413 protein-coding genes, 3 tRNA genes, 2 pseudogenes and 1 riboswitch (2 of these 419 running past the window's edge) are annotated in these 451,608 nt (G+C 72.0%); of the genes and pseudogenes, 241 read left to right on the forward strand and 177 right to left on the reverse strand.

The window, feature by feature from the left end; all coding sequences use genetic code 11:
- From AB0G59_RS00265 to AB0G59_RS00275, 3 genes are all read right to left on the reverse strand, one after another.
- Positions 1-917 carry the 5' portion of a pyridoxal phosphate-dependent aminotransferase gene (locus AB0G59_RS00265; protein ID WP_360906433.1) on the reverse strand. Its footprint begins 292 nt before the window's first position, so the window shows 917 of its 1,209 coding nt (coding positions 1-917); the start codon lies at positions 915-917; its stop codon lies beyond the left edge, outside the window.
- 76 nt (positions 918-993) lie between these two features.
- On the reverse strand, positions 994-2,598 hold the full coding sequence (locus AB0G59_RS00270; protein WP_360906435.1) for a D-aminoacylase: 1,605 nt from the start codon (positions 2,596-2,598) through the stop codon (positions 994-996).
- A gap of 102 nt (positions 2,599-2,700) precedes the next feature.
- Entirely contained in the window at positions 2,701-3,984 is a 1,284-nt protein-coding gene (locus AB0G59_RS00275; RefSeq protein WP_360906437.1) for an alanine racemase, read from the reverse strand.
- Positions 3,985-4,140: 156 nt separating this feature from the next.
- Here AB0G59_RS00275 and AB0G59_RS00280 point away from each other — a divergent pair, with 156 nt between their 5' ends.
- Genes AB0G59_RS00280 through AB0G59_RS00290 form a run of 3 tightly spaced genes read left to right on the forward strand, consistent with a single transcriptional unit; the run spans position 4,141 to position 6,349 of the window.
- Complete coding sequence (locus tag AB0G59_RS00280) at positions 4,141-5,181, forward strand: sugar kinase (protein ID WP_360906439.1); 1,041 nt, start codon at positions 4,141-4,143, stop codon at positions 5,179-5,181.
- On the forward strand, positions 5,178-5,942 hold the full coding sequence (locus AB0G59_RS00285; RefSeq protein WP_360906441.1) for an IclR family transcriptional regulator: 765 nt from the start codon (positions 5,178-5,180) through the stop codon (positions 5,940-5,942). The genes AB0G59_RS00280 and AB0G59_RS00285 overlap by 4 nt, the downstream gene beginning before the upstream one ends.
- Positions 5,939-6,349: a RidA family protein gene (locus AB0G59_RS00290; protein ID WP_360906443.1), complete on the forward strand. Its 411-nt coding sequence runs from the start codon at positions 5,939-5,941 to the stop codon at positions 6,347-6,349. The genes AB0G59_RS00285 and AB0G59_RS00290 overlap by 4 nt, the downstream gene beginning before the upstream one ends.
- A gap of 24 nt (positions 6,350-6,373) precedes the next feature.
- Here the strand turns inward: AB0G59_RS00290 and AB0G59_RS00295 are convergent, their stop codons facing one another.
- Together AB0G59_RS00295 and AB0G59_RS00300 are read right to left on the reverse strand one after the other, a co-directional pair.
- Positions 6,374-6,949: a hypothetical protein gene (locus AB0G59_RS00295; RefSeq protein WP_360906444.1), complete on the reverse strand. Its 576-nt coding sequence runs from the start codon at positions 6,947-6,949 to the stop codon at positions 6,374-6,376.
- A gap of 120 nt (positions 6,950-7,069) precedes the next feature.
- Complete coding sequence (locus AB0G59_RS00300) at positions 7,070-8,407, reverse strand: M14 family metallopeptidase (RefSeq protein ID WP_360906446.1); 1,338 nt, start codon at positions 8,405-8,407, stop codon at positions 7,070-7,072.
- Positions 8,408-8,623: 216 nt separating this feature from the next.
- Between AB0G59_RS00300 and AB0G59_RS00305 the strand changes: the two genes are divergently transcribed.
- The 12 genes from AB0G59_RS00305 to AB0G59_RS00360 all read left to right on the forward strand — a co-directional run bounded on the left by AB0G59_RS00305 (position 8,624) and on the right by AB0G59_RS00360 (position 19,493).
- Positions 8,624-9,511 (forward strand): serine protease, encoded by an 888-nt coding sequence (locus AB0G59_RS00305; protein WP_360906448.1) that lies wholly within the window; start codon positions 8,624-8,626, stop codon positions 9,509-9,511.
- A 205-nt stretch (positions 9,512-9,716) separates the two neighbouring features.
- Positions 9,717-10,616: a hypothetical protein gene (locus tag AB0G59_RS00310; protein WP_360906450.1), complete on the forward strand. Its 900-nt coding sequence runs from the start codon at positions 9,717-9,719 to the stop codon at positions 10,614-10,616.
- A gap of 78 nt (positions 10,617-10,694) precedes the next feature.
- Positions 10,695-11,423 carry a Flp pilus assembly protein CpaB gene (gene cpaB, locus AB0G59_RS00315; protein WP_360906452.1) on the forward strand — a complete coding sequence of 243 codons (729 nt, stop codon included), beginning with the start codon at positions 10,695-10,697 and terminating at the stop codon, positions 11,421-11,423.
- 56 nt (positions 11,424-11,479) lie between these two features.
- Positions 11,480-13,210 (forward strand): P-loop NTPase, encoded by a 1,731-nt coding sequence (locus AB0G59_RS00320; RefSeq protein WP_360906454.1) that lies wholly within the window; start codon positions 11,480-11,482, stop codon positions 13,208-13,210.
- Between the two features lie 4 nt (positions 13,211-13,214).
- Positions 13,215-13,790 (forward strand): TadE/TadG family type IV pilus assembly protein, encoded by a 576-nt coding sequence (locus tag AB0G59_RS00325; protein ID WP_360906455.1) that lies wholly within the window; start codon positions 13,215-13,217, stop codon positions 13,788-13,790.
- Positions 13,787-15,157, forward strand: a complete 1,371-nt coding sequence (locus AB0G59_RS00330; RefSeq protein WP_360906457.1) for a CpaF family protein — start codon at positions 13,787-13,789, stop codon at positions 15,155-15,157. Before AB0G59_RS00325 ends, AB0G59_RS00330 begins: the two co-directional genes overlap by 4 nt.
- Position 15,158: 1 nt before the next feature.
- On the forward strand, positions 15,159-16,097 hold the full coding sequence (locus AB0G59_RS00335) for a type II secretion system F family protein (protein ID WP_360907517.1): 939 nt from the start codon (positions 15,159-15,161) through the stop codon (positions 16,095-16,097).
- A 22-nt stretch (positions 16,098-16,119) separates the two neighbouring features.
- Positions 16,120-17,007 (forward strand): DUF5936 domain-containing protein, encoded by an 888-nt coding sequence (locus AB0G59_RS00340; RefSeq protein ID WP_360907519.1) that lies wholly within the window; start codon positions 16,120-16,122, stop codon positions 17,005-17,007.
- 397 nt (positions 17,008-17,404) lie between these two features.
- Positions 17,405-17,584: a hypothetical protein gene (locus AB0G59_RS00345; RefSeq protein WP_360907521.1), complete on the forward strand. Its 180-nt coding sequence runs from the start codon at positions 17,405-17,407 to the stop codon at positions 17,582-17,584.
- A complete protein-coding gene (locus tag AB0G59_RS00350) occupies positions 17,581-18,267 on the forward strand; it encodes a pilus assembly protein TadG-related protein (protein WP_360907523.1) in 687 nt (228 codons plus the stop codon). The genes AB0G59_RS00345 and AB0G59_RS00350 overlap by 4 nt, the downstream gene beginning before the upstream one ends.
- Positions 18,268-18,320: 53 nt before the next feature.
- Positions 18,321-18,890, forward strand: coding sequence for a hypothetical protein (locus tag AB0G59_RS00355; protein ID WP_071965763.1), 570 nt, complete (start codon positions 18,321-18,323; stop codon positions 18,888-18,890).
- Positions 18,891-18,896: 6 nt separating this feature from the next.
- On the forward strand, positions 18,897-19,493 hold the full coding sequence (locus tag AB0G59_RS00360) for an OmpA family protein (RefSeq protein ID WP_360906460.1): 597 nt from the start codon (positions 18,897-18,899) through the stop codon (positions 19,491-19,493).
- 28 nt (positions 19,494-19,521) lie between these two features.
- Here the strand turns inward: AB0G59_RS00360 and AB0G59_RS00365 are convergent, their stop codons facing one another.
- On the reverse strand, positions 19,522-21,372 hold the full coding sequence (locus AB0G59_RS00365) for an alpha/beta fold hydrolase (RefSeq protein ID WP_360906462.1): 1,851 nt from the start codon (positions 21,370-21,372) through the stop codon (positions 19,522-19,524).
- 104 nt (positions 21,373-21,476) lie between these two features.
- A complete protein-coding gene (locus tag AB0G59_RS00370) occupies positions 21,477-21,848 on the reverse strand; it encodes a hypothetical protein (protein ID WP_360906464.1) in 372 nt (123 codons plus the stop codon).
- A gap of 187 nt (positions 21,849-22,035) precedes the next feature.
- On the opposite strand from AB0G59_RS00370, the gene AB0G59_RS00375 reads away from it, so the two are divergent.
- The gene (locus AB0G59_RS00375) at positions 22,036-22,335 is read left to right on the forward strand and encodes a hypothetical protein (RefSeq protein ID WP_360906466.1); all 300 of its coding nucleotides are present in this window, start codon (positions 22,036-22,038) and stop codon (positions 22,333-22,335) included.
- Positions 22,336-22,353: 18 nt separating this feature from the next.
- Here the strand turns inward: AB0G59_RS00375 and AB0G59_RS00380 are convergent, their stop codons facing one another.
- The 5 genes from AB0G59_RS00380 to AB0G59_RS00400 form a co-directional block, all read right to left on the reverse strand.
- A complete protein-coding gene (locus AB0G59_RS00380) occupies positions 22,354-23,376 on the reverse strand; it encodes a DUF1768 domain-containing protein (protein WP_360906467.1) in 1,023 nt (340 codons plus the stop codon).
- A 95-nt stretch (positions 23,377-23,471) separates the two neighbouring features.
- On the reverse strand, positions 23,472-24,524 hold the full coding sequence (locus tag AB0G59_RS00385; protein WP_360906469.1) for a glycosyltransferase family 4 protein: 1,053 nt from the start codon (positions 24,522-24,524) through the stop codon (positions 23,472-23,474).
- A gap of 149 nt (positions 24,525-24,673) precedes the next feature.
- Positions 24,674-26,602, reverse strand: a complete 1,929-nt coding sequence (locus AB0G59_RS00390; protein WP_360906471.1) for an NHL repeat-containing protein — start codon at positions 26,600-26,602, stop codon at positions 24,674-24,676.
- 421 nt (positions 26,603-27,023) lie between these two features.
- Entirely contained in the window at positions 27,024-27,215 is a 192-nt protein-coding gene (locus tag AB0G59_RS00395) for a hypothetical protein (RefSeq protein ID WP_360906473.1), read from the reverse strand.
- A 9-nt stretch (positions 27,216-27,224) separates the two neighbouring features.
- On the reverse strand, positions 27,225-28,076 hold the full coding sequence (locus AB0G59_RS00400) for a helix-turn-helix transcriptional regulator (RefSeq protein WP_360906475.1): 852 nt from the start codon (positions 28,074-28,076) through the stop codon (positions 27,225-27,227).
- A gap of 294 nt (positions 28,077-28,370) precedes the next feature.
- On the opposite strand from AB0G59_RS00400, the gene AB0G59_RS00405 reads away from it, so the two are divergent.
- The 4 genes from AB0G59_RS00405 (at position 28,371) to AB0G59_RS00420 (ending at position 31,691) form a co-directional block, all read left to right on the forward strand.
- The gene (locus AB0G59_RS00405) at positions 28,371-28,922 is read left to right on the forward strand and encodes an ATP-binding protein (RefSeq protein WP_360906477.1); all 552 of its coding nucleotides are present in this window, start codon (positions 28,371-28,373) and stop codon (positions 28,920-28,922) included.
- Between the two features lie 314 nt (positions 28,923-29,236).
- Positions 29,237-29,773 carry a MauE/DoxX family redox-associated membrane protein gene (locus tag AB0G59_RS00410; protein WP_360906479.1) on the forward strand — a complete coding sequence of 179 codons (537 nt, stop codon included), beginning with the start codon at positions 29,237-29,239 and terminating at the stop codon, positions 29,771-29,773.
- Between the two features lie 13 nt (positions 29,774-29,786).
- Positions 29,787-30,350 (forward strand): hypothetical protein, encoded by a 564-nt coding sequence (locus AB0G59_RS00415; protein WP_360906481.1) that lies wholly within the window; start codon positions 29,787-29,789, stop codon positions 30,348-30,350.
- Positions 30,351-30,446: 96 nt separating this feature from the next.
- A complete protein-coding gene (locus AB0G59_RS00420; protein ID WP_360906483.1) occupies positions 30,447-31,691 on the forward strand; it encodes a hypothetical protein in 1,245 nt (414 codons plus the stop codon).
- 18 nt (positions 31,692-31,709) lie between these two features.
- On the opposite strand, the gene AB0G59_RS00425 is transcribed toward AB0G59_RS00420, so the two are convergent.
- The gene (locus tag AB0G59_RS00425; protein ID WP_360906485.1) at positions 31,710-32,066 is read right to left on the reverse strand and encodes a DUF192 domain-containing protein; all 357 of its coding nucleotides are present in this window, start codon (positions 32,064-32,066) and stop codon (positions 31,710-31,712) included.
- 58 nt (positions 32,067-32,124) lie between these two features.
- On the opposite strand from AB0G59_RS00425, the gene AB0G59_RS00430 reads away from it, so the two are divergent.
- From AB0G59_RS00430 to AB0G59_RS00440, 3 genes are all read left to right on the forward strand, one after another.
- Complete coding sequence (locus tag AB0G59_RS00430) at positions 32,125-32,841, forward strand: A24 family peptidase (protein WP_360906487.1); 717 nt, start codon at positions 32,125-32,127, stop codon at positions 32,839-32,841.
- A 24-nt stretch (positions 32,842-32,865) separates the two neighbouring features.
- Positions 32,866-33,438 carry a TetR/AcrR family transcriptional regulator gene (locus AB0G59_RS00435; RefSeq protein ID WP_360906489.1) on the forward strand — a complete coding sequence of 191 codons (573 nt, stop codon included), beginning with the start codon at positions 32,866-32,868 and terminating at the stop codon, positions 33,436-33,438.
- 108 nt (positions 33,439-33,546) lie between these two features.
- On the forward strand, positions 33,547-34,734 hold the full coding sequence (locus AB0G59_RS00440) for an MFS transporter (protein WP_360906491.1): 1,188 nt from the start codon (positions 33,547-33,549) through the stop codon (positions 34,732-34,734).
- Between the two features lie 450 nt (positions 34,735-35,184).
- Here AB0G59_RS00440 and mgrA read toward each other — a convergent pair whose 3' ends face one another.
- A complete protein-coding gene (gene mgrA / locus AB0G59_RS00445) occupies positions 35,185-36,228 on the reverse strand; it encodes an L-glyceraldehyde 3-phosphate reductase (protein ID WP_360906493.1) in 1,044 nt (347 codons plus the stop codon).
- 110 nt (positions 36,229-36,338) lie between these two features.
- On the opposite strand from mgrA, the gene AB0G59_RS00450 reads away from it, so the two are divergent.
- The 4 genes from AB0G59_RS00450 (at position 36,339) to AB0G59_RS00465 (ending at position 41,424) form a co-directional block, all read left to right on the forward strand.
- The gene (locus tag AB0G59_RS00450) at positions 36,339-37,100 is read left to right on the forward strand and encodes an isoprenyl transferase (RefSeq protein WP_360906495.1); all 762 of its coding nucleotides are present in this window, start codon (positions 36,339-36,341) and stop codon (positions 37,098-37,100) included.
- A gap of 363 nt (positions 37,101-37,463) precedes the next feature.
- Positions 37,464-38,786 carry a PhoH family protein gene (locus AB0G59_RS00455; RefSeq protein ID WP_360906497.1) on the forward strand — a complete coding sequence of 441 codons (1,323 nt, stop codon included), beginning with the start codon at positions 37,464-37,466 and terminating at the stop codon, positions 38,784-38,786.
- A gap of 406 nt (positions 38,787-39,192) precedes the next feature.
- The gene (locus AB0G59_RS00460; RefSeq protein WP_360906499.1) at positions 39,193-39,924 is read left to right on the forward strand and encodes a transglycosylase SLT domain-containing protein; all 732 of its coding nucleotides are present in this window, start codon (positions 39,193-39,195) and stop codon (positions 39,922-39,924) included.
- Between the two features lie 126 nt (positions 39,925-40,050).
- Positions 40,051-41,424: an AI-2E family transporter gene (locus tag AB0G59_RS00465; RefSeq protein ID WP_360906501.1), complete on the forward strand. Its 1,374-nt coding sequence runs from the start codon at positions 40,051-40,053 to the stop codon at positions 41,422-41,424.
- Between the two features lie 67 nt (positions 41,425-41,491).
- On the opposite strand, the gene AB0G59_RS00470 is transcribed toward AB0G59_RS00465, so the two are convergent.
- Positions 41,492-42,025: an alkyl hydroperoxide reductase gene (locus AB0G59_RS00470; RefSeq protein WP_071965633.1), complete on the reverse strand. Its 534-nt coding sequence runs from the start codon at positions 42,023-42,025 to the stop codon at positions 41,492-41,494.
- An 11-nt stretch (positions 42,026-42,036) separates the two neighbouring features.
- Complete coding sequence (locus AB0G59_RS00475) at positions 42,037-42,591, reverse strand: peroxiredoxin (protein ID WP_071965632.1); 555 nt, start codon at positions 42,589-42,591, stop codon at positions 42,037-42,039.
- Between the two features lie 132 nt (positions 42,592-42,723).
- On the opposite strand from AB0G59_RS00475, the gene AB0G59_RS00480 reads away from it, so the two are divergent.
- Complete coding sequence (locus AB0G59_RS00480; protein ID WP_360906503.1) at positions 42,724-43,689, forward strand: LysR substrate-binding domain-containing protein; 966 nt, start codon at positions 42,724-42,726, stop codon at positions 43,687-43,689.
- A 65-nt stretch (positions 43,690-43,754) separates the two neighbouring features.
- On the opposite strand, the gene AB0G59_RS00485 is transcribed toward AB0G59_RS00480, so the two are convergent.
- From AB0G59_RS00485 to AB0G59_RS00505, 5 genes are all read right to left on the reverse strand, one after another.
- Positions 43,755-46,073 (reverse strand): ABC transporter permease, encoded by a 2,319-nt coding sequence (locus AB0G59_RS00485; RefSeq protein ID WP_360906505.1) that lies wholly within the window; start codon positions 46,071-46,073, stop codon positions 43,755-43,757.
- Positions 46,070-46,756: an ABC transporter ATP-binding protein gene (locus AB0G59_RS00490; RefSeq protein WP_360906507.1), complete on the reverse strand. Its 687-nt coding sequence runs from the start codon at positions 46,754-46,756 to the stop codon at positions 46,070-46,072. The genes AB0G59_RS00485 and AB0G59_RS00490 overlap by 4 nt, the downstream gene beginning before the upstream one ends.
- Positions 46,753-47,277, reverse strand: coding sequence for a PadR family transcriptional regulator (locus tag AB0G59_RS00495; RefSeq protein ID WP_360906509.1), 525 nt, complete (start codon positions 47,275-47,277; stop codon positions 46,753-46,755). The genes AB0G59_RS00490 and AB0G59_RS00495 overlap by 4 nt, the downstream gene beginning before the upstream one ends.
- Positions 47,278-47,375: 98 nt before the next feature.
- Entirely contained in the window at positions 47,376-47,597 is a 222-nt protein-coding gene (locus AB0G59_RS00500; RefSeq protein ID WP_360906511.1) for a hypothetical protein, read from the reverse strand.
- Positions 47,594-48,520, reverse strand: a complete 927-nt coding sequence (locus AB0G59_RS00505) for an SPFH domain-containing protein (protein WP_360906513.1) — start codon at positions 48,518-48,520, stop codon at positions 47,594-47,596. Before AB0G59_RS00505 ends, AB0G59_RS00500 begins: the two co-directional genes overlap by 4 nt.
- A gap of 241 nt (positions 48,521-48,761) precedes the next feature.
- Here AB0G59_RS00505 and AB0G59_RS00510 point away from each other — a divergent pair, with 241 nt between their 5' ends.
- Positions 48,762-51,035, forward strand: a complete 2,274-nt coding sequence (locus AB0G59_RS00510; RefSeq protein WP_360906514.1) for a transglycosylase domain-containing protein — start codon at positions 48,762-48,764, stop codon at positions 51,033-51,035.
- Positions 51,036-51,108: 73 nt separating this feature from the next.
- Here the strand turns inward: AB0G59_RS00510 and AB0G59_RS00515 are convergent, their stop codons facing one another.
- The 5 genes from AB0G59_RS00515 to AB0G59_RS00535 form a co-directional block, all read right to left on the reverse strand.
- Positions 51,109-52,572, reverse strand: a complete 1,464-nt coding sequence (locus AB0G59_RS00515) for a catalase (RefSeq protein WP_360906515.1) — start codon at positions 52,570-52,572, stop codon at positions 51,109-51,111.
- A 146-nt stretch (positions 52,573-52,718) separates the two neighbouring features.
- Positions 52,719-55,421: a SpoIIE family protein phosphatase gene (locus tag AB0G59_RS00520; RefSeq protein ID WP_360906517.1), complete on the reverse strand. Its 2,703-nt coding sequence runs from the start codon at positions 55,419-55,421 to the stop codon at positions 52,719-52,721.
- 41 nt (positions 55,422-55,462) lie between these two features.
- Positions 55,463-56,137 (reverse strand): class I SAM-dependent methyltransferase, encoded by a 675-nt coding sequence (locus AB0G59_RS00525; RefSeq protein WP_360906519.1) that lies wholly within the window; start codon positions 56,135-56,137, stop codon positions 55,463-55,465.
- 115 nt (positions 56,138-56,252) lie between these two features.
- Positions 56,253-56,942 carry a DUF402 domain-containing protein gene (locus tag AB0G59_RS00530; RefSeq protein ID WP_360906521.1) on the reverse strand — a complete coding sequence of 230 codons (690 nt, stop codon included), beginning with the start codon at positions 56,940-56,942 and terminating at the stop codon, positions 56,253-56,255.
- A gap of 103 nt (positions 56,943-57,045) precedes the next feature.
- Positions 57,046-58,440 (reverse strand): class II fumarate hydratase, encoded by a 1,395-nt coding sequence (locus AB0G59_RS00535; RefSeq protein WP_360906523.1) that lies wholly within the window; start codon positions 58,438-58,440, stop codon positions 57,046-57,048.
- Positions 58,441-58,548: 108 nt separating this feature from the next.
- Between AB0G59_RS00535 and AB0G59_RS00540 the strand changes: the two genes are divergently transcribed.
- Complete coding sequence (locus tag AB0G59_RS00540) at positions 58,549-60,075, forward strand: ricin-type beta-trefoil lectin domain protein (protein WP_360906525.1); 1,527 nt, start codon at positions 58,549-58,551, stop codon at positions 60,073-60,075.
- 104 nt (positions 60,076-60,179) lie between these two features.
- Here the strand turns inward: AB0G59_RS00540 and AB0G59_RS00545 are convergent, their stop codons facing one another.
- From AB0G59_RS00545 to AB0G59_RS00570, 6 genes are all read right to left on the reverse strand, one after another.
- On the reverse strand, positions 60,180-61,415 hold the full coding sequence (locus AB0G59_RS00545) for an ABC transporter permease (protein WP_360907525.1): 1,236 nt from the start codon (positions 61,413-61,415) through the stop codon (positions 60,180-60,182).
- A 26-nt stretch (positions 61,416-61,441) separates the two neighbouring features.
- Positions 61,442-62,296: an ATP-binding cassette domain-containing protein gene (locus AB0G59_RS00550; protein ID WP_360906526.1), complete on the reverse strand. Its 855-nt coding sequence runs from the start codon at positions 62,294-62,296 to the stop codon at positions 61,442-61,444.
- The gene (locus AB0G59_RS00555; protein ID WP_360906528.1) at positions 62,293-63,624 is read right to left on the reverse strand and encodes a peptidoglycan-binding protein; all 1,332 of its coding nucleotides are present in this window, start codon (positions 63,622-63,624) and stop codon (positions 62,293-62,295) included. The genes AB0G59_RS00550 and AB0G59_RS00555 overlap by 4 nt, the downstream gene beginning before the upstream one ends.
- A gap of 14 nt (positions 63,625-63,638) precedes the next feature.
- Positions 63,639-64,517, reverse strand: a complete 879-nt coding sequence (locus tag AB0G59_RS00560; protein ID WP_360906530.1) for a hypothetical protein — start codon at positions 64,515-64,517, stop codon at positions 63,639-63,641.
- 87 nt (positions 64,518-64,604) lie between these two features.
- A complete protein-coding gene (locus tag AB0G59_RS00565; RefSeq protein ID WP_360906532.1) occupies positions 64,605-65,090 on the reverse strand; it encodes a hypothetical protein in 486 nt (161 codons plus the stop codon).
- 318 nt (positions 65,091-65,408) lie between these two features.
- Positions 65,409-67,082, reverse strand: a complete 1,674-nt coding sequence (locus AB0G59_RS00570; protein WP_071965613.1) for a fumarate hydratase — start codon at positions 67,080-67,082, stop codon at positions 65,409-65,411.
- A gap of 171 nt (positions 67,083-67,253) precedes the next feature.
- Here AB0G59_RS00570 and AB0G59_RS00575 point away from each other — a divergent pair, with 171 nt between their 5' ends.
- The gene (locus AB0G59_RS00575) at positions 67,254-67,922 is read left to right on the forward strand and encodes a DUF1707 domain-containing protein (protein ID WP_360907527.1); all 669 of its coding nucleotides are present in this window, start codon (positions 67,254-67,256) and stop codon (positions 67,920-67,922) included.
- A gap of 180 nt (positions 67,923-68,102) precedes the next feature.
- A complete protein-coding gene (locus AB0G59_RS00580; RefSeq protein ID WP_045932326.1) occupies positions 68,103-68,459 on the forward strand; it encodes a WhiB family transcriptional regulator in 357 nt (118 codons plus the stop codon).
- Between the two features lie 117 nt (positions 68,460-68,576).
- On the opposite strand, the gene glpX is transcribed toward AB0G59_RS00580, so the two are convergent.
- The gene (glpX, locus tag AB0G59_RS00585; RefSeq protein ID WP_071965612.1) at positions 68,577-69,608 is read right to left on the reverse strand and encodes a class II fructose-bisphosphatase; all 1,032 of its coding nucleotides are present in this window, start codon (positions 69,606-69,608) and stop codon (positions 68,577-68,579) included.
- A 205-nt stretch (positions 69,609-69,813) separates the two neighbouring features.
- Here glpX and AB0G59_RS00590 point away from each other — a divergent pair, with 205 nt between their 5' ends.
- Entirely contained in the window at positions 69,814-70,374 is a 561-nt protein-coding gene (locus AB0G59_RS00590) for a DUF4245 domain-containing protein (protein WP_360906535.1), read from the forward strand.
- Between the two features lie 106 nt (positions 70,375-70,480).
- On the opposite strand, the gene AB0G59_RS00595 is transcribed toward AB0G59_RS00590, so the two are convergent.
- The 4 genes from AB0G59_RS00595 to AB0G59_RS00610 all read right to left on the reverse strand — a co-directional run bounded on the left by AB0G59_RS00595 (position 70,481) and on the right by AB0G59_RS00610 (position 74,106).
- Positions 70,481-71,071, reverse strand: a complete 591-nt coding sequence (locus AB0G59_RS00595) for a malonic semialdehyde reductase (protein WP_071965611.1) — start codon at positions 71,069-71,071, stop codon at positions 70,481-70,483.
- 80 nt (positions 71,072-71,151) lie between these two features.
- On the reverse strand, positions 71,152-71,415 hold the full coding sequence (locus AB0G59_RS00600) for an exodeoxyribonuclease VII small subunit (RefSeq protein WP_360906537.1): 264 nt from the start codon (positions 71,413-71,415) through the stop codon (positions 71,152-71,154).
- Between the two features lie 10 nt (positions 71,416-71,425).
- On the reverse strand, positions 71,426-72,646 hold the full coding sequence (gene xseA, locus AB0G59_RS00605; RefSeq protein WP_360906539.1) for an exodeoxyribonuclease VII large subunit: 1,221 nt from the start codon (positions 72,644-72,646) through the stop codon (positions 71,426-71,428).
- A gap of 101 nt (positions 72,647-72,747) precedes the next feature.
- Positions 72,748-74,106, reverse strand: a complete 1,359-nt coding sequence (locus AB0G59_RS00610; protein WP_360906541.1) for an APC family permease — start codon at positions 74,104-74,106, stop codon at positions 72,748-72,750.
- A gap of 66 nt (positions 74,107-74,172) precedes the next feature.
- Here AB0G59_RS00610 and AB0G59_RS00615 point away from each other — a divergent pair, with 66 nt between their 5' ends.
- Together AB0G59_RS00615 and ppgK are read left to right on the forward strand one after the other, a co-directional pair.
- Positions 74,173-75,174 (forward strand): 4-hydroxy-3-methylbut-2-enyl diphosphate reductase, encoded by a 1,002-nt coding sequence (locus tag AB0G59_RS00615; RefSeq protein WP_360906543.1) that lies wholly within the window; start codon positions 74,173-74,175, stop codon positions 75,172-75,174.
- Between the two features lie 46 nt (positions 75,175-75,220).
- On the forward strand, positions 75,221-75,985 hold the full coding sequence (gene ppgK, locus AB0G59_RS00620) for a polyphosphate--glucose phosphotransferase (protein ID WP_360906545.1): 765 nt from the start codon (positions 75,221-75,223) through the stop codon (positions 75,983-75,985).
- On the opposite strand, the gene AB0G59_RS00625 is transcribed toward ppgK, so the two are convergent.
- Entirely contained in the window at positions 75,882-76,484 is a 603-nt protein-coding gene (locus AB0G59_RS00625; protein ID WP_360906547.1) for a DUF6542 domain-containing protein, read from the reverse strand. The two genes, ppgK and AB0G59_RS00625, sit on opposite strands and share 104 nt — an antisense overlap.
- 187 nt (positions 76,485-76,671) lie before the next feature.
- On the opposite strand from AB0G59_RS00625, the gene ychF reads away from it, so the two are divergent.
- On the forward strand, positions 76,672-77,760 hold the full coding sequence (ychF, locus tag AB0G59_RS00630) for a redox-regulated ATPase YchF (RefSeq protein ID WP_360906549.1): 1,089 nt from the start codon (positions 76,672-76,674) through the stop codon (positions 77,758-77,760).
- 73 nt (positions 77,761-77,833) lie between these two features.
- Here ychF and AB0G59_RS00635 read toward each other — a convergent pair whose 3' ends face one another.
- Entirely contained in the window at positions 77,834-78,409 is a 576-nt protein-coding gene (locus AB0G59_RS00635) for a Uma2 family endonuclease (RefSeq protein ID WP_360906551.1), read from the reverse strand.
- Positions 78,410-78,673: 264 nt separating this feature from the next.
- Between AB0G59_RS00635 and AB0G59_RS00640 the strand changes: the two genes are divergently transcribed.
- The 6 genes from AB0G59_RS00640 to AB0G59_RS00665 all read left to right on the forward strand — a co-directional run bounded on the left by AB0G59_RS00640 (position 78,674) and on the right by AB0G59_RS00665 (position 85,511).
- Positions 78,674-79,426 (forward strand): GntR family transcriptional regulator, encoded by a 753-nt coding sequence (locus tag AB0G59_RS00640; protein WP_071965240.1) that lies wholly within the window; start codon positions 78,674-78,676, stop codon positions 79,424-79,426.
- A gap of 260 nt (positions 79,427-79,686) precedes the next feature.
- A complete protein-coding gene (locus AB0G59_RS00645; protein WP_360906553.1) occupies positions 79,687-81,330 on the forward strand; it encodes an APC family permease in 1,644 nt (547 codons plus the stop codon).
- A 156-nt stretch (positions 81,331-81,486) separates the two neighbouring features.
- Positions 81,487-81,666 (forward strand): SPOR domain-containing protein, encoded by a 180-nt coding sequence (locus AB0G59_RS00650; RefSeq protein ID WP_360906555.1) that lies wholly within the window; start codon positions 81,487-81,489, stop codon positions 81,664-81,666.
- A 148-nt stretch (positions 81,667-81,814) separates the two neighbouring features.
- Positions 81,815-82,222, forward strand: a complete 408-nt coding sequence (locus AB0G59_RS00655) for a (deoxy)nucleoside triphosphate pyrophosphohydrolase (RefSeq protein WP_360907530.1) — start codon at positions 81,815-81,817, stop codon at positions 82,220-82,222.
- Between the two features lie 164 nt (positions 82,223-82,386).
- On the forward strand, positions 82,387-82,806 hold the full coding sequence (locus AB0G59_RS00660; RefSeq protein ID WP_360906557.1) for an ATP-binding protein: 420 nt from the start codon (positions 82,387-82,389) through the stop codon (positions 82,804-82,806).
- 131 nt (positions 82,807-82,937) lie between these two features.
- A complete protein-coding gene (locus tag AB0G59_RS00665) occupies positions 82,938-85,511 on the forward strand; it encodes a SpoIIE family protein phosphatase (RefSeq protein ID WP_360906559.1) in 2,574 nt (857 codons plus the stop codon).
- Positions 85,512-85,540: 29 nt separating this feature from the next.
- On the opposite strand, the gene AB0G59_RS00670 is transcribed toward AB0G59_RS00665, so the two are convergent.
- The 5 genes from AB0G59_RS00670 to AB0G59_RS00690 all read right to left on the reverse strand — a co-directional run bounded on the left by AB0G59_RS00670 (position 85,541) and on the right by AB0G59_RS00690 (position 91,406).
- Positions 85,541-87,310: a TPM domain-containing protein gene (locus tag AB0G59_RS00670; RefSeq protein ID WP_360906561.1), complete on the reverse strand. Its 1,770-nt coding sequence runs from the start codon at positions 87,308-87,310 to the stop codon at positions 85,541-85,543.
- 166 nt (positions 87,311-87,476) lie between these two features.
- A complete protein-coding gene (locus AB0G59_RS00675; protein ID WP_071965239.1) occupies positions 87,477-88,244 on the reverse strand; it encodes a succinate dehydrogenase/fumarate reductase iron-sulfur subunit in 768 nt (255 codons plus the stop codon).
- Positions 88,241-90,184, reverse strand: coding sequence for a fumarate reductase/succinate dehydrogenase flavoprotein subunit (locus tag AB0G59_RS00680; RefSeq protein ID WP_360906563.1), 1,944 nt, complete (start codon positions 90,182-90,184; stop codon positions 88,241-88,243). Before AB0G59_RS00680 ends, AB0G59_RS00675 begins: the two co-directional genes overlap by 4 nt.
- Positions 90,185-90,201: 17 nt before the next feature.
- Positions 90,202-91,047, reverse strand: coding sequence for a hypothetical protein (locus tag AB0G59_RS00685; RefSeq protein WP_360906565.1), 846 nt, complete (start codon positions 91,045-91,047; stop codon positions 90,202-90,204).
- Positions 91,048-91,100: 53 nt separating this feature from the next.
- Positions 91,101-91,406, reverse strand: coding sequence for a hypothetical protein (locus AB0G59_RS00690; protein ID WP_360906567.1), 306 nt, complete (start codon positions 91,404-91,406; stop codon positions 91,101-91,103).
- A 271-nt stretch (positions 91,407-91,677) separates the two neighbouring features.
- Here AB0G59_RS00690 and AB0G59_RS00695 point away from each other — a divergent pair, with 271 nt between their 5' ends.
- Both AB0G59_RS00695 and typA read left to right on the forward strand, forming a co-directional pair.
- The gene (locus AB0G59_RS00695; protein WP_360906569.1) at positions 91,678-93,717 is read left to right on the forward strand and encodes an ABC transporter family substrate-binding protein; all 2,040 of its coding nucleotides are present in this window, start codon (positions 91,678-91,680) and stop codon (positions 93,715-93,717) included.
- Positions 93,718-93,942: 225 nt separating this feature from the next.
- Positions 93,943-95,847 carry a translational GTPase TypA gene (typA, locus tag AB0G59_RS00700; RefSeq protein WP_360906571.1) on the forward strand — a complete coding sequence of 635 codons (1,905 nt, stop codon included), beginning with the start codon at positions 93,943-93,945 and terminating at the stop codon, positions 95,845-95,847.
- A gap of 89 nt (positions 95,848-95,936) precedes the next feature.
- Here typA and AB0G59_RS00705 read toward each other — a convergent pair whose 3' ends face one another.
- Entirely contained in the window at positions 95,937-96,941 is a 1,005-nt protein-coding gene (locus tag AB0G59_RS00705) for a LuxR C-terminal-related transcriptional regulator (protein ID WP_360906573.1), read from the reverse strand.
- A 339-nt stretch (positions 96,942-97,280) separates the two neighbouring features.
- Between AB0G59_RS00705 and hemA the strand changes: the two genes are divergently transcribed.
- From hemA to AB0G59_RS00780, 15 genes are all read left to right on the forward strand, one after another.
- Positions 97,281-98,486 (forward strand): 5-aminolevulinate synthase, encoded by a 1,206-nt coding sequence (hemA, locus tag AB0G59_RS00710; RefSeq protein ID WP_360906575.1) that lies wholly within the window; start codon positions 97,281-97,283, stop codon positions 98,484-98,486.
- 13 nt (positions 98,487-98,499) lie between these two features.
- Complete coding sequence (locus tag AB0G59_RS00715) at positions 98,500-99,342, forward strand: TauD/TfdA family dioxygenase (RefSeq protein WP_360906577.1); 843 nt, start codon at positions 98,500-98,502, stop codon at positions 99,340-99,342.
- A 63-nt stretch (positions 99,343-99,405) separates the two neighbouring features.
- Positions 99,406-100,305 carry a 3-oxoacyl-[acyl-carrier-protein] synthase III C-terminal domain-containing protein gene (locus tag AB0G59_RS00720; RefSeq protein ID WP_360906579.1) on the forward strand — a complete coding sequence of 300 codons (900 nt, stop codon included), beginning with the start codon at positions 99,406-99,408 and terminating at the stop codon, positions 100,303-100,305.
- Positions 100,302-101,492, forward strand: a complete 1,191-nt coding sequence (locus AB0G59_RS00725; protein WP_360906581.1) for an ATP-grasp domain-containing protein — start codon at positions 100,302-100,304, stop codon at positions 101,490-101,492. The genes AB0G59_RS00720 and AB0G59_RS00725 overlap by 4 nt, the downstream gene beginning before the upstream one ends.
- 1 nt (position 101,493) lies before the next feature.
- Positions 101,494-102,717: an MFS transporter gene (locus AB0G59_RS00730; protein WP_360906583.1), complete on the forward strand. Its 1,224-nt coding sequence runs from the start codon at positions 101,494-101,496 to the stop codon at positions 102,715-102,717.
- Between the two features lie 46 nt (positions 102,718-102,763).
- The gene (locus tag AB0G59_RS00735) at positions 102,764-104,395 is read left to right on the forward strand and encodes an ABC transporter substrate-binding protein (protein ID WP_360906585.1); all 1,632 of its coding nucleotides are present in this window, start codon (positions 102,764-102,766) and stop codon (positions 104,393-104,395) included.
- Positions 104,396-104,405: 10 nt separating this feature from the next.
- On the forward strand, positions 104,406-105,407 hold the full coding sequence (locus AB0G59_RS00740) for an NADP-dependent oxidoreductase (RefSeq protein WP_360906587.1): 1,002 nt from the start codon (positions 104,406-104,408) through the stop codon (positions 105,405-105,407).
- Between the two features lie 90 nt (positions 105,408-105,497).
- A complete protein-coding gene (locus tag AB0G59_RS00745) occupies positions 105,498-106,319 on the forward strand; it encodes a hypothetical protein (protein WP_360906589.1) in 822 nt (273 codons plus the stop codon).
- 385 nt (positions 106,320-106,704) lie between these two features.
- Positions 106,705-108,321 carry an ABC transporter substrate-binding protein gene (locus tag AB0G59_RS00750; RefSeq protein WP_360906591.1) on the forward strand — a complete coding sequence of 539 codons (1,617 nt, stop codon included), beginning with the start codon at positions 106,705-106,707 and terminating at the stop codon, positions 108,319-108,321.
- 142 nt (positions 108,322-108,463) lie between these two features.
- A complete protein-coding gene (locus AB0G59_RS00755) occupies positions 108,464-109,393 on the forward strand; it encodes an ABC transporter permease (protein ID WP_360906593.1) in 930 nt (309 codons plus the stop codon).
- Positions 109,386-110,375, forward strand: coding sequence for an ABC transporter permease (locus AB0G59_RS00760; protein WP_360906595.1), 990 nt, complete (start codon positions 109,386-109,388; stop codon positions 110,373-110,375). Before AB0G59_RS00755 ends, AB0G59_RS00760 begins: the two co-directional genes overlap by 8 nt.
- An 11-nt stretch (positions 110,376-110,386) precedes the next feature.
- Positions 110,387-111,445 (forward strand): ABC transporter ATP-binding protein, encoded by a 1,059-nt coding sequence (locus AB0G59_RS00765; protein ID WP_360906597.1) that lies wholly within the window; start codon positions 110,387-110,389, stop codon positions 111,443-111,445.
- Entirely contained in the window at positions 111,438-112,580 is a 1,143-nt protein-coding gene (locus tag AB0G59_RS00770) for a dipeptide ABC transporter ATP-binding protein (protein WP_360906599.1), read from the forward strand. Before AB0G59_RS00765 ends, AB0G59_RS00770 begins: the two co-directional genes overlap by 8 nt.
- Before the next feature lie 47 nt (positions 112,581-112,627).
- The gene (locus AB0G59_RS00775) at positions 112,628-113,521 is read left to right on the forward strand and encodes a hypothetical protein (protein WP_360906601.1); all 894 of its coding nucleotides are present in this window, start codon (positions 112,628-112,630) and stop codon (positions 113,519-113,521) included.
- Between the two features lie 96 nt (positions 113,522-113,617).
- Positions 113,618-114,025, forward strand: a complete 408-nt coding sequence (locus AB0G59_RS00780) for a hypothetical protein (RefSeq protein WP_360906604.1) — start codon at positions 113,618-113,620, stop codon at positions 114,023-114,025.
- A gap of 63 nt (positions 114,026-114,088) precedes the next feature.
- Here AB0G59_RS00780 and AB0G59_RS00785 read toward each other — a convergent pair whose 3' ends face one another.
- The gene (locus AB0G59_RS00785) at positions 114,089-114,499 is read right to left on the reverse strand and encodes a hypothetical protein (RefSeq protein ID WP_360906606.1); all 411 of its coding nucleotides are present in this window, start codon (positions 114,497-114,499) and stop codon (positions 114,089-114,091) included.
- Between the two features lie 192 nt (positions 114,500-114,691).
- Between AB0G59_RS00785 and AB0G59_RS00790 the strand changes: the two genes are divergently transcribed.
- Positions 114,692-114,970 (forward strand): hypothetical protein, encoded by a 279-nt coding sequence (locus tag AB0G59_RS00790; RefSeq protein ID WP_360906608.1) that lies wholly within the window; start codon positions 114,692-114,694, stop codon positions 114,968-114,970.
- A gap of 146 nt (positions 114,971-115,116) precedes the next feature.
- Here AB0G59_RS00790 and AB0G59_RS00795 read toward each other — a convergent pair whose 3' ends face one another.
- Positions 115,117-115,674 (reverse strand): hypothetical protein, encoded by a 558-nt coding sequence (locus AB0G59_RS00795; protein ID WP_360906610.1) that lies wholly within the window; start codon positions 115,672-115,674, stop codon positions 115,117-115,119.
- Positions 115,675-115,808: 134 nt separating this feature from the next.
- On the opposite strand from AB0G59_RS00795, the gene AB0G59_RS00800 reads away from it, so the two are divergent.
- Positions 115,809-116,336, forward strand: coding sequence for a PadR family transcriptional regulator (locus tag AB0G59_RS00800; RefSeq protein WP_360906612.1), 528 nt, complete (start codon positions 115,809-115,811; stop codon positions 116,334-116,336).
- 13 nt (positions 116,337-116,349) lie between these two features.
- On the opposite strand, the gene AB0G59_RS00805 is transcribed toward AB0G59_RS00800, so the two are convergent.
- From AB0G59_RS00805 to AB0G59_RS00815, 3 genes are all read right to left on the reverse strand, one after another.
- Positions 116,350-117,723 carry a DUF6177 family protein gene (locus AB0G59_RS00805; RefSeq protein ID WP_360907532.1) on the reverse strand — a complete coding sequence of 458 codons (1,374 nt, stop codon included), beginning with the start codon at positions 117,721-117,723 and terminating at the stop codon, positions 116,350-116,352.
- An 848-nt stretch (positions 117,724-118,571) separates the two neighbouring features.
- Positions 118,572-119,318 (reverse strand): XRE family transcriptional regulator, encoded by a 747-nt coding sequence (locus AB0G59_RS00810; RefSeq protein ID WP_360906614.1) that lies wholly within the window; start codon positions 119,316-119,318, stop codon positions 118,572-118,574.
- Positions 119,319-120,133: 815 nt separating this feature from the next.
- The gene (locus AB0G59_RS00815; RefSeq protein ID WP_360906616.1) at positions 120,134-120,604 is read right to left on the reverse strand and encodes a hypothetical protein; all 471 of its coding nucleotides are present in this window, start codon (positions 120,602-120,604) and stop codon (positions 120,134-120,136) included.
- Positions 120,605-121,016: 412 nt separating this feature from the next.
- Between AB0G59_RS00815 and AB0G59_RS00820 the strand changes: the two genes are divergently transcribed.
- Complete coding sequence (locus AB0G59_RS00820; protein ID WP_190025239.1) at positions 121,017-121,346, forward strand: DUF6191 domain-containing protein; 330 nt, start codon at positions 121,017-121,019, stop codon at positions 121,344-121,346.
- On the opposite strand, the gene AB0G59_RS00825 is transcribed toward AB0G59_RS00820, so the two are convergent.
- From AB0G59_RS00825 to AB0G59_RS00855, 7 genes are all read right to left on the reverse strand, one after another.
- On the reverse strand, positions 121,338-122,822 hold the full coding sequence (locus AB0G59_RS00825; protein WP_360906618.1) for an NF041680 family putative transposase: 1,485 nt from the start codon (positions 122,820-122,822) through the stop codon (positions 121,338-121,340). The two genes, AB0G59_RS00820 and AB0G59_RS00825, sit on opposite strands and share 9 nt — an antisense overlap.
- Entirely contained in the window at positions 122,823-123,200 is a 378-nt protein-coding gene (locus tag AB0G59_RS00830) for a hypothetical protein (RefSeq protein ID WP_360906620.1), read from the reverse strand.
- Between the two features lie 251 nt (positions 123,201-123,451).
- A complete protein-coding gene (locus AB0G59_RS00835; RefSeq protein WP_360906622.1) occupies positions 123,452-124,330 on the reverse strand; it encodes an immunity 49 family protein in 879 nt (292 codons plus the stop codon).
- The gene (locus AB0G59_RS00840; protein ID WP_360906624.1) at positions 124,327-124,971 is read right to left on the reverse strand and encodes a hypothetical protein; all 645 of its coding nucleotides are present in this window, start codon (positions 124,969-124,971) and stop codon (positions 124,327-124,329) included. The genes AB0G59_RS00835 and AB0G59_RS00840 overlap by 4 nt, the downstream gene beginning before the upstream one ends.
- Before the next feature lie 13 nt (positions 124,972-124,984).
- Positions 124,985-125,551 carry a hypothetical protein gene (locus AB0G59_RS00845; RefSeq protein ID WP_360906626.1) on the reverse strand — a complete coding sequence of 189 codons (567 nt, stop codon included), beginning with the start codon at positions 125,549-125,551 and terminating at the stop codon, positions 124,985-124,987.
- Positions 125,552-126,439: 888 nt separating this feature from the next.
- Positions 126,440-127,411, reverse strand: coding sequence for a hypothetical protein (locus tag AB0G59_RS00850; RefSeq protein WP_360906628.1), 972 nt, complete (start codon positions 127,409-127,411; stop codon positions 126,440-126,442).
- 124 nt (positions 127,412-127,535) lie between these two features.
- Positions 127,536-127,910 (reverse strand): DUF6507 family protein, encoded by a 375-nt coding sequence (locus AB0G59_RS00855; protein WP_360906630.1) that lies wholly within the window; start codon positions 127,908-127,910, stop codon positions 127,536-127,538.
- 301 nt (positions 127,911-128,211) lie between these two features.
- Between AB0G59_RS00855 and AB0G59_RS00860 the strand changes: the two genes are divergently transcribed.
- From AB0G59_RS00860 to AB0G59_RS00880, 5 genes are read left to right on the forward strand one after another with little or no spacing between them, the layout of a single operon-like run.
- Positions 128,212-129,837, forward strand: a complete 1,626-nt coding sequence (locus AB0G59_RS00860) for an ABC transporter substrate-binding protein (protein ID WP_360906632.1) — start codon at positions 128,212-128,214, stop codon at positions 129,835-129,837.
- Between the two features lie 27 nt (positions 129,838-129,864).
- Positions 129,865-130,788, forward strand: coding sequence for an ABC transporter permease (locus AB0G59_RS00865; RefSeq protein WP_360906634.1), 924 nt, complete (start codon positions 129,865-129,867; stop codon positions 130,786-130,788).
- Positions 130,781-131,755 (forward strand): ABC transporter permease, encoded by a 975-nt coding sequence (locus tag AB0G59_RS00870; protein WP_071964359.1) that lies wholly within the window; start codon positions 130,781-130,783, stop codon positions 131,753-131,755. Before AB0G59_RS00865 ends, AB0G59_RS00870 begins: the two co-directional genes overlap by 8 nt.
- Before the next feature lie 11 nt (positions 131,756-131,766).
- Positions 131,767-132,762, forward strand: coding sequence for an ABC transporter ATP-binding protein (locus tag AB0G59_RS00875; protein WP_360906637.1), 996 nt, complete (start codon positions 131,767-131,769; stop codon positions 132,760-132,762).
- Complete coding sequence (locus tag AB0G59_RS00880) at positions 132,752-133,798, forward strand: dipeptide ABC transporter ATP-binding protein (protein ID WP_360906639.1); 1,047 nt, start codon at positions 132,752-132,754, stop codon at positions 133,796-133,798. Before AB0G59_RS00875 ends, AB0G59_RS00880 begins: the two co-directional genes overlap by 11 nt.
- On the opposite strand, the gene AB0G59_RS00885 is transcribed toward AB0G59_RS00880, so the two are convergent.
- The 6 genes from AB0G59_RS00885 to AB0G59_RS00910 all read right to left on the reverse strand — a co-directional run bounded on the left by AB0G59_RS00885 (position 133,795) and on the right by AB0G59_RS00910 (position 142,237).
- Positions 133,795-134,853: a dipeptide ABC transporter ATP-binding protein gene (locus AB0G59_RS00885; RefSeq protein ID WP_360906641.1), complete on the reverse strand. Its 1,059-nt coding sequence runs from the start codon at positions 134,851-134,853 to the stop codon at positions 133,795-133,797. The two genes, AB0G59_RS00880 and AB0G59_RS00885, sit on opposite strands and share 4 nt — an antisense overlap.
- A gap of 17 nt (positions 134,854-134,870) precedes the next feature.
- A complete protein-coding gene (locus AB0G59_RS00890) occupies positions 134,871-135,896 on the reverse strand; it encodes an ABC transporter ATP-binding protein (protein WP_360906643.1) in 1,026 nt (341 codons plus the stop codon).
- Between the two features lie 26 nt (positions 135,897-135,922).
- The gene (locus tag AB0G59_RS00895) at positions 135,923-136,900 is read right to left on the reverse strand and encodes an ABC transporter permease (protein ID WP_360906645.1); all 978 of its coding nucleotides are present in this window, start codon (positions 136,898-136,900) and stop codon (positions 135,923-135,925) included.
- A 93-nt stretch (positions 136,901-136,993) separates the two neighbouring features.
- Positions 136,994-138,802, reverse strand: a complete 1,809-nt coding sequence (locus AB0G59_RS00900) for an ABC transporter substrate-binding protein (RefSeq protein ID WP_360906647.1) — start codon at positions 138,800-138,802, stop codon at positions 136,994-136,996.
- Between the two features lie 62 nt (positions 138,803-138,864).
- Positions 138,865-139,854: an ABC transporter permease gene (locus AB0G59_RS00905; protein ID WP_360906649.1), complete on the reverse strand. Its 990-nt coding sequence runs from the start codon at positions 139,852-139,854 to the stop codon at positions 138,865-138,867.
- Between the two features lie 262 nt (positions 139,855-140,116).
- A complete protein-coding gene (locus AB0G59_RS00910) occupies positions 140,117-142,237 on the reverse strand; it encodes a prolyl oligopeptidase family serine peptidase (protein ID WP_360906651.1) in 2,121 nt (706 codons plus the stop codon).
- A 210-nt stretch (positions 142,238-142,447) separates the two neighbouring features.
- On the opposite strand from AB0G59_RS00910, the gene AB0G59_RS00915 reads away from it, so the two are divergent.
- The 8 genes from AB0G59_RS00915 to AB0G59_RS00950 all read left to right on the forward strand — a co-directional run bounded on the left by AB0G59_RS00915 (position 142,448) and on the right by AB0G59_RS00950 (position 150,520).
- Positions 142,448-142,642, forward strand: coding sequence for a hypothetical protein (locus AB0G59_RS00915; RefSeq protein WP_071964353.1), 195 nt, complete (start codon positions 142,448-142,450; stop codon positions 142,640-142,642).
- Between the two features lie 79 nt (positions 142,643-142,721).
- Positions 142,722-143,627, forward strand: coding sequence for an N-acetyl-1-D-myo-inositol-2-amino-2-deoxy-alpha-D-glucopyranoside deacetylase (mshB, locus tag AB0G59_RS00920; RefSeq protein ID WP_360906654.1), 906 nt, complete (start codon positions 142,722-142,724; stop codon positions 143,625-143,627).
- On the forward strand, positions 143,624-144,037 hold the full coding sequence (locus AB0G59_RS00925) for a DUF6113 family protein (protein ID WP_360906655.1): 414 nt from the start codon (positions 143,624-143,626) through the stop codon (positions 144,035-144,037). Before mshB ends, AB0G59_RS00925 begins: the two co-directional genes overlap by 4 nt.
- 346 nt (positions 144,038-144,383) lie before the next feature.
- Positions 144,384-146,723, forward strand: coding sequence for a hypothetical protein (locus AB0G59_RS00930; protein WP_360906657.1), 2,340 nt, complete (start codon positions 144,384-144,386; stop codon positions 146,721-146,723).
- A gap of 151 nt (positions 146,724-146,874) precedes the next feature.
- Positions 146,875-147,828, forward strand: coding sequence for an ABC transporter ATP-binding protein (locus AB0G59_RS00935; RefSeq protein WP_360906659.1), 954 nt, complete (start codon positions 146,875-146,877; stop codon positions 147,826-147,828).
- Positions 147,825-148,565 carry an ABC transporter permease gene (locus AB0G59_RS00940; protein ID WP_360906661.1) on the forward strand — a complete coding sequence of 247 codons (741 nt, stop codon included), beginning with the start codon at positions 147,825-147,827 and terminating at the stop codon, positions 148,563-148,565. Before AB0G59_RS00935 ends, AB0G59_RS00940 begins: the two co-directional genes overlap by 4 nt.
- A gap of 66 nt (positions 148,566-148,631) precedes the next feature.
- On the forward strand, positions 148,632-149,834 hold the full coding sequence (locus AB0G59_RS00945) for a histidine kinase (RefSeq protein ID WP_360907534.1): 1,203 nt from the start codon (positions 148,632-148,634) through the stop codon (positions 149,832-149,834).
- Positions 149,835-149,866: 32 nt separating this feature from the next.
- Complete coding sequence (locus AB0G59_RS00950) at positions 149,867-150,520, forward strand: response regulator transcription factor (RefSeq protein ID WP_360906663.1); 654 nt, start codon at positions 149,867-149,869, stop codon at positions 150,518-150,520.
- Between the two features lie 15 nt (positions 150,521-150,535).
- On the opposite strand, the gene AB0G59_RS00955 is transcribed toward AB0G59_RS00950, so the two are convergent.
- Positions 150,536-151,375 carry a transglutaminase-like domain-containing protein gene (locus AB0G59_RS00955; RefSeq protein ID WP_360906665.1) on the reverse strand — a complete coding sequence of 280 codons (840 nt, stop codon included), beginning with the start codon at positions 151,373-151,375 and terminating at the stop codon, positions 150,536-150,538.
- A 69-nt stretch (positions 151,376-151,444) separates the two neighbouring features.
- Positions 151,445-152,485, reverse strand: a complete 1,041-nt coding sequence (locus AB0G59_RS00960) for a GNAT family N-acetyltransferase (protein WP_360906667.1) — start codon at positions 152,483-152,485, stop codon at positions 151,445-151,447.
- 114 nt (positions 152,486-152,599) lie between these two features.
- On the opposite strand from AB0G59_RS00960, the gene fdxA reads away from it, so the two are divergent.
- Positions 152,600-152,929 (forward strand): ferredoxin, encoded by a 330-nt coding sequence (gene fdxA, locus AB0G59_RS00965; protein WP_071964347.1) that lies wholly within the window; start codon positions 152,600-152,602, stop codon positions 152,927-152,929.
- A gap of 96 nt (positions 152,930-153,025) precedes the next feature.
- Positions 153,026-154,123, forward strand: coding sequence for a succinyldiaminopimelate transaminase (gene dapC, locus AB0G59_RS00970; RefSeq protein ID WP_360906669.1), 1,098 nt, complete (start codon positions 153,026-153,028; stop codon positions 154,121-154,123).
- 79 nt (positions 154,124-154,202) lie between these two features.
- Here the strand turns inward: dapC and AB0G59_RS00975 are convergent, their stop codons facing one another.
- The gene (locus tag AB0G59_RS00975; RefSeq protein WP_360906671.1) at positions 154,203-154,604 is read right to left on the reverse strand and encodes an ATP-binding protein; all 402 of its coding nucleotides are present in this window, start codon (positions 154,602-154,604) and stop codon (positions 154,203-154,205) included.
- 289 nt (positions 154,605-154,893) lie between these two features.
- On the reverse strand, positions 154,894-155,817 hold the full coding sequence (locus AB0G59_RS00980) for a hypothetical protein (protein ID WP_360906673.1): 924 nt from the start codon (positions 155,815-155,817) through the stop codon (positions 154,894-154,896).
- A gap of 73 nt (positions 155,818-155,890) precedes the next feature.
- Here AB0G59_RS00980 and dapE point away from each other — a divergent pair, with 73 nt between their 5' ends.
- Together dapE and AB0G59_RS00990 are read left to right on the forward strand one after the other, a co-directional pair.
- Entirely contained in the window at positions 155,891-156,970 is a 1,080-nt protein-coding gene (gene dapE / locus AB0G59_RS00985; RefSeq protein ID WP_360906675.1) for a succinyl-diaminopimelate desuccinylase, read from the forward strand.
- A 93-nt stretch (positions 156,971-157,063) separates the two neighbouring features.
- Complete coding sequence (locus tag AB0G59_RS00990; RefSeq protein WP_071964342.1) at positions 157,064-157,813, forward strand: TIGR00730 family Rossman fold protein; 750 nt, start codon at positions 157,064-157,066, stop codon at positions 157,811-157,813.
- Between the two features lie 61 nt (positions 157,814-157,874).
- Here AB0G59_RS00990 and folP read toward each other — a convergent pair whose 3' ends face one another.
- The gene (folP, locus tag AB0G59_RS00995) at positions 157,875-158,735 is read right to left on the reverse strand and encodes a dihydropteroate synthase (RefSeq protein WP_071964341.1); all 861 of its coding nucleotides are present in this window, start codon (positions 158,733-158,735) and stop codon (positions 157,875-157,877) included.
- Between the two features lie 106 nt (positions 158,736-158,841).
- Between folP and AB0G59_RS01000 the strand changes: the two genes are divergently transcribed.
- Entirely contained in the window at positions 158,842-159,291 is a 450-nt protein-coding gene (locus AB0G59_RS01000) for a cell division protein DivIVA (RefSeq protein WP_360906677.1), read from the forward strand.
- Entirely contained in the window at positions 159,288-159,884 is a 597-nt protein-coding gene (locus AB0G59_RS01005) for a DNA-3-methyladenine glycosylase I (protein ID WP_360906679.1), read from the forward strand. The genes AB0G59_RS01000 and AB0G59_RS01005 overlap by 4 nt, the downstream gene beginning before the upstream one ends.
- A gap of 53 nt (positions 159,885-159,937) precedes the next feature.
- On the opposite strand, the gene AB0G59_RS01010 is transcribed toward AB0G59_RS01005, so the two are convergent.
- The gene (locus AB0G59_RS01010; protein ID WP_071964384.1) at positions 159,938-160,738 is read right to left on the reverse strand and encodes an enoyl-CoA hydratase-related protein; all 801 of its coding nucleotides are present in this window, start codon (positions 160,736-160,738) and stop codon (positions 159,938-159,940) included.
- A 309-nt stretch (positions 160,739-161,047) separates the two neighbouring features.
- Here AB0G59_RS01010 and AB0G59_RS01015 point away from each other — a divergent pair, with 309 nt between their 5' ends.
- Positions 161,048-161,215, forward strand: coding sequence for a DUF3117 domain-containing protein (locus tag AB0G59_RS01015; protein ID WP_003985072.1), 168 nt, complete (start codon positions 161,048-161,050; stop codon positions 161,213-161,215).
- A gap of 101 nt (positions 161,216-161,316) precedes the next feature.
- Here AB0G59_RS01015 and AB0G59_RS01020 read toward each other — a convergent pair whose 3' ends face one another.
- Positions 161,317-161,985 carry a class I SAM-dependent methyltransferase gene (locus tag AB0G59_RS01020; protein ID WP_071964338.1) on the reverse strand — a complete coding sequence of 223 codons (669 nt, stop codon included), beginning with the start codon at positions 161,983-161,985 and terminating at the stop codon, positions 161,317-161,319.
- Positions 161,986-162,161: 176 nt separating this feature from the next.
- On the opposite strand from AB0G59_RS01020, the gene sigE reads away from it, so the two are divergent.
- The 5 genes from sigE (at position 162,162) to AB0G59_RS01045 (ending at position 167,039) form a co-directional block, all read left to right on the forward strand.
- Positions 162,162-162,938 (forward strand): RNA polymerase sigma factor SigE, encoded by a 777-nt coding sequence (gene sigE, locus AB0G59_RS01025; RefSeq protein WP_079274063.1) that lies wholly within the window; start codon positions 162,162-162,164, stop codon positions 162,936-162,938.
- Positions 162,935-163,705 (forward strand): zf-HC2 domain-containing protein, encoded by a 771-nt coding sequence (locus tag AB0G59_RS01030; protein ID WP_360906682.1) that lies wholly within the window; start codon positions 162,935-162,937, stop codon positions 163,703-163,705. The genes sigE and AB0G59_RS01030 overlap by 4 nt, the downstream gene beginning before the upstream one ends.
- Positions 163,706-163,809: 104 nt before the next feature.
- On the forward strand, positions 163,810-165,678 hold the full coding sequence (locus AB0G59_RS01035; protein ID WP_360906684.1) for a trypsin-like peptidase domain-containing protein: 1,869 nt from the start codon (positions 163,810-163,812) through the stop codon (positions 165,676-165,678).
- A gap of 106 nt (positions 165,679-165,784) precedes the next feature.
- Positions 165,785-166,228 (forward strand): sec-independent translocase, encoded by a 444-nt coding sequence (locus AB0G59_RS01040; protein ID WP_360906686.1) that lies wholly within the window; start codon positions 165,785-165,787, stop codon positions 166,226-166,228.
- Between the two features lie 115 nt (positions 166,229-166,343).
- On the forward strand, positions 166,344-167,039 hold the full coding sequence (locus AB0G59_RS01045; RefSeq protein WP_071964333.1) for a hypothetical protein: 696 nt from the start codon (positions 166,344-166,346) through the stop codon (positions 167,037-167,039).
- A gap of 92 nt (positions 167,040-167,131) precedes the next feature.
- Here AB0G59_RS01045 and AB0G59_RS01050 read toward each other — a convergent pair whose 3' ends face one another.
- The 3 genes from AB0G59_RS01050 to AB0G59_RS01060 are packed head-to-tail and all read right to left on the reverse strand — an operon-like array spanning position 167,132 to position 170,191.
- Entirely contained in the window at positions 167,132-168,289 is a 1,158-nt protein-coding gene (locus AB0G59_RS01050; RefSeq protein WP_360906688.1) for an Mrp/NBP35 family ATP-binding protein, read from the reverse strand.
- 44 nt (positions 168,290-168,333) lie between these two features.
- Positions 168,334-168,906, reverse strand: coding sequence for a DUF1003 domain-containing protein (locus tag AB0G59_RS01055; RefSeq protein ID WP_360906690.1), 573 nt, complete (start codon positions 168,904-168,906; stop codon positions 168,334-168,336).
- Positions 168,896-170,191: a CBS domain-containing protein gene (locus AB0G59_RS01060; RefSeq protein ID WP_071964329.1), complete on the reverse strand. Its 1,296-nt coding sequence runs from the start codon at positions 170,189-170,191 to the stop codon at positions 168,896-168,898. Before AB0G59_RS01060 ends, AB0G59_RS01055 begins: the two co-directional genes overlap by 11 nt.
- 181 nt (positions 170,192-170,372) lie before the next feature.
- Here AB0G59_RS01060 and AB0G59_RS01065 point away from each other — a divergent pair, with 181 nt between their 5' ends.
- Complete coding sequence (locus tag AB0G59_RS01065; RefSeq protein WP_071964328.1) at positions 170,373-171,143, forward strand: hypothetical protein; 771 nt, start codon at positions 170,373-170,375, stop codon at positions 171,141-171,143.
- 19 nt (positions 171,144-171,162) lie between these two features.
- Here AB0G59_RS01065 and AB0G59_RS01070 read toward each other — a convergent pair whose 3' ends face one another.
- Entirely contained in the window at positions 171,163-171,669 is a 507-nt protein-coding gene (locus tag AB0G59_RS01070; protein WP_360906692.1) for a hypothetical protein, read from the reverse strand.
- A gap of 110 nt (positions 171,670-171,779) precedes the next feature.
- Between AB0G59_RS01070 and AB0G59_RS01075 the strand changes: the two genes are divergently transcribed.
- Positions 171,780-172,703, forward strand: coding sequence for a DMT family transporter (locus AB0G59_RS01075; protein WP_360907536.1), 924 nt, complete (start codon positions 171,780-171,782; stop codon positions 172,701-172,703).
- Positions 172,704-172,714: 11 nt separating this feature from the next.
- Here the strand turns inward: AB0G59_RS01075 and corA are convergent, their stop codons facing one another.
- Positions 172,715-173,824: a magnesium/cobalt transporter CorA gene (corA, locus tag AB0G59_RS01080; protein ID WP_071964325.1), complete on the reverse strand. Its 1,110-nt coding sequence runs from the start codon at positions 173,822-173,824 to the stop codon at positions 172,715-172,717.
- A 488-nt stretch (positions 173,825-174,312) separates the two neighbouring features.
- Between corA and AB0G59_RS01085 the strand changes: the two genes are divergently transcribed.
- The 4 genes from AB0G59_RS01085 (at position 174,313) to AB0G59_RS01100 (ending at position 177,463) form a co-directional block, all read left to right on the forward strand.
- Positions 174,313-174,909, forward strand: coding sequence for a suppressor of fused domain protein (locus AB0G59_RS01085; RefSeq protein ID WP_360906694.1), 597 nt, complete (start codon positions 174,313-174,315; stop codon positions 174,907-174,909).
- Positions 174,910-175,019: 110 nt separating this feature from the next.
- Positions 175,020-175,661 carry a DUF6758 family protein gene (locus tag AB0G59_RS01090; protein ID WP_071964323.1) on the forward strand — a complete coding sequence of 214 codons (642 nt, stop codon included), beginning with the start codon at positions 175,020-175,022 and terminating at the stop codon, positions 175,659-175,661.
- 168 nt (positions 175,662-175,829) lie between these two features.
- Positions 175,830-176,693, forward strand: a complete 864-nt coding sequence (locus AB0G59_RS01095; RefSeq protein ID WP_360906696.1) for a PHP domain-containing protein — start codon at positions 175,830-175,832, stop codon at positions 176,691-176,693.
- A gap of 164 nt (positions 176,694-176,857) precedes the next feature.
- Positions 176,858-177,463 (forward strand): MarC family protein, encoded by a 606-nt coding sequence (locus AB0G59_RS01100; protein WP_071964321.1) that lies wholly within the window; start codon positions 176,858-176,860, stop codon positions 177,461-177,463.
- Between the two features lie 74 nt (positions 177,464-177,537).
- Here the strand turns inward: AB0G59_RS01100 and AB0G59_RS01105 are convergent, their stop codons facing one another.
- On the reverse strand, positions 177,538-177,690 hold the full coding sequence (locus AB0G59_RS01105) for a hypothetical protein (RefSeq protein ID WP_177338129.1): 153 nt from the start codon (positions 177,688-177,690) through the stop codon (positions 177,538-177,540).
- Positions 177,691-177,857: 167 nt separating this feature from the next.
- On the opposite strand from AB0G59_RS01105, the gene AB0G59_RS01110 reads away from it, so the two are divergent.
- Together AB0G59_RS01110 and AB0G59_RS01115 are read left to right on the forward strand one after the other, a co-directional pair.
- Complete coding sequence (locus AB0G59_RS01110) at positions 177,858-178,799, forward strand: NYN domain-containing protein (RefSeq protein ID WP_360906699.1); 942 nt, start codon at positions 177,858-177,860, stop codon at positions 178,797-178,799.
- A gap of 196 nt (positions 178,800-178,995) precedes the next feature.
- Complete coding sequence (locus AB0G59_RS01115; protein ID WP_360906701.1) at positions 178,996-179,778, forward strand: VOC family protein; 783 nt, start codon at positions 178,996-178,998, stop codon at positions 179,776-179,778.
- Between the two features lie 6 nt (positions 179,779-179,784).
- Here the strand turns inward: AB0G59_RS01115 and AB0G59_RS01120 are convergent, their stop codons facing one another.
- Together AB0G59_RS01120 and AB0G59_RS01125 are read right to left on the reverse strand one after the other, a co-directional pair.
- Positions 179,785-180,645 (reverse strand): alpha/beta fold hydrolase, encoded by an 861-nt coding sequence (locus tag AB0G59_RS01120; RefSeq protein ID WP_360906703.1) that lies wholly within the window; start codon positions 180,643-180,645, stop codon positions 179,785-179,787.
- 111 nt (positions 180,646-180,756) lie between these two features.
- Positions 180,757-183,255 carry a DEAD/DEAH box helicase gene (locus AB0G59_RS01125; protein WP_360906705.1) on the reverse strand — a complete coding sequence of 833 codons (2,499 nt, stop codon included), beginning with the start codon at positions 183,253-183,255 and terminating at the stop codon, positions 180,757-180,759.
- A gap of 514 nt (positions 183,256-183,769) precedes the next feature.
- Between AB0G59_RS01125 and AB0G59_RS01130 the strand changes: the two genes are divergently transcribed.
- Complete coding sequence (locus AB0G59_RS01130; RefSeq protein ID WP_071963264.1) at positions 183,770-184,516, forward strand: ferritin-like fold-containing protein; 747 nt, start codon at positions 183,770-183,772, stop codon at positions 184,514-184,516.
- 65 nt (positions 184,517-184,581) lie between these two features.
- Here AB0G59_RS01130 and AB0G59_RS01135 read toward each other — a convergent pair whose 3' ends face one another.
- From AB0G59_RS01135 to AB0G59_RS01150, 4 genes are all read right to left on the reverse strand, one after another.
- Complete coding sequence (locus AB0G59_RS01135) at positions 184,582-184,860, reverse strand: hypothetical protein (RefSeq protein WP_177337866.1); 279 nt, start codon at positions 184,858-184,860, stop codon at positions 184,582-184,584.
- Positions 184,861-185,083: 223 nt separating this feature from the next.
- Entirely contained in the window at positions 185,084-185,311 is a 228-nt protein-coding gene (locus AB0G59_RS01140; protein WP_071963265.1) for a DUF3107 domain-containing protein, read from the reverse strand.
- A gap of 165 nt (positions 185,312-185,476) precedes the next feature.
- On the reverse strand, positions 185,477-186,115 hold the full coding sequence (locus AB0G59_RS01145) for a TetR/AcrR family transcriptional regulator (protein WP_071963301.1): 639 nt from the start codon (positions 186,113-186,115) through the stop codon (positions 185,477-185,479).
- Between the two features lie 199 nt (positions 186,116-186,314).
- A complete protein-coding gene (locus AB0G59_RS01150; protein ID WP_360906708.1) occupies positions 186,315-186,533 on the reverse strand; it encodes a hypothetical protein in 219 nt (72 codons plus the stop codon).
- A gap of 161 nt (positions 186,534-186,694) precedes the next feature.
- Here AB0G59_RS01150 and AB0G59_RS01155 point away from each other — a divergent pair, with 161 nt between their 5' ends.
- The 12 genes from AB0G59_RS01155 (at position 186,695) to moeZ (ending at position 200,641) form a co-directional block, all read left to right on the forward strand.
- The gene (locus AB0G59_RS01155; RefSeq protein WP_360906710.1) at positions 186,695-187,690 is read left to right on the forward strand and encodes an alpha/beta hydrolase; all 996 of its coding nucleotides are present in this window, start codon (positions 186,695-186,697) and stop codon (positions 187,688-187,690) included.
- On the forward strand, positions 187,683-189,071 hold the full coding sequence (locus tag AB0G59_RS01160; protein WP_360906712.1) for a DUF3152 domain-containing protein: 1,389 nt from the start codon (positions 187,683-187,685) through the stop codon (positions 189,069-189,071). The genes AB0G59_RS01155 and AB0G59_RS01160 overlap by 8 nt, the downstream gene beginning before the upstream one ends.
- 65 nt (positions 189,072-189,136) lie before the next feature.
- Positions 189,137-189,229, forward strand: coding sequence for an Ms4533A family Cys-rich leader peptide (locus AB0G59_RS01165; protein WP_360906714.1), 93 nt, complete (start codon positions 189,137-189,139; stop codon positions 189,227-189,229).
- Between the two features lie 159 nt (positions 189,230-189,388).
- Positions 189,389-191,110: an ABC transporter substrate-binding protein gene (locus AB0G59_RS01170; RefSeq protein ID WP_360906716.1), complete on the forward strand. Its 1,722-nt coding sequence runs from the start codon at positions 189,389-189,391 to the stop codon at positions 191,108-191,110.
- On the forward strand, positions 191,107-192,111 hold the full coding sequence (locus tag AB0G59_RS01175) for an ABC transporter permease (protein ID WP_360906717.1): 1,005 nt from the start codon (positions 191,107-191,109) through the stop codon (positions 192,109-192,111). The genes AB0G59_RS01170 and AB0G59_RS01175 overlap by 4 nt, the downstream gene beginning before the upstream one ends.
- The gene (locus tag AB0G59_RS01180) at positions 192,108-193,097 is read left to right on the forward strand and encodes an ABC transporter permease (protein WP_360906719.1); all 990 of its coding nucleotides are present in this window, start codon (positions 192,108-192,110) and stop codon (positions 193,095-193,097) included. The genes AB0G59_RS01175 and AB0G59_RS01180 overlap by 4 nt, the downstream gene beginning before the upstream one ends.
- Positions 193,094-194,752: an ABC transporter ATP-binding protein gene (locus tag AB0G59_RS01185; RefSeq protein ID WP_360906721.1), complete on the forward strand. Its 1,659-nt coding sequence runs from the start codon at positions 193,094-193,096 to the stop codon at positions 194,750-194,752. Before AB0G59_RS01180 ends, AB0G59_RS01185 begins: the two co-directional genes overlap by 4 nt.
- Before the next feature lie 155 nt (positions 194,753-194,907).
- Positions 194,908-196,449: a DUF3492 domain-containing protein gene (locus AB0G59_RS01190; RefSeq protein WP_360906723.1), complete on the forward strand. Its 1,542-nt coding sequence runs from the start codon at positions 194,908-194,910 to the stop codon at positions 196,447-196,449.
- The gene (locus AB0G59_RS01195; protein ID WP_360906725.1) at positions 196,446-197,615 is read left to right on the forward strand and encodes a hypothetical protein; all 1,170 of its coding nucleotides are present in this window, start codon (positions 196,446-196,448) and stop codon (positions 197,613-197,615) included. Before AB0G59_RS01190 ends, AB0G59_RS01195 begins: the two co-directional genes overlap by 4 nt.
- Before the next feature lie 81 nt (positions 197,616-197,696).
- Positions 197,697-198,611, forward strand: coding sequence for an NAD-dependent epimerase/dehydratase family protein (locus AB0G59_RS01200; protein ID WP_071963275.1), 915 nt, complete (start codon positions 197,697-197,699; stop codon positions 198,609-198,611).
- Positions 198,608-199,378 carry a spherulation-specific family 4 protein gene (locus AB0G59_RS01205; RefSeq protein ID WP_360907538.1) on the forward strand — a complete coding sequence of 257 codons (771 nt, stop codon included), beginning with the start codon at positions 198,608-198,610 and terminating at the stop codon, positions 199,376-199,378. The genes AB0G59_RS01200 and AB0G59_RS01205 overlap by 4 nt, the downstream gene beginning before the upstream one ends.
- Before the next feature lie 84 nt (positions 199,379-199,462).
- Positions 199,463-200,641 (forward strand): adenylyltransferase/sulfurtransferase MoeZ, encoded by a 1,179-nt coding sequence (moeZ, locus tag AB0G59_RS01210; protein WP_071963277.1) that lies wholly within the window; start codon positions 199,463-199,465, stop codon positions 200,639-200,641.
- A 111-nt stretch (positions 200,642-200,752) separates the two neighbouring features.
- Here the strand turns inward: moeZ and AB0G59_RS01215 are convergent, their stop codons facing one another.
- From AB0G59_RS01215 to AB0G59_RS01245, 7 genes are all read right to left on the reverse strand, one after another.
- Positions 200,753-202,303, reverse strand: a complete 1,551-nt coding sequence (locus AB0G59_RS01215; RefSeq protein WP_360906727.1) for an alpha/beta hydrolase — start codon at positions 202,301-202,303, stop codon at positions 200,753-200,755.
- 63 nt (positions 202,304-202,366) lie between these two features.
- Complete coding sequence (locus tag AB0G59_RS01220; protein WP_360906729.1) at positions 202,367-203,428, reverse strand: hypothetical protein; 1,062 nt, start codon at positions 203,426-203,428, stop codon at positions 202,367-202,369.
- A gap of 152 nt (positions 203,429-203,580) precedes the next feature.
- Positions 203,581-205,140 (reverse strand): alpha/beta hydrolase, encoded by a 1,560-nt coding sequence (locus AB0G59_RS01225; protein WP_360906731.1) that lies wholly within the window; start codon positions 205,138-205,140, stop codon positions 203,581-203,583.
- A gap of 95 nt (positions 205,141-205,235) precedes the next feature.
- A complete protein-coding gene (locus tag AB0G59_RS01230; protein WP_360906733.1) occupies positions 205,236-207,239 on the reverse strand; it encodes an ABC transporter permease in 2,004 nt (667 codons plus the stop codon).
- Positions 207,236-208,006, reverse strand: coding sequence for a molybdate ABC transporter substrate-binding protein (gene modA / locus AB0G59_RS01235; RefSeq protein WP_360906735.1), 771 nt, complete (start codon positions 208,004-208,006; stop codon positions 207,236-207,238). The genes AB0G59_RS01230 and modA overlap by 4 nt, the downstream gene beginning before the upstream one ends.
- Positions 208,007-208,020: 14 nt before the next feature.
- Positions 208,021-208,422, reverse strand: coding sequence for a helix-turn-helix transcriptional regulator (locus AB0G59_RS01240; protein WP_360906738.1), 402 nt, complete (start codon positions 208,420-208,422; stop codon positions 208,021-208,023).
- A 283-nt stretch (positions 208,423-208,705) separates the two neighbouring features.
- On the reverse strand, positions 208,706-211,462 hold the full coding sequence (locus AB0G59_RS01245) for a flippase-like domain-containing protein (protein ID WP_360906740.1): 2,757 nt from the start codon (positions 211,460-211,462) through the stop codon (positions 208,706-208,708).
- 207 nt (positions 211,463-211,669) lie between these two features.
- Here AB0G59_RS01245 and AB0G59_RS01250 point away from each other — a divergent pair, with 207 nt between their 5' ends.
- The 5 genes from AB0G59_RS01250 to nudC all read left to right on the forward strand — a co-directional run bounded on the left by AB0G59_RS01250 (position 211,670) and on the right by nudC (position 221,582).
- On the forward strand, positions 211,670-212,026 hold the full coding sequence (locus tag AB0G59_RS01250) for an MGMT family protein (protein WP_360906742.1): 357 nt from the start codon (positions 211,670-211,672) through the stop codon (positions 212,024-212,026).
- Positions 212,027-212,247: 221 nt separating this feature from the next.
- Entirely contained in the window at positions 212,248-215,520 is a 3,273-nt protein-coding gene (locus AB0G59_RS01255; protein WP_360906744.1) for an ATP-dependent DNA helicase, read from the forward strand.
- Between the two features lie 30 nt (positions 215,521-215,550).
- The gene (locus AB0G59_RS01260) at positions 215,551-219,042 is read left to right on the forward strand and encodes an ATP-dependent DNA helicase (RefSeq protein ID WP_360906747.1); all 3,492 of its coding nucleotides are present in this window, start codon (positions 215,551-215,553) and stop codon (positions 219,040-219,042) included.
- A gap of 47 nt (positions 219,043-219,089) precedes the next feature.
- Positions 219,090-220,547, forward strand: coding sequence for a M20/M25/M40 family metallo-hydrolase (locus tag AB0G59_RS01265; RefSeq protein ID WP_360906749.1), 1,458 nt, complete (start codon positions 219,090-219,092; stop codon positions 220,545-220,547).
- A gap of 105 nt (positions 220,548-220,652) precedes the next feature.
- Positions 220,653-221,582 carry an NAD(+) diphosphatase gene (nudC, locus tag AB0G59_RS01270; RefSeq protein ID WP_360906751.1) on the forward strand — a complete coding sequence of 310 codons (930 nt, stop codon included), beginning with the start codon at positions 220,653-220,655 and terminating at the stop codon, positions 221,580-221,582.
- 18 nt (positions 221,583-221,600) lie between these two features.
- Here the strand turns inward: nudC and AB0G59_RS01275 are convergent, their stop codons facing one another.
- On the reverse strand, positions 221,601-221,843 hold the full coding sequence (locus AB0G59_RS01275) for a mycoredoxin (RefSeq protein WP_071963288.1): 243 nt from the start codon (positions 221,841-221,843) through the stop codon (positions 221,601-221,603).
- A 169-nt stretch (positions 221,844-222,012) separates the two neighbouring features.
- On the opposite strand from AB0G59_RS01275, the gene AB0G59_RS01280 reads away from it, so the two are divergent.
- The 5 genes from AB0G59_RS01280 (at position 222,013) to AB0G59_RS01300 (ending at position 225,783) form a co-directional block, all read left to right on the forward strand.
- The gene (locus AB0G59_RS01280) at positions 222,013-224,220 is read left to right on the forward strand and encodes an ATP-dependent DNA helicase UvrD2 (protein ID WP_360906753.1); all 2,208 of its coding nucleotides are present in this window, start codon (positions 222,013-222,015) and stop codon (positions 224,218-224,220) included.
- A gap of 153 nt (positions 224,221-224,373) precedes the next feature.
- Entirely contained in the window at positions 224,374-224,664 is a 291-nt protein-coding gene (locus AB0G59_RS01285; RefSeq protein WP_360906755.1) for a hypothetical protein, read from the forward strand.
- A gap of 132 nt (positions 224,665-224,796) precedes the next feature.
- The gene (locus tag AB0G59_RS01290) at positions 224,797-225,159 is read left to right on the forward strand and encodes a WhiB family transcriptional regulator (RefSeq protein WP_360906757.1); all 363 of its coding nucleotides are present in this window, start codon (positions 224,797-224,799) and stop codon (positions 225,157-225,159) included.
- The gene (locus tag AB0G59_RS01295; protein ID WP_360906758.1) at positions 225,156-225,482 is read left to right on the forward strand and encodes a hypothetical protein; all 327 of its coding nucleotides are present in this window, start codon (positions 225,156-225,158) and stop codon (positions 225,480-225,482) included. Before AB0G59_RS01290 ends, AB0G59_RS01295 begins: the two co-directional genes overlap by 4 nt.
- 121 nt (positions 225,483-225,603) lie before the next feature.
- Positions 225,604-225,783 (forward strand): hypothetical protein, encoded by a 180-nt coding sequence (locus AB0G59_RS01300; RefSeq protein ID WP_360907540.1) that lies wholly within the window; start codon positions 225,604-225,606, stop codon positions 225,781-225,783.
- Positions 225,784-225,820: 37 nt separating this feature from the next.
- Here the strand turns inward: AB0G59_RS01300 and AB0G59_RS01305 are convergent, their stop codons facing one another.
- Positions 225,821-227,185, reverse strand: coding sequence for an AarF/ABC1/UbiB kinase family protein (locus tag AB0G59_RS01305; protein WP_360906760.1), 1,365 nt, complete (start codon positions 227,183-227,185; stop codon positions 225,821-225,823).
- A 50-nt stretch (positions 227,186-227,235) separates the two neighbouring features.
- Positions 227,236-228,375 carry a ThiF family adenylyltransferase gene (locus AB0G59_RS01310; RefSeq protein ID WP_360907542.1) on the reverse strand — a complete coding sequence of 380 codons (1,140 nt, stop codon included), beginning with the start codon at positions 228,373-228,375 and terminating at the stop codon, positions 227,236-227,238.
- 293 nt (positions 228,376-228,668) lie between these two features.
- Between AB0G59_RS01310 and AB0G59_RS01315 the strand changes: the two genes are divergently transcribed.
- From AB0G59_RS01315 to AB0G59_RS01330, 4 genes are all read left to right on the forward strand, one after another.
- On the forward strand, positions 228,669-229,265 hold the full coding sequence (locus AB0G59_RS01315) for a M48 family metallopeptidase (RefSeq protein ID WP_360906762.1): 597 nt from the start codon (positions 228,669-228,671) through the stop codon (positions 229,263-229,265).
- 93 nt (positions 229,266-229,358) lie between these two features.
- A complete protein-coding gene (locus AB0G59_RS01320; protein WP_360906764.1) occupies positions 229,359-231,053 on the forward strand; it encodes a TerD family protein in 1,695 nt (564 codons plus the stop codon).
- Between the two features lie 11 nt (positions 231,054-231,064).
- Positions 231,065-231,748 (forward strand): AIM24 family protein, encoded by a 684-nt coding sequence (locus AB0G59_RS01325; RefSeq protein ID WP_360906766.1) that lies wholly within the window; start codon positions 231,065-231,067, stop codon positions 231,746-231,748.
- A gap of 16 nt (positions 231,749-231,764) precedes the next feature.
- Complete coding sequence (locus AB0G59_RS01330) at positions 231,765-232,523, forward strand: AIM24 family protein (RefSeq protein WP_360906768.1); 759 nt, start codon at positions 231,765-231,767, stop codon at positions 232,521-232,523.
- 52 nt (positions 232,524-232,575) lie between these two features.
- Here the strand turns inward: AB0G59_RS01330 and AB0G59_RS01335 are convergent, their stop codons facing one another.
- Both AB0G59_RS01335 and AB0G59_RS01340 read right to left on the reverse strand, forming a co-directional pair.
- Complete coding sequence (locus AB0G59_RS01335; RefSeq protein ID WP_360906770.1) at positions 232,576-233,097, reverse strand: NUDIX hydrolase; 522 nt, start codon at positions 233,095-233,097, stop codon at positions 232,576-232,578.
- Complete coding sequence (locus tag AB0G59_RS01340; protein WP_071963298.1) at positions 233,094-234,506, reverse strand: zinc-dependent metalloprotease; 1,413 nt, start codon at positions 234,504-234,506, stop codon at positions 233,094-233,096. Before AB0G59_RS01340 ends, AB0G59_RS01335 begins: the two co-directional genes overlap by 4 nt.
- Before the next feature lie 205 nt (positions 234,507-234,711).
- Between AB0G59_RS01340 and AB0G59_RS01345 the strand changes: the two genes are divergently transcribed.
- The 4 genes from AB0G59_RS01345 (at position 234,712) to AB0G59_RS01360 (ending at position 237,873) form a co-directional block, all read left to right on the forward strand.
- Complete coding sequence (locus tag AB0G59_RS01345) at positions 234,712-235,836, forward strand: SDR family oxidoreductase (RefSeq protein WP_360906771.1); 1,125 nt, start codon at positions 234,712-234,714, stop codon at positions 235,834-235,836.
- A gap of 98 nt (positions 235,837-235,934) precedes the next feature.
- Positions 235,935-236,393: a molybdenum cofactor biosynthesis protein MoaE gene (locus AB0G59_RS01350; RefSeq protein WP_218182905.1), complete on the forward strand. Its 459-nt coding sequence runs from the start codon at positions 235,935-235,937 to the stop codon at positions 236,391-236,393.
- 143 nt (positions 236,394-236,536) lie between these two features.
- Complete coding sequence (locus tag AB0G59_RS01355; protein WP_177338282.1) at positions 236,537-236,698, forward strand: hypothetical protein; 162 nt, start codon at positions 236,537-236,539, stop codon at positions 236,696-236,698.
- An 86-nt stretch (positions 236,699-236,784) separates the two neighbouring features.
- Positions 236,785-237,873 (forward strand): PDZ domain-containing protein, encoded by a 1,089-nt coding sequence (locus AB0G59_RS01360; RefSeq protein WP_360906773.1) that lies wholly within the window; start codon positions 236,785-236,787, stop codon positions 237,871-237,873.
- Between the two features lie 41 nt (positions 237,874-237,914).
- Here the strand turns inward: AB0G59_RS01360 and AB0G59_RS01365 are convergent, their stop codons facing one another.
- Complete coding sequence (locus AB0G59_RS01365; protein ID WP_360906775.1) at positions 237,915-238,499, reverse strand: PPA1309 family protein; 585 nt, start codon at positions 238,497-238,499, stop codon at positions 237,915-237,917.
- A 144-nt stretch (positions 238,500-238,643) separates the two neighbouring features.
- Here AB0G59_RS01365 and AB0G59_RS01370 point away from each other — a divergent pair, with 144 nt between their 5' ends.
- The 4 genes from AB0G59_RS01370 (at position 238,644) to AB0G59_RS01385 (ending at position 243,998) form a co-directional block, all read left to right on the forward strand.
- A complete protein-coding gene (locus AB0G59_RS01370; RefSeq protein WP_360907544.1) occupies positions 238,644-241,529 on the forward strand; it encodes a UPF0182 family protein in 2,886 nt (961 codons plus the stop codon).
- 41 nt (positions 241,530-241,570) lie between these two features.
- A tRNA-Met gene (locus AB0G59_RS01375) sits at positions 241,571-241,644 on the forward strand.
- 249 nt (positions 241,645-241,893) lie between these two features.
- Complete coding sequence (locus AB0G59_RS01380; RefSeq protein WP_360906777.1) at positions 241,894-243,843, forward strand: tetratricopeptide repeat protein; 1,950 nt, start codon at positions 241,894-241,896, stop codon at positions 243,841-243,843.
- A gap of 81 nt (positions 243,844-243,924) precedes the next feature.
- Positions 243,925-243,998: transfer RNA gene (locus tag AB0G59_RS01385), tRNA-Met, on the forward strand.
- 40 nt (positions 243,999-244,038) lie between these two features.
- Here AB0G59_RS01385 and AB0G59_RS01390 read toward each other — a convergent pair.
- On the reverse strand, positions 244,039-244,455 hold the full coding sequence (locus AB0G59_RS01390; RefSeq protein WP_360906779.1) for a Fur family transcriptional regulator: 417 nt from the start codon (positions 244,453-244,455) through the stop codon (positions 244,039-244,041).
- Between the two features lie 158 nt (positions 244,456-244,613).
- On the opposite strand from AB0G59_RS01390, the gene AB0G59_RS01395 reads away from it, so the two are divergent.
- Positions 244,614-246,089 carry a catalase gene (locus tag AB0G59_RS01395; protein ID WP_360906781.1) on the forward strand — a complete coding sequence of 492 codons (1,476 nt, stop codon included), beginning with the start codon at positions 244,614-244,616 and terminating at the stop codon, positions 246,087-246,089.
- Between the two features lie 71 nt (positions 246,090-246,160).
- Here the strand turns inward: AB0G59_RS01395 and AB0G59_RS01400 are convergent, their stop codons facing one another.
- Positions 246,161-246,562: a CBS domain-containing protein gene (locus AB0G59_RS01400; RefSeq protein WP_360906783.1), complete on the reverse strand. Its 402-nt coding sequence runs from the start codon at positions 246,560-246,562 to the stop codon at positions 246,161-246,163.
- 198 nt (positions 246,563-246,760) lie between these two features.
- Positions 246,761-247,555, reverse strand: coding sequence for a histidinol-phosphatase (hisN, locus tag AB0G59_RS01405; protein WP_071965152.1), 795 nt, complete (start codon positions 247,553-247,555; stop codon positions 246,761-246,763).
- Positions 247,556-247,691: 136 nt separating this feature from the next.
- Between hisN and AB0G59_RS01410 the strand changes: the two genes are divergently transcribed.
- Complete coding sequence (locus AB0G59_RS01410) at positions 247,692-248,339, forward strand: helix-turn-helix domain-containing protein (protein ID WP_360906785.1); 648 nt, start codon at positions 247,692-247,694, stop codon at positions 248,337-248,339.
- Between the two features lie 15 nt (positions 248,340-248,354).
- On the opposite strand, the gene AB0G59_RS01415 is transcribed toward AB0G59_RS01410, so the two are convergent.
- The 4 genes from AB0G59_RS01415 to AB0G59_RS01430 all read right to left on the reverse strand — a co-directional run bounded on the left by AB0G59_RS01415 (position 248,355) and on the right by AB0G59_RS01430 (position 251,909).
- Complete coding sequence (locus AB0G59_RS01415; protein WP_030022114.1) at positions 248,355-248,678, reverse strand: multidrug efflux SMR transporter; 324 nt, start codon at positions 248,676-248,678, stop codon at positions 248,355-248,357.
- An 85-nt stretch (positions 248,679-248,763) separates the two neighbouring features.
- A complete protein-coding gene (gene rsgA / locus AB0G59_RS01420; RefSeq protein WP_360906786.1) occupies positions 248,764-249,768 on the reverse strand; it encodes a ribosome small subunit-dependent GTPase A in 1,005 nt (334 codons plus the stop codon).
- A 17-nt stretch (positions 249,769-249,785) separates the two neighbouring features.
- Positions 249,786-251,132, reverse strand: a complete 1,347-nt coding sequence (gene aroA, locus AB0G59_RS01425; RefSeq protein WP_360906788.1) for a 3-phosphoshikimate 1-carboxyvinyltransferase — start codon at positions 251,130-251,132, stop codon at positions 249,786-249,788.
- A gap of 60 nt (positions 251,133-251,192) precedes the next feature.
- On the reverse strand, positions 251,193-251,909 hold the full coding sequence (locus tag AB0G59_RS01430) for a M50 family metallopeptidase (RefSeq protein WP_360906790.1): 717 nt from the start codon (positions 251,907-251,909) through the stop codon (positions 251,193-251,195).
- Positions 251,910-251,950: 41 nt separating this feature from the next.
- Here AB0G59_RS01430 and AB0G59_RS01435 point away from each other — a divergent pair, with 41 nt between their 5' ends.
- From AB0G59_RS01435 to def, 8 genes are all read left to right on the forward strand, one after another.
- The gene (locus AB0G59_RS01435) at positions 251,951-252,775 is read left to right on the forward strand and encodes an SOS response-associated peptidase (RefSeq protein ID WP_360906792.1); all 825 of its coding nucleotides are present in this window, start codon (positions 251,951-251,953) and stop codon (positions 252,773-252,775) included.
- 58 nt (positions 252,776-252,833) lie between these two features.
- Positions 252,834-253,475 carry an alpha/beta family hydrolase gene (locus AB0G59_RS01440; protein WP_360906794.1) on the forward strand — a complete coding sequence of 214 codons (642 nt, stop codon included), beginning with the start codon at positions 252,834-252,836 and terminating at the stop codon, positions 253,473-253,475.
- A gap of 273 nt (positions 253,476-253,748) precedes the next feature.
- Entirely contained in the window at positions 253,749-254,465 is a 717-nt protein-coding gene (locus AB0G59_RS01445; protein WP_071965158.1) for a sigma-70 family RNA polymerase sigma factor, read from the forward strand.
- Positions 254,462-254,785, forward strand: a complete 324-nt coding sequence (gene rsrA, locus AB0G59_RS01450) for a mycothiol system anti-sigma-R factor (protein ID WP_071965159.1) — start codon at positions 254,462-254,464, stop codon at positions 254,783-254,785. Before AB0G59_RS01445 ends, rsrA begins: the two co-directional genes overlap by 4 nt.
- A 136-nt stretch (positions 254,786-254,921) precedes the next feature.
- Positions 254,922-256,304 carry an HD-GYP domain-containing protein gene (locus AB0G59_RS01455; RefSeq protein WP_360906796.1) on the forward strand — a complete coding sequence of 461 codons (1,383 nt, stop codon included), beginning with the start codon at positions 254,922-254,924 and terminating at the stop codon, positions 256,302-256,304.
- Complete coding sequence (locus tag AB0G59_RS01460) at positions 256,297-257,529, forward strand: HD domain-containing protein (protein ID WP_360906798.1); 1,233 nt, start codon at positions 256,297-256,299, stop codon at positions 257,527-257,529. The genes AB0G59_RS01455 and AB0G59_RS01460 overlap by 8 nt, the downstream gene beginning before the upstream one ends.
- A gap of 263 nt (positions 257,530-257,792) precedes the next feature.
- The gene (locus AB0G59_RS01465) at positions 257,793-258,785 is read left to right on the forward strand and encodes a hypothetical protein (protein ID WP_071962429.1); all 993 of its coding nucleotides are present in this window, start codon (positions 257,793-257,795) and stop codon (positions 258,783-258,785) included.
- A 91-nt stretch (positions 258,786-258,876) separates the two neighbouring features.
- Positions 258,877-259,542: a peptide deformylase gene (def, locus tag AB0G59_RS01470; RefSeq protein WP_360906800.1), complete on the forward strand. Its 666-nt coding sequence runs from the start codon at positions 258,877-258,879 to the stop codon at positions 259,540-259,542.
- Positions 259,543-259,592: 50 nt separating this feature from the next.
- Here the strand turns inward: def and AB0G59_RS01475 are convergent, their stop codons facing one another.
- The 7 genes from AB0G59_RS01475 to AB0G59_RS01505 form a co-directional block, all read right to left on the reverse strand.
- Positions 259,593-260,855 (reverse strand): RNA polymerase sigma factor, encoded by a 1,263-nt coding sequence (locus AB0G59_RS01475; RefSeq protein WP_360906802.1) that lies wholly within the window; start codon positions 260,853-260,855, stop codon positions 259,593-259,595.
- A gap of 16 nt (positions 260,856-260,871) precedes the next feature.
- Complete coding sequence (locus tag AB0G59_RS01480; RefSeq protein ID WP_360906804.1) at positions 260,872-261,288, reverse strand: YciI family protein; 417 nt, start codon at positions 261,286-261,288, stop codon at positions 260,872-260,874.
- Between the two features lie 144 nt (positions 261,289-261,432).
- Complete coding sequence (locus AB0G59_RS01485) at positions 261,433-262,446, reverse strand: ribonucleotide-diphosphate reductase subunit beta (RefSeq protein WP_360906806.1); 1,014 nt, start codon at positions 262,444-262,446, stop codon at positions 261,433-261,435.
- Entirely contained in the window at positions 262,446-264,824 is a 2,379-nt protein-coding gene (locus AB0G59_RS01490) for a ribonucleoside-diphosphate reductase subunit alpha (RefSeq protein WP_360906808.1), read from the reverse strand. Before AB0G59_RS01490 ends, AB0G59_RS01485 begins: the two co-directional genes overlap by 1 nt.
- 163 nt (positions 264,825-264,987) lie before the next feature.
- Positions 264,988-265,131: riboswitch (cobalamin riboswitch) on the reverse strand.
- A 142-nt stretch (positions 265,132-265,273) separates the two neighbouring features.
- Positions 265,274-266,905, reverse strand: coding sequence for a monocarboxylate uptake permease MctP (gene mctP / locus AB0G59_RS01495; protein ID WP_360906810.1), 1,632 nt, complete (start codon positions 266,903-266,905; stop codon positions 265,274-265,276).
- The gene (locus AB0G59_RS01500) at positions 266,902-267,180 is read right to left on the reverse strand and encodes a DUF3311 domain-containing protein (protein WP_360906812.1); all 279 of its coding nucleotides are present in this window, start codon (positions 267,178-267,180) and stop codon (positions 266,902-266,904) included. The genes mctP and AB0G59_RS01500 overlap by 4 nt, the downstream gene beginning before the upstream one ends.
- A gap of 98 nt (positions 267,181-267,278) precedes the next feature.
- Complete coding sequence (locus AB0G59_RS01505) at positions 267,279-268,805, reverse strand: glycoside hydrolase family 3 protein (RefSeq protein WP_360906813.1); 1,527 nt, start codon at positions 268,803-268,805, stop codon at positions 267,279-267,281.
- Positions 268,806-269,250: 445 nt separating this feature from the next.
- On the opposite strand from AB0G59_RS01505, the gene AB0G59_RS01510 reads away from it, so the two are divergent.
- Positions 269,251-269,865, forward strand: a complete 615-nt coding sequence (locus AB0G59_RS01510) for a carbonic anhydrase (protein WP_071962412.1) — start codon at positions 269,251-269,253, stop codon at positions 269,863-269,865.
- Between the two features lie 61 nt (positions 269,866-269,926).
- The gene (locus AB0G59_RS01515) at positions 269,927-271,411 is read left to right on the forward strand and encodes a SulP family inorganic anion transporter (protein ID WP_360906816.1); all 1,485 of its coding nucleotides are present in this window, start codon (positions 269,927-269,929) and stop codon (positions 271,409-271,411) included.
- 126 nt (positions 271,412-271,537) lie between these two features.
- On the opposite strand, the gene AB0G59_RS01520 is transcribed toward AB0G59_RS01515, so the two are convergent.
- The gene (locus AB0G59_RS01520; RefSeq protein ID WP_360906818.1) at positions 271,538-272,365 is read right to left on the reverse strand and encodes an ALF repeat-containing protein; all 828 of its coding nucleotides are present in this window, start codon (positions 272,363-272,365) and stop codon (positions 271,538-271,540) included.
- A gap of 169 nt (positions 272,366-272,534) precedes the next feature.
- Positions 272,535-273,038 carry a hypothetical protein gene (locus AB0G59_RS01525; protein WP_360906820.1) on the reverse strand — a complete coding sequence of 168 codons (504 nt, stop codon included), beginning with the start codon at positions 273,036-273,038 and terminating at the stop codon, positions 272,535-272,537.
- Positions 273,039-273,454: 416 nt separating this feature from the next.
- Here AB0G59_RS01525 and AB0G59_RS01530 point away from each other — a divergent pair, with 416 nt between their 5' ends.
- Complete coding sequence (locus tag AB0G59_RS01530) at positions 273,455-274,141, forward strand: response regulator transcription factor (RefSeq protein WP_360906822.1); 687 nt, start codon at positions 273,455-273,457, stop codon at positions 274,139-274,141.
- Here AB0G59_RS01530 and AB0G59_RS01535 read toward each other — a convergent pair.
- Both AB0G59_RS01535 and AB0G59_RS01540 read right to left on the reverse strand, forming a co-directional pair.
- Positions 274,119-274,835: a response regulator transcription factor gene (locus tag AB0G59_RS01535; RefSeq protein WP_360907546.1), complete on the reverse strand. Its 717-nt coding sequence runs from the start codon at positions 274,833-274,835 to the stop codon at positions 274,119-274,121. The two genes, AB0G59_RS01530 and AB0G59_RS01535, sit on opposite strands and share 23 nt — an antisense overlap.
- A gap of 24 nt (positions 274,836-274,859) precedes the next feature.
- Entirely contained in the window at positions 274,860-276,077 is a 1,218-nt protein-coding gene (locus AB0G59_RS01540) for a histidine kinase (protein ID WP_360906824.1), read from the reverse strand.
- 165 nt (positions 276,078-276,242) lie between these two features.
- On the opposite strand from AB0G59_RS01540, the gene AB0G59_RS01545 reads away from it, so the two are divergent.
- From AB0G59_RS01545 to AB0G59_RS01580, 8 genes are all read left to right on the forward strand, one after another.
- Positions 276,243-277,172 carry an ATP-binding cassette domain-containing protein gene (locus AB0G59_RS01545; protein WP_360906826.1) on the forward strand — a complete coding sequence of 310 codons (930 nt, stop codon included), beginning with the start codon at positions 276,243-276,245 and terminating at the stop codon, positions 277,170-277,172.
- Positions 277,169-277,942: an ABC transporter permease gene (locus tag AB0G59_RS01550; protein WP_360906828.1), complete on the forward strand. Its 774-nt coding sequence runs from the start codon at positions 277,169-277,171 to the stop codon at positions 277,940-277,942. The genes AB0G59_RS01545 and AB0G59_RS01550 overlap by 4 nt, the downstream gene beginning before the upstream one ends.
- Before the next feature lie 189 nt (positions 277,943-278,131).
- Positions 278,132-278,263, forward strand: a complete 132-nt coding sequence (locus AB0G59_RS01555; RefSeq protein ID WP_360906830.1) for a lasso RiPP family leader peptide-containing protein — start codon at positions 278,132-278,134, stop codon at positions 278,261-278,263.
- Between the two features lie 112 nt (positions 278,264-278,375).
- Positions 278,376-280,202 (forward strand): asparagine synthase-related protein, encoded by a 1,827-nt coding sequence (locus tag AB0G59_RS01560; RefSeq protein WP_360906832.1) that lies wholly within the window; start codon positions 278,376-278,378, stop codon positions 280,200-280,202.
- Positions 280,199-280,459: a lasso peptide biosynthesis PqqD family chaperone gene (locus tag AB0G59_RS01565; protein ID WP_360906834.1), complete on the forward strand. Its 261-nt coding sequence runs from the start codon at positions 280,199-280,201 to the stop codon at positions 280,457-280,459. Before AB0G59_RS01560 ends, AB0G59_RS01565 begins: the two co-directional genes overlap by 4 nt.
- 8 nt (positions 280,460-280,467) lie before the next feature.
- On the forward strand, positions 280,468-280,890 hold the full coding sequence (locus tag AB0G59_RS01570; protein ID WP_360906836.1) for a lasso peptide biosynthesis B2 protein: 423 nt from the start codon (positions 280,468-280,470) through the stop codon (positions 280,888-280,890).
- Entirely contained in the window at positions 280,887-281,870 is a 984-nt protein-coding gene (locus AB0G59_RS01575; protein ID WP_071962405.1) for an ATP-binding cassette domain-containing protein, read from the forward strand. Before AB0G59_RS01570 ends, AB0G59_RS01575 begins: the two co-directional genes overlap by 4 nt.
- Positions 281,867-282,748 (forward strand): ABC transporter permease, encoded by an 882-nt coding sequence (locus AB0G59_RS01580; RefSeq protein WP_360906838.1) that lies wholly within the window; start codon positions 281,867-281,869, stop codon positions 282,746-282,748. Before AB0G59_RS01575 ends, AB0G59_RS01580 begins: the two co-directional genes overlap by 4 nt.
- A gap of 70 nt (positions 282,749-282,818) precedes the next feature.
- On the opposite strand, the gene AB0G59_RS01585 is transcribed toward AB0G59_RS01580, so the two are convergent.
- On the reverse strand, positions 282,819-283,586 hold the full coding sequence (locus AB0G59_RS01585; RefSeq protein ID WP_360907548.1) for a GntR family transcriptional regulator: 768 nt from the start codon (positions 283,584-283,586) through the stop codon (positions 282,819-282,821).
- 240 nt (positions 283,587-283,826) lie between these two features.
- Here AB0G59_RS01585 and AB0G59_RS01590 point away from each other — a divergent pair, with 240 nt between their 5' ends.
- The 4 genes from AB0G59_RS01590 to AB0G59_RS01605 all read left to right on the forward strand — a co-directional run bounded on the left by AB0G59_RS01590 (position 283,827) and on the right by AB0G59_RS01605 (position 288,547).
- Entirely contained in the window at positions 283,827-285,098 is a 1,272-nt protein-coding gene (locus tag AB0G59_RS01590) for an extracellular solute-binding protein (RefSeq protein WP_360906840.1), read from the forward strand.
- A 119-nt stretch (positions 285,099-285,217) separates the two neighbouring features.
- Entirely contained in the window at positions 285,218-286,195 is a 978-nt protein-coding gene (locus tag AB0G59_RS01595; RefSeq protein ID WP_360906842.1) for a sugar ABC transporter permease, read from the forward strand.
- The gene (locus tag AB0G59_RS01600) at positions 286,192-287,022 is read left to right on the forward strand and encodes a carbohydrate ABC transporter permease (protein ID WP_360906844.1); all 831 of its coding nucleotides are present in this window, start codon (positions 286,192-286,194) and stop codon (positions 287,020-287,022) included. The genes AB0G59_RS01595 and AB0G59_RS01600 overlap by 4 nt, the downstream gene beginning before the upstream one ends.
- 10 nt (positions 287,023-287,032) lie before the next feature.
- Positions 287,033-288,547, forward strand: a complete 1,515-nt coding sequence (locus tag AB0G59_RS01605) for a glycoside hydrolase family 3 N-terminal domain-containing protein (RefSeq protein WP_360906846.1) — start codon at positions 287,033-287,035, stop codon at positions 288,545-288,547.
- A gap of 83 nt (positions 288,548-288,630) precedes the next feature.
- On the opposite strand, the gene nagB is transcribed toward AB0G59_RS01605, so the two are convergent.
- A complete protein-coding gene (nagB, locus tag AB0G59_RS01610) occupies positions 288,631-289,416 on the reverse strand; it encodes a glucosamine-6-phosphate deaminase (RefSeq protein ID WP_360906848.1) in 786 nt (261 codons plus the stop codon).
- Between the two features lie 167 nt (positions 289,417-289,583).
- Here nagB and AB0G59_RS01615 point away from each other — a divergent pair, with 167 nt between their 5' ends.
- The 4 genes from AB0G59_RS01615 to AB0G59_RS01630 all read left to right on the forward strand — a co-directional run bounded on the left by AB0G59_RS01615 (position 289,584) and on the right by AB0G59_RS01630 (position 293,241).
- Positions 289,584-290,633, forward strand: a complete 1,050-nt coding sequence (locus AB0G59_RS01615) for an SIS domain-containing protein (protein ID WP_360906850.1) — start codon at positions 289,584-289,586, stop codon at positions 290,631-290,633.
- Between the two features lie 51 nt (positions 290,634-290,684).
- Positions 290,685-291,287, forward strand: a complete 603-nt coding sequence (locus AB0G59_RS01620; protein WP_360906852.1) for a TetR/AcrR family transcriptional regulator — start codon at positions 290,685-290,687, stop codon at positions 291,285-291,287.
- Positions 291,288-291,604: 317 nt separating this feature from the next.
- Positions 291,605-292,285, forward strand: coding sequence for a helix-turn-helix transcriptional regulator (locus AB0G59_RS01625; protein WP_360906854.1), 681 nt, complete (start codon positions 291,605-291,607; stop codon positions 292,283-292,285).
- Positions 292,286-292,314: 29 nt separating this feature from the next.
- Entirely contained in the window at positions 292,315-293,241 is a 927-nt protein-coding gene (locus AB0G59_RS01630; RefSeq protein ID WP_360906856.1) for a LysR family transcriptional regulator, read from the forward strand.
- 70 nt (positions 293,242-293,311) lie between these two features.
- Here AB0G59_RS01630 and AB0G59_RS01635 read toward each other — a convergent pair whose 3' ends face one another.
- The 3 genes from AB0G59_RS01635 to AB0G59_RS01645 form a co-directional block, all read right to left on the reverse strand.
- Positions 293,312-294,319 carry a TauD/TfdA family dioxygenase gene (locus tag AB0G59_RS01635; protein ID WP_360906858.1) on the reverse strand — a complete coding sequence of 336 codons (1,008 nt, stop codon included), beginning with the start codon at positions 294,317-294,319 and terminating at the stop codon, positions 293,312-293,314.
- Between the two features lie 173 nt (positions 294,320-294,492).
- Positions 294,493-294,906, reverse strand: a complete 414-nt coding sequence (locus tag AB0G59_RS01640) for a cupin domain-containing protein (protein WP_360906861.1) — start codon at positions 294,904-294,906, stop codon at positions 294,493-294,495.
- A 57-nt stretch (positions 294,907-294,963) separates the two neighbouring features.
- Positions 294,964-296,433: an MFS transporter gene (locus AB0G59_RS01645; RefSeq protein ID WP_360906863.1), complete on the reverse strand. Its 1,470-nt coding sequence runs from the start codon at positions 296,431-296,433 to the stop codon at positions 294,964-294,966.
- A 64-nt stretch (positions 296,434-296,497) separates the two neighbouring features.
- On the opposite strand from AB0G59_RS01645, the gene AB0G59_RS01650 reads away from it, so the two are divergent.
- Positions 296,498-297,301, forward strand: a complete 804-nt coding sequence (locus tag AB0G59_RS01650) for a winged helix-turn-helix domain-containing protein (RefSeq protein ID WP_360906865.1) — start codon at positions 296,498-296,500, stop codon at positions 297,299-297,301.
- A 57-nt stretch (positions 297,302-297,358) separates the two neighbouring features.
- On the opposite strand, the gene leuD is transcribed toward AB0G59_RS01650, so the two are convergent.
- From leuD to AB0G59_RS01670, 4 genes are read right to left on the reverse strand one after another with little or no spacing between them, the layout of a single operon-like run.
- On the reverse strand, positions 297,359-297,946 hold the full coding sequence (gene leuD / locus AB0G59_RS01655; protein ID WP_360906867.1) for a 3-isopropylmalate dehydratase small subunit: 588 nt from the start codon (positions 297,944-297,946) through the stop codon (positions 297,359-297,361).
- Between the two features lie 13 nt (positions 297,947-297,959).
- Positions 297,960-299,360 (reverse strand): 3-isopropylmalate dehydratase large subunit, encoded by a 1,401-nt coding sequence (gene leuC, locus AB0G59_RS01660; RefSeq protein ID WP_360906869.1) that lies wholly within the window; start codon positions 299,358-299,360, stop codon positions 297,960-297,962.
- Between the two features lie 53 nt (positions 299,361-299,413).
- Positions 299,414-300,598 carry a pyridoxal phosphate-dependent aminotransferase gene (locus AB0G59_RS01665; RefSeq protein ID WP_360906871.1) on the reverse strand — a complete coding sequence of 395 codons (1,185 nt, stop codon included), beginning with the start codon at positions 300,596-300,598 and terminating at the stop codon, positions 299,414-299,416.
- Positions 300,599-300,637: 39 nt separating this feature from the next.
- The gene (locus AB0G59_RS01670; protein ID WP_143170188.1) at positions 300,638-301,222 is read right to left on the reverse strand and encodes an isochorismatase family cysteine hydrolase; all 585 of its coding nucleotides are present in this window, start codon (positions 301,220-301,222) and stop codon (positions 300,638-300,640) included.
- Positions 301,223-301,472: 250 nt separating this feature from the next.
- Between AB0G59_RS01670 and AB0G59_RS01675 the strand changes: the two genes are divergently transcribed.
- From AB0G59_RS01675 to AB0G59_RS01690, 4 genes are all read left to right on the forward strand, one after another.
- On the forward strand, positions 301,473-303,410 hold the full coding sequence (locus AB0G59_RS01675) for an FAD/NAD(P)-binding protein (RefSeq protein ID WP_360906873.1): 1,938 nt from the start codon (positions 301,473-301,475) through the stop codon (positions 303,408-303,410).
- A gap of 80 nt (positions 303,411-303,490) precedes the next feature.
- Positions 303,491-304,675: a pyruvate carboxyltransferase gene (locus AB0G59_RS01680; RefSeq protein WP_071962383.1), complete on the forward strand. Its 1,185-nt coding sequence runs from the start codon at positions 303,491-303,493 to the stop codon at positions 304,673-304,675.
- Positions 304,676-304,695: 20 nt separating this feature from the next.
- A complete protein-coding gene (locus AB0G59_RS01685; RefSeq protein WP_360906875.1) occupies positions 304,696-305,316 on the forward strand; it encodes a response regulator transcription factor in 621 nt (206 codons plus the stop codon).
- Between the two features lie 206 nt (positions 305,317-305,522).
- Entirely contained in the window at positions 305,523-306,992 is a 1,470-nt protein-coding gene (locus tag AB0G59_RS01690; RefSeq protein WP_071962424.1) for a PAS domain-containing sensor histidine kinase, read from the forward strand.
- A gap of 147 nt (positions 306,993-307,139) precedes the next feature.
- On the opposite strand, the gene AB0G59_RS01695 is transcribed toward AB0G59_RS01690, so the two are convergent.
- Together AB0G59_RS01695 and AB0G59_RS01700 are read right to left on the reverse strand one after the other, a co-directional pair.
- Positions 307,140-307,397, reverse strand: coding sequence for a WhiB family transcriptional regulator (locus AB0G59_RS01695; protein WP_004937597.1), 258 nt, complete (start codon positions 307,395-307,397; stop codon positions 307,140-307,142).
- A 322-nt stretch (positions 307,398-307,719) separates the two neighbouring features.
- Positions 307,720-308,688 carry a diacylglycerol kinase family protein gene (locus tag AB0G59_RS01700; protein WP_360906878.1) on the reverse strand — a complete coding sequence of 323 codons (969 nt, stop codon included), beginning with the start codon at positions 308,686-308,688 and terminating at the stop codon, positions 307,720-307,722.
- 114 nt (positions 308,689-308,802) lie between these two features.
- Between AB0G59_RS01700 and AB0G59_RS01705 the strand changes: the two genes are divergently transcribed.
- Entirely contained in the window at positions 308,803-309,291 is a 489-nt protein-coding gene (locus AB0G59_RS01705) for a hypothetical protein (RefSeq protein WP_360906880.1), read from the forward strand.
- A 12-nt stretch (positions 309,292-309,303) separates the two neighbouring features.
- Here the strand turns inward: AB0G59_RS01705 and AB0G59_RS01710 are convergent, their stop codons facing one another.
- From AB0G59_RS01710 to AB0G59_RS01725, 4 genes are all read right to left on the reverse strand, one after another.
- The gene (locus AB0G59_RS01710; RefSeq protein ID WP_071962379.1) at positions 309,304-310,254 is read right to left on the reverse strand and encodes an RNA polymerase sigma factor SigF; all 951 of its coding nucleotides are present in this window, start codon (positions 310,252-310,254) and stop codon (positions 309,304-309,306) included.
- Between the two features lie 16 nt (positions 310,255-310,270).
- Positions 310,271-310,687: an anti-sigma regulatory factor gene (locus tag AB0G59_RS01715; protein ID WP_071962378.1), complete on the reverse strand. Its 417-nt coding sequence runs from the start codon at positions 310,685-310,687 to the stop codon at positions 310,271-310,273.
- A gap of 197 nt (positions 310,688-310,884) precedes the next feature.
- Positions 310,885-311,430, reverse strand: coding sequence for a GNAT family N-acetyltransferase (locus AB0G59_RS01720; protein ID WP_360906882.1), 546 nt, complete (start codon positions 311,428-311,430; stop codon positions 310,885-310,887).
- A gap of 55 nt (positions 311,431-311,485) precedes the next feature.
- Positions 311,486-311,746, reverse strand: a complete 261-nt coding sequence (locus AB0G59_RS01725; protein WP_071962376.1) for a UBP-type zinc finger domain-containing protein — start codon at positions 311,744-311,746, stop codon at positions 311,486-311,488.
- Between the two features lie 50 nt (positions 311,747-311,796).
- Between AB0G59_RS01725 and AB0G59_RS01730 the strand changes: the two genes are divergently transcribed.
- Positions 311,797-313,398, forward strand: coding sequence for a Na+/H+ antiporter (locus AB0G59_RS01730; RefSeq protein WP_360906884.1), 1,602 nt, complete (start codon positions 311,797-311,799; stop codon positions 313,396-313,398).
- A gap of 7 nt (positions 313,399-313,405) precedes the next feature.
- Here the strand turns inward: AB0G59_RS01730 and AB0G59_RS01735 are convergent, their stop codons facing one another.
- Complete coding sequence (locus AB0G59_RS01735; protein ID WP_360906886.1) at positions 313,406-314,329, reverse strand: pyridoxal-phosphate dependent enzyme; 924 nt, start codon at positions 314,327-314,329, stop codon at positions 313,406-313,408.
- Between the two features lie 71 nt (positions 314,330-314,400).
- On the opposite strand from AB0G59_RS01735, the gene AB0G59_RS01740 reads away from it, so the two are divergent.
- Entirely contained in the window at positions 314,401-315,312 is a 912-nt protein-coding gene (locus tag AB0G59_RS01740) for a glutaminase (protein ID WP_071962373.1), read from the forward strand.
- Between the two features lie 15 nt (positions 315,313-315,327).
- Here AB0G59_RS01740 and AB0G59_RS01745 read toward each other — a convergent pair whose 3' ends face one another.
- The 3 genes from AB0G59_RS01745 to tatA form a co-directional block, all read right to left on the reverse strand.
- Positions 315,328-316,266, reverse strand: a complete 939-nt coding sequence (locus AB0G59_RS01745) for a beta-ketoacyl-ACP synthase III (RefSeq protein WP_360906888.1) — start codon at positions 316,264-316,266, stop codon at positions 315,328-315,330.
- A gap of 184 nt (positions 316,267-316,450) precedes the next feature.
- A complete protein-coding gene (locus AB0G59_RS01750) occupies positions 316,451-317,806 on the reverse strand; it encodes an alkaline phosphatase (protein ID WP_360906890.1) in 1,356 nt (451 codons plus the stop codon).
- A 98-nt stretch (positions 317,807-317,904) separates the two neighbouring features.
- The gene (gene tatA, locus AB0G59_RS01755; protein WP_360906892.1) at positions 317,905-318,111 is read right to left on the reverse strand and encodes a Sec-independent protein translocase subunit TatA; all 207 of its coding nucleotides are present in this window, start codon (positions 318,109-318,111) and stop codon (positions 317,905-317,907) included.
- Between the two features lie 158 nt (positions 318,112-318,269).
- Here tatA and AB0G59_RS01760 point away from each other — a divergent pair, with 158 nt between their 5' ends.
- Positions 318,270-319,760: an LCP family protein gene (locus AB0G59_RS01760; protein WP_360906894.1), complete on the forward strand. Its 1,491-nt coding sequence runs from the start codon at positions 318,270-318,272 to the stop codon at positions 319,758-319,760.
- Positions 319,761-319,929: 169 nt separating this feature from the next.
- Positions 319,930-321,327, forward strand: a complete 1,398-nt coding sequence (locus AB0G59_RS01765) for a hypothetical protein (RefSeq protein ID WP_360906896.1) — start codon at positions 319,930-319,932, stop codon at positions 321,325-321,327.
- A gap of 186 nt (positions 321,328-321,513) precedes the next feature.
- Here the strand turns inward: AB0G59_RS01765 and mgtA are convergent, their stop codons facing one another.
- Entirely contained in the window at positions 321,514-324,084 is a 2,571-nt protein-coding gene (gene mgtA / locus AB0G59_RS01770; protein WP_360906898.1) for a magnesium-translocating P-type ATPase, read from the reverse strand.
- Positions 324,068-324,472 (reverse strand): metalloregulator ArsR/SmtB family transcription factor, encoded by a 405-nt coding sequence (locus tag AB0G59_RS01775; protein WP_360906900.1) that lies wholly within the window; start codon positions 324,470-324,472, stop codon positions 324,068-324,070. The genes mgtA and AB0G59_RS01775 overlap by 17 nt, the downstream gene beginning before the upstream one ends.
- Positions 324,473-324,614: 142 nt before the next feature.
- On the opposite strand from AB0G59_RS01775, the gene AB0G59_RS01780 reads away from it, so the two are divergent.
- Positions 324,615-324,884: a GlsB/YeaQ/YmgE family stress response membrane protein gene (locus AB0G59_RS01780; protein ID WP_360906902.1), complete on the forward strand. Its 270-nt coding sequence runs from the start codon at positions 324,615-324,617 to the stop codon at positions 324,882-324,884.
- An 18-nt stretch (positions 324,885-324,902) separates the two neighbouring features.
- Here AB0G59_RS01780 and AB0G59_RS01785 read toward each other — a convergent pair whose 3' ends face one another.
- Together AB0G59_RS01785 and sodN are read right to left on the reverse strand one after the other, a co-directional pair.
- The gene (locus AB0G59_RS01785; RefSeq protein ID WP_360906904.1) at positions 324,903-325,553 is read right to left on the reverse strand and encodes an HAD family acid phosphatase; all 651 of its coding nucleotides are present in this window, start codon (positions 325,551-325,553) and stop codon (positions 324,903-324,905) included.
- Between the two features lie 195 nt (positions 325,554-325,748).
- Positions 325,749-326,144 (reverse strand): superoxide dismutase, Ni, encoded by a 396-nt coding sequence (gene sodN, locus AB0G59_RS01790; protein ID WP_071962366.1) that lies wholly within the window; start codon positions 326,142-326,144, stop codon positions 325,749-325,751.
- 142 nt (positions 326,145-326,286) lie between these two features.
- Here sodN and sodX point away from each other — a divergent pair, with 142 nt between their 5' ends.
- Positions 326,287-326,763, forward strand: coding sequence for a nickel-type superoxide dismutase maturation protease (gene sodX, locus AB0G59_RS01795; RefSeq protein ID WP_360906906.1), 477 nt, complete (start codon positions 326,287-326,289; stop codon positions 326,761-326,763).
- A gap of 44 nt (positions 326,764-326,807) precedes the next feature.
- On the opposite strand, the pseudogene AB0G59_RS01800 reads toward sodX, so the two are convergent.
- From AB0G59_RS01800 to AB0G59_RS01815, 4 genes and pseudogenes are all read right to left on the reverse strand, one after another.
- Positions 326,808-327,296: pseudogene (locus AB0G59_RS01800) on the reverse strand (ABATE domain-containing protein); the annotation flags it as partial.
- 187 nt (positions 327,297-327,483) lie between these two features.
- Positions 327,484-328,245, reverse strand: a complete 762-nt coding sequence (locus tag AB0G59_RS01805; protein ID WP_360906908.1) for an amino acid ABC transporter ATP-binding protein — start codon at positions 328,243-328,245, stop codon at positions 327,484-327,486.
- A complete protein-coding gene (locus tag AB0G59_RS01810; RefSeq protein ID WP_360907550.1) occupies positions 328,242-329,126 on the reverse strand; it encodes an amino acid ABC transporter permease in 885 nt (294 codons plus the stop codon). Before AB0G59_RS01810 ends, AB0G59_RS01805 begins: the two co-directional genes overlap by 4 nt.
- Before the next feature lie 496 nt (positions 329,127-329,622).
- On the reverse strand, positions 329,623-330,591 hold the full coding sequence (locus AB0G59_RS01815; protein ID WP_360906910.1) for an ABC transporter substrate-binding protein: 969 nt from the start codon (positions 330,589-330,591) through the stop codon (positions 329,623-329,625).
- Positions 330,592-331,161: 570 nt separating this feature from the next.
- Between AB0G59_RS01815 and AB0G59_RS01820 the strand changes: the two genes are divergently transcribed.
- Entirely contained in the window at positions 331,162-332,376 is a 1,215-nt protein-coding gene (locus AB0G59_RS01820) for an NADP-dependent malic enzyme (protein WP_071965227.1), read from the forward strand.
- 73 nt (positions 332,377-332,449) lie between these two features.
- Here the strand turns inward: AB0G59_RS01820 and AB0G59_RS01825 are convergent, their stop codons facing one another.
- Positions 332,450-333,784, reverse strand: a complete 1,335-nt coding sequence (locus tag AB0G59_RS01825; RefSeq protein ID WP_360906912.1) for a hypothetical protein — start codon at positions 333,782-333,784, stop codon at positions 332,450-332,452.
- On the reverse strand, positions 333,781-335,097 hold the full coding sequence (locus AB0G59_RS01830; protein WP_360906915.1) for a hypothetical protein: 1,317 nt from the start codon (positions 335,095-335,097) through the stop codon (positions 333,781-333,783). Before AB0G59_RS01830 ends, AB0G59_RS01825 begins: the two co-directional genes overlap by 4 nt.
- 189 nt (positions 335,098-335,286) lie before the next feature.
- Here AB0G59_RS01830 and AB0G59_RS01835 point away from each other — a divergent pair, with 189 nt between their 5' ends.
- Positions 335,287-336,249: a zinc-binding dehydrogenase gene (locus tag AB0G59_RS01835; protein ID WP_360906917.1), complete on the forward strand. Its 963-nt coding sequence runs from the start codon at positions 335,287-335,289 to the stop codon at positions 336,247-336,249.
- A 7-nt stretch (positions 336,250-336,256) separates the two neighbouring features.
- Complete coding sequence (locus AB0G59_RS01840) at positions 336,257-337,651, forward strand: cellulase family glycosylhydrolase (RefSeq protein WP_360906919.1); 1,395 nt, start codon at positions 336,257-336,259, stop codon at positions 337,649-337,651.
- Between the two features lie 231 nt (positions 337,652-337,882).
- On the opposite strand, the gene AB0G59_RS01845 is transcribed toward AB0G59_RS01840, so the two are convergent.
- Both AB0G59_RS01845 and AB0G59_RS01850 read right to left on the reverse strand, forming a co-directional pair.
- Positions 337,883-338,776 carry a helix-turn-helix transcriptional regulator gene (locus AB0G59_RS01845; RefSeq protein WP_360906921.1) on the reverse strand — a complete coding sequence of 298 codons (894 nt, stop codon included), beginning with the start codon at positions 338,774-338,776 and terminating at the stop codon, positions 337,883-337,885.
- On the reverse strand, positions 338,776-339,648 hold the full coding sequence (locus AB0G59_RS01850) for a DUF4097 family beta strand repeat-containing protein (protein WP_360906923.1): 873 nt from the start codon (positions 339,646-339,648) through the stop codon (positions 338,776-338,778). The genes AB0G59_RS01845 and AB0G59_RS01850 overlap by 1 nt, the downstream gene beginning before the upstream one ends.
- A gap of 114 nt (positions 339,649-339,762) precedes the next feature.
- Here AB0G59_RS01850 and AB0G59_RS01855 point away from each other — a divergent pair, with 114 nt between their 5' ends.
- Positions 339,763-340,599: a hypothetical protein gene (locus tag AB0G59_RS01855; protein WP_071965656.1), complete on the forward strand. Its 837-nt coding sequence runs from the start codon at positions 339,763-339,765 to the stop codon at positions 340,597-340,599.
- Between the two features lie 39 nt (positions 340,600-340,638).
- Here AB0G59_RS01855 and AB0G59_RS01860 read toward each other — a convergent pair whose 3' ends face one another.
- On the reverse strand, positions 340,639-340,821 hold the full coding sequence (locus tag AB0G59_RS01860) for a DUF6104 family protein (RefSeq protein WP_360906925.1): 183 nt from the start codon (positions 340,819-340,821) through the stop codon (positions 340,639-340,641).
- Positions 340,822-340,968: 147 nt separating this feature from the next.
- Here AB0G59_RS01860 and AB0G59_RS01865 point away from each other — a divergent pair, with 147 nt between their 5' ends.
- The 7 genes from AB0G59_RS01865 (at position 340,969) to fxsT (ending at position 352,789) form a co-directional block, all read left to right on the forward strand.
- Positions 340,969-341,358, forward strand: a complete 390-nt coding sequence (locus AB0G59_RS01865; protein WP_360906927.1) for a CU044_2847 family protein — start codon at positions 340,969-340,971, stop codon at positions 341,356-341,358.
- Positions 341,355-343,538, forward strand: coding sequence for a trypsin-like peptidase domain-containing protein (locus AB0G59_RS01870; protein ID WP_360906929.1), 2,184 nt, complete (start codon positions 341,355-341,357; stop codon positions 343,536-343,538). The genes AB0G59_RS01865 and AB0G59_RS01870 overlap by 4 nt, the downstream gene beginning before the upstream one ends.
- Positions 343,539-343,702: 164 nt before the next feature.
- Positions 343,703-344,707: a MoxR family ATPase gene (locus tag AB0G59_RS01875; RefSeq protein ID WP_360906931.1), complete on the forward strand. Its 1,005-nt coding sequence runs from the start codon at positions 343,703-343,705 to the stop codon at positions 344,705-344,707.
- A 6-nt stretch (positions 344,708-344,713) separates the two neighbouring features.
- Positions 344,714-347,821, forward strand: a complete 3,108-nt coding sequence (locus AB0G59_RS01880) for an SAV_2336 N-terminal domain-related protein (protein ID WP_360906933.1) — start codon at positions 344,714-344,716, stop codon at positions 347,819-347,821.
- Positions 347,822-347,931: 110 nt separating this feature from the next.
- On the forward strand, positions 347,932-348,240 hold the full coding sequence (locus AB0G59_RS01885) for a hypothetical protein (RefSeq protein ID WP_360906935.1): 309 nt from the start codon (positions 347,932-347,934) through the stop codon (positions 348,238-348,240).
- Positions 348,237-349,712 (forward strand): HEXXH motif-containing putative peptide modification protein, encoded by a 1,476-nt coding sequence (locus AB0G59_RS01890; protein ID WP_360906937.1) that lies wholly within the window; start codon positions 348,237-348,239, stop codon positions 349,710-349,712. The genes AB0G59_RS01885 and AB0G59_RS01890 overlap by 4 nt, the downstream gene beginning before the upstream one ends.
- 59 nt (positions 349,713-349,771) lie before the next feature.
- Entirely contained in the window at positions 349,772-352,789 is a 3,018-nt protein-coding gene (fxsT, locus tag AB0G59_RS01895) for an FxSxx-COOH system tetratricopeptide repeat protein (protein WP_360906939.1), read from the forward strand.
- A 6-nt stretch (positions 352,790-352,795) separates the two neighbouring features.
- On the opposite strand, the gene AB0G59_RS01900 is transcribed toward fxsT, so the two are convergent.
- From AB0G59_RS01900 to AB0G59_RS01910, 3 genes are all read right to left on the reverse strand, one after another.
- Positions 352,796-353,347, reverse strand: coding sequence for a Uma2 family endonuclease (locus AB0G59_RS01900; RefSeq protein ID WP_360906941.1), 552 nt, complete (start codon positions 353,345-353,347; stop codon positions 352,796-352,798).
- 136 nt (positions 353,348-353,483) lie between these two features.
- Positions 353,484-355,892 carry an endopeptidase La gene (lon, locus tag AB0G59_RS01905; RefSeq protein WP_360906943.1) on the reverse strand — a complete coding sequence of 803 codons (2,409 nt, stop codon included), beginning with the start codon at positions 355,890-355,892 and terminating at the stop codon, positions 353,484-353,486.
- 93 nt (positions 355,893-355,985) lie between these two features.
- Complete coding sequence (locus AB0G59_RS01910; RefSeq protein WP_360906945.1) at positions 355,986-356,978, reverse strand: helix-turn-helix domain-containing protein; 993 nt, start codon at positions 356,976-356,978, stop codon at positions 355,986-355,988.
- 108 nt (positions 356,979-357,086) lie between these two features.
- On the opposite strand from AB0G59_RS01910, the gene AB0G59_RS01915 reads away from it, so the two are divergent.
- Positions 357,087-357,956 (forward strand): NAD(P)-binding domain-containing protein, encoded by an 870-nt coding sequence (locus AB0G59_RS01915; RefSeq protein ID WP_360906946.1) that lies wholly within the window; start codon positions 357,087-357,089, stop codon positions 357,954-357,956.
- A 65-nt stretch (positions 357,957-358,021) separates the two neighbouring features.
- Entirely contained in the window at positions 358,022-358,579 is a 558-nt protein-coding gene (locus AB0G59_RS01920; RefSeq protein ID WP_360907552.1) for a maleylpyruvate isomerase N-terminal domain-containing protein, read from the forward strand.
- A 126-nt stretch (positions 358,580-358,705) separates the two neighbouring features.
- Here the strand turns inward: AB0G59_RS01920 and AB0G59_RS01925 are convergent.
- Positions 358,706-359,416 (reverse strand): annotated as a pseudogene (locus AB0G59_RS01925) (rhomboid-like protein); the annotation flags it as partial.
- Between the two features lie 98 nt (positions 359,417-359,514).
- Here AB0G59_RS01925 and AB0G59_RS01930 point away from each other — a divergent pair.
- The 4 genes from AB0G59_RS01930 to AB0G59_RS01945 all read left to right on the forward strand — a co-directional run bounded on the left by AB0G59_RS01930 (position 359,515) and on the right by AB0G59_RS01945 (position 366,203).
- Positions 359,515-360,228 (forward strand): spermidine synthase, encoded by a 714-nt coding sequence (locus tag AB0G59_RS01930; RefSeq protein WP_360906948.1) that lies wholly within the window; start codon positions 359,515-359,517, stop codon positions 360,226-360,228.
- Between the two features lie 89 nt (positions 360,229-360,317).
- Positions 360,318-361,055 (forward strand): response regulator transcription factor, encoded by a 738-nt coding sequence (locus AB0G59_RS01935; RefSeq protein ID WP_360906950.1) that lies wholly within the window; start codon positions 360,318-360,320, stop codon positions 361,053-361,055.
- A complete protein-coding gene (locus tag AB0G59_RS01940) occupies positions 361,052-362,164 on the forward strand; it encodes a HAMP domain-containing sensor histidine kinase (RefSeq protein ID WP_360906952.1) in 1,113 nt (370 codons plus the stop codon). Before AB0G59_RS01935 ends, AB0G59_RS01940 begins: the two co-directional genes overlap by 4 nt.
- 241 nt (positions 362,165-362,405) lie before the next feature.
- Positions 362,406-366,203 (forward strand): multifunctional oxoglutarate decarboxylase/oxoglutarate dehydrogenase thiamine pyrophosphate-binding subunit/dihydrolipoyllysine-residue succinyltransferase subunit, encoded by a 3,798-nt coding sequence (locus AB0G59_RS01945; RefSeq protein ID WP_360906954.1) that lies wholly within the window; start codon positions 362,406-362,408, stop codon positions 366,201-366,203.
- 77 nt (positions 366,204-366,280) lie between these two features.
- Here AB0G59_RS01945 and AB0G59_RS01950 read toward each other — a convergent pair whose 3' ends face one another.
- The 3 genes from AB0G59_RS01950 to AB0G59_RS01960 form a co-directional block, all read right to left on the reverse strand.
- Positions 366,281-366,538, reverse strand: coding sequence for a DUF6255 family natural product biosynthesis protein (locus AB0G59_RS01950; RefSeq protein ID WP_360906956.1), 258 nt, complete (start codon positions 366,536-366,538; stop codon positions 366,281-366,283).
- Entirely contained in the window at positions 366,535-366,855 is a 321-nt protein-coding gene (locus AB0G59_RS01955) for a hypothetical protein (RefSeq protein WP_360906957.1), read from the reverse strand. Before AB0G59_RS01955 ends, AB0G59_RS01950 begins: the two co-directional genes overlap by 4 nt.
- 127 nt (positions 366,856-366,982) lie before the next feature.
- Positions 366,983-368,230 (reverse strand): helix-turn-helix transcriptional regulator, encoded by a 1,248-nt coding sequence (locus tag AB0G59_RS01960; RefSeq protein ID WP_360906958.1) that lies wholly within the window; start codon positions 368,228-368,230, stop codon positions 366,983-366,985.
- A gap of 94 nt (positions 368,231-368,324) precedes the next feature.
- Here AB0G59_RS01960 and AB0G59_RS01965 point away from each other — a divergent pair, with 94 nt between their 5' ends.
- Both AB0G59_RS01965 and AB0G59_RS01970 read left to right on the forward strand, forming a co-directional pair.
- Positions 368,325-368,564: a DUF397 domain-containing protein gene (locus AB0G59_RS01965; protein ID WP_360906959.1), complete on the forward strand. Its 240-nt coding sequence runs from the start codon at positions 368,325-368,327 to the stop codon at positions 368,562-368,564.
- Positions 368,565-368,897: 333 nt separating this feature from the next.
- Positions 368,898-371,645, forward strand: coding sequence for a M4 family metallopeptidase (locus AB0G59_RS01970; protein WP_360906961.1), 2,748 nt, complete (start codon positions 368,898-368,900; stop codon positions 371,643-371,645).
- A 76-nt stretch (positions 371,646-371,721) separates the two neighbouring features.
- On the opposite strand, the gene AB0G59_RS01975 is transcribed toward AB0G59_RS01970, so the two are convergent.
- On the reverse strand, positions 371,722-372,612 hold the full coding sequence (locus tag AB0G59_RS01975; protein WP_360906963.1) for a lysozyme: 891 nt from the start codon (positions 372,610-372,612) through the stop codon (positions 371,722-371,724).
- A 224-nt stretch (positions 372,613-372,836) separates the two neighbouring features.
- Here AB0G59_RS01975 and AB0G59_RS01980 point away from each other — a divergent pair, with 224 nt between their 5' ends.
- A complete protein-coding gene (locus tag AB0G59_RS01980; protein WP_360906965.1) occupies positions 372,837-373,331 on the forward strand; it encodes a MarR family transcriptional regulator in 495 nt (164 codons plus the stop codon).
- A 55-nt stretch (positions 373,332-373,386) separates the two neighbouring features.
- Here the strand turns inward: AB0G59_RS01980 and AB0G59_RS01985 are convergent, their stop codons facing one another.
- A complete protein-coding gene (locus AB0G59_RS01985) occupies positions 373,387-374,160 on the reverse strand; it encodes a hypothetical protein (RefSeq protein ID WP_360906967.1) in 774 nt (257 codons plus the stop codon).
- A 152-nt stretch (positions 374,161-374,312) separates the two neighbouring features.
- Between AB0G59_RS01985 and AB0G59_RS01990 the strand changes: the two genes are divergently transcribed.
- From AB0G59_RS01990 to AB0G59_RS02010, 5 genes are read left to right on the forward strand one after another with little or no spacing between them, the layout of a single operon-like run.
- Positions 374,313-376,982, forward strand: a complete 2,670-nt coding sequence (locus AB0G59_RS01990) for a nitrate- and nitrite sensing domain-containing protein (RefSeq protein ID WP_360906969.1) — start codon at positions 374,313-374,315, stop codon at positions 376,980-376,982.
- A complete protein-coding gene (locus AB0G59_RS01995) occupies positions 376,979-377,527 on the forward strand; it encodes a roadblock/LC7 domain-containing protein (protein ID WP_360906971.1) in 549 nt (182 codons plus the stop codon). Before AB0G59_RS01990 ends, AB0G59_RS01995 begins: the two co-directional genes overlap by 4 nt.
- Positions 377,524-377,943, forward strand: coding sequence for a DUF742 domain-containing protein (locus AB0G59_RS02000; protein ID WP_360906973.1), 420 nt, complete (start codon positions 377,524-377,526; stop codon positions 377,941-377,943). The genes AB0G59_RS01995 and AB0G59_RS02000 overlap by 4 nt, the downstream gene beginning before the upstream one ends.
- 55 nt (positions 377,944-377,998) lie before the next feature.
- Positions 377,999-378,553 carry an ATP/GTP-binding protein gene (locus AB0G59_RS02005; RefSeq protein WP_360907554.1) on the forward strand — a complete coding sequence of 185 codons (555 nt, stop codon included), beginning with the start codon at positions 377,999-378,001 and terminating at the stop codon, positions 378,551-378,553.
- A 25-nt stretch (positions 378,554-378,578) separates the two neighbouring features.
- Positions 378,579-379,835 carry a styrene monooxygenase/indole monooxygenase family protein gene (locus AB0G59_RS02010; protein WP_360906975.1) on the forward strand — a complete coding sequence of 419 codons (1,257 nt, stop codon included), beginning with the start codon at positions 378,579-378,581 and terminating at the stop codon, positions 379,833-379,835.
- 25 nt (positions 379,836-379,860) lie between these two features.
- Here AB0G59_RS02010 and AB0G59_RS02015 read toward each other — a convergent pair whose 3' ends face one another.
- From AB0G59_RS02015 to AB0G59_RS02030, 4 genes are all read right to left on the reverse strand, one after another.
- Positions 379,861-381,006 carry a C40 family peptidase gene (locus tag AB0G59_RS02015; RefSeq protein ID WP_360906977.1) on the reverse strand — a complete coding sequence of 382 codons (1,146 nt, stop codon included), beginning with the start codon at positions 381,004-381,006 and terminating at the stop codon, positions 379,861-379,863.
- A gap of 140 nt (positions 381,007-381,146) precedes the next feature.
- Positions 381,147-381,437: a hypothetical protein gene (locus AB0G59_RS02020; protein ID WP_360906979.1), complete on the reverse strand. Its 291-nt coding sequence runs from the start codon at positions 381,435-381,437 to the stop codon at positions 381,147-381,149.
- A gap of 38 nt (positions 381,438-381,475) precedes the next feature.
- Complete coding sequence (locus AB0G59_RS02025) at positions 381,476-382,249, reverse strand: TetR/AcrR family transcriptional regulator (RefSeq protein ID WP_360906981.1); 774 nt, start codon at positions 382,247-382,249, stop codon at positions 381,476-381,478.
- Positions 382,250-382,275: 26 nt separating this feature from the next.
- Entirely contained in the window at positions 382,276-383,211 is a 936-nt protein-coding gene (locus AB0G59_RS02030; RefSeq protein ID WP_360906983.1) for a diiron oxygenase, read from the reverse strand.
- Positions 383,212-383,389: 178 nt separating this feature from the next.
- On the opposite strand from AB0G59_RS02030, the gene AB0G59_RS02035 reads away from it, so the two are divergent.
- Together AB0G59_RS02035 and AB0G59_RS02040 are read left to right on the forward strand one after the other, a co-directional pair.
- Entirely contained in the window at positions 383,390-384,499 is a 1,110-nt protein-coding gene (locus AB0G59_RS02035; RefSeq protein WP_360906985.1) for a ferritin-like domain-containing protein, read from the forward strand.
- Positions 384,500-384,650: 151 nt separating this feature from the next.
- On the forward strand, positions 384,651-385,481 hold the full coding sequence (locus AB0G59_RS02040; protein ID WP_360906987.1) for a polysaccharide deacetylase family protein: 831 nt from the start codon (positions 384,651-384,653) through the stop codon (positions 385,479-385,481).
- On the opposite strand, the gene AB0G59_RS02045 is transcribed toward AB0G59_RS02040, so the two are convergent.
- Together AB0G59_RS02045 and AB0G59_RS02050 are read right to left on the reverse strand one after the other, a co-directional pair.
- Positions 385,441-386,046 (reverse strand): hypothetical protein, encoded by a 606-nt coding sequence (locus AB0G59_RS02045; RefSeq protein WP_360906989.1) that lies wholly within the window; start codon positions 386,044-386,046, stop codon positions 385,441-385,443. The genes AB0G59_RS02040 and AB0G59_RS02045 overlap by 41 nt on opposite strands.
- A 94-nt stretch (positions 386,047-386,140) precedes the next feature.
- Positions 386,141-387,256 carry a helix-turn-helix transcriptional regulator gene (locus AB0G59_RS02050; protein ID WP_360906991.1) on the reverse strand — a complete coding sequence of 372 codons (1,116 nt, stop codon included), beginning with the start codon at positions 387,254-387,256 and terminating at the stop codon, positions 386,141-386,143.
- A 208-nt stretch (positions 387,257-387,464) separates the two neighbouring features.
- Here AB0G59_RS02050 and AB0G59_RS02055 point away from each other — a divergent pair, with 208 nt between their 5' ends.
- The 3 genes from AB0G59_RS02055 (at position 387,465) to AB0G59_RS02065 (ending at position 388,813) form a co-directional block, all read left to right on the forward strand.
- Positions 387,465-387,770, forward strand: coding sequence for a helix-turn-helix transcriptional regulator (locus AB0G59_RS02055; protein ID WP_360906993.1), 306 nt, complete (start codon positions 387,465-387,467; stop codon positions 387,768-387,770).
- Between the two features lie 104 nt (positions 387,771-387,874).
- Positions 387,875-388,462 (forward strand): DUF6875 domain-containing protein, encoded by a 588-nt coding sequence (locus AB0G59_RS02060; protein ID WP_360906995.1) that lies wholly within the window; start codon positions 387,875-387,877, stop codon positions 388,460-388,462.
- A gap of 168 nt (positions 388,463-388,630) precedes the next feature.
- On the forward strand, positions 388,631-388,813 hold the full coding sequence (locus tag AB0G59_RS02065; protein ID WP_360906997.1) for a hypothetical protein: 183 nt from the start codon (positions 388,631-388,633) through the stop codon (positions 388,811-388,813).
- A gap of 172 nt (positions 388,814-388,985) precedes the next feature.
- Here the strand turns inward: AB0G59_RS02065 and AB0G59_RS02070 are convergent.
- Positions 388,986-389,057: transfer RNA gene (locus tag AB0G59_RS02070), tRNA-Arg, on the reverse strand.
- A 106-nt stretch (positions 389,058-389,163) separates the two neighbouring features.
- Between AB0G59_RS02070 and AB0G59_RS02075 the strand changes: the two genes are divergently transcribed.
- The 25 genes from AB0G59_RS02075 to AB0G59_RS02195 all read left to right on the forward strand — a co-directional run bounded on the left by AB0G59_RS02075 (position 389,164) and on the right by AB0G59_RS02195 (position 415,069).
- Positions 389,164-389,664: a response regulator gene (locus tag AB0G59_RS02075; protein ID WP_360906999.1), complete on the forward strand. Its 501-nt coding sequence runs from the start codon at positions 389,164-389,166 to the stop codon at positions 389,662-389,664.
- A gap of 44 nt (positions 389,665-389,708) precedes the next feature.
- Positions 389,709-390,530, forward strand: coding sequence for an ArgS-related anticodon-binding protein NrtL (gene nrtL, locus AB0G59_RS02080; protein ID WP_360907001.1), 822 nt, complete (start codon positions 389,709-389,711; stop codon positions 390,528-390,530).
- A 15-nt stretch (positions 390,531-390,545) separates the two neighbouring features.
- Complete coding sequence (lysA, locus tag AB0G59_RS02085; protein ID WP_360907003.1) at positions 390,546-391,937, forward strand: diaminopimelate decarboxylase; 1,392 nt, start codon at positions 390,546-390,548, stop codon at positions 391,935-391,937.
- Between the two features lie 104 nt (positions 391,938-392,041).
- Entirely contained in the window at positions 392,042-393,334 is a 1,293-nt protein-coding gene (locus tag AB0G59_RS02090; RefSeq protein ID WP_071964407.1) for a homoserine dehydrogenase, read from the forward strand.
- A gap of 35 nt (positions 393,335-393,369) precedes the next feature.
- Positions 393,370-394,452 carry a threonine synthase gene (gene thrC, locus AB0G59_RS02095; protein WP_360907005.1) on the forward strand — a complete coding sequence of 361 codons (1,083 nt, stop codon included), beginning with the start codon at positions 393,370-393,372 and terminating at the stop codon, positions 394,450-394,452.
- Between the two features lie 301 nt (positions 394,453-394,753).
- Positions 394,754-395,668: a homoserine kinase gene (gene thrB, locus AB0G59_RS02100; RefSeq protein WP_071964405.1), complete on the forward strand. Its 915-nt coding sequence runs from the start codon at positions 394,754-394,756 to the stop codon at positions 395,666-395,668.
- Positions 395,669-396,082: 414 nt separating this feature from the next.
- A complete protein-coding gene (gene rho / locus AB0G59_RS02105) occupies positions 396,083-398,161 on the forward strand; it encodes a transcription termination factor Rho (RefSeq protein WP_360907007.1) in 2,079 nt (692 codons plus the stop codon).
- A gap of 317 nt (positions 398,162-398,478) precedes the next feature.
- The gene (locus AB0G59_RS02110) at positions 398,479-399,597 is read left to right on the forward strand and encodes an LCP family protein (protein ID WP_360907009.1); all 1,119 of its coding nucleotides are present in this window, start codon (positions 398,479-398,481) and stop codon (positions 399,595-399,597) included.
- A gap of 137 nt (positions 399,598-399,734) precedes the next feature.
- Positions 399,735-399,959 (forward strand): 50S ribosomal protein L31, encoded by a 225-nt coding sequence (rpmE, locus tag AB0G59_RS02115; protein ID WP_058046284.1) that lies wholly within the window; start codon positions 399,735-399,737, stop codon positions 399,957-399,959.
- Positions 399,960-400,071: 112 nt separating this feature from the next.
- Positions 400,072-401,151, forward strand: a complete 1,080-nt coding sequence (gene prfA, locus AB0G59_RS02120) for a peptide chain release factor 1 (protein WP_360907011.1) — start codon at positions 400,072-400,074, stop codon at positions 401,149-401,151.
- A gap of 96 nt (positions 401,152-401,247) precedes the next feature.
- Positions 401,248-402,093 carry a peptide chain release factor N(5)-glutamine methyltransferase gene (gene prmC / locus AB0G59_RS02125; RefSeq protein ID WP_360907012.1) on the forward strand — a complete coding sequence of 282 codons (846 nt, stop codon included), beginning with the start codon at positions 401,248-401,250 and terminating at the stop codon, positions 402,091-402,093.
- Positions 402,094-402,158: 65 nt separating this feature from the next.
- Complete coding sequence (locus tag AB0G59_RS02130; RefSeq protein ID WP_360907013.1) at positions 402,159-402,806, forward strand: L-threonylcarbamoyladenylate synthase; 648 nt, start codon at positions 402,159-402,161, stop codon at positions 402,804-402,806.
- Positions 402,803-403,456, forward strand: coding sequence for a protein-tyrosine-phosphatase (locus AB0G59_RS02135; protein ID WP_360907015.1), 654 nt, complete (start codon positions 402,803-402,805; stop codon positions 403,454-403,456). The genes AB0G59_RS02130 and AB0G59_RS02135 overlap by 4 nt, the downstream gene beginning before the upstream one ends.
- 73 nt (positions 403,457-403,529) lie before the next feature.
- Positions 403,530-404,855 carry a serine hydroxymethyltransferase gene (glyA, locus tag AB0G59_RS02140; protein ID WP_360907017.1) on the forward strand — a complete coding sequence of 442 codons (1,326 nt, stop codon included), beginning with the start codon at positions 403,530-403,532 and terminating at the stop codon, positions 404,853-404,855.
- A 112-nt stretch (positions 404,856-404,967) separates the two neighbouring features.
- A complete protein-coding gene (locus AB0G59_RS02145) occupies positions 404,968-406,284 on the forward strand; it encodes an MraY family glycosyltransferase (RefSeq protein WP_360907019.1) in 1,317 nt (438 codons plus the stop codon).
- Positions 406,285-406,634: 350 nt separating this feature from the next.
- Positions 406,635-407,072 (forward strand): hypothetical protein, encoded by a 438-nt coding sequence (locus AB0G59_RS02150; RefSeq protein ID WP_360907021.1) that lies wholly within the window; start codon positions 406,635-406,637, stop codon positions 407,070-407,072.
- A gap of 264 nt (positions 407,073-407,336) precedes the next feature.
- Positions 407,337-408,149, forward strand: coding sequence for a F0F1 ATP synthase subunit A (gene atpB, locus AB0G59_RS02155; protein ID WP_360907023.1), 813 nt, complete (start codon positions 407,337-407,339; stop codon positions 408,147-408,149).
- 81 nt (positions 408,150-408,230) lie between these two features.
- Positions 408,231-408,470 (forward strand): F0F1 ATP synthase subunit C, encoded by a 240-nt coding sequence (locus AB0G59_RS02160; RefSeq protein ID WP_229348251.1) that lies wholly within the window; start codon positions 408,231-408,233, stop codon positions 408,468-408,470.
- A gap of 40 nt (positions 408,471-408,510) precedes the next feature.
- Positions 408,511-409,074, forward strand: coding sequence for a F0F1 ATP synthase subunit B (locus AB0G59_RS02165; RefSeq protein ID WP_071964962.1), 564 nt, complete (start codon positions 408,511-408,513; stop codon positions 409,072-409,074).
- Positions 409,071-409,886, forward strand: a complete 816-nt coding sequence (locus AB0G59_RS02170; protein ID WP_071964961.1) for a F0F1 ATP synthase subunit delta — start codon at positions 409,071-409,073, stop codon at positions 409,884-409,886. The genes AB0G59_RS02165 and AB0G59_RS02170 overlap by 4 nt, the downstream gene beginning before the upstream one ends.
- 148 nt (positions 409,887-410,034) lie before the next feature.
- Positions 410,035-411,606 (forward strand): F0F1 ATP synthase subunit alpha, encoded by a 1,572-nt coding sequence (atpA, locus tag AB0G59_RS02175; protein ID WP_071964960.1) that lies wholly within the window; start codon positions 410,035-410,037, stop codon positions 411,604-411,606.
- 2 nt (positions 411,607-411,608) lie between these two features.
- Positions 411,609-412,529 carry a F0F1 ATP synthase subunit gamma gene (locus AB0G59_RS02180; RefSeq protein ID WP_360907026.1) on the forward strand — a complete coding sequence of 307 codons (921 nt, stop codon included), beginning with the start codon at positions 411,609-411,611 and terminating at the stop codon, positions 412,527-412,529.
- Positions 412,530-413,972, forward strand: a complete 1,443-nt coding sequence (gene atpD, locus AB0G59_RS02185; RefSeq protein WP_360907028.1) for a F0F1 ATP synthase subunit beta — start codon at positions 412,530-412,532, stop codon at positions 413,970-413,972.
- Positions 413,973-414,101: 129 nt separating this feature from the next.
- Complete coding sequence (locus AB0G59_RS02190; RefSeq protein ID WP_360907030.1) at positions 414,102-414,479, forward strand: F0F1 ATP synthase subunit epsilon; 378 nt, start codon at positions 414,102-414,104, stop codon at positions 414,477-414,479.
- A gap of 122 nt (positions 414,480-414,601) precedes the next feature.
- Positions 414,602-415,069, forward strand: coding sequence for a DUF2550 domain-containing protein (locus AB0G59_RS02195; protein ID WP_360907032.1), 468 nt, complete (start codon positions 414,602-414,604; stop codon positions 415,067-415,069).
- A 51-nt stretch (positions 415,070-415,120) separates the two neighbouring features.
- Here AB0G59_RS02195 and AB0G59_RS02200 read toward each other — a convergent pair whose 3' ends face one another.
- Positions 415,121-415,699: a hypothetical protein gene (locus AB0G59_RS02200; RefSeq protein ID WP_360907035.1), complete on the reverse strand. Its 579-nt coding sequence runs from the start codon at positions 415,697-415,699 to the stop codon at positions 415,121-415,123.
- Between the two features lie 158 nt (positions 415,700-415,857).
- Here AB0G59_RS02200 and AB0G59_RS02205 point away from each other — a divergent pair, with 158 nt between their 5' ends.
- The 3 genes from AB0G59_RS02205 (at position 415,858) to AB0G59_RS02215 (ending at position 419,846) form a co-directional block, all read left to right on the forward strand.
- Entirely contained in the window at positions 415,858-417,060 is a 1,203-nt protein-coding gene (locus AB0G59_RS02205; protein ID WP_360907038.1) for a histidine kinase, read from the forward strand.
- Complete coding sequence (locus AB0G59_RS02210) at positions 417,057-417,719, forward strand: response regulator transcription factor (protein ID WP_360907040.1); 663 nt, start codon at positions 417,057-417,059, stop codon at positions 417,717-417,719. Before AB0G59_RS02205 ends, AB0G59_RS02210 begins: the two co-directional genes overlap by 4 nt.
- 78 nt (positions 417,720-417,797) lie before the next feature.
- Entirely contained in the window at positions 417,798-419,846 is a 2,049-nt protein-coding gene (locus tag AB0G59_RS02215; RefSeq protein WP_360907042.1) for a glycoside hydrolase family 18 chitinase, read from the forward strand.
- Between the two features lie 98 nt (positions 419,847-419,944).
- Here AB0G59_RS02215 and AB0G59_RS02220 read toward each other — a convergent pair whose 3' ends face one another.
- Positions 419,945-421,138 (reverse strand): thiolase family protein, encoded by a 1,194-nt coding sequence (locus AB0G59_RS02220; protein WP_360907044.1) that lies wholly within the window; start codon positions 421,136-421,138, stop codon positions 419,945-419,947.
- A 113-nt stretch (positions 421,139-421,251) separates the two neighbouring features.
- Between AB0G59_RS02220 and hemG the strand changes: the two genes are divergently transcribed.
- Positions 421,252-422,679 carry a protoporphyrinogen oxidase gene (gene hemG, locus AB0G59_RS02225; RefSeq protein ID WP_360907046.1) on the forward strand — a complete coding sequence of 476 codons (1,428 nt, stop codon included), beginning with the start codon at positions 421,252-421,254 and terminating at the stop codon, positions 422,677-422,679.
- A 10-nt stretch (positions 422,680-422,689) separates the two neighbouring features.
- Complete coding sequence (hemQ, locus tag AB0G59_RS02230) at positions 422,690-423,406, forward strand: hydrogen peroxide-dependent heme synthase (RefSeq protein ID WP_360907048.1); 717 nt, start codon at positions 422,690-422,692, stop codon at positions 423,404-423,406.
- Between the two features lie 47 nt (positions 423,407-423,453).
- Here hemQ and AB0G59_RS02235 read toward each other — a convergent pair whose 3' ends face one another.
- Positions 423,454-425,016: an alpha/beta hydrolase gene (locus AB0G59_RS02235; RefSeq protein ID WP_360907050.1), complete on the reverse strand. Its 1,563-nt coding sequence runs from the start codon at positions 425,014-425,016 to the stop codon at positions 423,454-423,456.
- Between the two features lie 277 nt (positions 425,017-425,293).
- On the opposite strand from AB0G59_RS02235, the gene AB0G59_RS02240 reads away from it, so the two are divergent.
- Positions 425,294-425,986, forward strand: a complete 693-nt coding sequence (locus AB0G59_RS02240; protein ID WP_360907052.1) for a nuclease-related domain-containing protein — start codon at positions 425,294-425,296, stop codon at positions 425,984-425,986.
- 25 nt (positions 425,987-426,011) lie between these two features.
- Here the strand turns inward: AB0G59_RS02240 and AB0G59_RS02245 are convergent, their stop codons facing one another.
- Complete coding sequence (locus AB0G59_RS02245; RefSeq protein WP_360907054.1) at positions 426,012-426,413, reverse strand: BlaI/MecI/CopY family transcriptional regulator; 402 nt, start codon at positions 426,411-426,413, stop codon at positions 426,012-426,014.
- Between the two features lie 190 nt (positions 426,414-426,603).
- Here AB0G59_RS02245 and AB0G59_RS02250 point away from each other — a divergent pair, with 190 nt between their 5' ends.
- The gene (locus AB0G59_RS02250) at positions 426,604-428,661 is read left to right on the forward strand and encodes a transglycosylase domain-containing protein (RefSeq protein WP_360907056.1); all 2,058 of its coding nucleotides are present in this window, start codon (positions 426,604-426,606) and stop codon (positions 428,659-428,661) included.
- A gap of 39 nt (positions 428,662-428,700) precedes the next feature.
- Here the strand turns inward: AB0G59_RS02250 and AB0G59_RS02255 are convergent, their stop codons facing one another.
- The 4 genes from AB0G59_RS02255 to zapE all read right to left on the reverse strand — a co-directional run bounded on the left by AB0G59_RS02255 (position 428,701) and on the right by zapE (position 432,837).
- The gene (locus tag AB0G59_RS02255; RefSeq protein ID WP_360907058.1) at positions 428,701-429,984 is read right to left on the reverse strand and encodes a hypothetical protein; all 1,284 of its coding nucleotides are present in this window, start codon (positions 429,982-429,984) and stop codon (positions 428,701-428,703) included.
- A gap of 43 nt (positions 429,985-430,027) precedes the next feature.
- On the reverse strand, positions 430,028-430,738 hold the full coding sequence (locus tag AB0G59_RS02260) for a peptidyl-tRNA hydrolase (RefSeq protein WP_360907060.1): 711 nt from the start codon (positions 430,736-430,738) through the stop codon (positions 430,028-430,030).
- 35 nt (positions 430,739-430,773) lie between these two features.
- On the reverse strand, positions 430,774-431,661 hold the full coding sequence (locus tag AB0G59_RS02265; RefSeq protein WP_360907062.1) for a polysaccharide deacetylase family protein: 888 nt from the start codon (positions 431,659-431,661) through the stop codon (positions 430,774-430,776).
- A gap of 99 nt (positions 431,662-431,760) precedes the next feature.
- Positions 431,761-432,837: a cell division protein ZapE gene (gene zapE / locus AB0G59_RS02270; RefSeq protein WP_360907556.1), complete on the reverse strand. Its 1,077-nt coding sequence runs from the start codon at positions 432,835-432,837 to the stop codon at positions 431,761-431,763.
- A gap of 132 nt (positions 432,838-432,969) precedes the next feature.
- Between zapE and AB0G59_RS02275 the strand changes: the two genes are divergently transcribed.
- Entirely contained in the window at positions 432,970-433,755 is a 786-nt protein-coding gene (locus AB0G59_RS02275) for a pyrimidine reductase family protein (protein ID WP_360907064.1), read from the forward strand.
- Between the two features lie 160 nt (positions 433,756-433,915).
- Complete coding sequence (locus AB0G59_RS02280; RefSeq protein ID WP_071963453.1) at positions 433,916-434,401, forward strand: indole-3-glycerol phosphate synthase; 486 nt, start codon at positions 433,916-433,918, stop codon at positions 434,399-434,401.
- Here AB0G59_RS02280 and AB0G59_RS02285 read toward each other — a convergent pair.
- Positions 434,362-435,129, reverse strand: a complete 768-nt coding sequence (locus AB0G59_RS02285) for an ABC transporter ATP-binding protein (RefSeq protein WP_360907066.1) — start codon at positions 435,127-435,129, stop codon at positions 434,362-434,364. The genes AB0G59_RS02280 and AB0G59_RS02285 overlap by 40 nt on opposite strands.
- Positions 435,126-436,187, reverse strand: a complete 1,062-nt coding sequence (locus AB0G59_RS02290) for an FtsX-like permease family protein (RefSeq protein ID WP_360907068.1) — start codon at positions 436,185-436,187, stop codon at positions 435,126-435,128. Before AB0G59_RS02290 ends, AB0G59_RS02285 begins: the two co-directional genes overlap by 4 nt.
- A 173-nt stretch (positions 436,188-436,360) precedes the next feature.
- On the opposite strand from AB0G59_RS02290, the gene AB0G59_RS02295 reads away from it, so the two are divergent.
- From AB0G59_RS02295 to msrB, 4 genes are all read left to right on the forward strand, one after another.
- Positions 436,361-437,815, forward strand: a complete 1,455-nt coding sequence (locus tag AB0G59_RS02295; protein ID WP_360907070.1) for a sensor histidine kinase — start codon at positions 436,361-436,363, stop codon at positions 437,813-437,815.
- The gene (locus tag AB0G59_RS02300) at positions 437,812-438,453 is read left to right on the forward strand and encodes a response regulator transcription factor (RefSeq protein ID WP_360907072.1); all 642 of its coding nucleotides are present in this window, start codon (positions 437,812-437,814) and stop codon (positions 438,451-438,453) included. Before AB0G59_RS02295 ends, AB0G59_RS02300 begins: the two co-directional genes overlap by 4 nt.
- A 75-nt stretch (positions 438,454-438,528) precedes the next feature.
- Entirely contained in the window at positions 438,529-439,926 is a 1,398-nt protein-coding gene (gene murC / locus AB0G59_RS02305) for a UDP-N-acetylmuramate--L-alanine ligase (protein WP_360907074.1), read from the forward strand.
- Positions 439,927-439,957: 31 nt separating this feature from the next.
- On the forward strand, positions 439,958-440,365 hold the full coding sequence (gene msrB / locus AB0G59_RS02310) for a peptide-methionine (R)-S-oxide reductase MsrB (protein ID WP_360907076.1): 408 nt from the start codon (positions 439,958-439,960) through the stop codon (positions 440,363-440,365).
- A gap of 12 nt (positions 440,366-440,377) precedes the next feature.
- Here the strand turns inward: msrB and AB0G59_RS02315 are convergent, their stop codons facing one another.
- The 4 genes from AB0G59_RS02315 to lpdA form a co-directional block, all read right to left on the reverse strand.
- Positions 440,378-440,668: a hypothetical protein gene (locus AB0G59_RS02315; RefSeq protein WP_360907078.1), complete on the reverse strand. Its 291-nt coding sequence runs from the start codon at positions 440,666-440,668 to the stop codon at positions 440,378-440,380.
- Positions 440,669-440,746: 78 nt separating this feature from the next.
- Entirely contained in the window at positions 440,747-442,540 is a 1,794-nt protein-coding gene (gene treZ / locus AB0G59_RS02320; RefSeq protein WP_360907080.1) for a malto-oligosyltrehalose trehalohydrolase, read from the reverse strand.
- Between the two features lie 45 nt (positions 442,541-442,585).
- A complete protein-coding gene (locus AB0G59_RS02325) occupies positions 442,586-443,497 on the reverse strand; it encodes a GNAT family N-acetyltransferase (RefSeq protein ID WP_360907082.1) in 912 nt (303 codons plus the stop codon).
- A 98-nt stretch (positions 443,498-443,595) separates the two neighbouring features.
- On the reverse strand, positions 443,596-445,008 hold the full coding sequence (lpdA, locus tag AB0G59_RS02330) for a dihydrolipoyl dehydrogenase (protein WP_360907084.1): 1,413 nt from the start codon (positions 445,006-445,008) through the stop codon (positions 443,596-443,598).
- A 113-nt stretch (positions 445,009-445,121) separates the two neighbouring features.
- On the opposite strand from lpdA, the gene AB0G59_RS02335 reads away from it, so the two are divergent.
- On the forward strand, positions 445,122-445,982 hold the full coding sequence (locus tag AB0G59_RS02335; protein ID WP_360907558.1) for a LysR family transcriptional regulator: 861 nt from the start codon (positions 445,122-445,124) through the stop codon (positions 445,980-445,982).
- 72 nt (positions 445,983-446,054) lie between these two features.
- On the opposite strand, the gene treY is transcribed toward AB0G59_RS02335, so the two are convergent.
- On the reverse strand, positions 446,055-448,421 hold the full coding sequence (gene treY / locus AB0G59_RS02340) for a malto-oligosyltrehalose synthase (RefSeq protein ID WP_360907086.1): 2,367 nt from the start codon (positions 448,419-448,421) through the stop codon (positions 446,055-446,057).
- A gap of 64 nt (positions 448,422-448,485) precedes the next feature.
- Positions 448,486-450,612 carry a glycogen debranching protein GlgX gene (glgX, locus tag AB0G59_RS02345; RefSeq protein ID WP_360907088.1) on the reverse strand — a complete coding sequence of 709 codons (2,127 nt, stop codon included), beginning with the start codon at positions 450,610-450,612 and terminating at the stop codon, positions 448,486-448,488.
- A gap of 271 nt (positions 450,613-450,883) precedes the next feature.
- Here glgX and AB0G59_RS02350 point away from each other — a divergent pair, with 271 nt between their 5' ends.
- Positions 450,884-451,608: the 5' portion of an SAV2148 family HEPN domain-containing protein gene (locus AB0G59_RS02350; protein ID WP_071964142.1), read on the forward strand. Its footprint extends 520 nt past the window's final position; only the first 725 of its 1,245 coding nucleotides appear in the window; it begins with the start codon at positions 450,884-450,886; the stop codon falls past the right edge of the window.

Here is a 451,608-nt window from a genome sequence, read left to right on the forward strand (position 1 = left end):
TCCAGCAGCCGGCCACCTGGCAGCACCAGGTCGTTGATCGTCTGCTTGCCGCCGAGGGCGGTGGCCACCGCGTACTGCGCCGGCATATTGGCGCACAGGCGCATGTTGGCCAGGATCGTCAGGCCCTCGATGTAGCTGTCGGCGTGGGCCTTGGGGCCGCAGACCGCCAGCCAGCCGCTGCGGTAGCCGGCCACGCGGTAGGCCTTGGACAGGCCGTTGAACGTCAGCGTCAGCAGGTCCGGGGCGATGGCGGCGGTCGGGGTGTGGGTCACGCCGTCGTAGAGGATCTTGTCGTAGATCTCGTCGGAGCAGACGATCAGGTTGTGGCGGCGGGCGATCTCCGTCAGGCCGCGCAGCATCTCGTCGTCGTAGACGGCGCCCGTGGGGTTGTTCGGGTTGATGATGACGAGCGCCTTGGTGCGGTCGGTGACCTTGCGCTCGATGTCGGCCAGGTCCGGCATCCAGTCCGACTGCTCGTCGCAGCGGTAGTGCACGGCCGTGCCGCCCGCGAGCGAGACCGACGCCGTCCACAGCGGGTAGTCGGGGGCCGGGACGAGGACCTCGTCGCCGTCGTCGAGCAGTGCCTGCATCGACATCTGGATGAGCTCGGAGACGCCGTTGCCGAGGTAGATGTCCTCGACGGACAGCTCGATGCCCTTGGTCTCGTAGTGCTGCACCACGGCGCGCCGGGCGGCGAGCAGCCCCTTGGCGTCGCCGTAGCCGTGTGCGTCGCCGACGTTGCGCAGCATGTCCTCGAGGATCTCCGGCGGGCACTCGAACCCGAAGATCGCGGGGTTGCCCGTGTTGAGCTTGAGGATGCGGTGACCTGCTGCCTCGAGCCGCATCGCCTCCTCGAGCACCGGGCCACGGATTTCGTAGCAGACGTTGGCGAGCTTCGTTGACTGGATCACCTGCATGACGGCCACCATACGGGGAGGTCACGCGGCACGCGCGCCCTTTCCCGCCCCACCGGGAGCGCCCCGGCCGGGCCCCTCAGCCCGCAGGCGAGCGCCGGACCGTGCGTCCCGCCAGGACGTCCGTCCGGCGTCCGTCTTCCATCACAAAGCGTCCGGCAATCAGGACATAAGGAATGCCGGTCGGAAGCGTCCGCGGGGCTTCGAAAGTGGCACCGGAGGCCACCGTCAGGGGATCGAAGAGCACGAGGTCGGCGCGGTGTCCCTCGCGTACGAGACCCCGATCCGGCAGCCGCAACCGGGCCGCGGGCCGCGACGTGAGATGCGCCACGCACTCCTCCAGGGAGAACACGCCCAGCTCACGCGCGTACCGGCCCAGGTAGTGCGGAAACGTGCCGAAGGCACGGGGGTGGGGCTTCGCGCCCTGCAGGATGCCGTCGCTGCCGCCCGTGTGCACGCGGTGCCGCATGATCGCGCGGACGTTCGCCTCGTCCCCCACGTGCTGCAGGATCGTCGGCCTCAGCCGGTCCTCGATCAGCAGCCGGCGGGCCGTGGCGAACGGCGCCTCGCCGCGTTCGCGCGCACAGTCGGCGACGGTCCGGCCCACGTACTCCCCGAGGCCCGGGCCGGCCACGCCGGAGATCTCGACGGCATCCCAGTCGATCGGCACGCCGTGGCAGCCGTCCGCGCCCGTCACCTCCATGGCATGCCGGATCCGCCCGGCCGTGGCGTCGTCGCGCAGCCGCGCCAGCACCGCCTCCGGCCCGCCCTCGCTCGCCCAGCCGGGCAGCATCGCGGCGAGCGTGGTGCAGCCCGGCGTGTACGGATAGGTGTCGAGGGAGATGTCGGCGCCGTCCGCGAGCGCGGCGTCCAGCAGGGCCAGCAGCTCGCCGGCGCGCCCCGCGTTCACGCCGAAGTTCATGACGGCGTGGGCCAGGTGCAGGGCGCAGCCCGCCGTGCGCGCGAGGGCGATCATCTCCTCGTACGCGGCCAGGGCGCCCGCCCCGTACGAGCGGTGGTGCGGGCAGTAGTAGCCGCCGTACCGGGCCACGACGCGGCACAGCTCGGTCAGCTCGGCGTCGTCGGCGTACATGCCGGGCGTGTAGGTGAGCCCGGAGGACATCCCCACCGCGCCCTGCTCCAGGCCCTCGGCGACCAGCCGCCGCATGTGGTCCAGCTCGGCGGCCGTGGCCGGCCGGTCCGTCCAGCCGACGGCCAGCATCCGCACCGCGCCCTGCGGTACGAGGTAGGCGGCGTTGACGGCGATGCCCTGGTGGTCGAGCCGGTCCAGGTACTCGCCGACGGTGCGCCATGTGAAGTCGACGTCGTGGCCGTCGCCGTTCCAGCCGGCGATCGCCGTGCGGACCTGGGGGAGGGTGCGGTCGTCGACGGGCGCGTACGACAGGCCGTCCTGGCCGATGACCTCGAGGGTCACGCCCTGGGCGACCTTGGCCTCGTGGGCGGGGTCGCGGAGGAGGGAGAGGTCGCTGTGGGCGTGCATGTCGATGAAGCCGGGGGCTAGCGCTAGGCCTTGGGCGTCGAGGGTGCGGTGGCCCGTGGGGCGTGGGCCGTCGCCCGGGCGGTGGATCTCGGCGATCCGGCCGTTGGAGACGGCGACGTCGGCGCGGTAGGAGGGGGCGCCGGTGCCGTCGATGACGCGGACGTCGCGTAAGACGGTGTCCATGGGTGGGGCTCCTTTCCCCTATCCCGCCCCTTCCCGAAACCGGGGGCTCCGCCCCGGGCCCCCGGTCCTCAAACGCCGGACGGGCTGGATTCGGCGGGTGGGCTAGAAGAAGGTGCGGACGTAGTCCGTGACCGTGCCGTCCGCCGTGGCGAGCGGGATCAGGGGCCACTTCTCGAACACCGTGCACGGGTGCGACAGCCCCAGCCCCACCCAGTCCCCGACCTCCAGCTCCGCGTCCCCCGAGAGGGCCACGAACGCGTGCTGGTCGGCGAGCCGGGTCACCGTCAGTCCCTCCGCCGGGCGCAGGGCGCCGTCCCGGGCGGAGCGGACGAGCTGGGGCTCGGGCAGGCCGAGGTCGTAGGAGACGTCGCGCTTGCCCGCGTTGAGGTAGGCCATGCCGGGCTCGGGACGGGAGACGACCTGGGCCCACAGGCGGAAGGCGGGCTGCAGGGCGCCTTCTTCGGGGAGCCGGTTGAAGGGGGTCTTGCTGCGGTACTGGCCGTCGTCGTGGGTGACGTACGCGCCGGAGCGCAGCAGCCTGAGCACCGGCGCGGACAGCGGCGGAAGCTCTGCGAAGACCTCGGCGACCGCGTCGAACCAGGCGCTGCCGCCCGCGCTGACGACGATCTCCTCGACGCCGGCGAAGCGGTTCTCCTTGTCGAAGGCGACGGCCAGCCCGGTGAGGCGGCGCATCCAGGCCCGTACGGTCTCCCCGTCGGCGTCGGGGATCTCCGCCTCGTAGCCGGCGACGCCGACCAGGCGCAGGGTGCCGGTCGCCGCGACGGCGTCCGCGACGCGGGTGGCGTCGGCTTCCGTGCGGACGCCCGTGCGGCCGCCGGTCTCGCCGAGCTCGACGACGACGTCGAGGGGGCGGCCGGCCCCGGCGTCGCGCAGGGTGGCGTCCATCAGCTCGACGCCGCGCACGGAGTCGACGTAGGTGATGATCCGGAGGTCGGCGTCGGCGGCGAGCTCGGCCGCGATCCAGCGCAGGGCGGCGGCGTCGACGACCTCGTTGGCCAGGAAGATCCGCCGGACGCCGAAGGCGCGGTAGACGCGGACCTGGGCGGCCGTGGCGGCGGTGATGCCCCAGGCGCCGTGGGCCAGCTGGCGCTCGAAGAGCCGCGGTGCCATGGAGGTCTTGCCGTGCGGGGCGAAGGCCAGGCCGTGACCGGCGGAGTAGCGCTCCATGACGGCGAGGTTGTGGTCGAGCGCCTCGGCCGACAGGGCGAGCACGGGGGTGGTGAAGCCGCCGGTGAACAGGGAGCGGCGCTCGGCGGCCAGCTCGCCGACGGTCCGGCCCTGTGCGTCCGGGGGCAGGCCCTTGAAGCGGTGGTCGACCCGTTCCTCGGCGAGGCGGGCGACGGCGTCGGCGGCTATGGCGGCCATGCGGGCCTCCCTTGAAGTCGTGATGCAGTCGTCGTGTTGCATTCTCTGCAACATCCATTGCGTGGAGCGCTGCGTGCTGTCTAACATCCCGCCAAGTACCGGGTCAACGGTACGAATCCCTGCGGGCCGGGTCGAGGGGGGCATACGACCGCCACCATGAGTACCCCCATCCCCACTGCCGGCTTACCGGACGTCGACGTCGTCTGCCTGGGCGAGGCCATGGTCGCCTTCCGCCCCACGGCACCGGGCCCGCTCGCCGCCGCACCCTCCTTCGAGCGCGGCATCGGCGGAGCCGAGGCCAACGTCGCCTGCGCCCTGGCACGGTACGGCCACCGCACGCGCTGGGCCGGCCGGGTCGGTACGGACGGCTTCGGGACGTACCTGCTGGAGGCCCTCGCCGCACACGGGGTGGACACCTCGGCGGTGCGGCGCGACCCGGCCCGGACGACGGGCCTGTACTTCCGTACGGCCGGGGAACGGGCGACGGCCGCCGCCCCCGCCCGCGAGCCGTACGCCGAGGTCGCCTACTACCGCTCCGGCTCGGCGGCCTCGGCCATGTCACCGGAGAACGTCGCGCGCGAGGTCGCCTGGTCCGGGCGCGTCCTCCACCTCACCGGCATCACCGCCGCCCTCTCCGCCGGCTGCCTCGCCCTGACGCGCGCCCTGACGGCCCGCGCACCCGGCCGCCCCCTGGTCTCCTTCGACGTCAATTTCCGCGCCCCGCTGTGGCCCGCGGCGGCCGGGGGCCCGCAGACCCTGGCCGCGCTCGCCCGCGGCTGCGATGTCGTCTTCGTCGGCGAGGACGAGGCACAGGACCTCTGGGGCGTCACCGGCGCCGACGCCGTACGGGCCCTCCTGCCCGAACCGCCGCTGCTGGTCGTCAAGCGTGGCGCCGCCGGGGCCACCGCGTACACGGACGGCACCGTGGTCGCCGTCCCCGCGCCCGCCGTCGACGTCGTCGCGCCCGTCGGCGCCGGTGACGCCTTCGCCGCCGGGTTCCTCTCCGCGACCCTGCGCGGACTGCCGCTCACCGCCCGGCTGCGGCACGGCCACCTCATGGCCGCCTCCGCCCTCACCGCCGCCGGCGACCTCGGCGAGCCGCCCGCCCGGGCGCGCGCCGACGCGCTCGCGGGCCTGGATCCCGGCGCCTGGGGAAGACTGCGACTCGGACCGGGCTGGGAGGAACACACCGCATGAGCCAGACCGTCGACCGCGCCCTGAGCATCCTGCCGCTGCTCGCCGAGGGCCCCGCCAACCTCGAACAGGTCGCGAGCCGCCTCGGCGTGCACAAGTCCACCGCGCTGCGCCTGCTGCGCACGCTGCACGAGCACGGCATCGTCCACCGGCAGCAGGACCAGCGCTACCGCCTGGGCGCGCGTCTCTTCGCCCTCGCCCAGCAGGCCGTCGAGGGCCTGGACGTACGGGAGATCGCCCATCCCCACCTCGTGGCGCTCAACGAGCGGTGCGGGCACACCGTGCACCTCGCCGTGTACGAGGAGGACGAGGTCCTCTACATCGACAAGGTCGAGAGCCGCTACCCCGTACGGATGTACTCCCGCATCGGCAAGCCCGTGGCGATCACCGTCGCCGCCGTCGCCAAGGTGCTGCTCGCCGACCTGCCGGAGCCGGAGCGCCGCACGGTCGCCGAGCGGCTCGACTACCCCGCCTACACCTCCCGCTCGACCCCGCACGCCGCCGCCTTCCTCGAGGAGCTGGCGGCCGTACGGGCCCGGGGCTGGGCCACCGACTTCGGCGGCCACGAGGAGTCGATCAACTGCGTCGGGGCGCCCGTCCGCGGTGTGGACGGCCGGGTGGTCGCCGCCTGTTCGGTGTCCGCGCCGAACGTCGTCGTCACCGCCGACGAACTCCTCGCCCTGCTCCCGCTGGTCCGCCGCACGGCGGACGCGATCAGCGCGGACTACCGCGGAAGCACCCCACCCACGAAGGCGATGCCATGACCGAGAAGACGGCCGTCACCCCCGCCGGCCACACCACCCCGCCCGCCGCGTTCTCGCACGGCGTGCGCAAGGGCAACATCCTCCAGGTCGCCGGCCAGGTCGGCTTCCTGCCCGCCGGGCCGGGCGGCCCCGCCGCCCCGGTCGTCGCCGGGCCGACACTGCGCGAGCAGACCCTGCAGACGCTCGCCAACGTCCGGGCGGTGCTCGAGGCGGGCGGCGCGAGCTGGGAGGACGTGCTGATGCTGCGCGTCTACCTCACCGACACGGGCCACTTCGCCGAGCTGAACGAGATCTGGAACGCCTACTTCGCCGACCTGGAGCAGGCCCCGGCGGCCCGGACGACGGTCTACGTCGGCCTGCCGCAGGGCCTGCTCATCGAGATCGACGCGATGGCGGTGCTGGGCTGACGCCCGGCCCCGGCCGGAGTCGCGTCAGACGGACCAGCGCTCGCGCATCGTCTTGACCGCGTCGCCCTTGTCGTTGAGCGTGATCTCGTAGATGTTGCCGTGGCAGGAGAAGGGGTCCTTCACGACGTTGTAGTCCTGGCGCAGGCAGCCGTCGATGTGCTTCGACAGCTCCTCGCGCTTGACCTGCTTGTGCTTGCCGGGGCCCATGGCCAGCTCGCCCTTGACGTCCGCGGGGAGCTTGTAGGGCTTGGGCGCCTGGCTCTCGTCGCCGTGGTAGATCCAGTCGTTGGGCGTGCACTTGGGCTTGGCCTCGAAGGTCTCGATGACGCTGACGTCGCGGTGCAGGCCCACCTGGATCATCTTGATGCCCGCGGGCAGCACCGGCGGCTTCCCGCAGTCGAGCTCGCCCTCCTGGTCGTCGTGCTTGCCGTCGCCCTTGGCTCCCTTGTCCCCCTTGCCCGCCTGCGACGGCTTCGCCGTCGCGGAGGCGCCGCCCGAGGTGTCCGCCGCCTTGTCCTCCTCGGGCCCGCAGGCGGTGAGGCCGCTGCCGAGCGCGGTGACGAGCGCGAGCGTTCCGATGACATGCCGAATGGAGCGCATGTGTATTCCCCCGTAATAAAAACTTGTCGTGATCATGCTTGATCGACGATGTGTTCTACACCAGGGGATCGTTGAAAATCCAATCGTCCAGGGCGACTCCGCGTCGCCCTGGACGGCCGTTCACCGGCAGTACTGCGCCTCCTTGCCGATGGACCGGTACATGCAGTCCGCGTTCTCCAGCAGCTGCAGCACCGCGTCGCGGTTGCGGGCGGTCTCCCGGTCGATGACCTCGTCGGGCGGGTAGAAGCCGCCCCCGGCGCCGCTCGAGCCCGGGTACATCTCGAAGGTGTAGGCGAAGACCTTCTGGTTGCCCCACAGCCAGTCGTCGATCGACCCGTCGGTGATGTAGAGGTCGCTCGACTGCTCGGGGGTGTAGCGGTTGCTGGCGGCCATGGACTTGCCGACGGTCGCGAAGGCGTCGCGGTCGTCCTTGGTCATGCCCGGCGCGGTGTCGTCGTACGTCCAGCCGAACGGCCACAGCACCAGCTCGCTGTAGGTGTGGAAGTCGATGGCGGCCTTGATCTGCTGCTTGCCGCCCACGATCCGGCTGCGGACGAAGTCGGCGACCACCTTCACCTCGGGCGCCGACTCGGGTGCGGTGCCGCGGTACGTCTCGGAGCCCGTGCTGCCGGAGGAGCCGCCGCAGCAGCCCCACTTGTAGTCCCAGTTGCGGTTGAGGTCGGTGCCGCGGGCGGAGGAGCCGGCGTTGGGCTGGCGGTTCTTGCGCCAGCTGCGGTAGCTGCCGGTGGCGATGTCGTACTCGCCGCCGTCGGGGTTGAGGTCGGGTACGACCCAGATCACGCGCTCGTCCACCATCTTGGTGACGCGCGCGTCCTTGCCGTACTGGGAGCCGAACTCCTTGAGCAGGTACAGGGCCATCTCCACCGTCAGGTGCTCACGGGCGTGCTGGTGGGCCGTGAAGAGCACCTCGGGCTTGGCCGCCGCGCCGCCGGGCGGCTTCTTCGCACCGTTGGTGATCTTCACGGCGACGATGTCCCGGCCCTCGTAGGACTTGCCGATGACCTGCTTGCTCATGATGGCGGGGTGTGCGGCGACGTCCGCGTCGATCTCCGCCGTCGCCTCCTTGTAGTTGTGGTACTTCGCGTCCGCGGGCGGGAAGTCGAACGGCGTGGCCTTGCGGCCCTCGCTGCGGTCCGGCGGCCCGGGCAGGACCCGGACCGGGTAGCCCAGGCGGCGGACGCGCTCGACCTGTGCGGCGTCCGCGGTGATCACGACGGAGCCGGGGCGTACGGCGTCGACGGACGCTCCGGTCGCGGCGACGGCCGTGCGCTGGGCCGCGGTCCTCGGCCCGGTGACCTCGTACGACCGCGAGCGTTCCGCGCTGTTCGACGACGCCGGTGCGGCCATGGCCAGGGCGAGCACGACGGCGGTGGCGGCCGTCGCCACTTTGCCGCGCAGCCTGCGGGACCGCGGGATTCGGGGGGTGGGGGGTCGCATGCGGCCTCCTGAGGGGTCCGTTCGTGCGACGAATGCGGTGGGTGAGCCTTCCCAGTGTTCGAGTAGTGACATGAACCGGTCAAGCGCCGCCGTGCGGGTGAATCAGGCCAACTTCCCCTTCACATCAGACTGGCTGATTGCCTGTCGGTATCACCGGCCCCAACAATGCTCACGTCAATCCGAATGCGTTGTGTGATCGGAGAGGACCACCCCCCCATGAGACGACCCCTCGTCTGTGCGCTCACGACCCTGCTGTTCGCGGGCGGCGCGACCGTCGCCGCAACTGGCGCCGCCGGCGCGGCACCGCAGGAGCGGACGGAGTCGACCAAACCCAAGGCCGTCGACTTCGCCGGCACCGTCGCGCTCAGCAACTGCTCCGGCTCCCTCGTCCGCCTGCCGGGCTCCGCCGACACCGACCCCGCCCTCGTCCTGACCAACGGCCACTGCCTGGAAACGGGCATGCCCGGCGCCGGCGAGGTCATCACCGACCGGCCCTCCAGCCGGAGCTTCAGCCTCCTCAACTCCACCGCGGGCAAGGTCGCCACGCTGCGGGCCGTCAAGATCTCGTACGCCACGATGACGGACACCGACATCACCCTGTACGAGCTGAACACCACCTACGCGAAGATCAAGCAGCAGTACGGCATCAGCGCGCTCGCCCTCTCGGGCGACCGCTCCACCGCCGGGACGTCGATCAAGGTCGTCTCCGGCTACTGGAAGCGGATCTACACCTGCAACGTCGACGGCTTCGTCCACCAGCTGCGCGAGGCCGACTGGACCTGGAAGGACTCGCTCCGCTACACCCCGTCGTGCAACACGATAGGGGGCACCTCCGGTTCGCCCGTCGTCGACGTCAACAGCGGCAAGGTCGTCGCCGTGAACAACACCGGCAACGAGAGCGGCGAGCGCTGCACGATGAACAACCCGTGCGAGGTCGACGAGAACGGCCAGGTCACCGTGCGCCGCGGCATCAACTACGCCCAGCAGACGTACGGCATCACCAAGTGCTTCGCCGCGGGCAACAAGCTCGACCTCGACCTGCCGGGGTGCGAACTGCCGAAGCCGTCCGAGGACGACGAAGAAGGGATGGCGGCCCTGCGCTGAGGCCGTCCGACCGCCACCCGTCGACCCCGTGCTCCCACCGCCGGGCGGGCCGGAACTCCGGCCCGCCCACCGGCCCGTGGCGAAAATCGAGGAACGGTTCTCAGCCGCTCCATTCGTGGATAAAGTGCGGAGGCACCTAGCACCGGGCAGTATCGATCTGCGACCGCCGGAGCCCCAAGCGGCCGGAGTGAACGGGGAAGCCGACGTGCCGATTGCGATAGCGGTCACCAGCTCCGACCTGGTGCTCCCCCCGCCCGGCGGGCCCGCACCGGCCGCCGCGGTGCTCCAGCCCCCCGAGGTGCAGCCCCTGGAGACGGCCGTCACGCAGGCGGCCCTGCTGCTCGAGCAGTGCGGCCATCTGGTCGTGCTCTACCCCGACACCCTCCCGCCCGCGTACGTACGGCGCCTGCACACCGTGCGCTCGGTCCTGGAGAGCGACCGCGTGGCCCTGCTGCCGGTGGCGCTGCCTCCGCTCGCGGTGGCCGTACTGGCCCGGCAGTTACGGCAGTTGTCCGTCTCCGACCTGAGCCCCGGCGTGCTCGCCTCCGCCGCGCGGCTGCTCGCGCACTACATCTACGCGGGCGCGCAGCTGGCCTCCGTCTCCCGGCTCGACCACGTGGACGTCGGCCTCGGCGCGCACGTCACCTCCCTCCTGCCCGGCGCCCACTTCGGCGTGCTCGTCAACCCGGGCAGACAGCTGGTGCGCATCGCCGCCGGCGAGGTGCCCGACGGCCCCGGCTTCGCCACCCGGATGACCGTCGCCCGGGGCAGGCCCCGCAAGGGCGAGGACTGGGTGACCGACACCGTCGCCCCCGCCTGGCGTGTCCAGGGCGTCCAGGAGATCCAGCCGCTGCCCGCCGAGTCCCGGCGCTGGTGGGGCACCCACCGCGCGGTGGAGTTCGCCGCCGCCATCCCCGACCCGACCGTGCTGTACCAGCTCGTCGCGTCCGTGCGGCGGGACGAGTGCCACTGGTGCGGCCTCGAACTCATCGGTGACCGCTGCGGGTTCTGCTCCGCACCCGTGCCGCGCACGGGCACCGCCCACGCCCTCGACCCGCCACCGGGCACCGGGCGGAGGGCCACGGCCCCGGCGGCCCGCCGCTAGCCCGCGCGCCGGGCCCGCCCGACGGGCCACCACCCGGTCACATCCCCTACCGAGGTCCCGAACGAGGTTCGCCGTCCCATGAATTCACGCCAGCGCCGCGGGGTCGTCCTGCTGCTCCTGTCGGTCCTCTGTGCCGTCGGCGCCTTCGCCGGAGTGTTCTCGGTCATCCACGACGCCGAGTCGAAGGTCGGCCCCGAGACGACCGCCTACCGGCTCAAGGCCGACGTCCCCGCCTACCAGGACCTGGAGCGGGAGACCGGCGCGTTCGAGAAGATCTCCATGCCCCGCCGCTGGCTGCCCGCCACCGCGGTCACCGACCTCTCCGCCGTCCGCGGCAAGATCGCCGTGACCCCGCTGCGGAAGGGCTCGCTGCTGCAGAAGGACATGATCGTGGCCCGGCCCGCCCTCGCGGCCGGCAAGCAGGAGATCGCCATCATGATCGACGCGGCGACGGGCGTGGCGGGCAAGATCCGGCCGGGCTCGACGGTCAACATCTACGCCACCTTCGACGCCAAGGAGCAGGGCGCCAAGCCCGTGTCGAAGGTCATCGTCAGCGGCGCCCAGGTCATCGACGTGGGCAAGCTGGCCCCCTTCAAGCGGGACGGGGAGGGCCGGGGGAGCGGCACCACGACACGGCAGGCCGGGGAGGCGGTGCCGATCACGTTCGCCCTGGACACCAAGGACGCGCAACGCGTCGCGTACGCCGAGTCGTTCGCCTCCCACGTGCGGCTCGCCCTCGTCGCGCCCGGCAGCGACGGGACGGTCAGCGGCGGCGACCGCACGTACACCCTCGACGGCGACAAGTAGTCCGGAAGCGGCCCGGAAGGAGTCCAGCGGTTGTTGTGGATGGAGGCAGGGACACGGTGACGATCAGAATCCTCCCGGCCGTCGGCGACCCGGACGCCGCCCGCGCCGTCAGCGGGCTGCTCGGCCAGCTCCCGGGCGTCGAACCACTGCAGACCGTCGGGGACTCCGCCCGACTGCTCGACACCCTCGCCGTGCTGGCCGCGGCCTCGGTCGACGACCTGCCGGAGGTCGTCCTCGTCCACGAGCGGCTCGGGCCCGTCCCCGCCCTCGAACTCATCCGTGAGATCGCCCTCCGCTTCCCGGCCACCGGCTCCGTCCTCCTCAGCGCCGAGGCCGGGCCCGCGCTGTACGCCGCCGCCATGGACTGCGGCGCCCGCGGCCTTGCCGCACTGCCGCTGTCGTACGAGGAGCTGGGCACCCGTGTCCAGGCCGCCGCCCACTGGGCCACGGGCGTCCGCCGCCACCTGGGCGCGGGCGCGGCGGCCGAGGGCCGGCCGGGGCCGGGCGGCGGCCCGGGCGGCAAGCTGGTCGCGGTGGTCGGGGCCAAGGGCGGGGTCGGCACGACCGTCACCGCCGTCCAGCTCGCCCTCGCGGCCCGTGCGGCCGGGCGAAGCGTGGCGCTGGCGGACCTGGATCTGCAGTCGGGCGACGTCGCCTCGTATCTGGACGTGCAGTTCCGACGGTCGATCGCCGATCTGGCGGGCATCAACGACATCTCGCCGAGGGTGCTGCAGGACGCCGTCTTCCCGCACCCCACCGGGGTCGGCCTGCTGCTGGCCCCGGCGGAGGGCGAGCGCGGCGAGGAGGTCGGCGACCTCGCCGCGCGGCAGGTCGCCGCCGCCCTGCGCGGCCGCTACGAGCTCGTCATCGTCGACTGCGGCACGCAGATCACGGCCGCGGGGGCCGCCGTGATCGAGACGGCGGACGTGGCCTTATTGGTCACGACGCCGGACGTGGTGTCCGTCAGGGCTGCCAAGCGCATGGTCCGGCTCTGGGAACGGCTACAGATCCGCAAGCCCGAGGAGACGACGACCGTGGTCAACCGCCACACCCGCACCGCCGAGATCCAGCCGCCCCTCGTCGCCCGGACCACGGGCACCCGCACCGCCCGCACCACGATTCCCGCCGGCTACAAGGAACTTCAGGGCGCCGTCGACTCCGGACGGATGCAGGACCTGGACGCCCGCTCCGGGGTCCGCCAGGCCCTGTGGGCCCTGGCCGGCGAACTGGGCCTGGCCGCCCCCGCCCCGCCCGGCGGCCGGGCCCCGCGCGGCGGCGCCGCCCACGCCGGGCACGCCGACCGGTCCATCACCGGCGGCCTGCGGCGCCGCCGTGCCATAGGGGGCGGCGGCCCCGAGACCCCTGCGGGCGGCGGTACGGGCCCGGACCAGCTGGCCCCCGTGCCCAGCGGCTCGCCCCTGCCGCTGAGCCGCTTCCGCCGCCGCGGCGGCGGGGACCGCGGCCAGATCGCGGTGGAGTTCGTGGGCCTGCTGCCCCTGATCCTCGTCGCCCTGGCGGTGGTCTGGCAGTGCGTGCTGGTCGGCTACACCTACTCCCTGGCCGGCCACGCGGCCGACAAGGGCGCCCGCGCGGGAGCGGTGGGCCGCGACTGCCCGGCGGCGGCCCAGTCGGACCTGCCGAGCGCCTGGCAGAGCAAGCCCACGTGCGGCCCCCAGGACGGCGTCTACCGCGCGAGCGTGCGCCTGAAGGTGCCGGTGCTGTTCCCGGGCTCGGTGGACTGGCCGTGGCCGGTGGAGAGCACGGCCGGCGTGGCACGGGAGGACTGAGCGGATGGCGTTACGACCATCAGCCCGTGCCGGGCACAATCCCTCCCGTGCCGGCCACAATCCAGCCCGTGCCGGGCAACAACCAGCCCGTCCGGCGTTTGAGGACCGGGGTCCGGGGCGGAGCCCCGGTGACGGCGCGCACTCGGCCCGTCCGCTGCTCAAGGGGCGCAGCCCCAGCGGCGGAGCCCCCGGTAGAGACAGAGGCTCCGCCTCCGTCGAATTCCTCGGCTTCCTCCCCGTCCTCCTCCTCGTCGCCCTCGCCGCCCTCCAGCTAGGCCTCGCCGCCTTCGCCGCCCAACAGGCCGGCACCGGCGCCCGCGCCGCGGCCCGTACCGCCACCCTCGACGAACCGGAGGCCACCCCCGCGGGGGCGGGCGGAGCGGCGATGACGGGCTGGGTCGCGGACCACGCCACCGTCGCCGCCCAGCCGTGCACGGCCGCCGACACCCGGATCACCGCCACGGTCACCGTGACCGTCCCCGCGCTCATCCCCGGCGCGGACTTCACCGTCACCCGCCGGGCGACGATGCCCTGCCCGGCGGCGGCCACCGCGATCGCGGCCCCGGGCGGCGCCCCATGAGCCTGAGAGCCCGCATCGTCGCCCCCGAGGCCCCGCCCGACGGCCGGGAGTCGGACCACCTCGTCCCCGTCTACCGCGCGAAGCTCCTCGAGGAGATCGACCTCGCCGAGATGTCCGCGCTCGCTGCCGGCGAACGCCGCTCTCGCCTGGAGCGCGTCCTCGGCCACATCATCAGCCGCGAGGGCCCGGTCCTGTCCACGGCCGAGCGCGACCGCCTCATCAGACGGGTCGTGGACGAGGCCCTCGGCCTCGGGGTGCTGGAGCCCCTCCTGGAGGACCCGTCCGTCACCGAGATCATGGTCAACGGCCCCGACCAGGTCTTCGTCGAACGGGCCGGCCGCGTGGAGCCCGTACCCGTGCGGTTCGCCTCCAACGAGCAGCTGATGCAGACCATCGAGCGCATCGTCTCCACCGTCAACCGCCGCGTGGACGAGTCGAATCCGATGGTCGACGCCCGCCTGCCCTCCGGCGAGCGCGTCAACGTGATCATTCCGCCCCTCGCGCTGAACGGCGCCACCCTCACCATCCGGCGCTTCCCGCGCGCCTACACCCTGCGCGAGCTGATCGGCATGGGGACGCTGGACGAGCACATGCTGATGCTGCTGGCCGCACTCGTACGGGCGAAATTCAACGTCGTCGTCTCCGGCCCCACCGGAGCGGGCAAGACGACGCTGCTGAACGCCCTGTCCGGGCTGATCCCCGACGGCGAGCGCATCATCACCGTCGAGGACGCGGCAGAGCTGCAGCTGCAGCAGACGCACGTCATCCGGCTCGAATCGCGCCCGCCCAACGTCGAGGGGAAGGGCCGCATCACCATCCGCGACCTCGTACGCAACTCCCTGCGCATGCGGCCCGACCGCATCATCGTGGGCGAGGTGCGCGGCGGGGAGACCCTCGACATGCTGCAGGCCATGTCCACCGGTCACGACGGTTCGCTGGCGACCGTCCACGCCAACAGCGCCGAGGACGCGCTGATGCGGCTGCGGACGCTGGCGTCGATGTCGGAAGTCAGGATCCCCTACGAGGCGTTGCGCGACCAGATCGACAGCGCGGTGGACTGCCTGGTCCAGCTCACGCGCACCGCGGACGGCTCGCGCCGCATCGCGGAGGTCGCGCTGCTGGACTCCGCGGGCGGCGCCGGCTGGGGCGGCGGCTCCCGCCTCGTGACCGTGTGCCGCTTCGACGCCGAGCCGATGGGCCCGGACCGCGTCGTACGGGGGACGTTCGCGCACTTCCCCCTCCCGGAGCGGGTGGCGGAGCGGCTGCGGCTGGCCGACGAGGCCGTACCGCCCGCCTTCGGGGTCGCCGCGTTCCCCAGTGAGCTCACCACCCGAGAGGCCGGGCAGAACGGAATGACGCATGGCTGACATGAGCGGTCCCGCGACGCTGACCGCCGGCGCCACCCTCCTGTGCGGGGCGCTCGCCGTCGCGGGCGTACGGGCGTACCTCACCGGCCGGGACCGCCACCAGGCGCTGGTCGAGCGCCTCTCCGACGCCCCGCCCCCGCCGCCGGCCGGGCGGACGCGCTACTTCGGACGTACGGACCGGTGGCTGCGCGCCACGCGCTTCGGCGGGCGGCTGGAGCTGCGGATCGCCTCGACGGGCCTGGACGTCACGGTGGGCGAGTTCACGGCGTGCGTGGCGGGCGCGGCGGCCGGGCTGTGGCTGCTGGCCTCCACGGTGCTCGCACCCTTCTTCGGACCGCTGGCGGCGATCGTCGCGCTCTGGTCGGCCCACGCCTTCCTGGCCTGGCAGCGACGCAAGCGGATCGAGAAGTTCATCAACCAGCTGCCGGAGCTCTCCCGCATCCTGGCCAACGCCACGCAGGCCGGCCTGGCCCTGCGGACGGCCCTGGGCATGGCCGCCGAGGAGATGGAGGCCCCGGCGGGCGAGGAGCTCGCCAAGGTCGCCGACCGGCTCGCCGTGGGCCACTCCGTCGACGAGGCCCTGGGCGAGCTCGCCGAGCGGCTGCCCTCGCGGGAACTGGTGGTGCTGGTGACGACCCTGGTGCTCTCCAACCGCGCGGGCGGCACGGTCGTCAGCTCGCTGCGCAACCTCACGGCGACGCTGGAGGAGCGCAAGGAGACGCGGCGCGAGGTGCGCACCCAGCTGTCCCAGGTGACGGTGACGGCTTACGTCGTGCCCCTGATGGGCATCGGGACACTGCTGCTGATGGACCGCATCGCGCCGGGCTCCATTGAACGGATGACGGCCGACTGGCTGGGACAGGCGGCGGTCGTGGCCGCCTTCGGCCTGTACGGGCTGGGGTTCTTCCTCATCCGCCGGATGTCGAAGATCGACGTGTGAGGGGGTGGAGGCGATGGGGCTCATGGGATTCCTGCTGGCGCTGACGGCCGGGGCGGCCGTGGCGGGGGCCTGCTACGGCGTCGCGCTCCTGCGCGGCGAGGCCAGGCTGCCGCCCGACCTGGCCCTCGCCCTGGAGGTCGGCTCCACCCGTACGTCGGCCGTCGGTTCGGCCGTCGACCGGCTCGGCATGCGGTACGCGCCGCTGGTGCTGCGGATGATGGGCGACAAGCGCGTGGCCAAGGTGCGGCGGCGCATCGACCGGGCGGGCAACCCGGGCGGTCTGACGGTGGACCGGTACGCGGCCCGGCGCGCCGTCTACGGCGCGCTCGGCTTCGGCGGCGCGCTGGTCATGCTGGGCAAGGGACAGCCCCTGCTCGCGCTGCTGCTGGTCGGCTTCGGGCTGTTCTGGATCGAGGTCGGCATCTGGGCGGCCGTGCGCGAGCGCCGCGACGCGATCGAGCGGACCCTGCCGGACTTCCTGGACGTCCTCGCGGTCGTGGTCAGCGCGGGCCTGGGCTTCCGCCAGGCGCTGGACCGGGTCGCGGAGCGCTACGAAGGGCCGTGGGCGGACGAGCTGCGGATCACCCTGCGCCAGATGGACATGGGCGTCAGCCGCCGGCAGGCGTTCGACGAACTGCGCAAGCGCAACGACTCGGAGCAAGTCGCCCAACTCGTCACGGCGTTGCAGCAGGGCGAGGAGCTGGGCGCGCCGATCGTCGACACGCTCATCGGCATCGCCACGGACATGCGCCGCACGGACGCCCAGCTCGCCCGCCGCAGGGCGGCGCGGACGGTGCCGAAGGCGACGATGGTCATCACGACGTTCATGGTCCCGGGAACGGTGATCCTGCTGATTGCGGGATTCTTCCTGGGATCCGGTACGGATTTCGGCTCCATCACGGGGGATTGAGGTGCATACGTCGATGCGGTCGGTCGCCGGTGCGCCATTGTCCGGGACCTGGCCTGTGAGAGGAGATCCCACCATGCCGAACGCTTCCCAGCACATATCACCGCACCACGCCGCGCCCTGCTCGGAGGGGGCGGGAACGGTTCCGCGGCCGGGCCCGATGCCCATGTCGGTGGAAATGCGTAAAGACCGTGAAGGACCTTCGCGCCTGCAATCGGATGTGGGACATTCGACGTCCGAGGGCGCGGCCGAGCGGGGGTGAGACCCATGGTGTCCCAACTGCCTTATGGGGGAAGGGAATGGAGTCGTACTCGCGCAGTGACCCACCCGCCGGCCCGCAGCGGTCCGGCGGACACCGCCCATGGAGGGCAAGATGATGCGGAAGCCGATGCCGGAGCCGATGCGGAAGCGCCTGTGGCAGGACCGCGGATGCCGCGGGGACGATCGCGGCCAGACCTCGATCGAGTACCTGGGCATCATCGCCGTGGTCGTGGCGATCATCCTGGTGCTGATGACGACGGACTTCGGCACGATGATCGCGACCGCCATCACCAACAAGATCACGCAGATCACCGGCTGAGCCGCCGCCCCGGTGGGTCCGACGCGGGCCAGGCGTTCCCCCTGTACATCACGGCGGTGGCCGCGCTGCTCTTCCTCGCGCTGGTCTTCTTCGCCGTCGGCCGGGCCGGGGCCACCAAGAACGGCGCCCAGACCGCCGCCGACGCGGCCGCGCTGGCGGCGGCCCAGGACTACCGGGACCAGCTGCTGACGGGCTTCCTCACGGCCCTGGGCACGGGCGGCGGCTGGAACGACTGGCTCGCGGGCCGCGGCGCCGAGGCCGGCCGGGCCTGCCAGGCGGCGGCCTCCTACGCGGACCTCAACGGCGCCCGGCCGGACATCACCTGCGACGAGGGGGGCCGGCCCGGCTCGTTCACGGTGACCGTCACCTCGGCGAAGGCGGTGGGGGACTCGGCCGTGCCCGGGACCGAGAACCGGCACGCCACGGCGACGGCGAAGGCGGTCGTCGCCCCCCGCTGCACCGCCGGGCCGCCGAAGCCGGCGCCGGAGCCGTCGAAGGCGCCGGAGCCTCCGCGCCCGGAGGGCACTCCTCCGGCGGACGGCGGGCAGCAGCCTCCGCCCGGCCCGGCCCCTCTCCCCGGCCTCGACCTCACCTGCGGCGACAAGGTGCTGGTCATCGACCCCAAGCGCCCGGACGCGGTGGTGAGGGCCACGGACCTGTTCGCCGTGCACCTCGCCGACTGACCGCCGACCGATCGCTGACCGACCCGCCGACCGACCAGCAAAGGAACGTACCCATGAGCTCGAGGATGGCCAGGGCCGGAGCGGCGCTCGCGGTCGTCATATCCCTCGCGGTGGCCGGTTGCGGCGGCGAAGGCGACGACGGGGACAAGAAGATCGACCTGGACTCGGCGAAAGCCACCGCGGCCCCCCGGACCGGAAGCGCCACGGCCCGGCCCGCCCCCCGGCCGACGGAGACGATCGGCGAGATCAAGGGCCCGGAGGGGATCGTCGTCACCCTCCACTCGGCTGTGCGCGACAAGGGCGGCTTCGTCACGGTCAACGGCACGGTCGCCAACCGGGGCACCAAGCCGTACACCCCGCTGACGTGGCGCTCCAAGGAGACGGAGCTCAAGTCCCAGTCCTCGGTGTCCGGGGCCTCGCTGATCGACCAGGCCGGCAAGAAGCGCTACCTCGTCCTGCGCGACACGGACGGGGAATGCCTGTGCACCACGGGCCTCGTGGGCATCCGCCCCGAGGAGAGCCGCGCCGTCTTCGCCCAGTTCCCGGCGCCGCCCGACGACGTCAAGGAAGTCGACTTCCAGCTGCCGACCATGCCCTCCGTCCGCATCAAGATCTCGGGGTGAGGAGCGATGCCGTCGACGATCCTCCACGGCACGGTCACGGCCCTGGCCACGCTCCTCCTGGCCACCACGGCCGCCCACGCGGACAGCGGGCCCGGCAACCCCGCGAACACCACCCCACCGGTGAAGATCGACGCCGGCGCGCCCGGCCTCAAACTGCGCTCGGGCGCGAAGCTCGCGCCCGGCCGTGTCCTCGACATCAAGTCCGTCGTCGAGACGGACGGCGGCGAGGAACGCCGTGAGGACACCAACGTCAACGTCACCTTCGCCCTGCAGGCCGAGGTCCTCTTCGACAAGGACAGCGCCGACCTGAGCGGCGCCGCGACCGCCCGGATCGGCGCCATCGCGAGCGAGGTCAAGAAACAGCACGCGACGGCCCTGCGCATCTTCGGCTTCACCGACAACCTCGGCTCGTCGGACCACGGCGTGGCCCTCTCCAAGGAGCGCGCCAACGCGGTGCAGAGGCAGCTCGCGAAGGACCTGGGCTCGTCGGCGATCCGCTACGAGATCCGCGGATACGGCGAGCAGTACCCGATCTCCGACAACGGGACGGAGGACGGGCGCAGGAAGAACCGCCGGGTGGAGGTCAGTTTCCCGAGGAGGTAGGAGGCAGTTACCCCGGCGCCGGGGCGGGTCAGTCCCCGCCACAGGGAAGCAGCTCGGCGAACTCCTGCTTGCCGGCGATGAAGGTGTCCACCTTGCCGTCCACCGTATGGAATTTGATGACCTTCCCCTTGAACTCCGGGGCGGTGGGCGCGAAGGTGATCTCCTCGCGCGTGTCGTCGAGGTGACGGGACCCGACCTCCCCGGCGTAGGTCCGCAGGACGTCCTCGCGTGTAATGCCCCGGTGGACGCCGGACTCGGTTGCGAGCGACGCCGATGCCGACGGCAAGACGTAAACGGCTACGAGCTTGTCCTGCGCGAAACGCAGGAGCAGTCCTTCCGGCCCACCCTGCACGGACAAGTCCGAGCACTTCGGACCACCAGGGCCTTCCGGAATGGGCGCACCGATCGCCTTCTCCGCCTCGGTTCGGGTCATGTCCAACTTCAGGACGCCCATCCCATTGACCGTGATGGGTTCGTGGCTCAGATCCACGCGCCCGGGAGCCCCGGTCGCGGGACCGGGAGCGTCGTGCGCGTCAAAACGCTCGCCGTTCCAGGTCCAGGTGACGCGGTGGAGTTCCGAGGGGCCCGAGGCATGGCTGTCGTGGGGGCCGTAGAACTTGACGTCAGCGGCGAGCTTCCCATCTTTGATCACCAAGGTTTCCGCCTGATACTGCGGCGACAAACCGGACACCTCGAAGGTCGGCGTCCGGCCCACCGGGCTGCCGTCGGCTGTTCGGTAGACGCGGAGTTCCTGCTCGGTGAAGTTGCTGGGTTGAGGGCTGCACGAGAACAACACGGCAGTCACGTCGCCGAGCTTGGGCAGTGTGCCGTGAACGGTCTGCTGGACCTTTACGTCCCAAGTGCGGTAGCCATTGCCGAGGTTGTTGCCCTGGGCGACGCCCTTGCCATTACGGATGTCCACGGCGACCGGCTTGTCGGTGATGTTGTCGCAGGTGAGGTCGTACGTGTGGTTGCTCCAGTCGATCTTCCCCTGCGCCAGGTTCTTCGCCTTTATCTGCTGGATGATGTGGTCGAGCAGCTTCGGGTCTTTGGGCTGATTGAGGTGGAAGCACGGAGTGCCGAATAGCTCGGGGAACGAGTCGTAGGCAACGGGGCACTCATGTTGCACCTGCTGAGTGCTGCCCTCAGTTTGGGAGCCGCTATCCACCACTGCGTCTCCGAAGCTGCCTCCCGGGATCTTCACCTCAAAGGGAAGAACGTGAACCGGCGTCAAAGTTGCGGGGATGCTGCTCGCCAGTCGGTACAGCGGTAGGCCGGGCGGCCAGGCGGGCAAGGAGCCCCACGCGCCCTCCTTGATGCGCATGCCCTTGATCCCGGGGTCCTGGCGGCCGCCGGCAAGGAAGCACAGGAAGGATTCGTCATTCGGAGAGAACTTGCACCAGTGTTTCAATATGGAACCGACAATCCCGCGTTCGCTTGACTCCCCAGGGGCCCCTGCCATGAAGGATCCCTTGTAGGGGGTGCCCATAGTGAAGACGGCTGCTACCTTCTCGCGAATACCCGGCTGATTCACCGCGAACTTAGTCAGGAGCCCGCCCATCGAATGGGCGACGACTATGACCTTGCGCTGAGACTTCTCGGCCACGCACCGGATCGCCTCGGAGAGGTGATTCCCCGGGCTTCCTTCTTTCCCATCGACCCATGAGACCTCGGACTGAGGGCCGGCTTGGGACGACCAGTCGAAGGTGTAGCCCGCGGCCCGGTCGGCGCCGACTTTGTCTTCCAGGTACTTGAGCGGTGGAACATCGGTGCCTTCGACATTGCCGTTCTTGACCCACTTGTCGGTGCCGCCCGTCCACATGCCCGGCTTGGCGCCTATGCCGTGCACGAGGAGAATGGGTGTCTTGCCGGGCGCCACCTGGGGGGACACCTTCGAACAGCCACTGGCCGTGGGCTCGGATCGGGCTTCGGCTGCGGCCGCCGGAAGGACCGCCGCGACCAGTGCGAAGGCAACCGTCCAGATCAGCCGGCTTCGCCGAAGAGCACACGCCATTGCCCCTCCTCGCGGACGAGATAGAAGACCGTGGTGACCGGGTCCTGCTGAGGCATGGTGACAACCGCACGGAGTTGAGCGTCGTCCCCCTTCTGCTTCCAGCTGTCGGCTTGCACATCCAGCCGTGCACCTGCTGGTGCCACCAGCGAGCTGGGGCTCGCCTTGTCTGCGAGTCGCCGGGAAAGAGAATTCCGCACTGTGACCGGGTCTCGCGAAACCATGTTCTGCAGCGCCTTCGTGGCATCGTCAGGGGCCGAGGTCTTCTGCTGCTCCGAACAGGCACCGCTGCTGAGTATCACGCTCGTCAGTAGCGCCATTGCGACGGCGCGGGAGCGATTCACCGCAATCACCTCCGCTGAGGCGACCCGCTGTCGAGCGAGTGAGCTGTCATCTCAGAGGAGCATGGAAAGCAAGGCCCCGCAACCGAGCCCAGCTTGCGACATTCGGGCATGGTCCGACAGGCGTCAAGTGTGCGGCCTCTTCACGCGGCGGGGTGTGGGCAGGCAGTCTCTGTGGGTGGACAACGACATGAGAACCGATGCGCCGGCCCCTGAACCGGCCCCCGAACCGGCCTCCGACGGCAAGGCGAGCGAGGGTACGTGGGGTGTGCCCCTGGTCCTCGTCATACCGGTCCCGCTGATCAGGTACTTGAGCGACCTCTCCACGCCGTGGCTGGTCACGGCGTGGAGTCTGCTGGCGCTCGTCGCCGTGCTGACGGTCGCGGGGTGGGTGAGCGTGGTCCGCCATGGTCGGCGGGGCGCCAAGGGGTGGGGTACGTGCCTGCTGCTGCACGTCAGCCTCGCGGTTCAGGTGACGGCTCTCGTCTGAGGGCCGGGGCCGTTCCGGTCAGTGCGGCAGGCCCAGGCGGCGGGCGTGGAGTTCGGCTCGGGTCGCCTCCAGGAGGCGGCCCATCCAGTTGCGGCCCTCGTCCTCGTGGCCCCAGAAGGCGGTCTCGGAGGGGGCGAGGGAGTTCGCCCGGTAGAGGATGCGGGCCGATCCCGTGGCGGTCAGGACGTCGGCGAGTGCGGGGTGCCGGTCGTACTTGGCCCGCAGGAGCGCGGCCATCACTGCGGTCCGGGCCTCCGGGGGCGGACCCAGGGCCAGCCACGCCTCATGAACGTTTCGATAGGTGACGTCGCCGATCTGGAACAGGGCCGGGTACTCGTTGCGGAGAACTGAGGCTCCCGCGTCCTCGGGCCAGTCTTCCGGCGCGTGCCACTCGTGGAGCAGGACGGTCCCGTCCGCCGGCTCCGGCTCCGGCTGCGGCTCCCGGTCCCGCCGGGCGAGCCACTCCAGCGGATCGCCCCACTCCTCGTCGAAGTAGTCCAGCGACTCCTGGTACTCCTCCGCCGTCACCTTCCCGCCCGGGCCCATGGCCAGGTCGTACAGCGGGCCGTCCCCCACGGAGTGGTCCGCGAGCGCCGCGTGCCGCTCGTGCTCGGGGATCTCCTCGTACGCGGCGCGCAGGACGGCCCGCCGCTCCTCGGTGGGGTCCGCGCGGAACTCGTGCAGGGCGCGCCAGGCCCGGGCGGTGGAGTCGGGCCGGCCGTTCAGGTCGTCGATGTCGTCGCGGACCTCGGCGTACAGCGACTCCGGCGTGAGACGGCCGTTGACCTTGCTGAACTCCCACTCCACCGTCTCGTGGACCGCCGCCCGCGCCCCCTCCTCGAACCTGGTCACGATCCTGCCCCGGCGCAGTTCGGCGGCGAACTCCTCGAGCGTGAGCAGCCCCCAGCAGTCGATCAGCCCGTCGGCGTAGATCCCGAGCTGTACGAGGTAGTGGTGGTCGCCGTTGCGTACGAACGCGGGCCGGGACAGCCCCGGTATCCGCTCGCCGTCGACGATCCGGAAGGTCGGCTGCTCGCTCACGTGGGGAGTCTAGGCCGGGCACGGACAAGCCCCGAAGCGCGTGTGCGCTCCGGGGCCGTCCTTCGTCGGAAGTGCTGCGGTGCGTTCCATGCGGCCTATCGCGCCGAAAGGGGCGTCGACGAGTGCGACGGGCCCGCCGCTCGGAAGGACTTCCGTCGCTTCGCGTCGTACAGCGACTCGACGGCGTCGCACCAGAGGTCGAGGTCGGAGTTCGCGCTCAGCTCGTCGGAGCGGGCCTTCGCCCGGCGCGACGCCCTTTCCCAGTTCGCCGGGTCACGCAGTGAACTCAGGGCGTTCATCCAGGCGTTCAGGTCGTCGCGGTAGGCGAAGATTCCCGCCTCGCCGAGGGACTCGACCAGCCCTGGAGTGGGGTGGGCGATCACCGGGATGCCGGACGCGCACGCCTCCACCGCCACGCGCCCCCAGGACTCGTACAGGCTGGGCATGAGCATCACGCGCGACCGGCTGTAGACGTGGGCGGCCATCTCGTTCCCGGGCACGCCGTCGACGACTTCACAGTTGGGCAGGCGGGTCGGCGGCGTGATCTGTTGCCCGTAGGCGCCCCGGACACCGAGGAATTTCCATTCCGGCGTCCAGGCGGCGATCTGCCAGAAGATGTCGCCGCCCTTGTCGGGGTTGAGATTCACCAGGGTGGCGCAGTCGCCCGGGGTGGTGCGGTATTCCTCCGCGATCACGGGAGGACGGACGACGATCGTGCGGCCGGGCAGGAACTCGCGGGGGTACTGCCCGTAGTGGATCTCGCCGTCGCGCCGGATCCACTCGCTGTTGTAGACGACGAGATCGGCTCCCGCAGCGTCGTGGAAGCTCGTGGCGAAATTGTCGTGGCAGATCACGACGACGGGTATCTGCCGGGCCCTGGCGAGCCCCGACACGAGGGGGACGTTCTCGAAGTGGGAAAGGAGCACGTCCGCCTTTTGCGCCTCGGCGGCGAATTCCGTGCCTTCTTGGTACGGGACGACCCGCACTCCGTCGATGTCGTAGGTCTTCTCGATGCTTCCGGGGTGCGACAGCCAGACGGTCACCCGGTGACCGCGTTTGCTCAAGGGACGCAGCATCGAGTGGAGCATCCACTCCGATCCCGCGTTGTGGGCCGGGGGATATCCGTACACCCGGGCCGCGATGGACATGCTCCGCGGCCGGGTGGACGGGGCCCGAGGCGGCTTGTGCGGGCGGGACGCCACCTTTTCCAAGAGTGAGAACTCCCCTCCGGGCGGGACGGTGCGAGTACGTGGCCGGATGGAGGGGCCCCTCGTGGCGCCCCTCCGACGGTCAGCGGTCAGCCGGCCTTGGCGGCCACGACGCGGACCGGCGCGGACCTCGAGCTACGGTCGCCCACCTGGAAGCCCAGGCTGGTGTCTCCCAGCGGGGCGTCGGGGGAGGCCTTGATCGAGACCCATGCCCGGGACTCCGAACCCGGTCCTGTCAGGGCCAGATCGACACCCTCGAAGGTGATGGCCTGCTTGTCCGGCGACAGGACCCCGTTGTACTGCTTCGTCTCGCGGAGGTTCTGCACGGTCAGCTGGTACCCGGGGTCGCCCTCCTCGACGAACTGCAGCCCCTTGCCCGGCGGGAGGGTCACCTGGACGTTCTGCGGAAGGACCGTGCCCTGCTCGTTGGCCCGCAGCAGCACGCCTGTGTAGGCGTGTTCGCCCGCGCGCGTCACCGTCACCTGCGACGGCGGCACACCCGGCGACGCCGAGAACTGCGCCCCGACGTGGATGGGCGTGGAGGGCGAGTGGCGGTCGCCTACGTGGAAGCTCAGGCTCGTGTCTCCCAGTGGGGCGTTGGCGGCGGCTTTCACCGCGACCCATGCCCGGGACTCCGAACCCCGGCCCGACAGGGCCAGGGCGACATCCTCGAAGGTGAGGGACTGCCCGTCCGACGACAAGGTTCCGTTGTAGTGCTTCAGGGTGCCGTGGGCGTCCATCACGGTCAGCTGGTAGTCGGGGCCGCTCTCGGGGACGAACTGCAGCCCCTTGCCCAGGGGGAGCGTCACGTGGACGTTCTGCGGACGGATCGCTCCGGTTTCGTCGGTGTGCAGTCGCACACCGGGGTAGCGGGGCGCGCCGCCGCGTGTCAGCGTCACCTCCGGCGGTACGCCCGGCGACACCGAGTACTCGACGGGGGCGGAAGAACCGCTCACCTTCCGCACCCGGTGGTTGTCCGTGTCGGCGATGTAGACGCTGCCTAAGGAATCCACCGCGAGACCACGGGGATCGAGGCCGGCCTTGACGGCCGGACCGCCGTCACCCGAGAAGTGCCAGTCGCCGTTGCCGGCAACCGTGGTGATCGTCCGGGTCCTCGCGTCCACCCTCCGCACACGGTGGTTATTGCCACCGCTGTCGGCGATGTAGAGGTTGCCGGACGGATCCACCGTGACGGCGTAGGGACCGTTGATGCCGGCCTTGATGGCCGGCCCGCCGTCGCCCGAGAACTCCCCGGTGCCGTTGCCCGCGACCGTGGTGATCACCTGGGAGTGCGCGTCCACCCTGCGCACCCGGTTGTGATCGGTGTCGGCGATGTAGAGGTGGCCGTCGGAATCCACCGCGACGCTGTGGGGAGAGTTGATGCTGGCCTTGGTGGCCGGCCCCTCATCACCCGAGAAGAACACGTCGCCGTCGCCCGCGACCGTCCTGATCGTCTGGCTTCCCGCGTCCACCTTCCGCACCCGGTTGTTGTCGGTGTCGGCGATGTAGAGGTTGCCGCCGGAATCCACCGCGACACCGTAGGGGCCACTGATGCTGGCCTTGGTGGCCGGCCCGCCGTCGCCCGAGAAGAACACGTCGCCGTCGCCCGCGACCGTGGTGATCGTCTGGGTGCGCGCGTCCACCTTCCGGATGCGGTGGTTGAGGGTGTCGGCGATGTAGAGGTTGCCGTCGGAATCGACGGCCACGTCACGGGGAGCGTTGATGCCGGCTTTGGTGGCCGGCCCCTCGTCGCCCGAGAAACCGCCGTTGCCGTTGCCCGCGACCGTGGTGATCGTCTGGGTACGTGCGTCCACCTTGCGCACCCGGTTGTTGAGCGGGTCGGCGATATAGAGATTGCCGGAGGTGTCCATCGCGAGCCCGCTGGGGTCGTGAAGGCCGGCCTTGGTGGCGCTCTGGCCGTCACCGGAGTAACCCGCGCTACCGGTACCCGCCACCGTGGAGATGGACGGCTCGATCGCTGGCGCCGGGGTGTCCTGGGCGCCGTTGGATTCACTCATCGCGGACTCCTTCTCACGTGTGGTTGGCGACACCGTGCTCGCCCATGTCCGTGTCTCGACCCGCCAGACCCGCATATAGCGGGACAAAGGTTGATCTGGCCTTTGCCGTGCTGGACAAGGCTCGCCCGGGTCCGGGCTTACGCGAAAGGGGGGCGGGGTGAACAAATATCGCTTCCCTGCCAAGCGGATGCCCTTCGCGCCACGCCTCAGCCGATGCCACGTGTCACACGCATATCGCGAGGGCCCAGTGCCGCCTTCCCGTACGTCCCGCAGGGATACTGCGGCCTCTTCTGTTGCCCAGGCATCACACGTCGAGACGGGGCATTGTGACCGGGACCCGCTCGGGCGAAACAGGCCAGTGGCCGGATGCGCCGCCTCGACCAGGACCCACCCCCGTCCGGGGGTGGGGGTGCTCTATCGCTCAGAGCAGGTGGTCGGCCTTGCCGGCCTTGATGTCCCGGATGAGCGTGCGGAGCGCTTCGCGGGTGTCGGTGAGGTAGTGGTCTTCGGCGCCGTTGATGGCGATGTAGGCGTTGCCGGCGGTGTCCGTTCCTATGCGGAAGCATGCGCTTCCCTCGCCGCAGTACGGCTCTTCCCAGTTAACGTCGGGCATGGTGGCTCCTCAGAGGTGGCGTGCGATGTCCTGGATGAAGCGGAGAGACTCGTCCGGCCCGAGCGCCAACCGTCCCATCCATTCCAGCTGAGCACGGTACTTGGACAACTGCGCCTCGCCGCAGAGAAATTCCGGTCCGTGGGTGCTGTCGATCTGCACCGTGTCGAGCTGCGGCACAGTTGCCTCGGCGTACACGAGCGTTTGCCCTGCCCCGGGGAACACTCCGCTTGCCACGGGCAGCACGCGCAGGTGCACGTGGCTGAGCTCCGACATGCTGACTAGGTGCTGAAGCTGAGCCCGGGCAACGGACCGCCCGCCGAACTGCATGCGCAGTGCGGCCTCGTGGATGATGCAGTGGTACTCAGGCGGGTTCTCTTGGGCGAGCACCCGTTGACGCTCCAGTCGATGGACAAGCCGCAGCTCCAGCTCACGTTGAGGGAGCGGCGGCACGACGGCCTCGAAGATGGTGCGGGCGTGGTCGACTGTTTGAAGCAGACCAGGGATGTGCACAGTGTGAGCGGTCCTCAGGCGCACGGCATGAGCTTCCAGCTCGGCGATGTCTAGAAGGCCGCCGGGCAGCGCGCCTCTGTAGCGCTCCCACCAGCCACGGGTTCCCGGCTGTGCCAACTCTGTTAGTGCCTCGATGTAGGCATCGTCCGAGCAGGCGCAATGACAGGCCCAGGTCCGGAGACGATCCGGGCTGATGGCTCTTACGCCCTTCTCGATGTTCGAGATCTTGCTCCGATCCACGCCCAGCAGTGAGGCGACGGCCTCGGCGGTGACTCCGGCGGCCTGGCGCAACTTGTGCAACTCGAAACCGAGCCGCTTCTGACGCTCTGTGGGTGATGTCCTAGGGGGCACGGTTCACCTTCCTATACCTGGCGGGCAGCAGTCTGCCGCCTAGGCAGAGTCGGCATCCCCCGAACGTGGCAATGTTGCCGATCCAGTGGCCAATTGGCCACGCACCTGGCTAGCTTCAGGTTGCGCACCGCCAAAGCCCCGGCGTCAGCCGGAAGCGCATCGCGTGGGCATGCCCTGCATCCTCCTGCCCTGGGAGAGGCGTGCTCGCGCCAGGGAGACAAGCCACCGGCAGCAGGCCAAAGCGTGCGCGTGCTGAACGCCCAACACCCCTCACCCCACTCCGGGAGCCGCCCCATGTCGGTATCCGCATCCGCATCCGTGTCCGCGCCGGTCAGCCTCTGCCCACTCGTCACTCCGACCACCCGCGAACCGGCCGAGCACCTCCGTCACACCCCCACCTCCCTCCGCGAGCCGGCCACCCTCGCCTACAGCTACGCCATCCCCGGCGAACCGCACGCCGCATCCGTAGCGCGCAGCAACGTGTACAACGCCCTACGGGCACACGGCCTCACCGAACTCGAGGCCCCCGCCCTGCAGGCCGCAGGCGAACTCGTCGCGTGTGCGGCGATGTTCGAGCCCGGCAAGACCCTCTACCTCTCCCTCGGCTGGAAGGACGACGGCGTCCGCATCGTGCTGTGGGACCCGCACACGAAGCACGCCGACCCCCGGTACTCGGCCCAGTGCACCGCCCGCCGCAACAAGATGCTCTATCTGCTGGCGTGCGTCGTGCACGAGTGCGGTGGAAGCTGGGGCATCGACAAGCCCGCGCCCATGCGCGAGGGGACCAGGGTCTGGGTCAACCTCCCCCGCACCGGCGCCGCCTCCTTCGGCAAGGCGCGCTGTTGAAGCGGCCCGCATGGCCGAGGTCCCCCACTGCGGTGGGGTTCGGGGACGGTTATGGACGGGCCGGACGGTGGGCCGGACAATTGCCCGCACGAAACGCCCCGAGGTGACCGGGAAGTAGGGGATTGCGATGGTTGCCGCCCTGATGCAACGAGCCGCCAGGCTCACGGACACGTTCGCCGACAAGGCCATCGGCAGGGAGGCCCCGCAGGCTCGGCAGCTCCAGTTCTGTCTCCGGAGCTGCAATAGCAGCAACCAGTGCGGGGGCTTCTGCCCCCTCTGTGCCCTCGGCCGCTGCCTCTAGCCCCGCGCACATCGTGCTGTACGTCAGAACGGGGTTGTGCGGCGTGCTGGTCGTCGTCTTCCTCGCGGCCGCGGTCTCGAAGTGCCGCAGCCGCAGCGCATTCGCCGGGTTTCGGGCCGCGGTAGCCGCATTGATGCCTGCCGCCGCACATGTGGGCCCGGCGATCGCGGTCGGCGTCATCGCGGCCGAGTGGAGCGTCGCGGTGCTGCTGGCGGTGCCCAGCACTGTCACCGTCGGGTTCGCGCTCGCGGCGGCGGTGCTGGGGGCGTTCACGGCGGTGACCGTCACGGCGGTGCGCCGCAGGAGCGGGGTCGGGTGCCGGTGCTTCGGGGCCCGGTCCAGACCGGTCGGGGCGGTGCACGTCGTCCGTAACGTCCTGCTGCTGGCGGCGGCCGTGGCCGGGCTCGTGACCGGACTGCTGCCCGCCGGGGGGCCGGGGGCTCCGGCCGGTGTCGCGGTCGCCGCCGGCGTCGGCGGGGGAGCCGGGTTCCTGCTCACCGTTCTCGACGAGCTCGTGGACGTGTTCACCTCGCCCGATCCCCTTCTCTGAGAGGCGTGTCGCCATGGGGCTGCTCGTCGCGGTGGTCGTCGTGCTCGTGGTCACGGCAGTGCTGAACCTGACCCTTTCCGTGGGTTTGGTGCGGCGGATTCGCCGGCACACCGACGTACTGAACGGCCTGGTGCCCGACGACCGCGGGCTTCTGCCCGTGGGCACGCGGATCCCGGAGTTCACGGCTGTAGCGGTCGACGGCACGGTCGTGGGGAAGGGCACGTCGGAGCCGCCCGAACTGGTCGTGATCCTGTCGGCGGACTGTCCGGCCTGCCACGACAACCTGCCGGACCTCGTCGCGTACATCGGGGCCGCGAGCCATCCGCCCGAGCGCGTTCTGGCGGTCGTCTGCCACGCCCAGGACGCTGTGGACGCGGCCACCGCCATGGTCGAGGCGCTCGCGGGCCTGGCCACGGTGGTGGAGGAACCGTGCGACGGCGGGGTCGTCGGGCGGGCGTTCTCCGTCGACGGGTTTCCCTCGTTCTACGTACTCGACGGTGGAGTGATCACCGCCGCCGCCCGTGCCGTGCACCTGCTCGCCGTGCCGCGGCAACAGCCCCGTCCTGAACCGCAGTAGGCCGCAACAGTCCGTGGCGGACGGTCGCGCACCCCATGGGTACCAGGGCAGGATGGGCCGCCCGGAGGGGTAGGGGAGCGGTGAGGGAGGCGGGACATGAGGGGCGGGCTCGTCGGCGTGGCGACGGCGTTCTGCGTGTTCGTGGGGGGTGCCGGACAGGCCGTCGGCGTCGAGGGGGCCGACGACGCGGTCGCGTATCGGATGGCAGCGGGCGCGATCGCGGTGCGCGGCTCGGCCGGTAGTACGGACGCGCCGCTGCTGAAAGCGGGCGCGAGTACGTACACGGACAGCCTGAAGCCCGGGGAGCGGAAGTACTACAGCGTCGAACTGGACGCACAGTCCAGCGCCTACGTCTCCGCCGTCGCCGTGCCGACGCCCGGCGTGACGATGGGGCTGCGGGACGGCATCGACGTGTCCTTACAGGCGGCCGACGGGACCTCGTGCGGGGCCGGCCGGCACCGCTCGTTCCTGTCGGCCGGGGGTGCGTACCCGGTCGCCGACTACGCCGAGCGCATCGTGAAGGCGGGCGGGCCCTGTGGGGCGGCCGGGGTGTACCGGTTCGTCGTGGAGCGGGGGGACGCGGGCGGCGGGGACGGCTCGGCGGTGCCGGTGGAGCTGAAATACACGGCCGAGCCGGCACAGAAGGGCGAGGCCGACGGCCCGACGGCCCCCGGGACCTGGACTTCGCAGGCGCCGTCCAGGCTGCCGCAGGGGGAGGGGGAGCCGATCACGGGCGGGACCGGGTTCAACGACGCCGCCGAGCTGCGTGCGGGCGCATGGAAGGACGAGCTCCGGCCCGGCGAGACCCGCTTCTACCGGGTCTCCGTGGATTCGGGCGAACAGCTCTTCGCGGACGCCGAGTTCGGACTGGCCCAGCGGTCCGGGCCGTTCGTGGTGAGCGGCGTACGGGTGGGGCTCAGCAACGCCGCCCGGGGGTACGTCATGAACAAGACCGGCCCCTACCAGGGCAAGCCGACGACCGTCTCCCTGGCCACGCCCCCGGCGGCGTACGGCAGCGGCAACGGCGGCGAGGCCGCGCGCGGCATGCGCTTCGCGGGCTGGTACTACCTGCAGGTCAGCCTGAACCCCAAGGTGCGCCAGGCCACGCACGACGGCCGGGTGCCCGTCACCCTGCGGGTCGACGTCGCCGGCGCGCGCAAGGCGGACCAGGGGTTCGGGAAGGCGCAGGGCGGCGGCGTCGGCGGCGAGCTGGTCGCCGCGGCGGGCACCCGCAAGAACGAGCGGATGCGGGTCATCGGCTACGCGGGCATCGGGACGGGGACGGCGCTGCTGGTGGGGCTCGGTGCCTGGACCCTGATCGCGCGCCGCCGCGACGGCTGAGTCACCACGACGGCTGACTCACCGCGGGCCGATGCCGACGCGTACGCCGGGGAGCAGTCCCCAGCGCGTCATGGCCCCCGCTTCGGCCTCCAGGACGTGGCGCGCCCTGAGCCGCGGGGCTCCCAGGCGGCCGGGGCGCATGGTGCGGACGGCCAGCACGGTGAAGTCCCGGGACAGATAGGCCACATCGATGGGGAAGCGCATCCCGAAGGTGTGGACGCTGCCCGCGGGGGTGAGCAGCAGGGCCCCCTCGACGGAGTCACGGCCGAGGAGGCCCCGGGTGCGGGCGCGGTAGGAGGCGGCGACTTCCAGGGGGAACGCCAGGGGAACGTCACCGATGCGGAGTTGGGCGAATCCGTCCTGCCAGTCGGCCATGCCGGAAGGTTATCCACAGGGCGAAGCGGAGGTCGGCGTTCGTCCGTAATCTCGGGGCATGTACTGGCTGTTGATCGTCGTCGGCGCTCTGTACGGCGCCGTGGCAGGGGCGTTGGTGCCGCGCGCCCGGTACCGGCTGGCCGTGGAGCCGGAGGAGGAGTGGCGGGCGGTCGGGGAGTGCGGGCACGCGGTCGGCGGCTGGGCGGGTCCGGCCCGGTGCGGGGTGTGCGGGGGGAGGTACGGGCCGGGCGCGCTGTGGCCGGCCGGGGTGACGGCGGTGCTGTGCGGCGGGCTCGCGGCGGCGGTGGGGGCGCGGCCCGAGCTGGGGGTGTGGTGGGCGGCGGTGCCGGTGGGCGTGCTGCTGGCGGCGGTGGACTGGTCGGTGCGGCGGCTGCCGGACGTGCTGACGCTGCCGCTGGCGCTGGGCGTGGCCGCCCTGCTGGGAGTGGGCGCGCTGATACCCGGGGCGGCCGGGTCGTGGCCGCGGGCGCTGCTGGGCGGGCTGGCGCTCGGGGGCGCGTACCTGGCTCTGTATCTGCTGCACCCGAGCGGACTGGGCTTCGGGGACGTGAAGCTCGCGCTGGGGCTGGGGTGCGCCCTGGGGTGGTACGGGTGGTGGGTGCTGGTCCTGGGCGCCTTCGCGGGGCTGCTGCTCGGCTCCCTCTACGGAATGGGGCTCATGATCACGCGACGGGGGGCGGTGATGCCGCTGGGGCCCTTCCTGCTCGCGGGGGCATGGCTGGGAGTGGCGGGAGGAGGGTATTGGACTGGTTGATCCAAAAACTGTTACGGTCGGGTCATGGCCCGACCGAGGAAGTTCGACGAGGAGCGGGCGGTCGACGCCGCGCTGGAGGCGTTCTGGACCGCCGGGTACGAGGCGACCTCGACCCAGGATCTGTGCGAGGCCACCGGCCTGGGCCGCAGCAGTATCTACAACACCTTCCACAGCAAGCGCGATCTCTTCCGTCGGACCCTCGCCCTCTATATGGAGCGCAGGACCGGCGAGCTGAACGAGCTGCTCGACAGCGAACTGACGGCGCGTGAGAAGCTGCGCGCCATCTTCGAGCGTGTCGTCGAGGAGGAGGCCGAGCACGGCCGGGGGTGTTTCTTCGTCAACACCGCCGTGGAGCTTGCCGATCGCGACGCCGAGGTGGCGGGCGAGCTGGAGCGCGACTACCGGCGCCGGCTCGAGTCGCTCACCGCGGCCATCGATGCCGGGCGGCGCGGCGGCGACATCGACCCCGCCAAGGACGCCCGCGCGCTGGCCCACTTCGTGATCGCCACCGTCAGCGGCATCCGGGTCTCGGCTCGCGCCGGGGCCGGCCGCGACGTACTGGAGAGCGTCGCCCGGACGGCCCTCGCCGCCATCTGATCCCCGGGGCGCCGAGCCCCGGGGTGCCCCCTCGCCGTTCCCCCCTCCCTTCGCCCGGCCCTTTCATGCCCTGATTTTGAACCGACCGATACAAAACCGAGGAGTGCTGTGCCCCGCGCTGTATATGTGCTGGCCCTTGGCGTGTTCGCCATGGTGACCAGCGAGTTCGTCGTCGCCGGACTGATGCCCCAGATGGCCGACGGGCTGCACGTCACCATCCCGCAGATCGGCTATCTGATCACCGCCTTCGCGGTCGCCATGGCCGTCGGCGGCCCGTTCCTGACCATGGCCGTGACGAAGCTGCGCCCGAAGCAGGCCCTGGCGGTCCTCTTCGCGGTCTTCCTGGTGGGCAACGTGCTGGCCGCCACCGCCTCCGACTACGCGGTCATGGTCGTGGCGCGCGTCGTCACCGGCGTGGCCTCTCAGGCCTTCTTCGGCGTCGCCCTCTCCATATGCGCCCAGGTCACCCGCCCGGAGGTACGCGGCCGGGCCATCGCCGTCACGATGAACGGGCTGATGCTCGGCACGCTGCTGGGCCTGCCGCTGTCCACGCTGATCGGGGAGCACCTCGGCTGGCGTGCGGCCTTCTGGGCCATAGCCGTCCTGACCGTGATCGCCGCGCTGTGCACGGCCGTCGGCGTGCCGCACCTGGAGAACGCCGAGGGCGGCGGAAGCCTCCGTGAGGAGCTGGGCGTCTTCCGGAACCGCACCCTGTGGCGGGTGCTCTCCACCAGCACCTGTGTCATCGGTGCGACGTTCTGCGCCTTCAGCTACCTCAACCCCATCCTCACCGAGGTCACCGGGTTCGCCGCCGGCACCGTTCCGCTGCTGCTCATCGCCTACGGCGCCGCCACGGTGATCGGCAACAGCGTCGTCGGGCGGCTCGCCGACCGGTATGCCGTGCCCGTCCTGTTGTGCGGGCTGGGGCTGAACTTCCTCTTCCTCGCCGGATTCGCCCTGCTGGCCCATCTGAGCGTCCCCGCAGTGATCTTCATGCTGGGTATCGGCCTGGTCGGCGTCACCATGAATCCGGCCATGGTCACGCGCGTTCAGCGCACCGGCAACGCCCGGCCGCTGGTCAACACCATCCATTCCTCCTTCATCACCTTCGGCATCGTGATCGGATCCTCGGTCGGCGGAGCGGCCATCGGCCGCTTCGGCCTGCGGTCACCGCTCTGGCTGGGCGCGGCCATGGCCCTGGTCGGCGTCGCCACGCTCGTACCCGATCTGCTCCGACGCGAGCGGCCGGACCGCATATCTGAAGAAATGCCGCAAAAGGTGGCCATACGGGTGTGAGTGCGCCCCGGGCGATGACGGCGAGCCACTGGCCGACACGCGGGTGACGTCAAGATCGTCGGAAATTGACGTCAGGCCGATGATGAATTTGCAAGACATTTTCTGCGGGCGCGGTGGCCGGGATTCCGCTACGAACCGGATGGCTGGTTCTGCGCCTTCGCCCAGCGCTGAAGGGCTCGACGGACCTCGAAGCGCCCCTGTGCGCCCCCGCGTTCAAGATCAATTGGGTGGCCGCAAGTCAGCACGCCACGCATTGTCACCCCCGTCGGTGCGTGAACCACGGCCTCGGACCGGTTATGGTGGAAACCCCCCCTCGGGCCGGTCCGTATCCCCCCCACGGACCGGCCCGTTTTTCTTCCCCGGCGGTCACTCTCCGTGTCGAAGCGTGTGAAGCCCGCGAGTTGATCGTGAAGACACGCCGGGCCGGCCCCGTGTCGCGCTTGAGTTGATCTAGGAATCTCCGCGGCGGGCCCAGATGTTGACGCCCTCCGTGCTGACCGCCAGGGCATCGATTTCGGCCAGCTCCGCCTTCTCCAGCGGCGCCGCGCCCAGCGCGGCGATGTTGGCCTCCAGCTGGCCCACGCTCGACGCCCCGATCAGCGCCGAGGTCATGCGCTCGTCCCGGAGCACCCAGTTCAGCGCCAGCTGCGCCAGCGACTGGCCGCGCCGCGCCGCGATCTCGTTCAGGCCGCGCAGCCGCCGCACGACGTCGTCGGTCAGCAGCCCCGGGTCCAGGGACTTGCCCTGGGCGGCCCGCGAGCCCTCCGGGATGCCGGAGAGGTACTTGTCGGTGAGCAGCCCCTGGGCGAGCGGCGCGAAGGCGATGCAGCCCATGCCCTCGTCCTCCAGGGTGTCCAGCAGCGCGTCGTCCTCCGTCCAGCGGTTGATCATCGAGTAGGACGGCTGGTGGATGAGGGCCGGCACACCCATCTCGCGCAGCAGCCGTGCGGCTTCGCGGGTCTGCTCCGCGCTGTAGGACGACACGCCCGCGTACAGCGCCTTGCCCCGCTGGACGGCCGACGCCAGGGCGCCCATCGTCTCCTCCAGCGGCGTATGCGGGTCGAAACGGTGCGAATAGAAGATGTCGACATAGTCGACACCCATCCGGGCCAGCGACGCGTCGAGCGAGGACAGCAGGTACTTCCGCGAGCCCCACTCGCCGTAAGGGCCGGGATGCATCAGATAGCCGGCCTTGGTCGAAAGAATGAGTTCGTCCCGGTAGGGCCGGAAATCCTGGGCGAAGAGCTTGCCGAAGTTCAGCTCGGCGGAACCGGGCGGCGGCCCGTAGTTGTTGGCCAGGTCGAAGTGGGTCACGCCCAGGTCGAAGGCCCTGCGCAGGATGGCCCGCTGCGAGTCGAGGGTGCGGTCGTCGCCGAAGTTGTGCCACAGTCCCAGGGAGATGGCGGGCAGCTTGAGCCCGCTGCGGCCCGTACGCCGGTACTCCATGGAGTCGTAGCGCGTTTCGGCCGCGCGGTAGAGCGAGGGATCGGTCATGTGCATCTGACTATCACGGTCCTGTGACAGGCCGAGTTGGGTCCTCGCGACACGCTGGCAGTAGTGTGGCGCCCTCGGGGCGACCGCCGTGGCATGGAGGGGCAGGAAGAGTGAAGTTGCGCGACCTGGTGTACAGGCTTTACGCACGCCGGGTGGAAGGCCGCCTCGACCACGACCAGGTGCCCAAGCACATCGGCGTCATCCTCGACGGCAACCGCCGCTGGGCGCGTGCGGACGGCCGCACGCTCGAGCAGGGCCACCAGGCCGGCGCCGACAAGATCTCCGAGCTGCTCGGCTGGTGCGCCGAGACCGACGTCGAGGTCGTCACGCTCTGGATGCTCTCCACGGACAACCTCGACCGCCCGGCCGACCAGCTGGGCCCGCTGCTGAACATCATCGAGAACACCGTGCGCGGCCTGGCCGCCGACGGCCGCTGGCGCGTGCACCACGTGGGCACCCTCGACCTCCTGCCGGACCGCACCCAGTCCGTGCTGAAGGAGGCCGAGCAGGACACCGTCGGCGTCGACGGGATACTCGTCAACGTCGCCGTCGGCTACGGCGGCCGCCAGGAGATCGTGGACGCGGTGCGCTCCCTGGTCCTCGAGGCGGCGGACCACGGCACCTCGTTCGAGGAGCTGGCCGAGATGGTGGACGTCGACCACATCACCAAGCACCTGTACACGCGCGGCCAGCCCGACCCGGACCTCATCATCCGCACCAGCGGCGAGCAGCGGCTGTCGGGCTTCATGCTCTGGCAGAGCGCCCACTCCGAGTACTACTTCTGCGAAGTCTTCTGGCCCGCCTTCCGCAAGGTCGACTTCCTGCGCGCGCTGCGGGACTACGCTGCGCGGCATCGGCGGTACGGGAACTGACGGAACGCTGGTTCGGGTAAGGGTGGCACGGCAGTACGAGTAACGGTGGATTAATCGTTCACCTGCTCGTCGCATATGCCGTTGCATGGGCAAGCGGTCCAGCGGGAATATCCCCTGCAGGCCGACGGTCGGAACTGCGACCGTCGCTCTGCCAGCGAGCGGCATGGGGCCGCCCGCCCGGGAGGCCCTTTGCACCAGGACGACGACCGTACGGACCGAGCGGACCACAGGGTCCGCGCGGCCGCCGCGGCGGGCCGGTCGGCCGGCCCCCCTGGAAGGGCATGGACCCGGCCCACTCCCCGCGCCCCCGTTCCTCACGACGGCGGTGCGCCCTTACCTCTGCACGAGGGGGTTCGTCCACCCGTGGTGACCAGCAAGCAGCGCCGTGATAGCGACCGGCGCACCTATGTCCTCGACACCAGCGTCCTGCTGGCCGATCCAGGAGCCATGTCCCGCTTCGAGGAGCACGAGGTCGTGCTGCCCGTGGTGGTGGTCACGGAGTTGGAGGCCAAGAGGCATCACCCCGAGCTCGGGTACTTCGCCCGCAAGGCCCTGCGCCTGCTGGACGAGTACCGGGTGCAGTACGGCCGGCTCGATTCGCCGATCCCGATCGGCGAGCTGGGCGGCACGCTCAGGGTGGAACTCAACCACTCGGACCCGGGCATACTGCCCGCCGGCTACCGCCTCGGCGACAACGACTCGCGCATCCTCGCGGTCGCCCGCAACCTCCAGGCCGAGGGGTACGACGTCACCGTCGTCTCCAAGGACCTGCCGCTGAGGATCAAGGCGTCGTCCGTGGGACTGCTGGCCGAGGAGTACCGCGCCGAGCTGGCGATCACCGACTCCGGCTGGACCGGCATGGCGGAGCTCACCGTCACGGCCGAGCAGGTGGACGAACTGTACGCCGCCGAGCGCGTGCACGTACCGCAGGCCTGCGAACTCCCGGTGCACACCGGGCTGGTGCTGCAGTCCGAGCGGGGCAAGGCGCTCGGCCGCGTCGCGGCGGACGGTTCGGTCCGGCTGGTGCGGGGCGACCGCGAGGCGTTCGGGATCCACGGGCGCAGCGCCGAGCAGCGCGTGGCGCTGGACCTGCTGCTGGACCCCGAGATCGGCATCGTCTCCATGGGCGGCCGGGCCGGTACGGGCAAGTCGGCGCTGGCGCTGTGCGCCGGGCTGGAGGCCGTGCTGGAGCGCCGGCAGCACCGCAAGGTGATGGTCTTCCGCCCGCTGTACGCCGTGGGCGGGCAGGAGTTGGGCTATCTGCCGGGCAGCGAGGCCGAGAAGATGAGCCCGTGGGCCCAGGCCGTCTTCGACACGCTCTCGGCGGTGACGACCTCCGAGGTCATCGAGGAGGTCGTGGGGCGCGGCATGCTCGAGGTCCTGCCGCTCACCCACATCCGCGGCCGGTCGCTGCACGACGCGTTCGTCATCGTCGACGAGGCCCAGTCGCTGGAGCGCAACGTCCTGCTGACCGTGCTGTCGCGGATCGGCGCCAACTCCCGGGTGGTGCTCACCCATGACGTGGCGCAGCGCGACAACCTCCGGGTCGGGCGGTACGACGGGGTGGTCGCCGTGGTCGAGAAGCTCAAGGGCCATCCCCTCTTCTCGCACGTGACGCTGACGCGTTCGGAGCGTTCGCCCATCGCGGCGCTGGTGACCGAAATGCTGGAGGACGGCCGCATCTGAGGGGACTGAGGCCGGACTGAACAGATACGTACGGCGGCGGCGCGCGGCGAAGCCAAGGAGCTTAGCCGCGCGTTGTCGTGCCGCGTCGAGGTTTCCGTGAAAGCGCAGGAGTAAACGGAGTGTGAGCTTTCCCACGTGACCGGGAATTGCCTCCGAGTGTGCCGTTCGGGCAGAGTCTGGGTCCTGTCAGGCCCCGCATACGGCACTTGAGTCCCTCCAGGGACAGTGCTTCACCAGCAAAACTGAACAGCGTCGCCGTATGCCGCCCGAGCACATGCGGACCTCCTTCGCGGGAGGGCCCACCGGGTCCGTGCCTCCAGTGACCGGCCGGTCCCTCGTGGGGCCGGTGCAATCGGAGGCCAGCGCCAGGGGCACGATCGCGTCCGCGAGGTCACCTATGCGGGCGATGCTGGAAGGAAAACGTGTGAGCCGGATTTCTGTCCGGGGATTCGCCGTGGCCTCTGCCACCGCGGTCACCACCGTCGGCGCCGTTGTGGGTGTCGCCGCGGGCAACGACCAGGGCGCGACCGACAGGGTCGAGGCCACCGCTGCCGACGCGACGCTTCTCGCGGACATCCCCGCAGGACAGAACGTCCAGGCCCAGACCGCTTCCCTCACGCAGCAGGCGGACACGCAGGCCGAGGCCGCCGACACCGCCGCGAAGAAGGACGCCGAGGAGTCCGCGCGCAAGCAGGCCGCGGAGGACGCCACCGCGAAGAAGGAAGCCGCTGAGGAAGCGGCGAAGAAGAAGGAGGCCGAGGAGAAGGCCAAGGAGCGCGACAAGGAAGAGGTCAGCAGCCGTTCGGCTACGCGTGACGCCTCTTCGTTCGCGGTCAAGGGCTCCTACTCGGTCGCCGAGGTCCAGGCCATGGCCCGGCAGATGGTCCCCGCGGACCAGTTCCAGTGCTTCAGCAACATCGTGAACAACGAGAGCACCTGGGACTACACCGCCACGAACCCGTCCTCGGGTGCGTACGGCCTGGTGCAGTCGCTGCCCGCCAGCAAGATGTCCTCCGCGGGCGCCGACTGGCGGACCAACCCGGCCACGCAGATCAAGTGGGGCCTCGGCTACATGAACGAGTCCTACGGCAGCCCCTGTGGTGCCTGGTCGTTCTGGCAGGCCAATCAGTGGTACTAGGCCCCTGGGCCTTACCCCGTACAGCGCTCGAAGCCCCCGGCCGATGCGGCCGGGGGCTTCGTCGTATCCGGGGGGAGGTAACGTCGACGCGGATGGTCACGGGGGAGTGGGGGTAGAGGAAGAAGAATGTCCAGATTGCCACGATGGGTCGGAGGCCTCGGTACGGGGCTGATACGGCTCGCCGAACGGCTCGACGCCCGCAAGGCGGGTACGGGGCCCGAAGCCGAGCCCCGACCCGCGCCCCGGTCCGCGTCCGTACGCCCGTCAGCTCCCGATCCCGACCCGGATCCGGCCGTCATGCCCGCACCCGAGCACGTCCCCCCGCCGCCCGGCGGGGCGCCCGCCGCGGCCGGCCCGCGGCCCGATCCCGTCGCCGCCGTCCCCTGGGGCGTGCGGGTCGCGGCCGAGGTCGGCTGGCGGCTGCTGGTGCTGGCCGGAACGCTGTGGGTGCTGATGCGGGTCATCAGCGCCGTGCGCCTGGTGGTGCTGGCGTTCGTCGCCGGCCTGCTGATCACGGCGCTGCTGCAGCCGACCGTCGGGTGGCTGAAACGGCGCGGTGTGCCGCGCGGGGTCGCCACCGCGATGACGTTCGTCTCCGGCTTCGTCGTCATGGGCCTGGTCGGCTGGTTCGTGGTGTGGCAGGTCACGGAGAACCTCGACGACCTGTCCAAGCAGGTGCAGCACGGTATCTCGGAGCTCAAGCGCTGGCTGCTCAACAGCCCGTTCCACGTCACCGAGGACCAGATCAACAACATCGCCGACAAGCTCAGCGAGGCGATCGGCACCAACACCAAGGACATCACCACGGCGGGCATAGAGGGCGTCCAGGTGATCATCGAGGTGCTGACGGGCATCCTGCTCGCGATGTTCAGCACGCTCTTCCTGCTCTACGACGGCCCCAAGATCTGGCAGTGGCTGCTCAAGCTGGTGCCGACCGCGGCCCGCGAGGGCGTGGCGGGCGCGGGCCCGCGCGCGTGGGCGACGCTGACGGCCTATGTGCGCGGCACGGTGATAGTGGCCCTGATCGACGCGATCTTCATCGGCATAGGGCTGTTCTTCCTGGACGTGCCCATGGCCGTGCCGCTGGCCGTGTTCATCTTCCTGTTCGCCTTCATCCCGCTCGTCGGTGCGGTCGTCTCCGGTGCGCTGGCGGTCGTGGTGGCGCTGGTGACGCGCGATGTGTTCACGGCGGCGATGGTGCTGATAGTGGTCCTCGCGGTGCAGCAGATCGAGGGCCACGTCCTGCAGCCCTTCATCCTCGGCCGTGCGGTGCGCGTCCACCCGCTGGCGGTGGTCCTCTCGGTGGCCGCCGGTTCCCTGGTCGCCGGCATCGGCGGCGCGGTGGTCGCGGTGCCGCTGGTGGCGGTGACCAACGCGGTCGTCGGATATCTGCGGGCCTACGCGAAGGAGGCCGCCGAGAAGGCGGCACGGGCGAGGCTGGACGTCACGCCCGAGGAGGCGGCGGCGGTGGCGACACCGCCACCCTCGCCCCCCGCATGACGCACGCATGACGAAGCGGGCCCCGACCTCATCAGAGGTCGGGGCCCGCTTCGGCGTCGTGCGACTGTCAGCCGTTCAGCACGGCCTCGGCGTCCAGGGTGGCGCCGACGGCCTGGAGGACCGAGGCGATCTTGAACGCTTCCTGGATCGTCTCGCGCTCCACGCCGGCCTTGCGCAGCACCTGCTCGTGGGAGTCGAGGCACATGCCGCAGCCGTTGATGGCGGAGACCGCCAGGGACCACAGCTCGAAGTCGACCTTCTCCACGCCGGGGTTGCCGATGACGTTCATCCGCAGACCCGCGCGCAGGTTGCCGTACTCCGGGTCCGACAGCAGGTGCCGGGTCCGGTAGTAGACGTTGTTCATCGCCATGATCGCGGCAGCGGCCTTGGCGGCGGTGTACGCCTCGGGGGAGAGGTTGGCCTTGGCCTCCGGCTCCAGCTCGCGCAGCACGATCGGCGAACGGGTCGCGATCGCGCAGGAGAGGACGGTGCCCCACAGCTGCTGCTGCGGAAGGTCGGAGTTGCCGATGACCGAGCCGAGGTTCAGCTTCAGGTCCTTGGCGTAGTCCGGTATGGCGGACTTCAGCTCATCGAGCGCCATGGGGAATCAGCTCACTCGCCGGCGAGGAGCTTGACGGCGTCGAGGGTGTCCTCGCCCTTGGACCAGTTGCAGGGGCACAGCTCGTCCGTCTGCAGCGCGTCGAGGACCCGCAGGACCTCCTTGGGGTTACGGCCGACGGAACCGGCGGTCACCATGACGAACTGGATCTCGTTGTTCGGGTCCACGATGAAGACGGCGCGCTGGGCGTAGCCGTCCTCGCCCTCGACGCCGCAGGCCTGCATGAGCTCGTGCTTGGCGTCGGCCAGCATCGGGAAGGGCAGGTCACGCAGGTCGGCGTGGTCCTTGCGCCAGGCGTGGTGGACGAACTCGGAGTCGCCGGAGACGCCGAGGATCTGGGCGTCACGGTCGGCGAACTCGTCGTTCAGCTTGCCGAAGGCCGCGATCTCGGTCGGGCACACGAAGGTGAAGTCCTTGGGCCAGAAGAAGACGACCTTCCACTTGCCCTCGTAGGTCTTGTTGTCGATCTGCGCGAAGGCCTTGTCCGCGTCGAGGTCCACACAGGCGGTCAGGTCGAACTCGGGGAACTTGTCACCGACAGTGAGCACGCGCTCTCCTTGCAACGGAGGAAAGCCCTGTTCATGGGGTTTCCTGCGGGTTGGACGAGAACCACAGTGCCACAGGAGGCATTGATAGCGGAAATAGCTAGACTGGGTCGTGTTGATCGGAGGTGGTTATCAATGACGTCGTCCATAGCCCAGCCCGTGCCGCCGGCGCGGCCCCGCCAGCCCAGCTTCGCCCAGCTCCGGGCGTTCGCCTCCGTGGCCGAGCACCTGCACTTCCGGGATGCCGCGAGCGCCATCGGGATGAGCCAGCCCGCCCTGTCGGGGGCCGTCTCGGCGCTGGAGGAGCTGCTCGGGATTCAGCTTCTCGAGCGTACGACGAGAAAGGTACTGCTCTCTCCCGCGGGTGAGCGGCTGGCCGCCCGGGCCCGTACGGTGCTCGACGCCGTCGGTGACTTCATGGAGGAGGCCGACGCGGCCCGCGCGCCCTTCACGGGCGTCCTGCGGCTCGGCGTCATCCCGACCGTGGCGCCCTACCTGCTGCCGATCGTCCTGCGCCTGGTCCACGACTCCTACCCGGACCTCGACCTCCAGGTCCACGAGGAGCAGACCTCCTCCCTGCTGGACGGCCTCACCCAGGGGCGGCTCGACCTGCTGCTGCTCGCCGTGCCGCTGGGCGCGCCCGGCGTCACCGAAATCCCCCTGTTCGAGGAGGACTTCGTCCTCGTCACGCCTTGCGACCACTGGCTGGCCGGGCGGGGCGACATCCCCCGTGCCGCGCTGCGCGAGCTGGATCTGCTGCTGCTGGACGAGGGGCACTGCCTGCGCGACCAGGCCCTCGACATCTGCCGCGAGGTGGGGCGCACGGAGGGGGCGCCGATGACGACGAGCGCGGCCGGGCTGTCCACGCTGGTCCAACTGGTCGGCGGCGGCCTCGGGGTGACCCTGCTGCCGCGCACCGCGCTGCGCGTGGAGACCGGGCGCAGCGACCGCCTCGCCACCGGGTACTTCGCCGAGCCCGCGCCGTCGCGGCGCATCGCGCTGGCCATGCGGTCGGGGGCGGCGCGGCAGGGGGAGTTCGAGGAGTTCGCGGCCGCGCTGCGGGTGGAGCTGGGGCGGCTTCCGGTGCGGATCGTCGACTGAACCGCCGTACGGGCAAGGGGTGCTGACCCCCGTCCAGTGCCCCTTGCCCGTACTTCCGGTGCGGTCTACTCCGCCCGGAGTCCGTCCGGGCGCATCATGCGCCACAGCGGTGGCAGCGCGGCGAGCGTGACGAGCGCGATGACGCCGAGGCCCAGGCCCACGACGGGCAGGAAGGCGAACCGGTCCGGTACGGGGACGTCGAACGGCGACAGCATCGACCGGCCGAGGGCGAGCCCTCCCAGGACGGCGAGCGGCATGCCGAGGGCCACCGGGATGGCGGTCTGCCACACCACCGACCAGGCCACGGTCGAGCGGGGCGTCCCGAACGCGGCGAGCGTGGCCAACGGCCGCCTGCGTTCGCGCAGTTGCTCCACCGTGGTCAGCAGCAGGCTCGTCGCGACCAGGCCCAGGGTCATGGCCGCCGCCCAGGGCAGGATGCCCAGCATGGTGCCGTACTCACTGGACCCGTCCTGGTCGGGGAGGTACCGGATCTCATGACCGGGGCCGATGGCGGCGCTGGTGTTGCGGACGTGTTCCAGGGTGTCCGGGAACGGCGGTAGGAGCTGGACCAGCAGGTCGGCGCCGGCGTCCGGCAGGCCGCGGACGTCGACGGCGGAAGGGGTGGCCAGCACCGCCGCGTCGACCGGCCGGAAGTCCGACGTGTCCTGCCGCGTCACCACGGGAGCCGTCGCCGGCACGGTCCAGCGCGGCCCGTCCCCGCCGTCGCGCCGCAGGCTGAGGTCCGTGCCGGGCCGCACCGGCACCGGGTTGCGCGGGGTGCCCCGGTCGACGACGAAGACGTCGCCGTCCGCGCAGGACTCCAGCCCGGCCGCCCGGCGCAGGGACGCGCAGTCACCGACGGCGAGCGTGACGATGCCGCGGTCGCCGGCCCGTGCCACCGGGAGGTGGGTCAGGCCGGCCACCGACCGGACACCCCGCGTGCCGCGGAACCGCTCGGCGAGCGCCCGTACGTCGTCCTCGGGCCCCAGCCGCATCGACACGCCGACGACGTCCCGCCCCTCGGCCCACGGCGACGACGCGGGAGCGCCCACGCCGGCGAGCAGTGTCTGTACCGCGATCGCACCGGCCACCGCGACGGTGATGCCGGTGACGGCCCGGGAGGCGGGGCCGCTGTCCAGCTGCAGCCGCCGGATGGCGAGCTGCCAGGACGGCGGGCCGCCGCGCAGCCGGCGGACGACGGCTTCGACCAGCCAGGGCAGCAGCGTGACGACGCCCAGGAGGACCAGCGTGCTGCCGACGACCGCACCCAGACCCCGGTAGTCGAGCATCCCTTCCTCCGCCGCGATGCGGAGCCGGAGGGCGTACGGCGCCAGCACCACCAGGCCCGTCACGGGCACGGCGAGCCGCCACCACATCCGGCGCCGCGGTCGCGCCTGCCCGCGCACCACGCCCAGCGGCTCGATGGCGACGGCGCGCAGCGCGAACAGGGCGATGACGACGGCCGCCAGCGGCACCCCGAGCACGATCAGGACGAGGGACAAGGGGCCCGGCGTGAAGTCGGCCGGGAAGAAGCCGGTGCCCCGCAGGGACAACCGTGGCGCGAACTGCCGGGCGCCGGCGAAGAGTGCCCCGCCGAGCGCGAGGCCGAGCAGCGAGGCGCACACCGTCTCGCCGGCCGCGACGCGGCGCGTCGTGCGGTTGTCCGCGCCCACCAGCCGTAGGGCGGCGAGCCTGCGATCGCGGCGTTCGCCGCCGAACCGCACGGCCGTGGCGATGAGCACGCACACCGGCAGCAGCAGGGCCGCGCAGGCCATGCCGCCCAGCAGCGTCTCGGCGGGGCCGGGCCGGGGTTCGCCGAAGCCGTCGCCGAAAGCGGCGATGCGTGAGGGTTTGGTCGGGAGGTGGCCGCGGACGGCGAGACGGTCGTCGCCCGCGTAGTAGAGGAGCTCGTCGGGGCCCTTGAGCCCCTGGTCGCCGACGGTGCCGGCGATGCGGTGGGGCAGCCGCTCGCGCAGCAGCGCCCCGCGTTCGGAGGCGAGGAGATCGCGCAGGGCGGGGGAGACCGCCATCTCGCCCGGCGCGGGCAGTGCGGTGACGCCCGGCGGCTTCGGCGCCCGCGGCCCCTCCGGCCGCAGCAGCCGGCCCCGGATGCTCCGGCCCCGGTAGACGGTGTCGGCCTCCTGCACCAGCAGGGTCGCCGTACCGGCCCGGTCGGCCGTCCGGCCGTCGTCCCCGCGTGCCTCGGCCCGGGTGTTCCGGGCGTCCAGCGCCTGCGGCAGCGCGGCGGCGAACAGGAGCAACGCCACACCGATGCCGACGCCCGCCGCCGTCAGGGCGGTGCGCAGCAGGCCCGCGCGGCCGCCGGTGACGGCGAAGCGCACCCCCATGGCCAGGTCGCGGGCCCAGCCGCGTAAGACGGTCACCGCGCACCCGCCATGTCCCGTGCCCTGCCGTCGCGCACGATGACCTCGCGGTCGGAGTAGGCGGCGATCCGGGCGTCGTGCGTGACCAGCACCACGGCCGCCCGGGTCTCCCGCGCGGCGTCCGTCAGCAGCTCCATCACGCGCTCGCCGTTGAGCGAGTCCAGAGCGCCGGTGGGCTCGTCGGCGAAGATCACCCGCGGGGCGGTGACCAGGGCCCGGGCCACGGCGACGCGCTGGCCCTGGCCGCCGGAGACCTCGCCGGGGCGCTGGGCGCGGGTGTCGGACACCTCCAGGCGCTCCAGCCACCGCAGGGCCTGCTCCTCGGCGTCCTTGCGCCGGACGCCGCCCAGCCGCAGCGGCATGGCGACGTTCTCGACGCAGGTCAGCTCGGGTATGAGCCGGCCGAACTGGAAGACGAAGCCGAAGTCGCCCCGGCGCAGGGCGCTGCGCCCGGCGTCCGGCATCGTCGTCAGCTCGTGGTCGCCGTAGCGCACGGAGCCGGCGTCCGGGCGCACGATCCCCGCGAGGCAGTGCAGCAGGGTGGACTTGCCGGAGCCGGAGGGGCCCATGACGGCGACGACCTCGCCGGGGTGTACGGAGAAGTCCGCGCCGTCGAGCGCGACGGTCAGCCCGTAGGACTTGCGCAGGCCCGTGGCGGCGAGGATCGACCCGGCGGGCGTCATGTGCGCACCGCCTGGGCGAGCTGCTCCAGGCGGGCGGCGGTCAGCTCCAGCCAGCGCAGATCGGCCTCCAGGTGGAAGAGCGCGTGGTCGCAGATGAGCTGGTCGGCGAGGTCGCCGCCGCGCTTGCGCCGGGTGAGCTCGCGCATCAGGCGCAGATGCTCCGAGCGCTGGCCGTCGAGGAGGTCGGCCGCGTCGCGGCCGGTCAGCAGCGCGAGAACGACCTTCGTGTAGAGCGTGGACTGCAGATACGGCTCGGGCTTCTCGGGCTGGGCCAGCCACTGCCCGACGTCGGTGACACCGGCGTCGGTGATGGCGTAGCGCTTGCGGTCCGGGCCGCCGCCCTGTTCGACCCCGTCCACCTCGACCAGGCCGTTCTTCAGCAGTCGCGACATCGTCGCGTAGACCTGGCCGTAGTGCAGGGGCCGGTCGTGACCGAAACGTTCGTCGAAGGCGCGCTTGAGGTCGTAGCCGTGGCGGGGGCCGGACTCCAGCAGGCCGAGGAGCGTGTGTCCGATAGACATGGAAAGGACTCTACATCGCGTGTATACACGCTGTGTATAGGCGTGCACGAAGAAGCCGGAGCCCCGGATGATGCCCGGTTGCTCCGGCTTCGTCCCGGTTACTCCGACTTCGGTGGGCGGCCCTGCTTGCGGATCGCGCCGACGTCCTTCGGCAGCCGGCCGGCGTCGGCCAGGGCCTTGCGGAGCAGGAACTCGATCTGCGCGTTCGCGCTGCGCAGCTCGTCGTTCGCCCAGCGGCTCAGCGCGTCGTGGACAAGCGGGTCGAGCCGCAGCAGCACCTGCTTGCGCTGCTGCGGCCGTCGGGGCCGGTCCTCCGTCACTGGTAGAGGGTGCCGGTGTTCAGGACGGGCTGGGCGGCCCGGTCACCGCACAGCACCACCATCAGATTGCTGACCATGGCCGCCTTCCGTTCCTCGTCCAGTTCCACGATGCCCTGCTCGCTGATCCGCTCCAGGGCCTGCTCCACCATGCCGACCGCGCCCTCCACGATCAGTTTGCGGGCTGCGACGACCGCGCCCGCCTGCTGGCGCTGGAGCATCGCCGAGGCGATCTCGGGTGCGTAGGCCAGGTGGGTGAAGCGCGACTCGATGATGCGCACGCCGGCCGCCTGGACCCGCAGGTGCAGCTCGGCGGCGAGCTTCTCGGTGATCTCCTCGGCGTTGCCGCGCAGCGAGAGGGCGTCCTCGTCGTGCGCGTCATAGGGGTACTCGATGGCGATGTGCCGCACGGCCGCCTCGGTCTGGGTGGAGACGAACTCCTGGAAGTCCTCCACCTGGAACATCGCCTGCGCGGTGTCCTCCACCCGCCACACCACGACGGCGGCCAGCTCGATGGGGTTGCCGTACGCGTCGTTGACCTTCAGTACGGCGGTCTCGTGGTTGCGGACCCGGGTGGAGAGCTTCTCGCGGCTGGTGAAGGGGTTGACCCAGCGCAGGCCCTCGGTGCGGATCGTGCCGCGGTAGCGGCCGAAGAGCTGGACGACCTGGGCCTCGCCCGGGGAGACGGTGTTCAGCCCGCACATCGCGATGACCGCGGCGAGGGCCACGAGGATGCCGACGGGGATGAGCGCCACGGAGAGGGGCTTGCCTATGACGGCTCCCGCGACGACGGCACCGGCGCCGGCGAGCAGCCCCACGAGGCCGAGCAGCAGGGCCAGGCCGCCGCCGATGTCATTGGCCGCGACCTCGCGGACCGGCGGCCTCGACGTGGTGTCCGGCGTGGTGCCGGAAGTGGTCTCGGACATGGGTGAGCCCCCCTGTTCATGCTGGCTGCGCGGCGGCCGGAGCGTGCCTCGCACTGTCTAGCAAAGTGATAGCACATTATCGCCCTGTACGGTTTCCCGCACTACGCCGTACCGGGTTCCCGCCATCCGGGGTGCTGTATGTCACGTCCGTTATTGCCGTGATCGATGGGCGTTTGGCGGCAGATGCGGTGTTAGCTTCGTGAGCTGGGTTGGGGGCGGACGGACTGGAGCTACGGGAGAGATGGGCCGAGCGGACGCGCGACGAGCGCAGAAGAAGGGCAGTAGCCCTGAACGGGGCGGCAAGAAGCCCAAGAAGACCGGCATACGCCGGTTCTTCACCTGGAAGTTGCTGCTTGCCTACTTCCTTGGTGTGATCGCCCTGGGGTTGGGGTCGTTCTACGCCCTGTACCTGTACGTGGACGTGCCCGGCAAGGGCAACGAGGCCGCGAAGGCGCAGAGCAACGTCTACAAGAACCAGAAGGGCGAGGTGATCGCCCGCCTCGGCGAGGTCAACCGCGAGGAAGTCCCGCTGACGAAGGTTCCCAAGGACGTCCAGAACGCCGTCGTCGCCGCCGAGAACAAGAAGTTCTGGACCGACCCCGGCGTGGACCTCAAGGGCACCGCGCGCGGCATCCTCAACACCGTGATGGGCCGCGGCAAGCAGGGCGGCTCGACGATCACCCAGCAGTACGTCAAGAACTACTACCTGGACCAGCGTCAGACCGTCACCCGCAAGGTGAAGGAACTGATCATCTCGCTGAAGGTCCAGGACCAGAAGCCGAAGGAAGAGATCCTCGCCGGCTATCTGAACACCAGTTACTTCGGCCGCAACGCCTCCGGTATCCAGGCGGCGGCCCGTGCGTACTACGGCAAGGACGTCGACAAGATCACCCTCGAGGAGGGTGCCTACCTGGCCGCGCTGCTCCAGGCGCCGAGCCAGTACGACTGGGGGACGGCCAGCGACGCCGGCAAGAAGAACGTCGAGGCCCGCTGGAACTACGTGCTCGACAAGATGGTCGAGCAGAAGTGGCTCGACCCGGGCAAGCGCCAGACGATGAAGTTCCAGCCGCCCGGCCCGACCAAGGCCCCGGAGGGCCTGACCGGCTCGAACGGCTACCTCGTCCAGGCCGCCCGGCAGGAGATGATCCGGGACCTCAAGCGCCAGGGCCGCCCGGAGAGCGACTTCGCGGCCGGTGGCTGGACGATCACGCTCAGCATCGACCCGAAGAAGCAGGCCGCGCTGGAGAAGGCGGTCAAGCACAAGCTGACCGACGACCTGGACCCCAAGGCCCGCGAGGTCGACGGCCATGTGCAGCCCGGCGCCGTGTCCGTGGACGTCAAGACCGGCCAGGTCGTGGCGCTCTACGGCGGCCAGGACTTCATCAAGCACCAGACGAGCAACGCCACGCGCGGCGACTTCCAGCCGGCTTCCACCTTCAAGCCGCTGATCCTCGCCTCGGCGCTGCAGAACGGCTCGAAGACGCAGGACAAGAAGCCGATCACCTCCTCCACCACCTATGAGGGCACCAACAAGCGCCCCGTCGTGGACAAGGGCGCTCCGGTCGGCTTCGCCCCGGAGAACGAGGACGGCTACTCGGAGCCCGCGGTCACCGTCCAGAAGGCGATGAACGACTCGGTCAACTCCGTCTTCGCGCAGATGGCCGTCGACGTCGGCCTCTCCAAGGTCAAGAAGACCGCCGTCGAGCTCGGCATGAAGGGCGACTTCGAGGAGGTCCCCTCCCTGTCGCTGGGCTCCATGGGCGCGAGCCCGCTGGAGATGGCGGGCGTCTACGCCACGCTCGACAACCACGGCAAGAAGATCAACCCCAGCATCATCAAGTCCGTGTCCTGGAAGGGTGAGGCGTACAAGCTCCCCAACCCGGTCACCGACCAGCGCGTGGTCTCCCGCAACACCGCCGACGGCGTCACCGGCGTCATGACCGGTGTGGTCGACGACGGTACGGCGAACGTCGTCAGCAGCAGCCAGTACCAGGTGGCCGGCAAGACCGGTACCTCCGACGACAACAAGTCCGCCTGGTTCACCGGCTACACCCCCGGCCTGGTCACCTCCGTCGGTGTCTTCGGCGAGGGCCCCGGCGGCAAGCAGGTCTCCCTGCAGGGCACCGGCGGCGGCGGTCGCGTCAACGGTGGTGGCTACCCGGCCAGGATCTGGGCCGCGTACACCGCCTCCGTCTTCGACGACGACGAGGACAAGTCGAAGTTCGACCTGGACACCGAGGACGGCTTCGTGGCGCCGCAGGCGCCGGCCGGGACCCCGTCCGTGGGCGCGACCCCGTCGGCCGGCCGCAACACCCCGTCCGGTACGCCGTCGCCGCGCACCCAGTCGCCGACGTCGACGCCCGGCCGGCAGACGCCGTCGAACAAGCCGACGCCGCCGACGAACAAGCCGACGCCGCCCAAGCCCACCCCGCCGACACCGGGCCCCACCGCGCCCACCGGCAACACGGGCGACCCCTCGGGCACCCGCCCCAACGGCGGCATCGCCACCCCCTGAGCCGACGCACAGGCGAAAGGACCGGCCGCCCTCCCCGCACGGGGAGGGCGGCCGGTCCTTTTCCGTGCGGCGCTCAGCCGCCGTTGACCCTGGTGGCGATGCGGTCGCCCACGTTCTTGTCGATGTTGCGCCAGTACTGCAGCGCCCGGTCCAGCACGGGCCTGCTCACGCCGTTCCGCAGATGGCCGGCCACGTTGGACACCAGCCGCTCGCGCGCGGCGTCGTCGAGGACCTGGCGGACCATGGTGCCGGGCTGGCCCCAGTCGTCGTCCTCGCGGTGCAGCCGGTAGGCCTCGCGCACCATCTCGCCCGACGCCGCCCAGCCCGCGATCTCGCCGAAGCGGTCGGTGTCGGCCGCCGGGCCGCCGTAGGAGTTGGGCGCGTACGGGCGGGCCGTGTTCGCCGGCTCGTAGCGCATGGGGCCGTCCTTGGCGTACGAGTTCACGGGGGAGTGCGGGCGGTTGGGCGGGAGCTGGGCGTAGTTCGGGCCGATGCGGTAGCGGTGGGTGTCGGGGTAGGAGAAGAGCCGGCCCAGCAGCATCTTGTCGGGGGACGGGCCGATGCCCGGGACCAGGTTGGACGGCTCGAAGGCGGCCTGCTCGATGTGGACGAAGAAGTCGTCCGGGTTCCTGTCGAGCGTCATCCGGCCGACCTCGATCAGGGGGTAGTCGCCGTGCGGCCACACCTTGGTCAGGTCGAAGGGGTTGAAGCGGTAGCCCGGGGCGTCCTCGAACGGCATGACCTGGACGTTCATCGTCCACGAGGGGGCGTTGCCGCCCTCGATGGCCTCGAACAGGTCGCGGCGGTGCTTGTCGGCGTCCGAGCCCGCCAGCTCGTCCGCCTCCGCCTGGGTGAGGAAGTCGATGCCCTGGTCGGTCTTGATGTGGTACTTGACCCAGAACCTCTCGCCCCCGCCGTTGACCCACATGAACGTGTGCGAGCTGTAGCCGTTCATGTGGCGCCAGGTCTTCGGGATGCCCCGGTCGCCCATCAGCCAGGTGACCATGTGCGCGGACTCCGGGGAGAGCGTCCAGAAGTCCCACTGCATGTCGTTGTTGCGCAGCCCCGTGCGCGGATGGCGCTTCTGGCTGCGGATGAAGTCCTGGAATTTCTGCGGGTCACGGACGAAGAAGACCGGGGTGTTGTTGCCGACGAGGTCGTAGTTCCCATGCGCTGTGTAGAACTTCAGTGCGAACCCGCGCGGGTCGCGCCAGGTGTCCGGCGACCCCTGCTCGCCGGCCACGGTGGAGAAGCGCGCCAGCATCTCGGTGCGCCGGCCGGGCTGGAAGAGGTCCGCCTTGGTGAACTGGCTGACGTCGTTGGTCACCTGGAAGGTGCCGTAGGCGCCGCCGCCCTTGGCGTGCACCACCCGCTCGGGGACCCGTTCGCGGTTGAACTGGGCCATCTTCTCGATCAGATAGTGATCCTGGAGCAGGATGGGGCCGGTGTCACCGATGGTGAGCGAGTGTTCGTCGCTCTCCACCGGGATGCCGGCGTTGTTCGTGGTGTACGGGGTGTTCTGCGCCGAGTCGGTCATGGGATGCCTCCCGGGACGGGGAATGGTGAGGGCGGGCTGCTGCCGCGCCCTCCACCCGAGCCAGTGAACTCCTGCCGACAGCGTGTCGGCAACAGAGCCCTGGACACTGTCCAGAACTTCACCCCGTACGGCCCAACCCGGCCGCCTCAGCGTCCGTGAGCCGGCAGGGCCAGCTCGAACCACACCACCTTCCCCGTGCTCAAGCGGGTGGCGCCCCACCGCCGGGCCAGCTTGTTCACCAGGTACAGCCCGCGCCCGCCCTCGTCCGAGGGGCGGGCCTGCCGCAGCCGCGGCAGCTGCGGCACGTCGTCGCCGACCTCGCAGCGCAGCACGTCCGTACGCAGCAGCCGCAGCGTTATCGGCCGTTCCGCATAGCGCACGGCATTGGTGATCACCTCGCTGACCAGCAGCTCCACCCCGTCCGACAGCTCTTCCAGGCCCCAGCGCGTCAGCGCGCGCCGGGCCAGGCGGCGCGCCTGACGGGCGGTCTGGGGGCGCGGGTCGAGGAACCAGTACGCCACGTCGCTCGGGGCGATGCCCTCGAAGCGCGCCGCGAGCAGGGCGATGTCGTCGTCCCGGTCGCCGGGGCCGAGCATGCCCAGCACCTCGTCGCACAGGGGCTCCAGCGGCGGCGGATTGGGGCCGGTCAGCCGGGCCGTGTCGATCAGCCGCTCGCGCAGCTGCTCTATGCCGGTCCACACGTCCCGTATCCGCGACTCGACGAGGCCGTCCGTGTACAGCAGCAGCGTCGCCCCGGCCGGCGCGTCCAGCTCCACGGCCTCGAAGTCCACCCCGCCCACGCCGATCGGCGCGCCCGGCGGCACGCGCAGCACCTCCGCACGGCCGCCGCGGTGCAGCAGGACCGGCGGCGGATGGCCCGCGTTGGCGATCACGATGCGGTGGGCGACCGGGTCGTACACCGCGTACAGGCAGGTGGCCATGCGGTCGCTGCCCAGGCGCTGCGCCTGCTCGTCGAGGTGGTGCAGCACCTCCTGCGGCGGCAGGTCCAGGCCCGCCAGCGTCTGCGCCGTGGTCCGCAGCTGGCCCATGATCGCGGCGGACGTCATGGAGTGGCCCATGACGTCCCCCACGACCAGCGCCACCCGGTTGCCGGGCAGCGGGATCGCGTCGTACCAGTCGCCGCCGACGCGGGCGGTCTCGGCGGCCGGCAGATAGCGGCTGGCCAGCCGTACGCCGGTCGGCTGGGGCAGGGAGTCGGGGAGCATCGTGCGCTGCAGCTCGTCCGCGATGTAGACCTCGCGGCCGTACAGGACGGCCTTGTCCACGCCGAGCGCGGTGTGCGTGGCCAGCTGCGCCGCCACCAGCAGGTCGTCGCCCTCGAAGGGCGGCCGGTCCAGGCGGCGGATGAACACCGCCGCGCCGATCACCCGTCGTCGGCCGCGCAGCGGCGCCAGGATAGTGCGGTGCCGCTCCGGTACGTGCCGGTCCTCGCCCAGCAGCTCCGGCAGGGCCGCCCGCGCGGCTGAGGAGTCCCCGAAGACGGGCCGGACACCCCGCAGCACCTCCGCGAGCGGCCCGCCTATGCCCACCTCGCACCGCTCCGCGGCCTCGACGGCCAGCTCGGGCCCGGGGTCGGGCCGCTCCGGCGGGCCGTCGCCGTCGTCCAGGCCGCGGACGTACTCGGGCAGCCGGTCCGTGCGCCGCAGCCGCAGCACGACGGGGCCCACGGGCCGCTCGTCGCCCACGGGCAGGGGGTCGCGCAGATAGACGAGGATCGCGTCGGCGAAGGTCGGCACGGTCGCCCGGCACAGCCCCAGCACGATCTCGTCCAGGTCGATCCCGCGGGCGATGCGGCGCGTCGCGGCGCCGACGAAGCGCAGCCGCTCGCCGCCGCCGGAGGTGCCCGTGGGGGCCCGCACGGTGTCGGCGGTCCCCGGCCCGTCCCCGCCGGTCCCGTCGCGGGGCGGCGCCCCCCGGCCGGCCTCGCCCGCACCACGGGCGGCACCGGGCACGCCACCGCGCCGCCGCGACCCGGCTCCGCCCGAGCCGCCGGTGGCGGCGGACGCGGGGGAGGCGTGCGTCCGGCCGTCCGCGGGCCGGCCCTGCGCGCGCGGACCACGGCCCGCGGCGGGCGCCGCTCCGGCCGCCGGGGCCGGGTCGGAGTGGGCGGCACCATGCCCAGCCGCCGCGGCAGCGGCGTTCCGCCGCGCGGCCCGGGCGCCGGCGCGGGTGGCGGCGGGGGTCTTGCCGGGGGCGGTGCCGGGGGTCTCTGCGGGCGTAGCCCGGGACCGACCGGTCGCCGTGCCGCCGCGGGCGGCGCGGGTCCGGCCCGGCGCCGTGCCGGGGGTGCTACGGGTTTCGCCCGGCGCCGAGCCGGGGGCGCCTGCCCCGTCCCGCCGTGCTGCCCGGCCCCTGGCGGGCGTCGAGCCGGCGTCGGTGCCGGTGGGGGCGTGCGTCCCGCGGTCCGTGGGGGCGTCCTCCGCGTCCGCCGGGGCGTGGGTTCCGTAGTCGGCGTCCGGGGCGCCCTCGTCCGCTGGGCCGTGCGTCCCGCGGTCCGTGGAGGCGCTCTCCGCGTGGGCTCCCCGGTCGGTGTCCGGGGGGCTCTCGTCCGCGGGGGCGTGCGTCCCGCGGTCTGCGGAGGCACTCTCCGTGCGGGCTCCGCGGTCGGTGTCCGGGGCGCTCCCGTCCGCGGGGGAGTGCGTCACGCAGGCCCCCGCCGACGCGTCGCCGCATGCCTGGGCCTCGGCGTGGGGGTGCTGCCGCTCGCCGGCACGGTCCGTTCCGTCGGGCTGCCGGGGCAGCCGCGCGCCGACGCCGGGCACGTCGGCGCCCGAGCGCGGCGCGGCGGCGGTGCGCTGTCTTCCGTGGGAGTTGGGATGCTCCGTCACGCGTGGGGTTCCATCCGTCGGGGCCGTGCGCACACGCGCGGTCAGGCGCGGCGCAGGTTGAGGAAGAGCTGGATCTCGGGTGGTACGTCCGTACTCGCCGGGGCGTACGCCAGCGAGCTCTCCCCGGCGATGTCGAATCCCGCGTCACGCACGACCTGGCGCAATTCGTCCCGCAGGTAACCCGATACCCGGATCGTGTTCCCCAGGAACGGGATCGCGTAGTCGTCGACGTCGGCCTCGACCATCGAGAGCGCCAGCAGCCCCCCGGGTCTGAGCAGGTCGTGCAGCATCCGCAGCGCGTGCGGGATCTCCGGGCGCGGCAGCATCAGCAGGGCGAAGAACGCGGCGATGCCGTCGAACGTGCCCAGGCGCCCGTCGCGCAGATCGGCGAGGTCGCCCAAGTGGAAGACGGCATCCGGCACATGGCCGCGGGCGAGGTCGAGCATGCCGGGGGAGATGTCGTTGCCGACGACCTCGTGGCCCGCCTCCACCAGCTGACGTGCGGTCGGCAGGCCCGTACCGCAGCCGACGTCCAGGACGCGGGAGCCGGGCGGCAGGGCGGCGGCCAGCCAGGCACCGGCCTCGAGCTGGCCCTCCTTGTGCGGGAAGGCCTCGTCGTAGCGGTCGCCGATGGCGTCGAACGCCTCGGCCTGACCGCTGCGGTCCAGGCCTAACCGGGCGTAGCCGGCGTAGTCCCGCTGGTCGTCACCGCTCACGGCTCCGCCCTTCCTGTGACTGTGACTGTCTTTCATCGTGCCGTGCTGTGCAGTATCGCGGAGGCCGATCCTACGGTTGTCTCGCGGGGGATCGGCAAGCGGTTCACGCCCCGATTCACGCCCCGATGCGCGCCGGAGTGCGATCCCAGTCGTCGGGCAGCGCCGGCACCGGCCAGGCCGGGTCGGGCCGCCAGCCCTCCCAGCCGTCGGTGAACGGCGCGCCCCAGGACTCGATCAGCTCGACCGCCGCGCGTCCGGCGGCCCGTACCTTCTCGGCCCGGTCGGCGGGCATCAGGCCCGCACGCTGCGCCTGCGCGAACTCGTCCTCGTCCTTCCACTCCCAACTGCGGTCGGGGTAGACGGCGATGTCCAGGAAGTGGTCCTCGGAGTCGACGCCGCCGGCCCAGCGCGCGAGCGGTTCCTCGAGATTCACGTACCAGTTCCGAAAGCGCCAGTCGAGGTCCCAGAAGAGCCAGACCGACCAGGGCTCGCCGGGCCGGGCGAGCTTGAGCACACCGGGGCCGAACCAGCGGGTGACCGCGGTGGTGCGCGGCTTGGTGTAGCGCGTGGCCAGGGGCTCGTGGTGGATGGGGGTGCCGTCGGCCAGCAGCGGCTTGACGCAGTCGGTGCCGGGGGCCATCCAGGCCGCGAGCAGCTCGTCGGTGTCCTGGACCACGGTGACGGGACGACAGATGTGGACGGCGCTGGAGGCATTGGAGCGGTAGCGCCAGAGGATCTGGTCCCCGGGCGCCCAGTGGGCGCTGCCCGCCGTTTCCGTCGCGTCGTCCGTCGTCTCCGCTGTCATGCGCAGATCTTAGGTGCCCGTGCCACGAATGCGCCGTGATGTGCGCCGCAAAGGTCCGGTCCAGCGGGCGCGCGCCCCGCGCCCGCCGGGACCTGTCTCGGCCCTACGGGCGGGTCATGCGCAGGACGTCCAGGGCCTCGTCGAGCTGCTCCCTCGTCAGCAGCCCGCGGTCCACGTAGCCCGATTCGAGGACGACCTCGCGGATGGTCTTGCGCTCGGCAAGGGACTTCTTGGCCACCTTGGCCGCCTCCTCGTAGCCGATGTACCGGTTCAGCGGGGTGACGACGGAGGGCGAGGACTCGGCGTACTCGCGGGCCCGCTCGACGTTGGCGGTGATGCCGTCGATCGTGCGGTCGGCCAGCAGCCGGGAGGCGTTGGCCAGCAGCCGCACGGACTCCAGGAGGTTCTTCGCCATCACGGGGAGCATCACGTTGAGCTCGAAGTTTCCGGCGGCGCCCGCCGTGGCGACGGTGGCGTCGTTGCCGGTGACCTGGGCGGCCACCATCAGCACCGCCTCGCAGATGACCGGGTTGACCTTGCCGGGCATGATCGAGGAGCCGGGCTGGAGGTCCGGCAGATTGATCTCGGCGAGGCCGGTGCGCGGGCCCGAGCCCATCCAGCGGATGTCGTTGGCGATCTTGGTGAGGCCGACGGCGATGGTGCGCAGCTGGCCGCTGGTCTCCACCAGGCCGTCACGGGCGCCCTGGGCCTCGAAGTGGTCGCGGGCCTCGGTCAGCGGCAGCCCCGTGGTCCGCGCGATCTCCGCGATCACGGCGCCCGAGAACCCGGGCGGGGTGTTGATGCCGGTGCCCACCGCCGTACCGCCCAGGGGCAGTTCGGCCAGCCGGGGCAGCGAGGAGCGCAGCCGCTCGGCGCCGTAGCGGACCTGGGCGGCGTACCCCCCGAACTCCTGGCCCAGGGTGACGGGCGTGGCGTCCATCAGGTGCGTACGACCGGACTTCACGACCGTCGCGAACTCCTCGGCCTTGCGCTCCAGCGAGGCGGCCAGGTGGTCGAGCGCCGGGATGAGGTCACCGGTGACGGCGGCGGTGGCCGCGATGTGGATGGAGGAAGGGAAGACGTCGTTCGACGACTGGCTGGCATTGACGTGGTCGTTGGGGTGGACGGGGCGGCCGAGCCGCTCGGAGGCGAGCGTGGCGATGACCTCGTTGGCGTTCATGTTCGAGGACGTGCCCGAGCCCGTCTGGAAGACGTCGATGGGGAAGTGGTCGTCCCAGCGGCCCCCGACGACCTCCTCGGCGGCGGCCCCGATGGCGTCCGCGACGTCCTTCTCGATCACCCCCAGGCCGGCGTTGACCTTGGCCGCGGCGGCCTTGATCCGGCCCAGCGCCTCGATGTGCGCGCGCTCCAGGCGCTGCCCGCTGATGGGGAAGTTCTCGACGGCGCGCTGGGTCTGGGCACGCCACTTGGCGTCCGCGGGCACCCGCACCTCTCCCATCGAGTCGTGTTCGATCCGGTACTGCCCACTGTCGCTCATCGTCTTCTACCTCCTGACAAACAAAGCGTTTGTCTCGTTCACCGTGTTCCCAAAAGGCACTACCGACTAGTAAATACCGCGAGTAACAACTGAACTCGTGGAGGCTTCATGACACGCAGACCCACCCTGCGCTGTTCGCTCGCCGCCCTCGCGGCCTTCGCCGCGGCACTCGGCGCCACGGCCGCCGCCGGCCCGGCCGCCACCGCGGCCCCCCGCGCCACGGCCGCCACCGCCGCCGCTCCGCTTCCCCCCGAGCTGGAGAAGGTCCGCGCCGCCGAGGCCCTCAAGCTCTACGGCGACGCCGCGCAGCGCCCGCTCGAGGCGCGCAAGACCTCACTGCTCTCCCTCGGCGACAGCGAGATCTCCGGCGAGGGCGTCGGGACGTACGAGCCGGGCACCAACGGCCCCTCCAACTGGTGCCACCGCTCACCCGACGCGGCCATCCACCGCACCGGCATACCCGCCGACGTCACCTACAACGTCGCCTGCTCCGGCGCGTCCACCGGCAACATCCGCATCGGCGGCAGCAAGCAGTACGCGGACGAGCTCGTCCAGAGCGACAACCTCGCGGTCAAGGCCCGCAACACGCGCGTCAAGATGGTGCTGCTCGTCGCCGGCGCCAACGACGACCTCCAGTTCGGCCCGGTCATGACCGACTGCGTCACCCGCTATCTGACGCTCCAGGGCACCTGCGAGCCGAAGTACGCCCCGGGCTGGCAGGCGCGCGTCGACGCGCTGGTGCCCAAGGTCGAGCAGACCGTACGGGACCTGCGCAAGGTCATGACGGACGCGGGCTACGCCGACGGCGACTACAAGCTCGTCGTCATGGGCTACCCGAGCCCCATCGGCCCCGACTTCGCGGACAACCCCCGCTTCCCCGGCAAGATCCCCGGCGGTTGTGTGGGCCACACCTCCGACGCCGCCTGGGGCCGCAACACCGCCGTGCCCGCCTTCGCCCGCGGCATGGCACGGGCGGCCCGCGAGACCGGCGCCCACTACCTCGACAACTCCCGCCTCTTCCACGGCCACGAGGTGTGCATGGAGGACACCTGGGCCCGCGGCCTCTACGTCGACATCACCAACCCCATCCCGCCGAACGAGAACTCCGTACGGCAGTCCTTCCACCCCAACGCCCGCGGCCACGGCGCCTTCGCGTCCTGCCTCACCCAGCTCTACCGCTCCGGCTACCAGCAGGCCGGCTGCGCCGACCCGGCGAGCACCGGCGAGCCCGTGCTGTACAAGGGGGGCTGGGACGACGCGTTCCGGCCGCTGAAGAGCGCGGCGACGGGGACGTGCGTGGACGCGTACGGGGCGGCTTCCGCCAACGGCACGCAGGTGGGCGGCTGGCCGTGCTCGGGGGCCCGCAACCAGCAGTGGTGGTACGACGCGGGGCGGAAGTCGCTGCATTCCGCGCTGACGCATGACCGGTGTGTGGATGTGCCGGGGGGCCGCTATGCGGCTGGGACGGGTGTGGCGTTGTGGAACTGTCATGGGGGTGCGAATCAGCAGTTCGTGCTGGCCGGTGGCACGTTCCGGCCTGCGGCCGCGCAGGACCTGTGCCTGACGCTCGCGTCGGCCAAGGACGCGTTGCGGCTGCAGAAGTGTGACGGGTCGGCGTCACAGCGCTTCGCGTAGCCCCTGGCCCGCCCTTTCACCGTTTCTTGTCCTCAATCGCCGGACGGGCTAAAGATTCAGCCCGTCCGGCGATTGAGGACCGGGGTCCGGGGCGGAGCCCCGGTTCAGCGGCGGAGGGCCTCCGCCGGGGGGATTCGGGACGCGCGCCAGGCTGGGTAGAGGCCGGCCAGGAGGCCCGTGGCCAGGCCCAGGGCGGGGGCGCTCGCCACCGTGAGGGGGTCGATGACCGGCGTCCATTCCCGTACGGCCGCCACGGCGACGACCGTGGCGGTGCCCAGGGACGTGCCGACCAGGCCACCGAGGAGGCCGAGCAGCGTCGATTCGGCGAGGAACTGCGCGGTGATGTGGCTGCCGCGCGCCCCCAGGGCGCGGCGCAGGCCGATCTCCCCGGTGCGTTCCATAACGGCCACCAGCGTGGTGTTGGCGATGCCGACGGTGCCGATGATCAGACAGACCCCGGCCAGCAGCAGGAAGAGCTGGCTCAGGTCGTCGCCGACCCCCGAGCGCAGCGTCCTGGGGTCGGGCGGCGGGAGCGCCTTGAAGTACTCGGGGTGTTCCGGCCGCAGGGCGACGGGCGCCTCCGCGGCGATCTGGCCCGCGGCGCCGAGCCGGGTGGCGACGAGCATCTTGGCGCGCTCGTCGCCCGGCGGCCCCCACACGTGTTCCGCGGTGGAGCGCGGGACGAGGACGGACATCAGCAGCTCGGGCTTGCGGTCGACGTCGTCCAGGATGCCGATCACGGTGAACGGGACGTCGCCGACGAAGACGGCGGGCTGGGTGCGCAGGGTGGTGATGCCCAGCCGGGCGGCCGTGGCGGAGCCGATCACCGCCACCTGCTCGCGGTGGCCGTCGTGGTACGCGTCGTAGGCCCGGCCCTGGGAGAAGCGGGGCCCGGCCGCCCGGAGCGCGCCGGGGGACGCGGCCATCACCTGGGCCCGCTCACCGGCTCCGGCGCCGGCCAGGGGCGCCGAGCGCACGGTCTGCTCGGCGCCGAGCCGGACCCTCCAGAACACCCCTGCCGCGGTCACGCCGTTGAGCCGGCCGATGCGCCGGTCCGCGTCCTGGGGGAAGGCCAGCGGCACCCGGGCCGCGTCGGAGCCGCCGGTGTCCTCCACCGCGACCTCCGTCGCGGTGAGTTCATTGAAGCGGGCGTCGATCTGCGAGGCCGCCGTGCCGGTGAGGCCGAGCACGGCGATGAACGAGCCGACGCCCAGGACGGTGCCCAGCGCCGTCAGCGCGGACCGCGCCGGGCGCTGCAGCACACCGGCCAGCGCCTCGGCCCCCAGATCGCGCGCGGACAGCGACGAGCGGCGGACGTCGCCGGGGCGGGCCCGGCGCAGCGGCGGCCTCCACCGCGGTACGCGCTTCACGACGCCGCCCCGGTGCGGGGCGTTTCGCGCAGGACCCCGTCGCGGATGGTCACGGTGCGCCCGCCCCGGGCGGCGACCTGCGCGTCGTGGGTGATGACCACGAGGGTCATGCCGTCGCGGTGGAGCGCGTCGAGGAGGTCGAGGACCGAGGCGGCCGTCCGGGAGTCGAGGTTGCCCGTGGGCTCGTCGCACAGCAGCAGCGAGGGGTCGGCGGCCAGCGCCCGGGCGATGGCCACGCGCTGCCGCTCACCGCCCGACAGGCGGGTGGGCAGCGACTCGACGCGGTGGCCCAGGCCCACGCGGCGCAGCGCCTCCTCGGCACGGGCCCGGCGGACCCGGCGCGGGGTGCTCTGGTAGACCATCGCCAGCTCCACGTTCTCGCAGGCGCTGCGGTGCGGCAGGAGGTGGAAGGCCTGGAAGACGAACCCGATGCGGGTGCCGCGCAGGCCCGTGCGCCGGGCGTCCTTGATCTCGCCGGTGTCGATGCCGTCCAGGAGGTAGCGGCCCGTCGTGGGGGCGTCCAGGAGGCCCGCGATGTTCAGGAAGGTCGACTTGCCCGAGCCGGACGGGCCGACGACCGTGACGTAGTCGCCGCGCTCGATGCGCAGGTCGCAGGGCTTGAGCGCGTCGACCGGAGGCGGGCCGGGGTAGCGCAGGCCCACCTCGCGGAACTCGACGACGGGGACGGGAGGGCGCTCGGTCGCGGGGTCGGTCGCCGCGGGGCTGGTCGCTGTGGGGTCGGTCGCCGTGGGGCTGGTCACCGTAGGGCCGGTCACCGCGGGGTCGGTCACTGCGGGGCCGGTCGCTGCGGGGCCGGTCGCTGCGGGGCCGGTCGCCGTGGGGCCGGTCATCGCTGGGCCTTCCGCGCGCCGGGCCGGGTCTCCACGCCGACGACGACCTGTTCGCCCGCGGTGAGGCGGCCGCCGCCGACCGGGGCGACCTCCACGTAGCCGTCGCCGGACATGCCGACGCGCACCTCGACACGCCGCCGCTGCCCCCGGTCCTCCGCCACCGTGACGGTGGTGCGGCCGTCCGCGCCGGCCGAGATCGCCGACGAGGGGACGGACAGCACCTCGCCCCGGGAGGAGCCGGCCGTGATCGTCAGCCGTACCTCCTGGCCCGCGAGCTCCGCCGGGAGCGGCTTGTCGGGCTTGACCTCGACGGTGAAGCCCGCCGCGGACGGCGCCTGACCGCTGCCCTTGTCCTTCTCGGCCGCGGGGGCCTTGGCGACGGCGGCGACCGTACCGGTGGCCTGCCCTCCCGTGGTCTCGGAGAGGATCTCCACCTTCTGGCCGGGGCGTACCAGGCCGCGCTCGTGCGGGGCGAGGGAGCCGCTGACCAGCAGTTCGCCGGCGGAGAGGGTCATGAGCCTGTCGCCGGCGTTCGCACCGACCTTGGCGGTGACCGACTCAGCCCGGGCGGGCGTGGACGTCAGGAACACCACCTCCGACAGCGGCACCATCGGACCGGTCGGCGCCGCGGCCGTCTTGGCGCCGGACTTCTCCGCCGCCTTGTCCGCCGTTTTCTCCGGCGCCTTCTCCGGCGGAGCCTCGTCCGCCCGGCCCGTGGTCACCGGCTGGTAGCCGATCGCCGTGTAGAAGGCCGTCACCGCCCGCTCGGTGCCCGTGCCGAAGGTCCCGGACGGGTCCGAGCCGGTCGTATGGCCGACCGACGCCAGCGCGCTCTGCAACTGCTTGACGTCCTCGCCCTTGGCGCCCGGCCGCAGGTCCCGGTAGGCCGGCAGGGCGCCCTGCAGCGCGAACACGGGCCGTCCGGAGATCTCCAGCAGCACATGGCCGAAGACGACCGGCTCACCGGCCTTCGCCTGCACCTTGGTGACCACGGCGCGCCCGGCGTCCTTGCCCGACGGGCCGGCGGAGGAGACGTCCACGCTCTGCGAGGCGGTGATCCTGCCCCGCGTCACCACCCGGTCCGCGAGGACCCGGCGCTCCGCGGCGGCCGTGAGCGTGTCCGGTGCGGGCGGGGCGGTCTCGGCCGCCACCTGGGCCGGCGACTTGATGACGGCCGCGGCGCCGACACCCCCGAGGGTGACCAGGACCGCGCCGGCGGCGACGGCGGTCACCACCCGGCGCCGGCGCTTCAGCCCCGCGTCCGGCGCGCCCGCCGCCGGCTGCTCCTCCCGCGCGGCCACCTCAGGTTCCGGCGTGTCCCCGCTCATCGCGACGTCCTGGCTCACCGGGTGCCGGCGAGGACGTTCGCCGCGTTCCTGACGGCCGCGTCGAGGGCCTTGCGAGCCTCGTCCAGCTCCTCGGCGTGCTTGTCGATGTCCGTGTCCTGCAGCTTGACCTCGGCGTCGAACCACGCCTTGGCGACGTTGAAGCGGCCGCGGCAGGCGAGGTCGGCCGCCGCCGTGGAGATCTCCAGGTCGGAGGGTTCGGCGGTCTTGAAACGGGGGTCGTCGACGGTGTCGAGCGGTTCCTTGTAGGAGTAGCCGCTCTCCTTCATGCACGCCGACCACTTGCCGAACACCTCGGCCACGGCGGGGTCCTTCTGCGCACGCCGGTACGCGTCGTGGCTGATGTCCTGCGCGGTCCGCGAGTACACGGCGTCGGGGCTCGCGACGCGCTGAACGGCCTTGCCCGAACAGCCGCCCTTCGGAACGGCCTTCCCGCCCATCTCGTCGACCGTGCCCTTGAGCGCCTTCTCCTCGGCCTGCGAACCGGCGTCGCCCCTGACGGCACCCTGCTTCATGACGGTGTCGTAGGCGGCCTGTTCGGCGGCGTCCGGTTTGTAGCCCCGGCTCTTCGCCCTGGCCGCGTCGTGGAGGCCGTAACGCCAGTCGGTCAGCGTCTTGGACCCCACCTTCGGGAGTTCCGGGGCGGGGCGCCACTGGAATCCGAATTCCTTCATGCAATCGGCGATGACGGCATTGCGCGCCCGGCCGATCTGCTTTTCCTCCTCATCGGTCGGCAGATATGCCTCGATGGGAAGCGTCCACGTCGCCGGGTCGGCTTCGTTGAAGTTCTTCGCGGGCAGCGGAGGGCGGGGCGGGCGGTCGGAACCCGCCGACGAACATCCCGCGGCGAGCAGGGCCGCCGTGATCACGGACACCGATGTCCTGGCAGCCGATATTCCTGAAGTCTTCCGCACCGTTCGCCCCCGCCGTCCTTGCCGTGCCGCTTTACAAAACGCGTGTGTTTATGTCCACTTGAAGGACGCGTTGTCGTTGTACGTCTTGTTCAGCCGGTCGAGGTGCTGGTAGGGGGCGATGGGGTCCTGGTCGCCGTACCAGCCGCTGCGCGTGTAGATGCGCGCCATGTAGCTGCCGTGGTCGTTCTCCGCCGAGGCGACGGCGTTCTTGACGCTCTTGCCCGACCCGGCCCCGCCGTAGTTGCAGAACATCATCGGGATGCCGCTCGCGTTGCCGACCGGGTGGCCGTTGCCGAAGTCGTAGATGCTGTAGCCGACGGCGCGGTGGGCGCCGTTCTGGCCGGAGTTGAACCACATGTGCAGCTTGAACTGGGAGACGCCCAGCGGCTTGCAGGACTCCGTGCTGTGGAAGTTCTCGTCCTCCTGCCAGTCGGCGTGCGCCGCGGGGGCCGCGAACAGCCCGACGGAGACAACCGCTGCCGCGGTGGACGCGATGATCTGGGCACGCCTCTTCAGGCGCCCGGTCGGCTTCATTTCCTGTGTCCTCTCATGCGGAATCGCGTACGGACATTCCCGTGTCGGAATGGCGTCGTGCGCTGGAATTCGGCGACCGGAAAGCGGAATGAAAAACCCCGCTCAAACCCTGTACCCACAGGCCCCCCAGCCCCCCTGCGACACAACTGTGAAGAAGTTGTGATCGATGATCAATCTAAGCGCCGGTTAAGGAGTTGTCCAGCGCGAAAAAACGGATTCCTGGCGTCCGCAACTGTTTTTCCAGCCAAAAGACGGTGGGCCCCGCCGTGTTGGCGGGGCCCACCGTCGTGCGTCCGCCCGAAGGCGGTACGCGGCGCGTTACTTGGTGCGTACGGGGATGGAGGTGAACGTCGGGGCCGGGGACGGGTCGACGAAGAAGTCGTTGCCCTTGTCGTCCACGACGATGAACGCCGGGAAGTCCTCGACCTCGATCTTCCAGACCGCCTCCATGCCGAGCTCCTCGTACTCGACGACCTCGACCTTCTTGATGCAGTCCTGGGCCAGGCGCGCGGCCGGGCCGCCGATCGAGCCGAGGTAGAAGCCGCCGTGCGTGCCGCAGGCGTCGGTGACCTGCTTGCTGCGGTTGCCCTTGGCGAGCATGACCTTGGAGCCGCCCGCGGCCTGGAACTGCTCGACGTAGGAGTCCATGCGGCCGGCCGTCGTGGGGCCGAAGGAGCCGGAGGCGTAGCCCTCGGGGGTCTTGGCGGGGCCCGCGTAGTAGACCGGGTGGTCCTTGAGGTACTGCGGCATCTCCTCGCCCGCGTCCAGCCGCTCCTTGATCTTCGCGTGGGCGATGTCGCGGGCGACGACCAGCGGGCCGGTCAGCGAAAGGCGGGTCTTGACCGGGTACTTGGTGAGCTCGGCGAGGACCTCGTCCATGGGGCGGTTGAGGTCGATCTTGACGACCTCGTTGTCGTCCAGGTGCTCGTCGGTGGTCTCCGGCAGGAAGCGCGCCGGGTCCGTCTCGAGCTGCTCCAGGAAGACGCCCTCGGCGGTGATCTTCGCGACGGCCTGGCGGTCGGCGGAGCAGGAGACGGCGATGGCGACGGGCAGCGATGCGCCGTGACGCGGGAGCCGGACCACGCGGACGTCGTGGCAGAAGTACTTGCCGCCGAACTGGGCGCCGATGCCGATCTTCTGCGTCAGCTCGAAGACCTTCTCCTCCAGCTCCTTGTCACGGAAGCCGTGACCGGTGGGGGAGCCCTCGGCGGGCAGCTCGTCGAGGTAGTGCGCGGAGGCGTACTTCGCGGTCTTGAGCGCGAACTCCGCGGACGTGCCGCCGACGACGATCGCCAGGTGGTACGGCGGGCACGCGGCGGTGCCCAGGGAGCGGATCTTCTCCTCCAGGAACTTCATCATGGAGGCCTCGTTGAGGACCGCCTTCGTCTCCTGGAAGAGGAAGGACTTGTTGGCCGAGCCGCCGCCCTTGGCCATGAAGAGGAACTTGTACGCGCCGCCGTCGGTCGCGTACAGCTCGATCTGCGCGGGCAGGTTGGAGCCGGTGTTCTTCTCGTCCCACATGGTCAGCGGGGCCATCTGCGAGTAGCGCAGGTTGAGCTCGGTGTACGCGTCGAAGATGCCGTGCGAGAGCGCCTTCTCGTCGCCGCCCTCGGTGAGGACGTTCTGGCCGCGCTTGCCCATGACGATCGCCGTGCCGGTGTCCTGGCACATCGGCAGCACGCCGGCGGCGGCGATGTTGGCGTTCTTCAGCAGGTCCAGGGCGACGAAGCGGTCGTTGGCGGACGCCTCGGGGTCGTCGAGGATCTTCCGCAGCTGGGCCAGGTGCGCCGGGCGCAGGTAGTGCGAGATGTCGTGCATCGCCTCTGCGGCCAGCTTCCGCAGCGCCTCGGGCTCCACCTTCAGGAAGGTGCGGCCGTCGGCCTCGAAGGTGGACACGCCCTCGGAGGTGACCAGACGGTACGGAGTGTCGTCCTCGCCCAGGGGCAGGAGGTCCGTGTAGGCGAACTCTGAGCGGGCGGACTGGGCAGACATCGCGACGTTTCCCTCACTCTGCGGATGGTGTTGCCGGCTTCCTCGGCGGCGTCAACCAGGGTAGGCCGCCCCGCGGCCGGTGAGTTTGTGAGGTAAGGCTCAGTACGTGACCGGCGCGTCCGACCACTATCGCGATCTATCGCGTTTGGCTACGCTGCTTCCGTGGACGCCGTGGACAAGCCATCACCCGAAGACCGTGTATCGCTGACCAAGGCCGCAGGGCCGGCCGCAGGGCCCGCCCTGCGCGCCTCGGACGCCGACCGCGACCGCACCGCCGACATCCTGCGCGAGGCGCTGGCCGAGGGGCGGCTCACCGCCGAGGAGCACGCCGAGCGGATCGGCGCGGTCTACGAGGCCAGGACGCACGGCGAGCTGGAGCCGCTGGTGCGCGATCTGCCCACGGGGCGGTCGATACCCTCCGGGCCGGCCTCCGTGCGCCCGTACGACGCTTCCGTGCGCCCCGCCGTGCACGCGCCCGAGAACCTGATCGCGGTCTTCGGCGGGGCCGCCCGCAAGGGGCGCTGGCGGGTGCGGCCGCGCACCAATGCGTTCGCCCTGTTCGGCGGGGTGGAGATCGACCTGACCGAGGCCGTCTTCGAGCAGCAGGAAGTCGTCATCTACGCCTGCGCCGCCTTCGGCGGCATCGAGATCAAACTCCCCGAGAACATCTCCGTACGCTGCACCGGAACCGGAATCTTCGGCGGCTTCGACGTGAAGACCGGCGAGGACGCGGACCCCGACGCCCCGGTCGTGGTGGTCACCGGCTTCGCCCTCTTCGGCGGCGTCGAGGCGCGGCGGCGACGCGGCAAGCGGCTGAAGAACCTGCGGGCCGCCAACTGACCGTGACCCGACGGCAACCGACCGCATTCCACTCATGGCAACGGTGTGAATAAGCTCGCGCACAGCGGGTAAAGCTTGGTGCATCGTCTCTCGTACGGCTGCGGGTGCGAATGGCCGTGCACGTCGAGGCGGGCAAAGGTGACTCAATCGGCCAAGCAAAGCCGTCGTCAGGAGTGGACCGTGCTGCTACCGCATCAGCCCCTGCAGGAAGCCGCCGTACCGTCCCAGCGGATTTCCGCTCGGGAACAGGCCGGCCCCTGGCATTCGGAGGCGGTGTGCCGCCGGGATGAAGCCGGGCTCTTCTTCGCACCATCAAAGGAACCGACGGCCGCCCGCCTTTCGCGCGAGGAGGCCGCCAAACGCGTCTGCGCCCGTTGCCCCGTCATGGTCGAGTGCCGCGAGCACGCCTTGCTCCAGCCCGAGCCGTACGGGGTCTGGGGCGGGCTCACCGCCGCCGAGCGCCGGGTCGTGCTGGCCCGCCGCCGGCGCCGCGAGGCGGAGCTGCAGCGTGCCACGCGCATCGCCGCCGCGGGCTGAGTCCCCGCGGTTCGTCGACCACGGTCGCCACCGCTTACCAACGGGCCGGGCCCCGCCGTCATACGGCGGGGCCCGGCCCGTTTCCTACGCCTGTGGCGCCCGCGGTGTGCGCCGGCGTCAGCTGGGGCGCTCGAAGTCGACCGAGCTGTAGGCGCGCAGCTTGGACAGCCGGTGCTCGGAGTCGATCAGACGGATCGTGCCCGACTTGGAGCGCATGACCAGCGACTGCGTGGTGGCCGTCTCGCCCCGGTAGCGCACTCCGCGCAGCAGCTCGCCGTCGGTGATGCCGGTCGCCACGAAGAACACGTTCTCGCCGCTGACCAGGTCCTCGGTGTGCAGGACGCGGCCGAGCTCGTGGCCGGCGTCGAGGGCGCGCTGCCGCTCCTCGTCGTCCTTCGGCCACAGCTTGGCCTGGATGGTGCCGCCGAGGCACTTCATCGCGCAGGCCGCGATGATGCCCTCGGGCGTACCGCCGATGCCCAGCAGCAGGTCCACGCCAGTGCCCTCGCGGGCGGCCATGATGGCGCCCGCCACATCGCCGTCGGAGATGAACTTGATGCGGGCGCCCGCCTCGCGGATGTCCTTGACGAGGCCGTCGTGACGGGGGCGGTCCAGGACGACGACCGTGACGTCCTCGACGGAGGAACGCTTCGCCTTCGCGATGCGGCGGATGTTCACGCCCACGGGCGCGTCGATGTCGACGAAGTCGGCCGCCTCGGGGCCGGTGACCAGCTTGTCCATGTAGAACACGGCGGACGGGTCGAACATGGAGCCGCGCTCGGCGACGGCCATCACGGACACGGCGTTCGCCATGCCCTTGGCGGTCAGCGTGGTGCCGTCCACGGGGTCCACGGCGACGTCGCACTCCGCGCCGGTCCCGTCGCCCACGCGCTCACCGTTGTAGAGCATGGGGGCGTTGTCCTTCTCGCCCTCGCCGATGACGACGACACCGTTCATCGACACGGTGTGGATCAGCGCGCGCATGGCCCGCACGGCCGCGCCGTCGGCGCCGTTCTTGTCGCCACGGCCCACCCAGCGGCCCGACGCCATGGCGCCCGCCTCGGTGACCCGGACGAGCTCCAGCGCCAGGTTGCGGTCGGGCGCCTCCGGGCTGACCTCGAGCTGGGACGGCAAGTGATGGTCGCTCATCGCGGGCGCACCTTTCTGTACGGCTACGGCCGTGGGGCCCCTCCTTCCCCGGGTGGGCCAGGAGGGTGAGGGTGCTCATGACTTTATCGGTTCATTGCCAAGGTGAGCAGGGCGCCCCACGCATGAGCGGCGTCAAGGTGGGTGCTCCCCGCTCCGTCGTCGCCCCGTCGTCATGATCCATCGGGGCATGGGGGACGATGGGGGCGTGGCAGGTAGGAACGGCAAGACGCAGACGATTCGGAACATGCTGCTGTCGATGGCGGTGGTCATCCCCGTCGCGGGGCTGAGTTACCTCTTCATCCCGCACGACGAGAGCAGGGATCCGATCCAGACGGTGAACTACCGGGTGGAGCTGGACACGGCCCGGCGCGCGGCGCCGTACGCGGTGGCAGCTCCCGAGGGGCTCGGCGACGGCTGGCGCGCGACCTCGGTCTCGTACAAGGCGAGCGGCAAGGAGGGCTCCCAGTGGCACCTGGGCTTCCTCGACCCGCAGACGCAGTACGTGGCGGTCGAGCAGAGCGACGGCCCGTCCCGCCCCTTCGTCGACGACGTCAGCAGGCGCGCGGAGAAGACCGGGAAGACCGAGCAGGTGGCCGGCGCCACCTGGCAGCGCTACGAGGGCCCGAAGTACAACGCCCTGGTGCGTGAGGAGAACGGCGTGACGACCGTGGTCACCGGGACCGCGTCGGACGACCGGCTCAAGGAAATGGCCGCCGCGCTCAAGGCCACGAAGGCGAACGCCGGGAAGGCGAACACCCCGGGCTGAGCGGCGGCGGCCGGCGCCTGTCCTTCGGGGGGAAGAGCGGACAGGCGGGTCTGCCGCCCCGGGGGGACAGGGCGGCAGACTGGTCTGGCGGCAGACGGGTCGAGCGTCAGACCGTCGTGACGGCCTGGTCGTAGGACAGGCGCGGCGAGCGCGGGTAGAAGGCGTCCTCGCCCGGCTTGCCGATGTTGATGACCATCAGCGGGGTGTGGTCGTCGTCCAGGAACTCCTTCTGCACGCCCGCGAAGTCGAAGCCGGTCATCGGGCCGGCGGCCAGGCCGGCGGCGCGGATGCCGAGGATGAAGTAGCCGGCCTGCAGCGTGGCGTTGACCAGCGCGGCCTGCTCGCGGACCGGGCGCTCGCTGAAGAACAGCTCCTTGGCCTGCGGGAAGTGCGGGAGCAGCGCCGGCAGCTCCTCGTGGAACTCGTTGTCCGCGGCGAGGATGGCGACCAGCGGCGCGGTGCGCGTCTTGGCCTGGTTGCCGTCGGCCATGTGGGAGACCAGACGCTCGCGGGCCTCCGCCGAACGGACCAGCACGACGCGCAGCGGCGACTGGTTGAAGGCGGTCGGGGCGAGCTTGATCAGGTCGTAGATCGCCTGGACCTGCTCGTCGGAGACGGGCTCGTCGGTGAAGGTGTTGGCCGTGTGGGCCTCACGGAAGAGAAGGTCCTGGGCAGCGGTGTCAAGAGCGAGAGTCATGACGTCACTGTAGGGCGAGAATGGATTAACTTTCAACTAAATCGGGGGTGCGTGAGACGGACCTCACGTCGTGTCGTTTTCTACCGGTTCGCGGCGTCGGAGCGTTCGTCGCCCCGCTGGTCGCTCTCCTCCTCCGCCAGCGCCGCGTCCAGCCGGGCCCTGGCGCCGTCCAGCCAGCGGCGGCACACCTTGGCCAGCTCCTCGCCCCGCTCCCACAGGGCCAGCGACTCCTCGAGCGTCGTGCCCCCGGCCTCCAGCCGGCGCACCACGTCGATCAGCTCGTCCCGCGCCTGCTCGTAGCCCAGCGCATCCGCCGCGTCCGCGTCCGTTGTCGTCGTCGCCATGGCGCACAGCCTAGGCGGGCGGTGTGACAACGGCCCGTACCGCGAACTCGCCTTCCGCGACGCGCGCCCGCAGCTCCTCGTCCGCCACGACCTCGTCCGCCGCCCGCACCACGGAGCCGTCCGCGTGCTGCAGGACCGCGTAGCCACGGCGCAGCGTCGCCGCCGGGGACAGCGCGACCACGCGCGCGTGGGTGTGGGTCAGCTCGGACGCCGCCCGGTCCAGCAGATGGCCCAGCGTGCGGCGGCCCCGGGCCGCCAGCGCGTCGATCTGCTCCGCGCGCTCGTCCACCATCCGGTGCGGCTGCTCCATGCACGGGCGCGCCCGTGCCGCGGCCAGGCCGCGCTCCTCGCGGTCCAGATGGGCGGTCACGCAGCGCAGCGCGCGCTCGCGGAGGTGGCGTACGCGGGTGAGCTCCTCGCCCACGTCCGGGACGACGCGCTTCGCGGCGTCGGTGGGGGTGGACGCGCGCAGGTCGGCGACCAGGTCGAGGAGGGGGGTGTCCGGCTCGTGGCCGATCGCCGACACGACGGGTGTGCGGCAGGCGGCCACCGTGCGGACGAGCTCCTCGTCGGAGAACGGCAGCAGGTCCTCGACGCTGCCGCCGCCGCGTGCCACGACGATGACGTCGACCTCGGGGTGGGCGTCCAGCTCCTTGACCGCCGCCACGACGGACGGCACCGCGTGGACGCCCTGCACGGGGACGTTGCGGACCTCGAAGCGGACGGCGGGCCAGCGGTGCCGGGCGTTCTCCAGCACGTCGCGCTCGGCGGCGGAGGCGCGGCCGCAGACCAGGCCGATGAGCTGGGGGAGGAACGGGAGCGCGCGCTTGCGCTCGGCGGAGAAGAGGCCCTCGGCGGCGAGCGACTTCTTGAGCTGCTCGAGACGGGCGAGCAGCTCGCCCACGCCCACCGGGCGGATCTCGGCCGCGCGGAGCGAGAGCTGGCCGCGGGGGGCGTACCACTCGGGCTTGGCGTGCACGACGACGCGGGCGCCCTCGGAGACGACGTCGGCTACGCGGTCGAAGACGGCGCGGTAGCAGGTGACGGAGAGCGAGATGTCGTGGGAGGGGTCGCGGAGGGTGAGGAACACGACGCCGGCGCCGGGGCGGCGGGAGAGCTGGGTGATCTGCCCTTCGACCCAGATGGCACCGAGGCGGTCGATCCAGCCGCCGATGAGGCGGGAGACCTGGCCCACGGGGAGCGGCGCGTCGGGGGTCGAGTTGGCAGCCATGGGGGCGAGCGTAGCGGTGAGCGTTTGTGGGCAATCGTTCCGCGGGGCGGAACGGGTGGGCACAAACCGACCACCGGGCCGCACCGAATCGGTCACCACCGTCACGGCGCCTGGGCACGGAGGCGTTGCCCCGTCAGTACCAGCAGGCCCGCGGTCAGCCAGACGGCGCCCACGATCTGCGCCGCCGTCGACGCCTCGACGATCACGGCCACCACAACGGCCAGCCCCAGCAGCGGCACAACCACATGCCGCACCACCCCCACCCGCTCCCCCCGCTCCCGCCCCCGCACCCCGAACCACCCGATCACCGACAGATGCAGCAGCCCGAACGCACACAGCGCCCCCACGTCCACCACCGACACCAGCCGGTCCAGGCCGTCGTCCCGGCGGGCCGCCCATACCGCCGCCACCAGCGTCACCGCCGCCGCCCCCAGCAGGGCCGGGCGCGGCACGCCGGAGCCGCGGTCCACCTTCGCCAGCAGGACCGGCAGCCGGCGGTCGCGGGCCATCGCGAAGAGCAGGCGGCCCGCGGCCGCCTGGCCGGCCAGGGCCGCGAAGGCCGCGCCGATCGCCTTGCTGGCCGCCACCAGGTCGTGCAGCCACGGACCCGTCGCCGAGTCGACCGTGTCGTAGAAGGCCGGGCCCTGGCCCGCCGGCCTCGCCGCCAGCTCCGCCGGGGACATCGGGGCGAGGAGCGCCGCCAGGTAGGCCTGGAGGACGAAGAGGACGCCCGCCGCCGCCAGGCACGTCACGACCGCGCGCGCCACCTTCTCCGAGCCGCCCGCCGCCTCCTCCGCGAAGGAGGCGATCGCGTCGAACCCCAGGTACGACAGCACCGCCACCGACACCGCCCCCACCACCGCCGCCAGGTCGAAGGCGCCCTCCCCGGTCAGCGGAGACAGCCACCCGCGCCGCGCCCCGTCCTGGGCGAGCGCGACGGCCGCCGCGACCACGAAGACCAGCAGCACGGCGATCTCCATGGCCAGCACCAGGAAGCCCACCAGCGCGGCCGCCCGTACGCCCGACAGGTTCAGGCCCGTCGTCACGAGCACCGCGATCGCCGTCCACACCCACTCGGGCACCGACGGCACCAGCGCGTGCATCGCGATGCCGGAGAAGAGGTACGCGACCGCCGGGATCAGCAGATAGTCCAGCATCGCCATCCAGCCCGCGACGAAGCCCGCCCCCTCGCCGAGGCCCACACGCGCGTACGTGTAGACCGAGCCCGCGCGAGGGGCCACGCGCACCATCTGCGCGTACGAGTAGGCCGTGAAGGCCATCGCCACCGTCGCCACCACGTAGACCAGCGCCACCGCCCCGTGCGACTTCGCGTCGAGCGTGCCGAAGACGCCCACCGGGGCCATGGGGGCGATGAACAGCAGGCCGTAGACGACCAGGTCGCGGAAGGTGAGGGTGCGACGGAGGGTGCCGTTGCCGCCGACCGGGGGTGGTGTGGGCATGGGGCCAGTATTCGGGGGCCGCACCGGGCGGTGGCCGGGCCACGCCGGTGCGGCCGGGCCCTTACGATGGACGGCATGACTGCTACGCCCGCCCGTAAGGTCCTGCTCGCCGCCCCTCGTGGCTACTGCGCGGGCGTGGACCGTGCCGTGATCGCCGTCGAGAAGGCGCTCGAGCAGTACGGCGCTCCCGTCTACGTACGGCACGAGATCGTCCACAACAAGTACGTGGTCAAGACGCTGGAGAAGAAGGGCGCGATCTTCGTCGACCGGACGGAGGAGGTGCCCGAGGGCAACATCGTCATGTTCTCCGCCCACGGCGTCGCCCCGGTCGTCCACGAAGAGGCGCGGCGGGGCAAGCTCGCGACGATCGACGCCACGTGCCCCCTGGTGACCAAGGTGCACAAGGAAGCCGTCCGCTTCGCCAAGGAGGACTACGACATCCTCCTGATCGGCCACGAGGGCCACGAAGAGGTCATCGGCACCAGCGGCGAGGCGCCCGACCACATCACCATCGTCGACGGCCCGGACGACGTCGCCAAGGTCGAGGTCCGCGACGAGGACAAGGTCGTGTGGCTGTCGCAGACCACGCTGTCCGTCGACGAGACGATGGAGACCGTCGACGCCCTCAAGGGCCGCTTCCCGAACCTGCTGTCCCCGCCCAGCGACGACATCTGCTACGCCACGCAGAACCGTCAGATCGCCGTCAAGCAGATGGGCGCCGAGGCCGACCTCGTCATCGTCGTCGGCTCCAAGAACTCCTCGAACTCCGTCCGCCTCGTCGAGGTGGCCCTGGGCGCCGGCGCCCGCACCTCGTACCTCGTCGACTACGCCGAGGAGATCGACGAGGCCTGGCTGGAGGGCGTGTCCACCGTCGGTGTGACCTCGGGCGCCTCGGTGCCGGAGATCCTCGTCGAGGGCGTGCTGGAGTGGCTGGCGCAGCGCGGCTTCGAGGACGTCGAGCTGGTCAAGGCCGCCGAGGAGTCGATCACCTTCTCGCTGCCCAAGGAGCTCCGCCGCGACCTGCGGGCCGAGGCCGCCGGGCTCGCCGGTACGTCGTCCGAGGGATGACGCGATCCGAGGGGTGACGGCCGCGCTCAGCCCGTAGCGTGGCGGTATGAACGTATTCGGCGTGGACATCGGCGGATCGGGCATCAAGGGCGCTCCGGTGGACCTGGAGCGCGGCGAGATCGCGCAGGAGCGCTTCAAGGTGCTCACCCCGCATCCCGCCACCCCGGACGCGGTCGCCGACTGCGTCCGGCAGGTGGTCGAGCACTTCGGCCGGCCGTCCGGGCCGGTCGGGGCGACCTTCCCCGGCGTGGTCGTCGGGGGAACGACCCGTACGGCCGCCAATGTCGACAAGGGCTGGATCGGCCAGGACGCCGCCGCGCTGATCGGCGGGCGCATCGGCGCGCCGGTGACCGTGCTCAACGACGCGGACGCCGCCGGGCTGGCCGAGATGACCTTCGGCGCCGGCCGGGGCCGTACGGGCACGGTGATCGTGCTGACCCTCGGCACGGGCATCGGCAGCGCGGTCTTCACCGGCGGCCGGCTGGTGCCCAACACCGAGCTGGGCCATCTGGAGCTGCAGGGCCACGACGCGGAGCGGCGCGCCTCCACCCGGGCCAAGGAGAACGAGGACCTCAGCTGGAGCCGCTGGGCCAAACGGGTCGGGCGGTACCTGGCCCATGTGGAGATGCTCTTCTCGCCCGAGCTGTTCGTGATCGGCGGCGGCGTCAGCCGGAAGGCGGAGAAGTTCCTGCCGCTGATCGAGGGCGTCAGCGCCGAAATCGTCCCCGCTCAGCTGGAGAACAACGCGGGGATCGTGGGGGCCGCGATGGCCGCTGCCGCAGCCGGTTCCGGGCCCGTCGCCGCGACCTGATCAGCATGATCCTGCGGACGAGGGCGATCAGCGCGGACAGCAGCGTGCCCGCGTAGAGCCATCCGGCGTTCAGCGACAGCAGTGTGATCAGGCTCATCACCCGGCCGCCGAAGCCGCCCGTGCCGTCGCTGAGCGGCACCGTGCCCACCGCGAAGGCGATGGGCACGCTCACGGGCGCGGTCATCAGCTCGGCCGGGCGCACCCACAGCGCGCAGGCGGCGCTGCCGAGCAGGAAGAACACCCCGTACACCCTGGCGTTGCCGCCCACCAGCGTGGCGTCCAGATAGCCGACCGAGAGCATGGCCAGGGCGGTGAGCAGCCCGCTGCCCAGGCCGGTCAGGCGGGCCGCCGGCAGGCGGCGGAGCGGCGGCTCCAGGCGGCCGGGGCGCGGCCGCCGGAAGGCGCTCCCCTCGCGCTGCCCGACGGGCGCGGCGGGACGGGGCACGGGGGACCCACGGCGGACCTTGCGCTGCGGCATACGCGTGCTGGGTTGCTCCACCCGACCAAACTAGGCGGGCACGGACACGGAATCCGGGGTTGGACACGCCGTTTGGGCCACCTTGGCCATGCGTTCGAGGAATCCTCCGTCCGGGGCGGGTGCGGGGGCGGGACCCGTAGACTGGATGACCGGGCGCGTCACGGGGCGCGGAACCCTCGCTACTACGGGAACTACGGGAAGTCGCCACGTGTCGCTCACGATCGGAATCGTCGGTCTGCCCAATGTCGGCAAGTCGACCCTGTTCAACGCCCTGACCAAGAACGACGTGCTGGCGGCCAACTACCCGTTCGCCACCATCGAGCCCAACGTGGGCGTCGTCGGCGTGCCGGACCCCCGCCTGGCCAAGCTGGCGGAGATCTTCGGCTCGCAGAAGATCCTTCCCGCCACGGTCGACTTCGTCGACATCGCCGGCATCGTGCGCGGCGCCTCCGAGGGCGAGGGCCTGGGCAACAAGTTCCTCGCGAACATCCGCGAGTCGGATGCGATCTGCCAGGTCATCCGCGCCTTCAAGGACGAGAACGTCGTCCACGTCGACGGCAAGGTCTCGCCCAAGGACGACATCGAGACCATCAACACCGAGCTGATCCTCGCCGACCTGCAGTCGGTCGAGAAGGCGGTGCCGCGCCTGACCAAGGAGTCGCGCCTCCAGAAGGAGAAGGTCGCCGTCCTCGCCGCCGTCGAGGAGGCGAAGGGCATCCTGGAGTCGGGCCAGACCCTGTTCTCCGCCGGCATCACCAAGGGCACCGAGCGCGGTGACCTGCTGCACGAGCTGCACCTGCTCACCACCAAGCCCTTCCTCTACGTCTTCAACGTGGACGAGGACGAGCTGGTCGACGAGGACTTCAAGAACGAGCAGCGCGCGCTGGTCGCCCCGGCCGAGGCCATCTTCCTCAACGCCAAGATCGAGTCCGAGCTCATCGAGCTGGACGACGAGGAGGCGCTGGAGCTCCTGCAGTCCATGGGCCAGGACGAGCCCGGCCTGGCCACCCTGGGCCGCGTCGGCTTCGACACCCTGGGCCTGCAGACCTACCTCACCGCCGGTCCCAAGGAGACCCGCGCCTGGACCATCAAGAAGGGCGCCACGGCCCCCGAGGCTGCCGGTGTGATCCACACCGACTTCCAGAAGGGCTTCATCAAGGCCGAGGTCATCTCCTTCGACGACCTGGTCGCCACCGGCTCCGTCGCCGAGGCCCGCGCCGCCGGCAAGGCGCGCATGGAGGGCAAGGAGTACGTGATGGCGGACGGCGACGTGGTGGAGTTCCGCTTCAACGTCTGACCGACGCCCGCACGGACAGCAGGAAGGGGCCGCACTCGACCGAGTGCGGCCCCTTCGCGTTCCCGTATTCGGTTCAGCCGCCCGGCGTGAGCTTGTCCAGGTCGATGGCGACCTCGAAAGGGACGGGGCGCTGAAGGGCGTGGCGGAAGATCCCGGCCGGTGCGTACGCCCTGGTCGGCTCGTCCAGCTCGTAGACGTGGACGAGGGGAGCGCCGTCCTCCTCCTCGATGCACCAGTAGTGCGGGATCCCGGCCTGCGCGTACTTGCGGAGCTTGACCGTACGGTCGCGGTGCGCGGATTCGGGTGAGACGACCTCGACGACGAGCTGGATCTCTTCGGGCGCGAACCAGGTGCGGTCGGGGGCGTAGGGGGCCGTGGTCACCACGAGGTCAGGCTCGGGGCGGTTGCGGTCATCGAGGCGGACGGTCATCTCACATTCCACCTCGCAGTCCGGCGGGGCCTGACGTGTGAGTGCGACGGTGAGAGAGGTGACGAGGTGGCTGTGCCACCACCGCTGCGGGAACAGCCTGAAGACGAAGGCTCCGTCGATCAGCTCGGTGTGGCGGGGTGCTTCCGGGAGGCTGTCCAGGTCGTCGGCGAACCAGCCCTCGGGACGGGGCGGAATCATCCAGTCGGGCAGTGCGGTCATGGCTCAACCGTAGCCATCCGGCCGGGTGCGGACCATGAGATCGCCCTTTGTCACCGGCGCGGGAGCGCTCTGGGCGACGCGCCCGGGTTTTTGCATAGATGCGGATTTGCCGCCGGTGTGTGCGGGTCGCATGTGCCCGGTGGATCTCGGTCGCACGGGCCTGAGCTGCCGTTCACCACATCCGGTGATTCCTTGGCCTAGAGTTGCGGATCACAACCTACGGTTGCCAAGCTGTTGCGGACTGTCAACCCCTTGGGAGTGGACGTGGCCTTCGGTGACCAGCCCGCATACCTTCGCGTCGCCGGCGATCTCCGCCAGAAAATCGTCGCCGGCGAGCTGCCGCCGCACACCCGGCTCCCCTCCCAGGCGCGCATCCGGGAGCAGTACGGAGTCTCCGACACCGTGGCCCTGGAGGCCCGCAAGGTCCTGATGGCCGAGGGGCTCGTCGAGGGCCGCTCCGGGTCCGGGACGTATGTGCGCGAGCAGCCCGTGCCGCGGGCCCTGGTGCGTACGGGGTACCGGGCGGTGGGGGAGTCCACGCCGTTCCGGCAGGAGCAGGCGGACGACCGGGTGAAGGGCACCTGGGAGTCCCGCAGCGAGCAGGGGCCCGCCGACACCGCCACCGCGCGGCGGCTGCGGATCGCGCCCGGCGACCGGGTGATGCGGACCGACTACCTCTTCCGGTCGGTGGGGGAGCCGTGCATGCTCTCCACCTCCTGGGAGCCCCTCGCCCTGACCGGCCGTACGCCCGTGATGCTGCCGGAGGAGGGGCCGCTGGCCGGGCGGGGGGTGGTCGAGCGGATGGCCGCCATCGACCTGATCGTGGACAACGTCACCGAGGAGGTCAGCGCGCGCCCCGGGCTGGCCGAGGAGACCCTCGCCCTCGGCGGGGTCCCCGGCCACGTCGTGCTGGTGGTCTCGCGGACGTACTGCGCGGGCGGCTGCCCGGTCGAGACCGCCGACGTGGTGATGCTCGCCGAGCGCTATCGCGTCGCTTACCACCTGCCGGTGAAGTAGCCGTGAACCGCGTATGAACTGACGCGGAAGTCAGTTGCGCAGGACCCCGGAAACCCTGCCCGCTGGTTCATACCAGCGGGTAGGAACTGTGCACTTTGCCCCATTTCGCCCTGTTGTCAAGAGGGTGACTTGGATGTTGCAAACCTCACATAGTCCCAGGTCAGGGGCTTTTGGCGGAACCAACTCGGCCAAATCGCTCGTACGATGGCGCGGTTTGTGTCCCGCCCGTGAGGGAGTAGAAAGAAAAGGAGATCCGGGGTTTGAGCACCGAACAGGGTTCCCACTCGAATTACCGCCGGACCCTCGGCACGACGGCGCTGACCGCCGTCGGGCTTGGGTCGATCATCGGCTCCGGCTGGCTGTTCGGTGCCGAGCGTGCCGCCGTCCTGGCCGGCCCCGCCGCCATCTTCGCCTGGGTCATCGGCGCGATCGTGGCACTGACCATCGCCCTGACGTACACCGAGCTCGGCTCGATGTTCCCCAAGGCCGGCGGCATGGTCCGCTACGGACAGTTCTCGCACGGTTCGCTGGCCGGCTACATGGCCGCCTGGGCCAACTGGATCGCGATCGTCTCCGTCATTCCCGGTGAGGCGACCGCTTCGATCCAGTACATGAGCTCGTGGAAGTTCGACTGGGCGGGCAAGCTCTTCGACGGCAAGGAGCTCACCGGCACCGGCCTCGCCGCCGCGAGCGTCCTGGTGGTCTTCTACTTCTTCCTGAACTGGTTCGCGATCACCCTGTTCGCCAAGACGAACAACGCGATCACCGTGTTCAAGGTCGTCGTCCCGGCGCTGACCGCGGCCGCGCTGGTCTTCGCGCACTTCGACACCAGCAACGTCGGCTCCGCCCACGGCGGCTTCGCCCCCAACGGCTGGAGCGCCGTCTTCAGCGCCGTCGCCGTCGCGGGCATCGTCTGGGCCTTCAACGGCTTCCAGTCGCCGCTCAACATGGCCGCCGAGGCCCGCAACCCCGGCAAGTCGCTGCCGAAGGCCGTCGTCGGCTCCATCCTGATCGCGCTGGTCATCTACATCGCGCTGCAGGTCGCCTTCCTGATGGCCGTCCCCGCCGCGGACCTCTCCGGCGGCTGGAACACCCTGGCCTACAAGTCCCCGCTCGCGGACCTCTCCATCACCTGGGGCCTGAACTGGCTGGCGCTGCTGCTCTACGCGGACGCCTTCATCTCCCCGTCCGGCACCGGCATGATCTACGCGGCCACCACCTCGCGCATGATCAACGGTGTCCAGGAGAACGGCCACCTGCCGAAGGTCTTCGGCAAGGTCGACCCCAAGACCGGTGTGCCGAAGCCGGCCCTGCTGCTCAACCTGGTGATCTCCTTCATCTTCCTCGCCGTCTTCCGCGGCTGGGGCTCGATCGCCGAGATCGTCGGTGTCGCCACCGTCATCTCGTACATCACCGGCCCCGTCGCCGTGATGTCGCTGCGCCGCATCGCGCCCGACATGAAGCGCCCGGTCAAGCTGAAGGCCATGCCGGTCATCGCCCCCATCGCGATGATCTTCGGCTCCCTGGTCATGTACTGGGCCCGCTGGCCGCTCACGGGCAAGGTCATCTTCATCATGGCCATCGGCCTGCCGATCTGGGCCTGGTACGAGCTGCGCAAGCCGTGGGCCGAGCTCAAGCCGCACCTGCAGGCCGGCGCCTGGATGGTGACCTACCTGCTGGTCATGGCGTTCGTCTCGTGGGCCGGTGGCACCGAGTTCGGCGGCAAGGGCTACCTCGCCCCGGGCTGGGACATCGTCGTGGTTGTCCTGATCGCACTGGCCTTCTACGCGTGGGGCGTGAGCAGCGCGTGGCGCAACCCGACGCTTGTTCAGGTCGAGAAGGAAATGGCGGAGGCCCATGCGGCCGACGAGGCCGAGGAAGCGGAGCTCGCCCCGGCCAAGTAACCCTCACGGGTGGCCGAATGCGTACCTCTTCGTGAAAACCCATATCCGCTGCGTAAAGTCCGGGCGTACGCTCGGGCATATGCGGACTGCGGTTTCTTCGGAAGTCACCGAAGGGCGTGCGCCGGTGCGCGCGGCGACGGCGGGAGGGCAGGAGCGATGACTGACACCGGACCGGTCCTGCCCTGGCTGGTGATCCGCCAGGACGAGAACGGCAACCGCTACCGCGTCGGGCGCTACGCCACCAGAACGGAGGCCGAGCGCGTGGCCGACCGGCTGGACGCCCACGGGCGCCAGCAGCTCTACATAGTCGAGCGGGTCGGCCGGGCGGTCTCCTAGCCGCTTCCAGGGGAGGCCGGAGCGCACAGGCGCACGGCCTCCCCTGGTTTGCGCCCCCGGGGCGGCGCCTTCCCAGGCCCGGCGCCGTCCCGGGTCCCTCCCCGGCGGGCGCCGGGACGTAGGCTTTCCCCTCATGACGACGGTGCGCATGGTGGTGGGCGGAGCGGTGTTTCACCAGGGGCGGCTGCTGGCCGCGCGGCGCAGCGCCCCGCCCGAGCTGGCCGGCCGCTGGGAGCTGCCGGGCGGCAAGATGGAACCCGGCGAGACGCCCCGCGAGGCGCTCGTACGGGAGCTGCGCGAGGAGCTCGGCATCGAGGCCGAGCCGCTGGAGCGCCTCGAGGGCGAGTGGCCGCTGAAGCCCGGCTACGTCCTCCAGGTCTGGACGGCGCGACTGCTGGCGGGCGAGCCCCGCCCCCTCGAGGACCACGACGAGCTGCGCTGGCTCACCCCCGACCGCGTCGACGACGTCGACTGGCTCGACCAGGACCGCCCCGCGGTGGCCCAGGCCGCCCGGCTCCTCGCCGAGGCGGACGTCACCCCTCCGGGCACGCGCTGAGCTGCGCCCCACGCGCCTCGCGAACACCCCGCGTACGCCGAATGCGCCCTTCGCGGCGGACAGGCCCCCGGCGGGAAGATAGGTCGACCCCTATACCGGGTATGTGCTGATTATTATCCCCAAAGCCGGACATGCCGGGGCTGGGGTCGACAGCCTTCTGGGAAGTGGTCGGCGTGAGTGACAGCGCAGGGACCCTGGCATGGACGCCCGGCTTCGCCGAGTGGAGCTTCCCCGCCGAGGCCGGCGCCGTACGGACCGCGCGCACCCTCGTCCGCGACACCCTGCGCGAGTGGGGCCTGGAGGCCGTCACCGATGTGACGGTCCTGCTCGTCAGTGAGCTCGTCACCAACTCCCTGCGGTACGCCAGCGGGCCCATCGGCGTGCGCATGTACTCCCACGCGGGCCCCACGCTCCTCGTCGAGGTCTCCGACCCGCTGCCCGACCCGCCCCGCGAACGCGTGGCCGACGCCGACGACGAGGGTGGACGCGGACTGCAGCTGGTGGCATTGGCCTCCAGACGCTGGGGAACCCGACCGGGCAACACCGGTAAGACGGTGTGGTTCGAGCTGAGCCTGCCCGGTTAGTAACCCGGGGAGGAGACATAGCGGGTTGAGACCGTGCTGTGATCGTGAAGTCCGTGTTCCGAAGGGCCCCTGTGCTGGATACTCGGCCTTCTGATGCCGGTGCGAGCACATGAGCCGGAGGGGACGGGCACGTGAGCGAAAAGCCAGCGGGTACCGCGGGCAGGTCAGAGGGTACGGACGTCACCTCGCTGTGGCAGAACAGTCCGCCCGGCTCTCTCTACGACTACATCCGCGTGGCCTCCTTCTCCCTCGGCTCCGACGGCCGGATCGAGCAGTGGAGCGAACGCGCGAGCGAGTTGTTCGGGATAGCGGCCCGGCACGCCCTCGGCAAGGACCCCGCGGAGGTCTTCGCCGCCGTCGATACGCGCACCGGGCCCCGCCGCCCCACCGTGCCCTTCCTCGCCGAGGGCGGCCTCGACGGCCGCGCCTGGACCGGCCTCGTCCCCTACCAGCGTGACGGTGGCCAACCCGGCCTCGCCGAGATCTATGTGATGCCCAGTGAGAACGGCGACGGCGACCGCGCCGCGCTCTGCGTCGCCGTCGACGTCCGGGCGCTGCGGGGAATAGAGACGGACATCGCCGCTTCGGAAGCCGTTTTCGGCCAATCTCCGCTCGGGTTCTTCTTCTTCGGTACCGACCTGACCCTGCTGCGCGTCAACGAGAGTTTCGCCCAGACTTTCGGCCGCCCCGCCTCCTGGCACCGCGGCCGCACCCCGCACGACTTCCTGCCCCGCACCGAGGCCGACCGGCTGACCGCCGCCCTGCGCCAAGTCCTCGACACCGGCAAGCAGATGACGGACATCCAGCTCGTCGGCACCGTGCCGGGCCACTCCGAGCGGCGGCGCTGGTCGGTCTCGCTCTACCGGCTGCACAGCGGCAGCGGACGCCCCATCGGCGTCGCCGCCATCGCCACCGACATCACCGGCCGCCGCCGCGCCGAGCGCGAGGCCGCGGGCGTACGGCGCAACCTGGCGCTGCTCAACGAGGCCGGCGCCCGCATCGGCAACTCCCTCGACCTCGAGACCACCGCGCGCGAGCTCCTCGACGTCGCCGTGCCGCAGTTCTGCGACCTGGCCTCCGTCGACCTCTACCAGGGCCTGCTCGTCGGCGACGAGGCGCCGCCGGGCCTGGCCGACGGCAGCGCGGAGCTGCGCCGCGTGGCCTACTCCAGCGCTGTCTCCGGGGCGCCGGTCGACCCCGACGACAAGCCCATCCAGGTCGGCGAGGTGCACCGCTACCCCTTCCACTCCCCGTGCGCCCAGGCGCTGCGCACGGCCCACGTCCAGGTCGTCCCCGGCCGTGAGAACGACGAGGGCGGCTCCGAGCTGGGCGCCGTCGTGCAGTCCACCCTCGCCGTGCCGATGGTGGCGCGCGACACCGTGGTGGGGCTCGCCCAGTTCTCCCGGACCAAGGGCAGCGAGCCCTTCGGGGAGCGGGACACCGCCCTCGCCGTCGAGCTCGCCGCCCGGGCCGCGGTCTGCATCGACAACGCCCGCCTCTACCGGCGCGAGCACGAGCGGGCCCTGATCCTCCAGCGCAGCCTGCTGCCCCCCGGCGACCCGGAGGCCGCCGGCGTCGACATCGCCTGCCGCTATCTGCCCGGCAACGCGGCCACCGAGGTGGGCGGCGACTGGTTCGACGTCATCGAGCTGCCCGGGCACCGCACGGCACTCGTCGTCGGGGACGTCATGGGCCGCGGCCTGCGGGCCGCCGTCGCCATGGGCGAGCTGCGCACGGCCGTCCGCACCCTGGCCATGCTCGACCTCGAGCCCGCCGAGGTGCTCTCCGCCCTCGACGAGATCGCCCACGGCCTGGGCCGGCCCGGCGGCAAGCAGTCCGCCTCGCGCGGCGTGCGCGGCAGCGTCCGCCCCGCCGACCTCTCCGAGGTCTACCTGGCGACCTGCGTCTACGCCGTCTACGACCCCGTCACCCGGCGCTGCACGGTCGCCAACGCCGGCCACCTGCCGCCGGTGCTGGTCGAGGCGGGCGAGCCCGCGATGCTCCTGGAGGTGCCGCCCGGCATGCCGCTGGGCGTCGGCGGCGAGCCCTTCGAGGAGACCGAGGTCGAGCTCCCGGACGGCGCGCTGCTGGCCCTCTACACCGACGGCCTCGTCGAGTCGCGCGACCATCCGCTGGACGAGGGCCTCCAGGCCTTCCGCGATGCCCTCTCCGACCCCGAGAGGCCCCTGGAGGACGTCTGCGACCACGTCCTGAGCGCCCTGGACACCCACCACGGCGAGGACGACATCGCCCTGCTGATGGCCCGCCTGCGGGGCCTGCGGCCCGGCTGCGTCGGCGACTGGACCCTGCCCCCCGAGCCGCGCTCGGTGGCCCGGGCCCGCGAGCTGGCCCGCGACCAGCTGGAGTCCTGGGAGCTGACCGACCTGATCGACACCACCGAGCTGCTGGTCAGCGAGCTGGTCACCAACGCCCTGCGGTACGGCGAGGGCGAGATCCGGCTGCGCCTGCTGCTGGACCGCACCCTGGTCTGCGAGGTCTGGGACGGCGGCCACGTCCAGCCGCGGCGGCGCCGGGCGCGCGACACGGACGAGGGCGGGCGGGGGCTGCAGCTGGTGGGCCTGCTCAGCGCCGCGTGGGGCAGCCGCCGCACGCCGCACGGCAAGACGGTCTGGTTCGAGCTGGGGCTGCCGGAGGAGGGCTCGCCCGCGCCGGACGCGGTGGAGGCGCTGCTGAGCCTGTACTGACCGGGGCCGGGCGGGGCGCCGGGCACGGCTCACCCCGCCAGCCGCCCCCGGGTGCCCCCGCCGCCGAACGTCGCCGGCAGCAGGCCCGCCAGGATGATGCCGCCCAGCAGGGCCCCGCCCAGGATCCGCGTCGGATGCGGCGTCGTCGGCGCCCCGTAGTCCATGACGTTGGCCTCGGCCACGGCGCGGGCCTCACGCGCGAGCTCGGCGGCCCGCGTCGCCTCCTCGAAGGCGGAGGCCTCCGTGGCCAGCGCCAGGCGCCGCTCCGCCTCGGCGAGCCGGGTGCGGGCGCGGCAGCCGATCGCCCCCCGGTGGGTGGTGACGTAGTCGCGCGCCTCCGCCACCTCCGCCCGCGCGGCGAGGACCGCGCGCCCCGCCCGGGCCGTGGGCCCGGACCCGGCCGGGGTGGTCGTGGTCAGGGCATGGGCGTGCCGCAGTGCGGCGGCGGTGAGGATGCGGGCCTGGGAGAGGGCCGCCTCGGCGGCGCGCAGGGAGACCGCCGCGTGGTCGGTGTCGCCCGTGGTGAGGGCGGCGTGGGCCTCGACGAGGGCGGTGTCGGCGAAGGAGAGCCGGTCACGGGCCTCGCCGGGATGGGCGACGACCGGGGCCAGGGCGGCGTCGGCCCGGTAGGGGGCGAGCGCGGCGAGCGCCGCCTCGGCGGTGGCCACGCGCGGCTCGATGGTGCGGGCCGTCGCCTCGGCCTGGGCGAGGATCAGCGTGGCGTTGGCCTTGAGGTCGCGCAGCCGGTCGAAGGCCTCGGACTCGGCGTCCAGGCGCCGGTTGGCGCTGGTGCAGCGCGAGCAGATCTCGTCCAGCAGGTGGCGTCGTATGTCCTTGTCCTCGAAGGGCGCGTCGTCCAGCTGCTGGCGCAGCCGGAAGGCGTCGGCCAGCTCGCCCCGGGCCCAGTCCACGGCCTCCGCGAAGGGCCGGGTGGCCTCCTCGCCCAACTGGGCGGTCGCGAAGACCAGTTCCTCGGCGCTGGTGCGCACGGCGTCGTCCGTGCACACGAGGTTCACCGCCGCCTCCGCGGCCAGGTCGGGCAGCGGGGTCAGCGGCTGGGCCATGCGGGCGAGCCCCGGCTGGGTGGTCGTGGCGACGAGGACCGGGCCCTCGCGCGCCCCGGCCCGGCGCCGCCGTGCCCCGCGGGCGCGCCGGGAGCACACGTACAGCGCGGCCATGCACAGCGCGATGCCCCCGGCGACCGGCAGCCAGACGCCCCGCTGGCCGGGGACGAGGCCGTCGCCGCCGGGATCGGCGCTGCCCGGCCGGATGGCGGGGGTGCGGACCGCCTCGCCCTGGAGGACGGCCCGGTAGCCGTCGGCGGCGCCGACGGCCGCACCGGCCCAGTCGTGCTGCTTGAGGGCGGGCTCGATGGCCGTGGTGGCGACCTCCTTGAGCTGGCCCTTGCGGAACCCGGACTCCTTGTCGGCGGAGACGGCGTACTGGCGCGAATGCGTGGCGATGGCCAGGAGCACGTCGTGCGGGCCCAGGCCGTTGCGGTCGGCGGTGGCGTCGGCCCAGCCGCGGCCGGGCCTGCCGGAGAAGTCGCGCACGTAGGTGACGTACAGCTGGACGTGATGGGAGGCGTTCAGCCGTTCGAGCGCGGCCTCGACCTGGTGGCGGCGGCGTCCGAGGGCGCCGACGGTGTCGGTGATGCGGCCCGAGGCGTCCAGGTCGAGGGGCGTGTCGGCGCGTGCGGCGGGCGTGGTGGGGAGCAGGAAGGCGCCCAGCGCGAGGAGGGCGCTGACCAAGGCCCAGCTCGGCGCCCTCGGCCCCCACCACCACGAAAGCCGCGTCACGTTTTGGAGCGTATGACCGGATTGGCCGATCCGCTACCGGGAGGGAGCGTGGTTCTACGGAGCGTGTTCACGCCCGTTCCGTGACGCCCCGGCCGCCCCGCTCACCGGGGACGACGCCCCCGGGGCGCTGCGCTCCCCGGGTTCCGCGCTCCCCGCCGCGCCCCCGCTACGCTCCCCGGCGGCGGATCTTGTTCCCCAGCCAGACCAGCGGGTCGTACGAGCGGTCGACCACCCGCTCCTTCAGCGGGATCAGCGCATTGTCCGTGATCTTGATGTGCTCGGGGCAGACCTCCGTGCAGCACTTGGTGATGTTGCAGTACCCCAGCCCGTGGTCCTCGCGCGCGCCCCGCCTGCGGTCGACGCCCGCCTCGTCGGCCGCGTCGAGCGGGTGCATGTCCAGCTCGGCCACGCGCATCAGGAAGCGCGGCCCGGCGAAGGCCTTCTTGTTCTCCTCGTGGTCGCGGACCACATGGCAGGTGTCCTGGCACAGGAAGCACTCGATGCACTTGCGGAACTCCTGCACCCGGTCCACGTCCTCCTGGTGCATCCGGTACTGCCCGGGGCCCAGCTCGGCGGGCGGGACGAACGCGGGGACCTCGCGCGCCTTGGCGTAGTTGTACGCCACGTCCGTCACCAGGTCCCGCATGACGGGGAAGGCCCGCATCGGGGTGACCGTGATCGTCTCGGCGGGGTCGAAGACCGACATCCGGGTCATGCACATCAGCCGCGGCCGCCCGTTGATCTCGGCGCTGCACGAACCGCACTTGCCGGCCTTGCAGTTCCAGCGGACGGCCAGGTCGGGGGCGGCGGTGGCCTGCAGGCGGTGGATGATGTCGAGGACGACCTCGCCCTCGTTGACGGCCACCTCGTAGTCGACGAGGCCGCCGCCGTCCGCATCGCCCCGCCACACCTTGAAGCGGGCCTGATAACTCATGACGTGAGCTCCTCGTCCGTCAGGTACTTCGTCAGCTCTTCCTTCTCGAAGAGCGCCAGCAGATCGGCCCGGATCGGCGGCGTCTCCAGCCGCTCCAGCCGGACCAGCCCGAGCGCGGAGTCCGTCACGGCGGGCTGCGTGGACTCGTCCGCCAGCCGGCACACCAGGTGCACCCGCCGCCACCGCCGGTCCATCCCCGGGTGGTCGTCGCGCGTGTGCCCGCCCCGGCTCTCCGTGCGCTCCAGGGCCGCCCGCGCCACACACTCGCTGACCAGCAGCATGTTGCGCAGGTCCAGGGCCAGGTGCCAGCCGGGATTGAACTGCCGGTGCCCCTCCACCCCGGCCCGCCGGGCCCGGGCGCGCAGCCCCGCCAGGCGGTGCAGCGCCTCCTCCATCTCGCCGGCCCGGCGGATGATGCCGACCAGGTCGCCCATGGCCTGCTGCAGCTCCTGGTGCAGGGTGTACGGGTTCTCGGGCGCCGCCCCGTCCCCGCTCGCCTCCCCGCCCTCGGCGCCGAACGGCCGCAGCGCCTCCGCCTCCGCCAGCTCGACGTCCGCGTCCGAGACGGCCGGCGCCGCGCCGGTGGCGAAGCCGGCCGCGTACCGGGCCGCGTACAGCCCGGCGCGCCGGCCGAAGACCAGCAGGTCGGACAGGGAGTTGCCGCCGAGCCGGTTGGAGCCGTGCATGCCGCCCGCGACCTCGCCCGCCGCGAAGAGTCCGGGCACCCCGGCCGCTGCGGCGGTGTCCGGGTCGACCTCGATGCCGCCCATCACGTAGTGACAGGTGGGGCCGACCTCCATCGGCTCGGCCGTGATGTCCACGTCCGCCAGCTCCTTGAACTGGTGGTGCATCGACGGCAGCTTCTGCTTGATCAGCTCGGCCGGCATCCGGGTGGAGACGTCGAGGAAGACCCCGCCGTGCGGCGAGCCCCGGCCGGCCTTGACCTCGGAGTTGATGGCGCGGGCCACCTCGTCGCGGGGGAGCAGCTCGGGCGGGCGCCGGTTGTTGTCCGGGTCGGTGTACCAGCGGTCGCCCTCGGCCTCGGACTCGGCGTACTTCTCCTTGAAGACGTCCGGGACGTAGTCGAACATGAACCGCTTGCCGTCGCTGTTGCGCAGCACCCCGCCGTCGCCGCGCACGGACTCGGTGACCAGGATGCCCTTGACGGACGGCGGCCAGACCATGCCCGTGGGGTGGAACTGCACGAACTCCATGTTCACCAGGCGGGCCCCGGACAGCAGGGCCAGCGCGTGCCCGTCGCCGGTGTACTCCCAGGAGTTGGAGGTCACCTTGAAGGACTTGCCGATGCCGCCCGTGGCCAGCACCACGGCCGGGGCCTCGATGACGAAGAAGCGCCCCGACTCGCGTTCGTAGCCGAAGACGCCGCTCACGCGTCTGCCGTCCTTCAGCACCCGGGTGACGGTGCACTCCTGAAAGACCTTCAGCCGCGACTCGTAGTCGCCGTACTGGCGATGGTCCTCCTGCTGCAGGGAGACGATCTTCTGCTGGAGCGTGCGGATGAGCTCCAGGCCCGTACGGTCGCCCACGTGCGCCAGGCGCGGGTACTCATGGCCGCCGAAGTTGCGCTGCGAGATCTTCCCGTCGGAGGTGCGGTCGAAGACCGCGCCCCACGTCTCCAGCTCCCAGACCCGGTCCGGGGCCTCCTGCGCGTGCAGCTCCGCCATCCGCCAGTTGTTGAGGAACTTGCCGCCGCGCATGGTGTCGCGGAAGTGCACCTGCCAGTTGTCGTTGTGGTTGACGTTGCCCATGGAGGCGGCGATGCCGCCCTCCGCCATGACCGTATGGGCCTTGCCGAACAGCGACTTGCAGATGACCGCGCAGCGCAGCCCCTGCTCGCGCGCCTCGATGGCGGCGCGCAGCCCGGCGCCTCCGGCGCCCACCACGACCACGTCCCAGGACTGCCGGTCCACCCGTGTCATCGAAAAGGGTCCCTCTCCTAGAAGAAGCGCGGATCGTCGAAGGCGCCGCTGGCGACCAGGTACACGTAGAAGTCGGCGACCGCCACGCTCACCAGCGACGCCCAGGCCAGCTGCATGTGGCGGGCGTTGAGCACGCTCACCCAGCCCCACATGCGGTAGCGGACCGGGTGCTTGGAGAAGTTGCGCAGCCGTCCGCCCACAATGTGCCGGCAGGAGTGGCAGGAGAGGGTGTACGCCCAGATCAGCGCGATGTTGGCGAGCAGGACGAGCGTGCCCAGGCCCATGTGCCCCCAGGCGCCGTCCTCGTCGCGGAAGCCCAGCGCGGCGTCGTAGGTGAGGATGCCCGCGACCAGCACCGCGAAGTAGAAGAAGTAGCGGTGGATGTTCTGAAGGATCAGCGGGAAGCGGCTCTCGCCGGTGTACTTGGCGTGCGGCTCGGGCACCGCGCAGGCCGGGGGAGAGGCCCAGAAGCCCCGGTAGTAGGCCTTGCGGTAGTAGTAGCAGGTGAGCCGGAAGCCCAGCGGGAAGATCAGCACCAGCAGTGCGGGCGAGAGCCCCCACCACGAGCCGACGATCTCCCAGTCCGCGCCGCCCGGCATCTCCGCGCAGTTCTCCGCCAGACAGGGCGAGTAGAACGGCGAGACGTAGGGGGCGGCGTAGTAGTCGTCACCGGCGAACGCGCGCCAGGTGGAGTAGACGATGAACGCCAGCAGTCCGGCGGCCGTGGCGGCGGGCTGCAGCCACCAGCGGTCGGCCCGCAGATGGCGGGCCGGGATCGCGGCGCGCGTGGCGTGGTGGACGCCGCGCGCGGCGGGATCCCCCGCGTCGGCGGCGGATACGTCGGGTTCGGTACCAGTGGCCAAGGGGGACTCCGGTCAGGAGTGGGACGGTAGGTCTCGCCGCTGCGCGATGGTGGTCAGGGCGCGCGGCGGTCCCGGCAGCCGAGCCCCTCGTCGTCCACGTCCTGCCACAGCGAGGCGTCGTAGGGGGCGTCGGGGACCGGCACCATCTGCTGCAGGCCGGGCCGGCCGGCGTGCGGGCGCTCCGCGGGCGGGCCGCCGTCGTGGAGCAGGGCGACGCTCTCGCGCAGATGACCCGCGTCCGTGCGGATGCGCCGCACGTCCAGCACGCCCTTGCCCAGGTGTTTCTCCAGGCGCCCGATCGCGCGGTCGAGGTCGTCGAGGCACCGCTGAACAGCAGTCAGTTCGTCTTTGACGGACATGATGTGGCCTTCCGCGTCGGGGGTTGCGGGTGGCGCCCGGTCATGCGACTGAGAGTGTCGCGCGTCACACCCCTCGAGGGGAAGATAGCCGCCGCGATCGCGCCTTCGCGGGAGCGCATTCGCCGCGGCCCCCTTTGGGTGTCCCCGCGTTCGGCCAGGTGGGTGGCGTGCGTCAAACCGGCGACGTGTCGGCGCCCGTTCGCCCGAGGCGTCGCTTTCAGTTGACGCCGTCTGTGCACGACGCCGGACCGGCCCCTGCGGAGGTAGCCCCATGTCGTCCCAGCGCACGCGGTCGCGTACGCGCCGCTCCGCCCTGCTGTTCACCGCCGGTCTGCTGCTCCCGCTGCCGGTCCTGGCCGGCTGCGGCGGCGCGGGGGACGACGAGGCCGGCGGCCCGGCCACCCCGCAGGACATCGCCGCGGCCCCGCGCGCCAAGGTCGCCGACAAGGGCACCCTGAACTGGGCCGTGAGCGCGCTGCCCACGACGTACAACACCTTCCAGGCCGACGCGGACGAGGCTGCCCAGCGGGTCGCCGGCGCGGTCCTGCCCACCCTCTTCACCCTGGACGGCCGGGGCCGCCCGCAGCGCGACCCCGACTATCTGGCCTCGGCCTCCGTCAGCCGGCGCGAGCCCCGCCAGGTGGTGGTCTACAAGCTCAACCCCAAGGCCGTGTGGAGCGACGGCAGCGCGATCACCGCCGCCGACTTCGAGGCCCAGTGGAAGGCGCTGCGCGGCAAGGACAGCGCGTACTGGACGGCCCGCAACGCCGGTTACGAGCGCATCGACCGGGTCGAGCGCGGCGCGAACGACAAGGAGGTCAAGGTCACCTTTGCGAAGAGCTACGCGGACTGGGCCTCGCTGTTCACCCCGCTGTACCCGAAGTCGGTCATGGGCAGCGGAAGCGCCTTCAACGACTCCGCGCGCAAGGAGCTCAAGCTCGCCGCCGGCCCCTTCCGGGTCGGGGAGCGCGACGACAAACAGGGGACGCTGACGCTTGTGCGCAACCCCCGGTGGTGGGGCGACCGGGCCAAGCTCGACCGGCTCGTGCTGCGGGCCGTGCCGGCGGACAAGCGCATCGAGGCGCTGGCGAGCGGGAAGCTGGACCTCGCCGAGATCACCCCGGGCGCCGCCGAGCGCATCACCAAGGCGAACACCCCCTCCAAGAAGGAGAAGTCCGACAAGGGGCGTGCGAACAGCGGCCCCAGCGCCGCTCCGGGCGCCGCCCGGCCGGACCAGGGCCGCCTGGACGGCGCGAACAAGCCCGTCGCGGCCGATGTGACGGCGCTGCGCGGCCTGGTCGTCCGCCGCTCCCTGGAGCCCGCCTACACCCAGCTCGCCCTCAACGGCACCTCCGGCCCGCTCGCCGACGAACGGGTGCGGCGCGCGATCGCCCGGGCCATCGACCGCAAGGCCATCGCCGAGTACGTCCTGGGCCCCCTCGGGCTGCCCGCCCAGCCGCTCGGCAGCCACGTCCTCGTGGCCGGCCAGCAGGGGTACCGGGACACCAGCGACGCCATCGGCTCAGTGGACCCCAAGGCCGCACAGGCGCTGCTCGCGGACGCGGGCTGGAAGGAGGGGCACGGCGCCGCCCCGCAGAAGAAGGCCGCGGACCTCGGCCCCCTGGTCAGGAGGCCCAGCCTGCCGGCCGCCGAGGACAGCTCCGAGCCGGACGGGAGCGAGTCCGACCAGGACGACACCACCGGGAACGAGGAGGAGGGCCCGACCGGCGACGGCAAGGGCGCCCTCGACACCGGCGACAAGGCGGGCGCCTCCCCGGCCCGCTACAAGGACGGCAAGAAGCTGATCCTCCGCTTCGTTCTGCCCAAGGGCGCCGGGGCCGAGCCGCTGCGGGCCGTGGGCGAGCGCATCGCCCGCCAGCTGGACGCGATCGGGGTCCGCACGGAGCTCCTCAAGGTCGACGACGCCTCCTTCTTCAAGGACCACATCGCCTCCGGCGACTTCGACCTGGCCCTCTACGGCTGGCCCACCGGCGCCTACCCGGCCACCGACGCCCGGCCGATCTTCGCCAAGCCGCAGCCCGCGCCCGACGGCTCGCTGATCGTGGAGCAGAACTACACCCGCGTCGGCACCGACCAGATCGACCGCCTCTTCGACCAGGCCTCCACCGAGCTCGACGCCGACGCCTCCCACGACCTGGTGACCCGCGCCGACGCCCGCATCTGGGCCGCGGCGGGCTCGATCCCGCTCTACCAGCGGCCGGAGCTGGTGGGCACGCGGCGGACGGTGGTGAACGCGGGAGCCTTCGGGCTGGCGACGCCGCGGTACCAGGACGTGGGCTTCCTGCGCTGACGCGTTGTCCTCCCGGACGGGGGTCCTCAAACGCCGGACGGGCTGGATTTTCCAGCCCGTCCTGTGGAGAAAACCGCAGGTCAGTGGTGGTACAGGCGGCCTGGGGCGGCCGGATGCGGCGGCGCCCCGTACCATGGAGAGTGGCCGTGGCGTGATCTGCCCGGCGGGCGCGCGTACCGGACCGTACGCGACGCCATCCTCAACCCGGGAGAAGCGCCGCAAGTTATGCCCACCCGCCACGACATTCGTAACGTCGCCATCGTCGCCCACGTCGACCACGGCAAGACGACCATCGTCGACGCCATGCTCAAGCAGGCCGGTGCCTTCGCCGCGCACCAGCTCGACTCCGTCGACGACCGAGTCATGGACTCGAACGACCTGGAGCGTGAGAAGGGCATCACGATCCTCGCCAAGAACACGGCGGTGAAGTATCACCCCAAGGACGGCGGGGACCCGATCACGATCAACATCATCGACACCCCCGGCCACGCCGACTTCGGTGGCGAGGTCGAGCGCGGTCTGTCGATGGTGGACGCCGTCGTGCTGCTGGTCGACGCCTCCGAGGGCCCGCTGCCGCAGACCCGCTTCGTGCTGCGCAAGGCGCTCGCCAAGCGGATGCCGGTCATCCTGTGCATCAACAAGACGGACCGCCCGGACTCCCGCATCGACGAGGTCGTCAACGAGACCTACGACCTCTTCCTCGACCTGGACGCGGACGAGGACCAGATCGAGTTCCCGATCGTCTACGCCTGCGGTCGTGACGGCGTCGCCTCGCTGACCAAGCCGGAGGACGGCACCGTCCCCGCGGACAGCACCAACCTGGAGCCGTTCTTCTCCACCATCCTGGAGCACGTCCCGGCCCCGACGTTCGAGGAGGACGCGCCGCTCCAGGCCCACGTCACCAACCTCGACGCCGACAACTTCCTCGGCCGTATCGCGCTGCTCCGCGTGGAGCAGGGCGAGCTGCGCAAGGGCCAGACGGTCGCGTGGATCAAGCGTGACGGCACGGTCTCCAACGTCCGCATCACCGAGCTGATGATGACCGAGGCGCTCACCCGCAAGCCCGCCGAGGTCGCCGGCCCCGGTGACATCTGCGCGGTCGCCGGTATCCCCGACATCATGATCGGCGAGACCCTGGCCGACCCGGAGAACCCGATCGCGCTGCCGCTGATCACGGTCGACGAGCCGGCGATCTCCATGACCATCGGCACCAACACCTCGCCGCTGGTCGGCCGTGGTGGCACGGGCAAGGGCGCGGACGCCAAGTCCGCGGTCAAGGACCGCAAGGTCACCGCCCGCCAGGTCAAGGACCGTCTGGACCGCGAGCTGGTCGGTAACGTCTCGCTGCGCGTCCTGGACACCGAGCGCCCCGACGCCTGGGAGGTGCAGGGCCGCGGTGAGCTGGCGCTGGCCATCCTGGTCGAGCAGATGCGCCGCGAGGGCTTCGAGATGACCATCGGCAAGCCCCAGGTCGTCACCAAGGAGGTCGACGGCAAGGTCCACGAGCCCGTCGAGCGCCTGACGGTCGACGTGCCCGAGGAGCACATGGGTGCCGTCACCCAGCTCATGGGCACCCGCAAGGGCCGCATGGACAACATGTCCAACCACGGCTCCGGCTGGGTCCGCATGGAGTTCGTCGTCCCGTCCCGCGGTCTGATCGGCTTCCGCACGGAGTTCCTGACGAACACCCGCGGCACCGGTATCGCCCACTCGATCCACGAGGGCCACGAGCCGTGGTTCGGCGAGCTCAAGACCCGTAACAACGGCTCCCTGGTCGCCGACCGCGCCGGTGCCGTCACCGCGTTCGCGATGACGAACCTCCAGGAGCGCGGCGTGCTCTTCACCGACCCGGGCACCGAGGTGTACGAGGGCATGATCGTCGGCGAGAACTCGCGCGCCGACGACATGGACGTCAACATCACCAAGGAGAAGAAGCTCACCAACATGCGCTCCTCCTCCGCCGACTCCTTCGAGGCGATCGTCCCGCCGCGCAAGCTGTCGCTGGAGCAGTCCCTGGAGTTCTGCCGCGACGACGAGTGCGTCGAGGTCACCCCGGAGGCCGTGCGTATCCGCAAGGTCGTCCTGGACCAGAAGGAGCGCGGCCGCACCGCTTCCCGCGCCAAGCGCTAAGCGCCAAGCGCCGAGGGCACCGCAGTACGACGGCCCGTCGCCCCGCCATCACGGCGGGGCGGCGGGCCGTCGCCGTGTCCGGGCACGGGTCAGTCCTCCCGGTCCGGCCGGCCGTCGGGGAGCTCCTCCAGGAGCCCGGAGCGCGCCACGAGATAGGCGAGCTGGGCCCGGCTGCGGCTGCCGAGGGTCTCGGCGGTCTTCTTGATGTGGGTGGCCACCGTGCGGGTGCTGATGCCCAGGCGGCCGGCGATCGCGTCGTCGGTGTACCCGCTCACCATCAGGCTCAGCACCGCGCGGCGGGTCTCGTTGGTGAGCAGCTGGGGGCGCTGGTGGGTGGGCTCGTACACCACCGGCTCGGCGCGGGCCCAGGCGTGCTCGAAGGTGGTCACCAGGAAGCGGATGATGCCCGGGTGGGTGACGGCGAGGGCGGCGCCGTCGCGCTCGTGCTGGTGATCGGGGATGAAGGCGGTCTTCCGGTCGCACACGATCATGCGGTCGAAGACCTCGTTGAGGGTGCGCAGCTCCGCGCCCGCCGCCGACACCTGCTCGATGTAGGCCAGCGTCGGCCCGTGCGTGCGCACGGTGTGCTGGTACAGCGTCCGCTGTCGTACGCCCCGTTCCCCCAGGGCCAGGTCGCGGGGCAGGGCCTCGGCCAGCAGCTCGGCGGCGCGGCCGCCGCCCGGCTGGGCGGTGAGCAGCTCCTCGCGGCAGGACTGCACGGCCCCTTCCAGCGCGGCGCTGATCGCGTCCTTGCCGATGATCAGCCGGATGGAGCCGTCCTCCTGCTTCCGCGCCTCGTGGTAGACGTTCGCCACGCCCGCGAGCGAGGCGCGCAGGGCGGTCAGGGCCTGCTGCTGCTCGTGTATCGCGCGCTCGACGGGGCGGGCCAGCGCGGCGGCCGCGACGTCCGGGGGGACGGGGGTCAGTGAGCCGGGAGAGCCGGCCACGGGTCTCAGCAGGCCCAGGGCGACGAGGCACTCGGGCGCCTCACCCGCCTCTCCGCCCCCGGTGAGGGCTCTGCGGTAGTACTCCAGGCCCGCCGCGCACACCTCAACGCGCTCAAGTGTGTCGTGAAGATCCCCTTTTGTACACATGTGCTCCTCCTTCAAGTTTCTGAGTTGCATGATCATGATGCCACTGACGCCTATGTTCCGATTCGGCCGCGGGGCAGGATTGTTTTAACGACGCGGGGCCGACGGAAGGCCCCGCCGAAGTAAAAGGGGGGACGGGGGGAAGATGAAGCGCGGTATTTCTTTGCGAAAAATTCTTGGCGCGTTCACAATCGCCATGATCGCAGCAATCGGCGTAGGGGCTCCTGGGGTTGGGGGCGCTGGATCCGAGGCGGCCGGACAGGTCGTCGCCAAGGAATTGGCTCCGGGCGATTCCGCCTGGGGATGACGGATTCATAAACCACTGACCTCAGGACGGAAGAGATGACTGCGATTTCCAGCGATGTGCGGCCCGGCGCGGTATTCGAAACGTATGGGCAAAAGATAGACGAACTCAAGGCGGACGGACTGTACCGGGAATTCATCCCGTGCGGTCACCTCGCCGAGGACCCCGGCCACACCCTCCACCTGGGGCGCAAGGTCCAGGTCTGGTGCAGCAACGACTACCTCGGCCTGAGCCAGCACCCGGACCTCATCAAGGTCCAGACCGAGTCGACCGGGCTGCACGGCACCGGCAACGGCGGGTCGCGCAACATCGCGGGCACCAGTCCCACGCACGTCGAGCTCGAGTCCCGGCTGGCCGCCTGGCACGGCAAGGAACGCGCCCTGATCTTCTCCAGCGGCTACGTGGCGAACTTCGAGACGCTCAGCACGCTGCTCGCGGCAGTCCCGGACATGGTCGTCTTCTCGGACGCCCTCAACCACCGCTCGCTGATCGAGGGCATCGTGCGCAGCCGGTGCCAGAAGGTCGTCTTCCCCCACAACGACCTTGCCGCGCTCGAGGCGGCCCTCGTCGAGTACGCCGACCGCCCCAAGATGATCGTCTTCGAGTCCGTGTACTCCATGGACGGCGACTGCTCGCCCGTGACGGCCATCCTCGACCTGGCCGAGCGGCACGGCGCGCTGACCTTCCTCGACGAGACGCACGCCATCGGCATGATGGGCCCGACGGGCGCCGGCCTGTCCGAGGCGCTCGGCGACCACCGCGCCACCTTCATCCAGGGCGTGTTCGGCAAGGCCATCGGCACCGTCGGCGGATACGTCGTCGGCCCCGACGTCGCCCTCGACTTCGTGCGCTCCACCGCCCCCGGCTTCATCTTCACCACCGCCCTGCCCAAGGCGAGCATGGACGCGACCCTGCGGGGCCTGGAGATCGTCCAGGACGGCAACGACCTGCGCCGGGACCTGATGGCCAACGCCGGCTACCTCAAGGAGCGCCTGCGGGCCGAGGCCATCGACTTCATCGACGCCGAGAGCCACCTCGTCCCGGTCATGGTGCCCGGCAGCGACCGCGTCCGGCGGATCTCCCAGCGGCTGTTCGCCGAGTTCGGGATCTACGTCCAGCCCATCAACTTCCCCTCGGTGCCCAAGGGGGGCGAGCGCTTCCGTGTGACCGCGCCGCCCTACCGGACGTACGAGCAGATCGACTACTTCGTCAGCGCGCTCAAGCAGTGCCTGGCAGAGGACTGAGAGAGGCACAGCGTTGAAGATCAGTGACATCACCCCCTTCATCGGCGCCGAGTTCACCGGTGTCACCTATGCGGACATCACGCAGCAGGAGGTCTTCGACCAGCTGGTGGAGCAGCTGCACCAGCGCGAGCTGGTCGTCGTACGCGGCCTGGAGCTGACCCCCGAGCAGCAGATCGACCTGGCCTCGCGGCTGGGCCGGCCGGTGCCCTTCGTCATCTCCAAGTACCGGCACCCCGACTACCCGGAGATCATGATCTCGTCGAACGAGGTCAAGAACGACAAGCCGGTGGGCGTCGCCCGGGTGGGCAACTTCTGGCACCAGGACTCCACCTTCGTGGAGAACCCCGCCCCCTACACGATGCTGCACGGGGTCAACGTCCCGCAGACCAGCGGCCACACCCTCTACGCCAGCGCGCTGGACCTCTACGACCGCCTCCCGCAGGAGTGGAAGGACAAGCTCGCCGGCCGCACCGGCGTGCACACGGTCGGCAAGCGGCTGCGCATCCGCCCCGAGCACGTCGGCCTCTCGGTCGCCGAGTTCCGTGCGCTCATCGACATCGAGCACCCCAAGGTGGAGCACCCCCTGGTGCCGACCGACCCCTCCAGCGGCCGCCCGTACCTCTACGGCTCCCGGGAGTACATGGACTCCGTGGTGGGCTTCGACCACAACGAGAACGAGGCGTTCTTCGAGGTCGTCGACGGACTGCTGGCCGACGAGGACTACGTCTACACCCACCGCTGGACCCCGAACGACCTCGTGGTGTGGAAGACCCGCACCACCTACCACCAGGCCACCGAGGTTGAGCCGGGCGTGTCCCGGACCGTCCACCGGGTCAGTATCGAATCGGGCGAGTGATCCGTGGGTGGCATAGTCGACTTCGACATATGTCTCCCTGCGTCGTACGTCGGCGTGCAGGACATGCACGCCGCGTCCGGCGTCCCCGTGGCGGACATCAAGAGGATCACGCACAACGACGGCTTCCCCGCGCTCGGGGAGCACGAGCAGGCCTGGCGCCTCGCGGCGAGCGCGGCCCGGACCGTACTGGAGCGGACCGCGGTGCGGCCCGCCGACATCCGGCAGGTGATCTACGCCGGTTCCGGCGACTGGGACCTGCCGTTCTGGTCGCCCGCGGCCCGGGTGGCGCACGAGCTCGGCATCGAGCGGGCGCACTGCTACGAGGTGACCAACTTCTGCAACGCCGGCATGACCGCCCTGCGCGTCGCCTCGGACTCCGTCACGCTGGGCCGCGGCACCTACGCGCTGGTGCTGATCGGCGACCGGCTCAGCCGCATGGTCGACTACACCGACCCCGAGTCGAAGGCGCTGTTCAACTTCGGCGACGCGGCCGCCGCGGTGCTGGTGTCGGGCGGTGACCTCTCCTTCAGCCTGCTGCACTCGGTGATGCGCACCGACCCCAGCTGGTCCGACTACTACTACGGGGAATACCGCGACGGCCGGATCGCCATCCGCCGGGCCGCCCACCGCAAGGGCCTGGCCACCGCCTACGTCGAGAACTTCACCGCCCTTGTCGACGAGACCCTCGACGCGCTCGGCAAGCGGCTCTCGGACGTCGCCTATTTCCTGATCAACCACGGCGACAAGGACATGCACGAACGGCTGGTGCGCACGCTGGGCCTGCCGACGGAGAAAACCGTCTTCAACTACCACAGGCTGGGTCATATGGGCGGCGCGGACACCTTGATCGCCCTTCAGGACCTGCTGGCCGACAAGAAGCTGGAGCGCGGCGACCTGGTGCTGCTGGCCAGTAGCGCCATGGGCTTCAGCTGGGGGATCACCGCCTTGGAGTTTCACGCATGAAGATTCTCGTCATCCATCAGGTCCCCTACCGCAAGATGTCCTACCACCTGGGGCTCGACCACGACCGCCACGAGGTCACCTACATCGGCCACCCGCAGCGGATGGCCGACCTCCCCGCGGAGCTGCGCTGCCGGCGCATCGAACTCGCCGAGGGCGAGGACCTGGTCGAGGGCGTCACCGCCCGCGTCTCACCCGAGGACGGCTTCGAAAAGCTGCTCTCCCTCTCGGAGTTCGGGATCCTGCAGGCCTGGCACATCCGCCGGCACCTGGGCCTGGCGGGCCCCTCGCTGGAGCAGATCGAGCGGGTGCGCGACAAGGTCAGTATGAAGCAGGCGCTGGCCGACTCCGGCATCCGCCACCCCCGCTTCGAGCCGGCCCCCGCGCCCTGCGACGCGCTGCCCTGGACGGGCCGGACCGTGATCAAGCCCCGGCAGGGCGCCTCCAGCGAGGGCGTCACCCTGCACGACACCGCCCGGGAGGCGCTCACCGCCTACTGGAAGCTGGACGACCGCCTCGACTTCCAGCTCGAGGAGTACATCGACGGCGACATCCTGCACATCGACGGCCTGGTGAGCGACGGCACGCCCGGCGACCTGGTGATCAGCAGGTACATCAACAAGCCCGTCGAGTACCTCGACGGCCACGTCATCGCCTCCCACCAGATCCCCGACCCCCACGGCCGGTTCCGGCACTTCGCCGAACAGGTCGTCAAGGCCCTGGAGATCGAGTCCGGCTGCGTCCACCTCGAGCTCTTCGAGACCGCCGAGGGCGAACTGGTCTTCCTGGAGATCGCCAACCGCATGGGCGGCGCCGGCGTCGTCAACGCCCACCTGGGCCACACCGGCATCCACCTGCCCTCGCACGAGATCGCCATCCGGCTGGGCCTGGAGCGGCCCGCCCCCGCCCAGCCGAGCGGGCGCTACCACGGCTGGCTGGTGGTCCCCGGCCACCACCTCGGCACCAGGGGCCACACGATCACCGTGCCCGAGGCGGTGCGGCAGCACCCCGCCATCGACGCGCTGCACGTGCTCGCCCCCGAACAGCCGCTGCCGGACCACATCACCTACCACGAGTGGCTGGTGCCCGTGTTCATCGAGGCCTCGCACGCCGACGCCGGTGAACTGGCCGCGTTCTTCCGGGAATGCGCCCGCACCATCACCGTCGAGCCCGCCCCGGCCGGGGGCTGATGTGAAGACGGTCTGGCAGGACGCCAAGGCCCGCCGCATGCTGGGCGCCATCCTGATGTCCAGCCTCGGCTTCGGCCTGAACGTCCTCGCGCTCGGTCAGGTCCTCTTCGAACTCACCGGCAGCACCCAGGCGTTCGTGACGGTCCTCGCCTCCCAGGGCATCGGGGCCATCTGCGTGCTGCCGTTCTGCGGACCGCTGGTGGACGCCCTCAGCTCCACCCGGGTCTACATCGCCGCGGCGGCCGCCAAGGCCGCCTGCGTGCTGACGATCGTGGGGATCACCGTCGCGCACATCGGCGACCCGGTGCCGTTCATCATGGCGGCCGCCGTCCTGCTGGCCGTCTTCGACAACGTCGAACGGGCCGCGCTGTTCAAGTTCACCGCCCACCACATCAGCAAGTCGGCCGTGGTGAAGTTCAACGCCGTCAACGGCATGGCCTTCCAGGTCGGCGTGGTCATCGGGATGGCCCTGCTGGGCGTGGTGCTCGCCTACGGCTCGCCCACCAAGGCGCTCCTGCTGAGCGTGTGCGCCTCCGCCGCCTGCGCGCTCGTCGCCTCGCGCGTACGGCTGGAGAAGTCGGAGAACACCCGGCCGCTGTCCGCCGCCCTGCTGCGCACCGCCCTGCTGGGCCTCCTCGGCGACTGGCGGCAGATGTTCCGCCAGTACCGGGGGGAACTGGTCGTCTTCGCCATGGTGGTGACCTGCACGGCCGACTTCCTCTTCGCCAACAGCATGAGCACCCTGGTCGTACCGCTGGTCGACCGGTTCTACGACGGGCGGAGCTGGTACATCTCCGTCCTGGAGGCCACCTTCGGCACCGGCATGATCACCGCCTCCTTCTTCACCTCCCGCACCGCCAAGCAGCGGCTGCTGCCGGTGTGGCTGGCGGTCCAGGCCGCCGCCGCCCTGCTGCTCTCCCGCACCGGGGAACCCGTGATCCACTTCGCGGCCTTCCTGGTGGCCGGCTTCGCCAACCTCAACAGCCTCGTCTGGCTGCTCGCCTCGCTGCAGCAGCACGCGGGCGAGGGGGACAAGGCCAAGATGGCCTCGCTGCGCCTGCTGGCGATCGGCCTGGGCTCGGTGGTGCTGATGCCGTTCGTGGGGCAGGCCGCCAAGGTCTCGCTCGGCACCGGCTATGTCAGCGTCGCCGCGATCATGCTGCTCTTCGCCCTCGGCAGCGTCTGGGTGGCCGCCCGCTTCCGGCCCAGGGTCACCGCCGGCTGAACCGCCGGCCCCGCCCGCTCCGTACTCGTCAACCTAGGGAACACCGATGCTCACCCGACCCATGCTCGCCAAGCTGGCCGCCGGTGCGGCGGCGACCGCGGCCGCCCTCGTGACCACCACCTCCCCGGCCGCCGCCTGCCCGCCCGGGGGCGGCGGGGAGCTGCGGGTCTTCGCGGAGGAGCCGGGGCACCTCGTCCCCGGCAACGTCAACCAGAGCGAGAGCCTGATCGTCGACTCGGTCCTCTACAGCGGACTGGTGCGCTACGACCCCAAGACCCTCCAGCCGGTCAACGTGCAGGCGGATTCCATCACGCCGTCCGCCGACCAGAAGGTCTGGACCGTCAGGCTCAAGAAGAACCTGACCTTCCACAACGGCGAGCGGGTCGACGCCGACGCCTACATCAGGGCGTGGAACCACACCGCGTACGGCCCCAACGAGCAGGCCAACAACGACTTCTTCCGCAGCATCCAGGGCTTCGCGGACCTCCAGGCCGGCCCGGACCCGGACGGCAGCGGACCGCTGCAGCCCGCCCCGCCCAAGGCCAAGCGGCTCTCCGGCCTGCAGAAGGTCGACGACCGCACGTTCAAGGTCACGCTGAACGAGCCGTACAGCGGCTTCCGGACCATGCTCGGCTACATCGGCTTCCACCCGATGGCCAAGGCCTGCCTCGCCGACCTCAAGGCCTGCGACGAGAAGCCGATCGGCAACGGCCCCTACCGGTTCGAGTCGTGGGAGCACAACAAGGTCATCAAGACCGTCCGCTTCGACGGCTACGCCGGCGACAAGGGCAAGTCCCAGCGCATCACCTTCAAGCTGATGGAGAACGTCTCGGACGGCTACACGGCCTTCGAGAAGGGCGAGCTGGACGTCGTCCGCAAGCTGCTGCCCGGCGACAAGCTGCCCGAGGCCCGGCAGAAGTACGGCGCGAACCTCATCGAGGTCCCCATGGCCTCCCTGCAGCGGATCGCCTTCCCGACCTACGACGCGCGCTTCAAGGACAAGCGGGTCCGCCAGGCGATCTCCATGGCGGTCGACCGCAAGGCCATCATCGACAAGATCTACCACGGCGCCCACGTCCCGGCCGACGGCTTCGTCTCCCCGGTCTTCCCCGGCGCCCGCAGCTCCTGCGCGTACTGCTCCTACGCCCCGGACAAGGCCCGGCAGCTGCTCGCGGAGGCCGGCGGCTGGCAGGGCGGCAAGCTCGAGCTGTGGACGAACTCCGGCGCCGACCACCAGGTGTGGATGGCCGAGCTCGGCGAGCAGCTGAAGAAGAACCTGGGCATCGACTACGAGGTCAAGGCCGACCTGCCCTACTCGCAGTACGTGGAGAAGATCCACGCCAACGGGATGACCGGGATGTTCCGCAGCGGCTGGAACTCCGACTACCCCAGCATGGAGAACTTCCTGACCCCGCTGTACGCCAAGAACGGCTCGACGGCCGTCACCGGCTGGAGCGACCCCCGCTTCGACGAGCTCGTGGCCAAGGGCAACCGGGCCGCGACCCCCGAGGAGGCCGTCTCCTTCTACCAGCAGGCGGAGGACCTGGTGGCCGAGGACATGCCCGCCATGCCGGTCTGGTACGTCAAGGGTTCGACGCTGTACTCGGACAAGTTCACCGACGCGGTCGTCAACCCGGTGGGCGGCGAGCCCATCCTCGCCAACTTCACGCGAAAGTAAGGTGTTTGCGATGTCAGACCGGTTCATAGCCGTACACCAGGTCAAGGAGCCCAAGGGGGCCCCGACCGCGGACGACTTCGCGTTCGTCCCCGGTGAGATGCCGCCGGCCGGCCCCGGGACCGCCCTGGTCGAGAACCTCTACCTCTCCGTCGACCCGTACATGCGCGAGTGCATGAACGGGGTGTGGGGCCTGCACAACCCCCTCGAGGGGCGCTCGATCGGGCGGGTCCTTCAGTCGCACGACCCCCGCCTGGCCGTCGGCGACCTGGTCTTCCACCGCCAGGGCTGGCGCACCCACGCCGTGGTCACGCCCGAGGAGGCCCGTGTGCTGCCCCAGGCCGAGGGCGTTCCCCTCAGCGCCTTCCTCAGCGTGCTGGGCGGCACCGGCCTGAGCGCCTATGTGGCGCTCACCCAGATCGCCCGGTTCACCGAGGGTGAGTCCCTGTTCATCTCCGCCGCCGCCGGCGGCGTGGGCACCGCGGCCGGGCAGCTCGCCCGGATCCTGGGCGCCGGCCGGGTGATCGGCAGCGCCGGCTCGGCGGCCAAGGTCAGGCACCTCACCGAGGACCTCGGCTTCGACGCCGCCTTCGACTACCACGACGGCCCGGTCACCGAGCTCCTGCGCAAGGCGGCCCCCGACGGGGTGGACGTCTGCCTGGAGAACGTCGGCGGCGATCACCTGGAGGCGGCGATCGACGTCGTCCGCCCGCACGGCCGCATCGTGTGGTGCGGGGCCGTGTCGACGTACAACAACCCCGAGGAGCCGCCCGCGGCGCCCCGCAACCTCTACGACGTGGTCGGCAAGAGCCTGCGGCTGGAGGGCTTCCTGGTGCGTGAATACCCGCACCTGCAGGAGGAGATGGAGTCCGTGCTCATCCCGCACATCCAGTCGGGACGGCTCGTTCCGGACGAGACGGTCGTGGACGGGTTCGGACACGTGGTGGACGCCTTCCTCGGCATGCTCCGCGGGGAGAACACCGGAAAGATGATCGTCCGCACCGGGCAGGCGTAAGCCGCCGTGTGCTCCCGGACGCGGCAGGGGACCGGTGCGCCGGCCCCCTGCCGCGTCCGGGCCGTTCCCACAGCAGGGGAGAAGCCGAGGATGCCTGCCAAGCCCGTCGTCGTGATCGTCGACGCCTACTCCACCGCGCGCCATCTCGTCCCGCTCCTCCACGAGCGGGGCTACGACCTGGTGCATGTGCAGAGCCGGCCCGAGGTCCCCCCGGCGTACGCGCCCTCGTTCCGCCCGGCCGCCTTCCGCGCCAACATCGTGAGCCTGGGGATCGCCGAAGAGGTCCTCGACGCGGTCGCCGCCCACCGGCCCGTCGCCCTGCTGGCCGGGGCGCGCAGCGGTGCGGACACCGCGGACGTCCTGACCGAGGGCCTGGGCCTGCCCACGAACGGCACCCGGCTGGGCCCGGCCCGCCGGGAGCGGCCCCTGATGGCCCGGGCGCTGCTGGCCGCCGGGGTGCGGGACGCCGACCGCCTCCTGGAGCCCGACGGGCCGGCCGAGTGCACGTACCACGTCAATACGGTGAGCCTGGACGGCCTGCACCACGTGAGCGACATCTGGACATCCCGCCATCCCGGGGACGCCGAGGGGCGGGATCCGGTCAACGGTCTGCGGCTGCTGCCCCGCCGCGGCCCCGAGCAGGACCTGCTCGTCGACTCCGCCTTCGCGATGCTGGACGCCCTCGGCATCCGCAACGGTCCGGCCCGCGCCCGCTTCGAGCTGGGCCCCGGCGGTCCGCGGCCGGTCGACATCGGCTCCGGCGTCTGGGGGGTGCTCCCCGTCCTGGCCCGGCAGGCCATCGGGGAGAGCCAGTTGGAGTGGACGGTGGACGCGCACGTCGCGCCGGAGCGCTTCCGGATGCGCGCCGCGGGCGACTATGTGATCCGTCCGGGAGCGCTGGTCTGTCTCTGAGGCGCGGCGTGGGACGACCTGGATCCGGATGATCGAGTTCCGGTTTGTGGGCCTTCGCCGGGAGCTGTCCGAAAGACGGTCAGCTAGATCCGGATGTTGTGTTAACAGTCCGTTTCGCGGGTGTCTGTCTATGATCGCTTTGTCCGTATTTTGGGCCTGTGTCTGTGATCGATGTGACCAAAGCGAGACCCTTTAAGTGTGGTTTACAAGACGGTCGTACTTAATAGTTGGGTTCACTGAGCTCGGGTCAATGGGTCACGCGCTGTGGGGAGCGCCGACTCACGAGCACACTGAAGGTGCCGGTTCCGTCTCCGCTGTCAGGGGTGTCAGCGTGGGGCCGGTGCCTCTCTTGTAGCGAATAGTGGACTCTTGAGGAGGCATACCCATGCGCGGTGCCAAGAGCGCCAAGTGGGTCGCGGGTGCGATAGTTGTTGCGCTGAGCGCGACCGCTTGCAACGGCGGCGGCGACGGTAAGAGCAGTTCCGGTTCGGGCAAGCCCGAGGGCTATGTGTCCGTCGACGTCGGCGAGCCGCAGAACCCGCTCTACCCGACGGACACCAACGAGACGTTGGGTCACAACGTCATCACCGCCCTCTACTCGCCGCTCGTGAACTTCGACGACAAGGGCAAGATCCGCAACGTCGCCGCCGAGTCCATCACCACCGAGGACTCGAAGACTTGGACGATCAAGCTCAAGGCGGGCTGGACGTTCCACAACGGTGAGAAGGTCACCGCCCAGTCGTATGTCGACGCCTGGAACTGGGGCGCCAACATCAAGAACAACCAGAAGAACGGCCTCTGGTTCAACGACATCAAGGGCTACACGGACGTCCACCCCGAGAAGGGCGACCCCAAGTCCGACAAGATGTCGGGCCTGGTGGCCAAGGACGAGCTCACCCTGAGCGTCGAACTCGAGCACGCCGTCCCGTACTTCCAGTACAAGCTCGGCTACGTCCCCTTCATGCCGCAGCCGAAGGCCTTCTTCCAGGACCCGAAGGGCTTCGGTCAGAAGCCGGTCGGCCAGGGCCCGTACAAGTTCGAGAAGTGGGACCACAAGAAGCTCATCCAGGTCGCCGCGTTCGACGGCTACAAGGGTGAGGACAAGCCCAAGAACAAGGGCATCCAGTTCAAGCAGTACTCCACGGTCGAGGCGGCCTACCAGGACCTCGTGTCGGGCAACCTCGACATGATCCGCCAGATCGGTCCCAAGGACCTGCCGAAGTACAAGACCGACCTCGGTGACCGGGCGATCGACCAGCCGTACGCGGCCGTCCAGTCCATCGTCCCCGCGTTCTACAGCGAGCCCTTCAAGAACGTCGACCCCAAGGTCATCCAGGGTCTGTCGAAGGCGATCGACCGGGAGACCATCACCAAGACGGTCCTCCACGGCACCCGTAGCCCCGCCACCAGCTTCACCGCCCCCGGCGTCGAGGGCAACCAGAGCGACCTGGGCGTCGACATCTTCAAGTTCGACCCGCAGAAGGCCAAGGAGCTCATCAAGGAAGGCGGCGGCGTTCCGGGCAACAAGATCTGGATCCAGTTCAACGGCGACGGCGGCCACAAGGAATGGGTCACGGCCGTCTGCGAGAACATCCGCCAGAACACCGGCGTCGAGTGCCTCGCCGACCCCAAGCCCGACTTCCAGGCCGACCTGGACCTGCGTGACCAGAACAAGGTCAAGGCGATGTACCGCGGTGGCTGGGTCGCCGACTACCCGCTGAACGTCAACTTCATGCGCGAGCTCTACCGCTCGGGCGCCGAGGCCAACAGCGGCCGCTTCTCCGACAAGAGCATCGACGAGCTCTTCGACAAGGGCGACAACGCCAAGACCCTGGAGGAGTCGGTCAAGCTGTACCAGGAGGCCGAGAAGGCCATGGCGCAGAAGATGCCGGCCATCCCGCTGTGGAACTACCGGATCAACGGTGGCCACTCCAAGAACGTGACCAACGTCAAGGCCGACTACCGCGGTGACTACGTCCTCACCGACGTCACCCCCAAGTAGTCCGCCCGCGGAGTAAATCCGATCCGGTCCCCCGCATCCCCCGTAACCCGGAACGGGGCGGGAAGGCACCGGGGGCCGCTCCTCCCACAGCCCTGCTGTGCGCGAGCGGCCCCCGGCGCCGTCGTATCCACATGGAGGCACCATGGGGCGTTATGTCGCGCGGCGACTGCTCCAGATGATCCCGGTGTTCATCGGGTCAACCTTGCTGATCTTCCTCATGATGTACGCACTGCCCGGCGACCCCGTCCGGGCCATGTGGGGAGAACAGGCCATCGACGAGGCGCAGATCGCCTCGGTCAAGCACGATCTGGGCCTCGACCTGCCGCTCTGGCAGCAGTACTGGAACTACCTCAGCGGCCTGTTCCAGGGCGACTTCGGCACCCAGATCGCCAGCCAGCGGCCCGTCGCCGACGTCATCTCGGACGCGATCCCGGTGACCCTCCGACTGGCCCTCTTCGCCTTCACGTTCACCGTCGTCGTCGGCATCAGCCTCGGCGTCCTGGCCGGCCTGAAGGCCGACCGCTGGCTGGACAAGGGCGTACTGTTCCTCACCCTGCTGCTGGTCTCGGTGCCGTCCTTCGTGCTCGGCTACCTCTTCCAGTTCATCTTCGCCATGAAGCTCGGCTGGCTGACCCCCACGGTCCAGAACTCCGAGGACTTCGGGCAGTTGTTCCTGCCGGCCGTGGTGCTGGGCTCGCTCTCACTGGCGTACGTCACCCGGCTGACCCGGACCTCCATCGCCGAGAACAAGCGCGCGGACTACATCCGCACCGCCGTCGCCAAGGGCCTGCCCCGGCGCCGCGTCGTCGGCGTCCACCTGCTGCGCAACTCCCTGATCCCCGTGGTCACCTTCCTCGGTACGGACCTGGGCGCCCTGCTGGGCGGCGCGGTGGTCACCGAGGGCATCTTCAACGTCCAGGGCATCGGCCGGGAGATCTACGAGGCCCTCAACCGCCACGAGGGTTCCACCGTCGTGGGCATCGTGACGCTGCTGGTCATCGTCTATCTCTGCGCCAGCCTGATCGTCGACCTCCTGTACGCCGTGCTCGACCCGAGGATCCGTTATGCCTGAGGCAATCGAGGGCTCCTTCGTGGACCCGGCTGCCATCGCCGAGAAGGTGGAGAAGGAGAACGCCGAGGGCGCGAAGTCCCCGGCGCAGACCGGTGGTTCCGCCGGCGGCCCGGTCGGCAAGCCGCGCAGCCTGTGGAGCGACGCCTGGCGCGACCTGCGCCGCAACCCGCTGTTCGTGGCATCCGCGATCCTGATCGTGCTGCTGCTGACCATGACCTGCTTCCCCAGCCTGTTCACCAGCGCCTCGCCGCGCAACGGCGACCTGACCGGTGCCTACCTCAAGGAGCCGGAGTTCGGGAAGGTGTTCTCGGGCGAGTGGCTCGGCTACGACGGCCAGGGCCGCAGCATCTGGGCGCGCCTGGTCTACGGCGCCCGCGCCTCGGTGATCGTCGGTGTCGTGGTCACGGCCGCCGTCACCCTCTTCGGCGGCTTCGTGGGCATGATGGCCGGGTACTTCGGCGGCTGGATCGACAGCGTCCTCTCCCGCCTCACCGACATCTTCGCCGGCATCCCCTTCCTGCTCGGCGCCATGGTCGTGCTCACCTCGTTCGACGTGCGCACCGTGTGGGTGGTCTCCGCGGCCCTGATCGTCCTGGGCTGGACCCAGATCGCCCGCGTCATGCGCGGCTCGGTGATCTCCATCAAGCAGCAGGACTACGTCATGGCCGCCAAGGCCCTCGGCGCCGGCACCGGCCGCATCCTGCTGCGCCACATCCTGCCGAACGCCATCGCGCCGGTGATCGTCGTCGCGACCATCGCGCTCGGCGGCTACATCTCGGCCGAGGCCACCCTGTCCTACCTCGGCATCGGTCTGGCCGACCCGGTCGTCTCGTGGGGCATCGACGTCTCGGCGGGCAAGGACCAGCTGCGCAACGCGCCGCACGTCCTGCTCTTCCCGGCGCTGATGGTCTCCGTCACGGTCCTGGCCTTCATCATGCTCGGCGATGCGGTGCGCAACGCCCTCGACCCCAAGCTGCGCTGAGGGAGGCGTACGTGACCACCATCGAGAAGACCGCGAAGGTCCCCGAGCCCCGGCCCTCCGACGCCCCGGGCACCCCGCTGCTCGAAGTCCGCGACCTGCACGTGGAGTTCCACACCCGCGACGGCGTCGCCAAGGCCGTCAACGGCGTCAACTACACCGTCAACGCGGGCGAGACGCTGGCCGTCCTCGGCGAGTCCGGCTCCGGCAAGTCCGTGACCGCGCAGGCCGTCATGGGCATCCTCGACATGCCGCCCGGGAGGATCCCGCAGGGCGAGATCCTCTTCCGCGGCAAGGACATGCTGAAGATGTCCGCCGAGGAGCGCCGGAAGATCCGCGGCAGCAAGATCGCCATGATCTTCCAGGACGCCCTGTCGTCCCTGAACCCCGTGCTGAGCGTGGGCTACCAGCTCGGCGAGATGTTCCGGGTGCACCAGGGGCTGTCCAAGAAGGAGGCGAAGGCCAAGTCCATCGAGCTGATGGACCGGGTCCGCATCCCCGCCGCCAAGGAGCGCGTCAGCGACTACCCGCACCAGTTCTCGGGCGGCATGCGCCAGCGCATCATGATCGCGATGGCGCTGGCCCTGGAGCCCGACCTGATCATCGCGGACGAGCCGACGACGGCCCTGGACGTCACCGTCCAGGCCCAGGTGATGGACCTGCTCGCGGAGCTGCAGCGCGAGCTCAACATGGGCCTGATCCTGATCACCCACGACCTCGGTGTCGTGGCGGACGTCGCCGACAAGATCGCGGTGATGTACGCGGGCCGGATCGTGGAGACCGCGCCCGTGCACGAGCTGTACAAGCGCCCGGCCCACCCCTACACCCGGGGCCTGCTGGACTCCATCCCGCGCCTGGACCAGAAGGGCCAGGAGCTCTACGCGATCAAGGGCCTGCCGCCCAACCTGCTGAACATCCCGGCCGGCTGCGCCTTCAACCCGCGCTGCCCCAAGGCCCAGGACATCTGCCGCACGGACATCCCCGTCCTGCACCGGGTGACCGAGCAGGACGGTGCGGAGCTCGACGGCCGCGGCAGCGCGTGCCACTTCTGGAAGGAGACGATCCATGGCTGAGACCGGCAAGAAGGACGAGGCCGCGACGCCCAACGTCTCCGAGGTGGAGGTCAGCGACGCGTCGACGACCGCCGAGGTCGAGGCCGTCCTCGACGCCCCGGTGGAGCGCGGCGAGCCGATCCTGCAGGTGCGCAACCTGGTCAAGCACTTCCCGCTGACCCAGGGCATCCTCTTCAAGCGGCAGGTCGGCGCGGTCAAGGCGGTCGACGGCGTCTCGTTCGACCTCTACCAGGGCGAGACGCTGGGCATCGTCGGCGAGTCCGGCTGTGGCAAGTCCACGGTCGCCAAGCTGCTGATGACCCTGGAGACGGCCACCTCCGGCGAGGTCTTCTACAAGGGCCAGGACATCACCAAGCTGTCCGGGCGCGCCCTGAAGGCCGTGCGCCGCAACATCCAGATGGTCTTCCAGGACCCGTACACCTCGCTCAACCCGCGCATGACGGTCGGCGACATCATCGGGGAGCCCTTCGAGATCCACCCCGAGGTGGCGCCGAAGGGCGACCGGCGCAAGCGCGTGCAGGAACTCCTGGACGTCGTCGGCCTGAACCCGGAGTACATCAACCGCTACCCGCACCAGTTCTCGGGCGGTCAGCGGCAGCGCATCGGCATCGCGCGCGGGCTGGCGCTCAACCCCGAGATCATCATCTGCGACGAGCCGGTGTCCGCGCTGGACGTCTCCGTGCAGGCGCAGGTCGTCAACCTGATGGAGAAGCTGCAGGACGAGTTCAACCTCTCCTACATCTTCATCGCGCACGACCTGTCGATCGTGCGCCACATCTCCGACCGCGTCGGGGTGATGTACCTGGGCAAGATGGCCGAGATCGGCACGGACGTGCAGATCTACGACCACCCGACCCACCCCTACACCCAGGCGCTGCTCTCGGCCGTCCCGGTCCCCGACCCGGACGCCCGCGAGGGCCGCGAGCGCATCATCCTCACCGGCGACGTCCCGTCCCCGGCGAACCCGCCCTCCGGCTGCCGCTTCCGCACCCGCTGCTGGAAGGCGGAGGACCGGTGCGCCGAGGAGATGCCGCTGCTGGCGGTGCCGGAGGTCTTCGCCGGCGTCGACACCCCGGCCGCGCACGAGTCGGCGTGCCACTTCGCGGAGGAGAAGCAGGTGGTGGGGGCGGCGTAACGGCGCCGTTCCCGCAGCGGGGGAGTGGCCGGGGTAGTTTCGTGATCGTGTCGCTCGATGACTTCCGCACCCACGTTCGTGCCCGCGTCCTGTACGTCACCGACCTGGCCTACGAGGCCAAGGGGCGGCGGTACTGCGACGAGGACATCTTCCTGACGTCGCGGCTGCGCGAGGACTTCGACATCGCGCTGTGCCACCCGCTGGAGGCGGCGGCGCTCATGGAGACGGGCGCCTTCGACGTGGTGGTGGTGCGCAACAGCGGACCGGTGCTGCACTACGAGGCGGCCTACGAGGACTTCCGCGCCCGGGCCGTGAAGAACGACGTCCGCGTCTACAACCAGCTCACGGGCCGGGCCGACATGGCCGGCAAGCAGTACCTCGTCGACTTGAGCGCGGCGGGATACCCGGTCATCCCGACGGTCGACCGCGCGGAGGACCTGGCCCGCCTGCCGGAGGTGGCCGAGTATGTGGCGAAGCCCAAGGCCGGCGCGGACTCGATCGGCCTGCGGTTCCTCGAGCGGCCGGAGCTGGGGGAGCTGGGGGAGCGGGAGTGGGCTGCGGGAGTGCTGGTCCAGCCCCGCATCCACTTCCGTTACGAGGTCTCGTTCTACTTCATCGACGACACCTTCCAGTACGCGCTGTACGCCCCGGACCCGGAGCGGCGCTGGAAGCTGGAGCGCTACGAGCCGACGGCCGCCGACCTGGTCTTCGCACAGCGCTTCATCGACTGGAACGACATCGAGCACGGCATCCAGCGCGTCGACGCCTGCCGCACCCCGGAGGGCGAGCTCCTCCTGGTCGAGCTCGAGGACCTCAACCCGTACCTGTCCCTGGACCTCCTGGACGACGGCACGCGCGAGGCGTTCGTGGCGGACTTCAAGGCGGCGCTGGCGCGGTATGCGTCCGCATGTGGTGGCATGCGGTCCGGTACGGACGGTTGAACACCCTCTGGTGTGGTTGATCAAGTCCGTGGTTCTCTCGGTCGAGCCGTCGCGACGGTGCGGCGGCCGCGCGACACGAGGAGAGAAGGACCGACCATGAGACGCCTTGCCCGTGCCCTGGCCATGACCGGAGCCGTCGGCGCCCTGACCCTGCTGTCCGCCCCGGCCTCGCAGGCGGCGCCGTCCGCTTCGGCGTCGACGGCCGCGTGCGTCACCGCCAAGCAGGAGGCGTCCTTCGCGCGCGGCGAGATATCGCTGTGCCCGCAGAGCGACGGCACCACGCGGGTCACCGGCTACATCGAGGACCTGCTGCCGGGCAACGGCTGGGGCACGCCGGACGGTGCCTGCGCGGGCTGGTGGATCGAGATGGGCGCGAAGGGCATGATCGGGCCGATGGTCTGCCCGCACTTCGATCCCCAGCACCGGGCGACGAAGACGTTCGACTACACCTTCAAGCCGGAGGCTCCGGTGACGGGTGCGAAGCTCAACGGCTTCCGCGCGTGAGGTAGTCGGGGAGGGGCCCTGTCCGTCCTGGCCGGGCCCCTTCGCCGGCATCATCCGCCGGCATCAGTAGAAGGTCCGGCCCCCGGCACCGGAGGACACCGACCAGACCTCGGTGATGCGCCCGCCCGTGACGGCGAGTATGTCGGTCCCGCTCCGGGCCACGGTCCGCCCGTCGTTGTCCACGAAGCTCGCCACATAGGGCCGGGCCACGGTCCCCTCCGGTGCACCGTCGACGAGGCCGATGTCGACGACCGCCGGCCCCTCGGCGACGAACCGCAGCCCCGGCCGCTTGCGATGCCACCCCGTGATGACGTCCGCGAGTTCCCCGGGCCGTCGCACTTCGTCGAACGCCTCGGTACCCGCCTGCGCGTACCGCAAGTGGAACTCCGGCGCCATGATCTCGTCGGCGAGTGCGGTGTCGCCGTTCCACATGGCGGTCCACCGGTCGTACAACTCGACCCCGAATTGGCGCATGCGAATCTCTCCCCCGTCGTTCCTGTCCGCCTGTCCGTCAGCGATCCGGACTACTGGAACGGACTGTAGGGGGAGGGTCTGACAACGCCGGTCCGGTGCGGGCGGCTCGGATGGCGGCTGTGGCAGGAGTCGCCTACGGTTATCTGGCGATGTTCGGCCATTCGAACATCCGAGCCTTTCATGGAGGTCACCATGAAGTGTCTTCGAACCCTCGCCCTGGCAGCCGCGCCCACCGCGATGCTGATCGGCCTCGCGGCCCCCGCGGTGGCCGCGGACGACCCCGCACCGATCGCGCCGGCAACCGTGAGCACCAGCCCTGCGAAGGCGCAGGTCAAGACCTGGCACTGGATGGGCAATTACGGATCGGTCTACGACGTGACCAATATCGCCACCAGCTTTGGCGCCGGGGCCGGGGAAGTCATCACCCAGAACATGAACGGCGTGTGGGCGACGTTCATGTACATCTACTGAGACGATGCGGCTCGGCAGTCCCGGCACCACCAATCACGCGCTGTGCAGTGTCCGTCCGGGGCTGCACGCCACGGGCGGGCACTTGGGTCGTGTCGTCACCGCCCGCCGGCTCACCCCTGGGGTGGTGAGCCGGCCCGACCCCGGGCTTACCCGGCCGCCTTGGCGTAGCGGGCGCGGGCGCGCTCGGGGTAGCGGGCGGTGAAGGCGGCGGGCAGGGCGAATCCGGCGACCTGGACCGCTATGGACACCCCGCTGCCGAGGTCCTCGGCGCTGGTGAGGGCCAGTGCGGCGGCGGCCAGGGTGAAGGCGAGTGCCCAGGCGGTGGTGATCACGACGTTGATGCGGCGGAAGAGCGGGGTGCCCCATACCTCCTGCGGTGCTTGTCGCTTGGCGATGCCGGTGGTGAACGGGTGGCCGACGAGCAGGGTGGCCCAGGCCGTGAGGGCGAGCCAGCCCAGGGACATGGCACCGCCGAAGTGCCGCAGCCCGCTGTGCGGGAGAGCGAAGGCCAGGGCGGTCAGCGCGGCGAAGAAGCCCGCCGTGCTGTGCTCCAGGATCAGCGACTGTCCGGCGGTGCCTGCCTTGCGCTCCTTGACCAGCAGGGCTATGGCGGTGGCGAGCCCCGCGGCGGCGCCCCACTGCCAGCCGTACGAGGAGACGGCGGCGAAGGCGATCCAGGGCATGAAGCCGCGCAGGTAGTTCATCGAGACGTCTCCTTGGTCGGTGGCCGGATGCGGCCGTGCCGGGCGCCGACCCCCCGGCCGACATTCCAACTATGACATGTCAGTTGTGGAATGTCCACGTTCGACATGTCGATTGTGGAAGGTAGGGTGGGGGCATGAGCCTGAGACACGCGATGCTGGGCCTTCTCGCGAACGAGCCGGCCAGCGGCTACGACCTGATGAAGAGCTTCGAGACCTCGCTGAGCAATGCCTGGCCGGCGACCCAGAGCCAGGTCTACGGGGAGCTGGCCAAGCTCGCGAAGGGCGGCCTGCTGGAGGTCTGCGCGGAAGGCCCCCGCGGCCGCAAGGAATACGCCATCACCCAGGACGGCCGCGCCGAACTGCACCGCTGGCTCACCGAACCCCACCCCGACACCGCCCGCCGCAGCGAGGCCCTGCTCCGGGTCTTCTTCCTCAACCACCTCACGCCCCTGGAGGCGGTCACCTATCTCGTGGGCGAGGCGGAGCGCGCGGCCGGGCAGCGCGCGGCGCTGGCGGAGCTGGAACAGAAGGTCGACTGGGGCGACGACCCGCTGTCCGTCAACGGCCGCCTCGCCATCGAGTACGGCCTGCGCTTCACCGCCATGCGCGAACAATGGGCCCGCTGGGCCGCCGAAGAACTCGAAAAGACCCGGGCGCGGTAAGGGCGTCGCCCCTTCAGTTCCCCGGGCTCACCTTGAGGTGCTCGGCCAGCTGCTGGAGGACCGTCCATGCCTGGGCGTCGGTGCCGTCGCCGAGGGGGTAGTGGAGGGCGGACCCGAACTCTGCGGGCCGGAGGTCGAGCGGTGGGCGGCGGGCGTGCTCGAGGCCCACGCGGCGGACGTCCGGGGCGCCGAGGGTGAAGGAGAGGGGAATGGGCGGGGCCTCGAAGTGCGGGGGGACGGTGAGGTCGCGGCGGGCCCGGCGCAGGGAGGCGAGCATCGAGACGAGACCGTGCTCGTCGGCGAGCGTACGGGCGAGGGGCTCGATCGCGTCGAACGGAGGCTGCTCGTCCTCGCTGTAGCCGAGGGTGAGGGTGACGTCCTCCGCGACGCCGTTCCCGGTGCGGGTGATGCGGTGGGTGGCGAGGGCGGGGCGGCCGGGGTGACCGACGGCGAGCAGATGGGTGGGCTCGGGGGAGCGGTCGCGCGCGAGGTCGGTCAATTGGCCAATCGACCAGGAGAGGTTGATGGGCTCGGCTGTGCCCCATCCGGCGGGGGCGGTGCCGGTGAGCGCGGTCCACGCGGCCCCGAGGGCCCGGCCGAGCACGAGGTCGTCGGTGACCTGCTCGTGCAGCACGCGGAAGGCGACGCAGAGCTGCCGTTCCGTGGTGGGCGTAGCCTCCGTGAACGCCTGGGCGACGGAGGCCTCGCCGCTCTCGTCGCGGACCGGCGTGAACGTTCCGTCCTGCCAGTGGAGCACGGCGCCGGAGAGGCCGTCGTAGTAGCCGCAGTTGGGGTCCTGGACGACCCAGCGGTTGGGCGCTCCGGTCAGCGCGCTGCGGAGCGGCAGGCTGAGGCGTACGTGGGGCGGGGTGACGATCTGCAGGGCGAGGCCGCCGGCGGTGACCGTGCGCAGGACCTCGGACAGCCAGGCGTTGAGGGCGATGACAGGCCGGTCGGCGAGGACGACGGCGGTGGAGCCGGTGAGGACGTCGACGGCGAGCTGCGCTTCGCCGGACGCCGGGTGGGCACCCTCCGGCGCACGCGTCTCGACGACGTCGGTGGTGGCGACCCCCGGAGGCCAGACGGTGCCGCCGAGCAGTACGGTGAGCCGCCCGGCGACGGACCCCGCGAGCGGCGCCGCCTCGGCGACAGCGGTGGAGGCCCGCATCTCGGTCCACCAGTACGGCGTCGGGGGCGCGCTGATGCCGTCACCGAGCAGACGCTCCGCCTCTCCGGGAACGTGCACGAGAAGAGGCGCCTCGAGAGAAACGAGCGGACTACCGTCCACCGCACACAACTGCACGACGGCCCCGTCCTGAACGCTCCCGACCCCAAGCTCGGGCCCGCCCGCGTACAGCCCGGCCACCAGCGCCTGGGAGGAGGGCATGTTGGGGGTGAGGGCTATGACGTCTTTCACGGGTGTCCAATCGGGCCGGTACGGGCTTCTACGCTGGCGGGCATGAGTGATCTGTGCGAGCCCCAGCTCGCGTGGGAGCTGGGTGACACCTTGCCAGACGCGGTTCTTGCCGAACTACGTTGGTATGTGGGGCTAGTGAAAAAGGACACCGCCCCCGGCCGGACACCGCTACTGGCCTGCTGAGGGCAAGCGTGGCGCATCGGCGGCACCTTGACGGGTGAGTTGACGCACACCGCGCGTCGTTCGCGCCCCAGGGCTCGTCCACCTCGCATTCTGCGGCGAGGGTCTTTTGTTGATCTCAGTCTGCGGTGTCCTGCGCCTGGTAGCCGAGGAGACCGACTGCGTAGAGACCGGGCAGCAGGCGCTCAAGATACCAAGGCAGGTCGGTCCGTAGATCGCGTCGATGCCGGCGTTGTATTCCGCTGCCTGCTCGGAGGTTCCGTGCCCCTTCGGATCATCGACGCCGAACCTCTCGCAGCATTCGTAGAACCACTCCGAGGTCAGACGCTGTCGCTTGGCAACCAGCAGATGAACCGGGTCGGCCTTCCCGTCCGTGGGGCGCGCGCCGACGTTCTCCAGCTGATGTGGGAAAATCGGACACCGCTTACCCACCGGCGGGCCGTCCTGGAACGTCGCCGGCCTGTGGGTCGAGGGCTGGCCGTTCCTGGAATCCGGCGGCCGCGCCACGGTCCGGCTGCTCCCCCTGACCCCCGCCCAGTGGCGGCACTTCGAACCCGGTCAGCAGATCACCATGCACCGAGGACCGAACAGTGGCAGGCGCGGCGACCATCTTGGAGATCCGCCCACCTGCCACTGCCTCAGCGATGGGGTGGTGAGCCGGCCGCGGGAGTGCCCCGGGACCACAGCTCCTCGGCGTGTGCCGCGAAGCGGGAGAACAACCCCCGGTCACCATGGCGCCGCAGGTGCAGAAGCGGCGAGTCGTGGCCGACCTGCCGGGCCAGGTGAGGCGTCACGAGGGCTTCGTCGTCGCAGCGGAAGACGGACAGCGAGACGTGATTGGTGGCGTCGGCCGGGGCGGAGAAGCGTGCCTCCAGCCTCTCCATCTCGCCCATGCGAGTCAGCTGCTCCAGCGTTGCGCGGATGCGCGTGGACACGGCCAGGGCCACGTCTTCGATCTCTTCCCGCTGGCGGGTCACGGCGCCGTCGGGATTACCGATCAGGAAACGGACGCGGCAGCCCTGCGCGGCCTTTCGCCGCAGTACGCCGGGCAGGTCGGGCACATGGGTCCAGAGGAAGTAGGACGTGTACCCGCCGAAGAACAGCTCCTCCGTCGCGCTGCTGATGAGATCGCCCCACACCGTGGAAGGGCACGCGGACCGGTACGGGTAGCTCTGGACGATCTCCTGGTCGCTACCGGTCTTGAGCCGGTCCCTGACGGCTTTGGGCCACAACATCGCTGCTTCCACTCCCAGCGCCATGGAGGCGTCTTCTCGGTTTCTGGCGTGCGGGATCAACCCTTCATCCGCGATCCACCGTTCCACGGTCTTGCCGGAGACTCCGACACGGACCGCGAGCTGTCTGGGCGACAAGCCGGCGGATTTCATAGCTGATCGTAGGGCCGTGTTCAAGAGTCCCCCCGCGGACGTTTGGGCGTTCTTCGACGGTAGCGCCCGGACGACCCAACTGTCCTTGCTCATAGGGAAATACGTCCCCGGCGGGACGACACGATCTCGAAGGAAGGCCCCCGCGGCCGCAGGAACGGCCCGGGGGTGTGGTCAACCTGAAGGAAGCAGGTCGACAGTGGCAGACCTTATCGTCCGTTGCCTCGAATGGGTGAGGGCCCTTCTCGTGCCGGCAGCGGCACCCACTGGTAGCGAGCTTGGCATGCGTGGTGGCTCGAAGGCGCCCTCGGTGTTGAAGCCCTCACAGCTCGCCTTCACCGTCCGTGTGGCCGCGCATGGCATCGACTTCGTCCCGTGTCCGGAGGGAAGCCGATGAGTGAGGCGGACCGGTCGATGAGCACTGGTGACGAGCTGCGCGCCAAGGTGGCTGACGCCAACGCGCGGAGTCGTCGGGGGAGGGGGCAGCCGGAGACGTCGGCGCCCCAGCGGCCCAGGTGCGAGACGTGCTGGCATATCAAGCAGAGCCGCTACCGGGCCCTCGAAGCCGGTGACGGGCAGGAGGCCACCCGTATGGCCAACGCCATGGGGGTTCACCTTCGGGAGGCGCACCCGGTGTGATGGGCCGAGGGGGCGCCGTCCCGGCGGCGCCCCCGTCTCGGCTATGGCCCGCACTGCTCCGGCGGGAGCGGCCTCGTCCTTCCGGGCGATGGACTTCGCGTCACCCTCCCCCGTTTTCTCGCTGGCCCTGTTCGTCGAGCACATCCAGGGCAGTGGAATCCAGCGCGACGACAGGTACCTCAGTCGCATACGTCAGGAGTGGTTTGACCCGCACCTCCACACCGTTGAGGTCGATGAAGCCGCTTTCGATGGTGAAACCACCCCCCCCGTTCGTACATGAGCAGTAGTGGCTCGTACGGGTCGTCAAGGTCGGGGAGCGTAATCTGCGTCCCACTTCGGAAAGCAGCCCAGTGCACGGCCCCTACAAGGGTCGCCTCCACCTGAGGCCACCCCACCTCCTCGTCGAGGTAGTCCTTCAACTCGGCGAGGACCTCGTCATCAGCCCGCACCGTGGGGTCGATGAGCTTGGCGAGATCGATGTACGGCCAGGACAGCTCGGCCTTGAAGGCCAGCGCCCAGAGGGCTGTACGCCGGAGGTGCTCGCGAAGCAGTGCGGCTCTCGACTCGGCATGGTCGTACGGTGCGTCCTCGTCCTCCCAGTCGATGGCACGCAGGCGCTGAAGCAGGGCACGCGGCGCTTCGTCCGTCACTTGAGATTCCATCCCTTCTTGTTCAGCTGTTCCTTCGCAGCCTTCACCCCTCGTGGCTCGCCGACGGACCTCGGCCGAGGTCGTGTGCCGCGCCACCGGGCACGTGGCCGGCCGAGCCGCCCGGTGCGTGCCCGCCGGTGCGGCCCGCCGACGCCGTCGCGTCGCCGCTCACGCGCGCGCCCAGGAGGCCACCCGTATGGCCAACGTCATGGGGGTCCATCTTCGGGAGGCGCACCCGGTGTGACGGGCCGAGGGGCGTCGTCCCGGCGGCGCCCCCGCCTCGGCTGTGGCCCGAACTACTCCGGCGGGAGCGGCTGCTCGGGCAGGTTTCCGAACAGGTAGTCATCTTGCGTTTTACCCTCGCTGGTCAAGTCGGCCGGAACATGGGTGCGATGGTGGGCGTTGTCGGTTCATGGTGCGCTTGCTGACAAGCCCGTTCGTGGTGTTGATCGTGGTGATACCGCTGTTCGTTTTGGCGGCCGTCCAGTATGTGGTCCGGCAGGCTCAGGGGCGGGGGTGGCTGCCTGGCCGTTTTCGGGAACGGGAGCTGGGGAGCCGGGGTGTGGGTGCCACGGCTACTGAGGAACTGCATGCTCTGATCTACCCGAGCAAGCGGGTCCAGCTGGAGCAACGCCGTATTGAGCTGGTGCTGCGGGATGACGAGCAGGATGGTGCCCCGCGGAGAACCGGGATCGATCTCGACGGCGGGGTGGCTCGTCTTGAGCGCCGCCGGTCAGCCTGATTCTGCTGTGCGGCGAGGTTTTGTCCCTACCTTGTGGTGGGTGGGCCGCTGGAACGGCTGGCCGGTGGTGAGGACTCGGCCCACGTCGTGGCGGCTGGCCGGGCGGCGGTTCTTCGAGCCTGGCGGCCGGCCGGGCCCGGGCCGGGACGGTTTCGGTGCACGCGCTGGTGAAGCAGTCGTCGGACGCAGGTTTCGAAACCCTCGCCGGACCCGGGCCGGGGTGAGCCGCTCGAGCGGAGCCGGTTTCTCCCACGGGTGCCGCAGGTCCCTCACGAGCGGTCGGGCGAGCCGGAGCTGGGTGTAGGCGGCGGCGATGAGCCATGTCCATCGGTCGGCGGCCTCGGGGCTGCGGAGCCTGGGGGCGGTCCAGCCCAGGGTCTGCTTCATCATCCGGAAAGTGTGCTCGACATCGAACCTTCTCAGGAACGCTTGCCAGCAGCGGTCGACGTCGGCCGCAGTGGCGCCGGTCCTGGACCACCACAGCCACAACGGCTTCGGACCGGCACCCGAGGGCAGATGCTCGACCTGGAGGCGGATGACCGTACCTTCGATGATGGGCAGTTCGGCGGTGTGGTCGATCCAGGCGGCCCGCCGGGTCAGTCGGGAGTGGAGCCGGTCCCATGCCCGGGCCGTCGCCTTCCCGTAGAGACGGGTGCCGGTGACGGTCACCACCTGCGCATCTCCCCAGGATTCCGGCTGTCCGAAGACGAACTCACCACCGTGCTTGGGCGGCCGGCCGCCATCGGGGTGTTCCTGGTGGAAAGCCTCGCGGGAGGGCGCCGGCCGACGCATCACCCGGTCCGAGCGGGTCCGGCCCAGGATCTCGATGGGCAGGTCCGCCAGCAGGTGGGCGAGCCGTGGAGCGTCGTAACCGGCGTCGACCACGATCAGGATGTGCGGGTCGCCCGGTGCCCACTGGCCCGCCGTGATCAGACGCTCCACGCCCTCCCGGATCTGGGCGGTGGTGACGGCTGCGACGTCGGCGCCGGGCAGCAGCCGGACGGTGTCCAGGACCGCGGTCCATGAGGTCCGGCCGGTCTCCAGCGCGGCGACGACCGAGTAGGGCCAGCCCGGGATCATCAGGTGCTTGTTCTCGCCGTACCCGTAGGTGTGGCAGAAGCACCAGTCAGGGGCCGTGTCTGCGTCCGGGCGGAGCCAGGGCGAGACGTCGACAGCGAGGACCAGGCGGCCGTCGGCCGCCTTCGGCAGCGGTACTGAGACCAGGGCCCGTCGCAGTCGGCCCACGTCCAGCTGCCCCTGGTTCAGGCCCGCGTACAAAGCGCCGTGTCCACGACGGTGTTCGGCTGCGAGCGCCAGCCCGACCAGGGTCTTCACCGGCCCGTCCGCGCAGAGCACCGCGTCGGTGAGCTCGAACAGGGCGTCCGCACGCGCGGTCAGGCACGCGTACAACTCCGACCGGAAGTGTGACAGGAGCCCGAACGGCTCACCCGGAACATCGTGATGCAGCAGACTCACCTACGGCCTTCGGCTGGATCTGTATCTCTGTGACGGAGCACAGGTTCCAGGCGAAGGCCGCTCTGCTGTCCAGCACTTATCACCATGAGTGATCAAGTTCGAGGAACGATTCGACCAGTGAAGATAAAACGCAAGGTCATGCATCGTGCCGAGGTAGTCGTACAGGGCGGCTTCGCTCTCGAACTCAATGCCGGTGAGTCCGTCGTAGTCCTCAACCGACAGCTCCCGCGACACCATCACTTCAGCGAGTCCGCTCCGGACTGCCTCGGTGAATGTCGCGTTGAACCCGTGCAGAGTCCTGCGAAGAGATCCGGTGACGTAGTACCCCTGTTCCAGGTCGAGGTAGCCGGTGATGAACGTGCGGAGCTCCGGATTCACTGCCCTGTCCTCTTGAAGCGCGGCGCCTTCGTCAAGGCGCAGTGTTCACCGTTCACCTTGAGGTGCTCGGCCAGTCGCAGGAGGGCCGTCCAGGGCCGGGGCGTCGGTGCCGTCGCCGAGGGGTAGTGAAGGGCGGGCGGCCCAGGCGTCAATCGACTCCGCTGACCCAGCTTGTGTCACCGTTGAATCCCTCGTCGGTCACCACGGACTGTCGCGTGAGGGTTGCTCGGCCCGCTGCCGCCGGATGGGCGTCAGGACGGGAACTCGCCCACCCAGCCTCGCGTGAGCAGGTGTTTGGGGATGTAGTCGGACTCGACCTCGATCGGGCGGCCCGCGTCGTAAGCCAGGCATGTGATGGCGAGTGGTCCAAGGGCCAGATAGCCGGCGACGCTACGCTCCCTCTCCTTGCTCGCCGTCCAGTATGCCTTGTGTGCTTCCAGTGCCTCCGCCAGAGCCTGATCGAAACCGTCGTGGTCCTTGCGTAGAAAGCAGTGGAACAGGTTGATCGACTGATAGAGGATCTTGTCCAGCAGATCCTGGTCGACGATTCTTGCGAAATCCGGATGGGACTTCTCGATCGCCGAAGTAAGCTTCTCGGCCAGCCCCGACCGCTCCAGCCAGTAGGTCTGAAGCGAATCCACCCAGTGGTAAATGTACTCGTCGTACTCTGCGCCGGAGGCTCGCAGCAAATCGACGGGAATCTCGCACAGTTGAGTCATGCGAGTCTGATTGCGACAGATCACAGCAGGCCAGAAGGCGGTCAGCCAATTGCCTGCATCGGCGAACGGCTGTGCTCCTGCGGCTGGGATGGTCCACATTTCATGGTTGATGCGGCACTCCACGGTTCCTTCAGTCACGCTCGCGGAGGAGAACAGTGCGGACCCGATTTGCATAGCGGAGACTGCAGCTTCCCAAGTGTCGATTTCCGCTCCATCGGGATCGACCGCGCACCGGGCCTGCAGGTGCGTGAGCGCCTTGCCCAGTGCGGCGTCGAACATGCGGGGGGACCGCTCCAGTCGTCGGACGGTACTGGCCACCCCTTCTCCCAGCGCCTGTGCGTAGCCTTCGTCGTCGGGACCGGGACGGCCATGCCGCAGCGCCTTCGCCAGCGGATCCTCCGCCGTTTTCACAGTTTGTCGGTGACGTCAGGCCCCGTACCGTCGTCGAGGGTTTCGGGGGTTCCGATGCCCAGTTGGGTGGCAAATCCGAAGTACGTGGCCTCGCCGGGCTGTGCAGTCACGCCGAGCATGGAGTTCAGCTCTTGTAGAGCTGCCGTTAGACGCGGTGCGTTCTGGCGATGGACGTCGGGGTGTGGCTTGCCAGCGAAGTCGAGTTCGCCCCAGATGTCGTGGTGGACACTGAGTTCGGCGGAGAGGCCCACGGGCACGGGAGAGAGGGAGAGGTCGACAAGTCGGGGCTCTCGGCGGCTCTTTCCCGTAGCATCGACCCAAGTTCCCGTGCCCACGATATTGACGTCATAGACCTCGGCGTTCGGGAAGCCCGCAGGGCGACTCGCAAGAACTCGCTCCGGTAGGCGTGGGTCACCCAGCGGCACGGTCAACGCGATGTTGGTCCTGATGTCGATACCGCCGTGGTCGAGTACGTACCAGTCGTATTCGAGACGGTGGGGGGTAAGAAGGCCATGCCTTGCCAGTACGTCTGTCATTCTTGCTGCCGTGGCCAATGCTGATTCCAGGCCGGGTTCCGCTACCTCCTCGAGGTCCCAGAACCAGGAGCCGCACTCGCGCGGCGCGCGCATCAGAGTCGACATGGATACTTCTTCCTTACGGGAAAACGGAGCCGTTGGGCGGGACGGTGATGGATCCATCTTTGAAGCGCAGATGGAAAGTGGATCCAGATATTCGAGCCTGGAATTCAACTTCCTTGAGCATCTTAGCGTTGAAGTCCGCTATGGATTGATGTACATCCAGTAGGGCAACCTTCTGTGTGGCGTAACCCGAGTGGAGCTGCTTGGCAGCCTTCCTTGCGGCGGTCTTGATGCCATCGATGTTGTCTACATCTTTGAGCTGGTAACCGTAGTGCGCTGTGCCGTCGGTGTGGACGGTAGCTACATCCAGGTCAAGGCCAGTGAGGTCGTCCTTGAGCTCGAAAGCGAGGTCTTTGAAGCCGCGGCTTTGCAGCTCGGTTGCATGACTCAGCGCCATATATGCGGCAGGAACCATTCCCCTGTCGCCCACCTTGGGTTTGGGCCCCTGCTTGCACATGTTGAGAATTTCACGGTAATCCGGCACATGGCTGAGGTGCCCGCGAGATATCATATCTGCGATCTCGGCGCCCCGGGGTTGCTTGCGGAGGACCTTTAGGGCGCGCTCCTGGTCCGTCGGGTCCATCTTCGCTCGCGTAAAGGCTTCGACAAGTTCTGGCTCCTGCTCGGGACGCAGAGGCTCGGAGGGCGTGCCTACCGTGTCCGTGCCTCGGCGATAGCGGTCCTGAGGGATTTCGTCGATTGGGTTGGGTGTACGCGGAGGCGTGCCTCCGGGGTTGTTCGGCGGCTGCCCGCCGCTGCTGCCGCCACCGAGGGCGCTGTGCCCGTCTGCCGGGGCCTCGGTGTGACCTCCCGCCGGGTTGTCGCCGTGAGCGGCTGCAGGTGCTTCACCATGACCATGAGCCGGGGTCTCTCCATGGCTGATCCGGGAGTCGCCATGGCTGGCCGACGGCCCCCGATCGAGGTCGTGACCGGCGCCGCCAGGGGCATGGCCGTCCGCACCGCCGCCCGGTGTACGACCGGTGGATCCGCCAGGGACGTGCTCGCTGGTCGACCCGCCTGGTACGTGCTGCGCGGTCCCGCCCGGTACGTGGCCGACGCCGCCACCTGGTGCGTGCCCCGCACCGCCGCCCGGTGCGTGCCCCCCGCCGCGTCCCGCCGACGCCGTCGCGTCGCCGCCCACGCGCGCGCCCGCGGTGGCCGGGACGCGTTCGTGGTCCGGCGCCGTGGAATGCGGCTGCTGATCGGGCGACTTCGGAGCTTCGGTGGAACGTTCCGCCGCCGAAAGCTCCTTCTTCGGGGGGCTGGAGTTCCTTGCCGTGTTCGTTGAAGAAGCGGCCACTTTCCTTGTCGAGGTAGACGACCTTGTTCTCGTTGTCGAGGAACGGGACCGCGCTCTCCGGCAGATCCGCCGGCCGCTTCGGCAGGTGGGCCGCCGCCTCGGCCGGTACCGTGAACGCCTCGTCCGCGATGTGGACCGTCGAGCCCATCCGCAGGTTCTTCAGCCCCGACATCAGGTCGCCGACCTTGACGAAGGCGACCTTGCCGGCCTTGCCCACGTACGTGATCGGGTCGACGATCCGGCCCGCCTTGCCCAGTACCGAGACCGTCTTGGCGACCGCGCCGCCCTTCGCCGCCGCTCCCGAGCCGCCGGTGAAGACGGTGGTGAGGACGTTGAAGGTGACGCCGCCGGCGGCGCGGGCCGGGTTCTTGCCCCACTGGTCGTAGGCGACGAGCGCCTTGCCGGTTTCCTTGACCGCCGTGCGGGAGTCCGCAGCCACTTGGGCAGCTTCTTCTCGGGGGCCATCCAGTACGCGGCCGCCAGCGGCGTGGTGCTGATGACGAGGCCGGTGGACAGCTTGGCCAGGCCCGTCCACGCCTGGCCGGCCTTGTCCCACCCCTCGGTGCCCACGAGCGTGCCGAGGCCCTTGATGGTGCCCCAGATGCCGTCGACGACGAAGCCGTCCCAGACGAAGCTCTTGATCTGGTGGCCCAGCCAGCGGAGGCCGGTGTATTCGCGCTGCGCCATCGACCCCCAGGGCAGCTTCTCCGCGTGGTTGAGGTCGTTGGCCTTGTAGCCGTACATGTTCGGCTTGTGCGAACCGTCATCGACGACGAGCGGCTTCCCGCCGACCAAGGCGACGATCTTGTCGTGGCAGGTGCGCTCGGCCGCCTGGAAGGCGGATACGGCGGCGTTGACGCCGCGGACCAGCTCGTTGTTGCGGTCGACCTTCTTCTTGTCCTTGCGCCAGTCGTCGTCGCCTTCGACGCTGCTCACGAAGTCGATGGCGTCGGACTTGAGGTTCTCGAGCCTCTTCACCAGCGGCTTGACCTCGCCCGCGTACGCGCTCAGCGCGGCGGTCACCTTTTCCAGGTCGTCCGCGAACGCGTCCGACTTGGTCTCCACCGGTTGTGTGGTGGCGAACAGCTTGTCCGCCTCCGGTGCCTTGTAGCAGGCCGACAGCCCCTGGAATGTGGAGTGCACGGAAGCGCCGGAGTCCCGGAACAGCTTGGCGTCCGCTGCCAGTGCCTTGGTCTCGGTCTCGAGTGTGCCCAGATTTCCGGTGAACTGCGGTATGCCCGAGGGGACGATGAGCTGGTCGCTGCGCTCATTTCTTCCCCTGCCCGGGCATCTCTATCCTGGGCTCCTCAAGCGCCTTGCGGTGCGCGTCCTCGGCCATCTTCAGGTCGCCCTGGACGTATTCGTCGGTGGCCTTCTTCGCGCCGTTCAGGGAGTTGGCGGTGCGTTGCGCCACGTACGCCAGCTGCGACTGCCACTCCTTGCCGAACTCGGCGAGGGCGGCTCCGACCCACCCCTTGGGGGCTTCGCCGCAGTACATGCCGCTGATCGTCCCCGCGGCGGCCGCGGCGGCCGGCAGGGACTTCTGCACCCCCTGGCCCACCTTCGACAGCCCCTCCGCCGCCGTCGCCGCCCTGCCGAGCACGCCGTACACGGCGCCCGGCCTGATGTCCCAGCTCGTCACGTAAGCCCCCCTTCCCCCTGGTCCCGGTCGACCCCTGGCCGGAACCCGTCACTCCGGTCTTCGGTGATTCCCTGTCACATCAGCCCCACCGAACCGCATCCATGTCTACAGAAAGTGTGTTCGCCATGCAACGTGTTCGCATGGCGTGTCGGCCGACCGCCCCGCCACCCCTCCCCACCGCCCCCACCGCTCGCGCATACGGGCGGTTTCTCGGCCCATGCGCCTCCGGAACGCCCTCATGAGTCACTCCATAAGGTGTTATTTGGGTCGGAGCGAGACGTAGGACCCGAGGAGGCACTCCATGCGTGGACGCACGCGCGCCACAGCCGCTCTCGCCGTCTGTGCGGCCGGGGTCGCGCTGACGGCCACCGGATGCGGCGGTGGAGGGGGCGGCAGCGGCGCGGGGGTCGTGCGGGCCTCGTGGGGGGATCCCCAGAGTCCGCTCGAACCCGCCAACACCAACGAGGTGCAGGGCGGCAAGGTCCTCACCATGATCTTCCGCGGGCTGAAGGAGTACGACCCCAAGACCGGCGAGGCCAGGAACATGCTCGCCGAGAAGATCGACAGTGCCGACCAGCAGACCTTCACCATCACCCTCAAGGACGGCTGGACGTTCAGCAACGGCGAGAAGATCACCGCCAAGTCCTTCGTCGACGCCTGGAACTACGCCTCCGTGGTCGGGAACAAGCAGAAGAACGCCTCCTTCTTCCAGGACATCGAGGGCTACGACAAGGTCCACCCCGCCGCCGGCTCCGCCACCGCCAAGACCCTCTCCGGCCTCGTCGTCAAGGACGACCGCACGTTCACCGTCAAGCTGCGCACCAAGTTCTCCACCTGGCCCGACACCCTGGGCTACGCCGCCTACGCGCCGCTGCCCCGGGCGTTCTACGACGACCACGCGAACTGGCTGAAGAAGCCCGTCGGCAACGGGCCGTACATGATCGACTCGTACACCAAGGGCTCCTCGATGCGGCTCAGCCGCTGGGAGGGGTACCCCGGCGAGGACAAGGCGCAGAACGCCGGCGTGGAACTGCGCGTCTACACCGACAACAACACCGCCTACACCGACCTGCAGGCCGGCAACATCGACCTCGTCGACGACATCCCCAGCGCCCAGCTGAAGAACGTCAAGAACGACCTCGGCGACCGCTATATCAACCAGCCCGCCGGCATCATCCAGACCGTCGTCTTCCCGATGTACGACCCGAACTGGTCCCGGGCCGGGATGGAGAAGGTCCGCCGGGGGCTGTCCATGGCCATCAACCGCGATCAGATCACCGAGCAGATCTACCAGAAGACCCGCACCCCGGCCACGGACTGGACCTCACCGGTGCTGGGGGAGAAGGGCGGCTACAAGGCCGGCCTGTGCGGCGACGCCTGCACGTACAACCCCGGCGAGGCGAAGAAGCTGATCCAGGAGGCGGGCGGGCTGCCGGGCGGCAAGGTCACCATCACCTCGAACGTCGACACCGGCTCCCACCGGGTGTGGATGGACGCCGTCTGCAACAGCGTCAACAACGCGCTGGGCAACGACAAGGCCTGCACGGTCAACCCCGTCGGCACCTTCGCCGACTTCCGCAACCAGGTCTCCGAGCAGCGCGTGGCCGGCCTCTTCCGCTCCGGCTGGCAGATGGACTACCCGCTCGCCCAGAACTTCCTGCAGCCGCTCTACTACACCGGCGCCTCCTCCAACTACGGCAAGTTCAGCGACGCGCAGTTCGACAAGCTCGTCGACGAGGCCAACGCCGAGTCCGACACCGAGAAGGCCATCGGCAAGTTCCAGGACGCGGAGAAGATCCTCGCCGAGCAGATGCCGGCCATCCCGCTCTGGTACCAGAACGGCAGCGCGGGCTACTCCGAGAGCATCGGCGACGTGGAGCTGAACTCCTTCAGCGTGCCCGTCTACGAGCGGATCACCGTCAAGTAGACCCGTCCCAGAAAGGCCCTGGTCCTCATGGGACGGTATGTGCTCCGGCGGCTGCTCCAGATGATCCCCGTGTTCATCGGCAGCACGTTCCTGATCTTCTTCATGGTCTACGCCCTGGGCGACCCCGTCGCCGCCCTCTTCGGCGACAAGGCCCCCGACCCCGCGACCGCCGCGCGCATCCGCAAGGACCTCTACCTCGACGCACCCCTTTGGAAGCAATACCTCCACTACATGGGGCAGATCCTCACCGGAAACTTCGGCACCGCCTTCAACGGCCAGGACGTCACCGAGCTGATGGCCGACGCCTTCCCGGTGACCCTGCGCCTGACGCTCGTCGCCCTCCTCTTCGAGATCGTCATCGGCATCACCCTCGGCCTCCTCAGCGGGCTGCGGCGCGGCCGCTCCGTGGACACCTCCGTCCTGCTGGTCACCCTGATCGTCGTCTCCATCCCGACGTTCGTCAGCGGCTATGTGCTGCAGTACCTCTTCGGCGTCAAATGGGGGGTCGTCTCCCCGTCCGTGTCGCCCGCCGCCCCCTTCGACGAGCTGCTCCTGCCGGGCATCGTGCTCGCCCTGACCTCGCTGGCCTACGTCACCCGCCTGACGCGCACGTCCATCGCCGAGAACTCCCGCGCCGACTACCTCCGCACGGCCGTCGCCAAGGGCCTGCCGCGCCACCGCGTCATCACCCGGCACCTGCTGCGCAACTCCCTCATCCCCGTCGTCACCTTCATCGGCACCGACATCGGGGCCCTGATGGGCGGAGCCATCGTCACCGAGCGGATCTTCAACATCCACGGCGTCGGCTACCAGCTCTACCAGGGCATCCTGCGGCAGAACTCGCCCACCGTCGTCGGCTTCGTGACCGTCCTCGTCATCGTCTTCCTGGCGGCCAACCTGATCGTCGACCTCCTGTACGCCGTGCTCGACCCGAGGATCCGCTATGCCTGAGCTCGATCCTTCCGACCCCAACGCCACCATCACCCCGGGGGACGGCGGGGCGATGTCCCTGGCCACCAGCGACGCCGAGACGCTCGAAGGCGGCCCCATCCCCGGTGGCACCGCCAGCGGCAAGGCCCGCAGCCTGTGGTCGGACGCCTGGCACGACCTGCGGCGCAACCCCGTCTTCATCGTCTCCGCGCTGGTCATCGTCTTCCTGGTGCTCATCGCCGTCTGGCCCGGCCTCATCGCGAGCGGCAACCCCCTCAGCTGCGACCTGTCCAAGGCGCAGGAGGGCTCCCAGCCCGGCCACCCCTTCGGCTACGACGCCCAGGGCTGCGACGTCTACACCCGTACGGTCTACGGCGCGCGGGCCTCCATCGCCGTCGGCGTGTGCGCCACGACGGGGGCCGCACTGCTGGGCAGCGTGTTCGGCGGGCTGGCCGGGTTCTTCGGCGGCTGGTGGGACGGGCTGCTCTCGCGGCTGGCCGACATCTTCTTCGGCATCCCGATCATCCTGGGCGGGCTGGTCTTCCTGTCCATGGTCACCAGCGGCTCGGTGTGGCCGGTCGTCGGCTTCATCGTGCTGCTGGGCTGGCCGCAGATCTCCCGCATCGCCCGTGGCGCCGTGGTCGGCGCCAAGCAGCACGACTACGTCCAGGCCGCCCGCGCCCTGGGCGCCGGCAACAGCCGGCTGCTGCTGCGCCACATCGCGCCCAACGCGGTGGCGCCCGTCATCGTCGTCGCCACCATCGCACTGGGCACCTACATCGCGCTCGAGGCCACCCTCTCCTTCATCGGCGTCGGGCTCAAACCCCCCACCGTCTCCTGGGGCATTGACATCTCCAACGCCTCCAACCAGATCCGCAACGCCCCGCACATGCTGCTGTGGCCGGCGGGCGCCCTGAGCATCACGGTGCTCGCGTTCATCATGCTCGGCGACGCGGTGCGCGACGCCCTCGACCCCAAGCTGCGCTGAGGAGCAGGCGGATGACAGAGCGACAGCCGGCGCTGCTCGACGTGCGCGACCTGTACGTGGAGTTCCGCACCCGGGACGGGGTGGCCAAGGCCGTCAACGGCGTCAGCTACTCCGTCGGCGCGGGCGAGACCCTCGCCGTCCTCGGCGAGTCCGGCTCCGGCAAGTCGGTGACCGCGCAGGCCGTCATGGGCATCCTCGACAGCCCGCCCGGCCACGTCACCGGCGGCGAGGTCCTCTTCCGGGGCAAGGACCTGCTCACCATGGGCGAGGAGCACCGCCGCCGGGTGCGCGGCGCCAAGCTCGCCATGATCTTCCAGGACGCGCTGTCCTCGCTGAACCCCGTGATGACGGTGGGCGCGCAGCTCGGCGAGATGTACGAGGTCCACCAGGGCATGACCCGCAAGGACGCCCGCGCCCGGGCCGCCCAGCTGATGGACCGGGTGCGCATCCCGGCCGCCGAGGACCGGGTGCGGGACTATCCGCACCAGTTCTCCGGCGGCATGCGCCAGCGCATCATGATCGCGATGGCGCTGGCCCTGGAGCCCGACCTGATCATCGCGGACGAGCCGACGACCGCCCTGGACGTCACCGTCCAGGCCCAGGTGATGGACCTGCTCGCCGAGCTGCAGCGCGAATACAACATGGGCCTCGTCCTCATCACCCACGACCTGGGCGTGGTCGCGGACGTCGCCGACAAGATCGCGGTGATGTACGCGGGCCGGATCGTGGAGACCGCGCCCGTCCACGAGCTGTACGCCGCGCCCGCCCACCCGTACACCAAGGGCCTGCTGGACTCCATCCCGCGGCTCGACCGCAAGGGCCGGGAGCTCTACGCCATCAAGGGCCTGCCGCCCAACCTCACCGCCATCCCGGCCGGCTGCCCCTTCAATCCGCGCTGCCCCATGGCCCAGGACATCTGCCGCACCGACCGGCCCCCGCTCTTCGCCGTCGCCCCCGGCCGCGCCAGCGCCTGCCACTTCTGGAAGGAGACGCTCGATGAGAGCTGACGGCGAGGCGATCCTGGAGGTACGGGACCTGGTCAAGCACTACCCGCTGACCCGCGGCGTGCTGATCAGGAAACAGGTCGGCGCGGTCCACGCCGTCGACGGGGTCTCCTTCGACCTGCGGCCCGGCGAGACCCTCGGCATCGTGGGGGAGTCCGGCTGCGGCAAGTCCACGGTCGCCAAGATGCTCGTCAACCTCGAACGCCCCACCGCGGGGGAGATCCGGTACAAGGGCGAGGACATCGCCAAGCTGTCCCGCCGCGCCCTGAAGACCGTACGCCGCAACATCCAGATGGTCTTCCAGGACCCGTACACCTCGCTCAACCCCCGCATGACCGTCGGCGACATCATCGGCGAGCCCTTCGAGATCCACCCCGAGGCCGCGCCCAAGGGCAGCCGCCGCCAGAAGGTGCGGGACCTCCTCGACGTGGTCGGGCTCAACCCCGAGTACATCAACCGCTACCCGCACCAGTTCTCGGGCGGCCAGCGGCAGCGCATCGGCATCGCGCGCGGGCTGGCGCTGCGCCCGGAGGTGATCGTCGCGGACGAGCCGGTCTCCGCGCTCGACGTCTCCGTGCAGGCGCAGGTGGTCAACCTGCTGGAGCGGCTGCAGCGGGAGTTCGAGCTGTCGTACGTGTTCATCGCGCACGACCTGTCCGTGGTGCGGCACATCTCGGACCGGGTGGCGGTGATGTACCTCGGCAGGCTGGCGGAGGTCGGCACGGACGTCCAGATCTACGAGCACCCCACCCACCCCTACACCCAGGCCCTGCTCTCCGCCGTGCCGGTACCGGACCCGGCGGCACGCGAGCGGCGCGAGCGCATCCTCCTCTCCGGCGACGTACCCTCCCCGGCCCACCCGCCGAGCGGCTGCCGCTTCCGCACCCGCTGCTGGAAGGCCAAGGAGAAGTGCGCGCTGATCGTGCCGCCGATCGAGGTCCCCGACTGGTTCCGCGAGGGCGGCGGCCCGGAGGCGCACGCCTCGGCCTGCCACTACGCGGAGGAGCGGCGGGTGGTACCGACGGAACGTGACGGCTAGGACCGGGGTCCGGGGAGGAGCCCCGGGTCCAGGATGATCTCCGCGTCCCGTTCCACCGTCGGCGGCTCCGGGAAGTGGCACGCCGACAGGTGCCCCTCGCCGCTGCCCTCCGCACGGAGCAACGGCGGCTCCTGCGTCGCGCACCGTTCGCGTGCCTTCCAGCACCGCGTCCGGAAGCGGCAGCCGCTCGGCGGCCGGATCGGTGACGGCACGTCACCGGCCAGTCGAATGCGTTCGCGCGCGGTGCCGTCGGCATCGTCGAGGTCCGCCGCCTCCGGCACGGCCGAGAGCAGGGCGTGCGTGTACGGGTGGCGGGGGCGCTCGTAGATGTCGTCGCGCGCGCCCACCTCCACGATCTTGCCGAGGTACATCACGGCCACGCGCTGCGAGAAGTGCCGTACGACCGCGAGATCGTGGGCGATGAAGAGGAACGCGATGCCCAGCTCGCGCCGCAGCCCGTGCAGCAGGTTGACCACCTGCGCCTGGATGGAGACGTCGAGCGCCGAGACCGGCTCGTCCGCCACGATCACCTTGGGCTCGAGCGCCAGCGCCCGTGCGATGCCGATGCGCTGGCGCTGGCCGCCGGAGAACTCGTGCGGGAAGCGGTTGTAGTGCTCGGGGTTCAGGCCCACGGTCTCCAGCAGCTCGCGCACGCGCGCCTCGCGGCCGCCCGCCGGGGCGATGCGGTTGATCTCCATCGGGCCGGAGATGATCTTTCCGACCGTCTGCCGGGGGTTGAGTGACGAGTACGGGTCCTGGAAGATCATCTGGATCTCGGAGCGGATCGGGGCGAGCCGCCGGCGGTCCGCGTGGGTGATGTCCTCGCCCTCGTAGAGGATCCGGCCGGCGGTCGGCTCCAGCAGCCGGGTCAGCAGCCGCCCGGTGGTGGACTTGCCGCAGCCCGACTCGCCGACCAGGCCGAAGCTCTCACCGGCCCGTACGGCCAGGTCGACGCCGTCCACGGCCTGCACGGCGCCGACCCTGCGCTTGACGGGGAAGCCGCCCATGATGGGGAAGTGCTTGGTCAGGCCCTCGGCGACCAGGATGTCGGTCATGGCTCTCGCTCCGCTCGTCAGCCCAGCCGGGGCTTGATCTGCTCGGTGAAGACGGTCCGTTTGCGTTCCGCGCTCAGATGGCAGGCCGCGCCGCGCCCCTCCGGCAGCTCCGGCCGCTCGGTGCGGCAGCGGTCCCCCTCCACCTCGGTCGTGTAGCCGCAGCGCGGGTGGAAGGGGCAGCCGGGCGGCGGCGCCAGCAGGCTCGGCGGCGTGCCCGGGATGGGCAGGAGCGGCTCCTCGACGTCCGAGGACAAGCGGGGCATCGAGCCCAGCAGCCCCCAGGTGTAGGGGTGCCGGGGCTCGCGCAGCACCTCGCGGACCGTGCCGCGCTCCACGGCCCGGCCCGCGTACATCACGAGCAGCTCGTCGGCGGTGTGGGCGACGACGCCGAGGTCGTGGGTGATGAGCATGATGGCCGAACCGGTCTGCTGTTGGAGGTCCTTGAGCAGATCGAGGATCTGGGCCTGGACGGTGACGTCCAGCGCGGTCGTCGGCTCGTCCGCGATGAGCAGCTCGGGGTCGCAGACCAGCGCCATGGCGATCATCGCGCGCTGGCGCATGCCGCCGGAGAACTGGTGCGGATAGTCGTCGACGCGCAGCGCGGCGTTGGGGATGCCGACCTTCTCCAGCATCTCGATCGCCCGCAGCCGGGCGTCCCGCTTTGAGGCACCGGTGTGCTTGCGGAAGGGCTCGGCGATCTGCCGGCCGACGGTGTAGTACGGGGAGAGCGCGGTGAGCGAGTCCTGGAAGATCATCGCCATCTTGTCGCCGCGCAGCTTCTCCAGCACCGGCTCGGAGGCCCCGGTCAGCTCCTGGCCGTCCAGCACGATCTCGCCGCGGATCTCCGCCTGGCGGGCCTCGTGCAGGCCGAGCACGGCGAGGCTGGTGACCGACTTGCCGGAGCCGGACTCGCCGACGATGCCGAGCGTGCGGCCGCGCTCCAGGCCGAAGGAGAGGCCGTCCACGGCCCGTACGGTCCCGTCCTCGGTGGCGAAGCGCACGTACAGGTCCCTGACGCTCAGGAAGGGGGTGGGAGGGGTCACGGTCGCGGTCTCCTGACGGGTGACGGCTAGGCGAGCCGCACGCGCGGGTCGATGAAGGCGTAGGCGGCGTCGACGACGATGTTGGCGACGACGATCGCCGTGCAGCCGACGAGCATCACGGCCATCAGGGTGGGCAGGTCCGTCTCGCTGACCGAGGAGACCGCGAGCCGCCCGAGCCCGTGCAGGCTGAAGGTGAACTCGGTGATGATCGCCCCGCCGAAGAGCGAGCCGAGGTCGATGCCGAAGATGGTCACGATCGGGGCCATCGCGCCCCGCCAGGCGTAGCGGAAGAAGACCGTGCGCCGGGAGAGGCCCTTGGCGCGCGCGGTGCGCACATGGTCCTCGGCGAGCTGCTCGATCATCTGGGAGCGGGTCATCCGGCTGTAGTTGGCGATGAAGATGATGGAGAGCACCAACCAGGGGATGAGCATGCCCGTGAACCACTTCACCGGGTTCTCGGTGATGGGGTGGTAGGCGGGGTTGTCCATCCAGTGCAGACCGCTGACCAGGACGGCGAGGGCGACGACGCCGACGAAGTAGATCTGCAGGGCGCCGCCGATCAGCGACAGGGAGCTGAAGAACTTGTCGATCCACGTGCCCCGGTAGGAGGCGGCGATCATGCCGATGCCCACGCCGACGACCAGGAAGACGGTGGCGCCGCCGAGGGTGATGGACAAGGTGGTCGGGAAGCGGTCCACGATGGTGCCCCAGACCGGCTGCTGGTTGGAGAAGGAGTAGCCGAAGCAGGGCGCCGGGCAGTGGCCCACGGAGAAGTCGCGGCCGGTGAAGATGCCCGTCATGTAGTGCCAGTACTGGACGGGCACCGGCTGGTCCAGGCCCAGGTTCTTGTTGATGACCGCCAGCGCGTCCGGGGTGCAGTTCTTCCCGCAGGACATCAGGGCGGGCTCGGAGGGCAGCGCGAAGAAGAGGAAGAACGTGATCGCGCTGATCAGCAGGACGATGACGATCGCGCCGAGGGAGCGGCGGGCGAGGAATCTCAGCATGGTTCTTCCGGGTGGCGTCTTCCGGTCGGCGGGCGTCCGGGGCGGGTGGGGTGGCCGGGCCGGGCCCACGCGCGGCCCGGCCCGGTGGCATCGCTACTTCACGAACACTCCGGTCGGGTCCACGCTCCCGTAGACCGGGTGGTACTTGACCCCGCCGAGGTTCGAACCCCACAGGGCGAACAGCCGGTTGTAGAAGGTCGGCACGCCCGCCGCGTCATCGGTGAGGATCTTGTCGGCCAGCTTCTGCCACTCGGGCGCGGCCTTCTTCACCTCGGGGATCGCGCTGATGCGGTCGATCTCCTTGTCGACGGCCGTGTTCTTGAGGTGGCTGTAGTTCTGGGCGCCGTCGGCGACCTGCCGGCCGTCGAAGAGCGGCGGGACGACCGTCGAGGAGACGGGCCAGTCCGCGCCCCACGAGGTGCGGTAGATGTCGAACTTGTTCTTCACCTCCGCGATCGCGGTGCGCCAGGTGTTGGAGTCGACCTCCTTCTTCTGCACCTTGAAGCCCGCCCGCTCCAGCGCCTGGGTGACGACGACCGCCACCTTCTGCTGGACGTCGGTGTTGGCGTAGGCGTAGACGATCTCCTGGCCGGTCTTGCCGGCCTCCTTCAGCAGCTGCTTGGCCTTCTCCGTGTCACCGGCCGGGTGGGACTTCTTCCCGTACGGGTCGGTGGGCTCGTAGCCGTCCGTCGCGGGGGAGAGGTAGTTGGTGGCCAGCAGGCCCGCCGTCGTCCCGCCCATCTGCTGCACGATCTGCCCGTTGGGCATGGCGTAGGCGAGGGCCTTGCGGACCTTGACGTCCGGCAGCCGGTCGATGTTGAAGCTGATGTAGTCGACGTAGGGCTGGATCTCCACCAGGCGGCGGGCCTTGGTGGCGGCCTGGCCCAGGACCTTCTCGGTCATCTCCGGGGCGACGGCGTTGGTGAACGTCATCGTGTTCTTGTCGGCGCCCTGGTCGGCGAGGAAGCGGCGGGTGGAGTCCGTGAACTGATGGCCGAAGCTGATCTCGAACCGGTCGGCGTACTGGTGCCGGACCGGGTCCGTCTTCGGGTCCCAGTGCTCGTTGCGCACGAGCGTCAGCGACTTGCCGACCTTGTAGTCGCCGACCTTGTACGGGCCGGAGGCGAAGGGCGCGTTGTCGTACTTCTGCTTGGTGTCCTTGGCGGCCTTGACCGGGCCCACGTTCGGCATGGCCGTCGCGAACGGTGTGTCCGCGTGGGGCTGGCGGAAGTGGAAGACCACCGTCTTGTCGTCCGGGGTGTCCAGCACCGACGCCGGCAGGTGCTTGCCCTCGTACGGGCCGTCGGGCAGCGCCTTGCGGAAGTCGTTGCCGTCGCCGGAGAGCCACTGCGGGATGTAGAGCGGCCCGTCGGTCTCGAAGGGGGCGTAGAGGCGCTCGATGCCCCAGCGGACGTCGCTTGCGGTGATGGGCGAGCCGTCCTCGAACTTCAGGCCGTCCTTGAGCGTGAACTTCCAGGTCCTGCCGCCCTCGGAGGAGGTGCCGGCGTCCGTGGCGAGGTCCCCGACGATCTTCACCTGGCCCTTGTCGTCCACCTTGTAGGAGGTGAGGGTGCGGTTGTAGAGCATCTGGTTGGTCAGGACGTCGGAGTAGTAGATCTGGCCCGGGTCGAGGTGGTTGAAGGCGTCGCGCTGCAGGACGCCGACGGTGCCGCCCTTCTTCGCGCCCGCGACCTCGGGGGCGGGCCCGGTGGAGTCGGCCTTGGTGCCGATGGAGTAGTGCGCGGACGTGGTCTTGTCCTCGCCCGGCCCCTGGCTCTCCTTGCCCCCGTCGCCGCCCCCACCCCCTCCGCTGCTGCACGCGGAGAGCGTCAGGGCCCCTGCTGCCAGGGCCACGGCCCAGAGCCGGGCCCTGCGCCCGGGGGACATCGTCGCGGAAGTCATGGATGCACCTGCCTGTCGGTTGCCTGTCGGCTGCCGGTCGTGGACGACGTGCGGGGGAGCTGTCAGCGCCTGGTCCGGGGGTCGAAGGCGTCCCGGACCGAGTCCCCGAGGAGGTTGAAGGCGACCACGAAAACGATCATCGCCAGCCCGGGGAAGAAGATGTAGGTGATGTCGCTCTCGTAGTAGGCGGCGCCGTTGGCGAACATCCGGCCCCAGTCGGGGGTCGGTTCCAGAATGCCGACGCCGATGAAGGACAACCCCGCCTCGATGGTCACGATCATCGGCAGCATCAGCGTCGACTGCACCAGGATCGGGGTCCACAGATTGGGCAGCAGCTCCTTGGTGATGATCCGCCACGGCGAGGCGCCGGTCACCTTCGCCGCCTCCACGAACTCCCGCTCCCGGAGGCTGAGCACCTGACCGCGCAGCAGGCGCGCCAGGCCCATCCAGCCCAGCACCCACAGCACCAGGATCAGGGTCAGCACCCGCAGGTACGTCGGGGTCTCCTTCTCGGGGCTCACGAAGAGGGAGTAGACGACCGGGGTGAAGGCGATGAACGACAGCTGGCTGGGAAAGGCCAGCAGGAGGTCGATGAAGCGGCCCAGGAAGTAGTCGGTCCTGCCGCCCGCGTAGCCGGCCGTCACCCCGACCACGATGCCGGTCAGCACGCACAGCACCGTGGCCGCGGCGGCGATGAGCAGTGAGGTGCGGATGCCGTAGACGAGCTGGGTGAGGACGTCCCGGCCGAGCGTCGGCTCGATGCCGAACCAGAACTCGCCGGAGATGCCGCCGTTGGGCGCGACCGGATAGCCGAACTCGTTCAGCAGGCCCGGCTCGTTGAGCCCGTAGGTCGTCGTCGGGTCCTTGCCGTAGAGCTTGGAGATCAGCGGGGCGGCGAGGGCGACGACGAAGAAGAAGGCCACGACGAAGGCGGAGACGACACCCGGGCGGTCGCGCTTGAAGCGCCGCCACATCAGCTGTCCGGGCGAGCGGCCCACGAGCTCGGCGGGCTGCCCGGCCGGTGCCGGCCCGGCGACGGCCGGGGAAGGCATCGGGGAAGGTGTCTGGGAAGGACTCGTCATCGCGCAGATCCCCCGCACTGTGGTCGCGTCCGCCCCGCGCGCGGCCGGCATGGACGCGGTGGGGTTCAGCGGACTTTCGCAACGGACGCACAGTGCAGTCAAGGGGGCTGCCGTGGACGATGGGGCCTTCCCCGGCATCTTGAGCGAAGGTTGTGCAGATCGAGGTGGCGGCGTGCTTGACAGCCCGTCAAGCACGCCGCGCACCGGACCACCCCAACGGGGGCGTCCGGATTCAGATCATGCCCAAGGAACGCTTGAGGAAGTCGACTTGGAGCAGCAGCAGGTTCTCCGCGACCTCCTCCTGCGGGGTCATGTGCGTGACCCCCGACAGCGGCAGCACCTCGTGCGGACGGCCCGCCGCCAGCAGAGCCGACGACAGCCGGAGGGTGTGGGCGGCCACCACGTTGTCGTCCGCGAGCCCGTGAACGATCATCAGCGGACGGGTTTGCTCCGCGGGCGACGACAGACCGGCGTCGGTGACGAGCGAGTTGCGCGCGTACACCTCCGGACGCTCCTGGGGCATCCCCAGATAGCGCTCGGTGTAGTGGGTGTCGTACAGCCGCCAGTCGGTGACCGGGGCGCCCGCGACGCCCGCGTGGAAGACGTCCGGGCGGCGCAGCACCGCCAGCGCCGCCAGATAGCCGCCGTACGACCAGCCGCGGATGCCCACCCGGCCCAGGTCCAGCGGATGGTCCGCGGCCAGCGCCCGCAGCGCCTCCACCTGGTCCTCCAGCGTGACGCCGGCGAAGTCCTCGTGGACGGCCTTCTCCCAGTCGGGAGAGGTGTGCGGGGTGCCCCGGCCGTCGGCGACGACCACGGCGAAGCCCTGGTCGGCGAACCACTGCGACGTCAGATGGGCGTTGTGGGCCGCGGCCACGCGCTGCCCGTGCGGCCCGCCGTAGGGGTCCATGAGCACCGGCAGCGGCCCGTCGCCGTCCCGGTAGCCGGACGGCAGCAGCACCGCGCAGGGGATGCCGCGCGCGCCGGCCCGGGTCAGCCGGGCGCGGGAGGCGAGCACGGGCGTCTCGGCGTACGAGGGCACCTCGGCGATCTGCTTGCCGTCGCGCAGCACCCGCACCCGGGCGCCGGGGGCGTCCAGGGACGCCGTCGCCATCACCGTCACCTCGCCCGAACGCACCGCCGAATGACGGCCCGGCTCCTCCGAAAGCCGCTCGACGCCCTGCTCGTCGACGCGGTAGACGTGCGCCTGGCCGGTCTCCGGGTCCGCGGCCTGCGGCCCGGCGGCCGCGGCGATCAGCACGTCGCCCCCGCAGACGTCCAGTACCGACAGCACGTGCAGCTGCGGCCCCGTCAGTGCCCGGTCGCCGACCACCAGCACCCGGGCCCCGTCCTCGTCCGCGATGCGCACGAGCCGTCCGTCGGGCGTCCACGCGGGCACACCGTCGAAAAGTTCCAGCCACTTCGGATCCTCGTCCGCGTGCAGGACGCGTGTGGCCCCGGTCGCGGTGTCGACCGCGAGGTACGCCTGGGAGCGCTGGTCGCGCGACTGCACCAGCAGCACCGGCGGGCCGTCCGCCGACCAGTGCACGCGCGCGAGATAGGGGTGGCGCTCGCGGTCCCACTCGACGTCGGTCCGCGAGCCGTCCAGGCCCAGCAGGGACAGCGACACCAGGGCGTTGGGCGTACCGGCCGCCGGGTAGGCGACCTCGGCGGGCGCGCTGCCGGGGTTGGCCGGGTCGGCGATCCACCAGCGCTGCACGGGCGCGTCGTCCGCGCGGGCGGCCAGCAGCGCGTCGCCGTCCGGCGACCACCAGAAGCCGCGCAGCCGGTGCATCTCCTCGGCGGCGATGAACTCGGCCAGCCCCCACGTGGTGGTGGCGTTCTCCGGCTCGGCCAGCGCCCGGTCGCCGCTGCCGTCGGCCCCCACGACGCGCAGGGCGCCGCCCGCCACGTACGCCACATGGCGGCCGTCGGGCGAGGGCCTGGGGTCGGCGACCGGCCCCGGGACGGGCAGTTCGGCCGCCGTGCCGCCGCGCAGCTCCGCCACCCACAGGCGCCCGGAGAGTGCGAAAGCGGCCAACTCCACGGCGCCGTCCACGGCGTAGCCCACGACGCCCGCGGAGCCCTCCCGGCTGCGCTCGCGGCGCGCCCGCTCCTCGTCGGACAGTTCCTCGTCGGCACCGCCCAGCAGGACCACCGGGTCGGCGGCCGGGTACTCGCGGCCCGTGTCCAGGTCGAGCACCCACAGGACGTTCGCCCGATCGGTGCCGGTGCGCGAGCGCAGGAAGACGACGCGCGAGCCGTCGGGCGACACGCCGAAGGAGCGCGGCGCGCCGAGGGAGAAGCGTTGGGTGCGGGCGTGCTGCCGAGGGAACGAGAGCTGTCCGGTCATGCGGGCGAGCCTACGGGCCTTACCACCGGGTTCACCCAAGACGGCGAGAACTCGCCGTGCGCCCCGTGTTTGCGCCCGTGCACCGAGTCATGCGCACGCACGGAAAGTTATGATCGCTCGCGCATAGTGGGTATGACTCCCTGGCGTCGTATGCCTGTCCGGGCATTCGTATGCCGTCCTTCCGACCGCATTTCCTGGAGGTGAGCCGCTGTGGCACTTTCGATTTCGGCGGTGGTGCTGCTGGCGATCATCGTCTTCCTGCTGGTCCGGAAGTCCGGATTGAAGGCCGGCCACGCAGTGGTCTGCGTGCTGCTGGGCTTCTATCTGGCGAGCTCCACCGTCGCCCCGACGCTCAACCAGCTGAGCAACAGCGTCGCGAGCATGATCAACAACATTAAGTTCTGATCCGACCGCACGGTCGTGGTGAAAGGGGCGCCGCCCAGGTGGCGCTCCGGCGGGCCCGTGCGGCTCGTAGGCTGTTCCCATGACCGACCGTTCCCTCCTGCCCGGCCGCCGGCTGCTCCTGGTGCACGCGCACCCGGACGACGAATCGATCAACAACGGCGCGACCATGGCCAAGTACGCCGCCGAGGGTGCCCATGTCACGCTCGTGACCTGCACCCTGGGCGAGGAGGGCGAGGTCATCCCGCCCGATCTGGCACATCTCGCCGCGGATCGGGACAACACCCTGGGCGCACACCGGCTGGGCGAACTCGCCGCCGCGATGAGGGAGCTGGGCGTCACCGACCACCGCTTCCTCGGCGGCCCCGGGCGCTACCGCGACTCCGGCATGATGGGCGCCCCGCAGAACGAGCGCCCCGAGTGCTTCTGGCGGGCCGACGTGGACGAGGCCGCCGCGTACCTCGTTGAGGTGATCCGCGAGGTGCGTCCCCAGGTCCTCGTCACGTACGACCCGGACGGCGGTTACGGCCACCCCGACCACATCCAGGCGCACCGCGTCGCCATGCGGGCCGTGGAGCTCGCCGCGGAGTCGGCGTTCCGCCGCGACCTCGGCGACGCCCACGAAGTCGCGAAGGTCTACTGGAACTGCGTCCCGCGCTCGGTGCTCGAGGAGGGCTTCGCGCGGCTGCGCGAGGCCGGCCGGCAGGGAGAGGTCTTCCCCGGCGTCGCCTCGCCCGACGACGTCCCCGGCGTCGTGCCCGACGAGGAGGTCACCGCGGCCGTCGACGCCTCCGCCCACGCGCCCGAGAAGGCCGCCGCGATGCGTGCCCATGCCACGCAGATCGCCGTGGACGGCCCGTTCTTCGCGCTCTCCAACGACCTGGGGCAACCGCTGTTCCCCACCGAGTACTACAAGCTCGTCCGCGGCCGGCCCGGTGCCGACCGCGAGGACGACCTCTTCGCGGGCGTGACGGGAGCGGACGCATGACCGGCGGCTCGAACGGTATGGGCGACGGCCTGCTGAAGCTGCCGGGCGCCGGGCGCCTGTGCGCGTACGCCGGCCTGGCCGCCCTCGGCTTCCTGACCGGGATCGCCGGATCGCTCGTGCAAGGCGGCTGGTTCCCCGGCGGGTTGCTGCTGGCCCTGCTCGCCCTCGCCGGGCTCTGCTACGGCGCCGTCCTGCTCACCCGGGCCAGGGCCGGCGGCGCGGCGGCCGGCACGGGATGGCTGATCGCGGCGCTCGTCCTGGCCGCCAACCGGCCGGAAGGAGACTTTCTCTTTCAGGCCGGAATCGGTTCATATGCCTTCCTGCTGGGCGGAATGGCCGTGGCTGTGATCTGCGCCACGGTTCCGAAAGTGCCGCAACCGGACGGGCCGTCGGCCCGACTTGGCAAGTGACGTGACGATTTCTACCCGACTGCCCTCCACCGGCCGGGGGAGTGAAGCAGCGGTCGTCGAGTACGGGCCCGTGGTGCCCAGTATGGTGGTGCGCGCCGCCGAGCCTCCCCTGGCCTCCGGCAATGGGCGACCCCGAGCGAGGTCAAACGAGGGCGGCGAAGAGTAACCGGGAGAACCTGCTTTGAGCCGTGCATCTGACAGTTCGTCCTCCGGGCCCCAGGGGCGCGGCGGAGCCGCCTACCCTTCGGGCACCCCGCCGTACGGGACCGCCTCCGGCGAGGAACCGACCGGATCAGCTGCTTCCGCTTCATCCGCCAAGCCGGGTGAGCCGAAGACCGAGACCACGATGACGACGCGGATCCGCATCAACATCCCGGGCTCGCGACCCATCCCGCCGGTCGTCCTGCGCACGCCCGTCGGTGACGAGGCGCCGGCCGCCGACGCGGCCCCCGCGCCCGCCCCGGGCGGCGCGACCGCCGAGCGCAAGGAGAGCCTCCCCGCGCGCAGGGAGAGCCTCCCCACGCGCCCCAAGCAGGACCGCAAGGCCGCCGCGCCGGCTCCGGACGCCGCGGCCGACGGTGCGGGCTCGGGCGACAAGACCAGCGACTGGTTCGCGCCGCGTAAGTCCTCCCCGGCCCCGCCGCCCGCCACGGGCGCCGCGCGCCGGCAGGCCGCGGCCGGCGGCAAGCAGCCGCCGCCGCTGCCGCGCCGCGGTGCCGCGGGCACGGGCGGCGCCCAGCGCCCGCCGGCGCACGGCGGTGCCGCGGGCACGGGCGCGGGCCCCTGGCCGGGCGACGCCTCGACGACGGGAGCGGTGCCGCAGGCGTCCGCCCCCACGGCCGGTGCCGCGAACGGTGCGGCCCCCTGGCCGGGGGGCGCCCCGGCCGCGCCCGTCGACGACTGGCCGGGCAACGACCCCTCCACCACGGCCGCGACGCCGTGGCCGGGTGACCCCTCGGCCGGTGCCATGCAGCACCCGGCGCCGGGTGCCGCCACCGACGGCGCCGCGCCCTGGCCGGGCGACCCGCAGACCACGGGCACCACGCCGTGGCCGGGCGACTCCTCCACGACCGGTGCCATGCAGCAGCCGCCCGCCCCGGGCGGTCCGGCCGCGAACGGTGCGGCCCCCTGGCCGGGCGGCACCCCCGACGCGCCCGTCGACGACTGGCCGGGAGGCTCCTCCACCACGGCCGCCACCCCGTGGCCGGGCGGCGAGGCGCCGGCCGGCGGCAACACCCCCCGGCAGGCCGACCCCGCGCCGTGGCCCGGCAGCCCGGCCGCGCCCGGCGGCGCTCCGCAGGCCCGCCCCGCCACCACGCAGCAGTTCTCCGCGCCCACCGTCGGGGCCACCATCGGCGGCGTGCCCGCCGGCGGTGCCGCCTTCGCCGGCAGCCGTACGGACACCCCGCGCGAGGGCTTCCCGGCCGTCCCGGGCGCCCCGCAGGGTCCCGGCAACCCCGCGGCGCAGGGCGGCAACGCCCCGGCCAAGGGCAAGAAGAAGCGCGGCCCGAAGACGCCCGCACCCGCTCCCGCCGCCGGCCGGACCGGCGAGACGCTGGTCAGCGGCGTGCCTCCGGTGCCGCCCGCGGCAGGCCAGGGCGCCCAGCGCGCCGTGGACAGCGGCGCGCCCCGGGTGCCCGTACCGAAGCCCAAGCCGGCCCCGGCGGGCGGACCGTCCGCGGCGGCCCCCAAGACCCCGGCGAAGAGCGCTCCGAAGAGCGCGGCCAAGAGCGCGCCCAAGAAGAAGGGCCGCTCCAAGCTCGTCCTGCTCGGCGGCGGGCTCGTCGCGCTGGTCGGTCTCGCCTACGGCGCCGGCCTGTTGCTCGACCACGCGGACGTACCGAACGGCACCACCGTCCTCGGCATCGACATCGGCGGCAAGTCCAAGGACCAGGCCGTGCAGACCCTCGACTCCGCCCTGGCGAGCCGCACCGGAGCGCCGCTGAAGGTCACCATCGGCGGCAAGACGGCCGACCTCAAGCCGTCGGTGGCCGGCCTGTCCATCGACACCCAGGCCACCGTGCGCGCCGCGGCCGGCCGGGACTACAACCCCGTCACCGTCCTCAGCTCGCTCATCGGCGGCAGCCGCACGGCCGAGCCGACCGTGGTCGCGGACGAGGAGAAGATCGCCGCCGCGCTCAAGACGCTCGCCGGCGAGACGGGCACGGCGAAGGAAGGCACCATCAAGTTCGAGCCGGGCAAGGCCGTGCCCGTCTACGGCCAGCCCTACCAGGGCGTGAACGTGGACGCTTCGGTCAAGGAGGTCTCCAAGGCCTTCCGCGAGCGGGCGGCCACCGGCCAGGACAAGCCCATCACCCTGCAGACCTCCCCGCAGCAGCCGAAGGTGGCCAAAGCCGAGGTCGACCGGATGATGAAGGACTTCGCCACGCCCGCGATGTCCGGCCTCGTCACGATCCAGACCGACCCGGCGCACAAGATCCAGTTCGGTCCGGACCGCTCGCTGCCGAAGATCCTCACTGTCAAGGAGGTCAACGGCAAGCTCGTCGAGAACTACGACCTGGAAGCGATCAAGGAGCTCTACGGGAGCGCCTTCAACGGCGTCCAGATCCAGCGCGGCAACGGCGCCAAGACGCCCGTCCAGCCGACGGACGTCGCGGTCGCCCTCGGCAAGGCGCTGCGCGGCAAGACCCCGGCCGAACGGATCGGCACGATCCCGCTGGGCTGACCTGCCCACCGCCGCCCGACGGCGTACCGAGCCCCCGTGCCGCCCCCGGCGCGGGGGCTCACTTCTGTCATCCCACCCATGACATCTGTCATCGCCGGTTCACGACGGCTGACACTGCCCGGCGCCGCGCCGGGCCGCGATGATTTTCTCCATGAGCACCACAGCAACCACGGTCACGGGGGACGGGCGCCGCACCGGCGCACCCGTGGTCAGCTTCGAGAACGTCAGCAAGAGCTACGGCACCGTACGGGCCGTCGCCGACCTGGACCTCGCCCTCTACCCGGGCGAGACCGTGGCCCTCCTCGGGCCGAACGGGGCGGGCAAGTCCTCGACGCTCGACCTGCTGCTGGGGCTGCGGAACCCCGACGCAGGCCGCGTCGAGGTCTTCGGCATGACCCCGGGCCAGGCCATCGCGCGCGGCAGGGTCGGCGCGATGCTGCAGTCCGGCGGCCTGATGGAGGACGTGAAGGTCCGCGAACTGGTGAAGGTCGCCTGCGATCTGCACCCCCGGGCGTTCCCGGTCGACCAGGTGCTGGCGGCCGCGGACCTCACCGACATCGCCGACCGCATGGTCAACAAGCTCTCCGGCGGCCAGGAGCAGCGGGTGCGCTTCGCCCTCGCGACGGCCGGCGCCAACGACCTCATCGTCCTGGACGAGCCGACCACCGGCATGGACGTCTCGGCCCGTCAGGCCTTCTGGGCCGTGATGCGCGAGCAGACCCGCCAGGGCCGTACGGTCCTCTTCGCCACCCACTACCTCGAAGAGGCCGACGCCATCGCCGACCGGGTGATCGTGCTGCGCCAGGGTCGCGTGCTGGCCGACGGCTCGGCGGCCGAGATCAAGGCGAAGGCCGGCGGCCGCCGGATCGTCTTCGACCTCGACCAGCCGGTGGGCGAGGCCGCGCTGCGGGAGCTGCCGTTCCTGTCGTCGCTGGAGATATCCGGCCGCACGGTCCGCATCCAGTCCCAGGACGCCGACGCGACCGTCCACGCCGTCTACGGCCTCGGCCTCTACCCGCGCAACCTCGAGGTCGCGGGCCTCGGCCTGGAGCAGGCCTTCCTCGCCATCAACGACGCAGCGACCGCCGAGGAGGCGGCCCGATGAAGACTCTGGTCAAGCTCGAGATCGCGCGCACCCTGCGCAACAAGAAGTTCGTGTTCTTCTCCGTGCTCTACCCCGTCCTGCTCTACGTGCTGATCGCAGGCGGCGCCAGCGAGGACGAGCTGGTCAAGGGCACGAAGCTGACCCTGCCGCTGCTGATGATGGTCTCCATGGCCTCCTTCGGCGCCATCACCGCCGTCCTCGTCGGCAACAGCGAGAAGATCGCCAAGGAGCGCGAGAAGGGCTGGGTGCGCCAGCTGCGCCTCACCGCTCTGCCGGGCCGCGGCTACGTGGCGGCCAAGGTGGCCTCCGCCTCCGTCGTCTCCCTCCCCTCGATCCTCGCCGTCTTCGCCGTCGCCGCCGCGGTCAAGCACGTCCGCCTCGACGCCTGGCAGTGGGTGGCGCTCACGGGCTCCATCTGGGCCGGCAGCATCGTCTTCGCCGCGCTCGGCGTGGCCATCGGCTACCTCGCCACGGGCGACGCCGTACGGCCCATCACGTTCATCATCTACTTCGCCCTGGCGATCCTGGGCGGTCTGTGGATGCCGACCACGACCTTCCCGCAGTGGCTGCAGGACATCGCCGCCTGGACGCCCACCCACGCCTACGCCGCCCTCGGCCAGGCCATCGAGGTGGGCGACGCACCGCACCTGAAGGACGTCAGCCTGCTCTTCGCCTATCTTGTGCTCTTCGCAGGTGGGGCCGCGTGGCTCTACCGCAAGGACACACGCAAGGCCTGAGCGGCCGAGAGGGAGGGGGCTGCTGTGGCCAAAGACGAGCGACGCCGGAAGCTGTGGCGCGTGGTCATGGAGACCGAGGACGAGCCGTCCTCCGACAACGCCGCCATCGGGATGCGTCCCGAGACCCGCCGGCAGATGATCATCAAGCTGCTGTGGATCTCCATCTGGCTCGCCTATCTGGCGGCGCCCGCCGAGGACGTCCTCGGAGACCACCACGGCCCCCTCGCCGACGTCCTCGGCGGCATCGGCCTGGTGGCCTTCGTGAGCGCCTATCTGGCCCTGGTGTTCCGGCACACCTCCCGGGCCCTGGAGCGGTCCCGGGTGCTGGCCTGGCTGGGCGCGCTGATGTCGCTCGCGCTGGTGCTGTCCCTGGCGCTCGGGCCGTCCTGGCTCGTGCTCTTCGTCTTCGTCGGCATCTCCTGCGGTGCGGTTCTGCCGGCGAAGCTCGCTCGCGTCGCGATTCCGCTGGTCACGGGGGTACTGGTGGCCGTCGGCGCGGGCATGCCGGGATCAGTGGGTGCGCTCATCGGCGCCCTGCTGATCCCGGCCCTCCTCGGCGGCTTCGCGATGGTGGGGGTGCGGCAGATGGCCCTGACGACCCGTGCGCTGCGTGAAGCACGGGCGACGGTGGCTCACCTCGCCGCCAACGAGGAACGGTTGCGGCTCGCCCGCGACCTGCACGACCTCCTCGGCCACTCGCTCTCGCTCATCACGCTCAAGAGCGAGCTGGCCGGGCGGATGCTGCCGGACAAGCCCGAGCAGGCCGCCCAGCAGGTCGCGGACATCGAACGGGTGAGCCGCCAGGCCCTGGTGGACGTCCGGGAAGCGGTGAGCGGCTATCGCCGCCCCACCCTCGAGGCCGAGCTCGCCGGGGCCCGCACGGCTCTGGCCGCCGCCGGCATCGCCGTCGACCTCTCCGGGGCCGCCCCGGACCACCCCGACCTGCCGCCCGACGAGGAGGGCGCGCTGGCCTGGGCGCTGCGGGAAGCGGTGACCAACGTGGTGCGGCACAGCGGGGCGCGACGCTGCGAGGTGACGCTCACCGAGTCGGGGGACGAGCTCTGTCTGACCGTCACCGACAACGGCCGGGGGCCGGGCGGTTCGCCCGGCAACGGCCTGACCGGTCTCACCGAGCGACTGGCGCTCGCCGACGGCCGGCTGGAGACCGGCCAGGCGCCGCGCGGCGGATTCCTGCTGCGGGCCTATGTCCCGCTCTCGCGCCCCGTCGTGGCGGCAGGGGCGGGGACGGAGGTGGAGCGGCAGGCGTGAGGGCGAGGCCCGCCGGCACCTACCCTGTCGCTGTGACTGCAGCTCAGCCCGCGACGCCCCACGACGCCCACGACCGGCCCGCCATCCGGGTCCTTCTCGCCGAGGACCAGTCGATGGTCCGCGAAGCGCTGGCCGCGCTCCTGGGACTGGAGGGGGACATCGAGGTCGTCGTCCAGGTGGCACGGGGCGACGAGGTCCTGGACGCGGCCCGCCGCACCCCGCTCGACGTGGCGCTGCTGGACATCGAGATGCCCGGCATGACGGGCCTCGACGCGGCCGCCCTGCTGCGGCGCGAGCTGCCCGGGCTCAAGGTCGTCATCCTGACCACCTTCGGGCGGCCGGGCTATCTGCGCCGGGCCATGGAGTCCGGCGCGGACGCCTTCCTGGTCAAGGACGCCCCCGCCGCGCGCCTGGCGGACGCGCTGCGCCGGGTGCTGCGCGGCGAGCGCGTCATCGACCCGACGCTGGCGGCGGCCGCGCTCGCGGAGGGGGCGAACCCCCTCACCGACCGCGAGCGCGCCGTCCTGACCGCCTCCGCCGACGGCTCCACCAACGCCGAACTGGCCGCGGCCCTGCACCTCTCCCACGGCACGGTCCGCAACTACCTCTCCACCGCCATCCAGAAGACCGGCGCCCGCAACCGCGCCGAAGCGGTCCGTATCGCCCGCGACAAGGGCTGGCTCTGAGCGCGGCCCCGGTCGTCAGTTGAGCATCGCCCGCGCGGCGATCGCCTGGTGGCGCACGGACTGCGCCGCTGTCGGCTCCAGCGGCGCGATCACGTCCGCGTACTCCTCCAGCTCGCGTGCGCCCCGGGCGAAGTCGCCCCGCTCCACCAGGAGCTCGGCGCGCTCGTAGCGGAGCCGGGCCGGGTGGGTGGGCAGCAGGAGGGAGAGCTCCACGGCCCAGAGCTGGACGTCGCTGCGCTCGGGGCGGGCCGCGGCCCAGGCCCGGATGTTGTTCAGCACGCGCAGCACGATCTCCAGCGGCTCGGCCGGGGAGAACATCGACGGCGCCAGCGGCGCCCCGGTCGCGCCCGCCACCAGCAGGCCCGCGTCCTCCTCGGACAGGGTCCGGCCCCCGTCGAAGGGGTCGGCCAGCGCGTGCTGCCCGTACGGGTCGCCGAAGCCGACGACGAAGTGCCCCGGCAGCGCCACCCCGTACACGGGCGCCCCCGCCCGTCGGGCGACCTCCATCCAGATCACGGACAGCAGGATCGGCAGGCCGCGCCGCCGCGTGAGGACCTCGTGCAGCAGCGAGGACTCCAGCCGCCGGTAGTCCGCCGGCGAGCCGTGGAAGCCGCAGCGCTCACCGAGGAGCTCCGCGAGCGCCTCCGCCCAGCGTCGCGGCTCCCCGTGCCGGCCCAGCGCGGGCAGCAGCCCGGCCAGCCGGTCCAGCTCCATCTGCGTGGCGTCGATCGCCTCCTCCGGCAGCCCCGCCTCCGCCTCGGCGGAGATCAGCAGGCACAGCAGCGCCAGGTCCGGCCGCTCGTCCCGGGCCGTCTCCGCGAACCGCCGCCGTCGGTCAGTGGTGTCGTCGTACATGCGTGCCTCGTACCCCTCGGAGCGATGGCGCAGCCACCGTCACTGTCCATGGTGCGGCCGCGTCCGCGGCTACCGCAGCGGCTCGCGGCGGTAGTGGTAGGCGTGGTGCGTGGTGAAGCCCAGCTCGTCGTAGAGCCCGGCGGCCGCGTCGTTATCGGTCTCCACCTGCAGATATGCCGCCGAGGCGCCCTCGCTCAGCGCCTGCCGGGCCAGGGCGGCCATCACCTGGGTGCCCAGCCCCTGCCGTCGTCTGCCGGGGCTCACGTCCAGTGCGGCGAAGCCCGCCCACCGGCCGTCGATCACACAGCGGGCTATGGCCGCCGGCCGGTCCCCGGCGTCCGGTGCCGTCCCGCCGGGCTCCTCCGAGGCGGCTGCCTGCGGCACGGTCGCGAACCAGACCGAGGGGCCCCCGGTCAGTACGGCCAGCGCGTCCGCAGGGTCGGCGCCCGTGCGCCCGTACGCCGCCAGCCACGCCTCGTCCGGCTCGCGGGAGAGCACCACCGGGGCCTCGTCCGCGTACCGGTCGGCGATCGGCGCCAGGGCCGCTGTGCGCATCAGGGCATGGCGCTCGGCCGTCCAGCCGCGCCCCGCCAGCTCCGCGTCGAGCCGCTCGTCCGCCGCCGGGTTCCCCGTGGTGATCTGTACACGGGCGGGCAGCCCGCGCGCGGCGTACCAGTCGGTCACCCGCTCCAGCGCCGTGTCCAGCGGCAGCCCGCAATCGTCCAGGGGCAGGACCGAGTTGGCCCGGGCGGTGAAGCCGCCCGCCGCCCGCAGCGTCCAGCCGCCCAGCCGCTCGGTCTCCCGCGCGGGCCAGCCGCGGGCCGCGATCTCCTGGAGCTCGCGACGGGTCGCGGCGGGGCCGCGCCGCCGGGCGGGCTCCGCCGGAATGACCTTGCCGGCGACGAGCGCGCCCTCCTCGATCTCGACGATCTCACCGCTGCGGCGTGTGATCCGCAGCACACCGCCTGTCCAGGAAGTGAGCACCCCGACGGCGTCGGTGAAACGCTCCGGGGAACTCCCGGAGTCGTTCAGGCGCCGTACGGAGACCCTTTTTCCCACATCTGCCGCGGTGATCCGCACCGCGAGCCTTCCGCCCGTGGTGAATTCCACAGCTCTGCCCGCCCCTCTTGTTCGTCATGTGCCCGGGGAGGGAGATACTAGGTGTGGGCATCGACGACGCCGCGCTCCCGCGCGAGATGAGCCCTACCGAGGAGGAACGACAGCGTGACCTACGTCATCGCGCAGCCTTGTGTCGACGTGAAGGACAAGGCGTGCATCGAGGAGTGCCCCGTCGACTGCATCTACGAGGGCTCCCGGTCCTTGTACATCCACCCGGACGAATGCGTTGACTGTGGTGCCTGTGAGCCGGTCTGCCCGGTCGAGGCGATCTTCTACGAGGACGACACTCCGGAAGAGTGGAAGGACTACTACAAGGCGAACGTCGAGTTCTTCGACGAGCTCGGTTCGCCCGGTGGAGCCTCCAAGCTCGGCCTGATCGAGCGGGACCACCCCTTCATCGCCGAGCTGCCCGAGGGCATCAACGCCGAGCACTGACCTGCGGCAGCAACCGCGGCCCCGTACGGCCACCGCCGTGCGGGGCCGCGGCGCATTCCCCACCCCACTGACGCAAGAGAGCGAGCAGCGAACACCGTGAGCGCAGTCTCTTCCCGCCTCCCCGTCTTCCCCTGGGACCGGCTCGAGCCCTACAAGGCCACCGCGGCCGCCCACCCCGACGGCATCGTCGACCTCTCGGTGGGCACCCCCGTCGACCCGGTGCCGGCCGTCGTCCAGCGGGCGCTGGCGGACGCCGCCGACAGCCCCGGCTATCCCACGGTGTGGGGCACGGCCGCGCTGCGGGACGCGCTCACCGGCTGGGCGGAGCGTCGCCTGGGTGCCCGGGGCATGTCGCACGCCAACGTGCTGCCGATCGTCGGCTCCAAGGAGCTGGTGGCCTGGCTGCCGACCCAGCTGGGCCTCGGCGCCGGCGACAAGGTCGCCTACCCGCGGCTGGCCTACCCCACGTACGAGGTGGGCGCGCGGCTCGCGGGCGCGGAGCCGGTCGTCTACGACGACCCGACCGAGCTGGATCCCGCCGGCCTCAAGCTGCTGTGGCTGAACTCGCCGTCCAACCCGACGGGCCGGGTGCTGTCCAAGGAGGAGCTGCGCCGCGCGGTCGCCTGGGCCCGCGAGCACGGCGTGCTGGTCTTCAGCGACGAGTGCTACCTGGAGCTGGGCTGGGAGGCCGACCCGGTCTCGGTCCTGCACCCGGACGTCTGCGGCGGCTCGTACGAGGGCATCGTCGCCGTCCACTCGCTCTCCAAGCGCTCCAACCTGGCCGGCTACCGCGCCGCCTTCCTCGCCGGTGACGCCGCCGTCCTCGGCGAGCTGCTGCAGATCCGCAAGCACGGCGGAATGATGGTCGCCGCCCCCGTCCAGGCCGCCACCGTCGCGGCCCTGGGCGACACGGCCCACGTCAGCGAGCAGCGGGCCCGCTACGCCGCCCGCCGGGCCGCGCTGCGCGCCGCCTTCGAGGGGGCCGGCTTCCGGATCGAGCACAGCGAGGCGTCGCTGTACCTGTGGGCCACGCGTGACGAACCGTGCTGGGACACGGTCGGCGAGCTGTCCAAGCGCGGCATCCTCGTCGCCCCGGGCGACTTCTACGGCCCGGCCGGTGGGCGTTTCGTCCGGATCGCCTTCACCGCGACGGACGAGCGTGTCGAGGCCGCGGTCCGGCGTCTGGCCGAGTAGCGTCTACGTCCGTACCTACGCGAACAGGGGGCCCGGGACGGTAAGTCCCGGGCCCCCTGTGGGTGCTCCATGGCGTGGTTCAGCCGAGGGGCAGACCCTTGGTCGGCAGAGCCTGGGTGGGCAGGCCGCTCTTGGTGACGCCCTGCGCGGTGTTGCCCGCGGCCTGGCCGAGGCCGCCCGCGACCTGGCCCGCGGCCTTCTGCGCGGCCGGGACCTGCTCCTTGCTGGCCTTGCCCACCGTGCTGGTGGCCGTGCTGACGGCCTTGCCGCCGACGCCCGTCGCCGTGCTCCCGGCCTGCTGGGAGGTCGAGTCGATGTTGTTGCCCAGGTTGGCGCTGTCCACCGCGCTCAGCCCGCCGAGGTCGGGGGCCTTGACCAGGTCCGCGGCGCTCGCAGAGCCGGCCGCCGCACCGACGATGGGAGCAGCCGCTGCGACGAGCAGGGCGGCCCGGGCGATGCGACGCGTGAGGGGGAGGGACATGTTGCTCCTTTGACGGAGTGAGAGGTCGGTTGCTGTCCGGCGAGCGGACGCTGTGACTACCGCGTGAGCCCCTCGAAGGTTGCGGTGAACCAAGGTAAAGAGTGAGTAATGCGTCGCATTATCGGCTCCGTTGAAACCACGGCAAACCGGGCAGGTTGTCAATCAATCCGGAAGGCTTAAAAGCCTTTAGTCACAAGGCTGTCGAGGGTGAGTCGAGAACGCGTGCGGATGACGGGCAAGGCGACAACTCCCGTATACGGAACGTACTCCGGGGGAGGGGCCTCTCGTACTACTGAGCGGTCGTGATTCTTACCGCTGCCGGGCCGCTCCCGGCCGCTTCGTCCTCCGATTCGCGCCAGCCGGCCGCCGAATTCTTCGCCGTCCACACCCGGTCGCCGAAGGAAACGCGCTCCACGCGCAGTTCGGCCGCGTGCGCCACCGCCCAGGACGCCAGCTCCCAGCCGCGCCGCCCCGGCCCGTCCTGCGCGGACGCCGCAACGGGCTGCACCGGCACGGTCAGCGTGCGGCCGCCACCGGAGCCGCCCGCGCCGGCCGGCCCGGCGGCCACCTTCGGCAGCACCCCCGGCCCGAACTCCCGCGTCAGCTTGGACCGCAGCGCCGACATGTCACCGGGCCTGCCGTCGCCGGGGCTGCGCGTGCAGCTGAAGGCGGCCTCCACGCGGCCCGTGAGCGCCGAGGACAGCAGCGACGCGTTCGGCTCGTGCTTGGCGTACGCCTGCGGGAAACCGCTGCGCTGCACCCGCTGCGCGGCCACCGTCAGCGGCAGCCGCGAATAGCCCCGCACCTCCACCAGGTGGTCGTAGAACTTCCCGGCCGCGTACACCGGGTCCGTGATCTGCCCGGCCGTGCCCCAGCCCTGGGTCGGCCGCTGCTGGAACAGACCCAGCGAATCGCGGTCGCCGTGGTGGATGTTGCGCAGCCCCGACTCCTGCATCGCCGTCGCCAGCGCGATCGTCACCGCCCGCTCCGGCAGCCCGCGCGAGGACCCCACCGCCGAGATCGTCGCCGCGTTCACGGCCTGCTCGGGAGAGAGGGAGTACGACTCCCCGTCGGCCCGCACCGTGCAGCGCGGCGCCCCCGTCCCGCCCGTCACCTGCAGGGCGATCACGTAGCCGATCAGCGCCAGCAGTACGGCGCAGGCGGTCACGGTACGCAGCAGTCGGCCACGGCGGGTGACGGTGATCCGGGACATGCGGGCCACGTTACTTGAGAGTGCGCTCCCCGGCGGCCCTGGACCTTACCGGCGGTCGCGTTAGGCTCGCGGCATGGATCACGCCGCACTGGACCTGTCCCTCGACGCCGTTGCCCTCACCGCCCAGCTCGTCGACTTCCGCTCCGAGAGCGGCGACGAGAAGGCCCTCGCCGACGCCATCGAGCACCGGCTGCGCGCCCTTCCGCACCTGAGCGTCGACCGGCACGGCAACAACGTCGTCGCCCGCACCAACCTCGGCCGCGCCGAGCGGGTCGTCCTGGCCGGCCACATCGACACCGTCCCGATCGCGGACAACGTCCCCTCGCGGCTGGACGACAACGGCGTGCTGTGGGGCTGCGGCACCAGCGACATGAAGTCCGGCGTCGCCGTGCAGCTGCGCATCGCCGCGACCGTCCCCGAGCCCAACCGCGACCTGACGTTCGTCTTCTACGACAACGAAGAGGTCGCCGCCCACCTCAACGGCCTCGGGCACGTCGCCGCGGCCCACCCGGACTGGCTGGAGGGCGACTTCGCCATCCTGCTGGAGCCCTCCGAGGGCGAGGTCGAGGGCGGCTGCCAGGGCACCCTGCGGGTGCTGCTGCGCACGGCGGGGGAGCGGGCCCACTCCGCGCGCGGCTGGATGGGGTCCAACGCCATCCACGCCGCCGCCCCGATCCTCGCCCGCCTCGCCGCGTACGAGCCGCGCCGCCCGGTCGTCGACGGGCTCGAGTACCACGAGGGCCTCAACGCCGTGGGCATCTCCGGCGGCGTCGCGACCAACGTCATCCCGGACGAGTGCACCGTGACGGTGAACTTCCGCTACGCCCCCGACCGCACCGAGGAGGAGGCCCTCGCGCACGTCCGCGAGGTCTTCGACGGCTGCGGCGTCACGGAGTTCGTCGTCGACGACCACGCGGGCGGCGCGCGTCCCGGCCTCACCCACCCGGCCGCCGCGGCCTTCATGGAGGCCGTCGGCGGCACGGCGCGGCCCAAGTTCGGCTGGACGGACGTCGCGCGCTTCAGCGCGCTGGGCGTCCCCGCGGTCAACTACGGGCCGGGCGACCCGCTGTACGCGCACAAGCGGGACGAGCACGTGGTCACCGAGAAGATCACGCACTGCGAGGAGCGGCTGCGCGCCTGGCTGACCGGCTGACGGCCGGTGGCCGCGGTGGTCGCGGGCCTACGCTGAGGCGCAACGAATCCGACGATCTGCGGTTCCGACGATCCGCAGCGGAGGGAGCACGGTATGGGCAATCCCGAGACGCCGCGCGTGCGGCGGGAGCAGCGGCGGGGGCCGGTCGTGCGCCGGCTGGGCCAGATGCAGGCGGGTACCACCGACCAGCATCTGCTCGACACCAGAGGAACGGCCGACTGGGTGCACGAGGACCCGTTCCGGGTCATGCGCATCCAGTCCGAGTTCGTCGAGGGCTTCGGGGCGCTCGCCGAACTGCCACCGGCCATCAGCGTGTTCGGCTCGGCCCGTACGAAGCCGGGCACGCCGGAGTACGAGTCCGGGGTGGCCATCGGACGCGGCCTGGTCGAGGCGGGCTTCGCCGTGATCACCGGCGGCGGGCCCGGTGCGATGGAGGCCGCGAACAGGGGCGCCATGGAGGCGGGCGGGGTGTCCGTGGGCCTGGGCATCGAGCTGCCCTTCGAGCAGGGGCTCAACCCGTATGTGAACCTCGGCGTCGACTTCCGCTACTTCTTCGTGCGCAAGACGATGTTCGTGAAGTACGCGAGCGGGTTCGTGGTGCTGCCGGGCGGCCTGGGCACGCTGGACGAGCTGTTCGAGGCGCTCACCCTCGTCCAGACGAAGAAGGTCACCCGCTTCCCGATCGTCCTGTTCGGCACCGCCTACTGGCAGGGCCTGCTCGACTGGCTCAGGGGCACCCTCGTCGCCGAGGGCAAGGCGGGCCTGGCGGACCTGCAGCTGTTCCACGTCACGGACGACGTGGAGGAGGCGATCGGCGTCGTCACCAAGGAAGCGGGCACCTGACCCGCCCCCCGATCCCGGCGAGCCCCCGGCGGCCCACCGCCGGGGGCCGACGGCCCACCGCTCAGGCGAGCCCCCGGCGGGCGACCGCCGGGGGGCGGTGGCCGGCGATGGAGGCGACCATGTCCAGGACCTGCTTGGTTTCCGCCACTTCGTGGACGCGGTAGACCTGGGCGCCCAGCCAGGCGGAGACGGCCGTCGTCGCCAGCGTGCCCAGCACCCGCTCCTTGACCGGCTTGTCGAGCGTCTCGCCGACGAAGTCCTTGTTCGACAGCGAGACGAGCACGGGCCAGCCCGTGGCGGCCATCTCGTCCAGCCGGCGGGTGGCCTCGAGCGAGTGGCGGGTGTTCTTCCCGAAGTCGTGGCCCGGGTCGATCATGATGCCGTCGCGGCGCACGCCCAGCTCCACGGCCCGCTCGGCCAGGCCGAGCGTCACGCGCAGGACGTCCGCCATCACGTCGTCGTACGCGATCCGGTGCGGCCGCGTGCGCGGTTCGACGCCGCCCGCGTGCGTGCACACCAGGCCGGCGCCGTAGCGTGCCGCCACCTCGGCCAGCTTGGGGTCCACACCGCCCCACGCGTCGTTCAGCACGTCGGCCCCCGCCTCGCAGACGGCCTCGCCGACGTCGTGGCGCCAGGTGTCGACGCTGATGACCACGTCGGGGTGGCGGCGCCGCACCTCCGCCACGAAGCCGACCGTGCGGCGGGCCTCCTCCTCGGCGGTGACCTCCGCGCCGGGGCCCGCCTTGACCCCGCCGATGTCGATGATGGCCGCGCCCTCGGCGACCGCCTGCTCCACCCGGGCCAGCGCGGGCTCGTCGCTGAACGTCGCTCCCTGGTCGTAGAAGGAGTCGGGCGTCCGGTTCACGATCGCCATGATCACCGGCTCGTGAGCGTCGAACTCGCGTCGTCCCAGCCGCAGCATCTTCCGTACTCCCTCTCCGTGGTCCGCCAGCGACCTTAACTGTCAGTGCGGCATGGCACGATCAGGGTGGACGGATTGGCTGACGGAGGACGACGGGGAGACGGCCGTGTTCTGGTTCTTGCTCATCGCGCTGGTCGTGGTGGTCGCCGCGGTCACGCTCGCCGTCGCCGGGGGCGGTGGCGACACCGCCGGCGGCGTGCTGCCCGAGCCCGCCCAGGACCGCATGGCCTGGCCCCTGCCGCTGGGCCGGCCGGTGGGCCGGGCCGACGTGGAGGCGCTGCGCCTGCCGATGGTGCTGCGCGGCTACCGCATGACGGACACCGACGACGTCCTGGACCGGCTCGGCGCCGAGCTGGCCGAGCGGGACGCCCGCATCGCCGAGCTCGAGGCCGCGCTCGCCGGCGCCCAGGCCGCCGCGATAGGGGGCCGGCACGGCCTCGCCGGCGGCGCGGCCCGGGACGCCCGGCAGGACGCGGAGCCCGGCCGGCCGGCGGAGGGGGCCGAAGGGCCCGATGGGGGCTCCGAGGGCCCTGACGAGGGGGAGAAGACGTCATGACCGACGGCGGAGTGGTCCTCGGCCCGGACGGGCTGTCGCGCTGCCCCTGGGGCCTGGAGGCGGAGTCCCGGGCGGACTACCGCGCCTATCACGACACGGAGTGGGGCCGCCCGGTGCACGGCGACGACGCCCTGTTCGAGCGGATATGCCTGGAGGCCTTCCAGTCGGGGCTCTCCTGGCTGACGATCCTGCGCCGCCGCGAGGGGTTCCGCGCCGCCTTCGCGGGCTTCTCCATCGCCAAGGTCGCGGCGTTCACGGACGCCGACGCGGAGCGGCTGCTGGCCGACCCGGGCATCATCCGCAACCGCGCGAAGATCGCGGCGACGATGGCCAACGCCCAGGCCGCGTCCCGGCTGGGGCCCGGCGAGCTCGACGAGCTCGTCTGGTCGTACGCGCCGGACGCGGCGGGCCGCCCCGTGCCGCGGACGTTCGCGGACGTGCCGGCGGTGACGCCCGAGTCCACGGCCCTGGCCAAGGACCTCAAGAAGCGGGGCTTCCGTTTCGTGGGGCCGACGACGGCGTACGCGCTGATGCAGGCGTGCGGGCTGGTGAACGACCACCTGGCCGGGTGCCACGCACGGGATACGGCCTGAGCCGTCCGGCCGCCGGGCGGGCCGCACGGGCCCGCCCGCCGTCCGGGCAGGGGTCAGCGACCGACGAAGCGGGGCTTCTCCTTGGCGAGGAAGGCCGCCACCGCGATGCCGTGGTCCTCGGAGGCGCCGGCCCGTTCCTGCAGCTCGTCCTCCTTGACCAGCGAGTCGGCCAGTGAGTGCTCCGCCCCGTACGCGAGGGACTCCTTGATCGCCGCATAGGCCCCGGTCGGGCCGGCGGCGAGCCGGCGGGCCACGGCCTCGGCCGTGGCGGCCAGCTCCGCCGCGGGGACGACCTGGTTGGCGATGCCCAGCTCGTACGCCTCCTGGGCGCTCACATTGCGCGGGAAGAGCAGCAGGTCCGCGGCGCGACCGTGGCCGATGAGGCGGGGCAGGGTCCAGGAGACGCCCGAGTCGGCGGTGAGGGCGACCCCGGCGAAGGAGGTGTTGAAGGCGGCCGAGTCGGCGACCACGCGGTAGTCGGCGGCGAAGGCGAAGCCCGCGCCCGCGCCGGCCGCGACGCCGTTGACCCCGGCGACGACCGGCTTGGGCATCCGGGTGATCGCGGTGACGATGGGGTTGTAGTGATCCTTGACCGTGTCCATGGTCGTCCGGGTGCCGTGCTCGCGGTCGGCCGCCAGCGAGGTCACGTGTTCCTTGAGGTCCTGCCCGACGCAGAACGCGCGCCCGGTGGCGGTCAGCAGCACGGCCCGTACGGCCGCGTCCCCGCCCGCCCGGACCAGGGCGTCGCGGAGGGCGACCTTGGTCTCCGTGTCCAGCGCGTTCATGGCGTCGGGGCGGTTCAGCGTGATCGTCGCGAGCCCGTCGCCCACCTCGTACAGCACGGTGTCGGCCATGGTGCGGTCCCTCCCTGGGTCGGCTGTGGTCAGCGCCAGCATGCCGGAGATCATCGGGGGCCGATATGTGACCTGCGTCAAACAATCGAGTGCCGCTATGTCCCTGAGGGCGACGCAGGAACGGAGTGTGATCCCCGAATTGAGTGGTTTTGCGGCAGCGCGTTGCCGAAGGGATGCGGACCGATGTTGGTCATTGGGTCGCGCGATGCGGGATAATGACCTGGAAGCAATGTGTTCGATGCCGGTGACGCGTGCCCTTCCATAGGGCCGTCGGCTGACGATGAGCTGGTTTCAGGAAGGGGAACGAGCATGGCGGCCATGAAGCCGCGGACGGGCGATGGCCCGCTCGAGGTGACCAAGGAGGGGCGGGGCATCGTCATGCGGGTTCCGCTCGAGGGCGGCGGTCGTCTCGTCGTCGAGCTGACCCCGGACGAGGCCAAGGCTCTCGGCGAGGCCCTGGAGAAGGTCACTGTCTGAGGCGCAGACCCACGACTCCCGCACCGCCCCGGCTGCCGGTCCCACCGGCCACCGGGGCGGCGGCGTATCCAGGGGCCACCCGGCGGTCTGACGGGCCCCGCTCAGGCGCCGCGCCGCACCGCGCACAGCAGCCCGTCGCCGACGGGCAGCAGGGACGGCACCAGCGCCGTGGACTCCCGCACGGCCCGCAGCAATTCGCGCAGCCGCTGCACCTCGGCGGGCGGCAGGGCCGAGTCGACCGTGCGGCCGTCCGCGAAGACGCCCTCGAAACAGACCAGCCCACCGGGGCGCAGCAGGCGCAACGATTCGGCTAGGTAGTCGAGGCACTCCAGCCGGTCACCGTCGCAGAAGACCAGGTCGTACCCGCCGTCGGCGAGGCGCGGCAGCACCTCCAGCGCCCGGCCGGGGATGAAGCGCGCCCGGTTGCCGGCGAAGCCGGCGGCGCGGAACGCCTGCCGGGCGAACTGCTGGCACTCCGGGTCGCTGTCCACGGTCGTGAGCACGCCGTCCGGGCGCATGCCGTGCAGGAGGTGGATGCCGGAGACCCCGGTGCCCGTGCCGATCTCGGCGACGGCCTTGGCGTCCGCAGCGGCGGCGAGCAGGCGCAGCGCCGCGCCGGTGCCGTTCGACACCGAGCGGAGCCCTGCCTCGTAGGCCCGGTCCCGGGCCCAGCGCAGCGCCTCGTCCTCGGCGACGAACACATCGGCGAACGCCCAGCTCGTCTGCTGGTTGCCGGTAATGGCCCTCTCCTGTCCCCGTAGTCCACGCAACCGTGACTGTATCCGCTGCCCACGGGAACCCGCAGATGGGACCGGGCGTTGAGGAGAGCGGAGGGCCGGGGAAACGGCGGGAACCGCGGACGCCGGCCGGGCGTCACGGATCACGGCAGAGCAAGACCAAAAAGCGGGTCAAAAATGCTTATCCGGAGCTAACGGGCGAGGTGGATATGGTAGGGGCTCCACTGGACACCACCAGAGCCGACAGGGGAGGTGCGGCTGCGGGTGGCGACCGCCGGGGCGTGCTCAGGCGCTTCCGCAGGTCCGCTCCCGAGCCGAAATCCGTGACCTACACCGCTGACCGTTCCCACTCCGCAGACTCCGCAACCACCGCGACTTTCGCCACCGATGCGGACACGCAGGCGTGGACACCTCCCACCTGGGAGGAGATCGTCAGCACGCACAGCGCACGGGTCTACCGCCTCGCCTACCGCCTCACGGGCAACCAGCACGACGCCGAGGACCTGACGCAGGAGGTCTTCGTCCGCGTCTTCCGCTCGCTGTCCACGTACACCCCGGGCACGTTCGAGGGGTGGCTGCACCGCATCACCACCAACCTCTTCCTGGACATGGTCCGGCGCCGCCAGCGCATCCGCTTCGACGCGCTGGGCGAGGACGCCGCCGAGCGGCTCCCCAGCCGCGAGCCGTCCCCCCAGCAGCACTTCAACGACACGCACTTCGACGCCGACGTCCAGCAGGCGCTGGACACCCTCGCACCGGAGTTCCGCGCCGCGGTCGTCCTGTGCGACATCGAGGGGCTCTCCTACGAGGAGATCGCCGCGACGCTGGGCGTCAAGCTCGGCACCGTGCGCAGCCGTATCCACCGCGGCCGCTCCCACCTGCGCAAGGCGCTCCAGCACCGCTCGCCCGCCGCCCGGGCCGAGCAGCGCGCGGTGGCGGGTGTGGCTCCCGGCTTTCGGATGGGTGGGGAGGTAGGGATCGCGTGAGCGGTTCAGGCGGTCAGTCCCCCGCCGAGCACCATCTCGGCGACCGCCTCGCGGCCCTGGTCGACGGGGAGTTGGGACACGATTCGCGGGAGCGGGTGCTGGCGCACCTCGCCACCTGCTGGACATGCAAAGCCGAAGCCGACGCGCAGCGCCGGCTCAAGAGCGTCTTCGCGGAGGCCGCGCCTCCACCGCTCTCCGATTCCCTGCTCGCCCGGCTGCAGGGCCTGCCGGGCGAACGGCTCGGGGGCGAGGACCGGAGCGGCGGCGGTGACGGCCCGGGCGACGGAAGAGGTGGCTCCGTCGGCCGCATGGAGGCGTTCGCCCTGATCCCGGTGGCTCCGCTGCCCCGTGAGCGCGGCTTCCGCATCCACGAGGTCGAGCCGCGCGGTGGCACGCGCGGGCGCCGGTTCGCGTTCGCGGCCGCCGGAGCCGTTTCGCTGGCCGCGTTCGCGCTGGTCGGCGCCCAGCCGCTGGAGACGGCCGTGGAGGCGCCCCGGGCCCGCGGGGGTGGCCCGAGCGCCGCCACGACCTCGCTCGCGATGTCGCCGGGCGAGGTCCGCCAGGAGCGCGACCTCAGCCGTACGCGGCCCGCCGCGAAGGAGCTGCCCGCGCCCCTGACGGCCGCCCCGGCCGCCGCCGGCGTCTCACTGCTGCGCCCCTCCGGCGCTGCTGTGCTGCCGCCGCTGGTCCTCACCTCCCACACCCATCCCGCACCGTCCGTCGCTCAGCCCCAGGCACTACCGGAGCGGACGGCCGCCGCCCGCTGATTGCGGCCCACTCCCCCCTCCGCACCCACCGGGGGACCTGGTGTAATCGTCGGTGGGGCGCGGGTGCCACCGGCATGCGCGCCCTCGGACGAACGGGGAGAGCAATGGACGAGGGGAAGGCACGGGTGTCCGGGCCCAAGCCGCAGTGGTGGAGCCGTCGGCGCCGCAATCCCGACGACTGGCCCCTGCAGGCCCCGTCGGCCCCGCCCGTTTCCGCGCCTGGCGCGGAGGCGGAGGCCGGTCTTTCCGCTCCCGGTACGGAGCCGGTCGCCGACCTGCCCGCTCCCGGCGCGCAGTCGCCCGCTGGCCCCGAGAGCGTGGCCGTCGCTGACGCCGAGGCGTCCGCCGGGCCTGCCGTCCCCGGGAGCATGGCCGAATCCGTCCCGGCGCCCGCCGCGCATCCGGCACCCGAGGACGCGCCCCGACCCGCCCCCACCGCGCACCCCGCGCCCGAGCACGGCGGGCCTCCCGGCCCCCTGCACGCGCCCGATCCGTATGGCACCCCGCCCTATGGGCGGCCCGGGCCCTGGGCGCCCGCGCCGCCCGTGCAGCGCCCCGTGGTGACGCCGCCGCACGGCACGCACCTGCCGCCCGCGTACCCACAGGCCGAGCCCCCGGCGTACCCGTATGCCGGTCCCGCCCCGGCGCACGGCGCCGCCGGGCCTGTCCCCGCCCACGCCCCCGCCGGGCCGACTCCGCCGTACGGCACCGCCGCCGGATCCACTCCCGCCCACGCCCCCGCCGGTCCCACCCCGCCCCCCGGCACGGCCGTGCCCACCGCCGGGCCCGCCCCCGCCACGCAGGGGCCGTGGCAGTACGACCCGTGGGCGGCGTCCGCGGCGCGCGGGGCGCGGGAGAAGGCGGCGGTGGGGTCGCTGACGCGGGGCAGGGTGCTGGCGGGGGCCGTGGCCGTGGCGTTGGTCGCCGGCGGGGTCGGGGCCGGGATCGGGGTCTATCTGGAGCGGGACGGCGGAGGGTCCCGGGTGACGCTGCCGCAGGCGGCGCCCGGCAAGGGCGACCGCGCGCCCGGCAGTATCGCGGGCATCGCCGCCCGCGCCCTGCCCGGCGTCGTGACGATCCACGTGCGTGGCGGCGGCGAGGGCGGCACGGGCACCGGCTTCGTGCTGGACGACAAGGGCCACATCCTCACCAACAACCACGTCGTGCAGCCCGCCGGCTCCGACGGCTCCATATCCGTGACGTTCAACGGCGGCCAGACCGCCAAGGCCACCCTCGTGGGCCGGGACGGCGGCTACGACCTGGCCGTCATCAAGGTCTCCGGGGTCTCCGGCCTCACCCCGCTGCCGCTGGGCAACTCCGACTCGGTCCGCGTCGGCGACTCCGTCGTCGCCATCGGCGCGCCCTTCGACCTGGCGGGCACGGTCACCACCGGCATCATCAGCGCCAAGGAGCGGCCGATCACCGCGGGCGGCAAGAAGCAGGACGGCAGCGACATCAGCTACGTCGACGCCCTGCAGACCGACGCCCCGATCAACCCGGGCAACTCCGGCGGCCCCCTCATGGACTCCTCGGCCCGCGTCATCGGCATCAACAGCGCCATCCGCTCCGTCGGCGAGTCCGCGGCCGGCGGCCAGGGCGGCAGCATCGGCCTGGGCTTCGCCATCCCGGTCAACCAGGCCAAGCGGGTCGCCGAGGAGCTGATCAACACCGGCCGGGCCACCCACCCGGTCATCGGCGTCTCGCTCGACATGGGCTACGCGGGCGACGGCGCGCGGGTGAACACCGACAGCGCCAGGACCCAGGCAGTCAACCGCGGCGGGCCCGCCGACAAGGCGGGCATCCAGCCCAAGGACGTCATCAGGAAGGTGGACGGGGTGCCCGTCCACAGCGGCCAGGAGCTCATCGTCAAGATCCGTAGCCACCGTCCCGGTGACACGCTCACCCTCACGGTCGAGCGCGACGGCGGGGAACGCACCGTACGGCTGACCCTGGGATCGGCGAGCACCCGGTGAGCCTTCGCCGGGCGTTGGCCGAGGCGTCTCCCGCGGTACCCGCCGGGCCAGGTACCGTGATAGACGGCCCGATCCCGGCCGCCGACGCCCCAAGGAGCTGTGCAACGTGCTCGACATAGGACCCCTCGAGCTGGTCGCGCTCGTCGTCCTCGCCGTGCTCATCTTCGGCCCCGACAAGCTGCCGAAGATGATCCAGGATGTGTCGCGCACACTGCGCAAGATCCGGCAGTTCTCCGAGAACGCCAAGGAGGACATCCGCTCCGAGCTGGGCCCCGAGTTCAAGGACTTCGAGTTCGAGGACCTCAACCCCAAGACCTTCGTCCGCAAGCACGTGCTGGAGAAGGACGAGCTGGGGCTGAAGGACATCCGCAACGGCTTCGACTTCAAGTCCGAGATGGCCGAGGTCACCGACGCGGTGCACGGCCGCAACGCCGACCCGGCGGCGCCCGCGCCGTCGCCGGCCGCCGGGTCCGGTACGCCCGACCTGCTGAAAAAGCGCGAGAACCCGCAGTCCGGCGGTCATCCGCCGTTCGACGCCGACGCCACCTGAGCCCGCGTATGCGGGGCCCCATTGACGGGGGTGGCTATCCTCCCTTTGTTTGGGGTGTGTCGCCCGCGGGGCGGACGCGCCCAGAACAAAGGGGCTACGAGGAGGCGCCGCGCAGATGGAGACGACGAGTCGGGTAGGGGCGCAGGGGGTCGGTACGTCCGACGAGACCGCCGTGGACGAGCAGGGAGTGCCACAGGGCGGCCCCGGCACCCGGCGCTCGGTCGACGGCTACCTCCTGGCGTCGTTCCCCTGGTACGGCCTCGACGAGGCCTACACCGGGCCGCGCTGGCTGATGCAGGTCGGCGCCGCGGCCGACGGCACCGTGGAGCACGGTGCCACGGGCCACGGCGCGGAGCCCTCGCTGCGGATGGGCCGGATCGAGCACGACACGGGCACACAGCGCTTCGCGGTCGTGGTGACCGTGGCCAGCCGCCCGGTGCGGCGCAGCGCGGACGGTACGGGCGTGCTGGAGGCCACCTCGGTCTCCTCGGCGGCCTGGCTCGCCGGCTCGGGGCTGCTGGCCTGCACGTGGCCCGCCCAGATGGAGCGCGCCCTGCGCCAGGACTGGCTGGACCAGCAGACGGCCCTCGCCTGGGAGCTGGCGGACCAGCTGGACGAGGCGCCCTGGTCGACGCTGTCGCTGCCGGTGGACGGCGTGCCGACCGACTTCCGCTACCGCGAGTCCGAGTACGGCTGGGTCCTGGCCGGCTCGGCCGAGGGCGGCGTCCACGTGGGCGCGTACGGCCGGGGCATGAGCGCGTACGGCATGGGCTTCTCGGTGATCAAGGACATCACGACGTACGAGCACTGAGCCACGCCTGCGCCCAGCAGACGAACGGTACGAACGGTAAGGGGCGGCCTCCGTGGAGGCCGCCCCTTACCGTTCGTCTACCGTTCTACCGCTCAGAACTTGTTGCGTGGGGTGATGCCCAGCGACATGCCGGACAGGCCGCGCTGGCGGCCGCCGAGCTTGCCGGCGATGGCCCGCAGCGCGCTGCCGGCCGGGGACTCCGGGTCGGTCAGGACGACGGGCCTGCCCTCGTCGCCGCCCTCGCGCAGGCGGACGTCGATGGGGATCGAGCCCAGCACCGGGACGGTCGCACCCGTGGTCCGCGTCAGGCCGTCGGCGACCCTCTGGCCACCGCCCGTGCCGAAGACATCGACCATCTCGTCGCAGTGCGGGCACGGCAGCCCGGACATGTTCTCCACGACGCCGACGATCTTCTGGTGGGTCTGCACGGCGATCGAACCGGCCCGCTCGGCGACCTCGGCGGCGGCCTGCTGAGGGGTCGTCACCACCAGGATCTCGGCGTTCGGCACCAGCTGGGCCACGGAGATGGCGATGTCGCCGGTGCCCGGGGGCAGGTCCAGCAGCAGCACGTCCAGGTCGCCCCAGTAGACGTCCGCGAGGAACTGCTGCAGCGCGCGGTGGAGCATCGGGCCGCGCCAGACCACGGGGGCGTTGCCCGGGGTGAACATCCCGATGGAGATGACCTTCACGCCATTGGCCGAGGGCGGCATGATCATGTTCTCGACCTGGGTGGGACGGCCTTCCGCGCCCAGCATGCGGGGCACCGAGTGGCCGTAGATGTCGGCGTCGACGACACCGACCTTCAGGCCGTCGGCCGCCATGGCCGCCGCCAGGTTGACCGTCACCGACGACTTGCCGACGCCGCCCTTGCCGGAGGCGACGGCGTAGACGCGCGTCAGCGAGCCCGGCTTGGCGAAGGGCACCTCGCGCTCGGCCTGGCCACCGCGCAGCGAGGCCGCCAGCTCGCGCCGCTGCTCGTCGCTCATCACGTCGAGCTCGACGGTGACGCCCGTGACGCCCTCGACGCCGGAGACCGCCTCGCTCACCCGGCTGATGATCGTCTCCCGCATGGGGCAGCCGGAGACCGTCAGGTAGACCGCCACCGCGACCGAACCGTCCGCCGCGATCTCCACCGATTTGACCATCCCGAGGTCGGTGATGGGTCGCTGGATCTCGGGGTCGTTCACCGTCGCGAGCGCGGTGCGGACCGCGTCCTCGCTCGGGGACGTTCCGTTCGTGTCGGTAGCCATAGGGACGATGGTACGGCGCGTGAGGGGGCCTCCGGAAAGGCCCGTCAACGGTCGCGTTCCTCACTCTCCTCCGGGAATACCCGGTGCTGTTCCAGCTCCTTGACCATGTCCTGGAACTCCGAGCGGATCCAGTCCCTGGTGGCCACCTCGCCCAGGCCCATGCGCAGTGCCGCGATCTCCCGCGTCAGGTACTCGGTGTCCGCGATGGAGCGCTCGTTCTGCTTGCGGTCCTGTTCGAGGTTGACCCGGTCGCGGTCGTCCTGCCGGTTCTGCGCCAGCAGGATCAGCGGCGCCGCGTACGAGGCCTGCAGCGACAGCATCAGGGTCAGGAAGATGAACGGATAGTTGTCGAAGCGCAGGTGCCCGGGGACGGTGGTGTTCCACACCACCCACAGGATGATGACGACCGTCATCCAGACGATGAACCGCCCGGTGCCCAGGAACCGCGCGATCCGCTCCGAGGTCCGCCCGAACGCCTCCGGGTCGTACTCCGGCAGCCAGCCGCGCCGCCGCACCAGGGGCAGGTCCAGCCGCACCCGGGGCGGGTGCGGCCGTTCGTGCGCCGCCCGGTCGGCCGCCCGCTCCCGCTCGCCGCGGTCGGTGCGCTCAGCGCCCATCGGCCACCTCCGGCAGATCGCTCATGCCGAGGGCGCCCTGGAGGAGCTCGGTCTCGCGCCAGTCGTCGGGCAGCAGGTGGTCCAGCACGTCGTCGACGGTCACCGCGCCGAGCAGCGAGCCGCTGTCGTCCACGACGGGCGCGGCGACCATGTTGTACGTGGCCAGGTAGCTGGTGACGGCCGGCAGCGGGGTGTCCGGCGGCAGCGGGCGCAGATCGGTGTCGGTGAGCGAGCCGACGAGCGTGAAGGGCGGATCCCGCAGCAGCCGCTGGAAGTGGACGGTGCCCAGGTACTTCCCGGTGGGGGTCTCGTCCGGCGGCCGGCAGACGTAGACCTGCGCGGCGAGTGCGGGGGACAGGTCGGGGTTGCGGACCCGGGCGAGGGCGTCGGCGACGGTCGCGTCCGGGCGCAGCACGATCGGCTCGGTGGTCATCAGGCCGCCGGCCGTCCGCTCCTCGTAGGCCAGGAGCCGGCGCACGTCCGCCGCGTCGTCCGGCTGCATGAGGGTCAGCAGCCGCTCCTTCTCCTCCTCGGGCAGCTCGGAGAGGAGGTCGGCCGCGTCGTCGGGGTCCATGGCCTCCAGGACGTCGGCGGCGCGCTCCTCCTTGAGCTTGCCGAGGATCTCGATCTGGTCGTCCTCCGGCAGCTCCTCCAGGACGTCCGCGAGCCGGTCGTCGTCGAGGGCGGCCGCGACCTCGGAGCGCCGCTTGGGGGAGAGGTGGTGCAGGACGTTGGCGAGGTCGGCGGGGCGCAGCCGCTCGAAGGTCGCCAGGAGGTTCTCGGCGCCCTGGCCGTGCTCCTCCAGGGAGAAGCCGCTGACCGCCGACCACTCGACGGTCAGCGTCTCGCCCTTGCGGCGCAGGGCGCCGCCCTTGCCCCGGCGGACGAAGACCTTGTCGATCTCCCAGTCGCGGCGGGCCGGCAGCTGGGTGATCGACACGTCGAGGACGGTGACGTCCTCGTCGGTGCCGGCGAGCCGGACCCGGCGGTCGAGCAGCTCGCCGAGGACCAGCGTCTCCGTCGGCCGCTGTTCGAAGCGCCGCATGTTGACCACGCCGGTGGTGATCACCTGGCCCGACTCCACGCCGGTGACCCGGGTCATGGGGATGAAGACTCGGCGGCGGCTGACGACCTCCACCACCAGCCCCAGGACGCGCGGCGGCCGGCCGCCGACGCGGAGCATCGCCACGACGTCGCGCAGCCGGCCCACCTGGTCGCCGTTGGGGTCGAACACGGCCACGCCCGCGAGGTGCGACACGAACACCCGGTGGGCGCCTGCTGCCATCGCCGCGCACCTCCTCACGTCCCGGGTGTCCGATTCAGGCTAACGTGACCGGCTTCGCCGGGCGCGGGAGAGACGGCCGTACGGACTCTTGGCACGACCTGTACGGACTCCCGGCTTCCGCTCCGGGGCGGCACAGGTACGCTGCCGCCGTATCCCACCGGTAACAGGAGGCAAGAGCGAGGTGCGAACCCGGAACGCGGCTCTCGTGGGGGCACTGTGCGTCGGCCTGTCCGCGGCGCTCACGGCCTGCGGCGGTGGCGAGGACCCCGACGCGGGGACCAACGGCGTGGGCAAGCTCGAGGCCACCGCCATCCAGGACAAGGCCCGCGCCGCCGCGCGGGGCGCGGAGACCGTCCACCTGTCCGGAAACGTCGTCAGCCAGGGACGTACGTACCGCCTCGACATGCGGCTGAAGAAGAACGGCGGCACGGGGCGGGTCTCCTCCTCCAACGCCAGCGCCTTCGAGCTGCTGCGGGTGGGCGACGCCCTGTACCTCAAGGCCCCGGCCGGCTTCTGGTCCCGGGGGGCCACGCCGTCGCCGTCGGCCAAGGCCGCGCCCACGGCCAAGGCGGACGCCGCGGCGGCCGCGGGCAAGCTCGACGACAAGTACGTCAAGGTGCCCGCCGACGACCCCTCGTACCAGCAGCTCAAGGGCTTCACGGACAAGGACGTCCTGCTCGACGGGCTCATCGGCCTGCACGGCACGCTCGCCCGCGGCGACCACGGCACGGTCGGCGGCGTCCGCACCATCCGCGTCACCGGCGCGAAGGGCGGCGGCGGCACGCTGGACGTCTCCCTCGTCGGCACGCCCTACCCCCTGCGCGTGCAGCGCGCCGGGGGAGCGGGCCAGCTGGAGCTGGACGGCTGGGGCAAGGACTTCGCCCTCGCCGTCCCGACGAAGGAGCAGACCGTGGACTACGGCAAGCAGCTCCACATCCCCAGCGGGGGCTGACCCCGGCCGAGGCGGTGCGTCAGCGGCCCTTGCGGCCGCGGCGCAGGAGCTTGGGGAGGGCCGCCGGCATCGGGAGGCGGGTCGTCGCCGGCGTGGGCAGGGGCACCGCCGTCAGGGAGCCCGACGGGAGGTCCACCGTGGCGCCGGAGGGCGCGAGGCGCAGCACGCGGCACTCCTGCGCCCAGCGTTCCTCGAGGCGCTCCGCGTCCGGCGCGTTCAGGCGCTTGCCCTTGAGCTCGGCCACGGCGGCCGTCCAGGCCTCGCCGCGGGGCGGGAGCTCGCTGACGGTCGCGGTCCAGGTCACCAGCCGGCCGCCCTTGTCCTTGCTGCGGACGGTGACGGTGGCCGAGCCGCCGTCGGTGAGGGCGAGGGCGTCCACGGGCTGCTCGCCGGGTCCGCCGACGATGTGGGCGGCGCCGTCGTGCCAGACGTGCCACAGCGCACGGCTCGGCCCGGTCGGGCCCTGCACCCAGATGAGACCGGACTTCTTCGTGGCCTCTTCGATCAGCGCCTGCGTCATCGTCATGGGCTTACCTTAAGCGTCCGCTCCGCCTCACCCAGCGGCATGCCTGGGCCTAGGCTAGGGGCGTGAGTGCCGCCCGTACGCGCCGTGAGGCGATACCGACCGCCCCCGCCGTGCCGGCCCCCGAGGCAGCCTCGGCGCCCCCTGCCGTCCGCACCGAGCTCCTCCTGCTGGGGACCGCCGTGGCAGCGGTCTCCCTGTCGGCACCGCTCATCGCCGCCACCGCCGCCCCCGCCCTGGCCATCGCCTTCTGGCGCAACGCCATGGCCGTCGGCGCGCTCACCCCGCTCGCCCTGTGGCGCCACCGCGCCGAGCTGCGCGGCATCGGGCGCCGGGCGGCGCTGCTGGCGGTCGCCGCGGGCGCGCTGCTGGCGCTGCACTTCGGCGTCTGGCTGCCGAGCCTGCACATGACCTCGGTGGCCTCCTCGACCGCACTGGTCACCACCACACCCATTTGGACCACCCTGCTGCTGCGGCTGCGCGGCCACCGTCCGCCGACGCTGGTCTGGGCGGGCACCGGGCTCGCCTTCCTGGGCGTGGTGATCCTCACGGGCGTCGACCTGTCCCTGTCCCCCCGCGCCCTCGCCGGGGACGCCCTCGCCCTCGCGGGCGGCATGGCGGCGGCCGGGTACGTCCTGCTGGGGGCGGAGGTCAGGCGGACGGTGAGCACCATCGCGTACTCCTACGTCTGCTACGCGACCACCACCGTGCTGCTCCTGGCGACCTGCCTGGTGTCGGGCACCTCGCTCGGCGGCTACAGCGGGGAGACCTGGCTGAAGCTGGCCGTGCTCACGCTCACCGCGCAGCTGCTGGGCCACTCGCTGATCAACCGGGTGGTCAAGGGCCTCGGCCCCTCCGTCACCTCCACCGCGATCCTGCTGGAGACGCCGGGCGCGGCGCTGATCGCGGCGCTCTGGCTGGGCCAGCTGCCGCCGGCCGCGGCGTACCCCGCACTCGCCGTGATCATGGCGGGCCTGGTCCTGGTGATCATGGGGGACCGGAGGCGGCCGCCCGTCCCCCCGGAGACCGGGGTCTGAAAGCCCCCGCGCTAGAGCCAGCCGTTGCGCTTGAAGCCGCGGTGGATCGTCACACAGATGGCGACCGTGACGGCCATGACCGCCGGATAGCCGTACTTCCAGTGCAGCTCCGGCATGTGGTCGAAGTTCATGCCGTAGATCCCGGCGATCATCGTCGGGACGGCGAAGATGGCCGCCCAAGAGGTGATCTTGCGCATGTCCTCGTTCTGGGCGACGGACGCCTGCGCGAGGTTGGCCTGGAGGATGGAGTTGAGCAGGTCGTCGAAGGAGACCACCTGCTCGTGCACGCGCGCGAGGTGGTCGGCGACGTCGCGGAAGTACTTCTGGATGTCCGGCTCGATCAGCCGCATCGGCCGCTCGCTCAGTAGCTGCATCGGCCGCATCAGAGGGGTGACCGCCCGCTTGAACTCCAGGACCTCGCGCTTGAGCTGGTAGATGCGGCCCGCGTCGCCGCCGCGCCGGCTGCCCTTGCCGGGGTCGGAGAAGACGTCGATCTCCACCTCGTCGATGTCGTCCTGCACGGCGTCGGCCACGGCTATGTAGCCGTCGACCACCTGGTCGGCGATGGCGTGCAGGACGGCCGAGGGGCCCTTGGCGAGCAGCTGGGGGTCGTCCTGGAGCCGGTGGCGCAGCGCCCGCAGCGAGCCCTGGCCGCCGTGCCGGACGGTGATGATGAAGTCCGCGCCGGTGAAGCACATCACCTCGCCGGTCTCCACCACCTCGCTGGTGGCGGTGAGTTCGGCGTGCTCGACGTAGTGGATCGTCTTGAAGACGGTGAAGAGCGTGTCGTCGTACCGCTCGAGCTTGGGCCGCTGGTGGGCGTGGACCGCGTCCTCCACCGCCAGCGGGTGCAGCCCGAACTCCCGCGCGATCCCGGAGAACTCGTGCTCCGCGGGCTCGTGCAGCCCGATCCACGCGAAGCCGCCCTCGGCGCGCACCCGGCGCATGGCCTCGGCCGGGCTGACGTGGTCGCTCACCCGCTTGCCGTCGCGGTAGACGGCGCAGTCCACGACGGCGCTGCTGGCGGACGGGTCACGGGTGGCGTCGTAGCCGCCGCCCTGGACGGGCACCCGACGCAGGGCGGGGCGGACCGCTGCACGCAGGTCACGGATCATCGACATGGCTGGCTCCTTCACGGGCCGGCCGTCAGCCGGTGACGCGGGGCGCAACGCTTCCTGAAACGTAGACGTGGTGGCCCGGGGGGCCGGCGTGCTGGTACGTCCGCAAATCGGGCGGCGCTTCGCGCGGTGCGTACAACTGACGGCAGTTCGCGGAGAACTTCGCAGAGAACACGGAACAAAGCGAGAGGCAGGCGCTCTTCCGCCAAGTGCTGCGGGCGAGGAAGGACTTCCGGGACGACGCCGGCGGGAAGGCCGGGCTCGGAAGGCTTCAGATCACAGGGTGACGCGCGTCCGGAGCGGGAAGACGGGAGAACTGTCGGTACTGCACGGTCGACTAGGATCCACCGCAGCCCCACCTCCTCCGGCCGGTCCCCGCTGAGGGACGAACGTAACGCCTTGACCAGAGGTCGAGGCAAGCCAAGGCTAGCAGGAGCGCGGCGCGTCAAGGCCCCCCTTTGCCCGTTCGATACGCGTTCTATGCTCACTGCATGTCAGACGTTCTCGCACTCGTCGAGGCCCGGCTGGTGATGGCTCTCGGCGAGCCGGACGCCCGCGCAGCGGTGACCTTCCTGGGCACGGACCGCATCGAAGTCCTGCGCTTCCCTGCCGAGGACGACGGCGGGGACGTCGTCCGCTACGCCACGCTCGGCATGTCCGCCCAGCCGATGACCGACCCCACCGCCGCCGTCGCCGACCCCCTGCGCGGCCCGCGCGCCGAGCTGCTGCTGTCGGTGCGCGCCGGCCGCGCCGACACCGACAAGGTGCTCCGCCCGCTGGCCGTGCTCGCCGCGTCCCCGCAGGTGGAGGGCCTGATCGTGGCGCCCGGCGCCTCCCTCGACACCGGTGAGCCGCTGTGGCCGGGCGCGCCCTTCACCTCCGTGCTCGTCGCGGAGTCCGGCGGCCTCGTCGAGGACCTGGAGCTCGATGAGCCCATGGACCCCGTCCGCTTCCTTCCCCTGCTGCCGATGACGCCCAACGAGGCCGCGTGGAAGCGGGTGCAGGGCGCGGCCGCGCTGCAGGAGCGCTGGCTGCAGCACGGCACGGACCTGCGCGACCCGCTGCGGTCCGGCGTGCCGCTGGGCTGAATCCCTTGTGCGGCCCAGGGAGGCGGAAGGCCGGAACGGTGTGACGGCATCGACTCCGGACGGGTGATCGTCCTTGACGGGAGGGCGGCCTGGTAGGACCGTTGGAGGCTATGAGGGGCGAACCCAGTTGCCCGAAGTGCGGTGGCCGGGTGCGAGCGCCCGGTCTCTTCGCCGACTCCTGGCAGTGCGGCGTGCACGGCACCGTGCACCCTCTGCAGCCGGTCGTCCCGCCCAGTGTCGAAGCGCTGGCCGTCGTGGTCCGCCGGGCCCGGGTGCCGGTCTGGATGCCCTGGCCGCTGCCCGTCGGCTGGCTCTTCACCGGCGTGGTCTGCGCCGGCGACGACCGCAGCGGCGGGCGCGCCACCGCCGTCGCCTGCTCGGGGCCGAGCCCGCTCGGCGGCCCCGGTGAGCTGCTGCTCGTCGCGGAGGAGCTCGGCGTCGGCCTCGGCGCGCGCTACGCCGGCGTCGACGGCCCCGACCCCGGTTCCCACCTGCGCATGGACCGCTCCCCGCACGCCAAGGTGCACGCCGCCGGCCGCCCGACGCCCCTGTGGCACGTGGACAACGCGCCCGGCGACCGGGCCGTCTTCGCGGGCGAGGCCCGGGGGCTGTGGCTTTGGGCGATCGTCTGGCCGGAGCGGTCGGGGCTGCTGATGTACGACGAGCTGGTGCTCACCGACCTGCGCGACGCCGGCGCCGAAGTGGATCTGTTGCCCTGTGGGGCGCTGTCGCCGCGGATTCTGTCGCCCTGAGCAGTGTTTGCGGGGCGGGTGCGGCCCGGTGGTCCCGTTGTGCCCACCCTCCCCCATAGCCTGAACGGCATGGGGGTACCCCCATCGCCCAGCGGGACGATTGCCCACAACGCGGCCCGTTATCCTGAACCGGTCCTGTCTGTTCCGTTCGCTGTGGGGAGTCGTGTCGTGCGCATCGACCTGCACACCCACTCCACGGCCTCGGACGGTACGGACACCCCCGCCGAGCTGGTCCGCAACGCGGCCGCCGCCGGGCTGGACGTCGTCGCCCTGACCGACCACGACGGGGTCGGCGGCCACACCGAGGCCATCGCGGCCCTCCCCGCCGGGCTGACCCTGGTCACCGGCGCCGAGCTCTCGTGCCGGCTGAACGGCCCGGACGGCCTGAGCCTGCACATGCTGGCCTACCTCTTCGACCCCGCGGAGCCCGAGTTCGCGCGCGAGCGCGAGCTGGTCCGCGACGACCGCGAGCCCCGCGCCCGGACCATGGTCGCCAAGCTCAATGAGCTGGGCGTGCCCGTCACCTGGGAGCGCGTCGCCGAGCTCGCCGCGGGCGGCGCCGTGGGCCGGCCGCACGTGGCCAGCGCCATGGTCGAGCTCGGAGTGATCGACACGGTCTCCGACGCCTTCACCCCCCAGTGGCTCGCCGGCGGCGGCCGCGCCTACGCCGAGAAGCACGAACTGGACCCCTTCGAGGCGGTCCGCCTGGTCAAGGCCGCCGGCGGCGTCGCCGTGCTGGCGCACCCGATGGCACTGAAGCGCGGCCACTGCGTGCCCGAGAGCGCGATAGCCGAGCTGGCCTCCGCCGGACTGGACGGCATCGAGGTGGACCACATGGACCACGACGCCCCCACCCGGGCCCGGCTGCGCGGCCTCGCCGCCGAGCTCGGCCTGCTGACCACCGGCTCCAGCGACTACCACGGCAGCCGCAAGACGTGCCGCCTGGGCGAGTTCACGACCGACCCGGAAATCTACGGCGAGATCACCCGCCGCGCGACGGGCGCGTTCCCCGTCCCGGGCGCCGGCGGCTGACCGCCCCCTCACCCCCTGCCCGTACGGATGTCCTCGTACGGGTGACGGTGTGCGTACCCCCTCATCGCCGTTTCCGCGTACCGCACGCGGCCGGCCGTACGAGCCCGTCGTCACTCCCCCTGTTGTTCCGCTCCTGCTCGCACCACTCCCGCAAGGCCCTCACTGTGTTCGACATCGCTGTCTTCGGCTCCCTCTTCCTCACCCTGTTCGTGATCATGGACCCGCCCGGGATCACGCCGATCTTCCTGGCCCTCACCGCGGGCCGCCCCGCCAAGGTCCAGCGCCGCATGGCCTGGCAGGCGGCCGTGGTCGCCTTCGGCGTGATCACCGTCTTCGGCATCTGCGGCCAGCAGATCCTGGACTACCTGCACATCACGACCCCGGCGCTGATGATCGCGGGCGGTCTGCTCCTGCTGCTCATCGCCCTGGACCTGCTCACGGGCAAGTCGGAGGAGCCGACCCAGACGAAGGACGTCAACGTCGCGCTCGTGCCGCTGGGCATGCCGCTGCTGGCGGGCCCCGGTGCGATCGTCTCCGTGATCCTGGCCGTCCAGCACGCCGACTCCGTCGCCTCCCAGGTCTCCGTGTGGTGCGCGATCGCCGCGATCCACCTGGTGCTGTGGCTGGTCATGCGGAACTCGCTGCACATCATCCGGGTGATCAAGGACGGTGGTGTGGTGCTGGTGACGCGGCTCGCGGGCATGATGCTCTCCGCGCTGGCCGTGCAGCAGATCATCAACGGCATCACTCAGGTGATCGACGCCCACTGAGCCGGGCGCGACGAAGAACACCCCCGTACGGTGGTCCGTACGGGGGTGTTCTGTCTGTGGGTACGCGGTGGGCGTTACCGGACCGCGGATTCGGCCGGGCGGATGTAGATGCGCTGGCCTATCGAGGCGGCCTGCTGCACGATCCGGTTGACGGAGGCGGCGTCCACGACGGTGCTGTCGACGGCCGTACCGTCGACGTCGTCCAGGCGCATGATCTCGAAGCGCAAGGCTTCTCCCTTCGTCTGATCCTCCTGAGGAGAACTGTGAACAGTGACGCGCGCGGCGACGGTGCTGCGCGCGTTCCATACGTGTCCAACGAGGTGACCCCTACAAACATTCCCTACGCTAAAGAAATTTTTAACATGACTAACCACTGACTCCTGGTGAGAACTGCATGAACGACCCGAACCACCTGCCCGGCAGCACCCGCCGGGCCGACCTCACCGACCTCGCCGCCGGCATCGAACGCACCAATGAGCTGCTCACACGGGTGCTCGCCGAGGTCGCGACGACCCCCTCCACCCACGCGATCTTCGTCGACGCCGGCTACGCCTACGCCGCCGCGGGCCGCCTCGTCGCCGGCACCGAGGACCGGCGCGCCTTCGCCCTCGATGCGGAAGGACTGATCGAGGCCTTCATCGACAAGGCCCGCACGATCTTCCCCGACAGCCGGCTGCTGCGCGTCTACTGGTACGACGGCGCCCGCCGCCGCATCCACACCACCGAACAGCAGAGCATCGCCGAGCTCCCCGACGTCAAGGTCCGCCTCGGCAACCTCAACGCCAACAACCAGCAGAAGGGCGTCGACTCCCTCATCCGCACCGACCTCGAATCCCTCGCCCGCCACCGCGCCATCAGCGACGCGGTGCTCATCGGCGGCGACGAGGACCTCGTCTCGGCGGTCGAGGCGGCACAGGGCTACGGCGCCCGCGTCCACCTGTGGGGCATCGAGGCCGTCGGCGGGCGCAACCAGGCCGAACCGCTGCTGTGGGAGGTCGACAGCCAGCGCACCTTCGACCTCGAGTTCTGCCGGCCCTACGTCACGCGGCGCAGCAGCTACGAGCCCTTCGGTGAGGCCCCCGAACGGCCCGGCCCCGCCCCCTCCCGCGACGACGTGCGCTTCGTCGGCGCCCAGGTGGCGGCGCAGTGGCTGGGCTCGCGCGGCCGGGCCTCGCTCGCCGATCTGCTGCCCGGCCACCCGTACCTGCCCGGCACCGTCGACCAGGAACTGCTCGTGGAGGCGGAGGCGCTGCTCGGCCTGTCCCTGCGCGGCCACGCGGACCTGCGCCGCGCGCTGCGGGACGGCTTCTGGGACCACCTGAGCACCCAGTACTGACGCCGCCGACGGGCGCCGACCGGGTTGTACCCGCGACGAACCGGGCACGCCCCGCGCGTGCCGGAATGCGCGCGCGGGAAGCGAGTGGAACCCTGGCAGGGGGCGGGTCGCGGCGCGGCCGCACCGCCCCGGCGGACGGGCGCGCGGCCTCCCGCGGGATGCGCGGCACTGAGGAAAAGAAACGAGGCGATCGGCCATGTCGGCCTCCGACGGCGCAGGGCTGGGGCAGCCCTGCTGGGTGAGCCTGCTGACCGCGGACCTCTCCTCCGCGCAGGACTTCTACGGCGCGGTGCTGGGCTGGAAGTTCCGCCCCGGCTCCCTGGGCGAGGGCTTCGCCGTGGCGATCTCCGACGGCAAGCCCGTCGCCGGGCTGAGCGACATCGTCAGCCGCATGGGCCTGTCCGCCTCCTGGACCTCCTACTTCGCCGTCGCCGACGCCGACACGGTGGCCTCACGGGTCCGCGAGCGCGGCGGCACCGTCGCGGTCGGCCCCCTCGCGGTCGGCCGCGGCCGCGTCGTCCTGGCCGCGGACCCCGCCGGCGCCGTCTTCGGCTTCTGGGAGGGCAAGAACCTGCCGGGCTGGCGCATCGGCGCCGGCGCCGCGCCCGCGTGGCTGGAGCTGCGCACCCGAGACGCCTTCGCCGCGGCCATGTTCTACGGCGAGATCTTCGACTGGACCGTGGACCGGCCGGAGCGCCTCGAGGTCCGCTACGAGGACGACGCGGTGACGGTCCGCGCCGGCGAGCGCACCGTGGCCTGTCTGCGCGGCGGCGCCGTCGAGGCCGACCCCGACCCGCGCATCCGGCCGCGCTGGCACGTCTTCTTCCGCGTCGACGACGTCGAGAAGGCCGTGGAGGCCGCCCTCGCCAACGGGGGCGCGGTCGTCTCCGAACCCACCCACTCGCGCGTGGGCCGCGAGGCGACGCTGCGCGACCGCGAGGGCGCCCTCTTCACGGTCACCGTCAAGACGGGCTGCTAGCCGCCGTCAGACCGTCTCCCAGAAGCCGACGAGGGCCTCGGCCGTCGCGGCGGGCCGCTCGGCGTTGGGGGAGTGCCCCGCGCCCTGGACGACCGTGCGCCGCGCCGACAGCTCCTTCGCCATCGCGTCGATCTCCGGCACCGGCCAGGCGTAGTCCAGCGCCCCGGAGACGACGTGCTTGGGCAGCGCGACCCGCGCCAGCTCCGCGGTACGGTCCGGCTCGACGGTCAACTGCCGCCCGGTCGCCATGAGTTGCTCGGGGACGGTGCCCGTCCAGCGGCGGTGCAGGAACTCCGCGAGCGCCGGGGGAGTGTCGACGGCGTCCGCGCTCTCCGCGTCCTCGCGCCGCATCTCCTGCCACACGCTCTCCATGTCCAGCACCCCGAGGGCCTGGACCAGGCGCCGCGTACGGGCCTGCTGCGACGCGGAGATCGCGCCCGGACCGCTGCTCATCACCGTGAGGGAGCGGAACGGCGAGGCGTCGGTGAGCACCGCCGCCCGTGCGATCAGCCCGCCCAGCGAGTGCCCGAGCAGGTGCACGCCGCCGCCCTCGCCGTCCACGGCGGCCGCCTGCGCGAGGACGTCGAGCGCCAACTCGGCCTGCCCGTACGCGCTCTCGTCCCGCGGCCCCGGACTCTCGTGCTGCCCGCGCCCGTCCACGGCCACGACCCGGTACCCGGCCGCCGCCAGCGGCTCCAGCAGCGCGACGAAGTCCTCCTTGCTGCCGGTGAACCCCGGCACGAGCAGCGCCGTACCGCGCGGAGCGGCCCCGGGCCGGGCGTCGTGCACGGCGAACTCGCCGCGCTCGGTGGTCAGGAGGTACGCGCGTGCGCACGCGGGCAGGGTGAGGAAGGGCGGCTTGCTCATGCCACGAGGCTAACGCGACGTCGGACGGCGGCCGGACGGGCGGGTCGCCGATACGGCGACGGCCGGCCACCCCGTGGGATGACCGGCCGTCGCCGTGGTGCGGTGCCCCGCTTACGCCTCGGCCTTCTTGACCGTGCGCGTGCGCTTGGGCTTGGCCTCGGCCTCCGGGGCCGGGGCGGCGGCGACGGCCTTCTTGGCCACGCGGGTCCGCTTCGGCTTCGCCTCGGGCTCGCCCTCGGCCACCGGCGCGGCGGCCTTCTTGGCGGTACGGGTCCGCTTCGGCTTCTCCTCGGCGACCTCGACCGTCTCGACGGCCTTCTTGGCGCGGGTGCGCTTCGGCTTCTCCTCGACGGTCTCCGCGGTCTCGACGGCGGCGACGGCCTTCTTGGCGACGCGGGTGCGCTTGGGCTTGGCCTCGGCGGCCTCCGCGGTGTCGACGACGGCCTCGGCCTTCTTGACCGTGCGGGTCCGCTTCGGCTTCTCCTCGGCGACCTCGACAGCGGCCTCGACGGCCTTCTTGGCGCGGGTGCGCTTCGGCTTGGCCTCAGCGGTCTCCGCGGCGTCGACGGCGGCCACGGCCTCGGGGGCGGCGGCGGCCTTCTTGGCGACGCGGGTGCGCTTCGGCTTGGCCTCGGCGGCCTCGGCCTCCACCGGCTCGGCGGCGGCCTTGACGGTGCGGGTCCGCTTGGGCTTGGCCTCCACCGTCTCGGCGACCTCGACAGCGGCCTCGACGGCCTTCTTGGCGCGGGTGCGCTTCGGCTTGGCCTCGGCGGCCTCCGCGGTCTCGACGGCGGCCACGGCCTCGGGGGCGGCGGCGGCCTTCTTGGCGACGCGGGTGCGCTTCGGCTTGACCTCGGCCTCGGCCTCGGGGGCCGGCTCGACCGTCTCGACGGCCTTCTTCGCGGTACGGGTCCGCTTCGGCTTCGTCTCCACGGCCTCCACGACGGCCACCGTCTCGGCGGCCACCACGGGCGCCGTCTCCACGGCCGGCTCCGCCGCGCGGGCGGCCGGCACGGACACGGCGGGCTCGAGGACCTCGGTGGCCGTCACGGCCGCCGCCCGGTCCGCGCCACGGGTGCGGCGGCGACGCGTGCGGGCCGGGGCCTCCGGAGCGTCGGCCGGGGCCGGGGCGGCCTGCGCCTGCTCGGTCACGGGCGTCGCGGCGACGGCCGGGGCCGTGCCCGCACCGCTGCGCGTACGGCGGCGGCGACGCGGCCGGGCCGGCGTCTCCGGAGCGCCACCGGCCACGGGAGCGGCCTGCTCGCCGGAGCCGGCGACCGGGGTGCCCTCGGCGGACACCGGCGCGCCGTTGCGCGTACGACGGCGCTGGCGCGGGGTGCGCGCCGGGCGCTCCTCCTGGACGCGGTCACGGTCACGGTCCCGGCCACGGCTGTCACGGCCGCGGCCACCGCGGCCGCCCGGCTCGCCGAGGTCCTCGAGGACCTCCGCGTCGAGCCCGGCCAGGGTCCGCTCGTTGCGGGGCAGGATGCCCTTCGTGCCGGCCGGGATGCCCAGCGCCTCGTACAGGTGCGGGGACGTGGAGTACGTCTCCTCCGGCTCGTCGAACGGCAGCTCGAGCGCCTTGTTGATGAGCTTCCAGCGCGGGATGTCGTCCCAGTCGACCAGCGTGACGGCCGTACCCGACTTGCCCGCGCGGCCGGTGCGGCCGATGCGGTGCAGGTAGGTCTTCTCGTCCTCGGGGGTCTGGTAGTTGACGACGTGCGTGACGTCGTCCACGTCGATGCCGCGGGCGGCGACGTCCGTGCAGACCAGGACGTCGACCTTGCCGTTGCGGAAGGCGCGCAGCGCCTGCTCACGGGCGCCCTGGCCGAGGTCGCCGTGGACCGCGCCGGCGGCGAAGCCGCGGCGGGTGAGCTGCTCGGAGATGTCGGCGGCCGTCCGCTTCGTACGGCAGAAGATCATCGCGCGGTTGCGGCCCTCCGCCTGCAGGATGCGGGCGACCATCTCCGGCTTGTCCATGTTGTGGGCGCGGAAGATGTGCTGGGCGATGTTGGCGTGGGTCTGGCCCTCGTCGTCCGGCGAGGTGGCGCGGATGTGCGTGGGCTGCGACATGTAGCGCCGCGCCAGCGAGATGACCGCGCCCGGCATGGTGGCCGAGAACAGCATCGTCTGGCGCTTGGCCGGCAGCATCGTGATGATGCGCTCGACGTCGGGCAGGAAGCCCAGGTCGAGCATCTCGTCGGCCTCGTCCAGGACGAGCGCCTTGATGTGCGCCAGGCTGAGCTTCTTCTGGCCGGCCAGGTCGAGCAGGCGGCCCGGGGTGCCGACGATCACGTCGACGCCCTTCTTGAGCGCCTCGACCTGCGGCTCGTAGGCGCGGCCGCCGTAGATGGCCTGGACGCGGACGTTGCGGACCTTGCCGGCGGTCAGGAGGTCGTTGGTGACCTGCTGGCAGAGCTCACGGGTGGGGACCACGATGAGCGCCTGGGCGGCGTCGGTCAGCTGCTCGGGCTTCGCCCGGCCGGCCTCGACGTCCGCGGGGACGACGACCCGCTCCAGCAGGGGCAGGCCGAAGCCCAGCGTCTTGCCGGTGCCGGTCTTGGCCTGGCCGATGACGTCGGAGCCCGAAAGGGCGACCGGGAGCGTCATCTCCTGAATGGGGAACGGATTCACGATGCCGACGGCTTCGAGCGCTTCGGCGGTTTCGGACAGAATCCCGAGGTCTCGGAAAGTGGACAGAATCTTGCCTCTTCTGTGAGACGCGGCACGAGCGGCGAAGGGGGTCGTACGAAGGGAACGTACGGACCGCGCCGGTACAGAGCCGGTTGCCAGGAGCATCCGGGTGGCGCGGGACCACTGCCTTCGCTCGAGCGCACGTGCCGCGAGCGGATCCCTCCTGGTGTGCGTACGTCCCGTACGTACCGCGCGGAGGGCGGTCGGTTTTGTGGAAGCCGATCGGGCCACCGACCGGGCATCCGCTGCAGTCCTGAAGACAGGCCTCCAGAAGACACAGCATGAGTTCGGCCCGCCGAATACTCGGCTGGCCTATTAGCACTGTACCCCGGAAAGGCGCATGTGTGTCCGGACAATCCTGTGTCCGGATCGGGATGAACTGTCTGACCAGGGGGTTCGTCGTGTCGCGTGGCGGGCTATCGTTCGCTGCATGGAGACGTCCGACACGCCAGAGAACGCCAGCCCCGACGCCGGGGAGCACACCGGGATCGCCGCCCAGGACTGGGCCCACGCCTCCGCCGACCCGCAGTACCGTGCGGCCGTCGTCGACCTGCTCGGCGCCCTCGCCTACGGCGAGCTGGCCGCCTTCGAGCGGCTCGCCGAGGACGCCAAGCTGGCCCCCACGCTGGACGACAAGGCGGCCCTGGCCAAGATGGCCGCCGCAGAGTTCCAGCACTTCCAGCGGCTGCGGGACCGGCTGGAGGCCATCGACGCGCCGCCGACCGCCGCGATGGAGCCCTTCGCCGCCGCGCTGGACGAGTTCCACCGCCAGACCGCGCCCTCGGACTGGCTGGAGGGCCTGGTCAAGGCCTATGTGGGCGACTCGATCGCCAGTGACTTCTACCGCGAGGTCGCGGCGCGCCTGGACTCCGACACCCGCGCGCTGGTGCTGACCGTGCTGGACGACACCGGGCACGCGTCGTTCGCGGTCGAGAAGGTCCGCGCCGCGATCGAGGCCGAGCCGCGCGTGGGCGGCCGGCTCGCGCTGTGGGCGCGCCGGCTGATGGGCGAGGCGCTCTCGCAGGCGCAGCGCGTGGTCGCCGACCGCGACGCGCTCTCGACGATGCTGGTGGGCGGCGTGGCCGACGGCTTCGACCTCGCGGAGGTCGGGAAGATGTTCTCCCGGATCACCGAGGCGCACACCAAGCGGATGGCCGCGCTGGGCCTGGCCGCCTGACGACGTCGCGACACCGTGCGGCCCCGCCGGATCCCGGCGGGCCCCCGGTTCCCGGTGGGCCCGCCTCAAGCCGTGGCTGATCGGCGGGCCCGGCCGGCGGGGCGCAGCAGCAGCGAGAGCAGCGCGACGGCCACGCCCAGGGACACCGCCAGCGTGGCGACGACGTGGCCCGGGCCCAGCACGGAGTGCGCCAGCAGCGCGCCGAACAGCGCGGCGACCGGTCCGGTGGCGAGGGTCAGGGTGCGGGAACGGAACTGTCCGTAGCGCATGGGAAGCCAGCGCAGGGCTCCGTAGGAGACGGCGAGGCCGATGAGGACCGAGCCGAGCGCTTCCCAGAGGATCATGCTCATTCCCTCCCGTGAGGTGGCCGAGAAGCGGGGTGCAAATCGGTCGTAGCGGTCTTACCCCATGACCGATCCGGGCAACCCTCGTCGCTGATCCCGGTGTCGGCTACGACAGTCACACAGGAATGCCCCCTACGACAACGGCGGGGCCCCGGTGAATTCCACACCGGGGCCCCGCCGTTCATGTCCGGCCTCGGCCGGACATGTCGCGATCATCGCGTGATCACATCGCGCCGAATCCGACCTTGCGGACGGCCGGCTCGCCGATCTCCACGTACGCCAGCCGGTCGGCCGGGACCAGCACCTTGCGGCCGCGGTCGTCCTCCAGGCTCAGCAGCTGGGCCTTGCCGGTGAGGGCCTCGGCCACCGCGCGCTCTACATCCTCGGCAGCCAGCCCGCTCTCCAGAACGATCTCGCGGGGCGCGTGCTGCACGCCGATCTTGACCTCCACGGTCTGTCCCTCCGAAGGTGTGCGGTCCCCGTGGCGAAGCCCAGGGGAGGGGTGCGCGAACCATCCGCGCCGTACGTTCCACACATTAGCCCGGTACGGGGGCGAGCCGGGCCCCCGCCCGCACGCTCGCAGCGAACAGCCGACCGCGCGGGCGGGGGGCGGGGCTCAGTGCTGCTCGTGGGCGACCTTGGGGAAGCCCGCGATGCCGCGCCACGCCAGCGACGTCAGCAGCTGGACGGCCGTCTCGCGCGGGACCGTGCTCTCGCTGGAGAGCCAGTAGCGGGCCACCACCTGGGAGACGCCACCGAGGCCCACGGCCAGCAGCATGGCCTCGTCCTTGGACAGGCCGGTGTCCTCGGCGACCACGTCGCTGATCGCCTCGGCGCACTCCAGCGAGACCCGCTCGACGCGCTCGCGCACGGCCGGCTCGTTGGTCAGGTCGGACTCGAAGACGAGGCGGAAGGCGCCGCCCTCGTCCTCCACGTACGCGAAGTAGGCGTCCATGGTGGCCGCCACGCGCAGCTTGTTCTCGGAGGTGGACGCGAGCGCGGTGCGGACGGCCTGCAGGAGGTTCTCGCAGTGCTGGTCCAGCAGGGCCAGGTAGAGGTCGAGCTTGCCCGGGAAGTGCTGGTAGAGCACCGGCTTGCTGACGCCCGCGCGCTCGGCGATGTCGTCCATCGCCGCCGCGTGGTACCCCTGGGCCACGAAGACCTCCTGGGCCGCGCCCAGGAGCTGGTTGCGTCGGGCTCGGCGCGGCAGGCGCGTGCCTCGCGGGCGCGCCTCGGTCTGCTCGATGGCTGTCACGCCGCCTCCCATGATTGTTCCGTGCACGGTGTGCACCGCGCCCGCCATCGTACTTTTGGGTAACCGGGCCGTGCGTGGTCGGAGCGGAGAATTTCACGGACCGGACGCTGTGGGAAGTCGACAAACGCCTCAATCCGTACATGAGTGCCCGGCGCCGTCCCGGCCGTGACGGCCGCGCCGGCCCGTCCTGGGTCGCGCCTCAGCGATAGTCGTCCTCGTCCAGTTCCACCACGCGGGCCTGCTCGGCGCGGTCGGCCTCGTTCGACTCGTCGGGGTGGGTCTCGGACATCGGGTCGTCTCGGTGGGGGGCGATGTCGGCGTGCTGCTCCGCGGCGTCGGCCTCGGGGGCCTCGACGTCGATCTCCGTGACGTCCGCCTCTTCCTCGAAGGTTTCCGGATCGGTCGGGTCGACAGGCATGCGGGATCCCTTCCAGCATCCAGTGTGGCGCCCTCGTACTCGCCCTCGTACTCCTTGGTAGTCCCTCATGAGCAGCCTAGGAGACGGCGCCGGGTATCGCCAGGCGATCTGTGACCGCCACCACAAAGGTTCGGACGTGATCGTCTCGTAACATTGCCCGCATGTCTTCGACCGAGTCGCCGGACGCACGCGCCGTGCCCGTCGTGCCGCCCACGCGCTCCTCGCGGGTCAGCCGGGGCGAGAAGCTGCGCACGGTGACGCTGCCCGGCCTCACGCTGACCGTGCGCTCCCGGCCGCCCGCCGACGCCCCCGGCGAGGCTCTGCCGCCGGCCCTGTTCGTCCACGGCCTCGGCGGCTCCTCGCAGAACTGGTCCGAGCTCATGGAGCGGCTCGCGGGCGTCGTCGACGCCGAGTCGCTCGACCTGCCTGGCTTCGGCGACGCGCCGCCGCCCGAGGACGGCGACTACTCCATCACCGGCTACGCCCGGGTGATCATCCGCTATCTCGACGCCGCCGGCCGCGGCCCCGTCCACCTCGTCGGCAATTCGATGGGCGGCGCCGTCGTCACCCGCGTCGCCGCCGTCCGGCCGGACCTGGTCCGTACGCTCACGCTCGTCTCGCCCGCCCTGCCCGAGCTGCGCCCGCAGCGCACGGCGGTGCCCACCGCGCTGCTCGCCGTGCCGGGCGTCGTCTCCTTCTTCGCCCGGGCGACCAGGGACTGGACCCCCGAGCGCCGCACCCGCGAGGTGCTCGCCCTCTGCTACGGCGACCCCTCGCGGGTGACGTCCGAGGGGTTCGCCCTGGCGGCCGCGGAGTACGAGCGGCGGCTGGAGCTCCCTTACTTCTGGGAGGTCATGGCCCGCTCGGCGCGCGGCATCGTCGACGCGTACACACTCGGCGGACAGCATTCGCTGTGGCGCCAGGCGGAGAAGGTCCTTGCCCCTACTCTGCTCGTGTACGGAATGCGCGACCAGCTCGTCTCCATCCGTATGGCCCGCCGCGCGAGCAAGGCATTCCGCGACTCGCGGCTGCTGACGCTTCTCGAGGCGGGTCATGTCGCGATGATGGAGGACCCGGACGCGGTGGCTCGCGCCTTCCGGGCACTGCTCGCGGATACCGCCACGACATCTGAACGGAGCGCCCCGCCCCGTGGGTAAACACAGCGCACGCGCCGACCGGGCCCCTCGCGGGTCCGCCGCTGCCGCCGCCCCCGGTACGGGCCGCCGCCGCGCCCCCGACGGCGGCCCCGCCGCGCACGGCCGGGCCGGCCCCGAGGCCTCCGCCGTGCCGGGTCCGGGCACGGGGCGCAGGCGCGGTGCCGCCTCCGGTGCCGACGCCGCCGAGCTGGCGGCCGACTTCGACGCGGGCTTCGGCCCCGACTACGACGCCGGGTACAGCGCGGGTCTGGGCGCGGGCTCCGGCCGGGAGGAGTCCGCCCGGCCCTCCGCCCGCGGCGGCCACCCCGAGCAGCGCGACCCGGTGCTCGGCTGGGGCGTCATCGGCGCGCAGCGCGCACAGACGCCCGGTACCGTCCCCGCCGCACCCGCCGGGCCCACGTACTCCGCCACCGGGTATCTCTCCGGCAGTGCTTCCGACGGCGACGCCGTCACCCACACCCGGGTGCCCATGCCGACCGGCTCCGGCCGACGCCCCGCCCCGGCGGGCGGCGCACCCCGGGGCCCCCGCGCCGCGGCCCGCGCCGAGGCCCGCGGCTCCGGCAGGCGGCTGGCGCGGACCGTGACGGGAGTGGCCGCCGCCCTGGTGACGGCCGTGCTGGCCGTCACGGTGGCGGGGCAGGTGCAGGACGGCGCGGACGGCAAGGCCCAGGCGCACTCCGCGGACGTGGGCAAGCGCCCGGGCGCGGACACCGCCTCCCGCTCCGACAGCAGGCCCACGCCCAACGGCGGTGCCGAGGTCCCCGTCACGTACGAGCAGAAGATGGCGAAGAAGTACCCGCTGGAGGCGAAGGCGGGGGGCTCGGGCGACTTCGAGGCCGTGGGCGGCGAGGACAAGGCCCCCGGAAAGGGTGAAGTCCTGCGCTACCGCGTTGACGTGGAGAAGGGGCTCCCGCTCGACGGCACCCTCTTCGCCGACGCCGTGCACCGCACACTCAACGACGAGCGCAGCTGGGGCCACGGCAAGAAGCGCACCTTCGAGCGCGTCTCCTCCGGCGACACCGACTTCGTGGTCACCCTCGCCAGCCCCCGCACGACGGCCACCTGGTGCGCCAAGTCCGGCCTGGACACCACCGAGGACAACGTCTCCTGCGACTCCGCCGCCACCGACCGCGTCATGATCAACGCCTATCGGTGGGCGCAGGGCTCGCAGACCTTCGGCGACGACATGCACGCCTACCGGCAGATGCTGATCAACCACGAGGTCGGTCACCGGCTCGGCCGCGACCACGAGTCCTGCAGCGCGGACGGCGCCCTGGCGCCGGTGATGATGCAGCAGACGAAGTTCCTGACGACGGACGGAAAGACCTGCCGCCCCAACGCCTGGCCCTACCCGGAGCCTGATCCACTTCCCACGTCCTGAGACGATGCGTCTCCGTATGTGAGACACCTTTGCCACGGGCCGAAAATTCGTTCAGTGTTCTGCGCATGTCGCACCCCCACGCCTCCGAGATCGCCGGCTTCGAGCTGGCGCTGATCGGCGTGGCCGTGCACGCAGTCGCCGACATCCTCTGTCGCTGAGACCGCCCTTCCCCCGCGCCCTTGCGCGCTGCCCGGCAGCGTCGCGTCCGCCGGGGGCGGTCCGGCGCTCGTCCGCGCTTCTCCCCAACCGCCTTCGCGGGTGCTTCCTGCTCCCTTCCTTCGGTTCACCGTCGCATTCCGCGAAAGGCATTACCTGTCATGCGTCACATGTCCGTCATATCCCGTCGGGTGGCCGCTGCCGCCGTCAGTGTGGTCCTGGTCGGCGGCGCAGCGGCGTGCGGCCCGGAGAAGAGCGGCGGTGACGCCGGCGGCGGCGCCGACGGCGCGCCCAAGAAGGGCGGCACGCTCACGGTCCTCAACCGGGCGCCGCAGAAGCAGTTCGACCCCGCGCGCCTGTACACCTCCGGCGGCGGCAACATCCCCTCGCTCGTCTACCGCACCCTCACCACCCGCAACCGCGAGAACGGCGCCGAGGGCACCAAGGTCGTCCCCGACCTCGCCACGGACACCGGCACGCCCAGCGACGACGCCAAGACCTGGACGTACAAGCTCAAGGACGGGCTGAAGTACGAGGACGGCTCGCCCATCACCGCCGCCGACATCAAGTACGGCGTCGAGCGCTCCTTCGCCGCCGAACTCTCCGGCGGCGCCCCTTACTTGCGCGACTGGCTCATCGGCGGCGACAGCTACCAGGGCCCCTACAAGGAGAAGAAGGGCCTCGACTCCATCGAGACGCCCGACGAGAAGACGATCGTCTTCAAGCTCAAGAAGTCCGAGGGCGACTTCCCCTACTTCGCCACCTCCACCCAGTTCGCCCCCGTGCCCAAGGCCAAGGACACCGGCGCCAAGTACGCCGAACGCCCGGTCTCCTCCGGCCCGTACAAGGTCGTCAAGAACGTGGGCGACGGCGAGCAGCTGAGCCTCGAGCGCAACCCCCACTGGTCCGAGGAGACGGACAAGGAGCGGCACGCCTACCCCGACCGGATCGAGGTGAAGTCGGGCCTGTCCCCGGCGGTCATCAACCAGCGGCTGTCCACGGGCTCCGGCGCCGACGCCGCCGCGGTGACCACCGACACCAACCTCGGCCCCGCCGAGCTCGCCCAGGTCACCGGCGACAAGAAGCTCGCCGGCCGGGTCGGCACCGGCCACTTCGGCTACACCAACTACCTGGCGTTCAACCCCAAGGCCAAGCCCTTCGACGACCCGAAGGTGCGCGAGGCGATCTCCTACGCGATCAACCGCACCAGCGTCGTCAACGCCGCCGGCGGCTCCTCGCTCGCCGAGCCCGCGACGACCTTCCTGCCCAACCAGAAGTCCTTCGGGTACACCGCCCACGACCACTTCCCGGCGGGCGCCAAGGGTGACGCCGCCAAGGCCAAGGAGCTGCTGAAGCAGGCCGGTCACGAGGACGGCCTGGAGATCACCCTCACCCACTCCACCGCCCAGAACGCCGAGACCAGCCCCGAGATCGCCACCGCGATCCAGGCCGCGCTCAAGGACGCCGGGATCAAGGTCAAGCTCGAGGGCCTGGAGGACAACGACTACGAGGAGAAGGTCCACAGCGTCGACAAGCAGCCCGGCCTCTTCCTCGCCCACTGGGGTGCCGACTGGCCCTCCGGCGGCCCCTTCCTCGCGCCGATCTTCGACGGCCGGCAGATCGTCAAGGACGGCTACAACTTCAACGCCTCCCGCCTCGACGACTCCAAGGTCAACGACGAGATCGACGAGATCAACAAGATCACCGACCATGACGCGGCCGCTCAGCGCTGGGGCGCCCTGGACAAGAAGATCGGCGAGCAGGCCCTGACCGTGCCGCTGTTCCACCCCGTCTACAAGCGCCTCTTCGGCAAGGACGTCAAGAACGTCGTCATCAGCGACTGGACCGGTGTCCTCGACGTCTCGCAGGTCGCGGTCAAGTGACCACGGACCTCCTCCTCACCCAGGAACCGGAGGCGGGAGCCGCTCCCGCCTCCGGCGCCCGGCAGGTCTGGCGGCGGCTGAGGGCGCGCAAGTCCGCGCTCGCGGCCGCCGCCGTACTGGGCCTGCTCGTCGTCCTCGCCCTCGCCGCGCCCCTGCTGGCCGCGCTCGAGGGCCAGGACCCGAACACCTACCACGACACCCTCGTCGACTCCGCGCGCGGCGGTGTGCCGTTCGGCGACTTCGGCGGCATCAGCGCCGAGCACTGGCTGGGCGTGGAACCGGGCACCGGCCGCGACATGTTCGTACGACTGCTGTACGGCGCCCGCGTCTCGCTCGTCGTCGCCCTCGGCGCCACCCTCGTCCAGGTGCTGATCGGCGTCGGCGTGGGCCTGGCGGCCGCGCTCGGCAACCGCTTCGTCGACAGCGCGCTCAGCCACGTCACCGACGTCATGGTCGCCATGCCGATGCTCGTCTTCGCCATCGCCCTGATGGCCGTCGTCCCGGCCGACTTCCCGCGCCCGGTGCTGCTCGTCATCGCCATCGGCCTGCTGGCCTGGGGGCCCATGGCCCGGCTCGTGCGCGCCCAGACCCTTAGCCTCAAGAAGCTCGACTTCGTCTCGGCCGCCCGGCTGACCGGAGGCTCGACCTGGCGGGTGGCCCGGCGCGAACTGCTGCCCTCGCTCGCCGCGCCCGTGATCACCTATGCGGCCATCCTGCTGCCGAGCAACATCGTGCTCGAGGCGAGCATGTCCTTCCTCGGCGTCGGCGTGAAGCCCCCGACCCCCTCCTGGGGCCACATGCTCTCCACGGCCACCACCTGGTTCCGCGCGGACCCCATGTACGTACTGCTGCCCGCGCTCATGCTGTTCGTCACCACGCTCGCCTTCACCGTCCTCGGCGACGGGGTGCGCACGGCGCTGGACCCGCGCGAGGCCTCACGGCTCAAGGTCGGCAGGGACCGGCGCAAGGCCCCGGTACAGGGCGCGGGAGGCGCGGCATGACCGGATACCTGCTGCGGCGCGCCCTCGGCGCACTCGTCGTCGTCCTCGTGCTCTCCGCCGTCGTCTACGCGACCTTCTACATCGCCCCCGGCGACCCCGCGCGCCTGGCCTGCGGCCCGCGCTGCAACCCGGAACAGATCAGCCAGGTCCGCGAGCAGCTCTCCCTGAACGACCCCGTGTACGTGCAGTACTGGCACTTCCTGCAGGGCATCGTCACCGGGCACGACTACTCCACCGGCGCCGGCGTCCTGCACTGCGACGCGCCCTGCTTCGGCCTGTCGTACCAGAACAACCAGCAGGTCACCGACATGCTCGTCGAGCGGCTGCCCGCCACCGCCTCCCTCGCGGTCGGCGCCATGGCCGTGTGGCTGCTGCTGGGGACCGCCACCGGCCTGCTCTCCGCGCTGCGGCGCGGCGGGATCACCGAACGCGTCCTGACGTGGCTCACCCTCGCCGGAACGGCCACGCCGGTCTTCATCAGCGGCCTCGGCCTGCTGATGCTCTTCTGCGCCTACCTGGCCTGGCTGCCCTTCCCGACCTACGTGCCGCTCACCGACGACCCCGAGCAGTGGGCCTGGAACATGCTGCTGCCGTGGGCCGCGCTCGGACTGCTGGAGTCGGCGAAGTACGCCCGGCTGACGCGCAGTTCGCTGCTGGAGACACTGGCCGAGGACCACATCCGCACCTTCCGCGCCTACGGCGTCGCCGAACGCTCGCTCATCGGGCGGCACGCGCTGCGGGGCGCCGTCGCCCCCGTCATCGCGCTGACGGCGGCCGACTTCGGGTCGATGTTCGGCAACGCGGTACTCACCGAGATGATGTTCGGCCTGCCCGGGATCGGGCAGCTGCTGGTGCACGCCACCACGAGCCTCGACCTGCCCGTGGTCGTCGCCGTGGTCGTGGTCACCGGCACCGCCGTCGTCGTCGCCAACATCGTGGCGGACGTGCTCTACGCCGTCGCCGACCGAAGGGTGGCCCTGCGATGACGAACCGGTCCCTGGTCGCGGTGGACGGCCTGACCGTCGCCTTCCCGGCCGGCCCCGGCGCGGGCGACGGTCTCGTACGGGCCGTCGACGGCCTGTCCTTCACGCTCCCGCCCGGCGGGTCCCTCGGCATCGTGGGCGAGTCCGGCTCCGGCAAGTCCACGGCCGCGTACGCGCTGCTGGGCCTGCACCGGGGCACCGGCGCCCACGTCACCGGCTCGGTGACCGTCGCCGGCCACGACGTGACGGCCGCCGGCGAGGCGGAACTGCGCCGGCTGCGCGGGGGAGCGGCGGCCATGGTCTTCCAGGACCCGCTCTCCTCCCTCGACCCCTACCAGGCCGTCGGCGACCAGATCGCCGAGGTCTACCGCGTCCACCGCAAGGACGCCTCCCGCCGGGCCGCCCGCGCCCGCGCGACCGAGGTGCTCGACCGCGTCGGCATCCCGGACGCCGCCCGCCGGGCCCGCTCCCGCCCGCACGAGTTCAGCGGCGGCATGCGCCAGCGCGCCCTCATCGCCATGGCCCTGGCCTGCGAACCCCGCCTGCTGGTCGCCGACGAGCCCACCACCGCCCTCGACGTCACCGTCCAGGCCCAGATCCTCGGCCTGCTGCGCGAGCTGCGCGCCGAGACCGGCATGGGCCTGATCCTGGTCACCCACGACCTGGGCGTGGCGGCCGGCAGCGTCGACGAACTGCTGGTGATGAAGGACGGGCGGGCCGTCGAGCACGCGCCGGTCCACGAGGTGCTCGACGCACCGCGCGAGACCTACACCCGCGACCTGTTGGCGGCCGTCCCGCGCGTAAACGTCCGCCGCGAGGGAATCCGCACGCCCACCGGTGACGACACCGTGCTCCTCGAAGCCGCCGGTCTGCGCCGGGAGTTCGGGCGCGGCAAGCGGGCCGTGACCGCCGTGGACGGGGTGTCGCTGACCGTACGGGCCGGCGAGACCGTCGGTGTCGTCGGCGAGTCCGGCAGCGGCAAGACCACGCTCGGCCGGATGCTGGTGCGGCTGCTGGAGCCCACCGGCGGCGAGCTGCGCTACCGCGGCCGCGACATCGGCGGCCTGAAGGAGCGTGAGCTGCGGTCCTTCCGCAGCGAGCTGCAGATGGTCTTCCAGGACCCCGTCTCCTCGCTCAACCCCCGGCGCAGCATCGGCGAGTCCATCGCCGACCCGCTGCGGGCCGCCGGAAAGCTGGGAGAGGCTCAGATCACCGCCCGCGTAAGGGAACTGCTCGAGCGCGTGGGGCTCGACCCCGGGTCCTACCACCGCTACCCGCACGAGTTCAGCGGCGGCCAGCGCCAGCGCGTGGGCATCGCCCGCGCCCTGGCGCCCGAGCCGAAGCTGATCGTCTGCGACGAGCCCGTCTCCGCGCTGGACGTCACCACGCAGGCGCAGGTCGTGCGGCTGCTGGGCGAGTTGCAGCGGGACCTGGGGCTGGCGCTGGTCTTCATCGCCCACGACCTCGCCGTCGTGCGCCAGGTCAGCGACCGGCTGATCGTCATGCGCGGCGGGAAGATCGTGGAGGAGGGCCCGGCGGACGCCGTCTACGAACGGCCCCGGCACGCCTACACCCAGGGCCTGCTGGCCGCCGTGCCGGTGCCCGAAGCCCCCCGCGGCCCGGCCGCGGACACCGCCCGCAGGAGCCCCGCCGCATAGCGCGATCTAACGCCCCATCTGCGGGAAAGTCACTCCCGTTCACCCCTTCCGGTGGCGCGACGGACAACCGTCCGCCGCGCCACCGGGAAGCGCGCATAGCGTGCTCCCCGCTGCCGTAACGGCGGCTGCCGACAAGGGAGAACGGGGGTGCGTTCGTGCGTGTGGGACTGCTTTCCGAGGGCGGGTATCCGTACGCCGCCGGCGAGGGCGGGGAGTGGTGCGACCGCTTGGTGCGCGGGCTCGGCCAGCACGACTTCGAGCTCTACGCCCTGAGCCGCAGCGCCCGCCAGGAGGACAGCGGTTGGCACGCGTTGCCGGGCAACGTCCGCCGGGTACGGGCGGCACCCCTGTGGGGCGGCCCCGCACCCGGCTGCGCGGGACGCGCCTACGGCTCGTACGGGCGCGACCAGCGGCGGCGGTTCGGCGCGCACTTCGGGGACCTCGCCGCGGCCATCACCTTGCCGGGCGACCAGGCGTACCGTTTCACCGACGGCCTCAACGGACTCGCCGACCTCGCCCGCGACGAAGGGGGCCTCGCGGCCGCCCTCCGCTCCGAACTCGCCCTGCGCGCTCTGGAGACGGCCTGCCGCGCACCCGGCGCCCACCCCGCCGTCTACGGCACCCGCGTCACCGACCTCCTCGTCGTCTCCGGACTCCTCGAGCGGGCCCTGCGCCCCCTCTCCCTCGACTGGTACGGCACCGCCGACGGCGACCGGGGCCTGGCCGCCGTCGACCTCTGCCACGCCACCTCCGCCGGACCCGCCGCCCTCCCGGGCCTGCTGGCCAAACGCTTCTTCGGAACCCCCCTGCTCGTCACCGAGTACGAGGTCCGGCTGCGCGAGTACTACCTGGCCGGCGACGAGGGCCTCTCCGTATCCGTACGGACCCTGCTGTCCGCCTTCCACCGGCAGCTGGCCGCCCGGATCTACGCCGAGGCCGCCGTGATCACCGCCGGCGACGGACAGGGCCGCCGCTGGCAGGAGCGGTGCGGAGCCGACCGCTCCAGGCTGCGCACCGTCCACCCCGGCATGGACGCCAGCCTCTACGAAACCGTCGGCGAAGGCGACGGCCGGGGACCCGCCGCCGACGACGGCCTGACCCTGGTGTGGACCGGCGGATCCGTCGAACCCCATCTGTGGGAGGCCCTGGCCCTCGTGCGCGACGCCGAACCGGGCGTACGGCTGAGGATCGTCGGAGCGCCACCGGACTCCGTCGACGGGCCCGAAGGAGTCACCTTCGGACCGGCCTGCGGCCCCGAGGACTACGCCGCGGGCAGCGTCGTCGCCCTCTCCGGCGCCCCCGACGGCTTCCCCACCGCCCTCGCCGAGGCGATGTTCTGCGCCCGCGCCACCGTCTCACCGGACGTCGGCGCCGTCCGCGAAGTCATCGGAGGCACCGGCCTGATCGTCCCCCCGCGCGACGCGGCCGCCCTCGCCGAGGCCTGCCTGACGCTGCTGCGCGACCCCGAACGCAGGGCCCGGCTCGGCGCCGCCGCCCGCGCCCGCGCCCTCGAACTCTTCACCGTCGAGCAGAACGTCTCCGCCTTCGGGGCCGTCTACCTCGAAGTCCTCTCCCGCGCCCCCGTCCAGCACACCGCCCCCGACCCCTCCGTCCCCTTCTCCCACGCCGCCGGCGCCCAGCCGCCGCTGTCGGTGTCCCCGCGCTCCGCCTCTCCCACGTGGGCAGGGCGCCCATGACCACATCGCTGCGCCCCGCCGGCGCCCCCGCGGCCCCCGTCGGCATAGCCGCGACCCGGACGGACGCGGCGTGCGCGGACGCCACGCACACCTCCACGGACGACAGCCGCCCGGCCGACCCCGTGAAGGCCCTCATGCGCCGTCACCACGCGCTGTGCGCCGGCGCCGTCCACCCGCTGGAGATCGCCGCGGTCCTGGAGAAGCACGGCATCGGCGACCGCGTCGCGGCCGAGTACCGCCACCGCGACGTGTTCTCCCTCGCGGAGGAGCTCCACGCGCGCGTGGAGCGCCACGAGGACCCGTACGCCCCGCCGGCGCCCGGCCCGTCCGACGCCGGCCGGGCCGGGCGCGAGCTCCGGCCCGGCGCCTGCGCCGCGCTGAGCGGCGGCTGGGGGGCCACCGGCTCGCTGGCCTGGCTCTGGCTGCTCGGCTACGCCCTCGCCGGCGACTGGGCCGTCACCCTGCTGCTGCACGGCCGCCGGGGACTGCCCGCGCACGTGCTCGTGGCCGTCGCCGTCACCGCGGCCGCCCCCACCGCGCTCGCCCTGGCCTGCGCGGTCGCCCCCGCGGCCTGGTGCGCCCACTGGTTCACCGCCCGGGCCCGCCGGCTGCTCGCGGCGAGCCGGGGACTCGCCGAGTTCGGCCGGCAGGTACGGCCGGCGCTGCTGGTGGCGGTGGTGCTGTTCCTCGGCGCCCTGCTGGGCTTCCTGTGGCCCGCCCGCACGGCCCTGCCGGCGGGCGGCCCGCTCGGCGCCCCCACCCCGCCCGCCCTGGCCTACACCGCGCTGGCCGCGCTCGGCGGCCTGTTCTTCCTCGCCCGGCTGCTCGCCGCACACGGCCTGGCCAGGGCGGCCGTCGCCGCCACCCTCGCCGCCGCCGTGGCCGAGGCCGTACCGCTCGGCACCCTCCTCGCAGCACGGCTGCCCGGCTGCGAGGCCCTGCGGTGGCCCGTCGGCTGGGCGGCGGGCGCCTTCGGGCCGGCCGCCATACCGCTCGTCGCCTGCGCCCTGCCGGCCCTCGCCCTGCTGGCCCACGCCGTCCCCGCGCTGTCCCGGGCCTCGGTCCACGGACACGCGGACGCCCCGCACGCGCCCCGTCCCGCCGTTCCCGTCCGCCTGGGGGCCCCACCCGTGCCCGACGCACAGGGGAAAGCCCTCGCCCGGTGACCACACACCTGTCCAGAGGAGAGCAAGGAAGATGACCGTTCACCCCCTCAGCACCACCGGGCGAGAGCGAGGGCACGACCGATGAGAGTCCTGCTGCTCGGCGCCAACGGCTACCTCGGCCGGTTCGTGGCCGACCGGCTGCTCGCCGACCCCGCCGTCCAGCTGACCGCGCTGGGCCGCGGCGACGACGCGGACGTCCGCTTCGACCTCGCCAGCGGCAGCCCCGGCGCGCTCACCCGCTTCCTCAACGCCGTCCACCCCGGCGTCGTGATCAACTGCGCGGGCGCCACCCGGGGCGGGGCCCGCGAGCTGACCCGGCACAACACCGTCGCCGTCGCCACGATCTGCGAGTCGCTGCGCCGCAGCGGCTGCGGCGCACGCCTGGTGCAGGTGGGGTGCTCCTCGGAGTACGGGCCCTCCCAGCCCGGCTCCTCCACAGCCGAGGACGCGGTGCCGCGCCCGGGCGGCCCGTACGGGGTGAGCAAGCTCGCCGCCACCGAGCTGGTGCTGGGCTCGGGCCTGGACGCCATCGTGCTGCGCGTCTTCTCGCCGGTCGGACCGGGCACCCCCGCCGGGTCGCCGCTCGGCCGGCTCGCGGAGGCCATGCGGCGGGCCATGCAGAGCGGCGACAGCGAACTCAAGCTCACCGGCCTCGGCGTGCAGCGCGACTTCGTCGACGTCCGCGACATCGCCCGCGCCGTCCACGCGGCCTCCCTGTCCGCCGCGCAGGGCGCCGTCAACATCGGTACCGGGCGGGCCGTGCGGCTGCGCGACGCCGCGACCCTCCTCGCCCGCGTGGCCGGCTTCGGCGGCGCCCTGCACGAGCTCGACGACCCGCACCTGGGCAGCCCGCCCGCCTACCCCTACCCGGACGGCTGCGGCGGCTGGCAGCAGGCCGACGTGCGCACCGCCCGGGACCGGCTCGGCTGGCGCCCCCGCATCGGCCTGGAGGAGTCGCTGGCCGACATCTGGATGGAGGCGGCGTGTCGTATCTGATCTCCTCGGGCCACCGCCGCGCCCTCGCCGCACGCAAGGCCCCGCTCCGCCTCGCCGTGCCGGGCTTCGCCCACCCCCTGGTCGCCCCCGCCGAATGGGGCGGCCTCCAGCGGGCCGGACTCCCGCTGGACTGGGTGGTGCTGGGGAGCAGCTCCCTGCGGGAGTCCGGGGGCCGGGCCGGCGGCCCCGGCTTCCGCCAGGACCCGTACTGGCTGTCCGCCGCCGTACCCCTGCGGACGTCAGGCGTCCGGGTGCTGGGCCACCTGGACGCGGGGTTCGGCGAGCGCCCTTTCGGTGAACTGCTCTCGGACGCGCAGCGCTTCCTCAACTGGTACCGGGTGGACGGTTTCGCGCTGGGCCGCTGCCCCTCCGACGCCGAGGGGCTGGGGGAGATCCGGCGCGTGACCGGTGCGCTGCGCACCCTGCTCGACGGGGCCCACGTGGTGCTGGTGCACGGCCGGCACCCCTGCTCCGGATACGCCGCCCTCGCCGACCAGTTGGTGACCTACGCCGGACCGTGGTCCGGCTACCGCTGGTCCCAGGCCCCCGAGTGGACCGCCGAGCACCCGCCCGGGCGCTTCTGCCACCTCGTGCACGGCGTGCCGCGCGACCGCCTCGACGAGGCGCTGCGCATCGCCCGCTGGCAGGGCGCGGGCACCATCTACTTCACGGACCGTACGGACCATGACGAAGTGGACCCCTGGGAGTCCCTGCCCGGCTACTGGGACGAGATCGTCTCGCGCATCGGACCTGGTGTCTCGGAATGAGACGGGGCGTGGCAGGGTTACAGGGGAAGAACAGAACGCTGCCTCTATGTTCCCCGCACCCGTGGGGATGACCCTGGAGACCCCGTGTCGCTGCCACCCCTGGTCGAGCCGGCTGCCGAGCTCACCGTCGACGAGGTCCGTCGGTACTCCCGTCACCTGATCATCCCGGACGTCGGGATGGACGGGCAGAAGCGCCTGAAGAACGCCAAGGTGCTCTGCGTGGGTGCCGGCGGTCTCGGTTCCCCCGCCCTCATGTACCTGGCCGCGGCCGGCGTCGGCACGCTCGGCATCGTGGAGTTCGACGAGGTCGACGAGTCGAACCTGCAGCGCCAGATCATCCACAGCCAGTCGGACATCGGTCGCTCCAAGGCCGCCTCCGCCCGGGACACGGTGCTGGGCATCAACCCCTATGTGAACGTCGTCCTGCACGAGGGCCGCCTCGAGGCGGACAACGTGATGGAGATCTTCTCCCAGTACGACCTGATCGTCGACGGCACGGACAACTTCGCCACGCGGTACTTGGTCAACGACGCCTGCGTGCTGCTGAACAAGCCGTACGTCTGGGGTTCGATCTACCGCTTCGACGGACAGGCGTCCGTCTTCTGGAGCGAGCACGGCCCCTGCTACCGCTGCCTGTACCCCGAGCCCCCGCCGCCCGGCATGGTGCCCTCCTGCGCCGAGGGCGGCGTCCTGGGCGTGCTCTGCGCGTCGATCGGCTCCATCCAGGTCAACGAGGCCATCAAGCTGCTGGCCGGCATCGGCGACCCGCTCGTCGGCCGGCTCATGATCTACGACGCCCTCGAGATGACCTACCGGCAGGTCAAGGTCCGCAAGGACCCCGACTGCGCGGTCTGCGGCAAGAACCCGACTGTCACCGAGCTCATCGACTACGAGGCCTTCTGCGGCGTCGTCTCCGAGGAGGCCCAGCAGGCGGCGGCCGGCTCGACGATCACTCCCGCGCAGCTCAAGGAGTGGATCGACGGCGGCGAGAACATCGACATCATCGACGTCCGCGAGCCGAACGAGTACGAGATCGTCTCCATCCCCGGCGCCCGGCTGATCCCCAAGAACGAGTTCCTGATGGGCAGCGCCCTGCAGGACCTGCCGCAGGACAAGAAGATCGTCCTGCACTGCAAGACGGGTGTCCGGTCGGCGGAGGTGCTGGCCGTGCTGAAGTCGGCCGGCTTCTCCGACGCGGTCCACGTCGGCGGCGGCGTGATCGGCTGGGTCAACCAGGTCGAGCCGCAGAAGCCGGTGTACTGACGGTACGGCGTAGTAGATAGAACGGTACGGCGTAGACAAAAAGGGGCGGTCCGCTGCGGCGGGCCGCCCCTTCGCCGTGACTACGAGCGCCTTCCGCGCTCTACGTGCACGTCACCTGCACGTCGTGCCGTTCGCCGGGGCCTTGCCCTCCAGCAGGTGGGCGTTCACGGCCTTCGTCGCGCACGCGTTGACCCCGTAGGTGCCGTGTCCCTCGCCCTTGACCGTGAGGAGGACGCCGACGCTCCTGCCGAGCCTCTCGGCCATCCGCTCCGCGCCGGCCACCGGCGTCGCCGGGTCGCCCGCGTTGCCGATCACCACGATCGGCGCCGAGCCCTCCGCGCTCACGTCCGGGGTCTTCCACTTGCCCTTCACCGGCCAGTCCGTGCAGGCCAGCAGCGACCAGGCGGCGGACTCCCCGAACACCGGCGAGGCCGCACGGAACTCCGGCAGGCGCTGCTTGACGTCGGCCACGGTGTAGCGCTGTTCCGCGTCGGCACAGGAGATGGCCCGGTTGGCGGCCTGGAGGTTGTTGTAGCGGCCGTCGGGGCTGCGGCCGGAGATGCTGTCGAAGAGCAGCAGGAGCGTATTGCCGGTGCCCTTGCGCATGGCCTCCTGGAGGCCGGCGGTCAGGTACTTCCACGTGTCCTTCGAATACAGCGCGGCCGCGATGCCGTTGACCGCCTCGTCCTGGGTGAGCTTGCGCCCCTGGGCGGTGGGCAGCGGGGCGGCGTCGAGCTTCTTCAGCAGGGCGGTGATCTCGCCCTGCGACGGGCAGCCGCCGGAGCCGCCCGAAGTGCCGCAGTCCTTGAGGTAGTTGTCGAGGGCGAGCTGGAAGCCCTTGGTCTGGCCGAGGCTGCCCTGCAGCGGGTCCTGGGTCGGGTCCACGACCGCGTCGAGGACGGTCCGGCCGACGTTCTTCGGGAACAAGTGGGCGTAGACGGCGCCCAGTTCCGTGCCGTACGAGATGCCGAAGTAGTGCAGCTTCTCCTCGCCGAGCGCGGCCCGGATCCGGTCGAGGTCGCGGGCGGCGCTGACCGTGTCCACGTGGGGGAGGACCTTCGAGGAGTTCTTGGCGCACGCCTCGATGTACGCCTTGTTCGACGCGAGCGTCTCCCGCAGCTCGGCGTCGTCGTCGGGCGTGCCGTCGATCTGGAACGCGGCGTCGAGCTCCTTGTCGCTCTGGCACCGCACGCCCGCGCTCTCGCCCACGCCGCGCGGGTCGAAGCTCACGAGGTCGTAGCGGGCGTGCAGCTTGTCGTACTCGTCCGCCAGGGACGGCAGCCCGGCCACCCCCGAGCCGCCGGGCCCGCCGAAGTTGAAGACGAGCGAGCCGATGCGGTCCTGCTTCTTACGCGCGACGCTGCGGATCAGCGCCAGCTCGATCTTCTCGCCGTCCGGCTTGCCGTAGTCGAGCGGTACGGGCAGCTTGCCGCACTCCCACGCCTTGCCGGGAGCCTTGCCGGCGCCCTGCGCCGCGGTGGGGGCCTCGCACCGCTTCCAGTCGACCGTGACGCCCGGGGCCCGGCCCTTGCCCTCGGCACCGCTGCTTCCGCTGCCCGCCCCGCCGTCTCTGCCCTCGCCGCAGCCCGTGGCGGTGGCCGCGAGGGCGATGACGAGGGACGCGGAGGCGAGGGCGGTGGCCCTTGGGCGTGTGGGACTCATTCCACCGACTCTACGGATGAATCGCCCGGCACAAGGGGTGCGACCCCCGGCGTACGGTCGCCGTCAGACGGAGTGCAGGGGCGCGCAGCCCATGCGACTCGCCACCGCGTCCACGAAGTCGGGGAAGGCCTCGCGCGGGTCGTCGAGGCGGGTGCCGGTGCGGCCGGGGCCCGTGCGCATGGTGAAGACCGTGGGGCGGCCGGCGCAGTCGGCGCGTATGAGCGCCCCCGACGCCTCGATCCGACCCTGGGCGCGCCAGCCGGGCCCGGGCGGGCCGTCGCCCGTGAGGCCGTCGAACAGGGCGACGATCCTGGGCCGGGCGACCATCGTGAACCTGGCCGCCCACTGGCCGTCGCCGGCCACCGCGCAGGTCTGGAAGCCGTCGTGCGCGCTGCCGGCCGCGGGCCGGGCCGCGGTGAGGCCGGGCAGGGGGACCGGGCAGGCGGTGGTCGGGGTGGGTGGTGTTCGGGTGTCTGGTGTCGACGTGTCCGGTGGGATCGGTTGGTCTTGGGGGGCGGGTGAATTTTGTGGGGTCGGTGCTTCCTCTCGGGTTTCCACCTCGCCCGCGCAGCCCGTCGCCTTCGTGGCGCGGTTCGCGGCCTCCACCAGCAGCCGGCCCGTCCTGGCGGGGCTCGAGTCGAAGGAACCCGAGACCGTGACCACCGAAGGTCTGCCGTCCACGTCGCACGACTCGGGCAGGACCAGGGTGCCGGTGTCGGCCGTGACGAAGCCCGGCAGATCGTCCGGGAGGGCCGCGTCACCCCCGGCGAACAGCCCGGACAGCCACGCCCGGCGCTCCTCCTGTGCCCGTGGCCCCGTCTCGTAGCGCACCTCCAGCTGCCGGCGCGGTGCGTCCGGGCCGCGGCCGCCGCTCCAGCTGAGCGTGCACCGGCCGTGGGGGCGGCCGGCGGTGGGGGCACTCTCGCGGACCGAGCGGTGACGGGCGTCCTCGCGGAACGGCCCGCCGTCCGCCCGCCACGTGCCCCAGCAGTACTCCGGTTTGGTCAGCGGTCTGAACTGCGTCTGCCACAGGGCCATCAGGGCCGCCAGCAGTGCCGCGATGGCCAGGGCACCGGTGAGCGTCCGGGCGCGCCGGTCGGTGCGGCTGCGCGGTCTGTGCGCCATCGCATGGCCCCCTCTCGCCCCCGTCGGTCGGCTGCAACTCGTCCGTCGTCTGCGGAACTTCTGTGCGGGCGATGGTAGTGCGGGCCACTGACATTCGGTCCGGCGGAGTTCGTATTACCGGTGTGATGTGCTATGGGTGCTATCAGTACACCTTATGAGCAGATCTTATGGGCGTCCGGAACGGTACCTTCCAACAGGTATGCGTCGACAGCGGTCTTCACGCACGCATTACCGCTGTCGTACGCCCCATGGCCTTCGCCCCGGTACGTCATCTCCACGCCCACCCCCGGGCCCAGCTCCTGGGCCATCTTGTGCGCTCCCTCGTAAGGAGTCGCCGGGTCACCGGTGTTGCCGACGACGAGGACGGGCGCGGAGCCCTTCGCGCTCACATCGGGCGTCTGCCATTCGCCCTTTGCGGGCCAACCGGTGCACTGCAGCAGGCTCCACGCCATGAACTCCCCGAAGACCGACGACGCCCTGCGGAACTCCGGCACCTTCCCCTCGATCTCGGCCGCCGTGTAGCGCTGGGCGAAGTCCGCACATGTGATGGCGTTCAACGACGCCTGGAGCGAGCTGTACTTGCCGTCCTGGGCGCGCCCGTTCATGGAGTCGCCCAGCGCGAGCAGGATCTTCCCGTCGCCGTTCTCCGCGTCCTCCACGCCCTCGGTGAGGTAGTCCCAGAAGTCCCGTGAGTACAGGGACTGGGCGATGCCGCTGGTGGCGAGGGACTGGGTGAGGTCACGGCCGCCGCCGCCCGGCACGGGGTTCTTCTGCAGACGGTTGAGCAGATCTCCGATCTGTTGCTCCGTCGGGCAGTTGTCGGACGTCTTCACGCACGCGGCCATGTAGTTGCCGAGCGCCAGCTGGAAGCCGCTCGCCTGCGCGAGCGCGCTCTGCACGGGGTCGCTGGAGGGGTCCACCACGGCGTCCAGGAGGGCGCGGCCGACGTTCTTCGGGAACAAGTGGGCGTAGACACCGCCCAGTTCCGTCCCGTACGAGACACCGAAGTAGTGCAGCTTGGCGTCGCCCAGCACCTGGCGCATCAGGTCCATGTCGCGGGCGGCGTTCGTCGTGCCCACGTGCGGCAGGATCTTGCCGGAGTTCTTGCTGCAGCCCGCCGCGTACTGCTCGACCCTTTCGACCAGGGCCTTCTCCTCCTCCTTCGTGGCGGGCGTGGCGTCGGCCGCGTAGTAGGCGTCGAGTTCCTTGTCGCCCAGGCAGGTCACTCCGCTGCTGCGGCCGACGCCGCGCGGGTCGAAGCTGACCAGGTCGTAGCGGGTGCGCAGGGTGCGGTAGTCGTCGGCGAAGGCCGGGAGCGTGGTGATGCCGGAGCCGCCCGGGCCGCCGAAGTTGAAGATCAGCGAGCCGATGCGGTGGGCCGGGTCGGTGGCCTTGGCGCGGATCATGGCGATGCCGATGCTGTCGCCGTCGGGGTGGGCGTAGTCGAGGGGCGCGCGCAGCGTCGCGCATTCCCACTCGTCGCCCGGGGGCCTGCCCGCCCCGCTGTCCTCGCCGGGGCTCGGCGCGGGGCACCTCTTCCAGTCCAGCTTCTGGCCGCCGGCGGCGGTGTCGGTGCCGGCGGCGACGCCGGTGCCGGTGCCGGGGGCGTTGCCGCCGATGCCGCCGTCGCAGCTGGTGGCGGTGGCGAGGAGCAGCACCACGGTGGCGAGCAGGGCGCCGGCCGCCCGTACGGATCTGGACACGGGTCCCATCCTCCGGGCGGGACGGCGGGGGGCGCGCGGTGTGCGGGGCGTACGGGTTACGGGGCGTACGGGTTGCGGGGCGTACGGGTTGCGGGGTGTACGGGTTAAGCGGGCACGAACCTGACTTCTGTCGCCTTGACGCTCACCCATACCGGGGTGCCCTCGGCCAGGGCTAGGTCCGCGGCGGCCGCGGGGGTGATCTCGGCGACCACGTCCGGCTCGCCGTCGACTAGGACGCGCATCCTGCCGCCCTGGGCGGTGAGCTCGCGGATGGTGCCGGGCCAGACGTTGCGGGGGCTGCCGGTGGGGCGGGTGGTGTGGAGGGATACGGCCTCCGGGGGGATCACTGCCAGGCCGGTGGTGGGGGTGGGGGTGGGTCTTGGTGTGGGGGTGGGTGGGTGCTGCGGTGTTGTCGTCAGGCTTGCGCCGTTGTTCAGGAGGATCGTTCCCTCCGGGGTCGCCTTGCCGGGCCATGCGTTGTGGCCGAGCATGTGGGCCACCCAGGGGGAGCGGGGGTGGCGGGTCAGCTCGGCGGGCGTGGCGTACTGCAGCGTGCGGCCGTCCTCCAGGACCAGGACGTGGTCGGCCAACGACACGGCCTCGACGGGGTCGTGGGTGACGATCAGGCAGACGCCGGGGAAGTCGGCGAGATGCGTGCGGAGCGTCTGGCGCACGTGGGCCCGGGTGGACTGGTCCAGCGCCGCCAGGGGTTCGTCCAGGAGGAGCAGGCGGGGGCGGGCGGCCAGGGCGCGGGCGAGTGCCACGCGCTGGGCCTGGCCGCCGCTGAGGTGGGCGGGCCTGCGGTGGGACAAGGGGCCCACGCCCAGGCGGTCGAGCCAGTGCTGTGCCTCTCGGTGGGCTTCCGTTTTGGGGACGCCCTGGGTGCGGAGGCCGTAGGCGGTGTTGGCGAGGGCGGTGAGGTGGGGGAAGAGGGCGCCGTCTTGGGGGACCCAGGCGATGCGGCGGTGGTGGGGTGGGAGGGTGGCGGCGTCCCTGGTGTCGGGGGCGTCGCCCAGGTGGAGCGTTTTTGGTGTGGCGCGGGTGGTCAGGCCCAGGAGGGCGCGGAGCAGGGTTGTCTTGCCGGCGCCGTTCGGGCCCACTACGGCGATCGTGGTTCCGGCTTGGGCCTGAAGCGTTGCTTCTACAGCACCGCTGACCGTGGTGCGCAGAGGGTGTTCCTTGGTGCGGGGCCGGGGCGGGACGGGCCCTTCTGGGGCTGCATGATTTACGGCCGCTTCCGTCTCCTGTGACGGTTGCCCAGAATGCGGCCGCAAATCACGCTTTACGCCCCTGCCAGGGCCCGTCCCGCCCCGGCCCCTCCCGGCCGTCGGCGGCTGCAGCCAGCGGCCCCTGAGGGAGAGCAGGACCGCGGTCGCGATCGCCAGGAGGAGGAGCGACACCGCTGTCGCGCCCTCCGGGTCGTCCTGGAGGAGCAGGTAGACCTGGAGGGGGAGGGTCTGGGTCGTACCGGGGAGGTTGCCCGCGAACGTGATCGTCGCCCCGAACTCCCCCAGCGCGCGGGCCCAGCACAGCGCCGCCCCCGCGAAGAGGCCCGGGGCCACCATGGGGAGCGTGATCGTGCGGAAGGTGTGGAGGGGGGTGGCGCCCAGGGTTGTCGCCACCTCTTCGTAGCGGGGGTGGAGGTTCGCGAGTGCGCCCTCGAGACTGATCACCAGGAACGGCATGGCCACGAACGTGGAGGCGAGTACTGCTCCTGTGGTGGAGAAGGGGAGGGTGATGCCGAACCATGCGTCTAGATGCGTGCCGATGATGCCCCGTCGGCCGTAGCCCTGGAGCAGGGCTACGCCTGCGACGGTGGGTGGGAGCACCATCGGGAGCATTACCAGGCAGCGTACGAACGCCTTGCCGCGGAAGGGGACGCGCGCCAGCAGCCAGGCGAGCGGTACGCCCAGGGCGAGGGAGAGCAGGAGGGCCCAGACCGAGACCGTGAGGCTGAGGGTCAGGGCCTGGGTGACCTCGTGCGAGGTGAGGCGGGTGGGGAGCGTGGCCCAGGGCGTACGGGCGAGGATGCCGGCCAGGGGCAGGAGCAGGAACGCCACGGCCAGGGCGGCCGGCAGCGCGAGGGTCAGGGGAGCGCGGATCCTCACGGCTGCTGGAAGCCGGCGGACCGGAGGAGGTTCTGGGCCTCGGGCGAGGTCAGCCACTTGACGAAGTCGGCGGCCTCGTTGCTGTGCCGGGAGGACTTGAGCGCGGCGGCCGGGTAGGAGGCCACCGCGTTCTGGGCGTCGGGGACGGTCACGGTGGCGACCTTGTCCTTGGCCGCGGCGGCATCGGTGACGTAGACGATGCCCGCGTCCGCCTCGCCGAGCGAGACCTTGCTCAGCACGGCACGGACGTTGGGCTCCTGGGAGACCGGCTTGACGGTGACGTGCTGGTCGTCGAGGACCTTCTTGCTGTAGCGGCCCACGGGCACCTCGGGGGCGGCGAGGACGACCTTCAGGTCGTCCTTGGAGAGGTCGGAGAGCCCCTCGATCTTCTTCGGGTTGCCGGGGGCGGTGGCGATCGTCAGCCGGTTCTTCGCGATGACGGTGGGGGCTGCGGTCTCCTGCTTGAGGCCGTCCATCGTCTTCGTGTCGGCCGTCACGAGGGCGTCGGCGGGGGCGCCCTGGCGTACCTGTGCGGCCAGCTCCTGCGAACCGGCGAAGGAGAACTTCACCGTGGTGCCCGGGTGCGCCTTTTCGTACGCCGCGCCCGCGCTCTTGAAGACGTCGGTGAGGGAGGCCGCGGCCAGGACCGTCAGGGTGGTCTTCTCCTTGGCGTCGTCGGCCTTGCCGGAGTCGTTGCCACAGGCGGTGAGGGGCGTCAGCAGGGCTGCTGCCAGGAGCGCGGTGGCTGCGGTACGGGCGCGGTGCATGGTCTCTCCTGGCGTCAGGCGCGGTCGATGTGGACGTTGGTGGCCTTCACCCGGGCCACGGCTTCCATCCCGACCGCGAGGCCCAGCTCCTCCACGGCCTCGCGGGTGAGGAGGGAGACGAGCCGGTGCGGGCCGGCCTGGATCTCGACCTGGGCGGCCACGTCGCCGAGCTTGACGGCGGTGATGATCCCGGCGAAGGCGTTCCGGGCGGTGGTGTACGCGGTGTCCTCGCCCTCGGCACTGTGCGCCTCGGCGGCGAGCGCCACGGAGAACGCCGCGAGGTCGGCCCCCTTGATCAGCCGCTTCCCGGCGTCGTCCCGCTCAGTGGGCATCCGCCCCGCGTCGGCCCAACGCCGAACCGTATCGGGACTGACGCCCAGCAGACGGGCAGCCTGCCCGATGGTGTACGACCGCATACGCGGCACGGTATGGCCATGCACCTCGCAGATGCAAGGCGGAACGTGCGGTCCAGCTGGCAAATCAAGCCCGTCCGGCGTTTGAGGACAACTGCGGTGCCGGTGGGCACACCCGTGCCGGGCCGCCACAATCCAGCCCGTCCGGCGTTTGAGGACACCCCCCGGCGCCGGGCGCCGAATCCCGTGCCCTCAGCCCCGCCGCGGCGGTGCCGGGCACCGAATTCCAGCCCGTCCGGCGTTTGAGGACCCGCCGCCGGCGGCCCGGCATCCGCCCCGCCGCCCCCTAGATCGCACCCTTACGCGTCAGCTGGTTGAAGCACAGCCACCCCGGCAACACCGGCAACCAGAACGTCATCAGCCGATACAGCAGCACCGCCGGCGCCGCCGTCTCCGCCGGCAGGCCGGCCAGGGTGAGGGCGCCGATCAGGACGCCCTCCACCGCGCCCACGCCGCCCGGCGTCGGCGCCGCCGAGCCCAGGGCGTTGCCGGCGAGGAAGACGACGGCCACGCTCGCGTAGCTCAGCTCGCCGCCGAAGGCGCGGATGGAGGTGTCGAGGCACATCACGAAGGCGGCCGACAGCAGCAGCCAGCCGCCGATGCCGTTGACGACCTTGCGGGGGCGCTGCAGGAGGTCCAGCATGCGCGGCACGACGCCCGCGAACAGCGACCGCACCCGGGTGGAGACGAACTTGCGCAGGAAGGGGACCGCCGTGACGACGAGCACCAGGACGGCCGCCGTCAGCAGGCCGCCGATGACCGTGCGGGACGGCGGGAGCGCCGAGGACGTGCGCTCGGTGCCGGTGATGTAGCCGAAGGTCAGCAGCAGGACGATGTGGCAGGCCAGGCCGAAGAGCTGGGAGGCTCCGACGCTGGCCACCGCGAGCCCGGGGCGCAGGCCCGCGCGCTGCAGGAAGCGGGTGTTCAGGGCCACGCCGCCGACCGCCGCCGGGGCGACCAGCTTCACGAAGGAGCCCGCGACCTGGGCGAGCACGGTGCGGCCGAAGGGGACCTTCTCGGGGACGAAGCCCAGCAGGCTCATCGCCGCCGCGAGGTAGCTCAGCGCGGAGAAGCCGGCGGCGGCCGCGACCCAGTACCAGTTGGCCTGGTCGACGAGCTCGCCGAGCTTGACGTGGGCGAGCTGGGAGAGCAGGACGTAGGCGGCGATGGCGCCGGCGATGGAGCTGATCAGCGTGCGGGGCTTGATGCGCTCCAGGCGTACGGGCTCTATGGGGGCCTGGGGGCGGATGAGGAGGACCTGGCGGCGGATCTGCGCGAGGAGGTCCTCCTCGCGGGCCTCCTCGGCGGCCTCGTCGAGGGCCTGCTTCTCGGCCTTCCGCTCGGCCTTGAGGGTCTTCTTGAGGTCGCCCCTGTCCTCCTCGGCGCCCGCTTCGGCGCGCTCGCGGGCCTTCTCCTCCCGGGCGATGCGGGAGGCCTCCAGGGCGGCCTCGCGCTCGCGGTGCGCGCGTTCGCGGGCGATCTGGCGCAGGGTCGCGCGGCTGGAGCGGGTGAGGGCGATGGGCTGCAGGAGGGGGAGGCTGTCGGCCACGGCCTCGGGGCCGATGACGGCGACGGCCGCGGCCACCGCGCGCTCGGCGCCGACGCGCAGGCCGAGCGTGGTGAGCAGCTGGGCGACGTCCATGCGCAGGACCAGGTCGCCGGCGGCGATCTCGCCGCCGCGCAGGTCGGTCAGGACGACATTGCCGGAACGATCCACCAGGAGGGCGTCGCCGTCGAGCCTGCGGTGGGCGATGCGGCGCGACTGCAGGGCCTGGACCTGGCGCCAGGCGCCGGCCATCAGTTCGTCGGTGATCTCCTCGTCGGGGAGGGCGTCGAGGGTGCGGCCGCCGATGTGCTCGTAGACGAGCATGACGGCGTCCGGGCCGAGCTCGGAGGTGGCGATGAGCTTGGGCGCGTTGGCGCCGGCGGCGATGGCCGCGTAGGCGAGCAGCGCCTCCTGCTCGAGGGCCTGGCGCAGGGACACCAGGCTGCGGCGCTGGATGATGCCGCGCAGGGCCAGCCGCTGCCAGACGCGGTAGAAGAAGCCCTGGGCCTGCTGTTCGCGGTCGACGACGGTGACGTCGAGGGGCGGGCCGTCCTCGAGGGTGACGAGGTAGCGGCGGCCCCGGTCGGGGTGCGCGGACGGCTCGGCCTCCGGGGTGTCCTCCTCGGTGCGCAGCGCGCTGACGGGCTTGAAGCCCACGTGCCGCAGGCCCGCCAGGAGGTGCTGGCCGGTGGGGCGCACGTTGGGGGAGCCGACGGCGTAGAGGGTGCCGTAGGCGACGGTCCAGCCGATCAGGACGGTGGTGACGATCGAGAACGGCGTGGTGTAGCCGTTGACCAGCACGGCGAAGGCGTCCAGGAGGAGGACGCCCCACATGGCCACGCGCCAGCGGGGGCGGCGGGACATGCCGACGGCCGTCATGTAGGCGATGACGGGCGCCAGATAGCCGTGCACCGGGTCGGTGAGGCCGCCGGTGGGCGCGCGCTGGGTGAGCGCGGCGCGGATGGACTCGGGCGCGGCCTCGGCCACCCACAGGGCGGTGGCCAGGGAGACGCCGTGGGCGAGGACGGCGGCCAGGACGCCGTCGGCGATGCGCAGGCCGTCGCGTTTGATCAGCCGTTCGATGGCGAAGGCCACCGGGACGATGAAGACGGCGATGTTGGCCGTGAGCCCGGCGAAGCTGGCCAGCAGCTGGGGCGCCTTGCCGGTGCTCTCGCTGACGTCCTGCGCCAGGCCCGTGGTGGTGCCGTGGGCGAACGCCGCGAGGGCGAGCACGAGGGCGATGCCGACGATGCCGAGGAACAGCCGCACGAGGTCGGCCGGGCGGTGGACGCGGGCGGGGAGCAGGGGCTCGTCGCCGGAGACCTTGTCGATGTGATCCTCGCCGCCTTCGCATGTGTACGCGCCGGACTCTTCGGGGTCACCGGGCGTGCCGCGGCCCTCGGGGTCGCCGTGGCAGGGCAGCACTTCGGGGGCGCGCGCCTCTTCAGGAGGCTGCGCGCCCTGCTGCTTGTCGGTCTCTTCTTTGTCTCGTATCACCGGTCACCGCCCGGAAGATGGTGGCATGGCCCGGCCGGGCAAGGGGGTATCAGGGTGCATTTCGGGGGCGCGGACTCCGGATCGTACGCCCTGTAGTGCGGTGACGCACTCTGAGTGATCTTGTGGAATGCGCGGCTCCGGAGGGTGGCAAGGAGCGGTGGCTTCCGCTCCCGTGGGGTGCGACGGGGGATGCGGCAGTATGGACCGGTGAACGAGCTTCCCGAGTACGCAGAGCGGGTGCTGGCCGTCGCCGAGCTGATCCCCCCGGGACGGGTGATGACCTACGGGGACGTCGCCGAGTGGCTCGGCGAGGGCGGGCCCCGGCAGGTCGGCCGGGTCATGGCGCTCTACGGCGGCGCGGTCCCGTGGTGGCGCGTGGTCCGTGCCGACGGCGTGTTGCTGGCCGGGCACGAGCTGCGGGCGCTGGACCACTACCGCCGGGAGGGCACCCCGCTGCGCCAGGCCGGCCCCGCGGCCGAAGGGCACGTGCCCCGGCTCGCGATGGCCCGGGCGCGCTGGGACGGCACGGAAGCGGACGATCCGGATGTGACTCCGCACACCTGACAGCCTCCGTCGCCCACCGGCCGGCGAGCCGCACCCCGGCCCGTGGCCCCAAGGCATTACCCGAACGGATGAGGTCGCCGAAGACCGTCGGCGACCGCCGTGACGCCCTGCGCCCCACCCGTCTTCTGGCGTAGCGTCGGGGGTTCCCCTTCGCACGGGGCCTTGCCCCATCACGGACGGCCGCACGATACTCCGCACTCCCACCAGGACCGGCAACCCACGTGAGTTCCTCCCCCGCTTCCCGCTCGGCGCACCGGCCCGCCCCGGGTACGTACCGCCTGGTGCGCACCCGGCCGGGCCCCGTGGCCCTTCCTGAGCTGGACGCCCGCCAGCGTGCCGTGGTTGACCACGCGCAGGGGCCGCTGCTGGTGCTCGCCGGGCCCGGAACGGGCAAGACGACGACGCTCGTGGAAGCGGTCGCCGAGCGGGTGCGGCGGGGCACCGACCCGGAGCGCATCCTCGTGCTGACCTTCAGCCGTAAGGCGGCCGTGGAGCTGCGCGACCGGATGGCGGCCCGGCTCGGCGGCGCGCACGGGCCGCAGGCGACCACCTTCCACTCCTACTGCTACGCGCTGGTGCGGGCCCATCAGGACGTCGACCTGTTCGCCGACCCGATGCGGCTGCTGTCCGGGCCGGAGCAGGACGTCATGGTCCGCGAGCTGCTCGCGGGCGAGGTCGATCTGGAGCGCGAGGGCCGCAGCAGCGTGCGCTGGCCCGACGAGCTGCGCGCCTGCCTGACCACGCGCGGCTTCGCCGACGAGGTGCGGGCCGTGCTCGCGCGCAGCCGCGAGCTGGGGCTGGGCGCGCGCGACCTGGGCGACTTCGCCCGGCGCGGCGGCCGTCCGGACTGGCTCGCCGCCTCGTCCTTCCTGGCCCAGTACCTGGACGTGCTCGACATGCGCGGCGTCCTCGACTACGCCGAGCTCGTGCACCGGGCCGTCCTGCTCGCGGAGCGCACGGAGGTCGCCGAGCGGCTCGCGCGGCGGTACGACGCCGTCTTCGTCGACGAGTACCAGGACACCGACGCCGCCCAGGTGCGGCTGCTGCGGGCGCTGGCGGGGGGCGGCAGGACGCTCGTCGCCTTCGGTGATCCTGACCAGTCCATCTATGCCTTCCGCGGTGCCGACATCAACGGCATTCTGGACTTTCCCTACGCATTCCCCCGCACGGACGGCTCCGCCGCGCCGGTCGAGGTCCTGACCGTCTCGCGCCGCTCGGGCGCCGGCCTGCTGGCCGCGACCCGGCTGCTCACCCGGCGGATGCCGCTCACCCGCCTGCCGGCCGCGGCCGTACGCGCCCACCGCGAGCTCGGCGCCGTACGGGACGGCGGCCGCGTGGAGGCGTACACCTACCCGACCGCCGGCGGCGAGGTCGACAACATCGCCGACATCCTGCGCCGCGCCCACCTCGAGGACGGCGTCCCCTGGCACGAGATGTCCGTCCTGGTCCGGGCCGGCTCCCGCTCGATACCGGGCCTGCGCCGCGCCCTGACCTCGGCGGGCGTCCCGGTCGAGGTCGACGGCGACGACCTCCCGCTGCGCCACGAACCGGCGGTGGCCCCCCTGCTGACCGCCCTGCGGGCGGTGGCCTCCGCCCCGCCCGGAGACCAGTGGCTCGCGCCCGAGACCGCCCTCACCCTCCTGACCTCCCCCCTGGGCGGCATGGACGCGGCCGACCTGCGCAGGCTGGGCCGCGCCCTGCGCGACGAGGAACGCGCCGCCGGCCAGGCCGTGCCGCGCTCCTCGGACACCCTCGTCGCCGAAGCCCTCGCCGAGCCCGAGCGCCTCGTCGCGCACGACCCGGCGTACGCACGCGGCGCCCAGCGCCTGGGCGCACTCCTGCGCACCGCCCGCGAGCTCCTCGCGAACGGCGGCACCGCCGAAGAGGCCCTGTGGGCCCTGTGGGACGGCACACCCTGGCCCTCCCGCCTCCAGCGGGCGGCACACCGCGGCGGCGCCGCCGGCCGCAACGCCGACCGCGACCTCGACGCCGTGTGCGCCCTCTTCGAGACCGCCGCCCGCGCCGAGGAGCGCACCGGCGGCCGCGGCGCCCTGAACTTCCTGGACGAGCTCGACGCCCAGGACATCGCCGCCGACACCCTCACCCACCGGGCGGTGCGCCCCGACGCCGTCCGGCTGATGACCGCCCACCGCTCCAAGGGCCTGGAATGGCGGCTCGTCGTCGTCGCCGGCGTCCAGGAGGGCCTCTGGCCCGACCTGCGCCGCCGCGGCTCGCTCCTGGAGGCCGACCGCATCGGGCGCGACGGCCTCGCCGAGCCCCTGAGCCCCGGCGCGCTCCTCGCCGAGGAGCGCCGCCTGTTCTACGTGGCCGCCACGCGCGCCCGCGAGCGCCTGATCGTCACCGCCGTCAAGGCGGCGGCAGAGGACGGCGACCAGCCCTCCCGCTTCCTGACCGAACTCGGCACCGAGCCCGTCGACATAACCCAGCGCCCCCGCCGCCCCCTGGCCGTCTCCGCGCTCGTCGCCGAACTGCGCGCCACCACCGTCGACCCCGCCGCCTCCGACGCCCTGCGCGCCGCCGCGGCCGAGCGCCTCGCCACCCTCGCCGCCCTGCGCGACGACGAGGGCCAGCCGCTCGTACCCTCCGCGCATCCGTACCGCTGGTGGGGCCTGGACGAGCCGACGCGCAGCACCGTGCCGCTGCGCGACCCCGACCGGCCCCTCGCACTGTCCGGATCGGCCGTCGGCCAGCTGGCCGGTACGTCCGGCACCTGCTCGCTGCAGTGGTTCCTGGGCCGCGAGGTGAAGGCCGACGCGCCCTCCACCGCCGCCCAGGGCTTCGGCAACGTCGTGCACGTCCTCGCCGACGAGGTCGCCTCCGGCCGCACCCCGGCCGACCTCGCCGTCCTGATGGAGCGCCTGGAATCGGTCTGGGACTCCCTCGCCTTCGACGCCCCCTGGAAGTCGCAGCAGGAGAAGGAGAACGCCCGCGCCGCCCTCGAACGCTTCCTGCGCTGGCACGTGATGGAACGCGGCGGCCGCACTCCCGTCGCCACCGAGCACGGCTTCGACCTCACCCTGAAGGCGGCCGACCACCTCGTGCGCATCCGCGGCTCCATGGACCGCGTGGAGCGCGACGCCGAGGGCCGCGCCTATGTCGTCGACTTCAAGACCGGCAAGGGCACGGTCTCCGCGAACGACGTCGAACACCACCCCCAGCTCGCCGTCTACCAGCTCGCCGTCGAGGAGGGCGCCGTCGACGACCTCTTCCCCGACGGCCGCCCCGCCGCCGGCGGCGCCGAACTCGTCCAGCTGCGCCAGGGCGCCGCGAAGAAGGACGGCGGCGACACCCTCCCCAAGGTCCAGGCCCAGGGACCGCTGGGGGAGGGCGAGTGGATCGGCGACCTCCTCGCCGAGGCCGCCGGCCGGGTGCTCGACGAGCGCTTCGCCCCCCGCCCCGGCCAGCACTGCACGCACTGCTCGTTCCGGGCCTCCTGCACCGCCCGGCCCGAGGGCCGGCAGATCGTGGAGTGAGTGTCAGTGACCCCCGTTAGCGTTTTGGGCGTGACCCCGCGCCTGACCGACCCCGAGCAGCTCAAGGAGCTCCTCGGCATCCCGTTCACCCCGGAGCAGCTGGCCTGCATCACCGCGCCGCTCGCCCCGCAGGTCATCGTGGCCGGAGCCGGCTCGGGCAAGACGACCGTCATGGCCGCCAGGGTCGTCTGGCTCGTGGGCATCGGCCAGGTCGCCCCCGAGCAGGTCCTCGGCCTCACCTTCACCAACAAGGCGGCCGGCGAGCTGTCCGAGCGCGTGCGCAAGGCCCTCACCGAAGCCGGCATCGCCCCCCAGGAGCCGTACGACGAGAGCGGCACGGGCGGCGACCCGCAGATCTCCACCTACCACGCCTTCGCCGGCCGCCTCCTGAAGGAGCACGGCCTGCGCATCGGCCTGGAACCCACCACCAGGCTCCTCGCCGACGCCACCCGCTTCCAGCTCGCCGCCCGCGTCCTGCGCTCCTCCCCGGGCCCGCACCCCGCGCTCACCCGCTCCTTCGCCGACCTCGTCCCCGACCTGCTCGCCCTGGACGGCGAGCTCGCCGAGCACCTCGTACCCCCCGCCCGCCTGCGCGCGTACGACCAGGAGCTGCTGACCACCCTGGACGGCGCCCGGCTCACCAACGGGGACCTGCGCAAGGTGCCCGACACCGCCCGCGCCCGCCTGGAGCTGCTGGACCTGGTCGAGTCCTACCGCCGCGAGAAGCGCTCCCGCGACCTCCTCGACTTCGGCGACCAGATCGCCCTCTCCGCCGAACTCGCCGGCAGCCGGCCCGAAGTGGGCCGCATCCTCCGCGAGCAGTTCGCGGTCGTCCTCCTCGACGAGTACCAGGACACCTCGGTCGCCCAGCGCCTCCTGCTGGCCGGCCTGTTCGGCGGCGGCACGGGCCACGCGGTGACCGCCGTCGGCGACCCCTGCCAGGCCATCTACGGCTGGCGCGGCGCCTCGGTGGCCAACCTGGACGACTTCCCGGACCACTTCCCCCACACCGACGGCCGCCCCGCCGACCGCTACTCCCTCAGCGAGAACCGCCGCAGCGGCGGCCGCCTCCTCCACCTGGCCAACGAGCTCGCCACCGACCTCCGCGAGCGCCACGAAGGCGTCGAGGCGCTGCGCCCCGCCCCCGGTGCCGAGCGCGACGGCGTGGTGCGCTGCGCCCTGCTGCCCACCCACGCCGAAGAGCTCGACTGGCTCGCCGGCTCCCTGGCCCACCTCGTCCGCACCGGCACCCGCCCCGGCGACATCGCGGTCCTGTGCCGCACCGCCACCGACTTCGCCCAGATCCAGGGCGCCCTCGTCGAGCGCGACATCCCCGTGGAGGTGGTCGGCCTGTCCGGCCTCCTCCACCTGCCCGAGATCGCCGACCTCACCGCCGTCTGCGAGGTCCTCCAGGACCCCACGGCCAACGCCGCCCTGGTCCGCCTCCTGATCGGCCCGCGCTGGCGCATCGGCCACCGCGACCTGGCCCTGCTGGGCCGCCGCGCCCGCACCCTCGTGCCCTACGGCAGCACGGGCTCGGATCCCGAACGACGCCTGGCCGAAGCGGTCGAGGGCGTCGACCCGGCCGAGGTGATCTCCCTCGCGGACGCCCTCGACACCTTCCTCACCCCGGACGCCTCCGACGACGGCCTGCCGTTCTCCCCGGAGGCCCGCATCCGCTTCGCCCGCCTGGCGGCCGAACTGCGCGACCTGCGCCGCAGCCTGGGCGACCCGCTGATGGACGTCCTCCACCGCGTGCTGGCCACCACGGGCCTGGAGGTGGAGCTCTCCGCCTCCCCCCACGCCCTGGCGGCCCGCCGCCGGGAGACCCTCACCCAGTTCCTCGACATCGCCGCGGGCTTCGCGGCCGTGGACGGCGAGGCGACGCTGCAGGCCTTCCTGGGCTTCCTGCGCACGGCGGCCCAGTACGAGAAGGGCCTGGACAGCTCGCTCCCCGGCGGGGAGGACACCGTCAAGATCCTCACCGCGCACAAGTCCAAGGGCCTGGAGTGGGACGTGGTGGCGGTGCCGGGCCTGGTGGCGAAGTCCTTCCCGAGCGAGCAGTCCCGCGACTTCTGGACCTCCCAGCCCAAGGTCCTCCCGCACGCCCTGCGGGGCGACGCCGACACCCTGCCCGACGTCCGCTCCTGGGACAGCAAGGGCCTGACGGCCTTCAAGGCCGCCATGAAGTCCCACCAGCACACCGAGGAACTCCGCCTCGGCTACGTCACCTTCACCCGCCCCCGCTCCCTCCTCCTGGGCTCCGCCCACTGGTGGGGCCCGAACCAGGTGAAGCCCCGCGGCCCGTCGGCCTTCCTGGAGGCCCTGCGCGAACACTGCGAGGCGGGCCACGGCGAGATCGAGGCCTGGGCGGACCGCCCCGAGGAGGACGCCAGGAACCCGGCCCTCCAGGAGGAGGCCATGGACCACTCCTGGCCCCTGCCGCTGGACCCCACGTCCCTGCGCCGCCGCCGAGAGGCGGCGGAGGCGGTGCTGACCCACTTGGAGCACCTGGAATCTCCGGCCCCCGAGAAGGCCCACGACCCGGACTGGCCCCCACCGGAGGAGGAGTACGAGGAGGACCTACCGGAGTGGGATTCCCTCCCGACAACGCGCCCGCAGGCGAAAGAAGAAGAACTGTTCCCGCAGCAGCGGACGGCCGGGAGGGGCCGGGGCGGGACGGGCCCTGGCAGGGGCGTAAAGCGTGATGTGCGGCCGCGGTCGGGGTTCGCTGCCCAGGAGACAGAAGCGGCCGTAAATCATGCAGCCCCAGAAGGGCCCGTCCCGCCCCGGCCCCGCACCACCACGGACCTGCTCCCCGAGGAGACCCGCACCCTGGCCTCCTGGGACCGCGACCTGACCGCCCTGGCCACAGAGCTCAAGCGCGCCCGGGCCACGGTGCGCGACGTCGTCGTACCCGCGTCCCTCACGGCCACGCAGCTCGTAGCCCTGGCCGACGACCCGGACGCCTTCGCCCGCGACCTGGCCCGCCCCATGCCGCGCAGGCCCCGCCCCGCCGCCCGCAGGGGCACCCGGTTCCACGCCTGGGTCGAGTCCCGCTTCGAGGAGGTTCCGCTCCCCTTCCCGGGCCCCGACGAGCTCTGGGAGACCGACACCCCGGAGGACGCCCCGGAGATCGAGGACGAGCGCGACCTGGCCGAGCTCAAGGAGGCCTTCGAGCGCACCCCGTACGCCCACCGCACCCCGTACCGCGTGGAGGCGCCGTTCCAGCTCACCCTCGCGGGCCGTCTGATCCGAGGCCGGATAGACGCGGTCTACAGGGGCGTGGGCGGGGACGACCGCGAGCGCTACGAGATCGTCGACTGGAAGACGGCCAGGACCCAGGACGCCGACCCCCTCCAGCTGGCGATCTACCGCCTGGCCTGGGCGGAACAGCGCGGCGTCCCCCTGTCGTCCGTAGGGGCCGCCTTCGTGTACGTACGCGACGGCGAGACGGTCCGCCCGGACGCCCTCCCGGACCGCGCGGGGCTGGAGAAGATCCTCCTGGGGGAGGAAGGATGACGAAACCCGGTCATGGTCACACCGCGTTGGCGGATAGGCTCGATGTCATGAGCAACACCCCGGACACCGCCGTCCGCGCGTACATCGACGCCCACCGCGCCGCGTTCCTCGACGACCTCGCCGAGTGGCTGCGCATCCCGTCGGTGTCGGCCGACCCGGCCCGCGCGGCCGACGTACGGCGCAGCGCGCAGTGGCTGGCGGCGAAGCTCAAGGAGACGGGCTTCCCGACGGTGGAGGTCTGGGAGACGGGGGAGACGGGCACCGACGGTGCCCCCGGTGCCCCCGGCACCGACGGCGCCCCCGCCGTCTTCGCGGAGTGGCCCTCCGGCGAGGAGGACGCCCCCACGGTCCTGGTCTACGGCCACCACGACGTCCAGCCCGCGGCCCGCGAGGACGGCTGGCACACGGACCCCTTCGAGCCGACGACCGTCGACGGCAGGCTGTACGCGCGCGGCGCCGCCGACGACAAGGGCCAGGTGTTCTTCCACACCCTGGGCGTCCGCGCCCACCTGGCCGCCACGGGCCGCACGGCGCCCGCCGTCAACCTCAAGCTGCTGATCGAGGGCGAGGAGGAGTCCGGCTCGCCGAACTTCCCGGCCCTCGTCCACGCCCGCGCCGACCGTCTCGCCTGCGACGCGGTGATCGTCTCGGACACGGGCATGTGGTCGGAGGACACCCCGACCGTGTGCACCGGCATGCGCGGCCTCACCGACTGCCAGATCGACCTGTACGGCCCGGACCAGGACATCCACTCCGGTTCGTTCGGCGGCGCGGTGCCGAACCCGGCCACCGAGGCCGCCCGCCTGGCCGCCGCCCTGCACGACGGGGACCGCCGGGTGGCGATCCCGGGCTTCTACGACGGCATAGTCGAGCTGACCGAGGCGGAGCGCGAGCTGTTCGCGGAGCTGCCGTTCGACGAGAAGCGCTGGCTGGGCGCCGCGCATTCGCACGGCGCCCTCGGCGAGGCCGGCTACAGCACGCTGGAGCGCGTCTGGGCCCGCCCCACCGCCGAGGTGAACGGCATCGGCGGTGGCTACCAGGGCCCCGGCGGCAAGACGATCGTGCCGTCGACGGCCCAGCTGAAGCTGTCGTTCCGCTTGGTCGCGGGCCAGGACGCGGACCGCGTCCAGCAGTCCGTGAGCGCGTGGGTGGCGGCCGCACTGCCGGAGGGGATCCGGCACGAGGTCACCTTCTGGGGCGCGACCCGCCCCTGCCTGACCCCGCTGGACCACCCGGCCCTGCAGTCCGTCGTACGGGCCATGGGCCGCGCCTTCGGGCAGAAGATCCGTTTCACGCGCGAGGGCGGCTCGGGCCCCGCGGCCGACCTGCAGGACGCGCTCGGCGCACCCGTGCTGTTCCTGGGCATCTCGGTGCCCTCGGACGGCTGGCACGCGCCCAACGAGAAGGTCGAGCTGGACCTCCTCATGAAGGGCGTCGAGACCGCCGCCTACCTGTGGGGCGACCTCGCCGCGAGCGGACGCCCCGACCGGCGGCCGAGCCCATGACGCACGGGCCGCGCCGCACCACACAGGCCGCCGCCCCGTAACGCACAGGCCGCGCCCGTGACGCACACGCACCACCACCATCCGTAGGGGGAGTTGGAAGCAGCCGTGACCACCTGGACCGAATTCGCAGCCACCCGGCCCATCACGCTCAGCGGTGCCAGCGGCATCGACCGCGCCGCGCACCACCGCCTGGACGAGGCGTGGATCTCCGCGGCGTGGAGCCACCCCTCGACGCGGGTCTTCGTGGTCTCCGGCGGTCAGGCGCTGATCGACGACACCCCCGACGGCCGTACGGAGCTGGTGATGACGCCGGCCTTCGAGGCGCCCGTCACCGAGACGCACCGCTACTTCCTCGGCCAGGACGAGGACGGAGTGGCCTACTTCGCGCTGCAGAAGGACGCGCTGCCGGGCCGCATGGACCAGTCCGCGCGCCCGGCCGGGCTGCGCGAGGCGGGCCTGTTGCTGTCCCCGCGCGACGCCGGCCTGCTCGTCCACGCGGTCGCCCTGGAGAACTGGCAGCGGCTGCACCGCTTCTGCTCGCGCTGCGGCGAGCGCACGGTCATCGCGGCCGCCGGCCACATCCGCCGCTGCGCGGCCTGCGGCGCGGAGCACTACCCGCGTACCGACCCGGCCGTGATCATGCTGGTCACGGACGAGAAGGACCGTGCGCTGCTGGGCCGCCAGATGCACTGGCCGGAGGGCCGCTTCTCGACGCTCGCGGGCTTCGTCGAGCCGGGCGAGTCCATCGAGCAGGCGGTGCGCCGGGAGGTCGCCGAGGAGGCGGGCGTGACCGTCGGCGAGGTGGAGTACGTCGCGAGCCAGCCCTGGCCCTTCCCGTCCAGCCTCATGCTCGGCTTCATGGCGCGGGCCACGTCCTCCGACATCCAGGTGGACGGCGAGGAGATCCACGAGGCGCGCTGGTTCTCCAGGGAAGAGCTGCGGGCCGCGTTCGCGTCCGGGGAGGTCCTGCCTCCGACCGGCATCTCGATCGCGGCCCGACTGATCGAGCTCTGGTACGGCGAGCCGCTGCCCTAACGGGCCCGGCGACCCCGCTCAGACGCCGATCTTGGCCTTCACCTGGGCCAGCGAGGGGTTGGTGAGCGTGGAGCCGTCCGGGAAGAGAACGGTGGGAACCGTCTGGTTTCCGCCGTTCGCCTTCTCGACGAACGCCGCGGAGTCGGCGTCGAGCTCGATGTTGATCTCGTTGTACGTGATGCCCTCGCGCTCCATCTGGCTCTTCAGCCGGCGGCAGTAGCCGCACCAGGTGGTGCTGTACATCGTCACGCTGCTCGACATGCGACCCGCGCTCCTTTTCCTCGAATTCGTCGGTGCTGTTTCCGGAGGTCTAACGCGCACCTGTACGCGGCCATTCCCTCCAGTAGTACCAGTCGCATTAGTAGGACCACGCCGGCCCGCCTGTGGACAACATTCCCGGTCGCCTCCGCCGACCTGGCAGCATGGCGGGGTGACATCAGCAACGCACTCCACTCTCTTCCCTCAGGCGCCGGCCTCCGCCGACGCGGTGCTCGACGGGCTCGACCCCGAGCAGCGCGAGGTGGCCACGGCCCTGAGCGGACCGGTGTGCGTGCTGGCCGGAGCCGGTACGGGCAAGACGCGCGCGATCACCCACCGCATCGCATACGGCGTCCGCTCCGGAGTGCTCCAGCCCTCGAGTGTGCTCGCCGTCACGTTCACCAACCGCGCCGCCGGCGAGATGCGCGGCCGGCTGCGCCAGCTCGGCGCGGGCGGCGTCCAGGCGCGTACGTTCCACTCGGCCGCGCTGCGCCAGCTCCAGTACTTCTGGCCCAAGGCCGTGGGCGGGGAGCTGCCCCGGCTGGTGGAGCGCAAGGTGCAGATCGTCGCGGAGGGGGCCGCCCGCTGCGGGGTCCGGCTGGACCGCAACGAGCTGCGCGACGTGACGGCCGAGATCGAGTGGGCGAAGGTCACCCAGACCGTGCCCGAGGACTATCCGGCCGCCGCCGCCAAGTCCGGCCGCGAGGTCCCCCGCGACCCCGCCGAGATCGCCCGGATCTACGGCATGTACGAGCAGCTCAAGCGCGACCGCGGCGTGATCGACTTCGAGGACGTCCTGCTGCTGACGGTGGGCGTGCTGCAGGACCGGCACGACATCGCCGAGACCGTGCGCCGCCAGTACCAGCACTTCGTGGTCGACGAGTACCAGGACGTCAGCCCGCTGCAGCAGCGGCTGCTGGAGCTGTGGCTGGGGGACCGGGACAATCTGTGCGTGGTCGGCGACGCCAGCCAGACGATCTACTCCTTCACCGGCGCCACCCCCGACCACCTGCTCAATTTCCGCACCCGCCATCCGCGTGCCACGGTCGTCAAGCTCGTGCGCGACTACCGCTCCACACCCCAGGTCGTGCACCTGGCCAACGGCCTGCTCTCCCAGGCCCGCGGCCGCGCCGCCGAGCACCGGCTGGAGCTGATCTCCCAGCGCGACGCGGGCCCCGAGCCGGTCTACGGCGAGTACGCCGACGAGCCCGCCGAGGCCGAGGGCACGGCCCGCCGCGTGCGGGACCTCATCGACGCCGGGGTGCCCGCGAGCGAGATCGCGATCCTCTACCGCATCAACGCCCAGTCCGAGGTCTACGAACAGGCCCTGGCCGACGCCGGCGTGCCCTATCAGCTGCGGGGTGCCGAGCGGTTCTTCGAGCGCCCCGAGGTGCGCGAGGCCGGGCTGCTGCTGCGCGGCGCCGCCCGGGCCGGAGGTCACTCCGACCCTCAGATGGCCGCCGCCGAGGACGTGCCCTCGCAGGTCCGCGCGGTGCTGAGCACCCGGGGCTGGACGAGCGAGCCCCCCGCCGGCTCGGGCGCGGTGCGTGACCGCTGGGAGTCCCTGGCGGCGCTGGTGCGGCTCGCCGAGGACTTCGTGCGGGCCAGGCCGGGCGCCACCCTCGCCGATCTCGTGGCCGAACTCGACGAGCGGGCCAGTGCCCAGCACGCGCCGACGGTGGAGGGTGTGACGCTCGCCTCACTGCACGCGGCCAAGGGCCTGGAGTGGGACGCCGTCTTCCTCGTCGGGCTCACCGAGGGCATGCTGCCCATCACCTACGCCAAGACCGACGAGCAGGTGGAGGAGGAGCGCCGGCTGCTCTATGTGGGCGTCACCCGGGCCCGCTCGCACCTCTCCCTCTCCTGGGCGCTCTCCCGCACCCCCGGCGGCCGTCCCTCCCGGCGGCCCACCCGCTTCCTGAACGGCCTGCGACCGGGCTCCGCGGCCCCGCGCCCCGGCTCCCCGGGCGCGGCCGTCGGGCAGGGCGGCATCGAGCGGGGGGCCGCCCGCAAGCGGCGCGGGCCCGCGCGCTGCCGGGTCTGCGGGCGGACGCTGACCGACGCGGGCGAGATCAAACTGATGCGCTGCGAGGACTGCCCCAGCGACCTCGACGAAGCGCTGTACGAACGGCTGCGGGACTGGCGGGCCGAGCAGGCCCGGCAGCTGGGCCAGCCCGCCTACTGCGTCTTCACCGACAAGACACTGCTCGCGATTGCCGAGGCCGTTCCGGGAACCGAATCGGAGCTGTCGGGCATCTCTGGTGTCGGGGCACGGAAGCTCGGCAGGTTCGGAGCCGACGTCCTGGCCCTGTGCGCAGGCGAGGAGCCGGCCTCGGAAGAGGCGTCCCAGGACGCCTCCGAAGAATCTCCGGAAAAATAGTTTGCGCACGCGGACGGCCTACCCATAGCCTTCCGAGCAGGGAAACGACGGCTCTGCGGTACTACCGGGATTCGTTGGATCCGTGCTGTACTGAACCGAAGACCTGGACTGGTTTCGACCAGTCCCCGAAGACGCCGAAGGGAGGCGGAGACAATGATCAGCTTCATCGCCAGCAACAAAATGACCGATCGCCAGGTCGGCTCCGCCAGCATGCTCGGCTTTACCTTCGGCCCGTTCCAGGGCACCGGTCTGTCCGGTGACACCTCGGTTCGTCTCGAACAGCGACCGGTCAACGCGTCCGAGGTAAGGGCAGCAGCAGCGGCACAGGCACAGGCCTATGCCCCGGCAGCGGCGGCCAATGGCGCCGGATCCCCGAACGCACTGCACCACCTTCCCAAGACGTGGGCCTTCCGTGGGCTCGAACCCTGGAGAGATCCAGCCTGATCGGCGCGATCAGGTCGGCACCTTCCAGGGCCGCGGAACCCACACCGGGATCCGCGGCCCTTTTGTTTGCCCCCAAGCCTGGGGAAACCAGCCCGGCCACCAGCCGGAACAACAGACGAGGAATGACACACCGTGCAACTCAAGGCACACACCCCGTCAGTAGCGACCGACCTGATCCCCCCGCCTGTCCCCACGGAGGACACCTTGAACCCCCTCACCGCCCTGACCGACCTCGACGACGCGATCGAGAACCTCGGCGTCCCGGTCCCCTGCCGCAGCTATGACCCGGAGGTCTTCTTCGCCGAGTCCCCGGCGGACGTGGAGTACGCCAAGTCGCTCTGCCAGACCTGCCCGCTGGTGGCGGCCTGCCTCGCCGGCGCCAAGGACCGCCGTGAGCCGTGGGGCGTCTGGGGCGGCGAACTGTTCGTCCAGGGCGTGGTCGTCGCCCGCAAGCGGCCCCGTGGCCGTCCGCGCAAGAACCCGGTCAACGCATGATCACCACCGGCACCATCGACCGCCCCACGACGCACGACCCCAAGAAGCAGGACCCGACGATGCAGCGCCCGTCCCCCGAGCCGTTCGGCTCCAGCACCCCCACCCTTGATGCCTTCAGCGCGATCGCCTCGCGCCAGAACAGGAACCTCGAAATGCAACTCATCCCAGAAGCCCTGGCTCGTGCGCATATGCACGACCGCTTGCGGGAGGCGGAGTCCCAACGCAAGGCCGTACGGCTGGCCGCCGCCCGGCGTATGCAGCGCCGCGCCGAGCGCGCCTCGCTGCGCGCGCGTCGCGCTCTGGCCATGGCCGTCATGCAGTGAGCCCTCGCGGGGCCGGTCCGTTCGGACCGGCCCCGCGCCGCGTTGGGTGCGCCACCCGCTCCCGGCCCGCCCGCGGGGATATCGTCTGGGAGTGGACCGGAAGTCGCATGAACCAGTGCAGTTGGACCCTGAGGCCACCGAGAACGTCACCTGCGCTCGCTGTGGCAAGGCAGCCCCCGACGGCGCACCGCCGACCTGGACCTGCTCCGTCGAGAACGGCAGCCGTCGCTACTTCTGCGACGACTGCGCCCGAGCCAACATCAGATCGATCGAAGGCCGGCTCGACTCGTCCTGGTGGTGAGCCCACCCGCATCTGACGGCGGGGACGGGCCCCGCCGTCAGGCGGGCGTGTCCTGAGTCCGGGGCTCCGCCGCGAAGCCGGGCACCCATGCCTCCATCTCCTCGCGCAGCCGCACCGTGGCACCCAGCTGGCACAGCACCCCTATGGTGCTCATCGTCACCCGGTGGATCAGCAGATACGCCGGGGGCAGATTGAGCTGCCGGGCCAGCTGGTACGCGGGGGAGCGGGGATCGGCGATCCGCGTCGCCTGGGCGCGCAACCAGTCGCGGGTGAACGTGAACTCCGTCACCTGCGCCGGCTCGATGATCGGCAGCAGATAGTCGAGCACCGCCCCCGGGTCCAGCTCGATCTCCGGCTTGACGAAGCCCTCCCCGCGCAGCAGCTCATGGACCTCGTCCGCCTGCCCGTCCAGCGTCATGCGCAGCGCCGTCCCGATCTCGACGGGCAGCCCCTGCGGCAGCCGGTCGACCGTGCCGAAGTCCAGCACCCCCAGCCGCCACTTCTCCGGCGGCCCGTCCGGGGCGTCGCCGGTCAGGAGCCGGAAGTTGCCCGGGTGCGGGTCGGCGTGGAGCAGGCCCGTGCGGGCCGCTCCCGAGAAGAGGAAGCGGGCCAGCAGCTGACCGGCCCGGTCCCGCTGCTCCTGGGTGCCGTGCGCTATCACCTCGGACAGCGGCACCCCCTCCAGCCACTCCGTCACCAGCACCTGGTCGCTTTGGTGGACCACGTCCGGCACCGTCACATCGGCATCATCGGCGAACTCCCGTGCGTGCGCGCTCTGGGCCCGGGCCTCCAGCTTGTAGTCCAGCTCCTCGGACACCCGGTCGCGCAGCTCGGTGATGAGCGGCTTGATGTCCATGCCGGGCACCAGCGGCCCCAGCAGCTTGGCGAACCGGCCCAGTTGGGTCAGATCCGACAGCAGCGCCTCGCCCGCCCCCGGATACTGCACCTTGACCGCGACCTCGCGTCCGTCGTGCCAGACCGCCCGGTGCACCTGGCCGATCGAGGCCGCCGCCGACGGCTGGTCGTCGAACTCCAGGAACAGATCCCGCCAGTCCTCCCCGAGCCGCTCCGTCAGCGCCGCGTGCACCGACTTCGTCGGCATCGGCGGCGCGGCCTCCTGGAGCTTGGTCAGTGCCGTCCGGTAGGGGCCGGCGATCTGCTCGGGGAGCGCCGATTCGAAGACGGACAGCGCCTGACCGAGCTTCATGGCACCCCCCTTGAGCTGCCCGAGCGTGGCGAAGAGCTGTTCCGCGGTGCGTTGCTGCAGCTCCGCGGCGATCTTCTCCGCCGGCCGTCCGCCGATGCGTTTTCCCAGCCCGAGCGCCGTTCGCCCGGCGAACCCCAACGGCAGCGCGGCCAACTTGGCGGTACGGGTGACCGCCTTGCGGGGTAGATCAGACATGCGCCCCTCCAACTAGCTGAACAGCCACGCCGCGGACGGCGGTTACCGGGTCATTGTCCCGTGTGGTGCCCCTGTGACCGCGGCGGATCCGGATGCCCGGAACCCGCCGCGCCGCACGGACACCGCGGATGCGGCTCGACGGGCCGGGGAGACCAGGCCGGACCCGGCAGTGCCAGCTCCAGCCGGACCCCCGCTCCCGACGTGGACCCACCGTCGAGGAAGGCGAGCGCCCGCGCCACGGTCAGCCCCGCCACGACCGTGGCCAGTGCCATGTCGCACGACGGTACCCCCGAGGAGCGGCCGGACTTCCACTGGGCGAGCATCCGGGGCCACGCGGTGTCCCGGTCGGCCCGCCCCAGCTCAACGCAGCCCGCGCACGCCGACACCCGCGGCAGCACCAGCGGCCCCACCACCCCGGTGGCCTCCAGCACCCCCGCGTACATATGGGGTGTACCGGAGGAGACCAGCTCATGTGCCGTCAGGGGATCCGGCGCGTAGGCGGCGAGGCCGTCGCGGGGCGCGAGGACCACCAGGGCCAGGGGCGGCTCGGCCTCCGCTCCCGCGCGGTCCGTCCCCGCCCCGCCGCCCCGGGCCCGCGGCCGGGGCACGGGCGCGACCTGCCGGACCACCTGCCGCGCGGCGGCGTCCCGCCGCTCCCCGGTCCGCTCGGGTCCCACCCCCGCGGGCGAGACGTCCCACGGCTCGACGCGACCGCCGTCCAGCACGTCGACCCGGCCCACCCCCGAAGCCGACAGCAGCGCCGCCACGGCCGCCCCCACCCGTCCGGCACCCCGCACCTGCACCCGCATCGCCTGCCGCGCCGCCGTCAGCCGCATCGCCGCCCCGGGCCCGGAGTGCAGCACCGACAGCGACGCCAGGTCCGGCCGCAGCCGCTCCAGGGCGCCGCCCCGGCTCCGCAACGCGGCGGCCCCCTCCCCGCCGCCCCGCGCGTCGTCGAGCAGCCCGGCCTCGCCCAGCCGCTCCACCAGTGCGTCCGCGCGGCCCTCCGGCAACCCCATGCCGCGCGCCTCCTCACGCAGCAGCGGCATGCCGCGCGTCCCGTCGAGGAGGCCGAGGAAGGCGCCGGTCGCCGTGTCCACCGGCCCCACGACCACCGCGTGCGCGGGCGCGATCCCGAACTGCACCATGTCCCGGTTCCGCCAGGAGCGCCGCAGCGCGGGCTTGACCATCGGATGCGCGAAGCCCGCGGCGGCCCCGGCGGGCACGGGCAGGGCAGCGGCCGCGGAATCCGTGACGGGCGCGGTGGGCGCGGCGGGCATGGTCGGCGTGGAGCTCAAGGACGTCGTCTGCATGGTTCCCCCCTCGGTCGGACCTCAGCTTGCCCGCCCCGGCCGGTCACCGCGCGAAGTTATCCACAGGTGCGGAGTGATTGTCGTACAAGCCCTGCGAACTGCGGGTGTTTCCCCCGACAACCGACGGAGGGGCGGGACTTCCCGCACCGCCAGCGGGTAACGTCGGGCTCGTGCCCGTCGACCCCCTGCACAGTGCCGCAAGACCACCGCGCAGCGCTCCGAGCCCGCTCCAGGCGGCCCCGGAGGCCCGTGCGGTCGAGGTCCGACGGAGCGCGCGCCGGCGCAGGACGGTCTCCGCCTACCGCGAGGGCGACCGCACGATCGTCCTCATCCCCGCCCGCATGTCGGACGCCGAGGAACAGCGCTGGGTCACCGTGATGCTCGACAAGCTCGCGGCGCAGGAGAGCAAGCGGATGCTGGGCGACGCCGAGCTCGCCGAGCGGGCCCGCCGCCTCTCCGAGCAGTATCTGGACGGCCGGGCGCGCCCCGACTCGGTCCGCTGGGTGACCAACCAGAACACCCGCTGGGGCTCGTGCACCCCCGCCGAGGGCAGCATCCGCCTCTCGCACCGCCTCCAGGGCATGCCCGAGTACGTCGTCGACTACGTCCTCCTGCACGAGCTGGCGCATCTGCTCGTACCGGGCCACGGCCCCGAGTTCTGGCGGCTCCTGGAGTCCTACCCGCGCACCGAGCGCGCCCGCGGATACCTCGAGGGCGTGGTCTCCGCGGACCGGCTGCCCCATCTTCCCGGCGCCCGCAGCGAGTGACGGGCCCGCCCCGGAATCACGTCCTGTCGGTATCAGCCGTTAGCCTGGCGCAACGCATTCACCACAGGTTCGGATGGGGGACGGTCGTCACGCATGTCCAGGGAATTCCAGCGCGGCCACAAGGCCAAGATCACTGACCTGACGGCGGGGACCGATCTGTACGTGGGAGTGCAGATCGGCGGCCCCGGTCTGTCCTTCGACATCAGCTGCTTCGGCCTCGACGCCGCCGAGCGGCTCTCCGACGACCGGTACTTCATCTTCTTCAACCAGCCGAAGTCGCCCGAGGAGGCGATCCAGCAGCTCGGGGCGCAGGCGGGGGACACGGAGTCCTTCCGCGTCACCCTCGACCGGATCCCCGCGCACATCCACAAGCTCTCCTTCACCGCGACGGTGGACGGCGCGGGCCAGATGTCGCAGGTCGGCCCCGGTTACCTCCGTGTCGTCGCGGGCGGCGTGGAGGTGGCCCGCTACTCCTTCACCGGTGCCGAGTTCAGCACCGAGCGCGCGGTGATGCTGGGCGACTTCTACCTGAAGGACGTCTGGCGGTTCGCCGCCGTCGGGCAGGGCTTCGACGGTGGTCTGGAAGCGCTGCTGAGGAACTTCGGCGGCGAGGTGCTGGAAGAGGAGGAGCCCGCGCCCGCCCCGGCGGCGGCCGCCCCCTCCTTCGCGCCTCCGGCGCAGGCCAGTGCGCCTCCCGCCTTCGCACCGCCCGCCGCCGCCCAGGCGGCTCCCGCGGCGCCCGTCGCCCCGGCTCCGGCCCCGGCGCCTGTGCCCGCGCAGGGCTTCGCACCCCCGCCCGGCAGCACCCCGCCCCCGCCGCCCGCGCCCGCCCCGCAGGCGCACATGGCACCGACCATGGCCGCGCCCCTCGCGCCCCCCGGGTTCTTCTCCGGCGGCCAGACCCCGGCGGGCGGCGTCGTCCCGCCGCCCCCCGGCCCGCCCGGAGTGCCCGGCCAGCACGCCCCGCACGGCCAGCCGGCGCCCGCCCACGGCTACCCGGCCCAGCAGTCCTACGGTCAGCCGGTCGCGCCCCCGCAGCCCGCCCCGCCCTACCCGGGTCAGCCGGCCCCGTACGGAGCCCCCGCGCCCGTCGCGGCGCCGCAGGGCGTCGGCGCGGCCCCCGTCGCCCCCGGAGTCCAGGGAGCCTTCGACAAGTACCGCGAGGCGCCCAACGGGCAGCGCTGGACCCTGCAGAACCACAGCCTCATCCGCGTCGACCTGGGCGCCGACCCGCAGCCCGTGCTCGCCCGGCAGGGCAGCATGGTCCTCTACCAGGGCAAGGTCGACTTCAGCTACAAGGGCGCCGGCTTCATGGGCCGCATCGTCGGCAACGCGACCGGCCAGGAGATGCAGCTGATGCGCTGCACGGGCCGCGGGCAGGTCTTCCTCGCCGAGAACTCCGCGCACGTCCACCCCATCCAGCTGGAGAACGACGCGATCTGCGTCTCCGCGGACGCCGTGCTCGCCTTCGACGAGTCGCTGCACCACGAGGTCCGCCGGATCGAGGGTCACGGCATCCCCGGCGGCGCGCTGTTCACCATGCAGTTCCAGGGCAGCGGCACCGTCGTCGTCAAGACGCACGGCACCCCGGTGGTGCTGCCGGTCACCCCGACCACCTACGCCGACAGCAACGCCATCGTCGCCTGGTCGGCGGCCGCCCAGGTCGTCATCTCCAGCCAGGTGCGGCTGCGCCGCAACTCCTACCCGGGCCACAGCGGGGAGACCGTCAATCTCCAATTCCGCGGCGCGCCCGGAAACTTCATCGTCGTCCAGCCCTACGAGGTCTGAGGGAGCCCGTCATGGACCAGTCGCTGATCTCGGGCCACGCCCCGACCCCGCCCGCCGCCCGCATGGAGAACCACGGCAGCAGCATGCTCAAGGTCGCCATGCAGAGCGGCCACGACCTGTTCGCCCGCACCGGCTCGATGGTCGCCTACGAGGGCTACATCCAGTACGAGGCGAACGCCCCCGCCGTCCGCCAGATGGCCTCCCAGTGGCTCACCGGCGAGGGCGCGCCCCTCATGAAGTGCACCGGTGACGGCATCCTCTACCTCGCCGACTACGGCGCGGACGTCGTCTGCATCAACCTCAACGGGGAATCCGTCTCCGTCAACGGCACCAACCTGCTCGCCTTCGACGCACACCTGCAGTGGGGCGTCGAACGCGTCAAGGGCATGGCCAAGTTCGCCGGCCAGGGCCTGTTCAACGTCGCCGTCAGCGGCACCGGCTGGGTCGCGCTGACCTCGCGCGGCGCGCCCATCGTCGTCGACTGCGGAAGCGGCGAGGACGAGACGTACGTGGACCCCGACGCCCTCGTCGCCTGGTCCAGCAATCTGCGGATGAAGGGGAAGCGCAGCTTCAAGGCTTCCTCGATGATCGGCCGCGGCAGCGGCGAGGCGTACCAACTGGGCTTCTCTGGCCAGGGATTCGTGGTGGTACAGCCCAGCGAGGACAGCACCGACCGGCTCCGGGCCCGGGGCTGAGGGGACGACGACAGACATGCAGAGCCCGCTCTTCGGCCACACCGAGGCCCAGACGCAGGACCGCTACGCCCTGCAGAACCCGCAGATGCTGCGCGTGGCGCTCACCGGACACGACGACGTGCTCGCCCGCAAGGGCTCGATGGTCGCCTACCAGGGCCTCATCGAGTTCGACGGCGAATACCGCACGCGCACCCAGCAGTACGCGCAGGCGCACACCGGCGAAGGCCTGGATCTGATGCGCTGCTCCGGCCAGGGCACGGTCTTCCTCGCCAACCTCGGCCAGCACGTCCACGTCGTCGACGTGGACCGCCAGGGGCTGACCGTGGACGGTTCGTACGTCCTCGCGCTGGACTCCACCCTGCACTGGGAGACGGTCGCGGTGGACAGCCAGCAGGGCATCTCCGGCACCGGCGCGTACAACCTCAACATCACCGGCCAGGGCAAGGTCGCGCTGATGACCTCGGGACAGCCGCTGATGCTCCACTCCACGGGGCACAACTACGTCTACGCCGACGCCGACGCGGTCGTCGCCTGGTCGTCCTCGCTGCGCGTCAACATGCAGGCGCAGACGTCGTCCTCGAGCGTGTGGCGGCGACGCGGCAGCACGGGCGAGGGCTGGGAGCTCAGCTTCCAGGGCCAGGGCTACGTACTGGTCCAGCCCAGTGAGTTGCTGCCGCCGCAGGGCACGCAGATCGGCCAGGGCCTCGCCGCGCAGTACGGCTTCGGCCAGAACGGCGCGCACGGCCAGAACCAGGGCAACATCTGGTCCAACTGAGCCCATGGGTAAGGGGCGCCACCCAATGAGTGGCGCCCCTTACCCATGACTCCTAGAGGTGCGCGAGCGTCCGCCGCATCAGCTGGACGACGGAGTCGTCGGCCACGCCGGCGACCTCCTCATAGGGGAACCAGCGCAGGTCCAGCGACTCGTCGCTGATGGCCGCCTCCGCGCCCTCCGGCACCAGCGCCGCGTACTGGACGTCCAGATGCCAGTTGCAGGGCACCGGAATCGGGTGCCGGTCCAGCCGCACCGGGCCGCCCGGCAGCAGCGTCAGGCCCGCGATACCGGACTCCTCGGTGGCCTCGCGCAGCGCGGCCTCCTCGAGCGTGGCGTCACCGGGCTCGCAGTGGCCGCCCATCTGGAGCCACATCCGCAGTTTGCGGTGGAGCGTGAGCAGCACCCTGCCCTGTGCCGGATCGATCACCAGGGCGCTCGCCGTGACGTGCCCCGCCTGGCAGGGCTTCCACATCCCGTCCGGGTGCGCGGCGAGGTGGTCCAGGTACAGGCCACGCAGCTCCTGCTGGTCCCCGTACTCCTTCAGGACGAGGACCGCGTTCTCGTGAAGGCTCACTTCTTCTCGTCGCCCTCGCCCTGGTCGCCCTCGTCGGACTTCTTCTCCGCGGAGCCCTTCGCGGCCTCGCCGAGCATCTTGTCGATCTCGGAGAAGTCCAGGTGCTCACGGTGGACGAACCCGTCCGGGTCGTCCAGATCCGCGGCCGTCGGCAGCATGTCCGGGTGCTCCCAGAGGCCGTCACGGCCCTCCAGGCCGCGCGCGTCCGTGAGCGAGGCCCACAGCCGGGAGGCGTCCCGCAGCCGGCGGGGACGCAGCTCCAGGCCGATCAGCGTGGCGAAGGTCTGCTCCGCCGGGCCGCCGGAGGCGCGGCGCCTGCGCAGCGTCTCGCGCAGCGCGCCGGCGGACGGCAGATGCGGCGCGGCCGCCGCGTGCACGACCGCGTCCACCCAGCCCTCGACCAGCGCGAGCGCGGTCTCCAGGCGGGCCAGCGCGGCCTTCTGCTCCGGGGTGTCCTCCGGCTGGAACATGCCCTGCTGGAGAGCCTCCTGCAGCTGCTCCGGGTGCGAGGGGTCGAGCTGGCCGACGACGTCCTCCAGCTTGGAGGTGTCGACCTTGATGCCGCGGGCGTAGCCCTCGACGGCACCGAACAGATGCGAGCGCAGCCACGGCACGTGGGCGAAGAGCCGCTGGTGGGCGGCCTCGCGCAGGGCCAGGTACAGCCGCACCTCGTCCTGCGGGACGCCCAGGCCGGAGCCGAACGCCTCGATGTTCACCGGCAGCAGCGCCGCCTTGCCCGCAGGGCCCAGCGGCAGGCCGATGTCGGTCGAACCGACCACCTCGCCCGCCAGCACGCCCACGGCCTGGCCGATCTGGGTGCCGAACATGGCACCGCCCATGCTGCGCATCATCCCGAGCAGCGGGCCCGCCATGGCCTGCATCTCCTCGGGCAGCACACCGCCCATGGCCGCCCCGACGCGCTCGGCGACCGGGTCCACCAGGTCCTTCCACACCGGCAGGGTCGCCTCGACCCACTCCGCGCGGCTCCAGGCGACGGCCGTGCCCGAGCCCGACGGCAGCGACGTCACGCCGTCCAGCCACAGGTCGGCCAGGCGCACGGCCTCCTCGACCGCGGCCCGCTCGCCGGCCGTGACGCTGGCGTCCTTGCTGCCGTCCGCCGTGCCCTGGGCCACGGTCTGGCGCGCGATGTCCTTGGCCATGTCCCAGTTCACCGGGCCGCCCTCGTAGGAGAGCATCTGCCCGAGCTGCTGGAAGGCGGCACCAAGATCGCCCGGGTTCATGGACCCGAACATCGCGGCGAAGGGGTTGTCCCCACCGCCGGCGGGCCCGCCGAACCCGAACGGATTCGCGGGTCCCTGGCCGCCCTGGCCGCCGCCCTTCTTCTTGCCGTCGTCGCCGTTCTCCGGCTCCTCCGGCGGAAGACCGAATCCGAATGGGGTGTCACTCACGGGTTTCCTCGGCTCGTAGGGCCGCCGGCTGTGGACCGGCGGCGAAATGCCCGACAACACCACCAAGCGTAGACACCTCGCCGCTATCCGGGCTTGGTGCTCCGCTCGCCCGGGGCCTGCGGCAGGATGGACGTCACCTGGTACGTACGCGTCATGACAAACGTGATGGCACATACGTACTGAAGACAACCGCTGGAGACGCCCGGTGAGTTCCCCCGACCGAGAAGTTCGCGCAGCGCGAAACGGTTCCGCGCTGGACAGTACGACCCCGCACGGCCGACGGCCAGTCGTCGCGGTCACCGGCGCTGCCCGTGGCGTCGGCGCGCTGCTCACGCGGCGGCTCGCCGCGTCCGAGGAGATCAAGCACGTCGTGGCCATCGACGAGCGCCGCGGAGACGTGAGCGAGGCGCAATGGCACGTCCTCGACGTCCGCGACCCGGTGATCGCCGAGAAGCTGCGGGGCGTCGACGTCGTCGTCCACCTCGCGCTCGACCTCGACCTGGAGACCGACGCCGCCGCCCGCACCGCCTACAACGTGCGCGGTACACAGACCGTGCTGACGGCCGCGGCGGCCGCCGGCGTGCACCGGGTGGTGCTGTGCACCTCCGCCATGGTCTACGGGGCCCGCCCCGACAACGACGTGCCCCTCGCCGAGGACGCCGAGCTGCGGGCGACCGCGGAGGCGACGGGCGTGGGCGACCTGCTGGAGATAGAGCGGCTGGCCAGGCGCGCGCCCCGGGCGCACCCCGGCCTGAACGTCACGGTGCTGCGCCCGGCCGTCCTGGTCGGCGGCACCGACACCGCACTGACCCGCTACTTCGAGTCGCCCCGCCTCCTGGTGGTCGCCGGATCCCGGCCCACCTGGCAGTTCTGCCACGTGGAGGACCTGGTGAGCGCGCTGGAGTTCGCCGCTCTGGAGAAGGCCGAGGGTGAGCTGGCCGTCGGCTGCGACGGCTGGCTCGAGCAGGAAGAGGTCGAGGAGCTCACCGGCATCCGGCGCATGGAGCTGCCCTCGGCCGTCGCCCTCGGCGCCGCCTCGCGCCTGCACCGCCTGGGCCTCACCCCGTCGCCGGCCGGTGACCTGGAATACACGATGCACCCCTGGGTGGTCAGCGGCCACCGCCTCCACGACGCCGGCTGGCGGCCCCAGTGGACCAACGAGGAGGTCCTCGCGGAGCTGCTCGACGAGGTCGCGGGCCGGCACACGGTCGCCGGCCGCCGGCTGGGCCGCAAGGACGCCACCGCCGCGGGCGCCGCCGGCGCCACTGTCGCGCTGCTGGGCACCGCCGCACTGGTGCGCCGGGCCCGTAAGGCCCGCCGCCGGCTGTAGGGCCGTGAAGGGCCCGTAGAAGCGCACGGAGCGGGGCGCACGAAAACTGGTCGAACCGCCGTTCCCCGCGGCCGGTCCCGTACGGCACGATGGACCGTATGGCGCGCACCCACGACCACCCCGGCGAACTCGCGGCCGCGGACCCCATCCGGCTCCTCGCGGTCCGGGACGCCCCGCTGTCCCTGGACGAGGTCTTCACGGCGGTCGGCGACGACGCCGCGGGCGGCACCGCGCTCTTCGTGGGCACCGTGCGTGACCACGACGGCGGCGCGGACGTCTCGGCACTCGGCTACTCGGCGCACCCCACCGCGGAGGCCGAGCTGCGCCGCGTCGCGGAGAAGGTCGCGGCGGACTTCCCCGTGCGGGCGATGGCCGCGGTGCACCGCGTGGGGGAGCTGGCCGTCGGGGACCTGGCCGTGGTGGTGGCCGTCTCCTGCCCGCACCGGGCGGAGGCGTTCGAGGCGTGCCGAAGACTGATCGACGACCTCAAGAGCGAGGTGCCGATATGGAAGCACCAGAGGTTCGCCGACGGGGCCGAGGAGTGGGTGGGGATCTAGCCCCCGTCCGGGGAGCGTCAAAGTCGCCCACTTACGGACCGTCCCTGGTTGCGTAACCGGCACCCTGACGTAAGCGTTGAGACCGAAGACGACTAATCTGCTCATCAGTTCAGTTGTGATCGCGTATGGGGTCGGAGGCCGGCATGGCGGCGCTTGCTTGGTTGCTGATTCCGGTGGGTGCGGCCGTCGTCGCCGCCCTGTGGGGGAGCTGGGCGGCCCGGAACCGCAAGGCCGGGGATGTCGCGGAACTGGCGGGTTATGAGAAGTTCAGGCGGGCGATGGAGCGGACCGAGTCCGGTTCCTGACCGCCGCCTGAGCGGAGCGGCCGGTATCTGCCCCGTACGGACCGCCCCGGAAGTGGACTGTCGGACCCGTCCCGTACTGTCGTTCCATGCCCCGCCGCACAGCGACGATGCTCGCCTCCCTTCTTATGCTGATCGCGCTCCTGTGCGCAGGCGTGCTGATTCCCGTGCCCTACTCGGAGATGTCCCCGGGCCCCACGGTCAACACGCTGGGTGAGCACGGCGGCGAGCCGGTGCTGCAGATCTCCGGGCACAAGACGTACCCGACCACCGGTCACCTCAACATGACGACGGTCCGGGTGACCGGCTCGCAGTACCGGATGAATCTGGTCGAGGCGGTCTACGGCTGGCTGGCGCACGACAATCTGGTCGTTCCGCACAGCACCCTCTACCCCGACGACAAGTCCCCTGACGAGCTCAACCAGGAGACGGCGGAGGAATTCAGCCAGTCCCAGGAGAGCGCCAAGGTCGCGGCCCTGAAGCAGCTGGGCATCCCGGTCGGCACGCGCGTCGTGGTGTCCTCCGTGGTCAAGGGCAGCCCCGCCGAGGGGGCGCTGCACGCCGGCGATGTGATCAAGGCCGTGGACGGCACGGAGATCAAGGAGCCCGGGGACGTCGCCCGGCTGGTGACCCGGCACAAGCCGGGCGAGAAGGTGACCTTCCTCGTCGTGCCCGCCAAGGAGGCGGCCGCCGCGGAGAAGGAGAAGCGGCAGCCGAAGGCGGAGGACACCGTCGCCCTCACCACGAACAAGGCCGCCGACGACAGCCGGGCCATCGTCGGCATCCAGGCGGGGACGGACCACACCTTCCCGTTCTCCATCAACATCAAGCTGGCGGATGTGGGCGGCCCGAGCGCCGGGCTGATGTTCGCCCTGGGCATAGTCGACAAGCTCACGCCCGAGGACCTGACCGGCGGGAAGTTCATCGCCGGCACGGGGACGATCGACGAGACCGGCAAGGTCGGGCCGATCGGCGGCATCGAGATGAAGACGGTGGGGGCCCGCTCCAAGGGCGCGCGCTACTTCCTGACCCCGAAGGACAACTGCGCGGCCGCCGCGAAGGACACCCCCTCGGGTCTGACCTTGATCAAGGTCGACACGATGAAGGACGCGATGCAGTCCCTGGAGAAGCTCCGCAAGGGGGACACGGCCGGCCTGCCGCAGTGCGCGACACGCTGACCGGCCCCGCCCCCCTGCGGTGATGGCGCCTTTGGTCCGCTTTAGTCCGCGAACGTGGCGGCAAGGGCCTCCGCGAGGCCCGGCACCAGGTCGGCGCCGGTGAGGACCTCGGTCGGCGAGTCCTTCTCGCGCAGCCGCAGGGCCGACTCGCGCGCGCCGTCGCGCAGGACCGCCACCGTCATCCGGACCTCCTGGCGGTCCGGGTGCTTGGCGACCCACGCGGCCAGCTGCTTGTCGTTCATTCCGTGGGGCACGGACGCCTCGGCCGACGGCGGGAGCATCAGCCGCTCCACGGTCAGGGCGCAGCCCACGACCGCGTCCGGCCAGGCGATGGTGCCGAGGAACTTGTCGAGGGCGGTGCCCTTGGGCAGCTCCTCCTGCTCGATGGGGGTGTAGGAAGTGGTCGTGGAAGGGGCGTCGTCGAGGCCGAGCTGAGCGGCCAGGTTGGGCTCCTGGGAGCGGAGCTTGGCCGTGTCGACCAGGGCGAACAGCCGTGCGGGCTGGTCCCAGCCGAGCCCGGACGCGTACTCGTCGATCTCGAGCACAGCGCGCGTCAGCGGACTGGCGGCCATCGGGGTGCCGGGCTCGTGGGAGCCGGGAAGGTTCGAACCGGTATTGCTGGACATGGTCAATATCGTGCCCTGAGAGAGCCCGAAATCGGGAACCGAGTAAAGCCTCGGTAAGTTGCCACAGTGGGTCCTACTATCACCTGGGCCTGATCGAGAGCTCCATCGACAGCGAACTTCGAGGTGCGCACCTTGGCTTTCCAGATGCCGGACCGCGGCGGAGGCCCGACAGGGCCACGGATCAGAGTCGGCCGACCGTCCCGGCGGGTCCGGACCCTGCTGATGACCTTGGGCGTGCTGGCCGTGCTGGCCATGCTCTTCGTCATGTTCGCGGGGTTCTGGACCGACTGGCTCTGGTACCGCTCGGTGGATTATTCCTCCGTCTTCACCACCACTCTCGGCACCAAGATCGGCCTCTTCGCCGTCTTCGGCCTGCTGATGGCCCTGGCCGTGGGGACCAACATCTGGCTGGCGCACCGACTGCGCCCGCCGCTGAGCGCGATGTCGGTCGAGCAGCAGAGCCTCGACCGCTACCGCATGAGCATCGCCCCGTACAAGAAGTGGGTGCTGCTGGCGGTCACCGCGCTGGTCGGCCTGGTCGCGGGCGCCTCCGCCGCCGGGCAGTGGCGCACGTGGCTGCAGTGGGTCAACGGCGTCTCCTTCGGCCAGAAGGACCCGCAGTTCCACAAGGACATCTCCTTCTACACCTTCGACCTGCCGTGGTACCGCTTCCTGCTGAGCTTCGGCTTCGCCGCGGCGGTCCTGTCGCTGATCGCGGCCGCGCTGGTGCACTACCTCTACGGCGGTCTGCGGCTCACCAGCCCCGGCGGACGGGCCACGGCCGCGGCCACGGGCCATCTGTCCGTGCTGCTCGGCCTCTTCGTGACGCTCAAGGCCGTCGCCTACTGGCTCGACCGGTACGGGCTGGCGGTGAAGTCCAGCGGGCTGAAGTCGACCGAGGGCTGGACGGGTCTGCGCTATGTGGACGCCAATGCCTATCTGCCGGCCAAGACGATTCTCTTCATCATCGCGCTGATCTGCGCGGTGCTGTTCTTCGCGACGCTGTGGCGGCGCACCTGGCAGCTGCCGGTGATCGGCTTCGGTCTGATGGTGCTGTCGGCGGTGCTGATCGGCGGGCTCTACCCGGCGATCGTGCAGAAGTTCCAGGTCCAGCCGAACGAGCAGGCCAAGGAAGCGCCGTACATCAAGAAGAACATCACGGCCACGCGTGAGGCGTACGGCATCGACGGCGCCCAGGTGAAGGATTACCCGGGCACCAGCGACCTCAAGGGCAAGGACAAGGAGAAGCTGCGGGCCGAGGCGAATTCCACGGCCAGCCTGCGCCTCCTCGACCCCAATATCGTCTCGCCCACCTTCCAGCAGCTCCAGCAGGTGCGCGGGTACTACCAGTTCCCGTCCACCCTGGACGTCGACCGCTACAAGGTCGACGGCAAGGAGCAGGACACGGTCATCGGTCTGCGCGAGCTCAACATCAACGGCATTCCCGAGCGCAACTGGATCAACGACCACTTCAAGTACACCCACGGTTACGGCGCCATCACCGCGAAGGGCACCTCGACCGGCGACGGCGGTTCCCCGGACTTCACCGAGAAGAACCTGCCGACGGAGGGCAAGCTCGGGAAGTACGAGCAGCGGGTGTACTACGGCGAGAAGACCACGCAGTACTCCATCGTGGGCGGCCCGCAGAAGGAGCTGGACTACTCCGGCGACCAGGGCGAGAAGAGCTTCAGCTACAAGGGCAAGAGCGGCGTCGACCTCTCGAACCCCGTCAACCGCGCCGCCTACGCGGTGGCCTTCGGTGAGCCCCAGATCCTCTACTCGGGCGCCATCGGCGAGGGCTCGCGGATTCTGTACAACCGCACGCCGAAGGAGCGCGTCGAATCGGTCGCCCCGTGGCTGACCATCGACGGCGACGCCTACCCGGCCGTGGTCGACGGGCGAATCCAGTGGATCGTGGACGCCTACACCACGACCAACGGCTATCCGTACGCCTCCCGCACCACGCTCGGCGACACCACCGCCGACTCGCTGACCACCGGCCAGCGTGCCGTGGTGGCCCAGCAGAACCAGGTCAACTACATCCGCAACTCGGTCAAGGCGACCGTCGACGCCTACGACGGCACGGTCAAGCTGTACCAGTGGGACACCAAGGACCCGGTGCTCAAGACGTGGATGAAGGCCTTCCCGGGGACGGTGAAGGCGAAGAGCGAGATCGGCGCCGGTCTGATGGACCATCTCCGGTACCCGCAGGACCTTTTCAAGGTCCAGCGTGAACTGCTCACCCGGTACCACGTCACCAACCCCGGCACGTTCTACACCGGCAGCGAGCGCTGGCAGGTGCCGGACGACCCGACCAACAAGTCGGGCAACGCGGTTCCGCCGTATTACCTGAGCATGCGGATGCCGGACCAGAAGGCGCAGTCCTTCTCGCTGACCACGACGTTCACCCCGAAGAGCCGGGAAAATCTCGGTGCCTTCATGGCCGTGGACGCCGACGCGAAGAGCCCGGACTACGGGAAGATCAGAGTTCTGAAACTCCCCGCCGAAAGCCCGACGTCCGGCCCGCAGCAGGTACAGAGCAAGTTCAACGGCGATCCCGAAATCGCCAATAAGATCAATATCCTGAAGCGCGGCGACTCCGAGATCGAGTACGGCAATCTCCTGACCGTGCCGCTCGACAACGGACTGCTCTACGTCGAACCCGTCTATGTGCGTGGTGCGGGCACCAACTACCCGCTGCTGAAAAAGGTGCTGGTCACCTATGGCGACAAGACCGCCTTCGAGGACAACCTCACCCAGGCGCTCGACGTGGTCTTCGGCGTGAAGAGCCCCGAGCCCGGCACCACCAAGCCGCCGGCCGAGGGGACGACCAAGCCGCCCGTGCAGGACCCGACGGTCAAGCAGGCCCTCAAGGACGCCCAGGACGCGTTCGACGCCGGCCAGAAGGCGCTCGACAACAAGGACTGGACGGCCTACGGCAAGGCCCAGCAGGACCTGAAGGACGCGCTCGACCGGGCGGCCAAGGCCGAGGCCAAGGCCGCCGGGAACGCCCCCAAGCCGGGCAGCTAGCAAGGACCGCCCCGCGCCGTGGTACGGTTGTTCCACAACGGCGCGGGGTGGAGCAGCTCGGTAGCTCGCTGGGCTCATAACCCAGAGGTCGCAGGTTCAAATCCTGTCCCCGCTACTCAAAGACAAGGCCCGGAGTCCCAGGACTCCGGGCCTTGTCGTGTTGCCCGGACCTGCCCGGCGGCCGCCCGCCGGGCACGGAACGACGCCGATCGCCCGGCACGCGTGGTCTGTGCGGGTTATGTGCGGGGGTTTTGATTAGAGTTTGGGGCACCGCCGTGTCGGGAAGTCGGGAAGTCGACAAAACGCTGAAGTGACCTCACTGGCTGCGGCATTCCAGGTGTACGCAGGTTGCGGGAGTGCGACGATGGGACTTATGGGGGACAAGGCGAGGCTGTTGGAAACACGTCGGCTTGTAGGAGCTCCCGGGGACGGGAGCGATCAGGACGACCGGGACCCGTCGTCGCACGGCTCGGGGGAGGGCTCCTCCTCCGACACCGACTGTGCCGCGGAAGCGGTGGACCTCGAGTTGGAGACCGCCCGCCGTCGCGCCGCGGAGTCCGGTGACCCCGCATCCCTGAGCATGCTCGGCGCGTTGCTGCTGCGCCGGGGCGATCTCGACGGCGCCGAACGGCACTTGCGCGCCGCCACCGCCGAGGGCGACCGCTCCGCCGCCAACAACCTGGGCGTCCTGCTGCACCAGCGCGGCTACGCCGACGAGGCCGCCACCTGGTGGCGGGTGGCCGCCGTCGCCGGCTCCGCCCCCGCCGCCCACTCCCTGGGCCGCTACCACCGCGAGCGCGGCGACGAGCCCGCGGCCGAGTACTGGCTGCGCCAGTCCGCGGAGTCCGGGCACGCCCTGGGCGCCTACGCCCTGGCCGATCTGCTGGAGCACCGCAGCGACGTGGGCGCCGAGCGCTGGTTCCGCTCCGCCGCCGAGCGGGGGCACCGCGAGGCCGCGTACCGCCTGGCGCGGATACTCGACGGCCGGGCGCCGTCGGCCACGGCCCTGTCCGGCGGGCTCGCCGCGGGCCTGGGCCCCACCACCGGCGCACGGCACGTCTCCGCGGGCGGCGGCGACACCTCCGTACGCGACCTGCGCGCCGCCGCCGCGGGCCGCCGCGGCCAGGACGGACCGGCCGGCGAGGCCGAGCAGTGGTACCGCCAGGCCGCCGCCCGCGGCCACCGGCGTGCCGCCCTGCACCTGGGCACCCTGCTGGAGGGGCGGGGCGAGACGCAGGAGGCCGCGCGCTGGTACCTGACCTCCGCCAAGGACGGCGAGCCCCGGGCCGCCTGCGCCCTCGGCTTCCTGCTGCGCGACGCCGGCGACTGCGACAGCGCCGCCATCTGGTGGCGCCGCGCCGCCCAGGAGGGCGACGGCAACGCCGCCAACGCCCTGGGCGCCCTGCACGCGGACCGCGGCGAGCCCCAGCAGGCCGAGCGCTGGTACCGCGCCGCCCTGGACGCGGGAGACGTCAACGGCGCGTACAACCTCGCCCTGCTCTGCGCCGAGCAGGGCCGCACGGCCCAGGCCGAGCAGTGGTACCGCCGGGCCGCCTACGCCGGTCACAAGGAGGCCGCCAACGCGCTGGCGGTGCTGCTGCTCCAGGGCGGCGACTCCGCGGGCGCCGAGCCGTGGTTCTCCAAGGCCGCCGAGGCCGGCAGCGTCGACGCCGCGTTCAACCTCGGCATCCTCTACGCCGGGCGCGACGAGGACCGCATGGCCTTCCAGTGGTACGAGCGCGCCGCCGTCGCCGGGCACACGGACGCGGCCCTGCAGGTCGCCATGGTCCTGCTGCGGGACGGCGGCGCCGAGAACACCGAGGCGGCCGAGCGCCACCTGCGCGTGGCCGTGCGCGGCGGCAGCGCCGAGGCCGCCTTCCGGCTGGGCGCGCTGCTCGACCGCGAGGACGAGACCCGCTTCGAGTGCGAGGAGTGGTACGAGCGGGCCGCCCGGCAGGGCCACCGGCGGGCCCAGGTGCGCCTGGGCATGCTGGTCGCCGAGCGGGGCGACGTGGTGGGGGCCGCGCACTGGTACCGCGAGGCCGCCGAGGCCGGCAGCCGCAACGGCGCCTTCAACCTCGGCCTGCTGCTCGCCCGCGAGGGCAGCGAGCCGGAGGCGGCGATGTGGTGGGCCCGGGCCGCCGAGGCCGGGCACGGCCGCGCCGCGCTGCGGCTCGCCCTGCTGGCCGCGCGCCGGGGCGGTCTGGCCGAGGGGCAGATGTGGTGCGCGCGGGCGGTCGAGCTGGGCCCCCCGGAGGTCGCCGAGCGGGCCGCCCGGCTGCAGGAGGCGTTGCAGCAGGAGCTCACCGCGTAGGGCGGGGCAGAGGCGTACGCAGGCGGAGCGGTAAAGAAATTTGCACGCGTGGTCACGGACGGGTTAGAGTGAGGTCAACGACGCGGGGTGGAGCAGCTCGGTAGCTCGCTGGGCTCATAACCCAGAGGTCGCAGGTTCAAATCCTGTCCCCGCTACTGAAACGAAAGGCCCGGATCTTCGGATCCGGGCCTTTCGTCATGCCGTGGCGCAGTCGGGGCAGATCCCGCGGTAGGTGACCTCGACCGCCGAGACCTGGAAGCCGAAGCGCTCCTCGGCCGGCAGCCCGCCCAGCAGATCGCCCGCGGGGTGCACGTCGCGGATCGTCCCGCAGCGCGAGCACACCAGGTGCTGGTGCGCGTGGTGGGCGTTGGGGTCGTAGCGCTTGGCGCGGCCGTCCGTGCTCACCTCGAGGACCTCGCCCAGCGAGACGAGCTCTCCGAGGGTGTTGTACACCGTCGCGCGCGAGATCTCCGGCAGCAGGCCGGTCGCCTTGGCGTGCACCTCGTCGGCGGTGTAGTGCACATGGTCCCCGTCGAGCACTTCGGCGACGACGCGCCGCTGCGCGGTCAGCCGCCAGCCGCGTCCCCGGAGCCGTTCCAGCAGGTCACTCATGCCATTCACCTATCAGTCAGATAGGACCAGCGTAGCAGCGGCCCTCGTCCATCCATGGATTCCATATTCTTATGAGATCCATCTTGACTTAGACAAAGTCCAATGTAGGATCGGACTCGGCTCAGGCCACGGCAGACGATTCGACGACGGAGGCGTACGTGACGGTGAACGGCGAGGCGGCGACGGCGGTGGGCCCGCTGACCACGGAGTCCGGTGCTCCGGTTGCGGACAACCAGAACAGCGAGACCGCGGGCCTCGGCGGCCCCGTCCTGGTGCAGGACCAGCTCCTGATCGAGAAGCTCGCGCACTTCAACCGCGAGCGGGTGCCGGAGCGCGTCGTGCACGCCCGCGGCGCGGGGGCCTACGGCACCTTCACCCTGACGGCGGACGTCTCGCGCTACACCCGGGCGAACTTCCTCTCCCGGGTCGGCAAGCAGACGGAGACGTTCCTGCGCTTCTCCACCGTCGCCGGCAACCTGGGCTCGGCCGACGCGGTGCGCGACCCCCGTGGCTTCGCGCTGAAGTTCTACACCGAAGAGGGCAACTACGACCTCGTCGGCAACAACACCCCGGTGTTCTTCATCAAGGACGCCATCAAGTTCCCCGACTTCATCCACACCCAGAAGCGCGACCCGTACACCGGCTCGCAGGAGGCGGACAACGTCTGGGACTTCTGGGGGCTCTCGCCCGAGGCCACCCACCAGGTGACCTGGCTCTTCGGCGACCGCGGCATCCCGGCCTCGTACCGCCACATGAACGGCTACGGCTCCCACACCTACCAGTGGAACAACGAGGCCGGCGAGGTCTTCTGGGTCAAGTACCACTTCAAGACCGACCAGGGCATCGAGAACCTGACCGCGGCCGAGGCGGCCGAGACCTCGGGTCTGGACCCCGACAGCCACCAGCGCGACCTGCGCGAGGCCATCGAGCGCGGTGACTTCCCGACCTGGACCGTGCAGGTGCAGATCATGCCGGCGGACGACGCGGCGACCTACCGCTTCAACCCGTTCGACCTCACCAAGGTGTGGCCGCACGAGGACTACCCGCCGATCGAGATCGGCAAGCTGGAGCTCAACCGCAACCCCGACAACATCTTCGCCGAGGTCGAGCAGTCGATCTTCTCGCCGGCGCACTTCGTGCCGGGCATCGGCCCGTCCCCCGACAAGATGCTCCAGGGCCGGCTCTTCGCCTATGGCGACGCCCACCGCTACCGCGTCGGTATCAACGCCGACCAGCTGCCGGTCAACCGCCCGCACGCCACGGAGGCGCGCAGCCACTCCCGTGACGGCTTCCTGTACGACGGCCGGCACAAGGGCGCCAAGAACTACGAGCCCAACAGCTTCGGCGGCCCGGTGCAGACCGGCCGGCCGCTGTGGCAGCCGACGCCCGTCAGCGGTTACACGGGCAACGACGCCGCCCCCTCGCACGCCGAGGACAACGACTTCGTCCAGGCGGGCAACCTCTACCGGCTGATGTCGGAGGAGGAGAAGGAGCGCCTGATCGCCAACCTCGCGGGCTTCATAGCGAAGGTCTCGCGCGACGACATCGTCGAGCGGGCGGTCAACAACTTCCGCCAGGCGGACCCCGACTACGGCAAGCGGCTGGACGCCGCGGTCCAGGCCCTACGCGGCTGATCAGCCACTGGACGCTTGCCGTACAAACCGGAGAGGCCGGACGCCAATGGGCTCCGGCCTCTCCGGCCGTCCTACGCCGGGACCGCGCCGGCGCGCTCGCGGGCCGGCAGCCAGCAGCGGATGATGTCGCGCACCGACAGCACGCCCACGGCCCCGCGCTCGTCCAGGACGATCAGATGCCGGAACTCGCCGCGCGACATCGCGGCGGCCGCCTCCTCCAGGGTCCACTCGGGGGCCGCGAAGACCACGTCCGTGGTGGTGTGCCCGTGGGCGGTCTCGCGATCGGGGTCGTGGCCCGCCCCGACCGCGTTGAGTATGTCGCGCTCGGTGAGGATGCCGAGGCCGCTGGTGTCGGGGTCGAGGACGACTGCCGCGCCGATCCTGCGCGCGTACATCAGTCGTGCCGCCTGCCGGAGGGTGTGTTCGGGGCCGATGGTCAGGACCACCGTGCTCATGGCGTCGCGGACGAGCATGGCCGTAAGCCACCTCCTTGGAGGGCTGCGGATCAGTCCCGCGGAACCGTGAAACCGGTGGCCGCGCACGGCACACCGGGGTTCACAAGTTCACAAGCGTCGGGGCTGTCAGCGTCGCATGCCGCGCGGGGGCCGAACAAGGCTTGCGCAGCACTGGATTTTGCCAACTTTTTACGACCGTCCGAGGGTTTAAAGCCGTTACTGCCGCAGATAGCTCAACAGCTCGTCGTGCAGCAGCCCGTTGGACGCGGCGGCGTTCCCGCTGTGCGGTCCCGGACGCCCGTCCAGGCCGGTGAAACGGCCGCCGGCCTCCTCGACGATGACGACGTTCGCCGCCATGTCCCACAGCGACAGCTCTGGTTCCGCACAGATGTCCACCGAGCCCTCGGCCACCATCATGTACGGCCAGAAGTCGCCGTAGCCCCGCGTCCGCCAGCAGTCGCGCGTCAGGTCCAGGAAGCCCGGCAGCATCCCGCGCTCCTCCCAGCCCGTCAGCGAGGAGTACGCGAACGACGCGTCGTCGATCCGGCCCACCCGCGAGACCTGCAGCCGCGACGCCGAGGTCAGGCTCCGCCCGGTGTAGGCGCCCGAGTCCTTCGCCGCCCACCACCGGCGGCCCAGCGCCGGCGCCGAGACCACGCCGACCACGGGCCGGAAGCCGCCCTCGCCCTGCACCATCAGCGAGATCAGCGTCGCCCACACCGGCACGCCGCGCACATAGTTCTTCGTGCCGTCGATCGGGTCGATCACCCAGCGGCGCGGGCCCATGCCCTCGCTGCCGAACTCCTCGCCCAGCACGGCGTCGCGCGGCCGGGCGCGCTGGAGATGACCACGGATCAGCTCTTCGGCGGCCTTGTCCGCCTCGCTCACCGGAGTCATGTCCGGTTTGGTCTCGACCTTCAGGTCGAGGGCCTTGAAGCGGTCCATGGTGGCCGCGTCGGCGGCATCCGCCAGGACGTGGGCCAGCCGCAGATCATCGTGGTAGTCGGACATGCCACGCACACTACCCGCGGCCAAGGCCAGGTCACGCGCGGCGCGACCTGCCGGGGCTCTTGACAGCGTCTGGCGGCGCGTCAATTCTGTGGCCTGGCCACAACCGTCGTGCGGCCGTACGGCCGGGGAGGCGACGATGCCCGCGGCACGAGAACTCTTACTGGACGCGGCCTTCGCCGCGCTCGGCGCCCGGCCCTGGCACGGAGTCCGGATGGTCGACGTCGCAGCGGCGGCCGGGGTCTCCCGGCAGACCCTCTACAACGAATTCGGCAGCAAGGACGGGCTCGCGCGGGCCCTGGTGCGCCGTGAGGCGGACGCCTTCCTCGCCGGAGTGGACCGTTCCCTCGCCGAGGCCGCCGCCCGGGAGGGCGCCGACGCCGGGGACTGCTGCGCGGCCGCCGCCCTGTGGACCCTGCGCACGGCACGGACCAACCCCTTCGTACGGGCCGCGCTCACCGGCTGCCGCGGTGACCGGCTGCCGCCCGCCGCGGCGCCCCCGGTCCCGCCGCCGCGCACCCCGCGCGACGCGCGCCCCCTGCGCGGCGGCCCCACGCCGGGGGCGCTGACCGAGCGGATACGCGACAGCGCGGCCGTCGCCGCGGACTCGGCCGGCGGGGCCGTGCCCCGGCAGGGCCCACGGGACCCCGAGGGCACGCGGCGGGCCTGTGAGGCGGCGGTCCGGCTGACGCTGTCCTACGTCCTCGCCCCGGCCGCCACGGACGAGGAGGCGGCGGACGACGTGGCCCGGCTCGTCCGCGCCCTGCTGCGGGCGGCGGCCCGGTGAGGGCGCCGTGGGTCGTCAGTGCGCGGAGCCCGACAGCTGGAGACCTATGACGCCGACGATCACGAACGCGATCGAGACGAGCTTGAGCGTCGAGACGAGGTCGCCCAGGAAGACCATGCCGTAGATCGCGGTCCCGGCGGCGCCGATGCCCGTCCACACGGCGTACGCCGGACCGACGTCGAGCTTCTTCAAAGAGAGCGTCAGAAGGCCGAAGCTGCCCAGCGCGAAGCACGCGAAGGCGATCGTGGGCCAGAGCCGGGTGAAGCCGTGCGAGAGCTTGAGACAGACGGCGAAGCCGGTTTCCAGAAGCCCGGCGACCACGACCAGCAGCCACGCCATCAGATTGCCTCCCGTTCCGCGGACCGCCCGTCTGCCCGGTGTCTTCATGCCCTTGCCGGTGGCGGTCATTCGCAAACGTAGGCGATCAGTCGCCTTCGCGCCGCTCCCTCGTCGCCAGCAACCGGCGCAGCGAGTACAGCCGCTGGGGGTCGGCGTGGCCGTCCTCGACCCACTGGTCCAGCGCGCAGTCCGGCTCGTCGTGGCTGCACGCGCGCGGGCAGCCCTCCGTGCCCGGCTCCAGATCGGGGAAGGCGTGGATGACCCGCGAGGGGTCCACGTGGTGGAGCCCGAAGGACCGCACGCCCGGGGTGTCGATGACCCAGCCCGTGCCGTCCGGCAGCGGCAGGGCCAGCGCGGAGGTGGTGGTGTGCCGGCCGCGCCCGGTGACGGCGTTGACGTGGCCGGTGGCCCGCTGCCGCTCCACGAGCGCGTTGACCAGCGTGGTCTTGCCGACGCCGGAGTGCCCGACGAACGCGGTGATGCGGCCCTCCAGCTTCTCGCGGACCCGGCGGGCGGCGTCGCCCTCGGTCAGCTCCTCGCGGCTGGTGACGACGTAGCGGATGCCGAAGGACCCGTAGGACTCCATCAGCTTCTCCGCGGAGGCCAGATCCGACTTCGTCAGCACGAGCAGCGGCTCGAGCCCCGCGTCGAACGCCGCGACCAGGCAGCGGTCGATCAGGCGGGGGCGCGGCTCGGGGTCGGCGAGCGCGGTGACGATCGCCAGCTGGTCGGCGTTGGCGACGACGACCCGCTCGTACGGATCGTCGTCGTCGGCGGTGCGGCGCAGCACGGAGCTGCGCTCCTCGACCCGGACGATGCGGGCGAGGGTGTCCTTGGCGCCGCTGAGGTCGCCGACCACCGCGACCCGGTCGCCGACCACGGCACTCTTGCGGCCCAGCTCGCGGGCCTTCATCGCCACGACCGTGCGGCCGTCGATGAGGACGTGCAGCCGGCCGCGGTCCACGGTCAGGACGAAGCCCTCGGAGGCGTCCTCGTGCTTGGGCCTGATGGTCGTGCGCGGGCGGTTGCCCTTGCGGTTGGGGCGGACGCGGACGTCGTCCTCGTCGGTGTGCTTGCCGTAGCGGCGCATGGTGCTTCCAGGCTCTCTCAGCTTCTCGGCGCCGTCGTCGCCCCCGCGACGGAGCCGAGCATCCCGGTCCACAGCTCCGGGAAGTCGGGCAGGGTCTTGGCCGTGGTGGCCACGTTCTCCACCTCGACGCCGTCGACGGCCAGGCCGATGACGGCGGCGGCGGTGGCCAGCCGGTGGTCCTCGTAGGTGTGGAACACGCCGCCGTGCAGGGGGCGCGGGCGGATGCGCAGGCCGTCCTCGGTCTCGGTGACGTCGCCGCCGAGCTCGTTGATCTCCTTGGCCAGGGCGGCCAGCCGGTCGGTCTCGTGCAGCCGCAGGTGGGCGATGCCGCGCAGGACGGACTCGGTCTCGGCCAGGGCCGCGACGGCCGCGATCACCGGGGTGAGCTCGCCGACCTCGTGCAGGTCGGCGTCGATGCCGGTGATGCGCCCGGTGCCGGTGAAGGTCAGGCCCGCGTCGGTGAGCTCGCAGCTGCCGCCCATGGCGGTGAAGATCTCGCGGAGCGCGTCACCGGGCTGGGTGGTGCGCTCGGGCCAGTCGGGGATGGTGACCCTGCCGCCGGTGACCAGGGCCGCCGCCAGGAAGGGCGCCGCGTTGGACAGGTCGGGCTCGACGACCAGGTCGCGGCCCAACAGGGCGCTGGGGGAGACCCGCCAGACGTTCGGCTCGCCGCCGGACTCGGGGGTGTCGACCTGAGCGCCGGCCGCCCGCAGCATGTCCACGGTCATGCGGATGTGCGGCATGGACGGCAGGACGGCGCCCACGTGGCGTACCTCGACGCCCTGGTTGAAGCGCGGGCCGGACAGCAGCAGCGCGCTGACGAACTGGGAGGACGAGGAGGCGTCGATCTCCACCGGGCCGCCGTCCAGCGCCCCGGCGCCGTGCACGGTCAGGGGGAGCGCGCCGCGGTCGTTGTCGTCGATGCGGGCGCCCAGGGCGCGCAGCGCGTCGATCACGCCGTGCAGGGGGCGCTCGTAGCTGCGGGGGTCGCCGTCGAAGCGGATGGCGCCGTCGGCGAGCGCGGCGACGGGCGGCAGGAAGCGCATCACCGTGCCGGCGTTGCCGACGTCGACGGTGGCCGGTCCGTGCAGCCGGGCCGGGATGACCCGCCAGGCCTCGCCGGTGCCGTCGGGGCCCACGCCCTCCTCGATGCCGACGCCCATGGCGCGCAGCGCCTCGGCCATCAGCACGGTGTCGCGCGAGCGCAGCGGGCGGCGCACCCAGCCGGGCTCGGCGGCGAGCGAGGCCAGGACCAGCGCACGGTTGGTGACCGACTTCGATCCGGGCACGGTGACCGTCGCGTCGACGGCCCCGGTCGCGAGGGGGGCGGGCCAGAGGTCGGTGTGCGCGGGGCTCTCGGTCATGCCTTTACCTTACTGAGGTTCTCCCCATGGTTCGGTCCGCGAGGGCGGCTGTCAGCCCGGTCACCGTCCGAGCAGCCAGCGGCCGCCCCCGGCCAGGGAGCACAGCGACACGACGTGGAACAGTCCCAGCCACACCACCGCGGGGACGTTCGTCAGCCGCGCCAGCTGGTCGGCGTCGGAGTCCGGGGCGCCCCCGTGCCGACGCTTGCGCTGCAGTTCGAAGGCGGGCCGCACGCCGCCCAGGAGCAGGAACCACACCACCCCGTAGGCGAACGCCGCCTGCACGCCCGGGCCCGCCAGCCAGGAGACCAGGACGAAGGCCGCCCCGGTGAGCACCACGGTCAGCGCCCCGTAGGCGTTGCGGATCATCACCAGCATGGCGGCGAGCAGGGCCGCGGCCCCCCACAGCAGGGCGGTGATGTGCCCGGCGGCCAGCAAAGCGGCGCCGGCCAGGCCCAGCAGGGAGGGGGCGGTGTAGCCGGCGGCCGCGGTGAGGATCATGCCGGGGCCGGTGGGGCGGCCGCGCGAGACGGTCAGCCCGGAGGTGTCGGAGTGCAGCCGGATGCCGTCCAGGCGCCGCCCGCTGAGCAGGGCCACGAGTGCGTGGCCACCCTCGTGGGCGATGGTGATGGCGTTACGCGTGAGGCGCCAGACGCTGTACGGGGTGATCGCGCCGAGGGCTATGACGGCGGTGGCGACGACCAGCCAGGTCGGAGGGTGGGGCTGGGTGCCGAAGACGCGGTTCCATAGCTCGGTGGCGGTGGTGCTGTTGTCCATCTGTGAGCCGCTCCTTGCGTCTTCGTGGCAGTGTGGCACTCATGTGCGGGCGATATGCGGCGAGCCGGCGGCCGGAGGATCTGGCCGGGCTCTTCGGGGTGGAGAAGTGGGAACCGGAGGAGACGCTTGCTCCGGACTGGAACGTGGCGCCGACGAAGAGCGTCCATGCGGTGCTCGAGCGTCCTGTGAAAGACGCCGTGGACCGGCGTCCGGTTCGTCAGCTGCGCGTTCTGCGGTGGGGGCTGGTGCCCTCGTGGGCGAAATCCCCGGAGGGCGCGGCGAAGATGATCAACGCCCGGTCCGAGACGGTCCATGAGAAACCGTCCTTCCGCCGGGCCTTCGAGGCGCGGCGCTGCCTGCTCCCCGCGGACGGCTACTACGAGTGGGTCACCGGGGCGCAGGAGCGCGAACTGGAGGAGAAGGGCCGCCGCAAGCGGACCCGTAAGCAGCCCTACTTCGTGACCCCCTCCGACGGCTCGGTCATGGCGCTCGCCGGCATATACGAGTTCTGGCGCGACCCCACCCTGCCGCCCGACCACCCGCAGGCCTGGTGGGCGACGTGCTCGGTGCTCACCACCGAGGCGGAGACGCGGCCGTTCGCCGGCCCGGACGCGGCGGCCGAGCCCGGCCCCCGCTCGCTGGCGGAGATCCACCCGAGGATGCCGCTGGTCCTGCCGCCGGAGCGGTGGTCGGCGTGGCTGGACCCGGCGACCACCGACCCCGCCGAGCTGCGGTCGCTGCTGGCGCCCCCGCCCGCCGGCCTCGTCCGGGCGTACCCCGTCACCACCGCGGTCAGCGACGTCCGCAACAACGGGCCCGAGCTGCTGGCCGAGCTGCCGGCGCCGGAGGAGTCGACGCTGTTCTGAGGGGGACCCGCGCGGCACTTCGGCGGCGGGAGCGGGCCGGCACGGCAGGATGGACGGCGTGACGACAAAGATCGCAGAGACCGTGCAGGACGTGCCGACCCCGGCCGGGGACGCCCGCATCCACTGGTACCTGGCGCCGAAGGCCCACCTCGTGCTGGCCCTGGGGCACGGCGCGGGCGGCGGGGTCGAGGCCCGCGACCTGCGGGCGCTCGCCGCCGACCTGCCCGTCTACGGGGTGACGGTCGCCCTCGTCGAGCAGCCGTGGCGGGTCGCCGGCAAGTCGGTCGCGCCCGCGCCGAAGGCCCTGGACCAGGCGTGGCACGCGCTGTGGCCCGCGCTCGCCGCGCCCGGGCTGCCCGTGGTCGCCGGCGGCCGCAGCGCGGGGGCCCGCGTCGCCTGCCGCACGGCCGCCGCCCTGGGGGCGGCCGGGGTGCTGGCCCTGAGCTTCCCGCTGCACCCGCCGGGCAAGCCGGAGAAGTCCCGCGCCGAGGAGCTGACCGCGGCGGGCCTGCCCACCCTCGTGGTGCAGGGCGCCCGCGACCCGTTCGGCCGCCCCGAGGAGTTCCCGCCCGGCACCGAACCCGTCGCCGTGCCGCATGCCGACCACGGCTTCGCGGTGCCGAAGAAGGCGGACGTCACCCAGGAGGAAGCACTGGCCGTGATCACGTACGCGGTCCGGACCTGGCTCAAGGGCCTCTGAAACCACCGGGAAACCACCGGCCATACGACGGGAATGATCCAAGCGGCCCCACTGTTGTCCGGTCTGTAGTCACGTACCGGCACAGACGAAGGAATGGGAGCTCCCCGCATGGGTTCGATCGCATGCCCGTCCCGCCCGCAGACGGCCGACCTCGGATGGGCGGTCATGGGCGTGGCCCAGCCGGCCGTGGCTGGAGCGGCGGGCGGACCGGATCGTCGTCTATTCTCCGATTCGAGCGGGTCCGTTTCGGGTGCCGCCATGGCGTTGGAGGAGGTGGGTCCGGTCACTGGGACCGACACGGGGGCCGATGACAGCCAGAAGCGAGGACCCGTCGGCGGCGCAGCGGGCGCGGAGGGCGGCGAGACCGTGGCGGAGCGCAACGCGCGCTTCGAGCGCGACGCACTGACCTTCCTCGACCAGATGTACTCGGCCGCGCTGCGTATGACGCGCAACGCAGCCGACGCCGAGGACCTGGTGCAGGAGACGTACGCGAAGGCCTACGCGTCCTTCCACCAGTTCCGTGACGGCACGAACCTCAAGGCGTGGCTGTACCGCATCCTGACCAACACCTTCATCAACTCGTACCGCAAGAAGCAGCGCGAGCCGCTGCGCAGCGCGTCCGAGGAGATCGAGGACTGGCAGCTGGCGCGCGCCGAGTCGCACATGTCGACCGGGCTGCGCTCCGCCGAGTCCCAGGCGCTCGACCACCTTCCCGACTCCGATGTCAAGGAGGCCCTCCAGGCCATTCCCGAGGAGTTCCGCATAGCGGTCTACCTCGCGGACGTCGAGGGCTTTGCGTACAAGGAGATCGCGGACATCATGGGTACCCCCATCGGCACGGTGATGTCCCGGCTCCACCGGGGCCGTCGTCAGCTGCGCGGACTGCTGGAGGACTACGCCCGCGAGCGCGGTCTGGTCCCGGCCGGGGCCACCGCCCCCGCGCGGAACGGTTCCGACGAGTCGCACAATCGGAAAGGCTCGGACTCATGAGCTGCGGAGACCCGCACGAGACGGACTGCTCTGAAGTCCTCGACCATCTCTACGAGTTTCTCGACCACGAGATGCCCGACGGCGACTGCGCCAAGTTCGAGGTGCACATCGACGAGTGCTCGCCGTGCCTGGAGAAGTACGGCCTGGAGCAGGCGGTGAAGAAGCTCGTCAAGCGCTGCTGCGGCCACGACGACGTCCCGGCCGACCTCCGCTCGAAGGTCATGGGCCGCATCGAGCTGATCCGCTCCGGTCAGTCCGTACCGGAGCAGGACGTGGTGGCCGAGGCGAAGGCGGCGGAGGCCGCCGCGCAGCAGGACTGATCCACTGATCCAAACCGCCGTACCGGGGAACGTCACCCGAACGGACGGTGCAATACCCGGAGGGCCGTTTTCCGGCCGCCGCTGAGCCTATTCTCCCCATCCAGACGCCATGTCCAAGGGTCGGGGAGGACGCGCCATGTGGGCACTTCCGGCGGCGGCGCGCGTGTACATCGCGTGTGCCGTACTCGCCGCCGCGGTGTGCGCCGTACCCGCCGTGCGGGAGGCGTCCACCGTGCCCTGGGGCACGCTCGTGCTGCTGACGATCGTCTGCGCGGCCTGCGAACGGCTGCCGCGCCGCCCGCTGACGCCGCCGGTGCTCCTCGCCGCGGCGTTCCTGCTGCCGCCGGGCGCGGCCGGCCTGGTCGCGGTGCCGGGCGCGCTCCTCGGGCGGGCCGGCCGACGCCCGGTGGGGGTGCGGCGGCTGTGGCACGCGGCGCAGTTCTCGCTCGCCACCACCGCGGCCTCCTGCGTCTACGGGCTGGGCGCCCCCCGCATCGTCACGGCGCCCGCGTTCCCCCACGCCCTGCTCCCGGCGCTCGCCGCCGGTCTGGTCCTCGCCCTCGTCGTCGCCGTGCTCGACGGCGGCGTGCTCGTCACCGCCGAGGGGCACTCCCCGCGCACCGCCTGGCGCGGCGCCCTGCCGGGAGCCCTCCTGCCGCCGCTCGTCCACGGCCCCACCGGCCTGATGGCGGCCGCCCTGTGGCACAGTTCGTACGGCCCCCCGGCGGCGCTGCTCGTGCTGCTCCCCCTGGCCCTGGCCGCCCGGGTCCTCGACCGCTGCCGCCGCGAGCGCGCCGCGCACCAGGCCACGGTCCGCGCCCTCGTGCAGGCCGTCGACCTCAAGGACCACTACACCCGCGGCCACAGCGAGCGCGTCGGCCGCGCCTCCGTGCTGATCGCCCGGGAGCTGGGCATCAGCGGCGACCGCCTCGAAGCGCTCCGCTTCGCCGGCACCCTGCACGACGTCGGCAAGCTCGGCATCCCCACCCGCCTGCTGCGCAAGGACGGTCCCCTCACCCCCGAGGAGCGCCGCGTCATCGAGCTCCACCCCGAGTACGGCCACGAGATGGTCCACGGCATCGGTTTCCTCGAGGAGGCACGCGCCGCGATCCTCCACCACCACGAGCGCCTGGACGGCAGCGGCTACCCCCACGGGCTGATTGGTCGTCAGATCCCGGAGTTCGCCCGGGTAGTGGCGGTGGCCGACGCCTTCGACGCCATGACCTCCACCCGCAGCTACAGCCGCGCCCGCCCGGTCCCGGTGGCCCTGGCCGAGCTCCACCGCTGCGCGGGGTCGCAGTTCGACCCCCGCATGGTGGCCGCCCTCTCCCGCGCGCTCGACCGCCACGGCTGGCGCCCCGCCGGGGGCGCCCCGGCGGAGCTCTCCCCGGTTGCGCCCCTGCCCGTGGCCGGGGGCGCCGCCACCGGCCCCCCGGCGCCCCGGGGGGCGGCGGCGCCTTCCGCCGGGCCCAGCCGAAACGTCCCTGTTGATCACTGTCGGGTGGCCGCGGATGAGTAGGCGCCCGCTCGTGCGGGGCGTGCACGCCTTCGCCGGCACGGCGGCCGTGGCCGCCCTGCTGTGGACCGCCTGGCACGGCGTCGAGCAGCCGCACGTGGCCCTGGCCTACGGAGTCCTCATCGCGCTGGGGGAAGCCGCCAGGCGGCGGCCCAGACCCTCGGCCGGAACCCGCGAGACCGCCCCCGTCGGCTCCGCCGGAACGCTCGCCTACGCCCTGCTCGGCGAGGTCGGCGGCGAACCGACCTCGCACGGGGCGCCGCAGGTCGTCGCGGTCGTCCTCGGCGCCACCCTCGCCGGGGCCGTGGGCCGGCCCCCCGCGCTCGACCGCCTCACCCGCCGGGTCCTCAACGCCGGCTTCGCCGCCCTCTGCGTCCAGCCGCTGCACACCTTCGGCGCCCTCGGGCGCTGGCCGGCCCACAGCCCCTACTACGCCCTGTTCCTGCTGCTCCCCCTCGCCCTCACCGCCCTGTGCGACGCCGTCCTCGCCGCCGCGCTCGCCCGCGCCCGCACCGGCGGCCCCTACGGGCCCGCCCTGCGCGAGGAGCTGCGCGCCCTGCCCGGCATCGGCGCGGCGATCGGGGCCACCGGCGTGGTGATGGCGCTGGCCGTGGCCGCGGCCGGACTCTGGGCGCTGCCCGTGTTCTGCCTGCCGCTGCTGGTCACCCAGCTGTCCATCCACCGCTACGAGGCCGTGCGCGCCACCCGCCGCCAGACCATCGCCTCCCTAGCCCGCACCACCGAGATCGCCGGTTACACCCCCGCCGGGCACGCCCGCCGCGTGGCCACCCTCAGCCGGGCGGTCGGCAGGGAGCTCGGCCTGTCCGGCGCGGACCTCACCGTCGTGGAGTACGCGGCCCTCATGCACGACATCGGCCAGCTCTCCCTCCTCGACCCCCTGCCCGCCGGCGCGACCGAGCCGCTGCCCCCCGAGCAGCGCCGCCGCATCGCCCTGCTGGGCGGCGCCGTGGTGCGCCAGACCGGCGTCGCGCCCGAAGTCGCCCTGGTGGTCGAACGGCAGGCGGACCCGTACCGCGACCAGCCGCTCACCGCCCGCATCGTCCGCACCGTCAACGCCTACGACGATCTCGCCGGCGACCCGGCGTGCGGCCCCCTGCGCGCGCTGGAGCGGCTGCGCCTGGCCACCGCGTACGACCACGAGCCCCGGGTGGTGGAGGCGCTCGCCAGGGTGCTCGCGCGTGGCGGATGCGCGCCACCGGACCTGTGAGACCCGGGCGAACCGGGACTAGCCTGCCGAACCCACGGGTAATGAGCGGGCGTCCGAAGGGGCATGGTTGGATGCGAAGAGACGAAGAGAATGGCGAGAATGCGGAAATCGGGGGGTGTCGTGCGCGCTGCCGTCGGCAAGGAGGTGTGGTGGGCACCGCTCCCCGAAGCAGTCGAGGAGTGGCAGGGCGCCGTCCGTGAGGACGGTGGCCGTCACCCGGTCCATCCGGCGTGGTCGCACGCAGAAACCGGCAGGCGGGAATCGTGAGGATCTTCGGCAGGGTACGGCACCGGCCTTCCGCCTCGTGGCGGCAGGCCACCGACCGTGCCTTCACTCTCATCGGCGACGGCCGGTACGAGGACGCGGGCGCGCTGCTGACGCGCGCGGCCGACATGGAGCCGTGGCTGTCCGAGTCCTGGTTCAATCTGGCCCTGTTGCACAAGTTCCGGCACGACTGGGAGCAGGCCCGCGCCGCCGGCCTGCGGGCCGTCGCGCTGCTGGACCGCGAGGCGGGCGCCCCGGACTGGTGGAACGTGGGCATCGCCGCCACGGCCCTGCAGGACTGGCCGCTGGCCCGCCGCGCCTGGCAGGCGTACGGGCTGCGGGTGCCCGGCGAGGGCGGCCCGGCCGCCGAGCCGGTCGGCATGGAGCTCGGCAGCGCGGCCGTGCGGCTCTCCCCGGAGGGCGAGGCCGAGGTGGTCTGGGGCCGCCGGCTGGACCCGGCGCGCATGGAGGTGCTCTCCATTCCGCTGCCCTCCTCCGGCCGGCGCTGGGGCGAGGTCGTGCTGCACGACGGCGTGCCGCACGGCGAGCGCGTCACGGCCGCCGGGCCGTCCTACCCCGTCTTCGACGAGATCGAGCTGTGGGCCCCCTCGCCCGTCCCGACCTGGGTCGTCCTCCTGGAGGCCGCCACCGAGGCCGACCGGGACGCCCTGGAGCGGCTCGCGGCCGACGCGGGCTTCGCGGCCGAGGACTGGTCCTCCTCCGTGCGCCTGCTGTGCCGTACGTGCTCGGAGAGCCGGATGCCCAGCGACGAGGGCGACGGCGAGCACCTCGACCCGCACGACCACAGCGAGCCCGGCCACCCCGGCCCGCTGGGCCACCGCACCGCGGGCACCGGCTCGGGCTCCCTGTGGGTGCCCGAGCGCGAGTGCGGCATCGCGGCCCCCGCGGGGCTCGTCCGCGGCCTGCTCGACGGCTGGGTGGCCGACAGCCCCGACACCCGTGAATGGCGGGATCTCGAAGAGGTCTGCTGAGGCGTCGCCATGGTCCCCGTACCCTGTATGGGGCCCGGTGGATTCCGGGCAGGATATTGCTTTCGGGTTGTGAGAAAGGCATACGGCGGACATGGCGCAGCAAGACACCGACCAGCCGGTGAACGACGAGTCGAACGAGTCCGCCGAGTCGGCCGCGGCCGGCGAGTTCATCGTGGACACCGAGGACTGTGAGGCGCGCGAGCTCGCGCACCGTGAGCGCGGCACCTCCCGCCCGATCACCGTCGTCGGCAACCCCGTCCTGCACAAGGAGTGCAAGGACGTGACCGAGTTCGGCGACGAGCTCGCGCAGCTCATCGACGACATGTTCGCCAGCCAGCGCACCGCCGAGGGCGTCGGCCTGGCCGCCAACCAGATCGGCGTCGACCTCAAGGTCTTCGTCTACGACTGCCCCGACGACGAGGGCGTCCGCCACGTCGGCCACGTCGTCAACCCGGTGCTCGACGACCTGCCGGCCGACCGCCGCATCCTCGACGACTCCAACGAGGGCTGCCTGTCGGTGCCGACCGCCTACGCCTCGCTCGCGCGCCCGGACTACGCCGTGGTGCGGGGCCAGGACATGCACGGCAACCCGATCGCCGTCGAGGGCACGGGCTACTTCGCGCGCTGCCTGCAGCACGAGACCGACCACCTGTACGGCTACCTGTACATCGACCGCCTCTCCAAGCGTGAGCGCAAGGACGCCCTGCGGCAGATGGCCGAGGGCACGCCGCGCTACCCGGTCGTCGCGAACGACTGAGACGGGCCTGATGGTTGCCGGACGGGCAGGACGTCAGCCCGTCCGGCGCCTCAGGGCAGGGAGACGCAGGCCGCCGCCCGTTCCAGCAGCAGCGCGCGCTCGCGCTCGTTGCGGGTGAGGGCCGCCGCCCGCACGAACTCCCCGCGCGCTTCCTCGGAGCGGCCCAGTTTCACCAGCAGGTCGCCGCGCACGCTCGGCAGCAGGTGGTACTCCGCGAGCGCCGGCTCCCCGGCCAGCGCGTCCACCAGCTCCAGCCCGGCCTCCGGGCCGTACGCCATCCCGACCGCCACCGCCCGGTTGAGCTCGACCACCGGCGACGGCATGCGCTCGGCGAGCGTCGCGTACAGCGCCGCGATGCGCTCCCAGTCCGTCTCCTGCGCCGTGCGCGCCCGCGCGTGGCAGGCGGCGACGGCGGCCTGCAGCGCGTACGGGCCCAGCGCGCCGCCCAGCCGTTCCGCCCGCTCCAGCGAGGCCAGCCCGCGCCGGATCAGCAGCCGGTCCCAGCGCGCCCGGTCCTGGTCGAGCAGGAGGACGGGCTCGCCGCAGGGCCCGGTGCGGGCGGCCGAGCGGGAGGCCTGGATCTCCATCAGGGCCACCAGGCCGTGGACCTCCGGCTCCTTCGGCATCAGGCCCGCCAGGACCCGCCCCAGGCGCAGGGCCTCCTCGCAGAGCGCCGGGCGCATCCAGTCGTCGCCGGCGGTGGCGGCGTAACCCTCGTTGAAGATGAGGTAGACGACCTCCAGGACGGAGGACAGCCGCTCGCCCAGTTCGTCCCCCTGCGGCACCTCGAAGGGCACGCCCGCGTGGGCGAGGGACCGTTTCGCCCGGACGATGCGCTGGGCGACCGTGGGCTCCGCGACGAGGAAGGCGCGGGCGATCTCGTCGGTCTTCAGCCCGCCGAGCAGGCGCAGGGTCAGCGCCACGCGGGCTTCCGTGGACAGCACGGGATGGCAGGCGGTGAAGACGAGGCGCAGGAGGTCGTCCTCGATGTCGTCCTCGACCGGGAGGGAATCCCGCGGAGCCTGCTGCTCGATCTGCAGCTCGTGCCCGAGGAGGGCGAGCTTGCGCGCGTAGGTCTCCCTGCGGCGGACGAGGTCGACGGCGCGGTGTCTGGCGGTGGCCATGAGCCAGGCGCCCGGCTTGTCCGGGACGCCCGACTCCGGCCACTGCTCGAGGGCCGCGACCAGCGCGTCCTGCGCGAGCTCCTCGGCGATGCCGACGTCGCGCACGATGCGGGTGAGGCCGGCGATGAGGCGCGGGGACTCGATTCTCCACACCGCGTCGATCGCGCGGTGGGTGTCGGAAGCCGTCACGCGCCCATCGTAGGGACTACTGCTGTGCCTTCCGGCGCAGCTCGTCCCGCAGGGCCTCCTCGCGCGCCGCCTCCTCGGGGGGCAGGACGTCGGCCGGGAAGTCGGACGGCTCGAAGATCTGCCGGACCTCGACCTCCCCGTCCTCGAAGGGGACGCGCCGGGCCCACTCCAGGGCCTCGTCCCGGTCCTTGACCTGGATGATCCAGAAGCCCGCGATGAGCTCCTTCGTCTCGGCGAAGGGCCCGTCGGTCACGGTGCGCCGGCTGCCCGAGTACGAGACCCGGGCGCCCTTGGACGAGGGGTGCAGGCCGTCGCCGGCGAGCATGGCACCGGCCTTGACCAGCTGCTCGTTGTACTGCCCCATCTCGGCGATCAGCTCCTTGGTCGGCATGACACCGGCCTCGGAGTCCTCGCTCGCCTTGACGATCATCATAAAGCGCGGCATAACGACAATCTCCCGTTCGATCGGTACGTGAGCTGGGCTGTTCCCAACCCTTCACCTGTACGTCGAACGGGAGACGCCGGAATCGACGTGTCGCGCCGATTTCTCAGATCCGGTTCCCGGGAACCGGATCTCCTAGAACTCGTCGTCGAAGGAGACCGAGCCCTCGACCGCCACCTGGTACGCGGACGCGCGGCGCTCGAAGAAGTTGGTCAGCTCCTGGACGTTCTGCAGCTCCATGAAGGAGAAAGGGTTCTCCGAGCCGAAGACCGGCTTGAAGCCCAGGCGCACCAGGCGCTGGTCGGCCACGCACTGCAGGTACTCGCGCATGGACTCGGTGTTCATGCCCGGCAGGCCCTCGCCGCACAGGTCGCGGCCGAACTGCAGCTCCGCCTCGACGGCCTCCTTCAGCATGTCCGTGACCTGCTGCTGGAGCTCGTCGTCGAAGAGGTCGGGCTCCTCCTGGCGGACGGTGTCCACGACCTCGAACGCGAAGTTCATGTGCATGGTCTCGTCGCGGAAGACCCAGTTGGTGCCGGTCGCCAGGCCGTGCAGCAGGCCGCGGCTGCGGAACCAGTACACGTAGGCGAAGGCGCCGTAGAAGAACAGGCCCTCGATGCACGCGGCGAAGCAGATCAGGTTGAGCAGGAAGCGACGGCGGTCGGCCTTCGTCTCCAGCCGCTCCAGCTTCTCGACCTCGTTGATCCACTTGAAGCAGAACTGGGCCTTCTCGCGGATCGAGGGGATGTTCTCGACCGCGTCGAAGGCGGCGGCACGGTCCTCCGGGTCGGGGAGGTAGGTGTCCAGCAGGGTCAGATAGAACTGGACGTGCACGGCCTCCTCGAAGAGCTGCCGCGACAGGTACAGCCGCGCCTCGGGGGAGTTGATGTGCTTGTACAGCGTCAGGACCAGGTTGTTCGCCACGATCGAGTCGCCGGTCGCGAAGAACGCGACCAGGCGGCCGATCATGTGCTGCTCGCCCGGGGAGAGCTTGGCGAGGTCGGCGACGTCCGAGTGGAGGTCGACCTCCTCCACGGTCCAGGTGTTCTTGATCGCGTCGCGGTAGCGGTCGTAGAAGTCCGGGTACCGCATCGGGCGCAGGGTCAGCTCGAAGCCCGGGTCGAGCAGGTTCTTCTCGGTGGAGCTCATTACTGGCAGGCCTCGCAGGACTCGGGGTTCTCAAGGGAGCAGGCGATGGCGTCCGCGTCGGGCGCGGCCTGCTGCACCGGGATGGTGGCGGCCGCACTGGCCGACCGGGCGATCCGGGTCGCCGGACGCGAGCGCAGGTAGTACGTCGTCTTGATGCCCTGCTTCCAGGCGTACGCGTACATCGAGCTGAGCTTGCCGATGGTGGGCGAGGCCATGAAGAGGTTCAGCGACTGGCTCTGGTCCAGGTACGGCGTACGGGCCGCGGCCATGTCGATCAGGAAGCGCTGCGGGATCTCCCAGGCGGTGCGGTACAGGTCGCGCACCTCCTGCGGGATCCACTTCAGGTCCTGGATCGAGCCGTTGGCGTCCGTCATGGCGTCGCGGGTCGTGCGGTCCCACACGCCGAGCTTCTTGAGGTCCTCCACCAGGTAGGTGTTGACCTGCAGGAACTCACCGGAGAGCGTCTCGCGCTTGAAGAGGTTGGAGACCTGCGGCTCGATGCACTCGTACACGCCCGCGATGGAGGCGATGGTCGCCGTGGGGGCGATCGCCAGCAGCAGCGAGTTGCGCATGCCGACCTCGGCGATGCGGGCGCGCAGCGCGTCCCAGCGGTCCGCCCAGGCCGGGACGGCGTTGGGGTAGTGGTCCGGGTGCAGCACGCCGCGGGCGGTGCGGGTCGCGGACCAGGCCGCGTGCGGGCCGTGCCGCTCGGCGAGGTCGGCGGAGGCCTCGTACGCCGCGAGCATGATCCGCTCGGAGATGCGGGTGGACAGCTCCTTCGCCTCGGGGGAGTCGAAGGGCAGGCGCAGGCGGAAGAAGACGTCCTGCAGGCCCATCAGGCCCAGGCCCACCGGGCGCCAGCGGTTGTTGGAGTTGCCGGCCTGCTCGGTCGGGTAGAAGTTGATGTCCACGACGCGGTCGAGGAACGTCACGGCCGTACGGACCGTACGGTCGAGCTTCTCCCAGTCCATCTCGCCGTCGGCACCCAGGTGCTGCGCGAGGTTGACCGAGCCGAGGTTGCAGACCGCGGTCTCGCTGTCGTCGGTGACCTCGAGGATCTCGGTGCAGAGGTTCGAGGAGTGGACGACCTTGCCCTTTTCGGCCGTCTGGTTGGCCGTGCGGTTGGCGGCGTCCTTGAACGTCATCCAGCCGTTGCCGGTCTGCGCGAGGGTACGCATCATGCGGGCGTACAGCACGCGGGCCGGGATCTGCTTGACGGCCTTGCCCTCGGCCTCGTACCGGCGGTACGCGGCGTCGAACTCGTCGCCGTAGAGGTCGACCAGGTCGGGCGTGTCGGCGGGGGAGAACAGCGACCAGTCGGCGTCGGCCTCGACGCGGCGCATGAACTCGTCCGGGATCCAGTGCGCGATGTTGAGGTTGTGGGTGCGGCGGGCCTCCTCACCGGTGTTGTCGCGGAGCTCCAGGAACTCCTCGATGTCCGCGTGCCAGGTCTCCAGGTAGACGCAGGCGGCGCCCTTGCGCCGGCCGCCCTGGTTGACCGCCGCGACGGAGGCGTCGAGGGTGCGCAGGAACGGCACGATGCCGTTGGAGTGACCGTTGGTGCCGCGGATCAGCGAGCCGCGCGAGCGGATGCGGGAGTAGGACAGGCCGATGCCGCCCGCGTGCTTCGACAGGCGCGCCACCTGGTGGTAGCGGTCGTAGATCGAGTCCAGCTCGTCCAGCGGCGAGTCCAGCAGGTAGCAGGACGACATCTGCGGGTGGCGGGTGCCGGAGTTGAAGAGCGTGGGGGAGGACGGCAGGTACGACAGCGTGCTGGTCAGCCGGTACAGCTCCGCGACGTCGTCCAGGGCCCGCTCCGAGTGGTCCTCGGCCAGACCGCAGGCCACGCGGAGCAGGAAGTGCTGCGGGGTCTCGATCACGTCGCGGTGGATCGGGTGGCGCAGCAGGTAGCGGCTGTGCAGGGTGCGCAGGCCGAAGTAGCCGAAGCGGTCGTCGGCGCCGTCGGTCAGCGCCGTCTCCACCAGAGCGTCCAGGCGCTCGGCGTGGGTGGCCACGAAGGCGGCGGTCTCGTCCGCGATCAGGCCCTCGCGGTGGCCGACGGCGACCGAGGCGGAGAAGGACGTCGCACCCTGGCCGGCCGCCTCGTCGGCGATGGCACGGGTGAGCAGCCGGGCGGCGAGCTTGGAGTACTCCGGCTCCTCGGCGATGAGACCGGCGGCGGCCTCGGTGGCGAGGGAGCGCAGCTCGGCCTCGTCCGAACCGGGGTGCCGGCCGCGCAGCGCGGCGGCGGCGACCTTGCCCGGGTCGGTGGCGGGCAGATCGGCGGTGAGATCGGTCAGGGTGCGCAGCAGCGCGGTCCCGGGGCCGCCGGTCGCTTCCGCGTTCGCTGAGACCGGATCTGCGGGCGCGATGGTCACGTGTGGCTCTCCCTCGCTCGGCTGGGGTGGGCCGGGCGGGAGGCGCGCGACGGTCGCGTACGGGCATGCCTCTTGCACCAGGGCACACCTCGTAGGCGTCCGCCGGCCCAACCCGCGGGGCCCGGACGAATTCAACGCCCATAGCCGAGCCCAGGGCAGGCTCGGTGGTGGACGCGCTGTCGGCAGGTCCTCGGACTTCGGTGCGCTGTGTATATGCGCACACATACACCGTTGCGGGACAGTTCCGGATTTCCACCGGATTCCCCTGCGACGACAGCGAGGACGAGCATACATCTAGTGCCGGGCCTCGTACGCGCCCCCACATGTTGTGTCGTCCCGTCATGAAGCGGTTGCGGAATGTGCTAACGGGTGGGCCCGGCAGGGCAAGCGAAGAGGGCCGTCACGCCCCCTGGGCGGGGGTGTGACGGCCCTCTGGAGGGTGGGTCGGGTCAGTGCCCGCCGGGGGCTCCCACGGTGGCCGGGGGGAGGTCCGTACGGACGCCCGGGTCGCCGGCGTCGGCGGTGTAGTCCGACGGCCGGGTCTCGTCCACGCCGTCGGGCGCCTTCAGCGCCCTGAGGACGAACGTCGCGACGATGACGACGATCACATTGAGGGCGAAGGCCGTGAGGCCGATGTAGCCCTTCTCGCCGATGAGCGGGATCAGGTTGGTGTTGCCGAAGTGGTCCTGGGTGGCGCTCGGCGTGTCGTACGCCCGCCAGGTGCCGTAGATCATTCCGGCCGCCCAGCCCGCGAGCAGCGCCCAGCGGTGGCACCAGCGGGTGAAGAGACCGCCGACCAGGGCCGGCACGGTCTGCAGGATCCAGATGCCGCCGAGCAGCTGGAAATTGATGGCGACCGTTTTGTCCATGGTCAGGACGAAGGCGAGGGCGCCGACCTTCACCAGCAGGGAGGCGAGCTTGGAGACCTTCGCCTCGTGTTCGGGAGAGGCGTCCGGCTTGATGAAGTCCTTGTAGATGTTGCGCGTGAACAGATTTGCCGCCGCGATCGACATGATGGCGGCCGGAACGAGCGCGCCGATGCCGATGGCCGCGAAGGCCACGCCCGTGAACCAGTCGGGGAACATGTCCTCGAAGAGCTGTGGGATCGCGAGCTGTCCGTTCTTCACCTTCACCCCGGCGGCGAGGGCCATGAAGCCGAGCATGGCCAGCAGACCCAGCATCAGGGAGTAAAGGGGAAGAATGGTGGTGTTGCGGCGGATGACATTGCGGCCCTTGCTGGAAAGCACCGCGGTCACCGAGTGCGGATAGAGGAACAGCGCCATCGCCGAGCCCAGGGCGAGCGTCGCGTACGCCCACTGTGCCTGCGGTCCGGTGATCAGTGAGCCGCGCGGCTTGCCGGTGGCCGGGTTTTCTGCCGCGAACGCCTCGCCGGCCTTCGCGAAGATGTCGTCGAAGCCGCCGAGCTTCATCGGGATGTAGATGATCGCCACGATGATCACGATGTAGATCAAGGTGTCCTTGACGAACGCGATCAGCGCGGGCGCGCGCAGCCCCGAGGAATAGGTGTAGGCCGCGAGCACACCGAAGGCGATCAGCAGCGGCAGGTCCTTCACGAACCAGTTGGTGTTCTCCCCGCCGCCGACGCCCATGACGTCCAGAACCGCCTGGATGCCGACCAATTGCAGCGCGATGTACGGCATCGTGGCGAGTATTCCGGTCAACGCCAGGGCCAGCGAGAGGCCCTTGGAGCCGAACCGGCCCCGGACGAAGTCCGAGGACGTCACATAGCCGTGCTTGTGCGCGACCGACCAGAGGCGGGGCAGGAAGGTGAACACCAGCGGGTAACAGAGAATGGTGTACGGCACCGCGAAGAAGCCCGCCGCGCCGCCCGCGTAAATGGCGGCCGGGACGGCCACGAACGTATACGCGGTATAGAGGTCACCGCCCAGCAGGAACCAGGTGACCCAGGTGCCGAAGGAGCGGCCGCCCAGTCCCCACTCGTCGAGATTGTTCGCGTTCTCCGCGCGCCGCCACTTCGAGGCCAGAAAGCCCATGACCGTGACGGCGAGGAAGAAGATGATGAAGACGGTGAGCGCGACACCGTTCACGCCGTCCTTCATCGCGGCTCACCTCCCGCACGCGTACGCGTCCGCCGCTCGTGGCGGCGCACGATGACATAGGCGATGACGGTGAGCAGCGTCGAGAGGACGACCCACAGCATCTGGTACCAGTAGAAGAAGGGGATACCGATGAAGGCCGGGGTGAGCCGGGAGTAGGAGTCGACCCAGAGCATCGCCGCGAACGGCAGGGCCAGGCATACCCCGGCGATGACCAGCGGCAGGGTGACGACCGGTTCACGGCCGCCCCCGGGTGGCTGCGCGGGTGGTTGCGACATGCGTGACTCCGTCCCCTGAGCGATCACTTGCGTAATGCGCAGGAAATCTAGGGGAGGGTGCCTCCGGACGTCACCCCCTATCCGCATATCGGAATGATTCAGAAGGTGTCGGTTCCGTTTGTGTGGGTTCCGTTTGTGCCGGTGAGGAACTCGGCCGCGGCCAGGCCCGATACGCGAGTGGCCCCGTGGGTCGCGAGGTGCGGGGCGCCGGGGGTGTCGGTACCGGGGACGCCCATCTCGACGACGACCGCGTCCGGACGCCGCCGCAGGAGGCGGCCGAGGGCGCCGGCCATCCAGGAGTGCCGGGCCACGTCGCGGACCACGACGACCAGCGGGCGGCCGACGGCGGGGACGAGGGCGGCGCGCTCCAAGGCCGATGCGTCGCGGGCGAGTTCGGGCTGCGTCAGCCGCACGGACGTGGTGGCGGGCCGCAGCGCGCGCAGGGGCGCGGCCAGCCCCCAGGGCGTCTGCCGGTCGATGGCGAGGGTGGAGGCGGGGGCGAGCTCGACGACGTGCGGGTCGGCGCCCAGGGGCAGCGCGGCGGCCGCCGCGCCGGTGACGCGCAGGGCGCGCCGGGCGGCACGCAGCCCGACGTCGGAGCGTGCGCCGTGCCCGGCCGTACGGCCGCGGAACCGCTCCCCGGACCAGGCGGCGAACTCCGCGACCCGGCCCGCCGCCTCGGCCAGCCGCTCCTGCGGCAGGGTGCCGTCGTGAACCGCCTTGGCCAGCGCGGCCGTCAGCCGTTCGGTCGTCTCCTCCGCCGCGCTCTCGCCGCCGACGCACACCGCGTCCGCGCCGCCCGCCACGGCCCGCACCGTCGCCCCGTCGATGCCGTAGCGGGAGGTCACGGCGCTCATCTCGATGCCGTCGGTGACGACCATCCCGTCGAAGCCCAGCCGGGTGCGCAGCAGGTCGACCAGGACGCGCCGGCTGAGCGTGGCCGGGAGGTCCGGGTCGAGGGCGGGGACGAGGAGGTGGCCGGTCATCACGGCGCGCACGCCCGCCCCGATCGCGGCGACGAAGGGGGGCAGGGCGGTCCCCGCGACCGAGGCGGCGGAGGCGGTGACGGTGGGCAGGTCGTGGTGGGAGTCGACGGCGGTGTCGCCGTGGCCGGGGAAGTGCTTGGCGCAGGCGGCGACCCCCGCCGACTGCAGCCCGCGCACCCAGGCCGCCGTGTGCCGGGCCACGAGGGCGGTGCTCGAGCCGAAGGACCGCACGCCGATGACCGGATTGCGGGGGTTGGAGTTGACGTCGGCGCTGGGCGCGTAGTCGAGGGTGACGCCGGCCGCGTGCAGCTCGCGGCCGATGTCCCGGGCGACCTCCTCGGTCAGCGCGGTGTCGTCGACCGAGCCCAGGGCGAGGTTGCCGGGGCGCGAGGCCCCGGTCCAGGCCTCCAGGCGGGTGACGTCGCCCGCCTCCTCGTCGATCGCGACGATCAGGTCGGGGTTCTCGGCGCGCAGCGCGGCGGTGAGGCGGGCGACCTGTTCGGGCGTGGAGATGTTGCGCCCGAACAGGACGACGGAGGCGAGGCCCTCGTCGGCGATCCGGCGGCGGACCCAGTCGGGGGCCGTCGTGCCCTCGAATCCCGGCTGCAGCACCGCGTGGGTCAGGTGCGTGAGGTGCATGGGGGTCCCCCCTCCGACTGGGGCGGCCCGGTGCCGCCGGGTGCCGTGCACGCCCGGGGCCCCGTCGCCCGGACAGTCGGGATGTTGGACTGTACCAATAGGGGTGTCAAGGACGCGATGTGCTGCTGAGCGGCCCGAATGACTTGCCGGGAAGGGTGAGTTGAACAGTGGGTGATGGGGTTTCAGTTCGGTGATCGAACCGTCCGCGACATGTCAAGTGCCCGTCTATGCCCCCTGTTTGGGGAAAATAAAGTCTGTCATCAACAGGTAATGTGTGGGTAAAGTATCCGTAGCGGCAGCCGTGGAGAATCGGACACGATCACGGCTGCCGTCGGCACCCCGCTGCAGTGGTGCCCGAAACCGGCAATGCCGATCCGACCTGACATGACCCGACCCGACCACACCGCGCCCCCGCCAGAATCAGGGGTGCAGGAGGCAGGCCAACATGAAGTCGCTCATTGACAACGCCCGATCGTTCGCGAGCCACGTCGCCGAGAACGCCGAGACCTTCAGGCCCCTGGAGGCCGGACAGTCTCCCGAGGCCCTGTTCATCACCTGTTCCGACTCGCGCGTCGTACCGTCCCTCATCACGGGCGCACGCCCCGGCGAGCTCTTCGAGCTGCGCACGGCGGGCAACATCGTGCCCGAGTACCACGACGACCATCCCGCCGGTGAGACCGCGACCATCGAGTACGCCGTGCGCGTGCTCAACGTCCGCGACATCATCGTCTGCGGGCACTCCCACTGCGGGGCCGTGAGCGCCATAGTGCGGGACGACGACCTCTCCTCCGCCCCGGCCGTGCGCGGCTGGCTGGAGCGTGCCGTACCGCGGGCCGTGCGGGCCCCGCGGGCGAAGGACCCCTCCGCCGTTCCCGCCGACGTGGCGGACGCGGTGCAGCAACACGCGGTGGACCAGCTCGAGAGGCTGCGTGCCTACCCGTGCGTACGTGAACGCATCGAGGAGGGGTTGCTGTCCCTCCACGCCTGGTACTACGAGGTACACACCGGTGCGGTCATGGCGCACCGGCCCGGCGGTGACCGCGCATTCGGTCCGCTGTAGCGCGCAGCCACTTCACCCGAAGCACTCCGCCGCACCACCTTGAATCAAGGAACCCTCATCCATGTTCTCCAGCCTGAAAGACCCTCCCGTCCTACGGCGTGACGCACTCGCGTCGCTCGTCGTCTTCCTGGTGGCCCTGCCGTTGTGCGTCGGCGTGGCCGTCGCCTCCGGCGTGCCCGCCGAGCTCGGACTGATCACCGGAATCGTCGGCGGCCTCGTCGTCGGCGCCATGCCCGGCAGCACCTTCCAGGTCAGCGGCCCGGCGGCCGGGCTCACCGTGCTCGTCTTCGAAGCCGTGCGGGAGTTCGGCCTGGGCACTCTCGGCGCCATCGTCCTCGTCACGGGGCTGCTCCAACTCGCCCTGGGCGCCCTGCGCTTCGGCCGCTGGTTCCGGGCGATCTCCGTGGCCGTCGTGCAGGGCATGCTCGCCGGCATCGGGCTCGTCCTGCTCTTCGGCCAGCTCTACACCATGGCCGGGGTCAAGCAGCCGCGCTCCGGCCTCGAGAAGATAGCGGGCGTCCCCGGCCTCGTCGCGGACGTCGTCACCGACAGCGACGCGCTGGTCTCCTTCGCCGTCGGCGCCGGCACCATAGCCGTCCTCGTCCTGTGGAAGAAGCTCCCGGGGAAGGCCCAGCTGGTGCCCGCGCCGCTGGTGGCCGTCGCCCTGGCCACGGCCGTGACCGCGCTGGGCGGCCTGAACGTCGCCAACGTGAAGGTCCAGGGACTGATCGAGGCCATCCAGCCGCCCGGTCTGAACGACCTCACCTCCCTGGGCAGCGTCGCCGCCCTCGGCACGGTGCTCGCCTTCACCCTCATCGCCTCGGCGGAGACGCTGTTCAGCGCCGCCGCGGTCGACCGCATGCACGACGGCCCGCCCACGCACTACGACAAGGAACTGCTGGCCCAGGGCGTCGGCAACACCGTCTGCGGCGTCCTCGGCGCCCTGCCCATGACCGCGGTCATCGTCCGCAGCTCCGCCAACGTCCAGGCCGGCGCCAAGACGCCCCTGTCCCGGGTGCTGCACGGCGTCTGGCTGCTGCTGTTCGCCGTCATGCTCCCGGCCGCGATCGGCATCATCCCCCTGGCCGCTCTCGCGGGCGTCCTGGTCCACGCCGGCTGCAAGCTCGTACCGTTCAAGGACCTCGCCCCGCTGTGGCGCGAGCACCGCGGCGAGCTCATCATCCTCGCGGTCACGGCCGTCGCCATCGTGACCACCAGCATGTTCGAGGGCGTGGTGCTGGGCCTGCTGCTCGCCGTCGTGAAGTCGGCGTGGGAGACCTCCCAAGTCGGCGTCGACGTACGCGAACTGACGGACGGTCGCATGGTGGTGGCCCTCACCGGCAACGCCACCTTCCTGCGACTGCCCCGCATCCTGGACACCCTGGAGGCCTTGCCCCAGGACCGCCCCATCGAGCTCGACCTCTCCGCCCTGCGCCACCTCGACCACGCGTGCCGCTCGGCACTGGAGGTCTGGGCGGAGCGGCACAACGCGGAGGGCGTGGAGGCGGTGCGGGTGCGGCACCCGGAGGTGGTGGCGGCGGCTTAGCCGCACGGGGCTCCTGACGTGCCGGCCTCCTGCGTGAGGCCGGCCATAGGGGGTCTGGGCGAGCCGCCCGGACCCCCTGGACGCGCCGGGGCTTCAACGGGGCTTCAACGGAGCTTCGCCGGGGCGTCAGAGCGCGGCGCCGCCGGTGCGGCGCCGGCGCGCCGCCACGACCAGGCCCGCACCCACGGCGAGGGCGACGGCGCTGCCGCCCAGGGCCCACGGCAGTACGGGGTCGGCGCCGGTGGCGGCCATCTGGCCGGTGCCGACGGGGGACTTGCCGCCCACGCCGCGCCCGTCGTCGGCAGCGGGCTTCGCGGCGAGGTCGGTCGCGGGCTTGGCGTCACCGCTGCCGCTGCCGCCGCTCTCCGGCTTCGTCCGGTCGCCGGTGGACGGCTTGTCGCCCTTGCCGCCGCCGGCCCCGGCGCCGTCCTTGTTCTCCTTCTCCTTCGCCTTCGCCTTCTTCTCCTCGGCCTCCTTGGCGGCCTTCTCATCGGCCTCGTCCTTGGCGCGGGCCTCGTACTGACCGACTTCAAGGAAGTGCCGAACGTCCTCGGGTGTTCCCTTGAGCGCCTTCTTCGCGGCTTCCCGCACGGCGGGCCCGCCGACGCTCAGAATCTGGACGGTACGGACCCGGTCGTCCGAGCGCCGGGCCGACCGGTAATCGGTCTCGAGGAACCTCACCCGGTCCTCGGGGGTGCCGTTGAGCGCCTTCTCCGCCGCTGCCTTGAGGCCGCGGCCGGGGTTCTCCTGACCGAGAATCCGCAGAATCGCGAACCTGTCCTCTTCGATCTGCTTCTTGTCGGTGCCTTTTTCCGGCTTCGCCTCAGCGGCTTTTTCCGGGGCGGAGGCCGCAGGCTCCTTGACGCTGTCGGCGGCGACCGCCGGCGAGGAGAAGAGAACGGCCGGGGCCAGCGCGGCGGCGACGAGGGCCGCGGAAACACGGGCCAACTTCACGCGGTACACCTACTTTTCGGGCAAGATCATAAAAAGGCCATATATGGGGTATATGGTCGATCTTATCGACGGCGGGCGGTGGGACGGGGACACCGGCGAGAACGCTGTCGGGCCGTACTTCACGGGTGCGGACGGCGCACCCGTCCGCACCCTCGTCCTTCCGCGAGCGTCAGCCGGCCGTCCCGCCCTGGTTCACGGCCATGACCATCACCGAGCCGACGAGCACCAGGCGCTCCGTCAGCGCGTCGACCTGCTGCCGCTGTTCCGGCGGGAGGTGCCAGTCCTCCCACCATGAGGTCTCCTGGGGGCTTATCGGGCCCGACCACTCGGCTTCCCACGCCTGCGCCAGCTGGGCCGACAGGGGCCGGACCGACGCGGCCAGGCCGCCGTAGGCGCCCAGGAGGGCCATCATGTGGCTGGCCGGCAGCCATGACTGCCAGGCCGCCAGCATCTCGTCGGCAAGGTAGGAGACGTCCTCCAGCCACAGCACGTGCTGAGTGCCCCAGCCCTGGGGGGTGGGGCACGCGGGCATGCCCGGCAGCAGGCGTTGCGGCAGCCCGTCGCGGCGGGAGAAGAAATCCCGGCCCAGGGCCAGCTCGTAGTCCGAAGGGGTCCAGGAACGCTCGTTCAGGGCGATCGCGGCTGCATCGACAGCATCGACGGCTTGGCTCATTCCGCTACCGTACGCGGTGATCTTCGCCTTGCTCACCCCCGGGTCGCGACGGCCCGAGGGCCGCCGCAGTCGTGCCCGTCCGTCCCGGCCCGCACTGTAAAGATCCAGTTTTGCCGCACGCGGCAGGCGGAACGGCGGCCGTTGAACGCGGGGTGGGCCGACCGCACAGGTGAGGAACGTCATCGGCGGATGAAGAGATGCCGATGCGGATTACGGGCCGGGTGCGGAGGGGCGCAATCCGGCAAAATTCAGGGTTCACGCTGCAGAAACAATCCCTTATGGTGATCCGCGTGTTGGCCGACGGGGGAAGCCACGGTGGCACGGAATGGCAGCGGTATTCGGGCCGGGTTGTCGCCGTAGCGCAACGGGGGCCCAGGAGCTCAGTCGTACTGCTCCTGGTCAACAGGGGGTAAGGCGTGACCGTAAAGCTCTTTCTCATCGACGAGGACGCCATGTACCGCATGGGGGTCCGTGCCGCCGCGGAACAGGCCTACGACGTGGCGGTGGTAGGAGAAGGGTCGGATTTCGGGACGGACGTACTGGAGCGGCTCCGCAGTTCCGGGGGCACCGATGTCGTTCTGGTCGGCGCACCGCATTCGGGCACCTGCACCGATCTGGTCCGGACCATAGCCGGGGGTGCGGCGCCGGGAGGACGGGCACCACGGGTTCTGGTGGTGTCGTCGTCGGGGGCGGAGGAGGAGGCGGCGGTCGTCGCCGCGGTACGTGCGGGGGCACAGGGATACATCTCCAGGTGCATCTCGTGCGAGGAGCTCTTCCGGGCCATTCAGGTCGTGGCCGATGGCGGGGCCGTATTCGGTCCGTCCGTCGCCGCGCGGCTGGGGACGTATTTCTCCCCGCCCGACGGTGTGCCGAGCCGGACGGCTTTTCCCTCGCTCACTGATCGCGAGCTGCAAATCCTCGAGTGCATCGCCCGGGGCTGGGACAACAGGCGTATCGCCCGTTCCCTCGTGCTCTCCGAGAAGACGATCAAGAATCACGTCACCCGGCTGTTCCGGAAGCTGGAGGTCAAGGACCGTACGTCGGCGGCGATGCGGGCGCGGGACGCCGGGGCGGGCCTCCTCAGCGGTTGCCCGGCGAAATGATGCCCGTCTCGTAGCCGATGATCACCAGCTGGACGCGGTCCCGGACGCCGAGCTTGTCGAAGAGGTGGCCGATGTGGGTCTTCACCGTGGCGGGACTGACGTGCAGCCGCCGGGCGATCTCGCCGTTCGCCAGGCCACGGGTGACCAGGGTGAGCACCTCGTGCTCGCGGGCCGTCAGCCCGCCCAGTTCGGTGGGGATCCGGGGCGCGGGCTCCGGCCGTCGGCAGAACTCGGCGACCAGGCGTCGCGTCACGCTCGGGGCCAGCAGGCTCTCTCCCGAGGCCACCACGCGGATCGCCTGGAGGAGTTCGACGGGTGAGACGTCCTTGAGGAGGAAGCCGCTCGCCCCGGCGCGCAGGGCGCTGAACACATAGGCGTCGTGATCGAACATGGTGAGGATCAGGACCCGGACGTCGGACGCCTCCGGGGTGTTGCGGATGAGCCGGGTGGCCTCGATGCCGTCCATCTCGGGCATGCGCACGTCCATGAGGACGACGTCCGGTCGTGCACGCAGGGCCAGTTCCACGGCCGCGGCGCCCGTCCCGGCCTCGCCCACCACGGTGAGGCCGGGCTCGGCCTCCACCAGGACGCGGAAGCTGCCCCGGAGCAGGGCCTGATCGTCCGCGATCAGTACGCGTACGGGTACCGCCGGCACCCGCTCCCCGACGTGCCCCGCGATCCCGTCCGTTCGCATCGGTTCGCCCACCGCCGCCTCCCCTCAGCCCGCCTGCCGCGTGAAGGGTAGCCGCACGCTCACCGCGAAGCCCCCTTCGGGCCGGGGGCCCGCGCGGAAGTCGCCGCCGTGGAGGGCCACCCGCTCCCGCATGCCCAGCAGGCCGTGGCCGGGCGCGACGCCCGGGCGGGGGTGCGGCCGCCTGCGGGGGCCGTCGTCGGTCACCCGGATCCGCAACCCGTGCTCGTCGGTGTCCAGCTCGACCCGGCAGCGGGTCGGTCCCGCGTGCTTCATGACATTGGTCAGGGCCTCCTGGACGATCCGGTACGCCGAGAGATCCACCGTCCCGGGCAGCCCCCGGAGGTCCCGGGCGCGCACCTCGACCTCCACGCCCGCCGCCGCGGCGTGCTCGACGAGCCCGGACAGCTCCGACAGCCCGAGTGAGGGCCGCAGGTCGGCGACCTCCTCGTCCGTCGTGCCGTCGGAGCGCAGGACGCCGAGCATGTGGCGCATCTCGGCGAGCGCGGCGCGGCTCGCCGTCCCGATGACGCCCAGCGCCTCGCCCGCCGCCTCCGGGTGCTCGGCCAGGACGTGATGGGCGACCCCCGCCTTCACCGCGATCACCCCGATGTGGTGCGCGACGACATCGTGCAGCTCGCGGGCGATCCGCAGCCTCTCCTCCGCGACGGCACGGTCGGCGAGCTGCCGCGCCGACCGTGCGGCGTAGGCCCGCCGTTCCCGGACCGCACGGCCGGTCGCCCACGCCGCTCCGGCCAGGGCCACCCCCACGACCTGCATCGGCAGGGCCCCCGGCTCCCAGGTGGACGCGCCCGCCAGCACGACGGCGAGCAGGAAGACGACGCTGACCAGGCCGATGGTCGGGGTGGGCACCCAGCGTGCGCGGGGGGCCGTGACCGCCACCCAGTACAGCGCGAGCGCCACCGAGAGGAACGGTTCCGACACCACGCCGGACAGCGCCGCCACCAGCGAGGCGACGGCGGTCACCGCGCACACGGGCACGGGCCAGAGCCTGCGCACGGCCACCGGCAGGCCCATCAGCGCCGCCAGCGTCACCCGGGCCGCCGGCGGGGCCGCGGAGCCCGTGGCGGACGCGCCCGATATCGCGAGGAACGCCGCCATGAGCACGACCGCGGCCAGAGCGTCCAGGGCCAGCAGTTCGCGCGGGCGCAGCCGCCGGACCACGGCCCGGGCGCCCTCGTCGGACAGGCCGGGACCGGCCCGCCCGGTCCAGTCGTCAACCACCCGGTGACCTTACTGCGCGACCCGCCGTCGTACCTCCGCCCCGGGAATGACCTACCGCAGGGGGAGTTGGCGTGCCCGTGCCGTCCCTCCTCGGCCTCCGGTCGGAGGCGGGCGATCGGTTGGCGGGCCGATGGCAGCGAGCCTGCGGTGCGGGATCGTCGGAGGGTGATCGAAATCCAGGAGCTGACGAAACGATACGGAAGCACGGTCGCCGTCGACGACCTGTCGTTCTCCGTGAAATCCGGCACCGTCACCGGCTTCCTCGGCCCCAACGGCGCCGGCAAGTCGACGACCATGCGGATCACGATGGGCCTCGACCACCCGCTCCGGGGCCGGGTACTGCTCGACGGACGGCACTACGGGCAGTTGCGCGAACCGATCCGGCACGTGGGAGCCCTGCTGGAGGCCAAGGCGGCGCAGCGCAGCCGCACCGCCTACCACCACCTGCTGTGGCTGGCCCAGACCAACCGCATCGGCCGGCGGCGGGTGCGCGAGGTGCTGGAGCTGGTCGGCCTCGAGTCGGCGGCCGCCAGGCGCGCGGGCGGCTTCTCCCTGGGCATGGGCCAACGGCTCGGCCTGGCCGCGGCACTGCTCGGGGACCCGGGGATCCTGATCCTCGACGAGCCCGCCAACGGCCTCGATCCGGAGGGGGTGCGCTGGATCAGGACCCTGCTCAAGAAGCTGGCCGCCGAGGGCCGGACGGTCTTCGTCTCCAGCCATTTGATGAGCGAGATGGCCATCACCGCCGACCATCTGATCGTCATCGGCCGGGGGCGTCTGCTCGCCGACACCAGCATGGCCGGCTTCATCGCCGACAACTGCCGCCCCTCCGTGCGCATCCGCACCCCCCAGCCCGGGCTGCTGCGGGCGGCGCTGGAGGAGGCCGGCCTGCACGCGGTCCGGGAGGTGGACGGCACCATGACCGTGGAGGAGGCCGACACCGCCGCCATCGGCCGGATCGCGGCCGACAGGGGCATCACCCTGGACGAGTTGAGCGCCCAGCAGTCCTCACTGGAAGAGGCGTTCCTCCGGCTCACGTCGCACGCGGCGGAGTACCGGGCGGCGGCGACCGTGGCGGGGGAGTGGGCGTCATGACCGGCAACGCTCCCACGGCCGTCGTCAGGGCCGAGCTGACCAAGATCCGTACGCTCTGGTCGACGCTCGGCGCGCTGGCGCTGGCGCTCGTCGTGAGTGTGGGCATCGCGCTGATCAACAACATCTCCGTCCGGCATGCCATCGACACCGGAAGCGACATGGTCGTGGACGACTTCGACCCGGTCAACTCCGGTTTCGTCGGCGTGCAGTTCGCCCAGCTCGCCCTGCTCGCGTTCGGCGTGCTGCTGATCAGCGGCGAATACGGCAGCGGCATGATCCGGGTGTCGTTGGCGGCCGTCCCCTCGCGCGGCCTCTTCTACGCCGGCAAGATCGCCTCGGCCGCCGCCGTGGCCTTCCCCCTGTCCCTGGTCATGTCCTTCGCCTGCTTTTTGACCTCGCAGCAGGCGCTGGGGCCGCACGGCGTCTCGCTCGGCGAGGGAGAGGCCCTGCGTGCCGTGCTCGGCGCCCCGCTCTACCTCACGCTGATGTGCCTGTTCTCCCTGGGGGTCGCCACGATGCTGCGCGGCACGGCACTCTCGCTGTCGCTGCTGTTCTCCGTGGTCTTCGTCTTCTCCCCGGTGGCCAATGCCGTCCCCGGGCTCCGGGAGGTCGCACGCTATCTGCCCGACCGGGCCGGCTCGCAGATCATGACGGTCGGCGAGCAGGCGGATTCCGTGCTCGGCCCGTGGGCCGGCCTGCTGGTCCTGGCCCTCTGGACGGCCGCTGCCCTCGTCGGCGGGCTCCTCATGCTCCGCCGCCGCGACGCCTGAGGGCTGTCCGGGGGCCCGCTCCGGTCCCTGGCGCGGGACCACGATCAGGGACCCGCAATAGGGACCCGCGAGGGCCCGGAGTCCCGCTGGTACGGGACCAATTCCACGTTAGATTCCCGGTGTTCGGTCGATAGCGAGTGCGAAACAACTGCTCGCATTCGATTCCTATCCGATTCACCGGAGGACACCATGGAGAACACCGTCTACGAGCCCCCGACCCTCGTCGAGATCGGCGACTTCGAGGAGCTCACCCTCTGCAGCCCGTGGGGCAGCTGCCGTGACTTCGCCGGCTGCGGCCGTGCGTTCATCTGCATCGGCTGACACCTGAGGCCGGAATGACCCGACGGTGGCGGTGAACGGCATCGACCGTCCTTCCGCCACCGTCGATTTCCGTGTGCCCCGCGCACAGCGGCCGGAACAATGGCAGGGGGAAATGGACTTCACCGTCCTTCCGGACCACCCGGAAGCAGAAAACCTCATCAAGGGAAATTCCGCGTTCGCCGGGGCCCGTTCGATACCGCACCACTCCGGACGGCCGTGGCTGGTCGGCCGGTGGGGAGACCGGGACGTCTCGCTGGTGGCCGAGGGGCCCCACCGGATCGCGGTGTTCGGGCACCTCCCGAAGAACACCCGGGGACTCGCCCGGGCGCTGGAGCGCGCCACCTCCCCGTACGACCTGGACGCCCTGGCGCGGAGCGTGCCCGGCAGCGTCCACCTCATAGCCAGCCTCGACGGCGACGTACGGGCCCAGGGCTCGCTCTCCACCGCACGCCACATCTTCACCGCCCGCACCCGGGGGGTGAGCGTGGCGGCCAGCAGCCCTGCCCTGCTGGCGGCCCTGACCGGCGCCGGTGCCGACGAGAGCGCGCTCGCCCTCCAGCTCCTCGACCCCCTGCCGCCCTGGCCCCTCACCCAGCGCTCCGTGTGGACCGGGGTGGAGGCCCTGACCCCCGGGCACTGGCTGCACCTGCGCACCGACGGCGGCGGCCGGCAGATCCGCTGGTGGCACCCGCCGCCGGACGGCCTCCCGCTCGCGGACGCCGCGGCCGCCGTACGGGCCGCCCTCACCGAGGCCGTGGCTCTGCGGACCGGCCGCCCCGGCAGGGTGAGCGCCGACCTCTCCGGCGGGCTCGACTCCACCTGCCTGTGCTTCATCGCGGAAGCGCAGACGGACGAGCTCTCCACCTACCACGTCGCACCCCTGGACGAGGCCAACGAGGACACCCTCTGGGCCCGCCGCGCCGCCGACCGGCTGCCGCGCGCCCGCCACCACTGGATTCCCAAGTCCCGCGAGGCGAACTGGTTCGACGTCGAGACCGACCCGGCCCGGGCCCTGGACACGGGCGAGGGGCCGGCCCTGTGGGCCTCGGGGGCGGCCCACCTGACGGACCTGTCCCGGGCCGCCGCCGAGGACGGCTCGTCGCTGCACATGATGGGCCTGGGCGGCGACGAACTCTTCGGCTCCACCCCCTCCTACCTGTGGTCCCTCGCCCGCCGGCACCCGCTCCGGTCCCTGCCGGTCATCCAGCGCCACCGGTTGCTCAACCGCTGGCCGCTCGCCGCCACCGTCCGCGCGCTCGCCGACCGCGGCGACTTCCCGCAAGCCCTCATGGCGAGCGCACGCCGGCTGACCGCCCCACCGCCGCGGCCGCCCCACCTCGACCTGGGCTGGACGGGCGGCTCCCGCATGCCGCCCTGGGCCACGCCGACCGCCGTGGCGCTCGTACGCGAGCTGTACCGCGAGGCGGCCGAGGCGGGGACGGCGCCGCTCGATCCCGACCGGCTCCGCCACCAGCTCCTGGAATTCACCGGATACGACGGCAGGCTCATCCGGCAGACCCGGCGCGCCACGGCCGCCTCGGGCGTGGAGTGGGACGCGCCCATGCTCGACGACCGCGTCGTCGAGGCAGCGATGTCGGTCCGGCTGTCCGACCGGATGGTCCGCGGACGGTTCAAGCCCCTGCTGACCGCGGCCATGCGCGGCACCGTGCCCGCCGACATCCTCGACCGCCGCTCCAAGGGCGAGTTCAGCGCCGAACTCCACGAGGGCGTCCGCCGCAACCGGGACCGCTTCCTCGACCTGTGCACCGATCTCCGGCTCGCCGAACGCGGCCTGGTGAACGCCGACGCCTTGCGCACCGCGTTCCTCGCCCCGTCCCCCGAGAGCCATCACCTGTCCCAGTTCGAGAACACGGTGGCGTGCGAGGCCTGGCTGCGCTCGCCCAGCGCCACCCCGCACCCCGTGGGAGAACCACGATGACCCTTGCACTCGCCCGGACCGTGATCACCACCGACACCGAGGCGGGCCTGGTGCTGCTGGACGAGCACAGCGGGCGCTACTGGCACCTCAACGGCTCGGGCGCCGTCACGCTGCGGCTGCTCCTGGACGGCCGTTCCCCCGAGGAGGCCGCGGCCGAACTGACCCGGAACGCGCCCGACGCCGCCCCCCGGGCCCTCGCCGACGTACGCCGGCTCGTGGCCGCCCTCGGCAAGGCCCACCTGGTGGTGACGGTATGACGATTCCCGTGACCGGAGAACGCCGCGCCGCCAACCTGTCCTGGCGCGGCCGGATCGGCGCGCGGCTCGCCACCGGCGTGGCGCTGCTGCTGACCACAAGGCTCTCGCCGCGCCGCCTGCGCCAAGTGCTGCGCCTGCTCAGCCGCGGCAGCCGCCCCGCCACCCGTGACCAGGCCCTGTACGCCCGGCAGGCGGCGGTGACGGTGAGCACCCGCTGCGCGGGGCTCGGCTGCCTGCAGCGGTCGGTCGCCGCGGCCCTGTTGTGCCGGATGCACGACCGGTGGCCCGACTGGTGCACCGGCTTCCGCACCGACCCGTTCGGCGCCCACGCCTGGGTCGAGGTGGACGGCGAGCCCGTGGGGGAGCCGGGGGACCTGTCCCGGTTCCGCACCGTGATGGCCGTACGGCTGCGGCAGGAGGAGGCGTCATGAGCGCCCCGGACGCGGACGTCGCGGTCCGCGCCGAGGACCTCGGCAAGGTCTACGGCGACACCGTGGCCGTGGCCGGCCTCGACCTGAGCGTGCCCGCCGGCACCGCCTTCGCCTTCCTCGGCCCCAACGGCGCGGGCAAGACCACCACGATCAGCATGCTGTGCACCCTGCTCGCCCCCACGGCAGGGCGGGCCGAGGTCGCCGGTTTCGACGTGGTCGCACAGCCGGACGAGGTCCGGGACCACATCGGGCTGGTCTTCCAGGAGTCCACCCTCGACCAGGACCTGACGGCCGAGGAGAACCTGCGCTTCTACGCCGAGCTCTTCGGGATCACCCGCCGGCAGGGCGCGGCGGACGTCGCGGCCGTGCTCGGGCTCGTGGGGCTCACCGACCGCCGCGACACCCCCGTCCGGGACTTCTCCGGTGGCATGCGCCGCCGTCTGGAGATCGCCCGGGGGCTGCTGAACACCCCGGCGGTGCTGTTCCTGGACGAGCCCACCACCGGCCTCGACCCGCAGACCCGGGTGGCGATCTGGGAGCACCTGCACCGCCTGCGGCGCGAACGCAACGTCACGCTCTTCATGACCACCCATCATCTGGAGGAGGCCGAGAACTGCGACCGGATCGCCATCATGGACGACGGCTTCGTCGTCGCCGAGGGCACCCCGGCCGGGCTCAAGGCCGTCGTCGGAGCCGACCTGGTCGTCCTGCGCACGGACGACGACCAGGAGACCGCCCGGGTGGTGCGCGAGCGGTACGGGGTCGAGGCCGAGGCGGGGCCGGACGGGGTGCGGCTGAGGGTGGACGACGGCGCGGCGTTCGTCCCGAAGTTCTGCGGGGACGCCGGGGTGCGGGTGCACTCGGTCAGCGTCACGCCACCCTCGCTCGACGACGTCTTCCTCCACTACACCGGCCACAGCATCCGCGACGACGAGGCGGGACCCATGACGCTCGAGGACCTCGTCAGGAGGCAGGGGTGACCCAGACCGGCACGGTGCGGGCCCGCGCCCGCCTCACCACGTCCACCCCGGCCCGGCCGTCCCGGACGGGCCCGCGCGGGTCCTCCCGAAGGAATCTGCGGGCCGTCAGGATGCTGTGGCACCGCGAGATGATCCGGCTGAGCCGCAACAAGATCCAGCTGGTCATGGGTCTGGTGACGCCGCTGATGTTCCTGCTCGTCCTGGGCACCGGCCTGGACACCTCGGGGGTCGTGGGCGAGGGCTACGACGAGTACCGGAGCTTCCTGTTCCCGGGCATCCTCGTGATGACCACCCAGGCACCGGCGATCTCGGTGGGGGTCTCGGTGGTCTGGGACCGCCAGGTGGGCTTCCTGCGCCAGGCCCTCGTGGCACCGGTCCGGCGCAGCAGCCTGCTGTTCGGCCTGTGCACGGGTGGCGCCACGACAGGGGCCGTCTACGGCCTCATGGTGCTGATCATTGCCCCGCTCGCCGGGGTGCCGTACCACCCGATGCTGCTGGTGGTCCTGGCCGAAGTCTTCGTGGTGGCCCTGGCCTTCACCACGATCGGCATGCTCGCGGCGGTCACGATCAAGAGCATCCAGACGTTCCAGGTCGTGGTCAGCCTGGCGTTGATGCCGCTCATGTTCCTGTCCGGCGCGATGTTCCCGCCCGGAGGGCTGCCCGGCTGGCTGGGCATCGCGGTGGCGCTCAACCCGCTGACGTACGCGATCGACGGCATCCGCCGGACGCTTCCGGGCGATGTGGACCTGGGCGGCTACGCGGAGTCCGTGGAGATCGCGGGCTGGACGCCGCCGGTCGCGCTGGAGATGGGCTTCGTGGCCCTGCTGGCGGCGACGGCACTGACCCTGGCGGCGCGCCGCTTCTCCCGCGCGGCCTGAGCCGGCGCGGCCCTTTGGACCGCACAAGATCGCCGGATGGGCTTTCGAGCCCGTCCGGCGATCTTCGCCGTCACTCCGACGGCCGCCGCAGCCTCGCCACGAACTTGTACCGGTCGCCGCGGTAGACGGATCGGACCCACTCCACCGGCATCCCCTGCGCGTCCACCGAATGCCGCGACAGCATGAGCATCGGCAGGCCCACGTCCGTGCCGAGCAGGCTCGCCTCGCGGGGGGTGGCCAGGGACGTCTCGATGGTCTCCTCCGCCTCCGCCAGGCGGACGTCGTAGACCTCGGCCAGGGCCGTGTAGAGAGAGGTGTACTTCGCCAGGCTGCGGCGCAGCGCCGGGAACCTCTTCGCCGACAGGTGGGTCGTCTCGATGGCCATGGGCTCGCCGCTGGCCAGCCGCAGCCGCTCGATGCGCAGGACGCGGCCGCCCGTCGCGATGTCGAGGAGCTGGGCGAGGCGGTCGTCGGCGGTGACGTAGCCGATGTCCAGGAGCTGGGAGGTGGGCTCCAGCCCCTGCGCCCGCATGTCCTCCGTGTAGGAGGTCAGTTGCAGGGCCTGGGAGACCTTGGGTTTCGCGACGAAGGTCCCCTTGCCCTGGATGCGCTCCAGTCGCCCCTCGACGACCAGTTCCTGGAGGGCCTGCCGCACGGTCGTGCGCGAGGTGTCGAACTCCGCGGCGAGGGTGCGCTCCGGCGGGACGGGGGTGCCGGGGGGCATGGTTTCGGTCATTTCCAGCAAGTGCCGTTTGAGCCGGTAATACTTGGGAACGCGCGCGGTCCGCGCGCCACCCGTGGCGCCGCCGCCCTCCGTCGTGCCGCCCTCGCTCGCCATGTCGCGCCTTCCCGACTCCGTTCCTGCTGCCGTCACCGGCTCCTCCGTCCATCGCGGTCACATGGTGGCACGGGCAGAGCCCGAGGGGGCCGAGAAGCCCAGGTAGACCTCGAGGTGTCGGTCCGGTAACGGAGCCGACAGCGACTCTTATACACCCTTGACACCCCAAAAGGTCTAGGCCAAGCTGCGGGCACTGGTCTAAACCATTAAAGACCACATTCGGTCCTTGAGGAGAGTGCTGTGAAGCGTGGGCTCATAGCGGCGACGGGTGTCGCGGCCATGTTGGTGAGTGTTGCTGCCTGTGGGTCCAGCGACAGTGACAAGGAGACCGGCGCCGACGGTTCCAAGGCGAAGTCCCTGACCGTCTGGTTCATGGATGGCTCGAACCCGCCGGCCTGGACGAAGGCCGTTCAGGCCGAGTTCGAACAGAAGACCGGTGCGAAGCTCGACATCCAGGTCCAGAAGTGGGACGGCATCCAGCAGAAGCTCACCACGGCCCTCTCCGAGTCCAGCCCACCGGACGTCGTCGAGGTCGGCAACACCCAGACCCCCTCCTACGCCCAGACCGGCGGCCTCGCCGAGCTCGAGGACCTGAAGAAGGAGATCGGCGGGGACTGGACCGCCTCCCTCAACAAGCCCTCCGTCTTCGAGGGCAAGCAGTACGCGGCGCCCTGGTACGCCGCCAACCGCGTGGTCATCTACAACAAGAAGATCTGGGCCGACGCGGGCATCAAGGACACCCCGAAGACCCGGGACGAGCTCTTCAAGGACCTCGAGGCCATCCAGAAGAAGGGCGACGCCGAACCGCTCTACCTGCCCGGCCAGAACTGGTACTTCTTCGACGGCCTGACCATCGGCACCGGCGCGGACCTGGTGAAGAAGGACGGCAAGAAGTACGTCTCCAACCTGGCCGACCCCAAGGTCGCCAAGGCCATGGAGATCTACAAGCAGTACCAGGCGTTCAGCAAGGCGCCCAAGGACAAGGACGAGGCCACCCCGCAGCAGGCCGACGTCTTCGCCAAGGGCAAGACCGGCGCGTTCATCGGCATGGGCTGGGAGGCGCAGACCGCCATCAAGGCGAACCCGGAGATCGAGAAGGAGATCGGCTACTTCACCATCCCCGGTGAGAGCGCCGACAAGCCCGAGGGCGTCTTCCTCGGCGGCTCCAACCTCGCGGTCCCCGAGGGCAGCAAGAAGAAGGAGCTCGCCAAGGAGTTCCTGAAGATCGCGCTGTCCGACAAGAACGAGGCCGCCCTGGCCAAGGAGGTCGGCTCGATCCCCAACAAGGAGTCGCTGCTCGCCAGCGTGAAGGGCAACCCGGCCGCCGAGGCCGCCGCCCCCGCCGCCAAGGGCGGCGGCACCACCCCGCTCATCGCCGAGTGGGCCGCCGTGGAGAACGCGCCCAACCCGATCAAGGCCTATATGACGGCCGTCCTGGGCGGCAAGTCGCCCGAGGAAGCCGCCAAGCAGGTCGAGGCCGACATGAACAAGCGCCTCAGCCAGAAGCAGTGACCTCACCGGTCGTGTGTGCGCACGGGCCTGCGCCCGTACGCGTAAGCCCGTACGCACACACGACCGTGCGCGGAAGTACCACCGTTAGACACGCTTGACAGGGGAGAAGGCGGACGACGATGTCAGCGCAGATCGAAGAGGCGGCGGTGGACACCGCCCCCCGGACCGGCAAGGGCGGCGGCCCGCCGCCCCGCCCCCGCACGGGCCGGGCCGCGCGGAGCGCCCCGTACCTGCTGATCCTCCCCGCCGTCGCCCTCACCGTGCTGCTGCTCGGCTGGACGATGCTCAAGAACGGCCTGCTGTCGCTGCAGAACCTCAATAAGCGTCAGCTCATCCGGCACGTCACCGAGTGGACCGGCTTCGACAACTACGCCGACACGCTCGGCAGCTCCGAATTCTGGGCCGTCACCGGCCGCTCGGTCGTCTTCACCGCCGCCAACGTCGTCCTGATCATGGCGCTCGGCTGTCTGACCGGGCTGCTGCTCGCACGGCTGGGCACCAAGCTGCGGCTGCTGCTCCTGCTCGGCCTCGTCCTCGCCTGGGCCATGCCCGTCGTCGCCGCGACCACCGTCTTCCAGTGGCTCTTCGACCAGCGCTTCGGCGTCGTCAACCACGTGCTGGACCAGCTCGGCTGGCACGCGATGCACGGCTACAACTGGACCGGCAGCCAGCTGTCCACCTTCTCCGTGATCACCGTGCTGATCGTCTGGCAGTCGGTCCCCTTCGTGGCGATCAACCTCTACGCGGCCACGACCACGATCCCCAAGGAGCTGTACGAGGCGGCTTCCCTGGACGGCGCCGGCAGCCTCAAGCAGTTCACCTCGGTGACCTTCCCCTTCCTCAAGCCGTTCTTCCTCGCCACGACCTTCCTCGAGGTCATCTGGGTCTTCAAGTCCTTCACCCAGGTCTTCGCGATCAACGAGGGCGGCCCCGACCGGCTCACCGAGACCCTGCCCGTCTACGCCTTCCAGGAGGGCATGGGCGGCCAGCACTTCGGGATGGGGGCCGCGATCTCCATCCTCACCATCGTGATCCTGCTGGCCCTGACCGCGTACTACCTGCGCCTGGTTCTCAAGCAAGAGGAGGACGAGCTGTGAGGCGTTCGCTGCTCGGTCGCGTCTGGCCGGGGGCGACGGCGGTCGTCCTCTTCACCGTCTTCGCGTTCCCCGTCTACTGGATGTTCGCCACGGCCTTCAAGGCCAACAAGGACATCGTCAGCGACACCCCCGTCTGGTTCCCCACCAGCCCCACCTTCGAGCACTTCACCAAGGCCGTCGACGCGGACGGCTTCTGGACCCTCGTGGGCAACTCCCTCACCGTCACCCTCATGGCGGTCGGGCTGTCGCTGGTCATCGCGCTGCTCGCGTCGTTCGCCGTGGCCCGGATGCGCTTCAAGGGCCGCAAGAGCTTCATCCTCGTCATGATGATGGCCCAGATGGCCCCCTGGGAGGTCATGGTCATCGCGTACTACATGATCGTGCGCGACGCGGACATGCTCAACAGCCTGGTGCCGCTCGCCGCCATCTACACCGTCATGGTGCTGCCCTTCACCGTCCTGACGCTGCGCGGCTACGTCGCCGCCGTGCCCAAGGAGCTGGAGGAGTCCGCGATGGTCGACGGGTGCACCCGCACCCAGGCCTTCGTCCGGGTGATCTTCCCGCTGCTCGCCCCCGGCCTGATGGCCACCTCGCTCTTCGGCTTCATCACCGTCTGGAACGAGTTCCCGATGGTGCTGATCCTCAGCAAGGACCCCGCGGCCCAGACCCTCCCGCTGTGGCTCACCGGCTTCCGCACCACCTTCGGCGACGACTGGGGCGCCACCATGGCCGCCTCCTCGCTCTTCGCCGTGCCGATCCTCGTCCTCTTCGTCATCCTCCAGCGCAAGGCGGTCGGCGGTCTCACGTCCGGCGCAGTGAAGGGCTAGTACCCACCCCATGGACACGCTCACCCGGGACGCCCTCACCGTCCTCCAGCCCGGCTTCACCGGCACCACCGCCCCCGGCTGGCTGCTGCGCCGGCTCGGCGAGGGCCTGCACTCCGTCGGCCTCTTCGGCCGCAACATCGCCTCGCCCGAGCAGCTCGCGGCCCTGACCGCACAGCTGCGCGCCGAGTGCGAGGACGTGCTGGTCGCCATCGACGAGGAGGGCGGCGACGTCACCCGCCTGGAGGTCCGTACGGGCTCCTCCTTCCCCGGCAACCTCGCCCTCGGCGCCGTCGACGACACCGCGCTGACCCGTGCCGTCGCCCGCGAGCTCGGCCGCCGCCTCGCCGCGTGCGGCGTCAACCTCAACTGGGCGCCGTCCGCCGACGTCAACTCCGACCCGGACAACCCGGTCATCGGCGTACGGTCCTTCGGCGCCGACCCGCACCTCGTCGCCCGGCACACCGCCGCCTACGTCGAGGGCCTGCAGGCCGCCGGGGTCGCCGCCTGCACCAAGCACTTCCCCGGCCACGGCGACACGGCCGTCGACTCCCACCACGACCTGCCGCGCATCGACGCGGACCTCACCACGCTCTACGCCCGCGAACTCGTGCCCTTCCGGGCGGCCGTGGCCGCCGGCACCAAGGCCGTGATGAGCGCCCACATCCTGCTGCCCGCCCTCGACGCCGCCCTGCCCGCCACCCTCAGCCCGGCGGCCCTGCACGGCCTGCTGCGCGGGCCGGTCACCGAGGGCGGCCTCGGCTTCGACGGGCTCATCGTCACCGACGGCATGGAGATGCGGGCCATCGCCGGGACGTACGGCATCGAACGCGGCAGCGTCATGGCCATCACCGCGGGCGCCGACGCCATCTGCGTCGGCGGCGGCCTGGCCGACGAGGAGACCGTGCTGCGGCTGCGCGACGCGCTGGTCGCGGCCGTGCGCGGTGGGGAGCTGGCGGAGGAACGGCTCGCCGACGCGGCCGCCCGGGTGCGCGCCCTGGCGCGCTGGACCGCGGGCGCGGGCGCGGGTGCGGGTGCGGGTGCGGGTGCGGCACAGGAGGGGACCGCGCCCGCACCCGCGCCCGAGGTGGGTCTGACCGCGGCCCGGCGCGCCCTGCGGGTGACCGCCGCCGCGGGGTACGTGCCGGTGGACGGGCCCGTGTACGTGGCCGCGTTCACGCCGCTGGCGAACATCGCGGTGGGGGACGAGACGCCGTGGGGGGTGGGGGCGGAGCTGGCCCGGCTGGTGCCGGGTACGGAGACCGGCACGTACGGCGCCGCTGAGGCCGACGTCGAGCAGGTGCTCCGGGCCGCGGCCGGCCGCCGGATCGTCGCGGTCGTCCGCGACGTGCACCGGCACCCGTGGATGGCCCGGATGCTGGGCACGCTGCTGGCCGCCCGTCCGGAGACCGTCGTGGTCGAGATGGGGCTGAACCAGGCCCCGCCGTCGGGGGCGTTGCACATCGCCACGCATGGGGCGGCGCGGGTGTGCGGCTTGGCTGCGGCGGAGGTCATCGCGGGGGCGTAGCCCTGTTGTCCTCAAACGCCGGACGGGCTGGATTTTCCAGCCCGTCCGGCGTTTGAGGACCGGGGTCCGGGGCGGAGCCCCGGTTACAGCCCCTGCCAGGCCGGCTTCGCCGCGTACGTGGCGCGGAAGTAGTCCGCCAGCTTCAGCTTCGAGGCCGCGGCCTCGTCGACGACCACCGTCGCGTGCGGGTGCAGCTGAAGGGCGGAGGCGGGCACGAACGCCGAGACCGGGCCCTCCACGCTCGCCGCCACCGCATCGGCCTTGCCCTCGCCCGTGGCCAGCAGCACCAGGTGGCGGGCCTCCAGGATCGTGCCGATGCCCTGCGTGATGACGTGGTGCGGCACCTGGTCGATGTCGCCGTCGAAGAAGCGCGCGTTGTCGACGCGGGTCTGCTCGGTCAGCGTCTTGATGCGGGTGCGCGAGGCGAGCGAGGAGCACGGCTCGTTGAAGCCGATGTGCCCGTCGGTGCCGATGCCCAGCAGCTGGAGGTCCACCCCGCCGGCCGCGGGCAGCGCGCGGTCGTACGCCTCGCAGGCGGCCTGGACGTCCTCGGCGGTGCCGTCGGGGCCCATGAAGGAGGCCTCGGTCAGGCCCAGCGGCTCGACGACCTCGCGCAGCACCACCGAGCGGTAGGACTCGGGGTGGTCGGCGGGCAGGCCGACGTACTCGTCGAGCTGGCAGATGCGGGCGCGCGAGGCGTCCACGGCGCCCGCGCGGACCTTGGCCGTCAGCGCCTGGTAGACGGGCAGTGGGGTGGAGCCGGTGGCCACGCCGAGCAGGGCGTCGGGCTTGCGGTTCAGCAGGGCGGCAATGGCGTCCGCAATCAGTTCGCCGCCTGCCTTGGCGTCCGGAACGATGACAATTTCCACGACTGGGCCTGCCGATCTAAAAGACTGAAACTCGGTGGTATAGACCAATCTAGCAGAGGGCCGAAGCCCGCCCGGGCGGGCTTTCCGGCCGGCTCCGGCTGGCGGCCCCGGTGCCCGCCGTGGTCGACTGGCAGTCGGCGGAGCGGGCGTCACCGGGAGGTGCCAGCATGTCGGGAGAGCGGCCGGGACTGATCATGTCCGGCGAGATGTCCGAGCAGCCCGCCGTGCTCCGCCGCATCCTCGACGAGGGCGCGCCCCGCATCCGCGAGACCGCCCGGCGGATCGCCGCCCGGGCGCCGCGCTTCGTGCTGCTCACCGCGCGCGGCACCTCCGACAACGCGGCCCTGTACGCCAAGTACCTCCTCGAGGTGCGGCTGGGGATGCCCTGCGGGCTGACCTCCATGTCGACGACGACGGCGTACGACGCGCGGCCCGACCTGACCGACGTCCTGGTGGTCACCGTCAGCCAGTCCGGCGGCTCCCCGGACCTGGTGGCCTCCACGCGGGCCGCCCGCGAGGCCGGCGCGGTCACCCTGGCGGTCACCAACAACCCCGGCTCCCCGCTGGCCGCCGTCTCGGAGTACCACCTCGACATCCTGGCCGGCCCGGAGAGGGCGCTGCCGGCGACCAAGACGTACACCGCCTCGCTCCTGACCCTCTACCTCTTCGTCGAGGGTCTGCGGGGCGGCGACGGCTCGGCCGCCCGGGACCTGCCGGAGCTGGCCCGGCGGGTGCTGGCCCGCGGCGAGGAGGTCAGGCAGCTCGCGAGCCGCTACCGCTTCGCCGAGCGCATGGTCCTCACCTCGCGCGGCTACGGCTATCCCACGGCCAAGGAGGCGGCGCTGAAGCTGATGGAGACGAGCTACATCCCCGCTCTCTCCTACTCCGGCGCCGACCTGCTGCACGGGCCGCTGGCCATGGTCGACAACATCTCGCCCGTCATCGCCATCGTCACCGAGGGCAGGGGCGGCGAGGCCCTCCAGCCGGTGCTGGAGCGGCTGCGCGGCCGGGGCGCCGACCTCTTCGTCGTCGGCAGCGAGGCCGAGGTGGCGAAGGCGTCCGCGGGATTCGCCCTGCCGACCGCCGGGGTGGCCGAGGAGCTGCAGCCGGTGCTGGAGATCCTGCCGCTGCAGATGCTGGCCTACGAGATCACCATCGCACGGGGGCAGGACCCGGACGCGCCGAGGGCGCTCGCCAAGGTCACGGAGACGCGATAGCGCCCCGGAAATCCCTGGCGCTTTTTCTAGTGATCGCTATAAAATTCGGGCATGGCGACCAAGCAGCGCGGGCGGCCGCGCTCCTTCGACCGGGAGTCGGCGCTCGAACAGGCCCTGCTGGCCTTCTGGGCCCATGGCTACGAATCCACGTCCATCGCCGACCTCACCCGGGTCATGGGAATCGGCGCACCCAGCCTCTACGCCGCCTTCGGCGACAAGGCGGCGCTCTTCCACGAGGCCCTCGCCCTCTACCGCCACCGCTACGGCGCCTGGGCGGAGCGCGCCGTCGGCGAGGAGCCGACCGCGCGCGCGGCCATGGAGCGGCTGCTGCGCGAGGCGGCGGCCGAGCTGACGACGGAGGGCCGGCCGCGCGGCTGTCTGGTCATCTCCGCGGGGGACCACGGCACCACCGCCTCCGCCGAGGCGGAGCGGGCGCTGCGCGAGCGGCGGCGCGAGGTCGCCGAGGGCCTGGAGATGAGAATCCGCCAGGGCGAGGAGGCCGGCGAGCTGCCCGCCGGTCAGGCGCCGACGCTGGCCCGCTTCGTCCAGGCCGTCTTCCAGGGCATGTCCCAGCAGGCGCGTGACGGGGCGAGCCGCACGGAGCTGGAGGCGGTGGCCGCGGCAGCGATGCGGTCCTGGCCCGGTCGGCCCTAGCCGGCGCCCGCCGCGCCGGGGTAACGCGCATTACTACGGCGGCGTGACCAAGCGGATTGAATACTTCGGGTAAAGGCGTCGGCAGTTCTTCCCACCTTGCTGACGAGAGATGTCTGAATGTAAGTTACGCATCAGCTTCTGCGCCAAGTCGACACAGGGGGTTGTCCGACCGCAGCGCGCGCTGCCCATCTGCCTTTTCTTTCCCCCTCCCTGAGCGAGAGTCGCAGGAGAAAGGCGTCATGGAAGCTTTACGCGGGAATCCCGTACGCGCCGGAAAAAGCAGAGCCGCCGACGCCGCCCACGCGGACACTGTCGTTTTGCTCGCCGCTCACGACCCGGACTCCCTGAGTTTCCTCGGCAGTGCTTTGCGCGAGGGGAACCGGCTGTCCGCCGTCCGCACGGTGGACAGCCGGCTGCCGCTGTCGCAATGGCCGTTGGACCGGGTGGACGTGGTCGTCCTCGCCCTCGAGGAGGGGCGGGTTCCCGCCGCCGCCGTACGGACCCTGGCCGCCGCCGGCGTCCCCGCCCTGCTCGTGGGGACGGGCTGGACCCGGCGTCCCCTGGAGGCCGCCTTCGCGGCGGGCGCCGCGGGCTGCCTCGTCCGGGGCGAGGCGGCAGGCGGCCTGGCGGCGGCCGCCCTCGCGGTGGCCTCCGGGCACCGGCTGCTCTCCCCCCAGCTGCTGGACCGCGGGCTGCCCGGGCTCCCCGCGGCCGAGGCGCCCGCCATCCCCGCCCCCCGGGCCGGACCGCGCCCCGCGCACCGCCCGCAGGACCTTCCCCCCACCCTCACCGCCCGGGAGCACGAGGTCTTCGCCCTGCTGGCCGCAGGACTCTCCACCGCCGAGGCCGCGTCCTCCCTCAACGTGTCCCCCAGCACGGTCAAGAGTCATATCTCGCACGTGCTCACCAAGCTCGGCGCACGCAGCCGGCTCGAGGCCGTGCTGTTGATGCAGCAGATGTCGGCGCCCGGTCGGGGCCGTCAATCACTGACCGGCTGAGGCGTGCCGGTCGATGGAACGGAAAATCAATGAAGCTTTCACAGTTGGCAGCGTTCGTGGCCATCGCTGACACCGGAAGTTTTACGAAGGCGGCGGAAAAGCTGGGGGTGACCCAATCCGCGGTCAGTCATGCCATGGCGAGCCTCGAAGCAGAACTCCGGGTGGGAATCATGACGCGTGATCGCGGGGGAGTGGATCTCACCCGGGCCGGGCAGCGCATCATCGACCATGCGCGGTCCGCGCTGCGCAATGTGGAACAGATACGCCTGGATGCACAGTCCACGCCCAGGGTGACCGATCACAGGATCGTCATCGGCACGAGTCAGAGCTTTTCCCTCCAGCTCTTACCCCGACTCATCTCGGAATTCCGTTCGCGTTTCCAGAATTTGGAGATCGTATTGCGGGAGGGGAACGACACCAGCATCGCGGAGATGGTGCAGGAGCGGATGGTGGACGTCGGGATCGTGACGCTGCCCAAAACCCATCTCAGGACGTATCCGCTGTTGCAGGACGAAATGCGGGTGGTCCTGCCCGAACGGCACCGCTGGGCCCCGTCCTCGAGCCTGACCGTCCGCCGGCTCGCCGAGGAGGAGATCCTGCTGCCCGCGGACGGCGTGGAGCCCACGCTCCGGGAGCTGTTCCAGGCGGCCGGCAGCCGGCTCAGGGTCACCCACCGCATCCAGGACCTGCAGGTGCTGCTGAGCATGGTCGCCGCGGGCATCGGCGTCACCGTGCTGCCGTCGCTGGCCCTGCCCGCCGTCCTGCCCGACCTGCGGACCGTTCCCTTCGAGCCCGCCGTCAGGCGGCAGCTCGGCATAGCGGTGCGGGGCACGCCCGAGCAGTCGTCGGCGGTCATGGCCTTCGTCACGACCGCCCAGGCCCTCGCGGGCGGCAGCGACTGGTGCGCGCGGACCGCCGGCGGCGCCGTGGTCCCCGACGGCGTCGCCGCCCGGTGAACGACCGCGGTCCGTATGCCCCGTGGAGTCGGGGCATACGGACCGCGGTGTCACCGGTGGAGGGGTGGGATCAGTCGCCGACCCGGCCCCGGACGCCGTCGATCCAGCGGTCGGCGTGCCGGTCCGCGGCCGCCTGGTCGCGGAAGGCGTAGGTCTTCAGCAGCCAGCGCTGGCGGGCCCGCTCGGGGTCGTTGATCTCCATCTTGTCCCGGCTGTGCAGGCCGTCCTGGTTGGCGAAGGTGAACAGGTCGCCGGGCAGCACGCGGTGCCGCTTCTTCTCGGCCTTGACCAGCGCGTTCTTCAGCGCCAGCAGCGCGTCCTTCGCCTTCTCCGGACCGCCGGGCACCACCGTGGTGCTGGTGTCGAGGTAGCGGAAGCTGTGGTGGTTCTCCAGGATGGCGTGCTCCCCGGAGTCCGTCAGGTCCCCGTTGTTGTCGCGGGAGAGGACGTCGAAGGGCGTGATGAAGTGCGGCTGCCGCAGGATCTCCTGCTCCTCCTCGGAGAGGTGGGCGAGCATGCTGCGGCCGTCGACGAAGCCCGTGTAGATGTAGTCGCCGTCCGGGCAGCGCATGCCGAGCAGCGAGATGAAGTCGGCGCGCACCGGGTGGGCGGTGCGGTCGTTGTGGAAGACCAGCTCGCTGTCGCTGAATCCCGTCTGCTTTCCGCTGTAACGGTTGATCGCGATGACGTCGGTGAAGAAGTCGCCGTTGAAGCGGGTGGCGTAGGAGAGCAGCGGGGTGCCCACGAGCTGTCCGAACAGCTCCAGGAAGACCTCGCCGGTGAAGGTCTTCTTCTTGCGGTGCTTGTCGGCGATCGGGTCGTCCAGGTCGAGGACCGGAATCTCGGTGTCGAGGGGGCAGTTGCGCAGCACATGGGCGTCGGACACCCCGGATTCACGCTCCGCGCGAATGCGCGCGCACACCTCGCGGAAGAAGACCGGGACCTCGCCCCGGTCCACGACGTCCGCCACGGTGCGGGAGAAGGCCGGATAGTCCTCGTACGGGTTCTTTCCGACAGTTTCCAGGACCGCACGAAGCTCGTCGCGCTCTGCGTCTGTCAGTGCGTAAAAGGGTTCCATTGTTCGCTTTCCCCAGAACAGTTCGACTTGTGGTCGCGATCAGTTTCGGCCGGTCCGTGGGGGCTCGGCATCGTCCGATGGAGGAAAGACGGAGGAAAGATGGAGGAAAGACGGGGAAAAAGGGCGGGACACGTGGGTCGGGGGTGTTGCCTGCACGTGCCCCGCCCGGTCTCTCAGCGCAGCGGAGCGGTCGGCGCGTCGCGGAAGCCGAGGACGACGCACCCGGTCTCCGTGCTGACCTGGTGGACGCTGCCGGGCTCCACGACGACGAGGTCACCGGCGGTGTACCGGGCGCCGCTGTCGTCGAGCAGCTCTCCCTGGAGGACGAACATCGCCTCGTAGCCGAGGTGTTCGTGGAGGTCGCCGTGGGCCCCCGGGCTCATCCGGGAGAGGAGGCCGGTCGCGGGCCGGGGGCCCTCGGTGGTGTAGAGCGGCACGAACTCGACGCCGGCCCGGCCGGCCTCGACCCAGGACGACCACTTGAGGGCGTCGAGGCCGGCGGGGCTCAGCAGGTCGCGCAGCACGGTGGCCGGCCGGGACTGCCGGGGGGCGTCGTCGTGCGCGGGAGCGGGAGCAGGGGCGGTCATGGCGGTTCTTCTCCTGGTGGGTGGATGCGGGGAGCGGACGACGGGGACGGACGTCCGCTAGGCGGCGGCGGTCGCGGCGGCAGCGGCGGCGGTCTTGCGCCGGGCGCCGATGGCGAGCACGCCACCGGTCAGGAAGGACGCCGCGGCGAGCGCCGCGGAGAGGTGGAGGCCGTCGGTGAGGTGGTCTGAGGTGGCGACGAGGGTGCCGAACAGGGCGACGCCGACGGCGCTGCCCACCTGGCGGGAGACGTTGAAGACCGCCGAGGCCACGCCCGCCCCGTCCGCCGGGGCCGACTCGATGATGGCGGCCATGGAGGCCAGGGCCGTCATGGTCTGGCCCAGACCGGTGGCGATCAGGGCGAACAGCAGGACCGGGTACGCGGTGTCGGAGCCGGCCAGCAGCCAGCCGAGGAACCCGGCGGCGCCCAGGAAGAGCCCGGCCGTCATCGGGACGTACGGGCCGGTGCGGGCGGCGACCCGGCTGAAGACGGGGGCCGCGATCAGGCCCATGCAGACCGAGGGCAGCAGCGCCAGACCCGTGGTCAGCGCGTCGTACCCGCGCTCCTGCTGGAAGTAGAGGGTCGACAGGAACAGCATGCCGTAGTAGCCCAGGCTGATCAGCAGACCGATCAGGGCGGTGGCCGAGAAGGCGCCGGTACGGAAGAGGGAGAGCCGCAGCAGCGGTGCGCGGCCCTCCGGCCGGACCTTCACCGAGGCCTCCAGGCGGCGTTCGACCGCGACGAACAGGCCCAGCGCCACCACGCCCACGGCGAAGAAGCCCAGGACGAGGGGGGAGCCCCAGCCCGCCGTGCCGGCCTCGTTGATGCCGCCCGCCAGGGCGACCAGGCCCACCACGCCGAGCACCTGGCCCGCGGGGTCCATGCGGTGGGCCGGGGGCTTGCGGGTCGCCGCCGGGAGGTGACGCATCGTCAACACCATGGCGAGCGCGCCCACCGGCAGGTTGAGCCAGAAGACGGCCCGCCAGTCCAGGCCCGCGATCAGCAGGCCGCCCACCACGGGACCGGCGCCGAACGCGATGGAGGCGACGGCACCCCAGATGGCGATCGCCCGGGCGCGCACCGCCCGGTCGGGGTAGGTGGCCTGCAGCAGCGCCAGCGACGCCGGCACGAGGAACGCGGCTCCGGCGCCCTGCGCCAGCCGGCCCGCCACCAGCACGGCCGTCGTGCCCGCGAGCCCGCAGCCGATGGAGGCGAGGGTGAAGACGGCCAGCCCGGCGAGGAACATCCGGCGGTGGCCGAACCGGTCGCCCAGGCCGCCGCCGAGCAGCAGCAGGCCGGCGAAGAGGGTGCTGTAGCCGTCGACGATCCACTGCAGCGCGGACGCTCCGGCGCCCAGCGAGGAACGGATGTCGGGCACCGCCACGGTGACGACCGTGACGTCCAGCATCACCAGGAAGTAGCCGAGGCTCAGCGCGATCAGAGGGGTGAGGGCGAGGGGCGGACGAGCGGGCGCCGGGTCGGGCTCGGCGACGGGCCGCCGGTCGGCCGTGGGGTCGGTGACGGTCATGAACACAGTCTCGGCTCCGGATACTTCGTTCCCCGGCGAAGTGTTGTCGGCGTACGGTGAGGACATGAGCGCCGAGACCACCCCGCAGGGCCCGCGGCACGAGGGACGGACCGCCGGCCGGCTGAACCGCCAGACCGACATCGCCCGTGCCGCCGCCCTGATCGCCGACCCCTCCCGCGCGCGGATCCTCAAGGCCCTGTGCGACGGCCGGGCCCTGCCCGCCGCCGCGCTGGCCACCGAGGCGGGCGTCAGCGCCCCGACGGGCAGCGCCCATCTGGCCAAGCTCGTGGAGGGCGGCCTGATCACCGCGGTCCGCGAGGGTCGGCACCGCTACTACCGGCTGGCCGGCCCGGACATCAGCTCCGCGCTGGAGGCGCTCGCCCTCATCGCCCCGCCGCTGCCGGTGACCTCGCTGCGCGAGAGCAGCGTCGCCAACGCCCTGCACCGCTCCCGCACCTGCTACGACCACCTCGCCGGGCAGCTCGGCGTGGCCCTGATGCGCGCCCTGCTCGAGCGCGACGTGCTCACCGGGCACGACGGCGTCCACCGCGCCGAGCAGGCCGTACGGGACCGGCCCTCCGCCTACGGGCACGACAGCGCCTACCGGCTGACCGACGGCGGCCGCGGCCACCTGGCGGCCTTCGGCGTCGAGGTGGACCGCCTGCCCAAGCGGCGCCCGGCCATCCGCTACTGCGTCGACTGGAGCGAGCACCAGCACCACCTCGCGGGCGCCCTGGGCGCGGCGATCACCGCCAGGCTCTTCGACCTCGGCTGGCTGCGCTACGGCGCGAGCCCGCGCGTGGTGCACCTGACCGCGTCCGGCGCCGAGGGGCTGCGGGAGACCTTCGGGCTGGCCGTGGACGCGTGAACGGCGCGGGGCCCGGACACCTCGACGTGTCCGGGCCCCGCGCCGTTGCTCGTGCGCTCAGCCGGTGGTGGGCAGCGCGGGGCGGCGCCCGCGCTCGTAGGCCGCTATCTCGTCCTCGTACTGCAGGGTGGCGGCGATCAGGTCGTGCCCGGCCAGCAGCCGGGCCCGGACGTCCTCGTCCAGGGAGAACGGCTGCACCACGCCGGCGCAGCGCACCTCGAGCCGCTCGAGGTCCACGACCACGGAAACGGCCGGGTCGGCCTCGATCTCCTGCCACAGCCGCTCGACGACGTCGGCCGGCACGACGATCGTCAGCAGGCCGTTGAGCAGCGAGTTGCCCCGGAAGATGTCGCCGTAGCGCGGGGCGATCACGGCCCGGAAGCCGTAGTCCTGCAGCGCCCAGACCGCGTACTCGCGCGAGGACCCGGTGCCGAAGTCGTTCCCGGCGACCAGCACGGTCGCGCCGCGGTGCGCGGGCCGGTTGAGGACGAACGAGGGGTCGTCGCGCCAGTCGGCGAACAGGGAGTCGGCGTGCCCGGTCCGGCTCGAACTGACGCAGAAGCGGGCCGGGATGATCTGGTCGGTGTCGACGTCGCTGCGGCGCAGCGGCACGGCCGTGCCGGTGTGGACGGTGAACTTCTCCATGGCTTCTACGACCTCACAGATCGGCGGGGGCGGCGAGCCGGCCGGCCACGGCCGTGGCGGCGGCGACGGGCGGCGACACGATGTGGGTGCGCGACCCCTTGCCCTGCCGGCCCTCGAAATTGCGGTTGTTGGTGGAGGCCGCCCGCTGCCCGGGAAGCAGCCGGTCCTCGTTGAGCGCGGCGCACATCGAACAGCCCGCGCCCGCCCGGAAGTCGGCGCCCGCCTCCGCGAAGATCCGGTCCAGGCCCTCCTCGACGGCCTGCCGGCGCACCTGCGCCGAGCCGGGCACGATCATCATGTGGAGGCCGTCGGCGACCCGCCGGCCCCGCAGCACGCCCGCGGCGGCGCGCAGGTCCTCGATCCGGCCGTTGGTGCACGAGCCGAGGAAGACGGTGTCGACGCCCACGTCCTTCATCGGGGTGCCCGGGCGCAGGTCCATGTAGGCCAGGGCGCGCTCGGCCGCGGCCCGCTCGGCCTCGTCGGCGAAGTCGCCGGGGGCCGGCACCCGGCCGTCCAGCGGTACGGCCTGGGCGGGGTTGGTGCCCCAGGAGACGTACGGGCTCAGGGTGCTCGCGTCCAGGGTCACCGTGGTGTCGAAGACCGCGTCCTCGTCGCTGCGCAGGGTCCGCCAGTAGGCCACCTCGGCGTCCCACGCCTCGCCCTGCGGCATCCCGGGCCGCTGCGCGAGGTAGGCGAAGGTCGTCTCGTCGGGTGCGATCATGCCGGCCCGCGAGCCCGCCTCGACCGACATGTTGCACAGGGTCATCCGGGCCTCCATCGACAGGGCGTCGATGGCCTCGCCCCGGTACTCGATGATGTGCCCCTGGCCGCCAGCGGTGCCGATCTGCGCGATCAGGGCGAGGATGAGGTCCTTGGCGGTGACGCCTTCCGGGAGGCGGCCGGGTATCTCGACGAGCATGCTCTTCATCCGCCGCATGCGCAGCGTCTGGGTGGCGAGCACGTGCTCCACCTGGCTGGCGCCGATGCCGAAGGCCAGCGCGCCGAACGCGCCCAGCGTCGTGGTGTGCGAGTCGCAGCACACGATCGTCATGCCGGGCCGGGTCAGGCCGAGCTCGGGGCCGATGACGTGCACGATGCCCTGGCCGGGGTCGCCCAGGCGGTGCAGCGGGATGCCGAACTGCGCGCAGTTCTCCCGCATCAGCTGGGCCTGCCGGCGGCCCGAGGGGTCCGCGATGATCCGGTCGAGGGCGAGGGTTGGGGTGTTGTGGTCCTCGGTGCCCATGGTGAGGCCGGGCCTGCGCACGGTGCGTCCCGCCGCGCGCAGGGCGTCGAACGCCTGGGGGGTGTTCACCTCGTGCAGCAGTTGCAGATCGACGTAGAGCAGGTCCTCCCCACTCCCGCCGTGCCGTACGACATGCGCGTCCCACACCTTCTGCGCCAGTGTCGAACCCATGTGAAGTGCCGCTCCTCGTCTCGGTGGTGCTTGCCGGTGGTGGTGCGCGGGGCTCAGCCGCGCCGGGCCAGGGCGGTGGCCGTGCGCTCCAGGGCCTCCTCGATGACCGCCCGGGAGGTGGCGAAGGAGAGCCGGACGTGCCCCTCGCCGCCGGGCCCGAAGGCGGTGCCCGGGGTCACCGCGACGCCCGCTTCCCGCAGCAGCCATTCGGTGAACGCGGCGGAGTCGGAGAACCCCGTGCCGCGGATGTCGGCGAACGCGTAGAACGCGCCGTCCGGAGCGGTGCAGCGGATGCCCGGCAGGGCGTTGAGCCCGTCGGTGATCAGCGCCCTGCGCTCGGCGTACTCGGCCGCCATCTCCCGCACGGCGTCCTGCGGCCCGGTGAGGGCGGCAAGGCCTCCGCGCTGGACGAACGAGCCGGCGCAACCGACCGTGTGCTGCTGGGCCTTGAGGACGTGGGCGATGACGTCGGAGGGGCCGCTGACCCAGCCGAGCCGCCAGCCGGTCATGGCGTAGCCCTTGGAGAAGCCGTTGACGGTCAGCGTGCGGCCGGCGCAGCCGGGCAGGCTCGCCAGGCTGATGTGGGGCGTGCCGTCGTAGCGGATCTGCTCGTAGATCTCGTCGGCGACGACGAACAGGTCATGTGCGGCCGCGAACGCCGCGACGTCCGCCGCCTCCCGCTCGGAAAGCGCCCGCCCCGTCGGGTTGTTCGGCGTGTTGATCAGGAGGACCTTCGTCCGCGGCGTCACATGCGCCTCGAGGACCTCCCGGGTGATCCGGAAGCCGTCCGCCGCGCTCAGCTCGGCCAGGACAGGGACCGCGCCCACGAGGCGGGCCATCGAGGCGTAGCTGACCCAGCTGGGCGTGGGGATGATGATTTCGTCGCCCGGGTCGAGGAGCGACATCAGGGAAATGAACAGCGCATGTTTCGCGGAGGGCGTGACAATGATGTCGCCGGCCGGGTCGGCGGTGATTCCATTGTCTTTTCCGAGCTTTTCCGCGATGGCCGTCAGAAGCTCGGGTATGCCACGGCTGGGCGTGTAGTGCGTATCGCCGTCCGCCAATGCCGCGGCGGCCTCCCCGACAATGTGCGGATCGGTGTCGAAGTCGGGTTCGCCACCGCCGAGGTCGAGGACCTGCACCCCGCGTGCCCGCAGGTCCCGCACCGTCTCGAAGACGGCGAATGTTGCTGAATTCTGAATTCCGGATACCCGGGTCGCCACGCGGCGGTTCTGCACGGTGCTGCCTTCCTGTGCGTGCTCGGGGGAGGGGCCGCCTCAGCCGGCCAGGGCCTGCCGGACGGTGGTGATCTCGGCCGTACGGGCGAGGACCTTCAGGGCCGCCGCGTGCAGCTCGTCGTCCGCGGTGGCGGTGGCGTCCTCCAGGACCTCGACGTAGTAGTCGCGGTCGTGCCCGTCGCGGGCGGTCGAGAGCACCACCAGATCGGTGGTGACGCCGGTGAGCAGCAGGGTGTTGACGTCGCGCTCCAGCAGCAGCCGGTCCAGCTCGGTGCCGTGGAACGGGCTGAGCCGGTGCTTGGCCACCACGGGCTCGCCGTCCGCCGGCGCCAGCGAGTCGTGCACCTGCGTGGCCCACGTGCCCAGCACGATCCGGCGCTCCTCGCGGGCCTCGCGGAAGACGGGCGACTCCTCGGGCCACTCCGCGAAGTCGGGGGAGAAGCCGACCACGACGTAGATCACCGGGATGTCCTTCGCCCGGGCCAGGGAGATGGCCTCCGCCGCCCGCTCGAGGACCCCGCGCCGCGTCACCTGCTCCAGGTAGCCGTCCTGTGCGTACTTTCCGTCGGGGTGCACGATCTCGTTGATGAGATCCATCACCAGCAGCGCCGGACGTCGTTCCACTCTTTTCTCCAATTACCGGTGGAGGGGCTCGGGACGGGCCACACAGTACCACCGGAATTCCCCCGGAAAACCCTGCCGACTTTTCATGAGCGGGATTCATGGCAAGCATGAACAACGAGGTGTTGAACGGGCTTTGGGGCCGCTCTAGTGTCGGAGACGCAATCGCTTGGGCCAGTCCGTCCTGACTACCTCCACCGCCCCGCCGTGCGAGCACGGATCCCGGGGCCGCGGTGAGAATTCCGAGAGAGATATGGCTTTGACGCACCCTGCCGATGACCGCTTTACCGGAGATTTCTCCGTCCCCGGTGACCCGGGGAGATCCGGCGCGGCCCCGTACCGGATCGCCGTCGTCGGCAGCGGACCGCGCGGCCTGTCCGTGCTCGAACGGCTCGCCGCCCGGCTGTCCGGTGAACACCCCGAACGGCCCGTGGACATCCACCTGATCGACGACGTGCAGGTGGGCTGCGGCCGGGTGTGGCGCTCGGACCAGCCCGCGCACTTCCTCATGAACACCGTGGCGGGCGAGGTCTCCTCGTTCTCCGGCCCGCCGGACGAGGGCCCCGCCCGCCCCGGCGCCGGCCCCTCGCTCGCCCAGTGGTGGAGCACGGTCGACCCCGACTGTCCCGGCGACAACGGCTACGCGCCACGCGCCCTGCATGGCCGCTACATGCTCTTCGTCCTGGACGCCGTGAAGGCCGCGCTGCCCGCCCACGTCCGGCTGCACGAGGTCCACGGCACCGTCGAGGACGTCGAACCGGCCGACGGCGGCTACCGCCTCGCCCTCGCCGACGGCTCCAGCCTCCTCGCCGACCGCGTCGTCCTCGTCACCGGCCACGCCCGCCCCGAACTGAGCGGCCGCCAGAAGGAACTCGCCGACTTCGCGGCGACCCGGCCCGGCCTGCGCTACATCCGGGGGGACTCCGCGGCCGACATGGCACTGGAGCAGATCCCCGCAGGCTCGTCCGTGGGCGTCCTCGGCCTCGGCCTGTCCTTCTACGACGTGATGGCCGCCCTGACCGTCGGCCGGGGCGGCACCTTCGCGGAGGACGGCGCGGGCGGGCTCGTCTACACCCCCAGCGGACGCGAGCCGTTCCTGGTGGCCGGCTCCCGCAGCGGAATGCCGCTGCCCGCCCGCGGCCGCAACCAGAAGCACGCCAACTTCACCTACACCACCCAGCTCATCACCGCCGAGCGGGTACGTCGCGAACGCCCCCACGGCACCCTCGACTTCAAGGCCGACATCCTGCCCTGGCTGCTGGCCGAGGCCCGCCTCGTCTACTACGCCACGGCCCTGCGCCGGCAGCACGGCGCCGCCGCGGCCCGGGCGTTCACCGCCGAGACCGTACGGGCCGCCGAGAGCGCCCTGCCGCCGGTGGCCGAGATCGCCGCCCGCCACGGCGCCGGCGACCTGCCGCCCCTGGACCTCGACGCCCTCGCCCGGCCCTTCGAGGGCCGCTCCTACGCCCACCCCCAGGCGTTCGAGAAGGAACTCCTCCAGGCCATCGACGAGGACCTCGCCCACGCCGAGCAGGGCAACTCCGACTCCCCGCTGAAGGCGGCCCTGGACGTCCTGCGCGACACCCGCGCCCTCCTCCGCTCCTTCGTGGACTTCGCGGGCCTGCACCCGGCCTCGCACCGCGACGACTTCATCGGCTGGTACGCGGCCCGCAGCTCGTTCCTGGCGGCCGGACCGCCCCGCGTCCGACTGCGCCAGGTCGCCGCCCTGATCGAATGCGGACTGCTGCGCATCGCCGGGCCGCACACCCAGTTCACCCACGACGGGGACGGCTTCGTCGTCTCCTCCCCGTACGTGGCCGGATCCGAGGTCGGCGTCAGCACCGTCATCGACGCCCGGATCCCCTCACCCGACCTGCGACGGGACCCGGCACCCCTGACCCGCCGGCTCGTCGAACGGGGCCTGTGGACCGACTACGTCAACGGCGAGGGCCCCGGCGCCTTCCGCACCGGCGGCGTCGCGGTCACCGGCACCCCCTACCACCCGGTGGGCCCCGACGGACAACCCGACACCGGGCTGTACGTCCTGGGGATCCCCACCGAGCACACCCGCTGGTTCATGCAGGGCGGCAGCAGCCGGCCGGGCTTCTGGACCGACTTCGTCCGCGACGCCGACGCCATCGCGGGCCACGCCCTCACCGGGATCGCGGCGCTGCAGCCCTCGCTCGGCTAGCAGCACACGCACCACGAGCAGTTCACGCACCGGACCGTCACCATGCGCCGCATGGTTCGAGGCTAGGAAGTGCAGGAAGAATGCAGAACACAGCTGAGGCCCGCCGGATTTCCGTGTTCGACACGACCCTCCGCGACGGCGAGCAGGCACCCGGCAACGCGATGACCCCCCAGCAGAAGCTGGACATCGCTCTGCGCATAGAAGCCCTCGGCGTCGACTACATCGAGGCCGGCTTCCCGGCCTCCTCGCCCAGCGAGTTCAGGGCCGCTCAGCTCATCTCCAAGAACCTGACGAAGGCGCGCTTCACCACCTTCGCCCGCGCCGTCCGCCAGGACGTCGCCACCGCGGTGGAGGCCGGCGGCACGGCCAACCACCAGGTGCAGGTCGCGGCGACCGGCAGCGACATGCACCTGAAGTACAAGCGCGGCATCTCCCGCGCCGAGGGCGTCGCCGAGGTCGTCGACGCCGTCTCCTACGCCCGCTCCCTGGGCGTGGCGGAGGTCTCCGTCGGGATCGAGGACGCCAGCCGCGGCGAGCACGAGCTGCTGCGCGCCCTCACCGAGGAGTCCATCGAGGCCGGCGCCACCTGCTTCGTCGTCGCCGACACCTCCGGCGCCCTCACCCCCGAGGAGTACGCCGACCTCATCCGCACCTTCCGCGAGTGGGCCCCCGCCCCCATCCGCATCGCCACCCACTGCCACCAGGACTTCGGCCTGTCCCTGGCCAACGCCGTGGCCGGCCTGCAGGCCGGCGCCGACGAGGTGCAGGCCACCCTGGGTGGCATCGGCGAGCGCGCGGGCAACACGCCCCTGGAGGAGGTGGCCGCCCTCCTCGCCTACAAGCGCGACAAGCTCGGCATCTACACCGACATCGACCTCGCCGCCATGTACGAGGCCTACACCCACCTGCGCAAGGTGATCCACCTCGAGGAGCCCCGCAACAAGGCGATCTTCGGCACCTACGCCTTCGGCACGGCGGCCGGCATCCACCAGCAGGGCCTGCTGCGCAACCCCGCCACGTACGAGTACGTCGAGCCTGCCCGGTTCGGCCGTGAGCGCTCCATCCTCGTCGGCCGCCACTCCGGCCGCGCGGTGCTGCGCCACCTCCTGGACCAGATCGGCGTCACCGTCGAGGACGCGCAGCTGCACGAGCTGTACCGCGTGCACATCGCCGAGCGCGTGGGCGGCGACTGCGAGGACCTCGAGGTGCTCAAGCAGCGCCTGATCAAGACGTTCCAGGGCGCGGACCAGCTGGTCGGCGCCTGAGCGGCGGCAGACGGAGGAACGTGGTGACGAGCCCGGGCACCCCGGCCGCCGCCAGGGACGTGGCGGTGGTGGCGGTCGGCCGGCACGAGGACTTCACCGGCGCGGTCGCGGCCCTGACCGACCGGGGCGTGCGGGTCCTCCTCATCGGCTCCGGCTGGACCCGCAGCAGGCTGGAGACGGCCCTGGCCTGCGGGGTGCGCGGCTGCCTGGTGGAGGAGACCGAGGGAGCGCGGCTGTCCGCCGCGGTCCAGGCGGTCGCCGCCGGAAACGTGGTGATCTCGCCGGAGCTGTTCGCGCTGCGGGCCGCTCCGGCCTCCCGGCCGGCCTCCGCCGTGGGCGGCCGGCGCCGGGCGGAGCTGCTGGGCACCCTCTCGGGCCGGGAGCGCACCGTCCTGACGCTGCTGGGGCAGGGGCTCTCCAGCGCCGAGGTGGCCGCCCGGCTGAGCATCACCCCGGGGACGGTCAAGAGCCATGTCTCGCACACCCTGGCCAAGCTCGGGGTGCGTACCCGCATCGAGGCGGTGCTGTTGCTGCGGGACCCGCGGGCCGCGGCGCCGGGACAGGACCCTCAACCTGTCCGGCACCGCAGCCCGGAGCTGCCATCGGCCGGCCCGCGCCACGGAGTGTGCGGTTCTCCGTGACGGTTCCGGCCGATCCCGAGGGCCGCGTCGCCGCTGGGGCGCCGCGGTCCTCGCTCCGCTCTCCTGTGCGGGGAGAGCGGACGTCCGGGTGGGTGGCCCTGTCAGCATTGTGGACTAGACCATTCGCGGCTGTCCATGCCCCGGCACCGGGCGGCGGAAAATCCCCAGGAGCCGCCGCCGCGGGTAGGCTCACAGCCGTGCCCTCCATGAACGACCTCGTACGCCAGCACACCGCACTCGACGACTCCGATCTGGAGTGGCTGCATCTGCTGGTCTCGGAGTGGCAGCTGCTCTCCGACCTCTCCTTCGCCGACCTGGTCCTGTGGGTGCCCACGCTCGACGGCACCCGCTATGTGTCGGTCGCCCAGATGCGGCCCAACACCGGCCCCACCTCCTACCAGGACGACATGGTCGGCCACCTCGTGCCGCGCGGCCGGCGCCCCATGCTCGACGCCGCCCTCGACGAGGGCCGGATCGTGCGCGAGGGCGACCCGGAGTGGCGCGAGGAGGTGCCCGTCCGGGTGGAGTCCATCCCGGTGCGCCGGGAAGGACGGGTTCTGGGGGTCATCGCCCGGAACACGAACCTGCTGACGGTCCGCACGCCCAGCCGGCTGGAGCTCACCTATCTGCAGAGCGCCTCCGACCTCGCGCAGATGATCGCCGTCGGCGCCTTCCCCTTCCCCGGTCAACAAGTCGACATGGACGCCTCGCCGCGCGCCGGCGACGGCCTGATCAGGCTCGACGCCGACGGCGTCGTCCAGTACGCCAGCCCCAACGCGCTCTCCGCCTATCACCGGCTCGGCCTGGCCGCCGACCTCGTGGGGCATCATCTGGGCGAGACCACCGCTCAGTTGGCGCCCTCGCGCACCCCCGTCGACGAGGGGCTGGCCAAGCTCGCGAGCGGCTGGGCGCCGCGCGAGTTCGAGGTCGAGGCGAACGACGGGGTCATTCATCTGAGGGCGATCCCGCTCAAACCCAAGGGCAGCCACATCGGTTCGCTCGTACTCCTGCGCGATGTAACCGAACTGAGACGTCGCGAGCGCGAGTTGATCACCAAGGACGCGACCATCCGGGAGATCCACCACCGGGTGAAGAACAATCTCCAGACCGTCGCCGCCCTGCTGCGGCTCCAGGCCCGCCGCATCGGCTCGCCCGAGGGCCGCGAGGCGCTGGAGGAGGCGGTCCGCCGGGTCGGGTCCATTGCGATCGTCCACGAGACGCTGTCGCAGAACCTCGACGAACGGGTGGAATTCGACGAGATCGCCGACCGGGTGCTCGCCATGGTCGCCGAGATCTCCCCGGGCCGGGTCGCCGCCCGGCGCACGGGACGCTTCGGGATACTCGACGCCGAGGTCGCCACCCCCCTGTCGATGGTGCTGACCGAGCTGCTGCAGAACGCCCTCGAGCACGGCTTCGGGCCGGGGGAGCAGGGAACGGTCGAGGTCACCGCGGTGCGCGGCGGCACCCGCAAGGACGCCCGGCTGCTGATCTCCGTGCAGGACGACGGCCGCGGACTGCCCGAGGGCTTCGACCCGCATCGCGCGGGCAACCTCGGACTGCAGATCGTACGGACCCTGGTCGAGGGGGAGTTGGGCGGAAAGTTCGACATGGTGCCCGCTTCCGGGCAGGGAACGCGCGTGGTGCTCGACATTCCCGTACGGGCGGAGAAGCCGTAACGCCGGCTATCGCCCCCCCCGCACAGCACTGAGCCCCGGACCTCATCGAGGAGGTCCGGGGCTCAAAGCTTCACGGCGCGATGCTCAGCGCATCGCTTGCGCATCGGGGGGTACTGCGCGCTGCGGCTCGGGGGCCGAGGGGCGTCGTCAGGCGGTCGCGTTGCGCGCCCGGTTACGGGCGGCGCGACGCTTCATCGCGCGGCGCTCGTCCTCGCTGAGGCCACCCCAGACGCCGGAGTCCTGGCCGGACTCGAGCGCCCACTGCAGGCACTGCTCCATGACGGGGCAGCGGCGGCAGACGGCCTTGGCTTCCTCGATCTGCAGCAGCGCAGGACCGGTGTTGCCGATGGGGAAGAAGAGCTCGGGGTCTTCCTCGCGGCAAACGGCGTTGTGACGCCAGTCCATGGCTGCTCCATCTCCTCGTGTGACGGCTACGTGGCTTGTGAATGTGAACGCTTTCACGAATCCCCCCGCAAGGGAAGGGCCGACGCCCAGGCAGGGCTGGATGTGGTCCAGAGAATGAAGGAGGGGGTTCGTGGGCTATCCGGGAAGCCTTGATGCCGGGCTGTCCCGATCGCCATGAAGAGACTCGCAAACCTCGGCGACGGATACAACCCCTTCCGGAAAGTTTTTTTTGATTCCTCGGTGTCGACTAGGTCACAGCCGTCATTCCAGGGGGTGGAATCCAGTCTAAACGTTCGAGTGGAAGGACTTTAGGCCCTAGCACTCACACAATCACACGCAGTGCACGGCGTACGCCTGTGAACGTCACGCTCGTCCGCAGTCCGAGGTGGTCGCCGTCCATCTGGAACGGCAGGGGAGCCTGCGAATGCAAGGTGAAGGAGGTCTGGTCATGCAGTGACACAGCGTGTTTGCCCTGCGGACCCCGCTCCGGAGTCGACCTCAGCAGCTGGGTGGCGTAACGGGTCGCCGTCAGCGTCGACAGCTTGGTGAATCCCAGCACGTCAAGGGCGGTGTCGAAGGACGCCTCGGGCGCCGCGTAGACCGGCCGGTTGCCCAGATAGGTCCACGGCGCGGTGTTGCAGATTATCGACATGACGAGATTGTCGAGTGGCTCCTCGCCCGGCCGTTCGAGGGTGATCGAGCCGTTCCGGCGGTTCGTTTCTCCGAAGAACTGGCGCATCGCCTGTCGCACATACAGGGAGTGCGTCGAACGCTTGCCGCTCTCCCGCTGCTGCTCCACCCGGCCGACGACCCCCGCGTCGAAGCCGAATCCCGCGCAGAAGGTGAACCAGCGCTCCGGCACGCCCTCGTCCTCCGTGCCCGGGGTGCCGGCCGCCAGGCCCAGGCCGACCGTGCGCTCGGAGCCGTCGCGCACGGCGTCCAGCAGCGCGCCGGTGGCCTCCACGACGTCGTTGGGCAGGCCCAGGGCGCGGGCGAAGACATTGGTGGAGCCACCGGGCACCACGGCCAGGCGCGGCAGGCCCTCGGGGTCGGGGCCGGCGTGCAGCAGGCCGTTGACCACCTCGTTGACCGTGCCGTCGCCGCCGAGGGCGACCACGAGCTCGATGTTCCCGCTCTCGGCGGCCCGCCGCGCGAGGTCCCGCGCGTGTCCGCGGTACTCCGTCGTGGCGACGTCCAGCTTGAGGTCGCTGGCCAGCGCGTGCGCCAGGACATCGCGAGTACGGGCACTGGTGGTGGTGGCCGAAGGATTGACCACGAGAAGCGCACGCATGCGCGCCAGCCTACCTACCTGTCGGTACACGACCCATCCCAGGCCCGGCCCCCACGGCCCGAACGGCACGGGAGGTACCCCCACCCGACGTTTTCGTACAGATACCCTGCAGGAGTGAGCAGCAAGCAGTCCGCGTCGAACACCGCCCGGAAGGGTGCCCCGCAGGGTGCCCCGAAGCGCGCCGCCTCCGAGCCCACCCCGGAGCCCGCCGGCCCCCGGCCGGCCCGGCTGACGGCCGCCGCCGCGCTCACCGCCCTGGAGGGGCTGGCGCTGGCGGCCTCGGGCGTCTATCTACTGATCATGGGCCTGCTGGGCCGGCCCGACAGCCCGCAGCAGGCGGAGATGGGCGGGCTGACGGTGCTCGCGCTGGCCGCGCTGCCGCTGATCGCGGCGCGCGGGCTGTGGCTGCGCCGCCGCTGGAGCCGCGGCCCCGCCATGATCACGCAGATCATGGCGCTACCGGTGGCCTGGACGTTCTTCAACGGCGGCGGTGCGCTCGTCGCGGCGGCCGTGGCGCTCGCGCTGGTCGCCGTGGCCACCCTGGTACTGCTGGTGAACCCCACGGCGACCGAGGCGCTCGGCATCGGACCGCGCGAGAGCTGACGGGCGGCCCGGCTACTCCTCGATGAGCAGCCGGTCCCGCAGCTGGGCGAGCGTACGGGCCAGCAGCCGGGAGACGTGCATCTGGGAGATGCCCACCTCCTGGGCGATCTGCGACTGGGTCATGTTGCCGAAGAAGCGCAGCAGCAGGATCTTCTTCTCGCGCGGCGGCAGGTCCTCCAGCAGCGGCTTGAGGGACTCGCGGTACTCCACGCCCTCCAGCGCCTCGTCCTCGGCGCCCAGGGTGTCCGCGACCGCCGGGGACTCGTCGTCGGTGTCCGGCACGTCCAGCGAGAGCGTGCTGTACGCGTTGGCCGACTCCAGCCCCTCCAGCACCTCCTCCTCGGAGATGCCCAGGTGCTCGGCGAGCTCGTGCACCGTGGGGGCGCGGCCGTGCCGCTGCGACAGCTCGGCCGTGGCGGTCGTCAGGGCCAGCCGCAGCTCCTGCAGCCGGCGCGGCACCCGCACCGCCCAGCCCTTGTCGCGGAAGTGCCGCTTGATCTCGCCGACGACCGTGGGCGTCGCGTACGTGGAGAACTCCACCCCGCGGTCCGGGTCGAAGCGGTCCACGGACTTGATCAGACCGATGGTGGCGACCTGGGTCAGGTCGTCCAGCGGCTCGCCGCGGTTGCGGAACCGCCGCGCCAGGTGCTCCACCAGCGGCAGGTGCATCCGCACCAGGTGATTGCGCAGCTCGGCGCGTTCCGGTGAACCGTCCGGCAGCTCCCGCAGCTCGATGAACAGGGCCCGGGCGCCGCTGCGGTCGTGCGGATCGGCGTGCTGGTGCCGCCGCTGGTGCCGGTGCTGATCCATGTGGTCCGCCCGCTCTGATGGGTCGCTCGCCTGGTCCGGCTCCGGACCGGACGGGTCCGGAGCCTGGTCCGGATCGAGGTCCTCCGGATGCGGCCGGGCAGGCTGCTGCGGGATGGCCGGGGTGCGCACTCCCCGCGATGACGCAGTACTCACGGAGCCCCCTCTTCCGTCACGGCTGCCCGGGGCCGGCGCCGCGCTTCTTGTGCAGGCTGATGCTGACCGTACGGTCGTCCGCGACGGTGGAGTCGACCTCACCTGCCAGGGCGGAGAGCACCGTCCAGGCGAAGGTGTCGCGCTCGGGGGCGCGGCCGTCCGTGGTGGGTGCCGAGACCGTCACCCGCAGCGCGTCGCCCACGAGGCGGAAGACGCAGCTGAGCACGGAGCCGGGAACGGCCTGTTGCAGCAGGATCGCGCACGCCTCGTCGACGGCGATGCGCAAGTCCTCGATCTCGTCGAGGGTGAAGTCCAAGCGGGCCGCGAGGCCGGCAGTCGCCGTCCGCAGCACCGACAGGTAGGCACCCGCAGCGGGCAGCCGGACTTCCACGAAGTCCTGGGTCGTCCCAGGCTCGCCTGCGATTGGGGACACCCTCACCTCCAAGGTGGCACAAGCTCATTGAGCTGTCGGGAGCGCCGGTCCCGCGGCCTTCGGCTGAAGGTGAGCGGGCCGGTGCGGCACATGGTCCGGCTGAGACGCTATCGCGATCTGCGGTTCCGCGCCGCAGGCCCACGACTGTCACTCATGGTAAGCCCATGAGTACGGACAGTGGCTAGGGTCTTGCGGTCTCAAATCGAAAGAGAAGTCGGCCTGTTGGGATTTTCGTCACTCTGCGCGAGCGCCGCAAGGGCCCGGAGCGGTTCTCCCGACAACCGTCGCACGGTCCACTCGTCCATCGACTCGGCGCCCAGCGCCTTGTAGAACGCGATCGAGGGTGCGTTCCAGTCCAGCACTGACCATTCGAAACGCTCGTAGCCCCGCTCCACGCAGATCCGGGCGAGCTCCGCCAGGAGCGCCTTGCCGTGGCCGCCGCCGCGCGACTGCGGCCGGACGTAGAGGTCTTCGAGGTAGACACCGTGCGTGCCCGTCCACGTCGAGAAGTTGCGGAACCACAGCGCGAAGCCGACGACCTCGGGGCCCGCGACGGCCCCGCCGTCCGCGGCGTCGTCACTCTCCGCTATCAGCGCGAAGACCGCGGGGTGCGGCCCGAACAGCGCGTCGTGCAGCTGTTCCTCACTCGCCCTGGCCTCCTCCAGCGCCCGTTCGTAGTCCGCCAGTTCGCGGATCATCGCGTGGAGGACGGGGACATCGGCGGGCGTCGCGGCTCGGATCATGCGTGCATGCTAGCGGGCGCCTGTGACAGCGCCCGGGCTCCGCGACGGGCCGCGCTCAGACGATGTGCTTGTCCACGTAGCACCAGCGCCAGGTCTGCCCCGGCTCGAAGCTGCGCATCACCGCGTGGCCCGTCTCCTCGAAGTGCCCCGTCGCATGGCGGTACGGCGAGGAGTCGCAACAGCCCACGTGCCCGCACTCCAGGCACATCCGCAGCTGCACCGGGTGGCTGCCCGCCGCCTCGCACTCGGGGCACGTGGCGGCCGACGGCCGTGGTTCGGGGCGCGGCAGCAGGGGAAGATGAGAACACTCGATCATGATTGCCAGGTTAGAGCGCATGCCTGAGGACGGGAGACAGGCGGGGACCCATGGACGTCATGCCACTGCTGATCCTGGTCGCGGGCGGCGCGGCCATCGCGGGCGCCGCCCGCCGCACGCCCGTGCCGGCGCCGCTGCTGCTGGTGGCCGCCGGGCTGCTCGCCGCGTACCTGCCGGGCGTGCCGGACTACGCCCTCGACCCGCACGTCGTCCTGCCGCTGCTGCTGCCGCCCCTGCTGCACACCGCCGCGCTCGACAGCTCCTACCTCGACCTCCGCGCCAACATGCGGCCGGTGGCGCTGCTCTCCGTCGGCTACGTCCTCTTCGCGACCCTCGCCGTCGGATACGTCGCCTCCCGCCTGGTGCCCGGGCTCCCGCCCGCCGCGGCGCTGGTGCTCGGGGCGGTCGTCGCACCGCCCGACGCGGTCGCCGCCACCGCCATCGCCCGCCGCCTCGGGCTGCCCTCGCGGATCACCACCATCCTCCAGGGCGAGTCCCTGGTGAACGACGCGACCGCCATCACCGCCTACCGGGTCGCCCTCGCCGCGGCCGTCGGCGCGGGCGCGACCTGGGCGGAGGGCATCGCCGCGTTCGCCCTCGCGGCGCTCGGCGGCATCGGGGTCGGCCTGATCCTCATGGTGCCGATCCACTGGCTGCGCAAGCACCTGCGCGAGCCGCTGCTGCAGAACACCCTCTCCCTCCTCATCCCCTTCGTCGCCTACGCCGCCGCCGAACAGGTCCACGCCTCCGGGGTGCTCGCCGTCGTGGTCGTCGCCCTCTACCTGGGCCACCGCGCCTGGCAGGTCGACTTCGCCACCCGCCTCCAGGAGGCGGCCGTGTGGAGGATGGTCGCCTTCATCCTGGAGTCCGCCGTCTTCGCCCTGATCGGCCTTCAGCTGCCCGTGGTGCTGCGCGACCTCGGGGACTACGGGCTCGGCGAGGCCCTGTGGTACGCCGTCGTCCTCTTCGTCGCGGTCGTCGCCGCCCGCTACGTGTGGGTCTTCCCCGCCACGTTCCTGCCGCGCGCCCTGTCCGCCCGCATCCGCGAGCGCGAGCCGGACACCACGTGGAAGGCGCCCGTCATCGTCGGCTGGGCCGGCATGCGGGGCGTCGTCTCCCTCGCCATCGCCTTCTCCATCCCCGTCACCACGGACGACGGCAGCCCCTTCCCCGCCCGCAACCTGATCCTCTTCCTCACCTTCACCACCGTCATCGGCACCCTCGTCGTCCAGGGCCTCACCCTGCCCCCGCTCATCCGCCGGCTCCGGCTGCCCGACCGCGACCCCGGCGCGATCACCCTCGCCGAGGCCCAGGCCCAGAGCGAGGCCTCCGAGGCCGCCGAGGCCCGCCTCGAAGAACTGCTGGCGGACGAGCGCAACGCCCTGCCCCCGCCGCTCGCCGACCGCCTGCGCGCCGTGCTCGAACGGCGCCGCAACGCGGTGTGGGAACGGCTGGGCGCGGTCGACGAAAGGACGGGCGAATCGGTGGACGACACCTACCGCCGCCTGGCCCGGGAGGTGATCGGCACCGAACGCGAGGTCTTCGTGGCGCTGCGGGACGCCCGCCGCATCGACGACGAACTGCTGCGCACGCTGCTGCGCCGGCTGGACCTGGAGGAGGCCGCGGCGTACCGGGAGGAGGAGGCGGGCTAGCCGGGAGCTAGTGGGTGAGGGGGTCGGCCGCGCCCGTGATCACGGCCGCCACCGTCGTGCCCGGCGCGAAGGCCCCCTCCTGCGCCAGCGTCGTCAGGCCGTACAGCATCTTCGCCACGTACAGCCGCTCCAGCCGCAGCCCATGCCGGGTCTCGAAGTCCGCCGCGAACTCCTCCAGCTCCTGGGAGCTCCTGGCGTAGCCGCCGCAGTGGAAGCGCTCGTCCAGCGACCAGTCGCCGCGCCGGCCGCCGAACGCCTCGTGCTGCAGCCGCTCGATCTCACCGCCCAGGAAGCCGCCCCTGAGTACGGGGAAGCCGATCGCCCGCTGCCCCGCGGCCAGCCCCGCCGCCAGCCCGGCCAGCGTGCCGCCCGTACCGCAGGCCACACCGACCACGTCCGCCACGCCGCGCAGCTCCTGCCCCAGGGTGGCGCAGCCGCGCGCCGCGGCCGCGTTGCTGCCGCCCTCGGGGATGACGAAGCAGTCCTCCTCCATGAGCGAGGCCAGCACCTCCGGCTCCGCCTTGCGGCGGTAGGTGGCCCGGTCGACGAAGCGCAGCCGCATGCCGTCCGCCGCGCACTGCCGCAGGGAGGGGTTGAGCGGGCGGTCGGCCAGTTCGTCGCCGCGCACGACGCCCACGGTGGCGAAGCCCAGCAGCCGGCCGGCCGCCGCCGTGGCCCGCAGGTGGTTGGAGTACGCGCCGCCGAACGTGAGCAGTGTGCGCCGGCCGGACGCGGCGGCCTCGTCGAGGTTCAGCGCCAGCTTGCGCCACTTGTTGCCCGGCAGATCCGGATGTATCAGATCGTCCCGTTTGAGCAGCAGGCGCAGGCCGCGCCGCGCGAACCGCTCGTCCCGCAGCTCCTCCAGCGGGGAGGGCAGCCGGGGCCGCAGCGTGTCGAGGCCGGCCGCACCGGGGGGATTGTCGCTGGTCACACCGTCCATTTTGTACTCTTGCCCGGCCGGCAACGAAGCCGGCGACGCAGCGAGGAAAGCGCAGAGCAGCAGTGGACTACCAGGCCGTACTCGAAGAGGTCGCCGCCTTCGCCCGTCCGCTGATCGGCCGCGGCCAGGTGGCCGACTACATCCCGGCCCTGGCCGAGGTGGACACCACCCGCTTCGGGATGGCCGTCGCCGACATCGACGGCGGCGTGTACGGCGTGGGGGACTGGGAGCAGCCGTTCTCGGTGCAGTCCATCTCCAAGGCGTTCAGCCTCGCGCTCGTCCTGGCCGAGGGCGGCGACCGCATCTGGGACCGGGTGGGGACCGAGCCGTCCGGCAACCCCTTCAACTCGCTCGTCCAGCTGGAGTACGAGCACGGCATTCCGCGCAATCCGTTCATCAACGCGGGCGCGCTGGTGGTGACCGACCGGCTGCAGACGCTGACCGGCGACGCCAGCACCACGATGCTGGAGTTCCTGCGGGCCGAGAGCGGCAACCCGGAGGTCTCCTTCGACGCGTCCGTCGCCAAGTCCGAGTCCGAGCACGGCGACCGCAACGCCGCGCTCGCCCACTTCATGGCCAGCTACGGCAACCTCGACAACCCCGTGCCGACCGTGCTCGAGCATTACTTCTGGCAGTGCTCGATCGAGATGAGCTGCCGCGACCTCGCCCTGGCGAGCGGTTTCCTGGCCCGCCACGGCCTGCGCACCGACGGCACGCGGCTGCTGCCGCGCCGCGAGGCCAAGCAGATCAACGCGGTCATGCTGACGTGCGGCACGTACGACGCGGCCGGGGACTTCGCCTACCGGGTGGGGCTGCCGGGCAAGAGCGGCGTGGGCGGCGGCATCGTCGCGGTGATACCGGGACGATGCACGCTGTGCGTCTGGAGCCCGGGCCTGGACTCGCGCGGCAACTCCGTGGCGGGCGTGGCGGCGCTGGACCACTTCACGACACTGACGGGGTGGTCGGTCTTCTGAGCCCCGCCGTGTCCGCTACGGGCAGTGGATGACCTGGCCCGCGTACGACAGGTTGCCGCCGAAGCCGAAGAGCAGGATCGGCGCGCCCGGCTCGACCTTGCCGGAGGCGACCAGCTTCGACAGGGCGAGCGGGATGCTGGCGGCCGAGGTGTTGCCCGACTCCGTCACGTCACTGGCGACGATCGCGTTCGTCGCGCCCAGCTTCCGTGCCACCGGCTCGATGATGCGGAGGTTCGCCTGGTGCAGGACGACCGCCGCCAGGTCCTCCGGCCGCACCCCGGCGCGCTCGCAGACGGTGCGGGCGATCGGCGGGAGTTGGGTCGTGGCCCAGCGGTAGACGGACTGGCCCTCCTGGGCGAAGCGCGAGGGGGTGCCCTCGATCCGCACGGCGTGTCCCATCCCGGGCACCGAGCCCCAGACGACCGGGCCGATCTCCGGCTCCGCCGACGCCGTGATCACGGCCGCGCCCGCGCCGTCGCCGACCAGGACACAGGTGGTGCGGTCGGTCCAGTCGGCGACGTCGGTGAACTTCTCCACGCCGACGACCAGGGCGTTCCTGGCCGACCCGGCGCGGATGGCGTGGTCGGCGGAAGCGAGGGCGTGGGTGAAGCCGGCGCAGACGACGTTGACGTCCATGACGGCCGGGGAGGGCAGGCCCAGCGCGGCGGCGACGCGCGCGGCCGTGTTGGGGCTGCGGTCGACGGCCGTGCAGGTGGCCACGAGGACGAGGTCGATGTCGGCGGGGGCGAGCCCGCTGTTCGCCAGGGCCTTGGCGGCCGCCTCGGTGGCCATGGAGGCGACGGTCTCGTCGGGCTCGGCGATCCGGCGGGTGCGGATGCCCACGCGGGAGCGGATCCACTCGTCGCTGGTGTCGACCATGGTGGCGAGCTCGTCGTTGGTGAGCACCCTGGCGGGCTGGTAGTGGCCGAGGGCCAGAACGCGAGACCCGGACATCGGCGGTCCTCCTGCGGGCGAGTGACGGGGACCTCTCAGTCTTGACGCTGCGCGCCCGTGAGCCGGGTGTGTGATCCACCAATGTTCCGGCGGGATAACTGGCGCAATCGGCAGGGGCCCGGCCGCCGCAAGCGACCGGGCCCCTGCCCGTGGGATGTCCGTGGGGTGCCCGCGGCCCCGTGGATCAGCGCAGCGACAGCGCCGTGCGCAGGGTGGTGAAGAGCTCGGTCTGGTCGGTGACGCCGAGGACGCGGTGGGCCTGCGGGCCCTGGGCGGCGATGCGGACCTGGGTGCCGGTGTGCTCCTGGGCCTTGCCCGGGGTGTTGGAGGAGTAGTTGACCTTCAGCGGCCGGCCCTCGTCGGTGACCAGCGTGGAGGACAGGCCGGGCGGGTTGGCCTCCAGCGGCACGATCTGGCTGGTGTGGCCGTGGTCCGCGGTGGTGACGACGAGGGTGTCGGGGTGCTTGGCGGCGTAGTCCCGGGCGACCTTCACGGCGCGGTCGAACGCGGCGGTCTCGCCGATCTGGCCGCACGGGTCGGCGGCGTGGTCGCGCTTGTCGATCGAGGCCCCCTCCACCTGCAGGAAGAAACCATTCTTCTTGGCCTTGGGGGTGTCCAGGAGCGCCAGCGCCTTGCGGGTCTGCTCCTCCAGGGCGGGGGTGCCGGCCTTGCGCTCGGGGTTGCTCGTCACACAGCGCTGGGCGGCGGTGCCGCCGACGGCCGCGGCCTTGCCGGTCCACTCGACGGGCACGTTGCCGGGGGCGAAGAGGCCGAGCACGGGCTTGCCGGGCTTGGCGGCCCCCAGGCCCTTGGCGTCGGTCACGACCGCGTAGCCCAGCTTCTCGGCCTGCTGGGTGACGGTCAGCCCCCGGTAGGGGCCCTCGGTGATCTTCTGGTCGAAGCGGTCCTTGCCGCCGCCCAGCAGCACGTCCACCTTGTGGTTCACGCTCTGCTCGGCGATCGAGCCCGGGCCGCCCTTGGCGACGGTGTCGTTCGGGCAGGCCTTCATGTCGGCCGGGCCCTGGCAGCTGCGGTCGGTGGCGTGCGAGGCGAGGGCGGCCGGCGTGGCGTCGGTGAGCTCGGCGGTGGTGACGCTGCCCGTGGCCAGGCCCTTCTTCTGGGCGAGCTCCAGGATCGTGGTCACCGCCTTGTCGGTGCCGGGGGTCTTGGAGAGCCGGCCGTTGACGGTCTTGTGCCCGGTCGCCCAGCCGGTGGCGCTGGCGGCGGAGTCGGTGACGTAGTCCGGCTTGCCGTCCTTGTCGACGGCGTACGTGGTGTACGAGCCCGTCATCGGGAACTTGTCCATGTTGAGCCGGCCGGCCGCGCCCACGGTGTAGTCGCGGGCCAGGGTTATCTCCGAGTCGCCCATGCCGTCGCCGATGAGCAGGATGACGTTCTTGGCCTTCTTGGGGCCGTGGCCCGCGACGTCCGGCCGGCCGCCGTCCTCGGACGCGGCGGCCGCCGCGGGCACTGCGACGCCGGCGGCGAGCAGCGCGGCCGCGCCCCAGGCGAGACGGCGGCGGTACGGACGAGAAGCCATGGTCGATTCCTCCTAGCTGGGCCGGGGCGGAAGTGCCCGGCCGGAGGAAGCTCACCAGGGGTGGGTGTACCGCAGGGGACGTCCAGGTGACGTGGAGGTCACCGGGCGCTGTCGACGGGGCTGTTGGGCGCCGGCGCCGGTGCGCCCGGCCCGTCGTCCTTCATGGCCCTCGCCTCGCTCCTGAGGATGCGCATCGACTTGCCCAGGGCGCGGGCGGTGTCGGGCAGCTTCCTCGACCCGAACAGGACGACCACGACGAGGACGACCACGAGGATGTGCCAGGGTTCCAGGGCATTGCGCAGCACGGCCGCCCCACCACCTCTCATCTGACGCGTGAACTTGATGCCGTAACGACTGCCCTCACCATACTTGCTAGATTGCGCAACTGGACAACCAAAGTGCGTGGCAGCCCGTCTAACCCGGCGACACGGCACGGACCGGGGGAGCGGATGAGGGCGCGGATATGACAGGCAGGCGAGGCAAGCCCGGCACGTTCACGCGGCGCCGGATACGGATCGCCGGCGTCGTGGCGGTGTCGTTCCTGCTGCTGCTGACCGCCGGCGCGGGGTGGCTGTACCTGAAGCTCAACGGCAACATCGACACCTTCGACGCCGGCGGCCTGTCCAAGAACCGCCCCGGCGCGAGCGCCGCCGGGCAGAACGTCCTGGTCATCGGCTCCGATTCACGCGCCGGCGAGAACAGCGGCCTCGGCGGCGGGGAGGGCGACGTCGGCCGCTCGGACACCGCCTTCCTGCTGCACGTCTACGGCGACCGCGAGCATGCCGTCGCCGTGTCGATCCCCAGGGACACGCTGGTGGACATCCCGCCGTGCAGGCTGCCCGACGGCAGTTGGACCGCCGAGCGGCAGCACGTGATGTTCAACTCGGCTTTCTCGGTGGGCGAATCACCCAAGGGGAACCCGGCCTGCACGCAGAACACCGTCGAGAGACTCACCGGTCTGCGCGTGGACCACACGGTCGTCGTGGACTTCGCGGGCTTCTCCGCGATGACCTCCGCCGTCGGCGGCGTCGACGTGTGCGTACCGAAGGACGTCTACCGGGGCGACCTCAACCCCAACCTGGGCGCGCGCGGTGAACTCCTCTTCCCCAAGGGGCGGCAGAGCATCTCGGGCCAGAAGGCGCTGGACTACGTCCGCGTGCGGCACGGGATCGGCGACGGCTCGGACATCGGGCGCATCCAGCGGCAGCAGGCGTTCCTCTCCGCCATGATCAAGAAGGTGCGGTCGCAGGGCTTCGACCCCACCACGCTGCTGCCGCTCGCGGACGCGGCCACGAAGTCGATGACGGTGGACCCGGGGCTCGGGTCGGCGAGCAAGATGCTCTCGTTCGCGATGTCGCTCAAGGACATCGACCTGCACGACATGAAGTTCGTGACCCTGCCCTGGCGTTACGACGGCAACCGCGTCGCGATCGTCCAGCCCGACGCCGACGCGCTGTGGGCCTCGCTCAGGGCCGACCGCACCGTCGACGGCAAGGACGCGGGCAAGGGCGGCACCGGCGGCCGGCCGGCCGCGCCCTCCCCCTCCCCGGAGCCCGTCTCCGGCGACGGGGTGAAGGTCTCCGTCCGCAACGGCACCGACGTCACCGGGCTCGCCGCCCGGGCCGCCGCCTCGCTCGAGGAGCGCGGTTACGAGGTCACCGACACCACGACGGCCCGTACGGGCGGCACGGCGAGCACCGTGATCGAGTTCGGCCCGGGCCAGGCGGGGCACGCACGGACGCTGGCCCGCCTCTTCCCCGGCGCGTACGTACGGGGCGCCGCCGCCGACGGGATCTCCGTCACCCTCGGCCGTGACTACGCCGCGGCGCCCTCGGCCCCGCCCTCGCCCGCGCCGTCCGCGTCGGCGCAACCGCCCGGAACGCTGTCCTCGGACGTGGTGAGGGGCGCCCGGTCGGCGGACGACGATCCCTGCGCCAATCTCTCGTACGGCTGAGGCGTGACATCAGCTGGTTTGCCGGTCGACCGGCAAGGAAAGGGGGCGAGTCCGGGGAGGGAACCCATATGCCTGTTTGGTCCGTTTCCGTGGTAGGTGCACAGTGAACAGTGAGTGCGCAGTGAGAGCAATGAGCAGGCCCTTCCCCAGGAGCCCAAGGAGCGACACCATGTCCGCCATCGCCGTTCGCCGGGGGCTGCCCCGGCCCGTGCCGGCCCTGATCCTCGCGCTCCTGGCCTGGTCGGGCGCGGTGTTCCTCGCCCCCACCGCCGCACACGCCGACACCGACGCGCGCGCCGACGCCGGCGTCCGCGCAGTCGCCGGACTCGACGCCGCGGCCGAGGCGCTGCGCAAGGGCCCCGTCTACGTCGACCCCGCCGTCTCCGCGCAGCTCCCCGCGGCCGACGCCGAGGCCCTGTCGAGGAAGATCAAGGACGCGGACAAGCCGATCTTCGTGGCCGTGCTCCCCAACTCGCCCGACTTCCCCAAGGCCACGGTCCTGCGGGACCTGCGCACCAAGGTCGGCATCGCCGGCGTCTACGCCGTCCACCTCGGCGACGCCTTCAACGCGGCCGCCGACCGCTCGGTGATGTCCCGCAACGCCGTCAGCAACCTCACCGGCTCCGTCCAGCGCTCCGGCGGCGACGCGAAGACCCAGCTCAACAGCTTCGTCGAGCAGGCCGACCAGGTGGCCAAGGGCCATGCGCCCGGCTCCTGGGGCGGCGTGGAGCCGGAGGGCATCGGGGCCGCCGGGCTGATCACCGGCGGTGCGGTCGTCGTGGCGGGCGGCGCCGGCGCGTACGCCCTGTACCGGCGGAACAAGCGCCGCCGCGAGGAGCGCGAGCGCGCCGAGCTGGACACGCTGCGCGTGGTTGTGGACGAGGACATCACCGCCTTCGGCGAGGAGCTGGACCGGCTGGACTTCTCCCCGTCCGAGGCCGGCGCCACCGACGAGATGCGCGGGGACTACGAGCGCGCCCTGGACGCCTACGAGGAGGCCAAGGCCAAGATGGCCGCGGCCGCCAAGCCGCAGGAGGTCACGGGCGTCACCGCGGCGCTGGACGAGGGCCGGTTCGCCCTCGCCACCCTCGCGGCGCGCCGCTCCGGCGCCCCGCTGCCCGAGCGGCGGCCGGCCTGCTTCTTCGACCCGCGCCACGGGCCCTCGGTCCAGGACGTGGAATGGGCCCCGCCCGGCGGCACGGTCCGCACCGTGCCCGCCTGCGCGGCGGACGCCGCACGCCTGGCGGAGGGCCAGGAGCCGCTCTCCCGCCAGGTCCCGACCGCCCAGGGCCCCCAGCCGTACTGGAACGCGGGCCCCGCCTACGGGCCGTGGGCCGGCGGCTACTTCGGCGGCGGCCTGCTGCCGGGGCTGCTCGTCGGCACGCTGCTGGGCGGCATGCTCAGCGGGCCGGCGTACGGCGCGACGCCGGAGGGCGGTGGTCCGGACGGGGGCGACTACACCGGGTCCGACTACAACTCCGACGACTTCGGGGGCGGGGGATGGGGGGACGGTGGGGGTGGCGGCGACTTCGGTGGCGGCGGGGACTTCGGGGGTGGGGGGTGGTGAGTCTGCCCCTCCCCGCCCTTTCACCGTTTCTTGTCCTCAATCGCCGGACGGGCTGGCTGTGCTGTGTCCTCATTCGCCGGACGGGCTGGATTTGACGCCGGTCGGGCACAAAACGAACCCGGTTCCGGGCAACAATTCAGCCCGTCCGGCGTTTGAGGACCGGGGGTCCGGGGGCGGAGCCCCCGGTTACGGGAAGGGGCGGGTAGGGGAAGAAATCCGCCGCGCCAGCGCCAGGCAACCCGCGTACAGCGCCAGCACCGCACCCAGCATCCCGTAATACGCCGGCGGCAGAGGCGACATCGACAGCGCCGCCCCCAGCGGGGACAGCGGCAGCAGCAGGCCCGCCACCGCCAGGCCCCCCACCGCCACGCCCACCGGCCCCGGCACCCGCCCCGACCGCAGCAGCAGCATCACCATCGCCTGCGTCAGCAGATTCTCCGTGAACCACCCGGCGGAGAACGCCGCCTCCCCGGCCGCCCCCAGCAGCACCGCGAACGTCGCGAGGTCGGCCGCGGCGTTCAGCAGCCCGAACCCCGTCACGAAGCGGAGCAGGGCGCGCGGGCGCAGCACCGCCGGGCGGGAACCGGCGCCGGGGCCGGGCCGGTCGAAGGCCAGGGCCAGCTGGGCGGCGTCGAAGAAGAGGTTCTGCACCAGCACCTGCGCCGGGAACATCGGCAGGAACGGCAGCATCAGCCCGGCCACCAGCATGGCGACGACGTTGCCGAAGTTCGACGACAGCGTGATCCGCAGGTACGTGGTGATGTTGGCGGTGGCGCGCCGGCCCGTGACGATCGCCCGGTCCAGGGCGGTGAGGTCCTTCGAGGCCAGGACCACGTCCGCCGCCTCGCGCGCCACGTCCACCCCGTCGCGGGGGCAGACGCCGACGTCGGCGGCGTGCAGGGCGGCCAGGTCGTTGACGCCGTCGCCCAGGAAGCCCGTGGTGTGCCCGCCGGCGCGCAGCGCCCGCACGATGCGGGCCTTGTGGGCCGGGGTGCAGCGGGCGAAGACGGTGGTGCCGGCGGCCAGGCGGGTCAGGGCGGCGTCGTCCAGCGCGTCGATGCGGTCGGCGGTGACCGGCGTGCCGGGCGCCAGGCCGAGCTCGCGGCAGACCCGGGCGGCGGTGCCGGGGTGGTCGCCGGTGAGGACCTTGACCGTCACCCCGCGCCGGGCGAGGGCGGTCAGGGCGCGGGCGGCGGTGGGCGCGGGCGCGTCGCTCAGGCCGACGAAGCCGGTGAAGGTCAGGTCGTGCTCGTCGGCGTCGGTGTACGGGCGCTCCCGGGCGGGCCGTTCGGCGCGGGCGACGGCCAGGACGCGCAGCCCGTCGCCGGCCAGCGCGGCGGCGCGCCGGGCGAGGCGCTGGCGCTCGGCCGGGTCCAGGGCGCAGCGGTCGAGGACGTCCTCGGGGGCGCCCTTGACCACGAGGGTGTGGGTCCGCGCGAGGGCGAACCGGGCGTCCCCCGGGCGCCGTACGACGGCGGTGGACAGGCGGCGGCCGGGCCCGCAGGGGAGGGCGTCGACTCCTTCGTACTCCTCGCCCGCCGTCGCGTCCGCGTCCAGGAGCGCCTCGTCGAGGGCGTCCGGTACGGGCAGTTCCGCGAGGTGCAGCGTCCACAGGGCGTTGACGGCGGCCCAGTGCAGCACCGCGGGGTCCTCGTGGCCGTCCCCGTCGACGGCACGGGCGAGGACCGGCCGGTCCTCGGTGAGCGTGCCCGTCTTGTCCACGCACAGCACGTCCGCCGCGCCGAGGTCGTGCAGGGCGGGCAGCCGTCTGACGATCACCTCGCCGTCGCGGGCGAGCAGCGCGGCGCCGCGCGCGAGCGCGGTCGTCACGATCACCGGCAGCATCTCGGGCGTCAGCCCGACGGCCACGGCCACCGCGAACGGCAGCGTCTGCAGCCCGCGCCCGCGCAGCAGCGCGTCGGCGACCAGCACGACGGGCGCGATGAGCAGCATGAACCGGATGAGCATCCAGGCGATGCCGTTGACGGAACGTTCGAAGGGGCCGGCGCTCCGCCGCCCGCGCCGCCCGTTCCCCGGCGGCGCCACGGGAAGGGCGCCGGAGAGCACCGTGCGGCGTCCGGTGGCGACGACCACCGCGCTCGCGGTGCCGGAGGCGACGCTGCTGCCCTGGAAGCACAGGTGGCGCCGGTCGTCGCCGGGACCGTCGCCGGACGCCCGGTCAGGTGCCGACTTGGCGACCGGCGCCGACTCGCCCGTCAGCGCGGACTCGTGCACCGTCAGCCCCGTCGTGCGCAGCAGCCGCAGGTCCGCCGGGACCAGGTCGCCGGGGGCCAGCAGGACGACGTCACCCGGTACGAGCTCGGCGACCGGCAGTTCACGGGTGGCCGGTGGCGCGTCCTCGCCCGCGCGGCGGCGCACGGTGGCCGTCGCGGCGACCAGGTCGCGCAGCGTGGCGGCCGAGCGGTCGGCGCGGTGCTCGCCCGTGGCCCGCAGCGCGCAGCTGACCGCGACCAGGACGGCGATCACACAGGCCGTACCCCAGGCGGCCGTCCCCGCGGAGACGACGCCGAGGCCGAGCAGGACGGCGGTGAAGGGGTCGCGCAGGCCGCGGGCGAGGCGGCGCGGCCAGGAGACCGGCCGGTGCCCGGGGAAGACGTTTCCGCCATGACGCAGGAGGCGGGCCTCCGCTTCCGCTTCGACGAGCCCGCGGGGTCCGCTCGCCAGGGCGCGCAGCACCTCCAGCGTGGTGCCGCCGCCCTCGCCGGGGGCCGTACGGGCCTCAGGCGCCCAGGCCACGGAGGCGTCCGGCGCCCGCGCCGGCGCCCGCGCCCGCGCTCGACCTGCGGTCGGCGAGCTGGCCGACCATGAGCCGGACGATCGTCACCACGTCGGGGTCGTCCACCAGATACACCACCCGGCGCCCCTCGCGCCGGGAGCGCACCAGCCCCGCGAGCTTCAGCTTCGCCAGGTGCTGGCTGATCGCGGGCAGCGCTCCGCCGACCCGCTCGGCCAGCCCGCTCACATCGCTCTCGCCCTGGGCCAGCGCCCAGACCAGGTGCAGCCGGGCGGAGGAGGCGAGCAGGCCGAAGGCGGCGGCCGCCTCGGCCAGTACCTCGGCCGACGGGTCGCTCGGGTCGTCGAAGGACCCTTCGAAACTTCCGAAGCTCCCGACGCCTGCCGTCACTGTCGCTCTCCCGTCCCCGTCGGGCGCCCCTGCGCCCGGGAAGGACCCAGTCTAGGCACCGCCGACCGGCCCGGCCGTGTGACATGCACCCACCGTGCGTTGGGCAGCTCTATCGACAGGAATCGGTCACAAGGGGGAGGGCATGGAAATCTCAGGAGTTATCAGTGCGATCGTGATCGGAGCGATCATCGGTCTCCTGGGCCGGCTGGTCGTTCCGGGGCGCCAGAACATCGGGGTGCTGGCGACGGTCCTGGTCGGTCTCCTGGCGGCGTTCGTGGGCGCGTGGCTCGCCCATCCGCTGGGCCTGTACGACCGCAAGGGCCTGTTCTGGGTGGTGTGGATCATCCAGATCGGGCTGGCGGCCCTGGGCATCGTCGCGCTCGAGCGCTTCCGGTCACGACGACAGAACTGAGAGGAGCCATCGCCGCGGTCAGGACAGCTTGCCGTCGTAGTCCGGCAGCTTGAAGGTCCTCTCCGCGTGCCCGCCGGTCAGGTCCGTGGTGTTGTTCCCGATGTTGGCGATGATCGTGTAGCCCTGTGCCTCGATCTCCGCCCGCTTGGCGGTCTTGTACGTGCCCACGTCCTGGAAGAGGTCGGGGAGGTGGCGCACGTACAGGCCGCTGACGGGGTAGCCGACCCGGCGCAGGTTCCACTGGGTGACCGAGTCGAGGATTCCGGGGCGGGCGGTGACGAAGAAGACCGCCGCGCCGCGCGCGTGGGCGTACCGGGTCAGGTCGAGGACCGGCTTGATCGCGGGGGTGGGTATCGACGCCCAGTGGAAGTCCGTCTCCAGCGAGCTGTTGTCGATGTCGAGGACGATGGCCTGCTTGCGGCCCTGTGCGGTGGCGGTGCGCTCGGTGACGTAGGGCGTCGCCTCGTCGATGGCCGCCTTCACGTCCCGCTGCCAGGTGGCGTAGTCGACGCCCTTGAGACCGGCCGGGCCGCCGGTCGCGGCGGCCGTGGCGGCCGCGCCCGGCTCGCGGGGGACGGCCGCCTCGGCGGAGACGGTGGTCGCACAGACGGTGGCGAGTGCGGCGACGGCCACGCCGGCCGCGCGGCGCGCAGTGATCGTTTCGGTCATGCATGGCATGCTCACGACCGGCGGTGGCCGGACGGGAAAGCGCTGCTTACGGGCGGGTGACCGCACGTGGGACCTTTCCCGCCGCGCGGCGGGGCCTCAGGGGGACCATCGACCCCGCCTGAGGCACCGACACGCGCGAGGGCGCCCACCGAACAGGTCGGTGGGCGCCCTCGGCAGGAGCCGGACGAAGGCCGGTCAGGCCTTCTTCGTCTCCCAGAAGATGCGGTCGATCTCGGCGATGAGCTCCAGCGCCTTCTCACCCGTCTTCGGGTCCGTCGAGGCCTTCGCGGTGCTCAGGGCCTTGAGGGTGTCGTTGACCAGCTGGTGCAGCTGGGGGTACTTCTCGAAGTGCGGAGGCTTGAAGTAGTCGCTCCACAGCACCGAGACGTGGTGCTTGGCCAGCTCCGCGCGCTGCTCCTTGATGACAGTGGCGCGGGCGCGGAAGTGGGGGTCCTCGTTTGCCAGGTACTTCTCCTGGACGGCCTTGACCGACTCGGCTTCGATGCGGGCCTGGGCCGGGTCGTACACACCGCAGGGCAGGTCGCAGTGGGCGCTGACCTTCACCTTGGGGGCGAACAGGCGGGAAAGCATGAGCTGTCCTTCCTCGTGATCGTCTTCTCAGGTGCGAGATTACTCGGTGCGGGAAGGCTTTTCTCGAGTGCCCCGGGGGGCCCAGGGCAAAAGTCCAGTGTCAGTCTGGGACTGGTGGAGGAACGGACGCGGAGGTGCCGTGGTGCAGGAGCAAGTGGACGAACGCGGGCAAGAGGTGGACCGCGAGCGCCGCGGACTGCTGCGGATCGGGCTGGCCGAGGTCTACAACCCCTCGATGGTCCCGACGCTGAACCCCGGGGACCAGCTCGTCGTGCGGTACGGGGCGGTGGTGCGCCCCGGTGACGTGGTGGTCCTGCGGCACCCGTTCCGCCAGGACCTGCTGATCGTCAAGCGCGCGGTCGAGCGGCGCGACGGCGGCTGGTGGGTGACGGGCGACAATCCGCTCGTGGAGAACGACAGCCGGGAGTTCGGGACGGTGCCGGAGGAGTTCGTGGTGGCCCGGGCCTGGGTGCGGCTGCGCCGGCCCCCGCGGGCGGGTCAGCGGTCGGCGGGGGCGCTGCTGTCGTGGGCGGCCTCGGCCGTACGGTCCGTACGCTCCGCCCCGTCGTCGGCCGGGTCTCCCGGGCGCTCGCTCTCCAGGCGCTTGCGGGCGCGGTAGGCCGCGACGTTGGCGCGGGTGGCGCAGCGGTCGGAGCAGTAGCGCCGCGAGCGGTTGGTCGAGGTGTCCAGGTAGGCGTTGCGGCAGGGCGTGGCCTGGCAGATGCCCAGGCGGTCGACGCCGTACTCGGTGAGGTGGACGGCCAGACCCATGCTCGCGGTGGCGGTGTAGGTGGCTCCGGCGTTGGCGGCGTGGTCGGCGATGTGCATGTGCCACTTGGGGCGGCCGTCCTCGTCGCGGTACTCGTGCCCGGAGATCTGCGGGCTGACCGGGAACTCCATCAGCAGCGCGTTGAGCAGGTCCACCGCCCGTACCTCGTCGCCCTCGGCCGCCGCCTCGAAGACCGCGCGCAGCCGGCCCCGCACCGACCGCAGCCGGGTCAGGTCGCCGTCGGTCAGCCGGCGGGCGGACTGGGCCGCCGGGCCGAAGAGCTCGCGCGCCGCCTCCAGCGAGGTGAGCGTGTCGACGCCCCGGGCCGGCTGCTCGGTGTTGACCAGCCGCACGGCGAAGTCCGAGTAAGAGGCCAGTTCCACTGTCGGTCCTTATGCAGAGGCTGTGGTCGCGGAGAGCGGTCGGGCGCGGCCGTTCCGTAATGCCCGTTCCTCCTTCGAGGGTATTACAAACCGGGGGTGGTTTGCTGCAAACGGAAACGGCGCGGGGGTACGGCCGGTGAGGCCGTACCCCCGCGCCGCGGGGCTTTCCGTGGAGCGCCGGTGCCGGTCAGAGCACCTTCGACAGGAAGGACTTCGTGCGCTCGTGCTGGGGGTTCGTCAGCACGTCGCGCGGGTTGCCCGACTCGACGACGACGCCCTGGTCCATGAAGACCACGGAGTCGCCGACCTCGCGGGCGAAGCCCATCTCGTGGGTGACCACGATCATCGTCATGCCGTCCTCGGCGAGGCCGCGCATGACGTCCAGGACGTCGCCCACCAGCTCGGGGTCGAGCGCCGAGGTCGGCTCGTCGAAGAGCATCAGCTTCGGCTCCATCGCCAGCGCCCGCGCGATGGCCACGCGCTGCTGCTGGCCGCCGGAGAGCTGGGTGGGGTAGTTGCCGGCCTTGTCGGCGAGGCCGACGCGGTCGAGCAGCTTCAGGGCCCGCTCCCGGGCCACCGCCTTCGTCTCGCCCTTCACCTGCATCGGCGCCTCCATGACGTTGGCCAGCGCCGTCATGTGCGGGAAGAGGTTGAAGCGCTGGAACACCATGCCGATGTCCCGGCGGTTGCGGGCCACCTCGCTGTCCTTGAGCTCGTACAGCTTGTTGCCCTGCTGGCGGTAGCCGACCAGCTGGCCGTCGACGTACAGCTTGCCCGCGTTGATCTGCTCGAGGTGGTTGATGCACCGCAGGAACGTGGACTTGCCGGAGCCGGAGGGGCCGATGAGGCAGAACACCTCACGGGGGGCGACCTCGAGGTCGATGCCCTTGAGGACCTGGACCGCGCCGTAGGACTTGTGGACGCCCTCGGCCTTCACCATCGCGGTCATGCGCTGACACCTCCGGGGGAACGGTGGCTGAAGGTGGACAGGTTCTTCTTGACCTTCTGCCACGGGGTGAGCGGCAGGCTGCGCAGCGAGCCACGGGCGTAGTGCCGCTCGAGGTAGAACTGGCCGACGCTGAAGACGCTGGTCAGGATCAGGTACCAGGTGGCGGCCAGGAACAGCATCTCCACTGTCGCACCGGTGGTCTGCCCGATGTCGGACGTGGAGCGCAGCAGCTCGAGGTATTGCGCCGCGCTCGCCGCCAGCGACGAGGTCTTGAGCATGTTGATGAACTCGTTGCCGGTCGGCGGCACGATCACGCGCATCGCCTGCGGCAGCACGATCCGGCGCATCGTCTTGCTCTGGTTCATGCCCAGCGCGTGCGAGGCCTCGGTCTGTCCTTCGTCGACCGACTGGATGCCCGCGCGGACGATCTCCGACATGTACGCGGCCTCGTTGAGCCCCAGGCCGAGCAGCGCGGCCATGAAGGGGGTCATGAAGTCGCTCATCTCGTCCCGGTAGATCGGGCCGAGGTTGATGTACGGGAAGATCAGCGCGAGGTTGAACCACAGCAGCAGCTGGACGAAGACCGGGGTGCCCCGGAAGAACCAGATGTATCCCCAGGCGACCGATGAGGTCACCGGGTTCTTCGACAGCCTCATCACGGCCAGCACGACGCCGAGGACCAGGCCCAGGACCATGGCGAGGACCGAGATGAGGACGGTCTTGCCGAGGCCGGAGAGGACCGTGGAGTCGAAGAGGTAGTCCGGGATGGCGCTGTAGTTGACGTTCGCCGTGGCGAAGGCGTTCACCAGCAGGCCCAGCAGGGCCAGGACGATGACGGCGGAGGCCCACCGTCCGTAGTGCCGGACCGGGATCGCCTTGATCGCCTCGGGCGCGACGGAGGTCTTGGCCGGGGCGGGCTTGTCCGCCGGCTCCGCCTTGTCGGCCGCCTTCTCGGTGGAGACCTTCTTGGCGGAGGCCTTCTTGGCGGAGGCCTTCTCGGTCGAGACCTTCTCGGCGGCGGCCTTGTCGGCGGGCTCGGCCTCGGGCTCAGCCTCAGCCTTGGCTTCGGCCTTGGCCTCGGGCTCGGCCTTGGCCTCAGCCTCCGGCTTGGCCTCGGCGGCCTTCTTCGCAGACTCGGGCTCGGGCTCGGAGTCGGACTCCGGCTCCGGCTCGGAGGCGGCCTTGTCGGCGGACTCCGGCTCGGACCCGGCCTTCTTCGCGGGCCCGGTCTCGGACTCGGGCTCCGGCGTGGACGCGGCCTCGACCTCGGGCTCCGGAGTGGACTCGGGCTCCGGCTTGTCGGGCTTGTCGGGGGAAGCAGTCACGGATGATGCCTTTCAGCGTTGCCGTACGAGGGGGGACAGGGAGGCAAGCGGGTCAGGAACCGCCGTTGATCTTGACTTCCTTGACGGCGCCGGCGTCGACGCCCCAGGTCTTGACGACCTTCTCGTACGCACCGTTCTTGATGATCGCTTCAAGGGCTTCCTTGAGCGCGTCCCTCAGCTGGGCGTTCTCCTTCGAGACGGCGATGCCGTACGGGGCGGCCTCCACCTGCTCGCCGACCGACTCGAAGTCGTTGCCGCCGCCGGAGGTCTTCACCGCGTAGGCCGCGACGGGGAAGTCGCTGGAGACGGCGTCGACGCCACCGGCCTTCAGCCGGGTCTGGGCCTCGAGGTCGGTGTCGAACGCCTCGATGGCGATCGTGTCCTTGTCGTCCTTCTCGCACTTCTCGGACTGGGACTTGGCCAGGTCGTGCGAGACGGTGCCCCGCTGTACGGCGATCTTCTTGCCGCAGAGGTCTTCCCAGCTCTTGATGTCCTTGGTGTCGCCCTTCTTGGTGTAGAGCGAGACACCGGCGTTGAAGTAGTCGACGAAGTCGACGCCCTCGGCGACCTTCTTCTTGGTCTTGGGGTCGATGCCTTCCTGGCGGTCCTTGGTATCGGTCATCGCGGACATGGCGATGTCGTACCGCTTGGAACGCAGGCCCGTCAGCAGGGCGTCGAAGGTGCCGTTCTGGAAGTCGACCTTCACGCCGAGTTCCTTGCCCATGGCGGCGGCGATGTCGGGGTCGATTCCGACGACCTTGCCGTCCTTCTTGAACTCGACGGGCGGGTAGGCGATGTCGGAGCCCACCTTCAGGACGCCGGCGTCCTGGACCTTCTTCGGCAGCTTGCCGAACAGGGGGGCGTCGGAGCCCTTCGCGGTCGCGGCGCCGTTGCCGGAGGTCGTCTTGTCGCGCTGGTCGCCACAGCCGGTCAGCAGCAGGGTGCCGGCGACCGCGATCGCGCCGGCCGCGGCCAAACGACTCCTGGCAGCGGTCGGGCGGGGGGTGGTGCTTGCGGTCATTGCTGGTCCTCCTGCGGGTGAGGGGGGATATCCGACTGGTAACGCTGCAATCACGCAATACACGGCAGATGCCGCAGCACACTTCCTCGTGAGCCGCGACCTCGTGCGGTCTGCGCATCTTGCCATCCGGACTGCCCCATTCGGGGGGCCAGCCATGTCAAAATCGGATAACGGGTGATCGACAGGTCGTACACAACGGTTCGCACCCTTTTGCCTCCGGTGTCTCTTCTGTGCACCTTCTGATCACGAGACCCACATCACGCTCGCGCCGTCTCACTTCCTGGACACCCCGGCGCATCCGTCACCAGTTGACACGTTCCGGACGGCATCCGGGCGGGGGGCCGTGCCGCATCGAGCCGGAACTCACTCGTCGGCCGTAGCGCTCATTTGATAGAAATGCCAGCTACACCCCTCATCCGGGGCTCAGGGCGCGTGTGTGCGGCGCGTCCGGTGTCCGCACGCCCCCCGTGGTGGTCATCCGACCTCCCGGGCCGCGGACACGGTGCCCGACCCGCCCCCACACCTCAGGGGCGGCTACCCTCGACAGGAATTTCGACAAAGGGGTCAAAAGTGGCAGCGGAGATCGTGAATCCTCCCAGCGGCAGTGGTGCGGACGACGGAGCTCAGGAGGAGTTCTTCGATCCGGCCTTTGCTCTGCACCGTGGCGGAAAGATGGCGGTCCAGGCGACCGTCCCGGTGAGGGACAAGGACGACCTGTCCCTCGCCTACACGCCGGGCGTCGCCAAGGTGTGCAGCGCCATCGCCGAACAGCCCGAGCTCGTCCACGACTACACCTGGAAGTCCCAGGTCGTCGCGGTCGTGACCGACGGCAGCGCCGTCCTCGGCCTGGGGGACATCGGTCCCGAGGCGTCCCTGCCCGTGATGGAGGGCAAGGCGATCCTCTTCAAGCAGTTCGGCGGCGTGGACGCGGTGCCGATCGCGCTGGACTGCCGGGAGGTGGACGAGATCGTCGAGACCGTCGCCCGCCTCGCGCCGTCCTTCGGCGGCATCAACCTGGAGGACATCTCGGCCCCCCGCTGCTTCGAGGTCGAGCGCAAGCTCCAGGAGCGCGTGGACATCCCCGTCTTCCACGACGACCAGCACGGCACCGCCGTCGTCACGCTCGCGGCCCTGCGCAACGCCGCGCGGCTGACCGACCGTGCGCTCGGCGACCTGCGCGCCGTGATCTCGGGCGCGGGCGCCGCCGGAGTCGCCATCGCCCGGATCCTGGTCGGGGCCGGCATCGGCGACGTGGCGGTCTGCGACCGCAAGGGCATCGTGTCGCAGGACCGCGAGGACCTCACCGACGTCAAGCGCGAGCTCGCCGGCTTCACCAACAAGGCCGGCCTGTCCGGCTCCCTGGAGACCGCGCTGGACGGCGCGGACGTCTTCATCGGCGTCTCGGGCGGCACGGTCCCCGAGCCGGCGGTCGCGCGGATGGCGAAGAACGCACTGATCTTCGCCATGGCCAACCCCACCCCGGAGATCCACCCGGACGTCGCCCACAAGTACGCGGCCGTGGTCGCCACCGGCCGCAGCGACTACCCGAACCAGATCAACAACGTGCTCGCCTTCCCCGGCATCTTCGCCGGCGCCCTGCAGGTGCGTGCCTCGCGCATCACCGAGGGCATGAAGCTGGCCGCCGCCGAGGCGCTGGCCGCCGTGGTGGCGGACGAGCTGAGCGCGGAGTGCGTGATCCCGTCCCCCTTCGACGAGCGGGTCGCCCCCGCCGTGACGGCGGCCGTCGCCGCCGCCGCACGCGCCGAGGGCGTCGCGCGCCGCTAGCGCGCTGAGCCGCCCCCGACGTCGGGGCGGTCGTACGGGGGCCGGACCGGCTGCGGTCCGGCCCCCGTCGCGTTCACCGCGGACGGCGCGCGAAGAGGTCGTAGACCTTGTTGGTGTCGCCCGGCACGAGGTTGTCCGCCCCGCTGCCGAAGACCACCGTGCGTCCGGCGAGGTCGACCGCGTCGACGCTCGAGTGGGCGTTCGCCTGCGCCCCGTCGTGCGCGACGCTGATCCGCTCGACGGCACCGGTCGTGAGGTCCCGGACGAACACGTCGTCGCTGCCGTTGGTGTCCCCCGGCACCAGGTTGGCGGCGCCCGAGGTGAAGACCACCCGGTTGTCGGCGGTCATGACCGCGCCGTAGGAGGCGCCGTCGGCCTGGGAGCCGTCGGCGGCGAGGCTCAGCCGCCGGGTGACGCCGGTGCGCAGGTCCCTGGCGAAGACGTCCGCCTTGCCGTTGGTGTCGTCCTTCACGACCTCGGCCGAGCCGCTGGAGAACAGGGCGTAACGCCCGTCGGGGCTCAGCCCGATGCTGTTGTCGGCCGCCGCGGGGCCGCCGTCGAGACGCCGGGCGGCCAGCTCGGTGCGCCCGGTGCGCAGGTCGTGCACGTAGAACGTGCGGGCCCGCGGCTTCCACAGCCCCTTCTCCGTCTCCGGGGCGAGGTCGGACAGGCTCTTGAAGCCGACCTTGCTGCCGTCCGCGCTGATCACGGGGGAGACGGAGAAGCCGTCCGCCTGACCGCCGTCGCTGGTGACGCTCACGCGCTTGGTCGTGCCCTTCACGCGGTCGCGGACGAAGACGTCCGTCTGCCCGTTGGTGTCGCCGGGCACCAGGTCGTCGCGGTTGGAGGTGAAGGCGACGTAGCGGCCGTCGGCGCTGATGGACGGGGACGCGCTGTGGGCGGGCTTCGTGCCCTTGTTCTCGACGAGGACCTCGGTCCGGCCGGTCTTCCGGTCGCGGATGAAGACGTCGTAGTACCCGCCGGGATTACGGTTCGGCGCCAGATTGGTCGCCTCCGAGTCGAAGGCGACGTAGCGGCCGTCCCCGCTGATCGAGGCCGTCCAGGACTGGTTGTCGGCCAGGGTCCCGTCGCCGGCGACGCTGGCCAGTTCGATCCGGCCGGTCCGCAGGTCCTTGACGTAGATGCGGCGGCCCGCCGAGGTCGTGCCGGGCACCAGCGTGGTCGCCAGGGACTCGAAGGCGACGTAGCGGCCGTCGGCGCTGACGCTCGCGCCGATGGTCTCGGCGTCCGCCTGGGCGCCGCTCGCTGCGACGTTCACCCGCTCGGTGCGCGGCGCGCGGTGCTCCGCGGACGCCGCCGCCGTGGGCAGCACGGCCACGCAGCTCGCCGCCGCTGCGGCCAGGACGACGCCGCGTCTCGCGGCGCGACGTGAACGGTCCGGTATCACTTCAGCCTCCGCAGGAAGACGTCGGATGTCTTGTTGGTGTCGCCGGGCACGAGGTTGTCGGCCCCGCTGAGGAACACCGCCGTGCGGGCGGAGTGATCGACACTGACCTCGCCCGAGGAGGCGTTGCCCTGCAGCCCGCCCTGCCCGGTGCTGATCCGCTCGACCTTGCCGGTCCGCAGGTCCCTCGCGAAGACATCGGCGACGCCATTGGTGTCGCCCGGCACGAGGTTGGTGGCCTCCGACTGGAAGAACACCCGCCGGTTGTCGGCACTCATCACCGCCGCGTCGGAGGAGCCGTTCGCCTGCGAGCCGTTGGGCGCGAGGCTGATGCGCCGTGTGACGCCGGTGCGCAGGTCCTTGGCGAAGACGTCCCGCTGCCCGTTGGTGTCGCCGGCCACGATGCCGCTGTCGTACGACGGGAACAGCGCGTGGCGGCCGTCGGGGCTCAGGCTCATTCCGCCGTAGACCTTCGCGGCCTTGCCGTCACGGTTCGCGGCGGCCAGCTCCGTCCGTCCGTTGCGCAGGTCGCGCACGTAGAACCAGAACGGGCGCGGCTTCCCGCTCGACGGTACGGTGCCGCCGAGGTTGGTGGCGGCGGTGCGGAAGCCGACCCTGCTCCCGTCGGCGCTGATCACGGGATCCATGGAGAACCCGTCGGCCTGGGTGCCGTCTCCGGCGACGCTCACCCGCTTCGTGGTGCCGCGCAGCCGGTCGTGGACGAAGATGTCCTTCTGCTCGTTGGTGTCGCCGGGCACCAGGTCGTCCCGGTCGGAGACGAAGGCGACGTAGCGCCCGTCGGCGCTGATGACGGGACTGGAACTCGTTCCCCGGTCCTTTTGCCCCTTCTCGACGAGGAGCGTCGTCCGGCCCGTCGCCCGGTCGTGGACGTAGACGTCCGTCCAGCCGGTCTGGCGCGGATCCAGGTTGGTGGCGCCCGAGTGGAAGGTGACGTACCGGCCGTTCCCGCTGATCGAGGCGTGCCCCGAGCTCCCGTTGGCGGGGCGGCCGTCGCTCGCCACGCTGACCCGTTGCAGCGCACCGGTGCGCAGGTCCTTCACGTACACGTGCCCCTGCTTCTCCCCGCCTCCCGGCACCAGCGTGGTGGCCCAGGACTCGATGACGGCATAGCGGCCGTCGGCGCTGATCCGGCCCGCCGACTCGGCATCCGCCTGGGCGCCGTCGGCCGCCACGCTCACCCGCTCGGTGCGGGGCGCTCGGTGCCCGTCCCCGGCGGCCGCCGCCGCGGTTACGGGCAGGAAGGCCGCGCAGCCGCCCATTAAGGTCAGCGCGGCGGTACGTCTGAGGTAACGCATTTCTCTCCCTTACGGGATGTCATGTGCGGACAAGCCGGAAGCCAACCGCGCCGCTCGCGGCCCGGTCAACGAGGACGGCCGTCCTCCGCGCCCAATACGCCCGTTGCGGGAGGGACCGCTGGACGGACGCGGCGCGTGTCACACCGCCGCGACGTTCCCTCCCTGTGCCCCGGGGGCTAGGTTCGGCTCATGTTCGCCGCCTACGCCGCACGCATCGACCGTGACCAGCCGCTGAACGGCCTCGAGTTGGGGGAGCGCCCCGAGCCCGAGGCGCGGCCCGGCTGGACGACCGTCAACGTCAGGGCCGCCTCGCTCAACCACCACGACCTGTGGTCGCTGCGCGGCGTGGGCCTCGGCGAGGGGGCACTGCCGATGATCCTCGGCTGCGACGCCGCCGGGACCGACGAGCAGGGCAACGAGGTCGTCGTCCACTCCGTCATCGGTCAGACGGGCCACGGCGTGGGCCCCGACGAGCCCCGCTCGATCCTCACCGAGCGCTACCAGGGCACCTTCGCCGAGCGCGTCACCGTCCCCGCCTGGAACGTGCTGCCCAAGCCCAAGGAGCTCTCCTTCGAGGAGGCCGCCTGCCTGCCCACCGCCTGGCTGACGGCGTACCGCATGCTCTTCACCAACGCGAACGTCCGCCCCGGCCAGAGCGTCCTCGTCCAGGGCGCCGGCGGCGGGGTGGCCACGGCGGCCATCGTCCTGGGCGCCGCGGCCGGCCTGCGGATCTTCGCGACCAGCCGTGACGAGGCCAAGCGCAAGCGGGCCGTCGAGCTGGGCGCGGAAGCCGCGTTCGAGGCGGGGGCACGGCTCCCGCACCGGGTGGACGCCGTCATCGAGACCGTGGGCGCGGCCACCTGGTCGCACTCGGTGAAGTCCCTCAAGCCCGGCGGCACGCTCGTCATCTCCGGCGCCACCAGCGGCGACCGGCCGGCGGCCGCCGAGCTGACCCGCATCTTCTTCCTGGAGCTGAAGGTCGTCGGCTCGACGATGGGCACCAAGGAAGAGCTGGCGGACCTCCTCAGCCTCTGCGCGACCACGGGCGTACGCCCCCTGATCGACTCCGTGCTGCCCCTCGACCGGGCCCGCGAAGGCTTCGAAAAGATGTCCAGCGGCGATCTGTTCGGCAAGGTGGTCCTGACGGTATGAACGACGGATGCCGAAGAGACGCTTGCGCACGGCGGCGTTCCTCGCCGTAACCGCTGTCCTGGCACTTCTCGCCCCCACGGCCGAGGCCCGTACTGACCCCGGCATACCCCGGCTGACCGATGAGTCCGGCCGCGCGCTGACCCTGCGCGGCTGGAACCTCGCCGACAAGGAGAACCGGGGCGAGCGGGCCCTGGACGACATCACCGAACGCTCCCTGCGCGACCTCGCCGCGCACGGCTTCAACTTCGCCCGCCTGGCGGTGTTCTGGGACGACCTGGAGCCGGAGCGCGGCCGCTACAGCGAGCGCTACCTGCGCAAGATCGAACGGGTCCTCGACTGGGCCGCCCGCCATCGCATCCGCGTCGTCATCGACGCCCACCAGGACATCTACGGCCCGGCGTTCGGCACCCACCGGGGCATCCCCGCCTGGGCCACACGCACCGACGGCCTGCCCTACAAGCCGCACCCGGACGACTGGTTCGCCGAATACTTCGAGCCCGCCGTGCAGGCCGCCTTCGAGCACCTCTACGAGGACGAGGACCTGCGCCGCGCACAGACCCGCATGTGGCGGGTCCTGGCCGGGCGCTTCGCACACCACCCCGCCGTGTTCGGCTACGACCTGATCAACGAGCCGATGGGCCGGATGCGGCCGGGCGAGGACATGTTCGAGGCCGCGCGCCGCATCGAGGCCACGCAGGTCACTCCGATGTACAACCGCATCGCGGACGCGATACGCGAGGTCGACCGGCGCCACTGGCTCTTCATCGAGCCCACCCCGGCCGCCGGCGAGGGCAAGCGCACGGGCCTGGGCCGCGTGGACGACCCGAAGGTGGTCTACGCGCCGCACTTCTACAACGCCGCGATGGAGGCGGGCCGGGACTACGACCCCGCGTCGGGCTGGCTGGAGCGCTACGAGGCGGAGATCGTCCACTACCCCCGCGAGCACCGGGTGCCGATCGTGGTCGGCGAGTGGGGCCCGCTCAACAGCGGGCTGCCCAACATGGGCCGCTTCTACGAGGACGCCATCGCCTCCATCGGCCGGTACGCCTCCGGCTGGGCGAGCTGGACGTGGTGCTACGGGGGTGGGTACTGCGCGCTCGAGCGGGACGGTGGGCGGTTCCAGCCGAACAAGGAGCGGACGGTGCGGCCGTATGTGGCGGCTGTGGCGGGGGTGGTGCGGTCGGAGTCGTATGAGAGGGGGCGGTACCGGGTGGAGTACGTGCCGGGTTCCTGGGGGGTGACGGAGGTTTCCGTGCCGGCCCTTGCGGGGGGCTGGCGGGTCACTGTGTCCGGGCCGGCGTGGGCGGAGGCTCCATCCGTGCCGCCGGGTAAGGCGGGGACGGTGCGGGTGCGGTCACTGGCGGGCGGGGGGACGGTCACCGTGACGGTGACGTCACGGTAGGAACCGGGGGGCGGTGCAGGCCGGTGGTTCCGTTGTGCCCACCCTCCCCCAGCTACCGCTGGGAGGTGCCCCCAGCCCAGCGGAACGATTGCCCACAACGGGGGGGCGGCGGCGGAACGATTGCCCACAACGGGAGGGGGTGGGGCGGTGTGGGGCCTGGCAGGGGCGTAAAGCGTGATTTGCGGGCCAAGTGCGGGGTTCCGTAGGGGAACGCCGCGTACGGCCCGTAAATCACGCAGCCCCAGAAGGCCCCGCGCCGTCCCGCCCCCGGCCCTCACGCAGCACCGCACCCACGCGCACAGCGGCGTCACCCAAGTGGGCCCGCACATCCTCCAGCTGAGTCTCCGTCACGCCAAAGTCCCGCGCCGCGTCCCGGACCTCGTCCCGGAAGCGGTCCAGCAGGCGGTCCAGTTCACGCAGAGGCTCCTTCGAGGCGGACTGGCCCGCCAGGGCGCCCAGTTCCTTGGCCAGGGCGCCCACGCCCTCCACGATTCCCGAGGGCCAGTCCCCGTGCCGCGTGTGCTCCTTGACCTGTTCCCGTACGCGCAGCACCTCTTCCCGCGCCTGCCATGCCTGCCGGCGGGCGCTCTGGGCCTCCTGGCGGGCGCGGCGGCTCTCCTCCTTCGCCCGGCGCGCCTGTTCCTTCCACTCCTCCCTGGCCCGCCGCAGCTCCTCCTTCGCCCCGGCGAAGTAGTCGCTCGCGGCGCCCCCGGCGCCCCCCGCGCCCCCCGCATCCGTGCGCGCCTGCCGCGCAGCCTCCCGCATCTCGCGCCGCAGGTCACCCGCCGCCCCCCGCACGTCCTCGCGGATGTCCGCGGCGAGGGCGGCGACGGAGTCGCGGATCTCCAGCTCCAGGTCGGCCAGCTCCCCCTGCCGGTCGGCGAGTTCGGCCCGGCCGGCGTCCGTGATGGAGTACACCTTGCGGCCGCCCTCGGTGGCGTGCGTGACCAGGCCCTCGGCCTCCAGCTTGGCCAGCCGGGGGTACACGGTGCCGGCGGAGGGCGCGTACAGCCCCTGGAAGCGCTCCTCCAGCAGGCGGATGACCTCATAGCCGTGGCGCGGCGCCTCGGCGAGCAGCTTCAGCAGGTACAGGCGCAGTCGGCCGTGGGCGAAGACGGGAGGCATCAGAGGACCTTTCCCTGGGCGGGGGCGTCGGCGGGCTCGTCCTGCGACGGCGGGCGCCGCAGCAGCGCGACGGCACCGGAGACGGTGGTGACCTTCAGCCGCCCGCGGCCCGCGCCGAGCGTGCCGGTGATGCGCTTGGCGCCCCACTGCCCGCTGATGCGCAGGTCCTCGAAGGCGCAGGAGACCCGGCCGCTGGTGGTGTTGGCGTCCACCTCGGCGCCGACCTCGGCGTCGGCGGGGTGCGGCAGTCGCACGGCGACCTCGCCGGAGACGCTGGTGAGGCTGAGGGTGGGGTCGGCGACGGAGCCCGACACGTCGACGAGCATGTCGCCGCTGACGGATTCGGCCCTGACCGTGCCGCCGGCGCTGTCGAGGAGGGTGAGGTCGCCGGAGACGGAGTTGAAGCGCAGGTCCCCGCCGAGGGACTGGCCCTGCAGGCCCCCGGTGACGGTCTCCGCCCTGACCGCGCCGCTCACGCCGACGAGCGTGGTGTCGCCGGAGACACCGCGGACGTCCGTGGCGCCGGAGATGCCGGAGACGACGGCCGTGGCGCCGACGACGCCGACCTCCACGCGGGTGGCCGTGGGGACGGTCAGCGTCACGGTGACGCTGTGCTTCCACGTCCTGGGGTCGAGCCAGGTGAGGAAGTTCTTCCAGGGCAGGTCCCGGTAGGCGACGGTGAGGGTGCCGCGCTCGAGGGTGACCTCGAGGGGCGGCCCCTCGATGTCGGACAGCTCGAGTCGCGCGGGGCCGCCGTCGGTGCCGACGACGTTGACGGTGCCGCCCGCGATGCGCACCTTCAGCGCCGTGACCGGCTCCTCGAACGTGAGCTTGTGCGGATCGGCGATCGACCACTCAGACTGGCCCGGCATGTCCGGCCCTCCTCGGGAAGCAGGCCACGACGCAACATATCGCGTCTTGGACTCAACACGATATATCGCGGTCCGGGGAAGTCAAGGGGCGTCGGCGTGGCTTAGCGTTGACGCATGTCCGCTACTGATCACAGCCGGGCGGCGGGGGTACTGCTGCTCTGCCGGGCCGAGCCCGACCGTGTCCGACCGTCCGCGCAGCTCCTGCGCGAGCCGCTGCTCCTCGCCCCGGCGGGCGACGGGTGGAGCGTGCTGGTGCCGGGGGAGGAGTCCTGGCAGGAGGAGGACACCAACCTCGCCGCGATCACGGCCGAGTGGGCGCACGCCCTGACCGTCGCCGAGACCTGGCCGGCGGTCGGACTGTGGTGGGACGAGGAGGGCGCGGGCTTCGTGGTCGCGTCGGGCTTCCGCCGCACGGTCGGCCACACCTGGCTCGCGGACGGCTCCCCGCTGGGGGAGGAGAGCGCGCTGACGGCCCTGCGGGCCCGGCTCGGCCTCGACCCGGTGCTGGACGCCGAGGCGTTCGACCGGCTGACGCACCCGGACTCCGACGCGGACGCCCCGGCCCGGGTGCTCGGTCTCATCGCGGTGCTCGCCCGCGCGGGCCTGCAGCTGCCGGCGGGCCTCACCCCGGGCTCGCCCGCGCGGGAACTGCGGACGGCGGCCGGGGCGGCCCCGGCGGCGGAGCCGGTGGAGTGGCCCGGATGGCGCGAGGCGGTGCGGACCGGCCTCGACGCCTCGGAACAGGGCCTGCTGGGGGAGTGGATACGCGGCCCGAAGGCACGGGCGCTGGGCGCCGCGGAGCTCGCGACGGGCCTGTCGCTGCTGGTCTTCGCCCGGCGCGGGCGCGGGTCCCGGCGGGGCTGGGCGGTGGCGGGCGCGGTGCTCATGGCGGACGGCGCGCTGACGATCGCCTACGACGCGTGGCGCGCCCGCGGCGGCCCGGGCCGGTAGTGGAACGGGTTCCGGGGCCGAGCCCCGGAACCGCGGGGCCTACTCGTCGTCGTCCTCGTCGTCGAGGCGGGCCAGCCACGTCGCGAGGCGCTCGACCGGGACCTCGAAGTCCGGGTTGAGGTCGACGAACGTGCGCAGCTGTTCGGCCACCCAGCCGAGGGTGACCTCCTCCTCGCCCCGCCGGTTCTCCAGCTCCTCGATGCCGCGGTCGGTGAAGTACAACGTGTTCTCCGTCGGTGATGGTCAGGGGTGGGTGGACGGTCCCGCCCAGGATAGGCGGCGTACGCCCGGCGGCCTTGGCCAGGACCTCTCGCGCCGGTGCGATCAGAGGACTAGCCTGCTGCATCATCTGCGTAACGGGGGTGGCGGGTGGCTGACGGGATCACGCAGGTCCGGCTCGACGACGGCACGGTCGTCTGGGCGCGGGTCACGGAGCCGCAGGAGCTGCGGGGCGGAGCCTCGGGGAGCGGATACGAAGACTCGAGCGCCTCCAGCCCGGGGCGGCGCGTGGCCGACATGGCGGGAGGGCTCGCCGATGTCGCCCGGGGCGTCGTGGGGTCCCTGCGCATGGGACTCGCCGCGGCCCGGCCGCACGAGGTCACGGTGGAGTTCGGCATCGAGCTGTCCGCCCGGGCCGGGCAGGTCATCAGCCTCATCGCCGACGGCGACGGCAAGGCCTCGATCAAGGTGACGCTCACCTGGACCGAGCGCGGCGACGGGACCCCGGACGCGCGCGGGGACGGGGGCGGCGCTCCTTGAGCGCCCTGGACGGAACCGTGCGCCGTGCGGTCGTACGCATCTCCGCACCCGGCGGCGGGTATGACCGCACCGGCGCCCGGTTCTGGGGCAGTGGCTTCTTCATCGCCCCCGGATGGGTCCTGACCTGCGCCCACGTCGTGGGGAACGGAGGTGGTGACGTGCTGCGCGGAGCTGCGGCCGTCGACATCACCGACGCCCGGGACCGTACGAGCGAGGGCCGGGTGGCGCTCGCCGTGCCGTTCCCGGACGACCCCGACCGCCCGCCCCGGCCCTGGGGCCTGCCGGACCTGGCGCTGGTGGAGGTGGCGGGGGCCGACGACGCCGAGTGCCTGTGGCTCAGCGACCGTTCGGCGATCGTGCCCGCGCCGATCAGCCTGCACGGCTGGTCGCGGGACACCGGCGAGCTCGCCCTGCGCTTCGGCCTCGGCACCGCCAACGGCGGCGACGGCAGGGACGGCGCCGCGATGCTGCTGCGCGGCGAGATCCCGGTCGAGGGCTGCTCGGGCGGACCGGTCGTGGACACCGGACGGGGCGCCGTCATAGGGGTCAGCAAGGCCCGCGGCCAGGGCACCGCGGGCCTGGCCGTGCCGATCACCGCCCTGCGCCGTATCGCCAACGAACGCCCCGGCCGCGACCGGCTGCACTCGATCATCCGCGCCCACGACCGCCACCACCTGCGCCGCTACCGCACCGTCGGCACCGGCGGCAGCTGGACGGGCCTGCAGCAGGCGCTGCGTCCGGCGCCGGCGGACGGCTTCACGCCCGTCCTGCGCACCCACCTCTTCGCCCGGCTCGCCGACCTGACCCAGCCCGGGACGCCCGGCGAGGTGATGCTGCTGGTCGAGGCGGCCAAGCGGCGGGTGATCCAGGCCCCGTACCAGCCCGGCGTCGAGCACGACCCGCGCACCTGGCGGGAGGGCGTGGGGCTGCTGTACGACCTGCGCGACGGCGGCGACCGGGCGGGACGGACGAAGGACGGGGGTCCGGACCGGGACCTGGAGCTGGAGGCCGTACTGCTCTACGCGGCACGGGTCGCGGCGGCCGTGAGCCGGCTCGGCCGGGAAGGCGACCTGGCGCCGCTGCGCGAGCTCGGCACCTGGCTGGAGGGCCAGGCCGAGCCGCTGCCCGACGTCATACGGGAGGACATCCACCAGATCCTGCACGGCGGCGCGGACGAGGCGAACGAGGCGGAGGGGACGGGCGGGGCGGACGGGCCGCGCGGGAGCGCCCCGGCGGGCACCGTCGAGCTGCGCAAGCCCGAGCGCCGCGACCTGGCACCCGGCGCGGCCGCCGCGGCCCAGGCCCGGGCCCGCGCGGACGTGCTGGTCGAGATCGACCAGCCCCTGTACGGCGACCTCTACCGCTGGCGGGTGAAGCTGCTGCTCGAGGACGGCGTCGTCACCCCGCTGCGCGCCGACGAGGACGGCGTGCCCCGGAGTCGGCTGCGCGAGAAGCTGCGCGAGCCGATCGCCGAGGCGCTGCTCCAGGGCGACGCGGGCGAATACCTGGCGGCCCTGCACGTGGTGCTGCCGCGCGAGCTGTTCGACGAACCGCTGGACGCCTGGCAGTTGACTCCGCCCGGCGCCACCGCCGAGGGCTTCGACCCGCACACGATGCCCCTGGGACAGCGCCGCGTGGTGGTCGTACGGGACCGCCGGCGCCGCGACCGCCCCGCGATCCCGGAGTGGCGCCGGCGCTGGGGCGGTACGAACCGGGGTCCGCTGACCGCCGTACCGCTGCGGCGCGAGGCGCCGGTGAAGGGGCACGACGGGCCGGGCCGCGAGAGCGGGCACGCGGCGTACGGGCGGCTGTCCGACGCCCCCGATACGGCCGTACCGGTGTACTGCGGCGAGGTGGCGGCGGGCGCGGGCGCCACCGCCATGGACGCGGCGCTCGCCGCCGGGCACGCCGTCGTGATCTGGCGCAGATGCGCCACCGGCCATGCGGATTGCGCCGAATTCCATCGGGAGGTTTCCCGACTTGTGTTCGAGGCGGAGACCGCCGAGGGACTCCACCGGCGCATCCGCAACCTCCGCATCCGCTGCGCGGACCCCGACGCCCCCGACCCCGAAGCGCTGTGGGCACGCTCGATTGCCCTGCTCTTCGACTCGCCGTTCCATCCGCCGCTGCCCGACACGCCGTTGTACGCCCCCGGCGCCCGCCCCGACGGCCCGCCATGACGGCACGTCACCCGCCGTACGGGGGAGTGCGGCAGGGGTCGGCAGGGCACCGGCCGGGCCGGTACCTTCGACCGGGGACCCGCAGCGGGGGCGCGGGGGCCGCGGTCGAAGGTACAGCCCGGCAGGGCAGGCCCAGGGGCATCACCAGCCACAAGGAGCCCAGTGTGAACGATTGGCGCATCTACCGCGGAGCCGGCCTGCCGCACGACGGAGTACGCCGGCTGCCGCCGCCCCCGCCCTGGCGGGACTTCGCCTCCTCGGGCCCCGACGCCGGGGCGGGCACCGACCCCAGCGCCGCGCGCAGGCTCGGAGTGCTGCGCCGCCTGGTGGAGAACCACCACCCCCGCCCCGAGGAGGTGGAGGCGGTCAACGCCGCCCTCTATCTGCGCCGCCCCCTCCTGGTCACCGGGAACCCCGGCACCGGCAAGTCCACCCTGGCCCACGCCGTCGCCCACGAACTCCAGCTGGGCCGGGTGCTGCGCTGGCCCATCGTCAGCCGCTCCACCCTCCACGACGGCCTCTACCACTACGACGCCATAGCCCGCCTCCAGGACGTCCAGCTCGAACGGGCGGGCGGTGCCGCCGGACAGCGCCGCTCCATCGGCTCCTACCTACGGCTCGGGCCGCTCGGCACGGCCCTGTTACCCGCCCCGCGGCCCCGCGTGCTCCTCGTCGACGAGCTGGACAAGGGCGATCTCGACCTGCCCAACGACCTCCTCAACGTCCTGGAGGAAGGGGAGTTCCGCCTCCCGGAGCTCGAGCGGATCGCCGACCTCGAGCCGGAGGTCGACGTCCTCACCGACGACGGCGGGCGGGCCACGGTCACCGGCGGCCGCGTGCGCTGCACCACCTTCCCGCTCATCGTGCTCACCTCCAACGGCGAGCGCGACTTCCCCGCCGCCCTGCTGCGCCGCTGCATCCAGCTCACCCTCGAGGCGCCCGGCGAGGAGCAGCTGACGGCCATGGTCAGGGCCCACCTCGGGGACGACGCGGTGACCGACGGGGACGCCCTCATCCAGCGGTTCCTCGACCGGGAACCGGGCGAGGTGATCGCCGCCGACCAGTTGCTCAACGCCCTCTTCCTCACCCAGCACGCGCCCCGCACCGAGCGCGTCACGCGCGACCGGCTCGCGGACATGCTCATGCAGCCCCTGGACCGTCCGAGGTGATGAGAGATGACGGCGCCCCCCGGCCGGCGGCTGGGAGAACTGGTCGCCCGGCTGCGGGCCGCCGACTGGGAGCTGTCGGCCGAAGAGCTGGCCGACGCCCTCTGGCTGGCCCAGTGGGTCGGTACCGGCACGACGGCGGGGCGGCCCCGGGCCGGGGACGCCGGCGCCGGTGAGCCCCCCGGGCCCGCCGGCCGCACCGAAGACCTCACCGGCCCCCCGCACCCCGGGGAGCGCGAGCGGCCCGGACGCCCCGGCACACCGGACGCCCGGCGCCGCGAGGACCGCGCGGAGCGTGCGGCGCGGCGCCGCGCCGAGCGCTCGGGCCCGGTGTCCGTGTACGTCCCGCGCGGCGGTTCCGCCGCGCCCGTGGACGCCTTCCCGATCCGCGTCCCCATGGCCTCGTCCCTGCCCGGCCTGCTCGGCCTCCAGCGTGCCCTGCGCCCCCTGCGCGGCTACCGCTCGCTCGCCGCGCCCACGCCGGGCCCCCTCGACGAGGACGCCACCGCCGACTGCGCCGCCCGCACCGGCATACTCCAGCCCGTCCACCGCCCGGAGACCCGGCGGGCGGTCTCCATGCAGCTGCTGATGGACACGGCCCCCTCCATGGCCGTCTGGGAGCGGATGCTGGAGGAACTGCGCCAGACCTGCGCCCAGCTGGGCGTCTTCCGCGACGTCCAGGTGCGCTACCTCCACCGGGGCGACGACGGCACACCGCTGGTCGGCACCACCGCCGCGCCCGGGGCCCCCGGGGAGGCCCGCCATCTGCGGCCGCGCCCCGCCGACCAGTTCCGCGACCCCACCGGGCGCCGGCTCACCCTGGTGATCAGCGACTGCGTGGGCGCCCTGTGGCAGGAGGGCCGGGCCCAACGCCTGCTCCACCACTGGGCGCTGACCTCACCGCTGGCGGTCGTCCAGCCCCTGCCGCCCCGCCTGTGGCCGCGCACCGCGCTGCCCGCCGACGCCGGGCTGCTCGCCCGCGACCCCGCCACCGGCGGCAGGCTGCACTTCGACCCCGAGGGCTACGGACCCCCGCCCGGCCGCGGCGCCCTGCCCGTACCGGTCCTGCTGCCCACCCGCGACGCGCTGGGCGCCTGGGCCCGGCTGCTGTCCGGCCCCGGCCGCACCGCGGTGCACGGCGCCGCCGGCTGGGTACTGCCCCACCACCCCGCCCGGCCCGCCCCCGCGCCCGGCGAGCGCGCCGCACGCGGCGCCGACGACCTGCTCAGGTCCTTCCGCGCGGCCGCCTCGCCGGGCGCGCTGCGCCTGGCCGTGCACCTGGCGGCCGTCCCCCTGACCCTGCCGGTCATGCAGATCGTCCAACGGGCGATGCTGCCGGACACCGGCCCCATGGAACTGGCCGAGGTGCTGCTGAGCGGGCTGCTGTGGCGGCTGCCCGGCGCGGGCCCCGGACCCGGGGGCGGACAGGGGTACGAATTCGCCGACGGCGTACGGGAGATGCTGCTGCAGTCGCTCGACCAGAGCGCCGCCGCCCTCGTGCTCAAACACTGCTCGGACTACGTCGAACGCCACTTCGGCAAGAGCGCCCGCAACTTCTCCGCCCTCGCCGCCGCCCAGCTCTCCGGCCGGCCCCCGCGGGACGACGCCGCCGGAGCGGACGCCCGCGTCCGCACGGAGCCCGCAGCACCGGCCGAGCCGGAGCTGTTCGCCGAGGTACCCGCCCGCGTGGTCCGCTGGTACCAGCCCGTACCCGTCGAGAGCGGCCCCGTGGGCGAGGCCGAGCGGCTGCTGCGCCTGTGGCACGTCCAGGCCGACCCCACCCTGCTCCACGAGGCCCGCGCCCACGCCGCACCCGCCGCCACCGCCCCGCCCACCGAGGGCGGCGCCGGCGAGGGGATACGGGCCCGCCTCGTCCTCGGCGAAGTGCTGCGCGCCCTCGCCGGCACCGAGTCCGTACGCCACGACCCCGCCCAGCGGCACGCGATTCTCACGGAGGCCGTCGCCCTGCTCACCGAGGCCCACGACCACACCGAGCCCGGCACCGGCCGGCACACCGCCGCGGCCCTGGAACTGGCCGCCGCCCACCACGACCGCTGGCTCGCCGACGGCGACCGCGACGAGCTGCTCGCCGCCGAACGGACCCTGCGCGCCCTGCCGCCCGGCACCCCGGCGCGCCATCTGCGCCTGGGCCGGACCCTGCTCGCCCTGGCCCGCACCGGCCCCGGCCCCGGCGCCACGTCCCGGGCCGCCGAGGCCGCCGCCGAACTGCGCGCCGCCTGCGAGCTGCTGGAGGCCGCCGAGGCACCCGACATCCAGCGCTGCGCCGCCCTCCTCGACCTCGCCCGGGCGCTGCGCCACTGCGGAGCGCCCGCCGCCGAGGCCCTCGCCGTCCTGGACCGCGCCCGGGCGGCCGCCGTAGACGACGCCCAGGAGCTGTACTGCCGCATCGAACAGGCCCGCGCCCACGCGACGGCCGGGAGCCGGCCGGAGACGGACGACGCCTACGCCGCGGCGGTGTCCCTGGCCGGCCGCGACAGCGTCCTGCGGTGCGAACTGCTCCTGGAATGGGGCGAGTCGCTGCTGCGCCACGCCCAGGAAGCCGACGGGCCACCGGCCCCCGACGCCGTCGCCCGTGCCGAGGCGGTGCTGCGCGAGGCGTTCGCGGTGAGCCCCGGCAGGTCGCCGCTGCGGACGCGGACCCAGCTCCTGCTCGGCCGCGCCCTGGTGCTGCGGTTCGCACGGCAGGGCTTCCCGCCCGACCTCTACGAGAGCTGCCATCTGCTGGAACAGGCGGCCCGCCACGCCCCGGACGGCGCCGACAGCGCCGAGGCATGGCTGGAGCTGGGCATCGCCCGGCTCGCGCTGAGCGAGCACCAGGGCACCGCCCCCCTCGCCGACGCCGCCGCGGCCTTCGACACGGCGGCCAAACAGGCCGCCCGCCTGCCCACGCCCGACGGCCCCGGCTCGGTCACCGCGGCCCGCGCCCTGCACCGCTACGCCGACGTCATGGAACGCATGGGCCTGCGCCGCGCCGCCCTCGCCGCCTACCGCGACGCGCAGCGCCACTGGCGCGACCTGACGGCCCGGCTGGCCCCCGTCCCCTGGGCGGAGGTCGCGGCGACCCGGGAGAGCGTGGCCCGCCTGGCCGACGACTGAGCCGGATGTCCGGTCCTGATCCGAACGTGTTTCCGGCTTACGGGCCATGGGAAGAACCGTGCAGCCGCGGGGGGCCGCTCCCGGCGGACGGCGGCAGGGAGGAGCGAGAGGTGCCTGAGCACAAGTACGCCGCTACGGCCGAACGGAACGGCTCCGCGGAGGTGCCGTCCCTGCCCGACCTCACGGGCACGGGGCTGCGGTCCCTGCGGACGGACAGAGACCCGCACCTGGCGGCCGCGGTGGAGCGCGCCCTGTCGTTCCCGGCCGAATTCGGGGAGACCTGGTACTCCGACAGCACCGAGGCCGGCCTGTGGCACGCGACGCCGGAAGCGAGCGACCGCCCGGGCCCGGTGCCGGGGCCCACGGGGCGCCGAAGCGCACCACCGCCGTCCCGCCGCGGGGCGGACGCCGGGCCGTGACGGGGGACGACGGAAGCAGCCGAGCGGCCCCGGCCGGGGCCCGGGACGAGGAGGTCCCCGTACCGCCGCACCGCACCGCCGTCCCGTGGCAGAGGTCCGGCCCCGCCGCAGGCCCGGGCGCCCCGGCGGGGGCCCGGCACGGCGGAGCCCCCGACCCCCTGTCGCCGCGGCACCCGGGCCCCGCCGCGCTCGCCCGGCTGGCGCGGACGCGGTCCGGGCCCGGGGATCTCCGTCTCCTCCTCGACGGCGCCCACAGCCGGCGGCTGGTGCTGCTCAAGTCCCTGCTGACGCGGCTCGAACGGCGTCCCGGCGCCGTGCCGGGAGCGGTCCTCGAACGCTTCGAGGCGCATTGGCGGTTGCTGGAGCGCGCCGAGGCCCGCGACCCGCGCGCGGTGCGCGACACGCTCGGGTACCCGTCGGTGGGCACGTGGCTGACCCGTACCCTGACCGCCCCCGACGGGGACTCCCTCGCCCACTGCCTCGCGTACTTCGGGTCCGTCGCCGCGGCCGCCGCCCTGCAGGCGGGCGAGCGCTTCACCCTGGACCTGCCGGCCCCCGGCGGCCGGCTCGCCCTGCCCGGCACCGGGCTCGTGGAGAGCGGCGCCCCCACCCTGCGGCTGACCGCCCACGGCCGCACCGCCCACCTCACGGCCGGGGGCCGCGCCGGACCCGTACTGCTGCGGCTGCCGGGCCGGACGTCCGGCGCCGGCACCGGCTGGCGGGGCCTCGCGCGGCTGCCCGGCAGCGGCGCGTTCCTCGACGACCTCGACCCCTACCGGGCCCCGGCCGAAGGCGTCGGCAGCGCCGCCCTGCTCGCCGCCGGCCCCGACCGGACCGCCGGCGAGCCCTGGACCCGGCGCTGGAGGGTGGCGCTCGCCCTGCTGCGGGCCACCGACCGGGCCCGGGCCGCGGAGGTGACGGGGCTGCTGCGCTGTGTGGTGCCGCTCGCCCGCCCGGCCCCCCACGGGCGGGGCGGCCCGAAGGTGAGCGCCACGTTCCGGGCGGCGCCCGGCGCGGTGTTCGCCACCCTCCCGGACTCGGCGGCCGACCTCGCCGAGGTCCTCGTCCACGAGACCCAGCACAGCAAGCTGTCCGTCCTCCACGACCTCCTGCCGCTGCACGAGGCCGGGCCGCGCGAGGTCTACCGCGTGGCATGGCGCCCCGACCCGCGCCCCTTCGCCGGCGTCCTCCAGGGCACGTACGCCCACCTGGCCCTGGCCGACTTCTGGACCCGCGCCGCGCTTCGGGCCCCCCTCGCGCCCGGCGCCCGGCGTGGCGCCCGCACGCGCCGCGATTCCTACCTCCGGCAGGTCGCGGAAGCCCTCCCCCTCCTGCTTGAATCGGCTGAACTGACGGAGGCCGGGCGGCAGTTCGCGACCGGCATGGACCGGCACCTCGCGGCCCTGACGCGGGCGGCCGGCGAGCGCGCCACAGCATTTGGCGCTATGTCACCATTTGGTGACGTACGGTAATCTTGCCTCCGCGCTGGCTCCCGGCCGGCGCGGTGCGAAGGAACAAGGGAGACGTGCGGATGGCCACGCAGCGGCAGACGGCCGGCACCGGCGCGCAAGGGCGGGACAGCGAGCACTTCGTCGTCGTCTTCGCCGGCTTCCACCGGCCCTGGGCCACCTGGATCGCCCACCGGCTGGAGAGCCACGGCCACCGCGTGACCCTCCATCGCTGGGACCCGCCCCGCGAAGTGCCCCTGGAGAGCGCCCTGGGCGACCTCCTGCTGGCCTCCGGCCGGATACTGCTGGTCCTCAGCGACTGGTTCTTCCAGCTCGGCCCCCGCCCCGAGGCCGAGTGGAACGAGGCCCTGCGCGGCATCGTCCACGCCAACTCCGAGCGGTTCGCCGCCGTCAACCTCACCAACCGCGCCCTGCTGCCCGCCACGACCGTCCTCGAGCCCGTCGACCTGTGGAGCGTGGGCGCCCAGGAGGCCGAGCGCCGCCTGCTGAGCCGGCTGGGCCTGCCGCCCGCCCCCGCCCGCCGCCCGCTGCCCGCCGGACCCGGCTCCCGCTACCCCAACGACCCCCCGGCCGTCTGGGGCGAGGTGCCCCGCCGCAACGTCCGCTTCACCGGCCGCGACGACCTCCTCAACCGGCTCCAGCAGCGGCTGATGGACGCCGACCAGGGCACGGCCGTCGTCACCCTCGTGGGTATGGCCGGCATCGGCAAGACCCAGATGGCCGCCGAGTACGCCCACCGCTTCAGCTCCGACTACGACGTCGTGTGGTGGGTCAACTCCGACACCCGAGGCACCCTGCGCGAACGCCTGGGCGAACTCGCCCCCGAACTGGGCCTGGCCGCAGGCTCCGAACCCGGCGAACGCATCCGTGCCGTCCAGGAGGCGCTGCGCCGCGGCGACCCGTACGGCCGCTGGCTGCTCATCTTCGACGGCTGGGACGACATCGACACCGCCGGGGACCTGCTCCCCGAGGGCCCCGGCCACGTCCTGATCACCTCCCGCAACCGCAGCTGGAGCGAGAACCGGACGAACCTGGTCGAGATCCCCGGGTTCGAACGCCACGAGAGCACCGGCTACCTCATGCGCCGCGCGCCCCGCATCACCGCCGCCCAGGCCGACGAGGTCGCCGCCGAGCTCGGCGACATCCCGCTCGCCCTCGTCCAGGCCGCCGCCTGGCTCGGCGAGTCGGACATGGCCGTCCCCGACTACCTGCGCATGGTCCGCGACGGCGAACTCTCCGAACTGGCGGACCAGGGTGGCTTCGACGGCGTCCCGCGCTCCTCCCTCACCTCCTGGTCGATACTGATCAACCGGCTCCGCGACTCCCAGCCGCACGCGGTCGAGCTGCTCTCGCTGTGCGCCGCCTTCGCCCCCGGCCGCATCCCCATCGGCCTCGTCCGCCACCTGCGGCCCGCCGAACTGCCCGAGGGTCTCGCCTGGCTCACCAGCGACCTCACCGGCTGGACCCGGGCCCTGGACACGCTCGTCAACTACTCCGTCCTCACCCGGGACACCCGCAGCGCCCTCGCCGGCGAGGAACCGGGCCCGGAGCAGGAATCGGTGCACATGCACCGCATCGTCCACGACATCGTCGCCCGCCTCACCCCGCCCGAGGACCGCAAGCTGCACCGCCAGGTCGTCCGCCGCACCCTCGCCGCGGCCGACCCCGGCAACGCCCAGGACTCCCGGCTGTGGCCCCGCTACGCCGAGCTGCTGCCCCATCTCGAGCCCGCCGGCGCCCTGACCAGCCGCAACGAACGCGTCCAGGAGACCGTGCTGAACCTGCTGCGCTACTGCTACCGCAGCGGCGAGTTCCGCACCGGCGTCGAGCTGGCCGAGCAGGTGCGCGAGCACTGGTCGGAGCTCTGCCCGCCGGAGCACCCGCGCATGGTCGAGCTCAGCACCCAGCAGGGCAACATCCTGCGCGCCAACGGCGCCTTCCGCGCCGCCTACGAACTCGACCGCGAGATGCTGGAACGGCTGCGCGCGACCCCGGGCCACGACGGCGCCGGCCTGATGACCGCCACCAGCTGCCTCGCCGCCGACCAGCGCTACCTCGGCCAGTACGCCGAGGCCCTGCAGACCCAGCGCGAGGTCCTGGAGACCGCCCTCGAACTCTTCGGCCCCGACGACTACCTGACCCTGCTCGCCCAGCACAACCTCGGCGCGGGGCTGCGGCTGCTCGGCCGCTACACCGAGGCCTACGACATCGACCTGGAGACGCTGCGCAAGCGCGAGTCCCTGCTGCGCGCCCGGCACGCCGCCACCCTCGTCTCCGGCATCGCCTGTGCCCGCGACCTACGGCTGATGGGCCGCTACCGCGACGCGCTGGCCCGCCAGGAGCTCGGCATGCGGCTGCACATCCAGACCCTGGGCCCCCAGCACCCGCAGACCCTGCGGGCCCGGCACAACCTCGTCCTGTGCGAGCGGCGCGCCGGCTCCCCGCAGGACGTGGGCGGCGCCATGGCCAGCCTGCTCGAACAGACCGAGCAGGTGCACGGCCGCGGGCACTACGCCACCCTCGGCCTCCTCGTCGACTACGGCAACTACGCCCGCGAACACGGCGATCTGCAGCAGGCCAGGGACCTCAACGCCGAGGGCGAGCACGGCTTCCGCGAACTCCTCGGCCCCGCCCACCCCATCAGCACCGGCATGCTCTCCAACACCGGCCTCATCCTGCAGGCGGCCGGCGATCGCGGCGAGGCCCTGACCATGTTCGAAGCCGCCCTCGCGGGTCTCTCCGCCACCCTCGGCCCCGACCACCCCTGGGTCCTGGGCTGCGCCCTCAACACCGCCGGCGGCCGCAACTTCACCGGCCGCCTCGACAGCGCCCAGGAACTCAGCCGCGACACCCTCCGCCGAGCCCGCCACTCCCTGGGCCCGGACCACCCCCTGACCCTCTCCTGCGAGGTCGCCCTCGCCATGGACCTCCGCGGCCTGCGCGAACACGAGGAAGCCGGCAAGGTCGAGGAAGACGCCCTCCAACGCCTGACCCGGACACTGGGGGCGCAGCACCCGCACACGCTGTCGGCGCGGCAACGGGTGCGGCCTTACTGGGACTTCGAGCCGTATTTGGGGTGAGGTACCTCAGTCGCGGGGGAATTCGTCCGTGGTGATCGTCAGGCCGAGGACGGTGTCGGTGAGGTCGATCGGCTCGCCGAAGTCGAGGATTCGCCTGAAGCGGTACTCGCCGTTCTTGGGCTGCGTGTGCACACGGCACTGCCCGACGTACGGGTCCACGATCGTATGGACCGGGACCCCGCCGGCGGCATAGGCGGCCCTCTTCTTGCCGTAGTCGTTGTCGGCGGTCCCGCGTGTAATCACCTCAAGGACGAACTCGACGTCCTGGTAGCGCCAGTGCCCCTGAGCGTCATGCTCGGCGCCGGACGTCAGCTTGAACAGGTCCGGCGCGAATACATTGCCGTATCCGGGGAGTCCGAGGCGGACGTCGTGCATGATCCGGCTCACCTTGCCGAAATGGTCGGTCAGCTGGGACAGCACGTTCGCGATGATGTCCCAGCGCGTGTCCCGATTCGGCACCATCCAGATGGCTCCGCCGGCGACATCGGACTTGAAGTCCTCAGGTGTGATCTCGTAGAGAAGCTCGAACATCTCGTCCGCTTCAATGATGTCGGCCATCGCGAATCCCGTCCGGCAATGTGATGGTCAGCCCAATGGCAGCCCCACACCTCAACGACGTGGACACGCACCCGGACACGCCCGAAGCCCGGCCCCCGCATCCGCGGGAACCGGGCCCGTGCCCCGGGCGCGTCCGTCACGCCGCGACCGGGACCTCCGGTTCCGCCGTGGTCGTGGCCGGCGTCAGGGCCAGCTGCAGGACCTGGCGGACGTCGGAGACGGGGTGGACGTCGAGCTTCTCCAGGACCTCCGCGGGGACGTCGTCGAGGTCGGGCTCGTTGCGCTTGGGGATGACGACCGTGGTGATCCCGGCCCGGTGGGCGGCCAGCAGCTTCTGCTTGACGCCGCCGATGGGCAGCACGCGGCCCGTCAGGGAGACCTCGCCCGTCATCGCCACGTCCGGGCGGACCTGGCGGCCGGAGAGCAGGGAGGCCAGGGCCGTCGTCATGGTGACGCCCGCGCTCGGGCCGTCCTTGGGGACCGCGCCCGCCGGGACGTGCAGGTGGACGCCGCGCTCCTTGAAGTCGCCGACCGGCAGCTCCAGTTCGGCGCCGTGCGAGCGCAGGAAGGACAGGGCGATCTGGGCGGACTCCTTCATGACGTCGCCGAGCTGTCCGGTCAGGGTCAGGCCCGCGCCGCCGGTCTCCGGGTCGGCCAGCGACGCCTCGACGAAGAGGACGTCGCCGCCCGCGCCCGTGACCGCCAGGCCCGTCGCCACGCCCGGCACCGACGTGCGGCGCTCGGCCGGGTCCTGGGCCGACTCCGGGGTGTGGTGCGGGCGGCCGATCAGCGGGCGCAGCTCCTCCACGCCCACCGTGAAGGGAAGCTCCTGCTCGCCCAGTTCGTGCTGCGCCGCGATCTTGCGCAGCAGGCGGGCCACCGCGCGCTCCAGGGTGCGTACGCCCGCTTCGCGCGTGTACTCGCCGGCGAGCTTGCGCAGGGCCTCGTCCTCCAGCACGACCTCGCCGCTCTCCAGGCCGGCGCGCTCCAGCTGGCGGGGCAGCAGGTGGTCGCGGGCGATGACGACCTTCTCGTCCTCGGTGTAGCCGTCGAGGCGGACGAGCTCCATGCGGTCCAGGAGGGCCTCCGGGATGGCCTCCAGGACATTGGCCGTCGCCAGGAAGACGACGTCCGACAGGTCGAGCTCGACTTCCAGGTAGTGGTCACGGAAGGTGTGGTTCTGGGCCGGGTCGAGGACCTCCAGCAGGGCCGCCGCCGGATCGCCGCGGAAGTCCGAGCCGACCTTGTCGATCTCGTCGAGCAGGACGACCGGGTTCATCGAGCCGGCCTCCTTGACCGCCCGGACGATCCGGCCGGGCAGCGCGCCGACGTACGTACGCCGGTGGCCGCGGATCTCGGCCTCGTCGCGGACGCCGCCGAGGGCCACGCGGACGAACTTCCGCCCCATGGCGCGGGCCACGCTCTCGCCCAGCGAGGTCTTTCCGACGCCGGGCGGGCCGACGAGCGCGAGCACCGCGCCCCCGCGCCGCCCGCCGACCACGCCCAGCCCCCGGTCGGCGCGCCGCTTGCGCACCGCCAGGTACTCGGTGATCCGTTCTTTCACGTCCTCCAGGCCCGCGTGGTCGGTGTCGAGGACGGCCTTGGCGCCGGGGATGTCGTACGCGTCCTCGGTGCGCTCGTTCCACGGCATCTCCAGGACCGTGTCGAGCCAGGTGCGGATCCAGCCGCCCTCCGGGCTCTGGTCGGAGGCGCGCTCGAGCTTGTCGACCTCCTTTAGCGCGGCCTCGCGGACCTTCTCGGGCAGGTCGGCGGCCTCGACGCGGGCGCGGTAGTCGTCGGACTCGTTCTCCGGGTCGCCGTTGAGTTCGGCGAGCTCCTTGCGGACGGCCTCCAGCTGGCGGCGCAGCAGGAACTCGCGCTGCTGCTTGTCGACGCCCTCCTGGACGTCCTTGGCGATGGACTCGGCGACGTCCTGCTCGGCGAGGTGGTCGCCGAGCCACTTCACGGCGAGCTTGAGTCGGGCCACCGGGTCGGCGGTCTCCAGCAGCTCGACGCGCTGGGCGACGGTGAGGAAGGGGGAGTAGCCGGAGTTGTCGGCGAGCTGGCCGACGCCGTCGATCTGCTGGACGCGGTCCACGACCTGCCAGGCGCCGCGCTTGCGCAGCCAGCTGGTGGCCAGCGCCTTGTACTCCTTCATCAGCTCGGTCACCGCGCCCGGCAGAGGGTCGGGCGTGAGCTCCTCCATCGGGGTGCCCTCGACCCACAGCGCGGCGCCCGGGCCGGTCGTGCCGGCGCCGATCCGCACCCGGCGGTCGCCGCGGATGAGCGCGCCGGGGTCGCCGTCGGAGAGGCGCCCCACCTGCTCGACGGTGCCGAGCGTGCCCACTCCCGCGTACGTGCCGTCGACGCGCGGAACGAGCAGCACCTTCGGCTTGTTGCCGGAGGAGGCGGCGGCCTGCGCGGCCTCCACGGCCGCTCGTACCTCCGCGTCCGAGAGGTCCAGCGGTACGACCATGCCGGGCAGGACCACCTCGTCATCGAGCGGCAGCACGGGCAGGGTGAGCGGTGTCGACATCGAAGCCATGATCTCCCCTTCGGCAGGCAAGTTGAGCTATGCCGACTCAATGCTTGGCGCCGTCCGGATGTTCCCCGTCCTCCGTCCGTTCGCTCTGAGCGATCAAGCCGGGAAGGCCCGCCGGTAGTCCGTCGGCGTCACCCCGAAGTGCAGCGCGAAGTGCCGGCGCAGATTCGCCCCCGTCCCCAGCCCGCTCAGCTCGCTGATCCGTTCCACCGACAACGCCGTCGACTCCAGCAGCGACTGGGCCCGCGCGAGCCGCTGGGTGAGCAGCCACTGCAGCGGCGTCGCGCCCGTGGCCGCGTGCAGCCTGCGGTGGAGCGTCCGCGGGCTCGTCCCGGCCCGGCGGGCCAGGTCGTCGACGGTCAGCGGCCGGTCCAGGTGCGCGGTGGCCCACTCCAGTACGGGCGCCAGGCCGTCGTCGTCGGTGGCGGGTACGGACAGGTCGACGAACTGGGCCTGGCCTCCGGGCCGGTGCGCGGGCACGACGAGACGGCGGGCCAGCTGGTTGGCGACGTGCGCGCCGAGGTCGCGGCGCACCAGGTGCAGGCACAGGTCGAGCCCGGCGGTGACCCCGGCGCTGGTGAGGACGTCGCCGTCGTCGACGTAGAGGACGGAGTCGTCGATGTCGACGCCGGGATGGCGCCGCGCGAGCTGTTCGGTGTGCATCCAGTGGGCGGTGGCGCGGCGGCCGTCGAGGATCCCGGCCTCGGCGAGCGCGAAGGCGCCGGCGCACAGGGACACCATGCGGGCCCCGTCGTCGGCGGCGCGGCGCAGCGCGGTCAGGAGGTCCGGGGGCAGCTCCCGGTCGCCGTCGACGCAGGCCTCCGGCACCGAGGGGACGATCACGGTGTCCGCGCCGGCCAGGCCCTCCAGCCCGTGGGGCGTGCGCAGCGCGAAGCCGCCCGCCCCGGCCCGCGCGTGCGCCCCGGTGTCCCCGGCTTCCCCCGCCGAGCACAGCCGCAGGTCGTACCAGGGGTCGGCCAGGTCGTGGTGCGGGATGCCGAAGACGGTGCAGACCACCCCCAGCTCGTACAGGTCCCAGAAGGGGACGTCGTCATCGATCACGACCACGGCGACGGTTCCTGCGCTCATGCCCCGCAGCCTATGGCAGGAATTTTTCGACGCCCGGCAGTCCTGCCACTGTCGGCGGCGGACGGGCGGTGCGAGCGTGGTTCCACTTGATCAACAACGGGAGGAACCATGACCGCTGTCACCGTTCTCGGCCTGGGCCAGATGGGCTCCGCCCTGGCCGGCGCGTTCCTGGCCGCCGGCCACACCACCACCGTCTGGAACCGTTCGGCCGCCAAGGCCGACGCCCTGGTGGCGCGGGGCGCCGTCCGCGCGGAGTCGCCCGGCGCCGCCGTCGCCGCGAGCGAGCTCGTCGTGGTCTGCGTGACGACCTACGACGACGCCCGCGCCGTCCTCGGCCCGGTCGCCGGCGCCCTGGCCGGGCGCACGCTCGTCAACCTCACCTCCGGCTCGCCGGAGCAGGCCCGCGAGAGCGCGGCGTGGGCGGCGGAGCACGGCGCCGACTACCTCGACGGGGCGATCATGACGACCCCGCCGGGCATCGGGAGCGCGGAGTTCATGCTGCTGTGCAGCGGCTCGCCGACGGCGTTCGCCGCGCACCGGCGGACGCTGGCGAGCCTGGCCGACCCGGTGGACCTCGGCGCCGACCCGGCGCTGGCCTCGCTGTACGACACGGCGCTGCTCGGCTTGATGTGGTCGGCGCTCAGCGGCTGGCTGCACGGCGCCGCGCTGACCGGCTCGGAGAAGGTGAGCGCGGCGGACTTCACCCCGGTGGCGATCCGCTGGCTCACGGCGGTCACGGGCTTCATGAGCACGTACGCGCCCCAGATCGACGCGGGCCACTACCCGGGCGACGACGCCACCCTCGACATCCACCTGGCGACGATGGACCACCTCGTCCACGCCAGCGAGGCCCGCGGCCTGGACGTCGAGCTGCCGGAGCTGCTCAAGGCGTTCACCGCCAGGGCCGTCGCGGCGGGCCACGGCGGCGACAGCTACGCGCGTCTGATCGAGGTCGTACGCGCCGGGGGCCGCGCGTGAGCGCCCCGGCACCGGCGCGGGACGCGGAGGGCGCCGTGCTCACCACGGCCTCGTGGGCCGCGCTCGTGGTCGCGGCCGCCGAGGAGTGCACGGCCGCTCTTCAGGCGGGCGCCGACGGGGACTGGTCGCGTCCCGCCGGGCGCCTGGACTGGTCCGCTCACGCGACCCTCGACCACCTGGCGCTCGGCCTCGTCGGCTACGCGGGGCTGCTGACGGCCCGGCCCACCGACCGCTACATCGCGCTGTTCGCCTCGCTGGACCCGGCGGCCCCGCTCTCAGCGCGCCTGGAGGGCATCCGCATCGCGGCGGCGCTCCTGGCCGCCGTCGTCCGCGGCGCGGGGCCCGGGGACCGGGCCTGGCACCCCTGGGGCCACTCCGACGGACCCGGCTTCGCGGCCATGGGCGTGGTGGAGACCGTCGTCCACACCCACGACATCGCGCGCGGACTGGGGCTGGAGTGGACCCCGCCCGACGGGCTCTGCGCGCCCGCCCTCCGCCGGCTCTTCCCCGACGCCCCGGCCGGCCACCCCGCCGGCCGCACCCTCCTGTGGTGCACGGGGCGGGACGTACTGCCGGGGCAGCCACGGCGGCAGGAATGGCAGTGGGACGGCAGCGTCCGCTGAGGCGCCGGGGTCCACGGTGCCCACCGAGCCCACCGGCCCGTCCGAGCGTCCGGTCCGCCGGGCGCCCTCGCGGACGAGCGGCACACAGGCGAGGCCCGTCAGCAGGGCTATGGGGTGGCCCCAGCTGGCGAGCGGGTCGACGAGCTCGATCAGGTCCTGGGCGCACATCGAGCCCGCCACGGCCAGCAGGGCCCACCTGCCGCGGGGCGGCAGCAGTCCGGACAGGGCACCGACGCAGGCCATCAGGCCGAAGCTGATGCCGTAGTCGAGGCGGTGCAGGGCGCTCTCCGGCAGCCTCCCGGCCGCGACCGCGCCCGCCACCGGCAGCTCCGTGGCCAGCGTGGCCAGGACGTGCCCCACGAGGAAGACCCCGGCCGTACGGGCCCCGCCGACGCGCCGTTCGAGGGAGGTGAGGACGAGGACGAAGGCCACGCCGTACGCGGAGTACAGCCCGCCGGCGACCCACAGGGCGCTGGCGACGAGGACGAACAGCGGACGGTCGGCGAGGTGTGCCGCGTCGGTGCTGGAGTCGCGCAGCAGCTGATCGACCGTGGCCTCGTCGCCGAAGTCGGCGTAGACGGCCGTGGCCAGCAGGATCAGGGCATAGAAGAACGTGAAGGGCGTGCCCGTGGGGGTGGGCAGGAGCCGGCGCAGGCCGCGCGGCGCGCGTCGTCTGCCGCGTCCGTCGGGGGCGGCTATCGCGTCGGCGTCAACCGCAGTCACTCGGCCAAGCCCCTTTCCGCGCAGCCCGTCCGGCGTTCGGTACCAAGACTTTGCCGGGCTCTCCGGGCAGTCCTCCGCGCCCGTCCGTTCTAGAACATTAAGGTGCACAGCCATCCGCAGAATCAACCTCTGGCCGTGACTCCGGTCACCCTTGTCAACCTCTTGACGCCACGGCGCGTCGGCCGGGTGACCGACGACTTCAGGAGGCTCGCATGACTGTCCCGAATGTCCGGCACACCGGTGATCGTCAGGCCGGCGGCGAGGCGCCCGTCGTGCTCGAGCGGCGCGACGGCCCGTACGGCGAGATCGTGCTGCGGCGGCGGGGAGCGCACCACGAGATCATCGCCAACGGCTGCTTCCTGATGGACACCGCCGACGGCCGCTCCGAGCGCCGGCTCGTGGACGCGGCGCTGGCCGCCCTGCCGCCCGGGCGCGAGCGCCCGGCCGTCCTGATCGGCGGGCTCGGCGTGGGTTTCTCCCTGGCCAGAGCGGCCTGCGAACAGCGGTGGGGCCGCATCGCGGTCGTCGAACGCGAGGGCGCGGTCATCGACTGGCACCGCACCGGCCCGCTCGCCGCGATCTCCGGGGAGGCGCTCGCCGACCCGCGCACGGAGGTCGTCCACGCCGACCTCCTGGACCACCTGCACGGGCCCGGCCCCCGCTACGACGCGCTCTGCCTGGACATCGACAACGGCCCCGACTGGACCGTCACCGAGGGCAACGCCGGCCTCTACTCACCCGCCGGCCTGGCCGCCTGCCGGGCCCGCCTGACGCCCGGCGGAGTGCTCGCCGTATGGTCCGCACAGCCCTCCCCGGCATTCGAACAAGCCCTCCGGAATGCCGGATTCGCCGGGGTAATTACTGAAGAGATCACCGTTGCCCGAGGCGTCCCGGACGTCGTCCACCTCGGCATCTGTGCCGCGTAGCCGAGGCGCGCCGAGTCCCCGTACCCTGCCTTCCACACCTGCAGGACTGGTAGCGAAAACGCTACGGGAAGACGCTAGGGGCGGGGCGCATGGAGCAGACACACATCGGCCCGAGCGGCGCCGCAGCCTCTGCCGGGGCACAGCGCCGGGTACTGATCGTCGAGGACGACAGGACGATCACCGACGCCATCGCGGCCCGGTTGCGGGCCGAGGGATTTCAAGTACGTACCGCGGGGGACGGGCCCGCGGCCGTGGACACCGCGGAGGCGTGGCAGCCGGACCTGCTGGTCCTGGACGTCATGCTGCCCGGCTTCGACGGCCTGGAGGTCTGCCGCAGGGTGCAGGCGCAGCGGCCCGTGCCGGTACTGATGCTCACCGCGCGCGACGACGAGACCGACATGCTGGTCGGGCTCGGCGTCGGGGCGGACGACTACATGACCAAGCCGTTCTCGATGCGCGAGCTGGCGGCCCGGGTGCACGTCCTGCTGCGCCGGGTGGAGCGGGCGACGCTGGCCGCGCACACACCGCGCAGCGGCATCCTGCGCCTGGGCGAGCTGGAGATCGACCACGCGCAGCGCAGAGTGCGGGTGCGCGGCTCGGACGTGCACCTGACGCCGACCGAGTTCGACCTGCTGGTCTGCCTGGCCAACACCCCGCGCGCGGTCCTCTCCCGCGAGCAGCTGCTGGCCGAGGTGTGGGACTGGGCGGACGCCTCGGGCACCCGGACCGTGGACAGCCACATCAAGGCGCTGCGCCGGAAGATCGGGGCGGAGCGCATCCGTACGGTCCACGGGGTCGGCTACGCATTGGAGACCCCGGCGGCATGAGCGGTTCCCTGCCCGGCGACCGGCAGCCGCCACCGGGCCTGTGGGGCCGCATATGGGAGGCGCTGCGGCCGCTGGACCCGTACCGGTCGGTGAAGGCGGCCCTGGGCGCGCTCGTCATCGGGTCGGTGGTGATCACGACCCTCCTGGTCTTCGTCGCGCTCCACTCGGCGACCGAGATCCGGGTGATCACCATCTTCTCGATCATCGCGTCGCTGTTGATCACCCAGTTCGTGGCGCACGGCCTGACCGCCCCGCTGGACGAGATGACCGCTGTCACCCGTTCGATGGCGCAGGGCGACTACACCCGGCGGGTGCGGGCCGCCCGCCGGGACGAGTTCGGCGACCTGGCCATCGCCTTCAACCGGATGGCGGCGGACCTGGAGGCGGTGGACACCCACCGCAAGGAGCTCGTCGCCAACGTCTCGCACGAGCTGCGCACCCCCATCGCGGGGCTGCGGGCGGTGCTGGAGAACGTCGTGGACGGCGTCTCGGCCGCCGACCCGGAGACCATGCGCACCGCGCTGAAGCAGACCGAACGGCTGGGCCGGCTGGTCGAGCAGCTGCTGGACCTGTCCAGGCTGGACAACGGGGTCGTGCCGCTGCACGCCCGGCGCTTCGAGGTGTGGCCGTACCTGGCCGGGGTGCTGAAGGAGGCGAGCATGGCCAGCGGCAGTGGATCGTCGCCGCGTGCCCGCAAGGACGTCCACCTGCACCTGGACGTCTCGCCGCCGGAGCTGACGGCGCACGCGGACGCGGAGCGGCTGCACCAGGTGGTGGCCAACCTGGTGGACAACGCCGTCAAGCACAGCCCCCCGCACGGCCGGGTGACGGTACGGGCCCGCCGGGGCGAGGGGGCCCAGTCGCTGGCCCTGGAGGTCCTGGACGAGGGGCCCGGCATCCCCGAGGCCGAGCGGCACCGGGTCTTCGAGCGCTTCAACCGGGGCCCGTACGGCAAGCAGGGCCCGGGCAGCGACGGCGGCACGGGCCTGGGCCTGGCCATCGCCCGCTGGGCGGTCGACCTGCACGGCGGGAGCATAGGGGTGGCCGAGTCCCCACGGGGCTGCCGCATCCGGGTCACTCTTCCGGGCGGACCTCGCGAACAGAGTTGACGTAGGGTCGGTAGGTGGGAGCACACATCCAACCGGATGCGGGGCATGCTTCGGCGAACCCTGGAAGCCCGGGGAGAATCGGAACCTCCGGGTTTTCCCGCCTGGTCATGCCCCGAAACCCGGGGCAGAGTGTGACTTAGGCGACGACTGGCCCGGGTGGCCTGCATCTAAGGTCCCGACAGGCGTAGCCTTTATTCCCGCTGTCCACCACCTTAGGAAGCGGAAGAGGGCGGTTGCCGCCGTGTCGCCACAGTCCCCCAACACCTCGAGCGTCTCGACCGACCAAACGGGGCAGGCCAAGAGTCCTGCCGACGTGTTCGGTCCCAATGAGTGGCTCGTCGACGAGATCTACCAGCAGTACCTCCAGGACCCGAACTCGGTCGACCGAGCCTGGTGGGACTTCTTCGCCGACTACAAGCCGGGCACTGCGGGGGCCACGCCCCCGCAGCCGCTGACCGGGGTCGAGACCCCCGGCACCCCCGCTGCGCCCACCGCGCAGCCCGCGGCGGCTCCGGCCGCCGCACAGCCGAGCGCGGCACCCGCCGCCCCGGCAGCACCGGCTCCCGCCGCCCCGAAGGCGGCCCCGGCCGCCCCGCAGGCCCCGGCGAAGCCCGTCACCAAGACCCCGGCCGCCAAGCCGGTCCCCGCCGCCAAGCCGGCCGAGCCGGCCGCCGGCCCGGAGCTGGTGACGCTGCGCGGTCCGTCCGCCGCGGTCGCCAAGAACATGAACGCCTCGCTGGAGCTGCCGACGGCCACGTCCGTCCGCGCCGTCCCGGTGAAGCTGCTGTTCGACCAGCGCATCGTCATCAACAACCACCTCAAGCGCGCCCGGGGTGGCAAGGTCTCCTTCACGCACCTCATCGGCTACGCCATGGTGCAGGCGCTGAAGCTGATGCCGTCGATGAACCACTCCTTCATGGAGAAGGACGGCAAGCCCACCCTCGTCAAGCCCGAGCACGTCAACCTGGGCCTGGCGATCGACCTGGTGAAGCCGAACGGCGACCGCCAGCTCGTGGTGGCGGCCATCAAGAAGGCCGAGACCCTGAACTTCTTCGAGTTCTGGCAGGCCTACGAGGACATCGTCCGCCGCGCCCGCGTCGGCAAGCTGACGATGGACGACTTCACCGGGGTCACCGCGTCGCTGACCAACCCCGGCGGCATCGGCACCGTGCACTCCGTGCCGCGCCTGATGCCCGGCCAGGGTCTGATCATCGGCGTGGGCGCCATGGACTACCCCGCCGAGTTCCAGGGCACCTCGCAGGACGCCCTGAACAAGATGGGCATCTCCAAGGTGATGACCCTGACGTCGACCTACGACCACCGGGTCATCCAGGGCGCCGCCTCCGGCGAGTTCCTGCGGATCATGCACCAGCTGCTGCTCGGCGAGAACGACTTCTACGACGAGATCTTCCAGGCGCTGCGCATCCCCTACGAGCCGGTCCGCTGGCTCAAGGACATCGACGCCTCGCACGACGACGACGTCACGAAGGCCGCCCGCGTCTTCGAGCTGATCCACTCCTACCGGGTCCGCGGCCACGTCATGGCCGACACCGACCCGCTGGAGTACCGCCAGCGCAAGCACCCCGACCTCGACATCACCGAGCACGGCCTCACCCTGTGGGACCTGGAGCGCGAGTTCGCGGTCGGCGGCTTCGCCGGCAAGTCGATGATGAAGCTGCGCGACATCCTGGGCGTGCTGCGCGACTCGTACTGCCGCACCACCGGCATCGAGTTCATGCACATCCAGGACCCCAAGCAGCGCAAGTGGATCCAGGACCGCGTCGAGCGCCCGCACTCCAAGCCGGAGCGCGAGGAGCAGCTGCGCATCCTGCGCCGCCTGAACGCCGCCGAGGCGTTCGAGACGTTCCTGCAGACGAAGTACGTCGGCCAGAAGCGGTTCTCCCTGGAGGGCGGCGAGTCCGTCATCCCGCTGCTGGACGCCGTTCTGGACGCGGCCGCCGAGTCCCGCCTGGACGAGGCCGTCATCGGCATGGCCCACCGCGGCCGCCTCAACGTCCTCGCCAACATCGTCGGCAAGTCCTACGCGCAGATCTTCCGCGAGTTCGAGGGCAACCTCGACCCGAAGTCGATGCACGGCTCCGGCGACGTGAAGTACCACCTGGGTGCCGAGGGCGTCTTCACCGGCCTGGACGGCGAGCAGATCAACGTCTCGCTGGCCGCCAACCCCTCCCACCTGGAGACGGTCGACCCGGTCGTCGAGGGCATCGCCCGCGCCAAGCAGGACATCATCGGCAAGGCCGGCACGGACTTCACCGTCCTGCCGATCCAGCTGCACGGCGACGCGGCCTTCGCGGGCCAGGGCGTCGTGGCCGAGACCCTGAACATGTCGCAGCTGCGCGGCTACCGCACCGGCGGCACCGTGCACATCGTCATCAACAACCAGGTCGGCTTCACCGCGCCGCCGGAGTCCTCGCGCTCGTCGATGTACTGCACCGACGTCGCCCGGATGATCGAGGCGCCGATCTTCCATGTGAACGGTGACGACCCGGAGGCCGTGGTCCGCGTCGCGCGGCTCGCCTTCGAGTTCCGCCAGGCGTTCAACAAGGACGTCGTCATCGACCTGATCTGCTACCGCCGCCGCGGCCACAACGAGTCCGACAACCCGGGCTTCACCCAGCCGCTGATGTACGACCTGATCGACAAGAAGCGCTCGGTGCGCAAGCTGTACACCGAGTCCCTCATCGGTCGTGGCGACATCACGCTGGAAGAGGCCGAGCAGGCGCTGCAGGACTACCAGGGCCAGCTGGAGAAGGTCTTCATGGAGGTCCGGGAGGCCGACACGGCCCCCGCCACCATCGAGGCCCCGGCCCCGCAGCCCGAGTTCCCGGTGCACGTGGACACCGCGATCTCCCAGGAGGTCGTCAAGCGGATCGCCGAGTCGCAGGTCACCCTGCCCGAGGGCGTCACCGTGCACCCGCGTCTGCTGCCGCAGCTGCAGCGCCGCGCCTCCAGCGTCGAGGACGGCACCATCGACTGGGGCATGGGCGAGACCCTCGCCTTCGGCTCCCTGCTGATGGAGGGCACCCCGGTCCGGCTCGCCGGCCAGGACTCCCGCCGCGGCACCTTCGGCCAGCGCCACGCGGTGCTCGTCGACCGGGAGACCGGCGAGGACTTCACCCCGCTGCTGTACCTGTCCGAGGACCAGGCCCGCTACAACGTCTACGACTCGCTGCTCAGCGAGTACGCGGCGATGGGCTTCGAGTACGGCTACTCGCTGGCCCGCCCGGACGCGCTGGTCATGTGGGAGGCGCAGTTCGGTGACTTCGTCAACGGTGCCCAGAGCATCGTGGACGAGTTCATCTCCTCCTCCGAGCAGAAGTGGAACCAGACCTCTGGTGTCACCCTGCTGCTGCCGCACGGCTACGAGGGCCAGGGCCCGGACCACTCCTCGGCCCGCGTCGAGCGCTTCCTGCAGCTGTGCGCGCAGAACAACATGACGGTCGCCATGCCGACGCTGCCGTCGAACTACTTCCACCTCCTGCGCTGGCAGGTCCACAACCCGCACCACAAGCCGCTCATCGTCTTCACCCCGAAGTCGATGCTGCGTCTGAAGGCCGCGGCGTCGAAGGCGGAGGAGTTCACCACCGGCGGCTTCCGCCCGGTCATCGGTGACGAGAACGTCGACGCGAACGCCGTCCGCAAGGTCGTCTTCTGCGCGGGCAAGGTCTACTACGACCTCGTCGCCGAGCGGGAGAAGCGCGGCGTGACCGACACCGCCCTGATCCGCCTCGAGCGCCTCTACCCGCTGCCGGGTGCGGAGCTCCAGGCCGAGATCGCCAAGTTCCCCAACGCCGAGAAGTACATCTGGGCACAGGAGGAGCCGGCGAACCAGGGTGCGTGGCCGTTCATCGCGCTGAACCTGATCGACCACCTGGACCTGGCCGTCGGCGCCGACGTCCCGGCCCGCGAGCGACTGCGCCGGATCTCCCGGCCGCACTCCTCCTCCCCGGCGGTCGGCTCGGCCAAGCGCCACCAGGCGGAGCAGCAGGCACTGGTCGCCGAGGTCTTCGACGCCTGACCTCGCGTGATCGCCCAGTACGACGGCACCGGGCCCCCACCGCTTCGGCGGTGGGGGCCCGGTCCCGTTTCCGGTGGTCACAGAGCCGCTGTGCTCAGCCGCCAACGGCAGAGGTGGCGGGCGGTCCGCGAGATCAGCAGAGCCGCCGATCGGTCGGCCCTGGCCCGGTCCGCGTCGGACGGGGTCCGCGCGTGCGGCAGACCGGGGGGCCGCAGGGCGCCGTACCCGGTGAAGCGCCGGGTCCCACAGGCATCGCAGCGCTGCCCGCCCTCCCCGTCCGAGGCCCAGCCCCCGCTGTGGGTGCAGTTGTTCACGAGCCGGCCGATGCCCCTCACGCGTCCTCCCGCACGGCGGAATGCGCCACGATCCAGTGCGCCCGCGCCTCGACCCCGGCCCGCCGCCGCTCCCCGTCCGGCGCCACCCGCCAGGCCTCCTCCAGCTCGGCGCAGTCCGTACAACCGCTGAGGTAGGGCCGCAGCCCGGCGGCGTTCCGCTCGTCCCGGGTCGCCAGACGGAGGGCGGTGGCGGGAGCCTCCCAGCCGAGGCCGCCACCGGGGCGTTCGAGGTGGACGCGGGTGCCGGTGGTTCGGACCACTTGGGCGATTCGGTCGTCGCGGATGTCCACGACGTAGGCACCGTTCCTGTACGTCATCGCGTCACGCCTTCCGTCTCTTGCTGGCTCGCGATGAAAGTACGGGCGGCCCCAAGGCCGGACCAGGCACGGATCGTGGTAGTCCGCTGGTGAGCGGGACGGGAACTACCACGCTACGTGGTAGTTCCTAGCGAACTCCCAGGTGAGCCGCCATCTCCCGCATGTCCTCGGTCAAGGACCGCTTCCGTGTCCTGAGGAGATCGCCCATGACGTACCGCGCCATGGGCTGGTGCTTCATCCACTCGCCGGAGCACTGCCGGAGCTGTTTCAGCTCACACATGGCGTCCTCGTGGGAACCAAGGGCGACATGCGCCTTGGCGACGTCCAGCCGATGCCGACCCCAGTTCGGGGGACTGGGCTTGCCGTAATGAGTGATGGCCTTCGGGCCCAGCAGACCATCACCATCGCGGCGGAGCACCGCCCGCGCGTCGCCCATGAGCGACAGATCCTCGACGACCTTCGCCTCGGCTGTCACCGGACCGAATTGCCCCCAGTTCTCGCCGAAGGCGATGTGTTCCTTGTCCAGCGCGACGGCAGCGGTGCCGGCCATCCTGCGAGCCTCGCGTGCGACATCCGGGCGGTTGTTGCGCACGCTCGCCGACGCGAGCCGAAGCCACAACTCGCCCCACACGGACAGTTGTCCGGCGGTGGCCTCTGAAACACGCGGTTCCATTTCCTCGGCCGTGACGCCGGCGAGTTGCTCGCACTCGTCGAAGCGGTCCTGTCGCAGCAACAGCCAGCACATGCCGACCACGCCCGTGGCGGCCATGAGCCGCTCGTTGTTCGCCCGTGCCAGCCGGATACTCTCCGCGAGCGCGTAGTACGCCATGTCGTACTGGCGGACCTGTGTGAGGTACTTGCCGGCCATCAGCAACGCATGCGCGCGTACGGTCGTCGCCTGCTGCTCCTCCTCGCCTTCGAGCGTCAGGGCAGTCGCTTCGGCGCAGCGCAGGAGGTTCGGTAGCCTCCGGGCCACCGATCCGTACCTGTCCGCTTCGTAGAGCGCATGCGTATCCGCGATGTCCCTCCGCAGAACGGAGAGATCTCCGGTCTCCCCGGGAACGGCCAAGGGCGCGTCGCCGAGTCCGACCGGCGGCATCAGCGCTTTCCGAAGCTCCACCAGATACTGCCGGTTCACCTCGTCCCCCACGACGGGCTCCGGCGTCTCCGTGACGAACAGCACCGACGTCGTCACGCCCAATGCCCGAGCCAGTGCGTGCAACGTCTCGACGCGCGCGTCACCGCCCTGCTCCAGCTTGCGCACGACGCCGACGGAGAGGCCCGACTCGTGGGCCAGTCCCTCCTGGCTGAGGCCTGCCGCGCGGCGGAACTTCCTGACGTTGTCTGCCAACCCTGACGACATGGGCTTCACCATCCCCTCACCAAGAGGCTATGCCCGTAGGGGACTTACGCGCACCGATCCGGTGTTCGAGTCACCCTGACTGCCCATGATCTGGGACAGTGGAGAGATGGGGTCAGACGCCTCGCGAGGGACCGCCGACTGGCGCAAGTCGTCCTACAGCAACCCCGACGGCGGCGACTGCGTAGAAGTCACCGACAACACCCCCGGTGCCGTCCGCGTCCGCGACAGCAAGGACCCGGCCGGTCCGGCCGTCGTCGTCGGGTGCTCGGCCTGGGCCGCGTTCGTGAGCGGGCTCAAGCGCTCGCTCGTCGTCGCGGTAGCCGCTCGGCCGTCGCAGGGGCCGTAACAAGCCCCGTTCTCGTCGTAACGCAGCGCCCGTACACCGGGTCGCGAAGCGGCAACCGCCCCCCGCCCGGAGGCAGATCCCACCCCTCCGGTTGCTCCGCAAGGCCGCCCATCGCCTTTCGGCCGAAAGGCGCCCCCCGCAGCGCACACCCCATTGATCGGTTCCCGCCACGCCTGTTGCATGTCCCCCGACCAAAGATGTTCCGGCGTTCCGGCACGTACGGAGGGGGAATCCTTGCGTAAGCCCAGAGCACGTTCAGGAAGATCGGCCGCGAAGAGCGGGATAGCGGGGGCGGCAGCGCTGGTGGGGGCTGCCGCCCTTGTCGTATCCGCGGTGCCCGCACAGGCGTTCGCGGCGCAGAAGGGCGGGGATCCCGCCGAGGTGATTCCGGGGAAGGGAACCTCCACCCCCTCCCTGGTCGACGGCATCCGGGAGGGTGCGAAGGCCGGCGCGAGCGCGGCCGACGCGGCGCGTGGGCACCTGGCGGACAAGCGCAGCCGGTACCGCATCGCGGATCCCGGCCGTGATCTGAAGCCCGTTCAGACGCTCACCAGCGGGGCGGCCGAGACGGTGCGGCTCCAGCAGAAGCACCGCGGGATCGACGTACTGGGCGGCCAGTACGTCGTGCGGATGGAGAAGAAGGACGGCAAGCGCGTCGTCACCGGCACCTCCGGGAAGTACTTCACCGGTCTGAAGGCCGACACCAAGGCGGAGGTCGGCGAGGAGCTGGCGGTGCGGCGGGCCGTCGCCGCGACGCTCTCGCGGCTCGGCGGCAAGAAGCTGGGCAAGGCCGACGTGGCCGCCGCCAAGGGCGGGCGGACCAAGGCCGCGGCGTCGCTCAGCGGCACGGCACGCGGCCTGGTCGTGCTGCCCAAGGGGGCGGGGGTGCTCGCGCACCACGTCACCGTGCGCGGCGCGGACCCGGCCACGGGACAGCCCGTGCTGCAGGAGGTCTACATCGACGCCAAGGCCGGCTTCCCGGTCCTGCAGTACAGCGGGATCAAGACCTTCGGCACCCCGAAGTCGCCCGCCGCGCCCGGCGCGGGCGCCAAGGAGGCCGGCGAGGGCAAGGCCCCCGCGGCCGGTGACCGGCACCCGGGCGTCGCCGGGTCCGGTGTGAAGTACGACGGCACCACCGTCGAGCTGGGGCTGTACTTCGACACCGCGCGCGGCGAGTACGTCATGCGCGACCACTCCCGGATGTGGGACACGAGCAAGAACGTGCTCGCCACCTGGGACGCGCGCGGCAAGGACGTCACGGAGACGAACGGCCGCTGGCCCGAGGGCATCAAGGAGTTCGGCTCCAAGGGGCCGCAGTTCGACAAGGACGCCACCGAGGCCGGCGCGGTCGACGCGCACTGGGCCGCCGGCAAGGTCTACGACTACTACAAGAAGGCGCACGGCCGCGACAGCCTCGACGGCCGCGGCACGGCCGTCAACTCCCTGGTCGGCGTGACCTACTTCGACATGCCGTACGTCAACGCCTTCTGGGACGGCACCAAGATGGTGTACGGCTCGGGCGACGAGGAGCACCGCACGCTCTCCGCCGACCTCGACGTCGTGGGCCACGAGATGACGCACGGCGTCGTCGAGAACACCGCCAACCTCGTCTACGCCGGCCAGTCGGGCGCCCTCAACGAGGCGATCGCCGACTACTTCGGCAACGCCATCGCGGTGGACGCGGCCGGCATGTCGATGGACGACCCGAACGCGGGCCTGCTCGGCGGCAACCTGTGCCGGACGAAGTCCCCGCGCGAGTGCGCGCTGCGCGACCTCAACGACGGCGCCACGACGTCGAAGAACTTCCTGGGCGTCGCCTTCGGCAGCGACAACGGCGGTGTGCACCTCAACTCGACCATCTTCTCGGGCGCCCTGTGGGACATCCGTGAGGACCTCGGCCGCACCCTCGCCGACAAGATCGCCTACAAGGCGCTGACGGAGTACATGACGCCGCTCGACGGCTTCACCGAGGGCCGCGACGCGGTCATCGCCGCGGCGAAGGCCCTCAAGGTCTCCGCCAAGGACCTGAACGTCGTCAAGCGCTCGTTCAACGCCCACGGCATCGTGCCCAACTGGGAGCAGGCCCTCGGCGTCGACACCGACCTGCTCCTGGGCAAGCTCAACACCGCCGCCACCGGCGTGGGCGCGGGCGGCGGCTGGTGGGCCACGTCCAAGTCCAACGACGACGGCACCGAGGCGTACTCGGTCTACGCCGGCCGCACGGACGGCAAGGGCGCCCCGAAGCTCATGAGCCCGAACGACGGCCGCTACCACGTCGAGCCCGCCACCGACGGCAAGAGCGTGGTCTGGCTGGCGTACGGGTCCGCGGGCACCGACGTGCTGTCCCGGCCGCTGGCCGGCGGCCCGGTCAAGAAGCTCTACAGCACCACCGACACCATCCGCGGCCTTCGGGTCGAGGGAGCGGTGGTGACCTTCGAGACCGTGGACGGCGACGGTGGCCGGCACGTGGGCTACGTGCGCACCGGCGACAAGCAGCCGACCTGGGTGGACGAGCGCCGGGCGGAGCTGGGTTCGGCCCTGCCCTCGCTCAGCGGCGAGCGGCTGGCCTACGCCAAGATCTACCCCGACGGCGACGCCTACAAGATGGGCGTCGAGGTGCTGGACCTCAAGAGCGGCCAGAAGAAGCTCATGAGCCAGCTCGGCACGCCCGAGGGCATCGGCCAGACGGCCGTCACCGGCAAGCACGTCCTGTGGATCGCCGACGAGGTCGTCGACGACGGCCAGGTGGCGGTGCGGCGCGCCAACCTCGACGGCACCGGCACGGTCGACATCAGCAAGGAGAAGGGCGCCGACGCGCTCCACGCCCTGGACCTGACGGCCTCCGACGACGCGGTGACCGTCACCGCGCAGCTGCCGGACTCCACGTACCGCAACGAGACGATGGCCAAGCTCTGGCAGTTCGGCGCCGACGCCACCCCGGCGCGGGCGCGCGTCTCCTGCAACCGCGGTGAGCAGACCGGCGCGGCGGCGGCCGGCGGCAGGCAGGTGGTGTGGATCGACGGCACCACCGGCTCCACCGACCTGGTGACCCGCACCCGCCCCGCGGGTCGGTGCGGCTAGCCGCCGACGGGTGAACGAGGCGGGCCCCCGGCGCCGATGTGCCGGGGGCCCGCCGTCGTCCGGCCGCGCGGCCCGGTCAGCCGTAGGCGAGCGACTTGAGCCGGTTGTACGAGCCGTTGAAGCGGTCGTGGTCGCCGACGGTGGGGCCGGTGTCGGTGTACTGCCAGAAGGTGTAGAAGTCCCAGCCGTTCGGGAGCTCACCGGAGGAGGAGCCGTAGCGCGGCACCCACAGCGGGTTGTACTTGCCGAATCCGCCGTAGTTGCCGGTGCACTTCTTCCACCACGCGGTCGAGGTGTAGATCACCGCGTCGCGTCCGGTGTGGCCCCGGTAGGCGTCGAGGAAGTCCTCGATCCAGTCGATCATCCGGCCCGTGCTCAGCCCGTAGCAGGTGCTGCCGTAGGGGTTGTACTCCATGTCGAGCACGCCCGGCAGCGTCCAGCCGTCGTCCGTCCAGCCGCCGCCGTGGTCGACGAAGTAGTCGGCCTGGGTGGCGCCGCCGGAGTTGCCCGGCAGCGCGAAGTGGTACGCGCCCCGGATCATGCCCGCGTCGTACGGGCCGTTGTACTGCTGGGCGAAGTACGGGTTGGTGTAGCTGGTGCCCTCGGTGGCCTTGGTGTAGGCGAATCTGACGCCGCTGCTCCAGAGCTTGGACCAGGAGACGTTGCCGTTGTGGCTGCTGACGTCCACGCCGTGGACCGAGGCGCTGCCCGCCAGGGAGAAGTCGGGCACCGAGAGGTCGGTTCGCGGTGAGCCCTTGGCGGCCGGACCGCGTTCGGCCTCGTGGGTGCGGACGGTCGAGCCCATCCAGTCCCGTTCGGGGTGGGTCGGACGGCTGTTCTTTCCGGCCACCGCGGCGGCGGTTCCGGGGAGGGTGACGAGCAGGGTGAGTGCGGTCAGCAGGGAGAGGAGGATGGCCGCCGCTGTGGGGGGATGCGGGCGGCCCGGGCCGGAGTGGTGCTCGGGCATGAGGTGCCTCCGAGGCCATGGTGGGGGGAGTATGCGGGGGAGTTCAACGGTCACCGCATTGGTATGACCATGTCATTTATCAAGCTACGGGCGGAGCCGCGGCCCGCGATAGGGACCCGGGGTGCTGCCGTTGGTCTAATCCTGCGAAATACTGACGGAGCTGCGGCTGCCCGCCGCGGCGGGACGTTTCTTTCAGCGGCTGAAAAAGCAGGAGAGGGCCCGACGTGCACGAGACCAGTACCCCGCCTCCCGAGGAGGGCGGTCCGATCGCCGGCGACGGCAGTGGTGTGGACCAGGCCTTCCTCGCCCTGGAGCGCGAGCTGGCCGTCTTCCTGCGCCGCGCCCGTGCCTCCTCCGGCGAACTGGCCCGCGAGGTGCACCCCGATCTGGAGCCCGCGGCCTACGGGTTGCTCGTCCGCCTCGAGGAGGCCGGCCAGCAGCGCGCCACCGACCTCGCCGCCTACTTCGGCGTCGGCAAGGCCACCATGAGCCGCCAGCTGCGCGCCCTGTGCGAACTCGGCCTCATCGTCCGCGACCCGGACCCCGCCGACGGCCGCGCCTCGCTGGTGCAGATCACCGACGAGGGCCGCGCCCGCTTCACCCGCGTGCGCGACGCCCGCCGCGCCCAGTACATGAGCAAGCTCGCCGGCTGGGACCGCACCGAGGTCGCCGAGCTCGCCCGCCTGCTCCACCAGCTGAACGAGCGCGCCGAATCCTGACCGGCCCCCCGGGCACGCCCCGGGGTACGGTCCGCGGCCCGGCATCGGGCGGGGTCTACAGCTCGGCATAGACGGCCGCCGCGTCGTCGTACGGTTTGCCGCGCCGGAAGGCCCGGCCCTCGGGGTCCGCCCGCTCCGCCCCGCGCACCCGGTCGATCAGCGCCCGGGGCCCCTCCTTCGCCAGGAGCGCGAAGCACTCCGGCCAACCGCCCCCGCCGAACACCTCGACCCAGCGGGACGCGCCGTCGCTGAGCGCCGCCAGCGCACGCACCTCGGCGCGCGCCGTGCCGCCCGTGACCGCGCGGGCGGCCACGGCCGGGTCGGCGGCGGCCGTGAAGAAGCCCCCCTCGGCGTTGCGCTGGGCGTCCGTCACCCGGCCCCGCGCCGCCAGACGGGCGATCCGGTCGTCCAGCACGGCCGTCACCGTGCCGTCCACGCCCTCGATCAGCAGCGCGGAGTCGGACAGCACCAGGTGCTCCACCCGCGCCGCGTCCCAGCGCGCCAGCACCACGGTCGCCTGCGGGGTGAGCCGATGGGTCAGGTCGCAGGTGTCCCGGTGGGCGTCCGCCGTCCGGGCCACGGCGGCGGACAGGCACCCCTCCAGCGTCAGATCCCGCCGTGCGGCCGCCAGTTCGAGCAACGCGCCGCCGAGCCGCGCCGTGAACCACGGGACGCCGTGCGAACAGCCCGACGCCCCGTCCGGCGGCGGGGTCACCCCGTCCAGCAGGACGAGGACGCCCCCCTCTCCCGAGGCGGGCACGGCGACGGACGCGAAGTCCTCGTTCGGCCGCCCGGGATCCCCGGGCTGAGCGGCGAGTTCGATGCGCATGCGGCCAGTGTGCCGGATGCCCGAATTTCCGCGTCGGTTGACGCGCATCCTTCCGGCGCGCCGGGCGGTTTACCTGATGGAGCACTTGCCGGGGGAATGCGGTGGGTGTCACCAGCAAGGGGCCACCTGGGTGGGGCACGGACGACAGCAGATTGCGAGCCACGGTGCGGAAGAAGCGGCTTCGCGGCGGCAAGCGCGAACAGCAGACCACAGGAGTGCCGGAGCGCACCGCCCGCGTACGCAACCGGCTCGTCGCCTCCGTCGCCGTCGTCTCCCTCGCGGCCCTCGGCGCGAGCGCCTTCGGCATCGCCGACGCCATACGCGACCTCGGCGACTCCCGGCACCTGGCCGCCCTCGCCAAGACCGGCAGCGGCGCCGTCGCGCTCGCCCACTCCCTGGCCGACGAGCGCGACGCCATGACCGAGTACGTGGCCGGCGGCCGCGGCGGCGCGCCCTCCTTCGCCGGCGGCGTGTCCGAGGACCAGCGCACCCGCGTGGACCGGCAGATCGCGGAGTTCGCCCCCGGCGCGCCCGACTCCCTGCGACGGCGCCTGGACGACCTGCCCGAGGTCCGCCGCCGCGCCCTGGCCGGCCCCGGCGACGCCCTCGCCGCCTTCACCGCCTACACGGCCACCATCCAGGCGCTCCACGGCCTCGCCGCCGGCCTCACCCACCGGCTGCCCTCGCGCGCCCAGTCGGGTGAAGCCGTGGCCCTGCCCGCGCTCGGGCGCGCCGTCGAGGAGGCCTCCGCCACCCGCGGCCTGGTCCTCGCCGCGCTCGCCGCCCGCGGCACCCAGGCACAGCTCGCCCTGACGGCCCAGCAGACCGGCCTGCGGGAGCGGGCCGCGCTCGCCGACTTCCGCCAGCTCGCCCCCGCCGGGCTGCGCGAGGAGTACGCCCGTACGGTCAGCGGCCCCCAGGTCACCGCCGCCGAGGCCCGGCTGGAGCGGCTGTCGGTCCGGCCGCAGCCCACGGCGGCGGAAGTGGAGCGGCCCGGGCCCGTACGGGCGGAGCTGACCGCCCGCATCGACCAGCTGCGCGGCCTGGAATCCGGGCTGACCACGGAGGAGATGGCCCGGCTCGCGGGGCTGCGCGCCCACGACATCACCGCCCTGGAGGTGCGCGGCGCCCTCGCCGTCCTGGCGTTCCTGCTCGTGCTCGGCACCGGCGTCCAGACGGCGCGCTCCGTGACCCGCCCGCTGGCCGCCCTCCGGCTCGGGGTGCGCCGGGTGTGCGCCGACCCGGTGGCCAAGGAACAGGTCTCCTTCCGCGGCCGCGACGACGAGTTCGCCGAGGTCGCCCGGTCGGTCAACGTGCTGCACGGCACCGTCGTACGGCTGCGCGAGCGCATCTGCCTCCTCGAGGGCGAGCGCAACCGCCTCGACGTGGCCCGGCAGGACCTCGCCGACGAGCGGGACGCGCTGCGCGGCAAGTTCCAGGAGCTCACCGAGCGGATGGCCGGGCTCTCCGGCCGGGTGCACGCCACCTTCGTCAGCCTCTCGAGGCGCACCCTCGGCCTCGTCGAGCAGCAGCTGACCGTCATCGAGTCCATGGAGGCCCACGAGGCGGACCCCGACCGCCTGGAAGTCCTCTTCAAGCTCGACCACCTCGCCACCCGCATGCGCCGCCACAACGAGAACCTGCTGGTCCTCGCCGGTTCCGAGCCCCGCAGCGGACACTCCGGCGCCGTACCGCTGCTCGACGTCCTGCGCGCCGCCGTCAGCGAGATCGAGCGGTACGAACGGGTGCGCATCCACTCCCTGCCCGCGCGCGCCCAGCTCGTGGGCTTCGCCGCCGACGGCGTGAGCCACCTGGTGGCCGAGCTGCTGGAGAACGCGACGGCCTTCTCCCCGCCGGACGTCCAGGTCCAGGTCTCCGGCTGGCTGCTGGAGAACGGCGAGGTCATGCTCTCCATCCAGGACGAGGGCATCGGCATGGCCCCCGAGCGGCTGGACGAGCTCAACGCCCTGCTGGCGGAGGCCGACCCGGACCCCCTGCGCACGCAGAGCGGCGAGCGCGGCGAGCCCGTCATGGGCCTCGGCCTGTACGTGGTCGCGCGGCTCGCCGCCCGGCACGGGGTCCGGGTGCAGCTGCGCGAGCAGCGGCCGGGCGGCATCACCGCCGTCGTCGTGCTGCCCGGGCAGCTGCTCTCCGCCGAGCACCCCGCCGTCTCCGACCCCGCCACCGCGCCCCCCGTCCCGGGCGCGGCGCGCACCGCCCCCCACGGCGACCTGCCGGGCGCCGTCGCCGAGGCCAACTCCCACCACCTGCCCGGCCGCGCCCCCTACCCCACGGCGCCGGCGCCCGTACCGGGCCCGCGGCGGCACGCGCCCTGGGTCGGGCAGGACGAACAGACCATCGAGCTCACCACGGTGCGCCGGCCCGCCCCGGACCGGGCCGAGCCGCGCACCGACCCCGGCCGCCACGCCCGGCAGGCCGCCCCGCCACCGCCCCGCACCCCCCGCCCCGAGCCGCTGCGCCCCGAGCCCCCGCGTCCGGAAGCCCGGCGCCCGGAGGCCGTGCGGCCCGAGCCGCTGCGCCCCGAGGCGAGGCCGGAGCCCGCCCCCGGCCCGGGCACCGTCACCGGCAACGGCCTGCCCAGGCGGACCCCCAGGGTCGTCGCGCAGAAGCCCGTACCGCTGAGCGTGCGCCAGGGCGTGGACGCGGAGGCGCTGCGCCGCAAGCTCTCGGGCTTCCAGCAGGGCGCACGGGAGGGCCGGCGCGAGGTCGAGGCGGAGCTGACGGGGCTTGACCGAGGTACTGATCGGAACCGAGCGGGGGCGCCGGACGAGGGCGGCCCTGTCGAGGAGGCACGCGGTTGACTGCATTTTCCCAGGGGGCGACGCCTGTAACCCCCGTTGGCACCACGGGCGTCACTGCCTATGGGGTGAGCGATGAGGCCCGCAATCTGCACTGGCTGTTGACCGACCTGGTCGAGGAGGTGCCGGGCGTGCTGTCCGTCGCCGTCGTCTCCTCCGACGGGCTGCTGCTGCTCTCGTCGTCCCCGGAGCACTCGAGGCCGCCCGGCATCCCCGGCGCCCCGGGCGCCGTCGGGCCGGGGTCGGAGGGGCCGCGCGGCTCCACCGCCGACCTCGCCACGATCGTCGCCGGGCTGGGCAGCCTGACCACGGGCGCGGCGACGCTGATGGACGGCGGCGCGGTCAAGCAGACGATGGTCGCGATGGACGGCGGCGGGCTGTTCGTCATGACCATCAGCGACGGCTCGCTGCTGGGTGTCCACACCGCCCCCGACTGCGACATGGGCATCGTCGCGTACCACATGGCACTGTTCGTGGGCCGGGCCGGACACGTCCTGACCCCCGAACTCCGCCGCGAGCTCCGTCAGTCGGTGGAGGCCGTCAGATGAGCGCCGCAGCTCCCCGGCTGTGTCCGCCCGTCGGCCCCGCGCCGGCGCTCAGGACCGCGCGGGTACGCCCGTACTCGCTCACCGGCGGGTGCACGCGCCTGGGGCACCTCCTGCTCGTGGAGACCTTCGTGGCGGCCCCGCCCGCCGAAGGGCGCGACGCGCCGCCGGAGCCGCCCTCCGGCGGGCTGGCCTCGCGCGTACTGCCCGAGGTGCGCGCCATCGTCGGACTGTGCCGCCGGCTGCGGTCGGTCGCCGAGGTCGCCGCCCTGCTGAAGATGCCGCTGGGCGTCGTGCGGGTCCTCCTCGGCGACCTGGCCGACCAGGGAAGGATCCGCGTCTACGGCACCGGGCACGCCACCGGCCGGCCCGACCGCGCGCTGCTCGAAAGGGTGCTGAGTGGACTACGCAGGCTCTGACACGGCGGCGGCCCGCGGGTCCGCCGCGGACCGGGCGCCTTGCTGGCAGACCGACCTGACCCGGGCCCCCGCCGCCACCAAGATCGTCATCGCCGGGGGCTTCGGCGTCGGCAAGACCACCTTCGTCGGCTCCGTCTCCGAGATCACCCCGCTGCGCACCGAAGCGATCATGACGACCGCGGGGGAGGGCGTGGACGACCCCGCGGCCGTTCCGGGGAAGTCGACGACCACGGTCGCCATGGACTTCGGGCGCATCACCCTCGAGGCCGACCTGGTGCTCTACCTCTTCGGCACCCCCGGCCAGAAGCGGTTCTGGTTCATGTGGGACGACGTGGTGCGCGGCGCCATCGGCGCGATCGTGCTGGTCGACACCCGGCGGCTGGCCGACTGCTTCCCGGCCCTGGACTACTTCGAGAGCGGCGGCCTGCCCTACGTCGTGGCCGTCAACCACTTCGAGGGCGCGCACCGCCACACCCCCGAGGCGGTGCGCGAGGCGCTGGCCCTCGCCCCGGACGTACCGGTCGTGTCCATGGACGCCCGGCAGCGGATCACGGTCGTCGAGACGCTGCTGACCCTGGTCGGCCGGGCCCTCGAGGTCAACCCCGCGTGAACACCGAACGGAGGCGAGCACACCCGTGCGACGGATTCTCATAGTCGGGGCCGGCCAGTCCGGACTCCAGCTGGCCCTGGGCCTGCAGGCCAAGGGCTACGACGTGACGGTCATGTCCAACCGGACGGCCGAGGAGATCCGCTCCGGGCGGGTCATGTCCACCCAGATCATGTTCCGCACGGCCCTGCGCTACGAGCGCGAACTGGGCCTCAACTTCTGGGAGGGCCTCGCGCCCCGCGTCGAGGGCCTCGGCATCTCGGTGGCCGGCTCCGTCGCCGGCGTGGCCGGCGTCCAGCGCCCCGTCGACTGGGTCGGCCGGCTCGACGGCTACGCCCAGTCCGTCGACCAGCGCGTGAAGATGGCCGGCTGGCTGGACGCCTTCGCCGAGCGCGGCGGCCGGCTCGTCGTCCACGGCGCGGCCGTCTCCGACCTGGACTTCCTCGCCCCCCGCTACGACCTGGTGCTCGTCGCGGCGGGCAAGGGCGAACTGGTCTCGCTCTTCGCCCGCGACCCGGCCCGTTCCCCCTACGCCGCCCCGCAGCGCTCCCTCGCCCTCGCCTACGTCCACGGCCTGGGCCCGCGCGCCGAGCACCCGGAGTACGAGGCCGCCCGCTGCAACCTCGTGCCGGGCGTCGGCGAGCTCTGGGTCATCCCCACCCTCACCACGTCCGGCCGGGCGGACATCCTCTTCTGGGAGGGCGTGCCCGGCGGGCCCCTGGACGTCTTCCACGACATCGACGGCCCCGGCGAACACCTCGCCCGCACCCTGGAGCTGCTGGAGCGGTTCGTGCCCTGGGAGTACGGGCGGGCCACCGCGGTCGAGCTGACCGACGCCCACGCCACGCTGGCCGGGCGCTACGCCCCGACCGTCCGCGATCCCGTCGGCCGGCTGCCCTCGGGCGGGCTGGTCCTCGGCGTGGCGGACGCCGTCGTCGTCAACGACCCGCTGACCGGCCAGGGCTCCAACTCGGCCGCCAAGTGCGCCGCCTCCTACCTCGCCTCCATCCTGGAGCGGGGCGAGGAGCCCTTCGACGCGGACTGGATGCGGACGGCCTTCGAACGGTACTGGGCGTCCGCCCGGCATGTGACCCGGTGGACCAACGCCATGCTGGCGCCGCAGGCCGGGCACGTGCGCGGTCTCCTCGGCGCGGCGAGCGGCCTGCAGCGGGTGGCGGACCGCTTCGCCAACGGCTTCGACGACCCCTCGGACTTCGAGGACTACTTCTTCGAGGAGGCCAAGGCGCAGGCGTACGTCGCCGAGGCGGCGGTGGCCGCCGGCTGAGGCCCGCGGGCGGGGCGGCCGCCGCCTAGAACCCCGGTGCGTCCGCCGATCCGTAGCCGGTGTCCGCCCCGGCGTCCGCGTCGTCGGGCAGCTCGGGGAGCACGTAGGAGTCCATCGGGGCCTGGTCCGCGTCCGGCCGCACCGCGCCGAGCAGCGGGTTGGCGGCGATGGGGGATACCTTGACGCGGGCGCCGGGCCTGGGCGCCTGTATGACCAGGCCGTTGCCGATGTAGAGGGCCACGTGGGTGGCGTCCTCGAAGTACAGGACGAGGTCGCCGGGGCGCAACTCGCTCAGGGGCACCCTGGGCAGCGACTTCCACTGCTCCTGGCTGGTGCGCGGGATCGTGTCGCCCGCGTGGGCCCAGGCCTGGGAGGTGAGGCCCGAGCAGTCGAAGGAGTCCGGCCCCGCCGCGCCCCATACGTAGGGCTTGCCGAGCTGCCGGAAGGCGTACGCCAGCGCCTTGCCGCCGTCCCTGGAGGGGGCCTGGGGGCCGCCGAGCGCACCGGAGGCGAGCAGTCTGCGCTGGGCGGCGCGGGTGCCGCGCAGTTCCAGCCGGTGGAGCTCGGCGAGCTGGGCGGGGGTCAGCGCGGCCAGCACCCCCTCGACCTCGGCGAGCTTGCGCCGGACGGTGTCCCGCTGCTTCTTGCGGTCGGCGGCGAGGGTCTGCTGGGCGCCCAACGCCTCACGGGCCCGGGAGGCGAGGGCCGCGGCCCGGCGCTCGCCGTCGGAGAGCCGGTCGACGGTGCCGGCCCGGCGTCCCGCGGCGCGGGTGATCTCATGGCCGCGGTCCAGCGCCCGCCGTGGGTCGGCGCTGAGCAGGAACTCCACATACGGGGACAGGGGGCTGCCCCCGGCCCCGCGGTACTGCTCGCGGGCGAGCCTGCCCGCGTCGTTGCGGCTGCCGGTCAGCGCGAGCCGGGCCTCGGCCAGGTCCTCGTTGAGCCGGTCGGCCTCGGCGCGCTTCTCCTTGAGCTTCTCCTCGGTGGCGTTGTAGGTCTCGGTGGCCTCCTCGGCCTTCCGGTAGAGCATCCGGAGCCGGTCCAGCAGTGCGCTGACCGAGCGGTCGGGCGGGCCGGCGGGCGCCGCGCCCGCCGTCGGCGCGGGCACGGCGAGCGTGGTGCCCGCCAGCAGCGCCGCCGTGCAGACCATGCGCACGAACCGTCCTGACACAGGTTCACCTCCGGTAGCGGGCCGTGATCGGGCCCTTGCGGAGGATCGTGCCACGCGCAGTATGACTAACAGGGGCGCTGTGGGTGAAACCGCCCAATGTGCTGCACTCTTCGGTTGACCGGCCGTCACCCGTGTGGCGGCTAGTGCTCCTGAGGACCGCGAGGCGGGCGGGTCCAGGGCCACCGGAGCCGGCCGGCCCCGGCCTGCCCCTCGGGGTCGTAGACGTACTTCCACCCCTTGGGAAGCCCGAGCCGGCGCGTCAGGGCCGCCGGGACCCGCCGGTAGACGAGCACGGTCGGCGCCCCGCCGTCCTCCAGCGGCGGCACCGGGACCTCGTAGACCTTGGGGGGCAGGCCGTTGTGGCCCACGAGCACGGGCAGCACGCGCCCGTCCAGGGGCCCGCCCTCGAAGGGCGTCTCTTCGCTTCTCACGGTGCCCAGTGTCCGTCAGTGCCGCCCGCCCCGCGGGATCAGGTGCCGTGGACGGGGCTCCGGGGCGCCGCGACGCCGGTGCCGGGCGGCCGGAGCAGGTGTCCGGCGTCCGCGACGACCGGTGCGACGCGGCGGGCCAGGTCGCCCACGCGGCCCTCGGCCGGCTCCAGGGCGAGCGCCGCACGGGCCGTCCGCGCGGTCTGCGGGTCGCTCGCCGCCGTGGCCGTCAGCAGCGCCACGAAGTGGTCGACCAGCCAGTCCCGCAGCTCCTCCAGCGGCGGCCGCTTCCCCTCGTCCAGCCAGATCAGCGAGGCCGCCTCCACGGCCGTGATCCACGTCCGCACCATCATGCGCAGCCGCACCCCCGGATCGGGCACCGCGAGGTGCTTGAGGATCTGCGCGGCGGCGGCCCTGCGCACCTCGTCGACGATGGCGCCCGTACGGGAGGTCTCCGCGACGCTGCCGCCCTGCAGCAGTGCGCTGAAGCCCGCGTCGTGCTCGTCGACGAAGGCCAGGTAGCGGTCCAGAGCGGCGGCGAGCCGGCCGGCGAGGGGGCCGGTCTGCGGCTCGGCGAAGCACAGCTCGAGGTCGTCGGCGGCGCTGCGCAGGGCGGCCTCGTACAGCTGCGGCTTGCCGCCGGGGAAGTAGCGGTAGACCAGGGGCCGGGAGACGCGGGCGGCGGCCGCGACGTCGTCGAGGGAGACGCCCTCGGGCGCGCGGTGGGCGAAGAGCCCGAGTGCCGTGGCGATCAGCTGGGCGCGGCGCTCGTGGACGCTGAGCCTGCGGTAGGAGGCGGTTCCGCTGCCGGTCATGGACGGCAGGGTAACCGGCCCCCGTCTCAGGCCAGCAGGCCGGAGCTCCTCCACAGCCGCCGGCCGACGCCCCGCAGCACCCCGATCTCGTCGAGGAAGTCCGTCAGGCGCCGGGCGCCGGTCTGCATCACCTCGCGGCGGTGGGCGCTGGCCCTGACCTGGGCCACGGCCTCGCGGCGGTCGAGGCCGACGTCGGTGTAGACCTGGGGATTGACGAAGGCGACCGAGAAGACGCGGGCCGCCTCGCCCGCGCTGACGCGCGTCAGCTCCCGCTCCCAGCGCGGGCTGGAGGTCATCTGGCGCCGTAACTCCTCGCGTGCGTAGCGCACATGGCGGGCCTCCTCCACGACGTGGATGCGGGTGACGCCGCGCACCAGGGGCTGGACGCGGTCGTCGGGGAAGGTCAGGCGCTGCATGTGGTCGAGGATCTCCTCGCCGAGGAGGGTGCAGGCGAAGGAGCCCGGCGTGGTGGAGACGGTCTTCAGGACGCGCGCCAGATTGTGGTGCAGCCGGCCCACGGGGTAGGCGGGGGCGCCGCCGTGCCGGATCATGCGGGCGAACATCTTCGAGTGCCGGCACTCGTCGGCTATCTCGGTCAGCGCGTAACGGACGTGCGCGCTGGTGACGGGCTTGTCGTAGATGTGACGGACCAGCAGCTGCATCAGGATGATCTCGAACCAGATGCCCAGGGACGCGAGTGCGGCGGCCTCGTGCCGGGCCAGCTCCATGCGCTGCTCCTGCGGCATCCGCCGCCACATCGGGGTGTCGTAGAGGGAGACGAGCTCCGGCGGCCAGTACCACTTGCCGGGCTCGGGGGGCGCGTCCCAGTCGAGTTCGGCGTCGGGGTCGAAGGAGTGCTTCGCCGAGGAGTCGAGCAACCGCTCGGCGACGCGCTCACGGTCCTTGAGCGGGCCGAGCGCGTCCTGGAGCCGGAGCGGGTGTCCATCAGGCGCGGTCGTCATGGCCGATTCCACCTCATGTTCGAGTTACCCGGGGTAAGTTCTTATGAGACCGCTTGTCAACAAGACCCGTCAAGGGTTGCGGCATCCGACCCCGTACGGGTGATTGACCCCCGGTGAACGTCCGTGTGAGCCTGCCAATCACCCGTGCATGTACGTCGGCAAGGGACAGGAGAGGTCCATGACGACCCATGAGCTCTACACCCAGGCCCCCGACGGCACCGTCTGGGAGGTGCCGGCCAGCGGCGCCGCCCGCTTCGGCTGGGACTACGACGACGGCCGTGAACGGCTCCTCGCCCTCTACCAGAAGGGCAAGGACAAGCAGTGGGACTCCGCCAAGCGCATCGACTGGGACCAGGAGGTCGACCCCTACGACCCCCTCGGCGTGCCCGACGAGAACCTCGTCGTCCACGGCACCCCCTACTGGACCAAGATGAGCGAGGCCGACAAGCGCGAGCTGCGCCGGCACTACGCCTCCTGGCAGTTCAGCCAGTTCCTGCACGGCGAACAGGGCGCCCTGGTCTGCGCGAGCCGCATCGTGGAGTCCGTGCCCGATCTGGACGCGAAGTTCTACTCCGCTACCCAGGCCATGGACGAGGCCCGGCACGTGGAAATCTACAGCCGATTCCTGCACGAGAAGATCGGAATGCTCTATCCGGTCAACCCCAACCTTCAGTCGCTCTTGGACGACACCCTGCGCGACTCCCGCTGGGACATGCCCTATCTGGGCATGCAGGTGTTGATCGAGGGACTCGCCCTGGCCGCCTTCGGAATGCTGCGTGATTCGACCCAAAAACCTCTTCCGAAACAGATCCTCGCCTATGTGATGCAGGACGAGGCGCGCCATGTCGCTTTCGGCCGGATGGCGTTGAGGGACTACTACAAGCAACTTTCGGACGCCGAACTCCGCGAGCGCGAGGAGTTCGTGATCGAGGGCTGCTATCTGATGCGTGACCGGCTGCGCGGCGAGGAGGTGCTGGCCGGGTTCGGCATCCCGGCCGCCGAGGCCGAGGAGCTGAGCGAGCGGTCCGCATACCTCCAGATTTTCCGGAAGTTGCTGTTCAGCAGGATCGTGCCGTGCGTGAGGGATATCGGCCTGTGGGGCGAAAGGCTCCAGCGGGCCTACGCCGACATGGGGGTGTTCGAGATGGGGGATGCGAATCTCGATCAACTCATGGCCCAGGACGAGGAGATCGCCGAGGAGCTCGACGCCCGTCGATTCGCCGAAGAGGAAGCCGCCCGCAAGGCCGAGATCGCCGAGGTGATCGGGGAAACGGTCGCGGAAGCGTAACAGTAGTGCGCTAATCGGGGTCTTTACATGGACCCGGTGCCTGTCCTGTCTGAATTCTGTGAGCAATGGCGCGTTGCGGAACGTCGTGCGATAGGCGGCCGTCTACGCGGGCAGGGAGCAACACCGGTGCGCGAGGGGGTGTGGGAAGTCCATGGCTCGACTGACTGCCCAGAGGCGGCACATCGCGATCGCAGCAGGAGGGGTACTGGCACTGGCCGGAGTGATATCGGGGACCGTGGCGGTGGCCACGGAGGACACCGGCGGCAGGGATCCGTTCACCCAGGGGCCGGTGCTGCCGGGCCCCGACGACAAAGGGCGGACGGGCACGTCGCCGTCGGGCAAGGGGCCGGGCCCCGACCCCGGCCCCTCCGGGCCCGTCTCGGCGGAGCTCGGGCACGAGACCGAGCGCGGCGGCAAGAGCGTGGCCCTCACCATCGACGACGGCCCCGACCCGAAATGGACCCCCCAGACGCTCGCCGTGCTCAAGCAGCACGGCATCAAGGCCACGTTCTGCATGATCGGACCGTCGGCCAAGGCCTATCCGGGGCTCGTCAAGCAGGTCGTCGCCGACGGCCACCGCCTGTGCGACCACTCGGTCGACCACAACACCGCGATGGACAAGAGGTCGGAGGACTATCAGAAGCAGCAGGTCCTCGACGCACAGAAGATGATCGAGGACGTGGCGGGCGGCGGCGTGAAGGTGCGCTACTACCGCGCGCCCGGCGGCGCGTTCACCCCGTACAGCCGCCAGGTCGCGGCGGCGGCGGGCATGCGGCCGCTGGGCTGGAGCATCGACACCCACGACTGGCAGCGGCCGGGCGTGGACCGCATCGTCGAAACGGTCAAGCGCGAGATCGCCAACGGCCCCGTCATCCTGCTCCACGACGGAGGAGGGGAGCGCAGCCAGAGCGTCGAGGCCCTGGCGCGCTGCATCACCTGGCTCAAGGAGCAGGGGTACGGATTCGACTTCCCGAAGATCTGAGCAGCGCCCCGGGCCGGGCGCCCGGCCATCCGGTGTCCGGTGTTCCGGCCTCCGGGGCGGCGAGAGGAGGAAAGGCGAGGGCCAGCAGCGGCGCGGCGCACTGCCGGCCCGAGACGGTGAGACGGAAGCCCCGCGGTACATAGAGGACTTCGCCCTTGTGCAGCCGCATGCGCAAGGGGTCCGGGCGCTCCGGCGGCTGGACGCCGCAGTCGCAGCCGCGGTCGACCGGGACGATCAGCAGATCGCCGTCGGCCGTGATCCGCCGGCCGGGCGGGCCGGGCGGGGCGCAGGTGTAGAAGGCGGTCACGGGGCGTTCGAGCGCGCCGCCCAGGAAGCCGGCCAGCGGTTCGGCTTCCTGGCCCGCGGGGACCGGCTCGCCCCGGGCCGGTGCGGCCGCCGCGGCGATCCGGGCCGCGGCCCGCGTGGCGAGGCCGTCGAGGAGGCCGGCCGGCTCGGTCTCCGGCCACACCAGGGCGGCGCTGTGCCCCCGGTGCACCGACAGGGCCAGCGCGATGTCCCCGGCGTACGTGCGGATGTCCCCGCCCGTGACGTCGGCGTTGTGCATGGGCCCCCTCCGGCCGGTCGGCACACCTGGGAGGATCCTCCCTGGCCCGGGCCGGGGGTGCCAGTCACGAATTCACGGTCCCGTGACGGGCCCTTCACGCACCGGCCGTCCCCCGGGCGCCCGCCGGACCCTTCTGCTCCGCTTCGTCGGCCCCGGTCAGGCCGGCGCGGGCGGCCAGGATGCCGGCCTGGAAGCGGCTCTCCGCGCCGAGGGTCTCCATGATGTCCGCGATGTGGCGGCGCGTCGTGCGCAGCGACATGCCCAGCCTGCGGGCGATCGACTCGTCCTTCAGGCCGGCCGCCAGCAGCCGCACGATCGTCAGGTCCACCTCCTTGGCGACGCGTTCGAGCCCGTCCTGGCCGGCCTCCGAGAACGGCGTGGCATGGGTCCAGGTCTGCTCGAAGATCTCGCAGAGGTAGGCGACGACGGACGGCTCCCGGATGGCCACGGCGCCCCAGGTGCCGAGGCGGTCGGGGATGAACGCCAGCTCGCGGTCGAAGATGATGATCCGCCCGAACAGCTCGTGCGCGGTGCGGTACTCCGCCCCCAGCGCCGAGGCCGCGGCCACGTAGGCCTGGCTGGGCCCGTTGAACCGGGCGGTGTGGTGGTAGAGCGTACGGATGCGGATGCCGCGCTCCAGCAGCGCGGTGTCACGGGCGAGGGCCTCGGTCATGGCCTCCGGGTCGCGGGTGCCGCCCGGCTGGACGGTCGTCATCTCCGTACGGCACTCGGCGGAGGCCCGGTTGAGGGCGGCCCGCACCTCCTCCAGGCTGGGGATGACCTCCAGGGCGCCGGGGGAGGCCTCGGCGCGGCCGCGCAGGAAGCGCTCCCGCAGCCGCTCGAAGTCGTCGCGCACGCGCTGCAGGCGCAACTGGTCCTGGTGGATCGACTCCTGCAGCGGAGCGGTCAGCGCGGTGACGACCGCGTCGGGGTCGACGGCGCGGGCCCGGGCGTGCGGGCCGGTCGCGGCCCCCGCCGTCCGGCCGGCCGGGGCCTCGGGGATCACCAGCCGAAGGGCCGTCAGTTTCTCGAGTGCGGCCCGGGTATCGTCGGGGCTGAGCCCCAGGTCGGCGGCTGCGCGCAGCGGGTCGGCGCTGTGGTGGTCGAGCACCCAGCCGTAGACGGCGGTCTCGTTCTCGCCGAGAGGGGCCGGGCCGTGGGCTGTCGATGAGGTGTCAGAGTCGCGATCGTCGCATATGTTCATACTCATTCCCTGCTCGCCTTGCTGCCAGACAGCTTGGTGATCCGTTCCATGCGTGGTGGTACGGCCGGGAATCCGGCAAGCTGTCCCCTGCCGGCCAGGCCCCCCACCACGGGACGCCCCGCACCCGGACCACTGTGCGGATCTTAACGACGAATGCCCGTAATAGCGGTCAACTGAAGGCGCCCGTGCCCCTCGAGGAAGGCAGGAAGACAGGATGAGTCAAGGGATACCGCAGGCTCTGGCGGTGCTCTCCGAGCGGGAGCTGGAGGTGCTGGGCCACCTCGCGGACGGCCACACCTACGCCGCCATCGCCCGCCGCATGGGGGTGAGCGCCCACACCGTCGACACCTACCTGCGTCGTATCCGCGGCAAGACCGGCATCCGCAACCGCACCCAGCTCGCCCTCCTCGCCGCCTCCTTCGGCCGCCCCCACCCGACCGCGCCGGCGGCGGCGTCGCCGCTGGCCTCGATGCCGCGCCTGGCCGCCTGGCCGCCGCGTACGGGTCCCGACATCACGTGACTTGAGGGGCGCCTGCGGGGGCAGAAAACTCTCTCTTATCCACCGTCTCGAGAGAGGGACCGAATGCTCCGTGGTCCATGCCGTCCGTTCGCCGAGGCCGCTCGGTGACCCCCCTCGCCCTGAACGCCTCCCGGGTCCTGGCCGACCCGAAGGCCCCCGCCTGGGCGGCGGACACCGCCCGCTGGGCCCGCGACGAACTGGGCAGCCCCGTACCCGCCCTCGGCCGCCCCGGCACGCTGTGCCCGTACATGCCCAAGGCGCTGCGTGAGGAGCGCGTCGAACTCCTCGAATGCCCCCTGCCCGGCCTGAGCGCCGCCGACCTGACGACGCATCTGAAGCGCGCCGCCCGGGAGTTCGCCGAGGAGGCCGGCCGTCTCGAGCCGGCGGAGGCGCTGCTCAGCTGCCGCATCGTGGTCTACACCGCGCTGGCCGTGCCGGACCGGGTACTGACCGAGGTGCGCCGCCGGGTGAAGCCGCTCCTGCTTGCCCAGGGCCTGACGACCGGCGAGTTCTTCCCGGAGAACGACGACAGGAGCGTGCGCAACGCCACCGTGCCGATCGCCCGGTCGCCCTGGCCGGCCCTCGTCCTGCGACACTCCACCCCGCACGACCGGATCTTCCTCGCCGACCAGCCGGAGCTCTACCGGCTCTTCCGCGAGGCGGGCCCGGGCGTAGCCGCCACGGCGGCGTAACCAATCACCCCTGATGCCCTACTTGGGGATACTTTATCCCCCATTCCCTTTCGTGCACGGCAGTTTGGTGACATACGTGATCACTGGCCGCCGGGCCGCACGCCCCGCATAGTGGTTCTGCCGGCCGCGACCGGCGCACCTCCACACCCCGCGATACAAGAGGACCCCATGAAGCGCATCGCCGCCCTGGTCACCGCCGCCGTCGCCGCGGCCCTCCTCGCCGTGGCCGTCACCCCCGGCCACGAGGCGGCAACCGCCGGGACCACCCAGGCGAGCGCGGTTTCCCTGCACGTCGTGGCCGCCCCGGCGCCCCACCGCCCGGGCAACCCCGACAGCAGCTGGGGCGGCTGACCTCCCCCCCACAGCCGCCCACCCGAGGCCCCGGCCGTCGAACCCCCCAATCGACGGCCGGGGCCCCACCATGCGCCCGTGCCCCTTCGGACCCGCGAAGCTCCGCACATGCAAAAGACCCCGCCTCCAGCATCTCTGCTGGCGGCGGGGTCTTCCGGCACTTCAATCGAAGTGCCCCCGGCAGGATTCGAACCTGCGCACACGGCTCCGGAGGCCGTTGCTCTATCCCCTGAGCTACGGGGGCGTGTCATCCGCTCGTTCGCGGCGACGGAAAGAACATTACCAGCTCCCGGGGGGTGTGCGGCAACGGTGATCGAAAACTGGCCGGTGGTCGCCCGGGTGGGGTGGAAGTGGGGAAAAGCCGGACGCGGGAAGGGGGGCGCGCCTACTCTCGGGTTGTGCCTGGCTTGTCCGGCCGGGTCCTTGTTGTGGACGACAACAAGGTCATCCGGCAGTTGATCAGGGTCAACCTCGAGCTCGAAGGCTTCGAGGTCGTGACCGCGGCCGATGGTGCCGAGTGCCTGGAGATCGTGCACCGGGTACGGCCCGACCTGGTGACCCTCGACGTCGTCATGCCCCGGCTCGACGGACTGCGCACGGCCGCCCGGCTGCGGGCCGACGCGCGGACGCGGGACATACCGATCGCGATCATCAGCGCCTGCACCCAGCCGGAGACGGAGAGCGGGTGGACCGCCGGAGTGGACGCTTTTTTGGCCAAGCCCTTCGAGCCCTCGGAGATGGTCCGCCTCGTACGGCGGCTCATGCGCCGCCATGGGGGAGAAGGGGAGGAAGGGGTGCCGGAAGCCATGGCGCCCGGGGAGGCCGGGCCGGTCGTCCGTCCCGCTGGGTGAAACCTGTTCGCGGAGCGGGCCCCCCTCTCCCCTAGGCTTGCCCTGTGACCCCCGCCGATCTCTCCCGCACCGTGTTGCACACCGTGCGCCGCGCCGTCGAGGCCGACGAGCTGCGCGCCACCGTGCCGGCGCGGGTCAGCGTGCGGGTGCCGCCCCGGCCGGGATGCGGGGACTACGCCACCAACGTCGCCCTCCGGCTCGCCAAGGAGAGCGGACGCCCCGCCCGGGAGATCGCCGAGGTGCTGCGCCGCCGGCTGGCCGCCGAGCCGGGCATCGCCCGCGTCGACATCGCCGAACCCGGGTTCCTCAACATCACGGTCGAGGGCGCCGTCGGCGGGCGGATCGTGGCGGAGGTGCTGGGCGGCACGCTGCGGGGCGAGCCCTACGACCTGCGGCCCGGCCCCGCGCTCGTGGAGCGGCTCGGATCCGACGCCGCCCGCTGGAGCCTGCTCTGCCCGCCCGGTCTCGACCGGGACCTGCTGCTCGTCCAGCGCGAGAGCAACCCCCTCTTCCGCGTCCGCTACGCCCACGCCCGTACCCACGCCCTCGTCCGCAACGCCCGTGACCTGGGCTTCACGGCCGACGCCGCCGGCGAGAGCGCCGACGAGTGCGCCGGCCCCCTCCTCGCCGCGCTCGCCGACCACGCCCGCGTCGGCTCCACGCGCGCCCCCGAGCGGCTCGCCCGGCACCTCGAGCGGACCGCCGACGCCTATCTGCGGTGGCAGGCCGACTGTCCCGTGCTGCCCCGCGGGGACGAGAAACCCTCGGTCGTCCACCGCGCCCGCCTGGCCCTCGCCGAGGCCACGGGCAAGGTGCTCGCTGACGGCCTGCACCAGCTCGGCATCACCGCACCCGCACATCTGTAAAAGGGGATCGCCACCATGAGCCGCTCCGCCCACCCCGCCGGGCCCCGTTACGCCGACGTCCTTCCCGAGGGGCATTACACCGCGCCGCCCGCCGACCTCAACGCGCTCGACGCGCGCGTGTGGTCCCGTACCGTCGACCGCGACGCCGAGGGCGTCGTCACCGTCGGCGGGATCGGCGTCAAGCAGCTCGCCGAGGAGTTCGGGACGCCGGCCTACTTCCTCGACGAGGACGACTTCCGCGCACGCTGCCGCGCCTGGCGCGACGCCTTCGGGCCCGACGCCGACGTCTTCTACGCGGGCAAGGCCTTCCTCTCCCGGGCCATCGTGCGCTGGCTGCACGAGGAGGGCCTCAACCTCGACGTCTGCTCGGCCGGCGAGCTGGCCACCGCCCTCGACGCCGGCATGCCCGCCGAGCGCATCGCCCTGCACGGCAACAACAAGTCCACCGAGGAGATCACCCGCGCCGTCGAGGCGGGCGTCGGGCGGATCGTCCTCGACTCCTTCCAGGAGATCGTGCGCGTCGCGCACATCGCCGAGCGGCTCGGCAAGCGCCAGCGCGTACAGATCCGGGTGACCGTCGGCGTCGAGGCGCACACCCATGAGTTCATCGCCACCGCCCACGAGGACCAGAAGTTCGGCCTTCCGCTCGCCGGCGGACAGGCGGCCGAGGCCGTGCGGCGGGCGCTGAAGCTCGACGGGCTGGAGCTCATCGGCATCCACTCCCACATCGGTTCGCAGATCTTCGACACGTCCGGCTTCGAGGTCGCGGCCCACCGCGTCGTCAAGCTGCTCGCCGAGGTCCGCGACGAGCACGGCATCGAGCTGCCCGAGATCGACCTGGGCGGCGGCCTCGGCATCGCGTACACCCCCGACGACGACCCGCGCGAGCCGCGCGAGATCGCCGCCGCCCTGCGCGACATCGTCACCCGCGAGTGCGCGGTCGCCGGACTCGCCGTGCCGAGGATCTCCGTCGAGCCCGGCCGCGCGATCGTCGGCCCGACCGCCTTCACGCTCTACGAGGTGGGCACCCTCAAGGAACTGCCGGGCCTGCGGACGTACGTCAGCGTCGACGGCGGCATGTCCGACAACATCCGTACCGCGCTGTACGACGCCGAGTACTCCGTCGCGCTGGCCTCCCGCACCTCCACCGCCGAGCCGATGCTCACGCGTGTCGTCGGCAAGCACTGCGAGTCCGGTGACATCGTCGTACGCGACGCCTTCCTGCCCGCCGACCTCGCGCCCGGCGACCTGCTGGCCGTCCCGGCCACCGGCGCCTACTGCCGGTCGATGGCGAGCAACTACAACCACGCACTGCGGCCCCCGGTCGTCGCCGTGCGGGACGGCGCGGCACGCGTGATCGTCCGACGGGAGACGGAAGAAGACCTTCTCCGTCTCGACGTCGGCTGACCGGAACGACGAGATCGAGATCTCGGATACTGGACCGGGGGAGGAATCCCCCGTCCGGTGAGTGAGACTGGTACCTACCGAAGATGTATGAGAAACGAGGTCGGATGATGCGTACGCGTCCGCTGAAGGTGGCGCTGCTGGGCTGTGGAGTCGTCGGCTCTGAGGTGACGCGCATCATGACGACGCACGCGGAGGACCTCGCGCAGCGCGTCGGGGCGCCCGTCGAGCTCGTCGGCATCGCCGTGCGCCGCCCCGACCGGGTGCGTGAGGGAGTGCCCGCCGAGCTGATCACCACCGATGCCACCGCCCTGGTCAAACGTGGCGACATCGACGTGGTCGTCGAGGTCATCGGCGGCATCGAGCCCGCCCGCTCCCTGATCACCACGGCCTTCGAGCACGGCGCCAGCGTCGTCTCGGCCAACAAGGCGCTGCTCGCCCAGGACGGCGCCGCCCTGCACGCCGCCGCCGAGCAGCACGGCGCGGACCTCTACTACGAGGCCGCGGTGGCCGGCGCGATCCCGCTGGTGCGGCCGCTGCGCGAGTCCCTCGCCGGCGACAAGGTCAACCGCGTGCTGGGCATCGTCAACGGCACCACCAACTTCATCCTCGACAAGATGGACTCGAGCGGTGCCGGCTACTCCGAGGCGCTCGACGAGGCCACCGCGCTCGGCTACGCCGAGGCCGACCCGACCGCCGACGTCGAGGGCTTCGACGCCGCCGCGAAGGCCGCCATCCTGGCCGGCATCGCCTTCCACACCCGGGTGCGCCTCGACGACGTCTATCGCGAGGGCATGACCGAGGTCACCGCAGCCGACTTCGCTTCCGCGAAGCAAATGGGCTGCACCATCAAGCTCCTCGCCATCTGCGAGCGGGCCGCCGACGGCCGGTCCGTCACCGCCCGGGTGCACCCGGCGATGATTCCGCTCAGCCACCCGCTGGCCTCGGTCCGCGAGGCGTACAACGCGGTCTTCATCGAGGCCGAGGCGGCCGGTCAGCTGATGTTCTACGGGCCCGGCGCGGGCGGGGCGCCGACCGCCTCCGCGGTCCTCGGCGACATCGTCGCGGTCTGCCGCAACAAGCTCGCCGAGTCCACCGGCCCCGGCGAATCCGCTTACACGCGGCTGCCGGTGAGCCCGATGGGCGATGTGGTGACGCGCTATCACATCAGCCTCGACGTGGCCGACAAGCCGGGTGTCCTGGCCCAGGTCGCCACGGTCTTCGCCGAGCACGGCGTCTCCATCGACACGGTCCGCCAGAAGGGCAAGGACGGCGAGGCCTCCCTGGTCGTGGTCACGCACCGGGCCGCCGACGCCGCCCTGACGGCGACGGTCGAGGCGCTGCGGGCGCTGGAGACGGTCCGCGGTGTCGCGAGCATCATGCGGGTCGAGGGCGAGTAAGGCGAGTACGGGGATCTAAGGGGATTACGAAAGCAATGTCTGCCAACAACAGCCGCCCCGGCACCCACCAGTGGCGCGGCATCATCGAGGAATACCGCGACCGCCTTCCGGTCACCGCCGACACGCCGGTCGTCACCCTGGGCGAGGGCGGTACCCCGCTGGTGCGGGCGCAGGTGCTCTCCGAGCGCACGGGCTGCGAGGTGTACCTCAAGGTCGAGGGCGCCAACCCCACCGGGTCCTTCAAGGACCGCGGCATGACCATGGCCATCACCCGGGCCAAGGAGGAGGGGGCGCGGGCGGTCATCTGCGCCTCCACGGGCAACACCTCCGCCTCCGCCGCGGCCTATGCCGTACGGGCGGGCATGGTCTGCGCCGTCCTGGTGCCGCAGGGCAAGATCGCGCTCGGCAAGATGGGCCAGGCCCTCGTCCACGGCGCGCGCATCCTCCAGGTCGACGGCAACTTCGACGACTGCCTGGACCTGGCCCGCGCGCTGTCCGACAACTACCCGGTCGCGCTGGTCAATTCGGTCAACCCGGTCCGTATCGAGGGCCAGAAGACCGCGGCGTTCGAGATCGTGGACGCGCTCGGCGACGCGCCCGACATCCACGTCCTGCCGGTGGGCAACGCGGGCAACATCACCGCCTACTGGAAGGGCTACCGGGAGTACGCGGCCGACGCGATCTCCACGCACCTTCCCCGGATGTGGGGCTTCCAGGCCTCCGGTTCCGCGCCGATCGTGCGCGGCACGCCGGTGAAGGACCCGCACACCATCGCCACGGCGATCCGCATCGGCAACCCCGCCTCCTGGCAGTTCGCCGAGCAGGCGCGGGACGAGTCGGGCGGTCTCATCGACGAGGTGACCGACCGACAGATCCTGGCCGCCTACCGGCTGTTGGCCTCCCAGGAGGGCGTCTTCGTCGAGCCCGCCTCGGCCGCCAGCGTCGCCGGTCTGCTCAAGGCCGCCGAGCAGGGGCTCGTCGATGCGGGGCAGCGGATCGTCTGCACGGTCACCGGGAACGGGCTCAAGGACCCGGACTGGGCGGTGGCCGGTGCGCCGCAGCCGATTACCGTGCCGGTGGATGCGGGTGCGGCTGCGCAGCAGCTGGGGCTCGTCTGACGTTCCGGGTGCGGACGGGTGGGTGGTTGTGCCCACCCTCCCCCAGCTACCGCTGGGAGGTGCCCCCAGCCCTGCGGAACGCCTGCCCACAACCTGGCGAAAGCCGACAGAAGCACAGGTAATAGTGCGACACGCATCGTGCGCCTCCTGTGCGCCCTATGTCGCCACTGAACCTTCCTTCGATAGGCTGTGCTCACTCCGCCCCGTCGCTGACCGTGCCGCCCCCACGCGGCATCGCCGTCGCGGCCCTTGTGGATGTCGCACGCCCTACCAAGGCCACACCAAGGAGAGTCATCGAGCGATGGCCGGTCCCGCTTTCCGCGCCGCCGCCGTCCGAGTGCGCACCCCCGCCACCAGCGCAAATCTCGGTCCCGGCTTCGACGCCCTCGGCCTGTCCCTGGGGCTCTACGACGATGTCGTGGTCCGGGTGGCGGAATCCGGGTTGCACATCGACATCGCCGGGGAGGGCGCCGACACCCTCCCGCGCGACGAGAGTCATCTCCTCGTACGGTCCCTGCGCACCACCTTCGACCTGCTCGGCGGCCAGCCGCGCGGCCTGGAGGTCGTCTGCGCCAACCGCATTCCGCACGGGCGGGGCCTGGGCTCCTCCTCCGCCGCGATCTGCGCGGGCATCGTCGCCGCCCGCGCGGTGACCATAGGCGGGGCCGACAGACTCGACGAGGCGGCCATGCTCGAGCTGGCCACCGAGATCGAGGGCCACCCCGACAACGTCGCCGCCTGTCTGCTCGGCGGATTCACCCTCGCCTGGATGGAGTCGGGCGTCGCCCGGGCCATTCGGATGGACCCAGCGGATTCCATCGTTCCGGTGGTCTTCGTGCCGTCCAGACCCGTACTGACCGAAACCGCGCGTGGGCTGTTGCCGCGCAGCGTCCCCCATGTGGACGCGGCCGCCAACGCCGGGCGCGCGGCGCTGCTCGTCGAGGCCCTGACCAGGCGCCCCGAGCTGCTGCTGCCGGCCACCGAGGACCGGCTCCACCAGGAATACCGCGCCCCGGCGATGCCGGAGAGCGTGGCCCTGGTCAACCGACTGCGGGCGGACGGCGTCCCTGCAGTCATCTCCGGTGCGGGCCCCACGGTGCTCGCACTGGTCGAGAACGGTGCGGCCGAGAAGGTCGCACGGCTGGCGGGCGAGGGGTGGGCGGCCAACCGGCTGGCCCTCGACGCCGGGGGGACGAGCGTGCTGCCGCTCGCCTGACCAGTGGCGCCCGGGGGAGCCCGGGCCCACGAAAAACGCGGTTGCCGGTCTTGGAGAGGGGGAATGTTTGTGGGATCCGGTAGTGTTAACCTCAAGTCTGCACTCGAAGCCACATCGGCTCGGTGCACTGTGTCCCGATCAGGGACCGCTTTTCTTCCGGGAGCCTCCCAAACTGCCTGAGCAGCCTGCCTGAGCAGATTCGAGCACGCTCCGGAATCGGCGTGGGCGACATGAGTGAAGCGTTATGTCGTGCCCTTCCCTCATTCTTCACGCCGGCACCAATGCACTGATTCTTCCGCCGTAACGCGGCGGACCACCGCCCCGGCCCGGTCCGAACATCAGGACCGCAGCCGGACAGCACAACCGGTCGCCGAGCCAGACAGGCCGACGCCCGCTCCAGGGAAGGACCCCTTCGTGAGCGACACCACCGATCTGATGGGCGTGAACGCCGGCGCCGCCGGCAATGCCTCCGCGCCCGCCACGGACGCTCCCGCCGCGCCTGCCACCGGTGCTGCCACCGCCCCCAAGCGGCGCCGCTCGGGCACGGGCCTCGACGCCATGGTCCTGGCCGAGCTCCAGCAGCTCGCTTCCGGCCTCGGCATCAAGGGCACCGCGCGGATGCGCAAAGGCCAGCTGATCGAGGTCATCAAGGAGAGGCAGGCCGGCTCCTCCGCCGCGCCCGCCAAGGCCGACCAGGCCCCGGCGGCCTCGGAGACCGCCGAGACCAAGCCCAAGCGCCGTGCGACCTCCAGGGCCCGTACGGGTGAGGCCGCCGCCGAGAAGCCCGCCGAGAAGGCTGCCCAGCAGCAGATCGAGATCCCGGGCCAGCCGAGCAGCGACGAGGCCCCGGCCGGTGAGCGCCGCCGTCGGCGCGCCACCGCCGCCGCGGGCAGCCCCGAGCCGGCCGCCGAGGCCGCTCGTACCGAGACCCGCACCGAGGAGCGCACCGAGGCGAAGGCCGAGGCCGCGGCGGACACCGCCGAGGGCAAGGCCGCCAAGGGCGCCGAGCGCCAGGACCGCGGCGAGCGCGGCCAGAAGGGCGAGCGTCGCGAGCGCGGCGAGCGTGCGGAGCGCGGCGACCGTGCCGAGCGGGGCGACCGTGCCGAGCGCGGTGAGCGTGCCGAGCGCGGTCAGCGTGAGCGCGACCGTGACCGCCGTGGCAACCGCGACGGCGACGCCGGCCAGCAGCAGCGCGGGGACCGCCAGCAGCGCGGCGACCGCGGTCCGCAGGGCGGCCCGCAGGACGAGGACGACTTCGAGGGTGGCCGCCGTGGCCGCCGCGGCCGCTACCGCGACCGCCGTGGCCGTCGTGGCCGCGACGAGTTCGGCGCGAACGAGCCGCAGCTCGCCGAGGACGACGTCCTGATCCCCGTCGCGGGCATCCTGGACATCCTCGACAACTACGCCTTCATCCGGACCTCCGGCTACCTCCCGGGCCCGAACGACGTCTACGTCTCCCTCGCCCAGGTCCGTAAGAACGGTCTGCGCAAGGGTGACCACGTCACCGGTGCGGTCCGTCAGCCGAAGGACGGCGAGCGGCGCGAGAAGTTCAACGCCCTCGTCCGCCTCGACTCGGTGAACGGCATGGCGCCCGAAACCGGGCGCGGCCGCCCCGAGTTCGGCAAGCTCACCCCGCTCTACCCGCAGGACCGCCTGCGGTTGGAGACGGACCCGGGTGTGCTGACGACCCGGATCATCGATCTGGTCGCCCCCATCGGCAAGGGCCAGCGCGGTCTGATCGTGGCCCCGCCGAAGACCGGTAAGACCATGATCATGCAGGCGATCGCCAACGCGATCACCACCAACAACCCCGAGTGCCACCTGATGGTCGTCCTGGTCGACGAGCGTCCGGAAGAGGTCACCGACATGCAGCGGTCGGTCAAGGGCGAGGTCATCTCCTCGACCTTCGACCGCCCGGCCGAGGACCACACCACCGTCGCCGAGCTGGCCATCGAGCGCGCCAAGCGCCTGGTGGAGCTGGGCCACGACGTGGTCGTCCTGCTGGACTCGATCACCCGTCTGGGCCGCGCCTACAACCTGGCCGCCCCGGCCTCGGGCCGCATCCTGTCCGGTGGTGTCGACTCGACCGCGCTCTACCCGCCGAAGAAGTTCTTCGGTGCCGCGCGCAACATCGAGGACGGCGGCTCGCTGACCATCCTGGCCACCGCGCTGGTCGAGACCGGCTCGCGCATGGACGAGGTGATCTTCGAGGAGTTCAAGGGCACCGGCAACATGGAGCTCAAGCTCGACCGGAAGCTCGCCGACAAGCGCATCTTCCCGGCCGTGGACGTCGACCCGTCCGGCACCCGCAAGGAGGAGATCCTCCTGGGTGGCGAGGAGCTGGCGATCGTCTGGAAGCTCCGCCGGGTGCTGCACGCGCTCGACTCGCAGCAGGCCATCGAGCTGCTTCTCGACAAGATGAAGCAGACGAAGTCCAACGCCGAGTTCCTGATGCAGATCGCCAAGACCACGCCTTCCAACGGCAACGACTGATCCGCATCCGCTCCGCGAACCTCCCCGTCACACTCGTGGCGGGGAGGTTTCGTCTTGTCGCCCCCTGCCGGCCACCACATCGTGATCTTCCTGTGACCTTTTGAGAGATGCGCCACAGCGACCGGGCCCGCCGGCGGGCGGAATCAAAGACGGCCATTTGGCCGAAATCGCAGGTGGCGCGGGTCGCGACGGCTCCGTGGACACCCCCGCGGCCAGCCACTTTCTAAGACGGTCCTCAGATTCCGCTGTGCAACCCTGTCGCAAGCTCACCCGTCTGGGCAGCAGGGGGTTAGACACAGCGGAGGACTGAGGAGCGCATGGCTGACGACAGCAGGAGTACGACGGCGGGTTCACGCCGCCGCCGTGCCGGGGGTAAGCGCGGTCGCCGTCGCAAGCCCCCGGTGCGCCGCAAGGGCCGTCGAATAGCCGCCTGGAGCGCCGCGGCCCTGGTCGTGCTCGGCGGCGCGGGCGCGGGGTTTGTGTACTTCAAGCTCAACGGCAACCTCAACAGCGTCGACATCAACGCGGCCCTGGGCAAGAACCGCCCCGACAACGTCGACAACGGCTCCCAGGACATCCTCGTCCTCGGCTCCGACTCGCGCGCCGGCGACAACGGCAAGTACGGCCGGGACGAGGGCAGCTCCCGCTCCGACACGGCGATGATCGTCCACGTCTACGCGGGTCACAAGAAGGCCAGCGTCGTCTCGATCCCGCGCGACACCATCGTCGCCCGGCCCGAGTGCACCACGCCCAGCGGCAAGAAGGCCCCGGCGGTCAAGCGCGGGCAGTTCAACGAGGCGTACTCCCTCGGCGGCGCCGCCTGCGCGGTCAAGACCGTCGAGGCGATGACCAACATCCGGATGGACCACTATCTGGAGGTCGACTTCGCCGGCTTCCAGAAGCTGATCGACAAGCTGGGCGGGGTGGAGGTCACCACCACCAAGGCCATCCACGACAAGGACAGCCACCTCAGCCTCGACGCCGGCACCCACAAGCTCAACGGCGAGCAGTCCCTCGGCCTCGTCCGCACCCGCAAGGGCGTCGGCGACGGCAGCGACCTGGGCCGCATCAAGCTCCAGCAGGCCTTCATCAAGGCCCTGCTCGACCAGATCAAGTCCGTCGGGGTCTTCACCAGCCCCACCAAGCTCTACGGGATCGCCGACACCGCCACCAAGGCGCTCACCACCGACCGCGAGCTGGCCTCCGTCGACAAGCTCTACAGCTTCTCCAACGGGCTGAAGGGCATCGGCTCCGACGACATGCACATGGTCACGCTGCCCGTGACGGACGACCCCAGGGACCCCAACCGGGTCGTCCCGCTCGTCACCCAGGCCCAGGAGATCTGGACGGCACTCCGCGCCGACCAGCAGATCCCCGAATCGGCGCTCAAGGACGGCGCGGGCACCAAGACCGACGCCGACGGGGTCGTGCGGTAGACCTGCGGGAATAACCGGCCGCGACCCCCCGTTTTGGGGGATACGGCCAGGACTGGCAGACTGGTACGTCGGCCCCGGTTCACGTAAGGCAATCCCGCCTCTACGACCCGGAGCCCTCCCGAACCTAGGAGAACCCCTTGAAGCGCGACATCCACCCGGAGTACGTCGAGACGCAGGTCAGCTGCACCTGTGGCGCCTCGTTCACCACGCGTAGCACCGTCGCCGACGGCACCATCCGCGCCGACGTGTGCTCCGAGTGCCACCCGTTCTACACGGGCAAGCAGAAGATCCTCGACACCGGTGGCCGTGTGGCGCGGTTCGAGGCCCGCTTCGGCAAGGCCGCCGGGTCGGCCAAGAAGTAGCGACCCGCAGGCGCCGGTCCTCGGTCGCCCAGTTTCGGCTGGGCGACCGGACCGGCGCTTTGTCGTCCAGCAGGCCCGCGGGGCCGTCACTTCCAGCAGCTAGGGAAATTCGATGTTCGAGGCAGTCGAGGAACTGATCGGTGAGCACGCCGACCTCGAGAAGCGGCTCGCCGACCCCGCCGTGCACGCGGACCAGGCCAACGCCCGCAAGCTCAACAAGCGCTATGCCGAGCTGACCCCGATCGTCGGGACCTACCGCTCCTGGAAGCAGACCGCGGACGACATCGAGACCGCGCGCGAGTTCGCGGCCGACGACCCCGACTTCGCGGCCGAGGTCAAGGAGCTGGAGAAGCAGCGCGAGGAGCTCACCGAGAAGCTGCGCCTGCTGCTGGTGCCCCGTGACCCCAGCGACGACAAGGACGTCATCCTCGAGATCAAGGCGGGCGCGGGCGGCGACGAGTCGGCGCTGTTCGCCGGCGACCTGCTGCGCATGTACCTGCGCTACGCGGAGCGCGTGGGCTGGAAGACCGAGATCATCGACACCACCGAGTCCGAGCTCGGCGGCTACAAGGACGTCCAGGTCGCGGTGAAGACCAAGGGCGGCAACGGCGCCACCGAGCCCGGCCAGGGCGTCTGGGCCCGGCTGAAGTACGAGGGCGGCGTCCACCGCGTCCAGCGCGTGCCCGCCACCGAGTCCCAGGGCCGCATCCACACCTCCGCCGCCGGCGTGCTCGTCACGCCCGAGGCCGAGGAGATCGACGTCGAGATCAACATGAACGACCTGCGGATCGACGTCTACCGCTCCTCCGGTCCCGGCGGCCAGTCCGTGAACACCACCGACTCCGCGGTGCGCATCACCCACCTGCCCACCGGCGTCGTCGCCTCCTGCCAGAACGAGAAGAGCCAGCTCCAGAACAAGGAGCAGGCCCTGCGCATCCTGCGCTCGCGGCTGCTCGCCGCGGCCCAGGAGGCGGCGGAGCAGGAGGCCTCGGACGCCCGGCGCAGCCAGGTCCGCACCGTCGACCGCTCCGAGAAGATCCGGACCTACAACTTCCCGGAAAACCGCATCTCGGACCACCGTGTCGGCTTCAAGGCGTACAACTTGGACCAGGTGCTCGACGGCGAGCTGGATCCCGTGATCCAGGCGTGCGTGGACGCCGACTCGGCGGCGAAGCTCGCTGCCGCGAGCTGACGGTGCCGGCGGTGCCGGCTGTGCTTGCCAAGTGATGAAGAATCGAGCCCGTCCGGCCACTGTGGACGACCGGGGCGCCGACGCGAGAGGAACAACGTGAACCTGCTGCTAGCAGAGGTGGCGCAAGCCACTCAGCGGCTGGCCGACGCCGGCGTACCGTCTCCGCGCTTCGACGCGGAGGAGCTGGCCGCCTTCGTGCACGGCGTCAAGCGCGGCGAGCTGCACAACGTCAAGGACGCCGACTTCGACGCCCGCTACTGGGAGGCCGTCGCGCGCCGCGAGGCCCGCGAGCCGCTGCAGCACATCACCGGCCGCGCCTTCTTCCGCTACCTGGAGCTCCAGGTAGGGCCCGGCGTCTTCGTGCCCCGTCCCGAGACCGAGTCGGTCGTCGGCTGGGCCATAGACGCCGTGCGGGCCATGGACGTCGTCGAGCCCCTCATCGTCGACCTGTGCACCGGCTCCGGGGCCATCGCCCTGGCCCTGGCCCAGGAGGTGCCGCGCTCGCGCGTGCACGCCGTGGAGCTCGACGAGGGCGCCCTGGGCTGGGCCCGCAAGAACGTGGCGGGCTCCCGCGTCCACCTCCACCACGGCAACGCCCTGACCGCCCTGCCCGAGCTGGACGGCCAGGTCGACCTGGTGATCTCCAACCCGCCGTACATCCCGCTCACCGAGTGGGAGTACGTCGCCCCCGAGGCCCGCGACCACGACCCCGAGCTCGCGCTGTTCTCCGGCGAGGACGGCCTCGACACCATCCGCGGCATCGAGCGCACCGCGCACCGGCTGCTGCGGCCCGGCGGCGTCGTCGTCATCGAGCACGCCGACACCCAGGGCGGCCAGGTCCCGTGGATCTTCACCGAGGAGCGGGGCTGGGCCGACGCGGCCGACCACCCCGACCTGAACAACCGGCCCCGCTTCGCGACGGCCCGCAAGGCGACCCCGTGACGGCCCCGACCGCCCCGGCAGCCGACCGGCACCAGACCAAGACCCAGTACGAGGAGGTCCGTTAGATGGCACGGCGATACGACTGCAGCGACGCGACCGACCGCAAGACCGGTCTGCGCGAAGCCGCCGCCGCGGTCCGCCGCGGCGAGCTGGTCGTGCTGCCCACCGACACCGTCTACGGCATCGGTGCGGACGCCTTCAGCCGCGAGGCCGTCGGCGACCTCCTCCAGGCCAAGGGCCGCGGCCGGGGCATGCCCTCGCCCGTCCTGGTCGGCTCCCCGAACACCCTGCACGGCCTCGTCACGGACTTCTCCGAGCAGGCCTGGGAGCTCGTCGACGCCTTCTGGCCCGGCGCCCTGACCCTGGTCGCCAAGCACCAGCCGTCGCTGACCTGGGACCTGGGCGAGACCCGGGGCACCGTGGCCGTGCGGATGCCGCTGCACCCGGTGGCCCTGGAGCTGCTCACCGAGTTCGGCCCCATGGCCGTCTCCAGCGCCAACCTCACCGGTCACCCCGCCCCGCAGGACTGCGACGCCGCACAGGAGATGCTCGGGGACTCCGTCTCCGTCTACCTCGACGGCGGCTCCACGCCCGCCGACGTGCCGTCCTCCATCGTGGACGTCACCGGCCAGGTGCCCGTCCTGCTGCGCGCCGGCGCCATCAGCGCCGAGCAGCTGCGCGAGGTGGTACCCGAACTCGAGGTGGCGAATTGATCGCCGCGCAGGGGCGTGGCATAGCGGGACCGGACACCACCACCGACACCTTCCGCATCCTCCACGTCAGCACCGGCAACGTCTGCCGCTCGCCCATCACCGAGCGGCTGACCCGCCATGCCCTCGCCCACCGCCTCGGCGACCCCTTCGCGGGCGGCCTGGTGGTGGAGAGCGCCGGCACCTGGGGCCACGAGGGCGCGCCCATGGAGGCCCACGCCGCCACGGTCCTGGCCGACTTCGGCGCCGACGCCCACGGCTTCACCGGCCGTGAGCTCCTCGACGAGCACGTCATCCGCGCCGACCTCGTCCTGACCGCCACCCGCGACCACCGCGCCCAGGTCATCTCCATGGGCCACTCCGCGGGCCTGCGCACCTTCACGCTGAAGGAGTTCACCCGGCTGGTGCGGGCCATAGACCCCGCGACCCTTCCGGACCCCGAGCGGGCCGGCGGGGTGGTCGACCGCGCCCGCGCCCTGGTGCAGGCCGCCGCCGCCCTGCGCGGCTGGCTGCTGGCGCCCACCGCGGACGCCGACGAGGTCCACGACCCCTACGGCGCCCCGATCACCTTCTTCCGCTCCATCGGCGACGAGATCAACCAGGCCCTCGACCCGGTCGTCACCGCCCTCACGGGAGTCGCGTCCCGCTCCTGAGCAGCGACCCCGCGGACCGGGGCCTACATTGGGTGGTGAGCCCATCGCACCCGCCCACAGCTCGGAGCCCGCGATGTCCGCGACGCCTCTCACCCCCGCGCCCGCCCGGGCCGCCGGCGCGGCACCCACCACCGAAGCGGCGGAGCAGGCCGGCCCGCACCCCGCGTGGGGGCACGGCTTCGAGGCCCTGCTGCGGCAGGACCCCGAGCTCGCCGGGCTCCTCCTGGGCGAGACCGAGCGCCAGGCGACCGGACTGCAGCTGATCGCCGCCGAGAACTTCACCTCGCCCGCCGTGCTCGCCACCCTCGGCTCCCCGCTCACCAACAAATACGCCGAGGGCTACCCGGGCGCCCGCCACCACGGCGGCTGCGAGCTCGTCGACCTCGTCGAGCGCATCGCCACCGACCGCGCCAAGAGCCTCTTCGGCGCCGAGCACGCCAACGTCCAGCCGCACTCCGGCACCGCCGCCGTCCTGGCCGCCTACGCCGCGCTGCTGCGCCCCGGGGACACCGTGCTGGCCATGGGCCTGCGGCACGGCGGCCACCTCACCCACGGCTCCCCGGCGAACTTCTCGGGCCGCTGGTTCGACTTCGTCGGCTACGGCGTCCGCGAGGACACCGGCCTCATCGACTACGAGCAGGTGCGCGCCCTGGCCCGGGAGCACCGCCCCCAGGCCATCGTCTGCGGCTCGATCTCCTATCCCCGCCACCCCGACTACGCCGCCTTCCGCGAGATCGCCGACGAGGTGGGCGCGTATCTGATCGTCGACGCCGCGCACCCCATCGGCCTGGTCGCCGGGGGAGCGGCGCCCAACCCCGTCCCGTACGCGGACGTGGTGTGCGCCACCACCCACAAGGTGCTGCGCGGGCCGCGCGGCGGGATCGTCCTGTGCGGGGCGCGGCTGGCGGAGCAGGTCGACCGGGCGGTGTTCCCGTTCACCCAGGGCGGTGCCCAGATGCACACGGTCGCCGCGAAGGCCGTCGCCTTCGGGGAGGCCTCGACGCCGGCGTTCACCGCCTACGCCCACCGGGTGGTCGCCAACGCCCGCGCCCTGGGGGCCGCCCTGGCCGCCCAGGGGCTCGTCCTGGCCACCGGAGGCACCGACACCCACCTCCTGGTCGCCGACGTCGCACCGCTGGCCCTGGACGCCACCACGGCCCGTCGCCGCCTCGCCGCGGCCGCGATCGTGCTGGACGTGTGCGGGCTGGCCCACGGCACCGCCCGGGGGCTGCGCCTGGGCACCGCGGCGCTGACCACCCAGGGCATGGGTGAGACGGAGATGAGGCACGCGGGGATGCTGCTCGGTGCGGCGCTGCGCGGGGAGGGGAGGGAGGGCCAGGTGCGCGCCGAGGTGGCGGATCTGGCCGGAAGGTTCCCGCCCTACCGGTCCCACATGTGATCATTTGCAACCACTCGGTCCCGGCCGGCGTCTTCACCTGCATTCACGGATCAGGGGCGGACGCGAATATGGTGTGGGGCTGTGATGTCCAGCGCGATCCCTGGGGCAGCCCGTGCGTGAATACCTGCTGACGTTGTGCGTCACCGCGGCCGTCACCTATCTGCTGACGGGCCCGGTGCGGAAGTTCGCGATCCTGGCCGGCGCCATGCCGGAGATCCGCGCGCGCGACGTGCACCGGGAACCCACGCCCCGGCTCGGGGGCATCGCGATGTTCGGCGGTCTGTGCGCGGGGCTGCTGGTGGCCGCGCACCTGTCGAACCTCAAGCACGTCTTCGAGCTGTCCAACGAGCCGCGCGCGCTGCTCTCGGGCGCGGGCCTGATCTGGCTGCTGGGCGTGCTGGACGACAAGTGGGGCGTGGACGCCCTGGTCAAGCTCGGCGGACAGATGATCGCCGCCGGTGTGATGGTGCTGCAGGGCCTGACGATCCTGTGGATCCCGGTGCCCGGTGTGGGCACGGTCTCGCTGACGCCGATGCAGGGCACGCTGCTGACGGTCGCGCTGGTGGTGATCACCATCAACGCGGTGAACTTCGTCGACGGCCTGGACGGCCTGGCCTCGGGCATGGTGTGCATCGCCGCCGCCGCGTTCTTCCTGTACGCGTACCGGATGTGGTTCGGGCACGGCCTGGAGGCCGCCGCCCCCGCGACGCTGTTCGCGGCGATCCTGATGGGCATGTGCCTGGGCTTCCTGCCGCACAACATGCACCCGGCGCGGATCTTCATGGGCGACTCCGGCTCGATGCTCATCGGCCTGGTCCTGGCGGCGGGAGCCATCTCCGTCACCGGTCAGGTGGACCCGGACGCGCTCAAGCTGTGGGCCGGTTCGGAGCGGGCCGCGGTGCACACCATGGTGCCGGTCTACATTCCGCTGCTGCTGCCGCTGACGGTGATCGCGGTGCCGGTCGCGGACCTGCTGCTGGCGGTCGTGCGCCGTACGTGGAAGGGCCAGTCGCCATTCGCCGCCGACCGCGGGCATTTGCACCACCGGCTGCTGGAGATCGGCCATTCGCACAGCCGGGCCGTATTGATCATGTACTTCTGGTCCGCGCTGATCGCCTTCGGCGCGGTGGCCTATTCCGTGAATTCGGCGAGTGTCTGGATCCTGCTGCTGGTCGTCGTGCTCAGCGCGGTGGGCCTGGTGCTGCTGCTGATGCCGCGCTTCACGCCCCGTGCGCCGCGCTGGGCGGAGCAGTTCGTGCCGCCCCGCTACCGGCGCCGGGCCGTGCCCGCGACGGCCGTGGAGCAGCCGCAGGCGGCCGTGGAGGGCGGTCCGCAGCGGGAGCCGGTGCCGGCGGGCCTGCACGGGGCGACGGCGATCGGGGACCGCTCGCGCTTCACGCACCGCGGAAAGATCGGCAGCAATCACTGAGCGGTGGAATGGGTGACGGAACGCCGCGCATAAGCGATCTTGAACGGCCGAAATCATCCGTCGGCGACGGTCCCGGACGGCCTAAAAAGGGCATGCGGAGCGTCCGCAATAGCAGACTCTCAACCCCTTCGTCAGCCCGATGACCTGCGGATTGACCCTTCCGTGTGACATGCGGCACACGATGTAGGTAAAGACCTCATCAAATAGTTTGTGATACCGTTCACGAAACCCGGTGCTAGAGCCGAAGGACCGTAGTGCGGCGGCCCTTCGTCGCGAGCCATGTCTCATCCCCGGGGATACGCTCGTCCACGACGAATCGTTGCTTCCGACCTTCGCCGGAGAAACCCTTCATGCAGTCCAACGACGCCCGAACGCTTTTGCAGTGCGCCGTGCCGACCGCCGTTGTCGGCGTCGTCGCCGTCGTCGTGAGCTCGGTGCTCGCCGGTGGCAAGGGGGGGATCGGAGCCGTTGTCGGCGTGGTCCTCGCCGTCGGGGTGATGGCGACCGGTCTGGTCATCCTCAACCGCACCGCCAGGCACATGCCCCACCTGTTCCAGGCGATGGGGATGGTGCTCTACCTGACCCAGATGCTGCTGGTGGCGGTCTTTCTCGTGATCTTCAAGAACACCACGCTCTTCAGCACCAAGGCCTTCGCCTTCTCGCTGCTCGCCGCGACCCTCACCTGGATCGCGGCCCAGGCCCGTGCCTACATGAAGGCGAAGATCCTTTACGTGGATCCGGAGTCCGGCGAGGCGCAGAAGTCCGCGCCGGCCGGGTCTCCGTCATGACCGGTAGGGCCGGAATAAATGCCCGCGTGCTCACCTGCTATCGTCCGGTGCCATCTGAGGTGCAGCGGACGCAGGCAGCCGAATCCCCGGGGTTCCCGGGTGAGGGTCGGCTTCCCGTGCAGCTGACGCCTGCGATGACTTCCGGCCCCCGGCCGACCCGCCGCATCCCCATCCGTAAGTCCAGTCCAGTGCCGTCCCGTGGCCGTGTGCCGCGCCGACACAACGAGGTTGCCGTACCTATGCGCCACGCTGAAGGAGCTCGCGGTGAGTGCTGACCAGACGCTGCTCGCCTTCGAGACCGATTGCCACATCTTCGAAGGGTGCGGCTTCCCGGCCCCAGGGCTCCACTCGTTCGTCTTCGAGCCGCTCTTTACGATCGGCGGATTCGAGTTCAACAAGCCGATGCTGCTGGCCATCCTTGGCTCGCTCGTCGTCGTGGGGTTCTTCTGGGCGGCGTTCGGCAGGGCCAAGGTGGTCCCCGGCAAGCTGCAGATGATCGGTGAGGCCGGTTACGACTTTGTCCGGCGCGGGCTCGTCTACGAGGCGCTCGGCAAGAAGGAGGGCGAGAAGTACGTCCCCTTCATGGTCTCCCTGTTCTTCTTCATCTGGATGATGAACCTCTGGTCGATCATCCCGGTGGCGTCGTTCCCGGTGACGTCGATCATCGCCTACCCCGCGGGTCTCGCGCTGGTCGTCTACGTGCTGTGGGTCGGCCTGACGTTCAAGAAGCACGGCTTCGTCGGCGCCTGGAAGAACATGACCGGCTACGACAAGTCGCTCGGCGGGATTCTGCCCCTGGTCGTGGTGCTCGAGTTCTTCTCGAACCTGATCATCCGCCCGTTCACTCACGCAGTCCGGCTCTTCGCCAACATGTTCGCCGGCCACATGCTGATCGTGATGTTCTCGATCGCCAGCTGGTACCTGCTGAACGGGATCGGCATCGCCTACGCGAGCGCGTCTTTCGTGATGACGATCATCATGACCGCCTTCGAGCTCTTCATCCAGGCCGTGCAGGCGTACGTCTTCGTCCTCCTGGCCTGCAACTACGTCCAGGGCGCGCTCTCCGAGCACCACTGAGCCAGCCCGCCTCCCGCCCCAGTCCAATAGACGTCCGGTGGCCAACCCCCACCGGTCCGTGAAAGAGAAGGAAGAACCGGCATGTCCGCTCTCCAGACCCTCGCCGCTGACGGTCTCACCGGCAACGTTGCTTCGATCGGCTACGGCCTCGCCGCCATCGGCCCCGGCGTCGGCGTCGGCATCATCTTCGGTAACGGCACCCAGGCTCTGGCCCGTCAGCCCGAGGCGGCCGGCCTCATCCGCGCCAACCAGATCATGGGTTTCGCCTTCTGTGAGGCGCTCGCCCTGATCGGCATCGTCATGGGCTTCGTTTACAAGTAAACCGACCCATCGACCAACCTTTTCGACGAAAGGCACTGATGTGACCGCCCTGACGCACCTGGCGTCCGAGGAGATGGAAAACCCTCTCCTCCCGCCGATGCCAGAGCTCGTCATCGGCCTTATCGCCTTCCTCATCGTCTTCCTGTTCCTCGGCAAGAAGCTCCTCCCGAACATCAACAAGGTTCTGGACGAGCGCCGGGCGGCCATCGAAGGCGGCATGGAGAAGGCCGAGGCCGCCCAGGCCGAGGCTCAGCAGGTTCTCGAGGACTACCGGGCCCAGCTCGCCGACGCCCGCCACGAGGCTGCGCGTCTGCGCCAGGAGGCGCAGGAGCAGGGCGTCGCGCTGATCGCCGAGATGCGGTCCGAGGGCCAGCGGCAGCGTGAGGAGATCATCGCTGCCGGTCACGCCCAGATCGAGGCCGACCGCAAGGCCGCCGCGGCCACGCTGCGCCAGGACGTCGGCCAGCTGGCCATCGACCTGGCCGGCCGGATCGTCGGCGAGTCCCTCACGGACTCCGCCCGCCAGAGCCGGACCATCGACCGCTTCCTCGACGCGCTCGAGGACAAGTCGGTCGACGTGAAGAAGGCCGAGGCGAGCCGATGAGTCTTGCGAGCCGGGAGGCCCTGGCCTCCGCACGCGAGAGCCTCGACGCGCTGGCGGACAACACGTCCGTGGACGCGGCGAAGCTCGCCGAGGACCTCACCGCCGTTACCGCGCTGCTCGACCGCGAGGTCTCGCTGCGTCGGGTCCTCACCGACCCGGCGCAGTCCGGCGAGGCCAAGGCCGAGCTGGTCGGCCGGCTGCTGGCCGGTCAGGTCGGCGGCGAGTGCGCCGACCTGGTGGCGGGCATGGTCCGCTCCCGCTGGTCGCGCTCGCGCGACCTGGTCGACGCGGTCGAGGAGCTGGCCAGTGGCGCCGACCTCGTCGCGGCCGAGCGCGCCGGCGACCTGGACGACGTCGAGGACGAGCTGTTCCGCTTCGGCCGGATCGTCGCCTCGAACCCGGAGCTGCGCGCCGCGCTGACGGACAAGGTCGCCGACCGGTCCGCCAAGGCGACGCTCCTCCGCGAGCTGCTGGGCGGCCGGGCCAACCCCGTCACCGAGCGCCTCGTCGTCCGACTGGTGACCGCGCCGCGTGGCCGTAGCCTGGAAGGTGGGCTCACCGCCCTCTCCAAGCTGGCCGCCGAGCGCCGGGACCGCATGGTCGCTGAGGTCGTCTCCGCGGTGCCGCTGAACGAGCAGCAGAAGCAGCGCCTCGGCGATGCGCTCGCCAAGCTGTACGGACGGCGTGTCCACCTCAACCTGGACGTCGACCCCGAGGTCCTCGGCGGCATCCAGGTGCGGATCGGCGACGAGATCGTCAGTGGGACCATCGCGGACCGTCTCGCCGAGGCGGGCCGCCGGATGGCCGGCTGACCAGCCACCAACTCAAGAGCATGTACTGACGGCCCGAGTTGGGTCGACGGTGTCACTCTGGGGGCCCAGAGCAGCGCGGCTGCTGTGGGAGCAAGTCCCCAGACCCCCAGAATTACTTCGGGCCCAACAAGGAGAGCAGGGAACCCAGATGGCGGAGCTCACGATCCGGCCGGAGGAGATCCGGGACGCACTGGAGAACTTTGTCCAGGCGTACAAGCCGGACGCGGCCTCGCGCGAGGAGGTCGGTACGGTCAGCGTTGCCGGCGACGGCATCGCGAAGGTCGAGGGTCTGCCCTCGGCCATGGCGAACGAGCTGCTGCGGTTCGAGGACGGAACCCTCGGTCTCGCCCTCAACCTCGAGGAGCGCGAGATCGGTGCGGTCGTCCTCGGCGAGTTCAGCGGCATCGAGGAGGGCCAGCCGGTGCAGCGCACCGGTGAGGTGCTCTCCGTCGCGGTCGGCGAGGGCTACCTCGGCCGCGTCGTCGACCCGCTGGGCAACCCGATCGACGGCCTCGGCGAGATCGCGACCGAGGGCCGCCGCGCCCTCGAACTGCAGGCCCCCGGCGTCATGGTCCGCAAGTCGGTCCACGAGCCGATGGAGACCGGCTACAAGGCCGTCGACGCGATGACCCCGGTCGGCCGTGGCCAGCGTCAGCTGATCATCGGTGACCGCCAGACCGGCAAGACCGCGCTGGCCGTCGACACGATCATCAACCAGCGCGACAACTGGCGCTCGGGCGACCCGAAGAAGCAGGTCCGCTGCATCTACGTCGCCATCGGCCAGAAGGGCTCCACCATCGCGTCCGTGCGCGGTGCGCTGGAGGAGGCCGGCGCCCTGGAGTACACGACCATCGTCGCGGCTCCGGCGTCCGACCCGGCCGGCTTCAAGTACCTCGCGCCGTACACCGGCTCGGCCATCGGCCAGCACTGGATGTACCAGGGCAAGCACGTCCTGATCGTCTTCGACGACCTGTCGAAGCAGGCCGACGCCTACCGCGCCGTCTCCCTGCTGCTCCGCCGCCCGCCGGGCCGCGAGGCCTACCCGGGTGACGTCTTCTACCTGCACTCCCGTCTGCTGGAGCGCTGCGCCAAGCTCTCCGACGAGATGGGCGCGGGTTCGATGACCGGTCTGCCGATCGTCGAGACCAAGGCGAACGACGTGTCGGCGTTCATCCCGACCAACGTCATCTCCATCACCGACGGCCAGTGCTTCCTGGAGTCGGACCTCTTCAACGCCGGTCAGCGCCCCGCGCTGAACGTCGGTATCTCGGTCTCCCGTGTCGGTGGCTCCGCCCAGCACAAGGCCATGAAGCAGGTCTCCGGCCGCCTCCGCGTGGACCTCGCCCAGTACCGCGAGCTGGAGGCGTTCGCCGCCTTCGGTTCCGACCTGGACGCGGCCTCCAAGGCCTCGCTGGAGCGCGGTAAGCGCATGGTCGAGCTGCTGAAGCAGTCGCAGTACGCGCCGTACGCCACCGAGGACCAGGTCGTCTCCATCTGGGCCGGCACCACCGGCAAGATGGACGACGTCCCGGTCGAGGACATCCGCCGCTTCGAGCGCGAGCTGCTGGACTACCTGCACCGCGAGCACAAGGGCCTGATGGACAGCATCCGCGAGGGCGGCAAGATGTCCGACGACACGCTGCAGTCCGTGGCCGACGCGATCACGTCCTTCAAGCAGCAGTTCGAGACCTCGGACGGCAAGCTGCTGGGCGAGGGCTGAGCATGGGTTCCCAGCTCCGGGTCTACAAGAGGCGGATCAAGTCCGTCACTGCGACCAAGAAGATCACCAAGGCGATGGAGATGATCTCCGCCTCGCGCATCGTCAAGGCACAGCGCAAGGTGGCCGCGTCCACTCCGTACGCCAGTGAGCTCACCCGGGCAGTGACCGCGGTTGCCACCGGCTCCAACACCAAGCACGCCCTGACCACCGAGGTCGAGAACCCCGTCCGGGCCGCGGTCCTGCTCGTCACGAGCGACCGCGGTCTGGCCGGCGGCTACTCCTCCAACGCGATCAAGGCCGCCGACCAGCTCACCAACCGCCTCAAGGCGGAGGGCAAGGACGTCGTCACGTACATCGTCGGCCGCAAGGGCGTCGCGTACTACGGCTTCCGTGAGCGCCCGGTCGTCGACTCGTGGACGGGCTTCACCGACAGCCCGACCTACGCCGACGCCAAGAAGGTCGCCGGCCCGCTGATCGAGGCCGTCGTCAAGGACACGGCCGAGGGCGGCGTGGACGAGCTGCACATCGTCTTCACGGAGTTCGTGTCGATGATGACGCAGACGCCGGTGGAGAAGCGGTTGCTGCCGCTGAGCCTCGAAGCGACGACCGAGGAGTCGGAGGCGGCCAAGGACACGATCCTGCCGCTGTTCGACTTCGAGCCGTCCGACGAGGGTGTGCTCGACGCACTGCTGCCGCGGTATGTCGAGTCCCGGATCTACAACGCCCTGCTGCAGGCCGCCGCTTCCGAGCACGCGGCCCGCCGCCGGGCGATGAAGTCGGCGACCGACAACGCCGAAGATCTCATCAAGTCGTTCACGCGGCTTGCCAACGCGGCCCGACAGGCCGACATCACCCAGGAAATCAGCGAGATCGTCGGTGGCGCGAGCGCCCTGGCCGACGCGACCGCGGGGAGTGACCGATAAATGACCACCACTGTTGAGACGGCCGCCGCGACGGGCCGCGTCGCCCGGGTCATCGGCCCGGTCGTCGACGTGGAGTTCCCCGTCGACGCGATGCCGGAGATCTACAACGCCCTGACCGTCGAGGTCTCCGACCCGGCCGAGGCCGGCAAGAAGAAGATCCTGACGCTCGAGGTCGCGCAGCACCTGGGCGAGGGCCTGGTGCGCTCCATCGCCATGGAGCCCACCGACGGCCTGATCCGCCAGGCCCCGGTGACCGACACCGGCGACGGCATCACCGTGCCCGTCGGCGATGTCACCAAGGGCCGGGTGTTCAACACCCTCGGCAAGATCCTGAACGACCCCGAGGCCGAGTCCGAGGTCACCGAGCGCTGGTCCATCCACCGCAAGGCCCCGGCGTTCGACCAGCTCGAGTCGAAGACCGAGATGTTCGAGACGGGTCTGAAGGTCGTCGACCTTCTCACCCCGTACGTCAAGGGCGGCAAGATCGGTCTGTTCGGTGGTGCCGGTGTCGGCAAGACCGTTCTGATCCAGGAAATGATCATGCGTGTGGCGAAGCTGCACGAGGGCGTTTCCGTCTTCGCCGGCGTCGGTGAGCGCACCCGTGAGGGCAACGACCTCATCCACGAGATGGCGGACTCCGGCGTTCTGGACAAGACCGCGCTGGTCTTCGGCCAGATGGACGAGCCCCCGGGCACCCGTCTGCGCGTGGCCCTGGCCGGTCTGACCATGGCGGAGTACTTCCGCGATGTGCAGAAGCAGGACGTGCTGTTCTTCATCGACAACATCTTCCGCTTCACCCAGGCCGGTTCCGAGGTCTCGACCCTGCTCGGCCGCATGCCGTCCGCGGTGGGTTACCAGCCGAACCTCGCCGACGAGATGGGCCTCCTGCAGGAGCGCATCACCTCGACCCGTGGTCACTCGATCACCTCGATGCAGGCGATCTACGTCCCCGCGGACGACCTGACCGACCCGGCCCCGGCGACGACCTTCGCGCACCTCGACGCGACGACCGTTCTGTCGCGTCCGATCTCGGAGAAGGGCATCTACCCGGCGGTCGACCCGCTGGACTCGACGTCCCGCATCCTGGACCCGCGCTACATCGCGCAGGACCACTACGACGCCGCCATGCGCGTCAAGGGAATCCTGCAGAAGTACAAGGACCTCCAGGACATCATCGCGATCCTCGGTATCGACGAGCTCGGCGAAGAGGACAAGCTGGTCGTCCACCGCGCCCGCCGTATCGAGCGCTTCCTGTCGCAGAACACCCACGCGGCGAAGCAGTTCACCGGTGTCGACGGCTCCGACGTGCCGCTGGACGAGTCCATCGCCGCGTTCAACGCCATCGCCGACGGTGAGTTCGACCACTTCCCGGAGCAGGCCTTCTTCATGTGTGGTGGTCTCGAGGACCTCAAGAAGAACGCCAAGGAGCTGGGCGTCTCCTGATCCAAGGGCCCGCAAGGGCCCCGCGATCGTCCGTCCGGGGGCGGGGCACTCCCGCCCCCGGACGTCACGTCCCCTATTCTTTGACCCAACACCCGCCGCGCCCGGCGGGTGGAGACCCGAGGAGCCACGTTGGCTGCTGAGCTGCACGTCGAGCTGGTCGCGGCGGACCGAAGCGTCTGGTCCGGCGAGGCCACCATGGTCATCGCGCGAACCACATCGGGCGACATCGGCGTCATGCCCGGGCACCAGCCGCTGCTCGGTGTGCTGCAGTCCGGCCCGGTGACCATCAAGACCACCGACGGTTCCACCGTCGTCGCGGCGGTGCACGGGGGCTTCATCTCGTTCGCCGACGACAAGCTCTCGCTGCTCGCCGAGATCGCGGAGCTTGCCGACGAGATCGACGTCGAGCGTGCCGAGCGGGCGCTCGAGCGCGCGAAGGCGGAGGCCGACGCGGCCGCCGAGCGTCGCGCGGATGTCCGGCTGAAGGCGGTCACGGGCGTTCGCTAGCCCGACCCGCTTCGAGTACGTCCCTCAGCCGCGGACCGGCCTGGAACAATTCCAGGGCGGTCCGCGGCTGAGGCAATAACGCAGGTGCGATTGCTCTAGATGATGCGAGGAGGTCGGTGGAGATGGTCGTCCTCGCTCTGCTCGTGAGCGGCATCGTCGTGCTGCTGGTGCTTTTGGGGCTCTTCGTCTTCGGGCTGCGCAGGCGGCTCATCCAGCGGTCCGGCGGCACCTTCGACTGCAGCCTGCGCTGGAACGTCCCCGAGGCCCAGGAGCCGGACACCGACCCCGAGCCGGCCGGCAAGGGCTGGGTGTACGGCGTCGCCCGCTACAACGGTGACCGGATCGAGTGGTTCCGGGTCTTCTCGTACGCGTACCGGCCGCGCCGCACCCTGGAGCGGGACTCCATCGAGGTGCTGCGCCGCCGGACGCCACAGGGCGAGGAGGAGCTGGCGCTGCTCTCGGACGCCATCGTCCTGGTCTGCGTGCACCGCGGCACGCACCTGGAACTGGCGATGAGCGAGGACGCCCTGACCGGCTTCCTGGCCTGGCTCGAGGCGGCCCCGCCCGGGCAGAGAGTCAATGTTGCCTGAATAGGGGTGCTCTCTGAATGGGGGTCCCCCCGGACGGAGTCTGGGGGAGGGTCAACGTCGCTTGACGAGGTCCGGGGCTTCGGCCTCCGGGGCGTCGGTGGCCTTCCGTTCCTTGGGCCAGATCGTGTAGCTCAGCGCGATGATCACGTTGATGCCGATCACCCACAGCATCGTCGACTGCCAGTGCCGCAGCGAGCTGATGTCGCCCGAGCCCACGTACCAGATGGCCGCCTGCAGCAGGCCCATCGCCACCACGGCCGCGAGTATCCACTTCCCGGCGGTCTTCCACTCGTGCACCGTGCGCGCCATGCCGTACTTCGGCGGCTTCACCGGCGGCGGGCCCCCGGCGAAGCGGTGGGCGAAGCGCTGGTCCACCCATGTGATGGTGGAGTGGCCGAGCCCCACCGAGAAGCCGATGTAGACGGCGGCCAGGCCGTGCTTCCAGTCCGCCTGGGCACCGTTCTTCAGGTCCACCGCCGTGGCGATCAGCAGGACCAGCTCCAGGACGGGCTCCAGCAGCAGCACCGCGGCCCCCGTGCGGGGCATGCGGGCCAGGTAGCGCAGGCTCAGACCCCCGGCCAGCAGCACCCAGAAGCCCACCTCGCAGATGACGATCAGCGTGACGATCACAGCACTCTCCTTTCCTCGTCCTCAGCGTGACCGCCGCCACCAGCGGATTCGTCGTCGCACGTGACGATCTGCGACTGCATCCTTCGATGTACTGCCGCCTTCGCGAAGGAGCGCTGCAGCGGACGCCCGCACCCCGCGCGCCGTGCTGAGATGGACCCATGTCCGTCCGCCTCCCGCTGAGTCCACCCGATCGCGTCGCGCTGTTCATCGCCGCCGCCGGACTGGCCGGCGGGATCCTGCTGTACGCGCTGGGGCTGCGCAGCTCGCCCGTGACGGACCTGCCGGGGCGGTTCGCGCTGGTGGCGCTGGTCGTCATGGCCGGGGCCGAGCTGCTGCGCCGGCGCGCGCCGCTGACGGCCCTGGCCATCGGGACGGGGGCGTTCACGCTGGACGTCTGCGCGGGCAGCCTCGTCGCCAACGTCGGCATGTACACCGACCTCGTCTACGCGGCGGTGCTCTACGGACCGCCGGCCGCCTACCGCCGGATCCCGCGCGCCACCGAGGCGATCACCGTGCTGGGGACGCTGCTGGCCGTGGCGCTGATCCGCAACCCCACGTCGCTGCTGGTCGGGATCGCGCTGGCGGTCGTCCTGGTGGCGCCGGCGTGGACGGGCGTGGGGGTGCGGGTGCACCGCGACGCGGCCCGGGCGGCGCGGCTGGCCGCCGAGCGGACCGCGCTCCTGGCGGAGCTGGACCGGCGGGAGGCGGTGGTGGCGGAGCGGGCGAGGATGGCCCGGGAGCTGCACGACATGGTCGCCGGACACCTGTCGGCCATCGCCATACACTCCTCGGCCGCCCTGTCGATCGACGAGCCGGAGGCGTCCCGCGAGGCCCTCGGCGTCATCCGGCAGAACAGCGTCCAGGGGCTCGCCGAGATGCGCCGGCTGATCGGTCTGCTGAGGGAGGCGGTGGGTGCGGACGAGCCCGCGCCCACGCCCCGGCTCGACGGCCTCGACGCGCTGCTGGAACGGGCCCGCACCAGCGTGCACGACGACCGCTTCTCGTTCGTCCTGCGCGACGTGCGGGGTGCGGGGAAGCTGCCGGTGCCGGTGGAGCTCGCGGCCTACCGCATCGTCCAGGAGTCGCTGACCAACGTGGTCAAGCACGCGGCGCCCGGTCCGGTGACGGTGGAGCTGACCCGGGACGGGAACGGCGCCGGACCGCTGACCGTACGGGTGGCCAGCGTGCTGGGCGGCGACGCGGGGCCGCGCGCCCCGGGGGCCGGGGCGGGGCTGGTCGGCATGCGGGAGCGCGTCGGGCTGCTGGGCGGGGCGCTGACGGCGGGCCCGGTGGCGGACGACGGCAAGGTATGGGAGGTACGGGCCGAACTGCCCGTCGACAGCGAGGAGAAGATCTCATGACGGTCCGCGTCGTCGTCGCGGAGGACCAGGCCGCCGTGCGGTCCGGGCTCGTGCTCATCCTGCGCTCGGCGCCCGACATCGAGGTCGTCGGGGAGGCCGGCGACGGGGAGGAGGCCGTGCGGCTGGCCCGGGAGCTGCGGCCGGACCTGGTGCTGATGGACGTCCAGATGCCGCGCATGGACGGGGTCTCCGCCACCCGGCTGATCACCGCCGAACAGCTCGCCGACGTGCTGGTGCTGACCACCTTCGACCTCGACGAATACGTCTTCGGGGCGCTGCGGGCCGGGGCCGCGGGCTTTCTGCTCAAGGACAGCGAGGCCGGTGACCTGGTCGCGGCGGTACGGACCGTCGCGCGCGGGGAGGGCCTGATCTCCCCGGCGGTCACCCGCCGCCTCATCGCGGAGTTCGCCCGCCCCACGCCCGTACGCTCCCCCAATGGCCCCGACCCGGCCGTGCTGGACGTGCTCACCCGGCGGGAGCGGGAGGTGCTGGCCCGGGTGGGGGAGGGGCTGTCGAACGCGGAGATCGGGGAGCGGCTGGGGATGGCGGAGGCGACGGTGAAGACCCACGTCAGCCGGCTGCTGGGGAAGCTGGAGCTGCGCAGCAGGGTGCAAGCGGCCGTGCTGGCCCAGGAGTTGGGTCTGGTCCAGACCTCTTGACCATTGGTACGGACCTTCTTACGCTCCCCTCACAACGCGCACCCCCCACCCTGTCCGACCTCACCAGGGGAGCACCCCTTGAGCACAGGAAACCTCGGACGACACAGACGCATCACCCGTATCACCTCCAGAGCCATCACGGCCGCCCTGGCGGCCCTGCTGCTCCCGCTCGCCACGCTCGTGGGCCTGGCCTCCCCGGCCCATGCCGCGCCCTCCGCGACGGCGACATTCGTCAAGACCTCCGACTGGGGGACCGGCTTCCAGGGCCAGTGGACGGTCAAGAACACCGGCACCACGGCGCTGGACGGCTGGACCGTGGAGTGGGACTTCCCCGCCGCCACCACGGTCGGCTCCTTCTGGGACGCCCTGGTCACCGGCTCCGGCGGCCACGTCACCGCCAAGAACCGCGAGTACAACGGCGCCCTCGCCCCCGGCGCCAGCGCCACCTTCGGCTTCGTCGCCTCCGGCAACGGCGAGCCCTCCGGCTGCACGCTCAACCGCGGCCCCTGCGACGGCTCGTCCGGCGGCGACAGCGTGCCGGGCGCGCCCGGCATACCAGTCTCCACCGGCGTGAGCGCGACCAGCGTCTCGCTGAAGTGGACCGCCGCCACGGACGACAAGGGCGTCAAGAACTACGACGTCCTGCGCGGGGGCGAGAAGGTCGCCACCGTCGCCAAGCTGGCCTACACCGACACCGGCCTGAGCCCCGGCACCGAGTACACCTACACGATCGTGGCCCGCGACACCGCCGACCAGACCGGCCCGGCCAGCGCCGCGCTGACCGTACGGACCACCGGCGGGGGCGAGCCCCAGCCGGGCGGCGACTACATCAAGGCCGGCTACTTCGTGCAGTGGGGCATCTACGGCCGTGGCTACACCGTGAAGTCCCTGGACGCCACGGGCGCGGCCGCCAAGCTCACCCACATCAACTACTCCTTCTCCAACATCGACCCGACCAATCTCACCTGCCTCAATGGCGTCACCAAGGCCACCACCCCCAACCCCCAGGACCCCAGCCAGGGGGACGGCGCCGGTGACGCCTGGGCCGACTACGAGAAGGGCTTCGGCGCTGGCGAGTCCGTCGACGGCGTGGGCGACACTTGGGACCAGAAGCTGGCCGGCAATTTCAACCAGCTGAAGAAGCTCAAGGCCAAGTACCCCAGGCTCAAGGTCAACATCTCGATCGGCGGCTGGACGTACAGCAAGTACTTCTCGGACGTGGCGAGGACGGACGCCTCGCGGCAGAAGTTCGTGAAGTCCTGCATCGACATGTACATCAAGGGCAACCTGCCGACGACCGGCGGACGCGGCGGCACCGGCGTCGCGGCCGGCATCTTCGACGGCTTCGACATCGACTGGGAGTGGCCCGGCGCCGAGGGACACGCCGGCAACCACGTCTCCAAGGACGACAAGGCCAACAACACGCTGCTCTTCGCGGAGTTCCGCAAGCAGCTGGACGCGCTGGGCGCGACGACGGGCAAGAAGTACCTGCTGACGGCCTTCACCCCGGCCGACCCCGCGAAGATCGACGCCGGCTGGGACATCACCACCAAGGACGGCACGCCCAGCGTCCTGGACTACATGGACTTCGCCAACGTCCAGGGCTACGACTTCCACGGCTCCGGCAGCGACAACAGCTGGGAGCCGAACCGCACGGGCCACCAGGGCAATCTGTACGCGGACGCCAAGGATCCGTACGAGACGAAGTTCAGCGTGGAGCGGACCGTCCAGACCTATCTCGACGCCGGCGTCGACCCCCGCAAGGTGGTCCTCGGCCTCGCCTTCTACGGCCGCGGCTGGCAGCAGGTCGCCGACGGCGGCGCCCGCGGCGTCTGGCAGAGCGCGGGCGGCGCGGCCCCCGGCCAGTTCCCCGAGGAAGCCGGCACCCGCGGCTACGACAACCTGCTGGCGTCCGTGCCGAACCTGACCGTCCACCACGACGAGACGACGGTCGCGACGTACGGCTACACCGGGGCGGGCGGCCAGTGGTGGACCTTCGACGACGCGTGGTCCATCGGCAAGAAGACCGCTTGGCTGAAGCCGAAGAAGCTGGGCGGCGTCATGATCTGGGAGATGTCCGGTGACAGCGGCACGCTGATGAGGGCCGTGGACGAGGGCTTGCGGTAGCCGTCACCGGCAGTGGTTCGTCCTCAATCGCCGGACGGGCTGAAATTCAGCCCGTCCGGCGATTGAGGACCGGGGTCCGGGGCGGAGCCCCGAAAGGGTCACCGCTCCAGCACCAGCGCCTGCCCCTGTCCCACCCCGATGCACAGCGCGGCGACCCCCACTCCCGAGCCCGCCGCCGCGAGCTGGTGGGCGAGGGAGCCCGTCAGCCGGGCGCCGGAGCAGCCCAGGGGGTGGCCGATCGCGATGGCGCCGCCGCGGGGGTTGACGATGCCGGGGTCCAGGTCCGGCCATTCCGCGAGGCAGCCCAGGGCCTGGGCGGCGAAGGCCTCGTTGAGTTCGACGTGGGTCAGGGCGGCGAACGTCCGGTCGGCCTTGGTGAGCGCCCGGCGCACGGCCTCGACCGGGCCCAGGCCGTAGAGGTCCGGCTCGATGCCGGTGACCGCCGACGCCCGCACCCGGGCCAGCGGCTCCCGGCCCGTGGCCGCGAGGCCCGCCTCGTCGCACAGCAGCAGGGCCGCGGCACCGTCGTTCAGCGGTGAGGAATTGCCCGCGGTGACCGTGCCGCCGTCCATGCGGAACGCGGGCTGCAGCGCGGACAGCGCCTCGAGGGAGGTGCTGTCGCGGATGCACTCGTCGCGGGGCAGGTCCACCCCGGGCAGCGGCACGACCTCGCCGTCGTAGGCCCCCTCCTTCCAGGCCCGCGCGGCCTTCTCGTGGCTGGCCAGCGCGAACGCGTCCTGGCTCGCCCGGGTGATGCCGTGCCTGTCGGCGATGCGCTCCGCGCCCTCGCCGAGGGAGACGGTCCAGCGCGGGGGCATCCGAGGGTTCGTCATCCGCCAGCCGAGCGTGGTCGAGTACATCTCCTGGGGACCCGCGGGGAAGGCCCGGTCGGGCTTGCGCATCACCCAGGGGGCGCGGCTCATCGACTCCACGCCGCCCGCGATCACCACGGAGGCGTCGCCGACCGCGATGGCGCGGTAGGCCTGGACGACCGCCTCCAGGCCCGAGGCGCACAGCCGGTTGACGGTCGCGCCCGGCACGGTCACCGGCAGCCCGGCCAGCAGCACGGCCATGCGGGCCACGTCGCGGTTCTCCTCGCCGGCGCCGTTGGCGTTGCCGAGCACCACGTCGTCGACGCGGGCCGGGTCCAGGGCGGGCGAGCGGTCGACCAGCGCCCGTACGACGTGGGCCGCGAGGTCGTCGGGACGTACGCGGGAGAGGGCGCCGCCGTACTTGCCGACCGGGGTGCGGACGGCGTCGACGATGTACACATCCCGGATGCGGTCGTTCATAGGGTCTCCGTCAACGTTCGGATGATCGTGTGCGCGCGAGTCTTCGGCCGGGCGCCCGGCGCTGTCAATGGGGTGCCCAGGGTGGCCTCGTGGTGGTTTGAGACAGTGGAGCCATGAGCCAAGCGCACCCCTCTTCACGGCACGTGGTGGTCATCGGCGGCGGGATCTCCGGCCTGGCGGCCGCCCACCGGTTGCTGGAGGGCGGTGCGCGGGTCACGGTCCTGGAGGCCTCGGACCGCCTCGGCGGCAAGCTGCGCACCGGTGAGATCGCGGGCATGCCCGTGGACCTGGGGGCCGAGTCGATGCTGGCGCGGCGGCCCGAGGCCGTCGAGCTGGCCCGGGCGGCCGGGCTCGGCGACCGGCTGCAGCCGCCGGCCACGGCCACGGCGGGCATCTGGTCGCGCGGCGGTCTGCGCCCCATGCCCAAGGGCCACATGATGGGCGTGCCCGGAGACCTCGCCCCCCTGGCCGCGTCCGGGGTCCTCTCCGACGAGGGCGTCGCCCGGGTCGCCCGGGACGCCGAGCTGCCGCGCACCGAGGTGGGCGACGACGTCGCCATCGGTGAGTACGTGGCCGGGCGGATGGGCCGCGAGGTCGTCGACCGGCTGGTGGAGCCCCTGCTCGGCGGCGTGTACGCGGGCGACCCCTACCGGATCTCGATGCGGGCGGCGGTCCCGCAGCTCTTCGAGATCGCCCGCACGCACCGCTCGCTCATCGAGGGCGTGCGCGAGGCCCAGGCGCGCGCCGCCGCTCGGCCGGCGGCCGGCGGCCCGGTCTTCATGGGCATCGACGGCGGCATCGGCACGCTGCCGCTCGCCGTCGCGGACGCGGTGCGCGCGGCCGGCGGGGCCGTCCGCACCGGCGCCGAGGTCACCGGGCTCGCCCGGGGCGCGGACGGCTGGAGCGTCCTCCTGGGAGGGGAGACGCTGACGGCCGACGCCGTCGTCGTCGCCGTCCCGGCCGGGCACACGGCCCGGCTGCTCGCCCCCCACGCCCGGGCGGCCGCTGACGAGCTCGCGGCGGTCGAGTACGCCTCCATGGCCCTGGTGACCATGGCCTTCCGCCGCTCCGACGCCCGGGGCCTGCCCGCCGGCAGCGGCTTCCTCGTCCCGCCCGTCGACGGCCGGAAGATCAAGGCCTCCACGTTCTCCAGCAACAAGTGGCGCTGGAACGCGGACGCCGACCCGGACCTCTTCGTCCTGCGTACCTCGATCGGGCGGTTCGGCGACGAGGGGGACCTGGAGCGCGAGGACGCCGAGCTGGTGGCGATGTCGCTGAAGGACCTCGGCGAGGCCGTGGGCATCGGCGCCACGCCGGTGGAGACCCGTGTCACCCGCTGGAACCGGGGGCTGCCGCAGTACCCGGTGGGTCACCTCGACCGGGTCGCCCGTATCCGCGAGCACGTCTCGCGCCTGTCCGGCCTGCGCGTCTGCGGCGCCGCCTACGACGGCGTGGGCATCCCGGCCTGTGTTTCCAGCGGCCGCCGGGCCGCCGACGAGCTTCTGGCCACCCTGGCGCGGGACGCCGGGGACGCCGAGTGAGAATAGGGACATGACTGACGCCCCCGTGAAGACCCCGAACGCCGGCAAGAAGGCCAAGGACCTCAACGAGGTCATCCGCTACACCCTCTGGTCGGTGTTCAAGCTGCGCGACGTGCTGCCGCAGGACCGCGCCGGCTGGGCCGACGAGGTCGAGGAGCTCTTCGACGCGCTCGCCGAGAAGGACGTCACGGTCCGCGGCACGTACGACCTCTCGGGTCTGCGGGCCGACGCGGACGTGATGATCTGGTGGCACTCCGAGACCTCGGACGCCCTCCAGGACGCGTACAACCTCTTCCGCCGCACGAAGCTGGGCCGCGCGCTGGAGCCGGTCTGGTCGAACATGGCGCTGCACCGCCCGGCCGAGTTCAACAAGTCGCACATCCCGGCGTTCCTCGCCGACGAGACGCCGCGCGACTACGTCAGCGTGTACCCCTTCGTGCGCTCGTACGACTGGTACCTGCTGCCCGACGAGGACCGCCGCCGCATGCTCGCCGACCACGGCAAGATGGCCCGCGGCTACCCGGACGTCCGGGCCAACACGGTCGCCTCGTTCTCGCTGGGCGACTACGAGTGGATCCTGGCCTTCGAGGCCAACGACCTCTACCGCATCGTCGACCTCATGCGTCACCTGCGCGCCTCCGAGGCCCGCATGCACGTGCGCGAGGAGGTCCCGTTCTACACGGGTCGCCGCAAGGCTGTGGCCGACCTGGTGGCGGGGCTCGCCTAGAGCCGATGGTGACGGCGGGCGCCCCGTGGGGCGCCCGCCGTCCGCCGTCAGGCCGTCGCGCGGGGCTGCGGGCGTGGTGAGCAGTACGTGCGGCGCGCCGGGAGGTCGCCGCCGAGCAGGAAGGCCTCCAGGTAGTCGTTGACGCAGGCGTTGGGTCCGCCGCCGATGCCGTGGGTGCCGGCGCCCCGCTCGGTGACCAGGACCGAGCCCGCGAGCCGGCGCTGCAGCTCGAGCGCGCCGTTGTACGGCGTCGCCGCGTCCCGCTCGGCGGCCAGCAGCAGCGTGCGGGGCAGGCCCGACTTCCGCTCCACCTTGACCTCGAGCGGACGCTGCCGGGGCCCCTTCCAGAACGCGCACGGCAGGTTCATGAAGGCGTTGGACCACGTCTCGAACGGGGCCTTGCGGGCCAGCGTGGAGTTGTCGCGGTCCCACACCGGCCAGGAGTTGGGCCAGGACGCGTCGTTGCACTCGACGATGGTGTAGACGGCGTTCTCGTTCTCGGCGGCCCGGGCGGAGACCGGGTCGGGGGCGGCCAGCGCGATGAGCGGCTTGTCGTCGCCGCGCAGGTACGCGGACAGCGCGCGGGCGTCCCGCGCCCAGTGGCTGTCGGAGTAGCCGGCCTTCAGGAAGGCGCCCTGCATCTGGCCGGGGCCCACGGTGCCGCCGGCCGGCTGCTTCTCGAGCTTGCGGCTCGCCTTCTCGTACGCGGACAGCACCTCCCGCTCCGTGCGGCCCAGGTGGTAGACGGCGTGGTGCCGGGCCACCCAGCGCCGCCAGTCGGCCCAGCGCCGCTCGAAGGCCGCCGACTGGTCGAGGTTGTTGCCGTACCAGATCTTGCGGGGGTCGGGGTTGACGATGCTGTCGAAGACCATGCGGCGTACGTGCTTGGGGAAGAGCGTGGCGTACAGGGCGCCGAAGTAGGTGCCGTAGGAGGCGCCCATGAAGTTCAGCTTCCGCTCGCCCAGCGCGGCCCGCAGGACGTCGAGGTCCCGGGCGTTGTTGAGGCTGGTGAAGTGGCGCAGGCGGCTGCCGTTCTTGTGGGCGCAGCCCTGGGCGTAGGCGCGGGCCTTGGTCAGCTGCCGCTTCTTGTAGGCGGCGGTGGGGTGCTCCGGGGCCAGGGTGGGGCCCTTGATGAAGCCGGCCGCGTCCACGCAGGACAGTGGCGCGGAGCGGCCCACGCCGCGCGGGGCGTAGCCGATCAGGTCGTAGGCGTCGGCGACGTTGCGCCACTGGGGGAGGCCGGCGAGCAGGGGGTAGAACATGCCGTTGCCCCCCGGCCCGCCGGGGTTGAAGACGATCGCGCCCTGCCGGGCCGCGCCCCCCTCGGTGGAGCGCGTCCGGCTGACCGTGAGGCGGATGTGCTTGCCGCCGGGGTGGGCGTAGTCCAGCGGTACGGACACGGTGCCGCACTCCACGGAGTGGCCCAGGCCCTCCACGGCGGGGCAGGTGCCGAAGTCGATGCCCTTGGCGGCGGCCTGCCGGGCCGCCAGGGCCACCCCGCGCGCCTCGGCGAGGCCGGGGTCCAGGGCCTGGGCGGGGGCGGCGGGGAGGCCGGTGAGTCCGGTGAGGATCAGGGATCCGATGGTTCCGTACAGGGCTGCTGCTCTCACTGGGCCCTATCCCTTCAATATGCAATGCGGCAAAAGGGATAATTAGGTCATCAGTTGGCGAAGTAAAGCACCGGGGCGCGATGTCGGATCCGAAGCGCCCGAACGCGTCAGCGATCCACCCCGCCGGGCCGCGGGCCGGCCGCCGGCCGGGGCGGGTCCGGGCATGGCGAAGGCCCCGCGGTCGGGGGGTGCCGCGGGGCCTCATGCGTTTCAACGGGTGGACGAATGGGTTGGTTCCCTCGCTTCTGCGGCAATATGGCGGGTGGGGGTGATGGGCGTGGGCGAGCGGCCGGAATCGAAGAGGGGCGCGGACGGAAAGCGCTACGACCCGGAAAGGCTCTTCCTGCCTCCCGACGACGACCTCGCGCCGAACCGGCCCGGGGAGACGCTGCGCGCCCGGCTCGACGCGTCCCGCAACGGCCGCGTTCGGCTGGTGCTCGCCCGGCTTCTGGGCCGCCGGCCCGTGGAGGACGGCTGGCGGGGGGCGCTGGCCGCGGAGCAGCTCGTCGGGACGGCGCTGGATGGGCTGGCGGCGGGCGGCTGGGAGGTGGTGCACTCGATTGTCCTGCCGGGGGACGCGGTGATCTCCCACCTGCTGATCGGTCCCGGCGGGGTCTTCTGCGTCGAGGCGGAGCAGGTCCGCGCGGCGCGGGTGGAGGTGGGACGCGACGGCGCGCCCGGGGCGGCGGGGGAGCGGCGGCCCTGTCCGTACGTCCGCCGGGCCCGGCACAGCGCGGCGCGGTCCTCGCTGGTGCTCTCGCGGGGCTGCGGCTTCCTGGTAACCGTCCGGCCGGTCCTGGTGCTGGTCGGCGCCAAGGACGTCGAGGTGGCGGGCTCGCTGGAGGACGTACGGGTGCTGCGGGAGCGGGAGGTCTCCACGCTCGGCACGCTCGGCGGCGTGCTCCACCCCGACCGGGTGGACCGCATCCACACCGTGGCGCGCGACCGGCGCGTCTGGCTGCGGGCCTGAGCGATCGGCGGGCGTCCCGGGCCGGCTAGCGGGCGAGGGGTGCGCCGCCGGACAGCAGCTGGAGCAGCAGCGCCCCGTCCTCCTCGGTCAGGCCGTCGGCGAAGCGGGTCAGTACGACCTCGCGGTCGGTGCGGCCGTCGAGGACCTTGTGCATCCGGCGGGCGGCGAGGCCGGCCTCGTCGGTGAGCGGCGCGTAGGCGTAGGCGCGGCCGCGGGGGGTGCGGGTGAGCACCTCCTTGCCGTGCAGCCGGGACAGGATCGTCACCACGGTGCTGTACGTCAGCTCGCCCGGGAGCGTGGCCTGGACCTCGCGGGGGGTCAACGGGGCGCCCGCCCGCTGCAGTGCGGCGAGGACCTCGCCCTCCAGCGCTCCGCTCGCCCTGCGCCGGCCCTGGCGCACGACGACGGCGGGTGTGGCGGCTTCCATGCGTTTCGACGTTCCTTCTGCTGGTCCACTGATTTTCTCTTTACCTCTACAGGAGTGTAAAGGAATCGGACGGCTTTCAACGATCTGACGGATCTTCAGATTCCGTTTGTGGCAGACTCGGCGGCATATCGAACGGAATATATCGAGCGGCAGACGCAGCGACGGATGTTCGGACGGGGTCAGGTCATCGGTGGACAAAAAACGACATAACGGGGCACGTGCTGGTATAAAACCCACCCCCGCGCGTGGCCGTCGACGGCGTGCCACCCCTCGCCGCGCCCTGCCGGGCCGTGCCCTGCTGAAGAAGCTGCGCCCGGTCTACCCGCGGCCGGGGCGGACGGGCTACCGCCGCTGGATACCCTCCTGGCGCCAGACGCTCGGGCTCCTCGGCACCGTCGTCGGCACGCTCGCCGCCCTTGTCGCGATCATGTACGCGCGCACCGAGATACCCGCCGACCTCAATGCCTTCGCCACCCAGCAGGACAACGTCTACTACTGGGCCGACGGCTCCGAGATGGCCCGCACGGGCCCTGTCGACCGCCAGGAAGCGGCCCTGGACAAGATCCCGGAGAAGGTGCGCTGGGCGGCCCTCGCCGCCGAGAACGAGACCTTCTACTCCGACAGCGGCGTCTCGCCCAGCGGCATGATGCGCGCCGTCACCAGGATGGTCAGCGGCGGCGACCGGCAGGGCGGCTCCACCATCACCCAGCAGTACGTGAAGAACGCCTACCTGAACCAGGAGCAGACCTTCACCCGCAAGCTCACCGAGATGTTCATCGCGATCAAGCTCGACAACAAGATGAGCAAGTCGGACATCCTGCAGGGCTACCTCAACACCAGCTGGTACGGGCGCGGCAGCTACGGCATCCAGCGCGCCGCCCACGCCTACTACGGCAAGGACGTCTCCCAGCTCGACGTGAGCGAAGGGGCGCTCCTGGCCTCCCTGCTCAAGGGCGCCGCCCTCTACGACCCGGCGGTTAGCGCCAAGAACCACGAGCGCGCCGTCGAGCGCTGGAACTGGATCCTGGACCGCATGGTCACCATCGGCAAGCTCTCGGCGAAGGAGCGGGCCACGTACACGAAGTTCCCCGAGCCCAAGGCCCCGCCCAAGCCCGCCGGCCTCGACGGCCAGACCGGCTACCTCGTCGACACCGCCCGCGCCTACGTCAGCGCCCACACCGACGTCTCCGACGCCGACTTCGACCTCGGCGGCTACCAGATCCGCACCACCTTCGAAAAGCCCCGCGTCGAGTCGCTCGCCAAGGCCGTCGCCGACGTACGGCAGGGACTCGAGCCCGGGACCCGCGACGCGGACAAGAACGTCCGCATCGGCGCCGCCTCCGTCTCCACCGAGGGACGCATCCTCGCCCTGTACGGCGGCCCCGGCTACCTCAAGCAGGGCTTCAACGACGCCAACTCCACCGTCGTCCCGGCCGGTACCGCCTTCGGCCCCTTCGTCTACGCCGCCGCCCTCCGCGACGGCATCCAGCGCGAACGCGGCGGCCCGCGCACGCCCGTGACCCCCGCCTCCGTCTACAACGGGGACGACAAGGTGGCCGTACGCACGCCCGAGGGCCCGTACTGGGACCGGTCGGGGAAGATCGTGAAGGCCGTCAACGACGGCAACAAGTCCTGGGGGCAGATCCCGCTCAAGGAGGCGGTCGCGCAGTCCGTCAACTCCCCGATCATGCAGCTGGGCATGGACGTGGGCCTGGAGCGGGTGCGTCGCGCGGCGGTCCAGACCGGCCTGCTCGCCGAGAGCATGGGCACCCAGGTGCCCGCCTTCTCCCTGGGCACCAGCACCCCCAGCCCCATCCGCATGGCCGGCGCCTACGCCACCTTCGCCGCCAAGGGCATGCACAGCGAGCCGTACTCCGTCGACAAGCTCAGCCGCAACGGCGACGCCGTCGCCGTCGAGAAGCCCACCCCCGCCCGGGCCCTGCCCGCGGGCGTGGCCGCGTCCGTCGACGACGCGCTCCGCGAGGCCGTGCGGCGCGGCACCGGCACGGCCGCGAAGGCGGCCGGAAGCGACGCGGCGGGCAAGACCGGCACCGGACCGGGCAACAAGTCCGCCTGGTTCGCCGGCTACCGCGGCACCACGTCCACCGCCGTCTCGCTCTTCCGCATCGACCCCACCTCGCAGGAACTGCTCCCGCTGGACGGAGTGGGCGGCGCCGCGAAATCGGCCACCGGGAGCACGTACCCGATCGACATCTGGACCCGGTACATGGGCAAGCCCGGAAACTGACGGCACGCGGGCCCGCCCCCTCGGGGGCGGGCCCGGGGGCTACTTGACGAAGGTCTTCCAGTCGGGCGCCTGCGCGGGGTCCAGGCCCCGCAGCTTCGCCAGCACCTTCGGGTCCTGGGCGTCCAGCCAGTCGGCCACCTGCCGGAAGGACACGCACCGCACCCCGTCGCGGCGGCAGACGTCCTTCATGACCTCCTCCATGGCCTTCATGTAGATCCCCCCGTTCCAGGTCTCGAAGTGGTTGCCTATGAACAGCGGGGCCCGGCTGCCGTTGTAGACCCGCTCGAAGCCGTTGAGGTAGCCCTCCTTGGTGAGCCTGAGCCACTCCGGGCGCTTGGCGGGGTCGCCGTTGGTGTTGTCGCCGGACTGGTTGAAGAGGAAGTTGAAGTCCATCGACAGGACCTGGCGCTCGCTCTTCGGATACGGCAGCAGCTGCAGCGGGAAGTTCCAGACTCCGTCGATCTTCGACGGCCACAGCTGGAAGTCGCCGGGCGAACTGGCGTCGTAGCGCCAGCCGAGGGACTTCGCCGCCGGTATCAGGGTCTTCTGCCCCTCCAGGCACGGGGCGCGGCCGCCCACGAGCTCCTTCTTGTAGTCGAAGGGCAGCGGGGCGACGTCCTTGAAGCCGGTATTGGTCTTCCAGTTCTGCACGAACGAATAGGCCTGGTCTATCTCCTTCTTCCATTCGTCCGTGGTCCAGTCACCGCCCCCGCCCTTGCCGCAGAAGTGGCCGTTGAAATGCGTGCCTATCTCGTTGCCCTCCAGCCACGCGCCGCGCAGCTGCTCCAGGGTGTCCTTGATGTGCGCGTCGGAGGTGAAGTCGATGGCCGCCTCGCCCGGCTTGTGCCGGGGCGGCTCGTACTTCTGCCGGTCCGACTTCGGCAGCAGATAGATGCCCGTCAGGAAGTACGTCATCTGCGCGTTGCTCGCCCGGGCGACCTGGCGGAAGTGGGAGAAGAGCTTGTCGTCGTTCTCCAGCGCGCCGTCCCAGGAGAAGACGACGAACTGCGGCGGCTTCTCGCCCGGCTTCAGCTTCTCCGGCTTGGCCACCTTCGGCTGCGGACCGGTGTACGACGTCGAGCCGTCCCCGAGGACGTGGACCTTCCCGTCCCACTTCTCTTCCGGCTTCTTGCCGTCGTCGTTCCCGCTCCCGTCCCCGTTCCCCGAGGGCGAGGAGGCCGATCCGGCCTCCTTCTTACGGTCGTCCCCGCCGGAATCCCCGCGCGTCAGCCCGGCCACGAGCGCCACCGCCACGCACACGGAGGCCAGAGCCGTCGCGCCGTACAGAGACTTCGTCGCACTGTACAGAGGCTTCTTCGACAACTTCGTACTCCCTGGCGCCAGTACACATGTTCAGGCGCCAGTATCACAGGCTTGTATGACAGATCCGTAGCAAAGGGTGGTCCGCGACCACCGTGCACGAGCCGGGGGCGATCTCCGTGAACCCGGCATCCCGTACCACCGGCAGACCGCTCGTCGTCAGCTCCGCCCACCGCCCGGGGTCCGCGGTCCGCACCGACAGCGGGAAGCCGGCCGCGCGCCAGGCCGCCCGCGCCGCCCCGTCCAGGCCCCACCACGCCAGCTGCGCCCCGTGCCCGGCCTGCGCCATGGCCTTGCCCGCCGACATCTCCAGGTCCGGGTTCAGCCACAGCACCGCTCCGGCGCCGTCCGGCGCGGCCGGCGGCGCGGGGTCGTCCAGGTCCGTGCCCGACACCTGCAGCTTGACCAGCTCCTTGGGCCAGCCGTCCAGCGGCACGGGCGGGAAGACCCGCACCTCCGCGCTCTCGCCGGTCACCGTGATGCCCGGCAGCGCCGACGCCTTGCGCCACTCCGCGCCGCGCGCCCTGCGCACGACCTTGCGGATCCTGGCGTCCTGCCAGTCCCGCACGGCCTGCGCCCAGGCGCCGTCCTCCTCGGTCGCCCGCTCGTCGGACAGCAGCGCCAGCACCGCGCGGGCCGCCGTCTGCAGCGCGTCCGTCCGGGCGGGGGGTGCCGTCTTCTCGATCCGCACCACGAGCGGCAGGACGAACTGCGGGGCCTCGTCGCGGGAGTCCGGGGAAGTGTCAGTGCTGGTCACGGCCCCAGTCTGCCAGCCGCACCGACTCACGGGCCCTACGGGGCCCGGCGGCCGGCGGCACCGATGAGGTCGGAGACCCGCACGAATTCGTACCCCTTCGCCCGCAGCTCCGGCACGATGCGCCGCACCGCCTCCTCGGTGGTGGGCGCCGCGCTGCGCGTGCAGTGCATCACCACGACCGAGCCGGGCCTGACCTGGGAGATCACCTGCGCGGCCACGGGAGCGGCCTGCTTGGCGAAGGCGTCGCCGCTTATGACGTCCCACTGCACGGCCGTCACCTTCGCCGGGCCGATCTCCCGCAGCGCCGCCGCGTCGTGGCAGCCGCCGGGGAAGCGGAAGTACGGCACCACGTGCTCGGCGCCGGCGCGCCGGAAGGCGGCGAAGGCGCGGTCCACGTCGGCGCGGGCCGTGCCGCGGGCGACGGTCGGCAGGCCGTAGCAGGGCGTGGTGAAGGCGTGGTGGCTGTAGGAGTGGTTGGCGATCTCGAAGAGCGGGTCCGTGCCGATGGACCGGGCCTGGTCCGGGTACTGCTCGGCCCACCTGCCGGTCATGAAGACCGTCGAGGGCACCTTCAGCCGGCGCAGGGTCTCGATCAGCGCGGGGTTGTCGAAGTGCTCCCCGCGTGCCGCGCGCGGGCCCTGATCCGCCGTCATGTCGGCGTCGAAGGTGAGGGCGACCCGCTTGCCGCCGTCACGGCTGCCGTGCGAGAAGACGGGGGTGGCGCCGCCGGGGCCGGGCGGGAGGGTGGGGGCGGCCGGTGCGGGTGCCGGGGGTTCCGTGGTGCGGGCACCGGCCTTGGGGGCCGCCGTGGTGGGGGCGGGCTTGGCGGTGCTGTGGCCGCCGTGGCCGCCGCAGGCGGTCAGGGCGGCGGTGCAGCAGAGCAGGGCCGCGGCGGCGAGGGCTGCGCGTGGGGGTCGGGGCACGAGCCGATTCTTTCCCCAGCCCCGCCCCTTCCCGAAACCGGGGGCTCCACCCCCGGCCCCCCCGGTCCTCAATCGCCGGACGGGCTGACTTTTGCAGCCCTACGCGTCCACGAGCCCCTTCGCGTCGCGCGCCAGCGCCGTCAGTCGCGAGATGGCCCGGAAGTACTTCTTGCGGTAGCCGCCGTTCAGCATCTCCTCGCTGAACAGCTCGTCGAAGGGCCGCCCGGACGCCAGCACCGGCACCTCACGGTCGTACAGGCGGTCGGCGAGGACCACCAGGCGCAGCGCCGTCGACTGGTCCGGCACCGGTTCGACGCCCGTCAGGCACACGGCGTCGACGCCGTCGCACATGGCGCCGTAGCGGCTCGGGTGGACCTTGGACAGGTGCTCCAGGAGAGCGGGGAAGGCGTCGAGCGAGGCGCCGTCGGTGCGGTGCGCCACGCGCTCGACGGTCTCGTCGTCGTACGGGGCCGGGGCCTGCGGCAGGCCGCGGTGGCGGTAGTCCTCGCCGTCGATGCGCAGCGGGCGGAAGTGGGCGGACAGGCCCTGGATCTCCCGCAGGAAGTCGGCGGCGGCGAACCGGCCCTCGCCGAGCTTGCCGGGCAGCGTGTTGGAGGTGGCGGCCAGGGCCACGCCGGCGTCGACGAGCTTGCCCAGCAGGGTGGAGACCAGGACTGTGTCGCCCGGGTCGTCGAGTTCGAATTCGTCGATGCACAGCAGGGCGTGGCCGCTGAGCGTCTGCACGGTCTGCTGGAAGCCCAGCGCGCCGACGAGGTTGGTCAGCTCGACGAACGTGCCGAAGGCCTTCCGCTCGGGCGGGGCCGCGGTGGCGTGCCAGAGGGAGGCCAGCAGGTGGGTCTTGCCGACGCCGTAGCCGCCGTCGAGGTAGACGCCGCGCGGGCCGGCGGGGGTGGCCGGCTTGCTCTCGCGCCGGAACCAGCGCTTGCGGCCGGCGCCGCTCGCGCCGGCGTCGCCGAGGCCGGCGGCGAAGCCGCTCAGGACCTCGACGGCCTGGGCCTGGCTGGGCTGGTTCGGGTCGGGGATGTAGTTGTCGAACCGCACCGAGCCGAACCGCGGCGGGGGCACCATCTCGGCGACCAGGCGGTCGGCCGGTACGTGCGGGGCGCGCGAGGTGAGCGCGAGGGGCTGCTGCACGGCTGTGGCCTGCCCGGCTATGGGACCGGGGGCGGCGGAGCCGGCGGCTGCGGTGGACGGTGATGCGGTGGAGGACGACACAGCGCTCCAGCGTAGTCGCGGAAGCGGGAGGAGGCCGTCCAGCGCGGGGCGAGCCATGTCACACTGCCGCCTATGCGACGCCTGTTCCCCTCTCCGCTGCACCCCTCCGACCTCGAAGACCGCGAATGGGGGCTGGACGAGCTCGCCGACCTCTACGCCTACCCGGACGCGGCCCCGGAGGCCGCGGGCGACGCGCGGCCGTGGCTGCGGGCCAACATGGTCTCCTCGCTCGACGGCGCGGCCCATCACGAGGGGCGCTCGCAGCCGCTGTCCTCCGCCGCCGACATGCGGATCTTCGGCACGCTGCGGGGGCTCGCCGACGCAGTGGTGGTGGGGGCCGAGACCGTACGGCAGGAGGGCTACCGGCCCGCGCGGGCCCGTGAGGCCTTCGCGGCGCGGCGCGCGGCGCTCGGCCAGGGGCCCGCGCCCGTCATGGCGGTGGTGAGCGCGGGGCTCGACCTGGACTTCTCGCTCCCTCTGTTCACCTCGCCGCTCGTGCCGACCCTCGTGCTGACGGGCGCGGACGCGCCGGCGGACCGGGTGGCCGCGGCCCGTGCGGCGGGCGCCGAGGTGGTCGTGGCGGGGGAGGGGCGGGGCGTGGAGGCCGCCCGGGTGCCCGGGGTGCTGGCGGAGCGGGGGCTGACGCGGCTGCTCACGGAGGGCGGGCCGCGGCTGCTGGGGCAGTTCGCCTCGGCGCGGGTGCTGGACGAGATGTGCCTGTCGCTGGCGCCGGTGGTCGCCACCGGCACGGCGCCCCGGATCATGGCGGGGCCGCCGCTGGCGGTGCCGGAACGGTTCGCTCTCGACACGGTGCTGGAGGACGGCGGGTTTCTCTTCACCCGCTACCGAAGGATCTGACAATCGGCGGAATTTGCCGTTCCGGTTCGCTTCCGGTGGGCAGAATTGAGTCAGACGCTCCCCCGAGGGCACAGGATCAAAACAGGCGGGCTCATGGGGAGCACGCGCAGGATGGTTTCTGTTGGGCCCGGCCGGCCCACGTAGGAGAAGGGCCCTCACCGTGTTCACGAGCGTATTGATGATCGAGCAGCCGCTGTCCGCCGCGGATGTCGACTTCGTCACGACCCTTCACGACGACGACATGTCCTTCGTGGTCCTCATGCGGCCCCGCGGGGACGAGGACCGGCTGCTGCGCGCGATCGACGACGTGGCCCTGGGCGAGCTGGAACAGGCCGTCCACGAGGCCGACGAGCCCGAGGGCGAGGAGGCCCTGCGGCCCGCCGCCCTCGCCCTGGAGCACTCCCTGCAGAGCCTGCGGGCGGCAGGCTGCGAGGCCGTCGGCCAGATCATCGACAACCACCCGCTGGACCTGCTGCGGTCCGTGGTCGAGCAGACCCACGCCGACGAGGTGATCGTGCTGACCGCCCCGCACCTGGTCGAGGAGTTCTTCCACCGCGACTGGGCCTCGCGCGCCCGCCACAAGGTCGGCGTGCCCGTCCTGAAGCTCTACGCCCACAACGACGAGGACGAGGGCGACGAGGAGTGAGGCGGGCCGGCGCCCAGCCGGCCGTCGCCCATCACCAGCACCCGGTCCGCCCGGCCGAGCAGGCCCCGGTCGTGCGTCACCAGCACCGTCGCCGTGCCGTGCCGCCGGGTGACCTCGGCGAGCAGCTCCACGACCTGCTCGCCGCGCTCGTGGTCCAGCGCGGACGTCGGCTCGTCCACCAGCAGCACCGACGGACCGCCCCACAGCGCGCGGGCGATGTTCACGCGCTGCCGCTCGCCGCCCGAGAGCCGGTGCGGGTGCCGGCGCCGCTTCGCCCCGTCCAGCCCGACCGACTCCAGCAGCTCCGCGGCGCGGGCCCGCGCGGCGCGCCCTGTCCTGCCGCCCCGCAGGTGCTCCACCGCCAGCAGCTGCTCCTCGGCCGTCAGCGACGGCAGCAGGTTCGGCTGCTGGAAGACGATGCCGATCCGTTCGCGGCGCAGCGCCGTACGGCCGCGGGCGCTCAGCCGCGAGGTGTCCTCGCCCGCCACCACCACGCGCCCCGCGTCCGGGCGCAGCAGCGTCGCCGCCACCGCCAGCAGGCTCGACTTCCCCGACCCGGACGGCCCCACGACGGCCACCAGCTCGCCGGCCGCCACGGACAGCGACACCTCGTCGAGGGCGGTGAGTCTGCGGTCGCCATCCGGATAGGTGAGTTTGACGGCCTCCAGCGACAGAACGGCCGCAGGGGCCGGGGACCGGTCGGTGCCGGGGGTCTTCGAGGCGGTCATCGGGACGCTCCCAGCGCGGTCAGCGGGTCGACGGAGGTGATGCGGCGTACAGCGAGCGCGGAGCCGGCCAGGCCCAGCAGCACCATCGCCGCCACGGGTACGGCCACGGTGGCCGCGCCCAGCTCGAACGGCACGGCGGCGGAGGCCAGCGCCCCGCCCGCCGCGCCGGCGGCCGCGCCGAGGGCGGCGCCGGTGACCAGGACGACGGCGGCCTGCCCGAGGGCGTCGCGGACCAGATAGCCGCCGCTCGCGCCCACCGCCTTCAGCACCGCGACGTCCGGGCGCCGCTGCACCGTCCACACCGTGAAGAAGGCCCCCACCACCAGCGCGCTCACCACGAACAGGAACCCCTGTACGAGCCGGAGCGTGCCGTGCTCGGCGGCGTAGCCGTCGACGCCGTCCAGCGCCTCGCCGAGCCCGACGGCCTTCGTCGAGCGCGCCACGGCTCCCGACGGGCCGCCCCCGCCGGTCACGGCGAGCGCGGTGGGCTGTTGGTGGCTCACCTCCGCCCAGGTGGCGAGCGTCGTCCAGACGGTGGGGGTGTGGGAGTGGCTCCGGTCGGCGGTGATGCCGGAGACGGTCAGCTCGCGCGTGCCGAGCGTGACGCGGTCGCCGACCCGCAGCCTGCTCTCGCGGGCGAGGCGTTCGCCCACCGCCACCTGGCCGTCCTGCGGCGCCCCGCCCTCGCGCGGCGCGGGCCGCAGCCGCGCGGAGCCGCCGAACACGCTCACGGCCGAGGCCGAGCCGCCCGCGGTCAGCCGGGTCATCGCCACCCCCAGCGGCTCCGCGGACCGCACCCCCGGCGCCGCGCGCCAGGCGGCGCCCTGCCGCTCGTCCACGACGCTGTCGGAGAACGACACCCGCGGCTCGCCGCCCTCGGGCGCCCCGAACACGATCCGGTCCACGGGCAGCCCCGCGACGGCCGACGTGGCCTCCCGGGCCAGACCGTCGGTCAGGCCGTAGAGGAAGACCACGAGCATGGTGATGAGCGCGACGACGGTGCCCATGAGGGCGAACCGCCCTCGGGCGAAGCGGATGTCACGCAACGCGACGAACAACGAAGACCTCCCGGACCTGATCAGGACCCCGCCAGCCTTCCGCGCCCGGCCCGCCCTGCCATCGGGGCAAGGACCGGTCCCGCCCCCGTCCGTCCGGTCCACCCGAAAATCAATCGAACGATTGATGCCCCGCGCACCCGTCCCCCCGGCCGAGGGCCCGTACGCTCGACGAGATGACCCGAACGAGCCCTTCCGCCCCCACTGCCGCGCGTGCGCGCGGCCGTTTCGCACGGCTGCGCCTTGGCCGGCCGGCGGCGGGGGCTGAAGGGCTCGGCGGCCCGCGTGACGGTGCCCCGCGCAGCGGCGGCGCGGCCGCCGGCCCGCGTGCGGGCGAGGGCGGCGCGCCGCTCGGCTCCGCCGCCGCGGCCGGCCGCCGTGCGGCGGCGGGCGGGCCCGCTGCGGTCGCGCCACCGTACGCCCCTGCCCCCGCCCCCGGCGGGGCTTCGCTCGCCGACCTGGGGGCCGGATTCGACGTGCCCTCGCTGCGGCTGGTGCGGCTCGCGTTGCACGGGGCGTTCTACGCGCTGCTCCTCGTCGCGCTCGGGCCCACGCTCCTCGGCGGTGGCTCGGTGGCCGTGCTCGTGGTCGCCGCTCTGCTCGGCGTCGTCCACGGGGCCGGCATCGTCCGGCCCGGGCGGTGGGCCGGGGTGCGGCTCGGTGTCGTGACCGCCTTGTGGCTGGTGCTGCTGGCCATGGACCATGGCTTCAGCTACGTCGCCTTCCCGCTCTTCTTCCTCTTCCTGCACGCCATGCCCGTGCGCTGGGCGCACCCCGCCATCGCCGCGGCCACCGCGGCGGTCGTCGCCGCGCAGGCCGGTGCGCCGGGCGGGCTCACCGTCGCCAAGGTGATCGGGCCGGTGGCCGGGGCCGCGGTGGCGATCCTGACCGGGTACGGGTACGCCGCGCTGTCCAAGGAGAGCCGCCGCCGTCAGCGGCTCATCGACGACCTGGTGCGCACCCGCGACGAGCTCGCCGCCGCCCAGCGCGAGGCGGGCCGGCTCGCCGAGCGGCAGCGTCTCGCACGGGAGATCCACGACACCCTCGCCCAGGGCCTGTCCAGCATCGTGCTGCTCGCCCGGGCCGCCGGCACCGCCGACCCCGGGACGGTCCCGGAGCGGGTGCGCGAGATCGGCCGGACCGCGTCGGACAACCTCGCCGAGGCCCGCCGCTTCGTCCAGGCCCTCACCCCGCCAGCCCTGGAGGACGCGCCACTGCCCGAGGCCCTGCGCCGGGTCACCGCCCGCACCGTCCCCGGGGCCGTCTTCCGCCTCGACGGCGAGCCCTGCCCGCTCCCCGTGGAGATGGAGGTCGCCCTGCTGCGCCTGACCCAGGAGGCGCTGGCCAACGTCGCCCGGCACGCGCGGGCGGACCGCGCGGCCGTGACCCTCGCCTACCTCGACGGGCAGGTCACCCTCGACGTCTACGACGACGGCGTCGGCTTCACCCCCGGGGACGGGCCGGCCGACGGGCGCCGCACCTTCGGCCTGCACGGCATGCGCGAGCGCATCGCCGAGCTCGGCGGCACCCTCACCGTCGAATCGGCCCCCGGCGAGGGCACGGCGATCGCCGCCGCGGTACCCCTGCCCGCCGCCGTACGCACCGGCGAGCCGAAGGCGGACACGGCATGAGCGACGCCATCACGGTCCTGCTGGTCGACGACCACCCCGTCGTACGGCGCGGGCTGCGCGCCATGGTCGACGAACTGCCCGACGTGGAGGCGGCCGGCGAGGCCGGCGACGGCGCCGAGGCGCTGCGGCTGCTCGACGCCGGCGTCCGGCCCGACGTCGTCCTCATGGACCTCCAGATGGGCGCCGGCATGCACGGCGTCGAGGCGACCCGGCGCATCACCGCCCTGCCCGACCCCCCTGCCGTGCTCATCCTCACCACCTACAGCACCGACGCCGACATCCTCGCCGCCGTGGAGGCCGGAGCCACCGGCTACCTCCTCAAGGACGCCCCGCCCGAGGACGTCGCCGCCGCCGTCCACGCCGCCGCCCGCGGCGAGACCGTCCTGGCCCCGCCCGTCGCCGCCCGCCTCCTGGGCCGCGTCCGCTCCGGCGGCCGGCCCGCCCTCTCGCCGCGCGAGACGGAGATCCTGGGGCTGCTGGCCGAGGGGCTGGCCAACCGGCAGATCTCCCGCCGCCTGTTCATCAGCGAGGCCACCGTCAAGACCCACCTCGTACACGTCTACGCCAAGCTCGGCGTCGACAGCCGCACCGCGGCCATCGCGGCGGGCCTGACGGCGGGGCTGATCCGCCCGACGTGACGGGGCGGTCGGCAGGGGTGTAAGAATCGACGCTCTGCGCAGATTTTCGTTTCGACCCCTCAGGGAGCACCGCATATGGCACCGGCCGTCCCCACGACGATGGACCGACCGCACTTCATCGGCATCGGCGGCGCCGGAATGTCGGGCATCGCGAAGATCCTCGCGCAGCGCGGCGCGGCCGTCGCCGGCAGCGACGCGAAGGAGTCCGCGACCGCCGGCGCCCTGCGCGAGCTCGGCGCCACCGTCCACATCGGGCACGCGGCCGGCCACCTCGCCGAGGACGCCACCTGCGTCGTCGTCTCCAGCGCCATCCGCGACGACAACCCCGAGCTGGCCGCCGCCGCCGAGCGCGGCATCCCCGTCGTCCACCGCTCGGACGCGCTCGCCCGCCTGATGGACGGCCTGCGCCCGATCGCGGTGGCCGGCACGCACGGCAAGACGACCACGACGTCCATGCTCGCCGTCTCCCTCGACGCCCTCGGGCTCGACCCGTCGTACGCCATCGGCGGCGACCTCGCCGGCCCCGGCTCCAACGCCCACCACGGCGGCGGCGAGATCTTCGTCGCCGAGGCGGACGAGAGCGACCGCAGCTTCCACAAGTACGCGCCCGAGGTCGCGATCATCCTCAACGTGGAGCTGGACCACCACGCCAACTACGCGTCGATGGACGAGATCTACGAGTCCTTCGACACCTTCGTCGGCCGGATCCGCCCCGGCGGCACGCTCGTCGTCTCCGCCGACCAGGCGGGCGCCCGCGAGCTGACCGAGCGGGTCTCGGGCCGCTACGACATCGAGGTCGTCACCTACGGCACCGCCGAGGACGCCGACGTCCGCGTCCTCAAGGTCAACCCGCGCGGCCTGACCAGCGAGGTCACCGTCCTGCTCGGCGGCAAGATGCTGACCTTCACCGTCTCCGTGCCCGGCAGCCACTACGCGCACAACGCCGTCGCGGCCCTCGCCGCGGGCGTCGCCCTCGGCATCCCCGTGCACAACCTCGCCTCGGCGCTCGGCAAGTACACCGGCGTCAAGCGCCGCCTCCAGCTCAAGGGCGAGGCGAAGGGCGTGCAGGTCATCGACTCCTACGCCCACCACCCCACCGAGATGACCGCCGACCTGGAGGCCATCCGCGGCGCGGTCGACGCCGGCTCGCGCATCCTCGTCGTCTTCCAGCCGCACCTCTTCAGCCGCACCCAGGAGCTGGGCACCGAGATGGGCCAGGCCCTCACCCTGGCCGACGCCTCCGTGGTCCTGGACATCTACCCGGCCCGCGAGGACCCGATCCCCGGCATCACCAGCGCCCTGATCATCGACGCCGCGCGGACCGCCGGCGCCGACGTGCGGCCCGAGCACGACATGGCCGCCATCCCGGACGTCGTCGCGGGAATGGCCCGCCCCGGCGATCTCGTTCTGACCATGGGCGCCGGCGATGTGACGGACCTCGGTCCGCGCATCCTGGCCCGCCTGGAGAGCTGACACCGGCAGAGAAACGGAAGGAACGCGCGACATGGCGTACGAGGTCGAGAAGACGGACGAGCAGTGGCGCGCGGAGCTGACCCCGGCGGAGTACCAGGTACTGCGCCGGGCCGGCACCGAACCCGCCTTCCGCGGTGAGTACACCGACACCAAGACGGCCGGCGTCTACGCCTGCCGCGGCTGCGGCGCGGAGCTGTTCCGGTCGACCGAGAAGTTCGAGAGCCACTGCGGCTGGCCGAGCTTCTTCGACCCCAAGGACAGCTCCGCCGTCGAGCTGATCGATGACCGCTCCCACGGCATGGTCCGCACCGAGGTCCGCTGCGCCCGCTGCGGCTCGCACCTGGGCCACGTCTTCGAGGGCGAGGGCTACCCCACCCCCACGGACCAGCGCTACTGCATCAACTCCGTCTCGCTGCGCCTGGAGCCGGACGCGGGCTGAGCCGCGCGGCGGTCAGCCCAGGGCGCCCAGGCCCTTGCGCAGGTCTTCGGCGTTCATGACCGGGTGCAGCTCGACCTCCGCCTCCAGCTCGAGGAAGAGCTGCTCGCAGACGGCGGGCATCTGCGAGGGGTCCTTCATGTCGAAGACCAGCAGGCAGGACCGCCCGCCGTCCAGCGCGGTGAAGTAGGCGGCCTCGGGCTTGAGCTGCTCCATCAGCCCCTCGACGACCTTGCCTAGCGTGCCGTTGCGGAACGCCTCGTTGCTCGCGCGGGTGTCCATCCGGGCCCGTAGAAGTGTGCGCATGGCCCTCACTCCCTCGGCGCGGCGCCGCGGCGCACCCGGCGCTTGGGAACCGCGCTCGCGGAAGTGCCGTCGCGCGCCTCACGCCCCTTCCAGCGTCCCCCCGGCCCCGGGGCCCCGCAACCGTCCGCCGCACCGCAGCACGGCGGCCGACTCCGCCGGCACCGTCAGTACCCCGTCCTCACCCGGGAGGTCCACCGGTCGCCAGGCGGCCAGGACCTCCTCGCAGGCCGGGCCGGTGCCGACCGGCACGGACGCCGGCTCCGCACCGAGGTTGACGGCGACGAACAGCGGGCCGCGCCGGAAGGAGACCGTGCCCCCGTCGGTCACCGCCAGCGCCTCGTAGGCCCACCGCGGGTCCGTCAGCGCGGGCTCGGCGTGCCGCAGGGCGATCAGCCGCCGGTGCCAGTCGAGCAGCGCGCGGTGCGGGGCGCGCTCGCGCTCGCTCCAGTCCAGGCAGGAGCGCTCGCGCGTCGCCGGGTCCTGGGGGTCGGGGATCTCGGAGGCCGGCCAGCCGTGCGCCGCGAACTCCCGGCGCCGCCCGGCCCGTACGGCCTCGGCCAGGCCCGGATCGGTGTGGTCGGTGAAGTACTGCCAGGGCGTGCGGGCGCCCCACTCCTCGCCCATGAACAGCATCGGTGTGAAGGGCGCGCACAGCACGAGAGCCGCCGCGCACGCCAGCAGCCCGGGGGACAGGTGCGAGGACAGCCGGTCGCCCAGGGCGCGGTTGCCGACCTGGTCGTGGGTCTGGGCGTAGCCCAGCAGCCGGTACGCGGGCGTGGTGCGGGCATCGAGGGGATGCCCGTGGCGGCGGCCGCGGAACGAGGAGTGCGTGCCGTCGTGGAAGAAGCCGGACCGTAGCGTCTTGCCCAGGGCGCCCGCCGGGTCGGCGGCGAAGTCGGCGTAGTACCCGGCCGACTCGCCGGTCAGCGCGGTGTGCAGGGCGTGATGGAAGTCGTCGTTCCACTGGGCGTGCAGGCCCAGGCCCCCGGCCTGGCGGGGGGTGGTGGTGGCGGGGTCGTTCAGATCGGACTCGGCGATGAGGAACAGGGGCCGCCCCAGCCGCCCCGCCAGGGCGTCGACCGCGCCCGACAGTTCCGCGAGGAAGTGCTTGGGCCCGGTGTCGGCCAGCGCGTGCACCGCGTCCAGCCGCAGCCCGTCGAGGCGGTAGTCCCGCAGCCAGGCCAGCGCACTGCCCGTCAGATACGCGCGTACCTCGGCCGATCCGGGGGCGTCGAGGTTGACGGCGGCGCCCCAGGGCGTGTGGTGGGTGTCGGTGAAGTACGGCCCGTAGGCGGGCAGGTGGTTGCCCGACGGGCCGAGGTGGTTGTGCACCACGTCGAGCACCACGCCCAGCCCCAGCCCGTGGGCCGCGTCCACGAAGCGCCGCAGCCCGTCCGGGCCGCCGTAGGGCTCGTGCACGGCCCAGGGCGCCACGCCGTCGTACCCCCAGCCGTGCCGGCCCGGGAACGGGCAGACGGGCATCAGCTCCACGTGCGTGACGCCCAGGTCCGCCAGATGACGCAGCCGTCCGGCGGCGGCGTCGAAGGTGCCCTCGCGGGTGTACGTGCCGATGTGCAGCTCGTAGAGGACCGCCCCCCGAAGCCCCCGGCCCAGCCAGTCGTGCCGCCAGGCGAAGCGGGAGAGGTCGACGACGGCGCCGGGTGCGTCGGGGCCGTCCGGCAGGCGGCGCGCGCGGGGATCGGGCAGGACGGGCCCGCCGTCCAGCGCGAAGCCGTAGCGGGTGCCGTCGGCCGCCGGCGCCTCGCACCGCCACCATCCGGGGCGGGCGGGGTCGGCCGCCATGTCGTACGTCCTCGCGTCCGCCCACAGCACGGCCCGCCCGGCCTTCGGCGCCCACACCTCGAACAGCACGGTCGGCTCCTCTCGACGAGAGGAGTCTCCCCCGCGGCGCGGCGGTTACGGCACGAGGTCGATGCGTTCCTGGCTGACGGGGTAGCCCGCCTTCGCGAACGTGGCCGCCATCGGGTGGTTGCCCTGGTCGGTCGCGGCCGTGATCCGCGCGGCGCCCTCGGCCACCAGGTCGTGGGTGCACTCCACGAGCAGGTCGTAGGCGTAGCCGTGGCCGCGCTGCCCGGGGAGCACGCCGATGTAGCCGACGCACGGGCCGCTGGGGTTGCGGGCGGGCACCTGGATGCCGACCGGCTCGCCGTCGGGCGTGAAGGCCAGCTTCCACCACTCGCGGGGCGAGGGCAGCCAGCCGAGGAAGTCCATGGCGTCGTCGAGCGCCGCGTCCAGGCCCATCTCGGCGATGTTCCTGCGGTCGTGCTCGTCCAGCGTGCCGTCGATCGTGCGGCGTACGACGTCCCGTACGACCGCGTCGTCGGGCTCCGGCCGGAACACCAGCCGTCCCGGACGCTCGGGCAGACCGCACTCGGACGTCCACTCGTAGCGGTACCGCTCGACCAGAGGCTTGAGCCCGCCGGCGGCCGCCGCCGCGAGCCGGGCCTCGCCGGCGGCCCGCACCTCGGGCAGCTCCCGCCACCCGGGCGGCACCAGCAGGCTGAACTCCGCCCGGAACGGCGCCGTCCGCAGCAGGTGGGCGGCGGCCTCCTCCTCGCCCTCGGCGAAGTCGAACCAGTCGAGGGCCTTGGGCCAGGCGTCGTCGGGCGCGCCCCACCAGGCGGCTCGGGCGACGACCCTGCCGTCGCGCAGCGCCACCCAGGTCCAGTCCGGGCGGTACTCGCCGCCCTCGTGAACGGGCGTGTAGGTGTGGCCGAAGGCGGCGCGGCCGACGAGGCCGGGATCGGGCAGGGAAGTGAAGAGTGCGGTGTCGTGCTCGGTCAGTGCGCGGACGACCAACTCGGTCATAGAGCTCCTTGTGATGGATGGCTCCGGAACCGTAGGCCACCGCACTGCCCGCGTCGAACGCTTTTACGGCGCACCGGAGACGGCGGTGCGCCGCCCGTTCACTGCTGGTGCAGGCCGCGCCCGGCCAGCGACAGCATGACCTCGCCGACCGCTTCCGACAGGGTGGGGTGCGGATGGATATGCCGCGCCACGTCCGCCGCCTCGGCGTCCCAGCCGACGGTCAGCTGGCTCTCCGCGATCATCTCCGACACGTGCGGGCCCACCAGGTGCACGCCCAGTACCCGGCCGCCTTCTTCGGCGACCACCTTCACCACGCCGCCCTGCCCGTGCACCATGCCCTTGGCGACGGCCGTGAGCGGCATCGAGTTGACCCGGACCGCGTGGCCCCGCTCGCGCGCCTCAGCCTCCGACAGCCCGACGGAGGCGGTCTGCGGGCTGGAGTAGGTGACGCGGGGCACGGCGGCGTAGTCGACGGGCCCGGGCGTGAGCCCCGCCAGGGTCTCGGCGACCAGCAGCCCCTCGGCGAACGAGGCGTGGGCCAGCCCCAGAGAGGGCGGCGGCAGCAGGTCGCCGACCACGTGAACGCCCGGCACGGCCGTCTCCAGCCGTGACCAGTCGGCGGGGACGACGAAGCCGCGCGCGTCCGTTGAGAGCCCCGCCGCCTCCAGCCCCAGGCCGTCGGTGACCGGGACCCGGCCCACGGCCACCAGCAGCCGGTCCGTGCGCAGTTCGCGCAGCTCCCCGCGCGCGGTGCGCACGACGGCCCGTACGCCGTCCGCCGCCGTGCGCGCCCCTTCCAGCCGCGCACCGGTCTGCACGTCGATGCCGCGCTTCTTCAGACCCCGCGTCAGATGGCGGCTGACCTCGGCGTCCTCCAGGGGCAGCAGCCGCTCGGCGGCCTCCACCAGGGTCACCTCGGCGCCCATGGAGCGGTGCAGCGACGCGTACTCGACACCGATCGCCCCGCCGCCCAGCACCAGCACCGCACCCGGCAGGCCGGGCGCGAACAGCGCGTCGTCGCTGGTGACGACCCGGTCGCCGTCCGGTTCCAGGCCCGGCAGCGTGCGCGGCCGCGAGCCGGTGGCCAACACGATGCCGCGCCGTGCCCGCCACCGCGTGCCCGCCTCGGCGCCGGACTCGACGCGCACGCTCCGGGCGTCCGTCAGCGCGGCGGAACCGCGCACCACCCGCACCCCCGCGTGGGAGAGATGGCCCTCCACCCCGCGGTGGTTGCGGGAGACGATGTCGTCACGGGTCGCGGTCAGGGCGCCCCAGTCGATGGAGTCGAGGGTCGCCTTCACGCCCCACCGCTCGCGGGCCTCCGCGATGCCGTCCACCAGCTCGGCCGCGTGCAGCATGGCCTTGCTCGGTATGCAGCCGCGGTGCAGGCACGTGCCGCCCACCAGATCGCGCTCCGCGAGGACGACCTCCAGGCCGAGGGCCGCGGCGCGCAGCGCGGTGCTGTAACCGCCGGTCCCGCCGCCGATGACGATGACATCTGTCTCATGCATGCCTTCACCCTCCGCCTGCCGGGGATGATGAGTCCAACGCAATGTTTCGATCGAATCGATGAAGGCTCTTCATGGGTTCGGGGCGAGAGGGAGGGGCCGTGAGCCTGCGGCAGATGGAGTACCTGGTCGCGGTCGTCGAGGAGCAGTCCTTCAGCCGGGCGGCCAGGAGCCTGAACGTCACCCAGTCCGCGCTCTCGCACCAGATCAAGGCCCTGGAGCGCGCCGTCGGCGGCACCCTGCTGGAGCGGCTCACCCGCGGCGTCGGGCTCACCCCGATGGGCCGTGCCTTCCTGCCGCACGCCGAACTCGCCGTCCGCAGCGCCGGCCAGGCCCGCCGCGCGGCGCGGGCCGCCGCCGGGGCCGAGGGCGGCGAGCTGCACATCGCGACGCTGCACGCGCTGGCGCTGGGCGCCCTGCCGCCGGTGTTCGCCCGCTGGCAGCGGGAGTTCCCCGGCGTCCGCCTGCACCTGCACGAGTACACCACCAGCGAGGAGCTGCGCGAGCAGATGGAGCGCGGGGTCGCCGACGTCGCCCTCGGACCCCGGCCCGAGGGCTGGACCGGGCCCGTGGTCTCCCTCGGCCGGGAGGAGATCGTGCTGGTCACCTCCGCCGACGACCCGCTGGCGCACCGCACCGAGCCGGTGCGGATGTCGGAGCTCGCCGGCCGGGCCTGGGTGCGGTGCGCGCTCGAGCCCGTCATCGAGGGCCGCCGGTGGCTGGACTGGCTGTGCGAACCCCACGGATTCACGCCGGTGACGGCGGTGGAGACCCGGCACGCGTCGACGGCGGTACGGATGGCGGCCGCCGGCGCGGGGATCGTGGCGGCCCCGGTCCACGTCGCCCGCACGACGACGGGCGCGGTGGAGGTGCCCGTCGATCCACCGTGGCGGCGCGAACAGACGGCGTTCTCCCGCGTGGAACTGACGGGCGCGGCGGCCACGTTCGTGGACCGGTGCGGGGAGATCTTCGCGTGACGTGGGCCCGAATAATCAGCCCGTCCGGCGATTGAGGACAAGAAACGGTGAAAGGGCGGGTAGGGGAAAGGCTCACGCCCGCACCAGCAGCGCCACCGGCCCCGCACCCAGCAGCTCCCCCAGCCCCACCCGCCCCTCCCACACCCGCCCCGTCAGCAACTCCCGCCACTCCCCACCCCCCGGCAGCGCGAGCACCGTCCCCCGCCACCCTCCCGCCGCGCCCAGCCGCCGTGGCAACCGCGTCGCGGCCGCCACGACCTCGCCGGCCCGGGCGAACGCCACGCAGTGCTCCGCCGCCGGCCCGAGCGCGGCCAGCGGCTCGTAGGAGCCCGAGGGCGCTCGGAACCACTGCGGATGCTCCCGCCGCAGGCGCAGCGCGGCACGCGTGAGCCGCAACTTCTCGCCGGACAGCCCGTCGGGGGCCCCGTCCGGGAACGTCGGCGGACGCCGGTTGTCCGGGTCGACCAGCGCGCGGTACGTACGCTCCGTCCCCATGTACAGATCGGGCACGCCCGGCATCGTCAGGTGCAGCAGCGTCGCGCCGAGCACGTTGGCCCGTACGGTCGGCGCCGCCTCCTCGGCGAGGGCGGTGAGCTCCTCGTGGGCGGGCCCGCAGGGGCCGGCGGCGACGAAGGCCTCGACCGCCGCCTCGTACGCGGCGTCCGGCTCGGTCCACGTCGTGAGCAGCGCCGCCTCGCGCACGCTCTTGAGGACCGCCGGGGCGAGCCGCCGCGCGTCGGGGGCGCCGAGACCGAAGGCGCTCTGCCAGGCCACCCACGCCACGTGCGGGTCGGGCGCGGCGGCCTGCGGCCACAGCCGGTCCATCAGGTCCGCCCACTCCTGCGGGTACTCGCTCAGCGCGGCGACGCGCGCCCGGGCGTCCGCGCTGCGCTTGGTGTCGTGGGTGGAGAGCACGGTGCCGCCGGCGGGCCAGTCGCGCTGCAGGCGGGCGCAGTAGGCGTGGAACTCGGCGGGCGTGAGCGCCGGCCGGTCCGGGGTGCCGCCGACCTCGGTGGCCGAGAGCAGGGGCGCGTAGCGGTAGAAGGCGGTGTCCTCGACGGACTTGGCGCGCAGCGCGGAGGCGGTCTGTGCGAACCGGGCGCAGAAGTCCCGCTGGTCCGGCCCGTCCCCGAGCCGCCCGAGGGCCGCGTCCCGGACGAACTCGACGGCTTGCGCCTCCTGGGGGACGGCGAAGGCGCCGCGGGCCCCCTGGGCGGCCTCGTCCAGCAGCGCGGTGTCCCCCGGCGTGGGGGGACGGCCGGGCACGGCGTACGGGCGGTAGACGGGCAGCCGGACGAGGATCTCGCACAGTGCGGTGCGCAGCGCCCAGGGGGCGTGGTCGCGCAGCCGGTGGGAGGCCTCGCACAGCCGGCCGGCGGTGCGTACGAGCCGGGCGACCTCCGCCGCCAGTTCGTGGGTGACGACCCGGTAGGCGGCGCGGCGCACGGTCGCGGGCCAGTCGCCGCCCCGGTCGGGGGCGGCGCCGGTGAAGGAGCGGTAGGCGGCCGTCAGTTCGGCGGCGCCCTCGGGGTCGGTGAAGAGGCCGTCGAGGTGGCGCAGGGCGTCGTAGCCGGTGGTGCCGGCGACGGGCCAGCCGGCGGGCAGCCGTTCGTCGCCGCTGAGGATCTTCTCCACGACCGTCCAGCGCCCGCCGGCGGCCTCCGCCAGCCGCCGCAGATAGCCGGCCGGGTCGGCGAGGCCGTCGGGGTGGTCGACGCGCAGCCCGTCGAGGACGCCCTCGCGCAGCAGCTGGAGCACTTTGGCGTGCGTGGCGGCGAAGACCTCGGGGTCCTCCACGCGCACCGCGATCAGTTCGGAGACGGTGAAGAAGCGCCGGTAGTTCAGCTCGGTGCGCGCCAGCCGCCACCACGCGGGCCGGTACCACTGGGCGTCCAGCAGCTCGGCCGTCGGCAGCCGCTCGGTGCCGGGCCGCAGCGGGAAGGCGTGGTCGTGGTAGCGCAGGACGCCGTCGGCGACGGTGAAGCGGTGCAGTTCCGCCCCGAGCGGGCCGGCCAGCACCGGCAGCAGGATCCTGCCGCCGTGCTCGGCCCAGTCGATGTCGAACCAGCGCGCGTAGCGGGAGGCCGGGCCGTCCCGCAGGACTTCCCACAGCGGCCCGTTGAGATGCTCGGGCGCGGGCACGGCCATGTGGTTGGGGACGATGTCGAGGACGAGGCCCAGGCCGTGGTCGTGCGCGGTGCGGGCGAGCGCCCGCAGGCCCTCCTCGCCGCCCAGTTCGGCGCGTACGGCGGTGTGGTCGACGACGTCGTAGCCGTGCGCGGAGCCCGGTACGGCCTCCAGGACGGGGGAGAGGTGCAGATGGGACACGCCGAGGGAGGCGAGGTGGGGCACGGCCCGCCCGGCCGCGGCGAAGGGGAAGGCGGGCTGGAGCTGGAGCCGGTAGGTGGCGGTCGGCGGGGTGCAGCTGTCGCGCGTCACGGGAACATACGTACCCACAACTCGGCCCGATGCTGCAGCCCCGCTCCCGCTCCGGTTCCGGCGGTCAGGCGGGCCGCTGCAGCACCGCGAGGCTGCGGTCGGCGAGCGTGAGCCGGGCGCCGGCCCGCACCTTGGGGCCGTCGTCGGCCGCGCCGTCGGGGCGGGCCGTGTCGACGATGATCTGCCACTGCCTGCCGTGGTTCATGGGCACGACGAAGTCGAGGGGCCGGTCGTGCGCGTTGAACATCAGCAGGAACGAGTCGTCGATGACCGGCTCGCCGCGCGGGCCCGGCTCGGAGATCGCGCCGCCGTTGAGGAAGACCGTCAGCGACCGGGCGTGGGCGGCCTGCCAGTCGCGCTCCCGCATCTCCTCGCCCTCGGGGGTGAACCAGGCGATGTCGGAGAGGTCGTCGTGGGTGCCCTGCACCGGGCGGCCGTGGAAGAAGCGGCGGCGCCGGAAGACGGGGTGGTCGCGGCGGAGCCAGACCAGGGAGCGGGTGAAGTGCAGCATCCGGCGCGCGAGGTCGGCGGCGGCGTCGTCCGGGTGCGGCCAGTGCACCCAGGACAGCTCGCTGTCCTGGCAGTAGGCGTTGTTGTTGCCGCTCTGGGTGCGCGCGAACTCGTCGCCGTGGCTGAGCATGGGCACGCCCTGGGACACCAGCAGGGTGGCGATGAAGTTGCGCATCTGCCGCTCGCGCATCTCGAGAACGGCCGGGTCGTCGCTGCCGCCCTCGGTCCCGCAGTTCCAGGAGCGGTTGTGGCTCTCGCCGTCCTGGTTGTTCTCCCCGTTGGCCTCGTTGTGCTTGTCGTTGTAGGAGACCAGGTCGTGCAGGGTGAAGCCGTCGTGGCAGGTGACGAAGTTGATGGAGGCCAGCGGGCGCCTGCCGTCGCCCTGGTAGAGGTCGGAGGAGCCGGTCAGGCGGGAGGCGAACTCCGCGAGGGTGGCCGGCTCCCCGCGCCACAGGTCCCGGGAGGTGTCGCGGAATTTTCCATTCCACTCTGCCCACAGGGGCGGGAAGTTGCCGACCTGGTAGCCGCCCTCGCCCACGTCCCACGGCTCGGCGATCAGCTTCACCTGGCTGACCACCGGATCCTGCTGCACCAGGTCGAAGAAGGACGAGAGCCGGTCCACCTCGTGGAACTGCCGGGCCAGCGTCGCCGCCAGATCGAACCGGAACCCATCCACCCGCATCTCGGTCACCCAGTACCGCAGCGAGTCCATGATGAGCTGCAGCACGTGCGGGCTGCGCATGAGCAGCGAATTGCCCGTACCGGTGGTGTCCATGTAGTAGCGCGGATCGTCCGCCAGCCGGTAGTACGAGGCGTTGTCCAGCCCCCGGAACGAGAGCGTGGGGCCCAGATGATTGCCCTCGGCCGTGTGGTTGTAGACCACATCCAGAATCACCTCGATGCCCGCCGCGTGCAGGGCCCGCACCGCCGACTTGAACTCCAGCACCTGCTGTCCCCGGTCGCCCCACGAGGCGTAGGCGTTGTGCGGGGCGAAGAAGCCGATCGTGTTGTAGCCCCAGTAGTTCGCCAGCCCCGCGTCCACCAGCCGGTGGTCGTGCACGAACTGATGCACCGGCATCAGCTCGATCGCCGTGACCCCCAGCTCCGTCAGATGCTCGATCACCGCCGGGTGCGCCAGCGCCGCGTACGTGCCGCGCACCTCCTCCGGCAGCGCCGGGTGCAGCATCGTCAGGCCCTTCACATGGGCCTCGTAGATGACCGTACGGTGGTAGTCCGTGCGCGGCGGCCGGTCGTCCCCCCAGTCGAAGTAGGGATTGACCACCACGGAAGTCATCATGTGCGGCGCGGAGTCCATGTCATTGCGCTTCTCCGGCCTGCCGAAGTGATAGCCGTAGACCTCCTCGCCCCAGCCGATCCCACCACTGACCGCCTTCGCATAGGGGTCCAGCAGCAGCTTGGCGGAGTTGCAGCGCTGCCCCCGCTCCGGCTCGTAGGGCCCGTGCGCCCTGAAGCCGTAGCGCTGGCCCGGCATGATGCCGGGCAGATAGGCATGGCGCACGAACGCGTCGCTCTCGCGCAGCTCCACGGCGGTCTCCGAGCCGTCCTCGTGCAGCAGGCACAACTCGATCCGCTCGGCGGCCTCGGAAAAGACCGCGAAGTTGGTCCCGGCGCCGTCGTACGTGGCACCGAGTGGGTACGCCTGTCCCGGCCAGACCTGCATGAGCGCAAGTCTTCCACCCCGGGCGCCCCTTTCCGCAGATCTTCCCCAAAACCCCAGCGGGAAGCCGCCACCGGCCCTCCCCGGCTCCGCCAACCGGGTGAGCGCCACCCTTCTGGCTATGAATCAGCTCACTCCCGCCGAAGGGCCCCGGAACAACAGGCACGTCGGACGGCCCAGTTGGCCGGAAGGGGCCGAGCGGGCGCGTGCACCGCCTCCCGCCCGCGCAGTAGTCTGCCTTGATCGTTGGACGGGGGCGGAAGGCGGTGCACTGGTGAGCTCGGGCGGGCTGGAGCTGCCCCCTGGGGACGGAGGTCCCGAGGGTGACGGCTCGACCGACACACCACCGGGCGTGGTGTCCCTGACCCGCCCGAGGGAGATCGGGGCGGAACTGGACTGGGACGCCGGCGCCTGGGGCGAGGTGCGCACCCGCGCCCGCCGCGCGGGCCGGGCCTACATCTGGCTGAACCTGGTCGAACAACGGCTGCGGGTCGTCGTCGCCGCCGTGCTGCGCCCGGTCTACGAGCCGGTGCACGGCGAGGAGGAATGGGTCGTCGCCGCCGCCGGGCCCGCCGGCCAGGAGTGGGTGCAGCGCGCCGTCGCCGTCCGCGAGGTCAGCCGCCGCAAGGGCTACCTCCTGGACCCGGCCGACGACAACGTCCTCAGCTTCCTCACCCTGCCGCAGCTGCGCGAGCTCCTCGTCCAGCACTGGCCCTGCTTCGAGCCGTACCTGGACGACCGGCGCGAACTCGAACTCGCACTGGACGAGCTGGAGGTGGCCCGCAACGTCGTCTCCCGCAACCGCGCGCTCTCCCAGGCCGTCCTCGCCCAGGCCGAACGGGCCTCCGCCCGGCTGCTGGACATCCTCGGCGGCGGCACCGGCACGCCCTCCGCCGACCGGCTGCCCATCGACGCCGTCGAGGACCTCGTCGGCGACCGCTACGCCGACGTCGTCGGCGTCCACCCCGACCGGGTGCGCCTGCAGCGCCAGCTGCCCGT

The sequence above is a fragment of the Streptomyces sp. NPDC021096 genome (assembly GCF_040641275.1).
In the GTDB taxonomy this organism is placed as follows: domain Bacteria; phylum Actinomycetota; class Actinomycetes; order Streptomycetales; family Streptomycetaceae; genus Streptomyces.

What these genes read in the sequence shown, in the direction of transcription:
- AB0G59_RS00270 (WP_360906435.1), bottom strand. Translation starts at nt 2,598, where the DNA reads ATGGACACCGTCTTACGCGACGTCCGCGTCATCGACGGCACCGGCGCC.
- AB0G59_RS00275 (WP_360906437.1), bottom strand. Translation starts at nt 3,984, where the DNA reads ATGGCCGCCATAGCCGCCGACGCCGTCGCCCGCCTCGCCGAGGAACGG.
- AB0G59_RS00280 (WP_360906439.1), top strand. Translation starts at nt 4,141, where the DNA reads ATGAGTACCCCCATCCCCACTGCCGGCTTACCGGACGTCGACGTCGTC.
- AB0G59_RS00285 (WP_360906441.1), top strand. Translation starts at nt 5,178, where the DNA reads ATGAGCCAGACCGTCGACCGCGCCCTGAGCATCCTGCCGCTGCTCGCC.
- AB0G59_RS00290 (WP_360906443.1), top strand. Translation starts at nt 5,939, where the DNA reads ATGACCGAGAAGACGGCCGTCACCCCCGCCGGCCACACCACCCCGCCC.
- AB0G59_RS00295 (WP_360906444.1), bottom strand. Translation starts at nt 6,949, where the DNA reads ATGCGCTCCATTCGGCATGTCATCGGAACGCTCGCGCTCGTCACCGCG.
- AB0G59_RS00300 (WP_360906446.1), bottom strand. Translation starts at nt 8,407, where the DNA reads ATGCGACCCCCCACCCCCCGAATCCCGCGGTCCCGCAGGCTGCGCGGC.
- AB0G59_RS00305 (WP_360906448.1), top strand. Translation starts at nt 8,624, where the DNA reads ATGAGACGACCCCTCGTCTGTGCGCTCACGACCCTGCTGTTCGCGGGC.
- cpaB (WP_360906452.1), top strand. Translation starts at nt 10,695, where the DNA reads ATGAATTCACGCCAGCGCCGCGGGGTCGTCCTGCTGCTCCTGTCGGTC.
- AB0G59_RS00325 (WP_360906455.1), top strand. Translation starts at nt 13,215, where the DNA reads ATGGCGTTACGACCATCAGCCCGTGCCGGGCACAATCCCTCCCGTGCC.
- AB0G59_RS00330 (WP_360906457.1), top strand. Translation starts at nt 13,787, where the DNA reads ATGAGCCTGAGAGCCCGCATCGTCGCCCCCGAGGCCCCGCCCGACGGC.
- AB0G59_RS00335 (WP_360907517.1), top strand. Translation starts at nt 15,159, where the DNA reads ATGAGCGGTCCCGCGACGCTGACCGCCGGCGCCACCCTCCTGTGCGGG.
- AB0G59_RS00340 (WP_360907519.1), top strand. Translation starts at nt 16,120, where the DNA reads ATGGGATTCCTGCTGGCGCTGACGGCCGGGGCGGCCGTGGCGGGGGCC.
- AB0G59_RS00345 (WP_360907521.1), top strand. Translation starts at nt 17,405, where the DNA reads ATGCGGAAGCGCCTGTGGCAGGACCGCGGATGCCGCGGGGACGATCGC.
- AB0G59_RS00355 (WP_071965763.1), top strand. Translation starts at nt 18,321, where the DNA reads ATGAGCTCGAGGATGGCCAGGGCCGGAGCGGCGCTCGCGGTCGTCATA.
- AB0G59_RS00360 (WP_360906460.1), top strand. Translation starts at nt 18,897, where the DNA reads ATGCCGTCGACGATCCTCCACGGCACGGTCACGGCCCTGGCCACGCTC.
- AB0G59_RS00375 (WP_360906466.1), top strand. Translation starts at nt 22,036, where the DNA reads ATGAGAACCGATGCGCCGGCCCCTGAACCGGCCCCCGAACCGGCCTCC.
- AB0G59_RS00385 (WP_360906469.1), bottom strand. Translation starts at nt 24,524, where the DNA reads ATGTCCATCGCGGCCCGGGTGTACGGATATCCCCCGGCCCACAACGCG.
- AB0G59_RS00390 (WP_360906471.1), bottom strand. Translation starts at nt 26,602, where the DNA reads ATGAGTGAATCCAACGGCGCCCAGGACACCCCGGCGCCAGCGATCGAG.
- AB0G59_RS00395 (WP_360906473.1), bottom strand. Translation starts at nt 27,215, where the DNA reads ATGCCCGACGTTAACTGGGAAGAGCCGTACTGCGGCGAGGGAAGCGCA.
- AB0G59_RS00405 (WP_360906477.1), top strand. Translation starts at nt 28,371, where the DNA reads ATGTCGGTATCCGCATCCGCATCCGTGTCCGCGCCGGTCAGCCTCTGC.
- AB0G59_RS00415 (WP_360906481.1), top strand. Translation starts at nt 29,787, where the DNA reads ATGGGGCTGCTCGTCGCGGTGGTCGTCGTGCTCGTGGTCACGGCAGTG.
- AB0G59_RS00420 (WP_360906483.1), top strand. Translation starts at nt 30,447, where the DNA reads ATGAGGGGCGGGCTCGTCGGCGTGGCGACGGCGTTCTGCGTGTTCGTG.
- AB0G59_RS00425 (WP_360906485.1), bottom strand. Translation starts at nt 32,066, where the DNA reads ATGGCCGACTGGCAGGACGGATTCGCCCAACTCCGCATCGGTGACGTT.
- AB0G59_RS00430 (WP_360906487.1), top strand. Translation starts at nt 32,125, where the DNA reads ATGTACTGGCTGTTGATCGTCGTCGGCGCTCTGTACGGCGCCGTGGCA.
- AB0G59_RS00435 (WP_360906489.1), top strand. Translation starts at nt 32,866, where the DNA reads ATGGCCCGACCGAGGAAGTTCGACGAGGAGCGGGCGGTCGACGCCGCG.
- mgrA (WP_360906493.1), bottom strand. Translation starts at nt 36,228, where the DNA reads ATGACCGATCCCTCGCTCTACCGCGCGGCCGAAACGCGCTACGACTCC.
- AB0G59_RS00460 (WP_360906499.1), top strand. Translation starts at nt 39,193, where the DNA reads ATGCTGGAAGGAAAACGTGTGAGCCGGATTTCTGTCCGGGGATTCGCC.
- AB0G59_RS00465 (WP_360906501.1), top strand. Translation starts at nt 40,051, where the DNA reads ATGTCCAGATTGCCACGATGGGTCGGAGGCCTCGGTACGGGGCTGATA.
- AB0G59_RS00470 (WP_071965633.1), bottom strand. Translation starts at nt 42,025, where the DNA reads ATGGCGCTCGATGAGCTGAAGTCCGCCATACCGGACTACGCCAAGGAC.
- AB0G59_RS00480 (WP_360906503.1), top strand. Translation starts at nt 42,724, where the DNA reads ATGACGTCGTCCATAGCCCAGCCCGTGCCGCCGGCGCGGCCCCGCCAG.
- AB0G59_RS00490 (WP_360906507.1), bottom strand. Translation starts at nt 46,756, where the DNA reads ATGACGCCCGCCGGGTCGATCCTCGCCGCCACGGGCCTGCGCAAGTCC.
- AB0G59_RS00495 (WP_360906509.1), bottom strand. Translation starts at nt 47,277, where the DNA reads ATGTCTATCGGACACACGCTCCTCGGCCTGCTGGAGTCCGGCCCCCGC.
- AB0G59_RS00505 (WP_360906513.1), bottom strand. Translation starts at nt 48,520, where the DNA reads ATGTCCGAGACCACTTCCGGCACCACGCCGGACACCACGTCGAGGCCG.
- AB0G59_RS00510 (WP_360906514.1), top strand. Translation starts at nt 48,762, where the DNA reads ATGGGCCGAGCGGACGCGCGACGAGCGCAGAAGAAGGGCAGTAGCCCT.
- AB0G59_RS00515 (WP_360906515.1), bottom strand. Translation starts at nt 52,572, where the DNA reads ATGACCGACTCGGCGCAGAACACCCCGTACACCACGAACAACGCCGGC.
- AB0G59_RS00530 (WP_360906521.1), bottom strand. Translation starts at nt 56,942, where the DNA reads ATGACAGCGGAGACGACGGACGACGCGACGGAAACGGCGGGCAGCGCC.
- AB0G59_RS00535 (WP_360906523.1), bottom strand. Translation starts at nt 58,440, where the DNA reads ATGAGCGACAGTGGGCAGTACCGGATCGAACACGACTCGATGGGAGAG.
- AB0G59_RS00540 (WP_360906525.1), top strand. Translation starts at nt 58,549, where the DNA reads ATGACACGCAGACCCACCCTGCGCTGTTCGCTCGCCGCCCTCGCGGCC.
- AB0G59_RS00550 (WP_360906526.1), bottom strand. Translation starts at nt 62,296, where the DNA reads ATGACCGGCCCCACGGCGACCGGCCCCGCAGCGACCGGCCCCGCAGCG.
- AB0G59_RS00555 (WP_360906528.1), bottom strand. Translation starts at nt 63,624, where the DNA reads ATGAGCGGGGACACGCCGGAACCTGAGGTGGCCGCGCGGGAGGAGCAG.
- AB0G59_RS00565 (WP_360906532.1), bottom strand. Translation starts at nt 65,090, where the DNA reads ATGAAGCCGACCGGGCGCCTGAAGAGGCGTGCCCAGATCATCGCGTCC.
- AB0G59_RS00570 (WP_071965613.1), bottom strand. Translation starts at nt 67,082, where the DNA reads ATGTCTGCCCAGTCCGCCCGCTCAGAGTTCGCCTACACGGACCTCCTG.
- glpX (WP_071965612.1), bottom strand. Translation starts at nt 69,608, where the DNA reads ATGAGCGACCATCACTTGCCGTCCCAGCTCGAGGTCAGCCCGGAGGCG.
- AB0G59_RS00595 (WP_071965611.1), bottom strand. Translation starts at nt 71,071, where the DNA reads ATGACTCTCGCTCTTGACACCGCTGCCCAGGACCTTCTCTTCCGTGAG.
- AB0G59_RS00600 (WP_360906537.1), bottom strand. Translation starts at nt 71,415, where the DNA reads ATGGCGACGACGACAACGGACGCGGACGCGGCGGATGCGCTGGGCTAC.
- xseA (WP_360906539.1), bottom strand. Translation starts at nt 72,646, where the DNA reads ATGGCTGCCAACTCGACCCCCGACGCGCCGCTCCCCGTGGGCCAGGTC.
- AB0G59_RS00610 (WP_360906541.1), bottom strand. Translation starts at nt 74,106, where the DNA reads ATGCCCACACCACCCCCGGTCGGCGGCAACGGCACCCTCCGTCGCACC.
- AB0G59_RS00615 (WP_360906543.1), top strand. Translation starts at nt 74,173, where the DNA reads ATGGACGGCATGACTGCTACGCCCGCCCGTAAGGTCCTGCTCGCCGCC.
- ppgK (WP_360906545.1), top strand. Translation starts at nt 75,221, where the DNA reads ATGAACGTATTCGGCGTGGACATCGGCGGATCGGGCATCAAGGGCGCT.
- AB0G59_RS00635 (WP_360906551.1), bottom strand. Translation starts at nt 78,409, where the DNA reads ATGACCGCACTGCCCGACTGGATGATTCCGCCCCGTCCCGAGGGCTGG.
- AB0G59_RS00650 (WP_360906555.1), top strand. Translation starts at nt 81,487, where the DNA reads ATGACTGACACCGGACCGGTCCTGCCCTGGCTGGTGATCCGCCAGGAC.
- AB0G59_RS00655 (WP_360907530.1), top strand. Translation starts at nt 81,815, where the DNA reads ATGGTGGTGGGCGGAGCGGTGTTTCACCAGGGGCGGCTGCTGGCCGCG.
- AB0G59_RS00675 (WP_071965239.1), bottom strand. Translation starts at nt 88,244, where the DNA reads ATGAGTTATCAGGCCCGCTTCAAGGTGTGGCGGGGCGATGCGGACGGC.
- AB0G59_RS00680 (WP_360906563.1), bottom strand. Translation starts at nt 90,184, where the DNA reads ATGACACGGGTGGACCGGCAGTCCTGGGACGTGGTCGTGGTGGGCGCC.
- AB0G59_RS00690 (WP_360906567.1), bottom strand. Translation starts at nt 91,406, where the DNA reads ATGTCCGTCAAAGACGAACTGACTGCTGTTCAGCGGTGCCTCGACGAC.
- AB0G59_RS00695 (WP_360906569.1), top strand. Translation starts at nt 91,678, where the DNA reads ATGTCGTCCCAGCGCACGCGGTCGCGTACGCGCCGCTCCGCCCTGCTG.
- typA (WP_360906571.1), top strand. Translation starts at nt 93,943, where the DNA reads ATGCCCACCCGCCACGACATTCGTAACGTCGCCATCGTCGCCCACGTC.
- AB0G59_RS00705 (WP_360906573.1), bottom strand. Translation starts at nt 96,941, where the DNA reads ATGTGTACAAAAGGGGATCTTCACGACACACTTGAGCGCGTTGAGGTG.
- hemA (WP_360906575.1), top strand. Translation starts at nt 97,281, where the DNA reads ATGACTGCGATTTCCAGCGATGTGCGGCCCGGCGCGGTATTCGAAACG.
- AB0G59_RS00720 (WP_360906579.1), top strand. Translation starts at nt 99,406, where the DNA reads ATGCACGCCGCGTCCGGCGTCCCCGTGGCGGACATCAAGAGGATCACG.
- AB0G59_RS00725 (WP_360906581.1), top strand. Translation starts at nt 100,302, where the DNA reads ATGAAGATTCTCGTCATCCATCAGGTCCCCTACCGCAAGATGTCCTAC.
- AB0G59_RS00735 (WP_360906585.1), top strand. Translation starts at nt 102,764, where the DNA reads ATGCTCACCCGACCCATGCTCGCCAAGCTGGCCGCCGGTGCGGCGGCG.
- AB0G59_RS00740 (WP_360906587.1), top strand. Translation starts at nt 104,406, where the DNA reads ATGTCAGACCGGTTCATAGCCGTACACCAGGTCAAGGAGCCCAAGGGG.
- AB0G59_RS00745 (WP_360906589.1), top strand. Translation starts at nt 105,498, where the DNA reads ATGCCTGCCAAGCCCGTCGTCGTGATCGTCGACGCCTACTCCACCGCG.
- AB0G59_RS00750 (WP_360906591.1), top strand. Translation starts at nt 106,705, where the DNA reads ATGCGCGGTGCCAAGAGCGCCAAGTGGGTCGCGGGTGCGATAGTTGTT.
- AB0G59_RS00755 (WP_360906593.1), top strand. Translation starts at nt 108,464, where the DNA reads ATGGGGCGTTATGTCGCGCGGCGACTGCTCCAGATGATCCCGGTGTTC.
- AB0G59_RS00760 (WP_360906595.1), top strand. Translation starts at nt 109,386, where the DNA reads ATGCCTGAGGCAATCGAGGGCTCCTTCGTGGACCCGGCTGCCATCGCC.
- AB0G59_RS00770 (WP_360906599.1), top strand. Translation starts at nt 111,438, where the DNA reads ATGGCTGAGACCGGCAAGAAGGACGAGGCCGCGACGCCCAACGTCTCC.
- AB0G59_RS00780 (WP_360906604.1), top strand. Translation starts at nt 113,618, where the DNA reads ATGAGACGCCTTGCCCGTGCCCTGGCCATGACCGGAGCCGTCGGCGCC.
- AB0G59_RS00785 (WP_360906606.1), bottom strand. Translation starts at nt 114,499, where the DNA reads ATGCGCCAATTCGGGGTCGAGTTGTACGACCGGTGGACCGCCATGTGG.
- AB0G59_RS00790 (WP_360906608.1), top strand. Translation starts at nt 114,692, where the DNA reads ATGAAGTGTCTTCGAACCCTCGCCCTGGCAGCCGCGCCCACCGCGATG.
- AB0G59_RS00795 (WP_360906610.1), bottom strand. Translation starts at nt 115,674, where the DNA reads ATGAACTACCTGCGCGGCTTCATGCCCTGGATCGCCTTCGCCGCCGTC.
- AB0G59_RS00800 (WP_360906612.1), top strand. Translation starts at nt 115,809, where the DNA reads ATGAGCCTGAGACACGCGATGCTGGGCCTTCTCGCGAACGAGCCGGCC.
- AB0G59_RS00805 (WP_360907532.1), bottom strand. Translation starts at nt 117,723, where the DNA reads ATGCCCTCCTCCCAGGCGCTGGTGGCCGGGCTGTACGCGGGCGGGCCC.
- AB0G59_RS00810 (WP_360906614.1), bottom strand. Translation starts at nt 119,318, where the DNA reads ATGAAATCCGCCGGCTTGTCGCCCAGACAGCTCGCGGTCCGTGTCGGA.
- AB0G59_RS00820 (WP_190025239.1), top strand. Translation starts at nt 121,017, where the DNA reads ATGGTGCGCTTGCTGACAAGCCCGTTCGTGGTGTTGATCGTGGTGATA.
- AB0G59_RS00840 (WP_360906624.1), bottom strand. Translation starts at nt 124,971, where the DNA reads ATGTCGACTCTGATGCGCGCGCCGCGCGAGTGCGGCTCCTGGTTCTGG.
- AB0G59_RS00845 (WP_360906626.1), bottom strand. Translation starts at nt 125,551, where the DNA reads ATGGACCCGACGGACCAGGAGCGCGCCCTAAAGGTCCTCCGCAAGCAA.
- AB0G59_RS00860 (WP_360906632.1), top strand. Translation starts at nt 128,212, where the DNA reads ATGCGTGGACGCACGCGCGCCACAGCCGCTCTCGCCGTCTGTGCGGCC.
- AB0G59_RS00865 (WP_360906634.1), top strand. Translation starts at nt 129,865, where the DNA reads ATGGGACGGTATGTGCTCCGGCGGCTGCTCCAGATGATCCCCGTGTTC.
- AB0G59_RS00870 (WP_071964359.1), top strand. Translation starts at nt 130,781, where the DNA reads ATGCCTGAGCTCGATCCTTCCGACCCCAACGCCACCATCACCCCGGGG.
- AB0G59_RS00875 (WP_360906637.1), top strand. Translation starts at nt 131,767, where the DNA reads ATGACAGAGCGACAGCCGGCGCTGCTCGACGTGCGCGACCTGTACGTG.
- AB0G59_RS00880 (WP_360906639.1), top strand. Translation starts at nt 132,752, where the DNA reads ATGAGAGCTGACGGCGAGGCGATCCTGGAGGTACGGGACCTGGTCAAG.
- AB0G59_RS00885 (WP_360906641.1), bottom strand. Translation starts at nt 134,853, where the DNA reads ATGACCGACATCCTGGTCGCCGAGGGCCTGACCAAGCACTTCCCCATC.
- AB0G59_RS00895 (WP_360906645.1), bottom strand. Translation starts at nt 136,900, where the DNA reads ATGCTGAGATTCCTCGCCCGCCGCTCCCTCGGCGCGATCGTCATCGTC.
- AB0G59_RS00900 (WP_360906647.1), bottom strand. Translation starts at nt 138,802, where the DNA reads ATGACTTCCGCGACGATGTCCCCCGGGCGCAGGGCCCGGCTCTGGGCC.
- AB0G59_RS00905 (WP_360906649.1), bottom strand. Translation starts at nt 139,854, where the DNA reads ATGCCTTCCCCGGCCGTCGCCGGGCCGGCACCGGCCGGGCAGCCCGCC.
- AB0G59_RS00910 (WP_360906651.1), bottom strand. Translation starts at nt 142,237, where the DNA reads ATGACCGGACAGCTCTCGTTCCCTCGGCAGCACGCCCGCACCCAACGC.
- mshB (WP_360906654.1), top strand. Translation starts at nt 142,722, where the DNA reads ATGACCGACCGTTCCCTCCTGCCCGGCCGCCGGCTGCTCCTGGTGCAC.
- AB0G59_RS00925 (WP_360906655.1), top strand. Translation starts at nt 143,624, where the DNA reads ATGACCGGCGGCTCGAACGGTATGGGCGACGGCCTGCTGAAGCTGCCG.
- AB0G59_RS00930 (WP_360906657.1), top strand. Translation starts at nt 144,384, where the DNA reads ATGACGACGCGGATCCGCATCAACATCCCGGGCTCGCGACCCATCCCG.
- AB0G59_RS00935 (WP_360906659.1), top strand. Translation starts at nt 146,875, where the DNA reads ATGAGCACCACAGCAACCACGGTCACGGGGGACGGGCGCCGCACCGGC.
- AB0G59_RS00940 (WP_360906661.1), top strand. Translation starts at nt 147,825, where the DNA reads ATGAAGACTCTGGTCAAGCTCGAGATCGCGCGCACCCTGCGCAACAAG.
- AB0G59_RS00945 (WP_360907534.1), top strand. Translation starts at nt 148,632, where the DNA reads ATGGAGACCGAGGACGAGCCGTCCTCCGACAACGCCGCCATCGGGATG.
- AB0G59_RS00955 (WP_360906665.1), bottom strand. Translation starts at nt 151,375, where the DNA reads ATGTACGACGACACCACTGACCGACGGCGGCGGTTCGCGGAGACGGCC.
- AB0G59_RS00975 (WP_360906671.1), bottom strand. Translation starts at nt 154,604, where the DNA reads ATGTCCCTCCCCCTCACGCGTCGCATCGCCCGGGCCGCCCTGCTCGTC.
- AB0G59_RS00980 (WP_360906673.1), bottom strand. Translation starts at nt 155,817, where the DNA reads ATGTCCCGGATCACCGTCACCCGCCGTGGCCGACTGCTGCGTACCGTG.
- dapE (WP_360906675.1), top strand. Translation starts at nt 155,891, where the DNA reads ATGGATCACGCCGCACTGGACCTGTCCCTCGACGCCGTTGCCCTCACC.
- AB0G59_RS00990 (WP_071964342.1), top strand. Translation starts at nt 157,064, where the DNA reads ATGGGCAATCCCGAGACGCCGCGCGTGCGGCGGGAGCAGCGGCGGGGG.
- folP (WP_071964341.1), bottom strand. Translation starts at nt 158,735, where the DNA reads ATGCTGCGGCTGGGACGACGCGAGTTCGACGCTCACGAGCCGGTGATC.
- AB0G59_RS01005 (WP_360906679.1), top strand. Translation starts at nt 159,288, where the DNA reads ATGACCGACGGCGGAGTGGTCCTCGGCCCGGACGGGCTGTCGCGCTGC.
- AB0G59_RS01010 (WP_071964384.1), bottom strand. Translation starts at nt 160,738, where the DNA reads ATGGCCGACACCGTGCTGTACGAGGTGGGCGACGGGCTCGCGACGATC.
- AB0G59_RS01015 (WP_003985072.1), top strand. Translation starts at nt 161,048, where the DNA reads ATGGCGGCCATGAAGCCGCGGACGGGCGATGGCCCGCTCGAGGTGACC.
- sigE (WP_079274063.1), top strand. Translation starts at nt 162,162, where the DNA reads ATGGTAGGGGCTCCACTGGACACCACCAGAGCCGACAGGGGAGGTGCG.
- AB0G59_RS01035 (WP_360906684.1), top strand. Translation starts at nt 163,810, where the DNA reads ATGGACGAGGGGAAGGCACGGGTGTCCGGGCCCAAGCCGCAGTGGTGG.
- AB0G59_RS01045 (WP_071964333.1), top strand. Translation starts at nt 166,344, where the DNA reads ATGGAGACGACGAGTCGGGTAGGGGCGCAGGGGGTCGGTACGTCCGAC.
- AB0G59_RS01050 (WP_360906688.1), bottom strand. Translation starts at nt 168,289, where the DNA reads ATGGCTACCGACACGAACGGAACGTCCCCGAGCGAGGACGCGGTCCGC.
- AB0G59_RS01055 (WP_360906690.1), bottom strand. Translation starts at nt 168,906, where the DNA reads ATGGGCGCTGAGCGCACCGACCGCGGCGAGCGGGAGCGGGCGGCCGAC.
- AB0G59_RS01060 (WP_071964329.1), bottom strand. Translation starts at nt 170,191, where the DNA reads ATGGCAGCAGGCGCCCACCGGGTGTTCGTGTCGCACCTCGCGGGCGTG.
- AB0G59_RS01070 (WP_360906692.1), bottom strand. Translation starts at nt 171,669, where the DNA reads ATGACGATGACGCAGGCGCTGATCGAAGAGGCCACGAAGAAGTCCGGT.
- corA (WP_071964325.1), bottom strand. Translation starts at nt 173,824, where the DNA reads ATGTCGATGATCCGTGACCTGCGTGCAGCGGTCCGCCCCGCCCTGCGT.
- AB0G59_RS01085 (WP_360906694.1), top strand. Translation starts at nt 174,313, where the DNA reads ATGTCAGACGTTCTCGCACTCGTCGAGGCCCGGCTGGTGATGGCTCTC.
- AB0G59_RS01090 (WP_071964323.1), top strand. Translation starts at nt 175,020, where the DNA reads ATGAGGGGCGAACCCAGTTGCCCGAAGTGCGGTGGCCGGGTGCGAGCG.
- AB0G59_RS01110 (WP_360906699.1), top strand. Translation starts at nt 177,858, where the DNA reads ATGAACGACCCGAACCACCTGCCCGGCAGCACCCGCCGGGCCGACCTC.
- AB0G59_RS01115 (WP_360906701.1), top strand. Translation starts at nt 178,996, where the DNA reads ATGTCGGCCTCCGACGGCGCAGGGCTGGGGCAGCCCTGCTGGGTGAGC.
- AB0G59_RS01120 (WP_360906703.1), bottom strand. Translation starts at nt 180,645, where the DNA reads ATGAGCAAGCCGCCCTTCCTCACCCTGCCCGCGTGCGCACGCGCGTAC.
- AB0G59_RS01125 (WP_360906705.1), bottom strand. Translation starts at nt 183,255, where the DNA reads ATGACGCTCCCGGTCGCCCTTTCGGGCTCCGACGTCATCGGCCAGGCC.
- AB0G59_RS01130 (WP_071963264.1), top strand. Translation starts at nt 183,770, where the DNA reads ATGGAGACGTCCGACACGCCAGAGAACGCCAGCCCCGACGCCGGGGAG.
- AB0G59_RS01135 (WP_177337866.1), bottom strand. Translation starts at nt 184,860, where the DNA reads ATGATCCTCTGGGAAGCGCTCGGCTCGGTCCTCATCGGCCTCGCCGTC.
- AB0G59_RS01150 (WP_360906708.1), bottom strand. Translation starts at nt 186,533, where the DNA reads ATGCCTGTCGACCCGACCGATCCGGAAACCTTCGAGGAAGAGGCGGAC.
- AB0G59_RS01155 (WP_360906710.1), top strand. Translation starts at nt 186,695, where the DNA reads ATGTCTTCGACCGAGTCGCCGGACGCACGCGCCGTGCCCGTCGTGCCG.
- AB0G59_RS01165 (WP_360906714.1), top strand. Translation starts at nt 189,137, where the DNA reads ATGTCGCACCCCCACGCCTCCGAGATCGCCGGCTTCGAGCTGGCGCTG.
- AB0G59_RS01170 (WP_360906716.1), top strand. Translation starts at nt 189,389, where the DNA reads ATGCGTCACATGTCCGTCATATCCCGTCGGGTGGCCGCTGCCGCCGTC.
- AB0G59_RS01180 (WP_360906719.1), top strand. Translation starts at nt 192,108, where the DNA reads ATGACCGGATACCTGCTGCGGCGCGCCCTCGGCGCACTCGTCGTCGTC.
- AB0G59_RS01185 (WP_360906721.1), top strand. Translation starts at nt 193,094, where the DNA reads ATGACGAACCGGTCCCTGGTCGCGGTGGACGGCCTGACCGTCGCCTTC.
- AB0G59_RS01195 (WP_360906725.1), top strand. Translation starts at nt 196,446, where the DNA reads ATGACCACATCGCTGCGCCCCGCCGGCGCCCCCGCGGCCCCCGTCGGC.
- AB0G59_RS01200 (WP_071963275.1), top strand. Translation starts at nt 197,697, where the DNA reads ATGAGAGTCCTGCTGCTCGGCGCCAACGGCTACCTCGGCCGGTTCGTG.
- AB0G59_RS01215 (WP_360906727.1), bottom strand. Translation starts at nt 202,303, where the DNA reads ATGAGTCCCACACGCCCAAGGGCCACCGCCCTCGCCTCCGCGTCCCTC.
- AB0G59_RS01220 (WP_360906729.1), bottom strand. Translation starts at nt 203,428, where the DNA reads ATGGCGCACAGACCGCGCAGCCGCACCGACCGGCGCGCCCGGACGCTC.
- AB0G59_RS01225 (WP_360906731.1), bottom strand. Translation starts at nt 205,140, where the DNA reads ATGGGACCCGTGTCCAGATCCGTACGGGCGGCCGGCGCCCTGCTCGCC.
- modA (WP_360906735.1), bottom strand. Translation starts at nt 208,006, where the DNA reads ATGCACCGCGCCCGTACCGCAGCCACCGCGCTCCTGGCAGCAGCCCTG.
- AB0G59_RS01240 (WP_360906738.1), bottom strand. Translation starts at nt 208,422, where the DNA reads ATGCGGTCGTACACCATCGGGCAGGCTGCCCGTCTGCTGGGCGTCAGT.
- AB0G59_RS01265 (WP_360906749.1), top strand. Translation starts at nt 219,090, where the DNA reads ATGAGCAACACCCCGGACACCGCCGTCCGCGCGTACATCGACGCCCAC.
- AB0G59_RS01275 (WP_071963288.1), bottom strand. Translation starts at nt 221,843, where the DNA reads ATGTCGAGCAGCGTGACGATGTACAGCACCACCTGGTGCGGCTACTGC.
- AB0G59_RS01285 (WP_360906755.1), top strand. Translation starts at nt 224,374, where the DNA reads ATGATCAGCTTCATCGCCAGCAACAAAATGACCGATCGCCAGGTCGGC.
- AB0G59_RS01295 (WP_360906758.1), top strand. Translation starts at nt 225,156, where the DNA reads ATGATCACCACCGGCACCATCGACCGCCCCACGACGCACGACCCCAAG.
- AB0G59_RS01305 (WP_360906760.1), bottom strand. Translation starts at nt 227,185, where the DNA reads ATGTCTGATCTACCCCGCAAGGCGGTCACCCGTACCGCCAAGTTGGCC.
- AB0G59_RS01310 (WP_360907542.1), bottom strand. Translation starts at nt 228,375, where the DNA reads ATGGTCAAGCCCGCGCTGCGGCGCTCCTGGCGGAACCGGGACATGGTG.
- AB0G59_RS01320 (WP_360906764.1), top strand. Translation starts at nt 229,359, where the DNA reads ATGTCCAGGGAATTCCAGCGCGGCCACAAGGCCAAGATCACTGACCTG.
- AB0G59_RS01325 (WP_360906766.1), top strand. Translation starts at nt 231,065, where the DNA reads ATGGACCAGTCGCTGATCTCGGGCCACGCCCCGACCCCGCCCGCCGCC.
- AB0G59_RS01330 (WP_360906768.1), top strand. Translation starts at nt 231,765, where the DNA reads ATGCAGAGCCCGCTCTTCGGCCACACCGAGGCCCAGACGCAGGACCGC.
- AB0G59_RS01350 (WP_218182905.1), top strand. Translation starts at nt 235,935, where the DNA reads ATGGCGCGCACCCACGACCACCCCGGCGAACTCGCGGCCGCGGACCCC.
- AB0G59_RS01355 (WP_177338282.1), top strand. Translation starts at nt 236,537, where the DNA reads ATGGCGGCGCTTGCTTGGTTGCTGATTCCGGTGGGTGCGGCCGTCGTC.
- AB0G59_RS01360 (WP_360906773.1), top strand. Translation starts at nt 236,785, where the DNA reads ATGCCCCGCCGCACAGCGACGATGCTCGCCTCCCTTCTTATGCTGATC.
- AB0G59_RS01365 (WP_360906775.1), bottom strand. Translation starts at nt 238,499, where the DNA reads ATGTCCAGCAATACCGGTTCGAACCTTCCCGGCTCCCACGAGCCCGGC.
- AB0G59_RS01370 (WP_360907544.1), top strand. Translation starts at nt 238,644, where the DNA reads ATGCCGGACCGCGGCGGAGGCCCGACAGGGCCACGGATCAGAGTCGGC.
- AB0G59_RS01380 (WP_360906777.1), top strand. Translation starts at nt 241,894, where the DNA reads ATGGGACTTATGGGGGACAAGGCGAGGCTGTTGGAAACACGTCGGCTT.
- AB0G59_RS01390 (WP_360906779.1), bottom strand. Translation starts at nt 244,455, where the DNA reads ATGAGTGACCTGCTGGAACGGCTCCGGGGACGCGGCTGGCGGCTGACC.
- AB0G59_RS01400 (WP_360906783.1), bottom strand. Translation starts at nt 246,562, where the DNA reads ATGCTCGTCCGCGACGCCATGAGCACGGTGGTCCTGACCATCGGCCCC.
- hisN (WP_071965152.1), bottom strand. Translation starts at nt 247,555, where the DNA reads ATGTCCGACTACCACGATGATCTGCGGCTGGCCCACGTCCTGGCGGAT.
- AB0G59_RS01410 (WP_360906785.1), top strand. Translation starts at nt 247,692, where the DNA reads ATGCCCGCGGCACGAGAACTCTTACTGGACGCGGCCTTCGCCGCGCTC.
- AB0G59_RS01415 (WP_030022114.1), bottom strand. Translation starts at nt 248,678, where the DNA reads ATGGCGTGGCTGCTGGTCGTGGTCGCCGGGCTTCTGGAAACCGGCTTC.
- rsgA (WP_360906786.1), bottom strand. Translation starts at nt 249,768, where the DNA reads ATGCGCCGCTACGGCAAGCACACCGACGAGGACGACGTCCGCGTCCGC.
- aroA (WP_360906788.1), bottom strand. Translation starts at nt 251,132, where the DNA reads ATGACCGAGAGCCCCGCGCACACCGACCTCTGGCCCGCCCCCCTCGCG.
- AB0G59_RS01430 (WP_360906790.1), bottom strand. Translation starts at nt 251,909, where the DNA reads ATGGACAACAGCACCACCGCCACCGAGCTATGGAACCGCGTCTTCGGC.
- AB0G59_RS01435 (WP_360906792.1), top strand. Translation starts at nt 251,951, where the DNA reads ATGTGCGGGCGATATGCGGCGAGCCGGCGGCCGGAGGATCTGGCCGGG.
- rsrA (WP_071965159.1), top strand. Translation starts at nt 254,462, where the DNA reads ATGAGCTGCGGAGACCCGCACGAGACGGACTGCTCTGAAGTCCTCGAC.
- AB0G59_RS01455 (WP_360906796.1), top strand. Translation starts at nt 254,922, where the DNA reads ATGTGGGCACTTCCGGCGGCGGCGCGCGTGTACATCGCGTGTGCCGTA.
- AB0G59_RS01460 (WP_360906798.1), top strand. Translation starts at nt 256,297, where the DNA reads ATGAGTAGGCGCCCGCTCGTGCGGGGCGTGCACGCCTTCGCCGGCACG.
- def (WP_360906800.1), top strand. Translation starts at nt 258,877, where the DNA reads ATGGCGCAGCAAGACACCGACCAGCCGGTGAACGACGAGTCGAACGAG.
- AB0G59_RS01480 (WP_360906804.1), bottom strand. Translation starts at nt 261,288, where the DNA reads ATGATGATCGTCAAGGCGAGCGAGGACTCCGAGGCCGGTGTCATGCCG.
- AB0G59_RS01485 (WP_360906806.1), bottom strand. Translation starts at nt 262,446, where the DNA reads ATGAGCTCCACCGAGAAGAACCTGCTCGACCCGGGCTTCGAGCTGACC.
- mctP (WP_360906810.1), bottom strand. Translation starts at nt 266,905, where the DNA reads ATGAAGGACGGCGTGAACGGTGTCGCGCTCACCGTCTTCATCATCTTC.
- AB0G59_RS01500 (WP_360906812.1), bottom strand. Translation starts at nt 267,180, where the DNA reads ATGTCGCAACCACCCGCGCAGCCACCCGGGGGCGGCCGTGAACCGGTC.
- AB0G59_RS01505 (WP_360906813.1), bottom strand. Translation starts at nt 268,805, where the DNA reads ATGCACCTCACGCACCTGACCCACGCGGTGCTGCAGCCGGGATTCGAG.
- AB0G59_RS01510 (WP_071962412.1), top strand. Translation starts at nt 269,251, where the DNA reads ATGAAGTCGCTCATTGACAACGCCCGATCGTTCGCGAGCCACGTCGCC.
- AB0G59_RS01515 (WP_360906816.1), top strand. Translation starts at nt 269,927, where the DNA reads ATGTTCTCCAGCCTGAAAGACCCTCCCGTCCTACGGCGTGACGCACTC.
- AB0G59_RS01525 (WP_360906820.1), bottom strand. Translation starts at nt 273,038, where the DNA reads ATGAGCCAAGCCGTCGATGCTGTCGATGCAGCCGCGATCGCCCTGAAC.
- AB0G59_RS01535 (WP_360907546.1), bottom strand. Translation starts at nt 274,835, where the DNA reads ATGCGAACGGACGGGATCGCGGGGCACGTCGGGGAGCGGGTGCCGGCG.
- AB0G59_RS01550 (WP_360906828.1), top strand. Translation starts at nt 277,169, where the DNA reads ATGACCGGCAACGCTCCCACGGCCGTCGTCAGGGCCGAGCTGACCAAG.
- AB0G59_RS01555 (WP_360906830.1), top strand. Translation starts at nt 278,132, where the DNA reads ATGGAGAACACCGTCTACGAGCCCCCGACCCTCGTCGAGATCGGCGAC.
- AB0G59_RS01560 (WP_360906832.1), top strand. Translation starts at nt 278,376, where the DNA reads ATGGACTTCACCGTCCTTCCGGACCACCCGGAAGCAGAAAACCTCATC.
- AB0G59_RS01565 (WP_360906834.1), top strand. Translation starts at nt 280,199, where the DNA reads ATGACCCTTGCACTCGCCCGGACCGTGATCACCACCGACACCGAGGCG.
- AB0G59_RS01575 (WP_071962405.1), top strand. Translation starts at nt 280,887, where the DNA reads ATGAGCGCCCCGGACGCGGACGTCGCGGTCCGCGCCGAGGACCTCGGC.
- AB0G59_RS01585 (WP_360907548.1), bottom strand. Translation starts at nt 283,586, where the DNA reads ATGGCGAGCGAGGGCGGCACGACGGAGGGCGGCGGCGCCACGGGTGGC.
- AB0G59_RS01595 (WP_360906842.1), top strand. Translation starts at nt 285,218, where the DNA reads ATGTCAGCGCAGATCGAAGAGGCGGCGGTGGACACCGCCCCCCGGACC.
- AB0G59_RS01605 (WP_360906846.1), top strand. Translation starts at nt 287,033, where the DNA reads ATGGACACGCTCACCCGGGACGCCCTCACCGTCCTCCAGCCCGGCTTC.
- AB0G59_RS01615 (WP_360906850.1), top strand. Translation starts at nt 289,584, where the DNA reads ATGTCGGGAGAGCGGCCGGGACTGATCATGTCCGGCGAGATGTCCGAG.
- AB0G59_RS01620 (WP_360906852.1), top strand. Translation starts at nt 290,685, where the DNA reads ATGGCGACCAAGCAGCGCGGGCGGCCGCGCTCCTTCGACCGGGAGTCG.
- AB0G59_RS01630 (WP_360906856.1), top strand. Translation starts at nt 292,315, where the DNA reads ATGAAGCTTTCACAGTTGGCAGCGTTCGTGGCCATCGCTGACACCGGA.
- AB0G59_RS01635 (WP_360906858.1), bottom strand. Translation starts at nt 294,319, where the DNA reads ATGGAACCCTTTTACGCACTGACAGACGCAGAGCGCGACGAGCTTCGT.
- AB0G59_RS01640 (WP_360906861.1), bottom strand. Translation starts at nt 294,906, where the DNA reads ATGACCGCCCCTGCTCCCGCTCCCGCGCACGACGACGCCCCCCGGCAG.
- AB0G59_RS01645 (WP_360906863.1), bottom strand. Translation starts at nt 296,433, where the DNA reads ATGACCGTCACCGACCCCACGGCCGACCGGCGGCCCGTCGCCGAGCCC.
- AB0G59_RS01650 (WP_360906865.1), top strand. Translation starts at nt 296,498, where the DNA reads ATGAGCGCCGAGACCACCCCGCAGGGCCCGCGGCACGAGGGACGGACC.
- leuD (WP_360906867.1), bottom strand. Translation starts at nt 297,946, where the DNA reads ATGGAGAAGTTCACCGTCCACACCGGCACGGCCGTGCCGCTGCGCCGC.
- leuC (WP_360906869.1), bottom strand. Translation starts at nt 299,360, where the DNA reads ATGGGTTCGACACTGGCGCAGAAGGTGTGGGACGCGCATGTCGTACGG.
- AB0G59_RS01675 (WP_360906873.1), top strand. Translation starts at nt 301,473, where the DNA reads ATGGCTTTGACGCACCCTGCCGATGACCGCTTTACCGGAGATTTCTCC.
- AB0G59_RS01680 (WP_071962383.1), top strand. Translation starts at nt 303,491, where the DNA reads ATGCAGAACACAGCTGAGGCCCGCCGGATTTCCGTGTTCGACACGACC.
- AB0G59_RS01690 (WP_071962424.1), top strand. Translation starts at nt 305,523, where the DNA reads ATGAACGACCTCGTACGCCAGCACACCGCACTCGACGACTCCGATCTG.
- AB0G59_RS01695 (WP_004937597.1), bottom strand. Translation starts at nt 307,397, where the DNA reads ATGGACTGGCGTCACAACGCCGTTTGCCGCGAGGAAGACCCCGAGCTC.
- AB0G59_RS01700 (WP_360906878.1), bottom strand. Translation starts at nt 308,688, where the DNA reads ATGCGTGCGCTTCTCGTGGTCAATCCTTCGGCCACCACCACCAGTGCC.
- AB0G59_RS01720 (WP_360906882.1), bottom strand. Translation starts at nt 311,430, where the DNA reads ATGATCCGAGCCGCGACGCCCGCCGATGTCCCCGTCCTCCACGCGATG.
- AB0G59_RS01725 (WP_071962376.1), bottom strand. Translation starts at nt 311,746, where the DNA reads ATGATCGAGTGTTCTCATCTTCCCCTGCTGCCGCGCCCCGAACCACGG.
- AB0G59_RS01730 (WP_360906884.1), top strand. Translation starts at nt 311,797, where the DNA reads ATGGACGTCATGCCACTGCTGATCCTGGTCGCGGGCGGCGCGGCCATC.
- AB0G59_RS01745 (WP_360906888.1), bottom strand. Translation starts at nt 316,266, where the DNA reads ATGTCCGGGTCTCGCGTTCTGGCCCTCGGCCACTACCAGCCCGCCAGG.
- AB0G59_RS01750 (WP_360906890.1), bottom strand. Translation starts at nt 317,806, where the DNA reads ATGGCTTCTCGTCCGTACCGCCGCCGTCTCGCCTGGGGCGCGGCCGCG.
- AB0G59_RS01760 (WP_360906894.1), top strand. Translation starts at nt 318,270, where the DNA reads ATGACAGGCAGGCGAGGCAAGCCCGGCACGTTCACGCGGCGCCGGATA.
- AB0G59_RS01765 (WP_360906896.1), top strand. Translation starts at nt 319,930, where the DNA reads ATGTCCGCCATCGCCGTTCGCCGGGGGCTGCCCCGGCCCGTGCCGGCC.
- AB0G59_RS01780 (WP_360906902.1), top strand. Translation starts at nt 324,615, where the DNA reads ATGGAAATCTCAGGAGTTATCAGTGCGATCGTGATCGGAGCGATCATC.
- AB0G59_RS01785 (WP_360906904.1), bottom strand. Translation starts at nt 325,553, where the DNA reads ATGACCGAAACGATCACTGCGCGCCGCGCGGCCGGCGTGGCCGTCGCC.
- sodN (WP_071962366.1), bottom strand. Translation starts at nt 326,144, where the DNA reads ATGCTTTCCCGCCTGTTCGCCCCCAAGGTGAAGGTCAGCGCCCACTGC.
- AB0G59_RS01805 (WP_360906908.1), bottom strand. Translation starts at nt 328,245, where the DNA reads ATGACCGCGATGGTGAAGGCCGAGGGCGTCCACAAGTCCTACGGCGCG.
- AB0G59_RS01815 (WP_360906910.1), bottom strand. Translation starts at nt 330,591, where the DNA reads ATGACCGCAAGCACCACCCCCCGCCCGACCGCTGCCAGGAGTCGTTTG.
- AB0G59_RS01830 (WP_360906915.1), bottom strand. Translation starts at nt 335,097, where the DNA reads ATGCGTTACCTCAGACGTACCGCCGCGCTGACCTTAATGGGCGGCTGC.
- AB0G59_RS01835 (WP_360906917.1), top strand. Translation starts at nt 335,287, where the DNA reads ATGTTCGCCGCCTACGCCGCACGCATCGACCGTGACCAGCCGCTGAAC.
- AB0G59_RS01840 (WP_360906919.1), top strand. Translation starts at nt 336,257, where the DNA reads ATGCCGAAGAGACGCTTGCGCACGGCGGCGTTCCTCGCCGTAACCGCT.
- AB0G59_RS01845 (WP_360906921.1), bottom strand. Translation starts at nt 338,776, where the DNA reads ATGCCTCCCGTCTTCGCCCACGGCCGACTGCGCCTGTACCTGCTGAAG.
- AB0G59_RS01850 (WP_360906923.1), bottom strand. Translation starts at nt 339,648, where the DNA reads ATGCCGGGCCAGTCTGAGTGGTCGATCGCCGATCCGCACAAGCTCACG.
- AB0G59_RS01855 (WP_071965656.1), top strand. Translation starts at nt 339,763, where the DNA reads ATGTCCGCTACTGATCACAGCCGGGCGGCGGGGGTACTGCTGCTCTGC.
- AB0G59_RS01880 (WP_360906933.1), top strand. Translation starts at nt 344,714, where the DNA reads ATGACGGCGCCCCCCGGCCGGCGGCTGGGAGAACTGGTCGCCCGGCTG.
- fxsT (WP_360906939.1), top strand. Translation starts at nt 349,772, where the DNA reads ATGGCCACGCAGCGGCAGACGGCCGGCACCGGCGCGCAAGGGCGGGAC.
- AB0G59_RS01900 (WP_360906941.1), bottom strand. Translation starts at nt 353,347, where the DNA reads ATGGCCGACATCATTGAAGCGGACGAGATGTTCGAGCTTCTCTACGAG.
- lon (WP_360906943.1), bottom strand. Translation starts at nt 355,892, where the DNA reads ATGGCTTCGATGTCGACACCGCTCACCCTGCCCGTGCTGCCGCTCGAT.
- AB0G59_RS01910 (WP_360906945.1), bottom strand. Translation starts at nt 356,978, where the DNA reads ATGAGCGCAGGAACCGTCGCCGTGGTCGTGATCGATGACGACGTCCCC.
- AB0G59_RS01915 (WP_360906946.1), top strand. Translation starts at nt 357,087, where the DNA reads ATGACCGCTGTCACCGTTCTCGGCCTGGGCCAGATGGGCTCCGCCCTG.
- AB0G59_RS01930 (WP_360906948.1), top strand. Translation starts at nt 359,515, where the DNA reads ATGACTGTCCCGAATGTCCGGCACACCGGTGATCGTCAGGCCGGCGGC.
- AB0G59_RS01935 (WP_360906950.1), top strand. Translation starts at nt 360,318, where the DNA reads ATGGAGCAGACACACATCGGCCCGAGCGGCGCCGCAGCCTCTGCCGGG.
- AB0G59_RS01940 (WP_360906952.1), top strand. Translation starts at nt 361,052, where the DNA reads ATGAGCGGTTCCCTGCCCGGCGACCGGCAGCCGCCACCGGGCCTGTGG.
- AB0G59_RS01955 (WP_360906957.1), bottom strand. Translation starts at nt 366,855, where the DNA reads ATGACGTACAGGAACGGTGCCTACGTCGTGGACATCCGCGACGACCGA.
- AB0G59_RS01960 (WP_360906958.1), bottom strand. Translation starts at nt 368,230, where the DNA reads ATGGTGAAGCCCATGTCGTCAGGGTTGGCAGACAACGTCAGGAAGTTC.
- AB0G59_RS01965 (WP_360906959.1), top strand. Translation starts at nt 368,325, where the DNA reads ATGGGGTCAGACGCCTCGCGAGGGACCGCCGACTGGCGCAAGTCGTCC.
- AB0G59_RS01975 (WP_360906963.1), bottom strand. Translation starts at nt 372,612, where the DNA reads ATGCCCGAGCACCACTCCGGCCCGGGCCGCCCGCATCCCCCCACAGCG.
- AB0G59_RS01985 (WP_360906967.1), bottom strand. Translation starts at nt 374,160, where the DNA reads ATGCGCATCGAACTCGCCGCTCAGCCCGGGGATCCCGGGCGGCCGAAC.
- AB0G59_RS02000 (WP_360906973.1), top strand. Translation starts at nt 377,524, where the DNA reads ATGAGCGCCGCAGCTCCCCGGCTGTGTCCGCCCGTCGGCCCCGCGCCG.
- AB0G59_RS02025 (WP_360906981.1), bottom strand. Translation starts at nt 382,249, where the DNA reads ATGACCGGCAGCGGAACCGCCTCCTACCGCAGGCTCAGCGTCCACGAG.
- AB0G59_RS02030 (WP_360906983.1), bottom strand. Translation starts at nt 383,211, where the DNA reads ATGACGACCGCGCCTGATGGACACCCGCTCCGGCTCCAGGACGCGCTC.
- AB0G59_RS02035 (WP_360906985.1), top strand. Translation starts at nt 383,390, where the DNA reads ATGACGACCCATGAGCTCTACACCCAGGCCCCCGACGGCACCGTCTGG.
- AB0G59_RS02040 (WP_360906987.1), top strand. Translation starts at nt 384,651, where the DNA reads ATGGCTCGACTGACTGCCCAGAGGCGGCACATCGCGATCGCAGCAGGA.
- AB0G59_RS02045 (WP_360906989.1), bottom strand. Translation starts at nt 386,046, where the DNA reads ATGCACAACGCCGACGTCACGGGCGGGGACATCCGCACGTACGCCGGG.
- AB0G59_RS02050 (WP_360906991.1), bottom strand. Translation starts at nt 387,256, where the DNA reads ATGAGTATGAACATATGCGACGATCGCGACTCTGACACCTCATCGACA.
- AB0G59_RS02055 (WP_360906993.1), top strand. Translation starts at nt 387,465, where the DNA reads ATGAGTCAAGGGATACCGCAGGCTCTGGCGGTGCTCTCCGAGCGGGAG.
- AB0G59_RS02065 (WP_360906997.1), top strand. Translation starts at nt 388,631, where the DNA reads ATGAAGCGCATCGCCGCCCTGGTCACCGCCGCCGTCGCCGCGGCCCTC.
- lysA (WP_360907003.1), top strand. Translation starts at nt 390,546, where the DNA reads ATGAGCCGCTCCGCCCACCCCGCCGGGCCCCGTTACGCCGACGTCCTT.
- AB0G59_RS02090 (WP_071964407.1), top strand. Translation starts at nt 392,042, where the DNA reads ATGATGCGTACGCGTCCGCTGAAGGTGGCGCTGCTGGGCTGTGGAGTC.
- thrC (WP_360907005.1), top strand. Translation starts at nt 393,370, where the DNA reads ATGTCTGCCAACAACAGCCGCCCCGGCACCCACCAGTGGCGCGGCATC.
- thrB (WP_071964405.1), top strand. Translation starts at nt 394,754, where the DNA reads ATGGCCGGTCCCGCTTTCCGCGCCGCCGCCGTCCGAGTGCGCACCCCC.
- AB0G59_RS02110 (WP_360907009.1), top strand. Translation starts at nt 398,479, where the DNA reads ATGGCTGACGACAGCAGGAGTACGACGGCGGGTTCACGCCGCCGCCGT.
- prfA (WP_360907011.1), top strand. Translation starts at nt 400,072, where the DNA reads ATGTTCGAGGCAGTCGAGGAACTGATCGGTGAGCACGCCGACCTCGAG.
- AB0G59_RS02130 (WP_360907013.1), top strand. Translation starts at nt 402,159, where the DNA reads ATGGCACGGCGATACGACTGCAGCGACGCGACCGACCGCAAGACCGGT.
- glyA (WP_360907017.1), top strand. Translation starts at nt 403,530, where the DNA reads ATGTCCGCGACGCCTCTCACCCCCGCGCCCGCCCGGGCCGCCGGCGCG.
- AB0G59_RS02150 (WP_360907021.1), top strand. Translation starts at nt 406,635, where the DNA reads ATGCAGTCCAACGACGCCCGAACGCTTTTGCAGTGCGCCGTGCCGACC.
- AB0G59_RS02160 (WP_229348251.1), top strand. Translation starts at nt 408,231, where the DNA reads ATGTCCGCTCTCCAGACCCTCGCCGCTGACGGTCTCACCGGCAACGTT.
- AB0G59_RS02170 (WP_071964961.1), top strand. Translation starts at nt 409,071, where the DNA reads ATGAGTCTTGCGAGCCGGGAGGCCCTGGCCTCCGCACGCGAGAGCCTC.
- atpA (WP_071964960.1), top strand. Translation starts at nt 410,035, where the DNA reads ATGGCGGAGCTCACGATCCGGCCGGAGGAGATCCGGGACGCACTGGAG.
- AB0G59_RS02180 (WP_360907026.1), top strand. Translation starts at nt 411,609, where the DNA reads ATGGGTTCCCAGCTCCGGGTCTACAAGAGGCGGATCAAGTCCGTCACT.
- atpD (WP_360907028.1), top strand. Translation starts at nt 412,530, where the DNA reads ATGACCACCACTGTTGAGACGGCCGCCGCGACGGGCCGCGTCGCCCGG.
- AB0G59_RS02195 (WP_360907032.1), top strand. Translation starts at nt 414,602, where the DNA reads ATGGTCGTCCTCGCTCTGCTCGTGAGCGGCATCGTCGTGCTGCTGGTG.
- AB0G59_RS02205 (WP_360907038.1), top strand. Translation starts at nt 415,858, where the DNA reads ATGTCCGTCCGCCTCCCGCTGAGTCCACCCGATCGCGTCGCGCTGTTC.
- AB0G59_RS02210 (WP_360907040.1), top strand. Translation starts at nt 417,057, where the DNA reads ATGACGGTCCGCGTCGTCGTCGCGGAGGACCAGGCCGCCGTGCGGTCC.
- AB0G59_RS02220 (WP_360907044.1), bottom strand. Translation starts at nt 421,138, where the DNA reads ATGAACGACCGCATCCGGGATGTGTACATCGTCGACGCCGTCCGCACC.
- hemG (WP_360907046.1), top strand. Translation starts at nt 421,252, where the DNA reads ATGAGCCAAGCGCACCCCTCTTCACGGCACGTGGTGGTCATCGGCGGC.
- hemQ (WP_360907048.1), top strand. Translation starts at nt 422,690, where the DNA reads ATGACTGACGCCCCCGTGAAGACCCCGAACGCCGGCAAGAAGGCCAAG.
- AB0G59_RS02245 (WP_360907054.1), bottom strand. Translation starts at nt 426,413, where the DNA reads ATGGAAGCCGCCACACCCGCCGTCGTCGTGCGCCAGGGCCGGCGCAGG.
- AB0G59_RS02275 (WP_360907064.1), top strand. Translation starts at nt 432,970, where the DNA reads ATGCGACGCCTGTTCCCCTCTCCGCTGCACCCCTCCGACCTCGAAGAC.
- AB0G59_RS02285 (WP_360907066.1), bottom strand. Translation starts at nt 435,129, where the DNA reads ATGACCGCCTCGAAGACCCCCGGCACCGACCGGTCCCCGGCCCCTGCG.
- AB0G59_RS02295 (WP_360907070.1), top strand. Translation starts at nt 436,361, where the DNA reads ATGACCCGAACGAGCCCTTCCGCCCCCACTGCCGCGCGTGCGCGCGGC.
- AB0G59_RS02300 (WP_360907072.1), top strand. Translation starts at nt 437,812, where the DNA reads ATGAGCGACGCCATCACGGTCCTGCTGGTCGACGACCACCCCGTCGTA.
- murC (WP_360907074.1), top strand. Translation starts at nt 438,529, where the DNA reads ATGGCACCGGCCGTCCCCACGACGATGGACCGACCGCACTTCATCGGC.
- msrB (WP_360907076.1), top strand. Translation starts at nt 439,958, where the DNA reads ATGGCGTACGAGGTCGAGAAGACGGACGAGCAGTGGCGCGCGGAGCTG.
- AB0G59_RS02315 (WP_360907078.1), bottom strand. Translation starts at nt 440,668, where the DNA reads ATGCGCACACTTCTACGGGCCCGGATGGACACCCGCGCGAGCAACGAG.
- AB0G59_RS02325 (WP_360907082.1), bottom strand. Translation starts at nt 443,497, where the DNA reads ATGACCGAGTTGGTCGTCCGCGCACTGACCGAGCACGACACCGCACTC.
- lpdA (WP_360907084.1), bottom strand. Translation starts at nt 445,008, where the DNA reads ATGCATGAGACAGATGTCATCGTCATCGGCGGCGGGACCGGCGGTTAC.
- AB0G59_RS02335 (WP_360907558.1), top strand. Translation starts at nt 445,122, where the DNA reads ATGGAGTACCTGGTCGCGGTCGTCGAGGAGCAGTCCTTCAGCCGGGCG.
- glgX (WP_360907088.1), bottom strand. Translation starts at nt 450,612, where the DNA reads ATGCAGGTCTGGCCGGGACAGGCGTACCCACTCGGTGCCACGTACGAC.